314 protein-coding genes, 14 tRNA genes, 1 rRNA gene, 2 other RNA genes and 6 pseudogenes are annotated in these 362,211 nt (G+C 41.1%); 202 read left to right on the top strand and 135 right to left on the bottom strand.

What is annotated here, in order from left to right; all coding sequences use genetic code 11:
- The 8 genes from rrf to hisC form a co-directional block, all read left to right on the top strand.
- Positions 1-101: ribosomal RNA gene (rrf, locus tag FTU92_RS06100) — 5S ribosomal RNA — on the top strand; the annotation flags it as partial.
- 208 nt (positions 102-309) lie between these two features.
- On the top strand, positions 310-1,764 hold the full coding sequence (locus FTU92_RS06095) for an RNA polymerase factor sigma-54 (protein WP_180095872.1): 1,455 nt from the start codon (positions 310-312) through the stop codon (positions 1,762-1,764).
- A gap of 166 nt (positions 1,765-1,930) precedes the next feature.
- Complete coding sequence (gene hpf, locus FTU92_RS06090; RefSeq protein WP_004975196.1) at positions 1,931-2,263, top strand: ribosome hibernation-promoting factor, HPF/YfiA family; 333 nt, start codon at positions 1,931-1,933, stop codon at positions 2,261-2,263.
- A 138-nt stretch (positions 2,264-2,401) separates the two neighbouring features.
- On the top strand, positions 2,402-2,653 hold the full coding sequence (ibaG, locus tag FTU92_RS06085) for a BolA family iron metabolism protein IbaG (RefSeq protein ID WP_004975198.1): 252 nt from the start codon (positions 2,402-2,404) through the stop codon (positions 2,651-2,653).
- Positions 2,654-2,660: 7 nt separating this feature from the next.
- Complete coding sequence (murA, locus tag FTU92_RS06080; RefSeq protein ID WP_180095870.1) at positions 2,661-3,917, top strand: UDP-N-acetylglucosamine 1-carboxyvinyltransferase; 1,257 nt, start codon at positions 2,661-2,663, stop codon at positions 3,915-3,917.
- The gene (gene hisG, locus FTU92_RS06075) at positions 3,917-4,621 is read left to right on the top strand and encodes an ATP phosphoribosyltransferase (protein ID WP_004975201.1); all 705 of its coding nucleotides are present in this window, start codon (positions 3,917-3,919) and stop codon (positions 4,619-4,621) included. The genes murA and hisG overlap by 1 nt, the downstream gene beginning before the upstream one ends.
- A gap of 186 nt (positions 4,622-4,807) precedes the next feature.
- Positions 4,808-6,112, top strand: a complete 1,305-nt coding sequence (gene hisD, locus FTU92_RS06070; RefSeq protein WP_162495523.1) for a histidinol dehydrogenase — start codon at positions 4,808-4,810, stop codon at positions 6,110-6,112.
- 135 nt (positions 6,113-6,247) lie between these two features.
- Positions 6,248-7,336, top strand: coding sequence for a histidinol-phosphate transaminase (gene hisC, locus FTU92_RS06065; RefSeq protein WP_180095868.1), 1,089 nt, complete (start codon positions 6,248-6,250; stop codon positions 7,334-7,336).
- Between the two features lie 66 nt (positions 7,337-7,402).
- Here hisC and pabB read toward each other — a convergent pair whose 3' ends face one another.
- Positions 7,403-8,743: an aminodeoxychorismate synthase component I gene (gene pabB / locus FTU92_RS06060; RefSeq protein ID WP_180095866.1), complete on the bottom strand. Its 1,341-nt coding sequence runs from the start codon at positions 8,741-8,743 to the stop codon at positions 7,403-7,405.
- 255 nt (positions 8,744-8,998) lie between these two features.
- Here pabB and FTU92_RS06055 point away from each other — a divergent pair, with 255 nt between their 5' ends.
- The 6 genes from FTU92_RS06055 to FTU92_RS06030 all read left to right on the top strand — a co-directional run bounded on the left by FTU92_RS06055 (position 8,999) and on the right by FTU92_RS06030 (position 17,176).
- Positions 8,999-10,018 (top strand): DUF6160 family protein, encoded by a 1,020-nt coding sequence (locus FTU92_RS06055; RefSeq protein ID WP_180044420.1) that lies wholly within the window; start codon positions 8,999-9,001, stop codon positions 10,016-10,018.
- 193 nt (positions 10,019-10,211) lie between these two features.
- Positions 10,212-11,045, top strand: coding sequence for a C39 family peptidase (locus FTU92_RS06050; protein ID WP_131261921.1), 834 nt, complete (start codon positions 10,212-10,214; stop codon positions 11,043-11,045).
- A gap of 46 nt (positions 11,046-11,091) precedes the next feature.
- Positions 11,092-12,222, top strand: coding sequence for a hypothetical protein (locus tag FTU92_RS06045; protein ID WP_180095864.1), 1,131 nt, complete (start codon positions 11,092-11,094; stop codon positions 12,220-12,222).
- 12 nt (positions 12,223-12,234) lie between these two features.
- Positions 12,235-13,899, top strand: coding sequence for an OmpP1/FadL family transporter (locus FTU92_RS06040; RefSeq protein WP_004975217.1), 1,665 nt, complete (start codon positions 12,235-12,237; stop codon positions 13,897-13,899).
- A complete protein-coding gene (filE, locus tag FTU92_RS06035; protein WP_180095863.1) occupies positions 13,893-15,245 on the top strand; it encodes a putative pilus assembly protein FilE in 1,353 nt (450 codons plus the stop codon). The genes FTU92_RS06040 and filE overlap by 7 nt, the downstream gene beginning before the upstream one ends.
- Positions 15,246-15,265: 20 nt before the next feature.
- The gene (locus FTU92_RS06030) at positions 15,266-17,176 is read left to right on the top strand and encodes a flagellar protein FilF (protein WP_180095861.1); all 1,911 of its coding nucleotides are present in this window, start codon (positions 15,266-15,268) and stop codon (positions 17,174-17,176) included.
- A gap of 101 nt (positions 17,177-17,277) precedes the next feature.
- Here FTU92_RS06030 and FTU92_RS06025 read toward each other — a convergent pair whose 3' ends face one another.
- A complete protein-coding gene (locus tag FTU92_RS06025; protein ID WP_026438436.1) occupies positions 17,278-17,826 on the bottom strand; it encodes an NUDIX hydrolase in 549 nt (182 codons plus the stop codon).
- Positions 17,827-17,949: 123 nt separating this feature from the next.
- On the opposite strand from FTU92_RS06025, the gene FTU92_RS06020 reads away from it, so the two are divergent.
- The 9 genes from FTU92_RS06020 to FTU92_RS05980 all read left to right on the top strand — a co-directional run bounded on the left by FTU92_RS06020 (position 17,950) and on the right by FTU92_RS05980 (position 26,318).
- Positions 17,950-18,546, top strand: a complete 597-nt coding sequence (locus FTU92_RS06020) for a CoA pyrophosphatase (RefSeq protein WP_004975226.1) — start codon at positions 17,950-17,952, stop codon at positions 18,544-18,546.
- Positions 18,547-18,577: 31 nt separating this feature from the next.
- Entirely contained in the window at positions 18,578-19,108 is a 531-nt protein-coding gene (locus FTU92_RS06015) for a gamma carbonic anhydrase family protein (protein WP_131261917.1), read from the top strand.
- A gap of 160 nt (positions 19,109-19,268) precedes the next feature.
- A complete protein-coding gene (gene tsaB, locus FTU92_RS06010) occupies positions 19,269-19,934 on the top strand; it encodes a tRNA (adenosine(37)-N6)-threonylcarbamoyltransferase complex dimerization subunit type 1 TsaB (RefSeq protein ID WP_096902124.1) in 666 nt (221 codons plus the stop codon).
- 12 nt (positions 19,935-19,946) lie between these two features.
- Complete coding sequence (locus FTU92_RS06005) at positions 19,947-20,771, top strand: undecaprenyl-diphosphate phosphatase (RefSeq protein WP_136143576.1); 825 nt, start codon at positions 19,947-19,949, stop codon at positions 20,769-20,771.
- The gene (locus FTU92_RS06000) at positions 20,765-21,586 is read left to right on the top strand and encodes a class I SAM-dependent methyltransferase (RefSeq protein WP_179989105.1); all 822 of its coding nucleotides are present in this window, start codon (positions 20,765-20,767) and stop codon (positions 21,584-21,586) included. Before FTU92_RS06005 ends, FTU92_RS06000 begins: the two co-directional genes overlap by 7 nt.
- A gap of 146 nt (positions 21,587-21,732) precedes the next feature.
- Entirely contained in the window at positions 21,733-23,142 is a 1,410-nt protein-coding gene (locus tag FTU92_RS05995; protein ID WP_070154323.1) for a C13 family peptidase, read from the top strand.
- A gap of 18 nt (positions 23,143-23,160) precedes the next feature.
- Positions 23,161-24,000: an S-formylglutathione hydrolase gene (gene fghA / locus FTU92_RS05990; protein ID WP_179991566.1), complete on the top strand. Its 840-nt coding sequence runs from the start codon at positions 23,161-23,163 to the stop codon at positions 23,998-24,000.
- A 168-nt stretch (positions 24,001-24,168) separates the two neighbouring features.
- Positions 24,169-25,272, top strand: coding sequence for a YjgN family protein (locus tag FTU92_RS05985; RefSeq protein WP_180095858.1), 1,104 nt, complete (start codon positions 24,169-24,171; stop codon positions 25,270-25,272).
- 14 nt (positions 25,273-25,286) lie between these two features.
- Complete coding sequence (locus FTU92_RS05980) at positions 25,287-26,318, top strand: M48 family metallopeptidase (protein WP_180095856.1); 1,032 nt, start codon at positions 25,287-25,289, stop codon at positions 26,316-26,318.
- 10 nt (positions 26,319-26,328) lie between these two features.
- Here FTU92_RS05980 and FTU92_RS05975 read toward each other — a convergent pair whose 3' ends face one another.
- Positions 26,329-26,610 carry a DUF2218 domain-containing protein gene (locus FTU92_RS05975; protein ID WP_026438437.1) on the bottom strand — a complete coding sequence of 94 codons (282 nt, stop codon included), beginning with the start codon at positions 26,608-26,610 and terminating at the stop codon, positions 26,329-26,331.
- Positions 26,611-26,839: 229 nt separating this feature from the next.
- Between FTU92_RS05975 and rpe the strand changes: the two genes are divergently transcribed.
- From rpe to FTU92_RS05935, 8 genes are all read left to right on the top strand, one after another.
- The gene (gene rpe, locus FTU92_RS05970; protein WP_178867928.1) at positions 26,840-27,526 is read left to right on the top strand and encodes a ribulose-phosphate 3-epimerase; all 687 of its coding nucleotides are present in this window, start codon (positions 26,840-26,842) and stop codon (positions 27,524-27,526) included.
- Between the two features lie 426 nt (positions 27,527-27,952).
- Positions 27,953-28,474: a hypothetical protein gene (locus FTU92_RS05965; RefSeq protein ID WP_373686048.1), complete on the top strand. Its 522-nt coding sequence runs from the start codon at positions 27,953-27,955 to the stop codon at positions 28,472-28,474.
- 45 nt (positions 28,475-28,519) lie between these two features.
- Positions 28,520-30,526 (top strand): multicopper oxidase domain-containing protein, encoded by a 2,007-nt coding sequence (locus tag FTU92_RS05960; protein ID WP_180095854.1) that lies wholly within the window; start codon positions 28,520-28,522, stop codon positions 30,524-30,526.
- On the top strand, positions 30,513-31,493 hold the full coding sequence (locus tag FTU92_RS05955) for a copper resistance protein B (protein ID WP_179993985.1): 981 nt from the start codon (positions 30,513-30,515) through the stop codon (positions 31,491-31,493). The genes FTU92_RS05960 and FTU92_RS05955 overlap by 14 nt, the downstream gene beginning before the upstream one ends.
- A gap of 122 nt (positions 31,494-31,615) precedes the next feature.
- The gene (locus FTU92_RS05950; RefSeq protein ID WP_180095851.1) at positions 31,616-32,677 is read left to right on the top strand and encodes a cation transporter; all 1,062 of its coding nucleotides are present in this window, start codon (positions 31,616-31,618) and stop codon (positions 32,675-32,677) included.
- Positions 32,678-32,823: 146 nt separating this feature from the next.
- Positions 32,824-33,141: a quaternary ammonium compound efflux SMR transporter SugE gene (gene sugE / locus FTU92_RS05945; protein ID WP_004975255.1), complete on the top strand. Its 318-nt coding sequence runs from the start codon at positions 32,824-32,826 to the stop codon at positions 33,139-33,141.
- A 95-nt stretch (positions 33,142-33,236) separates the two neighbouring features.
- Positions 33,237-33,728: a methylated-DNA--[protein]-cysteine S-methyltransferase gene (locus FTU92_RS05940; RefSeq protein WP_004975257.1), complete on the top strand. Its 492-nt coding sequence runs from the start codon at positions 33,237-33,239 to the stop codon at positions 33,726-33,728.
- Between the two features lie 51 nt (positions 33,729-33,779).
- Positions 33,780-34,418: a nuclease-related domain-containing protein gene (locus FTU92_RS05935; protein ID WP_004975258.1), complete on the top strand. Its 639-nt coding sequence runs from the start codon at positions 33,780-33,782 to the stop codon at positions 34,416-34,418.
- Positions 34,419-34,481: 63 nt separating this feature from the next.
- Here the strand turns inward: FTU92_RS05935 and FTU92_RS05930 are convergent, their stop codons facing one another.
- The gene (locus FTU92_RS05930) at positions 34,482-35,249 is read right to left on the bottom strand and encodes a hydroxymethylpyrimidine/phosphomethylpyrimidine kinase (RefSeq protein ID WP_179989099.1); all 768 of its coding nucleotides are present in this window, start codon (positions 35,247-35,249) and stop codon (positions 34,482-34,484) included.
- A gap of 88 nt (positions 35,250-35,337) precedes the next feature.
- Between FTU92_RS05930 and FTU92_RS05925 the strand changes: the two genes are divergently transcribed.
- Complete coding sequence (locus FTU92_RS05925) at positions 35,338-35,997, top strand: HAD-IA family hydrolase (protein WP_004975262.1); 660 nt, start codon at positions 35,338-35,340, stop codon at positions 35,995-35,997.
- 119 nt (positions 35,998-36,116) lie between these two features.
- Complete coding sequence (locus FTU92_RS05920; protein ID WP_004975264.1) at positions 36,117-36,464, top strand: hypothetical protein; 348 nt, start codon at positions 36,117-36,119, stop codon at positions 36,462-36,464.
- Between the two features lie 117 nt (positions 36,465-36,581).
- On the opposite strand, the gene hemJ is transcribed toward FTU92_RS05920, so the two are convergent.
- Positions 36,582-37,034: a protoporphyrinogen oxidase HemJ gene (gene hemJ, locus FTU92_RS05915; RefSeq protein ID WP_004975266.1), complete on the bottom strand. Its 453-nt coding sequence runs from the start codon at positions 37,032-37,034 to the stop codon at positions 36,582-36,584.
- A gap of 18 nt (positions 37,035-37,052) precedes the next feature.
- Positions 37,053-38,282: a beta-ketoacyl synthase N-terminal-like domain-containing protein gene (locus FTU92_RS05910; protein WP_004975268.1), complete on the bottom strand. Its 1,230-nt coding sequence runs from the start codon at positions 38,280-38,282 to the stop codon at positions 37,053-37,055.
- Between the two features lie 284 nt (positions 38,283-38,566).
- Between FTU92_RS05910 and FTU92_RS05905 the strand changes: the two genes are divergently transcribed.
- From FTU92_RS05905 to rimI, 7 genes are all read left to right on the top strand, one after another.
- Positions 38,567-40,075 (top strand): EcsC family protein, encoded by a 1,509-nt coding sequence (locus FTU92_RS05905; protein WP_131261903.1) that lies wholly within the window; start codon positions 38,567-38,569, stop codon positions 40,073-40,075.
- A gap of 139 nt (positions 40,076-40,214) precedes the next feature.
- Positions 40,215-40,589 carry a 30S ribosomal protein S12 gene (gene rpsL, locus FTU92_RS05900; protein ID WP_000246374.1) on the top strand — a complete coding sequence of 125 codons (375 nt, stop codon included), beginning with the start codon at positions 40,215-40,217 and terminating at the stop codon, positions 40,587-40,589.
- Positions 40,590-40,780: 191 nt separating this feature from the next.
- Complete coding sequence (rpsG, locus tag FTU92_RS05895) at positions 40,781-41,251, top strand: 30S ribosomal protein S7 (RefSeq protein WP_004975277.1); 471 nt, start codon at positions 40,781-40,783, stop codon at positions 41,249-41,251.
- A 131-nt stretch (positions 41,252-41,382) separates the two neighbouring features.
- On the top strand, positions 41,383-43,518 hold the full coding sequence (gene fusA / locus FTU92_RS05890) for an elongation factor G (RefSeq protein WP_004975278.1): 2,136 nt from the start codon (positions 41,383-41,385) through the stop codon (positions 43,516-43,518).
- A gap of 95 nt (positions 43,519-43,613) precedes the next feature.
- Complete coding sequence (gene tuf / locus FTU92_RS05885) at positions 43,614-44,804, top strand: elongation factor Tu (protein ID WP_004975768.1); 1,191 nt, start codon at positions 43,614-43,616, stop codon at positions 44,802-44,804.
- A gap of 502 nt (positions 44,805-45,306) precedes the next feature.
- A complete protein-coding gene (locus tag FTU92_RS05880; RefSeq protein ID WP_180095849.1) occupies positions 45,307-46,188 on the top strand; it encodes a metal-dependent hydrolase in 882 nt (293 codons plus the stop codon).
- A 108-nt stretch (positions 46,189-46,296) separates the two neighbouring features.
- Positions 46,297-46,755, top strand: a complete 459-nt coding sequence (gene rimI / locus FTU92_RS05875) for a ribosomal protein S18-alanine N-acetyltransferase (RefSeq protein WP_179994842.1) — start codon at positions 46,297-46,299, stop codon at positions 46,753-46,755.
- Positions 46,756-46,794: 39 nt separating this feature from the next.
- On the opposite strand, the gene FTU92_RS05870 is transcribed toward rimI, so the two are convergent.
- The 3 genes from FTU92_RS05870 to trxB all read right to left on the bottom strand — a co-directional run bounded on the left by FTU92_RS05870 (position 46,795) and on the right by trxB (position 49,427).
- On the bottom strand, positions 46,795-47,610 hold the full coding sequence (locus FTU92_RS05870; protein WP_178866996.1) for an arginyltransferase: 816 nt from the start codon (positions 47,608-47,610) through the stop codon (positions 46,795-46,797).
- A 24-nt stretch (positions 47,611-47,634) separates the two neighbouring features.
- Positions 47,635-48,366, bottom strand: a complete 732-nt coding sequence (aat, locus tag FTU92_RS05865) for a leucyl/phenylalanyl-tRNA--protein transferase (RefSeq protein WP_096902699.1) — start codon at positions 48,364-48,366, stop codon at positions 47,635-47,637.
- Positions 48,367-48,473: 107 nt separating this feature from the next.
- A complete protein-coding gene (trxB, locus tag FTU92_RS05860) occupies positions 48,474-49,427 on the bottom strand; it encodes a thioredoxin-disulfide reductase (protein ID WP_004975288.1) in 954 nt (317 codons plus the stop codon).
- A gap of 341 nt (positions 49,428-49,768) precedes the next feature.
- Between trxB and FTU92_RS05855 the strand changes: the two genes are divergently transcribed.
- On the top strand, positions 49,769-52,957 hold the full coding sequence (locus FTU92_RS05855; protein ID WP_180095888.1) for a DNA translocase FtsK: 3,189 nt from the start codon (positions 49,769-49,771) through the stop codon (positions 52,955-52,957).
- Between the two features lie 130 nt (positions 52,958-53,087).
- On the opposite strand, the gene FTU92_RS05850 is transcribed toward FTU92_RS05855, so the two are convergent.
- From FTU92_RS05850 to FTU92_RS05825, 6 genes are all read right to left on the bottom strand, one after another.
- On the bottom strand, positions 53,088-53,375 hold the full coding sequence (locus tag FTU92_RS05850; RefSeq protein ID WP_004975291.1) for a PA4642 family protein: 288 nt from the start codon (positions 53,373-53,375) through the stop codon (positions 53,088-53,090).
- A gap of 94 nt (positions 53,376-53,469) precedes the next feature.
- Entirely contained in the window at positions 53,470-53,742 is a 273-nt protein-coding gene (minE, locus tag FTU92_RS05845) for a cell division topological specificity factor MinE (RefSeq protein ID WP_096902698.1), read from the bottom strand.
- A 2-nt stretch (positions 53,743-53,744) separates the two neighbouring features.
- Complete coding sequence (gene minD, locus FTU92_RS05840; RefSeq protein ID WP_096902697.1) at positions 53,745-54,557, bottom strand: septum site-determining protein MinD; 813 nt, start codon at positions 54,555-54,557, stop codon at positions 53,745-53,747.
- A gap of 69 nt (positions 54,558-54,626) precedes the next feature.
- Positions 54,627-55,352 carry a septum site-determining protein MinC gene (gene minC, locus FTU92_RS05835; protein ID WP_096902696.1) on the bottom strand — a complete coding sequence of 242 codons (726 nt, stop codon included), beginning with the start codon at positions 55,350-55,352 and terminating at the stop codon, positions 54,627-54,629.
- A 143-nt stretch (positions 55,353-55,495) separates the two neighbouring features.
- Positions 55,496-56,554, bottom strand: coding sequence for a hypothetical protein (locus FTU92_RS05830; RefSeq protein ID WP_004975298.1), 1,059 nt, complete (start codon positions 56,552-56,554; stop codon positions 55,496-55,498).
- A 15-nt stretch (positions 56,555-56,569) separates the two neighbouring features.
- On the bottom strand, positions 56,570-57,496 hold the full coding sequence (locus tag FTU92_RS05825; RefSeq protein WP_004975299.1) for an acyltransferase: 927 nt from the start codon (positions 57,494-57,496) through the stop codon (positions 56,570-56,572).
- A 256-nt stretch (positions 57,497-57,752) separates the two neighbouring features.
- On the opposite strand from FTU92_RS05825, the gene FTU92_RS05820 reads away from it, so the two are divergent.
- From FTU92_RS05820 to FTU92_RS05775, 10 genes are all read left to right on the top strand, one after another.
- Positions 57,753-58,406: an OmpA family protein gene (locus FTU92_RS05820; protein WP_179989608.1), complete on the top strand. Its 654-nt coding sequence runs from the start codon at positions 57,753-57,755 to the stop codon at positions 58,404-58,406.
- A 169-nt stretch (positions 58,407-58,575) separates the two neighbouring features.
- A complete protein-coding gene (locus FTU92_RS05815) occupies positions 58,576-60,615 on the top strand; it encodes a UvrD-helicase domain-containing protein (protein WP_179991299.1) in 2,040 nt (679 codons plus the stop codon).
- Between the two features lie 97 nt (positions 60,616-60,712).
- Positions 60,713-61,165: a dUTP diphosphatase gene (dut, locus tag FTU92_RS05810; protein ID WP_004975307.1), complete on the top strand. Its 453-nt coding sequence runs from the start codon at positions 60,713-60,715 to the stop codon at positions 61,163-61,165.
- Positions 61,166-61,384: 219 nt separating this feature from the next.
- Positions 61,385-62,827, top strand: coding sequence for a phosphomannomutase/phosphoglucomutase (locus FTU92_RS05805; protein ID WP_004975308.1), 1,443 nt, complete (start codon positions 61,385-61,387; stop codon positions 62,825-62,827).
- Between the two features lie 10 nt (positions 62,828-62,837).
- Positions 62,838-63,743 carry an acetylglutamate kinase gene (gene argB, locus FTU92_RS05800; RefSeq protein ID WP_004975310.1) on the top strand — a complete coding sequence of 302 codons (906 nt, stop codon included), beginning with the start codon at positions 62,838-62,840 and terminating at the stop codon, positions 63,741-63,743.
- Positions 63,744-63,952: 209 nt separating this feature from the next.
- Positions 63,953-64,753, top strand: a complete 801-nt coding sequence (locus FTU92_RS05795) for a GNAT family N-acetyltransferase (RefSeq protein WP_180095886.1) — start codon at positions 63,953-63,955, stop codon at positions 64,751-64,753.
- 149 nt (positions 64,754-64,902) lie between these two features.
- The gene (locus tag FTU92_RS05790; protein WP_096902262.1) at positions 64,903-65,751 is read left to right on the top strand and encodes a class II glutamine amidotransferase; all 849 of its coding nucleotides are present in this window, start codon (positions 64,903-64,905) and stop codon (positions 65,749-65,751) included.
- Positions 65,752-66,014: 263 nt separating this feature from the next.
- Positions 66,015-66,470: a bacteriohemerythrin gene (locus tag FTU92_RS05785; protein WP_096902263.1), complete on the top strand. Its 456-nt coding sequence runs from the start codon at positions 66,015-66,017 to the stop codon at positions 66,468-66,470.
- 145 nt (positions 66,471-66,615) lie between these two features.
- The gene (locus FTU92_RS05780; protein WP_096902264.1) at positions 66,616-67,701 is read left to right on the top strand and encodes a hypothetical protein; all 1,086 of its coding nucleotides are present in this window, start codon (positions 66,616-66,618) and stop codon (positions 67,699-67,701) included.
- On the top strand, positions 67,698-68,018 hold the full coding sequence (locus FTU92_RS05775) for an RnfH family protein (RefSeq protein WP_136144088.1): 321 nt from the start codon (positions 67,698-67,700) through the stop codon (positions 68,016-68,018). Before FTU92_RS05780 ends, FTU92_RS05775 begins: the two co-directional genes overlap by 4 nt.
- A gap of 56 nt (positions 68,019-68,074) precedes the next feature.
- Here FTU92_RS05775 and FTU92_RS05770 read toward each other — a convergent pair whose 3' ends face one another.
- Entirely contained in the window at positions 68,075-68,473 is a 399-nt protein-coding gene (locus tag FTU92_RS05770) for an outer membrane protein assembly factor BamE (RefSeq protein WP_180095848.1), read from the bottom strand.
- A gap of 118 nt (positions 68,474-68,591) precedes the next feature.
- Between FTU92_RS05770 and fur the strand changes: the two genes are divergently transcribed.
- A complete protein-coding gene (gene fur / locus FTU92_RS05765) occupies positions 68,592-69,029 on the top strand; it encodes a ferric iron uptake transcriptional regulator (RefSeq protein WP_004975325.1) in 438 nt (145 codons plus the stop codon).
- A gap of 72 nt (positions 69,030-69,101) precedes the next feature.
- On the opposite strand, the gene FTU92_RS05760 is transcribed toward fur, so the two are convergent.
- The gene (locus FTU92_RS05760; RefSeq protein ID WP_104852406.1) at positions 69,102-70,220 is read right to left on the bottom strand and encodes a PilT/PilU family type 4a pilus ATPase; all 1,119 of its coding nucleotides are present in this window, start codon (positions 70,218-70,220) and stop codon (positions 69,102-69,104) included.
- Positions 70,221-70,241: 21 nt separating this feature from the next.
- Positions 70,242-71,279 (bottom strand): type IV pilus twitching motility protein PilT, encoded by a 1,038-nt coding sequence (locus FTU92_RS05755; RefSeq protein ID WP_004975327.1) that lies wholly within the window; start codon positions 71,277-71,279, stop codon positions 70,242-70,244.
- A gap of 124 nt (positions 71,280-71,403) precedes the next feature.
- Here FTU92_RS05755 and FTU92_RS05750 point away from each other — a divergent pair, with 124 nt between their 5' ends.
- Positions 71,404-72,093: a YggS family pyridoxal phosphate-dependent enzyme gene (locus FTU92_RS05750; protein ID WP_167846204.1), complete on the top strand. Its 690-nt coding sequence runs from the start codon at positions 71,404-71,406 to the stop codon at positions 72,091-72,093.
- A gap of 360 nt (positions 72,094-72,453) precedes the next feature.
- Here the strand turns inward: FTU92_RS05750 and FTU92_RS05745 are convergent, their stop codons facing one another.
- The 3 genes from FTU92_RS05745 to FTU92_RS05735 all read right to left on the bottom strand — a co-directional run bounded on the left by FTU92_RS05745 (position 72,454) and on the right by FTU92_RS05735 (position 77,740).
- Positions 72,454-72,729: a hypothetical protein gene (locus FTU92_RS05745; protein WP_004975329.1), complete on the bottom strand. Its 276-nt coding sequence runs from the start codon at positions 72,727-72,729 to the stop codon at positions 72,454-72,456.
- Positions 72,730-72,868: 139 nt separating this feature from the next.
- A complete protein-coding gene (locus tag FTU92_RS05740; protein WP_180095846.1) occupies positions 72,869-76,480 on the bottom strand; it encodes an AAA family ATPase in 3,612 nt (1,203 codons plus the stop codon).
- 9 nt (positions 76,481-76,489) lie between these two features.
- On the bottom strand, positions 76,490-77,740 hold the full coding sequence (locus tag FTU92_RS05735) for an exonuclease SbcCD subunit D C-terminal domain-containing protein (protein WP_154320420.1): 1,251 nt from the start codon (positions 77,738-77,740) through the stop codon (positions 76,490-76,492).
- Between the two features lie 481 nt (positions 77,741-78,221).
- On the opposite strand from FTU92_RS05735, the gene FTU92_RS05730 reads away from it, so the two are divergent.
- Both FTU92_RS05730 and FTU92_RS05725 read left to right on the top strand, forming a co-directional pair.
- Positions 78,222-78,668, top strand: coding sequence for an ABZJ_00895 family protein (locus tag FTU92_RS05730; protein ID WP_004975337.1), 447 nt, complete (start codon positions 78,222-78,224; stop codon positions 78,666-78,668).
- A 136-nt stretch (positions 78,669-78,804) separates the two neighbouring features.
- A complete protein-coding gene (locus FTU92_RS05725) occupies positions 78,805-79,722 on the top strand; it encodes a TIGR01777 family oxidoreductase (RefSeq protein WP_180095844.1) in 918 nt (305 codons plus the stop codon).
- Between the two features lie 20 nt (positions 79,723-79,742).
- Here FTU92_RS05725 and thiO read toward each other — a convergent pair whose 3' ends face one another.
- Together thiO and hemB are read right to left on the bottom strand one after the other, a co-directional pair.
- The gene (gene thiO, locus FTU92_RS05720) at positions 79,743-80,861 is read right to left on the bottom strand and encodes a glycine oxidase ThiO (RefSeq protein ID WP_004975341.1); all 1,119 of its coding nucleotides are present in this window, start codon (positions 80,859-80,861) and stop codon (positions 79,743-79,745) included.
- Between the two features lie 13 nt (positions 80,862-80,874).
- Positions 80,875-81,888 carry a porphobilinogen synthase gene (hemB, locus tag FTU92_RS05715; RefSeq protein WP_004975342.1) on the bottom strand — a complete coding sequence of 338 codons (1,014 nt, stop codon included), beginning with the start codon at positions 81,886-81,888 and terminating at the stop codon, positions 80,875-80,877.
- A 120-nt stretch (positions 81,889-82,008) separates the two neighbouring features.
- Here hemB and FTU92_RS05710 point away from each other — a divergent pair, with 120 nt between their 5' ends.
- The 5 genes from FTU92_RS05710 (at position 82,009) to FTU92_RS05690 (ending at position 86,907) form a co-directional block, all read left to right on the top strand.
- On the top strand, positions 82,009-82,506 hold the full coding sequence (locus FTU92_RS05710) for a thioesterase family protein (RefSeq protein WP_096902274.1): 498 nt from the start codon (positions 82,009-82,011) through the stop codon (positions 82,504-82,506).
- 222 nt (positions 82,507-82,728) lie between these two features.
- Positions 82,729-83,523 (top strand): thermostable hemolysin, encoded by a 795-nt coding sequence (locus FTU92_RS05705; RefSeq protein WP_180095842.1) that lies wholly within the window; start codon positions 82,729-82,731, stop codon positions 83,521-83,523.
- 28 nt (positions 83,524-83,551) lie between these two features.
- On the top strand, positions 83,552-85,243 hold the full coding sequence (locus FTU92_RS05700; protein WP_180095840.1) for an AMP-binding protein: 1,692 nt from the start codon (positions 83,552-83,554) through the stop codon (positions 85,241-85,243).
- A complete protein-coding gene (locus tag FTU92_RS05695) occupies positions 85,197-86,051 on the top strand; it encodes a TauD/TfdA family dioxygenase (protein WP_180008624.1) in 855 nt (284 codons plus the stop codon). Before FTU92_RS05700 ends, FTU92_RS05695 begins: the two co-directional genes overlap by 47 nt.
- Positions 86,052-86,091: 40 nt before the next feature.
- The gene (locus FTU92_RS05690) at positions 86,092-86,907 is read left to right on the top strand and encodes an SDR family oxidoreductase (RefSeq protein WP_180095838.1); all 816 of its coding nucleotides are present in this window, start codon (positions 86,092-86,094) and stop codon (positions 86,905-86,907) included.
- Positions 86,908-86,923: 16 nt separating this feature from the next.
- Here FTU92_RS05690 and FTU92_RS05685 read toward each other — a convergent pair whose 3' ends face one another.
- Positions 86,924-88,261, bottom strand: a complete 1,338-nt coding sequence (locus FTU92_RS05685; protein ID WP_180095836.1) for a sigma-54-dependent Fis family transcriptional regulator — start codon at positions 88,259-88,261, stop codon at positions 86,924-86,926.
- Between the two features lie 193 nt (positions 88,262-88,454).
- Here FTU92_RS05685 and FTU92_RS05680 point away from each other — a divergent pair, with 193 nt between their 5' ends.
- The 3 genes from FTU92_RS05680 to FTU92_RS05670 all read left to right on the top strand — a co-directional run bounded on the left by FTU92_RS05680 (position 88,455) and on the right by FTU92_RS05670 (position 90,423).
- On the top strand, positions 88,455-89,138 hold the full coding sequence (locus FTU92_RS05680; RefSeq protein WP_096902279.1) for an MBL fold metallo-hydrolase: 684 nt from the start codon (positions 88,455-88,457) through the stop codon (positions 89,136-89,138).
- A gap of 44 nt (positions 89,139-89,182) precedes the next feature.
- The gene (locus tag FTU92_RS05675; protein ID WP_104852390.1) at positions 89,183-89,965 is read left to right on the top strand and encodes a sulfite exporter TauE/SafE family protein; all 783 of its coding nucleotides are present in this window, start codon (positions 89,183-89,185) and stop codon (positions 89,963-89,965) included.
- A 140-nt stretch (positions 89,966-90,105) separates the two neighbouring features.
- Entirely contained in the window at positions 90,106-90,423 is a 318-nt protein-coding gene (locus tag FTU92_RS05670; RefSeq protein WP_104852389.1) for a hypothetical protein, read from the top strand.
- Between the two features lie 138 nt (positions 90,424-90,561).
- Here the strand turns inward: FTU92_RS05670 and FTU92_RS05665 are convergent, their stop codons facing one another.
- The 5 genes from FTU92_RS05665 to ssrA form a co-directional block, all read right to left on the bottom strand.
- Positions 90,562-91,269, bottom strand: a complete 708-nt coding sequence (locus FTU92_RS05665) for an ABC transporter ATP-binding protein (RefSeq protein ID WP_180095834.1) — start codon at positions 91,267-91,269, stop codon at positions 90,562-90,564.
- A gap of 1 nt (position 91,270) precedes the next feature.
- Positions 91,271-92,479: an ABC transporter permease gene (locus tag FTU92_RS05660; RefSeq protein WP_180095832.1), complete on the bottom strand. Its 1,209-nt coding sequence runs from the start codon at positions 92,477-92,479 to the stop codon at positions 91,271-91,273.
- Positions 92,476-93,627 (bottom strand): efflux RND transporter periplasmic adaptor subunit, encoded by a 1,152-nt coding sequence (locus FTU92_RS05655; protein WP_004975381.1) that lies wholly within the window; start codon positions 93,625-93,627, stop codon positions 92,476-92,478. The genes FTU92_RS05660 and FTU92_RS05655 overlap by 4 nt, the downstream gene beginning before the upstream one ends.
- A 185-nt stretch (positions 93,628-93,812) precedes the next feature.
- Positions 93,813-94,055 (bottom strand): hypothetical protein, encoded by a 243-nt coding sequence (locus FTU92_RS05650; RefSeq protein ID WP_178318234.1) that lies wholly within the window; start codon positions 94,053-94,055, stop codon positions 93,813-93,815.
- Positions 94,056-94,339: 284 nt separating this feature from the next.
- Positions 94,340-94,699: a transfer-messenger RNA gene (gene ssrA / locus FTU92_RS05645) on the bottom strand.
- 130 nt (positions 94,700-94,829) lie between these two features.
- Here ssrA and glpK point away from each other — a divergent pair.
- Positions 94,830-96,314, top strand: a complete 1,485-nt coding sequence (gene glpK, locus FTU92_RS05640; RefSeq protein ID WP_104852385.1) for a glycerol kinase GlpK — start codon at positions 94,830-94,832, stop codon at positions 96,312-96,314.
- 119 nt (positions 96,315-96,433) lie between these two features.
- Here glpK and FTU92_RS05635 read toward each other — a convergent pair whose 3' ends face one another.
- Both FTU92_RS05635 and FTU92_RS05630 read right to left on the bottom strand, forming a co-directional pair.
- On the bottom strand, positions 96,434-97,792 hold the full coding sequence (locus tag FTU92_RS05635; protein ID WP_136144449.1) for an NAD(P)-binding domain-containing protein: 1,359 nt from the start codon (positions 97,790-97,792) through the stop codon (positions 96,434-96,436).
- Positions 97,793-98,456: 664 nt separating this feature from the next.
- A complete protein-coding gene (locus FTU92_RS05630) occupies positions 98,457-98,663 on the bottom strand; it encodes a hypothetical protein (RefSeq protein ID WP_004975391.1) in 207 nt (68 codons plus the stop codon).
- 395 nt (positions 98,664-99,058) lie between these two features.
- On the opposite strand from FTU92_RS05630, the gene sbmA reads away from it, so the two are divergent.
- Entirely contained in the window at positions 99,059-100,255 is a 1,197-nt protein-coding gene (gene sbmA, locus FTU92_RS05625) for a peptide antibiotic transporter SbmA (RefSeq protein WP_179991304.1), read from the top strand.
- A gap of 279 nt (positions 100,256-100,534) precedes the next feature.
- Positions 100,535-101,500, top strand: a complete 966-nt coding sequence (locus tag FTU92_RS05620; RefSeq protein WP_154320431.1) for a hypothetical protein — start codon at positions 100,535-100,537, stop codon at positions 101,498-101,500.
- A 34-nt stretch (positions 101,501-101,534) separates the two neighbouring features.
- Here the strand turns inward: FTU92_RS05620 and FTU92_RS05615 are convergent, their stop codons facing one another.
- From FTU92_RS05615 to gatC, 6 genes are all read right to left on the bottom strand, one after another.
- On the bottom strand, positions 101,535-102,335 hold the full coding sequence (locus tag FTU92_RS05615; protein WP_019838361.1) for an NYN domain-containing protein: 801 nt from the start codon (positions 102,333-102,335) through the stop codon (positions 101,535-101,537).
- Positions 102,336-102,464: 129 nt separating this feature from the next.
- A complete protein-coding gene (locus FTU92_RS14085; RefSeq protein ID WP_257218761.1) occupies positions 102,465-102,689 on the bottom strand; it encodes a hypothetical protein in 225 nt (74 codons plus the stop codon).
- A complete protein-coding gene (locus FTU92_RS05610; protein WP_253104129.1) occupies positions 102,682-103,248 on the bottom strand; it encodes a hypothetical protein in 567 nt (188 codons plus the stop codon). The genes FTU92_RS14085 and FTU92_RS05610 overlap by 8 nt, the downstream gene beginning before the upstream one ends.
- Positions 103,249-103,319: 71 nt before the next feature.
- The gene (gatB, locus tag FTU92_RS05605; RefSeq protein ID WP_131261541.1) at positions 103,320-104,795 is read right to left on the bottom strand and encodes an Asp-tRNA(Asn)/Glu-tRNA(Gln) amidotransferase subunit GatB; all 1,476 of its coding nucleotides are present in this window, start codon (positions 104,793-104,795) and stop codon (positions 103,320-103,322) included.
- Positions 104,795-106,273, bottom strand: coding sequence for an Asp-tRNA(Asn)/Glu-tRNA(Gln) amidotransferase subunit GatA (gene gatA, locus FTU92_RS05600; protein WP_180095830.1), 1,479 nt, complete (start codon positions 106,271-106,273; stop codon positions 104,795-104,797). Before gatA ends, gatB begins: the two co-directional genes overlap by 1 nt.
- Before the next feature lie 52 nt (positions 106,274-106,325).
- The gene (gene gatC / locus FTU92_RS05595; protein ID WP_004975405.1) at positions 106,326-106,640 is read right to left on the bottom strand and encodes an Asp-tRNA(Asn)/Glu-tRNA(Gln) amidotransferase subunit GatC; all 315 of its coding nucleotides are present in this window, start codon (positions 106,638-106,640) and stop codon (positions 106,326-106,328) included.
- Positions 106,641-106,777: 137 nt separating this feature from the next.
- On the opposite strand from gatC, the gene FTU92_RS05590 reads away from it, so the two are divergent.
- The 6 genes from FTU92_RS05590 to FTU92_RS05565 all read left to right on the top strand — a co-directional run bounded on the left by FTU92_RS05590 (position 106,778) and on the right by FTU92_RS05565 (position 111,539).
- Positions 106,778-107,824: a rod shape-determining protein gene (locus FTU92_RS05590; protein WP_004975408.1), complete on the top strand. Its 1,047-nt coding sequence runs from the start codon at positions 106,778-106,780 to the stop codon at positions 107,822-107,824.
- Positions 107,825-107,840: 16 nt separating this feature from the next.
- Positions 107,841-108,698, top strand: a complete 858-nt coding sequence (gene mreC / locus FTU92_RS05585; protein ID WP_167846190.1) for a rod shape-determining protein MreC — start codon at positions 107,841-107,843, stop codon at positions 108,696-108,698.
- On the top strand, positions 108,685-109,191 hold the full coding sequence (mreD, locus tag FTU92_RS05580; RefSeq protein WP_154320436.1) for a rod shape-determining protein MreD: 507 nt from the start codon (positions 108,685-108,687) through the stop codon (positions 109,189-109,191). Before mreC ends, mreD begins: the two co-directional genes overlap by 14 nt.
- Positions 109,179-109,745 (top strand): Maf-like protein, encoded by a 567-nt coding sequence (locus tag FTU92_RS05575; protein ID WP_004975413.1) that lies wholly within the window; start codon positions 109,179-109,181, stop codon positions 109,743-109,745. The genes mreD and FTU92_RS05575 overlap by 13 nt, the downstream gene beginning before the upstream one ends.
- 39 nt (positions 109,746-109,784) lie before the next feature.
- A complete protein-coding gene (rng, locus tag FTU92_RS05570) occupies positions 109,785-111,239 on the top strand; it encodes a ribonuclease G (RefSeq protein WP_104852376.1) in 1,455 nt (484 codons plus the stop codon).
- A gap of 129 nt (positions 111,240-111,368) precedes the next feature.
- On the top strand, positions 111,369-111,539 hold the full coding sequence (locus FTU92_RS05565; protein WP_004975418.1) for a PA1571 family protein: 171 nt from the start codon (positions 111,369-111,371) through the stop codon (positions 111,537-111,539).
- Between the two features lie 59 nt (positions 111,540-111,598).
- On the opposite strand, the gene FTU92_RS05560 is transcribed toward FTU92_RS05565, so the two are convergent.
- Positions 111,599-112,978, bottom strand: coding sequence for a wax ester/triacylglycerol synthase family O-acyltransferase (locus tag FTU92_RS05560; RefSeq protein WP_004975420.1), 1,380 nt, complete (start codon positions 112,976-112,978; stop codon positions 111,599-111,601).
- Between the two features lie 178 nt (positions 112,979-113,156).
- Positions 113,157-113,888, bottom strand: a complete 732-nt coding sequence (locus FTU92_RS05555) for a phosphoadenylyl-sulfate reductase (protein WP_180095828.1) — start codon at positions 113,886-113,888, stop codon at positions 113,157-113,159.
- A 191-nt stretch (positions 113,889-114,079) separates the two neighbouring features.
- Here FTU92_RS05555 and thrH point away from each other — a divergent pair, with 191 nt between their 5' ends.
- Positions 114,080-114,697: a bifunctional phosphoserine phosphatase/homoserine phosphotransferase ThrH gene (thrH, locus tag FTU92_RS05550; protein ID WP_180051679.1), complete on the top strand. Its 618-nt coding sequence runs from the start codon at positions 114,080-114,082 to the stop codon at positions 114,695-114,697.
- Positions 114,698-114,770: 73 nt separating this feature from the next.
- On the opposite strand, the gene FTU92_RS05545 is transcribed toward thrH, so the two are convergent.
- The 6 genes from FTU92_RS05545 to FTU92_RS05520 all read right to left on the bottom strand — a co-directional run bounded on the left by FTU92_RS05545 (position 114,771) and on the right by FTU92_RS05520 (position 123,317).
- Positions 114,771-115,922, bottom strand: a complete 1,152-nt coding sequence (locus FTU92_RS05545) for an OmpP1/FadL family transporter (RefSeq protein WP_180095826.1) — start codon at positions 115,920-115,922, stop codon at positions 114,771-114,773.
- Between the two features lie 310 nt (positions 115,923-116,232).
- Positions 116,233-117,459: an OmpP1/FadL family transporter gene (locus tag FTU92_RS05540; protein WP_180095824.1), complete on the bottom strand. Its 1,227-nt coding sequence runs from the start codon at positions 117,457-117,459 to the stop codon at positions 116,233-116,235.
- A gap of 355 nt (positions 117,460-117,814) precedes the next feature.
- Positions 117,815-119,437 carry an iron ABC transporter permease gene (locus FTU92_RS05535; RefSeq protein ID WP_180095822.1) on the bottom strand — a complete coding sequence of 541 codons (1,623 nt, stop codon included), beginning with the start codon at positions 119,435-119,437 and terminating at the stop codon, positions 117,815-117,817.
- Positions 119,438-119,524: 87 nt separating this feature from the next.
- The gene (locus tag FTU92_RS05530; protein WP_004975434.1) at positions 119,525-120,541 is read right to left on the bottom strand and encodes an extracellular solute-binding protein; all 1,017 of its coding nucleotides are present in this window, start codon (positions 120,539-120,541) and stop codon (positions 119,525-119,527) included.
- 34 nt (positions 120,542-120,575) lie between these two features.
- Entirely contained in the window at positions 120,576-121,694 is a 1,119-nt protein-coding gene (locus FTU92_RS05525; protein ID WP_180095820.1) for an ABC transporter ATP-binding protein, read from the bottom strand.
- Positions 121,695-121,961: 267 nt separating this feature from the next.
- On the bottom strand, positions 121,962-123,317 hold the full coding sequence (locus FTU92_RS05520) for an amino acid permease (protein WP_171287414.1): 1,356 nt from the start codon (positions 123,315-123,317) through the stop codon (positions 121,962-121,964).
- 321 nt (positions 123,318-123,638) lie between these two features.
- Here FTU92_RS05520 and prpF point away from each other — a divergent pair, with 321 nt between their 5' ends.
- Both prpF and FTU92_RS05510 read left to right on the top strand, forming a co-directional pair.
- On the top strand, positions 123,639-124,829 hold the full coding sequence (gene prpF, locus FTU92_RS05515) for a 2-methylaconitate cis-trans isomerase PrpF (RefSeq protein WP_180006239.1): 1,191 nt from the start codon (positions 123,639-123,641) through the stop codon (positions 124,827-124,829).
- A gap of 423 nt (positions 124,830-125,252) precedes the next feature.
- A complete protein-coding gene (locus FTU92_RS05510; protein WP_178866902.1) occupies positions 125,253-126,188 on the top strand; it encodes a polyprenyl synthetase family protein in 936 nt (311 codons plus the stop codon).
- Between the two features lie 124 nt (positions 126,189-126,312).
- Here the strand turns inward: FTU92_RS05510 and FTU92_RS05505 are convergent, their stop codons facing one another.
- A complete protein-coding gene (locus FTU92_RS05505; RefSeq protein ID WP_096901797.1) occupies positions 126,313-126,669 on the bottom strand; it encodes a hypothetical protein in 357 nt (118 codons plus the stop codon).
- A gap of 440 nt (positions 126,670-127,109) precedes the next feature.
- On the opposite strand from FTU92_RS05505, the gene ndhC reads away from it, so the two are divergent.
- The 16 genes from ndhC (at position 127,110) to FTU92_RS05425 (ending at position 143,985) form a co-directional block, all read left to right on the top strand.
- A complete protein-coding gene (gene ndhC / locus FTU92_RS05500; RefSeq protein ID WP_004975445.1) occupies positions 127,110-127,655 on the top strand; it encodes an NADH-quinone oxidoreductase subunit A in 546 nt (181 codons plus the stop codon).
- Between the two features lie 6 nt (positions 127,656-127,661).
- Positions 127,662-128,339: an NADH-quinone oxidoreductase subunit B family protein gene (locus FTU92_RS05495; RefSeq protein ID WP_004975447.1), complete on the top strand. Its 678-nt coding sequence runs from the start codon at positions 127,662-127,664 to the stop codon at positions 128,337-128,339.
- Positions 128,340-128,424: 85 nt separating this feature from the next.
- Positions 128,425-130,212 (top strand): NADH-quinone oxidoreductase subunit C/D, encoded by a 1,788-nt coding sequence (nuoC, locus tag FTU92_RS05490; protein ID WP_004975450.1) that lies wholly within the window; start codon positions 128,425-128,427, stop codon positions 130,210-130,212.
- A 14-nt stretch (positions 130,213-130,226) separates the two neighbouring features.
- Complete coding sequence (gene nuoE, locus FTU92_RS05485; protein WP_004975451.1) at positions 130,227-130,736, top strand: NADH-quinone oxidoreductase subunit NuoE; 510 nt, start codon at positions 130,227-130,229, stop codon at positions 130,734-130,736.
- Complete coding sequence (gene nuoF / locus FTU92_RS05480; protein ID WP_004975453.1) at positions 130,733-132,070, top strand: NADH-quinone oxidoreductase subunit NuoF; 1,338 nt, start codon at positions 130,733-130,735, stop codon at positions 132,068-132,070. Before nuoE ends, nuoF begins: the two co-directional genes overlap by 4 nt.
- Positions 132,071-132,081: 11 nt before the next feature.
- The gene (gene nuoG / locus FTU92_RS05475) at positions 132,082-134,766 is read left to right on the top strand and encodes an NADH-quinone oxidoreductase subunit NuoG (RefSeq protein WP_180095818.1); all 2,685 of its coding nucleotides are present in this window, start codon (positions 132,082-132,084) and stop codon (positions 134,764-134,766) included.
- Between the two features lie 3 nt (positions 134,767-134,769).
- Entirely contained in the window at positions 134,770-135,789 is a 1,020-nt protein-coding gene (gene nuoH / locus FTU92_RS05470; protein ID WP_004975457.1) for an NADH-quinone oxidoreductase subunit NuoH, read from the top strand.
- 18 nt (positions 135,790-135,807) lie between these two features.
- A complete protein-coding gene (gene nuoI / locus FTU92_RS05465) occupies positions 135,808-136,350 on the top strand; it encodes an NADH-quinone oxidoreductase subunit NuoI (RefSeq protein WP_004975460.1) in 543 nt (180 codons plus the stop codon).
- Positions 136,350-136,868, top strand: coding sequence for an NADH-quinone oxidoreductase subunit J (gene nuoJ, locus FTU92_RS05460; protein WP_171062597.1), 519 nt, complete (start codon positions 136,350-136,352; stop codon positions 136,866-136,868). Before nuoI ends, nuoJ begins: the two co-directional genes overlap by 1 nt.
- Positions 136,868-137,176, top strand: a complete 309-nt coding sequence (gene nuoK / locus FTU92_RS05455; protein WP_004975463.1) for an NADH-quinone oxidoreductase subunit NuoK — start codon at positions 136,868-136,870, stop codon at positions 137,174-137,176. The genes nuoJ and nuoK overlap by 1 nt, the downstream gene beginning before the upstream one ends.
- On the top strand, positions 137,173-139,068 hold the full coding sequence (nuoL, locus tag FTU92_RS05450; RefSeq protein ID WP_096901802.1) for an NADH-quinone oxidoreductase subunit L: 1,896 nt from the start codon (positions 137,173-137,175) through the stop codon (positions 139,066-139,068). The genes nuoK and nuoL overlap by 4 nt, the downstream gene beginning before the upstream one ends.
- 1 nt (position 139,069) lies before the next feature.
- Positions 139,070-140,683, top strand: a complete 1,614-nt coding sequence (gene nuoM / locus FTU92_RS05445; protein ID WP_004975471.1) for an NADH-quinone oxidoreductase subunit M — start codon at positions 139,070-139,072, stop codon at positions 140,681-140,683.
- Between the two features lie 3 nt (positions 140,684-140,686).
- Complete coding sequence (gene nuoN, locus FTU92_RS05440) at positions 140,687-142,180, top strand: NADH-quinone oxidoreductase subunit NuoN (protein WP_180095815.1); 1,494 nt, start codon at positions 140,687-140,689, stop codon at positions 142,178-142,180.
- 126 nt (positions 142,181-142,306) lie between these two features.
- Entirely contained in the window at positions 142,307-142,942 is a 636-nt protein-coding gene (upp, locus tag FTU92_RS05435; RefSeq protein ID WP_019836328.1) for a uracil phosphoribosyltransferase, read from the top strand.
- Positions 142,943-143,023: 81 nt separating this feature from the next.
- Positions 143,024-143,317: a cold-shock protein gene (locus tag FTU92_RS05430; RefSeq protein WP_180095813.1), complete on the top strand. Its 294-nt coding sequence runs from the start codon at positions 143,024-143,026 to the stop codon at positions 143,315-143,317.
- 86 nt (positions 143,318-143,403) lie between these two features.
- Complete coding sequence (locus tag FTU92_RS05425) at positions 143,404-143,985, top strand: cold shock domain-containing protein (protein WP_179994129.1); 582 nt, start codon at positions 143,404-143,406, stop codon at positions 143,983-143,985.
- Between the two features lie 34 nt (positions 143,986-144,019).
- On the opposite strand, the gene gigC is transcribed toward FTU92_RS05425, so the two are convergent.
- Positions 144,020-144,901, bottom strand: a complete 882-nt coding sequence (gene gigC / locus FTU92_RS05420; protein ID WP_004975482.1) for a LysR family transcriptional regulator GigC — start codon at positions 144,899-144,901, stop codon at positions 144,020-144,022.
- Between the two features lie 84 nt (positions 144,902-144,985).
- Here gigC and FTU92_RS05415 point away from each other — a divergent pair, with 84 nt between their 5' ends.
- Positions 144,986-145,747 carry a ferredoxin--NADP reductase gene (locus FTU92_RS05415; RefSeq protein WP_179994130.1) on the top strand — a complete coding sequence of 254 codons (762 nt, stop codon included), beginning with the start codon at positions 144,986-144,988 and terminating at the stop codon, positions 145,745-145,747.
- A 58-nt stretch (positions 145,748-145,805) separates the two neighbouring features.
- Complete coding sequence (locus tag FTU92_RS05410) at positions 145,806-146,426, top strand: hypothetical protein (protein WP_180095811.1); 621 nt, start codon at positions 145,806-145,808, stop codon at positions 146,424-146,426.
- Between the two features lie 138 nt (positions 146,427-146,564).
- On the opposite strand, the gene FTU92_RS05405 is transcribed toward FTU92_RS05410, so the two are convergent.
- Complete coding sequence (locus FTU92_RS05405) at positions 146,565-146,987, bottom strand: hypothetical protein (RefSeq protein WP_004975486.1); 423 nt, start codon at positions 146,985-146,987, stop codon at positions 146,565-146,567.
- Positions 146,988-147,188: 201 nt separating this feature from the next.
- Between FTU92_RS05405 and FTU92_RS05400 the strand changes: the two genes are divergently transcribed.
- From FTU92_RS05400 to FTU92_RS05385, 4 genes are all read left to right on the top strand, one after another.
- Complete coding sequence (locus FTU92_RS05400; protein WP_004975487.1) at positions 147,189-147,467, top strand: hypothetical protein; 279 nt, start codon at positions 147,189-147,191, stop codon at positions 147,465-147,467.
- 254 nt (positions 147,468-147,721) lie between these two features.
- Positions 147,722-149,443, top strand: coding sequence for a mechanosensitive ion channel (locus FTU92_RS05395; protein WP_180095809.1), 1,722 nt, complete (start codon positions 147,722-147,724; stop codon positions 149,441-149,443).
- 95 nt (positions 149,444-149,538) lie between these two features.
- Positions 149,539-149,709, top strand: coding sequence for a hypothetical protein (locus tag FTU92_RS05390; RefSeq protein WP_180061256.1), 171 nt, complete (start codon positions 149,539-149,541; stop codon positions 149,707-149,709).
- A gap of 169 nt (positions 149,710-149,878) precedes the next feature.
- Positions 149,879-150,046: a hypothetical protein gene (locus FTU92_RS05385; protein WP_004975492.1), complete on the top strand. Its 168-nt coding sequence runs from the start codon at positions 149,879-149,881 to the stop codon at positions 150,044-150,046.
- A 183-nt stretch (positions 150,047-150,229) separates the two neighbouring features.
- Here FTU92_RS05385 and FTU92_RS05380 read toward each other — a convergent pair whose 3' ends face one another.
- The 5 genes and pseudogenes from FTU92_RS05380 to FTU92_RS05360 form a co-directional block, all read right to left on the bottom strand.
- Entirely contained in the window at positions 150,230-151,426 is a 1,197-nt protein-coding gene (locus FTU92_RS05380; protein ID WP_180095807.1) for an NAD(P)/FAD-dependent oxidoreductase, read from the bottom strand.
- A 53-nt stretch (positions 151,427-151,479) separates the two neighbouring features.
- On the bottom strand, positions 151,480-152,352 hold the full coding sequence (locus FTU92_RS05375) for a 1-aminocyclopropane-1-carboxylate deaminase/D-cysteine desulfhydrase (RefSeq protein ID WP_104853251.1): 873 nt from the start codon (positions 152,350-152,352) through the stop codon (positions 151,480-151,482).
- Between the two features lie 67 nt (positions 152,353-152,419).
- Positions 152,420-152,612 (bottom strand): annotated as a pseudogene (locus tag FTU92_RS05370) (HlyD family secretion protein); the annotation flags it as partial.
- Positions 152,607-152,994: pseudogene (locus tag FTU92_RS05365) on the bottom strand (IS4 family transposase); the annotation flags it as partial. The pseudogenes FTU92_RS05365 and FTU92_RS05370, both read right to left, overlap by 6 nt.
- A gap of 135 nt (positions 152,995-153,129) precedes the next feature.
- Positions 153,130-154,752, bottom strand: coding sequence for an oleate hydratase (locus FTU92_RS05360; RefSeq protein WP_104852352.1), 1,623 nt, complete (start codon positions 154,750-154,752; stop codon positions 153,130-153,132).
- Positions 154,753-155,108: 356 nt separating this feature from the next.
- On the opposite strand from FTU92_RS05360, the gene FTU92_RS05355 reads away from it, so the two are divergent.
- Complete coding sequence (locus FTU92_RS05355) at positions 155,109-155,732, top strand: LysE family translocator (protein ID WP_180064456.1); 624 nt, start codon at positions 155,109-155,111, stop codon at positions 155,730-155,732.
- 49 nt (positions 155,733-155,781) lie between these two features.
- Here FTU92_RS05355 and FTU92_RS05350 read toward each other — a convergent pair whose 3' ends face one another.
- Together FTU92_RS05350 and metG are read right to left on the bottom strand one after the other, a co-directional pair.
- The gene (locus FTU92_RS05350; protein ID WP_136144675.1) at positions 155,782-156,138 is read right to left on the bottom strand and encodes a hypothetical protein; all 357 of its coding nucleotides are present in this window, start codon (positions 156,136-156,138) and stop codon (positions 155,782-155,784) included.
- A gap of 127 nt (positions 156,139-156,265) precedes the next feature.
- Positions 156,266-158,323: a methionine--tRNA ligase gene (gene metG, locus FTU92_RS05345; RefSeq protein ID WP_180095805.1), complete on the bottom strand. Its 2,058-nt coding sequence runs from the start codon at positions 158,321-158,323 to the stop codon at positions 156,266-156,268.
- Positions 158,324-158,601: 278 nt separating this feature from the next.
- Here metG and apbC point away from each other — a divergent pair, with 278 nt between their 5' ends.
- The 7 genes from apbC to FTU92_RS05310 all read left to right on the top strand — a co-directional run bounded on the left by apbC (position 158,602) and on the right by FTU92_RS05310 (position 168,583).
- Positions 158,602-159,855 carry an iron-sulfur cluster carrier protein ApbC gene (gene apbC / locus FTU92_RS05340; RefSeq protein WP_180044331.1) on the top strand — a complete coding sequence of 418 codons (1,254 nt, stop codon included), beginning with the start codon at positions 158,602-158,604 and terminating at the stop codon, positions 159,853-159,855.
- Between the two features lie 372 nt (positions 159,856-160,227).
- A complete protein-coding gene (locus FTU92_RS05335; RefSeq protein WP_070152620.1) occupies positions 160,228-160,821 on the top strand; it encodes a LysE family translocator in 594 nt (197 codons plus the stop codon).
- Between the two features lie 446 nt (positions 160,822-161,267).
- Positions 161,268-161,837 carry a dCTP deaminase gene (dcd, locus tag FTU92_RS05330; protein WP_004975507.1) on the top strand — a complete coding sequence of 190 codons (570 nt, stop codon included), beginning with the start codon at positions 161,268-161,270 and terminating at the stop codon, positions 161,835-161,837.
- Between the two features lie 242 nt (positions 161,838-162,079).
- Entirely contained in the window at positions 162,080-164,152 is a 2,073-nt protein-coding gene (locus tag FTU92_RS05325; protein WP_180095802.1) for a hypothetical protein, read from the top strand.
- A gap of 13 nt (positions 164,153-164,165) precedes the next feature.
- Positions 164,166-164,882, top strand: a complete 717-nt coding sequence (locus tag FTU92_RS05320) for a hypothetical protein (RefSeq protein ID WP_004975509.1) — start codon at positions 164,166-164,168, stop codon at positions 164,880-164,882.
- A 33-nt stretch (positions 164,883-164,915) separates the two neighbouring features.
- A complete protein-coding gene (locus FTU92_RS05315) occupies positions 164,916-167,162 on the top strand; it encodes a DUF6160 family protein (protein WP_179988584.1) in 2,247 nt (748 codons plus the stop codon).
- Between the two features lie 14 nt (positions 167,163-167,176).
- A complete protein-coding gene (locus FTU92_RS05310) occupies positions 167,177-168,583 on the top strand; it encodes a hypothetical protein (RefSeq protein ID WP_180095800.1) in 1,407 nt (468 codons plus the stop codon).
- Positions 168,584-168,641: 58 nt separating this feature from the next.
- Here the strand turns inward: FTU92_RS05310 and FTU92_RS05305 are convergent, their stop codons facing one another.
- The 4 genes from FTU92_RS05305 to FTU92_RS05290 form a co-directional block, all read right to left on the bottom strand.
- Positions 168,642-170,357, bottom strand: coding sequence for a proline--tRNA ligase (locus FTU92_RS05305; protein ID WP_179988582.1), 1,716 nt, complete (start codon positions 170,355-170,357; stop codon positions 168,642-168,644).
- A 123-nt stretch (positions 170,358-170,480) separates the two neighbouring features.
- The gene (locus tag FTU92_RS05300) at positions 170,481-173,585 is read right to left on the bottom strand and encodes an efflux RND transporter permease subunit (RefSeq protein ID WP_179991468.1); all 3,105 of its coding nucleotides are present in this window, start codon (positions 173,583-173,585) and stop codon (positions 170,481-170,483) included.
- 63 nt (positions 173,586-173,648) lie between these two features.
- Entirely contained in the window at positions 173,649-174,782 is a 1,134-nt protein-coding gene (locus FTU92_RS05295; protein ID WP_131261509.1) for an efflux RND transporter periplasmic adaptor subunit, read from the bottom strand.
- A gap of 49 nt (positions 174,783-174,831) precedes the next feature.
- Positions 174,832-175,476: a hypothetical protein gene (locus FTU92_RS05290; RefSeq protein WP_154320463.1), complete on the bottom strand. Its 645-nt coding sequence runs from the start codon at positions 175,474-175,476 to the stop codon at positions 174,832-174,834.
- Between the two features lie 275 nt (positions 175,477-175,751).
- On the opposite strand from FTU92_RS05290, the gene pilG reads away from it, so the two are divergent.
- From pilG to FTU92_RS05260, 6 genes are all read left to right on the top strand, one after another.
- Positions 175,752-176,135 (top strand): twitching motility response regulator PilG, encoded by a 384-nt coding sequence (pilG, locus tag FTU92_RS05285; RefSeq protein ID WP_004975524.1) that lies wholly within the window; start codon positions 175,752-175,754, stop codon positions 176,133-176,135.
- A gap of 32 nt (positions 176,136-176,167) precedes the next feature.
- Complete coding sequence (locus tag FTU92_RS05280) at positions 176,168-176,536, top strand: PleD family two-component system response regulator (RefSeq protein ID WP_180095798.1); 369 nt, start codon at positions 176,168-176,170, stop codon at positions 176,534-176,536.
- A gap of 3 nt (positions 176,537-176,539) precedes the next feature.
- Positions 176,540-177,076: a chemotaxis protein CheW gene (locus FTU92_RS05275; protein WP_004975527.1), complete on the top strand. Its 537-nt coding sequence runs from the start codon at positions 176,540-176,542 to the stop codon at positions 177,074-177,076.
- A 46-nt stretch (positions 177,077-177,122) separates the two neighbouring features.
- Positions 177,123-179,198, top strand: coding sequence for a methyl-accepting chemotaxis protein (locus tag FTU92_RS05270; protein WP_180095796.1), 2,076 nt, complete (start codon positions 177,123-177,125; stop codon positions 179,196-179,198).
- A gap of 169 nt (positions 179,199-179,367) precedes the next feature.
- Positions 179,368-183,918 (top strand): Hpt domain-containing protein, encoded by a 4,551-nt coding sequence (locus FTU92_RS05265; RefSeq protein ID WP_180095794.1) that lies wholly within the window; start codon positions 179,368-179,370, stop codon positions 183,916-183,918.
- 3 nt (positions 183,919-183,921) lie between these two features.
- Positions 183,922-184,380 (top strand): hypothetical protein, encoded by a 459-nt coding sequence (locus tag FTU92_RS05260; RefSeq protein WP_167846162.1) that lies wholly within the window; start codon positions 183,922-183,924, stop codon positions 184,378-184,380.
- Positions 184,381-184,461: 81 nt separating this feature from the next.
- Here FTU92_RS05260 and dapE read toward each other — a convergent pair whose 3' ends face one another.
- The 3 genes from dapE to FTU92_RS05245 all read right to left on the bottom strand — a co-directional run bounded on the left by dapE (position 184,462) and on the right by FTU92_RS05245 (position 186,887).
- Positions 184,462-185,595, bottom strand: a complete 1,134-nt coding sequence (dapE, locus tag FTU92_RS05255; protein WP_180095792.1) for a succinyl-diaminopimelate desuccinylase — start codon at positions 185,593-185,595, stop codon at positions 184,462-184,464.
- 140 nt (positions 185,596-185,735) lie between these two features.
- Positions 185,736-185,882, bottom strand: coding sequence for an entericidin A/B family lipoprotein (locus tag FTU92_RS05250; RefSeq protein ID WP_004968261.1), 147 nt, complete (start codon positions 185,880-185,882; stop codon positions 185,736-185,738).
- A gap of 120 nt (positions 185,883-186,002) precedes the next feature.
- The gene (locus FTU92_RS05245) at positions 186,003-186,887 is read right to left on the bottom strand and encodes a DUF1853 family protein (RefSeq protein WP_179988576.1); all 885 of its coding nucleotides are present in this window, start codon (positions 186,885-186,887) and stop codon (positions 186,003-186,005) included.
- Positions 186,888-186,974: 87 nt separating this feature from the next.
- Between FTU92_RS05245 and FTU92_RS05240 the strand changes: the two genes are divergently transcribed.
- The 11 genes from FTU92_RS05240 (at position 186,975) to FTU92_RS05190 (ending at position 189,707) form a co-directional block, all read left to right on the top strand.
- Positions 186,975-187,355 (top strand): YbaN family protein, encoded by a 381-nt coding sequence (locus FTU92_RS05240; protein ID WP_004968265.1) that lies wholly within the window; start codon positions 186,975-186,977, stop codon positions 187,353-187,355.
- A gap of 9 nt (positions 187,356-187,364) precedes the next feature.
- Complete coding sequence (elsL, locus tag FTU92_RS05235; RefSeq protein ID WP_131261501.1) at positions 187,365-187,889, top strand: cell wall-recycling L,D-carboxypeptidase ElsL; 525 nt, start codon at positions 187,365-187,367, stop codon at positions 187,887-187,889.
- A gap of 273 nt (positions 187,890-188,162) precedes the next feature.
- Positions 188,163-188,238, top strand: a tRNA-Val gene (locus tag FTU92_RS05230).
- A 26-nt stretch (positions 188,239-188,264) separates the two neighbouring features.
- Positions 188,265-188,341, top strand: a tRNA-Asp gene (locus FTU92_RS05225).
- A gap of 51 nt (positions 188,342-188,392) precedes the next feature.
- Positions 188,393-188,469, top strand: a tRNA-Asp gene (locus FTU92_RS05220).
- Between the two features lie 20 nt (positions 188,470-188,489).
- Positions 188,490-188,565: transfer RNA gene (locus FTU92_RS05215), tRNA-Val, on the top strand.
- A 14-nt stretch (positions 188,566-188,579) separates the two neighbouring features.
- Positions 188,580-188,656, top strand: a tRNA-Asp gene (locus FTU92_RS05210).
- 101 nt (positions 188,657-188,757) lie between these two features.
- A tRNA-Val gene (locus tag FTU92_RS05205) sits at positions 188,758-188,833 on the top strand.
- 64 nt (positions 188,834-188,897) lie between these two features.
- Positions 188,898-188,974, top strand: a tRNA-Asp gene (locus FTU92_RS05200).
- Positions 188,975-189,075: 101 nt separating this feature from the next.
- Positions 189,076-189,151, top strand: a tRNA-Val gene (locus FTU92_RS05195).
- Between the two features lie 94 nt (positions 189,152-189,245).
- Positions 189,246-189,707, top strand: a complete 462-nt coding sequence (locus tag FTU92_RS05190; RefSeq protein ID WP_004977378.1) for a DUF2750 domain-containing protein — start codon at positions 189,246-189,248, stop codon at positions 189,705-189,707.
- 25 nt (positions 189,708-189,732) lie between these two features.
- On the opposite strand, the gene FTU92_RS05185 is transcribed toward FTU92_RS05190, so the two are convergent.
- The 4 genes from FTU92_RS05185 to yccS all read right to left on the bottom strand — a co-directional run bounded on the left by FTU92_RS05185 (position 189,733) and on the right by yccS (position 196,374).
- Positions 189,733-190,551, bottom strand: a complete 819-nt coding sequence (locus tag FTU92_RS05185) for a YdcF family protein (protein ID WP_131261500.1) — start codon at positions 190,549-190,551, stop codon at positions 189,733-189,735.
- A gap of 167 nt (positions 190,552-190,718) precedes the next feature.
- The gene (locus tag FTU92_RS05180) at positions 190,719-193,337 is read right to left on the bottom strand and encodes a sulfite reductase flavoprotein subunit alpha (RefSeq protein ID WP_179996997.1); all 2,619 of its coding nucleotides are present in this window, start codon (positions 193,335-193,337) and stop codon (positions 190,719-190,721) included.
- A gap of 154 nt (positions 193,338-193,491) precedes the next feature.
- Positions 193,492-194,052, bottom strand: coding sequence for a YcxB family protein (locus FTU92_RS05175; RefSeq protein ID WP_004977388.1), 561 nt, complete (start codon positions 194,050-194,052; stop codon positions 193,492-193,494).
- A gap of 147 nt (positions 194,053-194,199) precedes the next feature.
- Positions 194,200-196,374 carry a YccS family putative transporter gene (gene yccS, locus FTU92_RS05170; protein ID WP_180095884.1) on the bottom strand — a complete coding sequence of 725 codons (2,175 nt, stop codon included), beginning with the start codon at positions 196,372-196,374 and terminating at the stop codon, positions 194,200-194,202.
- Positions 196,375-196,625: 251 nt separating this feature from the next.
- Between yccS and FTU92_RS05165 the strand changes: the two genes are divergently transcribed.
- The 3 genes from FTU92_RS05165 to gltS all read left to right on the top strand — a co-directional run bounded on the left by FTU92_RS05165 (position 196,626) and on the right by gltS (position 201,360).
- Positions 196,626-197,810 carry a multidrug effflux MFS transporter gene (locus FTU92_RS05165; RefSeq protein WP_180095881.1) on the top strand — a complete coding sequence of 395 codons (1,185 nt, stop codon included), beginning with the start codon at positions 196,626-196,628 and terminating at the stop codon, positions 197,808-197,810.
- A gap of 400 nt (positions 197,811-198,210) precedes the next feature.
- Complete coding sequence (locus FTU92_RS05160) at positions 198,211-199,503, top strand: DcaP family trimeric outer membrane transporter (protein WP_180095790.1); 1,293 nt, start codon at positions 198,211-198,213, stop codon at positions 199,501-199,503.
- A 615-nt stretch (positions 199,504-200,118) separates the two neighbouring features.
- Positions 200,119-201,360: a sodium/glutamate symporter gene (gltS, locus tag FTU92_RS05155; RefSeq protein WP_180095788.1), complete on the top strand. Its 1,242-nt coding sequence runs from the start codon at positions 200,119-200,121 to the stop codon at positions 201,358-201,360.
- Between the two features lie 91 nt (positions 201,361-201,451).
- Here the strand turns inward: gltS and chrA are convergent, their stop codons facing one another.
- Positions 201,452-202,678 (bottom strand): chromate efflux transporter, encoded by a 1,227-nt coding sequence (gene chrA, locus FTU92_RS05150; protein ID WP_180095786.1) that lies wholly within the window; start codon positions 202,676-202,678, stop codon positions 201,452-201,454.
- Positions 202,679-202,948: 270 nt separating this feature from the next.
- Here chrA and FTU92_RS05145 point away from each other — a divergent pair, with 270 nt between their 5' ends.
- The 3 genes from FTU92_RS05145 to FTU92_RS05135 all read left to right on the top strand — a co-directional run bounded on the left by FTU92_RS05145 (position 202,949) and on the right by FTU92_RS05135 (position 205,329).
- On the top strand, positions 202,949-203,923 hold the full coding sequence (locus FTU92_RS05145; protein ID WP_162164697.1) for a patatin-like phospholipase family protein: 975 nt from the start codon (positions 202,949-202,951) through the stop codon (positions 203,921-203,923).
- A 355-nt stretch (positions 203,924-204,278) separates the two neighbouring features.
- Positions 204,279-204,449, top strand: coding sequence for a hypothetical protein (locus tag FTU92_RS05140; protein WP_167846155.1), 171 nt, complete (start codon positions 204,279-204,281; stop codon positions 204,447-204,449).
- Between the two features lie 358 nt (positions 204,450-204,807).
- On the top strand, positions 204,808-205,329 hold the full coding sequence (locus FTU92_RS05135) for an acyl-CoA thioesterase (protein ID WP_004977311.1): 522 nt from the start codon (positions 204,808-204,810) through the stop codon (positions 205,327-205,329).
- A gap of 183 nt (positions 205,330-205,512) precedes the next feature.
- Here the strand turns inward: FTU92_RS05135 and FTU92_RS05130 are convergent, their stop codons facing one another.
- Positions 205,513-205,725, bottom strand: coding sequence for a hypothetical protein (locus tag FTU92_RS05130; RefSeq protein WP_004977309.1), 213 nt, complete (start codon positions 205,723-205,725; stop codon positions 205,513-205,515).
- A 521-nt stretch (positions 205,726-206,246) separates the two neighbouring features.
- Here FTU92_RS05130 and FTU92_RS05125 point away from each other — a divergent pair.
- The 4 genes from FTU92_RS05125 to FTU92_RS05110 all read left to right on the top strand — a co-directional run bounded on the left by FTU92_RS05125 (position 206,247) and on the right by FTU92_RS05110 (position 210,295).
- Complete coding sequence (locus tag FTU92_RS05125) at positions 206,247-207,269, top strand: GTP-binding protein (RefSeq protein WP_180095784.1); 1,023 nt, start codon at positions 206,247-206,249, stop codon at positions 207,267-207,269.
- 92 nt (positions 207,270-207,361) lie between these two features.
- Positions 207,362-207,892 (top strand): YaeQ family protein, encoded by a 531-nt coding sequence (locus FTU92_RS05120; RefSeq protein ID WP_004977306.1) that lies wholly within the window; start codon positions 207,362-207,364, stop codon positions 207,890-207,892.
- 58 nt (positions 207,893-207,950) lie between these two features.
- Entirely contained in the window at positions 207,951-208,292 is a 342-nt protein-coding gene (locus FTU92_RS05115) for an FKBP-type peptidyl-prolyl cis-trans isomerase (RefSeq protein ID WP_004977304.1), read from the top strand.
- Positions 208,293-208,453: 161 nt separating this feature from the next.
- Positions 208,454-210,295: a diguanylate cyclase domain-containing protein gene (locus FTU92_RS05110; protein WP_373686050.1), complete on the top strand. Its 1,842-nt coding sequence runs from the start codon at positions 208,454-208,456 to the stop codon at positions 210,293-210,295.
- A gap of 24 nt (positions 210,296-210,319) precedes the next feature.
- Here the strand turns inward: FTU92_RS05110 and FTU92_RS05105 are convergent, their stop codons facing one another.
- Positions 210,320-210,640, bottom strand: coding sequence for a co-chaperone YbbN (locus FTU92_RS05105; protein WP_180095782.1), 321 nt, complete (start codon positions 210,638-210,640; stop codon positions 210,320-210,322).
- Positions 210,641-210,793: 153 nt separating this feature from the next.
- On the opposite strand from FTU92_RS05105, the gene FTU92_RS05100 reads away from it, so the two are divergent.
- From FTU92_RS05100 to FTU92_RS05090, 3 genes are all read left to right on the top strand, one after another.
- On the top strand, positions 210,794-211,786 hold the full coding sequence (locus FTU92_RS05100; protein ID WP_180095780.1) for an NAD(P)H-quinone oxidoreductase: 993 nt from the start codon (positions 210,794-210,796) through the stop codon (positions 211,784-211,786).
- A gap of 304 nt (positions 211,787-212,090) precedes the next feature.
- Positions 212,091-212,270: a hypothetical protein gene (locus FTU92_RS05095; protein WP_096901477.1), complete on the top strand. Its 180-nt coding sequence runs from the start codon at positions 212,091-212,093 to the stop codon at positions 212,268-212,270.
- A gap of 314 nt (positions 212,271-212,584) precedes the next feature.
- Entirely contained in the window at positions 212,585-213,091 is a 507-nt protein-coding gene (locus FTU92_RS05090) for a hypothetical protein (RefSeq protein WP_004977287.1), read from the top strand.
- A 132-nt stretch (positions 213,092-213,223) separates the two neighbouring features.
- On the opposite strand, the gene FTU92_RS05085 is transcribed toward FTU92_RS05090, so the two are convergent.
- On the bottom strand, positions 213,224-214,552 hold the full coding sequence (locus FTU92_RS05085; RefSeq protein WP_104852324.1) for a hemolysin family protein: 1,329 nt from the start codon (positions 214,550-214,552) through the stop codon (positions 213,224-213,226).
- Positions 214,553-214,689: 137 nt separating this feature from the next.
- Positions 214,690-215,679: a LysR family transcriptional regulator gene (locus FTU92_RS05080; RefSeq protein WP_004977282.1), complete on the bottom strand. Its 990-nt coding sequence runs from the start codon at positions 215,677-215,679 to the stop codon at positions 214,690-214,692.
- 645 nt (positions 215,680-216,324) lie between these two features.
- Here FTU92_RS05080 and FTU92_RS05075 point away from each other — a divergent pair.
- Positions 216,325-217,926 (top strand): isocitrate lyase, encoded by a 1,602-nt coding sequence (locus FTU92_RS05075; protein WP_180044386.1) that lies wholly within the window; start codon positions 216,325-216,327, stop codon positions 217,924-217,926.
- A 140-nt stretch (positions 217,927-218,066) separates the two neighbouring features.
- Here FTU92_RS05075 and FTU92_RS05070 read toward each other — a convergent pair whose 3' ends face one another.
- Positions 218,067-218,897: a copper resistance protein NlpE N-terminal domain-containing protein gene (locus FTU92_RS05070; protein ID WP_180095778.1), complete on the bottom strand. Its 831-nt coding sequence runs from the start codon at positions 218,895-218,897 to the stop codon at positions 218,067-218,069.
- A gap of 356 nt (positions 218,898-219,253) precedes the next feature.
- On the opposite strand from FTU92_RS05070, the gene FTU92_RS05065 reads away from it, so the two are divergent.
- A complete protein-coding gene (locus FTU92_RS05065) occupies positions 219,254-219,880 on the top strand; it encodes a 1-acyl-sn-glycerol-3-phosphate acyltransferase (RefSeq protein WP_180044382.1) in 627 nt (208 codons plus the stop codon).
- Between the two features lie 47 nt (positions 219,881-219,927).
- Here the strand turns inward: FTU92_RS05065 and ykgO are convergent, their stop codons facing one another.
- The 3 genes from ykgO to mrdA all read right to left on the bottom strand — a co-directional run bounded on the left by ykgO (position 219,928) and on the right by mrdA (position 222,807).
- Positions 219,928-220,050, bottom strand: a complete 123-nt coding sequence (gene ykgO / locus FTU92_RS05060) for a type B 50S ribosomal protein L36 (protein WP_026438469.1) — start codon at positions 220,048-220,050, stop codon at positions 219,928-219,930.
- A gap of 105 nt (positions 220,051-220,155) precedes the next feature.
- The gene (rsmD, locus tag FTU92_RS05055; RefSeq protein ID WP_004970724.1) at positions 220,156-220,713 is read right to left on the bottom strand and encodes a 16S rRNA (guanine(966)-N(2))-methyltransferase RsmD; all 558 of its coding nucleotides are present in this window, start codon (positions 220,711-220,713) and stop codon (positions 220,156-220,158) included.
- A 3-nt stretch (positions 220,714-220,716) separates the two neighbouring features.
- A complete protein-coding gene (gene mrdA, locus FTU92_RS05050) occupies positions 220,717-222,807 on the bottom strand; it encodes a penicillin-binding protein 2 (RefSeq protein ID WP_096901482.1) in 2,091 nt (696 codons plus the stop codon).
- Between the two features lie 254 nt (positions 222,808-223,061).
- Here mrdA and FTU92_RS05045 point away from each other — a divergent pair, with 254 nt between their 5' ends.
- The 4 genes from FTU92_RS05045 to FTU92_RS05030 all read left to right on the top strand — a co-directional run bounded on the left by FTU92_RS05045 (position 223,062) and on the right by FTU92_RS05030 (position 226,033).
- A complete protein-coding gene (locus FTU92_RS05045; RefSeq protein ID WP_004970721.1) occupies positions 223,062-223,580 on the top strand; it encodes a hypothetical protein in 519 nt (172 codons plus the stop codon).
- Positions 223,581-223,643: 63 nt separating this feature from the next.
- Positions 223,644-224,960, top strand: a complete 1,317-nt coding sequence (locus FTU92_RS05040; protein WP_004970719.1) for a hypothetical protein — start codon at positions 223,644-223,646, stop codon at positions 224,958-224,960.
- Between the two features lie 81 nt (positions 224,961-225,041).
- On the top strand, positions 225,042-225,701 hold the full coding sequence (gene adk, locus FTU92_RS05035; RefSeq protein ID WP_004970717.1) for an adenylate kinase: 660 nt from the start codon (positions 225,042-225,044) through the stop codon (positions 225,699-225,701).
- A 107-nt stretch (positions 225,702-225,808) separates the two neighbouring features.
- Positions 225,809-226,033 (top strand): hypothetical protein, encoded by a 225-nt coding sequence (locus FTU92_RS05030; protein ID WP_225543532.1) that lies wholly within the window; start codon positions 225,809-225,811, stop codon positions 226,031-226,033.
- Positions 226,034-226,361: 328 nt separating this feature from the next.
- Here the strand turns inward: FTU92_RS05030 and nth are convergent, their stop codons facing one another.
- On the bottom strand, positions 226,362-227,051 hold the full coding sequence (nth, locus tag FTU92_RS05025) for an endonuclease III (RefSeq protein ID WP_154321249.1): 690 nt from the start codon (positions 227,049-227,051) through the stop codon (positions 226,362-226,364).
- Between the two features lie 92 nt (positions 227,052-227,143).
- Positions 227,144-227,938, bottom strand: a complete 795-nt coding sequence (locus FTU92_RS05020; RefSeq protein WP_004970712.1) for an RnfABCDGE type electron transport complex subunit B — start codon at positions 227,936-227,938, stop codon at positions 227,144-227,146.
- A 357-nt stretch (positions 227,939-228,295) separates the two neighbouring features.
- Between FTU92_RS05020 and gdhA the strand changes: the two genes are divergently transcribed.
- Complete coding sequence (gene gdhA, locus FTU92_RS05015; protein WP_004970711.1) at positions 228,296-229,639, top strand: NADP-specific glutamate dehydrogenase; 1,344 nt, start codon at positions 228,296-228,298, stop codon at positions 229,637-229,639.
- Between the two features lie 71 nt (positions 229,640-229,710).
- Here gdhA and FTU92_RS05010 read toward each other — a convergent pair whose 3' ends face one another.
- The 3 genes from FTU92_RS05010 to rlmH all read right to left on the bottom strand — a co-directional run bounded on the left by FTU92_RS05010 (position 229,711) and on the right by rlmH (position 232,042).
- A complete protein-coding gene (locus FTU92_RS05010; RefSeq protein ID WP_004970709.1) occupies positions 229,711-230,493 on the bottom strand; it encodes an META and DUF4377 domain-containing protein in 783 nt (260 codons plus the stop codon).
- A gap of 139 nt (positions 230,494-230,632) precedes the next feature.
- Positions 230,633-231,409 (bottom strand): dioxygenase, encoded by a 777-nt coding sequence (locus FTU92_RS05005; protein WP_004970707.1) that lies wholly within the window; start codon positions 231,407-231,409, stop codon positions 230,633-230,635.
- A gap of 150 nt (positions 231,410-231,559) precedes the next feature.
- Complete coding sequence (rlmH, locus tag FTU92_RS05000; protein ID WP_026438445.1) at positions 231,560-232,042, bottom strand: 23S rRNA (pseudouridine(1915)-N(3))-methyltransferase RlmH; 483 nt, start codon at positions 232,040-232,042, stop codon at positions 231,560-231,562.
- 157 nt (positions 232,043-232,199) lie between these two features.
- On the opposite strand from rlmH, the gene FTU92_RS04995 reads away from it, so the two are divergent.
- The gene (locus FTU92_RS04995; RefSeq protein WP_371971487.1) at positions 232,200-233,165 is read left to right on the top strand and encodes a M28 family peptidase; all 966 of its coding nucleotides are present in this window, start codon (positions 232,200-232,202) and stop codon (positions 233,163-233,165) included.
- 354 nt (positions 233,166-233,519) lie between these two features.
- Here FTU92_RS04995 and lon read toward each other — a convergent pair whose 3' ends face one another.
- Positions 233,520-235,946 carry an endopeptidase La gene (gene lon / locus FTU92_RS04990; protein ID WP_180095776.1) on the bottom strand — a complete coding sequence of 809 codons (2,427 nt, stop codon included), beginning with the start codon at positions 235,944-235,946 and terminating at the stop codon, positions 233,520-233,522.
- 147 nt (positions 235,947-236,093) lie between these two features.
- The gene (locus FTU92_RS04985; RefSeq protein WP_026438444.1) at positions 236,094-236,690 is read right to left on the bottom strand and encodes a 5-formyltetrahydrofolate cyclo-ligase; all 597 of its coding nucleotides are present in this window, start codon (positions 236,688-236,690) and stop codon (positions 236,094-236,096) included.
- A 351-nt stretch (positions 236,691-237,041) separates the two neighbouring features.
- On the opposite strand from FTU92_RS04985, the gene FTU92_RS04980 reads away from it, so the two are divergent.
- The 7 genes from FTU92_RS04980 (at position 237,042) to FTU92_RS04950 (ending at position 245,755) form a co-directional block, all read left to right on the top strand.
- The gene (locus tag FTU92_RS04980; RefSeq protein WP_096902747.1) at positions 237,042-238,292 is read left to right on the top strand and encodes a YncE family protein; all 1,251 of its coding nucleotides are present in this window, start codon (positions 237,042-237,044) and stop codon (positions 238,290-238,292) included.
- 97 nt (positions 238,293-238,389) lie between these two features.
- Entirely contained in the window at positions 238,390-238,887 is a 498-nt protein-coding gene (locus FTU92_RS04975) for a hypothetical protein (RefSeq protein WP_180095774.1), read from the top strand.
- Positions 238,888-239,405: 518 nt separating this feature from the next.
- On the top strand, positions 239,406-241,076 hold the full coding sequence (lldP, locus tag FTU92_RS04970; RefSeq protein ID WP_180095772.1) for an L-lactate permease: 1,671 nt from the start codon (positions 239,406-239,408) through the stop codon (positions 241,074-241,076).
- 24 nt (positions 241,077-241,100) lie between these two features.
- Positions 241,101-241,850: a transcriptional regulator LldR gene (gene lldR, locus FTU92_RS04965; RefSeq protein WP_004970689.1), complete on the top strand. Its 750-nt coding sequence runs from the start codon at positions 241,101-241,103 to the stop codon at positions 241,848-241,850.
- Positions 241,847-243,001, top strand: coding sequence for an FMN-dependent L-lactate dehydrogenase LldD (lldD, locus tag FTU92_RS04960; protein ID WP_180095770.1), 1,155 nt, complete (start codon positions 241,847-241,849; stop codon positions 242,999-243,001). The genes lldR and lldD overlap by 4 nt, the downstream gene beginning before the upstream one ends.
- Positions 243,002-243,091: 90 nt before the next feature.
- Positions 243,092-244,807 (top strand): D-lactate dehydrogenase, encoded by a 1,716-nt coding sequence (gene dld, locus FTU92_RS04955; RefSeq protein WP_035311162.1) that lies wholly within the window; start codon positions 243,092-243,094, stop codon positions 244,805-244,807.
- A 48-nt stretch (positions 244,808-244,855) separates the two neighbouring features.
- Complete coding sequence (locus FTU92_RS04950) at positions 244,856-245,755, top strand: LysR family transcriptional regulator (RefSeq protein WP_004970549.1); 900 nt, start codon at positions 244,856-244,858, stop codon at positions 245,753-245,755.
- 105 nt (positions 245,756-245,860) lie between these two features.
- On the opposite strand, the gene FTU92_RS04945 is transcribed toward FTU92_RS04950, so the two are convergent.
- Positions 245,861-246,256, bottom strand: a complete 396-nt coding sequence (locus tag FTU92_RS04945; protein WP_257218758.1) for a ricin-type beta-trefoil lectin domain protein — start codon at positions 246,254-246,256, stop codon at positions 245,861-245,863.
- Between the two features lie 537 nt (positions 246,257-246,793).
- Between FTU92_RS04945 and FTU92_RS04940 the strand changes: the two genes are divergently transcribed.
- From FTU92_RS04940 to FTU92_RS04925, 4 genes are all read left to right on the top strand, one after another.
- Positions 246,794-248,368, top strand: coding sequence for a sensor domain-containing diguanylate cyclase (locus tag FTU92_RS04940; RefSeq protein WP_180009250.1), 1,575 nt, complete (start codon positions 246,794-246,796; stop codon positions 248,366-248,368).
- A 42-nt stretch (positions 248,369-248,410) separates the two neighbouring features.
- Positions 248,411-249,541, top strand: a complete 1,131-nt coding sequence (locus tag FTU92_RS04935) for a TIGR00341 family protein (RefSeq protein WP_004970544.1) — start codon at positions 248,411-248,413, stop codon at positions 249,539-249,541.
- 179 nt (positions 249,542-249,720) lie between these two features.
- Positions 249,721-250,098 carry a diacylglycerol kinase gene (locus tag FTU92_RS04930; RefSeq protein ID WP_179988910.1) on the top strand — a complete coding sequence of 126 codons (378 nt, stop codon included), beginning with the start codon at positions 249,721-249,723 and terminating at the stop codon, positions 250,096-250,098.
- 59 nt (positions 250,099-250,157) lie between these two features.
- Positions 250,158-250,841 carry a phosphatase PAP2 family protein gene (locus FTU92_RS04925; RefSeq protein ID WP_179994041.1) on the top strand — a complete coding sequence of 228 codons (684 nt, stop codon included), beginning with the start codon at positions 250,158-250,160 and terminating at the stop codon, positions 250,839-250,841.
- A gap of 9 nt (positions 250,842-250,850) precedes the next feature.
- On the opposite strand, the pseudogene FTU92_RS04920 reads toward FTU92_RS04925, so the two are convergent.
- The 6 genes and pseudogenes from FTU92_RS04920 to FTU92_RS04895 form a co-directional block, all read right to left on the bottom strand.
- Positions 250,851-252,168 (bottom strand): annotated as a pseudogene (locus FTU92_RS04920) (ATP-binding protein).
- Positions 252,168-252,845 carry a response regulator transcription factor gene (locus tag FTU92_RS04915; RefSeq protein WP_179988912.1) on the bottom strand — a complete coding sequence of 226 codons (678 nt, stop codon included), beginning with the start codon at positions 252,843-252,845 and terminating at the stop codon, positions 252,168-252,170. The pseudogene FTU92_RS04920 and the gene FTU92_RS04915 overlap by 1 nt, the downstream one beginning before the upstream one ends.
- Positions 252,838-254,559, bottom strand: coding sequence for a phosphoethanolamine transferase (locus FTU92_RS04910; protein ID WP_180095768.1), 1,722 nt, complete (start codon positions 254,557-254,559; stop codon positions 252,838-252,840). Before FTU92_RS04910 ends, FTU92_RS04915 begins: the two co-directional genes overlap by 8 nt.
- Positions 254,560-254,799: 240 nt before the next feature.
- Positions 254,800-255,501, bottom strand: a complete 702-nt coding sequence (locus FTU92_RS04905; RefSeq protein ID WP_096902719.1) for a VIT family protein — start codon at positions 255,499-255,501, stop codon at positions 254,800-254,802.
- Between the two features lie 859 nt (positions 255,502-256,360).
- Entirely contained in the window at positions 256,361-256,753 is a 393-nt protein-coding gene (gene cueR, locus FTU92_RS04900; RefSeq protein WP_179991269.1) for a Cu(I)-responsive transcriptional regulator, read from the bottom strand.
- 58 nt (positions 256,754-256,811) lie between these two features.
- Positions 256,812-259,283: a heavy metal translocating P-type ATPase gene (locus FTU92_RS04895; protein WP_180095765.1), complete on the bottom strand. Its 2,472-nt coding sequence runs from the start codon at positions 259,281-259,283 to the stop codon at positions 256,812-256,814.
- Positions 259,284-259,432: 149 nt separating this feature from the next.
- On the opposite strand from FTU92_RS04895, the gene FTU92_RS04890 reads away from it, so the two are divergent.
- The 6 genes from FTU92_RS04890 to FTU92_RS04865 all read left to right on the top strand — a co-directional run bounded on the left by FTU92_RS04890 (position 259,433) and on the right by FTU92_RS04865 (position 263,567).
- Positions 259,433-259,627 (top strand): heavy-metal-associated domain-containing protein, encoded by a 195-nt coding sequence (locus FTU92_RS04890; protein WP_004970528.1) that lies wholly within the window; start codon positions 259,433-259,435, stop codon positions 259,625-259,627.
- A 501-nt stretch (positions 259,628-260,128) separates the two neighbouring features.
- The gene (locus FTU92_RS04885) at positions 260,129-261,130 is read left to right on the top strand and encodes a putative oxygenase MesX (protein ID WP_154320486.1); all 1,002 of its coding nucleotides are present in this window, start codon (positions 260,129-260,131) and stop codon (positions 261,128-261,130) included.
- Between the two features lie 26 nt (positions 261,131-261,156).
- On the top strand, positions 261,157-262,185 hold the full coding sequence (locus FTU92_RS04880; RefSeq protein WP_179988915.1) for a methionine synthase: 1,029 nt from the start codon (positions 261,157-261,159) through the stop codon (positions 262,183-262,185).
- A 122-nt stretch (positions 262,186-262,307) separates the two neighbouring features.
- Positions 262,308-262,802: a flavin reductase gene (locus tag FTU92_RS04875; protein ID WP_004970523.1), complete on the top strand. Its 495-nt coding sequence runs from the start codon at positions 262,308-262,310 to the stop codon at positions 262,800-262,802.
- Positions 262,803-262,873: 71 nt separating this feature from the next.
- The gene (locus tag FTU92_RS04870) at positions 262,874-263,164 is read left to right on the top strand and encodes a type II toxin-antitoxin system HigB family toxin (protein WP_019836372.1); all 291 of its coding nucleotides are present in this window, start codon (positions 262,874-262,876) and stop codon (positions 263,162-263,164) included.
- Position 263,165: 1 nt separating this feature from the next.
- Positions 263,166-263,567, top strand: a complete 402-nt coding sequence (locus FTU92_RS04865; protein WP_004970519.1) for a type II toxin-antitoxin system HigA family antitoxin — start codon at positions 263,166-263,168, stop codon at positions 263,565-263,567.
- Between the two features lie 47 nt (positions 263,568-263,614).
- Here the strand turns inward: FTU92_RS04865 and ssrS are convergent.
- From ssrS to FTU92_RS04850, 3 genes are all read right to left on the bottom strand, one after another.
- Positions 263,615-263,797, bottom strand: a non-coding RNA gene (gene ssrS / locus FTU92_RS04860) — 6S RNA.
- A 110-nt stretch (positions 263,798-263,907) separates the two neighbouring features.
- A complete protein-coding gene (locus tag FTU92_RS04855; protein WP_004970518.1) occupies positions 263,908-264,192 on the bottom strand; it encodes a cell division protein ZapA in 285 nt (94 codons plus the stop codon).
- Position 264,193: 1 nt separating this feature from the next.
- Positions 264,194-264,745: a hypothetical protein gene (locus tag FTU92_RS04850; RefSeq protein WP_154320487.1), complete on the bottom strand. Its 552-nt coding sequence runs from the start codon at positions 264,743-264,745 to the stop codon at positions 264,194-264,196.
- Between the two features lie 64 nt (positions 264,746-264,809).
- Here FTU92_RS04850 and FTU92_RS04845 point away from each other — a divergent pair, with 64 nt between their 5' ends.
- Together FTU92_RS04845 and pepP are read left to right on the top strand one after the other, a co-directional pair.
- Positions 264,810-265,448 (top strand): UPF0149 family protein, encoded by a 639-nt coding sequence (locus FTU92_RS04845; RefSeq protein ID WP_178319215.1) that lies wholly within the window; start codon positions 264,810-264,812, stop codon positions 265,446-265,448.
- Between the two features lie 94 nt (positions 265,449-265,542).
- On the top strand, positions 265,543-266,877 hold the full coding sequence (pepP, locus tag FTU92_RS04840; protein WP_180008689.1) for a Xaa-Pro aminopeptidase: 1,335 nt from the start codon (positions 265,543-265,545) through the stop codon (positions 266,875-266,877).
- 79 nt (positions 266,878-266,956) lie between these two features.
- Here the strand turns inward: pepP and FTU92_RS04835 are convergent, their stop codons facing one another.
- Together FTU92_RS04835 and FTU92_RS04830 are read right to left on the bottom strand one after the other, a co-directional pair.
- The gene (locus tag FTU92_RS04835; RefSeq protein WP_154320489.1) at positions 266,957-267,250 is read right to left on the bottom strand and encodes a type II toxin-antitoxin system RelE/ParE family toxin; all 294 of its coding nucleotides are present in this window, start codon (positions 267,248-267,250) and stop codon (positions 266,957-266,959) included.
- Positions 267,240-267,485 carry a type II toxin-antitoxin system RelB/DinJ family antitoxin gene (locus FTU92_RS04830; RefSeq protein WP_004970507.1) on the bottom strand — a complete coding sequence of 82 codons (246 nt, stop codon included), beginning with the start codon at positions 267,483-267,485 and terminating at the stop codon, positions 267,240-267,242. The genes FTU92_RS04835 and FTU92_RS04830 overlap by 11 nt, the downstream gene beginning before the upstream one ends.
- A gap of 372 nt (positions 267,486-267,857) precedes the next feature.
- Here FTU92_RS04830 and ubiH point away from each other — a divergent pair, with 372 nt between their 5' ends.
- The 3 genes from ubiH (at position 267,858) to FTU92_RS04815 (ending at position 270,738) form a co-directional block, all read left to right on the top strand.
- Positions 267,858-269,066, top strand: a complete 1,209-nt coding sequence (gene ubiH, locus FTU92_RS04825) for a 2-octaprenyl-6-methoxyphenyl hydroxylase (protein WP_131261746.1) — start codon at positions 267,858-267,860, stop codon at positions 269,064-269,066.
- Complete coding sequence (locus FTU92_RS04820; protein WP_180095763.1) at positions 269,063-270,313, top strand: FAD-dependent monooxygenase; 1,251 nt, start codon at positions 269,063-269,065, stop codon at positions 270,311-270,313. The genes ubiH and FTU92_RS04820 overlap by 4 nt, the downstream gene beginning before the upstream one ends.
- A gap of 176 nt (positions 270,314-270,489) precedes the next feature.
- Positions 270,490-270,738, top strand: a complete 249-nt coding sequence (locus FTU92_RS04815) for a hypothetical protein (protein ID WP_004972644.1) — start codon at positions 270,490-270,492, stop codon at positions 270,736-270,738.
- Positions 270,739-270,929: 191 nt separating this feature from the next.
- Here FTU92_RS04815 and rsmI read toward each other — a convergent pair whose 3' ends face one another.
- Positions 270,930-271,772, bottom strand: a complete 843-nt coding sequence (gene rsmI / locus FTU92_RS04810; RefSeq protein WP_178319212.1) for a 16S rRNA (cytidine(1402)-2'-O)-methyltransferase — start codon at positions 271,770-271,772, stop codon at positions 270,930-270,932.
- Positions 271,773-271,977: 205 nt separating this feature from the next.
- Here rsmI and FTU92_RS04805 point away from each other — a divergent pair, with 205 nt between their 5' ends.
- The 3 genes from FTU92_RS04805 (at position 271,978) to FTU92_RS04795 (ending at position 274,071) form a co-directional block, all read left to right on the top strand.
- Complete coding sequence (locus tag FTU92_RS04805; RefSeq protein WP_180095761.1) at positions 271,978-272,406, top strand: YraN family protein; 429 nt, start codon at positions 271,978-271,980, stop codon at positions 272,404-272,406.
- Between the two features lie 110 nt (positions 272,407-272,516).
- On the top strand, positions 272,517-273,194 hold the full coding sequence (locus FTU92_RS04800) for a BON domain-containing protein (RefSeq protein ID WP_180095759.1): 678 nt from the start codon (positions 272,517-272,519) through the stop codon (positions 273,192-273,194).
- Positions 273,184-274,071 (top strand): alpha/beta hydrolase, encoded by an 888-nt coding sequence (locus FTU92_RS04795; RefSeq protein ID WP_179988918.1) that lies wholly within the window; start codon positions 273,184-273,186, stop codon positions 274,069-274,071. Before FTU92_RS04800 ends, FTU92_RS04795 begins: the two co-directional genes overlap by 11 nt.
- Positions 274,072-274,165: 94 nt before the next feature.
- Here the strand turns inward: FTU92_RS04795 and nudC are convergent, their stop codons facing one another.
- The 3 genes from nudC to dnaQ form a co-directional block, all read right to left on the bottom strand.
- Entirely contained in the window at positions 274,166-274,939 is a 774-nt protein-coding gene (gene nudC / locus FTU92_RS04790) for an NAD(+) diphosphatase (RefSeq protein WP_096902169.1), read from the bottom strand.
- Positions 274,939-276,582, bottom strand: a complete 1,644-nt coding sequence (locus FTU92_RS04785) for a chemotaxis protein (protein ID WP_178866541.1) — start codon at positions 276,580-276,582, stop codon at positions 274,939-274,941. Before FTU92_RS04785 ends, nudC begins: the two co-directional genes overlap by 1 nt.
- Positions 276,583-276,710: 128 nt before the next feature.
- The gene (gene dnaQ, locus FTU92_RS04780) at positions 276,711-278,150 is read right to left on the bottom strand and encodes a DNA polymerase III subunit epsilon (RefSeq protein ID WP_180095757.1); all 1,440 of its coding nucleotides are present in this window, start codon (positions 278,148-278,150) and stop codon (positions 276,711-276,713) included.
- Positions 278,151-278,362: 212 nt separating this feature from the next.
- Between dnaQ and FTU92_RS04775 the strand changes: the two genes are divergently transcribed.
- From FTU92_RS04775 to FTU92_RS04750, 6 genes are all read left to right on the top strand, one after another.
- Complete coding sequence (locus FTU92_RS04775) at positions 278,363-281,632, top strand: LysM peptidoglycan-binding domain-containing protein (protein WP_180095754.1); 3,270 nt, start codon at positions 278,363-278,365, stop codon at positions 281,630-281,632.
- Positions 281,633-281,698: 66 nt separating this feature from the next.
- Entirely contained in the window at positions 281,699-283,546 is a 1,848-nt protein-coding gene (locus tag FTU92_RS04770; protein ID WP_004972660.1) for an extracellular solute-binding protein, read from the top strand.
- A gap of 64 nt (positions 283,547-283,610) precedes the next feature.
- Positions 283,611-284,681, top strand: a complete 1,071-nt coding sequence (locus FTU92_RS04765; protein WP_004972662.1) for a microcin C ABC transporter permease YejB — start codon at positions 283,611-283,613, stop codon at positions 284,679-284,681.
- Entirely contained in the window at positions 284,681-285,691 is a 1,011-nt protein-coding gene (locus tag FTU92_RS04760) for an ABC transporter permease (protein ID WP_180072499.1), read from the top strand. Before FTU92_RS04765 ends, FTU92_RS04760 begins: the two co-directional genes overlap by 1 nt.
- Entirely contained in the window at positions 285,669-287,270 is a 1,602-nt protein-coding gene (locus FTU92_RS04755; RefSeq protein WP_180095877.1) for an ABC transporter ATP-binding protein, read from the top strand. Before FTU92_RS04760 ends, FTU92_RS04755 begins: the two co-directional genes overlap by 23 nt.
- A gap of 142 nt (positions 287,271-287,412) precedes the next feature.
- Entirely contained in the window at positions 287,413-288,657 is a 1,245-nt protein-coding gene (locus FTU92_RS04750; protein WP_004972669.1) for an NADH:flavin oxidoreductase/NADH oxidase family protein, read from the top strand.
- Positions 288,658-288,813: 156 nt separating this feature from the next.
- Here the strand turns inward: FTU92_RS04750 and FTU92_RS04745 are convergent.
- From FTU92_RS04745 to pyrC, 8 genes are all read right to left on the bottom strand, one after another.
- A tRNA-Glu gene (locus tag FTU92_RS04745) sits at positions 288,814-288,889 on the bottom strand.
- Positions 288,890-288,944: 55 nt separating this feature from the next.
- A tRNA-Glu gene (locus tag FTU92_RS04740) sits at positions 288,945-289,020 on the bottom strand.
- Positions 289,021-289,045: 25 nt separating this feature from the next.
- Positions 289,046-289,121, bottom strand: a tRNA-Glu gene (locus FTU92_RS04735).
- A gap of 287 nt (positions 289,122-289,408) precedes the next feature.
- On the bottom strand, positions 289,409-290,827 hold the full coding sequence (locus FTU92_RS04730; protein WP_026438458.1) for an amino acid permease: 1,419 nt from the start codon (positions 290,825-290,827) through the stop codon (positions 289,409-289,411).
- Between the two features lie 110 nt (positions 290,828-290,937).
- Positions 290,938-291,013, bottom strand: a tRNA-Glu gene (locus FTU92_RS04725).
- 149 nt (positions 291,014-291,162) lie between these two features.
- Positions 291,163-291,321, bottom strand: a complete 159-nt coding sequence (locus FTU92_RS04720; protein ID WP_004972674.1) for a hypothetical protein — start codon at positions 291,319-291,321, stop codon at positions 291,163-291,165.
- A 215-nt stretch (positions 291,322-291,536) separates the two neighbouring features.
- Positions 291,537-292,199, bottom strand: a complete 663-nt coding sequence (rnt, locus tag FTU92_RS04715; RefSeq protein ID WP_096902181.1) for a ribonuclease T — start codon at positions 292,197-292,199, stop codon at positions 291,537-291,539.
- Positions 292,184-293,218, bottom strand: a complete 1,035-nt coding sequence (pyrC, locus tag FTU92_RS04710) for a dihydroorotase (protein WP_004972678.1) — start codon at positions 293,216-293,218, stop codon at positions 292,184-292,186. Before pyrC ends, rnt begins: the two co-directional genes overlap by 16 nt.
- 197 nt (positions 293,219-293,415) lie before the next feature.
- Between pyrC and FTU92_RS04705 the strand changes: the two genes are divergently transcribed.
- The gene (locus FTU92_RS04705; protein ID WP_096902183.1) at positions 293,416-294,675 is read left to right on the top strand and encodes a GGDEF domain-containing protein; all 1,260 of its coding nucleotides are present in this window, start codon (positions 293,416-293,418) and stop codon (positions 294,673-294,675) included.
- 116 nt (positions 294,676-294,791) lie between these two features.
- On the opposite strand, the gene argG is transcribed toward FTU92_RS04705, so the two are convergent.
- Positions 294,792-296,135: an argininosuccinate synthase gene (gene argG / locus FTU92_RS04700; protein ID WP_179994760.1), complete on the bottom strand. Its 1,344-nt coding sequence runs from the start codon at positions 296,133-296,135 to the stop codon at positions 294,792-294,794.
- A 689-nt stretch (positions 296,136-296,824) separates the two neighbouring features.
- Here argG and FTU92_RS04695 point away from each other — a divergent pair.
- Together FTU92_RS04695 and FTU92_RS04690 are read left to right on the top strand one after the other, a co-directional pair.
- Positions 296,825-298,858, top strand: coding sequence for an NADPH-dependent 2,4-dienoyl-CoA reductase (locus tag FTU92_RS04695; protein ID WP_004972684.1), 2,034 nt, complete (start codon positions 296,825-296,827; stop codon positions 298,856-298,858).
- A 129-nt stretch (positions 298,859-298,987) separates the two neighbouring features.
- A tRNA-Ser gene (locus tag FTU92_RS04690) sits at positions 298,988-299,077 on the top strand.
- 142 nt (positions 299,078-299,219) lie between these two features.
- Here the strand turns inward: FTU92_RS04690 and FTU92_RS04685 are convergent.
- From FTU92_RS04685 to tssH, 6 genes are read right to left on the bottom strand one after another with little or no spacing between them, the layout of a single operon-like run.
- Positions 299,220-300,170, bottom strand: a complete 951-nt coding sequence (locus FTU92_RS04685) for a M15 family metallopeptidase (protein ID WP_004972687.1) — start codon at positions 300,168-300,170, stop codon at positions 299,220-299,222.
- Positions 300,171-300,173: 3 nt separating this feature from the next.
- Entirely contained in the window at positions 300,174-300,740 is a 567-nt protein-coding gene (locus FTU92_RS04680) for a hypothetical protein (RefSeq protein ID WP_180095752.1), read from the bottom strand.
- A 10-nt stretch (positions 300,741-300,750) separates the two neighbouring features.
- On the bottom strand, positions 300,751-301,551 hold the full coding sequence (gene icmH / locus FTU92_RS04675; RefSeq protein WP_179996080.1) for a type IVB secretion system protein IcmH/DotU: 801 nt from the start codon (positions 301,549-301,551) through the stop codon (positions 300,751-300,753).
- A gap of 10 nt (positions 301,552-301,561) precedes the next feature.
- Entirely contained in the window at positions 301,562-302,926 is a 1,365-nt protein-coding gene (gene tssK / locus FTU92_RS04670; RefSeq protein ID WP_136144160.1) for a type VI secretion system baseplate subunit TssK, read from the bottom strand.
- 10 nt (positions 302,927-302,936) lie between these two features.
- Positions 302,937-304,028 (bottom strand): type VI secretion system protein TssA, encoded by a 1,092-nt coding sequence (gene tssA / locus FTU92_RS04665; RefSeq protein WP_154320499.1) that lies wholly within the window; start codon positions 304,026-304,028, stop codon positions 302,937-302,939.
- 28 nt (positions 304,029-304,056) lie between these two features.
- Complete coding sequence (tssH, locus tag FTU92_RS04660) at positions 304,057-306,723, bottom strand: type VI secretion system ATPase TssH (protein WP_218944528.1); 2,667 nt, start codon at positions 306,721-306,723, stop codon at positions 304,057-304,059.
- Positions 306,724-307,163: 440 nt separating this feature from the next.
- On the opposite strand from tssH, the gene FTU92_RS04655 reads away from it, so the two are divergent.
- From FTU92_RS04655 to FTU92_RS04630, 6 genes and pseudogenes are all read left to right on the top strand, one after another.
- A complete protein-coding gene (locus FTU92_RS04655) occupies positions 307,164-307,817 on the top strand; it encodes a hypothetical protein (RefSeq protein WP_180095750.1) in 654 nt (217 codons plus the stop codon).
- 15 nt (positions 307,818-307,832) lie between these two features.
- On the top strand, positions 307,833-308,336 hold the full coding sequence (gene tssB, locus FTU92_RS04650) for a type VI secretion system contractile sheath small subunit (RefSeq protein ID WP_004972705.1): 504 nt from the start codon (positions 307,833-307,835) through the stop codon (positions 308,334-308,336).
- On the top strand, positions 308,329-309,810 hold the full coding sequence (tssC, locus tag FTU92_RS04645; protein WP_180095748.1) for a type VI secretion system contractile sheath large subunit: 1,482 nt from the start codon (positions 308,329-308,331) through the stop codon (positions 309,808-309,810). Before tssB ends, tssC begins: the two co-directional genes overlap by 8 nt.
- A 45-nt stretch (positions 309,811-309,855) precedes the next feature.
- Positions 309,856-310,359 (top strand): type VI secretion system tube protein Hcp, encoded by a 504-nt coding sequence (locus tag FTU92_RS04640; protein WP_004972712.1) that lies wholly within the window; start codon positions 309,856-309,858, stop codon positions 310,357-310,359.
- An 81-nt stretch (positions 310,360-310,440) separates the two neighbouring features.
- On the top strand, positions 310,441-310,917 hold the full coding sequence (tssE, locus tag FTU92_RS04635; protein ID WP_180095746.1) for a type VI secretion system baseplate subunit TssE: 477 nt from the start codon (positions 310,441-310,443) through the stop codon (positions 310,915-310,917).
- Between the two features lie 12 nt (positions 310,918-310,929).
- A pseudogene (locus tag FTU92_RS04630) lies at positions 310,930-311,436 on the top strand (type VI secretion system baseplate subunit TssF); the annotation flags it as partial.
- Positions 311,437-311,454: 18 nt separating this feature from the next.
- On the opposite strand, the gene FTU92_RS04625 reads toward FTU92_RS04630, so the two are convergent.
- Positions 311,455-312,545, bottom strand: a protein-coding gene (locus FTU92_RS04625; RefSeq protein WP_085940648.1) for an IS4-like element ISAba1 family transposase whose coding sequence is annotated in 2 segments (ribosomal slippage) — positions 311,455-312,005 and positions 312,005-312,545 — 1,092 coding nt in all. Because the reading frame shifts where the segments join, the coding sequence is not laid out codon by codon here.
- Positions 312,546-312,601: 56 nt separating this feature from the next.
- Between FTU92_RS04625 and tssF the strand changes: the two are divergent.
- The 7 genes and pseudogenes from tssF to purL form a co-directional block, all read left to right on the top strand.
- A pseudogene (gene tssF / locus FTU92_RS04620) lies at positions 312,602-313,927 on the top strand (type VI secretion system baseplate subunit TssF); the annotation flags it as partial.
- A complete protein-coding gene (gene tssG / locus FTU92_RS04615; RefSeq protein WP_180095744.1) occupies positions 313,891-314,892 on the top strand; it encodes a type VI secretion system baseplate subunit TssG in 1,002 nt (333 codons plus the stop codon). The pseudogene tssF and the gene tssG, both read left to right, overlap by 37 nt.
- A complete protein-coding gene (locus FTU92_RS04610) occupies positions 314,886-316,313 on the top strand; it encodes a hypothetical protein (protein ID WP_180095742.1) in 1,428 nt (475 codons plus the stop codon). The genes tssG and FTU92_RS04610 overlap by 7 nt, the downstream gene beginning before the upstream one ends.
- Before the next feature lie 25 nt (positions 316,314-316,338).
- Positions 316,339-320,163, top strand: a complete 3,825-nt coding sequence (tssM, locus tag FTU92_RS04605; RefSeq protein WP_180095739.1) for a type VI secretion system membrane subunit TssM — start codon at positions 316,339-316,341, stop codon at positions 320,161-320,163.
- Between the two features lie 37 nt (positions 320,164-320,200).
- Positions 320,201-321,160, top strand: a complete 960-nt coding sequence (gene tagF / locus FTU92_RS04600; protein ID WP_179988943.1) for a type VI secretion system-associated protein TagF — start codon at positions 320,201-320,203, stop codon at positions 321,158-321,160.
- Positions 321,161-321,162: 2 nt separating this feature from the next.
- A complete protein-coding gene (locus tag FTU92_RS04595; RefSeq protein WP_154320504.1) occupies positions 321,163-321,930 on the top strand; it encodes an OmpA family protein in 768 nt (255 codons plus the stop codon).
- 331 nt (positions 321,931-322,261) lie between these two features.
- Positions 322,262-326,098 (top strand): phosphoribosylformylglycinamidine synthase, encoded by a 3,837-nt coding sequence (gene purL, locus FTU92_RS04590; protein ID WP_180095737.1) that lies wholly within the window; start codon positions 322,262-322,264, stop codon positions 326,096-326,098.
- Positions 326,099-326,124: 26 nt separating this feature from the next.
- Here purL and FTU92_RS14080 read toward each other — a convergent pair whose 3' ends face one another.
- Entirely contained in the window at positions 326,125-326,256 is a 132-nt protein-coding gene (locus FTU92_RS14080) for a hypothetical protein (RefSeq protein ID WP_257218753.1), read from the bottom strand.
- 51 nt (positions 326,257-326,307) lie between these two features.
- Between FTU92_RS14080 and FTU92_RS04585 the strand changes: the two genes are divergently transcribed.
- Together FTU92_RS04585 and epmA are read left to right on the top strand one after the other, a co-directional pair.
- The gene (locus FTU92_RS04585; RefSeq protein WP_004972744.1) at positions 326,308-327,375 is read left to right on the top strand and encodes a 4-phosphoerythronate dehydrogenase; all 1,068 of its coding nucleotides are present in this window, start codon (positions 326,308-326,310) and stop codon (positions 327,373-327,375) included.
- Positions 327,372-328,352: an EF-P lysine aminoacylase EpmA gene (gene epmA, locus FTU92_RS04580; protein WP_096902381.1), complete on the top strand. Its 981-nt coding sequence runs from the start codon at positions 327,372-327,374 to the stop codon at positions 328,350-328,352. Before FTU92_RS04585 ends, epmA begins: the two co-directional genes overlap by 4 nt.
- 170 nt (positions 328,353-328,522) lie before the next feature.
- On the opposite strand, the gene FTU92_RS04575 is transcribed toward epmA, so the two are convergent.
- The 6 genes from FTU92_RS04575 to ahcY all read right to left on the bottom strand — a co-directional run bounded on the left by FTU92_RS04575 (position 328,523) and on the right by ahcY (position 338,491).
- Positions 328,523-329,758: a multifunctional CCA addition/repair protein gene (locus tag FTU92_RS04575; protein WP_004972751.1), complete on the bottom strand. Its 1,236-nt coding sequence runs from the start codon at positions 329,756-329,758 to the stop codon at positions 328,523-328,525.
- Between the two features lie 90 nt (positions 329,759-329,848).
- The gene (locus tag FTU92_RS04570; RefSeq protein ID WP_179988933.1) at positions 329,849-332,128 is read right to left on the bottom strand and encodes an NADP-dependent malic enzyme; all 2,280 of its coding nucleotides are present in this window, start codon (positions 332,126-332,128) and stop codon (positions 329,849-329,851) included.
- 139 nt (positions 332,129-332,267) lie between these two features.
- Positions 332,268-335,144: an EAL domain-containing protein gene (locus FTU92_RS04565; RefSeq protein WP_180095735.1), complete on the bottom strand. Its 2,877-nt coding sequence runs from the start codon at positions 335,142-335,144 to the stop codon at positions 332,268-332,270.
- A 186-nt stretch (positions 335,145-335,330) separates the two neighbouring features.
- Positions 335,331-336,047 carry a 16S rRNA (uracil(1498)-N(3))-methyltransferase gene (locus FTU92_RS04560; RefSeq protein ID WP_004972758.1) on the bottom strand — a complete coding sequence of 239 codons (717 nt, stop codon included), beginning with the start codon at positions 336,045-336,047 and terminating at the stop codon, positions 335,331-335,333.
- A 41-nt stretch (positions 336,048-336,088) separates the two neighbouring features.
- Positions 336,089-336,925, bottom strand: a complete 837-nt coding sequence (metF, locus tag FTU92_RS04555; RefSeq protein ID WP_179997277.1) for a methylenetetrahydrofolate reductase [NAD(P)H] — start codon at positions 336,923-336,925, stop codon at positions 336,089-336,091.
- Positions 336,926-337,108: 183 nt separating this feature from the next.
- Positions 337,109-338,491 carry an adenosylhomocysteinase gene (gene ahcY / locus FTU92_RS04550; protein WP_004972762.1) on the bottom strand — a complete coding sequence of 461 codons (1,383 nt, stop codon included), beginning with the start codon at positions 338,489-338,491 and terminating at the stop codon, positions 337,109-337,111.
- 220 nt (positions 338,492-338,711) lie between these two features.
- Between ahcY and FTU92_RS04545 the strand changes: the two genes are divergently transcribed.
- A complete protein-coding gene (locus FTU92_RS04545) occupies positions 338,712-339,218 on the top strand; it encodes a cysteine peptidase family C39 domain-containing protein (RefSeq protein WP_096902396.1) in 507 nt (168 codons plus the stop codon).
- 90 nt (positions 339,219-339,308) lie between these two features.
- On the opposite strand, the gene FTU92_RS04540 is transcribed toward FTU92_RS04545, so the two are convergent.
- Entirely contained in the window at positions 339,309-339,821 is a 513-nt protein-coding gene (locus FTU92_RS04540; protein ID WP_131261573.1) for a tetratricopeptide repeat protein, read from the bottom strand.
- Between the two features lie 205 nt (positions 339,822-340,026).
- On the opposite strand from FTU92_RS04540, the gene FTU92_RS04535 reads away from it, so the two are divergent.
- Positions 340,027-340,287, top strand: coding sequence for a hypothetical protein (locus FTU92_RS04535; RefSeq protein WP_004972768.1), 261 nt, complete (start codon positions 340,027-340,029; stop codon positions 340,285-340,287).
- A 77-nt stretch (positions 340,288-340,364) separates the two neighbouring features.
- On the opposite strand, the gene FTU92_RS04530 is transcribed toward FTU92_RS04535, so the two are convergent.
- Entirely contained in the window at positions 340,365-340,751 is a 387-nt protein-coding gene (locus FTU92_RS04530; protein ID WP_004972770.1) for a carboxymuconolactone decarboxylase family protein, read from the bottom strand.
- Positions 340,752-340,962: 211 nt separating this feature from the next.
- Positions 340,963-341,976, bottom strand: coding sequence for a lipoyl synthase (gene lipA, locus FTU92_RS04525; RefSeq protein WP_168461188.1), 1,014 nt, complete (start codon positions 341,974-341,976; stop codon positions 340,963-340,965).
- A 288-nt stretch (positions 341,977-342,264) separates the two neighbouring features.
- Between lipA and sthA the strand changes: the two genes are divergently transcribed.
- On the top strand, positions 342,265-343,680 hold the full coding sequence (sthA, locus tag FTU92_RS04520) for a Si-specific NAD(P)(+) transhydrogenase (RefSeq protein WP_168418062.1): 1,416 nt from the start codon (positions 342,265-342,267) through the stop codon (positions 343,678-343,680).
- Positions 343,681-343,841: 161 nt separating this feature from the next.
- On the opposite strand, the gene FTU92_RS04515 is transcribed toward sthA, so the two are convergent.
- From FTU92_RS04515 to map, 4 genes are all read right to left on the bottom strand, one after another.
- Entirely contained in the window at positions 343,842-344,798 is a 957-nt protein-coding gene (locus FTU92_RS04515) for a TauD/TfdA family dioxygenase (protein ID WP_180095733.1), read from the bottom strand.
- Positions 344,799-345,170: 372 nt separating this feature from the next.
- Positions 345,171-346,382 carry an MFS transporter gene (locus tag FTU92_RS04510; protein WP_154320512.1) on the bottom strand — a complete coding sequence of 404 codons (1,212 nt, stop codon included), beginning with the start codon at positions 346,380-346,382 and terminating at the stop codon, positions 345,171-345,173.
- 195 nt (positions 346,383-346,577) lie between these two features.
- A complete protein-coding gene (locus FTU92_RS04505; protein WP_131261570.1) occupies positions 346,578-347,630 on the bottom strand; it encodes an OmpW family protein in 1,053 nt (350 codons plus the stop codon).
- A 341-nt stretch (positions 347,631-347,971) separates the two neighbouring features.
- The gene (gene map, locus FTU92_RS04500; protein ID WP_004972787.1) at positions 347,972-348,799 is read right to left on the bottom strand and encodes a type I methionyl aminopeptidase; all 828 of its coding nucleotides are present in this window, start codon (positions 348,797-348,799) and stop codon (positions 347,972-347,974) included.
- A 208-nt stretch (positions 348,800-349,007) separates the two neighbouring features.
- Here map and rpsB point away from each other — a divergent pair, with 208 nt between their 5' ends.
- From rpsB to FTU92_RS04485, 3 genes are all read left to right on the top strand, one after another.
- Positions 349,008-349,754 (top strand): 30S ribosomal protein S2, encoded by a 747-nt coding sequence (gene rpsB, locus FTU92_RS04495; RefSeq protein ID WP_004972791.1) that lies wholly within the window; start codon positions 349,008-349,010, stop codon positions 349,752-349,754.
- 143 nt (positions 349,755-349,897) lie between these two features.
- Positions 349,898-350,773, top strand: coding sequence for a translation elongation factor Ts (gene tsf, locus FTU92_RS04490; RefSeq protein WP_004972793.1), 876 nt, complete (start codon positions 349,898-349,900; stop codon positions 350,771-350,773).
- Between the two features lie 190 nt (positions 350,774-350,963).
- Positions 350,964-351,485: a DUF3465 domain-containing protein gene (locus tag FTU92_RS04485; RefSeq protein ID WP_180095731.1), complete on the top strand. Its 522-nt coding sequence runs from the start codon at positions 350,964-350,966 to the stop codon at positions 351,483-351,485.
- A 34-nt stretch (positions 351,486-351,519) separates the two neighbouring features.
- On the opposite strand, the gene FTU92_RS04480 is transcribed toward FTU92_RS04485, so the two are convergent.
- The 7 genes from FTU92_RS04480 to FTU92_RS04450 form a co-directional block, all read right to left on the bottom strand.
- Positions 351,520-351,975, bottom strand: coding sequence for a DUF962 domain-containing protein (locus tag FTU92_RS04480; RefSeq protein ID WP_154320516.1), 456 nt, complete (start codon positions 351,973-351,975; stop codon positions 351,520-351,522).
- A gap of 231 nt (positions 351,976-352,206) precedes the next feature.
- A complete protein-coding gene (locus tag FTU92_RS04475) occupies positions 352,207-352,815 on the bottom strand; it encodes a septal ring lytic transglycosylase RlpA family protein (protein ID WP_004972798.1) in 609 nt (202 codons plus the stop codon).
- Between the two features lie 294 nt (positions 352,816-353,109).
- Positions 353,110-354,111 (bottom strand): lytic murein transglycosylase B, encoded by a 1,002-nt coding sequence (gene mltB / locus FTU92_RS04470; RefSeq protein ID WP_180095729.1) that lies wholly within the window; start codon positions 354,109-354,111, stop codon positions 353,110-353,112.
- 369 nt (positions 354,112-354,480) lie between these two features.
- On the bottom strand, positions 354,481-355,131 hold the full coding sequence (locus tag FTU92_RS04465) for a hypothetical protein (RefSeq protein ID WP_070152374.1): 651 nt from the start codon (positions 355,129-355,131) through the stop codon (positions 354,481-354,483).
- Positions 355,132-355,149: 18 nt separating this feature from the next.
- Positions 355,150-355,965, bottom strand: a complete 816-nt coding sequence (gene queF, locus FTU92_RS04460) for an NADPH-dependent 7-cyano-7-deazaguanine reductase QueF (protein WP_154320518.1) — start codon at positions 355,963-355,965, stop codon at positions 355,150-355,152.
- Positions 355,965-356,738 (bottom strand): ABC transporter permease, encoded by a 774-nt coding sequence (locus tag FTU92_RS04455; RefSeq protein ID WP_096902393.1) that lies wholly within the window; start codon positions 356,736-356,738, stop codon positions 355,965-355,967. The genes queF and FTU92_RS04455 overlap by 1 nt, the downstream gene beginning before the upstream one ends.
- On the bottom strand, positions 356,735-357,670 hold the full coding sequence (locus FTU92_RS04450; RefSeq protein WP_154320519.1) for an ABC transporter ATP-binding protein: 936 nt from the start codon (positions 357,668-357,670) through the stop codon (positions 356,735-356,737). The genes FTU92_RS04455 and FTU92_RS04450 overlap by 4 nt, the downstream gene beginning before the upstream one ends.
- A gap of 179 nt (positions 357,671-357,849) precedes the next feature.
- Here FTU92_RS04450 and FTU92_RS04445 point away from each other — a divergent pair.
- From FTU92_RS04445 to FTU92_RS14165, 4 genes and pseudogenes are all read left to right on the top strand, one after another.
- Positions 357,850-357,925: transfer RNA gene (locus FTU92_RS04445), tRNA-Arg, on the top strand.
- Positions 357,926-358,088: 163 nt separating this feature from the next.
- The gene (locus tag FTU92_RS04440; RefSeq protein ID WP_139880800.1) at positions 358,089-359,321 is read left to right on the top strand and encodes an integrase arm-type DNA-binding domain-containing protein; all 1,233 of its coding nucleotides are present in this window, start codon (positions 358,089-358,091) and stop codon (positions 359,319-359,321) included.
- Between the two features lie 352 nt (positions 359,322-359,673).
- On the top strand, positions 359,674-361,938 hold the full coding sequence (locus FTU92_RS04435) for a hypothetical protein (RefSeq protein WP_179994220.1): 2,265 nt from the start codon (positions 359,674-359,676) through the stop codon (positions 361,936-361,938).
- A gap of 207 nt (positions 361,939-362,145) precedes the next feature.
- Positions 362,146-362,211, top strand: a pseudogene (locus FTU92_RS14165) (helix-turn-helix domain-containing protein); the annotation flags it as partial.

Genomic DNA, 362,211 nt, shown 5'->3' with positions numbered 1-362,211 from the left:
CAAGAGTGAACCACCTGATCCCTTCCCGAACTCAGAAGTGAAACCTCTTCGCGCTGATGGTAGTGTGGGGTTACCCATGTGAGAGTAAGTCATCGCCAGCTCATTATTCTAAACACCCTCAACTAGCGTTGGGGGTGTTTTTTTATGAGGGAAAGAAAAGTAGAAAGAAATCTGAACAGAACTTCTGATTAAAATCTTTATGTCTTTTGATAAATCTATGTTATACCTAATAAAACGGCATAGAAATTGCTTATCAAAAACTTATATATTAAGTTGTTGAAAAACATAAATTTAAAAGAGTGGGTGAAAATGAAGTTATCGGTTGGATTAAAAGTTGCAAACTCCTTGTCACTGACACCGCAGTTACAACAAGCCATTCGTTTGCTTCAACTTTCGAGCTTGGAACTTGAGCAAGAAGTTCAAATTCAGTTGGATAGTAATCCCTTATTAGAAAAAGTCGAAGAACAAAGTAGTGTTGAAAGTTTATCCACCTTAGAAGAACAAGAACGTGATCAAAAGGATTTAACCAAAGAATTAAATGCAGATCATCTACCGAATGATTTGCCTGTCGATACAGACTGGGATGATGTGTACACCCATCTACCAACGAGTTTGGGCGCAGCGGAATATGAAGAGCGCGAGGATAATCGTCAGGGGCATTTAGGTTTAAAAGAGCACATGATGCAACAAATCAATCTGTTGCATTTTTCTCAAGTCGAGCAGCTCATTGCCTATTGTATTGTTGATGCTTTGGATGACAATGGTTTCTTGGATTGTGAAATATCTGAAATCACTGCATCTGTACAGCATTTATTGATCTCCATGGAATACGAAGATGAAGTTGAAGACGATGAAGTTTTGGTGGTTTTGAAACATATTCAGCGTTTAGATCCGATTGGTATTGGTTCGCGTAATTTAGCGGAATGTTTATCTATTCAGCTTGAAAGTTTGACTGCAGATGTACCTTATCGGCAGGAGGCGCTGCAACTTTTGCAGCATTATGAGCTATTAATTTCGAATGATTTAGCCAAGTTAATTAAGCAAACGGGTTTAAGCGCAGATCAGCTTCAGCATGTAGTGGCTTTATTAAAAACATTGAAAGCACATCCTGGTACAGCATTTGAAGATCAGGAGTCAGACTATCAAATTCCAGATGTGGTGGTCAGTAAAAAGCAGGACCATTGGCAGGTGCAGCTGAATCCTGATGTTGTACCGAAGCTTAGAATCAATTCATTTTATGCCAATATGATTAAACGCGCAGATCAAAGCGAAGACAATCAATATTTGCGCAATCAAATGTTGGATGCAAAAAACTTTATTAAAAGTGTCGATGAGCGTCATAAAACTTTATTAAAAGTCGCAACCTGCATTGTGCAACATCAACGTGAATTTTTAGAAATTGGTGCTGAAGGAATGAAACCGTTGATTTTGCGTGATGTTGCCGATGAGGTGGAGTTGCATGAATCTACAGTTTCACGGGTGACCACCAATAAATATATGTTAACTCCACGTGGTTTATTTGAATTGAAATATTTCTTTTCAAGTCATGTTGGAACAAGTTCAGGTGGAGAAGCATCCTCAACTGCGATTCGCGCCAAGATAAAAAAATTAATTGCAGAGGAAAATCCACGTAAACCTTTGTCAGACAACACAATTGCAAACCTTCTTAAGGAAGGGGGAATTGATGTAGCACGCCGAACAGTTGCGAAATATCGTGAGTCATTAAATATTCCGTCATCTTCTGAACGAAAAGTCTTGATCTAATTTTTAAAATTGGTCTATTCTAAGGATTCATTATGACCAAATAATGAATCTTTTTTGAAGGAATAGTTAGACATGATTTAAAGTGACCGCTACAGTGATCTGTTATTTGGCAATCAATCATGTGAACTATGCCTTCCTAATCCTAATGAAGGTGAGGGATAGAATTATGCAAATAACAATTCGTGGACATCACTTAGCTATCACCCCTGCAATTGAAGAAAATATTCGACTTAAATTTGCACAAATGACCAAACATCTGGATCAGGTCAATAGTATGCAGGTGAAATTAAGTAAAGATCATCAAATCGATAAACATTCTAAAAAAGGTAGCGCCAATCATATTGCAGAAGCGATTATTCGTTTACCTGGAACGGAGCTTTTTGCGCAGGCTAGTGCAGATGATATGTATACTTCAATTAAGATGATGACAGAAAAATTAAAACGTCAGTTAGAAAAACATCGGAAGATGCAGCTGGATTATCAGCCTTTAGCCATCTAGTTAAAATGTGATTTAAAAAGAGGTTTTGGATAAACCTCTTTTTTTATTGCGATAATGTATAGGATTAATGAATTATTTTTTCTATTTATAGTAAAATGACAGGTTTTTACACCGTTGGTCCTATAAGAGGTCTTTGTGATGAATAGTGAACAGCTCACTGAAATTTTAAAAGCTGCTTTTCCAGAGGCTGAAGTTGCTGTAAGTGGGCAAGGCGGCAAGTTTGATCTTCGTATTGTAGATAATCAGTTTGAAGGTAAGCGTCCTGTTGCTCGTCAACAAGCAGTGTATGCACCATTGAATAGCTATATTGCCAGCGGTGAAGTTCATGCGGTTACAATTCGTGCAATGACACAAGAAGAATGGCGTAAAGCAAGCTTATTTGGAGCTTAATAATTTAATGGATAAATTTTTAATTCAGGGCGGTAATAAGCTCGAAGGTGAAGTGCGTATTTCTGGTGCAAAAAATGCAGCCTTGCCACTTCTTGCTGCAATGATTCTTGCAGAAACGCCAATTACATTGAAAAATGTTCCAAATTTAAAAGATGTAAATACCTTGGTGAAGTTGATCGCAGGCTTGGGCATTAAAATGTCTTATGAAGGCGATACAGTCATTGCAGATACCTCAACGTTGGACAACCAATTTGCACCTTATGAATTGGTAAAAACCATGCGTGCCTCTATTTTGGTGCTTGGCCCATTGGTTGCGCGCTATGGTAGTGCAAAAGTATCTTTGCCAGGGGGGTGTGCAATAGGCTCACGTCCTGTCGATCAACATCTTAAAGCACTTGAAGCTTTAGGCGCAGAAATTGAAGTTGAAAATGGCTATGTAAATGCCAAAGTCAATGGTCGCCTTAAAGGTGGCGAAGTGGTCTTTGATATGGTCACTGTTGGCGGTACAGAAAACATTCTCATGGCTGCGGTATTGGCAGATGGTGTTACCACTATTCGTAATGCTGCACGTGAACCTGAAATTACCGACCTTGCGCAAATGCTCATCAAAATGGGCGCTAAAATTGAAGGTTTAGACACCGATACTTTAGTGGTTACAGGTGTTGAACACTTGCATGGTTGTGAGTATTCAGTAGTTGCTGACCGTATCGAAACAGGTTCTTATTTGGCTGCAGCTGCAATTACGGGCGGTAAAATCAGAACCACACATACCGATCCTGCCTTGCTAGAATCTGTGTTAGATAAGTTTGAAAAAATGGGTGCGGAAGTCACACGTGGCGATGACTGGATTGAACTGGACATGATGGGCAAGCGCCCTAAAGCCGTGAGTTTCAGAACTTTACCACATCCTGAATTTCCAACAGACATGCAAGCACAGTTAATGGCGGTGAATGCGATTGGACGCGGTTTTGCTACCATTTCGGAAACTATTTTTGAAAACCGTTTTATGCATGTCCCTGAGTTGTCACGTATGGGTGCCAATATTCAGGTAGAAGGCAATGATGCGGTGGTGACAGGCGTAGAAAAACTTTCTGCTGCACCTGTTATGGCAACTGATTTACGTGCCTCATTCTCGTTGGTGTTAGCAGCATTGGCGGCAGAAGGCGAAACATTGATTGACCGTATTTATCATATTGATCGCGGTTATGAAAATGTAGAACAAAAGTTACAAGGTTTAGGCGCCCAAATTAAGCGAGTAAATTGATGAATGACATGAGAAACGATGATCCAAATTTTGACGTCATGGGCAATTTTGATCATGGTTTAACTTTGGCATTAAGTAAGGGGCGAATTTTAAAAGAAACTTTGCCTTTATTAGAAACTGCGGGAATTAATTTACTGGAAGATCCAGATAAATCACGTAAGTTGATTTTCCCAACCACACATAAACAAGTGCGTATTTTAATTTTACGTGCCTCTGATGTACCAACTTATGTTGAAAATGGTGCGGCAGATATTGGGGTTGCGGGTAAAGACGTGCTGATGGAGCATGGCGCTCAAAATGTATATGAGCCGCTGGATCTGAAAATTGCCAATTGTAAATTAATGACTGCGGGCAAAGTTGGTATGCAGCGTCCAAAAGGTCGTTTAAAAATTGCCACTAAATATGTGAATTTGACCCGTCAATATTATGCCAGCTTAGGTGAGCAGGTTGATGTCATTAAACTCTATGGCTCAATGGAATTAGCACCATTGGTCGGTTTGGGTGATTACATTGTCGATGTGGTTGATACAGGTAATACTTTACGTGCCAACGGTTTAGAGCCGCTAGAAGAAATCTGTAAAGTATCTTCACGTTTAATTGTCAATAAAGCCAGTTTTAAGCGCAAGCAAGATTTGCTCAATCCAATTTTGGCACAACTTGAAAAAGCTGTGGCAGAACGAGAGTTGGCAAAACAATCTGCTTAACTTTGTATCCATCATCCTGCCTTCTCAAAAAACCGTCATTCAATGGCGGTTTTTTTATGTTCGTGCATGATTCTGTTCTTGAATGATTTCGAACGTGAATTTCCATCAAAACATACTGCTTTCGCCATGTATAGATTCCCACAAAGCCCTAGAAACAAGGTAAACTAAACTTTTCTATCAAACCTTGTGGGTAAATTGATGCGACGTTTATCGACTCAAGATCAAAGCTTTAAACAAGCCTTTGCAGACTTGTTGGCTTTTGAAACTGTCAGTGATCCTGAACTTTTAAAAACTGTAGATCAAATTATTGCTGATGTGCGTCAGCACGGTGATGCTCAGGTTCTTAAACTCACTCAACAGTTCGATCGACATCCAGCGCATCAATTTTCAGAACTTGAGTTAAGTCAGGAACAACTGAAAGCCGCATTTGATGCTTTAGATAACGAAGTTCGTGAAGCTTTGGAATTGGCTGCTGTACGTATTCGTGAATTTCACCAAGCGCAAAAGCAGGATGGCTGGACTTATGTTGATGCTTTGGGCAATACACTTGGGCAAAAAGTCACGCCATTAGATCGCGTTGGTATTTATGTACCGGGTGGTTTGGCATCTTATCCATCTTCTGTGCTCATGAATGCCGTGCCTGCGCATGTTGCTGGTGTACCTGAAATTATTATGGTGGTACCTGCACCGAATGGTGAACTCAATCCATTGGTTTTGGCGGCTGCATATTTAGCAGGGGTGACTCGTGTATTTACCATTGGCGGAGCGCAAGCTGTTGCTGCATTGGCTTATGGTACAGAAACCATCCCATCGGTAGATAAAATTACGGGGCCGGGTAACCGCTTTGTGGCGGCTGCAAAACGTGCTGTGTTTGGTCAGGTCGGCATTGATATGATTGCAGGGCCATCCGAAATTTTGGTTTATGCCGAAGGTGAAAATAATCCTGAATGGTTGGCGATGGATTTACTTTCCCAAGCCGAGCACGACACGGTTGCACAATCTATTTTTATTACACCAGATGCGCAATTGCTGAATCAGGTTGAACAAGCGATTGAACAGCACTTGGCGAATTTGCCTAAAGCTGAAATTGCCCGCACTTCTATTGCAAATCGTGGTGCATTGATCTTAGTCAAAGATCGTCAAGAGGCGATTGAATTGATCAACCAAGTTGCGCCCGAACACTTGGAGTTGTGTATGGATGATCCACAAGTGATGGCAGAAGAAATTCGTCATGCGGGTGCGATCTTTATGGGGCGCTATACACCAGAAGCGATTGGTGATTATTGTGCAGGGCCAAACCACGTATTACCAACGTCGGGTACAGCACGTTTTTCATCGCCATTGGGTGTTTACGATTTCCAAAAACGCTCAAGTCTGATTATGTGTTCAGCTGAGGGCGTGAAAAGTTTGGCGAAAACCGCTGATATTTTAGCGAAGCAGGAAAATCTGGATGCGCATGCACGATCAGCACGTTATCGTTATCAATCATAAATAGCATTACAACCTCTCCCTGACCCTCTCCTAATAAAGAGAGGGGAATTTAAACCACACAAATTTTGTGTCTTTAGTAATGAAAATTCCTCTCCCTTTGGGAGAGGTTAGGAGAGGGTTTAAAGAGAATACAAAATGAATATCACAGCAGAACAAATGCGTTTTTGGAGCCCTGAAGTACGTGAGCTAGAGCCTTATGTACCGGGTGAGCAGCCAAAAATTCAAAATTTATTAAAATTGAATACCAATGAAAACCCGTATCCACCTTCGCCTAAAGTGGTGGAAGCGGTGCAAAAGGTTTTAGAAAACTCGGCAGATGCACTGCGTTTATATCCAGATCCAGATGCGTCTGAGCTTAAGCAAGCCATTGCGAAACAGCAAAATGTAGCTGTTGGAAATGTCTTTGTTGGCAATGGTTCAGATGAAGTCCTTGCACATATTTTTAAGGCTTTTTTTGTTCAGGAACAGCCGTTACTGTATCCGGATATCACCTATAGTTTTTACCCTGTATATAGTCAATTTTTTGGGGTAAAAACTAAAATTTTGCCTTTAAATGATGATTTTGAAATTGTGGTTGATGATTATAAGCAAGCCAATGGCGGCATCATCATCGCCAATCCGAATGCACCGACCAGTATTGCTTTGGGTTTAAGTGCGATTGAAGAAATTTTACAGGCCAATCCAAATTCAGTGGTGGTGATTGATGAGGCTTATGTCGATTTTGGTGCAGAGTCTGCAGTAAAATTGGTAGAAAAGTACGATAATCTTGTGGTGTGTCAAACCACATCTAAATCACGTTCTTTGGCAGGTTTACGTGTTGGTTTTGCGATTGCGCAACCGCATTTAATTGCCGCACTGGAAGCCGTGAAAAATAGTTTTAACTCCTATCCAATGGATCGTTTTGCGATTGCAGCAGCGGTGGCATCTTTTCAAGATCAGGCGTATTTTGAAGCACAATGCCAAAAAGTTATTGCAAGCCGTGAGAAATTGGTGGCGGATTTAACGAGCTTGGGCTTTAAGATATTGCCATCACACGCCAACTTTATTTTTGCATCACATCCTCAACAGGATGCGGGTGAATTAGCTGCAGCATTACGTGAACGCGGTATTATTGTGCGTTATTTTAATAAACCACGCATCAATCAATATTTGCGCATTACTATTGGTACAGATGATCAAAATCAACGCTTAGTAGATACTTTAAAATACGATATTTTGGCTTAATTGTTAAAATATCGTAGAGGCGAGTAAAGCATTGAATTCACTCGCTTTTTTTGTTTTTGCGACATGCTATTGCGCAGGTTTGTACCAGCGGTTCAATAAGTCCAACATCGCTGAAACCTTGTCAAAACATTCTTGATATTCTGCTTCACAAACAGATGCAATCGTGACGCCACCACCAGCCCATAATGAAACATCTTGCTGATATTTCTGAATAGAACGGATCAGGATATTCCAAGAACCCGTTCCATCGGCATCAAAATAACCCATAGAGCCGCAATAGGCGCCACGTGCTGCACCTTCGAGTTCATCTATAATTTGCATGGCACGAATTTTCGGTGCGCCTGTAATTGACCCACCTGGCAAGGCAGACATCAACACATCAAAAGGATTCATCTCGGCTTTTAGTGTTGCAGTCACTTCACTGACCATGTGATGCACTTGGTTAAAGGATTCAATATTGAATAACTTTGGCGTTTTGACGCTGCCAGTTTCGGCATAAACACTTAAATCATTACGTAATAAATCCACAATCATCACATTTTCGGCCTGATCTTTTTTAGATTCACTTAATTGTTGTTTCGATTGTCGGTCTAATTCAGGATCATCATAGCGTGGCATCGTGCCCTTAATGGGTTTTGTGGTAATTTTTCGATTTTCCTCAAAATCGATAAAGAGTTCGGGCGAACAACTTAAAATTTCAAAATCACCAATACGTAAATAACCTGCATAAGGTGCATTGGTCAGTTGCCAAAACTGAGCTGCAGTCTCTAAAAGTTGACCTTGAGCCTCAGCGCTAAACTCTTGCGTAAGATTAATTTGATAACAATCTCCTGCCACTATATAGTCTTGAACATGTTGAAAGGCGCGTTGGTAATCTGTGAAATTCCAGCGTGCTTGACACTTTTGGCTTAATTGGAACTGTTCAATTATGGTTGATTGAGTATATAAATTTAAAATAAAATCAAAGATTTGAGTAGCAGCATCGTCTGAACTATAAAAATACCAGCCATCAGTTTCTTGCTGTAAATAGCTTTTAAATTGACCTAAAAAAATACTTGGCTGGGGACGAGACTGCATATTGATGTGTTGCTGTGCTGCTGCATCATACGAAACAAACCCCATTACACTGCAAAATGGGGCGGTGTCAGCATCTTCTAAAGCACCGAGATGAGCTGTTAAATCTAATTGAGTTGGACTTAATTCATATTGATCCAATGCCGTTTTTTGAAAGTAAAAATGTTGATGGTTTTGCTGCACACAATAGCGTTCAGCCAAAAAAGCAATACGTGCCTTTCCATTATTTTGCAAATAAATACAATGTGAAAGTGCTGCCAAAGCTTGCAAAATTCTTGCAGCCTCATATTCAGGTTCACAGAATAATTTTTTAAAATGAGTAGGATAGGACATAAAGCGTAAACAGCTGAGAGATTTTAAAAGGCTATTTTACATGATTGCAGCAGATAAAAAGCAAATAACCGTTTGTCGGTAAGATGTGGATTGCGACAAACAGCAGTTGAACAAAAAATAACTCAGATATACCTTTGTATGTGCAAACCGACTACTCAAGGAATGTGTGTTAGTGTTGTCCTCATCAAATAAAAAAACAATTACTAGCACTGAGTGGTAAAACCAAAAAAATAATACTCTCGGGAGAGTAACAAGATGAAAAAATTTACTAAACTTGCTTTGGTATCATCAATTGCGTTAACGACAAATGCAATGGCAATGCAGGCAATGGACGATACTGCATTAAGCGCAACTACTGGTCAAGATGGTTTAAGCATCGGGATTGGTATTTCTAAAATCGAAATCGAAAAACTTTTAATCCATGATAATGATGGTTTGGCTGCAAAAGGTGCTGCTGGTGACCTAGGTTTTGGTGGTACTGGAGATGCTGGTGCGATTGTAATTAAAGCTAATGGAAAAGGAAAAACAGCGAATCATGGTGTAGTCATTGAAGCTAATATGTCTGATTTAAGTAATCCGACAAAATATTTATTAGCATCTCATAATTTAGCAGATTTAGTCATTGATACAGATGCTGGTGATACTGCTGATGGTGGTGCATTTATTAACGTAGCTGCTCAAGTAGCTGGGCTTGAAATTAATATTGGTGAAATTGGTGTCTCTGCATCGAATGCTAAGCCAGTAGCAGGTGCTACGAGCATTCGTCGTGGTAATGATGATAACAACTATAATGCAATTTTATCTGGCTTAACGTTAAAAACAGGTAAAATGGATGCCAATATTCAATTGGGTGCAGCGCCACAAGGTGCCATGATTAAACTTGATACCACAATGGTGGGTGGTTTAGAAATTGCAAACTTAGGTATTTTAGATAACTCTACTAAAGCAGGTACTGGTGATGGTACTGTAGGTAATCGTGCAGCAGGTGAAATCTTTATTGAAAGTATTAAGTTTGCAGATGCTAATTCTACGGACTTAACCTTAAAGCAAGATATTAGTGTGATAGGTAAGGAAGGTGCAAACAATGGCTATATTCAAATCATTAGCCATGGTGGTGCAAAAGATAATTATGTACAAGGTATCCGTTTAGGCAGTAAGACTGCTGCTTCTATTGGTGATATGGAAGTTCAAGGCTTACAAACTTATTACGGTGGTAATACATTGCAACCTGCTGGTTATACACAAGGTGCAAAAATCACCATTTCGGGTCACTAATTTAAACACTGAAAAAGCGCGTGAATTCACGCGCTTTTTTTTACAAATAAACTGATGAGTTCGCAAAAAAATATAGAAAGCTCTTTTTTTTTTCTATAAAACGAGTATCTTTCTAAATACAAGGAAGTAGAGTGAAAACTCTAAAAATAAAAATATTAGGCAGGTATTGCCGAGAACTAAAAAGTAAAAATATATGTTAGAGATCGCTTTGGGCTCGGCATTGATCTATTACGCTGCCACACAAGCCTTTGATTTAAAAGAACAGCATCCAGAAGCTGTGCACTATACAGAAACTTTGGATTCTAGAAATAATTCATTTACCCGTATGCATAGAGAACCTGTGCAAATTAAACCTGCTTTAGAAGATCAATTCCGTGGCATTGTACGCCAAGCCTATGACTATAGCTGTGGTTCTGCAGCGTTAACGACTTTGCTCAATGGTTATGTTGGCACACAACTGAACGAACAACAGACCATGAGTGGTTTACTTCGTTATGGAGAGTATGAGCGAATTATCGAGCGTCGTAGTTTTTCATTGTTAGATATGAAGCGCTTTGTTGCTGCTTTAGGGCTAGAGAGTGGGGGGTATCGTGGTGAATTTGAAGATTTAGTCAAGCAAGGGCAGCCTGCAATCGTACCAATTTCTTATGCAGGTTTTAAACATTTTGTGGTGTATAAAGCCTATAAAAATGGGCGGGTTTATGTGGCTGACCCAGCTTTGGGCAATATTAGTTTTGATGAAGAACGATTTAAGGACGTTTGGGAAAATAACACCCTGTTCTTAATTAATGTAGCACCTCAGCATCGACAAAATATGTTGGCATTACATGAAAAAGATTTACGTCATGTGGAAGATGCAACAGTGAATCGTTATGCCTTTGTTGATATTCAATATCCACAATTTGCGATGGAAAAAATAGCCGATAAAGCATCGACAATACGTCTGGAACGTAATGTAAATAAAGATTCCGAAAATTATGGACAGTACGAGCATCGTTTTTTAAGACTCTACTATAAAAACAAGTAATTAGTTGTTCACGAAATACAAAAATAAAAAATGGAAGGGGTAAATCATGGATCGTAAATGGATGAATAAAACCTTATTGGCTCTCAGTATTCAAATGGCATTTGGGGTGGCTTATGCCGCAGAGGAGACGCAATTAGGGGAATATGAAACTACAGCTGAACAGGCAGAAGTATCAAATACAGCAGCATCAACTGCAGATACAAGTGCTGAAACAAATAGTGCGGTTGTCGCTACAAATGGCGTACAAGCAGCATCATCTGCTTTGCAACAGCAAGAGGGCGATGCAACCAAAGAGGCGAATTTAGAAGAAGTATTTACCTCGAATGAGCGTCAATACTCGCTCATGAAACAAGGTGATATTTCATCTTATTATGATATTGATTATACCTATCATCGTGATACGCAGCTCGACCTTGAAATGGCTCAAGGTCAGTTGTATCAGCTTCGTGTGCAAGAAAATGCGTCCCACGCATTAACTAACACCTTCACCGCACAATATGGTTTGCGTGACAATTTAACTTTATCTGCTTCTGTACCATTGGTTGCAAAGTCAGACTTGTTAAAAGATGCCACGGCAGCAGGCTTGGGGGATATTTCTTTAGGTGCACGTTGGGAGCCATTCCCATTAAAAGCGGGGCGTTTACCTTTAATTTTATTCGCAAATTTATCGACCAAAACGGGGGATAGTCCTTACGAGATTAATCCTGTTAAAGATTTATCAACAGGTAAGGGTTACTACTCTGCAGGCATCGGTGCAAGTACGCGTAAGTATATTGACCCAGTTGTATTGTTTGCTTCTGCTTCAGCCAACTATGGTTTTAAAGAAAGCGGTCTCAATCAAATTCGCGGTAGCCGTATTATTGAAGAGTTTGAGCCAGGTATTAGTGGTGGTTTTGCTTTTGGTTTTGCTTATTCGTTTAACTACGATGTGTCGATGACCATGTCCTATCAGCAAAGCTTTAATACAGGTTCGGAGTTTACTTATCATACGGGTGAAAGCTATTCACCTGCAGACCAGACCAGTTCGACTTTGGCTATTTCATTAGGCGTTCGCGTTTCACCTGAAACCATTGTGAATGGTACGGTAGGAATCGGTCTGACCGAAGACGCGCCAGACGTATTACTTGGTTTGTCATTCCCACTGGATATTCTCGGTTTCGGTAAAAAAATTCGCTAAGAGGCTAGTCGCATGAAAATGATACGACTTCGCCCGTTAGTGACTGCAATTATACTGTCGGGCTGTTCAGGGGCTGCTTTTGCGCAGCTTGGACAAAACTTATCTGTCGATATTCGTTCTTTGACTATGGGGAATGCGGTCACTGCAGATCCTCCTGGTATTAGTGCGATTCACTTTAACCCTGCTGCACTGACCAAGATTGAAGGTTTGCAAACAGATGTGCAAGGGGTGTTGGCACATTTTGATGTACAGCGTGAGCTTTCCGTTCCAGCAGGTTATGACGTATTTGGTTATTCTGATGACCCTGTGGTGTGTAACGATGGACCAGAAATTTTGGCCGATTTTTGTACCGATTTTAAAGGTACAGTACAAGCCGATGTAGAATATCCAACGCTGTATGTCCCGATTCTGAAAAAATTTGTCGATTTGGGTAAAGGCATGCCACTGGCAGCGCCAACCAACGGTATTGCCTATAATCCACCAGGTTCCAAAGTGACCTTTGCCACCGCATTATATGCGCCGTTGATTGCGGGCTTTGGTGCCGAAAATGGTAACCCTGGTAACTTTATGGGACAACAGGTTGCCTTAGAACGTATCACCTATCTTTCTCCATCTATCGCCTATCAAGTCAATGATGAATTGTCAGTCGGTGCGTCAATAGGGATGTCTTACCAAGCCATCGCCATGAATACCGATTTACGCTTCCCGAATGAACTGATCGGGATGTTACGTATGGTGGATGAAGTGGTCTGTACGCCATTTAAAGAAAATTCAGACATCATTACCGATATTTTGTTGCTCGGGATTTGTAATGCCGAAGAAGGTATGAATCCATTTTCCCGTTTTGGGCAAATGCAACTGGCGGTTGAGCAAAGTTTAAGCCCGAGTTATAACTTGGGTATTTTGTGGGAACCGACAGAAGATTTTAGCTTTGGTATGGTGTATCAGAGTGCAGCTAAAATGCGCTTAAAGGGCAAATATCATATTGATAACTCGAAAGCACCGCGTGAGTTAATTAATGGTTTGATGTCTTCACCAACAGGTCAGATTTTAGCGGCAATTTTAGGTTTCCCAAGTTATATTCCAGCCAGTGAGTCTGGTTTGGTTTCTATGGATTTTGAATATCCTGCGCACTTTCAAGCGGGGATAAAATATAAAGTCATGCCTGATTTACAAGTCAATTTTGATGTGGGCTGGACTGACTATAAAGCATGGGATAAATTCAAATTCGAGTTTGACCGTCAAATCTCGGCATTAAAAATTGCAAAATTGCTTTCGGAGCATGTGTCTGATGACAGTTTAGCTTTGCCATTAGAGTTTAAGTCACCGTGGAACTGGGGTGTTGGCATCGAATATTCAGCCACAGACCGTTTAAAACTGCGTGCGGGTTATGAACCACGTGGTAGTGCGATTCCTGACAATAAACGTAACACTATGGTACCAATTAATAATGCACGTTTATTCGGTCTGGGTGTGGGATATCGTTTTGATGCAGATACAGACCTTGATTTATCCATCGGCTTTTTACAAAGTAAGGATAAAATTCCAGCCAATACCAGTAGCTTAGCCAATAAGGAAGGTGTGAATAACCTGCTGTTAAACCCTTATGCGGGTTTGAATGTGAAAACGGATACAAAAATTACAATTCTTGGATTGAGTTATAGAACACGATGGTAAGTTCAGTACGGAAAATAAAACGGACTTTATTTTCAAAGTCGATACTCACACTGATTTTCAGTATGGGATCGGTGTGTTACGCGAATCAGTTTTACACCATTATTGGACCAGATGGTCGTCCAATTGTGGTGCAGCGTAATGCTGCAGAAAAAAAGCAAACGATACAGGCGTTGGAAACCGCACAACAGCAAAAGCAAGTCCAACAAAAGCAACTACAAGAAAACCAACAACAAGACCAGTTTAAGCAAGACAAGGTGCATCAAGTACAGCAGATAACTGCTCAAACATCCGTTCAGGTATCTAAAAATATTTCTGTTCAGGCGAGCAAGCAACTGAATTTGTCTAAGCCGAATATCTCAGAACAATCCGCTATGTCACAAAATCAGGCTAGTCAAAGCAAAGAGAACTCATCATTGCGTGCATCACACACTGAGCCAAATGCAGTGCAGCAAGATATTTCCAGTGCGGAATCTGTTCATCAAACAGGATTGGCAAAAGAAGCAGCGATCAACAAAGTCGCGGTAAAACCATCTGTACTAGAGGATTTACAACAGCTTCCTCAGCAATTTGCGATTGATCCATCCACAGTGTCTGTTTCTAAAAAAACACCAGATCAAGCATCGCATGCATCTGCCCAACAAACGGGTTTTATGGAGATGGCGGGAGAACAGTATGTTAAAAGTGAGTATTTGGAAGATCAGGAGTTTAATTTAGAAGGAAAAAAACGCTTTTATAGTATGCCAGAAGGCATAATTGACACAAAAAATGGCGGTGGTACTCGTATGCAAGTGGTCGAACGTGAACGTGGTGTAAGCCGTTCCGTTCTCAATAAATTATTTAAAAAGCAATCGGTTGCTGAGCCTCACGCTATTGTTTTGGCTGCAGACTATTATCGTGTTAATCAAGCTGAAGCAATTGAGGGTTTGGGGCAGCAATGTTTTGCTGAAAGCAAAAAAAATAAAGCTAAAACCTTAAAAGCACAACAAGATTTAAATTTGTGGCCTAGAGCTCCCTTAACCGAAAAATTTGATTATGAATTGGTGAAGTTAGAAGGCAATATTCAAAATATTCAAATCAACTCTTATGCCATGAAGCAAAATCAACCGACCTTTTATTGGCCGTTTGTGGTTTTTCTGGATCAAAAAGGCTGTGTGATTGAAGGTGCAGGTGGTTTTAGAAATCAGGATACTGCAGGCAATGTCTTACGACACGAGGTAATAGAAGGTATGCTGCAACTTCCAAAAAATAGCCACTATGTATTATTAACGCCATTGGCTTCTGCAGTGGATATGGAACATCGCGCGCTCAGTAACCAAGGGCAATTAAAACTCATTGCGATACGCTAACAACAATAAGAGAATTCAGGATGAAAACAAGACATATTTTACCTTTTGCAACGACAGCATTGATGGCGGCATTGAGTGGCTGTGGTGGAGAAAGTGCCAATATTAATCCAGAGCCTAATGCTGTGGCGTATATCAACGGGAGTTGTGCCAGTACAGCAAAAAACTGCGTGGAATTTGCATTGGATTATCCTGTGGATGGTTTGAATTTTACCTGTAGCAGTGATACCAGTAAAACCTACATCACCATGATTGAGCCGAAAAGTAATGCGGCAACAGGTAAATGTAGTGAAGGAGATAAAGTCCACTTCTTTATTCAGGAAAAGACCAATCAATATATTGATTTAGGCACAGTATCATTGTCTGATATTGGAATGGTCAGTACTGCAGGTGCGGGTTATCCACGTTTAAGTGTGTTAGATATGGCACGTGGATTAACAGGACGCCAAGCAACGAGTTTAAGTAGTAGTGACGAAACTATACAGGTCGCGACTGCAATTGTACGTGTTTTACAGGCTTTATCTCTTGAAAATAAAAATTTTGTCGCAGGCGATATTCAGCCTTTAACGATTACGACACTCAAAAAAGAACAATTGGCAAATGTTGCTGAGTCCGTTGAGCTTGGTGACTATCGTTCAGGGGCTTATGCCAGTATTTTACGCCCGTGGGTAGATGTGTCACAGGTATCTCAAGATGATGCTTATCAAGCATTAAACACCTTGGTTTACATGAATAACTCGGCATCTTATCAAGCTAACTATCCGATTTTAGCCAAAGAAGACTCACAATTGCCACAGGGTTTATATGGCTGTAATTTGGCAGATTGTAAATCTACGGTCGCAGATTTGAAACACCTCATTGGGCAGTATCAACTGATTACAGACCGTTCAGGGTATACCTTCGGTTATGGTATGCAGTGGAAAGGTGCGGTGTCTGCAAACACGACCAACCCAATTTTAACGGTGAGTGGTGAATTGATTCGTAAAGTACGTCCTGAGCGTATGGTAGCAGCAGCACAAACCACATGGGTCAACCCATTGAATAAACGTATTCAGGGGCCATTCCGTTTTAGTGTGAATGACAATGCGGCTGATGATTTTAAAATTACCCAAGGTAAGGTGTTTAATGATTATTTAATTGCAGGCACGGAAGGTTTTTATAAATTATTGACCAAATCTACAACAGCGAATCCTGCAGATTATGGTCAATGGCAACAAACCATAGGTACCGATCAGTTCAAAGGTTCTTTTGATGCCTATAAATTCTTTTCTGTGAACTTTTTGGATAATCGCGTTTTTAAAACCCAGAAAAATGTACCTTTAGGCAGTCGCTATATTTTCCCAATTTATGCAACCTTGACCTTTAATTTTGATGGCGGAACGACTACAGATAGCATCAAATTAGGTGTTGTTTTAGATGAGGATGGCAATATTCGTACAGATATAGCACCAAATGCCACAGAAACCGATATGTCTGGTCAGTGTGCAGCAATTCGTCAGTCTGGTGTTGAATATGTTGATACAAATGGTGTGCAGCAATACCGTATAGGTGTGTTAGGTGCAACCGATATCGACAATAAAGCAGTCACTTTACGTATGATTTTAGCCAATCCAAAATTTCATAAACTTGATGGCGCAGTCATTGGTTTGAATACCAAAATTGAAGCGGTTGAAGGTGGAAATGGTCAAGTGGTGGGCGGTGCACGTGCCAATATTGGCAATTTAGTTGCAGCCAACTCTACACGTATTACATTGTCTGATTTCAATGGCTCAACAGTGAAGTGGAGCAATATTTATCATGCGCAACTTGCAACTTACGTGGCTCAAAACCCTGCTTTAGCAACTGATGCAGATAAAGCTTTGGTGAAAGCCCAAGGTGGAGCTGTAAGTCTAGATGTTGCTGAGTGTTATAACCCAAATAAAGTGCGTATTTAGCATTAATTTTAGGTGACATAGTGATGAAAATAGCCCACTTTAGAGTGGGCTATTTATTATTCGAATTTTAGCTTGATTCAAATGAACATCATGTGGGGTTTTTAACCCGTATGATCTGTACGTGAACCTAAGGTTTCTAAGTGGGTCGTAAAATGATTGTTTTTTCGATCTGCAAAGTAGTGTTGTAAAGTACGTTCTACACTTGGGAAAGCCAATTCAGACCACGGAATTTCATCTTCACTAAACAAGCGTGATTCGATGGTTTCTTCACCTGCACCAAATTGACCATTCAACAATTGAGCTTTGAACAGCACATAAATTTGCCCAATCCGTGGAATGTTATACATGCAATAAAGTTGTTCGATTTCAATTTCCGCTTCGGCTTCTTCGCGGGTTTCACGGGCAGAACCTTGCTCCATGGTTTCAAACATTTCCATATAGCCTGCGGGTAAAGTCCACAAACCATAGCGTGGTTCAATTGCACGACGACACAACAATACTTTATTTTCCCAAACGACCAATGCACCACAAATGACTTTTGGATTGACATAGTGAATATTGCCACATGCGCTACACACTTGACGTAATTGCTGATCGCCAAGCGGAATTTTCGTTGTTGTTTTTTGTCCACAATTTCCACAAAAGTTCATAGTGATCGTCATTGTTGAAGGGAGTTCTCAGAATAACTGAAAATTTCAACTTTGGCATCCTCTCTATCTATTGCCCACCTATTTCAGCTATGATGAAAACTTAGACAAGGAGAATTATAAGGCATGATTGATCATTCGCTCACGCATCTATTACAGCAACGTTTGCGCTTTTCTAAAACGTTCATGGAAGCGCATGCAGCGGTATTGATTGCCATTACCGACGAGTCTGATCCAAAGGTATTGCTAACCCGCCGTTCTACCTTACTCAATAATCACGCGGGTGAGGTGTCTTTCCCTGGTGGCAAACGCGATCCGCAAGATACCAGTAATATTGTGGTGGCATTGCGTGAAGCGCAGGAAGAAACCGCATTAAATCCATTTGAAGTGCAGTTGATTGGTGACTTGCCAATGCAAAAAGCCCGTAATGGAATGTTGGTTAAGCCTGTGGTGGGGCTGATTCCTCCAAAAGTAGAATTAATTCCACAACCTTCAGAAATTGATCGGATCTTTTTTGCCTCTTTACAGCATTTAATGGAAGCGCCACCAACGCCGTATGAAGTGAGCTTTGCACAACAAAAATTATATTTTCCGAGTATGCAGGTTGAAGATGAAGTGGTTTGGGGCTTAACAGCGCGGATGTTGGTGTCTTTATTTGAATATGGTTTGGATTATCGTAAAGAATGGCCGTTTTTGTTAAATTCACCAACATTTAAGAAATAGAAAAATTTTGATGTGAAGATAGGAAGGAACCATGTTGTATAAATTTAAAGGATATGCCCCGAAAGCAATGCAGCAACCGTGGGATGGTTGGGTGGCGGATAATGCCACGGTCATTGGTCAGGTTGAGTTGGGACAGAAAGTTAGTATTTGGTTTGGGGCTGTGGTACGTGCCGATAACAGTAAAATCAAATTGGGTAATTTTAGTAATGTTCAGGAAAATGCTGTGTTGCACACCGATGCAGGTATTGAAATGCAGATTGGTGATTATGTGACTATTGGACATCTGGCGATGTTACATGGTTGTACCGTGGGCGATAACACCCTGATTGGTATTAATGCAGTGGTGCTGAATCATGCGGTGATTGGTAAAAACTGTATTATTGGTGCCAATGCTTTAATTCCTGAAGGGAAAGTGATTCCCGATAATTCTGTGGTGATGGGTTCTCCCGGTAAAGTGGTTAAGACTTTGGATGAGTCTGCAGAAGCACGTTTAAAAATGAGTGCGCTGCACTATGCTGAACATTTTCAGCATTTTGTAAACCTAGAGCCTGCAACACTCTAAAATAGAATTTGCATCGTTTAGTCAAACGCATTTTTTAGCTGTAATTACATAGAATTTTATACTCAGGAATTGCAATCTAAGGCATGTAAATCCTCGCGTGAATTTCAGGAGTGGAGTATCATAACGCCAATTTTTGATATTTACTCCTTGAAGGTTGTGCATGAAATTGCTGGCATTGGAAACTGCCAATGAGCAGTGTTCCGTTTCGATTGTAGATGAAACACAGGAACTCTTTTTTCAATTAGATGCGCGAGCAAAAGCACAAACGCAAACCATCTTACCGATGATTGAGCAAGGCTTTGCTGAAACTCAAATTAGTACGGCTGATCTGACTGCAATTGCCTTTAGCCGTGGCCCGGGTTCTTTTAGCGGTGTGCGAATTAATGCGGCAGTCACGCAAGCTTTGGCGTGGGCGCATGATGTGCCTGTAATTCCTGTATCGACTTTGCAGGCATTGGCGCAGGCGGCTTATCGTCTTGAAGGATTAACTGCAGTTACGGCTGTGTTGGATGCACGCATGAATGAAGTGTATATCGCCAGTTTTGAGCTAGATGCACAAGGAATCATGCAGGCGGTTGATCAGGAACAATTATTGAATTATAGCGATGCTGCACAGACGGTACGCTTTCAATTGGTCGGTTCTGGTGCAGGTCTCATTGATCAAGAACAAATACAATACAAAGGCTTAAGTGCAACCGCACAAGATATTGCTACTATTGCACGCGTCTGTGCACAGCAACAGCAATGGGTCAGCGCAGAACAAGCATTGCCTGTCTATTTACGTGACAATGCTTGGAAAAAAATTCCAGAACAAGGCAAGGCATAATTAGGGTTATTTATGGATCTTTTACTGCTGCTCAAAGCGGCAATTATGGGTATTGTAGAAGGGATTACCGAATTTCTACCCATTTCTAGCACAGGACATTTGATTCTCGCTGCAGAGCTAATGGACTTTTGGACCAAAGAAAAAAGCGATGTATTTGTGATTGCCATTCAAATGGGAGCAATTGCAGCGGTCATATATGAGTACTGGACACGTCTATGGGGCGCAGCCACAGGCATGTTTACTGGCGAAGAAAAAGGTCGACGCTTGGGCTTTGGTCTGATTATGGCATCTATTCCAATTATTCTGATTGGATTGACCTTTGGGCAGACTGTAAAAGAATTACTCTTTAATGATGTTGCCGTGGCGATTGGTTTGATTATTGGCGGTTTTATTATTATGTGGATTGAAAAACATCCACCACAAGTACGTGCCCATGAGGTTGAAGAACTAACTTATCGAGATGCGATTTGGATTGGTCTAATTCAGGTATTGTCGCTGATTCCGGGGACTTCGCGTTCAGGTGCAACTATTATTGGCGCGATGTTCTTGGGTGTATCGCGAAAAGCAGCAACTGAGTTTTCCTTCTTTTTGGGAATTCCTGTCATTATTGGCGCAGGCTTGCTCGACTTATATCAAAGCTATGATGTATTCCAAACTACTGAAGATTGGACCGTACTCAGCTTCGGGATCATCGTCTCTTTTGTTTCCGCACTTTTGCTGATCCGTGCATTGGTGGCTTATGTGGCGAAACGTGATTTTATGATTTTTGCTTGGTATCGTATTGCTTCAGGTTTAATCATTTTATTGTTCGCATTCACAGGCTGGAAACTATGGTAAGCGAACTTCGCTTATACACCGAAGCCGAGTGGCTCACTCAAGCACAGCATTATTCTGCTGTGCTTTTGTCTAGAGGCGTGCAAACGTGCATTGAAACAGTAGAAAAACTCAATGCGCGTTTTTTGCGTTTGAACCCTGAATTGGCATTGTGTGTAGATGCTGAAGGGTTGTGGTTGTGTGCCAATGGCATGAAAATGCAACCCGATTGGAAAGCTGAAGTTGGGCGATTGAAACGTGCCTCTTTAAAATCGGAAATGATTGCTCGTGCCTGTAATTTGTCGGAAAAACCAAGCCTAATTGATGCTACGGCAGGATTAGGACACGACAGCTTACTCATGGCACACTTGGGTGCTCAGGTCACGTTGTTGGAGCGTCATCCTATTCTTTTTACTTTGTTGGAGGATGCTAAACGCCAAGCCGCAGATGATCCTTTTTTAGCAAGTGTTGTTGCCCGTATCCAGTTGGTTTTTACAGATTCAGCAGATTATTTACGCAACTGCGCAGCGCAGGGCAAAGTGGTTGATGTGGTGTATTTAGACCCGATGTTTCCGCAGCGAGATCAACATCAACAGGCGCAGAAAAAGCAGGCACAAGTCAAAAAACAAATGCAGTTATTACATTTGCTGTTACCTGAAGATGGCGAAATGGATTTAGGTGATCATTTACTGGGTTTGGCACAGCAAATTGCCAAACGTGTTGTGGTGAAGCGCCCACGTTTGGCTGTATTTTTGGCGGGGCAGGAAACCACACATCAATGGCAGGGTGATGCTTGCCGATTTGATGCCTATTTCCAAGCAAATTTGAACAATGGGTAGATTTCTACCACTAAAGCAGTGGCAAGGCGTTCAATGCTTCTATAATGCGCAAAGATTTGTTATATAGTTAAAATTGACAATTGATAATTACGACGACAAGCATAAACTTGGAGTGTGGAAACGCGAGCTGCGATTAACAGAATCCTATGATTGACTTCAAACCCTCCATTAATTTTTGGCACGATTTTAAAAGCAACCAAGCCGCAGGCGTTTGGTTATTTTTGGGTTCGCGACGCTCTTTGCAAATTATTCGTCCTTCTATCTTACAACTGATTTTTTGGGGGATTTTAGGTGGTCTTGCCAATACCTTATTCAGTTGGTTGGTCGCGGGAGAAGTGGGTGAATTTAACCCACAAGGTTTGGTCAGTTATGCCTTGTGGCCCTTTATTGCCTTAATTGTCGGAATTATTCTTTCTCAGCGTGTCAATAACCCGCGTTTATTGTTAGTACCTGCTTTGTTGTGGTTGGTATTAGATACTCACGTTGCATTATTACAAAGCTTGATTCAATACATGGGCATGATGGATGTCTTGCCGTATGTGTTGTATGACTATTTGCCTACCATTTTTATGGTGCTATTTGTTTGGCAAAGTTTGGCAGTGGTATGGGTGTTTTCACGTGAATTGCATTGGCCGTGGTGGGAACGTGCGCTGATTGTTTTGGCGACCTTATTCACTTTGGTAGTTTGGCAAATGTCAGTGAAAAGTCAGCCCATTTGGAAAGTAGAAGAAGTTCCACCAAGTCTAAGCGAAGAAGCTTTTTATGCACAAAGTCGTGTACTCAATAAAGCTTTAGACAGTATTCAATATGGGGAATTTGCTCAATCGCATTGGTACTTTTTAGGTGTTGCAGGGGCGAGTTATCAAGACGTATTTATGTCTGAAATTGAGCGCATTCGTGAACAGTTTGATACCCGTTTTGGTACTTTTGGGCGTTCGATGGTGTTAATTAATAACCCAATGACCCGCAATGTAATTCCAATTGCTTCGCAAACCAGTATTGAATTAGCGCTGCGCCGTATTGGACAGCGCATGAACCGTGAAAGTGATGTGCTGTTTTTATATATGACCTCACACGGTTTAAAAGATCATTTTGAAATTGAAAATGCACCACTTGACTTAAATCAGGTCGATCCGAAATGGTTACGCGATACTTTGGATAAATCGGGTATTCGTTGGCGTGTGATCGTCATTTCAGCCTGTTATTCAGGTAGCTTTGTATCCGCCTTGCAAGATGATAATACCTTGGTGATTACTGCATCGGCAGCAGATCGTGAGTCGTTTGGTTGTTCAAACGAAGCTGATTATACTTATTTTGGTCGTGCCTTTTTTGATCAGGCTATGCGTGAACAAAACTCTTTTGCTAATGCTTTTAATGAAGCCAAAGTGACTGTGGCGAAATGGGAGCAAGCGCAAGGTTTTGAACCTTCAGAGCCACAATGGGCAATTGGTAAAAATATGGAATTGATGTTGCCACAATTAGAGCAGCGTTTGTTTCCTCAAAAAAGTGTTGCAACATCGGCTGAAATTCAATTGAGTGCACAATCTGTTCAATAAGCCAAAGAGGAGAGGGTGATGGAGTTAATTCAGAACAACCGCTGTTTTGAGGGTGAGCAACGGATTTATCGTTTTCATTCAAATGCTTTACAGACTGAAACTCAGTTTGGCATTTTTTTACCAGAACAAGCTTTGGCGGGGCAGGCGTGTCCTGCGGTATTTTATTTGGCGGGTTTAACGTGTAACGAAGAAACCTTTGCGATTAAAGCACATGCGCAGCACATGGCAGCACAATTGGGATTAATCTTGATTAGTCCAGATACTTCACCACGTGGTGAAGCTGTTGCGAAAGGCGACCATTGGGATATTGGACAGGGTGCAGGTTTCTATATCAATGCGACACAATCACCGTGGGCGGCACATTATCAAATGGAAACTTTTGTCACCGATGAGCTTTATCAATTGGTGCTGCAACAGTTCCCAATTCAGGCACAGCACGTTGGCATCATGGGGCACAGTATGGGCGGTCATGGTGCATTGACCCTCGCGTTTAAATATCCTGAAAAATTTAAGTCAGTGTCTGCTTTTGCTCCGATTTGTGCGCCAAGCCAATGCCCGTGGGGTGAAAAAGCATTTTCTAATTATTTAGGTACAGATCAGCAAGTATGGTTACAGCACGATGCGACTGCTTTGGTGCAGGTCAAAGGTGCATTGTTCAGTGAAATTTTGATTGATCAGGGATTGAAAGATCAATTTTATAGTCAGCTCAATCCTGCATTATTTCAGCAAGCTTGCGATGCGGTTGGGCAAAAATTGAGTTTGCGGGAACATGCAGGCTATGATCATGGCTATTATTTCATTCAAAGCTTTATAGATCAGCATTTGCAATTCCATGCGGTACAATTGCAAGCGGACTAAGCCAAGTACTCAATTTTACGCATTGATTTTTAAACTTTTCTAGGCAAGTTGTTCACTTTTTATTAGAATGGTGAATACTTGCTTTTTTACCATTTGGAAAGATTGCTCATTTGGGTTTGAGTGTCTGGGTAAAATAACGACCGCACAATAAAATAAATAAGGCATCACATGCACAATTCAGAATGGGATTCACCACAACAAGCAATGCCATCTTCCCCCTTTTTTGCAGCGGAGCCTACGACGCCACCCGCACGGAATCCATTACTTGGACGGATTCATCATTTTCAGTTTCATGGTAGCGCCTCAGAGTATTTTGGTATTTGGATTGTCAATATTTTGTTGATGATCGTGACCTTTGGGCTGTATGCACCGTGGGCAAAAGTACGTCGTTTGCGCTACTTTTATGGCAATACCGAATTAATCAAACGTCGTTTTGATTTCACGGGCATCCCACATAAAATTTTATTGGGACGTTTAATTGCTATTGGAATTTATGTTGCGATCTCGGTGATTTCCAATTATTCAGTCAAAGCAATGGTCATTGGCGTGGTGGTTTTATATTTAGCTGTGCCGTGGTTGATTCGAGCGACCATCCGTTTCAAGGCGCGAAATAGTAAATTTGGCAATGCCCGTTTTTATTTTTCAGGCAGTAACAAAGAAGCCTATTGGGTATTTTTAAAATGTATCGTAATTAATTTGTTTACTTTGGGCTTATTTTTTCCTGTGTTGGTGTGGATGTATAAGCGCTATTGCCTAGACCATTTATATGCAGGGCAGCTTAAATTTAAGCTGAAAGCAGATTGGCCTGCTTATATGCGCGCGATGTATATGCCTATTTTATTGTTCTTTGGCATTTTGCTTGCTGTCGGGATGATGTTGGCTTTGGCAGGACAGTTGAGTCGCAATCCTACGCAGTTGGTTTGGTTGTTTTTAGCGGTTTATTTGTTGGGGATATTTTTAATTTGGCCGTTGATGTCGGCGCGAATTTTTATCACCACATGGAACAATACCAGTATCAGTCGTAGTGAATTTCAGACCGATTGCGGACAGTGGCACTATACTTGGATTGTGGTGACCAATTGGATTGTGAAAGTTCTGAGCTTGGGTTTAATGACCCCATGGGCAGCCATTCGTTTATATCGCTATCAGGTTGAGTCTTTAAGTCTACATTTAAAAAATGATCCAGATTTGATGATCAATAAACTGCAAGCTGAACATAGCGCACTTGCAGAAGAACTCAGTGATATTTTTGATATTGATGTATCGCTGTAAGCTAGGAGAAGAAGATGGCAGCACAGATCGTGGATGTGGTGTTTTATGATGGTGTAGTGTCTAAACCATGGGCTGCCAAAATCTCTCCTATAGATGCTCAGTCGGTACTTATTCGTTATGGTGAAAATTTACAGCAACAACGACACTATCATTATCAAGACATGATGTTGGTGGGCGCACTAGGTAAAATTCAACCTGTCATTGAACTTAAAGACGATGCACGTATTGAATTTTCCCAAGCCTTGCCTGAATGGTTTCAACTGCGAAATAAACAGGTGCAGCATTCTATTTGGAAATTGGAACGCACACCAAGTCTGATTGTATTTAGTCTGGTTTTTGTGTTGTTGCTGGTATTTGCCACAGTGCAATGGGGCATCCCAAGTGCATCCAAATATGTTGCCTTTCAATTGCCTGCGAATACCTTAAAGCAAATTGGTGATGAAGCAGAGCGTTATATCTTAGACATGACAGCGCCAAGCCAACTGCCCGCAGCGCGTCAGCAGAAAATTCTAACAGATTATCGACAGCTCATTGCAGGAGAGACACCTGCCAAAGTGTTGTTTCGACAAGGTCATGGCTTAGGCGCGAATGCTCTGGCAATTCCGAATAACACCATTATTTTGACCGATGAATTGGTGGAATTGGCGGAGAATGATCAGGAAATCATTGGCGTGTTGGCACATGAACAAGGGCATTTGGTAGAACGACACAGCTTGCAACAGGCTTTATCGAGCTTAGGGTTTAGTATTATTTTGCTCGCGATTACAGGAGATGGTACAGATTTAGTTTCGACCTTGCCTGTGGCGCTCGTGGGGGCAAATTATTCACGTAATTTTGAATCTGAAGCAGATTATTATGCTTTAAATACGATGCATGCTCAGGGCATTCCAACCATTCATTTTGCCCATTTTCTGGAGCGTTTGGCAGAAGATGCAGGTGAAGACACCGCCAAAAGCCCTTTGGATTTTTTACAAAGCCATCCTGCAACACAAAAACGTATTCAAGCGGTTAAGGATTTTGAACAAACGCAGCGTTTAGCGCCTTAACATGAAACAGTTAGTACCGTTGCCAAACCGCGCTCAATTCTGTTTGTCCCATACGACTTAAATGATCAAGCACGACTTGTTCGAGGTAACTTAAATCTGTTTCAGTATTTTTTACCTGAATTTCAACTACAAGCTCATGTGTTTGGGGTATAAGTAGAATTGTGGCACTTGGCATCATAATTTGGTATTGGGTTGCGCTTTCTGCAACGTCAAATTTATGTTTCCAGTGGTTGAGTAGACGCTTGGCAATACGGCTTGCTTGCGTTGTTTGAATATGGGCAGAACTGTTCATCATCTGTTGAAACCAGCATTTTGTTCAAATGAGTAAAGACCTTTACTATAACAAAGCCAGACTGAAAGAACAGTGGAGTGCTGCAACAGAGCGTTGCGGAGATAGAATTATCAAATTGGCTGATCGACCTGAATCATCGAACTGAATGATCCAATCGTAACAGAATCCACCACACCAAGCAGTCTTTGCTATAATGCGCCACAATCCCAATATTTAGCTAGGTTCTCCCATGTCCAAGCCTTATTTAATTGCGCCGTCTATCTTATCTGCAGATTTTGCTCGTCTAGGCGAAGAAGTGGAAAATGTACTTCAGGCGGGTGCCGATGTGGTGCATTTTGATGTGATGGATAATCACTATGTACCGAATTTAACCTTCGGTGCAGGTGTATGTAAGGCATTGAAAAACTATGGCATTACTGCACCAATTGATGTGCATTTAATGGTGAAACCTGTAGACCGCATGATTGGTGATTTTCTGGAAGCGGGCGCAGATATTATCACGTTCCATCCTGAAGCTTCAGAGCATATTGATCGTTCATTGCAACTGATTAAATCGGGCGGGGCAAAAGCGGGTTTGGTATTTAACCCTGCTACACCGCTGCATTATTTAGATTATGTACTTGATAAAGTTGATCAGATTTTACTCATGAGTGTGAACCCAGGTTTTGGTGGGCAAAAATTCATTCCAATGACTTTAGAGAAATTACGTCAGGCACGTCAAATCATTGATGCTTCAGGTCGTGATATCCGTTTAGAAGTCGATGGTGGTGTGGGACCTGCCAATATTCGTAAAATTGCAGAAGCGGGCGCAGATATGTTTGTTGCAGGCTCAGCAATTTTTGGCAAGCCAGACTATAAAACGGTGATTGATGAAATGCGTGCTGAATTGGCAAAAGTTGGCGCAGTCGAAGTATAAATTTCTACAATCACAAGTGCTTATGCTGTGGATAACTTTGTAGATAACCGTATGGATATCTATGTTGATAACACTATGGATAAGCCGATTAATTTATAAACATTTGTACATCAATTGTTTATGACTTATACAAAATAAGTATAAAAAGGATTCAATCAAATCCTTTTTGTTTATTTTAAATACACTGAATTTATTGAGTATTTACTCAGTTAATTATAAAAATAAGTTGCTTAATATATAACTTGATTGTTTTAGTTGGCTTTTAAATCGCACGGATTCACTCTGTTTTTCAATGCAGAAGATATTGTGTATAAGTGGGGCTTGAATTATATTGAGTGCATTGTAGATTGTGGATTGTACTTGGCAAAAATGTTCAATTCTTGTGCAAGTTCAGGTCTGCATCTTTCATACTCAGGAATTTATTTAGTGCTGACTCAACCCTACAATCAAATGTGGTTTGTTGTCCTGATGGCATTTGTCATAGGGTGGAGTGGTATTGTTAGTGCTGCGGTAAAACCTGCACATGATTGGATGATGTCAAATCAGGCAGCAGGGTCTGAGATTCGACATTCTGCAACCGCAGCGAGTGAAATGACATCTTTACCAGATTGTCATACCACAGCTTTACAAACGTATCCTGAAACCAAGCAGCATATATCTGGGCATGATGCCAAGGCCAACCATCATCTCAGTCAGCACACATCCGCAACGGATACCGATTTAAATGCGGCAGATTGTTATGGCTCGGCTGATTTTTCTACTGCAAAGATGAATTGTCAGGACTGTGCGCAGTTGCATTGTCAAAGCTTAAACAGTGTGTTGAATGTGCAAGTCCCTGAACTGATTCAACCTGTAGCACTTTCATCTGTCAATATTCTGTTGCCTGCTTATCAAGCTCAACATTTACTTGGGCATTGGCAGCAAATTTTACGTCCACCCAAAGCTTAATCCTGAATTCAAAACACTTTTACGTTTTATTTTAAGGATTAAGTCATGTCTAAATTTTATCAGCCTGCGCTGTTTTTAACAGTCTGTGCATTGTGTTCGAGTTCTGCATTTGCTGCGGTCAAGGAATATCACCTGACCATTGCAGAACAAACGGTCAATATCACGGGAAAACCTGTTCAACGTATTACAGTCAATGGACAATTTCCCGCGCCTGCACTCGAATTTGAAGAAGGCGATGAGGCGGTAATTCACGTTAATAATCAATTAAAAAATCAGGACTCATCTATTCACTGGCATGGTTTATTGTTGCCCGGTTTGATGGATGGTGTGCCTGGATTTAATGGTTTTCAAGGGATTAAGCCACAAGGACATTTTGTTTATCAATTTAAAGTACGTCAAAGTGGTACCTATTGGTATCACGCACATTCCAAAGGTCAGGAACAAGATGGTCTATACGGCTCTTTGGTGATTCATCCTAAAGCCAAGCCAGCCGTAAACGCACATGAATACACAGATCGTGATTATGTGGTGATGCTGTCAGATTTTCATGAAAAATCTAGCAATCAAATTCAGAAAGATTTAAAAATTTCAGCCGAGTTTTATCAAAATCAGCGTGAAACCTTAGGTGATGTTTGGCGTCAAGTACAGCGTGATGGGCTAAAAGCCACATGGTCAGACCGCAAAATGTGGAATCAGATGCGCATGCTGAAAACCGACCTTTCCGATGTCACAGGCTATACTTTTTTAATGAATGGCAAGACACCTGAACAGAACTGGACAGGTGTATTTAAGCCAAATGAAAAAGTGCGTTTACGTTTTATCAATGCCTCTGCCATGTCGTTTTATGATGTGCGGATTCCAAACTTAAAAATGACAGTGGTCAGTGCCGATGGTCAGCCAGTCAAACCTGTTACTGTGGATGAATTTCGTATCGGCACTGCAGAAACCTACGATGTGATTGTTGAACCTCAAGCAGCGCATTATCAAATTGAAGCGGAATCAATAGACCGCTCAGGTTTTGCTGTGGGTAGCTTGCAGAGTGAACTTCATTCTGCAACATCAAATCTACAGCTCCCTGCAGCGCGCCCGCGTGCTTTACTCACCATGCAAGATATGGGGCATGCTACAGAGCATTCAGGCGATGATCATTCCAAGATGAACCATGCAACGATGTCTGAAATGGATCACTCAAAAATGAATCATGCAGCGATGTCTGAAATGGATCATTCCAAAATGAACCATGCAGCGATGTCGGATATGGATCATTCCAAGATGAACCATGCAGCAATGTCGGAGATGGATCATTCCAAGATGAATCATGCAGCGATGTCGGAAATGGATCATTCCAAGATGAACCATGTAGCGATGTCAGAAATGGATCATTCCAAGATGAATCATGCGGTAATGTCGGAAATGGATCATTCCAAGATGAACCATGCAACAATGTCTGAAAATACGCATACACAACATGGCATGCCTTCAACAGAACACAAAAATGCGGTGGTATATGGATGGGCAAATGCTTCTACACCCGCGGGGCATAAAGCCTTGCACTATGAAGATTTGAAATCGCTGCAGCCACAAGCAGATACACGTGAACCAAGCAGTGAATTGGTCGTGCGTTTAGGCGGTACGATGGAGCGTTATATCTGGACAATCAACGGTAAGAAATTTAGTGATGCCACACCACTCAAGGTGAAATATGGTGAGCGTATTCGGATTAAATTTATCAATGACAGCATGATGGCACATCCAATGCATTTACATGGCATGTTTATGCAGTTGGAAAATGGTCAAACGGCAGCAGAAATGCCGAATAAACACACCTTAATTGTGCCGCCAGGTCAAACTGTAACTGCACTGCTTACTGCAGATGAATTAGGTGAATGGGCAATACATTGTCATTTGCTCTATCACATGAGCGCGGGAATGATGAATAAATTGATTGTAGCGCAGGTGAGTGAAAATGAACCGCTTTCAACCACAGCAATTCAAGCCACTCAAACCCCTTCAGCGACAGCGCAAAAAGGAGCAGCACATGCACAACATTAATCTTTTTGCGAAAACAGTTTTAAGTATTTCTGTCTGCTGCATCAGTACAGTTGGGCTAGCAGCGACAGAGGTGCATAGTGCACATGCCAGTTCAGCAGAGATTGCAACAATTGCAGCTCAGGCTGATACTCAATCGCATCAATCGCATCAATCGCATCAATCGCATCAATCGCATCAATCGCATCAATCGCATCAATCGCATCAATCGCATCAATCGCATCAATCGCATCAATCGCATCAATCGCATCAATCGCATCAATCCGATTCGTCCGTGCAAGAGTCGCAGTCACACGATCATCGTAAAGAACATGGTGCGCAGGTGTACGCGGTGAGCACTTTAGATACGCAATGGCAAGTGAATGATCATGCCGAGGGAGTGCTCAAATCTAAATTACAAACTCGTATCGGAACTGATGAAAACAAGTTGTTTGTGAAAATTCATAGTGATAAGCAAGAGTCACAAGCGACTGAATATGATGCCAAGTTGTTATACAGTCGTATGATTTCAGATTTTTGGGATGTGCAAGCAGGTGTGCGTTATCGACACGAAGTGAATCAGCAAGAGCATCAAACAGACCGAGAAGATAAGTTTGACGCTGTGTTTGGCTTACATGGTTTAGCTCCATATTTTTTTGAAACCGATGCTTATTTTTATTTGGGTGAGGATCAATATGCGGCTTTGAGTTTGGAAACCACACGGGATCTGTTATTGACTCAGAAATTGATCGCACAGCCTTATTTAGATGTAGATGTTATTCTGCAGGATGATGCCAAATATGCGAAAAAAACAGGACTCAACCGCGCAGCTGTGGGTGTGGAAATGCGTTATGAAATCAGCAAGAACATCATGCCGTATATCAGTGCAGGTTATGAGTATACGAAAGGTGATCAACACACTGATTGGCAGTCTGCAACCGATTCCGAGCAGAGCGGCTTATATGCGATAGGCTTGCGTTTCAGGTTTTAATGATTAGGGGTATTTATCAATGATTAAGTCAATGGATCGTTGCTGCTTCTAAATAGAATAGATTGTCCCTAAATACATAGGCTTGGTTTATACTGAGCCTATTGTATTTTTGGGTGTGGCGTATGTCTTCATCAACTCAAGATCCTCAATCGAATCAAGATAAAAACTTAGAAAACCAAAATCTAAACAATACTGGCTGTGGTTGTGATACGCAAAAAAATGTAAACCAGCCTTGTGCAACTGCGCCTACACACTCCAAGTCATGTGGCGATACAGGCTGTGGTTCGTCTTGCGATACAGAAAAAAGCTGTGCTGATCAAAATAGCTGTACATCTGCAACGACTGCCAAGGCAGATAAAGCAACAATTTTGGATTCGGAACTTTTGAGTCCGTGGGTGAGTGCATACCATATTCCTAAAATGGATTGTGGCGCAGAAGAACAAATGGTGCGGATTGCTTTGGCAGATCATAATGATATTGCAGCCTTGTCTTTTGATTCACCTGCACGACTTTTAAAGGTTTATCACAGCAACCAATCTGCCACAGAAATTACCCATAAATTAGAAGCATTGGGTTTGGGTGCTGTGTTGCAACAGACTGAAGCCAATACACAAACTGAACTGCCTGTATCTAACAGCGCTGCACAACAAAAAGTGCTATATGCCTTGCTTGGTATTAATGCCGCTATGTTTTTGGTGGAATTAATTGCAGGTTTAATTGCATCTTCGACTGGGTTAATTGCTGACTCCTTAGATATGTTTGCCGATGCCGCCGTGTATGGTTTGGCTTTATTTGTCGTGGGTCAATCCGCCAAGAAACAGCTCAAAGCTGCACATTTGTCTGGTTGGGTACAACTGGGTTTGGCTGCACTGGTTATCTTTGATGTCCTGCGCCGTTTCTTCTTAGGCAGTGAGCCTGAATCCATGTTGATGATGGTCATTGGTGCTGTGGCATTGCTGGCAAACGTCACCTGTTTATGGCTAATTTCAGGGCATAAAGATGGTGGAACCCACATGCAAGCCAGTTATATTTTTTCCGCCAATGATGTGATTGTGAATTTAGGTGTGATTATTGCGGGCGGTTTGGTGATGCTCACAGGCTCGAATTATCCAGACCTAATGATTGGCTTAGTTGTGGCCATGTTTGTATTGAATGGTGCGCGCAAAATTTTAAGTTTAAAATAGACGGATCATCGCTGCGCGGTGGCTTAAATTGCAACAGGAGGAACGACCTCCCTTGTTTGGGTTTTTAGAAATAGTCAAAGTGACTGAACACTCGACAAGAAAAATCTTCAGGACGGCCTGATTTCATGCTATTGAAGGAGGGCGTTATGGCCTGGATGATGTTGATATTGGCGGGTATTTTTGAAGTGGTTTGGGCATACTCCATGAAGTTGTCTGACGGCTTTAGTAAATTAACGCCCAGTATCGTGACTATCTTTTTTATGATTTTAAGTTTTGCGCTTTTGGCCTATGCCATGCGTACTTTGCCATTAGGCACGGCTTATACGATTTGGACAGGTATAGGCGCAGTCGGTTCATTTTTAGTCGGTATTTTTGTTTTAGGCGAACCTGCCAGTGCTATGCGTATGTTGGCTGCAGTTCTGATTATTTCAGGTTTGGTGCTTATGAAAATTTCATCCAGCTAACTTGGAATGCAGTCTTTTAGTGTGTGCTCAATAACAGATCGGTTTGAGTTAAAAACAGGATGACCTGATACCCAACCTGCTTGAGGAGAAAAATAATGCAATTGGCATTTACTGAAATGGACACTCCTGTAGGCGTGCTTAAATTGGTGGCTCACGATCACGCATTGGTTGCGGTAATGTGGGATAACGAAGATCATAAACGGGTACGTTTAGCCAGTTTAGTTCGACAAGATGATCATCCAATTTTGCTCAAAACTCAGCAGCAACTCCAAGAGTATTTTGCAGGTCAGCGTCAGCAATTTGATGTGCCTCTTGATTTTGAAGGCACTGAATTTCAGAAGAAAGTCTGGCAGGCGTTATTAAGCATTCCTTTTGGGGAAACTCGTAGTTATAAGCAAATTGCCGAACAAGTTGGTAGTGAGAATGCGATGCGTGCCGTAGGGGCGGCAAATGGCAAAAATCCAATTTCGATTATTGCACCGTGTCATCGGGTGGTGGGTGCAAGTGGAAAATTGGTGGGCTTTGCAGGCGGGTTGGATAATAAAGCGATTTTGTTAAAGTTAGAATCTTCAACTTCAAAAGTTTAAATGACTGAGATTCAACAACAATTTTGATCAAAATAAAATAGAGCAGGGGAAATGTTAAAAACATTATTGTTGCAGTTTTGGTGGCTTATTCTGCTTGTTGCAGGTGTAGGGCTGATCAAAATTTTCAAACCTTTTCTAAAGGGAAAGGTGGGGGAACTCGCAGTAAGTACGCATGTGAAGTTGTATTTAGATGAACGTTATATCTTGTTGAATGATGTAACTTTGCCTGATGAGTTCGCAGGAACAACTCAAATAGATCATATTTTATTGAGTCCTTTTGGGGTTTTTGTGATTGAAACAAAAAACTATAAAGGCTGGATTTTTGGTGGAGAACGCCAAAAAGTATGGACACAAAAAATTTATAAAAAGACCTACAAGTTTCAAAATCCTGTCTATCAGAACTATAAGCATATAAAAGTTTTGGAATCAGTATTGAGCGATATTGTCGAGCCTGAATATCTGCATTCTGTGATTGTATTTATGCCAGACTGTGAGTTTAAGACCTCTTTGCCCAACAATGTTTTTAAAGGCAGTGCATGGGTTGAGTATGTCAAAGGTTTTCGGCATGAAGTCATTTCACCGATGAAACTGAAACGTATTCAGCTGAGAATTGAAAAAGAACTACTTGATAAGTCTTGGAAAACCAATCGTCAACATGTCGAAAATTTGAAACAACGGCACGAACGTTAAAAAGTTGCAATGAAAAACCCTGATACAAGGTGATCAGGGTTTGAAGGAGTTGAACGATAAGCACTAAAACCTTTTCGGAATTTTCTGTCCGTTCGGTACAGGCGTTTCCGCATATTTAAGCACACCAAACAACCAAGTTTCAGCATGTTGTACCGCTTGTTTCAGTTGATCTCCCATTGCCAAGCGCCCTGCAATAAAGCTCGCCAATGAACAGCCTGAACCGTGATATTCACCTTTAAGCCGTGGACAGCGGGTTTCTGAAACCATTTCATTGTTAATATACAGTGCATTACGAATATGATCAGGGGTATCTTCATGCCCACCTTTGACCAAAACGGCCTGCGCGCCCATTGCAAATAATTTAGCTGTTGCGCGTTCTAAATCATCTTCACCCGTTAAGGCACGTAATTCCACAGTATTTGGCGTGATTAAAGTCGCCAGTGGAATCAACTCGACAAATGCCTGAACCAAAGTCGCTTGATCACCTAAAGAACCACCACTATTGGCAACCAAAACAGGGTCAAGCACATATAAATAATCAGGATGTGCACGTAAAAAATCTGCCAGCGCTGCAATATTGTCAGTGGTGCCCAACATGCCCGACTTTACAACTTTAATGGGCAAATCATTCACCACCGCATTGGCTTGCGCCAATAACAATTCTTTAGACGTTGCTTCAAAGCCAAATACTTGCTGAGAGTTTTGAATGGTCAGTGCTGTGCAGGCAATCGCTGCATGTGCACCGCTATTGCCAACGGCTTCAATATCAGCCTGTAAACCAGCGCCACCCGAAGGGTCTAAACCAGAAAAACATAGTACTGTTGGTCGCACACACATATCCTTAATTGCTTCTATTTACGTTAGTATAGGCAACTTTGGAGTAACACTCGATAGTCATTTAGGCACATAGGCTGACATTGTGATAAAGAACCTTTTAATTGATTTAGATGGCACGCTGACCGACCCGAAAGAGGGCATTACCGCTTCTGCGCGTTATGGTTTGGCTAAGGTTGGACATCCTATTGCAGATACGGAAAATATTGATTGGATTATCGGGCCGCCCTTAAAAGCCTCTTTGGCAAAATTACTTCATGTAGATGTGCATGACGTATTGGCAGAGCAAGCCTTAGCAGGCTATCGAGAGCGTTTTGCTGCAACAGGCTTATTTGAAAATCATGTCTTTGAAGATGTTGCTGCAACATTGGCAGATTTAAAACAGCAAGGCTATCGACTGTTTTTAGCAACAGCCAAACCTGAAATTTATGCACGCCAAATTTTAGATTACTTCGATTTATTGCAATATTTTGAATATCCCTACGGTAGCGAACTAAATGGTGAGCGTACCAATAAAGCGGATTTAATTGCCTATATTTTGCAGCAAGAACAATTGCAACCTGAACAATGTTTAATGATTGGAGATCGTGAACACGATATTTTAGGTGCACGAGCCAATGGAGTCGATTGTGTTGCAGTCGAATACGGCTATGGTTCGGCTCAGGAGTTAGACTTGGCTGCACCAAAACATAGAATTCAGTGTTTTGTGCAAATTTTGTCGGTGCTTGAACAGTTATCTGGATGAGCGAGATGCTTACATCTGTTTGCATTTCTAGCGCAGTGTTATTGCAAAGATCGTGCTTCAATATTTAATTTGAATATTTAATTTTAATATTTAATTTTAATATTGAAAGAGGGTATGTGATGAAGATATTTAGTCAATCTATTGCAGTAGTAGCGGTTTCAATACTGATGACTGCATGTGCCAATCATGCTGCTACATCCACAACACCTACTGCGCAGGTCGAAATGTACACATCATTGCAACATCGACAGTGTGAGCCAGATTCAGGTTTAACCCTTACGGAAATTGTTCAGCGTTTACAGCAAGCACAGATTCAGGTGAAGCGGGCCAGTGTAGGTTCAGATGGGCGGATGTATGCACAGGTCTGTGGTGGTGCAGATGGAAAAATTGCTATTGTCACGATTCCTCAATCTCAGCAGAAACAAGCAGCGGCATTGGGCTTTCAGCCTTACTCACAAATACGTTGAATTAAAGCATAAGTGCTGTTTTTAGTTGTCACCCATAAAAAAACCTCAGTTCTTTGCACTGAGGTTTTTTTACAACCGAATCAGGTTGAGATGTCAGGATACTTGGCGTTTCAAATTTTAGAACTGTGGTTTTACCACGACTAAAATTACAATCGCTAATAGCAGCACAGTCGGCATTTCATTGAAGAATCGCCAGAACTTGTGTGATTTATAATGCGCATTGCCAATCAGTTTTTGGCGGTAATAGCCACAAACCAAATGGTAAATCACCAATAAACCGACCAATGCTACTTTCAGGTAAAACCATAACGCATCGTGGTAATTGCGGGTCGCATCGCCCCAATCTACCAAAAAGTGTGCCGTGATGAGGGTGGCAATCATAGACGGCCACATAATCCCTCGGTACAACTTGCGCTCCATGATTTCAAAACGCTGATGGCTCAGTGTATCTTCACTCATGGCATGGTAAACATATAAACGTGGTAAGTAGAACAATGCAGCGAACCAGCAAACCACGGCAATAATATGTAATGCTTTTACCCATAAAAAAGCATCAGAAGGTGCATCCATCGACTATCCTATAGGAGATTATTCATCCCACTTCTTGAAAATAAGGCAGGCATTTACACCGCCAAAACCAAAACTGTTACTCATCACAGTATTCAATTTTGTGTCGCGTTTTTCAAGTACGATATCAAATGCTTTCGCGCCTTCATCAAGTTCAGTGACGTTGATGTTTGGTGCAATGAAGTCGTTTTGCATCATCAAGACAGAATAAATTGCTTCTTGAACGCCTGCAGCACCCAAGCTGTGACCAGTCATTGACTTCGTTGAGCTAAGAGCAGGCACTTTACCTTCACCAAACGCACGTTCCATGGCTTTCAATTCAGTCACGTCGCCTGCTGGAGTAGAAGTACCATGTGTGTTCACATAGTCAATTGCGTCTACACCGTGTTGTTTCGCTTCGTCTAAAGCCATCAAGATACAACGTGTTGCACCTTCACCGCTTGGTGCAACCATGTCTGCACCGTCAGAGTTTGCAGCATACGCAACCACTTCAGCTAAAATATTTGCACCACGTGCTTGTGCGTGTTCAAGTGATTCAAGAACCACGAAACCACCACCACCTGCAATGACGAAACCATCACGGTCTGCAGAGTACGGACGAGATGCTGTTTCTGGTGTGTCGTTGTATTTAGAACACAAAGCACCCATCGCATCAAACAATAAGCTTTGTGACCAGTGATCTTCTTCACCGCCACCTGCAAGCATTAAATCTTGTTTACCCAATTGAATTAGGTTGTAGGCATAACCAATTGCATCGGCAGAAGTTGCGCATGCACTGGTAATTGAGTGCGCGATACCTTGTAATTTGAACGCAACACCCAAGTTTGCCGTAATGGTGTTCGACATGTTACGTGGTACGAAGAACGGGCCAATTTTACGTGCGCCTTTTTCTTCAAGTAGCTCAATCATTTCTGCAACAGATGCAGTTGAGTTACCGCCTGAACCACCCGCGATACCGTAACGTGGGTTGCCTGCTAAATCTTCTTGCTTTAAGCCCGCATGTTCAATGGCATCTACTGCAGCGTTGTAAGCGTACATCGCACACACGCCCATAAAGCGTTTTAATTTACGGTCAATGTGGTTAAAGTTTTGTTCTGCTGCTGCACTTACGTGGCTTTTGAAATTAAGTTCAGCATAAGTTGGGTTGGAACGTGTCCCAGAAATACCGTTTTGTAAAGAATGAGTCACAGCTTCTAAAGTATTACCAATGCACGAGTTAATGCCCATGCCGGTGATTACAACACGTTTCATCTACAGATCCCTTTTATGGTGATAATGTTGAGCCGAACACCGTGACTGCCAAGCAATCGCTGATACGGTATGACTCATGTCTTACAATTGCGTTCATAATAGCAGAAAGAATTTTGAATTCTTATGGCAAATATGATGCCACTTTGCAGGGAAGATCAAACCGCAGTGAAGCGGCAAATGAGATGCAGGAAGCCAACCAAAAGATACACAATCATATTGAGATAAACTTAGACTACACCTAGTATCTACCCATAAATCATAGAAATTAAAAATGAGGAGTAAGAATGTCAGATTCCAAGAATAAACAATCAAGCGGATTCTTCTCGAATGCGATTGGGGTGGCTAAAAAGCTCAGCAGTACAGGCATCCATGTATTGCAGCAAGTTGCACCGGGTACTGTAGCGAAGGATGAGCATAGTGCAAAATCAGGGCAAATTATTGAAGGTCAGGCACGTAGCTTTAGTGCTTTTCAAGCGCGTCAATATGACAATCCTCAACACATGCTCAGACAGCATGTGCCTCAAGTTTCACGTCAGCTTTTAGGTCGTCACTATAACCGCGTCAATCAGGTGGCGAGTTTTGTGTCGCCCGATTTTTCCGACAAAATTTCAGATTACCTATTTGATCAGTTGAATAGTTTTACTTCCAATATCAGCTCTGTTGATGATGTGCTTGATCAGGCTGGCGTACGCGATTTAGAAGAATTGACTCAAGATGTAGATCGTTCTAAACGAATTAGTCAGGCACTCGCAGAACAAAATAAATGGATTGCATCACTGCAAGGCGCATTGACAGGTGCAACAGGAGTAATCGGTTCAACTATTGATGTGCCTGCATCTATTGTGATGTCTTTGCGTACCATTTATCAGGTGGGACGTGCATACGGTTTTGAACTGAACAAAGACACCGAGCAAGAAATTGTTCAGTTTATTTTTAAACAAATTGATTTAGGCGTCATTGCAGAAAAGCAAGCGGTACTGATGGGGCTAAAAACCTTATCCAATATGCTGCAAACTCATGATGTGCATCAATTACAAAATATGCTCGGTTCAAGCAATGATTATGAGGCATTAAAGAAATACTTCTTGAATGAGCAAGGTCAAGTCAAATGGCCGTGGTTGAATCATGTACCTAAGTTTTCCATGTTGAATAAACTCACGCCTGTAGCAACCGCATCGGTGAGTGCGGTATATAGCTGGAAATTAGTGGAAGATGTGCATCACAAGGCACAGCAAGTATTTTCCAATGCCCGTAGCTATTTAATTCAGCATAAAGACAGCAATTTATCTGCCATTCATGCGTATGAAAAATCGTTGGAATTGCTGGCACAGGCTGCGCCTAAACTCTTAGAGCAGTTGAAGGGCAATGAAGCCAAACATGCAGAGCAAGATGCATTAGTAGAGGGGCAAGAGAGAGCAGAATCTGCGCCGTCAGATGCTTTGCTGCAAACCGTATCAGACCATGAAAGTATCAGAACGGTAAAAGTGCAGAAAAAATCGAACAAAGTGGAAACAACTGCAGCACAACTCGATGAAAATATTCAGCAAGGTCTAGAAGAATTGGCAGATCAAATGCTAGAGCCACATGCTGAAGTTGCACCGCAAAAACCTGCTGTACCTGCAGAAGAAATTGATGAATATAGGCTGGAAGATGCTTTGGAGCCAGTGGAAGATTCAACTCAAGTGGCTGAAACTGTTTCGGAAAATCCAGTAACATCAAGCAAAGAAACTGCAAAGCAGGTTACAAAAAAGCCGAGAACTCGTACAAGTGCTCGCAAGCCAAAAGCTGAATAAAAACAAGTGATAAGTAGAAATTTGGTTGGTATTTTAACTGCCTATGAAATATTGACCATTTTTCTATCTTCGCTTACAATTGCATGCCCTCAAAAAGTAGTATGTTTTTGGGGCTTTTTATTAACGGGAGAATTGCCACATGGCAACAACAAATCAGTTGATCCGTAAGGGTCGTACGACTTTGGTTGAAAAATCAAAAGTTCCTGCGTTGAAGGCTTGTCCACAACGTCGTGGTGTTTGTACACGTGTTTACACAACTACACCTAAAAAACCTAACTCAGCAATGCGTAAAGTTTGCCGTGTTCGCTTAACTTCAGGTTTTGAAGTTTCTAGCTACATCGGTGGTGAAGGTCACAACCTACAAGAGCACAGTGTTGTTCTTATCCGTGGTGGTCGTGTTAAAGACTTACCAGGTGTACGTTACCATACCGTTCGTGGTTCTTTAGACTGTGCTGGCGTGAAAGATCGTAACCAGTCACGTTCTAAATACGGTGCTAAACGTCCTAAGAAATAATCTTCTAAAGATTAAACTCTTAGTTCGTAGATTAGTTCGTAGAACTGCAATCCTTTATCGTCTCGCTTGTCTGATTTCTGCATTTAATTTTGTGAAATTCAAGCGACGTGTAGTAAGGCCAGCGAAATGCACACGACACTTTGTGCTACGGCTGGATCACCCTGAAGTGTCATATTTATAGGTAGTTTAAAATGCCAAGACGTCGCGTAGTCGCTGCTCGTGAAATCCTTCCGGATCCTAAATTCAGCAGCCAAACAATCGCTAAATTCATGAACCACGTAATGCAAGATGGTAAAAAATCTATTGCTGAAAGTATCGTTTACGGTGCTTTAGACCGCGTTCAAGAAAAATCTAAAGTAGACCCAGTTGAATTTTTTGAAGCTACGCTTGAAAAAGTTCGTCCAATGGTCGAAGTAAAAGCACGCCGTGTTGGTGGTGCTACTTATCAAGTTCCTATGGAAGTACGCCCATCCCGTCGTACTGCTTTAGCGATGCGTTGGTTGGTAGATGCTGCTGCTAAGCGTTCTGAAAAAACTATGGCGTTACGTCTTGCTGGCGAGTTGCTTGATGCATCTGAAGGTAAAGGCGCAGCGATCAAAAAACGTGAAGATGTGCACCGTATGGCTGAAGCCAACAAAGCCTTCTCTCACTACCGTTTCTAAGCGGATAAAACAGGCCCTAATCAGGAGGGTGATGAATCGGTTGTCACTGAATTGTCATCAAATCGCTTTAAGTTGCTAGGCAGCTTAAAGCGTCCTGTTTTAAACAACAAAATTTAGGAATGCTAGAAATCATGGCACGTCAAACCCCAATTTCTCGTTACCGTAACATTGGTATCTCTGCGCACATCGATGCGGGTAAAACAACAACTTCAGAACGTATTTTGTTCTATACAGGTGAAAGTCACAAACTTGGTGAAACTCACGAAGGTTCAGCAACAACTGACTGGATGGAACAAGAGCAAGAACGTGGTATTACTATTACCTCAGCAGCTGTAACATGCTTCTGGAAAGGTATGGGTAACCAGTTTGACCAACACCGTATTAACGTAATTGACACCCCAGGACACGTTGACTTCACAATTGAAGTTGAGCGTTCTATGCGTGTTCTTGACGGTGCATGTATGGTTTACTGTGCTGTAGGTGGTGTACAACCTCAGTCTGAAACTGTATGGCGTCAAGCAAACAAATATAAAGTACCTCGTTTAGCGTTCGTGAACAAAATGGATCGTACAGGTGCAAACTTCTTCCGCGTTGTTGAACAAATGAAAACTCGCTTGGGTGCAAACCCAGTGCCTATCGTTGTTCCAGTGGGCGCAGAAGACACATTCACAGGTGTTGTTGACTTAATCGAAATGAAGTCAATCATCTGGGATGAAGCTTCACAAGGTATGAAATTTGAATATGGTGAGATTCCAGCTGACCTTCAAGCAACTGCTGAAGAATGGCGTACGAACATGGTTGAAGCTGCTGCAGAAGCATCAGAAGAACTCATGGACAAGTACCTAGAAAATGGCGAACTTTCTAAAGAAGAAATCGTTGCTGGTTTACGTCAACGTACATTAGCGGGTGAAATTCAACCTGCAATGTGTGGTTCTGCATTCAAAAACAAAGGTGTTCAACGTATGTTGGACGCAGTAATTGAATTCTTACCTGCACCAACTGACGTTGAAGCGATCAAAGGTATCTTAGACGACAAAGACGAAACTGAAGGTTCTCGTGAAGCGTCTGACGAAGCACCTTTCGCAGCGTTAGCGTTCAAAATCATGAACGACAAATTCGTTGGTAACTTAACGTTCGTACGTGTTTACTCTGGTGTTCTTAAAGCGGGTAGCCCGGTTTATAACCCAGTGAAAATGAAGCGTGAGCGTATTGGTCGTATCGTACAGATGCACGCAAATGACCGTCACGACATCGAAGAAATTCGTGCAGGTGACATCGCAGCGTGTGTAGGTCTTAAAGATACAACCACTGGTGATACATTATGTGACGAAAACCACGTAATTACACTAGAGCGTATGGAATTCCCAGAGCCAGTAATTGCATTGGCTGTTGAACCTAAAACTAAAGCTGACCAAGAAAAAATGTCAGTTGCTTTAGGTCGCTTGGCGAAAGAAGATCCATCATTCCGCGTTCGTACAGACGAAGAATCTGGTCAAACGATCATTGCGGGTATGGGCGAGCTTCACCTTGACATCATCGTTGACCGTATGAAGCGTGAATTCAACGTAGAAGCGAACATTGGTAAACCAATGGTTGCATACCGCGAAACGATCAAAAAGACGATTGAGCAAGAAGGTAAATTCGTACGTCAAACTGGTGGTAAAGGTAAATTCGGTCACGTATTCGTACGTTTAGAGCCGCTTGATCCTGAAGCTGGTAAAGACTACGAATTCGCTGAAGAAGTTGTAGGTGGTGTAGTACCTAAAGAATTCTTCGGTGCAGTAGACAAAGGTATCCAAGAACGTATGAAGAATGGTGTCTTGGCTGGTTACCCAGTTGTAGGCATTAAAGCGACATTATTCGACGGTTCTTACCACGATGTCGACTCTGACGAATTATCGTTCAAAATGGCGGGTTCTTACGCATTCCGTGACGGTTTCATGAAAGCAGATCCTGTTCTTCTTGAGCCAATCATGAAAGTTGAAGTAGAAACTCCAGAAGACTACATGGGCGATATCATGGGTGACTTAAACCGTCGTCGTGGTATGGTTCAAGGTATGGACGACTTACCTGGTGGTACTAAAGCAATTCGTGCAGAAGTTCCACTTGCAGAGATGTTTGGTTACGCAACACACATGCGTTCTATGTCTCAAGGTCGTGCGACTTACTCTATGGAATTTGCTAAATATGCTGAAACTCCACGTAACGTGGCAGATGGCATCATTGCTAAATTCCAGTCTGGTGGTAAAAAAGGTGACGACGAGTAATCTTTCGATTACTATAAGCGCAAACTAATTCATAGTTAAAAAACCTAATGCTCATGGAGTGATCCTCCATGAGTTGTTTTAAAAAGGAAGATCTCATGGCTAAGGCTAAGTTCGAACGTAATAAGCCACACGTTAACGTGGGCACAATCGGTCACGTTGACCATGGTAAAACAACTTTAACAGCTGCGATTGCTACAGTATGTGCACGTAAGTTTGGTGGTGAAGCGAAAGATTACGCTGCTATCGACTCTGCACCAGAAGAAAAAGCACGTGGTATTACAATTAATACTTCTCACGTAGAATACGATTCTCCAACTCGTCACTACGCGCACGTAGACTGCCCAGGCCACGCCGACTATGTTAAAAACATGATCACTGGTGCTGCTCAGATGGACGGTGCGATCCTTGTTTGTTCAGCGACTGATGGTCCAATGCCACAAACTCGTGAACACATCCTTCTTTCTCGTCAGGTAGGTGTACCTTATATCATCGTATTCTTAAACAAATGCGATATCGTAGACGACGAAGAGTTAATTGAATTAGTTGAAATGGAAGTTCGTGAACTTCTTTCTACTTACGACTTCCCAGGCGACGACACTCCAGTAATCCGTGGTTCAGCACTTGCTGCACTTAACGGTGAATCAGGTCAATATGGTGAAGATGCTGTAGTTGCTCTTGTTGAAGCGCTTGATACTTACATCCCAGAGCCAGTACGTGCAATCGACCAAGCATTCTTAATGCCAATCGAAGACGTATTCTCTATTTCTGGTCGTGGTACAGTAGTAACTGGTCGTGTAGAAACTGGTATCGTGAAAGTAGGCGAAGAAGTTGAAATCGTTGGTATCAAAGACACAGTTAAAACAACTGTAACTGGCGTAGAAATGTTCCGTAAACTTCTTGACGAAGGTCGTGCGGGCGAGAACTGTGGTGTTCTTTTACGTGGTACTAAGCGTGAAGACGTACAACGTGGTCAAGTACTTGCTAAACCAGGTACAATCAAGCCACACACTAAATTCGATGCGGAAGTATACGTACTTTCTAAAGAAGAGGGTGGTCGTCACACTCCATTCCTTAACGGTTACCGTCCACAATTCTATTTCCGTACAACTGACGTAACTGGTGCAATCCAGTTGAAAGAAGGCGTTGAAATGGTAATGCCAGGTGACAACGTTGAAATGTCAGTAGAATTAATCCACCCAATCGCAATGGACCCAGGTCTACGTTTTGCGATCCGTGAAGGTGGTCGTACTGTAGGTGCTGGTGTTGTTGCTAAAGTAACAGCATAATCACTTTATAGTGTGAAAAAGCGCTCCATTTGGGGCGCTTTTTTTATGGCTGTATTTTGTGTGCTAGTTTCCAGATGGATGAAAGCTTGTCCTACTGTATTGATGGATGAAATAGCTGTTCTTTAAACCTTGAATCAATCTAAAACCATTTTATGAACATTCTTTTGCTGCGGTTTAGTTGCCTTTTTTTCTCTTACATCATAAAAATAATTTTGCTGTCTAATTATTCTTGCTCTTACGTCATAAAAAATCATCGTCTATTTTTTTACTCTTGCGTCGTAAAAATAATTTCATTGTCTATTTTTTACTCTTGCGTCACAAAAAATAATTTCACTTATCATTATTTTTTATTCCTCATGTCCTGAACTGACAACTCACTGTCCTTAACTGCACTTAAATACCGCACAGAAAACCGTAATATGAACTCATACCGAAAAATAAAAAATATAGCGGGTTACAGGAAATGAATGACTTCATTGTTGTAACCTCAGGAGTGAGCAACATGAATGCTAAAGTGAGTATTAGTGAACGTGCAGGGGCGAGTTTTCCTGTCCGTCGAATGAATTTCAACTTTGATGCTGTACCTGAATATTGGATGAATGGTAATGCAGGTCTAACGCATTTTATGACTGCATTATCTGCGTTATTTCCCGCAGGTGAGAAGTTCTTTATAGACAGTGTGCGTGCTGTGCGTTATCACCCAATGCTGAAAGACAATGCAGATTTACAGAAAGAAATCAGTGCATTTATTGGACAAGAAGCCATGCACACGCATGAGCATGTCGGTTTTAATGCCTCTGCACAGAAATTTGGGCATGATGTTGATACTTTGGATTGTTATACAGATACTGTGATTCAAACTACACGCAAATTTATGGCAAAGTTGGCTAAACCGATTGGCATTACACAGAAAATGGTAGATTTAACTGCGACCACTGCGCTAGAACATTTCACAGCTACGATTGCCTCACAATTATTGACCAATTCACATATTCAAGAATTGATGACCGATGACACCATGAAAACTATGTGGTTGTGGCATGCGATTGAAGAAAACGAACATAAAGCTGTTGCGTATGATGTATTTGAAGGTGTGTTTGGCAAAGGTCTGAAAGCCTATGCACTACGTACAAGTTCTTTGGTTATTTCGATGCTGACTTTATTTTTTGTACAAAACTATTTTTTGTTGCGTTTACTAAAACAAGACAAGCAGTTGAATTTGGAAAATTTACGCATGATTTATCGTTATGCCTATAGTCCATCTAAAGGGATTATTACAGGCATGGGCAAAGAAATGTTGTTCTATTTCAAACCGAATTTTCATCCTAACGATTTTGATACCACAACGTTATTAAATACTTGGAAAGCTAAATTAGGCTTTTAAACTTTTCCCTTTGGTCAGGCAACGTAAGTTGCCTTTTTTTTTGCTCGATTTTTTTGTAGTGAAAAATCTATAATGCCTACATCTTAGAACAGCACAAGATCATTTCTTATGATTCGTTTAATGCAAGCCCATGATGTCGCTGATGTAGTTGCGATTGAAAATTTGGTACAAAGTCATCCGTGGGGTGCCAAACAATTTGCCGAAGCGGTGGACAGTTATCACAGTACCGTGATTGAACACGCAGGGAAAGTGGTGGGTTTTTGTATTTTACAACCTGTGTTGGATGAAGCGAATTTGTTGTTGATGGCGGTACATCCAAGTCAGCAAGGCAAAGGTTTAGGTTATCAACTGCTAGAACATTCTATTGCAGGATTGAAGAACCAACCTGTGCAGATTTTTTTAGAAGTACGCGAAAGTAATTTAGCTGCGATAGCCCTGTATGAAAAGTCAGGTTTTCATCAAATTGATTTACGTAAAAATTATTATCCTAAAACGGATGGCACACGTGAGCATGCCATTATTATGGTGAAATCTTGTAGCGATGATTTTGCCAGTTTGTTTAAGTAAATCTGATCGATGCAAAAATAGTATTGCATCATTACATTTTTATTTGATGATGGAGTTATTCCAGCCTAAGGGCAGCGTGGTCATTAAGGAGTTTCCCAATTGCTGCACCTCATCGGTATTTAGGCTACGGTTAATGCGTCGCCATTGACCATCGAGTAGTAGCTCAAGGGGCCCATATTGCGATTTATAATTCATTTTATTGGAATGTGGTACCCAATAGCCTAAGTAAACATATTGCAGTCCCAAATGCTGTGCCTGTTCAATTTGTTTTAATACCGCAAATGTTCCGAGTGAGCGACGACTTTCGTCTGGGTCAAAAAAGGTATAGACCGCAGAAATACCATCATCTAAATAATCACAGGTCGATACCGCAATTAGGCGATCTGCTTGCCAAACTTCTAAAAAGAAGCTGCTGGTACAACTGTGGATTAAAAATTTTTCAAATTGGTCACGGCTGGCAGGGAACATATCGCCATCGGCATGTCGTTCATTGATATAGCGTTCATACAGCGCATAATGCAAATCACCTGCATCTTGTGGCTTGGTGATTTTGATTTGTAAATCGTGATTGCGTTTCCAAGCTTTTTTTTGGGTGCTGTTCATTTTAAATTCAGCGACAGGAATACGCGAAGAAAGGCATTGGCGGCACAAATGGCATTCAGGACGATAGACAAAATCGCCACTGCGACGAAAACCGACCCGAGAGAGTTCAGACAAAGTCAGCACATCAATTTTATGTGCAGGGTCTAAAAAAACCATCCGCGCAGATTTTTCGGGTAAATAGCTGCAATCATGCGGCGGAGTAATGTAATACTGCAAATCATTTAGCAGGGATTTTGGGTGATATGAATTCATTTTCAAGATCCCTCTCTGTTATTGTCATTCAAATAGGCGCGCATACTGCGCTATTGTTTTACTTGAAAATACACTGTCCTGATATTTTTTCCAATTGATAGCAGGCTGTTTTACAACATCTTGTAACGATTTAAGATAGTCTTGGCGAGAAAGTGTACATGCGCCCAGACTAATTAAATGATCATTGACCAATTGACAGTCAATCCAAGGCAATTGTTGTTCTTGTCCGAGCAGCATCAAACTATAAAATGCCATTTTAGATACATCAGTGCGATGGCTAAACATGGACTCACCAAAACAGCCCTTGCCAATGCTGACCCCATATAAACCACCGACCAAAAGATCTTGCTCCCAAACTTCGACACTGTAGCCATAACCTGCTGCAAAAAGCTGACTGTAACCTTGAATGATCTCTTCAGAAATCCAAGTTTCATTGGCATAGCTACGGGGCAAGGCACAATTGCGAATTACCTGTTCAAAGGCATGATTGACAGTAATGCGATAATCCATTTTTTTCATGTTGCGGATTAAAGACTTACTCGGCTGATAATGTTGCGGAATAATCACGCAACGTGGCTCAGGACTCCACCAACAAATAGGATCACCTTCTGAAAACCATGGAAATAAGCCATGTGTATAGGCTTCATATAAGGTTGAAGGAGAAAGGTCTGCACCTACACAAATCAAGCCTTCACCCTCAGGATCAACTTCAATGGGATCGGGGAAAATGAATTGTGAAGCCGGGAGCGTGTGCATATCAATTGCCGTATGAAGTTTTACGATGAACTTGATTTCATCATACCTAAAAATGCCGTGATAAAAAAACCGCTCAAGGAGAGCGGTCTTTAAACTTGGTCACTAAATTATTCACCAAGTGCATCTAAATATTTTTCTGCATCCAAAGCTGCCATACAACCTGAACCTGCAGAAGTAATCGCTTGGCGATAAATTGAATCGGCCACATCACCTGCAGCAAATACGCCAGCCACAGAAGTTTGAGTCGCATTGCCTGAAGTGCCGCTTTGTACTTGGATATAACCATCACGCAAGTTCAATTGACCTTCGAACATGCCTGTATTCGGTTTGTGACCAATCGCAATGAATAAGCCAGACACATCAACAATTTGAGTAGAGCCATCAGTGGTTGATTTTAAACGTACTGAAGTTACGCCTGTGTTGTCGCCCAAGACTTCATCAACTTGGTTATTCCAAAGAATACTGATTTTGCCTTCTTTTTCTTTGGCAAATAAATGATCTTGCAAGATTTTTTCAGAGCGAAGTGAATCACGACGATGCACCAATGTCACGTGTGATGCAATGTTAGACAGGTATAATGCTTCTTCAACAGCCGTGTTACCACCACCAACGACCATCACTTTTTGGTTTTTGTAGAAGAAACCATCACAGGTAGCACAAGCACTTACGCCTTGACCCATAAATGCTGCTTCAGATTCTAAACCTAAATATTGTGCAGTCGCACCTGTGCAAATGATTAAAGCATCACAGGTAAATTCTTCCATATCACCTTTCAGTACAAATGGGCGCACATTCAGGTTTACTTCATTGATATGGTCATACACGATTTCTGTGCCAAAGCGTTCCGCATGAGCTTGCATACGTTCCATTAACGCTGGGCCTGTTAAACCTTCAGGATCACCTGGCCAGTTATCAACTTCCGTAGTTGTGGTGAGTTGACCACCCAATTGTAAGCCTGCAATTAAAGTCGGTTTTAAGTTGGCACGTGCAGCATATACTGCAGCACTATAACCTGCAGGGCCTGAACCTAAAATAATTAAACGTGAGTGACGAGCGCTCATGCACAGCATCCTTTTTTTATTTAGAAATTTATGGAATTATACGTGAAACAGGATGAGTTTGCTGTGTGATTAAAGTTGATATTACTGATCATGTAAATCGATTTGAGCTATATAGAAAAAGTTAACAACACACTTCAATAATCTTGCATCTTTTTCTAGGCAACACATGCATAATAGAAGGTCTGTTATAATTTATAGCTTGCTGTGTGGTGAAGCTTGCATCGTGAAATGCAACTTAAATGACACAGCTAAATGAAATACAGACGCTCCGAATCAGGTGGCTTTTTAAGACCATCGAACAAACAAAAAACATTGATGAAGAATTGGCGACAGGACAATATATGACTGCGGTGTCGGGTGCTTATGCACATCGCTTAATAGCGACATTATTTTTGGTCTCTTTTGGAATATATCTGTTCCTTGCAACAGTGACCTATACTCCATTTGACCCAGGTTGGATGCACATTTCCAGTGACACCCAACAGGTTTCAAATGCGAGTGGAATCGCAGGTGCGTGGATTGCCGATTTACTGTTTGGCTTTTTAGGTTGGGCGAGTCTGCTTCTTCCTGCTTATTTTTTTATTGAAGCCTTACAAGTCTGGTGGCCACGTAGTTTTTTAAACCGTCCATTTCGTTATGCTGCACAATTCTTCATTTTATTGGCAACAGCAAGTTTGCTGTATTTATTTTGGCAAGTACCTGCCGATACGTTAGACAATGCCTCAGGCGGCATCATTGGTTTTGAACTTGGGAAAAGTTTATCGCAAATTTTAACCATTTATGGAGCAACACTTTTTTTAGTCGTCTTTTGGATTTTCTTATTTACCCTCGCATTTGGGGTGAAGTGGAACAGAACGTGGGCAACTTTAAAAGCTACACCTGCTTATCTGCAAGATTTGTTCTATCGCAATGTACCTGAAGCAGAATCTGACTTTGACCGTTCTACACCACAGGTGAAAAAGACCGTTGTCGCTGCTGCACCTGTGGTTGCTGTTGAAGTGGCATCAACTGATTTAGAAGCAGCAAGTGAACCCGTGGTTGCACAGGCGAAAGAAGCTGAAACAACTGCACCACATCCTGCGGCAGAGCGTATGTTTAATCACATGCAGCAACGTGAAGAAGAAGAGCAACAGGCGCAGCAACAGCTATTGGTGCAAGATGAAATTGATGATGTTGAGTTAGAAAAAACCATCGAAAAGGCGCATCGCTTAGAACAAGACAGCCAGCGTATTGTTGCGACAGGCGAAGTGTGGCGTGCTTTACAAGAAAATACCGACAGTCAGCATAACCAAGACATTCATGCATTATTACGTGCTTCTGAAGAACCAGAGCCACATCTACAATCGAATCCTTTTGATGAAGTGCGTCCTGCATCTACGGCATCTCAAGCCACTGCAAAATCTTCGTTAGATTGGGATGATGATCAAATTTTTGATGAATTGCTCGCAGCAGTTCCGCAAGGCAAAGCTGCAAGTGATTTACACAGCCCATTCCAAAACAGCGGGGCAATGGATACTTTAGATGAGTCTGTGACCCAGCAAGAAACAGTGCATCCGCACTCGAATCCTACGGCTCACAATTTTAACAATGATCTCAGCAGATTTGAGTCAGATTTTAACCCGCCATCGTCAAGTGCTTCGAATACGCAAAATCATGCTGTACGCCAAGAGCGCCATTTGCAGCATGATTTAGACAGTTTAGATGACTTGTTGGTGGATGATCTTTTGGGTGATGAGTTACAGCAAGATGCATTTCAAGATCAAGCGCCTGTAGCGCGTAGTACCAGTAGCTATGCACAAAGTTCTGTTTTTGTTCAGGCACCTATTCAGACGGCAGCCACTGCCGCAGTGATGGCAAACGCAGCGACTGCTACACAGGCTGAACAAGCAGAAAAAGTGGCGTTATCCAAAGAAGCATTTATCGAAGCTTGGCAGGAAACCGCAGGCAAACCACTAGACGAAGATGACTTTGATTTTGATGCGCCGCTGACCGATGCACATGGTCGTCCGATGTCACGCGCCATGCAGGTTGCAGAAAAACGTCGTGATTTATCGCCATTACCGGGTTTGGACTTGCTCGATAAAGTCGATCCAAACAAAAAAGTGAACTTCACCGCAGAACAATTATCGCGCTTGTCGGAATTGCTGGAAATTAAATTACAGGAATTTAATGTCAAAGCCAAAGTGGTTGAAGCACAGCCTGGTCCTGTCGTGACCCGTTTTGAGCTGGATTTGGCACCTGGGGTCAAAGCTTCAAAAGTAACCAATATTTCTCGTGACTTGGCGCGTTCAATGTCGATGGCATCGGTACGTGTGGTCGAAGTGATTCCAGGCAAACCGTATATTGGCATTGAAGTACCGAATAGTTCACGTGAAATGGTACGTTTGATTGAGTTATTACAAACGCCTGCTTTTGAAGATCCAAACGGCATTTTATCTATGGCGATGGGGAAAGACATTTCAGGCAATCCTGTGATTACTGAATTGGGCAAAGCACCACACATGCTCGTAGCAGGGACAACGGGTTCAGGTAAATCAGTGGCAGTGAACTCGATGATTTTGTCGATGTTGCTGAAATACAAGCCTGATCAATTACGCTTAATTTTGATTGACCCGAAACAATTGGAACTCGCCAACTATAACGATATTCCACACTTATTGACGCCTGTAGTGACTGATATGAAAGATGCCGTCAGCGCTTTAAATTGGTGTGTCAATGAAATGGAACGTCGTTATAAGCTAATGTCTTTCCTGAAAATTCGTAAATTAAGCGACTATAACCGTAAGGTTGAAGAATCTATTGCCAATGGTGAAGATTTAATTGATCCAACTTGGAAGCCGGGAGATTCAGCAACGCAAGAACGTGCACCGCGTTTAACACCATTGCCATCTATTGTGATTGTGGCAGATGAGTTTGCCGACATGATCATGCAAGTGGGCAAGAAAGCGGAAGAAATGATTACCCGTTTGGCACAAAAATCACGTGCAGCAGGGATTCACTTACTCTTAGCAACTCAGCGTCCATCGGTGGATGTGATCACAGGTCTAATTAAAGCCAACATTCCAACCCGTGTAGCTTTGCGTGTGAACTCGAAAATTGACTCACGTACTATCTTGGATGCGGGCGGTGCAGAAGACCTGCTTGGTCATGGTGATATGCTATTTTTAGGACCGGGTAAAATTGAGCCAGAACGTGTGCATGGCGCATTTATTTCGGATGATGAAGTCAACCGTATTTGTGATGCGTGGCGTGAGCGTGGCGATCCTGACTATGTCGATGAAATCTTGACGCCATTTGATGAAGAACCATCTTCACGTGGTTTTGAAGATGGTGAAGGCAGTCCAGACCGTGATGTGTTGTATGATCAGTGTGTAGCATTTGTTTTGGAAACACGTAAAGTGTCGACCTCATCTTTACAGCGCAAATTTAGCTTGGGCTATAACCGTGCGGCACGTATTGTCGATCAGATGCAAGAGCAAGGCATTGTGAGCGAGCAAGGAGCAAATGGGAAACGTGAAATTTTAGTGTAAAGCTTTCACTTTCTGTTTGATTTTGAATCAAGTAGTGCTATAAAAAAATCCCGCAATTCAATTGCGGGATTTTTTCTTTTTACACTCAATCTTTTTGGCTGAATTTAGCCAGAGATTGTGTTTAAACAGTTTAAGCAAACTTGGCTAAAACTGCTAAAAAACCATCTTTTTGACGTGGAAATTCAGCAATCACATCGTGAATACGCTGACCTTCAGGATTAGTGGCATTGACATCGCGACCATCGGCAACAAATTGTGTCAATAGACGTTCATAGTCGCTTGGACGCATGTGTTTAAATGCGTGATAGAGTACGTGAAAATCTGCATTCACACCTGCAGGTGGAAGTTGATTCAAATAGGCAAATACACGTTCATCCGACCATGCTTCGTTAAAGGTCGCAGGTTGAGATAATGCCATGGCAATCTCCTTTATATTCTTTTGAAAAAAATAGGGCAAAATAACTAGTGTTATTTTGCCCTGATTCAATTTGCTTGACTAATCAGTATTCAGATTATCGCTCTTCAGGCAAATTGATATTCATTTCCAACATTTCAATATTGGCTTCTGAACGCACAGACATTTGAATATGTTGTTCATCGACACCACGCACGTAGCGATTTACCACTTGCATGATTTCTTTTTTCATCTGATCAATTTTGTCTTGGCTTAAGCGTTTACCTAGACCTTGTTCAGAAGCAACAATCACTTTTAAGCGATCTTTTGCTGTTTGTGCGCTAGATGGCTTGTCTTCACCGCTAAATAATTTGCTCCAAAATCCTGCCATGTCTACGCTCCAAATAATCGTGCTAACCAACCTTTCGGTTTTGTTTCAATATGACGAAACGGACGTTCTTCACCCAAGAAACGTGCAACTAAGTCATCATACGCCTGACCTGCAGCAGCATCGCTATACAGAATGACAGGTTTACCTTCGTTAGATGCTTGAAGTACGCTCTTACATTCAGGAATCACGCCTAAAGTTGGTACACGTAAAATATCTTTAGAAATGTCGTCAATGGTCAGCATTTCTTGTTTATCGGCACGTTCTGGGTTGTAACGTGTAATACACAAGTGCTTACGCACACGACCTTCATTTTGTTCTACTTTTTTGGTTTTGCTGTCAAGCATACCAATAATACGGTCAGAGTCACGTACTGAAGAAATTTCAGGGTTAGTCACAATAATCGCTTCATCGGCATGGTACATTGCAAGAATGGCACCGCGCTCAATCCCTGCAGGTGAGTCGCAAATAATGTAATCAAACTCTTGTGCCAACTCATCCATAATACGTGCCACACCTTCATCGGTGAGGGCATCTTTATCACGGGTTTGTGAAGCTGGAAGAATATAAAGGTTTTCGATATCTTTATCGCGAATTAATGCTTGTTGTAAACGCGCTTCATTATTTAATACATTCACAAAATCATAAACAACGCGACGTTCACAACCCATAATTAAGTCAAGGTTACGTAAACCCACGTCAAAATCGATAACAACAGTTTTGTGACCACGTAGGGCTAAACCTGTTGCAAAAGATGCACTTGTAGTGGTTTTACCTACGCCACCTTTGCCTGATGTTACGACAACAATTTTCGCCACCGAATCCACTCCTGTTATGGTTTAAATTCCCCTATATTTTTTCGGGGATTTTTGGTGATTATTTATACATTAAAATTGTAGAGCTTCAAATACAAGCTCTTGGTTATCATTTAAGTAAATATGCACAGGTTTTTTAGTCACATGCTGAGGAATATCGTCCGCCACGCAATACGTGCCTGCAATAGATACCAATTCTGCTTCTAGGGAATGACAGAAAATTCGTGCCGCAATATTCCCGCCCGCGCCGGCAATGACTCTACCACGTACACTACCATAAATATGTATATTTCCTGAAGCAATCACTTCAGAACCGCTGTTGATGCCTGCGGTTAAAATAATGTCGCCCTGATGTTGTACCAAGCATTGACCTGTACGCAAAATTTCATCGTGATAAGACGTAATATGCGCCACAGCAGGTGCAGTTTCAGCGACTTGATTTTCCGTCTGTTGCTGTTCTGCCGCAGGTTCAGGTTTTACTTCAACCACTTGTTCTTTGGTGGCTTTCACTTCCTGCAATGGACGGTCTTGCGGGATGACAGGGAACTGAATAGCACGTGCCTGATCTGCCATAATGCCTTCAGTCACAGCAATTGGCTGTGCTTCTAGGCTAATTAGCAATTGAATTAGCGCAATCAATTCTTGTTCGACTGAACTTTCAATGACCACCAAAACCCCTGGTGGAAATGATTTTTGCAACATTGGGCTTAGTTGCTGGCGGATCGCATCATGATCATTGGTGTCTAAGCTAATGCGAATCGCATTGACCAATCTGCCTTTTATCCGTATGTCAGCCATAATAATTCCTTAACACTTCTAACTTTGCTGGTTGTTGAAGTCATCTTATAAATAGAGCAAATCCTAGAACAAATTGGGTGAATTCTCTAGTTCAGTTACTAAAAATATTTCACATTGTTTTAGCTAAAATTATCGAAAGACCTTTATGAAATATCGTGTTGTTGTCCTTCATTTAAAATTTGTTGCCATTGTTTAACTTTTACTTGTTTGCGAATTGCTTCTAAACTTTCAAATATCGCTGATTCCACTAATTTATCAATATGCTGATTATGTTCAATCTCAATCTGACTAATTTTTTCAGCAATCATTTGATAAGTTGGATTTTGTACTTGTTGATGCTGCTGTGCAAAAGGTTCAATTAAACCTTGGGTGATATTTTCGCCCAATCGTTGTCCGATACTTTGAATTTGCTGTTCAATACGTCCACCGACCAATGGAATCAGGCGCAGCAATTGCGTCAGTTCAGGCGTATCTTCAATGGCTTGATTCACCACCAACCCGACATTTTTCGCAATCATGTGACGCTGCATTTGTAATTCTTTGCCTAAGGATTCCTGCAAAATATCGGCTAGGGCAATCGCGAGTAATTGACGATGATGCTCGACCAAATCATCAATAAATTGTTTGTGAGTGGTACTGGTGGTCAATTCACGTTGCACACCATTAAGTACCGTGAGCACCACACGGCTACTCAGTTCTTCCATTAGCAAGTTGTAGTAAAAGTTGCCGCGTTTATACCAACTGTCTGGAATGACTTTATAGCCATGGCTATGCAGGTTGTAACCAATCGCGATGGCACGTAATAAACGTAAAAAACGCAATTGCGGAATAATTGCAAGAATTTCATACCAGTGAATAAACGGGAAAAACCACCAACGCTGATGATGTTTGAAAATAATTGCAATACCCCAACGCACGCCCAACTCTACAATTAAAAACGTGGTAAACCAGCCTTCGGTAATCACCACCCAAGGGCGCAATTCTGTTCGATAAAACTGTAAAATTTCAGGTAGACGAATAAAATCGAACAACCATTCGCCAAAATCACTCATTAAAATGGCATTGGCACTTAAACAGAACAAGTTAAAGATGATTAAACCCATCAAAAACAAGTCATAAGCCAAGGCAATTTTCCATCCCCATGAATCTTTACGCAGGGGATGAAAAGAGGATTTGATGACAGGTTCTTCAGACTTTTTCATGGCGTACCTGAATGGTTATGCAGTCGGAGCTGCAAGTTTTTGTTGCATGCTTTCAATCAATTGATCTTTTTCCAGCCACAGTTCATGCACCCATTGCTGAAAACGCTCACGATATTCAGTATCATCTTCGTAATTGCCGCCCAACACCCAAGCTGGAATATTAATTTTGCGTAAATTCACCGCAATGCGCGGCACCTCACCTAACCAAAACTCGCTATAGCCCGGCACGCCATCTGGGTACACAATGGTCATATCTACCAAGGCATCAATTTGATCACCCAAAATATTCAATGCCAAAGCTAAACCACCAGCTTTTGGCTTTAATAAATGTTGATAAGGCGATTGTTGTTGATCATGTTTTTCTTGGGTAAAGCGTGTGCCTTCTAAATAATTCAGCAGGGTAAAGGGCTGACTTAATAACTGTTGGCAGGCTTTACGCGCTTCTTCCATATCGCGGTCTTTCAGCTCAGGTTTTTTGGCAATTTGTGCTTTGCTGTGACGCTTCATCATTGGGAAGCCTAAAATTTTAAAGGCTTGTCCTACAAAGGGAATAAAGATCAGTTCCCACTTGGTAAAAAAGCGGGTCAATGGCATACGGGTTAAGCCAAAATACTGATTTACTGTGGTATCGACCCAACTTTGATGGTTACAGGTCATGAGATAACGACCTTGCATGCTCAGTTGCAAATCTTCATCAATGCTGATATCCCATTGGGTATTGGGTAATACATGATCAATCAGCCAGTTGTTTACACTGAGCCAACTGTTGGTAATTTGAATATTGGTTTCATCGACCTTACGTGACTGCTTTAACAGTTTGGTTAAGCCCAAAGCCAACACAGGAGGGCCGTGAAAAAATGTACTGCCAGTGATGACTGTACCCACGGTGAGACCTTTTGTGATTTTTTTTAATAAAGGGTGTTTCTTTGCTTGCGATGACATATAAATCAATCCTGAAGATAAATCGTCCAATGCGTCACGTGTTTGTAGATGACTCCAATATAAATGTTGTTTTTAAAATAAAAAAGTGTTGAAGTGAAAGTGTGTAGAAATTGTGATGAAGTTATACCAAGATTTGTACATGATCATGTATATTTGTAAGTAAAAGTTTTTTTATTAACAAAAAATCAATGGTCTAAGTATATTTTTTCATTCAATATTCAGCATATACAACAAAACACAAGTAAGGAGGCATGCCATGCGTGCATTAGCAATTTCGGCAGCAGTCGTAGGGGCAATGGTTTTAACTGGTTGTCAAACGACTGGTAACAACCTTGGTGGTATGGAATATGACAAAACTGCGTTAGGCACAGTAATTGGTGCTGCTGCGGGTTATGGCGTCTCTAAAGGTAACGCAAATACAAGCGCACAAAACAACCGTGCTGCAGCGATTGGTGCTGTAGTGGGTGCTGCTGCGGGTGTTTATCTTGACAATAAAGAAAAACAACTTCGTCAACAAATGGCTGGTACAGGCGTAGAAGTAAACCGTAATGCCGATGGTTCTGTTGGCTTGATCATGCCGGGTAACATCACGTTTGATACTAACAAATCAAACATCAAACCAAACTTCTATTCTACCTTGGACAAAGTAGCGCAAACGCTAACCCAAGATAACAAGAGCGGTATTTTGGTAACAGGTTATACTGACAGCACTGGTAACGACGCAATCAACATTCCATTGTCACAAGCACGTGCACAATCGGTTGCAAACTACTTGGCTAGCCGTGGTGTATCAACTTCACGTATTAATGCACAAGGTCACGGTGCTGCAAACCCAATCGCATCGAATGCTACTGCAGAAGGTCGTGAGCAAAACCGTCGTGTAGAAATCAGCATTTATGCAATCCAATAATCTGGCATTGTATAGATTGTAAAGAACCGCCTTCGGGCGGTTTTTTTATGCAAGCAATTTCTAGGGGCTACTCAGCAAATAGACAATGACGTCTAAAGTAGCATTTTAGATTAGTCATCTTTGGCGGAGATGACTATAATCGAGCTCGAACCGAAATAGAGGAAATACTATGACACTGGCAAGTCAGTTAAACGACAAGCAACTTGAAGCGATGAAATACACTCAAGGACCCTTGTTAGTGCTTGCAGGTGCAGGTTCAGGCAAAACTTCGGTGATTACCCGAAAAATTGCCTATTTGGTTAAGCATTGCGGGATTCCTGCGCATCGTATTACAGCGATGACTTTTACCAACAAAGCAGCACGAGAAATGAAAGAGCGTGTGACCAAATTGTTGTCACGTGAAGAAGCTAAAGGATTATCGGTTTCGACTTTCCACACCTTTGGTCTGAATTTATTACGTCATGAATTAAAACACACGCCGTTAAAAGCCAACTTCTCTATTTTAGATGCCGATGACTGCAAACGTATTCTGATGGATTTAATGCACCGCGATAATTTGTCGGGTGCAGAAAGCAAAGAATTGATTGCCAAAGCCATGAAGATGATTTCAGACTGGAAAAATGATCTGATTGCACCAGAGCAGGCGCATACCACCTGCGAAACGCCAGAAGACATCCAGTTTGCACATTTATATCAACTTTATGAACGTAATTTACGTGCCTATAACGCGGTAGATTTTGATGATTTAATTGTAATGCCGACACGACTTTTGCAAGAAAATGCCGAAGTGCGTGACAAGTGGCAAAACCGTGTTCGTTATTTATTGGTCGATGAGTATCAGGACACCAACACCGCACAATATATCTTGGTGAAATTACTTGTGGGCGTAATGGGGCAGTTCACTGCGGTAGGTGACGACGACCAATCGATTTACGCTTGGCGCGGTGCGAAGCCTGAAAATATGGCCTTGCTGAAAGATGATTTCCCGAATTTAAAAGTGATTAAACTTGAGCAAAACTATCGCTCGACCAGTCGCATTTTAAAAGCGGCCAACACCGTCATTGGCAATAATCCACATATTTTTGACAAAAAACTGTGGTCAGATAAAGGTCATGGTGAAGTGATTCGGGTAATTACATGCCGCAATGATGATGATGAATCAGAACGCGTGGTTAAAGACTTACTCACGCATAAACTGATGAATGGTAAAAGCTGGAAAGATTATGCAATTTTGTACCGAGGGAACTTTCAGGCACGTATTCTGGAAACCCAATTACGTCAAATGCAAATTCCTTACAAGCTTTCGGGGGGGCAGTCATTCTTCGCACGTGCTGAAATCAAAGACATCATGAGTTATTTGCGTCTGATTATTAACCCTGAAGATGACAGCGCATTCTTACGCATTATTAACACGCCTAAACGCGCGATTGGTCCTGTGACTTTGGAAAAACTAGGGCTGTTTGCACAGGAAAACCATTTGTCATTATTGGCTGCTGCAGGTGATCAGCGCCTAACCATGGCAATTCCGAAAAAAGCCACGACGCAGTTGGCAGAGTTTTCAGATTTTATTAGCAATTTTACGCGTAACTTATTGGAAGATGATGAACCTGTGCCAATCATCCGTCAAATGATGCTCGAAGCAGGTTATATCGACTACATTAAAGAGCAAGCAGCTACCCCTGCGCAGGAAAAAACCAAGCTAGATAATATCGAAGTTCTATATAGCAGCATCCAAAGTTTGATTAACCGTGCTGAAGATGTCGATGAAAAGAATATTGAAAGCGTGATTCGTAAAATGGTGCTGCTCGATATGCTCGAACAGCAACAGGAAGAAGAAGACACTGATAAAGTCAATTTACTCACCCTGCATGCGTCCAAAGGCTTGGAATTTCCGTACGTGTATTTGATTGGTTTGGAAGAAGAGCTTTTACCGCATAAAAACTCAATTGTGGCAGATACTGTCGAGGAAGAACGCCGTTTGATGTACGTGGGGATTACTCGTGCACGTCAGGGCTTAACCATTACTTTGGCAGAGCAGCGCAAAGCGGGCGGGCAAATGAAACAAATGACCCCAAGTCGTTTTTTGGATGAATTACCACAAGATGAATTGGAATGGCTCGGACGTAAGAAAAAGTTAGCCGGTGATGTCGATCCGAAATTACAGGCACAGCATTATTTGGAAAATTTACGTGCCTTAATCAAGCGCTAATTTTTTGAAAATACTTAGGGCATTGATGCAAGTACAGCATCAAATGGCACATCGAAAATCGAAAGAAAATTGAAAATTTAAAAACAGGATAAACTTCATGAAAGTTCAAGTTAAAGTCTTAGATTCACGTTTAGGCACAGAATGGCCAATGCCAACTTATGCAACCGCAGGTTCGGCAGGTTTGGACTTACGTGCTTGTGTAGACAGCAGCACCGTGATTGAGCCGGGTCAAACAGTCTTGGTCAAAACAGGTTTAGCGATTTATATTCAAGATACAGGTTTTGCAGGCATGATTTTGCCGCGTTCAGGCTTGGGTCACAAACATGGCATCGTGTTGGGGAACTTGGTGGGTTTGATTGATTCAGATTATCAGGGTGAATTGATGGTTTCGGTGTGGAACCGTAGCCAAACAGCATTTAGCTTAGAACCTGGTGAGCGTTTAGCGCAATACGTTTTGGTTCCTGTGGTACAGGCCAAGTTTGAACAAGTAGATGAATTTGTTGCCACCGAACGTGGTGCAGGTGGTTTTGGGCATACGGGCAAAAACTAAGTTACTTAGGTTTCAGCCTATATCGTTTGGTAAAGTTTTATCTGAAACTTTACCAACAATTCTTGAAAAGTAACGAAAGATGTACTAATAATGACAAGTAAATCACTAGCTCTGATGAGACCATTGCACATCTATTAAAAAATCTAATTAGAATTTTCAAAATATCTCGAGCCAAGATTTATTCACTTTATGTTGGCTCATCTTTGTAGTTGTAAGCCTATGAACAATCCACAAACACTTTTTCCTCAGCATATTTTTCGCGCTTACGACATTCGTGGCAAAGAAACTGTGCTGACCGCGAAATTGGTACACGCCATTGCACAAGGATTGGTGCAACAATATCAACAAGAAAAGCAAACTCAAATTAGTATTGGTTATGATGCGCGTTTAAATAGCCCCGCTTATGCTGAAATTATGCGCCAAGTCTTTCTTGCCCATCAATTTCAAGTGACGATGGTGGGTTGTTGTTCTAGCCCGATGTTGTATTTTATGGCACGACACACGGCAGGCAATGGCATTATGCTTACGGCCAGTCATAATCCAAAATCAGACAACGGCATTAAATGGATTGTGCAGGGCGAACCGCCAACCCCTGAAATGATTCAACACGTGGCACACGATGCAGCGCCATATTATTTAAATACCGATGCAGCACCATCCATCGCCTCACAACACGCCACCAATATTTCACATGAATTTATTGAAGATGCGTGTCAGCAATATCAGCAGGCAATGTTGAACGATATTCAACTGGCGGGCACTTTTAAAGTGGTTTTAGATGGGATGTATGGTTCGGCAGGTCATTGCGCTGCTTTGGTTTTGCAAAAAATGGGCTGTGAGGTGATTGCTTTACGCTGCGAAGCCAATGGTCATTTTCCAGAACATGCACCCGATCCATCACAAGAAAAACACTTACAACATTTAAAAGCTGCGGTGCGTGAACATCAGGCGGACATTGGCATTGCTTTAGATGGCGATGGTGATCGTGTCGTCCTCTTGGATGAACATGCCAATGTGCTTTCAGCAGATCGTTTGCTGTCTTTATTTGCAGAAATGTGTTTAAAAACTCATCCTCAGCATCAAGTGGTGTTTGATGTAAAATGCTCCACTATGGTGCGCAATACCGTGCGTGATTTGGGTGGCGAAGCGGTGATGATTCGCACGGGCAGTACCTTCTTGCGGCGTTATTTGGCGCAGTCGCAAGGCAAGGCTGTGTTCGGTGGCGAATACGCAGGACATTATGTATTCAATGATGGACGTGGTTTTGGCTATGACGATGGTATTTACGCAGCGCTGCGCGTGTTGGAATATTTAAGCCACAGTAATTACAGCAGCCTTTCGGCATTGATGCAGAAATACCCTGAGCGTTGCTGCACTGAAGACACGTATATCAGCACACGGAATATTGAACCGAGTGCGGTTTTAAATGATGTTGAAAGTTCTAGCCATCGCAGTGGTGCAGAATTAAGTAAAATAGATGGTGTAAGACTTGATTTTGAAGATGGATTTGGCATTATTCGAGCATCCAATACAGGCGAATATTTTACGGTGCGTTTTGATGCCGATAATCCATCACGACTGAATGATATTCGCGATACATTTGTTTCCATGTTAAGTGAGCGATACCCTGAAATCGCCCAAGACATTTTAGATGCTCAATAAGGAGAGGCGAATGCCACATCAACAGACTGGTATCGACAAAGCGCAAATTTTGACTGAAGCTTTGCCGTATATTCAACGTTTTGCGGGCAAGACCCTTGTTGTGAAATATGGCGGCAATGCCATGACCGATCCTGAGCTGGAAAGTTCTTTTGCTCGTGATATCGTGTTGTTAAAGACTGTAGGCTTAAACCCGATTGTGGTGCATGGCGGTGGTCCACAAGTGGATTCTATGCTCAAGCAATTGGGACGTGAGTCTGACCGTATTGATGGCATGCGTGTCACCGATCCTACGACTATGGAAGTCGTAGAAATGGTCTTGGGTGGTAGCGTCAACAAATCTATCGTCAATCTGATTAACCAACATGGCGGTCGTGCCATTGGTTTGACGGGTAAAGATGGTAACTTGATTCGCGCACAAAAATTATTGATGCAAAAAACTACTGAAACAGGCGAAGTACAACAAATTGACCTTGGTTTGGTGGGTGAAGTGGTGGGTGTCAAAACCGACGTGTTGGAAATGTTTACCAGCAGCGACTTTATTCCAGTGATTGCACCTTTAGGTGTCGATGATGCAGGCAATACCTATAACATTAATGCCGATTTAGTCGCAGGTAAAGTTGCCGAAGCATTGGGTGCGGAAAAGTTAATTTTGCTGACCAATATTACGGGTGTATTAGACGAAAATAAAAACCTGTTAACTGGTTTGACTACGCAGGAAGTAGATCGTTTAATTGATACAGGCGTGATTTACGGTGGCATGATTCCAAAAGTGGGTTGTGCATTGGATGCAGTTAAAGGCGGTGTAATCAGTGCACATATTGTAGATGGTCGTGTGCCACATGCTACTTTATTGGAAATCTTTACTGATCATGGTGTGGGAACATTAATTACCAACCGTGTCCAAACGCGTAAATAAAACTCTATAAGATGATCCCTAAAAGAGCTTCACAATTGAAGCTCTTTTTTATGTCAAATTTACGGCAAGAAACTGAAATTTTGTTGATTCAGCATCCTTGAAATTGCTTTGCACCTATCCTGCAATCTTAAAATTGTAGTCGCTAAAATCGCGGTCATCATAGTGTCATGCTGCTGTCCTAGTGTAGGAGAAAACATGAGGTATCTATGATGCTACAAAAATTAAATCAGTATCGTCAGCAGTTTAGCTTTCCTATGGTTAAAGTGGGTAAAGCACAGAAAAAAAACAGCAAAGCTACGCAATATGCGTTTGAATGGGTTGAAAATTTAAAGCAACTACAAGAAGTACAGCGCTTTCGTGCACAGCAATTTTCCAAGCAATTTGGCATTGAATTTGAATCGGGTTTAGATCAGGACTTGTACGATTTTGGCTGTGAACACGCCGTACTCAGAGATAAATCTACGGGTGAAATTGTTGCTTATACTCGTTTAAAACTTTGGCAAGGGCATGAGCTAGCCAACAGTTATAGTGCGCACGAGTTTAAAATTATAGATGAGTTAGGGCATCTCTCGAATATTGTCGAAATGGGGCGTACTTGTGTGCATCCACGTTATCGTTCAGGCAAAACACTCTCTATTTTATGGCTGAATTTAGTGCCTAAAGTGTTATGGGAAATGCGTGCCAAATACATGATTGGCTGTGTCAGTATTCGTTTGGAAGGTAATGAAGCACGCGCGTATCATACCCATCAAGCGATTCAACAATTGGCAGAAAATCAACGCTGCGATATTCAGTCACAGCAGCCGTTTGAGCCAAGTTGTCCAAGTCATAGCTTTAGCCAAGATGAACGAATACCTAAACTGTTTGATGTTTATCTGAAAATGAATGCTAAGCTGTCTGAGCAAGCATTTTATGACCGTGAGTTTAACTGTCTAGATTATTTTGTTTTGTTAGATGTGAAACAAATGGCGAAACATTTTATTCGCCAAAAGAAAGTGAAAGCATCTTAACTAGAATAATTAAGCAGAGATTTCTACAGCACTGCATATCTATGAAGTGGTACTGTAGAAATCTATTTATATTTTTCAGATTTGAATTATCCACATGGCTGATGCACAATAATCAGATAATTTCATTATTTGTATAAAGATAAGGCCTTATGTGTCAGTTGCTTGGAATGAATTGTGCGACACCTACCGATATTACCTTTTCATTTCGGGGATTTTCGCAGCGCGCAGGAATCACCTCAGATCATTCTGATGGCTTTGGCATTGCTTTTTTTGAAGATAAAGCTTGCCGTTTATTTGTCGATAACCAGTCTGCAGTGGAATCACCCATTGCAGAATTGATCCGCAACTATCCCATTAAATCGCGTAATGTGATTGCCCATATTCGTAAAGCGACACAAGGCAAAATTAATTTAGAAAATTCGCATCCGTTTAGTCGTGAGTTGTGGGGACGCCAATGGATTTTTGCCCATAATGGTGATTTACATGACTTTCATCCACGTTTATCAGGTCGTTTTACCCCAGTGGGTAATACCGACAGTGAACGTGCATTTTGTTATTTGTTAGATCAATTGGTAAATCGTTTTGGTTATGATGAGCCTAGCCTGACGCAAATTTTTGACTTGTTAGCCGAAATTTCTCCTAAAATTGCAGAACATGGCACTTTTAATTTTTGTTTGTCCAATGGTCAGGCATTATTTAGTTATGCGGTGACCAAATTACATTGGTTGGTGCGTGCTTATCCATTTCAACCTGCACAATTAATTGATTTAGATGTTGAGGTCGATTTTAGCCAAGTTACTACAGCAGAGGATTGTGTGGCAGTGATTACCACTGAACCCTTGACTCAAAATGAAACATGGACAGCATTTCAGCCAGGTGAAATGATTTTATTTCAACATGGACGCCCAATTAAAACCCAAATGACACATATTGCGCGTTTGGAACGTGAGCGTTTAAATCCTGAATTAAGACGGATCACCAAAGCGGATCAATACTAATTTATACGGGTATGTGTGGTTGAAAAATATTCATTTTATTATTGTACAATTCAATTAAATCAAGAATGAAAATGTATAAATTGGTTAATTAATAATTGATTCTTTTAGTCGGGTATTTTTGTTAAAATTTATTTAAATCAATGTCTTGTGTTGTTTTTGTGCGATTTAAACCAATCCCTACCAATTCGCTTCATTTTTATTTATGGGAAATACGGCTACCATTCCGCAATGTGATTAATCATTTATTTCTGTAAGGTGGTCGTATGAAGATGAAATGGGTTCCAGAATACAACACTGGTATCGATGTGATTGACGATCAGCATAAACGTATCCTCGATTATATTAATGAAATTGTTGAAATTAGCGATGGTACAGATCGAGCACGTGTAAAGCAGATTTTAAATAATATTATTGATTACACCCAGTCGCATTTTACGTTTGAAGAATCATTACAAGAAGAAGCGGGTTATAAATACCGCGTACCACATAAACGTGTGCATGATTTATTCATTAAAAAAATTGAGTCTTATCGCGATCGTTTTGAAATGGGACAATCCATTGAAGGCGAATTGCATGAAGTCTTATCAAAATGGTTAATTAATCATATTCAACACGATGACGCCGATTATGTCGGTGCAGTGAAAGAGAATATGATGGGTATTATTAAGGAAAATGAGAAGAAGAAAGGTAAAGGCTGGTTCGCTCGTTTCTTCTCATAAGTCTGAAGCCATAAAAATGAAAGAATAAAAATTATAAATTTGCGCAGCAAGCTATCTAACGATAGTTTGCTTTTTCTTTTTTGAGGTTTTGCTTTTCCTTGATGACAAAGGCAAAATAGCCGTAGATTTTTATTAGGACAGCGTCATGCAGGACAATGCTATGTCACGATGGTTATCGCCGCTGATGGCATTTGGTTTATCATTCATTATTATTGCCACACTCGCACCAATGACAGGTATTCAGGTTGAGCGCCAGCTCGACTTTTGGTTGTTGTGGTTAGCAACCATGCTGATTTTGGCATTACCGATTACTTATTTGGAAATTGCCTTAGCCAAACGCTCAAAAACGACAGCATTACAAGCACTTTCAAGTTTAACCCGTGATGCCGATGCTTCTCAAAAATGGCGTTTGGTGGGCTGGCTTGCAGTGGTGTTCATTCCATTTTTAGCAGGCGGTTTGTTGTCTAATGCTGCGCAAATTTTAAATCAATATGCCGCTGCAGACTTGGCTAGTCATGTCTTATTTGTGATTGTGGCTGTTTTAGCACTGGCATTGTCATTAGTTCCGCGTCAAATTTTATTGTTGTGTACTGCTGTTGCTATTGTGGCGGCTTTGGTTTTAGCAATGGTGATGGGTTCAGAACTTCCTGCATGGCAAGTCACCTCAATCGAGTTTAGTGAATGGGGCAGTGCAACCGTTTTGGCTTTGGTGGCCAGTGGTTTAGGCATGGGCTTGTACTGGCAAACCAGTTTGCCGCAAGTACAGCAACAATCTGCAGCAACCTCAACGGTATTGCCAATTTGGATTGCACAGCTATTGGCAGTCGTTGCTTTTGCATTCTTTGCCGTGCAAGCACAAATTCCAGCGTTGGCTTTGGTGGTGGCAACTGTTGCAGCAGCAGCGGTTCTATTGCAATTGGCACGTGAACAATTGGCACAACGTCAAATGGCGGTTGCGATTCAGTGGATTGTATTGATTGCAGCAACTTTGGTTTGGGCAATTCCTGCCATTGGTCCTGTATTTAATTTTGCCTTATTGCTTTGGGGCTTAGTTATTTGTTTGATTTACGCAATTTTTGCAGGCTGGATTATGAAAATCAGCCATTTGCGTAAAGCCATGAACTTTAGCAGTGAAGCCTTTTATAACATTTGGCGTATTGCGGTACGTGTGGTGTTACCTGTATCTATCGTAGTGGCGATGGTGGCGTTAATTGGACAGTGGATCGCATGAGTCAAATGGCGCAGGTTTGGGTGGCGTATGCCACACCCGAACAACAATGGCATGTGGCTGTCGCATTTCAGCAGGGCATGACTGTACTGGATGCAATTCAGCAGAGTGGACTTGTGACAGCAACGACTTTACCTGAACCGTTGATGCTGGGTATTTTTGGTGTACGGGTTGAGCCGCAGCATGTATTACAAGCAGGTGATAGGGTTGAGATTTATCGTGCTTTGACCATTAACCCGAAAGATATTCGTCGTAAACGTGCCGCAAAGAACCCTGTAGGGCGTTATGCCAAAAGCAATCGCTTGAAACAATTGCAATGATTTTAAAAACCCCTCAGATGAATTTCAGTGAGGGGTTTCTTTTTATTCTAAAGCGGCTATAGTGGTGGCGCGTTGAGAATCGCTTCTTTCGATCCTGGTAGGCCTGGTTGAGATTCTGGAATCGTTTCCAATCCTTCAACTTTTTCTACAATACCATTTTGATTGAAAAAGATTTTCAAATGCTGACCATGCGCGGCAGGGATCTTGGCTTTTTTAGCATAAGTTCCTGGGATATAGTTGTAAATGTAGTCCCAACGTAATGGATTCATCGGGTCGGCGATGGTAGGACTGCCCAGCAAAAAGCGGACTTGTTGATGACTTATACCGACTTGGACTTTAGACGCTTGAGCTTGGGTTAAAGGTGTACCCTGTGGAATATCGACTTTATAAACGCCCAAGGTCGAACAGCCTGCGAGCAGTGAAGTGACCAATAACGTCAACATGATTTTTTGCATTTTGCTACACTATCCCAAATTAATTATGATGCATTTGATCTTGATCCAGTGTTAGATCATACTGCATCTTAACTTTGTTGCATATTCCAACTTTAATTTTGTTGAGAGACCTTTTTTCATGCCTATTTCAAATCAAGAATTACGCAAAGCTGGACTTAAAGTTACCCTTCCACGAATTAAAATCTTAGAATTATTAGAAAATTCAAAACAACATCATTTAAGTGCAGAAGATATCTACAAAACTTTACTCGATCAGGGTGAAGATGTGGGTTTAGCAACTGTGTATCGTGTGTTAACACAGTTTGAAGCTGCAGGCATTATTGAGCGTCATAATTTTGAGAACAATCATTCTGTGTTTGAAATTATGCAGGAAGATCACCACGACCACTTGGTTTGCTTGAACTGTAGCAAAGTGGTTGAATTTATTAACGATACCATTGAAAAAGAACAGCATGATGTAGCTGAAAAATTTGGTTTTGAGCTCACAGGGCACTCGCTGAATTTATATGGTTATTGTGATGCGCCAGAATGTCGTGAAGCCTTACGCAAGAAATAATTTGCTGTAAGCATAAAAAATAGGCTTCCGTATGGAAGCCTATTTTGTTTGTGTTTAAGCGTTGTTGTGATGTTATTGCCCATCGAAGGTAATATTCGAAGTTGCATGTAACAAGCGCTCGCCACCTTCTTCTGCAAGTTTGATTTGTAGACGCAAATCGTTTGGCGAGTCGGCGTGTTTAAGTGCATCTTTGTAGCTAATTTGTTTGGCTTTATAAAGATCGTATAACGCTTGGTCAAAGGTTTGCATACCCAACTCACGTGAACGCTTCATCAGGTCTTTAATTTCGTGCACATCACCTTTACGGATTAAATCTGCAATCAGTGGTGAGTTAATTAAAATTTCAATCGCAGCACGACGTGAGTTGCCATCAATGGTTGGAATTAACTGCTGTGCCACAATTGCTTTCAGGTTTAGCGACAAATCCATGAACAACTGGTTATGACGGTCTGCTTCAAAGAAGTGAATAATACGGTCAATTGCTTGGTTAGCGTTGTTGGCGTGTAGGGTGGCAAATACCAAGTGACCTGTTTCGGCAAAGGCAATTGCATAATCCATGGTTTCGCGGGAACGAATCTCACCAATCAGAATTACATCAGGCGCTTGACGCAAGGTATTTTTTAATGCGATTTCAAAGGAGTCGGTATCAATCCCGACTTCACGTTGGGTAATAATACAGCCCGCATGTTCATGCACAAATTCAATCGGGTCTTCAATGGTGATGATATGACCTTTGGAGTTTTGGTTGCGGTAACCAATAATAGACGCCAAAGAAGTCGATTTACCTGTACCAGTCGCACCTACAAAAATGATGATGCCACGTTTGGTCATCGCCAAATCTTTGAGAATAGGTGGCAGTTTCAAGTCATCCATGGTCGGGATTTTGGTTTCAATCCGACGGAGTACCATGCCCGGCTCATCACGTTGTTGGAATGCGCTGACACGGAAACGTGCTGTTTTTTCACGGTTGGTAATCGCAAAGTTACATTCACGGGTTTCGGCAAATTCCTTGCGCTGTTTTTCACTCATAATTGAGTTAAGCAGCTGACCGACAATTTCACCTGTAAGTTTACTTTTGGCTACAGGCACAATTTGTCCATGAATTTTCATGGAAGGTTCAACATCGGCTGTAATAAACAAGTCAGACGCTTTTTGCTGAATCATTAAATTCAGTAAATCATTAAAGTCCATCGCGTATCTCGAATTTTAAACTTATAAGAATGATTCAGGCTGTTTTGCAACCGTACGAGCCGTTTGTGGGCTAATCACACCGCGCGATACCAAGTTTTTCAAACTCTGGTCAAGGGTGGTCATACCGTAGTTGGCACCAGTCTGAATTGCCGAGTACATTTGAGCTACTTTGTTTTCACGAATCAGGTTACGCACTGCAGGAATACCAATCATGATTTCATGCGCAGCTACACGACCACCACCATTTTTCTTGAGCAGGGATTGTGAAATGACGGCTTGTAAAGATTCAGACAACATGGCACGTACCATGTCTTTTTCTTCGGCAGGGAATACATCAATCACACGGTCAATGGTTTTTGCTGCAGAGGTGGTGTGTAGCGTACCAAATACCAAGTGACCCGTTTCAGCAGCAGTCAGTGCCAAACGAATGGTTTCTAAGTCACGCATCTCACCCACTAGAATAATGTCAGGGTCTTCACGCAGTGCCGAACGTAATGCTTCGTTAAAGCCATGCGTATCACGGTGTACTTCTCGTTGGTTAACCAAACATTTTTTAGATTGGTGTACAAATTCGATTGGGTCTTCGACGGTCAGAATATGGTCGTAGCGATTGTCATTAATAAAGTCAATCATCGCGGCAAGTGTGGTTGATTTACCTGAACCCGTTGGGCCTGTCACCAATACCAAACCACGTGGATATTCACAAATATCTTTAAAGATTTGTCCCATGCCTAAATCTTCAAGGGTCAAAACTTTAGAAGGAATGGTACGGAATACTGCACCTGCACCACGGTTTTGGTTAAATGCGTTCACACGGAAACGAGCCACGCCTGGGACTTCAAAAGAAAAGTCCGTTTCTAGATTTTCTTCATAATCACGACGTTGTTTATCATTCATAATGTCGTACACTAATTTGTGTACTTCTTTATGTTCTAATGCTGGTAAGTTAATTCGACGAATTTCACCATCCACACGAATCAGTGGTGGCATGCCCGCAGATAAGTGTAAATCCGAAGCGCCGTTTTTAGCGGAGAACGCCAATAATTCTGTAATATCCATGAAAGTCCCCGAGATCAATTAAATCTTAATTATTTTGATAGAATAATACGGCTTTCCATCAGCTTAACCAACTGTTAGTTGCTGGACAAGGTAAAAAAAGATGAATGAAATGAGAAATGCATCAATGAATAATCTGCAGCTTATGCGCACTCAGGTTTTGCAACAAATTCAACAGGCATGCCAGTTGGCACAGCGCGAGCCAAATACGGTGCAATTGTTGGCAGTGTCTAAGACTCATCCGAGTGAAGCCTTGCGTGAAATGTATGTGACAGGGCAGCGCGCTTTTGGCGAAAATTATTTGCAAGAAGCTTTGGATAAAATGCAGGCCCTGAGTGATTTAGAAATTGAATGGCACTTTATTGGGCATGTGCAGCGCAATAAAACCAAACATTTGGCAGAAAAATTTGCATGGGTGCATGGGGTAGATCGTTTGATTATTGCCGAGCGTTTATCGAATCAGCGCGATGCTCAACAAGTGCCCCTGAATATTTGTTTACAAGTAAATATTGATGCGCAAGACACGAAGGATGGTTGTCAGCCGAGCGAAGTTGCAGAATTAGTCCGACAGATCAGCCAATTACCGCATTTAAAACTACGCGGTTTGATGGTGATTCCTGCACCTGATCATCCTCAAGCTTTTCAAGATGCCAAACAATTGTTTGATGCAGTGAAAGCACAACATGCACAACCTGAAGATTGGGATACTTTGAGTATGGGGATGTCGGGCGATTTAAATGCCGCAATTGCAGCAGGTTCAACTATGGTACGGATTGGTACAGCATTGTTTGGCGCACGTGACTATTCCAAGGCTTAATTGCTAGATGAACAAAGAATCTGCCAAGATTTTGCAAACATTATCTTGTACGTTTTGGCTGACATGAAATGCGGAAATTTGCGGCTAGTGCTGAAGGTTGGATTTTCTTAATATGAACTTATCGGGAAACAGGGAGTTTCCTAAATAAGAAGAATAAGAAATAGAACAACACGGAAGTGCTTGGTACGACAGGAGTTATACCAAAAACTGAATCTAGAAAGCCTCGACAGGATGTCGAGGCTTTTTTAGTTATGTATGCTGTAAAGCTGTCAAAGTTTTGGCTTGTGTAGATTATTTTTAATAACCTTCACTATTTTTAGAAAGCGCCACTCCCGTCCAGTAAATAGGTGAAGTAGACATTCAAGATTTATTTTCTATCCAGATTCGAATACGGGCAATCAGTAAAAATAGCAAAAAACAGAACTGAAAGAAGCCTGTGAAAATGATGGTCCAACCGCTATTTCCAGGTGTTTTTCTTGCATCCAACTCAATGACTAAAGTGCAGACGGTGAGAATGATTTCAAAAATTAAAACCGCTTTAAAAACCCAAGGTTTAGGGAAACGTATTAACCATGTGAGAAAAATAATACTTAAACTGGGCAATACAGCAAAGAGAATAATCGTTTTTATATCCATAAAATTAAGTACTTAAAGTGTGGGTGATTTTAAAATAAATTCAATACAACTTCATGGAAGCCTAAAATCTGAAATCTCACAGTCATTTCAATAATTCTTCAATCGACAAATAATCTTCAGATTTTAGGCAGTATTGGCTTTAACCCACCACATTGACTTCACTTGCCCCTGCACCCACTGGTTTGACTTGAATTTGCACAGGAATTCGTTCGTGCATTTCCTGAATATGCGAAATCAGCACCACTTTACGTCCCTGACTTTGCAGATGGTCTAAGGCATTCATCACCATGTGCAAGGAAGTCGGGTCGAGAGTGCCAAAGCCTTCATCAATAAATAGCGATTCCAGTTTCATTGAGCCAGATGCCATATTGGCAATTGCTAGTGCCAAAGCTAAAGAAACCAAAAAGGTTTCGCCACCCGATAAAGACAGAACAGGGCGAATTTCACTGTTCATATCTAAATCAATAATCGCCAACCCCAAACTGTCAGGAATACGATGCAACTGATAACGCGAACTCAGTGGCAGCAATTGCTGATTGGCGTATTCCACCAAAATATCCAAGTGATGTTCTTGGGCAATTTTCTTAAATTTTGTCCCTTCTTTATGCCCAATTAAATCGTAAATACGTCCCCAGCGGTATTCTTCAGCTTTGATACTTTCAATTTGAGTTTGATAGGTAGCAAAAATCCCTTGATTGGTGCTATTCAGGCGTAGCTGTGCCTCAATCTCATGATAGTTTTGCTGTTGTTTGGCTTTGTCTGTTTGCAGCGCTGCCAGTTGCGTGGTGACCTCGTCAAAACTCAGTTGTGGCTGTTGCTTTAAGTGTTTTTGATATTGCTCTTCCAATGTTTGCCAAGCCGTTTTAGCACTCTCCAAACTGTTTTGTTGTTGCTGCAGCATGTTGCGTATTTGCTGATGTTCGGCATAAGAAATCTGTAAACATTTATCAATGATGCTGGCTTGAAAATGCGTGTGTGTCGCTTGCCACGTTGCAATGTGTTGCTGACATTCAGTGTGTTGCTGCATGCGCTGTTGAATTCTACTATCCAAACCATGTTTTTGCAGTTGTAAGTCTTTTAACACCTGTTCTGCTTGATTAAGTACAGTTCGTTGTGTGCTAAGTGCAAGATTGAGTTGCTGTTGTTGCTGATCTAAAGCCTGCTGCCATTCTTGATAGGTCTGATATTCACATCCCGCATGAGTTCTTGTAAGCTGCTTAATTTGATCACGCAGCTCACTTCCTGCAGTTTTAATCTGCTGCAGTTGTAGGGTTTTCTCTGCATGTTGCTGTTGTAAAAATAGCAACTTTTCTTGCACTTGCTGCTGTTGTTGAGTCAGTTGTTCAATCGTTTTGCTCAGTTGAACTTGCTGCTGCTGCAAGTGATGACGTTGCTCTAACTGTTGTAAGGCATTTTGATAGTATTCAATCGGTTGATTGAGCCAAGCGTGTCTTTGTTCTGCATCTAAAAGCGACAAAATAGGCTGTAAACGCTGAGCGAGGTCTTGGCGTTGTTGAATAGCATATTTGAGTTGTTCTGCCTGCTGTGCAGCATTGCGCCATTGTTTCAGGGTATCGTTTGCTTGTTGAATACTCTGCTGCAAGTGTTGAGTGGATTGATGTGTTGTTGCCCAATGTTGCTGTACGTGTTCAATTTGCTTTGCAACAGGCAGCGCTGCATCCAAATCTAAAGATAAGGATGTTGCAAGCTGTTGCACCAATGTCTGTTGTTGTTCAAGTTGCTGTTGCAGTTCAAGACTGCGTTGTTGTTGTTGATGATAAGTTGCATCGTATTGACTGCGAGCACGCTCCAATTGTTGTAGCTGTTTTTGCGCATGCTCAAATTCAGTTTTGGCCTGCTGCAATTGCTGATCCTGCAATTGGTTTAAAGCGTCACTGAGTAAATTTTCATGCTGAATAAACGGATGTTCATGGCTGCCGCAGACCATACAGGCTTCATTCGGTTTTAATTGGGCACGTAAATCCTGCACACTTTGATGCTGCAATAAACGCTGCTGTTCAAAGATCTGCTGTAATTGTTGCAAGGCTTGTTCAGTAATTTGCACTTGCTGCTGTTGGGTTTGAATTTGAGTCTGTGTCTGCTGTTGCAGACTTAAAGTTTCTTGCTGACGCTGTTGTAACTGCTCAAATAGGGTGGTCTGTTGTTGCCATTGTTCAAGTGCCTGTTGCAAGCGCTCTAAAACATGCACACTCTTTAAAGCATGTTGTAATTGCTGTTGCTCTGCCGTGAGTTGCTGCTCAAGTTGTTCAGGATGTTGATATTGTTTTTCCCAAACCAACAGTTGTTGCTGTGTATGTTGTTGTTGCTCAATTAAAGTATCTAATGCAGATTGGAACAGCGTAGGGTTTTGCTGACGTAGCTGCTGTTCAAGCTGCAAATAATCTTGCAGACGTTGCAACGTAAGGGCTAAATTATCATCAAAATTTGCCCATGCCGCAGTCTGTTTGAATTGCTGTTGTAAATGTTGCTGTTGTTGTTGCTCGGTTGCAAGTTGAGTCGTCAGTTGCTTCAAATTATTTTGCACAGGCTGAATTTGCTGCTCTGCAAATAATTTTTGTGCAGCATCCAAAGCGGTATATTGTTGAAGTTTGCTAGAAATTTCATGTTGTAACTGTGCCGCAATTTCAAGTTGTGGTTTCAATTGTTCAACATGCTGCTGCCATGCCTGAAGGTCTTTTTCCGCTTGCTGTTGCTGACTAATCGCTTGCTGTTGTGCGTATTCCGCTTGTTGCAAGTTTGGTTCAAATTTCAAAAGCTGCTGATTCAGATTTTTTAGCTCGGTATCTGCTTGCTGACGCAAGACAAATTGCTCGCGGATGGTTTGAAATTCATCTAAATGTTTGAGCAATTGTTTTTGAGAGGCGAGTTTAAGATCGGCATCGACTTGAACATCATATATTTCTTTTTTAGCTTGGGTGCTGGCATAGAGTTCATGGCAATCTTTGTGCCATTTCACATCATTTTCATACAGTTTTTCGGTTTGGGTCAGCAAAGCTAATTGTTGACTTAGGTCATGTTGTTGGGTTTCTAAGTCTTTTAGTGCTTCATCGCTGAGGAGCACCACATGCCCCATGACATTTTCAAGATCTGTTCGCTTTTGTTTAATTTCACTAAATTTAACGGCTGCACGTTTACTGACTTCGGTAAAAATTTGCGAATTGGTTAAATATTCAAGTAAATCTGCCCGTTCATGGTCTTTGGCTTTTAAAAATGCCCCAACTTCCGATTGTGCCAATAATACTGCGCGTGTGAATTGCTCAAAACTAAGGCCAATCAACTGCTCTACAATTGGCGTAGCTTCAGAAATTCTTTGATTTAAAACCCGTTGCTCATCTAGGCAGGTAATGGCACGTTCAACTTTTAAGTTTCCATCCACTTTGTTATGTGCACGGCGAATTTGCCAACGTGCCGAATAGCGTTTTTGATCGAGCGCGATAAATTCAAGTTCTGCAAAGCCAGAAGTCGTACCACGACGTAAAATATGTTTAGAGTCTTTTAAGGAAATTTCTTTGCCTGCGGTATCGGTCAGACTGCCTGTAGCACCTCTCAAACGTGGAATTTCGTCATAAAGTGCCAAACACATGGCATCCAGCAAAGTCGATTTGCCTGCACCAGTTTTGCCCGTAATTGCAATTAAACCTGCCTGTGCCAGTGGCTCATCTTCAAAATTGATGACATGCGTGCCTGCCAAAGATGCCAAATTATTTAAACTTAAACGTAAAATTTTCATGGCAAATCCTTAAGCTTTATTCTGATCAAGTTCTTGTTGGGCTTCGGCCAAAAGCTGTAAAAAATCTTGGCTCACTTCTGGGTCAGGTTGATAGCCCATTTTTTCCCATAAATCTAAAAATAATTTTTCAGGCGTAGGCGGCTCTAAATCAATTTTTGATTGTTGCACGTTCGAGTTTTCACAGTTTTGAAAGCGTCGTGCAATGCGCAGTAAACGATAGCGGTTGGCAGGCAGTGCTTGTTCAATTTGTTGGCGTAAATCAATGGGTGGCGGGGCATCGCTGATATATTCAATTTCTAAAAAATGCCGTGCGCAAACTTCTGCAATTTCATCTTTTGGCAATTTATTCAGTTCGGTGATTAATTCAGAAAGTTCACAGCGAATCCGAAGCAGCTCTACCGTACGTGGAATAAGCAAGCTTTCATATTGGAAACGCTGTGCATCTGCCTGTAATGGATCAATCCTAACTTCAAGGACTTGGTGTTTATAATTCAGCTCGCTAAATGATAAAGGGATGGGTGAGCCGCTATAGCGAATGTGTGGCTGTCCGACCTGTTGCGGTTTGTGTAAGTGTCCGAGTGCGACATAGTCAATCACCTCATCAAACAGCGCAGTCGATAAGGCTTCTTCATTCCCCACTACAATTGGGCGTTCTGAGTCGGAAGTTTCGCCACCTTGCATGTGTGCATGTGACATTAAAATCAGGGCTTGATCGGGTTGTTTACGGGCTTTGGCTTCTGCAATCAGTTGTTGATGTAAGTAAGCAACCGCAGATTGATTGTCACTGCTATGTTCATTTAAACCTGTAATTTCTGCACTGCGTAAATAGGGCAGGGTCAGACACCATGCCACAATATTTTGCGCAGCGTCATAAATAGGCACTAGGAGTTTATCTAAATCTAATTTTTGCTCGGCTGTTTTACCAATCACGCCCACAGCTTTGGCGTTGAAGCGGTCTAAAAAGGGTTCAACTTGCTCAATGCGATACCCAGAGTCATGATTGCCTGCAATCATTAAGGTTTGCATGTGTGGAGCAAGCACATGCGCATCGGTAAGGAATTGATAGAGTTGTTTCTGAGCGCTCGAAGCAGGATTGACCACATCAAAAATATCGCCTGCTATGAGCAGGGCATTCGGCTGTTTGCTTTTAATTTGAGTTAAGAGCCAATTTAAAAATTCAGTATGTTCATATTCACGTTCATGGTGATGGAAAAATTGCCCCAAATGCCAATCAGACGTATGTAAAAAATGAACAGCCATGCGTGTTCCAATCTTGATGTTGAATTATGGGATAACTTAACATAACTGAGCGCAACACTGCGGCAAAAAACCAGTTTTCTGCTTTTAAAGCGACAATTTAGGTCGCAGAGATTTTAAAGAGAAGGGAAAGTAAAATCTGTCGTGATCTGTATAGAAAAATATAGAGAGTTAAAATACTGATGTTAGAAAGGCTAAAAAAAGACCTTAAAAAATAAAGACCGACGATTCGAGTGATGATGAAATCGTCGGTCAAAGAAAAACTTGCGATACAGTAAAGCTTTGGCTGCTGTTCAAAGCATGACTGTATGCGATTTATTGCTTTAGTCAGGTCACCGAAAATATTGTGGATGCCATACACATTAACGGTTGTTGTGACCTTGTAGCCTATATAACGTCAGGCTTTTGTATTCGGTTGACAATTTCATGAAAAAAAAATCAATTTTTTTTATACTAGGCTGAATCTTTTGTCTGAGTCATCTTTATGGTATCGCTAAGCCGTTATTTTATCTGGTTTTTCTTGTATTGCTTTGTGATGACCTGTATTTGTGGCGTATTGGCTGCATTATTACCTGCGGGTGTAGGCGGGATTTTAACTGCGGTGCCTTATTTGGTTGCCATGATTTTAGTGCTGTATAAGTTTTTAAAACAACAACGCCGTGCGCCGAATGACAAGGAACGCAAGACATTTACTTTAGGATTTAGCCTGATTTTTTGGGGCTATAACTTGGCGTTTTTATTATTAGGTTTGGCGATATTTTCTCGCCAAAACCCAAGCATTTGGCAAGATTTTTTACAGTATTTGCAACAGCCACAATTTATGAGTGTGGTGGTGATCATGTTCTTGTTGATCGCAATTCCATTGTATCTGCTGACCTATTGGTTTTATGGTAAACAGGCACAGCGTATGGCAGTTAAAATGTTTGGCTGATAAAAGAAGTTGTTAATATCTGATTTTCTTCAAATATACATGATCAGTTATGTGATGATGATTTGCTTAGACTTGAACATTCAGTCTAAATCACGTATAGCTAAAACTATATTTTTCATCATGCTGAGATTGGAAGATGCATAAACCTTTGGTACTGGTAACAGGGGCAAGTGGTTTTATTGGTTCACAATTGTTGCCGTTTTTATTGCAACAGGATTATCGGGTGGTGGGGCTAACCCGACAGCCCAATCGAGTATCCAAACATCCACAATTACGCTGGATTCAGCAGTTAGATGAACTCGACACCGACCAAATTGATTATGTGATTAATTTGGCGGGAGAAAGTATTGGGCAGGGCAGATGGACAGCAGAACGCAAACAAAAATTGCTCGATAGTCGAGTTCAGACCACACTGTACTTATATCAATATCTTGAAAAGCGCCGTATTTTCCCCAAGTGTATTATTTCAGGCTCGGCTGTGGGGTATTACGGAATTGACCCGCAGGAACAATGGTCTACATTGTGTACCGAGCACAGTACAGCACAAGATATTTTTATGTCGCAACTGTGTCAGCAATGGGAACAAGCTGCTTTAAGCTTTAGCCAGCAAAATACTAAAATTATGCGTTTGGGTGTGGTGTTTGGACGCGGTGGCGGCATTTTACCGCAAATGTTATTACCAATTCGTTTAAATGCCGTCGGGCGGATTGGGCATGGACGGCAGCCTGTTGCATGGGTGCATATACAAGATGTTTTACAGGCCATTCACTGGTTAATGATGCAACCTGTAGACGCCAAAATTTTGAATGTGGTTGCACCTGAAAAAACCAGTCAGCAAGACTTTGCCGAAACCGCAGCTCGGCTTTTAAAACGTCGTCCATTTTTGGTGTTACCTGCTTTTGTCTTGCGTTGGTTATTGGGCGAGCAATCGCAATTGGTGCTGAATGGGCAATATGTCAAACCACAAGCGTTAGAACAAGCAGGTTATTGCTTTCAATATCCAAAACTTGAACAGGCGCTAGCGGCTTGTCTGGGTGCATCATTCTCTACTTAAACAGAGGATGCTGCTGAGTGTTATGCACAGATTGAGGTGGGCTGTAACTGCTTTGGATCATAAGCGGCAGGATCAACAATCGTTTCTTGCCCAAGCATGAGCTGTCTTAATAACTGCGCTGAAGCAGTGCCCATACATAAGCCATTACGGAAGTGTCCGAAATTCATCCATACATTATTTAGGCTTGGCACTTTGCCGATATACGGCACACCTGTAGGCGAGCCTGGACGTAAACCAGCCCATTGTTTCACAATGGGGAACTGTGCCAATTCAGGCACCATTTCAAAACAAGCCGTTAAAATATCTTGTTGGGTTTGCGGGTTTGGTGTGGTGTCAAAACCAACGTGACGCATACTGGAACCGCATAGCACATGCCCATCTTGACGTGGAATCAAGTACATCACCTTGTTCATGCACATGCTTGGCAACCATTGTGCAGGGGTTTTAAATAACACAATTTGCCCTTGTACAGGCTGTACAGGAATCTCTAAACCCAGTTGTGCCGCCCAGTGCTGTGACCATGCACCTGTCGCAAGCACGATATGATCTGCACGATGCAAGCGACCATCGGCAGATTGAATGGCTTGAATACGATCTTCAGTGATCTGAAATTGCTGAATTGGGCAGTGTTCAAAAAATCGCACGCGCGGATGTTGTTTCAAATATTGCGTGAGCGATTGTAATAAACGCGGATTGCGCACATTGGCAAGTTGTGAGAAATACAGGGCTTGTTTAAATTTGGGATGGATATGCGGGTTAATTTGTTCGAGCTGTTCCCGATTCAGACATTCAGCTTGCTGCATCGGTTCATGATGACGTTCGGCATAATTTATACCAATCTCAAAATCATCTTCATCAAAAATCAACATGCCTGTTTCATGGATTTCAAAATCAATGCCTGTAATAGGTTTGAGTTTTTCATTCCATGCTTGGTACTGCGGTTTGGCAAATTGGGCTAAGTCATTGACCGCTTGAGGATAACGCCACGGATACATGGGAGAAAGAATTCCACCACCTGCCCATGATGCCGCTTGTGCTGCTTGTTGTTGATCAAAAATACTGATAGAGCAGCCCTGCTCTACCAGTTCGAGTGCAGACAACAAACCGCTGATGCCTGCACCAATGATTGCGATGTGCATGAAAGTCGCCTGTTTATGCCATATCTTTAAGTTTGAGTGCTGCTTCTTCGGCAAAATATGTCCAAATACCATCTGCACCTGCACGGCGGCAACTCATTAGCGATTCAATAATCACACTGTCCGACAACCAGCCATTTTGAATCGCGGCAGCAAGCATGGCGTATTCACCACTCACTTGATAGACAAAGGTTGGCACACCAAAGTTATCTTTCACTTCACGTACAATGTCTAAATAAGGCATGCCTGGTTTTACAATCACCATGTCTGCACCTTCTTGAATATCCAGTGCAATTTCATGCAAGGCTTCGGCACGGTTGCCAATATCCATTTGATAATTGTATTTGTTGCCGCCTTTTAGGTTGCTGGCAGAACCGACTGCATCACGGAAAGGACCGTAAAAGCTAGAGGCATATTTGGCTGAATAAGCCATGATAGAGGTATAGATATGCCCGTTGCTTTCCAACGCCTGACGAATCGCACCAATACGGCCATCCATCATGTCACTTGGCGCAACCACATCTGCACCCGCTTCGGCATGGCTTAAAGCCTGTTTAATTAGACATTCAACCGTTTCATCATTCAGGACATAGCCTGTGTCATCAATAATGCCATCTTGACCATGAGTGGTGTACGGGTCGAGTGCGCCATCGGTAATAAGTACCATCTCTGGCAATTCTTTTTTCAGCAGGCGTAGTGTGTTTTGCACCAAGCCATCTTCACGCCATGCTGCTTCTGCGGTCAGGCTTTTGTCTTCTTGTGGTGTGACTGGAAATAATGCCAGTTTAGACACGCCCAACTGCATTAAACGCTCGGCTTTTTTGAGTAATAAGTCTGCCGATAAACGCTGAATATTCGGCATGCTTGGAATATCTTGGGTTTGATTTTGTCCCGGTAAAACAAATACAGGATAAATCAAGTGATCTGTGGTTAAGTGAGTTTCGCGAACCATGGCGCGTAATTGATCATTTTTACGGATACGACGCATACGAGTGGCAGGAAATGCAGGGCGATTGAACGTATAGGTCATAAAAATCTCACTGATCAGTATTAAACTAGACGACTATTGTAGCCCCTTAAATTTCATTTGGGCATACATTGGCTGTTTTTATTGTTGGTAAATTGAGTTGTTTGGACTTTTGGGCACGTTATGAGTAATGCAGAGAAAAATTGGACTGGGAATATACATTTAGGCGCGAAAGTCGATATTGATGTCGTGCTAAGACAATTGGTCAATGCATTTAATGGATCGCCATTTTTTCAACACAATGGCATGAGCATGCGTGTGGTAGATGGTCAAATTGAAGCCTATATTGAGATGCAACCGTATATGGTGGGCAACGTGGCTTTCCAAATTTTACATGGTGGTGTTGCTGCAACCATTTTGGACAGTGTGGGCGGTATTGTGGCAATGGGGGAGTTATATAAACGGACAGAACCTGACGATTTGCCCGATACCATTAAAAAAGTCACTCGTTTGGCTACCGTAGATATGCGAGTGGATTATTTAGCACCGGGACGCGGCAAGTATTTTATTGCCCGTGCGGAAACTTTGCGTTTAGGGCGTAAAGGCTGCACCATGCGTATGACGATGGTCAATGATGAAGATAAACCAATTGCAACGGCAATTGCGTCTTATGCCTATTAAAATCTAAGGTAGGGCGCGAACAATTGTGTTTTGCATAATTGGATGACTGTTTATTTTTGATTAGTTTATTGTTTTAAACATATAAGGAGTTGAGTGATCATCTCCTTTTTTTGTGTGCATGAAGAGTTTTTTGAATTGTGACAGTTTGTAGCGACTTAAGTTTTCTTTAAGTTTAGATTTCTATCTTGAGCATTGAGTTATTTTCTATCCAATGTGATGCACATGATCAAATTTAATTTTGATGCTCAATCATCCAGTCAAACGCATTTTCTGGATGCGAATTTTCATCAGCAAAAAAATAAAAAACAATTCAACGGGTATGCATCTGTAGCGCAGCCGTATAAACCACAAACGAACCCAAAACAGTTGAACCTAGAACAGCCACATTTAGATGTATTACACAGCTATGCCTCGGTGATTCAAGCACACACAACAGTACAACATTTAAATGTGACAACTGTGACCCAAGATGCTAGCGAACAACGCTTGGCATTAGAGCATTTTATTCGAGATAAATACCAAAAAGTCCATCAGGCATCCATAAATACTTTTTCAGATACCTTGTTTGCAGGCTATGTAAACCACGACATGCAAGTGGTGATTGGCATGCAACCATTGGGCGCAAACCAAGCCTTTTTGGAACAGTATTTAGGTGCACCCATTGAAACCATTTTAACCCAATTGAGCCAAGTGCCTGTAACGCGCGCGCAGATTGTTGAAATTGGCAACTTGGCAGCGCAAGACATGAGCAAAGCCAAATTGATGGTGGCTTTTTTGGTCTTTCACTTATCGCAGAACAATGTGTCGTGGGCAGTTTGCACAGGAACAGCAGCAGTGCGCTATGTGTTACAGCAAATGGGTTTGCATTTTCAGGTACTAGAAAAAGCCAACCCCGAAGCCTTGGGCGATGCACAGCATCAATGGGGCAGTTATTACCAACAGAAGCCTTATGTACTGGCGATTGACGTTGCAGCAGCGTTGGCGGTCACGCAACAGCAATATTGTTTTTATGCCTAAGGTCATGCAGAAAGGCGGAAATTGAAAGATGAATGAGTTATTTGAAAACCTGAATCACTATGCCCAAACAGACCCTGAGCGTGAAGCAATTGTGACGGCACAAACCACACTGAGTTATGCCACATTACAGCAACGGGTTGAGTTGCTCAGTGCAGAATTGGCAACTTATCAAGTACAGCGTTTGGCGTTGTGGGGTGTGAATCAGGCCGATTGGATTGTGGTCGATTTAGCCGCACGTAAAGCTGCAATGACAGTCATTCCTGTGCCTTTATTTTTTACTGCTGCACAAGTGCAACATTTACTGCAAGACAGCCAAGCCGAGTTGCTGTGTATTTTGACGGATACTGCACAAAGCGATACTCCGTCCAATGTTAACTCGGCTATTGGAAATACTGCTATTCCAGAAGCTTTGTTGGAGATGATTGATGCAGTTCAGGCACAGGTTTTGCCACCATCAGATTTATATCAAGGGCAGTTGTTTCGTCTAAGCGTTGAAACAGCACAACCGCATTTATCCCCAAATTCTGCTGAGCAGCCTACAAAAATTACTTATACCTCGGGCAGTACGGGTACTCCCAAAGGTGTGTGTTTGGCAGAAGCCACCATTAATTCAATTACGTACTCTTTAAGTCAGGCATTGCAAAGCAGCCAGCTTGGGCGGCATTTGTGTCTAATTCCATTTGCAACATTGCTTGAAAATATCGCAGGCGTGTATGTGCCTTTTCACATGAGGCGTGCAGTGGTGGTGGCTGAAGTCAGTCAGTTTGGTTTGCTGTCCAACCATGAGTTTGATGTTTCACGCTTTGTCGATGCCGTGCAGCAATATCATATTGAAAGCGTGATTTTATTGCCACAAATGCTCAAAGCGATTGTGGAATATATCCATCAACATGGCGATGCAGGCTTGCGTACTTTGAGGTTTATTGCCGTGGGTGGTGGCAAGGTGTCTGCAGATTTACTCAAGCAGTGTCAGCAATTCAATTTACCTGTTTATGAAGGTTATGGTCTGTCTGAATGTGCATCGGTCGTGAGTTTAAACCTGCCTGAAGCTCGCAGAATTGGCAGTGTTGGCCGCGTATTGCCGCATGTTCAAGTCGAAATTGCTGCCAATCAAGAAGTGGTGGTCAAGGGCAATGCCATGTTGGGATATATGCATGAACTTGGGCGTGAGCAGGATGCGGTATCAGCCGATATTCACACAGGCGATGCAGGTTATTTTGATGAAGATGGCTATTTATATATCACGGGGCGTATCAAGCAAATTATTGTCAGCAGTTTTGGGCGCAATATTTCACCAGAATGGGTTGAATCGAACAGTTTGAGTGAGCCTGAAATTCAACAGATTGCCGTGTTTGGTGAAGCGCAGCCGTCATTATCTGCAGTGATTTATGCCGAGGAACATCGTTCAGATGCGCAATTGGCAGCCGCGATTTATCGTGCCAATACCCGTGTGCCTGATTATGCCCAAATTAAACACTGGTGCCGTGCTGAACAACCTTTTTCTTTAAATAATCAGATGTTAACCGATAACGAAAAATTGCGTAGAGCAGTCATTCAGCAACAGTATCAGACAGCTTTGGCACATCCTACAACGTATTTAATGGCTGATCTTGGAGATGTTTCACAGATAGACATCAACCTGTCAGTCATCAATAGAGATAGAGAGAAATCACATGAATATTGCACAACAGCAATTCAAACATTCCCCACAACAAATTAAAGATCGTTTGGTGGAGCACGGTTGGGTTTTACTTAGAAATGAACATTATGATGTGAATGCGTTTAGTGGGCTGATGAGCAATATTTGCCAAAAGCTGACCTATGACCCTGCACGTGAAAATGTGACCCGACAATCGCAAAAAGTAGATGCAGGTACGCAGGCAATGGGACTGCATATAGAAAATAGTTCAACCCCAATGCCGCCTGATATTATTGCTTTTTTTAGTGAAAAAAGTGCTTCGCGTGGTTCGCAGACTACTTTATGTGATGGACATGAGGTATGGCAAAAACTGCCTGACACACTGAAGCAGAAATTTGCTGAACCGATGACCATCAGCCGTTACTTACCCAAAGCGATGTGGCAAAAGTATGTGGCGACAGCACTCAATATTGCCGATGCCGTACAGGTCGGGCAGCAGGAACTCGCTCATTTTATTGAGATGATTCCTAGACAACGGATTCGCCCTGCGCATGATGAAGGCGTACAGTACGATTTAAGCATGCCGATGATTCGCCATGACAATTTAAAAGCTGTGCCTGCCTTTGCCAACACCTTGTTGGGGCCTTCTTATAATTACGAAAAGCCGCGTTTTTACTTTGCCGATGGCAGCGAAATCCAAGCGGAATTATTGGAAGAGTTGGCAGAGCGATGCGAGCGTGAAACCTCAGAAATTGACTGGCAAGATGGTGATGTGGTGCTCATTGATAACAAGCGCTTTATGCATGGCAGACGTGAAATATTGGTGCCATTAGAAGATCGTAAACTCTATATTTGTATGGGCTTGGGACTGAATCCTGCATTTTTATAATTGAGTTGTATCGAATATCTTAAAATTGAGAGTATCTTTTATGTCAAATTTAACTGCGGTGATTTTCGGGGCAACAGGCGGGATTGGTCATGCGATTGCGCATCATTTTGCTGAAAAAGGCTTAAACTTAATTTTGGTTGGGCGTAAGCAAGACACCTTGCAACAACTAGAGCAAAGTCTGGCGCAGCAGTATCCTCAGTTGCAATTACACAGTCTGCGTTGTGATTTAATTGATGCCAGCAGTCGTCATGATTTTATTCAGGCACTTGCCGCATTAAAACAGCCGATTCATTACTATATTAACAATGCAGGTATGAATGATTTTCGTCTGTTTGCGCAGCAATCACAGGACACCATTGAGCAAATGATGCTGGTTAATGTGGCTTATCCGCTGCAACTGATTCAGGATGTGATTCCATATATGTCGGACAGTCAGCCGAGTCAGATCATCAATATTGGCTCGACTTTTGGCAGCATCGGCTACCCTGGCTATGTGAGTTATTGCGCCAGTAAGTTTGCCTTGCGTGGTGCAACTGAAGCATTGGCGCGAGAGTATGGTCAGACTGCCATTCGTTTTAGATATTTCTCCCCACGCGCGACCAATACCAGTATGAACAATCCCGATGTGATAGAAATGAATATCAAAATGGGTACAAAAGTGGATGCACCTGAATTTGTGGCACAAGAGCTGTATCAATTTTTACAAACAGACCGTCAATCCTATCAGGTCGGGTATCCTGAAAAAGTCTTTGTCAAACTGAATCAGTTGATGCCTAGCCGAGTCGCGGCTGCCATTCAAAAAGATTTAGACACCATTTATGAATATGCAGATCAAAGCAAAGCGACTGATTCCTGATTTTTAAGTTTCCGCCTTATAAATGATATTTTTTTCGATATCGCCATAAGGTGGTTCGGCTAATGCCCAAGGCTTGTGCCACCAATTGAGTTTGCCCCTGATATTTTTCTAGTAAATCCTGCAGCGTGTCTTTATCTACTTTATTGTTGGTTTTGATGGGTAGCTCAATAGGTTGTGGCGTTGCGGGAGCTGAGGCGAGTTTCAAACTAGCATGCACAATTTCATCGGGTAAATCGTGTTGATCAATTTCCGTTTTACCTGCTGACATGGTCAATGCATACAGCAAGGCATTCTTTAATTCACGCACGTTGCCCGGCCAGTCGTAATTGATTAATACCTTCAGTGCTTGCTCGGTCAAATGTGGCGTGACCTGAAACTGGGCTTGTTGTTGCAAAATAAATGCTGCAATTTTAGGGATATCTTGTTTACGTTCACGTAGTGGTGGCACAAAAATTGGAATCACCCGTAAACGATAAAGTAAATCTTGGCGAAATCTGCCTAAACGCGCTTCTTCACGTAAAGCGCGATGGGTTGCGGTAATAATTCTGACATTCGATTCAATCGCTTTTTCACCGCCCAAAGGGGTGAATTCGCCCGTTTCTAATACTCGCAATAATTTGGCTTGCAATTCCAGTGGAATTTCTGCAATTTCATCTAAAAATAAAGTACCACCTGCAGCACGTTCAAACACACCTTTATGCTCACGAATTGCCCCTGTAAATGCACCTTTCACATGCCCAAACAATTCACTTTCTAAAATATTGGCATTTAAAGCCGCGCAGTTAATCGCAATAAAGACTTGTGCATGCCGTTGGCTGCGTGCATGTACTGCTTGCGCCACCAACTCTTTACCACTACCAGATTCACCACGCACCAAAACAGGAAACTCAGTAATCGCTACCCGTTCAATAATGGAATACATATGCTGCATTTGTGGCGAATCACTATGGAAAAACTCCGCCAAACTATTTTGTGCTTGGGCAGATGGGGTGAGTGTTTGTGATGACACTGTTGCAACGCTAGGCTGCAGAAAGAATAAACATCCTGTGAAATCGGCTGTATGGACACGAATATTTAAGCTGTGGTAGTGCCATGCCTTAGCACTATTCGGGAGTTGCAGCAGACCTGTCTGTGGTTGTGATGCTGATTGTGATTGTAGTTTTAATTTCAATAATTGGTTTTTTAATGTTTTACCCGTAGCTGCAGAAACAGAAGCATCTTGTGCATATTCATAAATCCATGTTTGAGCAATGTCGTCATAAACATAGAGCAAACTGTCTGGACAAAGTTGTTGTAAATGAAACAAAAAGCTTTCAAGACTGGCCTGTTGTTCAAAGTCATGTATCGCATTCATGATGTTTCATCTTTTGTTTCATTATTGATTCAATTGAAACACAAAATGCAACAGATGTGAAACATGGAGGATGATCTAAATTAAACAATATCTCTTAATATATTGTATTTTATTAATATATTTAAAAGAGATTAAGTTGGCACTATATTTGCAAAATTAAGAATAACAAAATATAAAACTCAGTATCTATCTCATGATCTTTCATCAATTTTTTGAAGCTGACAGCTCGACCTATACTTACTTATTGGCATCTGAACAAACCCGTGAAGCGGTGCTGATTGACCCTGTAATTTCAGAGGTTGAGCAATATGCTGCTTTTCTAGAACAGCATGATTTGCAATTGGTGTATAGCTTAGATACGCACGTACACGCTGACCATATTACTGCTGCCAACGAACTCAGAACACGTTTTGGTTGTAAAACTGTATTACATCGTAATTCAGGTGTGGTGTGTGGCGATATTTTCATTACCGATGGCAGCGCCATTCGTGTGGGTGAATTGTTGATTGAAGCACGTTATACCCCGGGTCATACCAACGCCTGTACCAGCTATGTGGTCAATGGCATGGTATTCACTGGCGATGCGTTGTTAATTGATGGTTGTGGTCGTACTGACTTTCAGGAAGGCAACCCAGCGACTTTATATGACAGCATTCATCTACAAATTTTTAGCTTACCTGATGACACTTTGGTGTACCCAGGGCATGACTACAAAGGGCGTGTGTCTTCTACCGTTGGGCAGGAAAAACGCAATAACTCGCGTTTAGGACAAGGGCGCACCAAAGCGGAATTTATTACCCTCATGCAGAATTTAAAACTGCCTTATCCAAAACATATTGATGTGGCTTTGCCTGCCAATAAAGTTTGCGGCAAGTAATGCTTGCACAGCACAACACAGTGATGGAATAGGGGAAAATACGCATGTGGATGTTAATCCTAGAAGGCTTGGCGATTGGTACTTTGCTGGGTTTGACAGGGGCAGGGGGCGGTATTCTTGCCGTTCCTGCTCTTATGGCAAGCCAAGGCTGGACTGTGGCGCAGGCTGCACCCGTGGGTTTATTGGCAGTCACTTTGGCGGCTTTGGTTGGCACAGTTGAAGGCTTGTTCAAACGTATTGTACGTTATCGTGCTGCATTGTGGATTGCCCTAATCAGTATTCCATCTGCGCGTTATGGGGTGCATTTGGCAGGTATTGTGCCGCCCATGTGGTTAACACTGGCGTTCAGTCTGGTCATGTTTATTGTGGCGTATCGTATTTTCTTTAATAAGGTCAACGACCAAACTAATCCACCGTGTAAGGTAAACCAAAACACAGGACGCTTAATTTGGAATGTTAAAACGGCGTCTTTGCTTGGTGGTGTGGGTGTAATTGCAGGCTTATTGACGGGTTTGTTGGGTGTGGGCGGTGGTTTTATTATTGTGCCGTTATTGCGTAAATTTACCGATTTGGATATGCGCAGTATCGTCGCAACCTCTTTGATGATTATTTTCCTGATTGGTGGCGTGAGTATTTCAGCACACGTTTTAGATGGCTTTCAGTACCCAATGGCAGTCACCATCACCTTTGTTCTGGCGTGTATTGTCGGGATGTTACTTGGACGTACTTTGGTACATCGCATGAATAGCAATACTGTACAAAAGGTATTTGCTACAACAGTCATTGGTGTTGCGTTCTACCTCATTTATACAGCGATTATGGCTTAAGTCTGATATTTGGATACTAGGTTTTTACTTTGAACTGCAGTATTGTGAATAGGTAACGTATTGTTAAGTGTAAGAAAAAGCACTAGACCTAGACCAAATTAAAGATTAGCTTAGTTGTATAAGATGACAAGGAGCCAAGAATGAAAAAACATTTATTTTGTGTGGGTGTAGAGTTCCGTAAAGCATCCGATGAAACAGGCTCTTATGCGTATTTGACCGCATATTTAGGCGCAGATGACTTACATGAAGCGATTGATCGCGTTCAGAAACAACTGGAGCAAGAAGGCAATAAAGTATTATTTGTGCGTGGTTGCTGGGTTGTCGATGCCGATTGTGATGATGGTTTCTGCCCAACCGAAGAAAGTAATGCTGCCTCTAAAGCAGACCTGCTGTTCAGTGATGAAATCTATTATGGCAAATTGCAGCAATGGTCTATCAACAATGGCTATGAATACTGAGTAAAATGTTGGCTGATAAGATGCCGATGGGTTCAGTTTACTGACCTGTGAATATTTAAAAAACCGCGTTTGAATGATTTAAGCGCGGTTTTTATATTGAGCTAAAACATCAGTTTCCAGCGCTGAAAACTTTAGAGCCTACTTAAAAGGACGTCCTTCTCCTTGTTCTTCATAAGTCACACCATCTCGAATGTGGTACAAGCGTTTAAAGGTAGGGATGATTTTATCGTCATGTGTGACTACAATAATTGCAGTTTGAAATTTTTCTGCCATTTCGTGTAATAAGCGAATCACGGTCATCGCACGTACACTATCCAATGGTGCAGTGGGTTCATCGGCTAAAATCACAGGCGGTTGATTAATCAAGCCACGTGCAATGGCGACACGCTGTTGTTCACCACCAGACAATTGTCCAGGCATAGCATGTACCCGATGCTGCACATCGAGCGCCGTTAAAATTTCCAATGCGCGGGCGCGGGCAGTGTCATTGGCTACACCTGCCAACATTGGCAGCAGCGCCACATTATCCAAAACATTTAAAAAAGGAATTAAGTACGGAGTTTGGAACATAAAACCAATTTTGTCGCGGCGTAAGGCGCTTAAGTCTTTGACCAACCAGCGTTGATCGAAAATTACCTCATCGCCCAAAGTCATGCGTCCTTCGGTAGGATCAATCACTGCACCTAAACATTTGAGCAAGGTACTTTTGCCCGAACCTGAGGGGCCAATCAGCCCAACCACTTCACCGGGCGCAACCTGCATATTGACATCTTTTAAGGCATAAAAGGCATTGTCACCTTGTCCAAAACGCTTTTTTAAACCTTCAATTAAAATGCCGTGTGTCATGTTATCCCCCAATTGCTTCGGCAGGGTCAACACGCAGTGCCATCTGAATTGCAACCAAACTGGCTAACATGCAAATCAGCATCACCGCAAAAAATCCGAAAATCGAATCTTGTGGAACCAATAAGACATATTTGGGGAAATATGGTGCTGCAAAAGTTGAACTGATTTTACCGACAGCAAATCCAATTAATCCCAGCGCGAGTGCTTGTTGCAAGATCATCCAAGCGATTGTGCGATTGCGTGTGCCGATTAATTTTAAGACCGCAATTTCACGAATTTTGTCCATAGTCAGGGTATAAATAATAAATGCCACAATCGCGGCGCTGACCAAGGCCAAAATCACTAAAAACATGGCAATTTGTTTGGCGGATGTGGCAATCATTTTGCTGATTAAAATGTGTTCCATCTGCGGGCGGGTATAGACTGTTAGTTGTTGCCAACGCTGAATATGTGCTGCTGTTTCTTGAGCTGAAGCACCTGCATTTAAACGGACTAAAATAGCATTCACATAACGGTTGCTACTTTGTGCATTGAGTACGCTTTCAAGCAAGTCAGGATAAGCAGGGCGGTTATAAATTGGGTTTACTGCAATTCGTCTACGGTCTTGTAAAATGGCAGCATTGTCCTTTTGGAATTGCGCCTGTTGTGCATCTTTCAGCGGAATAAAAATCATCGGGTCACCACCCGAAGACACCATGCGTCGGGTTAAACCCACCACGGTAAAGGTGTTACGACGGATTTTAATACGATCACCCAACTTTAATCCCGTACTCATGTCGGCTACGGCTTCATAGTGCCCGCGGGTCAATTGACGTCCTGCCAATAAATGTGGCGGCCACCCCAAGTTATTCCACGCATGTTCACCTGTTTGAATCCCGACCACCATCGAGCGAATATCTTTATCTTGATGATGCACTTGCATGGTTAAATAAGTAATATTTGAAGCATGCGCCACCCCGGGCATATTCATCACGCTGCGATATAAATCATCACGCACACTTGAAGGTTCTGCATAAGGGCCAAGTGTATCTTGCTGCACTACCCATAGGTCAGCACCACTGTTATTCAGCAGGGCTTTGGCATCATCTACCATGCCGCGATACACGCCAGCCATAATTAAGGTCACACCAATCAGCAAGCCGAGTCCAAAGCCAGTAAATACAAATTTACCCCATGAATGGAAAATATCACGACCTGCCAGACTAATCATTTAGCTGCTCCTGCAAGTTGCTTGACAACCCGTAAACGGTTTTTGGCATGTAGGGGTTTTTCACTATACAGCACCACTTGATCATTTTCGGATAAGCCTGCGAGCACTTGCACATCGCCCGCTAAATTTGAACGTCCTAATTGAACTTCAACAAATTGCGGCTTTTCGGCCACAACTTTCCACACGCCTACTTGGTTATTGATACGGTGAACTGCCGCATTGGGAATGGTTAAGCTGCGTGCCAATGGTGCGAGGCTGATGGTGACTTCTGCTAACTCACCCAAAGGCGGAAGAGGCGTTGGAGGTTGATTAAAAACCACTTTAGCTAAAATTTCTTCGGTAATGGCATCGGCACGGGGTTCTACCCATAACACATGACCTGCCAAAGCATTATTTTGCCGTGAACGTAAATGAATTTGAGCTGGTAAGTCAGCAGCTAAACCAATCGCACTGGATTGATCGAAACGGGCATTCATCCAAATGGAGTTAGGATCGACAATTTCTAGTACGGTTTGACCTGCTACCACCGTTGAACCCGGTTCTGCATAACGTGCAGTGACGACACCTGCAGCTGTGGCCACTAAATTTAAATTATCACGCTGTGCTTGTAAGGTATTCAGGTCTGCACGTGCTTTATTGAGTTCTTGTTGCATCGCGCTGAGTGCCGCCGTTGCCAAATCGAGCTCTTGTTGTTTAATGGCTAAAGATTCTTGGCTGGTGGCATTGATTTTAGCTAGTTGTTGATAACGATTGACTTGTTGCTGCGCAAAATTTTGACGGATTTGAGTGTCTTGTTGCTGAGCGGTAATTTTTTGGATTATCGCACGTTGAGCCAATAAACGATCTTCTAGATCGACAGGATCCATTTCGCCTAACAGTTGTTCTGCTTGTACGTTATCGCCAATATCTACTTTTAAGTTTTTTAAGCGACCTGCTGCAGTTGGGCCAATTTTATAATTATAACGCGCTTCAACGGTTGCTACGCCAAACAGGCTAGGTTGAATGGATTGATATTTGACTTGCGTGAGGGTGACGTTGACAGGGGCAAATGGGCCTGTGCGTAAGACCACGTAAATTAACAATAAAACCAGAGCTACAATGACCACAATCACGGAAATCGTTCGCTTTCCTAAGGGAAATACCTGCATGTGTACTCCGCATAATTTTTTATCAATTAAGGATAATATAATCTATTTTGTTGTTGTGCGGGGGAGTTATTCGGTTTGGGGAGTGAAAGCGAAAAATGTTTGGAGATGAATAAACCACCCAATAAAAAGGCTTAAATCCTAAAAGTGAATTTGAACCTAGATCGCTTAATAGAAAGCTATCCTGATCATTTTTCGTGAAGTTTTAATTCAACTTGATAGTCGTCTTGGGTCACTTTAATTTTATGGTCTTTATATTTACGTTTGCTTGGCGAGAGTGCAGAGCTAGTCACTGCCTTATGGAAATCACTATCTGACATGAAAAAATAATAAGCCTTATAGCCTAATAATATTTTCTCAATTTTATTGCCTTTAGTCTGAGCATCACTGATCAATGAATTTAGATACTTTAAGCTGATGTTTGCTGACATTCCTGAACCTTAAAATATAAAGTTGAAATTTCTAAGAATTTATAAGCAACAAACATTACAAATTTATGACAAGGGTTGTTTGAGAGATGTACTTCGCTTCAGGTCATTATAGATCTAAAAGTTGTGGGTCAAATTGACGCAATTTTGACCCAATTTATTCAAATTTGGGTCAATTTGTTCTGGATAGCATTGGACGCAAAACCCATAGAAAAAGCCTTAAACACTGATGTTTAAGGATTTTTTAGTCATATTTAGTTATGTAACTTCATATGAATTTAAGAATTTGGTGGAGATGGCGGGAGTTGAACCCGCGTCCGCCAACACTACACTCGAGAATACTACATGCTTAGATATCGTCTATTGTTTTAACACTCTAAGACCCGACGAACAGGGTTTAAAGTGCGATCCTCTAAGTTTGGTATAAAGTCCCGAGGCTCAACTCTATACGGACTTGTGTGCGTGCGCTTCAGTCGGGTTCACTGACCACAAGTATTCAGTGAAGCGGACAAGCGGCCCTTAGGCAGCTAGAGCGTAAGATTCGTCGTTTGCGACTATTTTAATGCAAATTTGATTTACGAGAGAAAATGCGCTCTCGGCATGCATCTATGAGCTTCATCATCAGCGTCGAAGCCAATAACATCCCCATATCACAGCGCAATCATAGCATAGCTGGCAAAAATTACGATGTATTTTCTGCACAATTACACATTTCGATGCGCTTAGTTACATAATTGCGCTAATATTTTATTTTTCAAGTCAAACACAATAAAAAATATGAGTTATTTACTAGCACTCGATCAAGGCACAACCTCTAGTCGCGCTATCATCTTCAATGAACACGGACAAGTTCAGGCAACGGCACAACGAGAAACCCATATTCAGACCCCACATTCAGGTTGGGTGGAGCAAGATGCTCAAGAAATCTGGTCAAATCAAATTGCTGTGGTGCAACAGGCTCTGGCGACTGCAGGTATTTTGGCTAAAGACATTCGCGCAATTGGTGTGACCAATCAACGTGAAACCACAGTGGTGTGGGATAAACGCACAGGCAAACCATTAGCGCCTGCAATAATTTGGCAAGATCGTCGTGCGGCTGATTGGTGTCATCACTTGATTCAAAATAATCAGATGCAATTGATTCAGGAAAAAACAGGTCTGCGTATAGATCCGTATTTTAGTGCAGGCAAACTGGTGTGGCTGCTTGAGCATGTCGATGGATTAAAAGCATTGGCACAGCAGGGGCATGTGGCTTTTGGCACCATCGACAGTTGGTTAATCTGGAATTTGACCCAAGGCGCAGAGCATGTCATTGAAGCGAGTAATGCTTCAAGAACGATGTTGATGAATTTACATCACCAAACTTGGGATGAAGAATTGCTGGAATTATTTCAAATTCCCGCATCAGTTTTACCTAAAATTATTGCATCCGACAGCTATATTGCAGATACCGCAACGGGTTTATTGGGGGCGAATATCCCAATTACAGGTATTTTAGGCGATCAGCAGGCGGCGTTGTTTGGGCAATCGTGCTTTGAAGTTGGTACAGCAAAAAATACCTACGGCACAGGCTGCTTTATGTTGTTTAATACAGGCAATCAGGTGCAATTTAGCCAAAATAAGTTACTCACTACTTTGGCGTGGCAATGTCAAAATCAAACCCATTTTGCCCTTGAAGGCAGTGTTTTTATGGCAGGTGCTGTAGTGCAATGGCTGCGCGATGGTTTGGGTATTATCCAAAAAAGCAGCGATGTGGAACAACTTGCCAATAGTGTAACTTCTAGCGATGGTGTAGTGCTAGTTCCTGCATTTACAGGGCTTGGTGCGCCACATTGGGACAGTGAAGCGCGAGCGCTTTTATGTGGAATGTCACGTGGCACCAACAAGGCACATATTGCCCGTGCTGCCTTGGAATCCATTGCATTTCAGGTGTCGGATGTACTCACTGCGATGCAATCCGATTTAGATCATCCACTGAAAGAGCTTCGAGTCGATGGTGGTGCTAGTCAAAATGATATGTTGATGCAATTCCAAGCCGATATTTTAAATGTGCCTGTGTTACGTCCTAAAATGTTGGAATCAACCGCTTGGGGAGCAGCAGCTATGGCAGGTTTAAAGGCGGGTGTATTTTCTGACTTATCTGAAATTTCAGCATCTTGGCAGTTAGATCGGGTATTTGAACCCCAAATGAATGAAGCAGAGCGTGCAGAACATTTAGCGCGTTGGCAACAAGCCTTAAAACGTGCTAAGTCAGACTTATAATCAGCGCTATTTCTAAAATAACGCTAAGTTGAAATAAATCTTTAAACCACAAGCCTCATCAGCAAAACTTTTGAGGCTTGTAGCTGTTTTTTCGTTACTTTGATCTTTTAGATTACGCCTTACATTGCCTCACGTTGAGCTTCATCTTCTAGATAACTTTCCAAAGAATCATCTAGTGCATAAAGCCATGGTGTGTGATGCGGTTTAGCCATTTTTCCTGTCATCACTGAGCGATAAACTTTATCTCTAAAGCCCATAATATTTTCTTTTTTATGCTTTTTCCATTGCATGAAAATATCGTGTACTGCATCAATATTGAAAGATGGATAGTCGGTCTGCGCAATCAGGCGTTTGATGTAATCCCCTTGAAAACGTGCAGATTGTTCATCGCTCATTAAGCGTTGTTCTTTTTCATGCAAGGTTTGGGTATGGCTTTGCATTTCCTCTATGCTTGGCAACGCAATTTTGCCCAAAATCACATCGCGGACAAACCATGCCTGCGCATCGAACATATTGAAGGTGTACCATTGATCTTGCATACCCAAATAGAACAAACGTGGATTCTTTTCCCAAACCACACCTTGATATAAACCTAGTGGATAAAGGCAGTTATGCGTTCTGAGGCGCAAGCCATCTTCAATAAACGGGAAGTGGTGTAAATAGCCCGTACATAAAATAATGGCATCAATTTTGGCCGATGTTCCATCACCAAAATAAGCAGTATTTTCATCTACACGCAGTAATTGTGGTTTTTCAGACCAGTTTTTGGGCCACTTAAAGCCCATGGCTTTACTGCGATAGCAACTGTAAATTTGTTTGGCGCCGTATTTATAACATTGCGAACCAATGTCTTCGGCAGAGTAGCTGCTGCCCACCAACAGCACTGATTTACCTTTAAATTCCAGTGCATCACGGAAATCATGCGCGTGTAAAATACGACCATGGAATTGATCAAAGCCTTCATAAACAGGGACACGCGGGGTAGAAAAGTGCCCAGAGGCCACCACAACATAATCAAACTGTTCTGAATAATGACGTTGCTGTGCGTAATCTTCGACATCAACCGTAAATTTTTGCGTCGCATCATCATAATGAATATGCTGAACGGCGGTATTAAAGCGGACTAAGTCTTTCACCTGTGCTTTTTCTGCACGACCTTGAATATAATCCCACAACACTGCGCGTGGCGGATAAGACGCGATTGGTTTTTTGAAGTGTTCATCAAAAGTATAATCGGCAAATTCTAGCGCTTCTTTAGGGCCATTTGACCATAAATAACGGTACATACTGCCGTGGACAGGTTCGCCATGTTCATCTATACCTGTGCGCCAAGTATAGTTCCAGAGTCCACCCCAATCATTTTGTTTTTCGAAACATACAATTTCAGGAACTTGTAGACCTTTGGCCTTTGCTGACTGAAACGCTCTTAATTGGGCCATGCCGCTTGGGCCAGCGCCAATAATTGCAATTCGATCCATTGCTATCTCCATTAGTTTTTGAGTTCTTAATTACTTCTCCAATTTTGAGTGACACAATTCAGGATTTTAAATATCCGCATTATAAAAATAAGCAAATACAATCCTAAATTTAGAGATCAAGTAGATCTTGTCAAAATAGGATGTGAATTAAAAAAATAGAAAAAATAAAACACACTAAAGACAGTAAAAATTGCTTAAGCAACTCATCTTTATAAAAAAATGTATTTTACAAGAAGCATGATCTTATCATAATTTTTGATTAATTTTGGTTTTGCTTAGTTGTAAAAGTGAATTTAAAGTCATTGCTGTTGTTGTTTTGGTTTGATCAATTGGTATATTTTATTGATTTTTATAGAGAAAATAAGATGAAAATTTAAAGCTAATTTTTATCTCATTTTGCCCAATATAAAGGTGATTTTGATGAGATTGTTGCAAAATCTACAATGATATACAGAGGATTGAAAACTGAATCTTAGGCAACATTTTCAGAGAGCCATACCCGAAGTGGACTTCTGAAAAATTAAAAGGATGCTGTGATTGATAGGTGTAATGAAAGTTTAGTTTTTATAAGCCATGAAAGCAGTAGCGTATTTATCAAGCTTTATCTAATGATTGAATGTGCTTTGCGTACATTCAATCATTAAAGTTTGTGGCGACTCAGTAATTAAAGTTTACGCCACACCTTATTTTCATCTTCTAAAGAGACAGTAAAGTTAAATTCGTCGTCTACGGTAACCAAGTAGGAGTTAGGATTAACCAATAAAACTTTTAAAATTGTACCTTGCTCGAATTCAATTGGTGCGCAGTTTTCTTTACGTAGAACAATAGGTTCAAGTAGCTCAATAGCAATGTTTTCTGTTGGAGATTCCATACCGCACCCTAAATGAGTTATTTTTAATCAACTGTATTATATAGTAAATTGATGAATAATCTACACAAAATCGTAAATTTGTGTCAGGTTTAAATATTTTGTACTTGAATTGTTGGTCAAAAAATCGCAATAAATTTGCCCAATACTTCATAATTTGACATTTTAAAAATATAAGAAATTGAAATTTGATGTAATTTCTTAGATGAATGGCAAATGAACAGCGCAGTAAAATATAGCCGATTGATGAAATTTACAGTTTTCAGTATAAAAATAAAATTATTGCTGAAAAAACAGCGTATAAAGTATAAAAGTTAAAGTATCCATTCACGCTTTTTTAAGTGGTGAAGGCACTGGGTTTTACATTCCAATTTAAAAAATAAAGGCTTTTTGTCTGCATGTTTAAGTCATTTTTTCCAAATCCAAAGTGGTTTTTTATTTCATTGCTTGTTTGGTTCGCCATTAATCTGGCTTTGTGGTATTCAGGCGGTAGCGCATGGGGCAGTTGGATTGGCTTCCCACAAGGTTATGCCGAAGCAACATTACCCATTGATGTCAGTCGTTTTTGGTCACCTGCATTTTTATGGTTTTATTTCTGGTTTTTTGTATCAACCACTATTTTTGCCACCTTTTGGAAATTTAAATCTAATAACCCGTGGCAGCGTTGGTCGGTATGGGGATCGGCATTCATCCTGTTCAATATTTGGTTTGGGGTACAAGTCAATGTTGTGGTGAATGCTTGGTACAACCCATTTTATGACCTGATTCAAAAAATGCTCAGTAGTGGTGGTGGAGATGTCAATGAGCTCTATACAGGCGTGCTGACCTTTTTATACATCGCCATGGTGGCTGTGACCTTAATGGTTTTGAACTTGTTTTTTGTCAGTCACTATGTCTTCCGTTGGCGTACGGCAATGAATAATTATTACACCGCACATTGGGAAAAACTCAGACATATTGAAGGTGCATCACAGCGTATTCAAGAAGATACCATGCGTTTTGCCAGAACCATGGAAACTTTAGGGGTGAATTTAGTCGAAGCCCTAATGACTTTGTTGGCATTTTTACCTGTGCTGTTTAGTTTGTCTGTGCATGTCAAAGCCTTGCCTATAATTGGGGAAATTCCGTATGCCTTAGTGTGGGCGGCTGTTGGCTGGGCAGTATTTGGTACGGTGGTGTTGATGGTGGTGGGTGCAAAACTTCCAGGTTTGGAATTTAACAACCAAAAAGTCGAAGCTGCATATCGTAAAGAACTGGTTTATGGTGAAGATCATCCAGAACGTGCCGATCCGCTGAGTTTAAAAGAACTGTTTAGCAAGGTGCGCTTTAATTATTTCCGTCTATATTTCCACTACGCCTATTTTAACTTGGTGCGTATTTGGTATATGCAATTAGACAATATTTACGGCTTATTTGTGTTATTCCCAAGCATTGCCGCAGGGGCAATTACCTTGGGCTTGATGATGCAAATCGCCAACGTATTTGGCAAAGTCCGTGAGTCGTTCCAGTACCTCATCGCGTCTTGGCCGACTATTATTGAGCTCTTGTCTATTCATAAGCGTTTAAAAGCATTTGAATCGACCTTGGATCAATAGTTTTGATGGCGACATTCATAAGTGTTGTGGATGTCGCGTTCGAATGTTTAGAGTGGTGACTGCCAAATATAAATTGATCTGAACAGTTGTATAAAAATAATACTGGTGCTAGTGTTCAAAATCATAAAAAACTGTGATGAATTGGATTGTTTTATAAAAATATCAAACTTGATTCAAATAAAATTATGATTAATTAACTATAAAATCAAGGTGTTGTATTTGTTATTTTGCCCCAATTCATATATTTTCATTGATATAAAAACAATTGAGAATTGAGACGTGACCTGCAAAAAATTACTCTTGATTGGGGGAATTGGCAGCCTATTATTTGGTTGTGCAACAGTTGATCAATTTAGCCCAAATTCGGTGAAGCATTTTGCATCTGCACAAGAACTGATTGTTCAAAAAAACTTAAATCAGCCCAGTGGTGCTGCTAAAGAATATGTCTATTATTGGGGGCCACAGCGCAAAGATCAGCCTGCTGAATCTATGATTCCACGTAAATATATGGGCAGCTATTGTCAGTCACAAAATGGACGCTTAACGCTGGCCTATAAAAGCTCAATGAGTTTAGTCAAAAATGCATGGTCTAAAAAACTACTCAATACTTATCGAGATGTAAAACAGGGGATTGGGGCATACCGCTGTGTAGGTAGTCAGGGTGATAGTTGGATTGTCTCAATTGAGCCTGTGGCAGAGCGCCAGTCGGAACAGCGTGGTGAAGCGCGAGTGGTGAGTTTGGTCACTAAAATAATGTCTGAAGATGAAGCGCGACGTTTTTACCGAGCGGTTTCTACATCTGCAAAGACTGCACCTAAAGCAGCTCCAAGTAATCCAAAAACAACAAATGCAACTAAAGTTGCTGAAGTGAAAGAAAAACCTGAAGAGAAAAAAGAGCCTGTAGTTGCATCATTAAAAACAGCTCCACCACGTGTGGTTGAAACACCACAACAGCAACAGACACGTTTATATGTCGCTGCGCGTCGTGATTTAAATAGTGGGCGTAATCAGATTAATGCCTGTAATAATGCACAACGTGCTTATAACTATGGCAAGTTACAGGGCGCAGAGGGTACACGTATTTATACAGAATCTGGTATGTTGGTGGCACGTTGTTTAACGGGTGTTTCGAGTTATCGGAGTCGTTTTCCAAATTCAGATGCACAGGCAAAACGTATTTTGCAGAATTTAGCCAATAATTATAATCATGCAGGGGCTAAGAATATGTTAAGAGGCATGAAGTGAGGGTAACTCTCACTTGCAAAGCCAACTTTTAATTTTAAATTTTTAATTTTATGTAAATTTGTTTATGTCCACTATCAAAAATACGTTCGTCATAGTCAAAAATATTTGTATGACTTTTAATCAAATCAACAACTTTTTTAAAGCCATAGTTTCTGGGATCAAAGTCATTTTGTAAAAGTTTCCATTGCGATGTGAATGAAGAAGCAGGAATCCATTCAGTATCATGATTGTCAAAAATTTGTTTAATAATATGTAGTGGTAGTTTCTGCGCTGAAGTGGTGTTGTTTAAGACTTCAGTTTTACTAGAGGGTTGAGGATGCTGTTCTTTCTTCGTTTCAATCAAAGGGAGTTCTTTAATTTGAGGTTCTTCATATCCACTTAGGTTCTCGACATAGGTGAAGTGAGAACAAGCATTTCGGAAGGCTTCGGGCGTTTGTTTCTTGCCAAATCCATAAACGGTGGCCCCTTGCTCTTTAATGCGTATTGCTAAGGCTGTAAAGTCACTGTCACTTGATACAAGGCAGAAGCCATCAAAACGGTCTGTATAAAGTAAATCCATTGCATCAATAATCATAAAACCATCGGTTGCATTTTTACCTGTTGTATAAGCAAATTGCTGCATAGGTTTAATCGCTAAATTATTAATAGCTTGCTTCCAACTACCATTTTGACTGACAAAGTTACCATAAATACGTTTTACCGTTGCCTCACCGTATTGAGTGATCTCATTTAAAATATTTTCAATATCTTTTGCAGAAGCATTATCTGCATCAATTAATACTGCTAATTTTGCTGTTTTTTCTTCTGAAACATTAAAGATCGTTTTTAAAACCATTATTTTCTCTAAAAATAAAACCCTACACAAGGTAGGGTCTTTATCTCATAAAAACAAAGAATTAGTCAATTAATCAACCAATCATATTCTTCATCAATTTATTCACCTGTGTAGGGGAATCCGACAAACTTAATCTTTGGCTTTCCATGAGTACTTTATAGGGTTACTAGCCCCTTTTTTTCTGAACTTTTCAGGAATTCTTTTGCCTAAATACTTGGTCTGAAATTCTGGAGGTGCATTTTTCCCAGTGAACCCATATCTTTTTGAGCGTGTTTCGTGATTATAGACATCCTTACCCAACAGCATAAAGTTCGGGAAGTTTTCTTGTGTGGCTTCTAACCATTGTTCAGCCACAAATACGCCTTTGATCACACCTTGTACCGTGGCTAAAATTATTTTTTGCTTTATTGGCTTCTGAAGGAGTAAGTTTCCATGCAAATCTAACTGCATCATATACGCCACGTTCTAAAGCAGTTCTATTAATTGAAATCAATAGAGCATCATCTGTAATTTCTACGGTTTCAGTTTGATATGCTGTAACAATTTCATGAATATTAGCTACTCCATATTCATTACTACCTTTGCCATTCATAATATTTGTTAGACCTGAATAAGCATCAATTAATGAAGCCTCAACAACTTCAGCCATATTTTTGCTTTCTAAAGCATGGCGATGAATAATATGGATAACATCTAAACCCGATAATTGAATATCTCTGATCTGTTTCATTTTTAAACTAAGAAGATCTTCTTCTGCATCTTTATCAGTTAGTAGCCCATTTACATGATCAAATATACGATTGTTAAGTCCACGACCGATGTAAAAGGTCGAACCATCTCTTGGATCGACTAATCGATAAACATACCATTTAAGATTTTCACAGACTTCTGGACTGAATTTTTCTATTTTCATTTTATTAACCGTAAAAAAACCCTACATAATGTAGGGTTTTTATCTCATAAAAACAAAGAATTAGTCAATTATCAACCAATCAATTTCTTCATCAATTCATTCACTTGTGCAGGGTTGGCTTTGCCTTTCGCAGCTTTCATCACTTGACCAACAAGACCGTTAAAGGCTTTCTCTTTACCAGATTTATACTCTTCAACCATCTTCTCATTGGCAGCGAGAACTTCTTTAATGATTGCTTCAATCGCGCCTGTATCAGTTTCCTGTTTCAAGCCTTTCTCAGCAATAATCTCGTCCGCAGATTTGCCTTCGTCCCACATAAAGCCGAATACTTGCTTCGCGATCTTACCGTTAATCGTGTTGTCCACAATACGCGCGATCATACCGCCAAGTTTTTCCGCAGATACAGGAGAATCAGCCAAATCTAAGCCTGCTTTGTTTAAAGCACCTGAGAATTCACCCATTACCCAGTTTGCAGAAACTTTACCTTGAGCCGCACCACCAGCCGCAGCAACTACAGCTTCGTAAAACTCTGACATTTCACGAGTCAGTGTCAGTACGTGAGCATCGTACTCAGTCACACCAAAGTCCGCCACGAAACGTGCACGACGTGCAGCAGGAAGCTCAGGCATAGTCGCTTTAATGGCTTCAATTTGCGCATCAGGAATAATCACAGGCAACAAGTCTGGATCAGGGAAGTAACGGTAATCGTTGGCTTCTTCCTTCGAACGCATTGAACGCGTTTCCATCTTCACAGGGTCAAACAAACGTGTTTCTTGGTCAATCGTACCATCCCATTCCAAGATTTCCATTTGACGTTCAATTTCAACATTGATCGCTTGTTCAATAAAGCGGAATGAGTTCAGGTTTTTAAGTTCACAACGTGTACCGAAGGGTTGACCTGGACGACGTAACGACACGTTACAGTCCGCACGGAACGAACCTTCAGCCATGTTGCCGTCAGAAATACCTAACCAACGAACCAGTGTGTGAATCGCTTTAATGTAAGCAACCGCTTCTTCAACCGAACGCATATCTGGCTCAGATACTATTTCCAATAAAGGTGTGCCTGCACGGTTTAAGTCAATACCTGACATGCCTTCAAATTGGTCGTGAATCGATTTACCTGCATCTTCCTCAAGGTGTGCACGGGTTACGCCAATGCGTTTGGTTGTGCCATCTTCAAGTTGGATGTCGATATGACCCAAACCGACAATGGGGTTGTCCATCTGGCTAATTTGGTAGCCTTTTGGAGAATCCGGGTAGAAGTAGTTTTTACGTGCAAATACAGAAGCCTGATCGATATAAGCATCAATACCTAAACCGAAGCGAATCGCTAAATCTACCACTTCTTTATTTAAAACAGGCAGTACACCCGGCATGGCTAAATCTACAAGGCTGGCTTGCGTATTTGGGTCTTGACCAAACTCGGTGGATGAACCTGAGAAGATTTTAGAATTGGTTGCAAGTTGCGTGTGAATCTCAATACCAATTACGACTTCCCAGCCATCAATCAGGTTTGATTTGGGTTTAGCAGTATTCTTCGCCATTATGCGTTCTCCTCAGCAATTGCAGCGCGTTGAGTATGCCAATCTGTCGCTTGTTGATACTGATGTACCACAGATAACAATTGTGATTCAGACCAGTAATTGCCAATCAATTGTAAACCCACAGGCAAGTGATCTTGGTCAAAACCAACAGGCGCACTAATTGCTGGTAAGCCCGCTAAGTTCACTGCGATGGTGTAAATATCACCCAAATACATTTCAACAGGGTCTAAAGACGCGCCAATTTTATATGCAGTGGTTGGTGCAGTCGGTGCAGCAATTACATCTACCTGTTCAAAGGCTTTTAAGAAGTCTTGCTGAATTAAACAACGCACCTTTTGCGCTTTCACGTAATAGGCATCGTAATAACCCGCAGAAAGAGCATACGTACCAATCAAGATACGACGTTGCACTTCTGCACCAAAACCTTCAGAACGCGAGCGTTTGTAAAGGTCTAAAATATCTTGAGGATTTTCTGCACGGTAGCCATAACGCACACCATCGTAACGAGAAAGGTTAGATGATGCTTCTGCAGGGGCAATCAGATAGTAAGTTGGCACGTAGCTTTCAGTCATGTTGAGATCAATCTCAACCAATACTGCGCCCAATTCTTCTAATTTTTTTAGTGATTCTTCAACACGTGCTTTCACCGCAGCATCTAAACCAGCCACATTGAAGTATTGTTTCGGAATACCAATGCGTAAGCCTTTGAGCGTTGTTGCATTCAGGTTCGCCACATAATCTTCAACCGCTTTATCCATAGAGGTTGAGTCTTTGGCGTCATGACCTGCCATTACATTCATTAAATATGCGCAGTCTTCTGCAGAGCGTGCCATTGGGCCTGCCTGATCTAAAGATGATGCATAAGCGATGATGCCGTAACGTGAAACACGTCCGTAAGTTGGTTTGAGACCAGTCAAACCACAGAAAGACGCAGGCTGACGGATTGAACCACCTGTATCTGTACCTGTAGCAAATGGTGCAAGGTCAGCCGCCACGACAGCAGCAGAACCACCTGACGAACCACCCGGTACATGGTCAAGTGCCCATGGGTTTTTGGTCGCGCCATAGAACGAACTTTCAGAGGTTGAACCCATTGCGAATTCGTCCATGTTCACTTTACCCAAAGTGACCAAACCTGCATTTTTACCTTGTGCCACCACAGTTGCGTCATAAGGCGAGATAAAATTGTCCAGCATTTTTGAACCCGCAGAGGTTTTAATGCCTTGGGTACAAAAAATATCTTTATGTGCAACAGGAATACCTGTCAGTGCTGTCGCTTGACCCGCCTGACGTAATGCATCGGCTGCATCCGCCTGTGCCAGTGCTACTTCATTGGTCACGGTGACATAAGAGCGCACTTGCGGATCAATTTTGGCAATACGTTTTAAATAATGTTCTGTTAGTTCGCGAGAGGAGAATTTGGCTGCCGCTAAACCCTCAGAGATTTCACGAATCGATAAGCGATGTAAATCTGTCATGAGAAAAATTCTTTTACCTTTTTATGAAGTCAAAATGTAACAGCCGAATAAATTATTCAATCACACGTGGAACAAGGTACAAGCCATCCTGAACTGCAGGGGCAACAGCTTGATATTGCTCACGATGATTCTGTTCGGTTACGACGTCTTCACGTAATGGTTGAGGGTGGTCAAATGGGCTTTTTAAAGGCTCAACGTCATCGGTATTTATGCCTTTTAAGCTTTCCATCATGCCTAAAATTTTATTTAGACTTTGAGCATACTCAGCAGATTGCGTATCATTGAGTTTAAGACGAGCAAGATGGGCAATTGCTGAAACTGTTTGTGCATTTAAATCTGCAGAATGCTGAGCATCCGAGGTAGACATAACATCACCTAAAATCAGTATTAATAAAAAATTTCAAAATATCGTGCGTTATAATAAGCGATTGACTTGTTCAACGCACCACATTTAGTTAAAGTTGCCAACTTGCGTCCACATAAAGTTTAATCGAGAACGACTCCGTGATTCTAAAACGACTAATTGGCTTGTTTTCGCCAGACCTAGCCATTGATTTAGGTACAGCAAATACACTTATTTATGCGCCAGGACGAGGCATTATATTAAATGAACCGACAGTTGTGGCAATTCGTCACAGCGGTTCACAGAAAATTGTTGCCGCAGTCGGTCTTGATGCCAAACAAATGTTGGGTCGTACCCCTGCAAACATTTCTGCAATTCGCCCAATGAAAGATGGTGTTATCGCTGATTTTGAAGTGACTGAAACCATGCTGAACCAATTTATTGGCAAAGTGCATGAAAAACGTTTATTCCCACCTGCACCGCGTGTAGTGGTGTGTGTACCATGCAAATCTACTTTGGTAGAGCGCCGTGCCATTCGTGAAGCCGTGTTTAATGCGGGCGCACGTGATGTACGTTTAATTGAAGAGCCAATGGCAGCAGCAATTGGTGCAGGTATGCCTGTCGAGCAAGCTTGTGGCTCAATGGTGGTAGATGTTGGTGGTGGCACGACAGAAATCGCGATTATTTCATTACAAGGTTGTGTTTATTCAGATTCATTGCGTATTGGTGGCGATGTGTTTGATGAGCAAATCATTAACTACGTGCGCAAGGCACATGGTTGTGTGATTGGTGAAACCACAGCAGAAACTATTAAGAAAGAAGTTGGCATGGCATTGCCAGATGAAGGTGCTAAACCACTGGAAATTGAAGTACGTGGTCGTAACTTGGCAGAAGGTGTGCCACGTGCCATTACTGTAACTTCTGATGAAATTACCCAAGCCATTTCTGATCCGTTACAAAGCATTGTATCGGCAGTAAAATCTGCACTGGAACAAACTCCACCAGAACTTTCTTCCGATATTGCAGAGCGTGGAATTGTGCTCACCGGTGGAGGTGCGTTATTGCGTAACCTAGACAAGCTTTTGGCACAAGAAACAGGCTTGCCTGTGGTAGTCGCAGAAGAACCATTAACTTGCGTTACCCGCGGTGGCGGCAAGGTTTTGGAATTCTTTGATAATCCAAACCACGATATGTTATTTGTTGGCTAATACATAGGATTCGGCGGTGCAAACAAATCTGTTTTCCAGACAACCGCCATCTTTTCGCTCTTTTATAATTGCGGTCATTACTTGCTTGGTCATCCTGTTCTTTAACTGGCGTGTCCCGCATGTAATTCAACCTGCACGTGATGTTTTGTATGCTGCATATAATCCAATTTATGCCCTTGCAAGCTATCCTGTATTGTCGCGAGAATGGCTAAGTCAACAAAGTAAGTCTGAGGCTCAATTGCGTCGTGAAAATACCGCGATGCAGGCAGAGCTATTACAGGCTCAAGTCCGTTTGCAAAAATTGTCTGAACTCTCTGCAGAAAATACCCGCCTGCGTGGTCTACTCGATACGCCTCTAATCATTGATGGACGCATGGAAATTGCTGAAGTAATTGGTACCGATGCCGATCCTTTGCGCCACATTATTGTGATTAACCGTGGTTCACAAAATCAGCTCAAAGTCGGGCAAACCGTTTTGGATGATAAAGGCATTATGGGGCAGATCATTGCTGTGTATCCACACAGTAGCCGTGTCATGTTGCTTTCTGACAAAGAACACTCACTTTCAGTGCGTTTGGAACATACAGGCATGCGAGCCATTGTGTCGGGTACGGGCGATTTAGGGCGTTTGAAAATGGAATATGTACCGACCAGTGCCAATATTCAGGTTGGAGAGAAAGTCTATAGCTCAGGCTTGGGCGAGCATTTCCCTGCAGGATATTTGGTTGGAAGCATTGCCAAAATCAGCCGACATAATTCTGGTGAGTTTGCACAAATTGATGTGATGCCTGCAGCACAATTGGCGGGTGGTCATCATGTGGTGGTGCTGTTCTCAGAATCTTTAGCGAAGGAGCAGCCAAATGCCAATCGCTAAAATTGGACAAACCCGACTCGGACAAAACAAGAATAAAGATCCACTATTTCCGATTATTTTTTCTGTAATTGCTGCATCTGTACTCATGGTGTATCCGCTGTCTTATACAGGCTCGGGTTGGCGACCATTGTTTATGTTGATGGTGACCTTGTTTTGGGTGCTTGGGCAACCAACTTGGTGTGGTATTTGGTTTGCCTTTGGTACAGGCTTGTTTGCAGACTTGCTCCTCGATGCACCTTTGGGCATGAATGCCTTGAGTTTTGTGGTGATTACTTTTGTGGCGCGTTTCCTGACTCGTGAGCGCCGTATTATGACGTTTGCGAATTTATGGGTCATTAGTGTAATAGCAATTTTGGCTCACCTCGCCCTGATTTGGGTGATGCAAGTCATGGGTGGGATTCAGTTCCCATTTGCCCGTCATTGGCAACCTTTGCTGAGTAGTATTTTGCTCTGGCCTGTGCTGTATTATTTCTTGCGAAAATGGCGCATTTAATTCTTGCCTCAAGTTCACCGCGCCGTCGGGAACTCCTGCAACAGCTTGGGCTGGAATTTGAAATTTACAGTCCAGACATCGATGAATCTATTTTAGCGGGCGAAGATGTTGCCGCGTATGTTGAGCGGTTGGCATGTGCCAAAGCCGATGCGGTTTTACGGCTATTTCCTGATGCTATTGTGATTGCTGCCGATACCAGTCTAGGCGTAGATGGGCAGATTTTGGGCAAGCCAGAATCCAAAGCACATGCCTTTGCCATTTGGTCACAACTTTCTGGTCGAAAACATGATGTTTTTTCAGGGGTTTGTGTGCGTACAAAACAGAAAAAATCCAGTATAGTGGTACGTACACAGGTTGAATTTCAATCGCTTAGCCTAGATGATATGGAAAGCTACTGGGCAACAGGTGAGCCGATTGGAAAAGCGGGTGCTTATGCGATTCAGGGCATCGCAGCACGTTATATTCCGCGTATTGAGGGCAGTTATAGCAATGTTGTCGGCCTGCCACTCTATGAAACCGTACAGTTATTACAGACAGTTAAGGCACTAAATTAACTGCTGCACAAAAATTTTTATAATGTTTTGAGTTTTATTATGTCTGACGAGTTGTTGATTAACGTCACACCGATGGAGTGTCGGGTGGCGTTAATTCAAAACGGCACGGTCAATGAACTATTCGTTGAGCGTACAGCCAAGCGTGGTTTGGTGGGCAATATTTATAAAGGCAAAGTGGTGCGCGTGCTGCCAGGCATGCAAGCCGCTTTTGTCGATATTGGTTTATCGCGTACTGCTTTTTTGCATATCAATGACATGATTTGGCCGCGCAGCCAACCTACACCGAATGTCTTTGAATTATTGCAGCCTGGGCAAATTCTAACTGTGCAAGTGATGAAAGATATGCTCGGTACTAAAGGCGCACGATTAAGCACAGATCTTTCCATTCCTTCGCGTTATTTGGTTCTAATGCCGTATGGCAGTCATATTGGCGTATCACAACGCATTGAATCGAGTGAAGAACGTGAGCGTCTACGCGGGATCATTGAAACCATTCAGGCTGAGCATAAATTACCAGGCTCAGTCATTGTACGTACTGCAGCCGAAGGCGTCGATGAAGCGGCCTTAGTGCAAGATATGTGTTACTTGGCAAAATTGTGGGAATACATTCAGCGTAAACAAAAAAGCATTGCCGTACCTTCCTTGATTTTTGAAGAGTTGCCGTTACCACAGCGCGTGATCCGTGATTTGGCGAATGATAACACTGCCAAAATTTATGTCGATTCACGTGAAATTCACGCCAAATTAAAAGAATTTGTGGATGAGTTTGTGCCCAATATGCACAATCGCCTGATTCATTACCCAGGCGAGCGCCCACTGTTCGATTTATACAATGTTGAAGAAGATATTCAAAAAGCGTTGCAAACCCGTGTGGCATTAAAGTCAGGCGGTTATCTGATGATTGATCAGACCGAAGCCATGACCACCATTGATGTGAATACGGGTTCTTATGTCGGTGGTCGGACTTTAGAAGACACCGTATTTAAAACCAATATGGAAGCGACACAGGTCATTGCTCGCCAGTTACGTTTGCGTAATTTGGGTGGCATCATCATTATCGACTTCATTGATATGCAAGAAGTACAGCATCGTGATGAAGTTTTGAGTCAGTTTGAGCGTATGCTTGAACGAGATCATGCCAAGACCAAAATTACCCAAGTGTCTGAATTGGGCTTGGTCGAGATGACCCGTAAACGTACCCGTGAATCTTTAGAACATTTACTTTGTGAAGCCTGTCCAACTTGTCAGGGGCGGGGATATGTCAAAACAGCAGAGTCAGTGTGTTACGAAATTTTTCGAGAAATTTTAAGATATGCACGTGCATTTGAATCACAACGTGGCTTTACTGTCGTTGCGCACCCATCGGTGATTGACCGATTGTTAACTGCCGAAGCGCCAGCAGTGGCGGATTTAGAGCACTTTGTCAGCCGTGTGATTAAATTTCAGGTGGAAAATTTATATACGCAAGAGCAATACGATATCATTCTGAGCTGAAATTGTAACAGGATATCGCTAAACAGTTGTTACATCTGAAATTTTACTTTTTTGAGTGAATTCTCAATACTAAGCATACAGAGTAGCCAAAGCCGAACATCTCCCTCGGTTTAGCAAATGAGGTATGTCATGGGTATGAGTAAAGTTGTGATTCAAAAGAGTTTAAAAGTATTAGATCGTAAAGTGACACATAACGGTTATATTGTGGATGAGCAAGGTAAAGAAACTCAAATTACCACTGCAATGGTTAGCGCAGTTTGTCAGCAATTATTAAAACAGTGTCGTACTATTCAAAAATAAGGGGCAGCAATTGCCCCTTAATTGATTCTATTGAATTGTTTTTCTAATGGATTGACGTATCAATCCACGATTTTATTGACCCCTTCAGGCGCATCAATAATCTGTTCAAAACGCTGAATTTCATCTTCCAAGTGTTGCAATAAGTTTTGCATTTTCGGTAAGGCATGACGACAAGCAGTTAAACCAACTTCTAATTTGTCTAAATAGCTGGTCATGGTAATGTTTAAAGCTTGTCCATCTAACACGATTGAAGCAGGGTATAGTGCATCTAGCTTTGCACCATTCCAATACAAAGGTTCACGTGGGCCAGGTACATTGGAAATCACCAAGTTAAAGGCCTGACGCTTTGGCATAATGCCTGACAAAATATTTAAACCAGCAGCGCCGTAAACAAAAGCACTATAGTTCATAATTTGATTGGCATTCATGCGCTTAAAACGCTGCTTGGCATTTTGTACACTGCGGCGCACAATTTTTAAACGCTCAAGCGGATCTTCTTTGTGCGTACCCAAGTTGGCTAAAATCATGGTGATTCGATTAGATACTTCAGAATCGTCATCACGAATAGAGGCAGGCACCATCGCAATTAAAGGTTTTTTCGGTAAAGCATATTGGCTGAGTAAGTACTCACGCAATGCGCCTGAGCAAATTGCCAGTACCACATCATTAATGGTTACGCCCAAAGCTTTAGCAATGCGATGCAAACGTGCAAACTCAAAAGATTGCGCGGCAAAACGACGTGAGGCGCTCACACGTTGGTTTAAGATGGTGCTTGGTGCTTGGAAGCTAGAAACATAATCGGGGTTACGTCCCATATCTTTAGCAACGGTTTGTGATACTTCATAAACTGCGCGAGGGGTTGCTTCAACATGACCTTTAACCCCACCAAAAATTTTCTTTAAACGGCTGACTTTCGGTTCTTTCAGACGTTTAGCACGTGGGCCTTCCACACACCAAGGCGGTACAATTCTTTTTGCATTTTCGTCATGCGATAGGGATTTTTCCACCAAACGCATGCCTGCAATACCATCTACCATAGCATGATGAATTTTAAAGAACATCGCAAAACGATTATCTTCAATACCTTCAATAATATGGCAAGTCCATAAAGGTTTGGCGCGATCAATCAGTGAACTGTGTTCTTGTGAAATATACGTTAATAATTCACGAATGCGACCTGGTTTTGGCAAGGCAATATGACGGAAGTGATGATCGAGATCGAACTCTTCATCTTCATCCCAAAATAGACCATTGAGCTTATTGTTAAATGGTGCAATAGGCATCGACTTTGAATTGCGAATATCGGCAACCAAGTCTTGAATAAAAGTGTCTGGCGCATGTTCTGGAATTTGGAATAAGAATAATCCACCCACATGCATGGGCTGTTGACGTTTTTCGAGTGATAGGAAAATAAAATCAATAGGGTGTAATGGACGCATATTGTGGATTGCCTCACTGCAATTTCTACGCTTGTTCTTATCTGAACAAGGTTTTTAGAGTTATATAAGATTTAATTCAGTATATCTTTTTTATCAAACAAATATAGTGATTTTTGCGCCATCGCAAGTCAATAAAAATCACAGTAAAACTGTGATTTTTATTGTAGTAATAGATGTGTTATTTTAAATTTCCAGCATGTAGACCGCATTCTTTGTGCGTTGCTTCTTCCCACCACCAACGCCCTTCGCGTTCATGTTGGTTCGGAAGAACAGGGCGGGTGCAAGGTTCACAGCCAATTGAAATAAAACCTTTTTCATGCAAACGATTGTATGGAATTTCCATCATGCGAATGTAATTCCACACGTCACTACTTGACCAGTTTGCCAGTGGATTGTATTTGATTAATTGTTTATCTGGACCTGAAAATCCTGCATCTGCTTGTACGACAGGAATATCTTGGCGTGTACCTGGACTTTGGTCTTTACGTTGACCTGTAATCCAGCCATCTAGTGTTGCCAGTTTTTTACGTAAAGGTTGAACTTTACGAATCCCACAACATTCTTGATGCCCATCTTCAAAAAAGCTAAATAAGCCTTTTTCTTGAACCAATTGTTGCACTGCTTCAGTTTCAGGAAAGCAAATTTCGATCTCAATATTATAATATTTGCGTACAGTTTCTAAAAATTGATAGGTTTCAGGATGCAAACGTCCTGTATCTAAACTAAATACACGAAATGGCACACCTAAATTGGATGCCATATCAATCAGCACTACATCCTCCGCACCTGAAAATGAAATCGCGACTTCGCCTTGCTGACTTAAGGCAAGTTTTAAAATGTCACTCGGTGATTTATCGGTATATTCAGTCGCGAGTGCATCAACAATGTCTATGGTGGGAATGGTGCGCATAAATCTTCCTACAGTCGGCTTGAGGGCTAATCTTTGTTCTTGAGCGAATTATTTTAATGGAATTCCTAAAAAGGTCTTATCACTAAAAAATAAATGCTTATGAATGAAATAGATTTAAAAAAAGAACAAGGCAAATACCAAATCTTCGGCTATGATAGGGAAAAATTTTTACAGGTATTTTGGGAGAACCCATGGAAATCGTATGTCTTGATCTTGAAGGTGTGTTAGTTCCAGAAATTTGGATTAACTTTGCTAAAAAAACTGGCATTAAAGAACTTGAAGCAACTACACGTGATATTCCAGACTACGATGTGTTGATGACTCAGCGTTTAAATATTTTAAAGCAGCATGGCTTGGGCTTAAATGATATTCAGGCCGTGATTGCAGACATGGGGCCATTCCCGGGCGCGAAAGAGTTTGTCGAGTGGGTGAGCACACACTTCCAATTGATTATTCTTTCAGACACGTTCTATGAGTTTGCACATCCGTTGATGAAGCAATTGGGTTGGCCAACAATTTTCTGCCACAAGTTAGAATCAGATGAAAATGGCATGATTACCGCTTATAAATTGCGTCAACCAGACCAAAAACGTCAAGCTGTTAAAGCCTTACACGGTTTAAATTTCCGTGTAATTGCTGCAGGTGATTCATATAACGACACCACGATGCTAGGTGAAGCGGACAAAGGTTTCTTATTTGATGCACCTGAAAATGTGATTGCAGAATTCCCACAATTCCCTGCAATTTATGGTTATGAAGCATTAAAAGAAGCAATTCGTGGTGCTTCGGTACGTGATATTCCAGCTTAATTCCGAAGCTGAATACAATAAAGGGCATCATTTGATGCCCTTTGTTTTTATGCGATATTAACAGTGCATTGATTTAGAAGCGGTAGCCGATTTTTAGACCATAACCCAAAGCATAGTTGTCTTCAAATTCACCAACGTCTGTTGTACCCGTACGTGCAGTGGCATCACCCAACCAGAAGTATTTTACGCCAGCTTGAATAAAATAATTTTCCGCAGGGCTATATTGACCACCTAAACCTACGCTCCAGAAGCCTTCAACAGGGCCTAAAGTAGTTACAGGGTTACCTGCACCAGAATCCCAACCTACAGATGCAGAACCAGACCATTTGCTAGTAAATTTATGACCTACACCAACGGTTGCAGAAATTTGATCATCTGAATAGTCAATTAAATTTTGAGCTTTACCTTTAGCGAGTTTACTAGCACTTGCTAAAGCTGCTGGGCTTACGGCAAACTGATCCCAATGTACCCAACGTAGATTAGCAAAAGCTAAAGTATCTTTTGCAATACCTGTTTGGAAATCAAGGTTCACAGATTGTGGTGTAACCACTTCTGTTTGGCTTGTCATAGAACGTAGATCAATACCGTATGATGGAATATAAACATTTGAAGTTTCTGTAGTATCTAATTCATGTTTAATTTCAGAGCGATACGTGATCGCTGCTTTTAGAGCAATTTCAGGGATTTGGTAAGCTGCACCAGCTAACCAACCAAATGCATCGTCTTCTTTCAGGTCAATGTTGTAGCCAGAAAGTAATGAGTAGGCTGTACCGCGTAAAGATACATTACCTTTAACTGTTTGATAAACAGGACCTGCGTAGAAATTCCAGTTTTCTGTAGGTTGGTAACCAATTAAAGCTGAAAGATTGTGTGTTTCTACTTCTACTTGGGTTGCTTCACCATTCGCGCCAAAAACTAGATTATTTGAAGGGTAGAGAGATTCGGCGCCAAATGGTTGGTCATATAAAAGACCTATAGAAATGTGTTCAGTTGCTTGTACTTTAATCGCAGCAGAAGGGAAATAATAATCTTCTGCCATATCGTTAACTTTCAATTGATTAGATTGAACTTTGGGATCTAAAACTGAAATACCTGCTTCTGCATAATTACCCGGTTGTAAAAATGCAGCAATAGATTGACCAGAACGGTCTAAACCAGCAGCAAGCGCAGGTGTAAGTGGGAGAGTGCTAAGTAAAATACTTGAATAGATTTTATTGAGCTTCATGGTCGTTCCCTGATGCTTTATGTAACAAAAAGTGCAGGAAAAGTAACATATTTGAAAAAAGAGTAAATGCTCAACTTCGTAGAATAAATGAACTGAATAAGTTATAAATAGCAGTTGATTAGAGTAAAAGTACTATTTTAAAGTCTTAAGTGAATGAATTTTATTAAATAATTTTTTAGGGTGATGTTTTGGTAAATATGAGTTTAATTGCTTTAAATTTGAACATTTAGTTAACACTTGTATAAAAAAGAGGAGTTTTAAGTGCAAAAAGAGCCACTCCGAAGGGTGGCTCTTTTGAAAAATATTGGAATTAGAAGCGGTAACCCATTTTTAGACCGTAGCCGATTGCATGGTTGTCTGTGAACTCACCAACATTTGGGTTAGCAACTGTTAAAGCCGTTGCATCACCCAACCAGAAGTATTTAACACCACCTGCAATGAAGTAGTTTGGTGCAGGTGAGTATTGAACACCTAGACCTACGTTCCAGTAGCCTTCAGTTGGACCAAGAGTAGTTACAGGATTGTCGACACCTGAGTCCCAACCTACAGAGACATTGCCCGCCCACTTGTCTGTGAGTTTACGACCAACACCAACAGCAGCTGACCATTGCTCTTCATTATATTCAACGAGGTTGCCACCTTTTAATTGCGGCTGTTGCAACAAAGCTGAAGCTAGGTCAATAGCTTGTCCAAACTCTGATGGACGAATAGAGAAGTTAGACCAATCGACCCAACGTACGTTAGCAAAAGCAACGGTATCTGCCATAATTCCTGTTTGGAAATCCAAATTAACAGACTGTGGAGTTGTTACTGCAGTTTTTCCTGGATTAAATGCAGGAATTGCAGCAGGGTTCCCTGCTAACCCTAAACCTAATGCCACATTTAGTGGAACACCAGAGTGGCTTTCTGTTGTAGAAAGTTCATGGTCGATTTCAGAGCGATAGGTTAAAGACGCTTTAAGCGCAATTTCAGGAATTTGGAAGGCAAGACCAGCTAACCAACCAATTTCACTATCTTCTTTCATTGTTGCATCATATCCGCCGAACGCGTTATATGCTGCACCGCGGAGTGCTACACTACCTTTAGCTGTTTGATAAACTGGACCTGCATAAATATTCCAATTTTCAGTTGGTTGGAAACCAAATAAGAAGCTTAGATTTTCAGTTGTTACTTCAGCGCGGGTACCATCACTTCCTGTCGGATTAAATGCTACTGATTGAGCGGTATATTCAGCTTCTGCACCAAATGGTTGATCGTAAATTACACCAAAAGAAAACTGATCTGTGACTTGTAGTTTTAAGGCAGCTGATGGGAAGTAGTAATCACTCGCCATATCACCTGTTGCCTGTCCACCTAAAGCAGTAGAACTCGTACCAGATACATCTGGATCTAATACAGAAATACCTGCTTCAAAGTAGTTACCCGGTTGTAAGAACGCAGCGATGGATTGACCAGAGCGATCCATACCTGCAGCAAAAGCACCTGTCATTGGTACAGTTGCTAAAATCATTGCTGTGCTAAGTGCTTTTAATTTCATTATACATTTCCCTTGGGCTATAAAGTCTTTTATGACAGTTTTTGTTGATGCTTTAAGCTTTCATTTAGGATGATTTCGACTTGTGCAAACCGAGACCATTTGTTACTCCATGTGACAAAAATATCACAATTAAAATAAGAGTAAATGCTCTAGAAAAAACTCATCAGTATAAAAAACACGCTGAATAGAGTATTTGTTCTAATTGGTGTGGGTTTTTAGCTTGTTAGTGATTGAAATTAAATAATAAAATTTAAAAATCAATCTATTGTTTAAATGTTTTTAATTGGTTAAAAAAAATACTTTTTATCAAAATTCATTTTGTTGCAAGGCATATCTTGCAACAAAATGGGGTGCATTAACGTGTGGTTTTTCCAAGCTTTGCCAAAAGAATGACAGGAATCAGCCCAACCAATACAATTAGTAAAGCTGCTACTGCGCCATCTTCATAAGTGCCCCTAGACGCTTCTGCATATAGCTGGGTAGCGAGTGTTTCCATATTTAAAGGACGGAGCAACAAAGTGGCAGGTAGCTCTTTCATGCAATCTACAAAAATTAATAAAGCTGCAGAAATAATAGCAGGGCGTAATAATGGCAGGTGTACACGCCACAACAGTGCAAAGTTGTTTTGCCCTAAATTGCGTGCAGCATCATCAAAAACACCATGAATACGGTTATAGCCTGACTCAATGCCGCCCACCGAAATAGCTAAAAAACGCACAGCATAAGCATAAATAAGGGTAAAACTAGTACCGAGAAATAATAAACCTGTGTGTATCCCTAATTTAAACTCTAAAAAATCTGCAATGGCATGATCAATTTTTCCCAAAGCCAACATGAGACCAATGGCTAAAACAGTTCCTGGAATGGCATAACCTAAACTGGCAATACAGCTAAACCAGTGGTGTTTGCTAAAACGTGCCGCACTGACAATAAAGAAACCAATCAAAATAGTTACCACAGTTGCAAGACTGGCAAGGATTAGTGTGTTGATTGAGGCTTGTAATAGGAAATCTGAAAAGCCCGCATATTGAATGCGTTTATAGGATTCGACCAATAAATGACTGGTGGGAATTAAAAAGCCAATACAAACAGGAATTAAGCCCAAGCCTAGTAACACAAGTGCTTTAAGCCCTTTGACCGATTGTGCAGGCATTAAACGGCTGCGTTGAGCCGAGTTCATATAACGCTGTTTACGCCGTCCTAAACGCTCTACTAACACCAATAAGGTAATAATCATCAACATGAAAATGGCAATTTGTGCGGCACTGGCTAAATCGGACTGATTGGTCCAGGTTGAATAAATCGACAAAGTTAAGGTTTTAATGCCTAAAAATTCTGTTGCACCAATATCATTAATGGTTTCCATTAAAACCAGACTAGTACCCACAGCAATTGCAGGACGTGCCAGTGGAATTGCAACACGTAAAAACACTTGATCGGGTTTTAATCCTAATGTACGTGCAACCTCAATTAAACTGGCCGATTGCATCAGAAACATTGCACGGGTGCTTAAATACACATACGGATACAGCACAAAGCTAAGCAAGAAGATGCCGCCCCACACGGTACGAATATTAGGAAACCAAAACTGTTGTAATTCTAAATTAAACCCATCCCGCAGGATACTTTGCACAGGGCCAATGGGGTGCAAAATGTCGATATAACTATACGCAATAATATAAGTTGGTACGGCTAAAGGCAGCAGTAAGGCCCAATCTAAAAATGCACGACCTCGGAATTGATACGCTGTTACAATCCATGCGCTGCCTGTACCAATCAGGATGGTGAGAATCCCCACACCCAACAATAAAATCCCTGTTTCTGCCAACGTGTGTGGAATTACATAACGCAGCAGATGCCCCCAAATTTCGCTATCACCTTGTAATGCTGTCCAAATTAAAGCGAGCACAGGTAAACAGGCGAGTAGCGTCAATAACCCACTGAGCGAAAATAAAAAATTAAATTTATTTTTAAGCATTGCAATAGAGGTACTAAATAAGGGGGAGGGAACAGCTGAGCATCTTACAGTGCAAAGCGCTGCACTGTAAGACAAAAGCAGAAAATTTTAGCGGTTAAATTGGACTTTATCGACCAATAAGTTGGCGGCTTTACGGTGACGTGCAATATCGCTTAAACGAATTGAATCAATATTCAATTTGCCAAAACTAGCGATAATCGGGTCAATTTTCACTCCAGGTTTGACAGGGTATTCAAAGCCGTTTTGTGCGTAGATGGCTTGTGCATGATCTGAAGCTAAAAACTCGAGCAGTTGTACAGCTTCTTTACGGTTTGGTGCATGTTTAGAAACCACTGCACCCGATACGTTTACATGCGTTCCACCATTTTTAAAACGTGGTAACACAACATTAATCGCATTGCCCCAGCGCTTTTGTTCCGCATCACCTGTACGCATCGTGCCGACATAATAGGTGTTGGCAACGCCAATATCACAAATTTTACCTAAAATATCACGTGCTACATCACGGTCACCACCGCTGGCTGGGCGAGCTAAATTGGCTTTCACACCACGCAACCAAGTTTCGGCTTGTTTTTCACCATGATGGGCAATATACGCTGCAATTAAAGCGGTGTTATATGGATGATTGCCCGAACGAATACAGATTTTATTTTTCCATTTTGGATTGGCTAAATCTTCATAAGTAATCGCATTTAATGGTGTACGGTCTTTAGAGGCGTAGACTGCACGTGCACGCATCGATAAAGCATACCAATGACCATTGGCAGCACGTAAATTGGCAGGAATTGCACTATTTAAGGTTTTAGAACTCACGCGCTGAGTTAGACCACTTTCAACCAAATCAACCAAATTGCCAAAATCTACAGTCAACATAACGTCGGCAGGCGAGCGACGGCCTTCTGCTTTCACACGTTCTAATAAACCATCTTTAATAAAAACCGTATTCACTTTTACCCCAGTTTTTTGGGTAAATTCAGTCAATAAAGTTTGAATGAGCACAGGTTCACGTGTGGTGTATAAATTGACTTCCGCTGCTTGTGCGACACTTGCACCAAATGCAAGTAGACCTGTAACAAGCAATGATAGTTTCGACAATGGTTTCATACAGTATTCCTAATTAAAAAATTTAAATTGAAATCTAAACCTGAATCGCGGTCTGAGAAGAAGGCGGTGTGGTGGCTGATTGCTCATCAGAAGCCAAGTAATAACAGCTGTTTAAATCGACAGAAACATAGACCTGATCAGTAGGTTGAATATCTTGAAGGTGGTTCACTTGTGCCAAAAGAGTGAGATCGTGATCGCGTAGTTTTAGACGCAGTTGTTGCGCATGGCCCATAAAACTTGATGACACAATGCTTGCTGGCAATGCATTTTCACTTGGTGTTTGGCTGAGGCGCAATTGATGCGGACGGAAGCAGCAAACGATTGAGTCTTGAGCGTTTACATGTTCTGGTAAATCAATCTTGCCAAATACAGTGTGAATTTCTTGCTGCTTGATGCGCGTTGGAATTTCATTCAACGAAGAAAAATATCGTGCAGCAAACAACGTTTTCGGCTGTAAATAAAGTTGTTTCGGTGAACCAATTTGAATAATTTGCCCTTGATGCATCAAAATAATTTGATCGGCAATTTGCAATGCTTCTTCTGGGTCATGTGTCACGATAACCGTAGTCGTTGCAGTTTGTTTGAGGAGTTGAATGGTATTTTGACGAATTTGATCACGCAGACGATGATCCAAATTTGAAAAAGGTTCATCCATCAACAAAACTTGCGGTTCTGGTGCTAAGGCACGTGCTAAGGCAACGCGTTGTTGTTCGCCGCCCGAAAGTGTATATGGATAGCTGTCTTGATGATGCAACATGGAAACATGCGCTAAAGCTTGTTTGGCAATGGTTTCCCGCTGCGCTTTGGGAAATTTCTTTAAGCCAAACATAACATTGTCTAACACACTTAAATGTGGGAAAAGTGCATAATCCTGAAACACTAAACCAATATTGCGTGCTTCCGCAGGAATCTGTGCTTGCTCACTCCACAAGGTATTTTGTTCCAGTTGGATTGTGCCGCTGCTTGGTGTTTCCAAGCCTGCAATCAGACGTAGCATTGTGGTTTTGCCGCAGCCTGAATGACCTAATAAACACACAATTTGTCCACTCATCGCTGACCATGTTGCTTGTTGCACTGCAAAACGCGAACCAAACTTTTTACTGAGCTGTTGGATCGTCAAGACATTGGCAGGTTGAGCAGCGTACGCATTCATAGTTTATTCACACGACAAATTTTGTGCTCAAATGATAACTAAGAACTCTTCTCATGTAGAGTCTTTTTATCATTTAGAATGTAAATGATGTAGTTTTTGCTACAAAAAGTTGAAATATCAACTGAAAACAATAGGTTGGAATTTAAATTATTTTAAGTGCAGCACTTTATTTATGGGCTATTAAAAGGGGGGCTTAAAAGCAAAAAGTTACTGCCGAAGCAATAACTTTTTAATTTTTAGAAATCTGTACTATGCGTACTATGCAAATTAAGGTTTTTTCGCATTAAGCACTCTAAATAAAATGTACATCAAGACCACCCATACAGGAATCATAATGACTGATTCTTTAAAGCCTTGTGTCCACATAATATAAAGTACCACTGCAATAAACGCTAAAACCAAATAGTTGCTAAATGGTGACCATAGCGCAGGGAACTTAGTTGGAATCGCTAATTTTTTCAGTGTGCTGGTAAATTTAAGGTGAGTCAAACTGATCATCGCCCAGTTTAAAACCAATGCACCCACAACAATATACATGAGGTGGCTTAAAGCTTCTTCGGGTACAAAGTAGTTCAACAATACACAGCCGAAAATTAATACCGCAGAGAATAATACTGCTGGAATTGGCACACCTTGTTTATTCACTTTTAGGAAAATTTTTGGTGCGTTACCTTGTTTGGCCAAACCAAACAGCATACGGCTGTTGGCATACATCCCACTGTTATACACAGAAAGTGCCGCAGTCAAAATCACGAAATTCAGTAAGTGCGCTGCCCATTCAATGCCCATTTGACTAAAAATCATTACGAATGGACTTTTATCTAAACCACCTAAATCTAACTGATTCCAAGGCACTAAAGACAATAGAATGGTGAGTGAACCGATATAGAAAATTAGAATACGGAACACCACTTGGTTAATGGCTTTAGGAATGGTTTTTTCAGGATCTTGCGCTTCTGCGGCAGCCATACCAATCAACTCAATGCCGCCAAAGGCAAACATGAGGAATGCAAGCATGAAGAACAGACCTTCAAAGCCATTCGGGAAGAACCCCCCATGCGCCCAAAGGTTGCTGAATGATGCGGTTGAATTGGCATCTGCAGAAAGTAAGAGATATAAACCAAACACAATCATCGAAACCACAGCAGCGACTTTAATGATTGCTAGCCAGAATTCTGACTCACCATAGAACTTTACATTGCCCAAGTTAATAATGGTAATCACAATGAAAAAGAACAGTGCCGAAGTCCAAGCAGGAATATGCGGCCACCAGTAGTTAATATATTTGGCAACTGCGGTGAGTTCTGCCATTGCCACCAAAATATACAAAATCCAGTAGTTCCAACCTGCTAAAAAGCCAGGGAATTTACCTGCATATTTATAGGCAAAGTGACTGAATGATCCTGCAACGGGCTCATGAACAATCATTTCCCCCAATTGGCGCATAATTAAAAATGCAATAAGACCACCAATGGCGTAACCCAAAATAATAGAAGGGCCAGCAGATTGGATGACCTGCGCGGAACCTAAGAATAAGCCTGTACCAATTGCTCCACCCATGGCAATCAATTGAATATGGCGGTTCTTTAAGCCACGCTGAAGTTGTGAAGACTCGTTGTTCAAAGTATTCAGCCCGACAAGGAAAAAGTGACAAGATTGTAATAGATCAAATTTCATTAGCCTAGTAGCTAGACAATAATGAAATAAATTTATGATAAATATTAAAATATTTTATGGTTTTTATTTGTATAAAAGATAAGTGAATCAATATATTAATTTTATTTTTGCCTTATAAATCAAGATGACTGGTTAGGGTAAAATTTACCAAATGTTGTTTTTTTATACTTAAGTCAAGACCGCGATACCTTTTGAATAAAAACCGTTATGATGCAAAAGGGTCTTTTTATATGGCCATAACAATCAAAAAACAAGGGAATAAAATTCATGCGTTTTGCACCACAAGTTAAAATTCCAGCGACTTATATGCGCGGCGGTACCAGTAAAGGCGTATTTTTTAAACTTGATGATTTACCTGCAGCGGCACAGCAGCCAGGCAAAATTAGAGATCAAATTTTATTACGTGTGATTGGCAGTCCAGACCCTTATGCCAAACAAATTGATGGAATGGGCGGTGCAAGCTCAAGTACCAGTAAAACCGTAATTTTAGCCAAAAGCACTCAACCCGATCACGATGTCGATTATTTGTTTGGGCAAGTTTCGATTGATCAGCCATTTGTCGATTGGAGTGGCAACTGCGGTAACTTAACAGCTGCAGTCGGTGCATTTGCGATCAGCAATGGCTTGGTTGATGCCAGTAAAATTCCACAAAACGGCATTTGTACCGTACGTATTTGGCAGAAAAATATTGAAAAAACCATTATTGCGCATGTTCCAATGACGCATGGTCAGGTGCAGGAAACGGGTGATTTTGAGTTGGATGGCGTGACTTTTCCTGCCGCAGAAGTACAAATTGAATTCTTAGACCCTGCCGATGATGGCGAAGAAGGTGGGGCGATGTTCCCAACTGGAAATGTGGTGGACACTTTGCATGTGCCAGATATTGGAACATTCCAAGCGACCTTTATTAATGCGGGTATTCCAACAATTTTCCTAAATGCAGAAGAAATTGGTTATACAGGCACAGAACTGCAAGATGCAATCAATGGTGATGCACAAGCTTTGGCACGTTTTGAAACCATTCGCGCTTATGGTGCTAAACAAATGGGTTTGATTCAGGAAATTGCTGAAGCTGAAAAACGCCAACATACGCCAAAAATTGCCTTTGTTTCTGCGCCAAAAAGTTATGTATCTTCAAGTGGTAAACAAATTCAGGCTGAAGATACCGATTTATTGGTACGTGCATTGTCGATGGGTAAATTACACCATGCCATGATGGGTACAGCAGCAGTCGCGATTGGTACAGCTGCAGCCATTCCGGGAACATTGGTCAACTTGGCTGCGGGCGGGGGAGAGCGTGAAGCAGTGCGCTTTGGACATCCATCAGGTACGCTTCGTGTGGGTGCGCAAGCCGTGCAGGAAAATGGACAATGGCAAGTCAAAAAAGCTGTGATGAGCCGTAGTGCACGTGTATTAATGGAAGGTTGGGTGCGTGTACCTGCGGAAACATTAGAATAAGTTTTGCTTCGAACAGATTTGGGGTTTGTTGACATTTCATAAATGGCTTGCGCTGTAGGCTAAAACTGAGCAGATCAGGCATGAAACGCAGGGAATAGTGGGTCTATTGCCAAGTTTCATAACGCAATCTGAGAAAGTTTTAGCCACAGCCTTTCAGGACAAGCATATTTTTTGCTGCTATTGCGTTATGTGCCAGTCATTTAGAATGACTAAATTTCCTGTCCCATGCCTTATATCAGCTAAAAAATATGCGTTGTCGCAAACATAGATGAAGTGTCAACAGACCCTAATTAACTACATATAGCCTCTATTTCGATAGGGGCTTTCTTATGGCTGAAATGTTATATCAGTTCAGTTAAGGCTTAAAAAACTTTGAATTACAGGTACAATGCTGCAACACAGGCAGCTTACTGCTTATTAGACATGAACCAACCACTCGAGGCGAATGTGTCATCACTTCACGATTTACAGGCGCATGCATTAACCGCAGCCCAACAACGTATTCAGCAAGACTTGCTTACCGCTTTAGAGGCTTTTGCATTGCCAGAACCGTTAAAGTCTGCCGTGCATCATGCCGTCATGTTGGGTGGAAAACGTGTTCGCCCTGCCTTGTGTTATGCCACCGCAGCATTAAGACCGAATCAAAACTCTGCTGCGGTACGCCGTGCTGCAGTTGCGATTGAGCTGATTCATTGCTATTCATTGGCACATGATGACTTGCCGTGTATGGACAATGACTTGTTGCGTCGTGGGCAACCGACGTGCCATGCAGCGTATGGTGAAGATACAGCATTGTTGGCAGGCGACATTTTACAGTCGATGGCATTTGAAATTTTAGGCAGTCGTTTGTTTGATCAGGCTGTTGCAGTAGATCAAGGCATTGTGCTCAAACAGATGCAAATTTTAGCCACCGCTTCTTCAAAAATGGTCTGTGGTCAGGTTTTAGACTTGCAGTCTGAAGGTAAACAGGTAGATCAGGCGACTTTGGAAAATATCCACCGTAATAAAACAGGGGCGTTAATTTCTGCAGCGGTGATGATGGCCGCTGTGACCGTGTTTGATGGACGAGATAAAGCGATTCCGCAATTGCGTGAATATGCGCAGGCGATTGGTTTAGCCTTTCAGGTACAAGACGATATTTTAGATATTATTTCGGATACTGAAGTACTAGGTAAAACTGCAGGGAAAGATGAACAAGTTGAAAAATCGACCTATCCTGCACTCATGGGCTTGGAAAAAGCACAAGCTTATGCACAAGAATTGCACGATCAAGCCTTTGCTGCGTTGGCATATTTTAAAACTGATACCGTCTTAGAGTTACAGCAAATTTCCGAGTTTTTATTGTCACGTAAAAGCTAAATTATTCTAGATGGAGGGCTTGTGGCTCTCAATACTCAAAAGCGAGCAGATGCTCGCTTTTTTGTGCTTTATGAAAGTGTTAGCTGTTTTAAGCGACACACTTTAATGCAGATTCTATACGGCTTTATTCTTGTAGCGTTGCATCAGGTGGTAAAATTGCTTTGCCTTGTTTTAAGCTGTCTAAAGCCTCGCGGTTAAAATCTACCAACAAAGAATTATTTTGTGGATCAATCGCATAACGGCTAATTAATTTTTGATCGCCTTGTAAGGTTTCAAGGCGGTATTCATCTGCAATATTCATAATGCCGTCTAAATTAATGGTGGCAGATGCTTTGTCTTGGCGAAATAACTCGTAAATATCACGCAGGTCAAAAATTGCATTTTGTGCGTCAGGATGTTTTTCAAAATAATTTTGCAAATGACGAATAAATAATTGCGCAAACATAAAGTAATTTGGTTTGTGGGTATAGTCTAAGCTCATGTGTTTACTCCTTATTATTCAAATTTTTAATGCTTACTAGGAATAGCACACTCTGGGTGAAAAATTAAAGAAACTCAGGGTCTAAGTTGCAAAAACTACACAAAATTTTGTGCGGCTTAAACTAAGCTGAAACCTGAAGTTGCGATGATCTCTCTATAAATTTAAAAACTTTGCAACGAACCGCTCAATTGGTGTTTTGGAAAAAATAATCACAACTGACTTATCTATTTGTTAAAGCGATTAAGAGCCCTACGGAGTAGTGGAATTCTAAAATATCAAGTATTTGAATAAAAAATCATCCGAAAGACTAAGACTTATGAACTAGCAAGTGAAATCATAAATCAGGTACAATTGGCGTGATTAATTTTGTGTTTGGTGTATTTGAAGGCCAATACATACATTCTTTGTTAATAAATAGGCCTGCCAGGAGTTATCCCCGCATGAGTGCCATTACTCCATACGAATGGGCAATTATTGCCTTCGTGATCGGCGTTACATTTTTATGCGTCTTTATGCTGACCGTTCCTTTACTCCTTGGGGGTAAATCATGGGGGCGTGCGAAGCAAGAGCAGTTTGAGTCGGGTGTTGTAGGTGCTGGTGGAGCACGTATCCGCTTATCTGCAAAGTTCTATTTGGTTGCAATTTTCTTCGTTGTTTTCGACTTAGAAGCACTTTATCTATACGCATGGGCAGCTTCTGTTCGTGAAGTAGGTTGGGTGGGCTTTGCAACGGCTGCTGTATTTATTTTAGTTTTACTCGTTGGCTTAATTTATGAATTATCAACTGGTGCGCTGAACTGGGCTCCATCTGATAAGCGTAAAGCAGCAGGGATTAAACCTAAAATTGGTTCGCCAAATATGGATCTTGCAGAAATCACACGCTTTAACTCAATTGAAGAATTGGTAACGGACCCTACCGGTCAAATTCCAGCTCAATCCTCTGGTCGTGTAAAAAAATCTGCGACTACCTCATCTGACAAGGAGTAACTCGGGATGAAATATACCTTAACCCGTGCGAATCCCGATGCTGATCAATATCCACTTCAAGAGCGTCAGATCGTAACCGATCCGCTTGAAGAAGAAGTGAATAAAAATGTGTTCATGACTCGTTTAGAGGACTTGGCACATACAGCAGTAAACTGGGGACGTAAGAACTCAGTTTGGCCGTTTAACTTTGGTACATCGTGCTGCTACGTAGAGTATGCAACTACCTTAACAGGTGTGCATGACTTGTCACGTTTTGGTGCAGAAGTTATTCGTGCTTCACCGCGTCAGGCAGACTTGATGATTGTTGCAGGTACGTGTTTTGTGAAAATGGCACCTGTAATTCAACGTTTGTACGAGCAAATGCTTGAGCCTAAGTGGGTAATCTCAATGGGCGCATGTGCAAACTCAGGTGGTATGTACGACATTTATTCAGTTGTGCAAGGTGTGGATAAAATCATTCCTGTGGATGTGTACATTCCGGGTTGCCCACCACGTCCTGAAGCATTAATCCAAGCATTGATGTTATTACAAGACCAAATTCAATTAGAGCGTCGTCCGTTGTCTGCGGTGATTGGTGATGATCTTAAGCCAGTATATAAGCCGAAGATGATGCCAGAACGTGACCGTAAGAATGCGCAGCGTATTGCGGTGAAAAACTTACGCTCTATGGATGAAATTAAATAATTTAAACGTACAAATATTGATGCACCCGACGGGTGTAGTTGTCGTTTAGGTTGACTGAATTTGTATTAAATAGGAAGCCAAGCCAATGGCTGAAACTGACATTGCTATGCCAGAATCAACAGCAGTTGATTCACGCCCAGCATTTGCAATTGTAGAAGAGCTTAAAACCAAATTTGGTGAGAACTTCTATGTGCAAACGACTTTTGAAGATTTTCCAACAGTCTGGGTTGAGCGCGCACGTGTACAAGAAGTTTTAATGTTCTTGCGTACAGTGTCACGTCCATACGTGATGTTGTTCGACTTGTCTGCGGTAGATGAGCGTTTGCGTACTCACCGCGATGGTCTACCTGCGTCTGACTTTACTGTGTTCTATCACTTGTTATCGCTAGAGCGTAACACGGACATTCGTATTAAAGTTGCGTTGAATGAGAGTGATCTCAATATTCCAACAGCAACCAACATTTGGCCAAATGCCAACTGGTACGAGCGTGAAGCTTACGATATGTTTGGTATCAACTTCGAAGGGCATCCAATGCTTCGTCGTATCTTGTTGCCAACATATTGGGAAGGTCATCCGTTACGCAAAGAGTATTCTGCACGTGCAACGGAATATACACCGTATATGCAGAACCAAGCCAAACAAGACTTCGAGCAAGAACACCTTCGCTTTGTGCCTGAAGATTGGGGCTTAAAGCGCGGTAATAAAGACGAAGACTTCATGTTCCTGAACTTGGGTCCTAACCACCCATCTGCGCACGGTGCGTTCCGTGTAATTTTGCAGTTGGATGGTGAAGAAGTGAAAGACTGTGTGCCAGATATCGGCTATCACCACCGTGGTGTGGAAAAGATGGCTGAGCGTCAAACTTGGCATTCATTCATTCCTTATACAGACCGTGTGGACTACTTGGGTGGTTGTGCGCAAAACATGCCGTATGTCATGGGTGTGGAACAACTGGCAGGCATTACTGTGCCAGACCGCGCACAATGTATCCGTGTCATGATGTCGGAATTGTTCCGTATCAATAACCACTTATTGTTCATTGGTACTGCAATTCAGGATGCGGGCGGTATGACCCCTGTATTCTATATGTTCGCAGACCGTCAAAAAATCTACGATGCGATTGAAGCTATTACGGGTTACCGTATGCATCCAGCATGGTTCCGTATCGGTGGTACCGCACACGACTTACCAAACAACTGGCAACACCTGATTCGTGAAATCTTAGAGTGGATGCCAAAACGTATGAACGAATACTACACTGCGGCATTACGCAACTCGGTATTCATGGGTCGTACGCAAGGTGTAGCGCAGTATGATGCGAAATCTGCCTTGGCTTGGGGTGTGACAGGTACTGGTTTACGTGCAACAGGTATCGACTTTGACGTGCGTAAATACCGTCCATACAGTGGTTATGAAAACTATGACTTCGAAGTACCTGTAGAGTACGAAGGCGATGCTTACGCTCGTGTACTGGTTCACTTCCGTGAAATCGAAGAGTCATTGAAAATCATCAAACAATGTCTAGATAACATGCCATCTGGTCCATATAAAGCAGACCATCCATTGGCTGTTCCACCACCAAAAGACAAGACATTACAAGATATTGAAACCCTGATTACGCACTTCTTAAGCGTGTCTTGGGGTCCTGTAATGCCTGCTGGTGAAGCATCTGTAATGGCAGAAGTGGTGAAAGGTGCATCGAACTACTACTTGACTTCAGATAAGTCAACGATGAGTTACCGTACCCGTATTCGTACACCAACTTTCACGCATTTACAGCAAATGCCTTCTGTGATTAACGGCAGTCTGGTATCTGACTTAATCATTTATTTAGCGACCATTGACGTCGTAATGGCAGACGTGGATCGCTAAGGGGTAAACGCATTATGATGATTTTGACTGATAAAAAGCCACGTGTGAATGTTGAAGGGATTTTGACTGCGGAAGAAATCCATGAAATTGAACATCACATTGGTCATTATCCGTACCCACGTGCAGCATCTTTAGATGCCTTGAAGTGTGTACAGCGCCGTAATGGCTGGGTAGATGATGCGCAGTTAAATGCGATTGCACAGCTTCTAACCATCAGCGTTGCTGATTTAGAAGGTGTCGCAACATTCTATAACCGTATTTATCGCCAGCCTGTAGGTCGTCACGTGATTTTATTGTGTGACTCGATTGCATGCTTTTTGATGGGTGCAGAAACACTTGCAGAAGCATTCCAGCGTGAATTAGGCATTCAGTTTGGTCAAACGACTGCAGATGGTCGTTTCACGTTATTGCCAATTTGCTGTTTAGGAAATTGCGATAAGGGTCCAACCTTGATGATTGATGAAGATACTCACGGTTTAGTTGAGGTGACATCGGTGCAACAGTTATTGGAGAAGTATGTATGAATACCGAACCAAGACCAATTTATGGTGACGGTAACCCAGAAACGCATCCATTAACTTGGCGTTTAAGCAAGCAAGAGCACGTGCGTAATGCAGATGATTACGAAGCACTAGAAGGCTATGCAGGCTTTAAGAAAGCGATTTCTATGCCGCCTAAAGATGTGCTTGAAGTCATTAAAGCTGCGACAGTGAAAGGTCGTGGTGGTGCAGGCTTCCCAGCAGGGATCAAATGGTCACTGATGGCACCAAACGACAATTCAGGTCCACGTTACCTGATTTGTAATGCCGATGAGATGGAACCGGGTACTTTCAAAGACCGTTTGTTGATGGAAAAACTTCCACACCAACTGATTGAAGGTATGCTGATTGCTGCGTACACGCTTGAAGCAACCCACGGCTATATCTTTATTCGTGGCGAATACATCGAAGCTGCACAGTACTTAAATGAAGCGATTGAGCAAATTCGTGCCAAAGGTTATTTGGGCGAAAACATTTTAGGTACTAACTGGGGCTTTGAACTATACGTGCACACGGGCGCAGGTCGTTATATCTGTGGTGAAGAAACCGCATTGATTAACTCGCTTGAAGGTCGTCGTGCTAACCCACGTACTAAACCACCATTCCCGCAAGTTGCAGGGGCATGGGGTCGTCCAACGATTGTCAACAACGTAGAAACCTATAACAACTTACCTGCAATCATGTTGCGTGGTGCAGAGTGGTATATCGGTTTATCTGCAGGTAAATCGAAAGACCCTGGCACAAAAATTTACGGTGCTTCTGGTAAGGTGAAATTCCCAGGTCTATGGGAGCTTCCATTTGGTACGACTGCACGTGAAGTAATTGAAGACTATGCGGGTGGCATGCGTGATGGCTTGAAGCTAAAAGCATGGTTACCGGGTGGTGCATCTACCGACTTCTTGGCAGCAGAACACATTGACTTGCCTATGGATGCAGAAAGCATCATGAAGGCAGGTTCACGTTTAGGCACGTGTTTGCTTATGGTGGTCGATGAAACCCAATGTATGGTTTCTGCAACCCGTAACTTAGAAGAATTCTTTGCGCGCGAATCATGTGGTTTCTGTACCCCATGTCGTGATGGTTTACCGTGGGCTGTAAAAGCACTCAAAGCAATTGAAAATGGCGAAGGGAAAGAAGAAGACATTCAACATCTTCAAGAACTCACCAAAAAATTGTGGATTGGTAAGACCTTCTGTGCTCACGCACCAGGTGCGATGGAGCCATTAATGGGCGCACTCAAATATTTCCGTGGCGAGTTTGAAGCAAAAGTGGCAAATAGCCGTCCTGCTGCTCAAGCTAGCAACGTAGAACAAGCTTAAGGAATTCGACTATGGCTACAATTCATGTCGATGGAAAATCGTACGAAGTCAATGGCTCGGAAAACTTGCTGCAAGCATGTTTGAGCCTTGGGATCGACATTCCGTACTTTTGTTGGCATCCATCCTTAGGTTCTGTCGGTTCTTGCCGTCAATGTGCCGTGACCCAATATGCGAACCCTGAAGATACTCGTGGTCGCTTGGTGATGTCATGTATGACACCTGCTGCTGACAATACCTATATCTCGATTGAAGACAAGGAAGCAACTGAGTTCCGTGCTTCAATTGTAGAGTTCTTGATGACCAACCACCCACACGACTGTCCAGTCTGTGAAGAAGGTGGTCACTGTCATTTACAAGATATGACTGTAATGACACAGCACGATCGTCGTCGTTACCGCTTTACTAAACGTACTCACTATAACCAAGAGCTTGGTTCGTTCATCGCGCATGAAATGAACCGTTGTATCGCGTGTTATCGTTGCGTGCGTTACTACAAAGACTATGCAGGCGGTACAGACTTTGGTGTCTATGCCAACGCATCACGTGTTTACTTTGGTCGTCCTGAATCGGGTACTTTGGAATCTGAATTCTCAGGTAACTTGACTGAAGTCTGTCCAACAGGTGTATTCACCGACAAAACTCACTCTGCGCGTTATAACCGTAAGTGGGACATGCAGTATGCGCCTAGCGTATGCCAAGGCTGTTCTTCAGGTTGTAACATCTCTCCGGGTGAGCGTTATGGCGAATTGCGTCGTGTAGAAAACCGCTTTAACGGTGAAGTCAACCAATACTTCCTATGCGATAAAGGTCGTTTCGGTACAGGTTACGTGAACCGTGAAGATCGTCCACGTCAGCCACAGTTCCGTAACGGTGCGAGCGTAGAAACCGTTTCTGTAGATACTGCTCTTGATACGATTATTGCCAAAGTTCAAGGCAAAAAAGTTTTGGGTATTGGTTCACCGCGTGCATCGCTTGAATCAAACTTTGCTTTGCGTGAGTTGGTTGGCCAAGACAACTACTCAACAGGTTTATCGCAAAAAGAGCAAAACTTGGTTGAACTTGCAGCTTCAATCATGCAAACCGAAGGGATTTACAACCCGGGTATGCGTGAAATTGAAGACTACGATGCTGTGTTAATTTTGGGTGAAGATTTAACCCAAACTGCACCACGTATGGCGTTGTCTGTTCGTCAAGCGGCGAAAAACAAAGCCAAAGAAATGGCGGCAGAGCGTCGTACGCCAGATTGGTTGGCTGAACCTGTGCAACGTATTGCGCAAGATGCAAAATCACCAATTTACATTTTGGCTGCAACGCAAACTCGTTTAGCTGATGTCGCAACAGGTGAAGTGGTTGCTTCTCCAAATGATATCGCACGTTTAGGTTTTGCCATTGCTGCTGCGGTTGCAGGTGACGTGATCACAGGTTTAGATGACGATGCGAAAGCATTTGCACAAACCATTGCTGACACGTTAAAAGCTGCGAAAAAACCATTGGTGATTTCAGGTACAAGCTTACTAGACGCTGCCATTATGGAAGCGGCTGCACAAGTGGCACAAAACTTGGGTGAAAACGCAGGTTTAAGCTTAACTGTGCCAGAAGTGAACTCAATGGGCTTGGCTATATTTGGTGGGCAAAGCTTAGAGCAAGCATTTGCACAAGATTATGATGCTGTGATTGTGGTTGAAAATGACTTATATCGTCGTTTACCTGCAGTACAAGTCGATGCAGCTTTAGCGAAAGCACAAGATGTCATCGTGCTAGATCATGCTGAAACCGCAACTGTGCAAAAAGCCAATATCGTACTTTCTGCAGCAAGCTTCGCGGAAGGTGATGGTACGGTGGTGAGTCAGGAAGGTCGTGCACAACGCTTCTTCCAAGTTTATGACCCAAGCTACTACAAACCTGAATTGGCGATTAAAGAATCTTGGCGCTGGTTACACGCACTTGAAACAGGCTTAAAAGGCAAAGCAATTGCTTGGACTGTTTTAGATGACGTGATTGAATCTGTAGTGAAGAATGTTCCAGCACTTGAAGCAATTCAAGATGTTGCACCAGATGCAGGTTTCCGTGTACATGGCTTAAAAGTTGCGCGTGAACCACGTCGTTACTCAGGTCGTACCGCTATGCGTGCACCGTTATCCATTCACGAACCAAAACAACCTGTCGATGTAGATTCAGCATTAACATTCTCTATGGAAGGTTATGTGGGTAATCAAACGCCAGCGGCACTTGTACCATTTGCTTGGTCTGCAGGTTGGAACTCGCCACAAGCTTGGAACAAATTCCAAGACAACGTGGGTGGTCACTTAAAAGGTGGTGACGCAGGTATTCGTTTATTCGACCGTTTGGCGAAACGTCCTGCACGTAGCTATGTTGCACCTGCACCAGTACTTGCAAATCCAGACAGCTTCCGTTTAATTCCAATGCATCACATTTTTGCATCGGGGGAATTTACGGTGAAAACTCCTGCAATGGAATCACGTATTCCTGAAGCAGTATTTGCTGTAGGTACGCAGGATGCGCAGCGTTTGAATCTACAAGATGGTCAAACAATTACTGTACAAGCAGGCGAAACATCTATCGTGTTGCCAGTACAAGTGATTGAATATTTACCTACAGGTTATATTGGCTACCCAATTGGTCTTGCACCAACGGTATCTCTTGCAGAGCCTGTTTCAGTCGCGGTAGGAGTGTAATTCATGCAACAAGAATTAATCCGTCAGACGCCGCTGTGGGCTGAGAACTGGCCAATTGCCTATTCAGTCATTCAAGCGATTGTCATCTTACTGGTTGTGGTATTGATTGCTGCACTCATGTCTTTTATTGAGCGTCGTTTACTGGGCTTATGGCAAGACCGTTATGGTCCGAACCGTGTAGGTCCAGGCGGTATGTTCCAGATTGTTGCCGACATGCTGAAAATCATGTTCAAAGAAGACTGGACACCAAAATTTGCCGACAAACTTACGTTCCGTATGGCACCAGCAGTTGCAATGGCAACTGCGGTACTGTCGTTCATGGTTATTCCTGTATCACCTTATTTAGGTGTGGCAGACATGAGCATTGGCCTGTTGTTCTTTATGGCAATGGCAGGTATCGCAGTGTATGCGGTGTTATTCGGTGGTTGGTCATCAAATAACAAATACGCCTTGCTTGGTGGTTTACGTTCAGCCGCGCAAACCATTTCTTATGAAGTGTTCTTGGGTATTTCACTCATGGGTGTGGTTGCTATTGCAGGCTCATTCAACATGCGTGAAATTGTTGAAGCGCAACGTGATGTTTGGTTTGTGATTCCACAATTCTTAGGTTTCTTGATTTTCGTGGTTGCAGGCGTTGCGGTAACTCACCGTCACCCATTTGACCAACCAGAAGCAGAACAAGAATTGGCTGAAGGTTATCACGTCGAATATGGCGGTATGAAGTGGGGGATGTTCTTCGTTGCAGAATATGTCAACGTGGTACTGATCTCTGCGCTTATCGTGACTCTATTCTTCGGTGGATGGCTAGCGCCGTTTAACCTTGAAATTCCATTCATTCCAGCAGCTTTCTGGTTCATTATCAAAACAGCATTCTTTGTGATGATGTTTGTCTTGGCTCGTGGTTCTTTAATGCGTCCGCGTTATGACCAAGTGATGAACTTTGGTTGGAAAATTTGCTTGCCATTGGCGCTTGTTAACCTTTTGGTAACTGGTGCTGTGATTCTTATGAATCATTCGGCCTAAGACAGCAGGGAGAACAATATGTTTAAGTTTCTAGCTGGGTTTGGGTCAATTGTACGTTCACTGTGGATGGTTTTCTCGCACGTGACACGTAAACGTGACACCATTTTGTATCCGGAAGTACCAGCCGAAGAAATTGTACCTCCACGCTTCCGTGGTCGTATTGTGTTAACACGCGATCCAGATGGCGAAGAGCGTTGTGTAGCATGTAACCTCTGTGCAGTTGCTTGTCCAGTAGGTTGTATTTCACTGCAAAAAGCAGAACAGGAAGATGGTCGTTGGTACCCAGAGTTTTTCCGTATCAACTTCTCACGCTGTATTTTCTGCGGTATGTGTGAAGAAGCATGTCCAACGACTGCAATTCAGTTAACACCTGACTTTGAGTTAGGTGAATATGTGCGTCAAGACTTGGTGTATGAGAAAGAACACTTACTCATTTCAGGTCCTGGTAAATATCCTGACTACAACTTCTACCGTGTAACGGGTATGGCTGTTACAGGTAAAGACAAAGGTCAAGCGCAACGTGAAAGCGCACCTATTGATGTACGGAGTCTATTACCATGATGTGGCCGTTTTACTTGATGGCACTCGTGGCCATTGTTTCTACGGTTCGTGTAGTGACTAACGCGAACCCAGTACATGCTTTATTAAGCTTGATCGTGTCATTACTTGCGGTTGCAGGCATGTTCATGATCGTGGGTGCACCATTTGCTGGTGCCTTAGAAATCATTGTTTATGCGGGTGCGATCATGGTCTTGTTCGTATTCGTGGTGATGATGCTCAACCTTGGTCAGCAAACTGTTGAGCAAGAGCGTAAATGGTTGACTTCATCAACTTGGGCATACCCAGCTTTGATGAGCTTCCTAATTGGTTTGGTTTTAGTGTGGTCATTAAGCTCAGACTACACTGCACCAAGCGCGCTTATGGGCACCGAAATGGTGGGTCCAAAAGCAGTGGGTCAAGCACTCTTTACTCAGTACTTATTGTTGGTTGAAGTTGCCGCAATGTTATTACTTGCAGCTTTGGTTGCAGGCTTCCACATCGGTAAACGTGAACCAAGTGCAGAAGAGGAAAAAGAATAATGGGCAACATCCCTTTAGAACATGGTTTGATTGTCGCGACCATTCTTTTTGCACTCGGTTTTTACGGTGTGATGGTGCGACGCAACCTACTATTTATTTTAATGGGCCTTGAAATCATGATGAACGCTGCGGCATTGGCGTTTGTCTTGGCTGGTAGTGCATGGGTACAACCAGATGGTCAGATCATGTTTATCTTGATCTTGACACTTGCTGCGGCAGAGGCGTGTATCGGTCTTGCGATCGTCCTTCAGTTCTATCATCGCTTCCATCATTTGGATGTGGATGCTGCTAGTGAGATGCGCGGATGAGTTATTTATATCTAACAGTATTGTTTCCGCTCATTGGTTTTATCCTTTTAGCGGCAGGGCGTAACAACTTACCTGAAAAAGTTGCTGCGATTATTGGCGTAGGTTCAGTGGGTCTGTCTGCATTATTTGCGCTAATTGCAGGCATGGACTTTGTGAACAACGGTTCGGTTGCAACGACTCAACATTTATGGACTTGGTTCAATGTGGGTGGTTTTGCACCTGCGTTTAGCTTGCACTTAGACGGTTTATCTTTGCTCATGCTGGGCATGATTACAGGCGTGGGTTTCTTAATTCACATCTTTGCATCATGGTATATGCGTGGTGAAGAAGACTTTGCACGTTTCTTCTCTTACTTCAACTTGTTCGTTGCGAGCATGTTGTTGTTGGTACTTGGCGATAACTTGGCGTTATTGTTCCTAGGTTGGGAAGGTGTAGGTTTGTGCTCTTACTTGCTGATTGGTTATTACTACCAAAACCCTGCAAACGGTTTTGCAGCAATCAAAGCATTTACCGTAACACGTGTGGGTGACGTTTTCCTACTGATCGCGTTGTTCTTGTTGTATCAACAATTTGGTACGTTGAACACACAATACATCGTAGAAAATGCAGCCAATGTAATGACTCAAAGCTCGTCGATCACCATTTGGACAGCGTTAATGTTGTTCTTGGGTGCTGCGGGTAAATCTGCACAAATTCCGTTGCAAACTTGGTTAGCCGATGCGATGGCAGGTCCTACACCTGTATCTGCATTAATCCACGCTGCAACCATGGTAACTGCGGGTGTTTACTTATGCTGCCGTATGTTCAGCGTATTTGAACTTGCACCTGAAGTGATGTTATTCATTTCAATTACAGGTGCTGTGACCTTGCTAGTTGCTGGTTTTGCAGCATTGGTTCAAACCGACATCAAACGTATTTTGGCTTACTCAACTATGAGTCAGCTGGGTTATATGTTTATGGCAGTTGGTGCAGAAGCATACCAAGCGGGTCTATTCCACATGTTAACTCACGCATTCTTCAAGGCATTATTATTCTTGTCTTCTGGTGCGGTGATTTTGGCTTACCATCACGAACAAAACATTTTCAAAATGGGTGGCTTGTTCTACAAGAACAAATTCCTATTTGCATGTTTCGCAATTGGTGGCGGTGCATTGGCAGCGATTCCATTCTTGACCATTGGTTTCTTCTCAAAAGACGCTATTTTGGCAGCAGTTTGGACGCAAAGTCATATCGCAGGTATTCCGCTATATAACACCTTATATTGGGTGGGTGTAGCAGGTGCATTCTTAACGTCAATTTATACATTCCGCTTAATTTGGGTTGTATTCTTTGGTAAAGAAAACACACCGTATCACGAGATCAAAGGCGCAACTTACTGGTTCCCATTGGCAGTGCTTGCAGTACTTTCAACTGGTTTAGCGATTGTATTAAAAGCACCAGTGATGAGCATTCTTGATGCTGCAAAAATCCCAGCATTTGTGATTCCTGAAGCATTAGAAGCAGGCGCACATGGTGCAGAGTATGTTGCAATTGGTGTGGCTTTGGCTGGTTTAGCAGTAGGTGTGGTGTTATTTGCCTTTGCTTACAATGCTGTAAAAGGTTTTGCGCAAACTTCATTGGGCGCAGGCCTTGCCAACATTTGCCGTAATGCACTTGGTTTCGATGCGTTGTATGACATCGTATTTGTAAAACCATTCTTGCTGATTGCCAAACTATTAGGTCGTGATCCAGTTGATGGTATGTGGTTGGTACTGCCTGCACTGGTGAAAGGTGGTCATAGCTTCACAAGTTCACGTCAAACAGGTTCATTGCGTGAGTACGCATCAAGTATGGCACTTGGTGTGGTGGTCTTACTAATGATCTTGATCGTGATTCAGGTCGTGGGGAAATAAGATGGATACTCCAAACAATTTAATTCTACCCGCGCTGATCCTTGTTCCGTTCATTGCAGGTTTTATTTGCTGGTTGGTCGATAAACTCGACGATAAATTACCGCGTTACATTGCTTTAGTGGGTATGCTCGTTACTTTGGGCTTAACTGTCGCATTGTGGCAAGGAGCTAGCTATAACTATGAATTAGGCGCTCAAGTTCCAACTTGGTCGGCTGAATTTATGTTGCCTTGGATTCAAACCCTAGGCATCAACATTCACTTAGCGGTGGATGGCTTATCTTTACTCATGGTGGGTTTAACCGCATTACTGGGTATTTTAGCGGTAGGCTGTTCATTTGGTGAAATTCAAAAGAACGTTGGTTTCTTCCACCTTAACCTTTTATGGTCTTTGGGTGGGGTAATTGGTGTATTCCTTGCGATTGACTTGTTCCTGTTCTTCTTCTTCTGGGAGATGATGCTTGTACCAATCTACTTCCTGATTGCGTTATGGGGTCATAAAGGTTCAAATGGTCGTTCACGTGTTTACGCTGCAACCAAATTCTTTATCTACACGCAAGTTGCTGGTTTAATCATGTTGATTGGTATCTTAGGTCTAGTGATCTATGGATACATGATGTCAGGTACTATTTCATTCAACTACAACTATTTATTGGCTGTAGCGAATACACTTGACGCACAATTACCAGCAGTCGCTTATGCCTTCATGATCTGTTTATTCATCGGTTTTGCGGTAAAACTTCCAGTTTTCCCATTACACGGTTGGTTACCAGATGCACACGCACAAGCGCCTACAGCGGGTTCTGTCGACCTTGCAGGTATTTTGATTAAAACTGCGGCATACGGTTTATTACGTTTCGTGATTCCATTCTTCCCAGCGGCTTCTGCTCAGTTTGCAGACATCGCCATTATTTTGGGTTTAATTGGGGTGTTCTACGGCGCGTGGTGTGCTTTCCAGCAAACCGATATGAAGCGTTTACTTGCCTATACCTCAATTTCGCACATGGGCTTCGTATTACTTGCAATTTATGCAGGTAATATCCTGACTTACCAAGGCTTAATGATCATGATGTTGGCACATGGCTTGTCATCTGCTGCATTGTTCATTATGTGTGGTCAAATTTACGAGCGCGTACATACACGTGACATGCGTTTAATGGGCGGTATTCGTGGTCAATTCCAATACCTTTCATTCTTCCTGATGTTCTTTGTGGCTGCGTTAGTCGGTATTCCTGGTTTAGGTAACTTTATTGGTGAATTCCTGATTTTGATGGGTTCATTTGAACAGTTCCCAGCCTTCACAATTATTGCGGCAATCAGCTTAGTTTTTGCAGGTGTTTACGGTTTAATCCTGATTCACAAAGCTTTGTTTGGTGTACCAAATGAAGAGCAAAAACAGCACTATGCAAATCCGTTAAAAGATTTAAATGCACGTGAAGTTGTGATTCTTTCAATTTGTGCGCTGGGTCTAGTATGGCTTGGTCTGTATCCACAAACCTTCCTTGATATTTCAAATTCAAGTATGGCGTGGTTAGCAAATAGCTACATCCCAGTTCAAGAAGTAGTTGAAGTTACGCAAGAAGTAACAGCTCAACTCGAAAATGTGGAGATCCAATAAGCCATGAACTTCACAATGTCATTTTCTGAGCTTATGCCTTTAGCTCCTGTGATGATCGTGGCTTTAACTGCGATTATCGTGATGATCCTTACTGCAATTAAGCGTAACCATAACTTAATTGCTACAGCATCAGTGGTGGGCTTGAACCTCGCTGCTGCTTACCTTTTACTCATGATGTTTGGCGGGAATTTTGCTCCTGCCAGCGTGATGGGCATGTTTATGATTGATCCGTTCACCTTGTTATATCAACTGGTGATTCTGATCGCTGCATTGGCATGTTCTACTTTGTCACATGCGTATATTGAAACGTATAAAGACAACCGCGAAGAACTCTACATCTTAATGTTGTGTTCAGTGGCGGGCGCTATGTTGATGGTGTCAAGTTCGCACTATGCATCGTTCTTCATTAGCCTTGAATTAATGTCAATTCCTTTGTATGGCTTATTGGCATATACCCACCAGCGTTCTAAATCTTTAGAAGCGGGCGTGAAGTACTTGGTATTGTCTGCAACTGCTTCAGCAATGTTGCTTATGGGTATGGCGTACATTTATGCATACACAGGTTCATTGTCGTTCTATGACTCTGTGCAAGCATTAATGCAAAATATCCAACAGCCATTGGTGATTTTAGGTTTAGGCTTAATTATCTTTGCGGTGGCATTTAAACTATCTTTGGCACCATTCCACAAATGGACACCAGACGTTTATGACGGTGCACCTGCACCAATCGCAACTTTCCTTGCGACTGTAGCGAAAGTAGCAACCATTGGTGTATTTGTGCGTTACATGTTGGGTTCAGGTGCAATCCTGATTGACTCGATTGTGACCATCATGACCATTATTGCTGTGCTTTCAATTTTGCTGGGTAACTTCCTTGCTGTACGTCAAGTGAACTTGAAACGTATTTTAGCTTACTCATCAATTGCACACTTCGGTTATTTGATGATTGGTTTAATCAGCATGACTTATGCAAGCTTGGGCAATGTCAGCGTTTATGTGATTACTTATGTCTTAACCACTATTGGTGCGTTTGGTGCAGTCGCATTAATGTCTAGCCCGTATAACAACGTAGCTGAAGCAGAAAGCTTGGCTGACTACCGTGGTTTGTTCTGGCGTCGTCCAGTATTGACTGCTGTCTTAACCGTGATGATGCTTTCTCTTGCGGGTATTCCACTCACTGCAGGCTTCATTGGTAAGTTCTTGGTAGTGATGGCTGCGGTCACGACTCAGCACTGGTTCTTAGCTGCGATGATCATCGTAGGTTCAGGTATTGGTTTGTACTACTACTTGCGCGTTATGGTGGTGATGTATATGACACCGCCAGACGAACCAAAAATGGATGCTGTCGATCATTGGGGTCAAAAAGTGGGCGGTATTATGGTATTGGCTGCAGCTTTAGCGGTATTGGTGATTGGTGTTTATCCAGACCCAATTATCAAAATTGCACTTGAAGCTGAAATTTTGTCACCAATCCATTTCATGCTGTCACAGCAATAATTTGAAAGAAGTTTAACTTTCAGTCAAAAAGCCTTCATAAATTGAAGGCTTTTTGGTTTATATACACAATAAAAACAGCATATAATAAAATGATATTTGCTTTTCTTTCCTTTTAGGTGTTCTCCCGTGGCTATTCATGAAATCCGACATCCGCTTATTCGTCATAAATTAGGGCTATTACGTCGTGCTGATATCAGCACCAAAAACTTCCGTGAATTGGCACAAGAAGTGACCATGCTGCTGACTTATGAGGCGACTAAAGATTTGCCAGTGGTCGAGCACGAAATTGCGGGTTGGAATGGTGCAGTCACTGTAGACCGTATTGCGGGTAAAAAAATTACGGTTGTGCCAATTTTACGTGCAGGTATTGGCATGTTAGATGGTTTCTTGAACCTGATTCCAAGTGCTAAAGTGTCTGTACTTGGCTTGGAACGCGATGAAGAAACTTTAGAAGCGCGTACTTACTACAAAAAATTAGTACCAGATGTACAAAATCGTATCGCGATGATTATTGACCCTATGCTTGCCACAGGTTCATCTTTAGTGGCAGCAATTGATTTGCTCAAAGCCAGTGGTTGTAAAGACATCCGTGTGATGGTTTTGGTTGCAGCGCCAGAAGGCATTCAACGTGTAGAAGCCGCGCATCCAGATGTGGTGATCTTTACTGCATCGGTTGATGAAGGTTTAAACCAAGATGGTTATATTGTGCCTGGCCTGGGTGATGCAGGCGATAAAATTTTTGGTTCAGTCCAAAAAGATTAAGCTGAATGTTGGTAAAAAAGAGGCATTAACTGTCTCTTTTTTATATACTCACATATAGTGCAGCTCGTAAAAGGTTAAGCCATGAAATCTGAACAATATCAAGGGAAAATCAAACAATACAATGCCGAAAAAGGCTATGGATTTATTGTCGCACCTGAAGGTGAAGTGTTTTTCCATATCTCGGATTTTTCTGCGGCTGAAGGCGATCCAAAGCGCAATGATCGGGTTAAATTTAATGTGGTTCAAAATGGTGATCGTTATAAAGCCATTAATATTGAACCTGTAGAAGATAAATCCAAAAAAGCGAAAAAGGCCAAAGCGGTTGCTGCGAATACGTCGATTACGTCTGCATTGTTATCAAACTTAAAGCGTTAGTTTTAAATGTTTTCATGCACAGAAAAGAGGCATTCTCGCCTCTTTTTTTGTACAATAATCAAAAATTAACGTGAAAAGAGTAATTTATGTTTTTAGAAGGGAAAATAAAAACTTATAACGAAGAACGAGGCTTTGGTTTTATTCAAATAGAAGGAGAGCCTAAAGATTTATTTTTTCATATTAAAGATTTTCCCAATAAAAATATTCCACTAAAAGTGGGAGAAAATCTAAAATTTCGTAAAGTAGAAGAAAATGGCAAGTTCAAAGCAGATAATATTGTCCGTCTAGATATTAAGGTTGCAGTCGAAAGGCATACACCTCAATCAAGGGCAATTCATACGACAAAGCAGAATCATAAAAGACAGCAGAAGTCTGAAAATAACTCATCCAATTTTGTGACTTATATGGGTATATTGATTATATTCGGCTTGGCTTATGCAGTATTTAATAAGTACCAAGCTTGGCAAAATAGTCAGCCTGAAGCTTTATCAGTACAAAAAGTAGTAGAAGTTCCTGTTGTTGAACAGAACTTTACTTGTGATGGGCGTGAGCACTGTAGTCAAATGACGTCTTACGAAGAAGCATTATTCTTTATACGAAATTGTCCAAATACTAAAATGGACGGTGATGGTGACGGCATACCGTGTGAGAGTCAGTTTAATCGCTAAAAAAAGAGTACCATCATCGGTACTCTTTTATAAACTATTTCGCGTCGCAAAACTTCATAAATGCCTTTAAGCCAGGCCCTTGGTATTTCTGACGATGCACCAACATGAATAACGGGCGCGTCAGTTGCCAGAAAGGTGTATCTAAAATCACCAATTGACCTTTTTCTAGTAAAGGTTCAATCGCCAATCGTGAAATACACGACATACCAATCCCACCTGCGACAATTTTTAAAATCGCTTCGTTATGACCCAAAGTTAAACGAATATTGGCATCAGGCAGGTCTTTTAAAATTGCATTGTCAAACACTTCACGGGTACCTGAACCTTCTTCACGTAAAATCCACTCGGCATCTTCAAAATCTGCAATGCTTAAAGCACGGTTTAACTGCGCTAGAGGATGACTTGGCGCACAGCACACTGCAAGTTCATCATCACGCCAATGAATACATTGGAGTTGGGGTAAGTGACAAGAACCTTCAATCAGTGCTAAATCTAGCTGAAATTGGTTTACAGCTTCAATCATTTGGCGGGTATTGCCCACTTGTAACTGTAAATGCGCCTGCGGCTGAATTTGCAAAAAGTCTGCCATTAAATCAGGCATCAAATAGTCACTAATGGTGAGAGTTGCGCCTAAACGCAAATCGATGCTTTGCAGCTCACCTTTAGCGGCTTGCTCAAATGCTTCACAACGACCCAAAATTTCTAAGGCTTGTGGCAATAAAAAACGACCCAAATCATTTAGTTGTAGACGCTTACCCAAACGGTCAAACAGTGGAGCACCCAAGCCATCTTCCAAATCTGCTAAGGCCATGCTTGCAGCACTTTGGGTGAGCTTAACGGCATCACTGGCTTTGGTTACTGTCCCTTCTTGGGCAACTGCTACAAAAACCGCCAACTGGCGTAAAGTCATGCGCATGAATCAAGCCTTAACATTTAAAAATATTCATAAATTACCCCAACATGCTAACATGAGCACAGTCTTTCATGCCACGCTCAAATCATGTCAATTGAAAAATTTACTTTAGAAAAAGTGCTTTCGGTTCATCGTTGGACCAACACCTTGTTTAGCTTCACCATGACTCGTCCTGCGCACTTTAAATTTACCGCAGGACAGTTTGCACGTATCGGGTTAAAAGTGGGCGATGAATTGGTGGTACGTGCTTATTCGGTGGTGTCATCACCCTTTGATGAAACATTGGAGTTTTTCTCAATTGTCGTGCCAGATGGTGCGTTTACTTCTAACTTGCAGCACCTTCAAGTGGGGGATGAGCTGTACTTGGAAAAAATCCCTTATGGTTTTTTGACCTTGGCGCGTTATCAATTGCCTGCCCCACACGATTTATGGTTACTGGCCACAGGTACAGGTCTTGCACCGTTTTTATCCATGCTGCAAGATTTTGAAACGTGGACAAAATATCAATATATCTATTTGGTTTATAGTGTGCGCACCGAAGCCGAATTAGCTTATGTCGATAAAATTCACGAAATTGCCGAAACTTTTGGCGAAGGGCATACAGGCTTTGAGTTTATCCCAATTATCACTCGCGACCCTCAAGCTGCTTTGCATGATCGTTTGCCTGTATTAATTGCGAATGGCGAACTGGAACAGGCTGCAGGCAGTGTACTCAACCCTGAAACTAGCCATGTGATGTTATGCGGTAACCCTGCCATGGTTGATGATACCAAAGAAGCCTTAAAAGCACGTGGTTTAACCATGAATCGCCGCGGGGAAGGTAATATTGCAGTTGAAAATTATTGGTGAGGATGTGATACAACTATTCAAATATCAACTGTTCAAATATATAGCCAGCGCAGGGCTGATGTTTATAGTCGCACAAACCGTACAGGCTGAAACGGTGGAAACTCAGGTTGCTGTGCAAGATCACGTACTCATTTATGATGGGCCACTTAGCCCTGAAGCCAACGCACGTGCAGCGGAATTACTTAAACAGTCAGATAAAATTGATACCTTAAAAATCAACAGTCGGGGTGGCGAGATCGGCTTAGGTATTGATTTGGGCAATTTGGTCTTTGACCATCAACTGAATGTTGAAGTTGGACAGTATTGCTTTTCTTCTTGTGCCAATTATGTATTTCCTGCGGGCAAAGTAAAATATTTAAACTTGCGTAGTCAGTTGGGTTGGCATGGTGGCAGTTTGCAAAAAATGCAATTTGAAAGTGCCGAAATGGAACAAATGTATAATGAATATATTGGCCCAATCCGTGCAAAGGAAACCGCTTTTTTTCAGAAAATTAAAGTTCAGCAAAGCTCAACCATTGCAGGGCAGACTCCTGAATATGAGAAGTATCAAGACTGTGTCGGTTGGCGTTATACATCTAAGAAAATGCGCAGTTTTGGCATAGATCAGGTGCGTTTTAAGCAGGTTTTGTGGCTGCCTAAATCGAGTTTTGAAAATAAATGTATTTTCACAATTCGCTAAAAATTGGTTGTTGAGGTGATCTTCACCATTCATATAAAAACCTCATCTACAACGCTGCAGATGAGGTTTTTGCTTGGTGCGATTCAATTTTGAAAGCAACTTTTGAACGCAATGCTTGAAAGTGACTCTTCAAAGAAATTAGTGCACAAACATATCCATATATTCGCGGATTTCCTGAATCGCGCTATCGACATCGCTACTTAGCCAAGTCGGTTCAAAAAAACCTGCATAATGCTCTAAGCGCTCTTGAGGAACCACCAAACGCACAGGACATTCTTCTTCAAGTAAGCGCCACGGTAAAATTGGCACTTCATTATCCAGAAATGCAGCAATGTTGCGAATATCAATGATCATGGCATTCACACAATCTGGAAATGGCATGACCGAAAATTCTTCGGTACGACGACGGAAATATTCCAAATCGCCCCATTTGAGCAGATAGCTGGGCTTGCTAAATTCAATAATACCAATGAGATGCCCATCACGGGTATAGTGCAAGGCACATTGATGAGTGACGTCAGTGTCAAGATCAAGCGATACACTTTGTTGACGATACGCCATAAAGTTCAAAGTACACAAAAAAACGGTACGTGATTATAGCGCATTTCCCCGTGAGAGGCAGCTTTGTCGATATTGGGAAACATAGGTGGTACTTGAGGTATATTACATCTTTTCACCATCTTGCTATGTATTGTCACACAATAAGCGTGAGGAGCTTGTTAGTATGAAAATTCATCAGATAAATACATAAGTGAGGGGAACATGCCGCATGATTTCAATAAACCACCTCATGTAAACTCAGCTGAAGACATTAAGCGAAAAAAACGTATTCCAGTCTATATGCTTCTACTGGTGGGAATCTTTTTATTGGCATTGCTGATTTACATGATGGCGGATCGCAATCCGAGTCCGAGCGAAGCACCTCCTGGACATCCTAATCCAACCGTACAACAAGCAACGCCAAATAGCACGACAACGGGCACAGCTGGAGATGAAGCACGTGCAGAGGACAGCAATACTGCAACAGCAACAGATCGGTAGTTTAGCCTAAGCGTCAAAAAATCGTATTTACAAATTCAGCCTTGCCTAGATGCAGGGCTTTTTTGTGGATTTTCGCAAGGTTTATTATCCCTCCTTTGTAGAATTGTTGCGATTCTGCATCCCAAGGTTGAATAAAAAATATGCAAATTCTATGGTGAATAGAGCTTTACTCAATAATTTGAATCGATAAAAAGCAGTTTTGCGCTGTAGTGCAAACCTAAAAATGAAGCTAATCACCATGAGGATTAAACAAGATGAATGATTATTTTAATGGGAACCTACATGGCAGAGGTTTTGATGCCATGTATTATTGGGAGCAATTTCAACCCATTTTAGCTGCAGTCGCAATTTTACTTGTCGGGTGGGTGATTGCATTATTGGTTGCGGGTGGAATTAAAAAGGTTCTACAAAAATTAGGTACCGATCAAAAATTATCAAATGCAACGGGGCATCGTTCAAATATTGAAGTGATTGTGTCGCGGGTCGTGTTTTGGGTGATTTTAATTATTGCGGTCATTGGTGCGCTGAATGTGTTGAATCTGACCAGTGTCAGTGGGCCATTCAGTAATATGATTCAGCAGTTCTTACTGTTTATTCCTTCTTTACTGGCTGCTGTAGCCGTTGCTTTTATTGGGTGGATTTTGGCAAATCTGGTCAAAGTGGGGATGCAAAAACTGTTGGCACGTACTCAGTTGGATGAAAAACTCAGCGCCGATGTGGGTGTGAGTGGCTTAAGTCAAAATATCAGTGAAATTGTTTATTGGCTGATTTTATTGCTGTTCTTGCCAATTGTGCTGTCAATTTTAGGCTTAAACGGTCTGTTGTTCCCTGTGCAAAACATGGTGAATGAAGTTGTGCTGTATTTACCGAACATCTTCATTGCAGGCGTGATTGTTTTTGTCGGATACATTCTGGCAAAAATTGTTCGTGGCATTGTCGAAGGTTTATTGGGCAGCCTGAATATTCAACAGCATGCTGAAAAAGTTGGCATCTTTAAAAACTCAAATTTACCTAAATTACTTGGTTCGTTTGTTTTTGCCTTAGTTATTATCACAGCTTTAATCATTGGTTTTGAAGCGCTCGGCATTGAGGCCATTTCGCAACCTGCAACAGCCATGCTGTATGAAATTATGAATGCGATTCCGCATATTATTGCTGCGGGTCTGATTCTTATTTTAGCGTACGTTGTGTCACGCTTTGTTGCCAATATTGTGGTAGAAGTGGTTGCAGGTACAGGTGTAGATGAAATTCCTGCCAAACTCGACTTACAGCGCTTTTTAGGTACGACTAAAATTTCATGTGTAGTCGGTTATCTGATTGTATTCTTTACCATGCTATTTGCGGTATCTGAAGCGGCGAACCGTTTGGGCTTTGATCAAGTCAGCGGCTTGATTGCCATGTTTATCCAGTTTGGTGCAGATATCCTGTTGGGTGCTGTCATTTTGGTGGTGGGTTTCTGGCTCGCGAATTTGGTCGCCAAAGTGGTACAGCGCGGTGAATATAACAGCTCACGTTGGTTGGCAAACTTAGTCCGTATTTTAATTATGGGTTTGGTGGTAGCCATGGGCTTACGCGCGATGGGTATTGCCGACTCGATTGTGAACTTGGCCTTTGGTTTAACTCTCGGTTCTGTTGCAGTGGCTTTCGCACTTGCCTTTGGTTTAGGTGGTCGTCAACCTGCAGAGCGTGTGTTAACTGATTTGATTGATAAAGCTAAACGTGAGGCAAATCAACCGAATCCTTTGCACAAGACAGAAACGGCAACGTCAGCATCAAGTGTGATGACACCTATTGTATCTGAGCAGCCGCAAGCGTCTGTAAGTGATGTGACTACAACACCTGAAGCGGCAACTGATCATGCAGTGCCAGATACCTTAAAGGTTGATCCTGAACATCCACCAGTCAACAACCCATTTGGTTCGACAGGTGAGGCTGAACCTGATGTCGATGAACATCCAAAAAATGACCCGAAATAACCTATTCAAATTTTGATTTGAATCGCTAAGATAATCGGCCAATCACCGTATTGGTCGATTTCTTTTCGGTATTTATTAAAAAAGAGGAAAGACTAATGTCCAAATCAGTACCCAATAAGTTTTTTGCCCCAATCGTGATTGCTGGCATCACCATCGGTTTTTTTGTTGCCGCTTATAAGTTTGTCTTTGCTAAACCAGAAGCAACGGCAAAATCAACTGAAAATGTTGATAAAAATTATCTAAAAGCGGATAGACCAACCTCTTAAATTATGTTAAAAATTAATCAACTTTGACAGGAATGAGTCAAAGACTGATTTGGATAAATCAGATCAATAGCTTGGAAAGCTTGATGAGGGTTTAAGGGAAAAATAAAAAACTTGGGTTTTAACCAAGCTGAAATATTTGAGTCTTAAAATTCGCGCAAGGATGACAATAATGAGAGAAATCAATATGCTAAACAAATTACGTATCAGTTTAAAAGTTCAAGTGGCAAATTCGTTACCTATGCATCAACAAAATGCTGTGCTTAAAATGCAGCAAACTGAATCACGTTTGGCAAATACGCCAAAATTGGTATTATTTCGTACCGATTATTTAGAATAAAATAACAGGATTCACGTATTGCTAAGTCTTTATAGTACGTGACGGTGTTAAAGAAAAAGCCAGTTTAGAAAAAACTGGCTTTTGTCATTTTGCAATTTGATCGGCAAGATCAATATTATTCTGTTTAGACTAGAATCATTTTTATCACATTCATTTGTTTGCATGTTTCATCTAAAAGCAAACTTAAACATACTCCGATGCTGCATGTGCAGATGACCACGCCCATTGGAAATTATAGCCGCCCAAATGTCCCGTTACATCTAAAACTTCCCCAACAAAATACAAGCCTTTTTGTTTTTTACTTTCCATAGTTTTAGAGGAAACTTCTTGGGTATCGATTCCGCCTAAAGTGACTTCGGCAGTACGATAACCTTCTGTGCCTGATGGTTTGACTTCAAAGGCATTTAAACGTGCTGCAATCTGTTCTAGCTTTTCATCACTGATATTGCCAATTGCCGTTTCAGAGAGTGCAGGCCAAATCAGTTGCTGTAATTCAGCCACTACACTTTTTGGCAGATGCTCGCTGAGTAAGGTGCGCAGTAAAACTTTAGGACTGCTTTGCTTTTTATTTTTAAAAAAGTCATAGAGTTCTAAGTAAGGTAAAAAGTTAATTTTAAAACTTTGTCCGACATCCCAATAATTAGAAAGCTGTAAGGCACTCGGCCCACTCAAACCGCGATGGGTGAATAGCAATGCTTCGGTAAAACTAGTCAATGAATTTGATAAAGTCGCATCCACCGCATTACCGCTTAAACGTGTAGTGACTTCTTTAAAGCTGTCTGAGAAGGTAAAAGGCACTAAACCTGCACGGGTCGGGTAAACACGATGACCAAATTGTTTGGCAATTTCATAGCCAATTCCAGAGCCACCTAAAGTTGGAATAGATAAACCGCCAGTTGCTACGACCACAGCGCTTGCTTGGAAATAACCCAAAGTCGTTGCAATTTGAAAACCTTGATCATCTACCGCATTCACGGCTTTGACTTCACAATTGGTTTGAATATCGACCAATTTGGTTTTTTCACATTCGGCTAAGAGCATGGCTAAAATTTCTTTAGCGCCGTTTAAAGTGAATAATTGTCCGTGTTTGCGTTCTTCATATTCAATGCCATATTCGCAGACTAAATCAATAAAATCCCAGTTGGTATAACGGGTGAGAGCAGAAATGACAAAATGTGGATTATGTGAAATATAATGGTTTGGTTCGACTTCTAAGTTGGTGAAATTACATTTACCACCACCAGACATTAGAATTTTTTTGCCCACTTTATTGGCCTTTTCCAGTACCACAACCGAACGCCCACGTTTGCCTGCTTCAGCAGCCAACATCAAGCCTGATGCACCTGCACCTAAAACAACAACATCAACCTGATGAACCATGAGTATTACTCGGTAGACGAAAAGCGAGTAATTATAAAAGATTTGTGGGGGTTTTAATATACTTTAAGCTTTCCTTGCAACCCACCTGTATGAATGGCCAGGATTCGAGTGTGGGCAGGGAAATGATTGTGCTGGATTAAATCAAGAAGTCCCATCATCATTTTACCTGTATAAATGTGTTCGAGTGGAATTTGATATTTTTGCTCAAAATTTTGAATAAATTTCAATAATTCAGGTGTAGTTTTGGCATAGCCGCCACCACAATAGGCATCGGTTAAAGACCAATTGCTTTTATCGGTCCATTGTTGAATGTCCTGTTTGAGAAAATCACCTTTCAAGGCTGAAAACCCTAAAACTTGCTGTTGTTCCGAGCTACTTTCAATGATGCCCACAATTGTTCCACCAGTACCCACAGCACAACAAATTACGTCATAATTTTCTAAATCATCAGGGGAGAGGATTTCCTGTGTCCCTTGAATGGCAAGGGAATTGCTTCCACCCTCTGGAATAATAAAGGCTTGAGGATATTGCTGTTGAAGTTGTTGTAAATATTCCACTTCATGGCGCAGACGATATTCGGCTCGGCTGACAAAATGCAGTTGCATGCCAAAATCTTGCGCTGTTTGTAGGGTAGGATTTAAGTCTTGGGTCGCAAGTTCTTGACCACGAATGATGCCAATACTTTGAAAGCCAAAGCGTTGAGCTGCATAAGCCGTTGCTGCAATATGATTGGAAAATGCACCGCCAAAAGTGAGGACTTGAGAAAAACCTTGCTGTTGTGCTGCCAAGAGGTTGTATTTGAGTTTAAAAAACTTGTTGCCCGAAATCTGGGGATGAATCTGATCAAGGCGTTTGATGGTCAGTTGAACAGGCTGGGGAAGTTCTAATGTTTGATAAGGGGTAGGAAAAGCAATGTGATCAAACATTTTTTGCGAACGAGAAATGAATTTGACCACATTGTAAATGTATTTGATTGAGAATGTCAGTGTTGGTTTATGAGTCGGTATCCACCGACGTGATCACCGACATACTAGGGCGTAGATTTTCGATCCCTTTTTGATTCGGATCAATGGTGATACGTACCGCTATACGTTGAACGACTTTGGTAAAATTTCCTGTGGGATTGTCAGGTTTAAGTACACTGAACTCTGAACCCGCAGCGGGGGGAAATCTGTTCCACATGGCCTGGCTCATTGAGCAATGTCCAAACAATAGGTATCGCTATTCCACGATAGACGATAGCTAACATCAACATATTGATAACTCGTTTTCCCCATTTCCAGTTGGTTCTATCCAAAGTTAATTGGACTTTATCGAATAAAAATATATTGAAAATTAACTGAGAAATTTGACGATAATCGAAATACTGATCTGCAAAGAAGCGTTGTATACATCGATAAAAATGATTGTGGTAAGCACGTGATGGGTAAGGCTTTAAATGCAGAAGAAAGATTACATGTCTGTTTTACAATTAATGCCAGCATAATCAGTGTAAAACATTTTACATGTGACTTATTCAACTTTAGATATTTGTTTAAGATGAGATGTAACTCATTGAAATGTATCATCATATTCGTCGTCAGAAAACAAGTATTATGCCATTATTTCAATGAGTTATCTTTTTTGGTCGTAGACAAAGATCGTTTTATCAAAGTAAGTTGAATAACCATAGGGCAGCAATTTACCCTATGGCTTTTTTAAATTTAATGAAAAACTGCTTCCAAAGCATTTAAGCCAACTTTAGGATCGAGTAAACCATTGTAAATCTCTGGAATTTCACGTTCGACACCTAAGAGCTGGTAAATGGCAATCATGGCACAACGTACGGAATATTCCACCGTGAAAACCACATCATCTTCAAGCTCTACGAATTGACCTAAGAAAGCAAAGTTGACCGCATTTTCTGGAATGACCAATGGGCGATCACCTGCTTTACGACATGCAAATAGGGCAGAAGCATAAGGCATCATTACTGTGGTAATGTCAGTATGTGCCAACACATGATCCAAGATGTCATCGAAACCAAGTTGATGAATCAACTCAATTAAAATCTCTTGACCTGTCGCTTCACTCATCGGTTTTTTAATGTAATCGCCGATATGGTCAATTTCAAAACCATAACCCCATAAGGTGAATTTACCTTCTGGTAAGTCAGCAAAATGCGGTTGAGCTGGAACGACCACAGATAGATGCCAACCAGATTCAAACCAAGTCATGAGTGCACCTGTACCCGGTTCATTTCCTGTGTAATCAATAATCCGTTTTAGCAGCACATCATCATGCATGGTGAGCGTAAAGGATTTCCATTTATGCTCATCAATGTTGCCATAGAAGGTCATTGGACGACCAAAATCAGGAGCTTTTTGAGCCAATGTTTCCCACAAACGCCAGCCATGATCTTGTCGATCACGAATCAGCTCAGGAACATCGAATTTATCGCCATAACGTGAATCAGCCGTAATCGAACCTAAAGTAAAGAGCGCAAGATCATGCTCACCCAGTTGAATTTGTTCAGTGCCTTCTGGAATGTTGACATAAAGTTGGGTTGCCTTACGTTCCTTCGTTTGGGCATCTTCGACAAAGTCTGCATCTGTGACATAACTACCGAAACGAACATCAACGCCTTGTTCCACCAACCAGCGTTGTAGAGGATGAATCATTGAATCATATTGATTGTATTTAGTTCGTTTCACACCTGCTAAGGTATGGATGCGTGGTAATTCTTGAATGAAACGTAGAAAATAACGGCGTAATTCCGCTGCGCTATGCCATTTTTGAAAGGCAAACGTGGTTCGCCACATCCGCCAAAAATTACTTTGGAAAAATGCATCATCAAAAAATTCATCAATACGGCGACTACCGATACGATCTTCTTTTAATGCCAGTAGACGTAACATTTGAGCACGGTTGAGCGTTGATAATCCCAATTTTTGAGCTTCTGCAATAATATGATTTGAGTCGATCAAACGTGCTTGAGCATTGGTTTTAACTTGTTCGTTAAATTCACGACATTCTTCACGAACAGAAATGTCTGGATTTTCTAAAGATGGGATGCTTGAAAATAAATCCCAAGTACACAAATAAGTTTCATCAGTTAGCATACGTCCACCACGTGTGACCCATGCTTGGTTCGGATTAAGCGGATTATGTCCACCATCCATCGAACCACCAGAAACATTCAATTCTTCTAAAATATGGATATGTTCAGCTGGCACTTTAGCATCACGAATCGCAAAAGCAGCAGCAGCCATACCAGCTATGCCTCCACCTACAATCCAAAGATGTGATTTAGAGTGGTCTAATGTTTTCAGTCTTTTATTTTGCATCTGATGTGCCTCGGTTGTTGTTCTAAAGAAAATTAAAGCCATAATTTTATTATGGGATTATGTGTTTTAAAAATATATGAAAGTTCTGCTAAAAATCGATGATAAATTATTATCAGAAAAAAACTTTAATAGAAAAAATGGATGCACAATAAAATTTTACTGTTCATATGCTATGTTTTAACTGTTTGATATTGAAATTAAATTGAGTTTTTACTCTATTTTTGGTTTTTTACTAAATATCAAATTGCTTGAAAAATCCTTAAATTTATAAACATAAATCAAAAAAATTATATCTTCTATTATGGTTTTTTAAGTAAAATAAATAATTGAAAATTATTCTAATCTTGAGGTCTATCTTGGAATCATTATTGATTTTAGGCTCTATTGCTTTGGCATTAATGTTGGGGGCAATTAGTCCTGGGCCTACCTTTATTTATGTGGCAAAAAATTCGATAGCCATTTCACGTAAGCATGGTTTATTTACGGCTTTAGGCACGGGTACGGGTGCCGCAATTTTTGGTTTATTGGCGGTGATGGGGTTGCAGGCTATTTTATTGGCAGTGCCTTCGGCATATTTGCTGCTTAAAATTTGCGGTGGTTTATATCTGTTATTTTTGGCTTATAAAATTGTGAAGCATGCCAAAGAGCCTATTCAAACTAATCTTGCAGATGGACAGCAAATGTCACTGCGCCGTGCGTTTACCACAGGTTTAATTACACAGTTATCTAACCCTAAAATTGCAATTGTCTTGGCGAGTATTTTTACAGCTTTGTTGCCTAAAGAAATTCCGAACTATTTTTATGTGGTGCTGCCAATTCTGTGTTTTTTTATTGATGCAGGTTGGTGTTCATTGGTTGCTGTAGCTTTGTCTGCAGAAAAACCACGTCAGGCTTATATTAAGTTTAAGGCTATTTTTGACCGTGCAGCAGGGGCGGTCATGACAGTATTGGGCTTAAAATTAATTTTTGGGATGAAGTGATTTTTGTATAAATCCCCTCTAGGGTGAGAGGATTTATACTTAGTACATATTATTTTTTACATTCTGGTTGAGAGCGATCAATAACTTGAGTGCCTTCAACGCGATAACCAATTTGACCTACAATGAATGCTTGGTTTAATTGAGTAATAACAACATCAGATAAAGCAACTGCACAGCGATCTTTTTCAATTGCACGATCTACAGCTGTTTTGAAGTTTGGAATACCTAAAGGAAATAATACAACAGGTACTTTATCTTCACCTGTAACTCGTTCACCTTTTACAAATTGATTTGAGTTTAAGTTATAGTTTTTCGTAGATGCGACAGTCATATCCGCCATACGTACTGAACAACCAGTGAAAGCAAGTGTCGATAAAGATAATGCGATTGCTAATACTTTTTTCATAAATACCCCTAAAATAATTTTAATAAATAAAAGCAGCGATATTTTAATTAGAATTATTTAGAAATCAATAAAATAATTATATTTTTAAGAAAAATGCGCCATTTCGGCGCATTTTTCAATTCACAGCTTAGCTGACTTTATCACCCGGTTTCGCACCACTTTCAGGTGAAACCACCCAAACGCCGTCACCATTACCCGCAGCGAGTACCATCCCATTAGAAATACCAAAACGCATTTTACGTGGTGCAAGGTTCGCCACCATTACCACCAATTTGCCTTTTAAGTCTTCAGGTTGGTAGAACTCACGAATACCGCTAAACACGTTACGTGGCTCGGCTTCACCAACATTTAAAGTCAATTGAAGGAGCTTGTCAGAACCTTCAACCGTAGCCACTTCAAGAACTTCTGCAACACGTAAATCAATTTTGACAAAGTCATCAATGGTGATAATTTCCGCTTCACCGACTTTAGGTTCTGCTTTTTTCTCTTTGGCTTTTTCTTTTTTCTTTTCCGTTTTTGGTGCTTCAGCAGGTGCGGCTAAAGAATCTTTAGATGCATCTACCATTGCAGCTACCGCTTTCGGATCAACACGTTGCATGAGTGGTTGGAACAACGCAATTTCATGACCGACTAAAACAGTTTTACGTGATTCAAAGTTAAAGCTATCTAACTGTAAGAAGGCTTGAACTTGTTCAGCCAAGGTTGGCAGTACAGGCGCAAGATAAATCGCCAATTGACGGAATAGGTTAATCCCTACAGAACATACGTCATGAACTTGCTGTTCTTCGCCTTCAATTTTGGCTAAAGCCCAAGGCTTTTTCTCATCAATATATTGGTTGGCGCGGTCAGCAAGCGCCATAATTTCACGAATTGCCGCAGAGAATTCACGCTCTTCGTATGCTTTGGCAATCGAGTCACCTGCAGCAATAAAGCTTTGTACCAACTCAGGTTCTGCACAGCTTGCACTTAATTTGTTATCAAATTTAGTGTTGATGAATTTGGCACAACGACTGGCAATATTCACCACTTTACCTACAAGATCAGAGTTTACTTTCTGCACAAAATCATCCAGATTTAAGTCAGAGTCTTCAACTTTATCAGACAGTTTTGATGCAAAGTAATAGCGTAAATATTCAGGATTTAAATGCTGTAAATACGTTTCTGCTTTAATAAATGTGCCGCGAGATTTCGACATTTTTTGACCATTTACAGTCAAGAAACCATTTACAAATAAACCTGTAGGCGTGCGATAACCTGCACCATCTAACATTGCAGGCCAGAATAATGCGTGGAAATATACGATGTCTTTACCAATGAAGTGATAGACTTCTTTGTCTGAATCTTTTTTCCAATAATCGTCAAAATTTAGGTCAGGGCGTTTGGTTTTTACGTAGTTTTCAAAACTCGACATATAACCAATTGGCGCATCAACCCAGACATAGAAATATTTATTTGGTGCATCTGGAATTTCAAAACCAAAATATGGTGCATCACGTGAAATATCCCAGTCATTCAAGCCATTTTCAAACCATTCATCTAATTTGTTGGCAATTGAAACTGGCAAACGACCTTCATCGCGCGTCCATTTTTGCAAATATTCGCCAAAATTAGGCAATTTAAAGAAGTAATGATCTGATGATTTTTCTACTGGCGTTGCACCGCTCAAAGTCGATTTTGGATTAATCAGCTCAGTCGCATTATAGGTTGTGCCGCAAACTTCGCAAGAATCGCCGTATTGATCTTCCGCTTTACATTTTGGGCAAGTGCCTTTAATAAAACGATCTGATAAGAACATGCCTTTTTCAGGGTCAAATAATTGCGTGACGGGACGAACAGCAATATTGCCTGCATCACGGTTTTTGACATAAATTTCGCTGGCACGTGCGCGGTTGGTGTCGCTATGCGTTGAATCATAATGATCAAAATGCACGCCAAAACCGTCAAAATCGCGAATGTGTTCTTGTTGCACATTGGCAATTTGCTGTTCAGGGCTAATCCCGTTGGCTTCGGCACGCAGCATGATTGCTGTACCATGCGCATCATCCGCACAGACATAAGTCACGTCATGTCCCATTGCACGCATGGCGCGAACCCAGATATCTGCCTGGATATAACCGAGTAAGTGACCCATATGGATCGGACCATTGGCGTATGGTAGGGCGTTAGTGACTAAAATTTGACGCACGGATATAACTCTCTCAAATAGGGACGATGCAATTCGGGCAATTTTACCTTAGATAGCACATAGATGCACAAGGGATTCCAGGAATTCTTTTCAAATCCGCTTAGAAGGCTAAATACAATATCGAAACAAGCTCTTGGTCTGCATTTGAAGATAAATCATGTCAAAAACCAAGCAATATACTCAGAATTAAGTATTTCAGTGATAGCACGACTTAACCTTATACTGAATTATCGTTACACTATCAAAATCGCGGTATTTCCAAACTTTGGAGTAAATCTATGTCTTGGCTTTCTTCACTTAAATCAGTTTTTTCACCTTCGCATACGGTGAATGAGGAAGCTATTCAGCACGTGCTACAAAGTTATATATTGCCTGAATCTGAACATGCTTTAAAAGATCGTATTTCTCAAGTGAATGTGCAAGGTGATATTCTGCAAATCACCATCAATACTTATCCTGAAGAAAAACAACATTTACAACAAATTCATGATGAACTGGCAGATGCTTTAGAAAAATGCGGCATTAAAGAACTGAATATGCATGTGATTCAGCAGAAATCTGGACAGAAAAAAGAAAGTTGTGGGCATCAACATGCTGAAGATGAAAGCTGCGCAACATCGACCACACAGACTGCAACATCTCATTTACCACCGGTGGTCGATGCTGCGGGCCAAAGTTCAATGCAAGAAGCCGATCCGAATAATCCACCGATTCAAAAAGCTGCGCCACACCAACGTGATGTGCCGAAACATCCGCGTATTCAAAACGTAATTTTGGTATCTTCAGGCAAAGGCGGGGTTGGAAAATCTACCACTACAGTAAATTTGGCTTTAGCTTTGCAAAAGCTCGGCTTAAAAGTTGGCGTATTGGATGCCGATATTTATGGTCCAAGTATTCCGACCATGCTCGGCAATGCAGGCAGAACCCCAATGATTGAAGCCGAGCAGTTTGTACCGTTGGATGCTTTTGGGATGCCTGTGTTATCCATCGGACATTTAACAGGTGACCACAATACACCTGTAGCGTGGCGTGGACCAAAAGCCACAGGTGCATTAATGCAGCTCTTTAATCAAACTTTATGGCCAGATTTAGATGTGTTGATGATTGATATGCCACCAGGAACGGGGGATATTCAATTGACACTTGCACAGCGTATTCCTGTAACGGGAGCGGTGATTGTGACTACACCACAAAATGTTGCCTTAATGGATGCTGTCAAAGGCATCGAACTATTTAATCGTGTGCAAATCCCTGTCATGGGCGTAATTGAGAATATGTCGACGCATATCTGCTCAAACTGCGGCTACGAAGAACAAATTTTTGGTCAAGGTGGTGGCGATAAACTGGCAGAACAATATGCCATTCCGTTACTTGGGCGTTTACCATTGAATGTCAGTATTCGTGAAAATGTCGATGCAGGTACGCCGTCAGTGATTGCAGGCGATGATGCTGCCGATAGTTACATTGCGATTGCTCAGCAAATTGCAAAAAAACTGCCTAAAGCTGAAAAAGATCAGAATCGTATTTTCTAGTGAGGGATCTCAGCTTGGAATGATTGCAGTTGCAGTCATTAAGTTATCATTCTTTAAATTTTGACTGATTCATCTTTAAAAGCTAAGTCACAATATTTTGAAAATTTGGCTCACTTCGGTGAGCTATTTTTTTTGATTAAAAAATACACAAGCATCTGATTTAATGGTGTTTAATCTTTAAATACCTTAAAAATGTTAAGATAAAATGACTTATAAGTTACCATTTAATTAAAAAATATTTTTTATATAAGTGATTGAATAAAATAATAAATTTAAAATGTTAAACTGATCAAGAATTTGTCTTACAAAATACTTTTTGCCAATTGCAATGAACTATTTTAATCTGCGCTCATTCAGTAGTGAGGTCAATGCATGATTTCATGGTTTTTTATCGGTTTGGTGATCACAATTTTATTGACACCAGGGCCAACCAATACCTTGCTTGCATCATCAGGTATTCAGGTTGGTATCCGCAAATCTTTCCGATTAATTCCAGCAGAAGCATTGGGTTATTTGATTTCTATTACACTTTGGGGCGCCTTAATTGGTACGGTGTCTACTCATCTCCCGTTGTTGCCCACCATTCTAAAATTATTCAGTGCAAGCTATATTATTTTCTTGGCGATTAAATTATGGCGCACGGCTAAAGTCGAGCAAAGCTTTAATCAACCTACGATCCGTGCGAGTGAGCTATTTTTAGCGACTTTACTGAATCCTAAAGCATTGTTGTTCGCCTCTGCAATTTTCCCAACGATTGCATGGGTAAAAGCAGACTATTATGTGGCACACATGTTGGCATTTTTATGTTTAATCGTGCCGATTGCTTTTTTCTGGACATTTATTGGTTCGGTGCTCGCTAAAAATAAAATTAGCTGGCTCAATCAGTGCAATCTACAAAAAACAGCTTCTATTGTGTTGCTGAGCTTTTCAATTCCTTTAAGTTATTCGGCTTTGTTGAGTCTATAAAGCCAACGTTGTATCTAAAAGTTGTATCTACTGGAAATAGGGTCTGTTGACATTTCATAAATGGCTTGCGCTGTAGGCTAAAACTGAGCAGATCAGGCATGAAACGCAGGGAATAGTGGGTCTATTGCCAAGTTTCATAACGCAATCTGAGAAAGTTTTAGCCACATGAGCAAGAACAAAGCACTGCTTTGTTTGCTGCGCAAGGGGACAAGCATATTTTTTGCTGCTATTGCGTTATGTGCCAGTCATTTAGAATGACTAAATTTCCTGTCCCATGCCTTATATCAGCTAAAAAATATGCGTTGTCGCAAACATAGACGAATTGTCAACAGACCCTAATCATTGCACTTAAAAAAGCGATGTGAGGGAAACGGCTGGTTTTCATTAACTTAGATTTCAGTTAAAGTACAGCACAGTTAAACATTCATATTTTGGATAGAAAATAAATGGCAATTAAGTCTGATCGTTGGATTCGCGAAATGAGCGAAAAACACGGCATGATTGAACCGTATGCAGAAAACCAAGTTCGCTTTGACGAAAATGGCGAGAAACTCATTTCTTATGGTGTTTCTAGCTATGGTTATGACGTACGTTGTGCACGTGAATTTAAAGTCTTTACCAATGTTCACTCAGCAATTGTCGATCCAAAAAACTTTGATGAAAAAAGTTTTATCGATATTGAATCAGATGTGTGCATCATTCCGCCAAACTCGTTTGCCTTGGCGCGTACCGTTGAATATTTCCGTATTCCACGCAATGTATTGACAGTATGCTTAGGTAAATCGACCTATGCGCGTTGCGGTATTATTGTGAATGTCACGCCACTCGAACCCGAGTGGGAAGGTCATGTAACTTTAGAGTTTTCCAATACCACGAACTTACCTGCACGTATTTATGCGGGTGAAGGTGTGGCACAAATGCTGTTCTTTGAATCAGATGAAGTTTGTGAAACCTCGTACAAAGACCGTGGTGGTAAATATCAAGGGCAGACAGGCGTGACCTTGCCTAAAGCATAAGTGATTAACCCATCACAATTTTTCTGTTGAACAAGCGAGCCAATGTGCTCGCTTTTTTTCATTCATCGGAAAGCTGTGCTGTTTAGCCAGTTTGTTTTGCATTTGCATAAATATTCAGCATAATTAAATATGAGAATGCTTTGGCATAATCACGTTTTTAAGGATAAAAACACTCAAATAAATAGCCAAGCTATAGATAAATAAAAGAAAGATGCGGAGCATCAGATAAAAGGAAGGTCGAGATGACTGAACACGCAATTACTTACCCTTTTCGTAAGCATTGCTTAGCCACTGCGATAGGCTTACTTTTGGCGAATCCGAGTTATGCTTTACAAGCACTCTCCGATGACTCTTTGTCAAATACCACAGGCGAAGGGGTTGCTTTAGTCCTTGATGACTTCAAAATGGTGTTTCAGCAACCGAATGATCTATCTACAGGGTCGAGCTATACACGTGGCTTAGAAAACCCTAGTCAATATGATACGGGCTTTATTCGTATTATCCCGACGGGGGAGAATTATGTGCAGTTGGCAGAAAGTGCATACCATACGGTTTATAACAATACTTATAATCAAAGTGTTTTAAAAGGTAAGGCTGAGCATAAATATAACGAAACTTACCGTTCAACTTATGAACAAACCTATACAAATCAATATTCAACTTTGTATCAAGAATATACTAAAAATATTGAAGCTGATGTTGACGCGAAAAAAGAAACATTTACATTTGATGTTCGTGAAGGTTTTTTTAATAATGAGACGCTCAAGAATTATTACAATCAGCGTCTTGCGGATTATATGGATGGTACTTGGGGAAAGATTGGAGCTAGTTTAGCAAAAGATGGGACAACAGCATATGATATGAATGCTTTTTTTGTGAATGAGAAAAAAGCAAAAGAATATGCTATTACAAACACTTATGAAATGCTTGATCTTTTATATGGGAGTCGGTCGGCAGAAGCTAATAATGATTTATTGAATTCTGATTTTTATAAAGGGCTTAGCAACTTCACTCGAGCAGACCAAGTTGGTTCACAAGTAGCCACATTAATACAGGCTGAAATAACCAAAGAAACAGCATCGGCTGATATTCGGGCTAAATATAATGCGAGTCAACTTGCAGAAGATACAGCCAAGTCTGCTGTGGCAGAAGTTTATGCTCAAATTATACAATCGGCTGAACAGGCAGCGGAAATTGCTGCATTAGGTTCTCCTGTGCAATCTTTAAGAACCAAAGCAGATGTCTTTATTTATGGTCTGGCATTATCTAAAAGTGATAACTCTTTAAGCAGTCGTTATAGCAATCAGGGTTTTAACTGGGGTTCTGCAGACAATCCATGGTTATTCCGTGCAGGTACAGAAAAAGTCAAACAATTTAAAAATGTAGAAAAAGATGTTGGTTATTTAGCACTAGAGGCACCGCTCGCAACTACTACAGCAACTGAAAGTGATAATAATATTAAATTGGGCTTTTGGACTGATATTTTTTCACGTCAGTTGAACTCAAGTGCAGAGGTGGATCCAAGCACTGGGGCACCAAAATCGGGTTTAGATAAAGAGCACCGTTTACGTACTCAGTTTGTTGCCAATGGTTTAAGCCTAAATGGTTCTCAAACGCGACTATTTCAGACTTTAGACTCTGATAATCCAAATCATCATCAAACATTGGGTATGGCAAGTTTATTGCGTTTAAATACCAATGATAATCCTGCGAATCTAAGTTTCACAGATTCAAACTTAGATAGTAAAGGAATCCGCATTAGTACAGCAGCAAAATCAGATACTTTGGATGGAACGGCGGTCACACCAGCAATAGATGGTTCATTGGCACCAGTTTTTCATGATACAGAGGGTTTGTATTTATACAGTCCGAATATCAATTTAGTTTTAGGGAATATGTATCAGCCTTTTGTGGTTGGTTCTGAGGGCAATAATATTGTGCTAGAAGTAACACGTATTCCGAATGTTCCTGAAATTTACAATAAAATTTATCAAAATTATGAAGATGGAAAGGGTGGGTATTTAGGTTCTACAGCATTTACAGGTTCTACCTGTAATGTGGTGAGTTGTGGCACACCGCTAAAAGCCAATGTCAATGACAGTGCTGCGATGTATCAAGGACGTAATGCGATGCATAGTAGTATTGCAATTGGTACTGTAGAACGCTTGCCAAATAATATGTTGCGTGCCAAAGATCATACGGATGCCACAGGTGTTGTATTTAAGGGTGTAGATGGTACTGCTAAGAATCTAGGTTCAGTTGCAATAGATGGTGTGCTGATTCAGCACCTTAAATTTAAAACAACAGGTCTATAAAAGGAGAATCATCATGTTGAAAAAACTGTCTTGTATTGCATTGATGTGTAGTCCTTTGACCCATGCCAATTTAATTGCACTGGAAAATCATGAATTAACGCAGGCTACTGGTCAAGGTGGAGCAGACCTCAGTTGGACGTTATCGTTAAACCATGAATATGCCGAAAATTTAGAACTCAGCAATATTTCTAAATTTAATGGTGGGACTAAACCTACAGAAGTTTATTATCGCTATAGTAAAAATTGTGCTGACAATAATGTGCTTTGTCGTTTAGCGATTGCACCCAATAACCATGAAGATAATAACGGCAATAAAAAATGGCTGGTATTTAAACAAATTCAGGGCACCATACAAATAGATAAATTTTCTTTAGATGGCACGACTATTATTAATCATAAAAATGACCCACAAACGGCAATGCAGCTTAAGTTTTATGATGATAAGCCATTAAAAATAAGAAATTTGGGTTTTGCAACCATGGCGATCGAAACAGGTACAGGGCAGGGAGCAAATGAAGGTTATGCAAATTCAGAGGTATATACCAAATTTCAAGGAAGAAATTATCAACAAGATGGTAGTTATAACTTAGTTCAGCAAGATGTACCTTTGTTTGATCAGGGCGCTGAAAAAGGATTTATGGGCTTAAATATTCACGGCAATATGCACATGTCTGGCAATGTGAAAATATTTAGCTACAACTGTACAGGTTCAGCAGCAAGTCGTTGTTGAATATAGGATTAAGTACAGTATAGGGAAATAACAATGAAAAAAATAATGCAGTTGAATTTATTAACATTGAGCGTACTTTGTGCGCAACAAGTGTATGCTTTAGAGCTGATTGCAGACCAGCATTTGTCTGATGTAAGTGGGCAAGATGGTATTGTAATCACCCATGAAATGTCTAAAGCCACGATTAATCAAGTCAATTGGTATGATCCTGATTTAGTGGCTGGAACTCAACAGGGTTTAGGCTTACATAATGTAGAAATTAAAGGACAGAATAACCAGCCTATTATCAGTAAGCTTGCTTTAGATGTGGGGAAAACTGATGTTGGCGCAGGTGTGCGTATCGATGCGAGTATTGATGCTTTTCAATCGACTGCAGATTTAAACTTGGTCAAAAAAAACTGTGTCGGAAATAGTTGTACTAAAGAAACACAAAGCTTGGGTCAGTTCGGCTTAGAAACTAAATCACCTTTAAAAGTTTTATTAGAAACCAAAGCAGGTTTATTCAATCAAAATGAAACGGCACATTTAAACTTCCAGTTACAGAATGCCAAAATTAGTCATGGTTTAGGTAAGCATGAATTATCTATGCATGATTTTAACTTTAATTTTGCGACTGACGGCTATATGTACATTGATGCCGATGAGGGATTGGTCTTTACCACTAAAAATGGCACCACCGACCATTTTGTTAATCTTGGACGAGTGAAAGACCTGAGTGATGTTGCTAGTAGCCGACAAAATGCAACTAACCCTGGGGTCAATATTGACTTGCGTTATGATGATAAAAATTTAATTCGCTTTGGTGCATCAGGTGCGGTAAGCAATGCGAAATTGTTTTTTAATGGGCATCAAAAAAATGTTGCCAATTTTGACGTTTCGAATAAGGTCAATGGTGTAATTGAAACTAAAAATACCGCAGTTACAGGCTACGATACTGTGGTGGGGCAAGGTGGTTTGCATTTGGGCTTATCTGCTGATTTTACCAATCAAAATACGGCAGGCTTGGCTGCAGGGCAATTACCAACAACCTTAGAAATTGGGCACACAGGAAAAGGCAGTTATGCGGTTGAGTTTTCGAATTTAAGACCGCTAACCACACGTGATGCACAAGGTGCTTTGCACAATAAAAATGCTTATATTGATTTTGGCGATATTTATATTAATACCGTACAAGCGAAAAACCTCAATTTTTTAGTCAATGAAAATATTAAAAATACCATTGGTGCAACCAGTCCTATTTTAAACCAGTTGCTATCGAGTAAGCTTGAAGGTGACCAGTTCTCACTGATCGCTGTTCGTGGTATGGACTTTCAGTCTATTGCAGCCAAAGCTAGAATTATTTCTGACAACTCTTTAAATGAATTGACAGGAGATGGTGGTTCTTGGGGTATTGGGATTCCAATTTATAATTTAAATGCCAATGTGGCCTTGTCGGGTAAACAATATCTGTCACCTTATGATGGAACGAACAAAACTGGAATTGGTTATAACGCTATTGTTTCTACCGAAGGTTATGGCATTGATTCAAAAACAGGCTTACCAAGTACCACTTCTATTATCTTAATTGACGGGCAAGACAGCCTGCATGCTGGTGAAGCTGTCAACTATTATGCTGGTTTAAGAAATATTGATGCATTAATTCAGTCCGACGGTGTGATTGGTTATGAAGATGAAGGGATTTATATTCGTGCAGATCATTTATTAGTTGCAGCAAAAGCAGAGTTAGCGATTGGACAATTACCAGGTTCGAAATACAACTGCGTCACAGGATCAACTAAATGCGGTGGTTTTGTACCTTACGATAATTTCTCTAAGAAAGATGATGTGTTGACCACAATTGCTTTTAAATTAGATGGCAATGGTGAATTGTTGGTAATTCCTGGAATGGATCCAACCGATACTAATCCGAACTCAAACTTTTTGTCTTTTGATGCGAACTTTAAGTTTAGAAGTCTAGATAGCACAGAACAGGCTGATCCGAAGAATTTAGGTAGTTATTTTAGTTTGATTAATGAAGATCAAGTGAATAATGAAACTGTTCAAACGTCTTCTATTAACTTGAATCGTATGGAAGGTCATTTAGGTGTCAAAGGAAAAGTCGTCGTCAGTGCAGATACGGTCACTTTAGACAATCAAGTGAAATTTAATTATAAAAATGATATTGCTCAACCCTTTAAAACAAACTTTGCAATGTCTACCAATGGCAATATGCAGAAAATCGCATCTGTCGCACTTACAGGTGGAACCATGCGCAGCACATTGGGCATTACGCCACGCTAAAGGATAGAAATAAAATGAAAAAAACAATTTTAGTTGCATCTATTTTAAGTACAGCCTTTTCATTCAGTTCTGCTCAAGCGATGCAGGCTTTAAATGATGATCAGTTATCTCATGTACAAGGTCAGGCACTTTTGAATCTGATGACTGCGACAGATCAATCGCAAGGGTTAAATTTTTATAAACTAAGTGTTGATGCACTCATGGAGCTTAATGCCAACATTAAAACGCTACAATTAGGTTGTGGCGGTGTAAATAACGCGATTGGTGGTAAAGCGGGATGTGATATTGATATTTCTAATATTTCGTTAAGTGGTTTGAATGAATCCTATGATTCAACAGGTAACCCAAAGTTTAATGGTGAACGTGCGGGTACCAGTGCACAAATTACCAATCCATTTATTGAATTTGCGATTAGTGGAAATAGTGCGTCAACACGTGAAGTGGTTGGTTTTCGCTTAGGTGCTGAAGAAATTTTAGGTCTACTGACTTTGGGTACAGATAACGTGCAAAACCCAAATGACGGGATTAAAAGTTTCAGTGGTTATATGAAAATGGCACAAACGCAAGGGCATTCATTTACTAAAGAAGCTAAATTTGGTAATGCCTCTGACCAAAAAATTAGTGGGATACTGACTGCGTTGGGGCAGGATCGTGTCTATACAAGTAAACCTGGCGCAGCAGGACATACTGGGATTACTGTTCCATCGATGCGAGCTAATTTTACAATGCCTGAAACAGTAGTGACTGGTCAGCGTATGGAATCCGCTGTAGTTACAGGTATCCGTTCAACATTAGCTTCTATTCCATTAGCGGCAACAGAGTCTGGGACATATGCTGGTGATGTAAATGGAACACCTGACTTTTCAAAAGACCAGTTATATGTCACATTTCCTCCTTTATTGTTTGGTTCTGTTGGTGATCACTCATTCTTTAAAATGAGTAAGGGTTCTACACTAGAAAATTTGAATATGGATATTACTTTTGTCCAAGCCCTAAATATGATTCACAATATTCCTCTGACAGGAACAGGTGGATATTTATCTTTACAAAGCAAGCCAGTGCAGTGGATGGGTGCAGATGAAAAAGATATTGCACAACAAGGTTGGTGGATGTCGTTTAAGGAACCAGTGCAATTAGGTTATTTGGCAACTGCGGATTTGGTAGATGTTTCTGCAGTACTACCACAGGTCGCAAAAGCATTAACTTCTGAGTTAATGCAAGATAAGCATAATGTAGATGTAAGTTTGTTAGAAGCATTAGGTTCATTGGCTGGTACACCAATCGAGCGTAAAATGCATATCGATGTTGGTAGTTACACAGGATATTACACGGGTCAACCAGCCAGATTAACACTTAATAATCAGGTTTTACAAAACCAAAATGTTACCCCTAACTGTTATGGTGGTATGAAATTCTGCTAATCCCAAATGAAAAAAATCCCGCAACTTGTGCGGGATTTTTTATACTCAGTGTTCAATCTTATTTGGCAATTTTGATGAGTAATTCTTCTTTCGTTAGGTTGCTAGATTCAGCATCACGACGACCTTTATATTCAAAAGTACCTGCATCTAAACCTTTCTCACCAATCACAATACGGTGCGGAATACCTGTAAGCTCAAGGTCAGAGAATTTCACCCCAGGACGTTCATTACGATCATCCAGTAATACATCATAACCCGCAGCTTGAAGTTCAGCATAAAGTGCTTCTGCTGCTTCTAATGTGCGAGGTGATTTATGTGCGTTCATTGGTACAATCGCAATTTCAAATGGTGCGATGGCTGCAGGCCAAATAATCCCTTTATCATCAAAATTTTGTTCAATGGCAGAGGCAACGACACGTGTGACTCCAATCCCATAGCATCCCATGGTAACAGTAAACGGTTTGCCATCTTCACCTAATACTTTGCAGCCCAGCGCTTCAGAGTATTTAGTACCGAGTTGGAAGATATGACCGACTTCAATACCGCGTTTAATTTGTAGAGTTCCTTTGCCATCTGGAGATGGATCGCCCTCAACGACGTTACGTAAATCGTAAACTTCAGTATATTGTGCATCGCGTTCCCAGTTCACACCTGTTGCGTGTTGATCAACTTGGTTTGCACCTGCAACGAAGTCAGACAGTACTGATGCAGCACGGTCTACAATCACAGTTATGCCTTTTTCAACCAAACCTTGTGGACCAACAAAGCCAGCAGTTAAACCTAACGCTGCAATTTGTGCATCGGTTGCAAAAGTAAGTGGTGCTGCAATCTGTGGATGCTTTTCTGCTTTAATTTCGTTGAGTTCATGGTCACCCCGCAGGAATAATGCAATCACAGGCACTTGACCTGTTTCATCTGCAACACCTTGAACCAAGAGCGCTTTGACTGATTGGTTACTATTTGTGCCTAAAAATGCAGAAACTTCCGCAATGGTTTTTTGGTTTGGTGTATCCACAATTTTGAGTTCTTGCGTTGCCGCAGCACGTTCACCCACCAAAATAGCTTCAGCCATTTCAATATTGGCTGCATAATCAGATTCGGTAGAGAAGGCGATATCATCTTCACCACTTGAAGCTAGAACGTGGAATTCATGTGAACCTGAACCACCAATAGAACCTGTATCTGCCTGTACTGGGCGGAAGTCTAAACCTAAGCGCGAGAAAATACGGCAGTAGGTGTCGTACATCACATCATAGGTTTCTTGTAAAGAAGCTTGATCGGTATGGAAAGAATAAGCATCTTTCATAATAAATTCGCGTGAACGCATTACCCCAAAACGTGGGCGAATTTCGTCACGGAATTTAGTTTGAATTTGATAGAAGTTGATTGGCAATTGCTTATAGCTTTTTAATTCATTACGCGCCAAATCGGTAATGACTTCTTCATGTGTTGGGCCAAGTACAAAAGGATTGTCGTGGCGATCTTTAAAGCGTAGTAATTCAGGACCGTATTGCACATAACGCCCTGATTCTTCCCAAAGTGAGGCAGGCTGAGTGACAGGCATAAAAGTTTCTAAAGCACCTGCGCGATTCATTTCTTCACGAACAATGGCTTCAACTTTATTTAGCACACGCACACCCATTGGCAGCCAAGTATATAAACCTGAAGCCAATTTACGAATCATACCCGCACGTAACATCAGCTGGTGAGAAATCACCTCGGCATCGTTTGGGGTTTCTCTTAACGTAGCAAATAAAAAGCGACTCGCGCGCATGGAAACTGTCCTAAAAAGTGAAGCGTTAAATGGATTTTTTTCAAAGCCAGATTATACAATAAAAATCGGGCTAAACTTGCGTTAAAATTTAGCCCGAACGATTGTGTGACTTTGCGTGAGATTTTAAGAAATCAGTTTACGCGTTTGGCGTAACATAAAATTCTTAAAATCATCTAAGTAAGTGAAAATGACAGGTACGACCACCAAGGTGAGTAGGGTGGATGTAATTACACCGCCAATGACTGCGTGTGCCATAGGCGCACTTTGTTCGCCGCCTTCACCCAAGCCAAGTGCGAGTGGCACCATCCCCATCACCATTGCACTGGTGGTCATTAAAATAGGGCGTAAACGGGTTTTCCCTGCAGCTATAATTGCATCATAACGTGAATCGCCCTGATCCATGGCTTTTTTAATAAAATCAATTAGTAAAATCGCATTTTTGGTGACCAATCCCATCAGCATAATAATACCGATAATAGAAAACAGGTTCATGGTCGAGTTAAAAATAAACAGTGCCAAGAATACTCCAATCAACGATAAAGGTAGGGAAGCCATAATTGCTGCGGGGTGAATGAAACTGTTGAATTGCGAACCTAAAACAATATAAATAAACACAATAGACAGGGTAATTGCAGTCAGTGCATAACCTGCAGATTCAGCCATGTCAGCATTGGCGCCTTGAGTGTCGAAGCTATAACCTGCGGGTAATTTAAAGTTATCCTGAATTTTTTGAATGTCGACACCAATGTCACCTGCAGGACGTCCAGCAGTATTGGCTTCGACCAAAACTTCACGGGCTAAATCACGACGGTTAATTTGTGCTGCACCTAAACTTTCCTCAAACTTCGCCACACTTGCCAAAGGCACTAAAATATTTTGTCCATTGGCATCAGTTTTTTTTGAAGTTAAATACATATTTTGCACATTGCTCGGCAAGCTACGATGGTTTTCTGTAAGTCGAACATTGACATCGTAGGTTTCACCACGTTCATCTTGCCAAGTGGTGACATCATCCCCCGCAATGAGTGGGCGGATAATATTGGCAATTTGATTCACCGATAGCCCCAAATCACTAGCAAGGACACGGTTAATATAAACACCTAATGTAGGTTTAGGAGCTTTTAGCGAGCTTTCTAAATCGACAATACCATCCACCTGAGCAATTTCTGTCATAAAGCGGTCAGAGATTTTTTGTAATTCTGCTAAATCTGGACCTTTAATGGACACCATCACAGGTTTTTGCCCCCCTGAAACTGTTTCGTCGGCAGAGGCGACAGAGGTGATGGTGATGCCCGCAACACTTTGTAGACGCTGGCGAAATTCGTTATTGAGTTCGGTTAGCGTTTGTTGACGTTCATTACGTGGGCTGACAGTTACACGCAAATTAACATGATTTTTCCCGCGATCTGTTACGCTGTTAATGGCTCCGTAAGTCGCACGTACTTCAGGGTGTTGACGGATGATTTGATCTACTTGTTTTAATTTTGCTTGTGAATATTCAAGCGAGGCATCTACAGGTGTTTCAAATTTAATCCGAATTTCACCTTTGTCGGGTACAGGTACAAACTCTGTGCCAATCAGTTTGGATAATCCGAGTGCTGCAAATAATGAACCCACGGCAATCAATAAGGTGATAACGCGAAATCGTAGTGCTAATTTTAAAAGTTTTTCATAATGATGACTTAAATTGTCGAGTTTGTTGGAAATCCAGTTTAAGAAGCGTTTTACTCGTCCAGGTTTTTTATTGGGATTTGGTTTTTCTGCCCAGTGTGCAGAAAGCATTGGATCCAGCGTAAAACTGACAAACATGGAAATCAGCACGGCAGTACTGACGGTGACACCAAATTGATAAAAAAAGCGTCCGATAATGCCGCCCATAAATGCCACAGGTAAAAATACCGCCACAATGGTTAAGGTGGTTGCTAAAACTGCTAAGCCAATTTCTTTAGTACCATCCAAAGCAGCCGTGACATGGTCTTTACCCATATCTGCATGACGCACAATATTTTCACGAACCACAATTGCATCATCAATCAATAAGCCAATACTGAGCGAGAGTGCCAGTAAGGTCATCATGTTGATGGTAAAGCCAAATGCCCAAATAAAGGTGAGTGTGCCGAGTAGGGCGATTGGCAGGGTCAATCCTGTAATAGCGGTAGAACGGAATGAACCAAGAAACAACAGTACAATCAGGACTGCCAGAATCGCACCTTCAATAATGGTACGTGCTACATCACGGATACTGCCACGAATCCCTTTAGAAGAATCCACCACGACTTTTGCAGTCATGCCAGCAGGCAGTTGGGTTTGAATACGTTCTAAGGTTTTATAAGTGTTATCTACCACTTCAATGACATTAGAGTCTGAACTACGCAAGATATCGACAGCAACCGCAGTTTGCCCATTTAAAAATGCACTGGTTTCCAGCTCTGCCTGACTGTCTTGAATTGTGGCAACTTGTTTTAAAAAGATGGGCGCACCATTTTTATTGGCAATAATTAAATCGCCAAAAGCCAGAGGATGAATGACTTTGGATTGGATTTCGACCACCAATTCACTATTGGCTTGTTTGAGTGTGCCGCCAGGTACTTCAATATTTTCAGCTTTGAGCGTGTTGATGACCTGATCCACACCCAGTCCAAAACTCATTAACTTTTGTGGATCTACCTCAATCCGAATTTGTCGCTGTGCATCACCCAATAAATTAACAGTTCCGACACCAGACACAGTGCGCAGTTGCGGTACAACTTGTTGATCTAAATAGGAACTTAAATCACGCAAAGACATTTGTGAGGATTCAAAAACTATCGACATCACTGCATTAGCAGTTGGATCGTAGCGCTCCACCACTGGGTCTTGAATTTCATCTCGAAACCCTGCACTGACAGACGAAATTTTATCGCGTACATCTTGTGCCGCCACTGCCGAAGGAACATCTAAATTAAACTCGGCAATAATAGTAGATAACCCTTCACTGGATTGTGAAACCAGTTGTTTGAGTCCAGAAATGGTGTTGATCTGATCTTCCATTTTCTTGGTGATTTCAGATTCAACTGTTTCAGGTGATGCACCCGGATAACTGGTATAAACCACTACAAACGGAAAATCGACGTCAGGAAATTCTTCCACGCCCATACGTTGCCATGAAGCCAAGCCAAGCACCATTAGACAAAACATCATCATGATGGTAAAAACGGGATACTTGACGCTAACTCGGGTAAACCACATAACAACGATCCTGATTTTTTATTTATTGGACATCTGCACTACTGCATTGAGATGAAATTCAATTTATTGAGGGTTATTTTGAATGATCACCTGCTGCTGAATTTGATCGGGGTTGAACACCACTCGACTGACTAGATCACTGCTCTGTAAGCCTTGAATCACAGCAGTATTGTCACTATAGCGCTGTTCTAAAACTGTGATATCCACGCGGGCAATTTTTTGATCTCGAATCACCCAAACATAAGGTTTGTTTTGGATATCGTGAATGGTATTGAGTGGGATGATTTGCCCTGAAATTGTCGTGTTCGCTAAAATATAACCATCCACAAATGCCCCAATACTTAAAGAGGGAAGACGATCAAGCGGGGTTGCAAAAAACTCAATTTGACGACTGGCTAAATCTGCCACTGGGGAAACGCGGCTAATTTGTGCATTAAATGTGTTTGCTTGCCCTTGGAGTTGATATTCAATTTTTTGACCAATTTTGAGTGCGGCTTGTAAGTCGCTTGGTAATTTCGCTTGAATTTCTAATTGGTTCGGATCGACGACTTCAAATAAGGTTTGTCCTGCAGCCACAGTTTGCCCAGGCTCAACTTGACGTTGGGTAATGACACCATGAATTGGACTGGTAATCGTGCCATCTTGATCGGCTTTTAGTGCAATATCGACATTGGCTTGTTGGGCGCGTACATTTTCCATTTGCGCACGATAATCTAACTGACTTTGCTCATATTCCACTTGTGAAATAAAACCCTGATCGAGCAAACGTTTTTTTCGTTGCATCATGTTGCGGGCTTGGTTGGCTTGCGCTTGCGTTGCAGCTAAATTGGCGCGAGCTTGTGCTAAACGCGCAGCATTATCCTGATTATTTAAGCGTAGCAAGGTTTGACCACGTTGTACGCTATCTCCCACTTTGACATAGACTGAGGTTGCTGTGGCAGTCACCTGTGCTTGAATACTGCTTTGATTCACAGCACGCACTGTGCCTGTAAAGGCAGTTTTACTGATTGCGCTGCCTTGTTGTGGTGTCACTAAATCTTGCTGAATGAGTTCAATTTTTTCTGATACTGTTGTTTTATTTTCAGTTTCTGTTTTTTGGCAGGCACTCAGCAAAATACATAAACCGATTGCACCGATACGAAAAATGGGTAAATGCTGCCGATTAAACCTAACTGCGATACGCTGTGCAATGTGCATGCATATTTGTCCTTATTGATTGCCAAAATGACAAGGTAATTCAAATCAACTATTCAAGTGCTTTTAAGCGAGTAATAATTCTGTCGTATTCTGCTTGTGTATTTCGATAGCTTGTTTGTAAAGATTGAATCATATCTTTTTTAAGCTCGATGTTTTTTAAGTTATTGTCCAAATTGGTTTTTAGTTGTGCAGGCACAGGTTTGACCTTGCGTAAATACTCCATTTCTTGACGTTTAAAAGTAATACGGTCATTTTGCAGCTGTTTGAGTTGTTCTTGTTGGAAAATAATTTGCTTTTTAATATGCGCTAAAGCGTTATTACGTTTAGTGATTGCGGTTTGACTATTGGTATAGGCTTTTTTTAAACGCTGATCAGATTCCATTTGATACGCTTGAGCAGCACGTTGTGGGGCTTTTTTAATATCCATTTCAGTGTTGTATGGACGTGCGCGCTGAATCACTTGCATGTTACGGTCTAATGCTTCATAGCCATGACGAATATGATTAGGTGTCACATTACTACTAATATTTGCAACGCCATGTTGATCATAATAGCGATACCACACCGCTTTGTTCTGGCTGTCAGCCATGAGTGGGGCAGAGGACAAGAGCAGTAAAGCAAGCATGCCCAATTTAAGTGACTGCTTATTTTGTTTTAATTTGACAGCGAGTGATTTTGCAAAAAAAGTGCTCACGTTGTCCCCCACAATAAAGTTGACTAAATTACTTAAATTACACGTAATAATAGTGTTATATTAGATCAAAATTAGGAATTAAAAAAATACAACCGATAAAAAATATCAATGGTCACAAGAAAGTGTGAGCGGTTTGGTGATAATGGTGTAAAAGTGTAGATTTACACTAAATATGTTCATTGAAACTACAAGTAAAGATATGTTAAAAATACGATCAATGTGTAAGATTTTTCTACTCAGTTGCTTGTACAAACAAAAATGGGAAGGGTCATTGAATGGACGATAAATTCCAAAATCTAAAAGTCATGGTGATTGATGATTCAAAAACCATTCGCCGTACAGCTGAAACACTTCTGCAGCGTGAAGGTTGTGAAGTGGTTACCGCAGTTGATGGATTTGAAGCTTTATCCAAAATTGCAGAATCAAATCCAGATATCGTATTCGTAGATATTATGATGCCACGCCTAGATGGTTACCAAACGTGTGCCTTAATTAAAAACTCGCAAAACTACCAAAACATTCCTGTCATTATGCTATCAAGTAAAGATGGTTTATTTGACCAAGCTAAAGGACGTGTCGTGGGTTCTGATGAGTATCTGACTAAACCATTTAGTAAAGATGAATTATTAAACGCCATTCGTAACCACGTGACCGCATAATTATTAGTTAGTTAGATTTATTGGGGAAAATAATGGCTCGTATTCTTATTGTAGATGATTCACCTACAGAAACATTCCGCTTTAGAGAAATCTTGACCAAGCATGGTTTTCAAGTCATTGAAGCAGCGAATGGTGCAGATGGCGTGACCATGGCGCAAGCTGAATTACCAGATTTAGTATTAATGGATGTGGTTATGCCAGGCGTGAATGGCTTTCAGGCAACACGTCAAATTTCGCGTGGTGACACCACCAAACACATTCCAATTGTAATTGTGAGTACCAAAGATCAGGCAACTGATCGTGTTTGGGGAAAACGCCAAGGTGCAAGCGATTACTTAACTAAGCCTGTTGACGAAAAACAATTAATTGATGTGATTAATCAACACCTTAATGCAGGATAAGCTATGGCTGCAAATGGTTTTATTGAATTGCTTCGGTTATCTAAACGTGGAAACAAAAACTACGTTAGTACCGAAAATGAGGTAAACCGCTGGTCAGGCATTGCTTTTGAGATGATGGGGCAATATTTCGTTGCTCCATTAGGAGAAGTTTCTGAGGTTATTTATCCACCGAAATATACGCCCGTGCCAAATACCCAACCTTGGGTAGTAGGTTTAGCGAATATTCGCGGAAGATTACTTTCAGTTTCAGATTTGGCACATTATGTTTCTGGGCAAAGCAGCCAATATTCACCTACTCAAAAAGTAATGTGTATTAGTCATAATGACCATTATGTCGGTTTAGTTGTAGATCAAGTTTTGGGTATACAGCACTTTAATAAGAAAAGTTTCTTTTCTAAACACAATGATTTAGATAGTAATTTACAAGAATATTGTCAGGGGTATTTTCACCAACATAACCAACAATGGCATGTTTTCTTATTTAGTCGTTTATTGCAAAACCCAAAATACATGAACGCATCTATAAAATTTATAAATTAACTGTCGCGCACCTAAAAAATGAAGGCGTCAATCGGGGAGAAGCTGCATGGGCTTTAAACTTAAAAAGAAAAATTCAGGCGAAGAAACCGTCCGTAAAGCAAGTGGTCCAGGTTTTTTTGCAAAATTACAGGCGCGAACAGAAGAGTTTGCGAGTGTATTTGGCGAAACAGAAAAATCTAAGCCACTTATTTTAGGCGCAGCTTTTTGTATCATCTTATCGCTTTTCCTGTTGTTATACCTTTTTTATAGCGTGCCGCGTAATAACGATTTTACCCGTAGTTTGGGTGATTTACGTCTGTTGTCACAAACCATTTCACGTCAAGCAACCGAAGCGACTGCATCAGGTACGCCTGAATCTATTAAAAACTTAACAGATTCACAAAAAGCCTTTGCTGCTCACTTAGAAACAGTGAAGGATATTCATGCCAGCACAGATACACTGCGTGAAGTGGAAACACAGTGGAAATCGGTTTCTGAAAATATTGATTTGATTGCTTCGCAACAAAAAATCATTAACCAACTCTATGACACCAACATTGCAATTGGTGAAACCATTCCGGGTATTCAGGCTGAATATAACTTGATGGTTGACCAAATGGCACGTCAAGACATGCCAAGTAGCCAGGTGGTTATTGCAAAGAACCAAGTATTCATTGCAGAACGTATTTTACGTTCAATCAGTTCTGTATTAACAGGTACAGACAGTTCACGTGAATCTGCAGATGACTTTAGTGCCGATACCGAAACGTTTGGTGCTTACTTGGCAGCACAGTTAAATGGTAGTGCGGAACTTGGTGTACAACGTATTACTCAAGAAGATTTACGTAGTTCATTAGAAGGTATTCAAGCAGAATATGAAGATGTATTGAAATCTGCTGCTGCAACGGTTTTAAGTAACTCAACACAAATTGTAAAAGTACGTCAGGCATCATCTTCTATTTTTGATCAGTCAGATAAGCTTTTAACCAATTTAAATAAATTGTCTAGCGGTTCAGGTTGGTCTATTGCAATTCCTGCAATTGGCTTAATTGCAGCATTACTTGCGTTCTTATTCTGTGTATTCAAACTCTTGAACTTACGTGGTGAAGCCGATAAAACTCGCGTGGTTCGTCTACAAGATGAATATGACCGTAACCAGAACGCGATTTTACGTTTACTTGATGAGATTGCCGACCTTGCGGATGGTGACTTACGTTCATACGCAACAGTATCGGAAGACTTCACGGGTGCCATTGCCGACTCGATTAACTTCGCAATTGACCAATTACGTGACCTTGTATCGCGTATTCACGAAACATCGCATGAAGTTGCACAATATACGGCAACCACACAGAACATTACCAACCAGCTTGCTGAAGCATCTGAGCATCAGGCGCAAGAAATTGCAGGTGCATCTGCCGCAATTAACGAAATGGCAATGTCGATTGACCAAGTATCTGCCAACGCTGAAGAATCAGCAGCGGTAGCAGAACGTTCAGTACATATTGCATCGAATGGTGCAGACGTTGTAAACCGTTCAATTGAAGGTATGGATATCATTCGTGAGCAGATTCAAGAAACCTCTAAACGTATTAAGCGTTTGGGTGAATCTTCACAAGAGATTGGTAACATCGTTGCCTTGATTAACGATATTGCCGACCAAACTAACATCTTGGCATTAAACGCAGCAATTCAGGCGTCTATGGCGGGTGAAGCAGGTCGTGGTTTCGCAGTCGTAGCCGACGAGGTACAGCGTCTAGCGGAACGTTCAGCATCTGCAACCAAGCAGATTGAAACACTGGTTAAAACCATTCAGACCGATACCAACGAAGCCGTAATTTCGATGGAACAAACCACATCGGAAGTTGTACGTGGTGCGAACTTATCTAAGGATGCGGGTGTTGCACTGGATGAGATTCAAACGGTATCGACCAACCTTGCGAAATTGATTTCTAACATTTCGGATGCTGCAAAACTTCAGTCTGCTTCTGCAGGTCACATTGCAACCACGATGAACGTTGTACAGGAAATTACCTCGCAAACGACCAGTGCAACTTTCGATACTGCACGTTCGGTATCTGAGTTGGCCAACATGGCAGAATCATTACGTGAATCTGTAACTGACTTTAAACTACCTGAATAAGCGGGATTCCAGCTTGGGGAAAGGTGTACCTATACACAGTTATGGGTACACCATCATTCAGAGATAAAGCATCGCAAAGATGAACTTAACTTTTGGGTTAGGGGCATTCAGGATGGTTACAATTAAGTTGAAGTGCCTTTTGGTGCTGAAAACGTAAGAAGCCTTAGCTATGAAAGAAATATTAAAAAATTTAGTCGAAACAATGACGCTTCCTGAAGATAGTTATCTTGAGCAAGATGCGGAAATTCTTGAAATTTTTGTCGAAGAAATTGAAGAAATCTTCGAAGAATTAAATCCATTATTTACAACTTGGTTTGCGAACCCAACAGATCAAGAAACTTTAGTAACTATTCGTCGTCACTTTCACACTTTAAAAGGCTCGGGTCGCATGGTGGGTGCGAAGTCTGCGGGCGAGTTGGCATGGACGGTTGAAGATACTTTAAACCGTGTGCTTTCGGGTACGGTAACACTCAATACTGATATTCAAAAATACGTAAAAACTGTTTTAAATATTTATCAATACAAGCTTTATCCAATTTTTAAGCAAGTCGGTTTAATTGATCTTGATTTACGCCCATTGGTGCTTTTAGGACAACAATTACAGCAAAACCAAAGTCCTGAACCTGCATTGGAAGAGTTGCTAGTTCTTGCGGATCAACTGACTGCAACTGATATGCCGACAGGACTAGAATTGGCGGATGCTGCAGTTGAATCATCAGAAGATGTAATGACTGCTGAAGAAATGCCACAGACAGAAGTTGCACAAGAAGCGGCTACTGATGCGAGTTTATTGGCTGAAACTCTGGCTATTTTTGTGGAAGAAGCTGAAGAGCATTTAGCAACCATTGATCAGTTCTTGGCACAAGATCAGATTCGATCACAAGACTATAATGGCTTAATCCGCGCTTTACATACACTGCGCGGCAGTTCATCTATGGCGCAAATTGATCAAGTTTTTCAAGCCAGTTCTAAAGTTGAAAACTTGTTTAAAACGTTTGTACAAGATGAAATTGAATCTACATCAAAAGAAACTGCGCTGTTGGTGCAATATGCAGAATTTGTCCGGGATTATCTGCATGTACTTCGTCAAGGTCACTGTGATGGTTTAGATGTAATCTATGCAACTTTTAATAAAGCATGGGATAGCTACGGCTTTAGCACCAGCGATACAGAAGACTCTAATCCTCAAGGTTTAGTATCGAAGCTAATCGAACTGAATATTGATCGTTTACTTGATGCCGAATTTGAATTTGATAAATTGGCGCAAGCGCAATTCCCAAGCTATTTAGAAGAACTCAGCGCACAAGCACAATTATTGGTAGAGCATACAGATAACCGTGCGTCTGTGGGTATCCATCAATTTACTGAAGAACTTAAAGCCGCTTACGACAGTGTTTTAGCCAAGCCAATCTTGCTTAACTCTGAATATGGTTATGAGTTATTTGCACAGGCGCACCAAGAGTTTATTCATTTATTCGATACCTTGGCTGCGGGACAGCGTGTTACGGTTACAGAAGACATTCAGAAAAACTTAAATGACTTAACTGCATTTGTGCAGCAAGACATTGATGCAATTGCACTTGAAGATGCTGAAACATCAGTGCGCGACAATGCTGTAGAAACAACAGTTGTTGCAGAACCTGAAGCGGTGCCTGCTGCAGTTGCTAGCGAAAATTCGGGCACAGTGAATTTGGCGCAATTGTCACAACGTATTGCATCAGATCAACAAAACATGCATGCCGATGATGCCAATAAAGACTTCGATCCTGACTTGCTGGATATCTTCTTGGAAGAAGCAGAAGAGCTTTTGGTGGGTATGGATGAAGATGTTAATACTTGGTCAAAAGACGCCAGCGATACTTCGGCTTTAAACAACTTAATGCGTTATTTGCACACTTTAAAAGGTGGTGCAAATATGATTTCTGCGACGCATATTGGTTTAATTGCACACAACCTTGAGTCGATTTACGAGCGTATCATTAACAACCAAATTGTTGTTTCACCTGCGTTAATTCAAATTATTCGTTTGGTGCAAGATGATATTGCAGACCGTATTCAGACCATTCGTGATGAGCGTGTGGACTATGCTGCGCCAGAGTCGATTGCAATTTTAGGCAACATTGTTAGCTTGGCACAAGGCGATGCAGATGTGTCAGTTGCAAGTGCGACAACCGCAGCGCAGCCTGAACAGACTATTGAGGCAGTAGAAGAGGTTGATGCACAGCCTGAGTTGGCGGTAGAAGCGTTGCAAGATACAACTGCAGATTTAGCTGAAGATGACGCAGTTATTGCTGATGATGCACATTTTGAAGACGCTGCTGCTGCGGCATTTGAGCCGATCACAGAAACTGCAAGTCTTGAAGCAAGTGCTGAATCTGAAGATGAGCAATTACATTCAATTGTGGTTGAGACTTTCAGAGAAGAAGCGGAAGAAATTTTGGATGCTGCAGATCAGCGTTTGAAACAATGGTTTGAACAGCGTAGTGACCGTAGTATCTTGCTTCAATTACAACGTGCGGCACACAGCTTAAAAGGCGGTGCACGTATGGCTGAAATTGAGCCTGTTGCGCAAATTGCCTATCAACTTGAAAGTGCCTTTGAACAGTTTGCGGTGCATCAATTTAACTCAAATGTTTATGATGCTTTATTGCAAACCACGTTGGCGTGGTTGCGTGATGCAATCTTCAAAGCAGATTACAGCAATTATGACAGCTTAAAATCTAGCTTGTCGGCGATGCAGTTTGTAGATGTATCTGCGCAATTGCCCGAGCGTTTAACGCATACCGACTTGTTATCGCCAAGCCGTAGTTATGAGTTTGTTCAGGGTGATGGTACAGAGCCACCTGCAATGTCGGGTGAGTGGGGCGAAACCACACAGCTGGATAATAGCAATGAGATGATTCGTATCTCTGCCGATTTAGTCGAGAAGATGATTGACTTGTCAGGCGAGAACTCGATTAACCGTTCACGTATTGAAATGGAGCTTGGGCAACTAGGCGGTACGTTGAATGAGATGGAATTGGCGATTAAACGTCTTGCCGATCAGTTACGCCGAATGGAAGGCGAGCTGGAATCGCAAATTATTGCCAAGCATGGTTCTGAAAACTCACGTTATGCAGACTTTGACCCATTAGAGATGGACCAATATTCATCGTTGAATCAGTTGTCTAAATCTCTGGCGGAATCTGCATCGGACTTGGTGGACTTTAAGAGCACCTTGGCTGAAAAAATTCGTGATGCCGAAGGTTTGTTATTACAACAATCACGTATTCAGGCTGAAATTCAAGAAAGCTTGATGCGTACACGCCTTGTACCATTCTCACGTTTATTGCCACGTTTACAACGTATTGTGCGTCAGACTTCATCGACCTTAAACCGTCCGACAGAACTGGTGGTTTATAACACTGAAGGTGAATTAGACCGTACCATTCTAGAGCGTTTGGTGACACCGTTTGAACACATGCTGCGCAACGCGGTCGACCATGGGATTGAAGACCCTGCACAACGTGCTGCAGCCAATAAACCTGAAGTTGGTAAAATTGAACTGAACATTACCCGTCAAGGCACAGATGTTGTGGTGACTTTTGTGGATGATGGTAAGGGTATTGATGATGCCAAGATTAAAGAAAAAGCATTGAGCTTAGGTTTAATCAAAGCCGATCAGAATTTAGATAAAAACGAAATTCTGCAATACATTTTCCACCCAGGCTTTACAACAGCACAATCGGTTACACAAATTTCAGGTCGTGGCGTTGGTTTAGACGTGGTGCAAAGTGAGATTAAGGCGCTCGGCGGTCACGTTTCTGTAGATTCAACATTAGGTCAAGGCACAACCTTTAGTATTCGTGTACCAACGACGGTTGCGGTATCCGATGCCTTAATGGTTAAAGTTGGTGATCAACAATTTGCTGTACCGTTGGCGCAAATTGACCGTATTGTACGTATTGCACCAACCACTTTGGAATCTTACTTCAACAGCAATGAAGATTTCTTCCAAATTGACAACCAGAACTACAAGTTACGTTACTTATCTGAGTTCGTTGGCAATCAGCCATTACCGCGTTTAAGCCATGTGGGTCATTCACTACCTGTTCTGTTAATTAAAGGCAGCACAGGTCAAACCATTGCTTTACTAGTCGATCAGTTGATTGGTTCGCGTGGTCAAATTGTTGTGAAACCAATTGGACAACAGTTCTCAAGCATTGGTGCAATTGCAGGCGCAACTATTTTGGGTGATGGTCAAGTTTGTTTGATTTTGGATGGTCAGAACATTGCCCGTCAAATTCTTGCAACGCAACGTACCAAACAAGCCAGCGATCAACGTGATAGCCAACGTCGTGATACGCGCCGCTTAATTATGATCGTGGATGACTCAGTCACCGTACGTAAAGTAACTTCACGTCTGCTTGAGCGTCAAGGTTATGATATCGTGACTGCTAAAGATGGTGTCGATGCCATGGAGCAGCTTGAAAACGTCAAACCTGACTTGATGTTACTGGATATTGAAATGCCACGTATGGATGGTTTTGAGGTGACTAACCTTGTGCGCCACCACGACATGCATAGCAATCTGCCGATCATCATGATTACGTCACGTACAGGTGAAAAACACCGCGAACGAGCGTTTAGCTTAGGTGTGACGCATTACATGGGGAAACCGTTCCAAGAGGCAGAATTGCTTGCCAATATTGAACAATTATTAGCAGTCAGTCAGGGGTAAACGATGAGTCAGACGAATAGTCCAAATTTACTCGGGCAAATCAGTCAGCAAGAGCTGCAACATTTAATTACCGTATCTACCGGTTTTATTGATGCTTATATTGTTGAATGTCATGGTAAACAACCGATGCTGATACCTCAAAATATTGTGTTGTCAGCGCTGGATAACGCCACTCAAGTTAAAACTGTGGAATGGCACGAATCGCAATTGCCTGTTTATGCAGTCAATGACCCAGAGAAAAAAATGGGCGTGGCACTGGTCATTGAAGGTGATGAAATGGAGCAGCGTTTTGCTTTGATGTGCAATGAAATGCCTAAAACACTGCGCTTGCGTATTTCTGAAGTGGTAGATGATGACCAACAAACCACGACTGATCCTGCGGTATTCCAATATGTCCGTATGGGTGAGCAGGTCTTTCATGTACCAAATTTACAATACATTCAAGAAAACTTGACGGCTTAAACGCAATTTTCTCCGTTGTAAAATAGAAAAGGAACTCAAATAGAGTTCCTTTTCTGCTTCATGCAACTAATCTTATTGGATTTAAGTTAGTAATCCTTCCAAAATCTGTTCATAAATTTCTGCCAATGGCTCTAAATCAGCCACATCAACATGCTCGTTAATTTGGTGAATGGTGGCATTGAGTACGCCTAACTCCAACACTTGTGCACCTGTCGGCGCAATAAAGCGACCATCAGATGTACCGCCACTGGTCGATAATTCTGTTTCAACACCTGTGACATTGCGAATGGCTTGACGTGCAGCATTAACCAATTCGCCCACAGGGGTTAAAAATGGCAAACCTGAAAGCGTCCACTCGATTTCATAATCCACTTGATGGCGATCTAAAATTTGCAAGACACGTGCTTTTAGCTCATCTGCAGTCACTACAGTCGAATAACGGAAGTTAAAGGTCACCGTCATGTTACCTGGGACAACATTGGTCGCACCTGTTCCTGCTTGAATATTTGAAATTTGAAATGAGGTGGCAGGGAAATATTCATTGCCATAATCCCATACCGTTTCACACAGTTCCGCAATTGCTTTAGACGCGGTATGAATCGGGTTAATTGCCAAGTGTGGATAAGCCACATGACCTTGTTTGCCTTTTACAGTCAAGACACCATTGAGCGAACCGCGACGCCCATTTTTAATAATATCGCCTAATTTATGGGTACTTGAAGGTTCACCTACCAAACACCAAGTCATTTTTTCCTGACGTGCTTCTAAAGTTTCAACGACTTTGACGGTGCCGTTAATAGAGGGGCCTTCTTCATCAGAAGTGATCAAAAAGGCAATTGAGCCTTTGTGATCAGGATGTTTGGCGACAAAGCGTTCAGAGGCAACGACCATGGCTGCCAATGCTGTTTTCATGTCGGCACTGCCACGACCATAAAGTTTGCCATCACGAATTTCAGGTACAAATGGATCGGTATTCCATGCGTCTAAATTGCCTGTCGGTACAACATCTGTATGACCTGCAAAGCAAAAGACAGGTGCTTCTGTACCTTTACGCGCCCAGAGGTTATCTACATCGTCAAAACGCATAGATTCAATCTTAAATCCAATTTTTTCTAAGCGTTCTGCCATGAGGTTTTGACAGTTGTGATCGACAGGAGTGACAGACGGTTGGCGTAAAAGCTGAAGGCTTAAATCCAGAGTAGCAGAAGAGGTCATGAGAGTTTCAGACGTTTATCAAGAGTAAGTGCTAATAATAGGGGAATAATGCAACAAAAGTGAAATTTTAGCGTGAAAAACCTTGTCCGAGAACAAGGTTTTTTGTGGTTTTTGTGAAGATATTCGTGAAATACTCAGAATTATTTGCGAATTTCTTGTTGGGTTTTTTCAGCAGTGTTACTCACCGCATGACCTGCAGAAGATACGTCTTCGCCCACGCCTTTAATTGTATTACAACCCGTTAAAACAAAGGTTAATAGCAGTGAAGTCACTAGAATTTTTTTCATGATCATCTCCAATATGCTCTAGATAGATTATTTTGATGTGTTTTTTAGCTTAGGAAATAAACAGAATAATAAATAGGCAACTTTTATGGTGCTTACGTAATAAAATGTTGAAACAGTTATTCAGCGTGTTAAAGGGGGATAGCTAATCAGCGGTGCAGCACGATACATATAAAATTGTGAATGTGCCGCCCGATAATACAAGCCATCTCCCCACCATTGATTCGGTAGGCTACTGGCTTGAGCATTTTGACAAATCCATTCATGACGTTGTAGGCGATAAAACCGTTCTGCTTGGGCAGGAATATCACTCCCCCAAAGACCTAAACGACGAGCGCGATTAATCCAGTGTGGAGTAAGTGTTGTAGATGATTGTGCCAAGTGATGTATGGCGAAATACAATTGTCCTTTGAGTACAGCAAAACGGCGTTGAATCGGCACATCCAAGGCTTGCTTAAATTGAAATTGCTTTTGACTAAAATGATTCAGTTTACGCGCCAAAGTATCGGAGCGGTTTAAACCATACCAGTGTGCCAAAGAGCAATCCGCTTCGGCTAAATAGTATTTTAATGCGACTTCCCAATGTTCAACCTGCTGTGTGTCATGGTTGTGCAGTAAAAAATCCAGTTCACCCACAGTTTTAGCGCCATCAATAATTTGAATACTGTGTCCCAATAATTCGAAGGGATGATAATCACGATCACGCAGCCAAAACCACATCAGCATTTCAAAGCGTAAGCCTAAACGGGTGCTTTTCAGTTGATTTAAAAAGTCGTACACTGCTTCTGGATGTGAATCTAAATAGGCTAAACGTGATTGATAAGCGTGATAATGCTGCTGCCAAAAAGTATCTGAATGGAATTCAAAAGCATGTTGAATGGGCAATTGCTCAGGCACAGCACATAAAATATTCGGACTTGCCACACTAAAAGCCAACTGACGGATGAGTGGGGTTTTGTAGGTCAGCCATACTTCGGGCAGAAGTTCGGGTTGATACAACTCAATCATTATGAATCCATGCTGAAAAATGCAGAATTACAACGGAAAATTAAAAAACGCTTTATACTACCGCAATTCGTAGTTTAGGACAGTGGTATGCAAAGCTTGTTATGGCGAAGTTTAGTGGTGATCTTTGTCATCCTTGGCTTTATTGGTGCATTGTTGCCGGGTATGCCTACTACAGTTTTTTTGATTTTAGCAGCTTGGGCATCGTCACGCGGTTGGCCGCAAATGGACAACTGGTTACTGAATCATCCTAAATATGGCAGTACACTCAGAGATTGGCGCGCCAATGGTACTGTACCGCGTAAAGCCAAATGGTTTGCAACGATCATGATGAGTATTAGTGCCGTGATCATGCTGTTCACAACTGCGCCCGTTGCGGTCAAAATTTTTACCAATACCACCATGTTGGTGGTGTGTATTTGGTTGTGGTTACGTCCTGAACCACAGCCGCCCACGAAAGAAGAAGAATAGGGTAGCGCAATGTCTTTTTTATACACACAAGCAGATATTTTGATTGATTTAGCCGAGCAAACTTTATATTTGCCGAAGCATCAGAAACTCTACGTCATCTCGAGTGGTGTGAATGGCATTGGTGAAACTGAAAATAGTGGTAAAACACCACGTGGCTGGCATGAAGTCGCTTTAAAGTTTGGTGAAAATGAACCTGAAAATGCAGTGTTCATTGCACGTCAACCGACAGGGGAAATTTACAATTTAGATTTAGCTGAACAATTTCCTGAACGAGACTGGATTTTGAGCCGCATTTTATGGCTCAGTGGTTTGCAAGAAGGTTTTAATCAAGGCATCGGCTGCGATACTTTTCAGCGTTATATTTATATACATGGCACACCAGACACAGAACCGATGGGCATTCCTGCATCGCATGGCTGTATTCGGATGCGTAACCACGATATTTTAGAATTGTTTGAACTGATTCCAGAAAAAGCCTTGGTTTATATTTCTGAACACAAGCTAGATTTAAATAGCTTAGGGTTGCTTGGTTGATGGTGCGTTGATGGTGCGAGTTAATTGAATAAAGTTGTATCTATCACAACATAAAAAACCAACATATTGAGCAGATAGATTGCAGAGCTAACAAGTTGAAAAGCACATTAATTTTGCTTGAAAACTAAAATAACTTGCAGAATTTGTTTGTTTTTATAGCGGATCACCTATTTTTTAATCACTCAGTCACAAAAAACTGAAAACAAGCCGAAAAGCGTTTGACAGGCGGTAAAGATTCTCTATAATGCACCTCACAAACGATAAAGACGTTAAGGGCGCTTAGCTCAGTTGGTAGAGCGTCTGCCTTACAAGCAGAATGTCGGCGGTTCGATCCCGTCAGCGCCCACCAAGCCTTTACGTTATAGATTCTTACGTGCAGCGGTAGTTCAGTTGGTTAGAATACCGGCCTGTCACGCCGGGGGTCGCGGGTTCGAGCCCCGTCCGCTGCGCCACTTAAGATTCTTTAACCATTGTTTGTACCACAATAGTGACTTTGTGTAAGTGCAGCGGTAGTTCAGTTGGTTAGAATACCGGCCTGTCACGCCGGGGGTCGCGGGTTCGAGCCCCGTCCGCTGCGCCATTTACATAAATTGCTTTTGAGGGCGCTTAGCTCAGTTGGTAGAGCGTCTGCCTTACAAGCAGAATGTCGGCGGTTCGATCCCGTCAGCGCCCACCAGATTCTTTTGCGATGCAGCGGTAGTTCAGTTGGTTAGAATACCGGCCTGTCACGCCGGGGGTCGCGGGTTCGAGCCCCGTCCGCTGCGCCATTCAAAAGAAAAGTTTAGGTTGCCTGATAGACTTAAACTGAAATGATGCAAAGTTTGACAGTTTTGCAAAATCAGAACAAAATATTGTTTTAATCTTATCAGGGCGCTTAGCTCAGTTGGTAGAGCGTCTGCCTTACAAGCAGAATGTCGGCGGTTCGATCCCGTCAGCGCCCACCATATTTTAGTATTTATGCTTGTCATACATACAAAAAAGACCTTAATTGCTTACGCAATTACCGTTGCAGCGGTAGTTCAGTTGGTTAGAATACCGGCCTGTCACGCCGGGGGTCGCGGGTTCGAGCCCCGTCCGCTGCGCCATTTTTCATTCCCTGATGTGAAAAATGTATTTCAAAGTTCAAGACGACGTTCTTTGCTTGTCTTGCATCATAAAAAATAACGATGTTATTTTTTAATCTTCAGGGCGCTTAGCTCAGTTGGTAGAGCGTCTGCCTTACAAGCAGAATGTCGGCGGTTCGATCCCGTCAGCGCCCACCATATCCTTTCATCCTCATTTATCTTATATTACTTGCGTATTGCAATAAATTCGCCTAAAATTTTTATTTAATAATAATACTAATATCCGTGACTTATGCGAAATCCTTATCAACGTAAAGCTGCATCTAAGCAAGCAACGCAAACTTATAATGCACAAGATATTTACAAGCAATTTATTGAGACCATTGTGTCTCAGGGGCATGTTTTTGCATTGTATGAAGATGGCTGGGCGCTCTGTGCCACGCCTACAGGGCAACGTGCTTTTGCAATGTGGCAAAATAAAAGTCTGGCAAAACTGTTAATTAAAGACAATTGGGCCAATTATCAAGTCGAAGAAATTTCACTGAAAGATTTTATTGAAAAAGTGATTCCATTTTTACGTCAGGAAGCCACCAATATTTCGATGAATCTAAGCCCAGAAGGGCAGAATGTATTGGTTGCCCCTGAAAAGTTATTGCTTGATCTAAAAAATTATTTGTATCAGGTGTATATGCAAAAACCTGAATTTTTTAAAGATATGCAAATTCCTTTACCACGCTCGATACGTTTGAATTAAGCGATCTGCTTGCTAGATTTTATTTTTAATACTCATTCAGCAGCCAACCACTGATATAAGCAAAATACTCGCGTAACCATGCGTTATAGCGGGTATAGAGTGGTGTCGTTGCACTGAGCATGCTGAACTGTGTGTATCCTTGTCGTTTGGCAATGGCTGCTGCACGTGGTGTGTGAAAGTCGCTGGTGACAATTATAATCGGTTGGGTTTTATCTGTGCCTAATGTATGCAGCAAGGGCTGACTGTTTTTCAAATTAAGTGCCGTACTGGTGCTTTGGGTTTCCAAGATAATGTGTGATGCTGCAATTGCATAACGTTGTTGCAAATAATTAGACATCACCTGTGCTTCAGTGAGTTGTTCCGCAAATGCAGGGCCACCACTAACAATGAAATAACTTTGAGGATGCTCCAAGGCATACGCGGCTGCAGTATCCAGTCGTTTGGCGAGCGTGGGCGATGGTTGTCCATTTTCAATGCCACTGCCGAGTACAATCACCACTTTAGCATTGTTGGTTACAGTATTTTGCTGCTGTGTACTGAAATGAATATAAGTAAAAAAGATCAGCAGGCTGATGCACCACAGCCAAAATACGCCCCAACCGAATTTCCACAGCCAATCTAAGCGTGTATGTTGTTTTAAGTAGCTTTGAATCCAAGTATAGAAAATGGCATAACACAGCAGCATCATGCCTATTAAAACAGGTAAAACGGTGCCGAAATGAATTTTCTTTAAGCTGATGAGATAGGCACCATCCAATACTAAAATTAATCCAATTAGGCTACTCAATATTCTTTTAAATAGACTAAATTGTGTTTGTACGTGACTTGCTTGCATGCCTTGCATAATTTTATTGTACTGTGATGCTGTACAAACAGTATAGCCGAAGCTGCTGAAAAATTTTGCCTCAACTGAATTATGTTTCGGCTGAGGCTATGGATAAAACTTGGGTGAATTGCCAAGTTTTAGCTATAGAGCTACAGCGCAAGCCATTTAAAAAGTGTCAACAAATCCTAATACACATCTCGGCGATAACGTCCTTGCTGACGTAATTGTTCCAGTTGAGTCTCACCCAAAATATCTTTTAAGGCTTGGTCGACATCACTGGCCATGCCTTGAATGCTACCGCAGACATAAATCACGGCATTTTGTTCAATCCAGCGTTTTAATTCTTCAGCCTGTTCGCGTAACTTATGGTGTACATAGACTTTTTCGGCTTGATCACGGGAAAAGGCCAAATCAAGGCGTTGTAGCATACCTGTGCTTTGCCAAGCCTCGATGGTGTGCTGATAAAAGTAATCGTGCGCTTGCTGACGTTCACCAAAAAACAACCAGTTTTGGGTGTAATTCAGGCGGGTACGTGCATGCAATAAGCTCATTAATCCTGCAAGCCCTGTACCGTTGCCAATACAAATAATTGGGCGGTCATCATCAATTAAATGGAAAGATGGATTATTGCGAATGCGTAATGCGATATTTTGCCCAAGTGCAGCATGTGCAGTTAACCAACCTGAACCTAAGCCAAGCTCGCCTTGAGCATCGAATTTTTGACGCACCACAAGTCTTAAAACCTGTTGTGAAGGAATACTGGCAATTGAATATTCACGACTAGGCAAGGGTGAAAGTTGTGCCAATAATTCATCCGCAGTTTTAAATGTCTGAATTGGCGCGGTGAGGTCTTTATCTGCCAAAGCCTGTACTAAGGTTTGCTGACCATCAGCAAGAATTGTATTGGCATCGAGTTGATGCTGTTTTAAAAAGGCGTGAATCCGTGCAGTGCTGTTTTCAGGCTGAATTTCTGCAATATCACCTGCAGACCAATGCACATCATGTTGTGCTAACAGTTCAATATTGAAGGCGGGTGCGCCTAAACTGTTGGGATTTAGCAAGTCACGTTGCTGTAAGGTCCATGTATCAAAAGTTTTTTCGATATGCATACTTGGTAAGTCAAGTTGTGTGACCTGTACCAAAGCCTGATTCCAACGCTGTATGTCTGCAGGATTGGCATTATTTACTTCAATGGTATTGAACAAGGCATGTGCTTGATTACGTTGCAACCATGCAGCAATCGTATGTCCAAAACGGCAGTAATGATCTGCATATTCACGTGAACCTAAAGCCAGTACTGCATAACGCAAATGACTCAGGTCACAGGTTTGCGGTAGGATTTTTTTCACAAAACTTGAGGTCAAATCGGGTGCATCACCTGTGCCATAGGTGCTGGCAATACATAACAGTTGGGTGGTGTTTTTAAGGTCTTCAAGGCTGAGATGTTGCAGAGCTTTGACTATGACAGATTGATGTGCTTCTTGCAGACTAGTAGCGGTGCGCCATGCCAATTGTTCGGCAGTACCTGTTTGGCTGGCATAGACAATGAGCCAGTGTGCAGCATTTGGGTCGATCTGAAATTGAGTCTGGTTTTGACGTGCAGCAAGAGTCAAACGCTTTTGTTTACGACGTTTTAAATACAGCATCCAACCTGTGACGAAAAACAGCGGCATCATCAATGCAGAAAGCATGGCTAAAAATTGATAAACAGGCCCAAAGAAACTACCGCGATGCACAGGCAGCATACTGCTCATGATTTTTTCATTAAGCCGTTTGTCTACATATAATTCAAGTTGAGTAATACGTGCTTGTTGATAATCAAAAGTTGCGTTATTGCGGGCACGTTCATGTTGTGGAATGACATCGACAAAGTTAATTTCAATTTCACTATTGGCGTGTTTAGGCACATTAAAAGTGATACTGGAATAATCCTGCCCCAATTGCTGCGGGAAATGTTGCCATGCCTTCGTCAATGCCAGATTGATTTGTGCCTGATCCAGCGTATTCTGCTTGGCTGGTTTTGTAGTGTTTGCGCGGCGTCCTGCAGTTTGTGTTTGCGCAGCCTGATGAAGTGCTTGAGCATTTGAATTTACAGGTTTGTTGCGTCCATCTGCTTGCAATTGCGCTTGTGGTCTTTCCACACCCATGACTTTAAACATGCCATTGCGCCACCACTCATACGACCAATACAGTCCTGTGCATGCCAAAACTAGATAGAAAATCACGACCCACGTGCCCACTACGGCATGTAAGTCCCAAATAAAATTACGTCCTTTTAATTGAGGTTTGAGCGCAAACCATTGTTTAAATGAATGGCGTTTCGGCCAGCGTAGGTAAATGCCACTTAACACAAAGAACAACAACATGAGGGTACATGCGGCTGTAATTTGTTTACCAATAGGCCCTACGGTTAAGTTGCGGTGTAATTGCTGAATAAACTGGAAAAATTCACGTCCCCGAATGTCAGGCAACACTGCTGCCGAGTAAGGATTAATCAGGATATTTTGTCCACGTTTTGCACCTTCTTTCGCAATATTGATGGTTGAAGATGCAGCCGGGTCTTTTGCAACGGTGATGCTATTAATTTTATAGTCAGGTTGGGTACGCTGAAAATGTTGATAAATTTCTGCAGGGCTTAGTTTGGCTTTCTGCTCAACTTGTACCTGATAACTGTTCGGATTCATCCATTTTAGAATTTCTTGTTCGTAGGAATAAATCGCACCTGTCACGCCCATGAGTGACAAGATCAGTCCTGCAGTAATACCAAGGAACCAGTGAATTTGGAAAAAGGCTTTCTTCAGCATAAGCGTTGGTTGTTGAGTATGAATTGTGATGCAGAATAATGCAGAGATGAAGTTAATGCAAATGCTATTTATTCTCATTATCGTTCATTGTTTTAATTTTAAGCAAAAAAACCTCCATCACAGGGGATAGAGGTTTATTTTTAAATAGGGATATTTAGATTTGCTTGGCTTCGCCTGCAGCTTCAGTCAAATGCTTGCGAATGGTGTTGAACGAAAAGTTCTTGCTGTCCATACGCTTAGGCAGAATATAAGCACCTTGCTGACCTTTTACTTTGAAGTTCATCAAGATAAACTCAGGGGTATTGTACCATTCATACACATCTTTCCAGCCAATTGCACCCACGCCTTCTTGAGCGCCCATTTGCTGACGCATCACGATACCGTGCGGCTGTACGCCTAAACGAATCCCTTTAATTTCTTGAACAGGAAATTCATTCATTTTTCGCTTAACGTACCATTCCAAGCCGTATTTACGCACGAGCAGGTAGAGCACCACACAGACAATGGCAACCCAGCAGAAAATTGTCGAATAATTTTTTAATAGCAGAATGCCTAAAATGGAAAGGGCAACAATCACACCCATAATAATCCATGCTTTCATGCCAATTTTATTGGTACTGCGCCAAATTACCAGTTGTGCGTGACGTTGTTCTTCTTCAGAAACTTCGTAGATCACAGGCTGTAGGGTATAGGCGTATAAACTTTTCGCGGTCATAGTGAAACTAACAAATTTAAAACTATAAAAAGTTTAGCATTAATTGCTGTCATGCAGTGAGTATATTGTCGCAAAATCATGCTAAGGTCGGTGAATACTTGTGCAGCTTAGGGCGAATAAGTAGGCACTGACCGTTTGCAGGATTGTTTATAAAGACGCCAGTTCAGTTGCGTCCTGATCATGTTCGTGGCTTAAACTTTGTTTTAAGCGACTTAATTGTTGCAAGATACTCATCATCAAAGATAATTGCTGCAAAATAATTAATGATTTTTGATCTTCTTCTTTGTTTTGGCTTAAACGCTGACGAATGGTTTGCAACATGTTGTGTGCACTTAAATCTGGCGTTTCATCTTTCAGTAAAGCACCTTGAATATCGTCCATTGCTTGATCGAGCAGTTGCAAGACTTCCTGATCGTCAATTTTGTCACGATGCGCACCAAGTGCAGCAATATAGCTAATAAAGGTGTGATCTAGACACAAGAACTCAAAGGCTTGAGCTTTTTGATTGGGGTCAAAATCAGGTTCGGTGGCGAGTGTTGAAATCAGTGAAGCAACTTCTGCATCGGTATTATGAGCAGCACGGCGCACGACACGATAATTCAAACCGTTGTTGCGTCCATTTTTATATTGTTCAATCACTTCTGCCAAATAGCCACATTGCGCGGTGAGTGAGCGGCGAATCGTGCGTGATAGACGGCGGAATTTCCAATCGGGGAAGATAAAACTCACGCCAAACCATGCTAGCGCACAACCAATTAAGGTATCGACCATACGTGGCACAGCTGCGGCATAGCCCAAACCTTCTAGGTTAAAATTCATCAGCGCCAAAATGGTCATAAAGGCAGTGGCTTGTGCATATTGTTTACTGCGCAATTCAAAGAACAACATGCCACTAATCACTAAAACCAGTAATTGCCCTTCAACGGACGGTACAAAATATAAAATGGTGTAGCCGACTACAATCCCTGCTAACGTCCCAATAATACGCAAACGTAAACGCCGTTTGGTGGTGTTAAAGTTAGGCTGCATCACAAACAGGGCGGTCAGTAAAATCCAGTAGCCATATTGAATGTTGGTGACTTGCACAAAAATATAGCCAATCAACAGCACAATCGACAAACGAATGGCGTGGCGGAACAAAACCGATTCGGGGGTTAAATGCTGCTTAATCCGAATGACAATATCATCCCAACTTTTTAAGTCATCATCTTTCAGTTGCTGTTCAATATGTTTGGATTTATCCAGTTTAATATTACGTTCGGTTTCAAGGTTACGCAGTTGAGCATCAATTGATTTCAGGTTTTGGTATAGGGCAAACAATGCATTAATCCAGACTTGGTCATATTGCTGTTCACTGCGCAGTTTTTCTAAAGACTGTTTAAGATTTTCAAAAGCATGTTTAAAACGCTTGTTATGCACATAAGGTTTACGGTGCAAAATGCTTTCGCTTAAATCTTTACAGGCTTTGCCCTGAATCGACAAAATGCGTTGGAAGCGAAATAAAATATCGCTGTGCTGAAATATTTTCGCCAGTTTTTGATAATCAATATGTGCAGAGTCGGCACGTTCGTGAATGTCTTGTGCGACAAAGTAATATTGTAAGCTACGTCGGGTATCTTTTTGCCCGCGGTCACCTTTTAAACGGGTCAGTAAAGCGGTTTTTAAGTCGTTAAAAATCGCAATTAATTTGCCATTTTCAAGTGATAAATCAATGATACTTTGTTGATAACTCGGTGCAGTCATATCCACATCAAATAGATTTGATTTGGCAAATAAAAAATCACCCAAAGAAGAATAACTGAGTGAAAGTTTGTCTTGTAAGGCACGAACAGGGAACAGTAAAAAGCTGATGGTCGAAATTAAGCCGTACCAAATTGCGCCCGAAACCAAAAGCAGCGGCTGCATGTACCAGTCATCAAATAGGTTGACGCCAAGCATGGAATAGACTGACACCACCAAACAGCCATAAGAAATGGTGGCATAACGTCGTCCGAGCGAACCGAGCAAAATTAAGACAATACACGACAGGATTAAGCCTGTAGCAAATAAAATAGGATGCGGAAATAAAAACTGAATTGATGTGGCGGTAACAAAGAAACCAATATAGGTATAGAGCTGATTGACAATACGCACCGAAAAACGGTCATCAATATCACTCAAACCTGCGGCAAGCACACCTAAAGTTAAAGGAATAGTGGCAAGCTGCATCCCCATAAAATAGGGAACAAAAGCAGTTCCCGCAAATGCAATGAGCATGCGGATGTTATACATAAATGTGGTGTTATAGGTCGCTTGTTTGAGCTTTATCAGCCAAGGTTTCAACATCATTCCTTTAAGTAAACTTTTCTGTCTAAACAGAGATTTATGCTGCAAGATGAAGGTTTGCGTACATTGTAACTGTAGATGAGATGTTTAGAGTACCTAATATGTGAAAATTCATCTTTGATCACAACAAATCATACTATGGAGCGTGTAAGCTTGTCTGTACATCTGTCATTTCATCATAAAATATGAGCATATCGAAAACGCTGCCAAGTTCAAGCAGTACGCCACCATCTGCGCAACAACCCAACATGCGGCAATATTCGACTGCGTGGATTTTATTGTTGGCGTTATTGACTTCGCTTGGGCCTTTATCGATTGATATGTATTTGCCTGCCTTGCCCGTTATGGCAAGCGAGTTTGGCGTATCGACCCAAATGGTCGCAAACAGTTTGCCTGCCTACTTTTTAGGTTTGGCATTGGGTCAACTGATTTATGGGCCGCTGAGTGATCGGATTGGACGTAAGCCGCCTTTATATTTTGGCTTGGCACTATTTTCACTCGCCAGTATGTTGTGCGTGTTTGCTCAAAATGAATGGGGACTGATTGCTGCACGTATTTTGCAGGCTTTGGGTGGCTGTGTGGGTGTGGTAATTGCACGAGCAGCTATTCGTGATCGCTTGGATTTGCAAACATCCGCTCAAGCTTTTTCGAGCATGATGATTGTGATGACCATTGCGCCCATTATTGCACCTACGCTGGGCGCATGGGTACTTAGATGGATGAATTGGCAAGCTATTTTTGTAGTGCTGACCTGCGTTGGAATTATTTGCTGTTTATGTGTGCACTTCTTTTTTAAAGAAACTTTGGCGAAAGAACGTCGTTTAAATTTGAACTTTCAGCAAGTACTGACCTTATATTTTGCCATTTTAAAAGATCGTGATTTTCGTTTTCCAATGTTGGCAGGCTGTCTGACTGGTGGGGCATTGTTTTGCTATATCAGCGGTTCAAGTGCAGTCATGATGGATCAATATGGCTTGAGTGAAACAGCTTTTGCTTATGTGTTTGGTGCCAATGCGATTGGTATTATGCTGTTTTCGACCCTGAATAAAAAAATCAGTGGCAAATTGGGTGTGTTACAACGCTTAAAATTGGGCAGCATGATTCAACTGAGTGGTGCGGTCATTCTACTGCTTGCAGGTAGTTTGGGGTATGCACCTTTGGCATTGGTGATGATCGGTTTATTTCTTGCCGTGTCTGGGATTGGTTTTACAGGCCCGAATGCCATGGCACTGGCAATGGCAAAACAAGGCGCACGTGCAGGAACAGCCAGTGCGGTCATGGGTAGTGTGCAATTCTTTTGTGGCTTGATTGGTGGGGTGTTACTCAATTTTTTAACAGGTAGTGCTTTGCTGAATATGGCTGTATTAATGCTGCTATTTATTGGGTTTGGGATGTTTGCCGTTTTTCATATTTTACAACCGCAACCAGACTGAGTTGAGGTCAATACTTTTTCAAATGGTGATTTTTTTCGAAAAAATCGGGCTTTTTAACAGAACTGAAATATATACAATAGTCTAATGGTGGTGTAAATACTTGAATAATCAACCTATTTAAGGTGTTGAATTTTATATGGTTTAATTGTTTGAATCTGTAATTATGATTAATTGTGATTTCTTATTCGGGAAAACTGATTTTAATAAACGTCATAACTTGATAGATTGAAGCCTGTAATAAATGACACAAATTGTAATATTTTAAATATTTGGGTGTCTTGGACTATTTGGCAAAAGTGTTTTGATTTTTAAGCCATTTTTATAATTCGATGTGAAATCGATAGATGACGAACAAAATCATCATGCACGGATGCAGCGTTGTTTTATTTTGGAGAGATAAATGAGTCAATTACTCAACGGTCAGTTTATGATCAAAGGTTTAGCTATTGCCGTTACAACTTTAATGGTAAGTACTGCACACGCAGCAAAAACTGAGCAACAACAAATTCAAGAACTTCGTCAAGAAGTTGAAGCGTTAAAATCGTTAATTCAGCAACAACAGCAAGTACAACAACAGCAGCAAACTCAAATTGCCCAAGTACAACAGGCGAAGCCTGCTGCACCTGCAAGTGCATTAAGCAGTTTAAAGTCTAAATCTGGTGCAGATGTTTCTATTTATGGTTCGATCCGTGGTGATGCAAACTATATTATTAAAGGTGCGGATAATGACTTTAACTCAGCACATACAAGTAAAGAAGAAGCAAGTGACAAATTACGTGCTACCGCAAAAGTCACCCGCTTAGGTTTAGACTTTAATACACCTGTTGGTGACAACAAAGTAGGCGGTAAAGTTGAGGTTGACTTTGCAAGCGGATCTGACAACTTGCGTATCCGTCATGCTTATTTAACTTTAAACAACTGGTTATTCGGTCAAACCACATCGAACTTCTTGTCAAATCATGCACCAGAAATGATTGACTTTGCAACGAATATTGGTGGTGGTACAACACGTGTACCGCAAGTTCGTTACAACTATAAATTAGCCCCTGCAACAGAATTATTTGTTTCTGCTGAAGAAGGTAATAGTTCTTCGCAAATTTATGATGCTAAAGAGGATGAAATTGTTAGCTCTGACGTAACTTACCGAGCTCCAGTATTGACTGCAAAAGTGACTCAAGGTTTTGCTGATGGTAAAGGTTTAGCTTCTGCACGTGCATTGGTTGAACATTACAAATCAGAAGCAGCAAATGATGATAAAACTGGTTGGGGTGCTGCTGTAGGTACGAATTATCAAGTTGCAGAACCTTTAAAAGTGTCTGCTGATGTCTCTTATGTTAAGGGCAACAGCAACTACTTATATGGTAATAACTCTGCATTTTACGTAAATACAGTTAATGGTGAAATTGAGCAAAATGAAACGATTGGTGTACAAGTGGGTGCAACTTATAAGTTCTCACCACAACTACGTTCAACTTTAGCCTATGGTGCTTTATTTGCGGATGATGGTACAGACTATGCACGTTTAAATGTTGATGCTAACGAGAAAGTACAACAAGCGTGGATTAACTTTATCTATTCACCTGTAAAACCAGTCGATTTAGGTATTGAATATATCAACGGTGAGCGTGAAACTTTCAAAGGTCAAAAATTCAGTGATGACCGTGTGGGCTTTATGGCGCGTTATAGCTTCTAAGTCGCTACTTTTGAGCACAATTCAAAACAGAGCTTAATTTTAGGCTCTGTTTTTTTATGCTTTAAATTTATAACATTAATTCAATAACTTAAATTTTATTCACTTTTATAAAATGCTTTAACTTTCACTTATAGCTGAAAACAATCATTAAAATTTATAGAAAAAAACGCAGAAAATAGCAGCTTTTTGTCAAAAAAAATGCATAATGATCGACCTTTAATCTTGCTGTTTTTTATCAAGTGGTTGAATATCTTTATCGGAAGGTATTTATCCACCTCAGATATTTTGGAGCTTATATGAGATTACCTCTCAGTGTTAAGCCGATTCAGTTGTTTGCACTCGAAGTCACCCCGAAAGTGAAATTGCTGTCTTTTGTCTTTCTTTTCTTCTGTTCTAGGCAAACGCAGATGATAACGCTTGAGTGAAACCAAAGGATGGGTTGGCTGAGCGAAATGCGTACCTCTTAAACTTCGGTCAAATATGATACTGTTTACATACTTTGTATTGCGGCATTTTTTAGTTGATTTAGAGTCATAGTGATGCAAATACTTTGGTTTGCATAGACAGTTCTTGATCATATTAAAAATAATCTGCAATCACTATATGGATATTGCCATGGAATTTACTTTTAATGCGTTTTATACGCTGATTGCTGCGGTCATCGTCCTGCTCTTAGGGCGACTTTTAGTCAATAAAATTGATTTTTTAAAACGCTATAATATTCCTGAACCTGTTGCAGGTGGTTTGGTTGCCGCTATTGTTTCATTGTTGGTGAATCAATTTTGGGGTTATAGCATTACCACCAGTAGCGCATTGCAAACTAGCTTTATGCTTATTTTCTTCGCCTCTATTGGTTTAAGCGCGAACTTCACAAAATTGCGTCAGGGCGGAATCGGTTTAATTATTTTCTTGATTGCAATTTCCACATTTATTGTGGTGCAAAACTTTGTCGGCATTAGTCTTGCAACATTGTTAGGTATTGATCCACTAATTGGTTTAATTGCTGGTTCAATTACTTTAACTGGCGGTCATGGTACGGCAGGAGCATGGGGTGAAATTTTAGAAACCCAATATGGTATTCAAGGTGCTTTAGCGCTAGGAATGGCAAGCGCAACCTTCGGTTTGGTTATTGGTGGCTTAATTGGTGGTCCACTGGCTAAAACTTTAATCAACCGTCATCAATTGGCTGTACCACGTACCGACGAACAAAATGAAAAACGCGATAATACACCTGCGGATCAAGATTCCAATGAGTTTATTCCATTTGAATATCCGCATCAGGTGCGTTTAATCACAGCAGATAATGCAATTACTACTTTGGGTTTATTTGCAGCGTGTTTGGCATTTGCCGAATTTATGACAGGCGTTGCCAAAGGCACTATGTTTGAATTGCCAACTTTCGTTTGGGCATTGGCGGGCGGTGTGATTCTGCGTAATGTTTTAGAAAGTATTTTTAAAGTCAATATTTTTGACCGTGCGATTGATGTGTTTGGGAATGCATCTTTATCGTTATATTTGGCGATGGCGTTGTTGTCACTCAAATTATGGCAATTGGCCGATTTGGCAGGTCCTTTAATGGTGATTTTAGGTGCGCAAACGCTCACAATGGCGTTGTATGCTGCTTTTGTGACCTTCCGTATTATGGGGAAAAACTACGATGCAGCCGTGCTGGCAGCAGGACACTGTGGTTTTGGGATGGGGGCGACGCCAACAGCAGTCGCCAATATGCAGGCCATTACCAATATGTATGGTCCATCTTATAAAGCGTTCTTGATTGTGCCGCTGTGTGGTGCATTCTTTGTCGATTTAATTAACGTTGCGGTGATTCAATCTATTCTAAAATTCTTTGGTGGCTAAGCTCCAAAGAATTCAGGCTTGATTCAGTCATCCACAAAAAATGCCAGTTCAATTGAACTGGCATTTTTATTTGATCTGTAGCATTTTTCATTTAAGCCATGAAATGCAAGAATGCTGTATAGACCAGGAAACTATTAATTAGACTGAGCCAAACAGGTAGTTTGGATTTTAATAATCCAATCACCAAAACAATAAACAGCAGATCAGCAATACTCAAAATATGACGCTGTGCCATTTCGAGCACCATATACAGCAGCAAACCGACTACCGCTGCATTAATCCCTGTAACCGCATGACGAATATAGGCTTGCTGCATCAACCAAGACCAATAAGGCAAGGTGGCAAATACCAAAAAGAAAGATGGTATAAAAATCGCCAACGTGGCTAAAGTCGCATTCAGCAGCATAGATTCTGTCATTGGAATCAAACTGCCCAAATATGTTGCAAAGCTGAACAGTGGACCAGGCACCAATTGCGCCATGGCATAACCCAAATCGAACTGTTCTGCACTGACTAAGCCTGTGCTAACAAAATCTTGATGCAATAAAGGCAAAATGACATGCCCACCGCCAAAGACCAAAGATGCGGCTTGATAGAAACTTAAATTAGCTGCATAGAGTAAATGAGGTTGTAGCCAGTTTAGACCTGACAGCACAATAAAGGGTGCAACAAATAGTACCGCCCAAAATACAGCATAACGACGATGTTTGAGTAAATGTGCCGCAGTAAAATGCGTATCTGTCGCCCGTGTATTGGTGGATGATGGTGCAGCAGTCGGTGCTGCGCGTTTCGCCATCCAAATGCCAAAACAAGCTGCAATCAGAATCACTAAAACTTGATTGAAGCTCAAGGGCATCAGATAAATAAATAGGGCAGAAGCAAACATTAAGGCATATTGCCAAACCGTTTTACAAAAACTACGCAACATTTGCCAAAATGCCCAAGCCACCACGGCCAATACGATCAGTTGAATACTGTGAAAGCTATTTGACGACAGTACATCTAAATATTGATGTCCCAAAACTGCAACCAAAGCCATAAACAACGCTGAAGGTAGGGTGAAACCCAACCAAGCTAGGACTGCACCCCAATAGCCTTTTTGCAAATAACCAATCGCTAACCCCACCTGACTACTAGTTGGGCCAGGTAAGAGTTGTGCAAGTGCGACAATTTGTGAATACTGGGATTCATCTAGCCATTTGAGTTGTTGCACAAAACGCTGATGGAAAAACACCAAATGCGCTGCAGGCCCACCAAAAGACAGACAGCCTAATTGCAGAAAAATCCAGAATAATAAGGAATAAGAAGGTGTTGGCATATAATTTTAGACAGATTCGACTTGTGCGCCACTGTAGTCGCTAGACGTGACAGTTTAACGAATTACTACAAGGATCGGTTAAAATAATAGATAGACTATGGGCGCTCATGCAAGGTAAAAACAGAGAGCATAACTGTTGACGTTAAGAGGGTTGCTGTATCAAGTAGGCTGATCAACCTTGACACGATTGATGGTGAAATATCGACTGAAACCTATGGATTCAAGAAGGTCATTATGAAAATTGGGTATGTATCTCTTACAGCATTACTGATGGTGGGATGTCAGGTGGTGCCATCGCAGCAGCAATTTTCGACTCAAACTTTGCGTGAGTCGCAGCCCGTGGTTGAAGCAGAGTCGCGCCTGAATCAAATTGATTTTCGTCAGTTAAAACAACAAAAAAAACGTCCAGTTGTCGCCTTGGTTTTGGGCAGTGGTGGCGCACGTGGTTATGCACATATTGGGGTGATTGAAGTACTTGAGCAGTACGGTATTCATCCTGATTTTATTGTGGGCAGCAGCGCAGGCAGCATTGTCGGTTCAATTTATGCCAGTGGTAAAAATGCACAGCAATTACGTGAAATTGCCATGAATATGAAAGCCAATGATGTGCGGGATGTGACTTTAGATTTAAAAGGCTTTTTTGATGGTAAAAAAGTTGAAAATTATGTCAATGCACAAGTCGATCAACTCCGTTTGGAGCAATTTAAAATCCCGATGTACGTGGTGGCGACTGAATTAAAAGAAGGCAAAAAAGTTGTATTTAATTATGGCAATACGGGTCAAGCGGTGCGTGCGTCAGTGTCTATCCCAAGTATGTTTGTACCTACTAAAATTGCAGAACATGAATATGTCGATGGTGGTTTAGTGAGCCCTGTACCTGTCAAGGTTGCACGCGACTTAGGGGCAGATATTGTGATTGCCGTGAATATTTTGGCGCAGCCTATTCATACTGAAACCAGTAATGTGTGGGGATTGTTTAACCAAAATATTAATATTATGCAAAAGCATTTGGCCAATGAAGAATTGAAACTGGCAGATGTGGTCATTCAACCCGATTTACGTGAAAAAGCCCATATTTTTGATGTGAAAGGGCGCGAAGCGACCATGTTGGCAGGCGCAGAAGCAACTGCAGCGCAATTAAATAAAATCGATCAGGTCTATCAACAGCATCATTATGCGCATGGGCATAGAATTGTAGACTATAAAGTGAGTAATACTTTTGGGCTTTATGGACAGTTTAAATAGCTGTCCAGATCCTTCATTTAGGTCAATTCAATGAAATCAACAGATTTAACTTAAGTCTAATTAGGTGCTTGATAAAAATAACTTTAATGTTAGATTGCTTAGATTTATTCTTTGTAAGTATTTGATATTATAGTTTAAAAATAAAGATACCATAAAGATATCTAAATACTGAGATGAGGTATTTAGACTTAAAATCAATTTTTTAGCGTGTTCTTTCGCACCGTTTCCATTTATTCTATGTAGCATTTACTGAATTAGTTTTTTAAGCAGTTTACCAATTGAACATGCTTCCAAGACAGCCTAACTTTTGTGCTTCAGGACTTTAAAACTTTATAAAAAATCGAGGGGATACTTCATGCACGGCTTTGAAATTGGACAGCAGGTGAAACTTGCCACTATGGAGCAAGTTATTTTTACAGTGACGATGATTAATCCAGATGGTTCTTATGTGATTGAAGCTGCCTTAAGTTCCGAACAAACTTTGATTTATAGTAATGTATCGCAGGAAATGCTGCGCTTGGTTTAAATGTCGCAGCGAAGTTTGAAAATTTACGGGGAAATTGAACTTTTTTTCGTGTAAATTCGCCGAAATTTGCTTGAATAATCCATTGAATAAAAGATTTTAGATTGTTTTTTGAACACTTGAATCAGGGGGATTCACGTAATATTCAATTTGAACAAATATTCTAAAAAATCAGAAATGGATTAAAAAATAACAGCTTGGGAGTCTTAGTCTTTAGTCTTATAATTTTAAATAAATGTTATCATAAACAATATAAATAATAATGATGCAGTTGTTGCCGAAATGAACATTCAAACTTTTATAAACGCGATATAATAATAGGCTCATATCTTACTGTCTTTAAAAGAGTCTAGAGAACGCGATGTCACCATTAGATCAAATTGCCCCAGTGTTAGATGACCAGTCAGAATTAACCATGACCGTGTTAATGACACCCGACATGGCAAATTTCTCAGGGAATGTACATGGTGGAACAATTTTAAAACTATTAGACCAAGTGGCGTATGCATGTGCAAGCCGCTATTCGGGTAGTTATGTGGTGACCCTTTCGGTTGATAAAGTGAACTTTAAAGAGCCGATTCATGTGGGTGAATTGGTGACTTTCCTTGCTAGTGTGAACCATGTCGGTCGTACTTCAATGGAAATTGGGATTCGTGTAGAAGCACAAAATATTCAAAAGCGTACAGTGCGCCATACCAACAGCTGTTACTTCACTATGGTTGCTGTCGATGAAAATGGTAAACCAAAACAAATCCCTGCGTTGAAATTAGACAATGACTGGAAGCGTTGCCGTTTTGAAGCAGCAGAGCAGCGTAAAGTAGCACGTTTGCAAGAAAATCATCATCCATCTTGCAGCATTTATAAGAAAACTGAACAAAACTAAATTTTCATCAAATTTAGCTGAAAACCTGTTTGCAATTGTAGACAGGTTTTTTGTGCCTATTTTTTAATTTTGTCCAAGGCAATATTGATTGGCTTTGTAGATAAACAAAAACTGAGTAAACCGAGAGAGTGGCGGAAAACTCAGTTTTTGTATTCGATTTACATTTTTAAATGTATCTAAGTTTTAAGGCTGTTGCGTCGATGCAGCAGGGGTTTCAGTGCTTGCTTCAGATGCAGGTTGTGCAGCAGCTTGTTCTGAAGCTGGTTCAGCCACAGTTTCCTGCGTTGAAACAACCACTTTTTCCTGTTCTGTTGCTGTCGATTCAGCCTTTGCAGCAAAAGTAGTTGCAGTGGCAAAAGCAAAAGTTGAAGCGAGTAAAATTTGTGTCAATTTCATGGTTTGGCATCCTTATTTAAAGTTTTTCATGAGTAGTAGGGAGTGCTCAGCACAAGCATTAAGTAAAAAAACTTATTGCGGCTAAAGTGTTCAAGTCAGTCATCACCTGATTTGAACGGGCTGAACAGGAACTCATGCTAAAGAGCCAAAGCTATGGGATCAATGCTTGCAACAAAGCAAAACAATGACGGTTACTTGAACCGCACAATGATGATGAATAGGTCGTAGTTTGGTAATTTTTGTTTTAAATATGCAGTCAAATCCAATCAAAATGGCTGTGTTTTCCGCAATAAAATTGCGTGGTTGGCAATAAAACATAACATCAAGCGGCTAAAACTCGTGTATTTCCCCAAATAAGTTGCAGATCATCACGTAATAAATGTAAGCGAATTTTTCAAATCATGATGGTGATAGATGTGCTGAAATGAATAAATTTCAGTGTGTTTAGATTCAGATTGAACTAATCGCTAAACTTGCTTAGCATGCTTGAGTTGTTTGAAATTCAATAAAGTGAGCTTATTTTGAAATTAATTGCACCACAAAAAGCAGTCCCGACGCATATTATTTCTGGTTTTCTCGGTGCAGGAAAAACCACCTTATTGAAACAGTTACTCAGCCAAAAACCAGAACATGAAGTTTGGGCGGTGCTGATGAATGAATTTGGACAAATCGGGGTCGATCAACAACTCTTACCTCAGCAACAGGGTTATCAAGTCAAAGAATTATTGGGCGGTTGCTTATGTTGTAGCAGCCAATTGCCTATGCAAATTGCTTTGTCGCGTTTATTGTCCGAAGCGAAGCCTGACCGTTTATTCATCGAGCCGACAGGTTTGGGGCATCCTGCGCAACTCTTGGAACAACTGACCGAACCACATTGGCATACGCATTTATCGATGCGCGTCTTGGTGACGGTAGTAGATGGTTCGCGTTTGCATGATCAGGCGTGGACGCAGCAAAACCTGTATGCCGATCAGCTCAAAGCTGCACAAATTATTGTGGTATCACATGCAGACCAAATGCAGGCGGCAGATGAGCAAACCCTCATACAACTACAACAGGAATATCAAGCCTACGCGCAAAAATGGTTGAAAGCAGAACAGGGTCATCTGGCTTTGACCGAAATGGATATACCGTATGTCGGTACACAGCGTAAAATTCAGCCGTTGCTAAAATTGCAAAAGAAGGTCAGCTCTACAAATCTGCAAGAGTCTGCAGAAATCAAACAATTGCCATATCACTATGTCGAAACTGCACAAGGATATGCAGTCGCAGGTTGGAAATTGCCTAAACGTTGGCAATTCGACTTTTATCCCTTATTAGATTTACTCTGTGAACAGCAAGATTGGCTGCGTATTAAAGGAATTTTTTATACCAATCAGGGTTGGAAAAGTTTCAACTTCAATCCGCAGCAATTTAATTATCAATCTACCGATGAAGGCATAGACAATCGGTTGGAAATTATTTATCAAAGCGAGCGTGATTGGGAAAAATTTGAGGCTGAACTATTGGCGTATCGGGTCGATGCTGCTGCGGTTCTAGACTGAAATCTATACGTTATCGGGCAAACGATACAGCAAAATCACAGAAAATCCATTATGCTTGGTGGCAAATTTAAACATAGTTTTAGGAATAGACAATGGCGCTGAAAGCGACAATTTATAAGGCAGATTTGAACATTGCCAATATGGATGTGCATCAATACGGTGACTATCAGCTCACCATGGCATTGCATCCTTCTGAAACTATTGAGCGATTGATGGTGCGTATTTTGGCATTCGCACGTTATGCAGATGAAGCTTTGGAATTTACCAAAGATTTATTTGAAACCGATGAGCCTGCTTTGTGGGAAAAAGACTTAACAGGGCAGTTAATTAAGTGGATTGAAGTCGGTTGCCCAGATGAAGACAAAGTCAAAAAAGCCAGTTCGCGTTGTAAGCAAGTTGCGATTATTGCTTATGGTTCATCGGTAGATGAATGGTACAAACGTAACAGTAAAATCAAAACTTTAAATAATGTTGAAGTGTGGCAACTATCGCCAGCGAGTACCGAAGCCGTTCAAGCTTTATGCGAACGTACCATGCAATTGCAGTTGAATGTAATGGATGGCGAATGGACATTGATTGGCGATCAGGCACAGGCTCAGATTGAGTGGACACAGTTGCAATAACACTTGCACGAGCTGGAAATTATCTTAAACATCGAAGTGTAAATATTTGGAGATGAACATGAGTGCAGAATTAGAAATTATTGATTTGGTGGTGGGTGAGGGGAAAGAAGCGGTTAAAGGCGCTTTAATTACTACGCATTACACAGGCTGGTTGGAAGATGGCACCAAGTTTGATTCATCCTTAGACCGTGGTAACTATTTTGAAACCGTGATTGGTACAGGTCGTGTCATTAAAGGCTGGGATCAAGGCATCATGGGGATGAAAGTGGGTGGTAAACGCAAACTGATCGTACCTGCGCATTTGGCTTATGGTGAGCGCAAAATGGGCAATATCATTCCTGCTAATTCTAATTTGATTTTTGAAATTGAATTGTATGATGTGAAAACACGCGATCAATAAACACCTTTCAACTTAGCCAAACCGCTAGAATTTAAGTCATTCATCCGATGCCAGTAAGGTCTAGCATAAATGACTTAATTTTTTACTTCAAATTTAGTGCAAGAACGATTAGATTAAAAAACAAGCACAATAGGATTTTTGCATTTTTGAATTTCACTCGGATGTGGCACAAGTGTGCATTACTCTTCTTAATTTTACTGTGCAGTGTACTCACACCACCGCGTGTGTTGGCGCAGTATGAGTCTGCACCTGAATCTTACTATCTACATCAACAACTGCTCAATTCTGTTCAATTTACTGAAGATCAATCGAGTATTTTGACTGGGCGATGGTTGTTTTATCCGCAACAATTGATTCAAGAACCCAGTGCGGTACTGGCATCGAATACCGTTGAATTGCCTGCTTCATTTGAAGATTTAATGGGCAATGCCAATACTTACGGCACTTTTATTGGGCACTTTCAAATTCCAAAAGAATTTCTAGGCAGACGTATTGCGATTTGGATTCCCAACCAATATGGCGCCTATCGGGTATTTTTAAATGGCGATCCACTGGTGCGTGTTGGCACAGTCGGTGCAGATGCGAGTAGTCACCAAACCGAAAATGCCCCACGAATTGCATATTTTGTTCCTGAAAGTGAACATTTTACCCTGACCATTCAAGCGTCTAGCTTTCAGAGCTTGCAAGGTGGTTTAAAAAATCCAATGAAAATTGGTTTAAGTCGCACCATCAATCAACAGTATCAGCGTTTGATGATGAGTATTGCCATGATTTGTGGGGCAGTACTTGGTATTGGTTTGTTTACCTTGATGTTTTCGGCATTTAGTCTTACAAATGGTGGAAAGACCAAGCGTATTTTTATTTTCGGCATTTTTATTGTTTTTCTGGCATTACACAATTTATTTTCTGCACCCTATGCCTATACCACTTTCCTGAATTTAAGTTGGTCTTGGGGAATAAGACTCGAATATTTATTTAGTTTTTTAGCGATTTTATTTTTCCTGAGTTATATGTTTTTGCTCAGTTCGCGCTATTTGCATCGTTGGGTATATAGCGCGGCAATGCTGTTATTGAGCTTTAATATTGGGGTGACGCTGTGGGCAGAACCCACTATTTTTCAGCAGTTGGCATTTTATAGTTCTTTTTTCTTTGTGCTGATTTTGGCAAATTTTGCTTATGGATTTTATCAAACCCTGCATTCAGGAGAGCATTATTCTAGAATCAATTTTTGGGCAGTAATTATTCTGTGTGGCACATTTATTCATGATTTTTTATTAATGCTGAATTTGGTCAATTCCATTCATTTATCTTTTATTTCGACCAGTGTTTATGCATTGCTCATCATGTTTCAGCAGGCACGAAATTATGCCTACCATAACTTACGCATTGAACGCTTGAACCAAAAACTGATTCATTTAAACAGCTCGTTAGATTTAAAAGTGCAGGAACGCACTGAACAACTCAGTCTTTTGAATGAAAAACTGGAAATACAGATTAAAACCGATGCATTAACAGGGGCATATAATCGCCGTGCATTAAATGAAGAAATTCAGCGTTTGTATTTTGAAACCTTGCAAAATAAGCGACATATTTTGGTCTTTGCGATGCTCGATGTCGATTATTTTAAAAAATACAATGATCATTATGGGCACTTAAAAGGCGATCAAATTCTGCAAAACCTAGTTAACGTTTTACAAGATACTTTGCCTAAAAATGCGTTTGTGGCACGTTATGGGGGTGAAGAATTTGCCATTTTACTGCACGATATTCCGCAACCTGCGATTGCACCACTCATGCAAAAGGTCTTGCAGGCTGTGCGTGATGCAGCTTTTGAGCATGTGGCACGAGAAGACTATAAACAATATGTGACTTTAAGTATTGGTGTAGCGTGGATGACCCGCGCACAAGCATATACGCACGTGGATGATTTTATGAAAGCCGCAGATGCACATTTGTATCGAGCCAAACATGCAGGACGAGATCAGGTGCTCATTCAGACTTAATATGTTGTAGCGACTCTACATGAGTTAAAGATAACTTTGAATTTTTTGTTGGAGTTGTGCGATAGAAACATTGCCCGATAGTCGTTCAACAATTTGCCCATCTTTAAAAATTAGGGTGGTCGGTAAACCAAAGACTTGATAGCGCAAAGTTAAAATTGGAGATAGATCGACATTTACTTTGCCAAATTTTACCGAAGCATCAAAAAGTTGGGCAAGCTGCTCAAAAAAAGGTGCATTTTGAACACAAGGCGTACACCATGGTGCATAAAAACGAATCACCGAAACGCCTGTTTCATATTCAAACTCACGGTAATTATTTTCGTTGTATTCCACAATTTCTGACATCACATACTCTTTAATCATAAATGAAAATTTAATCACGCATGAAAACACCACGGCATAAAGATTATACCTAAGTTAATCTGGGTTTTAATGCTTTGCTGTTTTATGTTCAAATAGTCAGAATTCATATCAGCATCAAACAATCAGGGATTTGCCATGACACAAAACACAATGCAGCAGATTATTATTACAGAACCAGGTGGCCCAGAAAAATTAGCCTATGAAACGGTTGCAATACCTGAGCCACAAGCTAATGAGGTTTTGATCAAAGTACATGCTTTTGGTTTAAATCGTCCTGATATTTTACAGCGTCAGGGGCTGTATCCTATGCCTAAAGGCGTGACGCCAGTGCCAGGCTTAGAAGTAGCAGGTGAAGTGGTTGCTGTGGGTGCAGATGTCAGCCAATTTAAAGTTGGTGATGCTGTGTGCGGCTTAACCAATGGTGGTGGTTATGCAGAATATTGTGTTGTGCCTGAAAGCCAGACTTTGACAATTCCAACAGGTGTCAGTTTTGTACAAGCCGCTGCGATACCTGAAACGTTTTTTACTGTGTGGGCCAATGTATTCCAAATGGGCAAAGCCAAAGCAGGTGAAACGGCACTAATTCATGGCGGAACCAGTGGTATTGGTACAACTGCTTTAATGTTGTGCAAAGCCTTAGGTTTAAAAACCTTTGCAACCGTAGGTTCAGATGAAAAAGTACAAGCAATTTCACATCTCACCACAGCAATTAATTACAAGACACAAGATTTTGAACAAGTGATTAACGAAGCGACAGACAATGCTGGGGTCGATGTCATTTTAGATATTGTTGGTGCGCCGTATTTGGAACGTAATTTAAACTTATTACGTCGTGATGGTCGCTTGGTGTATATCGCATTCTTAGGTGGTGCAAAAGCCAAAGAAGTAAAACTTGGTCAAATTATGATGAAGCGTCTTACCATTACGGGTTCGACCATGCGCGCCCGCAATACTGCAGAAAAAGCTGAAATTACCAAAGGTTTGCAAGAGATAGTTTGGCCATTGTTAGCCAAAGGTGAATGTCTGCCTATGATTTATAAAACCTTTCAGTTTGATCAAATTCAGCAAGCGCATGCCGAAATGGATACAGGTGAGCATGTGGGCAAAGTAGTGGTGGAAGTGATTTAAAGACTCAAAATTTAAAATCAGCCCGCATAAAAAACTGACCGAGTGTCAGTTTTTTTATGCATATTTTTATAGAAGATTTTAACAAAGATTTTTTGAATCTTTTTTAGCAATTATTTTAATCATAATTACATAAATATTCCTTTAAACTACAATTTAACACAATAAAATTTTTCCAAATAGTCAAATATTAAGGAGGTGTAGGACACACCCTGTCAATAATAGAGCTTATCTTTATATTCATTGAATTCATTCTCAAGATAACAAAACGGTTCATGTAAAATAATTTGATAGAGAGAGCAGGCTTATGAAAATTTTATCTGCATATACGCCAAAACACAGTCTACGTGCATTAAAACGGTTACACAAAAATATTGTTCGTCAGCAAATCAATGTTCGGAACTTAAATAAAATGTATCATGCGATGCTACATTTAGAACGCTATATTGACCGCCTCGATCATGATAAACGCGAAAACTTGTATTAAGTGTAAAGAGCAACCTGTTAATTATTTTTTACTAAAAAGTACAAGTGAGTTGAAAAGTTAAACCTGTTATTTATTGGATTATTCATTTGAAATAACGGGTTTTAAATAGACCCGTAAAATTCAGGAGAAAAACTAAGGGAACAATAAGAAATTTAAAATAAACAAGGATGATCAAAGCTGAAAGATCAATTTTAAACTGCTGCACTGTAATAGGTGCAGCACTGCCTTGTGTGAACAATTGCTTCGGAATGTGTCGAGCTTTTAGCTAAATTGTGCGAAAATAGCGTTTTGCTATTTTTGTCCAAGGGCAGTACATGATTGACCAATCTCCTGAATCATTAAGTGATATCGAAATACTCGACATTTTGCAGTCTATGAAAAGTGATGAGCTAGACACAGAGGCAAAAGAAATTATCCGTAATGGTGGGAAAGCAGGTCGTCAGGAAGCGCATAAAGCAGCGTTGGTGGCACTGAATCAATCATTTGAAAGCAAATTTGTAGAAGCGGTGAGTTTGGCTTTGCAGTTAAATGAAGCGCAAATGAAAAAAATTCGTTATAAAAAAGACCGTGTGCGTATTTTAAAAGCACGTGGGATTGATTATTTAGCCATTGATGGCACAGAAACTGCACAAGTATTGGCTCAGGTTGCACAAGCGATTGTGCGTGAAGATGCTGTGGTAACGCATGATTTGCACAATATTTTCCCTTTCTGGAAAGAAGGTTGGCCAATGGTGCAATTCGACAATGTCTATAAAATTTTAGCTGAAGATATTGCGATTCATTATCAAGCAGTATTGGATGAATTGATCAGCAAATATTAAATAGATATTCAGCTGAATTTCAGAAGTATCAGTTCAGATTTAAAAAAGCACCACTTCATTTTGATGTGGTGCTTTTTTGTGAATGCGAGAAAATGTAGATGCAATCAGGCTGAACGAATACAAGGAATCTCACTATCCATCTGCTTCAGTGTTGTTTTGTATTTCCTGCGTTTCTACAATTCGTGTCACTAAAAGTTGGTCAATTTTAAAATGATCGACGTCGACCACTTCAAATTTATAACCATCAAAAAGTACAGAGTCGGCAGGACGCGGGATTTTACGTAGCTTATACATCATAAAACCTGCAATGGTTTCATAATTTTCATCATCTGGCATTTCATCAATTTGCAGCGCGTGTTTAATGTCTTCAATTGGTGTACTGCCATCAATCAGCCAAGAATTGTTATCACGTTTAATGATTTGCTGATCTTCTTCAATAGGTGTTACCCAATCGCCCATCACAGTAATCATAATATCAGACAGGGTAATTACGCCCACAACCAACGCATATTCATTAATGACTACGGCAAATTTTTCTTTGGTAGAGCGGAAACGGTCTAAGACTTCAGACAGCGTGAGTGTATCTGGAATGGTTAATACATTACGGATGGTGCTTTCATTTAGTTGTAGTAAAGATTGATTATTGAGGATTCTGACCAAAATATCTTTGGCATCAACATAGCCAATAACATCATCAATATTTTCGCTACAGACCAAAAATTTGGAATAAGGATATTCTGCAAGTTTTTGACGAATACTGGCTTCAGATTCCTTTAGGGTAAAAAACACCACATTTTCACGTGTAGTCATACTCGAAGGCACGTTACGTTCTTCAAGTTCAAACACGTTTTCAATAAAGTGATGTTCCTGCTTTTGTAAAACACCTGCTTGAGCGCCTGCATCCATGACTGCAGAAATATCATCAAATGTAATATTGTCTTCGCGCGTGGTATTTACTTTAAATAAACGGAACAGCACGTTGGCAATCGCATTAATCATCCATGCCAAAGGCTTGCATATCCGAATAAAAATTTGAATCGGATTAATCACCGATACCGCAATTTTTTCAGGTGCGATCATTGCCAAACGCTTAGGCATTAGGTCGGCAAATAAAATAAACAGCGAAGTCACTAAGGTAAATGACAAGGCAAAACTAAGCGTTTCAGCCCATGGTCCTTGATAGAAGCGCACAACTAAGTTGTAAAAATAAGGACGGAATGCGCCTTCACCTAAAATACCACCTAAAATGGCAACTGCGTTTAAGCCAATTTGTGAGGCAGCAAAAAAATCAGCTGAGTTTTCTTGTAGGTCTAAAACTTTTTGGGCACGTTCATCGCCTGATTCGGCTAGAATTTTCAGTTTAACTTTACGTGCACCAGCCAACGCAATTTCAGTCAGCGATAAAAAACCAGCTCCGACAATGAGGATGAGGATAATAACAATATTCTGGAAGAGGCTCACGAATCCACCTGTGGATTATATTATTTTAAATATAACAATTTGAATCTTTATTAAATCATGATTAAACAATGAGGAATATCGAAATATTCCTCATCTGAGTATAAGCGTTTGTGCCAATAAGTTCAGTGAATTTTTAATTAATAGGCTGAAAATTGAGAGTTATTCAGTAAAAACTCACGGTTTTCTTCTTCAATCATTTGGCGCGCTACATATAAAATCAATTGGCGTAACCAACGGTGTGCAGGGTGATGATGTAACAACGGACACCATGCCATCTTTAATTCAAATTCTGGAATATAAAATGGTGGGTCTTTAATCAGTAAACTTTGGCTTTTGGCTTGTAAGCGCGCAATACGTGTAGGTAAGGTTGCGACTAAATCTACATTAGACGCGAGTAGTGCAGGCATTTGATAATGACGGGTAAACACCGAAATTTTACGTTTTTGTCCAATACGCTCTAAAGCTTGATCAATCCAACCCAGTCCCGCTTGTTTCTCTGGATTCACACCAAAACCAACGCCCATACCTGTTTTAGAAACCCAAATATGTTGTGCATCTAAGTAGCTTTTTAAATTCAGGTTATTGGCAGCAGGGTGTTTGTGATTGAGCAGGCAAGAAAAACTATCACGCCAAACTAAAACCTGATGGAAACTTTGTGGAATTTCATTAAAACGGTTAATCGCCAAATCGACTTTACCTTGTTCCATGTCGCGATAAGACACATCACTCGGGGTTAAAAAGTCTAATACCACATTAGGTGCTTCAGAGCGTAAAGCTTTAACCAAGCGTGGGACTAATGTGGCTTCTGCGTAATCGGAGGTCATAATCCGAAATACACGATTTGAAGTATAAGGGCGGAACTCAGTACGCGGCTCCAAAATCATAGAAAGGTCAGATAAGGCATCGCGGATACGCGGTTGTAATTCTAAGGCACGTTCAGTTGGCGTCATGCCTTCAGAAGAACGAATCAGCAGGGGATCATTAAATAAATTGCGCAAACGACGTAAAATGTTACTCATCGCAGGTTGGGTAACGCCCAATTGTTCTGCAGCACGGGTTACATTTTTTTCACGAAGTAAGACGTCAAGATAAATTAATAGATTAAGATCAACCCGCTCCAGATTCATAAAATAAATACCGAAAATAAAATCACTAAATTATTGGGATTATGCCATAAGCCGTAAGGCTTGTGTATAAATTATGATGAAAAAATCGACGAGATAAACAGCAAAAAATCTGAATAAAAACAGCCAGCCCCATCATTATTTCCTAAAGAAATGTAGGTTGCCTAGTACTGCATCTATACTTTTTAATCTTAAATGCAAAAACACTTAAAAGCATTGGAAGAACTGATAGCAGATTCTATTTTGTATGAAACTTATGCACTTACATTGCGCTGAAAAGCAGCAAAATTTTGCTAAAAAATGGCAGAAATCGCCAATGCAAGCATTTTTTATGAAATGCAAGACTTAAGTCTAATGCAGAAAATATCGGCATAGAGATGAATTTATAAGCAAAGATATTTGATTGATTTTCTAAATAAGGTTTTTAAAATCAATATGTTGTGTTTTTATTGTTTTTGTGAATTAAGACTTTGATCTATACATTTTTTTAAAAAATACCGAGAATTACACGAGAATATTGGATTAATTCATTCAGTCACTCTACTCTGTATTCATCGTAACGAAGTGCTCTAAATCTGAGCAATCAAGCATAAGCGCGATTTAGCCTTCGATTGATAAATCCTAAATAATATTACAGGGTACAATATCATGACTACATACCAAACAGCGATTGATGCAATCCGCGAATTAAAAGCAAAATTCGGCAACACTTGGGCAGACATCAGTCCTGAAGATGCTGCGCGTATGCAAATGCAAAACCGTTTCAAAACTGGTTTAGATATTGCTAAATATACAGCTGCGATTATGCGTCGTGATATGGCTGCTTATGATGCTGATTCAAGCAAATACACTCAATCTTTAGGTTGCTGGCACGGTTTTGTTGCGCAACAAAAAATGATTGCGAACAAAAAATACTTCGGTACTACTGAACGCCGTTATATCTACCTTTCTGGTTGGATGGTTGCTGCACTTCGTTCAGAATTCGGTCCACTTCCTGACCAATCTATGCACGAAAAAACTTCTGTTCCTGCATTGATCGAAGAAATCTATACATTCTTACGTCAAGCTGACGCAAAAGAATTAAACGATTTGTTCCGCGCACTTAAAAAAGCTCAAGACGCTGGTGATACTGCTAAAGCTGCTGAAATCACTGCTCAAATCGACAACTTTGAAACTCACGTTGTGCCAATCATTGCGGACATCGACGCTGGTTTCGGTAACGAAGAAGCAACTTACTTATTAGCTAAGAAAATGATCGAAGCGGGTGCATGTGCACTTCAAATCGAAAACCAAGTTTCTGACGCGAAACAATGTGGTCACCAAGCTGGTAAAGTAACTGTTCCACACGAAGACTTCATCGCTAAAATCCACGCGTTACGTTATGCGTTCTTAGAAATGGGTCTTGACGACGGTATCATCGTTGCACGTACTGACTCTGAAGGCGCTGACTTAACTCAAAAAATCCCAGTAGTTAAAGAGCCAGGCGACATCGCTTCTCAATACATCAGCTACTTAGACACTCAAGAAATTGACATCTCTGAAGCGAAAGAAGACGAAATCCTAATCAAGCGTGATGGTAAATTACACCGTCCTAAGCGTTTAGCTTCTGGCTTGTACCAGTTCCGTGAAGGCACTCAAATTGACCGCGTTGTACTTGACTGTGTAACTAGCTTACAAAACGGTGCTGACCTTCTTTGGATCGAAACTGCGACTCCAAACGTAGAAGAAATCGCTCACATGGTTAACCGTGTACGTGAAGTTGTGCCAAATGCGAAACTTGTTTACAACAACTCTCCATCATTCAACTGGACACTGAACTTCCGTCAACAAGCGTACGACCGTTGGGTTGCTGAAGGTAAAGACGTATCTGCATACGACCGCGCTAAATTAATGAGCGCTGAGTACGACGATTCTGAATTGGCTGCTGAAGCTGACGAAAAAGTACGTACATTCCAAGCAGACGCTTCTCGTGAAGCAGGCGTGTTCCACCACTTGATCACTCTGCCTACTTACCACACAGCTGCTCTTTCTACTCACGAGCTTGCTCAAGGTTACTTCGGTTCTGAAGGTATGTTGGCTTATGTTGCTGGCGTACAACGTAAAGAAATCCGCGGTGGTATCGCTTGTGTGAAACACCAAGCAATGGCTGGTTCTGACATCGGTGACGACCACAAAGAAATCTTCGCTGGTGACAACGCGCTTAAAGCGGGTGACGATGCGAAAAACACAATGAACCAATTCAACGCGTAATCGCTTGATGGTTTAAAAGAAAACCCTGCATCAGCAGGGTTTTTTTATGGCTGTAGAAAAAATCAAAGAATTCTGAAACACTTTTAAGAAATAACTTTAAAGTGATGTTTCTTTATTTATGAAAATTCAGCAGCTGTAACCTATTTAATTTTGATCACATCTGCCTGTACAGAAGCAGGGTAATGGAAAGACACCTTAATCCATTGTTTTTGTTGTGCAGAAATCGGTTCTAAAAATTGTGGATCGACTACAGCCGCATATTCCTGATATTGCTGATCGACCAAAACCAAGTCATTGGCATGTAATTGTAATGCTTGATCAGATTGATTGTGAATTGCCAGAAAATAATCGTGTGCCATCACAGGGTCGTTTAATTCTTTGACCTCAATATTTTGTACGTGTTCAGCCTGAATATCGACATGCTTCAGGGCATTACTGACTTGCATATTTTCTACAGGATGTAAGAAAACCTGAGTTTCATTTTTCTGTTGATTTTGTATATTTTTCTGATTGTATAAGCTGAATTGAAGACCGTGAGCTGTGAGTTGAATACGTGCATAGGCTTGCCCATTTTCTGTATTGAGCAACCATTCATTTGCCGTGTTTTGCGATGGGTGTTGGTTCTGTTTGTCTTGCTGATTGTTGCCCTGAGCAGCTTGAATCGTTCCCGCCACTTGGTTTTCGCGCTGGCGCTGTTTCGAGCGTTTAATGTCGCTGAGTTGAAAGGTTTGATCATCATTCAGGCGTAAATGAATCACATGCTGTTCACAGTTGTCACAAGGCAATAAGGCTCTAAAGTTACCTGTAGCTTGTCCTGTCCATGAAGTTGCTGAATTTTGAACTTCAGTTTTGGGCGTAATTTGTGGCTCAGAAGGCAAAGCGGATTGATATTCCCTGCTTGGATCAGTTGATCCGCAAGCTACTAAAAATAAGCTAAGTGTACTGAGTGCAATCGGATAACGATTCAGCATAAATGTTCTAAACTTCAAACTTGTCTTGCTGCCACCTTAAACTTTCACCTTGTATCTGAAAAGCCAATTTGCCTTATTTTTAATGAAGATTTGTAGCAAATCATAACAAGCCCGATGTTTTAAAGTTTTAAGTTTCACTTCAAGGATTACATCGGATTAGACCGTAAAAAACTCAGCAAACTGTGCGTAAATTTATATATTTACCATTTTAAACTTGCTTGAATCTAGCAATGAATAAGCGCAAAAACAGTATGATTTTGCATGGAATGACAAAAATAAGATGAGTGCAGGAAATTTTTATACATTTATAAAGTATTTGTTTATTTATTCGTCGTTTTAGACTTTTGTATTTGTCGATGCTTGCTAAAATTCGCACACTTTATTTGGGGTATGCGGTTGTGTTTGAAAAGTTAGCTGAGCGAAGCTTAAATTTAATGGGTTGGGAAATCGACAATCATTGTCCGTTGGAATTAGACCAATATGTGATGATTGCTGCACCGCATACCAGTAATTGGGATGCCTTATATGCACGCTTAGGGCTTAAAGCTTTGGGCGTTAATGTTCGCTTGACCATTAAAGACAGCTATATGAAATTGCCGTTTGGGCCATTTGTCCGTGCGATGGGAGGTATTGGTATAGACCGTCGTCCGAAAGCACCAGGCGAAGCACGACCTAGTATGGTTCAGCTCATGACGGACTTATTTAAAACCCATCCTAAATTGGTGATGTTGGTGACGCCTGAAGCCACACGTGCGCGTCAAGAACAATGGAAAACAGGTTTTTATCATGTTGCGTTAAATGCAGGTGTGCCAATTGCTTTGGCGTATATGGATTACGCAAAAAAGAAAACGGGTGTGGGAAAAATTGTGCATCCAACCGGTGATTTTGAAAAAGATATGGCTGAAATCATGGCATTTTATGCGCAGGTTCAAGCAAAATTTCCTGAAAGTTTTAGTGTCGATACACGTTACTATTCAGAATAAGCACACTATTTCAGTGTAATAATCTATCAAAACTAAAAGACAGGGGATTATCCCTGTCTTGCTTTAAAACGTGGATTGGATTTGCAAATCACAAATAATTTGCCACGACGTTTCACAATTTGACAATCGGCACGCGATTTTGCACTTTTTAAAGATGAACGAACTTTCATGAAGATAAACACTACAATATGTAATGTTATAATATTACATTAATGGATGGCTCTTGAAAAGTGTCGATAGTCATAAAATTACCGCGTATCTTTTAAGGAGAAAATTTAAACAACAATCTTTTGGTATAAGCCCGCACGTACAGTTCCCGCTTTGCTCTCTTTAACTTTTTGCCAAGTCTGCGGTAATTTTAACAGGTTTAAATCACGATCTGCTTCAACATAAATCAGACCTTGTGCCGCAATGAGTGGATCAGCCAACCCTGCCAATTCTTCCCATAAATCTAAACTATAAGGCGGGTCTAAAAATACCAAATCAAACTGATCTTTTAGTGTCGCCAAAGCATGTTGTGCGGTAGAAACTTTTAATTGTGCTTTGCTTTTATTGACGCGTAATAATTCTAAATTTTGCTGTAAAAACTGTGCTTGTGTACGGTTTGGCTCAATCATGACCACGTGTGCCGCACCGCGAGACAGGGCTTCAAAAGCTAAAGCGCCCGAACCTGAACAGAGGTCTAACACTTTGGCGTTTTGCACATCCCACATTAACCAGTTGAATAAGGTTTCGCGCACTCGGTCGGGCGTAGGGCGTAATCCCTCAATTGAAGCAAAAGCCAACTGACGACGTTTCCATTCTCCACCAATAATGCGTAGTTGATTTTTCATGGCTTAGTCGCTCTCAATTGGGTTAGTGGGTACAACTGCTGTTGGCGCAGTTGCAGGTGGATTGGTTGGAGCTGAACTCGGAGTAGTTTGCGAAGGATTTGGGTTGAGCGCAGGGTGATTGGTTGCTGTATTCGGATTATTCACGTTATTCGTATTTGGTGCAGTAGATGAAGGGACTTCACCACTTGGCAATTCACTTGGTTTTAAACCTGCAGTCATTAAGCCACCACTCACTTGTGCGGCAGATGGACGAATTGGCTTTTTATTTTTATTCAGTAACCAATAGTCTAAAATTGGACGCGCCAAAGCCGTTGCTGCAGAACCACCGCGACCATTTTCTAGAATGATGGCAATTGCGATTTCAGGGTTTTCGGCAGGAGCGAAGCCAACAAATAAACCGTGGTCAAGCTGACGGTCGGTCAATAAGGCTTCGTTATAGCGTTTACCTTGCGCAATACTTTTAACCTGTGCTGTACCTGTTTTACCTGCAACTGAATATTGCAAGCCGCCTTTAATCCCTTTACCTGTACCTGATTGAATCACATCAACCATGGCATCACGCATTTTAATCCAGTCTTCTTCTGTGCCGTTAAAGTCAATTTTTCCGTTGGTACCATTGTGAACTTTAAATGGTTTCGCGCCACGACTTTCACGTAACACGTGCGGTGTGACTTTAAATCCTTTGTTGGCGGTGATGGCGGTGGCCATTGCTAATTGCAATGGTGTCGAGGTAAATGCACCCTGACCAATACTGACGGAAATTGTTTCACCTTTCATCCATTTGGCTTTGCGCGTACGCATTTTCCAGTCCGGGTTTGGGTAGAGTCCTGTGCTTTCACTTGGTAAATCGACCCCAGTTTTTTCACTAAAGCCAAATTGACGCATCCAGTCGTTCATTTTTTCAATGCCCATGCGATACGACAATACATAGAAGTAGGTATCACACGACACGACTTGAGCTTTGTGCATATCGACAATGCCATGCCCAGTTTTTTTATGGTCACGGAAACGGTGGCTGTCGCCTGGTAAAGTGAAATAACCATAATCCTGAATGGCGGTTTTCCAGTCGACATAGCCATAATGAATACCGCCTAAACCAAACATCGGCTTAATGGTAGAACCCGGTGGATAAACACCTTGTACTGCACGGTTATAGAGTGGTTGATCTAAATTATCGCGTAAGGCAGAGTAGTCGGTATGGCTAATACCTGTGACAAATAAGTTAGGGTTAAAACTCGGACTGGAGACTAAAGCTAAAATTTCACCTGTACGTGGGTCAAGTGCCACAATTGCACCACGGCGTTCTGCCAGTTGTTCAGAGGCGACCACTTGCAAGCCATAATCCAATGACAAAAACAAATCATTGCCACGTACAGGGTCTTTACGTCCTAAATTGCGCAGCACATTACCATGTGCATCGGCTTCTACAGATTCGTTGCCGGGTACGCCATGTAGCAAGTGCTCATACGATTTCTCCACCCCAATTTTGCCAATCAAGTTGGTGCCTGCATAAGCATCTTTGTCAATTTCTTTCAGTTCTTTGTCGTTAATGCGCCCGACATAACCAATCACGTGCGCAAATAAGTCACCATGCGGATAGTAACGTGTCATCTGGGTTTCAATATTGACCCCAGGGAATTGAAATTTAACTTCACTAAAACGGGCAATATCCGATTCATTTAAATTCAGCTTGATCGATACACGTTCAGTTTTACGTGAAGTTTTAATCCGACTTTTAAAGCGATCGATATCTTCTTCTGTCAGTTGTAAAACAGGTGTCAGTCGCGCAATGGTATCGTCAATATCTTCAACATCTGCACGGCTTAAAGTGGCTGAGAACACAGGGTAGTTATCTGCCAATAACACACCATTGCGGTCATAAATATAACCACGTGCAGGTGCGAGTGGTTGTAGCCGAATTCGGTTTTTATCTGATGCAGTCGCAAATTCATCGTAGCCGCTAATTTGTAAAAAGGCATAACGAGCCACCAACAGCAGCAAGAAAAAAACCACAACACCCACCGAAAAAAAGATGCGATTGCGAAAAATACGCTTCTCTTGCTGAGCATTTTTTAACGGATAGTGTTGTTTCATACAAAAATTGGCTTAACAAAAATGAGGGAGAACGAATTTGGACTATTCTAACGCATCTATTGGCAATTTTGAGTAACCATGTTTGACTGAATTGCCCGATTTAACCTAGAAGATGGGCGCAATCTTAATTTTTGACTTTAGCGACATCAAAATTGTAATTTGCTGTATATAAGAATCCTGACAATTCTGCTAGAGTCAAAACACGAAAACAGGACTGTTTTTAAAATTAAAACAAATGGACACTGGTGACAATAATGACAAAAGTCTATTCTTTCGTGGCATTACTTGCCTTTTCAAGTTTTAGCTTTGCTGGGAACACTACTTTTTTACCTGAAGCAAAAATTAGCGCAGATAGCGCAAAAACCTGGAATGTAGGGGCGGGTATTACCCAAAAATTACTGCATTTGAATGGTGAATGGGTCAATCCTTATGGCATTGCCTATCTAAAAGCGGGGGCTTTTTTAAATGGTGACCATGAAGTCGGTGGGCAAACAGGTTTTCGTTACCCATACCACCTCACAGGTAAAGACAAAAATGGTTATTATATTGGCGCTTACGCAGGACACCTAGAATCTAAATGGGTGGATGGTGAAGAAAAAGCGCGTTTAGGTGCAGGCATTGATCTGGCTTATGTATTACTGAGCCCTGAACGCATCAGTAGCTTTAGTGTTGGCATTGGCGCAGGTGAAAAATTGGAAGATCGACAAGGGCGAGTGATTGCGGAAACTGAGCCTAGACTACAATTTTCCTATACGCTCAGTATGGGTTTGTAGTCAGAATAGTGACTTTTAACTACTTTAGAATCTTGTAATTAGAACTAAATATGGAAAAAATGCATGCTTGAGTACGTCAATCAGTTGTGGCAAACCTTTTTGAATCGTCCAGATTTTTGGGCCGTGCTCAGTATTATTCCTGTGACTGCTTTTGTGACTTGGGCGCACGTGTGGATGGCACTAAAAATGGTGTTCTATCCAATTAGCTTTTGGGGCTTTCACCTTGGGCCTATTCCTGTGGGATGGCAGGGGATTGTACCGCGTAAAGCAGGGCGTATTTCAGGCATCATTACCGATAACACATTGTCAAAATTAGGTTCATTGCGTGAGTTTCTCAATGCTATGGACCCTGAAGATATGGCGCGTATTATTGGTGAGCAAGTGGGTTTTGAACTTGAGCACTTAATTGATGAGGTCATGTTAGACCGCAATGCTGTGCTTTGGGAAAACCTACCGTATTCGATTAAACGCCGTATTTACGCACAGGCGCATAAACAATTGCCAGGTGTGCTGCGTGAATTGGTGACTGAACTGACCTTGAATGTTGAATCCTTGGTGGATATGCGTGAAATGGTGGTCAGCCAAATGGAAGGTGATCGCCGCTTAATGGTGCGTATGTTCCTAAAAGTCGGTCAAAAAGAAATTAACTTTATTTGGCATATCAGTGCATTGATTGGGATGTTCTTTGGTATTTTCCAAATGATTGTTTGGTTTCTTGTACCATGGCACTGGACGGTTCCATTTTGGGCGGCAATTTGGGGCTTCTTGACCAACTGGATTGCGATTTGGATGGTATTTAACCCAGTCGAACCACATTACGTGAAATATCCGCAGTTCTTTAAATTGACTGAAAATCGTCAATTTCCATGGATTAAGCCAGTGATTCCACGCATTGGGACTTATAATATTCAGGGTGCGTTCATGAAACGCCAAGAAGAAGTCTCGGATGTGTTTGCAACGGTAGTCACAGAAGATCTGATTACGTTAAAATCGATTATGACTGAAATGATGTATGGCAGTAAAAAAGACAAAACCCGCCGTATTGTCAAACGCCACATCAACGAAATTATGGAAACACCATTGGTTCGTACCTCTTTACAGTTGTCTTTGGGGCCAAAAGAGTATGCCAAACTCAAGACTGACTTGATTGATCGTTCGATTGAAATTACGATGGTGCCTGTATGCGACCCTGCCTTTAATGCGAGCCGTGCACAGAAAATTTATCAAATGTTCAGAGATCGTATTCGTGAACTGACGCCAAAAGAATTCCAGAATCTCTTGCGTCCTGCCTTTCAGGAAGATGAGTGGATTTTAATTGTCTTGGGTGGTGTAACTGGTTTTATTGCTGGTTTAATACATTTGTTTGTCGCTTTCTTATAAGAGGATGCTGGCTGCGTAAAGGGCGATGGCTCTGATATGCAACGAGTGTCAAATACATTGTTAAAATGAGGATGTTTTTTTATGCGCATTATCTTACTCGGACCACCTGGAGCAGGTAAAGGTACACAAGCTCAGTTGATCTGTAAGCGCTACAATATCCCACAAATTTCAACCGGTGATATGCTCCGTGCTGCAATTCGTGAAGGTACTGAATTAGGTCTACAAGCCAAAAGCGTCATGGACGGTGGCGGTTTGGTATCTGATGAACTGATCATTGGCTTAGTGAAAGAGCGTATTGCGCAGCCAGATTGCGTGAATGGTTGTATTTTTGATGGTTTCCCTCGCACTATTCCACAAGCTGAAGCCTTGGAAAGCGAAGGCATCAATATCGACCACGTGATTGAAATTGATGTTGCAGACGAAGAAATCGTACAACGTTTGTCTGGTCGTCGTCAGCACCCTGCATCTGGTCGTATTTATCACCTTGTTTACAATCCACCAAAAGTGGAAGGTAAAGATGACGAAACTGGCGAAGATTTGGTTCAACGTCCAGATGACCAAGAAGAAACTATTCGTAAACGTTTAAAAGCGTATCACTCAGAAACTGAGCAATTGGTTGGCTTCTATCAAGGTCGTGCTGCTTCTGGTGAAAATGCACCAAGCTATAACAAATTGAATGGTCTTCGTCCAATTGAAGAAGTTCAAGCAGATTTGTTTGCTATTTTAGACCAAGCAAAATAAGTCTAGGTTTTAGACCAAGCCTGTTTAAAAGAAAATAAAATCGCTTAAACAGGCAGCTTGTTTTGACTTTAAAAGAGTCCTGATTCATATTAGGGCTCTTTTTATTTGTGTCAGTTTGGGAGAGTGCTTTGCAACATGCTGCTGTGATCATCATGTTATTGGCAAGTATTGCCGTTTTAGGCTTTCTTGTTTTTGTGAGCTATAAGTTATTGCGCAACACACAAGCTCAGAATTCGGCTGAAAAAAAATCAGGTAAGCACTATCAATTGCATCCGAAACTTAAACAACAGCAAGAACAACAACGTCAGTCTGAAGATTCTCAGGATAAATAAATCATCACACATCTGCAAAAGATTGCAATTTTAAATTTGGGCAGTTTTTATAAAACCTTATGAAAAAGAATAAAATTCTATTAATAATTCTTGTGGTTGGTATTATTACTTTAGGTATTGTAATTTTTATAAAATCTCAAGCAGTTACAGAGACAAAAAGATTAGGTAACGGTGAAAATACCAACCATGAAGAAACAAGTTCATCTCTGTACAATCTTGTGCATAGATTGCACAGTTATCCACACGATTTTGGATAATCCACATTGCTTTGATGATCTAGCTTGTCATCAATAAGCTTAGATCACTTTGCAAAACTCTACCGAAGCACTTACTTAGATATGGGCGCGTGATGAATTTCATGCAGCGTAGTATGACGATGTGCACCAAATTCAAAGCGATCAGGCCAGTTACACACATCTGACACCACACATTCAGCGCATTTAGGCTTACGCGCAATACAACAATAACGGCCATGTAAAATTAGCCAGTGATGCGAGTCAATTAAAAATTCTTTAGGAATGACTTTAATCAAACGGTGTTCGACTTCTAAAACATTTTTACCTACAGCTAAACCTGTACGGTTACCTAAGCGGAAAATATGCGTATCGACCGCCATAGTAGGCTGTCCAAATGCGGTATTTAACACTACATTGGCCGTTTTGCGTCCCACGCCGGGCAAGGCTTCTAAATCGGCACGATTATCAGGCACGATGCTGCCGTGTTTTTCGATGAGAATTTTGCAGGTTTTAATGACATTTTCTGCTTTGGAATTATACAGCCCGATGGTTTTAATATATTCTTTTAAACCTTCCACACCTAAGGCATAAATCGCTTCGGGAGTATTGGCAACAGGAAACAGTTTGTCGGTGGCTTTATTGACGCTGACATCGGTCGCTTGTGCAGATAAGGTCACCGCTATCAGCAATTCAAATGGATTGGAAAAATTCAGTTCAGTGGTCGGATTTGGACGTTGGTCACGTAAGCGCTCAAAAAAAGTCTGAATTTGCTTTTTGGTCATATTTTTAGACGGCTTTTCTTTGAGCGTGGTGCTTTTGGCAGCCGTTGTTTTGACCGCTTTATTGGTCAGACGTGTATTTCTTTCGGGCATGTTTATGCTCCTAATTCACGTAACTGTTGTTGTAAATTGGTTAGTAATAGCCGTTTTTTCTCATCGTCACGCACACTGAGTTGTTTTTCGAGTTTTTTAATTTGTGTGCGTAATTTTGCCAGTTCGATGGTGGTTTGTGCATCGGCAGTGGAAATCTGTTCATTTTTTTGCACAGGCAATTCAATCACAGGCACAGCAGCATCGGCTTGTGCAGAAAATTGAGCAAACAGTTCGGTATCAATTTCTGCACGTACCACAGGGCCTTTACGGTGCAGACGACGTTGTTCTTCACGTTGTATGTGGGCGTAGTAGCGTTGGCGTAAATCATTCTGTTCTGCCACTCGTGCGCTATCAGAAAGCAGGGGTTGTGTATCTTCCACCAAGTCAATGCAATCGACAGGGCAAGGTGGAATACACAATTCACAGCCAGTACATAAATCAGTCAAAATGCTGTGCATGAGTTTGCCTGAGCCTAAAATGGCATCGACAGGGCAGGCATTAATACATTTGGTACAACCAATGCACTCATCTTCACGAATTAGCGCTTTCATACGCTGTGGGCGTCCATCTGCCTGCACAGGCCAAACACTGGCTTCTGCGGTCAATACAGGGCGTTGCAGTAAGTTTGCTAGTGCATCTGCAACAGGTTGTCCACCGGGTACGCATTTATTGGCCGCTTCGCCTTCTGCAATCGCTTTGGCGTAGGGTAAACAGCCATCGCGGTGACCACATAAGCCACATTGAGTTTGAGGGAGTAGCGCATCAATATTTTGAATCAGAGCAATTTGCGAATTCATGGACAAACCAATGCCACTTTAAACAGCAGCAGAAAAACGGAAGATAAGGCTAGGGGGAAATTCTAGGTCGATGATTTTAGCACGATTTTTGCTTTTAGGCTTGTGCGCAAATTAAGAACAACAATTGCTAGCTTTTTGGGCAAAAATGCTCAAAACTATGAATTAATTTGTTACATTAACTTATGGGCTTAACACGCTAAAAAATAAGTTAAATTTATGAAAATACAAATGTTTTAAAGTTTTTTGAAAAAAACTATTGTAGATTGTTAACAAAAGATATTTAATATTTTGCGCCAAAATATATCATTGATTGAAATTTTGACCAATTTTGATCCATTTTCTGCTGAGGATTAAGCGTTGAAATACAACAGCCTTAACGAATTCCTAGATTACGTTAAAACACGTGATGCACATCAACCAGAGTTTCTACAAGCTGTAGAAGAAGTAATGACCAGCCTTTGGCCGTTCATTGAAAAGAACCCTCAATATGCAGCACATGGTTTGCTTGAGCGTTTGGTTGAGCCTGAGCGTGCAATTCAGTTCCGCGTTTCTTGGGTAGATGACCAAGGTCAAACCCACGTAAACCGTGCATTCCGTGTACAGTACAACTCAGCAATTGGTCCATTTAAAGGTGGTATGCGTTTCCACCCATCAGTGAACCTTTCAATTTTAAAATTCTTAGGTTTTGAACAAACCTTTAAAAATGCTTTGACCACATTGCCAATGGGCGGTGGTAAAGGTGGTTCAGACTTTGACCCTAAAGGTAAGTCTGAAGGCGAAATTATGCGTTTCTGCCAAGCCTTAATGATCGAGTTATATCGTCATTTAGGTTCTAACACGGATATTCCTGCGGGTGATATTGGTGTAGGCGGTCGTGAAGTGGGTTACATGGCGGGTATGATGAAGAAGCTCAGCAATGACACTTCATGTGTATTCACAGGTAAAGGCTTGTCTTTCGGTGGTTCTTTGGCGCGTCCAGAAGCTACAGGTTACGGTACTGTGTATTTCGCTGAGGAAATGCTCAAGACTCGTGGCGATTGCTTTAAAGATAAAGTCGTTGCGATTTCTGGTTCAGGCAACGTTGCACAATTTGCTGCAGACAAAGCAATGTACTTGGGTGCGAAAGTAGTTTCACTTTCTGACTCGAATGGTACTGTGTACGTGAAAGAAGGTTTCACGCCAGAATTACTTGCTGAAGTGATGGAACTTAAAAACGTAAAACGTGGTCGTATTTCTGAATTTGCGTCTAAGCACGGTTTTGAATACCTTGAAGGTCAACGTCCTTGGGGTATTAAATGTGATATCGCGCTTCCATGTGCGACTCAAAACGAACTTGATGCGAATGATGCAGCAGCGCTTCTTGCAAACGGCGTAATCTGTGTTGCTGAAGGTGCGAACATGCCTTCTACACTTGAAGCGGTTGAGAAATTCGTTGAAGCGAAAATTCTTTATGCGCCAGGTAAAGCATCTAACGCCGGTGGTGTAGCAACTTCTGGTCTGGAAATGTCTCAAAACGCATTGCGTTTAGGCTGGACTTTCGAAGAAGTTGATGAGCGCTTACACGCAATCATGAAAGAAATTCACCGCAACTGCGTAAAATTCGGTACGAAAGAAGACGGTACCGTGAACTATGTAGACGGCGCAAACATCGCTGGCTTCGTAAAAGTTGCTGATGCAATGCTTTCTCAAGGCGTATTCTAAGTCTGACTGAGTTTAAGCTTGAAAAAAAACCGAGGTGAATGCCTCGGTTTTTTTATATTGCGATTTTATCGTTATAGAGTGCCTTTGACTGCTTCACGCTCTACGGTCATGTCGAATACATAGGCATATTTAGACTGGTCAGCTGCCGGATTTTTAATTTCATAACGTTTTACCCGAATAATCTGACGCTCATTCGATGAATGCTGAAAACCTTCGATCTGATCGTAAAATAAAGTCCAGTCTTTATCGACCTGAGTCTTTAAGCCTTTTTCATCATATTTGATTTCTTTCACCTGTAAGCAGGTTTGCTGAGCTACACCCGTACAGGCTTTAGTCTGTGACGAAACTTCCAGGAAAATGGTTTCTGCCTGACCTTGGTATTTGGTTTCCGGTGTCATTTTTCCGGTAAAGACATATTTTTGACCATCAGCTGCAGTAATACTCAGTTTTGGCTGATTGGCATCATTTAGATCCAGACTAAACGGAATATTACGTTTTTGCAGAAGCTGGCTGATAAAACGTTCCTGTTCCATTAATGGTGCATCACATGCCATCATGGTGCCCATCATGTCACCCGTACTCAGGGTATTATCTTTAACAGTCCAGCTCGTGCCAAGGCCATTACAGCCAGAAGCTACACTTAGTCTGCCTCGTTGATCAAAGCTCAGAACAATCGGGCGTTGCAGCCCACGATCAAGTTCCCAGGTATAAGCGGGCAAAATTTGTGTAGGCGTTTTTAATGTGGTGGATAGAGTAGAAATAGCCGGATCTCCTGAAGTAGCAGGAAGATGTGAAGATTGACATGCAGTTAAAGCCAAAGGGAGCAGGGCAAGCGCAAAAATACTGAATTTCATTGGTTTATATTCTATGTGCTAAAGTTTCAACGTGATTATAATCAAGAGATTAACAAAAAATATGGATACAAATCGTAGCTTTTGCTAACAAAATGTATCCAAATTAAAAAGTCAGATTTTAAATAAGCGGAGCTATCGGTTAGTCAAAACGATAAATATCCATACCGAGTGAACCCATGCTAAAGCTGCTATGTACAATGTTAAATCGATCTCCCGTACCCATTGCAAAAAACAGCGGTGCAAAGTGTTCTAGGGTTGGGTGATTACGTGCTACATGTGGCAATTGTTGCCAATCTAGTACTGCATCATAATTGCGATGACTTAAATGCTGCACCACACGATTACGGAAACTAGATGCCCATTCAGGCACAGCCGCATTGGGTGTATTCCATGATAATTCACGTAAGTTATGGGTGATACTGCCTGAGCCAATCAGTAAAATTTGCTGTTCACGTAATGGCGCTAAACTTTGCCCAATGTGATAAATCTGTTCGGCGCTCATATTCATGGGCAAAGAAATGGTAATCACTGGAATATTGGCATCGGGATACATGTGTAGTAATGGCATCCATACGCCATGATCATGCGGGCGTGTGCTGTTGGCATGGGCAGCAAAGCCCGCATCAGCGAAACGCTGCAAAATATCTTCTGCCAGTTCAGGTAAGCCAGGTGCAGGGTAGCGCAGGGCGTACAAGGCTTCAGGAAAACCACGGAAGTCATGCCATGTTTCAGGGCGAATACCTGTGTTGACCTCCAGTGCATTACTTTCCCAATGCGCCGACATCACCACAATGGCTTGCGGTGTTGGCAAATTTTCACTTAAACGGCTGAGTGCAGGCCCGACCTGTTCAGGATTGAGTGCCAACATGGGCGAACCATGTGAGATAAATAAACCGGGTAATGTCTGTAAGTTCATGCCTAGATCCCTAAAGCCTGCTGTTCTACAGCATCGCAAAAAAGTGTGTATAGCGAAATGTACTTTTGTTCAACGCTATGTTGCAGCTTTGCAACGTCGTTTGAGTTGAAGATATTTTGATAACTCAACGTACAAATTGAATAAGTTGATTTAACCTGCACGATGATAAGGATGGTTGTGGTTGATGCTCATAGCACGGTATAGCTGCTCAATCAGCATCACGCGAACTAAAGGGTGTGGCAAAGTTAGTTTGGATAATGACCAATGCCATGCTGCTGCTTTACGTACTGCTTCAGAGTGACCATCTGGTCCACCAATCGCAAGCACGACATCATTGCCTTCTAGCATCCAGCCTTTCATGGTTTCTGCAAGTTTTTCGGTGCTGAACTCTTTGCCGCCCACTTCCAAGGCAATTAACAGCTCATTGTTTTTCATGGCATTTAAAATGCTATCACCTTCAATTTGGCGATATTTTAGAATATCGGCCTCAGAATCATTTTTGCCACGTTTCGCCATTGGCAGTTCGACAATTTGAGTCTGCACAAAAGGCTGAATCCGTTTGAAATAATCTTCAAAACCAGTCAGCACCCAAGCAGGCATTTTTTGTCCAATGGTCAGAATGCGAATTTTCATAGGCGAGTTCATGTAGCGATCAATCAGAATCTCGCATTATAACCATGATTCAACACAAGCGCTGTGTAACGACACAATTTGCAATTGAATTTGCCAACAGGCTGTTGCTTTAATACTCAGCAATCTTATTGGTCTTTTTTGTCTTGGAATTATCAGCATGCGCGCGTTTCAAAGTCAGCAGTTATATTCATGGATATTGGGCGCGGGTATGGGATTGATGACCACTGCTACATTTGCTGTGCCTGAGGCTCAATGGGCAGAACCAAACAATTTGCAAGTCTATATGCAGCAAGTGATTGGGCAGCAGGGTTTGGGTAATTCCGAACAGTATCGTCATTATAAAAATGTGATTGAACTGAATCGGGTTTCGGCATGGATTCGGGAACAAATGCGAGTATTTGGAATTCCGTGTCAATTTCAAAATTATGTGGTCAATCAGCAAAGCTACCGCAATGTGGTGTGCAAATTGAATATCGGTGCTGCGCAAAAAACGATTTTTGGTGCGCATTACGATGTTTATGGGCAGCAGCAGGGGGCAAATGACAACGCTTCTGGCGTTGCAGGTGTAATCGAAACAGCACGAATTTTGGCGCAGGAAAAGAATAAACTTAGTCAAAATGTTGAATTTGTTTTTTATACCTTGGCAGAGCCACCATTTTTTAAAACCGAGTCGATGGGCAGTTTTATACATGCCAAATCTGTGCAGGCTGAAAAAGAAAAAATCCGTGCGGTGTATGTGCTGGATATGATTGGTTATTACGATAAAAATTTGGTGCAAAATTACCCAATCGGTTTAAAGTGGATTTACCCAAGTCATGGCAATTTTATTGCGGCATTGAGCAATATGCAGTCACGTGAAATGAGTGCAACCTATTGCAATGCGATGCAGCGTTTGAATCAATTGCAATGTGAGCGTGTGGTCGCACCGACTTTCGTCAAGGGCATGGATTTTTCAGATCATTTAAATTATTGGAAATATGATATTCCTGCCATTTTAATTACCGATACGGGCAGTTATCGCAGCACACTTCGCCATACCACAGGTGATACTTTAAAAACAGTAAATTTTGAAAAAATGGCACATGTCGTGAATGGCTTGGTTGCACAGATTTTATCACCTTGATGATTGATCGCAGCGCATAAAAAACGCAGCCCTGAATTGAAATAGGACTGCGGTTAAAAGGTCATCCACCTGGAGATATGGATGACCAGACCATGAAGCACGCTTCAATCAAAAGCGTCTGATCAATTTATCGGTCTAAATAGACCAAACAAGAAACATACAGCGCGATGTATCTTAAATTTATATATGTGGATGGTTTGCCTATTTTTCAAGGAAATTGAATTAAAAACAGACTATCCATTTTAAAAATAATTAAAAAATTATTCAATTATTTTAAATCCAGAATCTAAATACAACAAAAGAGCACCGAAGTGCTCTTTTGAGATGTTCTATGCTTAAAGCAGAGTAACTTGCTTAATGACGTGCGGCTTTGCCTGCTGCTATTGGCTTCACAATCGGTGCCTTGGTTAAAGGCTTAGGCATACTGGTCAGTGCCAAAGGCAAGATTTCATCAATGCTTTTCACAGCCTTGATTTCCAAACCTTCTTTGACATTGTCTGGAATTTCAGACAAGTCACGCACGTTTTCCTGTGGGATAAATACCAGTTTGATACCACCACGATGTGCCGCAAGAAGTTTCTCTTTCAAGCCACCAATGCGCATTGCACGACCACGTAAGCTGGTTTCGCCTGTCATGGCAATATCAGGACGAATTGGAATATCTGTAAATGCAGATACCAATGCCGTAGTCAATGCCAAACCTGCAGATGGACCATCTTTAGGTGTTGCACCTTCTGGCAAGTGTACGTGTACATCGGTTTCGGCAAATACATTGGCTTCAATGCCTAAACTGTCGGCACGGGTACGCACAACGGTCATCGCGGCTTTGATTGACTCTTGCATCACATCACCCAATGAACCTGTGGTGATGAAATTACCTTTGCCTTTCATGGTTGCCACTTCAATGGTGAGTAATTCACCACCCACTGAAGTCCAAGCCAAGCCATTTACACGACCCACTTCGGCTTCTTCTTCTGCCATACCATAGTCAAATTTGTGTGGACCAAGGTAGTCAGGCAAGTTTTGTGAAGTCACATCTACCTGTAGGTTTTTGGCTTTTTTGCTGACTGCTTCTTTCACCACCTTACGGGCAATTTTTGACACTTCACGTTCCAGACTACGCACACCTGCTTCACGTGTATAGCGCTGCACAATGTCACGAATCGCTTCTTCATGAACCGTCAATTCTTTAGCACGCAAGCCATTATTTTTGATGGCTTTAGGGACAAGATAGCGTTCTGCAATATTCACTTTTTCATCTTCGGTATAACCCGGTAGACGAATTACTTCCATACGATCTAACAGAGCTTCTGGAATATTCATGCTGTTGGCAGTACAAATGAACATCACTTCAGACAAGTCTAAGTCTAGATCTAAATAGTGATCATTAAACTTGTTGTTTTGTGATGGATCAAGTACTTCTAACAAAGCAGATGCAGGGTCGCCACGGTAATCCTGTGCCATTTTGTCAATTTCATCGAGCAAGAACAGTGGGTTCTTCACACCAACTTTAGTCAATGACTGCACAATTTTACCCGGCATCGCACCAATATAGGTACGGCGGTGACCGCGAATTTCCGCTTCATCACGTACGCCGCCTAGCGCCATGCGCACGAACTCACGTCCAGTGGCTTTTGCAACCGATTCACCCAGTGAGGTTTTACCTACACCCGGAGGACCGACTAAGCACAGAATTGGACCTTTGAGTTTTTTCACGCGCGACTGCACAGCAAGGTATTCCACAATACGGTCTTTGACTTCATCTAAACCGTAATGGTCGGCATCTAAAATTTCTTGTGCTTTCGCCAAGTTAATGCTGACTTTGCTGGCTTTGTTCCATGGCGTATCTAAAATTACTTCCAGATAGTTACGTACCACAGCCGCTTCGCTAGATGCAGGTTGCATGGCTTTTAGCTTACGGAACTCAGCTTCTGCTTTTTTGCGGACATGTTCTGGCAAGTCTGCTTCGGCCAGACGTTTTTCAATTTCAGCGACATCATCTTCCGCACCGCCGTTCATATCGGACAGTTCGCGTTGAATGACTTTCATCTTCTCATTCAAGAAGTATTCACGCTGATTTTTTTCCATCTGGCGTTTAACAGAGTCATGCAAGGTTTGCTCAATCTGCTGTTCTTCAGACTGTTGCAATAAATAAGTCATTAACTCGGTCAAGTGAGCTTCAAACTCATCGTGCTCAAGGAATTTTTGTTTGACATCAATATTCAATGGCACACGGGTTGCAACAAAGAACAACAACTGCAATAAATCTTCAATTTTATTGGCAGCAGCAATCAGTTCACGTGCATTGCGTAATTTTGCTTCTGCATATTGCGCAAATAAGGCACGTAATTCTTGCAAACGTGTTGCTTGGGTATTTTCATCCATCGCAACAGTCATTGGGCTCAAGCTGTGTTCTGCAGTCAAATACGCGTCTTCATCAATAATTTTTTCGAGTTTGGCGCGGTATAAGCCTTCAATCAGAACTTTGATACAGTTTTCATCATTTTCGTGATTCACAACTTGCACAATCTTCGCGACAGTACCGTATTGATATAAATTGTCGTGATCAATTTCTTCTGTAAGCGAATCTTTTTGCGCAACTACAAATACTAGATTGTCACTGTTACGAGCCACATCAACTGCATTGATCGATTTTTCACGACCTACAAATAGCGCGATTTGCATGTGTGGATAAACCACCACATCACGTAGCGCTAAAAGCGGTAATACACTTGGAACCTGAGGCTCTAAGGTTTCTTGATTCATAATAATTTCAGACATGGGCACTCCTAATGAGTGACAACGGTGTTGCCATGTTTTTAATAGTGATGGGTATTTTTTAAAATACAAGGGTAGGTCAACACAAATTGTTTAAAAAGTAGCTAAATATGTGATTTTAAATTGATCTATTCAGTCAAAATGATCAATTTAGCGTTTCAAGGTGCGTTTAAACTGTAAAAAATGTTGTGGAGTTAGTAAGGCATCTACAGGTTGATCCCAATTTTCACGTGGCAAGCGTGTATGAATTAGCTGAAAATCATGTGCAATCCCTAAGCGATAAGGATGCTGCGGGGCAGAGGCTAAAGTGCGGTCATAATAACCACCGCCCATTCCAATGCGGGTGCCATGCGTATCGCAAGCCAATAAGGGCATCAAGACTAAATCTAAATGGGAGATGTGTTTTCCGCGACTTGTTCTTGGTTCTTGCATCCCCAAACGATGATGGGCAAAGCGACGCTGACGATATTGTTGTGGGGTGATTTGTACCCACACCAAGTGTTGATTCATATTGCAAATCATGGGCAAATACACTTGTTTGCTATGCGCGAAGCAATATTCAATGATGCGGTGTGTATGAATTTCACCAAAAGCATGTAAATACATACCCACTTTTTTTGCGTACTGAAATTTTGGCAGTCGTATTAGCCGCTGCAAAACAGCTTGCTGTGCGTGTTGCTGTTGGGTGCGCGTGACCGCTCTGCGCTGTTGTCGAAGCTGTTTACGCAAGGTTTTAAGTTCCAACAACTGCATCTCGGCACATCCTTATATTCTTGAGTTTAAATGCTTGAATGGGTATGGGATTACTGTCATTTCATCGACAAAAACAAGCTTTTATCATACTTGGCATTTTAACAGGATGTGATGCTGTATTTCTGTTTATCTGAAAATTGACCTGCTATCGGATAGTCTAGCTCGAACCCTAGACGCAAAATTACAAAAACTCTTATGCTATTGCCCAATCAATGCCACGCCAACAATCTTCAAGATCGCTTCAAGATGGATTAGGCAGGCTTCAGTTAAAAACAACAAATATGTAAAAACACAAGCCAAAACAAAAACAACACTTTCATTTTGCTGTTCAGGGAGAACAAGAACATGAATTATTCCAACAAGGTGTTTAAACATCTACTTCAAGGCGTGCTGGCTTTAGGAAGTTGTGTCAGCGCACAAAGTTATGCAGATTCGACCTATTTACCGCAGCCACCGAATACCCAACAAGTCTTTTTTGTCGGCAATAACTGGGATGGCACAGTGACGGTGATTCACCCTTCACAAGACTTTGGCAAAGTGGGTGTGGTCAATATGATTCCTGACCGCAAAGAGCGTTTATTAGAAATTCATTTAAATCCAGTGAAATTGATTGCCTACACTTACATTCAACAAACTGCAGGTGAGGGCAATGACCAGTTGGTGGATGATATGTATTCCACGCCAGATGGACAGTCGATTGTGGCTTCACGTCCAAGTTTTGCCGATGTGGTATCCATCAACATTAAAACGGGCAAAATTAATTGGCGTACGCCAGTCGAAGGTTTCCGCGCAGACCACATGGCGGTTTCACCAGATGGACAACGTGTTGCTGTGTCGGCATCGTCAGGTAATGTGGTGCATGTTTTAGATATTCATACAGGTAAAGAATTGGGGCGTTTTGCAACAGGGGATAAGCCGCACGAAAATATTTACTTTGCAGGTGGAACGAAAATCTTAAACTCTGCGATTGGTAACGTAGAAACTTCGATGGATGCACAGTGGCAAGATTTTACCAAAGGTAAGCGCTTTATTACCATTGCCGATGCCAACAATTATAAAGTTCTGAAAAAAATTGATTTCCGACCTGCGTTAGATGCCTTTGGACGTAAGGATTTATCCAACTCAGTGCGTCCTATGGTGCTAAGTAAAGATGAAAGCAAACTTTATGCGCAGGTTTCATTTTTTAATGGTTTGGTGGAATACGACTTAAAAACCGATAAAGTCACGCGTATTGGACAATTACCAGGCAGCAGTACAATTCCAAAAGACCGCAGCAAATGGGTAAATGATTCACGTCATCATGGTTTATCCATCAGCGCAGATGGCGAAAAACTCTGTGTGGCAGGCACGATGGATGATTACGCGACCATTGTAGACCGTCAGAGTTTAAAAGCAGGCAAACTGATTCCTGCAGGTAAACCATATTGGGCAACCCGTAGCCCAGATGGAAAAAGCTGTGTGATTTCAGAAAGTGAAACCGATGTGGTAACGGTGATTGACTTTGCTACGGGAGAAAAAGTCCGCAGTGTGCCAGTGGGGAATCACCCACAGCGAGTGCGTTTGGGTTATGCACCAAGCGATTGGTCGACGCCGTAATTTTTAAGCCGATCATAACAGGCAAAGCATGCTAAGGCGCTCAAGACGATATTTGAATTGAGCGCATTTTAGGATGGTTTGCTTATGGAGCATGCACATGAATGGGACTCGATGGCTCGGTATTGGCTTTTTTGTTTTTGCGGTCGCGGTGTTGTTTACCGTGGTGTATGTATTTCAACCACCGAATAAGACTGTTTCGGAAACAGTGTGGGTGAAACCGAACACGGCTTCCACAGAGATAGAAACAACGCAAAGTCTATATTCAGATGAATCTGAAAATGTACTGGAAACAAACGCTATGCTAGAGCGTGCTGCGGTATCTGCAGTTGAAATGCAGCAATTAATCCAGCAACGTGATCAGTTGTATTTAGGCTTTAAGCAAATTAGTACAGGTTTAAGCCAAGGGCAAAAGCCTGATTTAAACCGTGTACAAAGTATGTTGCTACAGCAGGAACAATTGGTACAAGCAGGCGTATTAAGAGCAGAAGATGCAATGAACTATAGCCAGTTTTTAAAGCAAATTTTACCTGAAATTGCAGGGCAAATTGATTTGCATATTTCGCGTTTAAAGCGCCTGAACGTGGTGACAGGTTAAGCCACAGTAAGGTGTGAGTTGCTGTTATAAATACACGATGACGCCATTGTTGCAGTCAATAATGGCGTTATTTTTTTGTCTAAAAAATTCTTTTAATCCACATGTTTTTAAGCCGAATAGCGGCCACTTGAGCTGAATTTATCCATGATTCCTTTGATCAAGCGTTCAATTCATCTTAGAAGAAAGCACACGTATTTTACTGTATTAGACGAAAGTTGTATAAGGCTGTGCCGAATAAATTTGGTTTTTCCTTCCTCTTAAAAACTACAGAAAAAACAAAGTTTAAATTTTTCTTCACCGTATTTTTTATGCTGCGAACAAAGATCATCTTTATTTAAATTGGTATGACCATATGAATAAACAATCCAACCAATATTGACATTTATTTGTATAAAACTATTATTTGTTGCAAATGTTAAGAGTATTTTGATTTTTATCTTAATATTGGTCAGACCAAAATTAGAATTTTATCTATATGCTTAGACCTATGTTTACGTTTGAGTGAGCATTTCAAGGAGATGACAATGCTTCAACATTGGCAACAGATCTACGATCCAATGGCAAATATTTGGATTTCGAGTCTTATTGCATTAATCCCGATTATCTTTTTCTTTCTGGCATTGGCTGTATTTCGCTTAAAAGGAAGTGTTGCGGGAACAATTACGGTTATTTTGGCGTTATTAGTGTCGTTATTTGCCTATGGCATGCCTGCACCAATGGCTTTTGCTTCATTGATCTATGGCTTTTTCTACGGTTTATGGCCAATCGCATGGATTATTATTGGCGCATTATTTTTATATAAAATCTCTGTAAAAACAGGGCAGTTTAACATTATTCGCTCATCTATTCTGTCAATTACAGAAGATCAGCGTCTCCAGATGCTACTAGTGGGCTTCGCGTTTGGCACATTTTTAGAAGGTGCAGCGGGCTTTGGGGCGCCAGTGGCAATTACTGCTGCTTTGTTGGTGGGTTTGGGTTTTAAACCTTTATACGCTGCGGGTTTATGTTTGATTGTGAACACCGCACCTGTTGCGTTTGGCGCAATGGGGATTCCAATTATTGTGGCGGGTCAGGTTTCGGGTGTAGAAACCATGGAAATTAGCCAGATGGTTGGGCGTCAGTTGCCATTTATGGTGCCTATTGTGCTGTTCTGGATTATGGCAATTATGGATGGCTGGCGCGGTGTGAAAGAAACTTGGCCTGCAGTGTTGGTGGGTGGTGGTGCTTTTGCGATTGCACAATACTTGACCTCTAACTTTGTAGGGCCTGAGTTACCCGATATTACCGCTGCAATTGCATCTTTGGTCAGTTTAACGGTGTTGTTTAAATTCTGGCAGCCAAAACACATTTTCCGTTTTAGCGATGCAGACACCAAAGTGGATGCCAACTTAGTTGCAGAACAACAGCAAAAATACAGCATGGGTCAGATTGTCAAAGCATGGTCACCTTTTGCAGTGTTAACGGTGATGGTCACTATTTGGAGCATCAAGCCGTTTAAAGATTTATTTGCCAAAGATGGCGCGATGCACGACTGGGTAATTTCCATCAAAGTGCCATTTTTACACCAACTGGTGCAAAAGATGCCGCCTGTGGTCGCTGATGTTAAAGACTACGATGCAATCTTTAAGTTCGATTGGCTGAGTGCAACAGGGACTGCAATTATGATTGCGGCTGTCATCACCATCATTTACTTAAAAATGAAACCGCGCGAAGCTGTTAAAACTTTTGCAGAAACCATCAATGAGTTAAAAACACCAATTTATTCGATTGGGATGGTGTTGGCTTTTGCTTTTATTGCCAATTATTCAGGCATGTCTGCGACTTTGGCACTGGCTTTGTCACACACAGGCAATGCTTTCACATTCTTCTCGCCATTTTTAGGTTGGATTGGAGTGTTCTTGACAGGTTCAGATACATCAGCCAATGCCTTATTTGCTGCCTTGCAAGCCACAACTGCACAGCAAATTGGTGTACCAGAAGTCTTGTTGGTTGCTGCCAATACCAGTGGTGGAGTAACAGGCAAAATGATTTCACCACAATCGATTGCAATTGCCTGTGCGGCAGTGGGTTTAGTCGGAAAAGAATCGGATTTATTCCGCTTTACCGTGAAACATAGTATCACGTTCACCGTTATGATCGGTATTATTATCACTCTACAAGCTTATGTGTTCCCATGGATGATTCCATAACCACATGCACAAGAGGATAGCCGCATGAAAGTTTCCGACAAAGTTGTTCAAGACCTGCGCACACTGGTTGAAAAAAATCAGATGCAAGTCGGAGACCGATTGCCTGCCGAAAGAAAGTTATGTGAACAACTCGGGGTTTCCCGTTCCTCTTTGCGTGAGGCTATTCAGCAATTGACCAGTCAGGGCATGCTGGTCAGCAAAGTTGGAGCGGGTACTTTTTTGCAACAACTGCCTACCAATTGGTCGCAATATCAAATTGTGCAGCCTTTAAGTAACCTGATTGATGAAGATCCTGCTTATCGTTTTGATGTGCAGGAAGCACGAATGGTGCTTGAAGGTGGTACGGCATGGTATGCCGCACAGCGGGCAACTGCTGAGGATTTGAAAAACATCCGTGCCTGTTATGAGCAAATCGCCCATTTTCAAATTTTAGGTGATGACGATCAGGCAGCAATTGCCGATGCCAAGTTTCATTTGGCAATTGCCGAAGCATCGCACAATTTGGTGCTCATTCAAATGATGCGCGGCTTATTTGATTTGTTGCAATACAACGTAGTTTTGGGCAGACGCAAAGTCTATACCGAAGCCCACCGTTTCGATCAGTTGCACGATCAACACTTTCAAGTGATGGATGCAATTGAACGCCAGGATCCAGAAGCTGCCCGTTCGGCAGTGTGTGGACATATTGAATTTGTAGTTCAACAAGTACGCATGATAGACGAGGAAGATGCGCGTCGTCAGCGTGCGAGTCGATTAAACAGGATAGCGCCATGATTATTTCTTCTGCGAATGATTACCGCGAAGCAGCCAAACGCCGTTTACCGCCATTTTTATTTCACTATATTGATGGAGGTGCGTACGCGGAACAAACGCTGAAAAGAAATGTGGAAGACCTTTCACAGATTGCCTTGCGCCAACGTGTTTTGAATGACATGTCGGCTTTGAGTTTAGAAACCACCTTATTTAATGAAACCTTGTCAATGCCTGTGGCTTTGGCACCTGTGGGTTTAACGGGCATGTATGCGCGCCGTGGTGAAGTGCAGGCTGCAGTTGCAGCTGACAAAAAAGGTATTCCGTTTACTTTATCTACCGTGTCGGTGTGCCCAATTGAAGAAGTGGTGCCTGCCATTTCACGCCCAATGTGGTTTCAATTATATGTATTACGTGACCGTGGTTTTATGCGCAATGCCTTGGAACGTGCCAAAGCAGCAGGCTGTTCAACCTTAGTCTTTACGGTAGATATGCCTGTGCCTGGCGCACGTTATCGTGATGCACATTCGGGCATGAGTGGTCCAAATGCTGCTATGCGCCGCTATATGCAGGCAGTGATGCATCCAAACTGGGCATGGGATGTTGGCTTACTAGGTCGTCCGCATGACTTGGGCAATATCTCTAAATACTTAGGCAAACCAACAGGACTTGAAGATTATATTGGCTGGTTAGGCAATAACTTTGACCCATCTATTTCATGGAAAGACTTGGAGTGGATTCGTGAATTCTGGGATGGCCCAATGGTCATTAAAGGCATTTTAGACCCAGAAGATGCTAAGGATGCTGTTCGTTTTGGGGCTGATGGAATTGTGGTGTCCAATCACGGTGGTCGTCAGTTAGATGGTGTGCTCTCGACTGCACGTGCTTTACCGCCAATAGCCGATGTAGTAAAAGGAGATCTAAAAATTCTAGTGGATTCAGGTATTCGTAATGGCCTAGATGTGGTGCGCATGTTGGCGATGGGTGCGGATACTTGTATGCTCGGACGTGCCTTTATTTATGCACTAGGTGCAGCAGGTGGGGCGGGTGTGAGTAATTTACTCGAATTGATTGATAAAGAAATGCGAGTCGCAATGACCTTAACGGGTGCTAAAAACATTCAAGCGATTAACTCAGATTGCTTGGTACAACTTGAGCGTGAACTGAAAGGCTAAATTGCCAACAGGAGCGATCAATCCATCAACCGATGCATTTGGCTGAATCGCTTAATTGTATTTTTCACCTTGTTTCAGGACTTGTACACTATGCCACAGACAATTTCTTCTGCAACACAATTTGATGCTGCAGCAACCCTCAAAAACTTGGTCGATATTGTGGGAAAAGCGCATGTATTGACCCATGAATCAGATACTCGTTTATATCGTCAAGGGCGACGTTTTGGCGAAGGACAGGTTTTTGCGGTGGTCACGCCAGGTTCTTTATTGCAGCAGTGGCAAGTGTTACAAGTGGCTGTGGCAGCAGATTGCATTATTATTATGCAAGCCGCCAATACTGGACTCACGGGTGGTTCTACCCCTTTTGGTGATGACTATGATCGTCCTGTAATTTTGATCAACACCCAACGTTTAAAAGGTATTCAGCTCATCAACGATGCCAAGCAAGTGATTTGCTTGCCTGGTGCAACATTGGATGCTTTGGAACAGCAATTGGCGCCGCATCAGCGTGAGCCACACTCAGTCATTGGTTCATCTTGTATTGGCGCTTCAGTGTTGGGCGGGGTATGTAATAATTCAGGTGGTGCATTGGTCAGACGTGGTCCTGCCTATACTGAGTTGGCCTTATATGCACAAGTCGATGCACTGGGCGAGTTGCAACTCATCAATCATTTGGGGGTGAATTTAGGGAACTCGCCAGAAGAAATTTTAACCAAACTTGAGCAACAACAATATCGCCCTGAAGATATTGAATATTCGGAACATTGTTGTGCTTCAGATCAGCGTTACGTGCATGATGTTGCCCAAGTCGATGCCGATACGCCTGCACGGTTTAATGCCGACCCGAGCCGTTTGTTTGAAGCTTCGGGTTCGGCAGGTAAAGTCTGTGTGTTTGCAGTGCGTTTGGATACGTTTGAGAAAATTCCGAGTCAGGTGTTTTATATCGGCAGCAATCAGCAGGATGATTTAACCGCGATTCGCCGTTTTTTATTACGTGATTTGCCGCGTGTACCGATTGCTGGCGAGTATATTCATCGAGATGCCTATGACATTGGTGCAGAATATGGCAAAGACAGCTTCTTGTTTATCGAGAAGTTTGGCACCAGTAAAGTACCTGCAGCTTTTGCCATGAAAGACAAAGTTGATGGTTTTCTAACCCGTTGGGGCATGCGTGGATTGTCGGATAAAGTTTTGCAAATGTTCACGAAACTACTGCCAAATCATTTACCAGAACGCATGAACCAATTTCGTGATTTGTATGAACATCATTTAATTTTGCGCATTGAGCAGCAAGATGTTGCGGCAGTACAGCAGTTTTTAATGGATTATTTTATCACGCGCAATTCCGGCAGTTTTTTTCTATGTAATGAAGATGAAGGCCGCAAGGCTTTTCTGCATCGCTTTGCAGTGGCAGGTGCTGCAATTCGTTATCGTGATACACATCGAAATGAAGTGGAAGACATTGTTGCTTTAGATATTGCGTTAAGACGTAATGATCAGCAATGGGTTGAAACCTTGCCCGAAGAGTTGGAGCAGGCGATTATACATAAGTTGTATTATGGTCATTTTTTATGTCATGTCTTTCATCAGGACTATATTATTAAAAAAGGCGTAGACCCGTTGGCGATGGAACATCAAATGTGGTCATTGCTTGATGCACGTGGGGCAGAGTATCCTGCAGAGCATAATGTTGGGCATTTATATGTGGCGAAGCCTGCCTTAAAGCAGCATTATCAAAAATTGGATCCGACCAATTGTTTTAATGTGGGCATTGGGCATAGCTCTAAATTAAAAGCTTGGCGTTAAATAAGGATGAAAACTGAGCAGTGAAACTGATTCTAAGGAAAGATGGATATGTTTAAGTTAGATAGCAAACTGCTACAGATTTTTTACTATGTATATAAATTAAAAAATGTGTCTGCAGCAGCAGATGCATTGGGCATGAGTCAGCCTGCGGTTAGTAACTGTTTAAATAAAATTCGTCAGCATTTTAATGACCCATTATTTTTAAGGGTTGGCAATGAAATGTTGCCTACAGAGTTGGCGAAACAGATTTTTTCACCGATTAGTGAAATTATTAATAAAATTGAAACGGTCAATAATTTTAAAGTCGATTTTGATCCGACACATTCCGATCAATTATTTACCTTGGCAATGACCGATGTTTCGCATTTGGTTTTATTGCCAAAACTGACCAAGTTTTTAAAAAAATATGCACCTTCAGTGCGGATTAAAATTCGTCCTATTACCCGTGAAACCAGTTATCAAATGGCAAATGGTGAAATTGATTTTGCGATTGGTTTTTTACCTGAGTTAGAGCAGGGTTTTTATCAGCAGCAATTATTTTTACAATATTATGTGGTGATTAGTCGTAAAGATCATCCACGTATTTGTGAAAAAAGTTTAGATGTTGAAGCTTATATTCGTGAATCGCATGTCGATGTAGATACCAGTATAGGTCACTACCATATTGAAAATGAATTAAGCAATCGTGGTTTAAGACGTAATATTCTAATGAGTATCCCAAGTTATTTAGGGGTCGGTTTAATTGTGCAAGAAACCGATATGATTGCGACAGTGCCTTATTATTTAAGTGAGGTGTTATTGGCACGCGGTAATTTACAAGTAGTGAGTGCGCCTTTGAATTTTCCAACCTATCCTGTACGACAATATTGGCATACGTCTTGTCATCACCAAACCAGTCATCAGTGGTTAAGAAAAGTGATTTTTGATTTGTTTAGTCAGCATCCTTAATTAATCGTATTTAAAGTAAAATTTTTATAATTTTTTAAATTATCATTCGCTAATTCCCTCATCTTCAAAAGAGCAGGCTAGGCTGAGGGAATTAGTGATTCTTTTTTATAAGGCAATAAAACTAAATTTCTGCCCACGATTTTGATTGCAGCTATACATTTTCATTTTTCCATTATAAATATCTAAACATTTGCCTGTATCTGCACTACGAATACGCTGACCATCGAGATACCATTTTTGGTTACTTTGTCCATTACAGGTATAAGCAATTACTTCAGCACCATCATGTTTCTGTTTTCCTGCTACATCTAGACATTTACCTTGCACGGTAATGCTTTGATCAGGATGGAAAATAAAATGCTGATTGGTACCATCATGACAATGTGAAGTCTGAATGGAACGTTGATTACTGCGACTAAAATCTACGCAGCGACCATCATAGGTTTTAATTTTGACTTTTTGTTGCCATGTTTGTGCAGGATAAGGCATAGGTGTTGGCATATAAATGGTTTGTTGTGCAGGACGTTCTACAGGTGTACTTGCTGGAATTTGAGGTTGAATGACGATATTGGGAATCTGCCCCGATGCTGTTCCGTCAACTACAATACATGCTGTTAAAAGTCAGCAACTGCTTATAGTGAAAAGTGTCTTAAACATAAGAGAAAACAATTTATTTATTAGGTGGATAGGATAAATTTAAAGCATGGAATAAATATTTATTTTTTGTAATTTTATGAGTAATTGACCCTAAAAATTTATCGAATAGACAAGGTTTTCAGCAAAAAATAAGAACGAAAAAATTCAAGTTGTCTTTATTTGTTATTAGTCGGTGCATTCTTAGGAAGTGTGTGGTAGAAATTGTATTTAGAGGATATATTTCTGATTTAGTTTGTGGTCAGCAACAAGCGAATTATCCAATTTGTTGAATTGAACATCAAAAATTCAACTATATTGCTTTAAAATTATGTGATTGAGTTGTAAAATTATGTGTTAAAGTTGGCAATTGTCACAGTTTTTGAATTTTTGGGGTAGGAACTGTTGAAACATTTTTTACTACGACTTGGATTGGATCTGCGTAAACTTATTTTAATTTCCACAATTTTAAGTGTATCAGGCTTATTTGTCGTAAGTATTTTTATTTTAAATTATGTAATTAAACAACAATTAATTCAAAATTCACTTTCGATCAATGAAAAATATGCAGAAAAAATTGCCACCAGTGCCAATCAACATTTTTCAGATATGCTGCAAGAGTTGGATTATAGTGCACGTTTATTAGAAAAAAAATTTTATAATACACAAGTTAGAAAAGAAGAAGTAAAACGCTTAAAAAATCAATCGAATAATTTTAATAGTGTTTTATTGGTAGAGCAGAATAAACATATTTTAGCTTATGCACCTAATACATTAAAACTTAATTTTAATCAGGCTTATAGTACCATTGGTATTGATGGATCTATTGAAAAAAAGAAAACTTATATTTCATCTCCCTATTGGTCTATAAGTAATAATTTAATCGTCATGATGTCACAACCTATTTATAATAAAACACATCAATATTTAGGCTTAATCAGTGGTACGATTTATTTACAGGAGCAGAACTTGATTAATACCATGCTCAATACTCAGTATGATTATAAAAAAAGTTATATGTATGTGATTGATCAACATAATCGTATTATTTTTCATCCAGATAAAAAGCGAATTGGTGAAAAAATTATCAATAATACAGGTTTGGATTATATTAATAAGAATACAAAGGGATCAATTCGTTTAAAGAATAGTTTAGGTATAGATAATTTGGCGGGTTTTGCACATATTCCAAGTGTAAATTGGATTGTAGTTTCTCAGCAGCCCACAGATGATTTACTTGCACAAGCTAATACGCTGATTTTTAAAGTATCGATTGGAATCTTCATTTTTTACTTTTTTATTTTTTTATTGATTTGGTATATCTCAAGCTTTATTTCTTCACCTTTGAACCGCTTGGCACGTATGGCAAGTATGCTCAATCATGCGGACATTGAAAATAAAATTAAAGAAGTTGATCCGTGGTATTTCGAGGTTTTAAAGTTTAGAACCTCATTATTAATGAGTTCGGAAACCTTTAGTGATCGGATTGCGGAGTTAAAACATCGTGTCAATACGGACCCATTAACAGGTTTATATAACCGTCGTGGTATGCAATTATTTTTAAATGAACTGCTAGAGACTCGTACCGAATTTGCAGTATTAGCCATTGATATAGATTTTTTTAAGCAAATTAATGATCAGTATGGGCATGATCAAGGTGATGTGGTACTTAAAACGCTCGCGCAAATAATGCTAACTAATTTTAGGGAACAGGATGTTTGCTGTCGTAGTGGCGGTGAAGAATTTCTAGTTTTAATGACGACTGCAGATGCAAATGTGGTGTATAAAGCTGCAGAGCGGCTTAGAAAAACCATGCAGGAAACTACGATTAATCAGATGGGTCAAATCACCATCTCTGTTGGCATCGCTTTTTGGCCTCGAGATGCAGAAGATGTTTCTGATGTACTGAAACTTGCAGATAATAAATTGTATGAAGCTAAACATGATGGGCGTAATTGCACAAAGTCTACGGCCGTATGAGGATTTGGAAAGATTCTTCTTTAGCTGACACGGAGGTATGCTTTGGAAAAAGATCAAGATCCAACGATAGTGGTTGAAGACAGTCCTGAACAAGAAAAATATGAACTTTTGAAAGAAAAGCTGAAATACAAACAGGCGGAGCGCGAAAATTCTAAAAAAATTGATCATAAACAAGTACGGTTGAATATTCAAGCGGATGCCTTACCAAGCAAAACCTTTTTTATAATGAATGCTTTGGCAGCGATTATTGCGGGCTATGGTTTATTGTCAAATTCAGCCGCAGTGGTGATTGGTGCAATGCTGGTTGCGATGATGCTAGGCCCTATTTCAGGTATGGCTTTAGCATTTATTGATAATCGATGGTTGTTTTTTAAAACAGCATTTAAAACCTTAGTTTTAGGTGTGTCGATGATTGTCAGTATTGGCATCATTTTAGGTCTTATCAATATTAACTTACCTATCACCCATGAAATTCTGTCTAGAACTCAGCCTACCATTATGGATTTAATGATTGCACTTGCGGGTGGTGCAGCAGGGGCATTTGCAGCCGTTTCACCACGTCTGTCTGTGGCTGTTGTTGGCGTTGCAGTTGCGACTGCTTTGGTACCGCCGCTGGTTGCAAGTGGCATATTAATTGCGCATCTGGAATGGAAACATGCAGCAAATGCTCTGCTGTTGGCACTGACCAATATTGTTGCTATTCAAATTAGTTCTTCACTGGTGTTATGGGCAGCAGGTTTTAGACGCGGTTCAGATGAAGAAGTAAATAGCACAGTAATTGAATTTATTAAAAGAAATATCGTGAGTCTTTTAGTACTTTTTGCGCTGGGTATCTATTTAAGCTTTAACTTTATGATGATGTTAAATAAACAGATGTATGAACATCAGGTAGAAAGCTTGATTGAAAGTCAATTTAATCAACATAATAATTTGATTGATACGGTGCAGTTTGATCGGCGTAAAGAGATGACTTTAATTCGCGTAGTCTTGCGTGGAGATATAGCGCCAAAACCTCAACAGATTTCTGCATTGAATCAAAAATTAGCACAAGACCCACGTGGAAAACCAAGTGTGGTTCAAGTGCGCTTTATTCCTGTGCAAATTATTCAAGCCAAAGAAAGTCCTGATTTTGATATTAAGCAAGTTGAAGCCGAGCAATTGATACAACCTTAGATTCAACAATAAGAAATTGATGGTATTTACAGCTTACTTTAGATGGAGTCTTATTATTCAATAGGCATTCATAATGTTACATATTACACAGATTTAATTTAATAGTCTCAAAAGGTTATATTTAAGCCAATTTTAAGCTAAGTGACTTAACATCGGATTTATTTCAAATCAGATTCACTATGCTTCCACGCTCTCCTTACAAAGGCACTTCTGGTTTACAAAGGATTTTGAATGCCACAAGCTATTCTTTGGCAGGGTTTAAAGCCGCCTTTCAAAATGAAGCGGCATTTCGGCAAATCATTCTGATTAATTCACTGCTGATTCCACTCAGTTTTTTCATGCCTGTTAGTCGTGTCGAACAAGTGATCATGATAGTGGTGTGTTTACTTGCCATCATTGTCGAACTGATTAATTCAGCCATTGAAGCTGTGGTCGATCGTGTTTCAATTGAGCAACATCCCTTGTCTAAAAATGCCAAAGATATGGGCAGTGCAGCGCAATTTGTTGCTTTGGCAATTATCGCATTGACTTGGGGTGCATGCCTGATTTCTGCTTAATTCCTTAAAAAACAAGCATAAAACAGACTTTAAAATAGATAGTGAGTTGAGTATTCCTCATGCGGCATCAGCATTCAAAATTTTTACTTCTTCAAGCAATTTTACTCCTTCTGAGTTTGCTGATATTGCTCAATTTCTTTAGCGTTGCAGGCAGGCTAGATTTATACCTCATTCAACCCTTTGTGGATGCTCATGCAGAATTTCCACTTCGACAGGACTGGGCATTGGCTGTATTAAATCATCGGTATGTCAAATATATCCTGATTGCAGTATATCTGAGCTATTTGCTGGCTTGGTTGCTGTCTTTCAGATTTCAAAAATTACGTGCTCGTCGTTGGGAGTTTGGCTATTTCTTTTGGATGGCGGTGATTTCAACCAGTGTGATTGCAATACTTAAATCGCAGTCGGCACATGCTTGCCCGTGGGATATGAGCATTGCCACAGCGCATGGCGTTTGGTGGGATTTAAGTGCAACGGCAGGGCATTGTTTTCCTGGTGGGCATGCCTCAAGTGGTTTTGCTTTATTGGTAGGATATTTTGTTTATCGGGTTGCTCAACCTAAACGTGCTTATTTTTTCTTAATTGCAGCATGTATTTTAGGCATGGGGATGGGCTGGGCGCAAATGATGCGCGGGGCACATTTTTTTAGTCATAATCTTTGGACAGGCTGGATTACTTGGTGTTTGAATGTGGTTGCCTATGCATTCTTGGCGCATAAATTGCACACTCAAAATCTAACTTAAAACCCGATCTTAACGCATCGGAAATTTAACCTGCACACATAAACCACCTAAACTGGCACTTTTAGAAAACTCTAAACTTGCACCTAAGCGTTGGGTGGCTTTATCTACAATAGATAAACCTAAACCACTACCAATTTCCGCATGGTTATGAATACGGTAAAAACGCTGTCGAATTTGATTGAATAGTGCGGGGTCAATGCCTGCACCACTGTCTTCAATTTGCAAAATTGCATGTTGTTCTTGCTGAAAAATAGTCACATTAATCACGCCTTGTTTGGGGGTATATTTAATCGCATTATCAATTAAATTATAAATAATGGAATGTAAAGCAGAACTTTGTCCATGAATATTCAACTCTTGGCGTTGTTCGACACCTAAATCAATATCTTTTTGCAATGCCAATTGAATGAGCTGTTCCACACAGGCAATGGTCATTTGATTTAAAGATAGGGTTTGATCGTTTTCAATTAGACTATCTGAGGCATCTTGCTTGGCTAAGCTTAATAACTGATTGACTAAATGCTGTAAACGCAAAACCCCTTGGCTTAAATTATTGAGGGCATCACTATGTGGAAATTGCTGCAATAAAATTTGTACTTGTAAATTGAGTGCAGTGAGTGGGGTACGTAATTCATGTGCAGCATCGGCAACGAACTGGCGCTGTTCCTGCTGTGCGGTAGAAATTCGCGTAAATAACTGATTCATTTCCTGAATCGTGGGTGCAAGCTCGACAGGATAATCCAACATGTGAATCGGGCTGAGATCCTGCGCTTTACGACGTGCCAATTCGCTTTTAAAGTTATTTAGTGGTTGAAAATTATGACGAATCAGCCAACCCAAAGCCAAAAGGGCAAAGGGTAAAGGGTAAAAATATTGCATAGGGAATAAACATATTTGCCGCTAATTCTAAAGCTAAATATTGGCGCACAGAGTTTTGCTGGCTAATTTGAATCTGTAGGGTTTCTTGCGGCAAAATATAGGTATGCCACAGTCCAACTTCGGTTTGATGATTATAAAACCCTGGTTTTTCTACGGGTTGTAGCAACACATCTTGAGGGTGTAATTGTGTTGTAGCATCGTCATATGACCAAATATCGACAAATAAGTCTTCTTCGCTATATCTCTGATTTAAATCGATTTGGCTCTGTGTAGGTTCAGGATGGTTCGCTGCAATGCGTTCTGCCAAACTTTGCATTTGTGCATCTAAAATTTCATTCATTTCTTCTAGGGCAATTCGATACGCTGCAAATACCAAAACGCAGCCCAACATGACACTAAAGATAGAAACATAAACAATCAGACGTTTTTGCAAAGAGTAGGATTGCATTAAATTTGCCCTAAACGGTAGCCCAAACCACGAATGGTACGAATAAAGTCCTTGCCAAGTTTGGCGCGTAAATGGTGAATATAGACTTCAATGGTGTTGCTGCTGACTTCACTGTCAAAATCATATAATTTATCTTCTAAATTACTTTTAGAGAAAATTTTATTAGGGTGGCTGACCAAAGCCATTAAAATTGCCCATTCACGATTCGACAATTCGATATATTCACCTTTGAATTTTGCCAAATGTTGTTCGGTATCTAAGACTAAATCGCCATAACTTAAAATATGTGCGGTATCGTTTACAGGATTTTGTGCGCCGCTACGTCTGAGCAGGGCATAAATTCGCGCCAGTAATTCATCAAATTCATAGGGTTTAATTAAATAATCATCTGCACCCTGATTTAAACCATCCACCCGTTGTTGCAATTGATCACGCGCAGAAATAATCAGCACGGGCAATTGTGGATGTAACTGGCGAATGTTTTTTAATACCTGCATGCCGTCCATCATGGGTAAGCCTAAGTCCAGCAACACCAACTGGATATCTTGCTGCTCTAATTGCTTTAAGCCATCAATCCCGTTGTTCCCCCAAGTAACATCAAATTGCTGTAACTTGAGCAAGGTTTGGGTCGATTCGGCAATCATAAAATCATCTTCAATGATTAATATTTTAGGCATGTGATGACTCGTGCTGCGGTTGAGTGGTAGATGGGGCAGAACATTGATTCAGCATATCATTTTTCGGATCAATCACTTGGCTTTTTACATCTAGTAAGCTCAATAAACTTGGGAAAAGATTGTCCTGACTCAATGCTGCTTGGCGTTGTGCTTTTAAGCAATTCACTTGCGCGGAATTTTGTTGTTGCCAAGCTTCTGAAAACCACATCAGCATCGGTACATGAGTTTGTTGAGTCGGTGCCATAGAATACGGTGCGCCGTGTAAATATAAACCATGCTCGCCTGTCGATTCACCATGATCAGATAAATACCAAAAACCAGTTTGATAGTGTTTTTGTTGCTCTAAAGTTTGAATCAACTGACTTAAAACATGGTCGGTATACACAATCGAGTTGTCATAGGTATTGCGTAAGGCATCGGCACTGCAACCCTGAATCGCATTGCTGTTACACGTCGGTTGGAAGGGTTGATAAGCTACGGTTGAGCGTTTGAAATAAGCAGGTCCATGACTGCCCATTTGGTGCAAGATAATTAAATGTGAACGTCTGTCTTTCGGGTCAAGCTGAGCAAGATAAGCCTGTAAACTGTCCACTAAAATTTCATCTAAACATTCACCGCTAGCATCACACCATTTTTGTTTTAGCGCTGCAGGAATTTGATATTGCTGCACCCGATCACAGGCACCTTTACAGCCTGAATTGTTATCAATCCAAGTGACTTGATAACCTGCACGCTGAGCAATATCCAGTAATCCTTCACGGTGACTTGCCAGTTGTTCATCATAATTTTGGCGTGGCATCCCCGAGAACATGCACGGCACAGAAACAGCCGTGGCTGTACCACAAGAGCTGACTTGAGTGAAATTAATCACAGGCAGCTTAGAGAGTTCAGGGTTGGTATTTTTTGCGTAGCCATTCAGCGAGAAGCTTTCGGCACGTGCAGTTTCACCAACCACCAACAGCATAATTTTGGGTGCTGTGCCTGTTTGCGCACGTTGAATTAAATGTGCATCTTCACCATAGCGCAGCAGCGGCAAATTCTGTTTGGGTGCTTTCTTTTTATAATACGATAGACTAGAGGCAATCGCATTTTGTGGAGAAAGCATGCCTTTTAAATCACGATGCTCGCGGAAGATTGCAGCATAATCCACATAAAAACAGAACAATAAACCCAAAATCAGCACAATCGAAACTACACTGCCTAAAGTCTTTTGCAGTAATTGACGGGCAAAATGAGTCGGCTGAATTTTAACAGACCACACCAAGACCAATGGCAATAGTACAAACAGCACACTCCAAACCACTAAGCGTACAGACAAAAGATCACGTACTTCACGTACATCGGTTTGCAGCATATTTTGAATTTGGTCTGCGGTAATCACTACGCCCAAGCTATTAACAAAATAAGCGCTGAATCCACCGACTACAATCAAAATACTGGCTAATATTTTGGCATTCCAACGCCAGTTTAGCCATTGCAGCAACAGATGATACGCCGATACGATGACGATCACAGTTGCAATCAATAAGCCTATGGCTTTAATGCCCTGATAAGGTGTGAATTGTTGAATTTTCTCATAAAATCCATAGTTCAATACCAAGCCTAACCATAGGGCAAGCAGTAGATTGAAATAGAATAAAGAAATCGGTTTTTGCCAAAAGCGTAGTCGGGCAAAGATAGATGGAGCAAGTGGTGATTCGGGCTGCTTAGACATTGTCAATGATTCAAAAGACTTTAAGATGCTTTAGTTTAAAATTTGAAACTTAAAACTGACTTAAAATTGTGGGCTGAATCTGTTGTAGTTTTATTTGATTAACTTTGAAGATAGAAGTTTTAGAGATATAAACTTTGCATGGATAAGCTGTTCATTCATGTTATTTCTGAAGCTTGCCCTATCTCTGAACATATTTTTATCCAAAGATAGGGCAGATTTTTATACTGAGTTTTCTAGATTTTAAGCCACAGCGACATGGAACATTGAACCAATCCACGCACTGAATACCATGGCGACAATACCCCAGATCATGACACGCAATGCACCTTTCCACATACTTGCGCCACCGACATAGCTGGCAAGCGCACCCATAACCCCTAGACTGATTACACCGACCAACATCACGCCTTTGTCTAACAGATGTTCAGGTAAGAGTAAAATAGACACCAACGGGAATAATGAACCTACAGTAAATGCCAATGCCGATGAAAAAGCTGCCATAAATGGCTGCGCTGAGGTGTGTTCTAAAATACCAATTTCGTCACGGGCATGGGCATCTAGAGCATTGTGAGCAGTCAGTTGTATGGCAACTTGTTCTGCCAATTCGGCATCTAAACCACGAATCATATAAATATTGGTGAGTTCTTTTAGTTCATGCTCTGGATTGAGTTTTAATTCGCGTGCTTCCATCGCAAGGTCATTTTGTTCAATGTCTTGTTGAGATTTCACCGAAATATATTCACCTGCTGCCATAGAAGCAGCGCCCGAAATTAAGCCTGCAATACAGGTAATTAACAATGTTTGAGAAGATGCACCACTGGCTGCCATCCCCACGACCAAACTGGTCACAGAAATGATCCCATCGTTCGCACCCAATACTGCAGCACGTAACCATCCAGACCGTTCAATATAGTGTTTTTCGAGGTGGTAAGAATGTGGCATAGATCAAACTCTCTTGTTATTCAATTTTCGTTTATTGATGTGTGATATAGCATAAATCATTCTAAAAAATTTATCGTTTAAAAATGAGAGGTATTTCACAAAATAGATGAAGTCGTAATGTGGTTTTTGAGTTTGAGCTTGGAGTTTTTTATAAAATTTCCTTAAATTTCAACCTTTAAATGCCTTAAAAAATGATCAATAGCTTGTAAGATGATAAAAGAGATTGATTCAATCAGGCTTGCAAGTAAATAGGAAATATCGTGATGTCTTTTCAGAATATTGTGGTACCTGTAGTGAGCGAAGTCAGTCTAAAAACCATTCATCGGTTGGGTGCAGGGTAAAGTATGCCTAAATTATCTCGTGACTTAGTATCGCCAGACGTATTTGACTTAAAGTCATTTATTTCTCCTCGCATTAGGGGTAGATGTCGCACTTGCAGAAGTCATACGTGGACACGGTACAATTTATGATGCAGAAGTCTGTGATGCTGCGGTTCGTTTAATTAATGAAAAAGGGTATGAATTACCGCGCTAAAATATGCGTAATGAATAGTGCTAAAACTTGATTGTTGTGCAGTTTATTGGAGAGATTCTTAAAAAGTGTTAAATTTATCTCGTAAATTATATAGAATGCTCACTAATTCAAATTGTTTTTATATATAATACGCTCCCATAAAGTAACAGATATTCAAAGTTTCCCCCCACACTTCCCCAAAGTGTGATTTTTTTTATGCTATGTATTAAAAAAGATAGGGATGTAGATTTCCTAAGTCAAATTTAAGCTGACAGATACAACAATGGTTTCTAACAAGTGGATAACTGTCAGGTCTCGTTTGAATGGGGGGAGGCTTAATTCCAAATCACTTCCCCAACTCAATATCCTTCAAAATCACACAATCTGCCTGCTCATCCCCAGAGCAATGATCTGCAGAGCTTTGTAGCCAGTTCGCCATTTCCTGTAATTGCGCAATCTTCTGTTTTAAGGTTTCAATATGTTTAAGTGTGAGCTGCTTTACTTCTGCACTTTGTCGGTCAGCATTTTTCCATAAACCTAGCAATTCTTTCATTTGCTCAGAAGAGAAACCCAAATCCCGTGCATGCTTAATAAAAGACAAAGTTTTTAAATCTTGCTCAGAATAAATCCGATAACCCGAAGCAGAGCGTTTGGCGCTATCCAGCAAACCAATTTGCTCATAATAACGAATCATTTTGCTGGAAATACCCGATAGCTTAGAGGCTTGACCAATATTCATGTGACTTCTCTCATAAAAAGGGCGTAGAACAATCTTCTAAACCCTTTGTGTGTTGCATTTAAACCTGTGCTGCTTGGAAATATTTTAAGCGGAGCGCATTACCCAATACAAACACTGAAGATAATGCCATCGCGCCTGCAGCAAAAATAGGCGAGAGCAAAATACCTGCAAACGGGTATAGCACGCCTGCAGCAATTGGAATCAAGGCAATATTATAAATAAATGCCCAAAATAGATTTTGACGAATATTGCGGATAGTGGCTTTACTCAAAGCAATAGCATTGGGCACACCTTGTAAATTGCCCGACATCAATACAACTTCGGCTGCTTCAATCGCAACATCTGTACCTGTACCAATCGCAATTCCAACATCGGCTTGTGCCAAAGCAGGGGCATCATTAATACCATCACCCACAAAAGCCACACGTCCAAATTGCTGTTGTAATTCACGTACAACATCGACCTTGCCTTCAGGTAAAACCTCGGCCACCACATGATCAATCTGTAAACGTGCAGCAATTGCCTGAGCCGTATGTCGGTTATCTCCCGTAATCATCGCCACTTTTAAACCCAGTTGATGCAACGCCGCAATAGCAGCAAAAGTCGTGTCTTTAATTGGGTCTGCAACGGCAACAATGGCTGCCAGTTGTTGATCAATCGCCATATAAATGGGTGTTTTGCCTTCTTGTCCTAAACGTGCAGCTTCTGCATTAAAAGCGCTAACATCTAGCCCAATTTGTTGCATATAACGGTCTGCACCAATCTGAATACGTTGACCATTCACCAGTGCTTCAATACCTGAACCTGTGATGCTGTCAAACTCGGTCACAGGCAGTAAACTGACTTGCTTTTCTGTTGCAGCTTGCACAATCGCCAGTGCAATGGGATGCTCAGATTTCGCTTCTACCGATGCCAAAAGTGCAAAGACCTGATCTGCATCAAAACCCGATTGCACATGAAAATCGGTTAATGTTGGTTTGCCTTCGGTGAGCGTTCCTGTTTTATCCACCGCGACCACTTTAACATCTTGCAAAAGCTGCAAAGCTTCGCCTTTACGAAACAGCACGCCCATTTCTGCGCCACGACCTGTTCCCACCATAATTGAAGTCGGTGTGGCTAAACCCATCGCACATGGGCAGGCAATAATTAGAACAGCGACTGCATTGACTAAACCAAAGGTTAGGGTAGGTTCTGGGCCAAAAATAAACCACACAATAAAAGTAAGTGCAGCCAATAACATCACGGCAGGTACAAACCACATGGTCACTTTATCCACCAAGGCTTGAATAGGTAATTTAGAGCCTTGCGCTTGCTCGACCATGCGAATAATTTGCGCCAACACCGAAGCTTCACCAATGGCAGTAGCACGAATATTTAGTGTGCCATTTTGGTTGATGGTACCGCCTACAACTTGATTGCCCACTTGTTTTGCCACAGGAACAGGTTCACCTGTAATCATCGATTCATCTATATAACTATGACCTTCGACTACTTCACCATCTACAGGAATACGTTCACCCGGGCGGATTTCGACAATGGTATTGGAGCTGACTTCCGCCACTGGCACTTCAATGATTTGACCATCCCGATGAATACGTGCAGTTTTAGCTTGCATGCCAATTAAATGCTGAATGGCTTGTGAAGTGCGACCTTTGGCTTTGGCTTCGAAATAGCGCCCTAGCAAAATTAAACTGACAATCACTGCCGCAGCTTCATAATAAACATGCACTGTGCCTTCTGGTAAAAGCTGTGGCATAAATGTCGCTACCAATGAAAAACTGTATGCAGCCAAAGTTCCCACAGCCACCAAAGAGTTCATATCAGGCGCAAAACGTAACAGCGCTGGAATCCCTTTTTGATAAAAACGACGTCCTGGTAACAGCAGCACCAATGTGGTTAAAGCAAATTGAATCAACCAACTTTGTTGTTGCCCAATATTGTGCATCACCCACATGTGAAAGGCAGGAATCATGTGTGATCCCATTTCCAGAATAAACACAGGCAAGGCTAAAATCAGTGAAATTACTAAATCACGTTTCAGTTGTTGCTGTTCCAGATTCTTTTTATCGTGTTGTTCGTTAGAGTCGTGTTGCAGCAGTTTGGCGTCATAACCTGCTTTTTGAATCGCTCGAATCAGGTCTTGGCTAGAAACAGTGGCATTCGGCTGAATCCATGCATGTTCAGTCGCCAAATTGACATTGGCTTGTTCTACACCAGGCACTTTCTTTAAGGCTTTTTCGACACGTGTTACACACGAAGCACAAGTCATGCCATCAATAGACAGTTCGATTGGTTGAATGGCAGCTACATCAAAACCTGCACGTTGCACTGCCTTAATGAGCAGTGCACGGTCTAAAGGTTGCGATGCGTGAATCAGTGCTTTTTCTGTTGCAAGATTCACTTCAGCTTTTTCTACACCATCGACTTTTTTTAAGGCTTTTTCGACACGCCCGACACATGAGGCACAGGTCATGCCTTCTATAGACAAAGTTTCCTGATAGGGAGAGGCATTTGGGTGTTTTGCGTCCATGGTCGTCTCTATAATTTGGAGGATGTGTTTAGCATATAGATTGACACGATGGTAAGGTCAAGTAAATTTTAGCCCAAAATAGGCTTGACCTTGCCAGCATGGTAAGCTTTAAACTACAGTTCAACAAAGGCAGAAGTGTGGAGTTCGCAATGAAACTATTGATTGAAAATATGACTTGTGGCGGTTGTGCACGTGGTGTCACGGCAACCATTCAAGATGTTGATCCTGCTGCAAAAGTTGAAGTCGATTTAGCGACTAAAATTGTGACTGTGGAAAGCACTGCAACAGTAGATCAAATTACCGCTGCATTGGCAGAAGATGATTTTCCTGCACAAGTTCAATAAAACTGCATCATCTAAGAAGCTCCGAGTGAGCTTATCGTAAGGTCAATTGGTCAACTGACGAATTGACCTATTTTTTTGCCTGCCGATTTTTTTCTCGTTGTTTTTTGATGTGACCAACTGAATACATTTTGATCACGAAGATGCTAAACCAAGCCAATCAGAAGCTGAGATTTTCTAACTTCAAGCTGAGTTTCATTCATTCAGGGCTGAAATCTACTGAATGAACTATGTGCTGTCCTCTAAAATATACTCTTCAATATTTATCGGAATAAAAATATTTTTTGGTTTTAACTTGTTGTTATTGAAATATTTATTTTAATTTTTAAATTTAAGGGATAACAGAAAAACCATCATTTTTAGATGTTTTGCTGCATATTTTAAATTAAGGTGAATAAAATTCACTTTGGACTGAGGTTAAATCATTTTTATTCACTTTGTCGTTCCAGTATAAATACCCTCATTCAGAAATTTTAACTTTTTAAATTTGGGTAGTAGATCATCATGACAAAGCCATTCACCTGTTCAATTAAACGTATTCGTTTTGACGAAAACTATGAACCTGCTAACAACACGCGTTTAACCACCAATTTTGCAAATTTGGCGCGTGGTGAAAGCCGTCAGGAAAATTTACGCAGAACTTTAGCGATGATCAATAATCGTTTTAACTCGCTGGCATCTTGCGATAACCCAAAAGGTGATCGTTATTCGCTTGAAATCGACATTATTTCTGCAGAAATTGATATTGAAGGAAATGGCAAAACTTTTCCATTCATTGAAATGCTAAAAAGTACGATCACAGATCATCAAACAAATGAACGTATTGAAGGCATGATTGGCAACAGTTTTTCATCGTATGTTCGTGATTATGATTTTAGTGTGGTCTTGCCAGCATTAGGCTGCAAAGTAAATGAAAAGCCTGAAAGTTTTGGTGATTTACATGGCAAGCTTTATCAGCATTTGGTCAGTTCAGCAGTGTTCCAAGCTGAGTTTCAAAAACAACCTGTGATTTGCCTGAGCGTATCAACCACAAAAACTTATTATCGTACGACCAATGTGCATCCTGTCTTAGGTACAGAATATAAAAATGATGAATATTCAAGAACCGATGACTATTTTGAAAAAATGGGTTTAACCGTGCGTTACTTCAAACCTGAAAATAGCAATGCACCGCTTGCGTTCTATTTTTCTGGCGATTTACTGCATGATTACACAGATTTTGAGTTGATCAGTGCCATCAGTACTATGGAAAGTTTCCAGAAAATTTATCGTCCTGAAATTTATAACACCAACTCACCTGCAGGCGAGGTCTATCAGCCAAGTTTGAATTATCAGGATTATTCATTAACCCAAGTTGTATATGACCGTGTTGAGCGAGGTCAGTTGGCAGTCAAGCAGGGCAAATGGACTGAAGAAAACTTTATCAAGCCTTATCAAGATATTCTTGAACAATGGGCTGCCAAGTTCGTGCCGCTACATGCTGCCAATCAAGAACGTGTTGCTTAACTTAAAATACAGATAGAAGATTCAAAATGGCTATTTTATTACCGACCTCAACGGCTGGCAGTTTACCTAAACCTTCGTGGCTCGCAGAACCTGAAAAGCTTTGGTCAGCTTGGAAATTAACAGGGCAAGAATTACTGGACGCAAAACAAGATGCGCTACGTCTATCACTGCATGAACAACAGCAAGCAGAGATTGATATTGTGAGTGATGGGGAGCAAACCCGTCAGCATTTTGTCACCACCTTTATTGAACACCTTGAAGGTGTCGATTTTGAAAAACGTGAAACAGTCAAAATTCGTGATCGTTATGATGCCAGTGTCCCTTCTGTGGTGGGTGCAGTTTCTAGGCAAAAACCAGTCTTTGTTGAAGATGCCAAATTCCTGCGTTCACTGACAGATCAACCCATCAAATGGGCGCTGCCTGGTCCTATGACCATGATTGATACTTTATACGATGCGCACTACAAGAGCCGTGAAAAACTGGCGTGGGAATTTGCCAAAATCCTGAATCAGGAAGCGCGTGAACTTGAAGCAGCAGGCGTGGATATCATCCAGTTTGATGAACCTGCGTTTAATGTGTTTTTTGATGAGGTGAATGACTGGGGCGTGGCAACATTAGAGCGCGCGTTAGAAGGTTTGAAATGTGAAACAGCCGTGCATATTTGCTATGGCTATGGCATTAAAGCCAATACCGATTGGAAAAAAACACTCGGCTCAGAATGGCGTCAATACGAAGCAGTTTTCCCAAAACTACAGCAGTCTAATTTGGATATTATCTCACTGGAATGTCACAACTCACGTGTTCCGATGGATTTGCTTGAACTTATCCGTGGTAAAAAGGTGATGGTGGGTGCGATTGATGTCGCAACGAATACGATTGAAACAGCCGATGAAGTTGCAGATACATTGCGCAAAGCATTGCAATTTGTCGATGCTAACAAGTTGTACCCATCGACTAACTGTGGAATGGCACCATTGAGTCGTCAGGTTGCACGAGGCAAGTTACAGGCTTTGGCTGCTGGTACGAAGATTATTCGCCAAGAATTATCTAGTTAAGCGTTCGATCAGGCGAAGTGAATTCAAGCCAAGTGAATTTAAGTTAAGTGAATCAGGGATGCTTTTTCAGGCAAAAAGCATCCTTTGAACTTTCTAAAAAAGTTGAGTGTTGGAATACGGTGATGGTTAAAGCAACAGACTTCAAAAATGCAATGTCTTTCTTATCAAGTGCAGTCAATGTAGTGACGACAATGGGAGATGCAGGACGTCATGGTTTTACTGCATCTGCGGTATGTAGCGTGACAGATACACCGCCAACATTATTGGTGTGTATGAACAAATCATCGCGTTCTCATCTCAGTTTTTTAGAGAATAAAGTGCTGTGTGTGAATGTGCTAAATGCAGAACAAGAACATCTTTCTAATGCATTTGCCTCATCAAAATTGAGTTCCGATGAGCGTTTTAAGCAGGCTGAATGGGCAGCTTTGGAAACAGGTGCTCCTATATTAAAAAATGCATTGGTCAGTTTTGATTGTGAAATTTCACAAATTCAAGAAGTGGGGACGCATACTATTTTTATTTGCCCAATTGTTGCTATTCAAAAAAATCAACAAGATCAGGCGTTGGTTTATTTTAATCGTCACTATCATCAAGTTGGTGAAACTGAGTTTGTTTAATTCGCTATAAAATATTGCAATATGCGATAATCAGTTTATACTTGATTTATAGCAAAATGCGATAAAATATTATGCATGTGATCACCCACGCTAGAATTATAGAGGCAATGCACAAGTGGCCACAGGCTGAAACAGCACTCGATGGTTGGTATCGAATTATTAAGGCAAATGATCCGAAAGACTTTGCCGAAATGAAGCAGTTATTTCCAGCAGTTGATAAAGTTGGAAAGTTTCATGTATTCGATATTGGTGGGAATAAGATTCGACTTATTGCTGTTGTGATGTATCAGGCAAAGCGTGTGTATATTCGTCATGTGTTATCCCATAAAGAATATGACAAAGGTCATTGGAAGGAGGATTAGTATGAACGCAATGATTAAACAGGCTGTAGATCACTGGCACTACGTTGCTCCTTTGCTGAGTAAACCAGAAAATGAAAAAGATTTTCATGCACTTGTCGAGGCTTTAGATGAGCTTTTAGATATTGTTGGTGATGATGAAACGCATCCTTTAATGGGGCTGATTCATCAACTCGGTGACTTGGTTTCTGTTTATGAAAATGAACACCTGCCTATTCCTCATGGAGATGGTCGTGCTGCTTTAGCTTTTTTGATGGCGCAACATGGATTAGGTCAATCTGACTTGGCAGAGGTTGCAACTCAATCTGTGATTTCGGAGATTTTAAGCGGCAAACGCCAGTTGAATATTCGTCATATTAAAGCGCTGTCTGAGCGGTTTAAGGTTTCTGCTGATACATTTTTCTAAACGATTTTATATTTTTTAGACATTTTATTTTTAGATATTTAAAAATAAATAGCTCCGAAGATGCCGCTGCATGTCGTTACCCTGAACCCGAAAAAGTTCAAGGCGGACGCGACGCATACTTGCTGGGTTTCCCATACGAGATGGGCATACGCTCTAAATATGCAGAACACAATCCTAAGATTAAAGTATCGGCAGGGATATAGACTCGCTGGCGAACACCTCAGAGTTAGAATTAGTATAACCCATCTCAGTTGCTTGGCAACTCATGTTCACGAATTAACTATAAAGATAGAGCTTGTTTGCATAGCCTTTATGCAAACTTAAGTCAAAAAAACACCACTTAAGTAAGGGCTTCAACTTCTTGCAAAATGGTGCTGAGTAAACGCTCACAATGCTCATAATGCTGCAAAGATTTATTCATAGAAAGAACCTCTTGCATCAACTCTAAAGCCACCACAATAATCAGTTTGCTCGGTTCCATATTGGGCGCTTTACGACGAAACTCATCATAGCGTTCATTCAATAATTGTGCCGCACGCTCTAAATCTTCTCTTTTTTCTTCAGTTGTGGCTAAACGGAAACTATGTCCTAAAACACGTAAATCAATTGGAATTTGAACTGACATATTAACCTTCCTCACTCACTTCGGCAGGGTGGGCAAGTTGTTGAATTTCTTGCGCATGATGATCTTGAGCTGTACCTAAAATTGCAAGACGCTGAATAATGGCTTCCACTTTGGCTTTTGCATGCTCATTTTTTTGTAACAATCTTTCACGTTCTTGTTTGAGTGTCTGAATTTCGTGCTGATTTAAACGCTGATCATTCAGCATTTTTTCTTTTAAAATGCGTAATTCATTGCGCTCAGCCAAAATTTCCTGAAAGCGGTTTTTCAAATCAGTACAGCTTTTTTCCAAACGACTGTAACGGTCTGCCAGTGCTGTCGCATCTTGATTTAACTGCTGTAATTGCGCTTGCGTGCTGCTTAATTGCTCAGTCAGATTCTCAATTTCATCTTGCTTGGCAGTAATGATGCCGTTTCTTTGAACAATTTGAGCATGATGCTGTTCCTCAGCAGTTTGCTTGGCTGTGCTGAGGGCGGCATTTTCACTTTCATAATGATTAATTCGTGTTTTTAAAACACCAATATACGCTTGTAGACGCTGTAATTCTTCTAACATATCGTGGTCGCACAGTATTGCAAACAAAGGTAATATATACGAAGTATAGAGATTGGATAAACGAATGCAAGACGATATTTCAGGTTGGTCGGAATGGTTCCGCAATTTTTCTAACATTGAAGAAATTTCAAGCCCAAGTGAGTTACATGGCTTGCTGACAGGTATAGTTTGTGTGACAAATGCACCAACTGAAACCGAGTGGCAGCAGATTTTAGAAACCCTCAATGTGCCAGAATTAGAGCCAGCCGCACTGTCACTTTTAACCGATGAATCGGAAGATGTCGCACATGCTTTGTCTGAAGATGAGTTGGATTATTTGCCGTTGTTGCCAGATGATGAACATCTTTTACAAGAACGTGTGCAAGCTTTGGCGGATTGGTGTGCAGGCGTCGTGCTTGGGTTTGGTTTAGCTTCTGGGCATATTCGTTCAGATGAAATCGAACTGATTGAGCATTTACAAGATGTCGCTGCGGTTGAATTTGAAGATTCAGACAATGATGAAGAAGGCGAAGAAAGCTATCAGGAATTGTATGAATTTGTACGTTTGATTCCTGTGAGTTTATCTGTAGGACGTAAAAAAGTGCCTGTAGAAGAAAGCTCTTTATTGCAAAACTTACATGCTAAGTCGCGTCAACAAACCGTACAAACAACACAAAACGCAAGTACTGTTGTTGAAATGTTTACGCCACACCGTCCGAGTTAATCGGGCGTTGTGTGCCTAAGTTAAGTCGGTGTAAGGTGCTTTAAGTCATTACAACAATCATATTTTCATCATTTTATATGTGTAGACCGTATTTATGAAAAAACTGACTCAAGTCGAATTTAAAGAACGTCGTGATCAACTTGCAGAACTGATGGGGCCTAATAGTGTCGCAATTATTGCAACCAGTCCTGTGGCAATGCGTAATCGTGATGCAGATTATAAATATCGTGCCGACAGCAGTTTTTTCTATTTAACAGGTTTTGCCGAACCTGAAGCAGTTGCGGTGATTGAAACCTATGAATCAATTGATGAAGGTTATACCTACACGTTGTTCTGCCGTGAACGTAACCGTGAAATGGAAATCTGGAATGGTTATCGTGCAGGGCTAGAAGGCGCAATTGAGTTGTTTGAGGCAGATGAGTCTTTTGAAATTGCGCAATTAGATGCAGAAATCATCGCCAAAATTGTCAATAAAGACACGTTGTATTATCGTTTAGGGCAGCAGACTGAATTTGATGTACGTGTTGCGGCATGGAACCAACAAGCCGATGCACAACATCGTCAAGGCAATACTGCACCTGCTAAAATTGTTCAGTTAGATCGTTTGCTGGATGAAATGCGTTTGCATAAAACTGAGTCTGAATTGGAGTTGATGCAAATTGCCTCAAATATTAGTGCAGAAGCGCATATTCGTGCTATGCAAACAGTAAAAGTAGGCATGATGGAATATGAGCTAGAAGCTGAACTGAATTATATTTTTGGTAAAAATGGCTGCGTACCTGCCTATAACAGTATTGTTGGTGGTGGTGAAAATGCCTGCATTTTGCATTATGTCGAAAATGATAAAGTGCTTAAAGATGGCGATTTAGTCCTGATTGATGCTGCCTGTGAATATCAGTGCTATGCCTCAGATATTACCCGTACTTTTCCCGTGAATGGTCAATTCAGTCCAGAACAAAAAGCACTGTATAACATTGTATTGGATGCGCAAATTGCTGCAATTGAAGCTGTGCAAATTGGTAACTCTTATAAAGAGCCACACCATGTTGCGGTGCGTATTTTGGTGCAAGGTTTGCTTGATCTAGGCATTATGCAGGGCAATTTAGAAGAAATTATTGCTTCGGAAAGTTATCGCCAGTTTTATATGCACGGTACAGGGCATTGGTTGGGTATGGATGTGCATGATGTCGGTAGCTATAAACACGGTGAAGACTGGCGTGTTTATGAAGAAGGTATGGTGGTGACCGTTGAACCGGGTCTATACATTGCACCCGATGATGAAACGGTAGATGCTAAATGGCGTGGTATAGGTATCCGTATTGAAGATGATATTGTTGCGACTGCGAACGGGCCATTGAATCTGACTTCAAAAGTGGTGAAAACCGTAGAAGAGATTGAAGCATTGATGGCAAAAGCTAAATCTGCTTAATTGGGTCTAATCAAAGCTGGTCAAGTGATCAGCTTTTTTATTAGAAAGCGCGTGTAAATTTTGAGTATGTAAATAATTTTTAGTCTTTGATCCGCTTTTTTGCTTCATCATAAACAATGTTATCAGCACGCTTTCCAACGGTAATGAGCAAAATAACGACCTGATCATCCTTGACCTGATAAATAAGTCGGACACCCGCTTTTAATAATTTGATTTTATAGCAGCCAGCAAGATCACCTTTAAGCATGTTCTTTGGAATATGTGGCTGCTCAATGACTTTGGCTAATTTTTTCTTGAATTGGTCGCGGATAGCACTCGGAAGCTTTTCCCATTCTGCAGTGAAGTCCTTGTGACGTAAAAGTTTATAAGTCATCTAATGTGACTTCCTCGAACATCTCTTTAGGATCATTCATGCGTTTACGGACAAGTGCCAATAGTTCAGCATCTTCTTCTGAAAGCAACGCTTTCTGTACTGGAAGCTTTCCAGTCGTTGCCACATATTCAAGAATATTGGTAAAGAAATCGGTAGGTGAGATACCTTGTTCTTTAAGGATTGAATAAGATTTTTCTTTAAGGGCTTCATCGACCCTGAAATTAACAGTAGCCATCACTTCTCTCAGTTATTGAATGTATGGAAATATTGTAATGCAATATGCATTACAAAGATAGTTTGTATAATAACCATTATGTGAGATCATTTTTATCGTTGAGCTTATTCTAAAATCAATCATCAGCCATCAATAATACTAAGTATTGAATTTATCTTCTCTTGTGTCATACATGGCTCGGAGCAAGAAGATGAGGGACTAATAATTATAGTTTGAATTGGACATTTGCAAGAAGTCTAATCATCTTCCATAGCTTCAACACTAATTCATTATAAAAATAAATGACTTTGCGGTAAGATAAAATCCATTACAGATTATACGTATTTCGATTGAATCTTTTGAAGTCGAATACCTCATAAAAAGGATCAAGGCATGCAACAAGAAGTGATCATTGTAGGCGGTGGTATGGTCGGGCTAAGCTTAGCCTTGATGTTGGCTAAGTCAAACATTGCAGTAAAGTTGCTAGAAGCGATTCAATACCCCAATTATGACGATGCTAACCTTGCGCCGTATCATTCCAGTTTTGATGCACGTAACAGTGCCTTGTCGCGTCGCAGCGTACAAATTTACCAAGAGCTAGGTTTATGGGATGCCTTGCAAGAACATGCTACGCCTATTTTAGAAGTTCAAATTACCGAACAAGGTAGTTTTGGCAAGGCACGTTTATTGGCCGAACAAGAAAAAGTCGAAAGCTTTGGTCAGGTGATTGAAAATGCATGGTTAGGTCGGGTGTTACTGACCGAAGTGCGTAAACAACCTTTGATTGAATTGATTGATGGTGTGCAGGTCACCAGTCTTAAACAAGATGCAGATTTTGCCTATATTGAAGCGGTACGTGGTCAGGAACAATTACAGCTTGCTGCCAAACTACTGATTGCTGCCGATGGTCGTGATTCTTTCTGCCGTAAAGCCTTGGGCATTGGTGCATCGGAACATGATTATGACCAAGTAGCGATTGTGACCACAGTGCAAACCTCCAAGCCGCATGCGCATGTGGGTTTTGAGCGTTTTAGTCACTTAGGGCCTTTGGCGTTGCTGCCCCTGCCAGGTGAATATCGCCGTTCTGTGGTGTGGCCTGTGCCAAAAGGTACAGAACATGAATGGATGGGCGATGAAAATGATCAACACTTTTTAAATGCCTTGCAACAAGCCTATGGTGATCGTGCAGGGAAGTTTGAAAAAACAGGACGTCGTTTTAGTTTTCCATTGTCACAAGTTCTGGCAGAAAAACAGGCGGTTGGTCGCGTTGTACTGATGGGTAATGCAGCGCATACCATTCACCCAGTCGCAGGGCAGGGCTTTAACTTGTGTATGCGAGATGCTTACGTATTATTGCGTTATCTCACCGAACAGGCGGCACAGTCAGCAGATTTAGGCGATGCTGCAATGCTGCGTGACTATGAACAATCGCGTTTGAAAGATCAACAGCGAGTCATTAAATTCTGTGACAGCGTGGTACGTGGATTTAGCAATCAAAACCCAATCCTGAAATTTATGCGTAATACAGGCTTAGTCGCGTTTGATACCATTCCAGGCATTAAACCTTTGGTCGCCAATTATGCCATGGGGTTAAAAGCATGATCACAGCAAATCAACAAACGCAAGTGTTAGATGTCGTCATTATTGGTGGCGGCTTGGTGGGAGGCTTAACTGCACTTTTATTGGCACAAGGGGGTGTGCAGGCTACAGTTTTAGATGCCGCACCTATTTTAGATGCAGAGAAAACCCTTGCAGTTGCCAATCCGCGTGTATTGGCTTTAAGTCAGGCCACCATCCACCTGTTAAAAACAGTCAATGTCTGGTCTAAACTGGCGCGACATATGCCGTATAGCGGCATGCAGGTTTGGAATAAAAATGGCTATGGCGAAATTAACTTTGGGGCAAGTAACGAACGTACACCCGCTATTGAGCAGGTTCTGGGTTCAATGGTCGAGCCAAGCATTTTAAATCTAGCGATTCAGCAGCAAATGTTGCAACAAGTGCAAGATTATCGAACGCAAGTCAAAGTGACCCGTTTAGAGCGTGGTGTTGGCGTTTGGCACATTTATTTGGCCGATGGTACACAATTACAGACTAAGCTAGTCATTGGCGCAGATGGTGCTAACTCCTTTGTGCGCGAACAAGCCTTTATTGATTTTGATGTGTTGGATTATCGTCAGGCAGGTCTAACCTGTGCAATTCGTACTGCGCAGCCGCATCAGCATGTTGCACGTCAAATTTTCTTAGAAACTGGTCCTTTGGCCTATTTACCGATGGCAAGTTTACACGCCGAGCAGGAAGGGCATTGGCAGTCGATTGTTTGGACTTTGCCTGATGACTATGCCGAAGAATATGCCAAACTGAATGATGACGACTTTACCCAACTTTTGACTCGTGAAAGTCATCACATGCTTGGGGAAGTCTTAGAGGCAACCCCACGTGCTATTTTCCCACTGAAAGCACGTGCAGCGCAGCGTTATGTGCAAGATGGTTTGGCACTTATTGGTGATGCCGCGCATGTAATTCATCCGCTTGCAGGGCAGGGCGTGAATATTGGTTGTCTGGATGCAGCCGTACTGTGCGATGTGTTGTTGCATGATTTCAAACGTGGTGTTTGGGCGCATGAGCAAACTTTAAAGCGTTACGAGCATCGTCGTAAAGGACAAAATGATGCCATGATGCATAGTATGTCTGCGATTGGCTGGATGGAAACCACCACTTTATTCCCTGTGGTGTGGGCACGTAACTTTGGTTTAAAACAGGTGGAGCAGCTGCCTGCGTTAAAAGATGCCTTTATGTCACAAGCCAGTGGATTAAGCCTGCTTAAAGACACACGCTACGCGGTTTAAAGCAAAACAGTCGTTTTTTGTACGGTCATACATACCTGATTACGAATTTGGTTAAAAAAGATACGTTTTTTTTAATCTAGACTCTATGCGAAAGGCCAAGAGATTGCTAAATTTCATCGTAATTCATAACCAGTTTTCACTTGGACTAAATTGAAGTCATTTGTGGGGAGATTAAGATGACGGACATGAACGATTACGATGATGTAGAAGATTCAACTGTAGACGAAGATGAAGCGAAAGCGGCTGAAAAAGGTGCAGCAGAATCAGAAGAAGGTGCTGTAGATGGTGATCTTGCAGAAGCAGAAACTCTCACTGTAACTGCCAAACTAAAACAGCGTCAGGCATTGGAAGATGAAGTGGCTGCATTCTTGGCGCGTGGCGGAAAAATTACCGAAGTGCCACCAGATGAGTCTGCGCGCGACTAATCTGTTGAACGTGCTTGCTGAACTTGTTGATTGAATTTATTCGTTGAACTGTTGAGTGAGTTAGGGCGGGATGCTTACTATGCAGGCTGCTCTAATGCTTATACCTTCAACATAAAAAAGCATCACCTTGTATAAAGGGTGATGCTTTTTTTATGCGCGATGATCGTCATCACTGTTATTGCTCAATCGGCTTATTCAGCTGCTTGGCTTAATTCCAACGCACGTTGATAGGCAATTTTCTTTTTAATCCCTGTTAGATCAGCCGCCAATTGTGATGCTGCTTTTACCGATAAATCTTGCAACAAACGCTGCAATAATTGATCTAATTTTTCTTGTTCCATGTCTTTTTCTTCGCTCGCTCCCCCCACCACCAATACAATTTCACCTTTTTGTTGATGATGATCTGCTGCGATAAATTCAGCCAATTCACCTAAAGTCATTTTTTTAATGGTTTCAAAGGTTTTGGTGATTTCACGGGCAAAGCCAACAGGGCGATCTGCACCAAACACGGCAGCCATATCTTTGACTGAATCTAAAATTCGATGTGGTGCTTCATAAAAAATCAGGGTTTGGGTTTCATCTTTTAGCTTTTCAAGTTGTTGTAATCGCTGTGACTGTTTAGAAGCGAGAAATCCCTGAAAACTAAAGCGATCACTTGGTAAGCCAACCGCACTGAGCGCTGCAATGGCTGCACATGCACCCGGCACAGGAATCACACGAATACCATTGGCTTGTGCTGCACGAACCAGTTTAAAACCTGGGTCGCTAATCAGTGGTGTACCTGCATCGCTAATGAGCGCCATGTCTTCGCCATTGAGTAATTTTTGGACTAAAATATCAATCTTGTTGCTTTCGTTGTGTTCATGGCAGGCTGTAAGCGGAGTTGAAATATTAAAATGTTTCATTAATTGTGCAGAGGTGCGGGTATCTTCAGCGGCAATTAGGCTGACCGATTTGAGCACATCAATTGCACGGTAGCTCATATCATCTAAGTGACCAATTGGGGTAGCAACAACAAATAACTGGGCACTCATTGAGTTTTCTCCGTGGGAAATAGCAAACTAAAATAAAAATGATGGAACACGAAACAACAGCAGTATTGGCTTGCGTCTGATACAAGTTACAGACCAAGCGCTTATTCTACCTGAATTGCAGTCTGGCGTGTGAAACTCGCGTCATCGCACTTCAGCGAATACTACGATTGCGCACCATAACAAAATAAAAAAAATCGGATATAGCATGAATCAAAAAACACTGCAGCAAAGCATTGGCACATGGGCAGAGCAGACGGCTTGGCAATATTTACATCAACACGGTTGGCGTATGCTGGAGCAGAATTATCACAGTGTTTTTGGTGAAATAGATGGTATTTTTATTCAAGCAGAACAACTGATTTTTGTAGAAGTTAAAGCGCGTTCGCAAACTGGCTATGGCAAAGCCTACGAAGTGGTGTCTGCATCCAAGCAGCGTAAAATTATGAAAACTGCCCTGCAGTTTTTAACAGAATATCCACACTATTCAGAATATTATTGTCGTTTTGATGTGATTTGCTTTGATTTTTCTCGGCAATTTGCAAAAACAGTACAGCAAGACTTTTCCAAATTCCCGTATGATTTGCAATGGATTGAAAATGCTTTTACTTTTGATGCAGACTTGATTAATCTTTGAGTGAAATTTAAAGCAAAAGCATCAGTCGGTGTATTGTTGATCGTGCAAATCTAAGGATGAAATGCACAGCACAAGCCAGAATTGAAAGAAAATAATAGGAGTCTTGCTGAGTGTTCAAGCGTATTGCAGTGACCTTGCTGTGTGTAGCAAGTTTATCGGGTTGTGCAAGTTTTATTTCAAGTGGCACAGGCACTGCGCCAGTGGGTACAGAAAGTGGTGCACGCTCACTTGGGCAAGTGTTTATAGATAACTCTATTGAACGTACTGCAAAAATTAATTTATATAAACTGGATTCACGTTTTAAACAATCACGTGTCAATATAGAAAGTTTTCATGGCAATGTGTTGTTGACAGGGCAAGTGCCTGACGCCCATTTAAAACAATTAGCAGAAGACAATGTGCGTGCCATGAGTGATGTAAAAACCATCCATAATTATATTACAGTGGGTAATCAAATCAGCTATAGCACCATTATGCAGGACACCACGGTCACTGCAAATACCCGTGGTTTGATTATGAAAGCGCCTGTGGTGTCAGACAGCAAAGTGCGTATTCATACCGAAGATGGCGTGTTATATGTGATGGGACGTTTGAACAATGCAGAATTGCAGGATTTAAACCAAGTGCTACAACAAGTGGGCAATGTCACTAAAATTATTACCCTAATTGATAATATTGAGCTACAGCCGAGCAACAACGCGAACTTTGTCAGCCCAGTGGTTGCTCCAGAAACACAAACGCCAGTCGCGATTGACCCAGATCAGGTTGAACCGACGCATGTTCAATAATGTGGAACACTGGTTTAAACAACTGAATAAAACTTTAGAACAGGCGAAACGTATTTATGAAGAATTTCGCCTGTATAGTTTGGGCAGCTATGCGCTGAACCGTTTAACCCCACGTCAGGGTTATACCGTTCAAAGTAATATTGCTTATGGTTTACGCGCGCGACATCGTCTGGATTTGTACCGCACTACAACACCACGCCCGCAGCGTCCACTCATGGTCTTTGTGCATGGCGGGGCATGGTCACGTGGCGATAAGCAGGATTATCGCTTTGTGGGCGAAGCATTTGCCAAAGAAGGCTTTGATGTCGCAGTGATGAACTATCAGCTCGCGCCACAGCATATTTTTCCCACCTATATTGATGATTTAACCCTTGCACTGAATTACTTGACTCAGCAGCAACACAAACTGGGTATTTCTACGGCACAGGTGGTGTTGATGGGGCATTCAGCAGGGGCGTTTAATGTGATGTCCTTGTTGTACCATCCGCAGCCGTATGCTTTAAGCTGTAAAGATCACATCCGTGCCATTATTGGCTTAGCAGGGCCTTATCATTTTGATTATAAGGATGATCCGCTATGTGCCGATGCCTTTGATCAAGAGGTGCCGTATCAGGATGTGATGCCGTATTATTTTGTAGAGCCGAATTCAGTCAAACACTATTTATTGGTGGCAGAAAAAGATCAAATTGTGGGGGCAAGTAATGCCACAGACTTCGACCACGTATTAAAGAAATATGGCAATCATAGTGAAATTATTGTCATTCCAAAAACAGGGCATGTCAGTGTTATGGCATCGGTGTCGAGTTTGTTTAGTCGTTTCTTTGCGACCAAACGCCAAATTATGCGTGCTTTAGATCAGGCACTTAAAGATGCGTGATGTTGATTGATCTTCTGTGGAAAATGGTAATTAAAAAAACCGTTGCAGCTTATGGGGTGCAACGGTTTTTTAAATGCAAGATTGCGAATTAGACTTATAGCCAAGCTTTGGTGTCATCTGCCACAGGCGTGCCTTGGGTCACATGCATAATCATGGCATGGGCGATACTGCCTTTAAATGGAATATCAGGCAGTTGATCAAACTTAAAGAACTGTGCATCACGAATTTCTTCTTCCTGTAACTGAATTTCACCGCCTGCATATTCAGCTTTAAAGGCGATCATTAAGTTACTTGGAAAAGGCCACGGCTGGCTGGCAAGATACTGAATATTTTTAAGTTGTACGCCAACTTCTTCAAAAGTTTCACGACGTACTGCTTCTTCGAGTGTTTCACCCACTTCAACAAAGCCTGCGATTAAACCGTAAATGGGCAGTTTATTGCGTGCATTACGCGCCAATAAGACTTCATCTTCACCACGAGTAATCACGGTAATGACACATGGATTTACGCGCGGATATTGGTGATAGCCACAAGCAGGGCAGACCATGGCATATTGAGTCGCATGGACTTCGGTTTTATGACCGCAATGGCTGCAGAATTTATGATTGCGACGCCATTCGAGTAACTGAATGGCACGGCTAGCTTGTTCAAACTGTTGGGTGTTCCAGACTTGTAAAAGTTGTCGGATTGGAACCAGTTGAAAGCCTTCAGGGATAGATTCATCTTCAAGTAGATCTCGGGCAATCACTTGATCACCCGAGCTAAAACTTAAATCACTTGCCAACTTTTCCACACGTGGTAATTGGAAGTTTTCATCGACCAAAAGTTGTTGTTGCTGAAAAATATATGCAAGTGAGAGTTCAGTCATTAGGCTACAGTTTTCAATTTTTCACTATTGTCCAATGCTACCTTAAACATGCTTTGCAGAACAGGTTGTTTGTTCTTTAAATTGTCAATCAGCATATCTGCACTGGCAAGCGTATCTAAGATATTGTTGACCTGTTCAGCTGTTAAGTTTTGCCCTGCTTCAACTTGTGCATGCACAAAATCTGCAGATACTTTCAGTGCTTTTTGACCACTTTCAGCATTCAAGAACAACATTGCCCCTGCAACTTCACGAATTTGCGCTGAAGTATGCTCTAAATCTGCAACACTTTGAGTTTGTAGGTGCTGTGTCAGTGTTTGCGTGATTAAGTCAATCAGTAACTTGGTTTCAGTCAGCAAGGCTTCGTGTGCTTCATCTAAACGATCTAGCGAAATGTTCATGTTATTCACACGTAACTGCAAACGGCTAGAGGTGTGGTGACGTTCAAGCACACCGATTGAGTTCATGGCCGATAAAATCACGTTCATTAATTGCTGGGCAAAGTTTTCATCTTTGAGTAATTCAGGACGGCTTAATGATTCAGCTTGGCGTTGTAAGTCCAAATGCGCTTCATTTAAGTTCAAGACTTTAAACAAGTTTGCTAACTCTGTTAATTTGCCTTGTAATTCCAGCGTTTTTTCAGGACTCATGTTTTGATAGTTGTATTCAATATCATTGCGAATTTGTGTCATTTCTGTGGTGACCAAATCGCTAATTGTATGCATGGTGTCAAAATCTGGACCATATAAATGACGGCTGAATACTTGGAGCTGCATGTCGGTGAGTAAGTCTTCACCAATATTCATTTGACTGCGAATATGTTGAGAAATTTCATCTTCTTGACTAATACACAGGCTCAACACATTCGCAAGATCAGACAAGCTGGCGGTAAAGCTTTCTGGCGTAGCAAAGTATTGACGCATATTGTGCTCAATACTAATAAAAGTACGCAAACGTGGCTCATTCAACAACAAGTTATCAATATGGTTAAAGGCAACGTGTACTAAGCCCCAATATTGCTGACTCGGATGTTGTTCTGCCAAACCTGCCAAATACGTTCCTACCAGTTTAATCGCTTGAAGATCCATGGCAGATTCTTCTTGCTTGAGCAGCTTATGTAATGACAGTTTATATAAGCGATGCACATAAGCCGACTTTTCTAAAGAAGGCACTTGCGGCAATTGGAAACTTGGAGTGATGCAGTCCAATAAAGTTTCAATATGCTGACCTTCCTGAGTCAATGGTTTACCCAATGCCAATTCTAAACGGTTTAAAGTGTCGAGTAGGAATTGTGGAATTTTAACTTCACGTAGGCAAATAAACTCAATATAACGCTTGAGCATGGTGGTGCCTTCGCTAAGTGCAATGACTTCCAGCGTGTTGATATTGCTTGGATTCCCCATAATTTTACGCATCAGCTCTGCTGAGTATTGCGCAATTTTTGCCAAGCTTTCCATATCAATTAAGGCTAAAACCTGAGCACACTGTTCAAACTGATTCAGTGCATCATCAATCCCAAAAGGCAAAGTTTGATCTTCTGCTAAGGTGCTTACTGCGGATTCAACCAGTTTGATAGAATTATCAACCTCATTTTTTATTATCAGTAAGGCAGTTGGATCAAAATGTATAGAGGTTTGGTAAGACATGGATCTGCACCTTTCCTAGTGTTTTATCTGTTTGTTGGTTCTTTGCAAAATACACAAAGTCCTATTTGCTTTAACTATAACTGAACTGGCAAATCTTTAAATACATAAAATTACAAAACTCGTAGATTTTATTTGGCAAAAAAGCAAGGTTTACCGTGTTTTTCTTCAAATTGTTTGACCCAATTCTCATGTGCAGCCAATTCTTCTTCTGATGGCAGAATCACAGCAAGATCAATATCAATGCTTAAACGATCACTTTGACGTTGCTGTTCTTCGCTTGCAGACAGAGCATCCATATCAAAGGCGACTTGTCCGCCAGTCATTGCCAAGTAAACATCGGCTAGAATTTCAGCATCTAGTAATGCGCCGTGGAACGTACGGTCACGCGCAGGAATTTCATAGCGTCTGACGAGCGCATCGAGTGAGTTTTTTTGCCCAGGATGCTTACTTTTTGCCATGAGCAGTGAGTCGGTCACTTCGCATACTTCGGACAAATTGCCCAACCCCGCACGACTGAACTCCATATCTAAGAAGTTCATATCGAAGGTGGCGTTGTGCGCAATAATTTCTGCACCTTTAAGATATTGATACAGCACATCGGCAATTTCGGCAAACTTGGGTTTGTCTTTTAAGAACTCATCTGAAATACCGTGAATGTTTTCTGATTCACCGACCAGTTTTTCAGGCTGAATATAAATGTGGATGGAACTGCCCGTGAGTTTACGGTTAATCATTTCCAACGCACCGACTTCAATAATTCGGTCACCATCTTGATAGTAAAAACCTGTGGTTTCAGTATCCAGAATCAGTTGGCGCGGACCGTGTAGCTGCATTGTGGCAGGGGTAATCACAATATGAGGATGCGATTGAGTTGTGTTCACTGCTTCAACACCAGTTGATGAATTGTTTTTTTCCGCTTCAGCTTCGTCAGTGATGGTTGATTCAGTTGTCTGATGAGTTTCCTGAAGCGTATTTTGCATATCTTCTGTTTCAGCCTCGGCATCATCGCCCATTAAATCAAAACCAAAGGGGTCATCTAACAACCAGTCAGATTCCGTTTTTTTTTTATCATGTTCTGTGGTGTCTGCTGCCGATGTGACTAAGGTTGCATTGAGCGTTGGGTTTGAGTCTGCGGTTTTTAACATTTTGCTGACTTGATCTGCACCCACATTGGCAAGTTGATCTGCCATTTCATTGCCAGCATGTCCTGCATGACCTTTAATCCAGTTCCATTCAATTTCACGACCTTGACAGACTGCATCTAATTTTTGCCAAAGATCAGGATTTTTGACATCTTTCCAGTTTTTCTTTTTCCAGCCGTGAATCCACTCAGTAATGCCTTGTTTGACGTAATTGGAGTCAGTCCAAATAACTAGCTTGGCGTCCGTTGGGCAAAATAAAATGCCTTCAATCGCTGCAGTCAACTCCATACGATTATTGGTGGTTTGAGCTTCGCCACCATATAATTTATGTTCTGCTTGTTCAGTAACAATATACGCACCCCAGCCACCCAAGCCAGGATTACCACGACAAGCACCATCAACATATAATGTGATTGTTTGAGACATAAATCAGATCCGCAGGTTGTGCAAAATAAATCGGAATGAAAAGCTATTGTATATCGCAAATTCGGTTTAGACGTGTAAATCCTGTCTATTTTTTAATTTCTTGTAACATTTATAGACGAAACGCGCTAAATTAATGCCTTGTGTCGTTGTCTAGCTCTACTACAATGGCAAGTCTAAAAAATAATTTATATACGAGTTGTTTGGATTTTTTTATGTATAAACCAACCACGCGCATGTGGCAGCCGACTTTACCTTCATTTTTAAAAATTACAGTTTTAGGTTCAGCATTGGCTGCCCTTGGCTTGATGACGGGTTGTAGTTCGACTCAAGGTGCGAGCAAGCCACTCACTTCAAGTCAGGTTGGGTCGGGTTATTTAGATGCCAGTACTTTAGATGGTCTGGAAGATTTACTTTCTGCAACCGATATGCGTGCGGTAGAAGGTGACCGTTTATTAATTTTAAAACACGGTGATGTCTGGAAGCGTATGACCGTTGGTTTCAAAATGGATTTAAATCATTGGAACCCACGTATTGAAGCGCAGCGTGGCTGGTTTATTTCACGTCAGCCGTATTTGGATCGTTTAAGTGCGCGTGCTTCACGTTATTTGTATCACACGGTTAAAGAAGCTGAACGTCGTGGCATGCCAACTGAATTAGCGTTGTTACCTGTAATAGAAAGTTCCTATGACCCTGCAGCAACCAGTAGTGCCGCAGCTGCAGGTTTGTGGCAGTTTATTCCAAGTACGGGGCGTATTTACGGCTTAAAACAAACGTCATTGTACGACGGTCGCCGTGATGTCGTGGAATCGACCCGTGCTGCCTATGAGTTTCTGGGCAGTTTGTATAATCAGTTTGGTTCTTGGGAATTGGCATTGGCGGCTTATAACGCAGGCCCGGGTCGTATTCAACAAGCCATTAACCGCAATAAAGCTGCAGGTTTACCAACCGATTATTGGTCTTTAAAACTGCCGCAAGAAACCATGAACTATGTGCCGCGTTTCTTGGCGGTAGCACAAATTATTAAAAGCCCGCATGCTTATGGCGTGTCTTTACCCCCAATTGCCAACCGTCCACACTTCCGTGAAATTAATGTGGGCGCGGTGAATTTAAATGATGTGGCCAATATTACCGGTCTCAGCCGTGCCGAACTGTATTCGCTTAACCCTGGACATCGTGGGGATCGGATTGACACCCAAAGTCCAATGCGTATTTTGATTCCTGCAGATTTAAGCCCAACAGTCGATGCACGATTGAAAAAACTACAAGGTGGTGGCGGTTTATGGGCAAGCAATAGCAGCAACACACCATCGTTTTCATCTTCTGGTGTGACCATTACACCATCTAAATCTGAGCCACCTGCGTTAACGACCAGTACAACAACCAGAACGACTACAGGCAAGCCTGCTGCCTCTACGGCAGTCACAACTACCACTACACCAAGCACAGCATCGACTACAGCCAGTGTTTCAAAACCAGCAACGACTACGCCTACACGTTTGTCACGTACGCCACAAGGTTCGGACGCTTTGGCAGCATTTGCTGCGGGTAGCGATATTCCAAGTGCGCCGCGTATTCCTGTTGCTGTTACACCTGCTGCCAATATTCAGCCTGTGCGGATTGAACCACCAATTTCCAATACTGAGCGTGAGCAAATTCTTGCAGCAGTGCAGGCAGAAGGTAGCAATAAAACTGTAGAAGAAGTGTTGCAGCCTGTGGCTTCTAAAGCAGAACAAGAACAACTTGTGGCTGAGTTAAAACAAATTGCGCCTCAAGGCACTGAAATTGTTGATCCATACGATGGAAAAATTAAGCTGACCGCTATTCAGACCAGTCTGTCTGTTGCAGAGCAGCAAGGTAAAGAATTAACCAAAGGTTTTGCTTACCCGAAAAGTGTGGCAGAAAATACGCGCCTAGATTCAGAAGAAGCAAAGCGTAACCAAGGTAAGAATTATGTGCGTACGGAGTCTGAAGTGGTGGTCGTACCACCAAAAGGCAAACGTACCACGTACACCGTGTTAGCGGGGGACACCTTGGCCAGTATTGCCATGAAAAATGGCTTGAACTGGCGTGATATTGCCAAGTGGAACCAAATTGCTCCAGATGCAACTTTGTATGTGGGCACCAGTATTTATTTATACGACGCCAAGCCACAAGTACAGGCAGAGCCTGCTAAGCCAAAAACCATGCCTGAGCAATACGTGGTGCAAGCCAATGATACCTTAACAGGTGTCGCCAGTCAGTTTGGTTTAACTGTAAAACAATTGGCAGATTTTAATAACTTAAGCACCACCAGTGGCTTATTTGTAGGGCAGCGTCTAAGTTTAAAAGAAACGGCTGCATCTAAAGCCAAAGCAGAAGCCGACAAAAAAGCCGCAGAACAGGCTGCAAAAATCGCAACCAAAACTTACGTAGTGAAGCGTGGCGAATACTTAAAACTGATTGCAGACCGTTATGCCTTGTCAAATCAGGAATTGGCTGATTTAACTCCAGGTTTAAACGCGAACAGTAGCTTATTGGTTGGGCAACGCATTAATGTGCCTGTAAATGAAGTGACTGCACAAAAAACGGAAGCGAGCAAAGCTGAAGCCAGTAAGTCAGAAACAAAAGCAGCAGAGCCAAACTATCCGACTGAAAACTACCAAGTACAGCGTGGTGATACTTTATCGAGCATTGCCAACCAAGCCAAAATTTCTTTGGCAGAGCTCGCCAGTTTAAATAATATAAGCACGCAAAGCGGTGTGCGCATTGGTCAAACCCTCAAAGTGCCTGCAGGTGTCAATGTGCCTGAGCGTTATACGGTACAACGTGGCGATACCTTATCGGCGATTTCGACAAAATATAATCTCAGCCAAGACTATATTGCAGACTTAAACAATCTAAGCCGTAACAGTGGTTTAAGAGCAGGACAAATTCTTAAACTCACGGGGGATGTTCCTGAGAAAAAAGCCCAAGTTGAAGCGGTGGCTGAAACCACCAATGATATTCACGTGGTCAAAGCAGGGGAAACTTTAAGCAGTATTGCGCGCCAATATAAATTGCAATTGAATTATTTGGCAGAGCTGAATGATCTTTCACGTACTGCCAATGTCCGCATTGGACAACGCTTAAAAGTCGATGCCAGCGCTGCAAAAAATGAAGTAAAAACAGAGGTCGTAAGTGCTGCGAAAAGCAGCAGTAGTAAAGCCACCGAAACTTATACCGTTAAAAGTGGTGAGTCTTTAAATTCGATTGCCAGCCGTGTGGGTGTGTCGGTTGCAGAATTGGCGAGTTTAAATAACTTAACGCCACGTTCAGGTTTACGCATTGGACAAAATATTCAAGTTCCCAAAACCGTAACTGAATATAAAGTGAAACGTGGGGATACGCTGATTGGCTTATCCAGTCGTTATGGCATCGACACCAAAGCATTGGCAGATTTAAATGATATGCAGCCAAATACTCAATTGCGTATTGGCGATGTGATTAAAGTCCCGAATCTGTAAAGTTTAATCCTGAGGATGTCATGTTTTGACGGCATCCTCAGGAATACTGCACAAGGAGCTGTGTGCATGTCATTTGCCATAAAAAAGACACACCAATATCTGGGCTGTATTTTAGGTTGTGTGGTCTTGCCGCAGTTTGGATGGGCTGCGTTACAAACCACGCCCTATATTGCCGTACATAGCCAGCCTCAGTATGTGGGGCGCTCGGCTATGCCTTATGCCAACCCGCAAGCGCCTAAAGGTGGCGATTTAATTCGTGCCAGTAATGGCACTTTTGATAATTTAAATGACATGAATGGCAAGGGCAGCTCAACCGATGGGGTGAGTTTTATATTCGATTCACTCATGAGCAGTTCTTTAGATGAGCCGGGGGTGATGTATCCCTTATTGGCAGAAAAAGTCAGCTATGACCCCAAGCAAACTGCATTTGTCATTTTTCATTTAAATCCTAAAGCTAAATTTAGTGATGGCAGCCCAGTTACAGCAGATGATGTGAAATTCAGTTTTGATGCTTTTCAGACCAAGTCTAATCCAGGTTTACAAATGTATTTATCCGATTTAGATAAAACCACGGTCTTGTCTAAGCATCAGGTTAAAGTCAGTTTTAAATCCACTAACAATGCAGAAATGCCGCTGATTTTGTCGCAAATGCCAATCTATTCTAAAAAAGACTGGCAAAAGCGTGACTTTACCCGCATCACACTAGAACCGATTTTAGGTTCAGGGCCGTATCTTATTGAGCGGATTGATGCAGGGCGCAGCATTACTTATAAGCGTAATCCAAATTATTGGGGCAAAGATTTACCCGTAAATAAAGGGCGCTATAATTTTGACCGCCTGAAGTATGTTTATTATCGCAATCTGGATATTGCCTTCGAAGGGTTTAAGTCGGGGCAATACACGTTGCATGAAGAATATACCGCACGAAAATGGGTCACTGAATATCGTTTTCCTGCTGTGAATGCGGGCATGGTGGTCAAGCATAAATTTCAGCACCAAAACCCAATTCCGACCCAAAGTTTTGTTTTTAATACCCGTAGACATGCGTTTCAGGATATTCGTTTTAGGCAGGCTTTAACCTACGCTTATGATTTTGAATGGCAAAACAAAGCCTTGTTTTATGGGCAATATCGCCGTTTGCAAAGTTATTTTTCTAACAGTGAATTAGAAGCCAAAGGCACACCTTCAGCCGCAGAATTGTCTGTTTTAAAACCCTATTTGGCCAAGCTGCATCCTATTCAACGCCAAGGCGTATTGCAAAATTGGCAGTATCCTGTGACTGATGCCAGTGGCTTTAACCGTAACGGCTTGCTTAAAGCCCGTGAATTGCTTTTGAAAGCGGGTTATCGTTTTCAGCAAGGTAAATTGGTCGATGCCAAAGGCAAAGCCATTCAAATTGAATTTTTAATTCATCAGGATGGTTTGCAACGCACATTAGTGCCTTTTGTGCGCAATATGAAACGTCTGGGCGTTACGGTAAATATTCGGCATGTCGATGTGCCGCAATATATTGAACGCATGCGCCGTGCCGATTTTGATATGACCACCAGTGTCATGCCGCAATCTTTAAGTCCAGGCAATGAGCAAGCACAGCTTTGGAGTAGTGCTGCCGCAGATCAACCAGGAAACTATAATTACGCAGGCATTAAAAACCCAGTAATTGATGAAGTGGTACAACAGTTGATTCGTGCGCCTAATCGTGAACAATTGATTGTGCGTACCAAAGTTTTGGATCGTTTATTGCGTGCGGGGTATTATCAAATTCCAACCTATGGCAAAGGTGAAAACTGGTATGCCTATTGGAATATGTATCGTCAGCCCGCCATCAAACCTAAACTATCGGCAGGAATTGATTATTGGTGGAGTGATGCTGCCCAAGCCAAGAAAGTTGCACATTATTTACGTCAACAATAACGATTTTAAAACTCAAGCATGACAGTGTTTGCGATAAACCAGAACATTGCCAAAAGGTAAGTACATGGGCACATACATACTCAAAAGATTGCTCCTGATTATTCCAACCTTGTTTTTCATTTTATTGATTAACTTTGTGGTGATTCAAATTGCACCGGGCGGTCCAGTCGAACAGGCGATTCAGCAAGCCGAAGCCTTTCAGGGCATGGGGGCGACAGGCGGTGAAACTGCTGCAACCTCCAATAGCAGCAATTATCAAGGTGCTAAAGGTTTAAGTGATGAAATGGTCGCAAAAATCGAAGCGCAATATGGATTCGATAAACCTGCACATGAACGCTTTTGGCAAATGCTCACCAGCTATGTGCAGTTCGATTTTGGCACCAGCTTTTTTAAAGATAAACCTGTGACCCAATTGTTATGGGAAAAATTACCTGTATCGCTATCTTTAGGTTTATGGAGCACCTTGCTGATTTATTTAATTTCTATTCCTTTAGGCATTAAAAAAGCCCGTCAGCATGGCTTGTTGTTTGATAAAGCCACTTCTATTTTGTTGGCGATTGGCTATGCCATTCCTGCGTTTGCCTTTGCTATTTTACTGATTGTATTTTTTGCAGGCGGTTCATATTTTCAGTGGTTTCCTTTACAGGGTTTGGTGTCTGAAAACTTTGCTCAATTGAGTCTGTGGGGAAAAATCACCGATTATTTTTGGCACATGACTTTGCCTTTATTGGCGATGGTGATTGGTGGTTTTGCAGGGCTGACCTATCTGACCAAATATTCATTTATGGAAGAATTAAACAAACAATATGTGTTGGCGGCACGTTCTAAAGGTCTTACTGAATCGCGTGTGTTATATGGGCATGTGTTTCGTAATGCCATGCTGATTGTGATTGCAGGTTTACCCGAAGCGTTGGTGAGTATTTTCTTTGTTGGGAATTTATTCATCGAAATTATTTTTAATTTAGATGGATTAGGCCTGCTTGGTTTTGAGGCGATTGTACAGCGTGATTATCCTGTAATTTTTGGCACTTTGTTTATTTTTACCTTATTGGGCTTAATTCTACGCTTAATCAGCGATGTGTTATATCAGGTGATTGACCCACGTATTAGTTTTGAATCGCGAGGGGCAAAATAATGTCACCGATCATGCAGGCGCGTGTGCAGCGTTTTAAACAGAATAAATTGGGTTTTGGTTGTTTCATTGTCTTTATCATTATTTTTGTGTTGTCTTTGGCGGCAGAACTGATTACCAATGATAAACCGTTATTGGTCAAATATGAGCAATCTTTATATCTGCCAGTGTTCAAGGCTTATCCTGAAACGACCTTTGGCGGTGTATTTGAAACCGAAGCAGATTATAAAGACCCAGTGGTGCAACAACTGATTGCAGACCGAGGATGGGCAGTTTGGCCGCTCATTGAGTTTTCTTACCAGACCCCGAATTTAGATTTGGCCGTTCCTGTACCTTCTGCACCAACTGCACAAAATTGGCTAGGTACAGATGACCAAGGGCGCGATGTGTTGGCGCGAATTTTATATGGCTTGCGTGTATCGCTGTTATTTGGCTTTGCATTGACTTTTGCATCGGCAGCTTTGGGCATTTTGGTCGGGGCAATTCAGGGCTACTATGGCGGCTGGGTCGATTTAATTGGTCAGCGCGTTTTAGAGGTGTGGGGCGGTTTACCGATGCTGTTCATGGTGATGATTTTGGTCAGCATGTTTACCCCAAGTGTGTATTGGCTATTTGTGATTATGCTGTTATTTGGCTGGACGACACTGGTCGGCTTGGTTCGAGCAGAATTTTTACGCGCCCGAAATTTTGACTATGTCCGTGCAGCGCGAAGTTTAGGCGTAACCGATCGTACCATTATGTTTCGGCATATTTTACCCAATGCCATGAGTTCGAGTTTGTCGCAGTTGCCATTTATGCTAACCGCCAATATTACAGCTTTAACCGCACTGGATTTTTTAGGTTACGGCTTATCGCCCGATGCAGCATCTTTAGGGGAGTTGTTGTTACAAGGTAAAAATAATTTAAATGCACCTTGGTTGGCATTGTCAGGCTTTTTTACCTTAGCAATTGTGCTGTCCTTGTTAATTTATATTGGGGAGGCGACCCGTGATGCATTCGATCCAAGACGTTAAACCTTCAAATGCGTCACAGCATGCAGTATTGCTAACAGTCAGTCATCTGCATATTCGGCAGCAGGAACAGGTTTTGCTGCACGATTTAAACTTTGAGCTGCATGCAGGCGAAACTATTGCGTTAGTCGGTGAAAGTGGTTCTGGAAAATCTATTAGCAGTTTGGCGTTGCTAGGTTTATTGCCCGAACATTTACAGGTGCAAGGTCAGGCAATCTTTGCAGAACAGGATTTACTTCGCCTTAAACCGCAACAATTGCGGCAAGTTCGTGGTCAAAAAATTGCGATGATTTTTCAGGAACCGATGACGGCTTTAAATCCGTTGCATCGCGTGGAAAAAATTATTGGTGAAAGTTTGTTGCTCCAAGGTTGGAGCAAGGAAAAAACGCGTGCTCGGGTATTGCAATTACTTGAGGATGTTGGCATTCCTCAGCCTGAAGAAAAACTAAAGCGTTACCCACATGAATTATCTGGGGGGCAACGTCAGCGAGTGATGATCGCAATGGCGTTGGCACTTGATCCCGATATTTTAATTGCCGATGAACCAACTACGGCTTTAGATGTGACTTTGCAGGCGCAGATTTTGGATTTATTAAAAAGCCTGCAAGTGCGTCATAATATGGCCATGATTTTGATCAGCCACGATTTGAATTTAGTCAAACACTATGCAGATCGGGTAATTGTAATGAATCAGGGGCGGGTCGAAGAACAGGGCAGTGTGGCAGATATTTTTAATAGACCGCAGCAAGCCTATACCCAAAACTTGTTGAATCATGATTTTGGTGAAGCTTTGCAGGTTGATGAGTTGCCGACCATTTTGGAGTTGGAGCAGGTTGCTGTGAAATTCCCGATTAAACAAGGCTTGCTGAATCGGGTTAAAGATTATGTGGTTGCGGTTGAGCCGTTAAGCTTGCAACTTCCGCAAGGTCAATCTATTGGTATTGTCGGTGAAAGTGGTTCGGGTAAAAGTTCATTGGCACTTGCAATTGCACGATTGATTGAAAGTGAGGGAAAAATTGAACTACTTGGGCAAGATCTGAATCAACTGAATGAACGCCAATTGCGTCCCTTACGTCAGCAGTTTCAAATTGTATTTCAAGACCCGTTTAGCAGCTTAAATCCACGTTTAAATGTGGAGCAAACCATTGGTGAGGGTTTGGCATTGCAACAATTGTCCAAGCCTGAAATCATCCAGCGCATTGATGAAGCTCTAAGCAAAGTGGAATTGCCTGTGAGTTTTAAACAACGCTATCCGCATGAATTGTCGGGTGGGCAACGTCAACGGATTGCATTAGCACGCGCGTTGGTGCTGCGTCCTAAACTGTTAATTATGGATGAGCCGACTTCTGCCTTAGACCGTACCACGCAACGTGCTGTCGTGCAGCTGTTACGCCGTTTGCAGCAGCAAGAACAGATGAGCTATTTGTTTATTAGCCACGATTTGCAAGTGGTGAAAGCACTGTGTCAAAAAGTGTTGGTGCTGCATCAAGCGAAAGTCATGGAATTTCAAGATACTGTACAGTTATTTAGCCATCCGCAAACAGAATATACCCGTCAATTGATTGCTGCCAGTGAGTATTAAACCTTCAATATTTTTAAACAGCTATTTCGGCTGGCTGACTTGTTTTACCATTTTGACAATAAGATTTGTCAAAATGGCATTGACCTGTTCCGAAAAATCTTTAGAGTAAAAAAGACCAATAAAACACAATACGGAACAGTGTATGAGCCATCTTGCCGAAACAATTCAGATTCGTAATACCATGTTTAAAAATCGCATCATTAAAGGCGCGATGAGTGAGGCGCTTGCCAACACGGCAGGGCAGCCGAATAGCCTGCATTTAGGTCTATATGAAGCATGGGCAAAAGGTGGTTTGGGCTGTGCCATCACTGGCAACGTAATGGTCGATTTACGTGCCAAAAATGAACCGGGTGTTGTGGGAATTGAATCAGACCGAGATATAGAAAAGCTCAAACAGTGGGCAGAAGTTGGTAAACGTTATGGCATGGTGCAATTGGTACAGTTGTCACATCCTGGGCGGCAATGTCCGAAAGGTTTGAATAAAGAAACGGTTGCACCTTCGGCTGTGCCTTTTAGTCCAAGTTTAGCTTTGAGTTTTGGTACACCACGTGAACTACATGAAGATGAAATCCTCGATATTATTCAGCGTTTTGCCAAAGCTGCACAGATTTGTGAGCAAGCGGGCTTTGAAGGGATTCAACTGCATGGTGCGCATGGCTATTTGATCAGCCAGTTTTTATCGCCACTGACCAATAAACGCCAAGACCAATGGGGCGGCAATATTGAAAACCGTATGCGCTTTTTGATGCAAATTTATCAAGCGGTACGTGCAGCGACCTCAGACAATTTTATTGTATCAGTCAAACTAAACTCTGCAGATTTTCAACGTGGCGGCATCACTGAAGAAGAAGTGATTAGCGTGTTTAAAGCCATGGATGAAGCAGGTATAGATATGATTGAAATTTCAGGTGGTACTTATGAAGCACCCGCGATGGCAGGCTCTAAAGCTGATAAACGTAAACCAAGTACCATTGCCCGTGAAGCCTATTTTTTATCTTTTGCGGAATTGATTCGCAGTCAGGTGAAATGCCACTTAATGGTGACAGGTGGTTTTAGAACGGTAGTTGCCATGAATGCTGCTTTGGACAGTGGTGCATGTGACTTTATTGGGATCGCCCGACCATTTGCGGTAGAAACCGATTTAGCCAACCGTTTGTTGGCGGGTCAAGATGTACGTTACGGGGTCGATAAAATTAAAACTGGTATCCCGATGATTGATAAAATGGCAATTATGGAAATTATTTGGTATGCCGCGCAGTTCAAAGCAATTGCACAAGGCAAGCGTCCAAACCCGAAACTCTCGCCTTTAAAAGTCTTTTTCAAATATTTAAAAGGCAATTTAACTGCGGTGATTAAAGGACAGGTCAACTCACGTAAATCAGCTTGATTCGTATTTTTCAAACCTCAGTGGACGGATTCAAAGCTTAAACTATGGTTTTTGAATCAGTCCGCACAGATTGAAATATAAAACTAATGCGTTAGATAGCAAAAAGCCCAAGTCATATTGATTGGGCTTTTTGTTGAGATGTAAACATCTCGAATATGGCGTCCCTACGGGGATTCGAACCCCGGTTACCGCCGTGAAAGGGCGATGTCCTAGGCCTCTAGACGATAGGGACAAATAGAAGTTTATATTTTTAAACCATGTAACAACCAATGCAGTTGTTGAGAATATGGCGTCCCTACGGGGATTCGAACCCCGGTTACCGCCGTGAAAGGGCGATGTCCTAGGCCTCTAGACGATAGGGACTTAAAAAAATATCTACTTCTGAAATTGGCGTCCCTACGGGGATTCGAACCCCGGTTACCGCCGTGAAAGGGCGATGTCCTAGGCCTCTAGACGATAGGGACGTTTCAGAGGTGGGCGTATAATAGGGCGTATAAGGGGGGGTGTCAAACGCTTTTCTGCAATAATTCTGAAAAAAATGTTCAACTGAATAAAATTAAAACTATTCTGCTGTCGTGATACGTTTGAAGCGGTAAAAATCATGCTTTTCAAGTTATTTTAAATGGACACATTTATTAGAGCAGCATGATTTTCTTTGTATTTTGCAGTATTCATTGCTAATCAACACAACTCAAAAAACAAGGCAATCCGAAGATCGCCCCTATTGTTTTACATCATCGCTAAAAAAGCATTATGATTTTTTGTGATAAATCATGTAATAACTGAGATAGCACAACACAATAAAAATCATACAGCCAATAAAACCTGCCAGCATTTCAGGGTCAAACACCATACTTAAGCAAGTAATAAAACAGAACACAAAACCTAAAATAGGCACTATTGGAAATAGCGGTGCAGCAAAACCTAAGTCCTGCACGGTTTTACCTTGTTTATACCATTGGCGACGGAAGTTAAACTGGCTTAAACAAATGCTCATCCAGACCACGACCATGGTAAATGCAGCCACACCCAAGAGGTTTTTAAAGATGGTTTCAGGCGCAAATTGTTCAGACAATAAACCTGGCATTGCACCGAGCATGGTGACCATGACTGCAATATAAGGAATACCACGCGCATTCACCTTAGAAAAAATCTGTGGTAATTGCTTTTGGTGTGAGAGCGACCACATCATTCGTGAAGCTGCAAATAAACCTGAGTTCGCTGCAGAGAGTAACGCTGTGATAATCACAAAACGAATAATATCTTCCGCATAAGGAATACCAATCTGATTAAACACCGTTACAAAAGGACTGCTGCTTACACCTTCTGCAGCCAAACCTGCAGCCTGATGTGGTAGCAAGGCACTAATCACCACAATGGTACCTACAAAGAAAATCAACAGACGGAAAATTGCGGTATTGATTGCTTTAGGCACGTTTTTGGCAGGGTCTTTGGTTTCACCTGCGGCAACACCAATCAACTCTGTACCTGAAAAGGCGAAATTAACAATTAACATGGTGGCAAAAATAGGGAATAGCCCTTCAGGAAACCAACCTTGTGCGGTTAAATTGCTAAATAAAGGTGCAGAGGTATAACCTTGATAAGACACAGCACCTAAAATTGCCATTAAACCCAAAACGATAAAGGCAATGACAGTCACGACTTTGACCAAAGATAGCCAAAACTCAGATTCTGCAAACAAGCGCGTGGAAATCATATTCAAACCAAATACAACGCCACCAAAAATCAGTGTCCAAATCCACATGGAAATATGCGGGAACCATTCCTGCATTAGCAACGCAGCGGCGGTAAATTCTGTGCCTAAAGTGACCGACCACGTGAGCCAATATAACCAAGTGATGGTATAGCCCGTGCCAGGTCCAATATATTGTTTGGCGTATGCCCCAAATGAACCTGAAACAGGCATGTGTACGGCAAGCTCGCCCAAACACAGCATCACCATATAGGCAATTAAACCACCAAAAATATAAGCGATGATGGCGCCAACGGGGCCTGTTTGTGCAATGACTTCACCTGAGCCTAAAAATAGACCTGTGCCAATAGCACCGCCCAGTGAAATCATAACCAAATGTCGAGTGCTCATCGCACGTTTTAAAGGCATAGTATTGCCTTGATGCACAGCATCATTTTGATGATTCGATGACGGCATAAGTGATAGGAGAAAAAATGAAATGAAGCGAAGTATTGTAGAGAAAAACTACAAATCTGCAATCTTGAAATAATAAATTTGGATTAGAAATGATCGTATAGCACGATAAATGGCGTCCCTACGGGGATTCGAACCCCGGTTACCGCCGTGAAAGGGCGATGTCCTAGGCCTCTAGACGATAGGGACGTTGCGAGGTGATGCGTATATTATGAATTTTTAGCGACAGTGTCAAACCTGAATCTAAAAAAACTGCCGCACTATTTGTTATTTGCTTAAAAAATAATACATCTTTAAAAATAAATCAGTGCATGTAAATTTGAATACGGTGCATCATTTTAATGATCAGGGGTTTGATATTGCTTTTCAGTGGTTGTTGTTTGTGTGGCTGCGGGTTGAGTGCTTGGTTTAGGTTGAGCAGGCTCACGATTCACAATATAAAGATACAACGCAGAAGGCGCGAGAATGACCAAAACCAAGACAATTTTTTTCAACATGGCAGAATCAATAACACAAATTGGAATATTGCCATTATAACCAAAGCCAGCTCAAAAGACTGCATGCATAAAAGCTGATTCGCAGTAAAAATCATTTTGATGCTCAGTCTTGTGGTTGAAAAGCACGAATCAAAACCACAACACTAAAAAGAAAACAGGACGACAAACGCAGTCTGTCATCCTGTAAACATCTCAATGTTCGAGTACAAATCGTATTATTGATCTGTGTTGAGTAAGTTCTCTACCATGTGCGGCGCAAGTTTATTTAGAATAAAACAAAACAGCTCTGCAGTTTTTTGCGTATCGTATAAAGCTGAATGAGCTTCTTTGCCATCAAACTCAATACCTGCCTGAATGCATGATTTTGCCAGCACCGTTTGACCAAACATCACCGCACTTAAAGTCACTGTATCAAACACTGAAAAGCTGTGGAATGGGTTTTGGTTTTTCGTGCCTGTGCGGGCAATGGCTGCTTGTACAAAGCCTAAATCGAAATGCGCATTGTGACCGACCAAAATGGCATGGGTACAATTCTGTTGGCGACGCACTTCATTGACTGATTTGAAAATCCGTTTTAATGCGGTTTTTTCATCTTCAGCCATAGCCATACGCATAGGGTTGAAAGGATCAATCCCAATAAAGTCCAACGAACGACGGTCTAAATTTGCCCCTTCAAACGGGTTGATATGCGCATGATACGCTTCACCTGGTACAAATTTGCCATCCGCATCATAAATAATTGGAATGGCAGCAATTTCCAACAAAGCATCGGTTTGGGCATTAAAGCCTGCGGTTTCCACATCGACCACCACAGGCAAAAAACCACGAAAACGTTGCCCCATCACGGGCAAAGTTGTATCTGTCACACTTTTCTCCATTGAATGGTTTTACCCGCATATAACGGAATAATTTGTTCACCATCCAAGTAGTCTAAACTGGTTGGAATGATTTGCTCTTCTTTCACCAAAGTAATGGTGTTGGTATTACGCGGCAAACCATAAAAATCTGCACCAAAGAAGCTTGCAAAGCCTTCTAAGCGGTCAATACGTCCAACTTGATCAAAAGCTTGTGCATAAAGCTCAATTGCCGTAGGCGCACTATAGCAGCCTGCACAGCCACATGCATTTTCTTTGGCATTTTTTGAGTGCGGTGCGCTATCTGTCCCTAAGAAAAATTTAGGATTTCCGCTAGTTGCGACTTCTAATAAGGTTTGTTGATGGGTTTGACGCTTTAAAATAGGCAAACAATAGAAATGCGGTTTTACGCCACCTACTAACATATCATTACGGTTAAATAATAAATGTTGTGGGGTAATGGTTGCTGCGACATTACGGCCTTGTTCTAAAACAAATTGCGCTGCTTCAGAGGTCGTAATGTGTTCAAGCACCAATTTTAAGTTTGGAAATTGTTGTAATAATGGTGAAAGCACTTCATCTAAGAAACGTTTTTCACGGTCAAAAATATCGACATGATTGTGCGTGACTTCGCCGTGCAGTAATAATGGCACTTGTTGTTCTTCAAGTTGCTCAATCACCGCATATACTTTACGAATGTCGCTCACCCCATTGTCTGAATTGGTGGTCGCGCCAGCAGGGTAAAGTTTAATGGCATTCACATGCGCAGAGGCTTTAATTTTCTTGACTTCTTCGGGAGAGGTTTGATCGGTAAAATACAACACCATACGCGGATCAAAATTTACACCTTCAGGGACGTGTGCCATGATGCGTTCACGATACGCTTCCGCTTCTTCTACCGTTTTTACTGGTGGAACAAGGTTAGGCATACAAATTGCGCGTGAAAATTGCTTGGCAAGATCGGGAACAGTACGTTGTAGTGCTAAACCATCACGTAAATGAGCATGCCAGTCATCTGGCTGGATAAGAGTAATCGTATTCAAGGCGCTGCCAGTCTGAAAAATAAAACAGATGATAATCTATAAATGTTAAAATGGTAACGTCGAAAGCCATAAAAAATAGAAATGCCTGAATTAATTGTTTCGACATTGTGTTATTTTTAAACCACTAAAAAAATTATATTCAGGTTGTTACAGTTTTGCTGTGCAACAATCGTGATTAAATGGAATTTAAAGCATCCATGGAATACAAATATAAGTTAGCCAAGCTACAGTACGACAAAGAAAAAAATGAAGAGTTGATTAAACGTCAACGTAAACGTGCGGGGCAGGTTTTTCCGAAACAACTGGAAGTTGAGTTTTGGCAACAGCATCTTGAACAAGCTCGGCACAACATTAACCAATATTTTTGGTCGGGCGTACTCATCTACTTTATTATCACCGTGCTGATGATTACTGGGGATTATTGGATTATTGATCGTAATTTTTTTAAACACGATTTTATCCACTCTTTACTAGGCTTGGTCAATGGCGCGTTTTGCTTACTGACCCTGTTCTTTTTTGCCCATTATAAAATTTTGCGCCCGTATTATGCCTATGCCGCCATGGCTATGATTTTTTGGGCCATTGTGTCGATGACCTGGCTGACCATGACGGTGCATACCGAAGTGTTTAGACACCAAGCCATGATGATCATCAGCATGATTTATATTATGGGTTTTGTACTGACGGGGGTGAAGCCGTTTCACATGCTGCTGACTGGGTTAATGGCGGCTGTGGTTGCCATGATTATGCTATTAACCTTGTATATTCCAATTGATGTGATGGTGATGGGGCGGGTGTTGGTTGGCAGTACGGTAGTGGGTTTTTTAATCAGTAAAATGCTGTGTACCCGTGAGCGGATGATTTTTTTGGTCATGCACCAAGCCCGACTTAGTGAAAAAATTAACCGTATTCATGCTGAAGAATTGTTGCATTTAAGTCAGCATGACGCGCTGACTAAAGTATCCAACAGACGTACTTTTGATGAAATGCTGGACAGCTATTTCGAACAGGCACGGCATGATGAAGTGCCATTGTCTTTACTCTTTATCGATGTCGATTTTTTTAAAAAATATAACGATCATTATGGGCATCAAAAGGGAGATGAAGTCATTTCAGCGATTGCCAAATCCATTAAAGACTCAATTCGTCACATGGATTTTGTTGCGCGTTATGGTGGTGAAGAATTTGTGGTGTTATTGCCAGAAACCGATGCGCATGGTGCGTATGCTGTGGCTTCCAATATTTTTAAAGCGGTTGAGCGTTTAGCGATTCCACATAGTCAATCTTTGGTTGACAGTAATGTCACCATCAGTTTGGGCTTTACCGTCTATAAAGGTGAGGCGGACATTTTTAAAAGCGATTTCTTACAACGTGCAGACCAAGCCTTGTACCGTGCGAAACAGTTGGGACGTAATCAAATTTATTACCACACTTTGCAGGTGGAAGAAGTGCTGTAAATTTTTCTATTGCAGCTTTCATTTAGTATGAATTGTTTAGTCCTCATGTTTAAACAAACATAAAAAAGCCGCTCAATTTGAGCGGCTTTCGATTTCACAAAATCATCACCAAGTGATTATTTGTTTTTGTCTTTCAATTGTGGCACTGCAGAACCTGAACCAATCGACAATAAGCCAGAATTGGTATAAAGACCCAATTTAGCGCGTGTATCGGTAATGTCTAGGTTACGCATAGTTAACTGACCAATACGATCCATTGGCGTAAACATTGAATCACCTTTCTCCATAGTTAAACGCTCAGCTTCATAAGTGAGGTTCGGAGATTCAGTGTTCATAATGGTATAGTCATTACCACGACGTAATTCTAAAGTCACTGTACCAGTAATTGCTTTAGCCACCCAACGCTGCGCAGTTTCACGTAACATTAACGCTTGAGAATCGAACCAACGACCTTGATACAATAAACGACCTAAACGTAAACCGTTAATGCGGTATTGTTCAATAGTATCTTCGTTGTGAATACCCGTAACCAAACGCTCATAAGCAATGTGCAATAACGCCATGCCTGGTGCTTCATAAATACCGCGAGATTTTGCTTCAATAATACGGTTTTCGATTTGGTCAGACATCCCCAAACCATGACGACCACCAATACGGTTCGCTTCAAGAATCAACTCAACAGGGTTTTCAAAACGCTGACCGTTTAATGCAACTGGCATACCTTCTTCAAAGGTAACCGACACTTCTTCGGCTTTAACTTCAACGTCATCTTTCCAGAACGCCACGCCCATGATTGGATCAACGATTTTGATGCCAGCATCTAGGTACTCAAGGTCTTTCGCTTCGTGTGTTGCACCTAGCATGTTTGAGTCAGTTGAATAAGCTTTTTCTTTTGACATTTTATAGTCAAAACCATTGTCGATAAGGAATTGTGACATTTCCGCACGACCGCCTAATTCATCAATAAAGGTTTGGTCTAACCACGGCTTATAAATTTTAAGCGCAGGATTAGTCAATAAACCATAACGATAGAAACGCTCAATATCGTTACCTTTATAGGTTGAACCATCACCCCAGATGTTTACGTCATCTTCTTTCATGGCAGTCACTAGCATTGTACCTGTTACTGCACGACCAAGCGGGGTGGTGTTAAAGTAAGGCATACCGCCTGTGCTGATATGGAATGCACCACATTGAATGGCAGCAATACCTTCCAAAGCCAACTGCATACGGCAGTCAACCAAGACTGCTTTTACCGCACCGTATTCTTCGGCTTTCTTTGGAATGGCATCATAGTCATCTTCATCTGGCTGACCCAAGTTTGCGGTATACGCATATGGTTCAGCGCCTTTTTGCTTCATCCACAATAAAGCAGCTGAAGTATCTAGACCACCAGAAAAGGCGATACCGACTTTTTTGCCTACTGGTACATTCTGCAAGATAGTTGCATTATCAGTCATTGCTAGTCCTAACTTTTTTAAAATAGGCACCACATTTGGTGGCCAAGGAGAATTCTAAACTGCAAATTATAGCACTCTTTAAAATGCTTGTTTTCGTTAAAAAAGCGCATTTGATAAAAAAATCAGGTTCAGGCTTAAATTTTCATTTAGAAATGGCAAACTTGGTATAGATGTTGAAGATCAAAACCTGCAATTGGGATGGTGCAGAATAAAATCACTTTTACTTTTGGGCGGTTTTATATCAAGTTTATATCAAGAATAGTTAGGGTCTATTGACATTTCATAAATGGTTTGCGCTGTAGGCTAAAACTGAGCAGATCAGGCATGAAACGCAGGGAATAGTAGGTCTATTTCCAAGTTTCATAACGCAATCTGAGAAAGTTTTAGCCACATGAGCAAGAACAAAGCACTGCTTTGTTTGCTGCGCAAGGGGACAAGCATATTTTTTGCTGCTATTGCGTTATGAGTCAGTCATTTAGAATGACTAAATTTCTTGCCTCATGCCTTATATCAGCTAAAAAACCTTGCGAGATATATCTCTCACGTCGCAAACATAGAAGAAGTGTCAACAGACCCTATAAATTGACGTTTGTGCCACACAGTCGAACTTTAGAGTCATAAACAGTTTATAAAAATCGGTTAAAGTATTCATGCAACAAGTTGCAAAGCTCATTATATAAGGACTCATCATGACAACTCGCTATGCAAATATTCTAAAACCATTACATTTAGGATTTACCACCATTAAAAACCGTGTCGTGATGGGTTCAATGCACACGGGTTTGGAAGATCGTTTTTATAATTATCCAAAACTGGCTGCTTATTTTGGCGAACGTGCCAAAGGTGGCGTGGGTTTAATTATTACAGGTGGTATTTCACCTAACCGTCAAGGCTGGTTATTGCCTGCGGGCGGTACTATGAATACATTGGGCGATGTTGCACCACATCGATTAGTGACACATGCCGTACATAAGCATGGTGCGAAAATTTTAATGCAAATTCTGCATTCAGGACGCTATGGTTATCAACCATTTGTGGTGTCTGCAAGTCCGATTAAATCTCCAATTTCACCATTTAAACCACGTAAAATGAGTGAAAGACAAATTTTAAATACCATTGAAGATTATGCGAAAACAGCTAGTTTAGCCAAAATGGCAGGCTACGATGGTGTCGAAATTATGGGTTCGGAAGGCTATTTACTGAATCAGTTTTTAAGCCGTCATGTGAATCAGCGTGAAGACCAATGGGGCGGTACGATTGAAAACCGTATGCGTTTTGCTTTAGAAGTAGTCAAAGCCATTCGCGCCGAAGTGGGTGAAAAATTTATTATCTGCTTCCGCTTGTCGATGCTGGATTTAGTCCACGATGGCAATACCATGCACGAAGTGATTACCGTTGCCAAAGCCTTAGAGCATGCGGGTGTGAACTTGCTCAATACAGGGATTGGCTGGCATGAAGCGCGCATTCCAACCATCGTGACTTCTGTGCCACGCGCAGCTTTTGTTGATTACACCGCAGAAGTGAAAAAACACGTTGAGATTCCTGTAATTGCATCCAACCGTATTAATATGCCTGATACTGCAGAAGAAATATTGGCAGCGGGTAAAGCTGATATGATTCAAATGGCACGACCATTGTTGGCAGATGCGTTTTGGGTCAATAAAACTGCGACCAATCGTGTCAATGAAATTAACACCTGTATTGCCTGTAACCAAGCGTGTTTAGATCATACCTTTAAAAATCAGCGTGCGACTTGTTTGGTCAATCCGCGTGCAGCCTATGAAACTGAATTGGTCTATGAAAAAACCAAGCAACCGAAGCGTATTGCAGTTGTCGGTGGTGGTGTTGCGGGAATGTCTGCTGCTACAGTTGCTGCTAGTCGTGGGCACCATGTGACTTTATTTGAAGCCAGCAACGAAGTGGGCGGTCAATTCAACTTGGCAAAAGTCGTGCCGGGCAAAGAAGAATTTCACGAAACCATTCGCTACTTTAAAGTGCAAATTGAAAAAACTGGGGTCGATTTGCGTTTAAATACCAAAGTCAACCGCGAGCAACTCGAACGTGAAGGTTTTGATGAAGTGGTCATTGCAACAGGTGTAGTACCACGTGCTTTAAAAATTGAAGGCAGCGATGCACCGCAAGTATTGTCTTATGCAGAAGTATTACGTGGTGCACCTGTTGGACAAAAAGTCGCTGTGATTGGTGCAGGCGGTATCGGTTTTGATGTGTCGGAGTTTTTACTGAAACCTGAACATCAGCCACAACCGCAGCCTTTGGCAGATTGGCAGCGTGAGTGGGGAGTCGATCCGAATCCTAACTATGTGACTGAAGGTGGTATGCTTGCTCCAGAAGTTCATCCCCCAGTCCGTGAAATTTATTTATTGCAACGTAAGACGACAGCTTTAGGTGCAGGTTTGGGTAAAACTTCAGGATGGGTACATCGTGCACAGTTGAAAAAACATGCGGTGCGTATGCTACGTGGTGTGCAATATAAAGCCATCAGCAATGAAGGCTTGTGGATTGAAATGGCAGGTCAAGACCAATTGTTACGTGTAGATAGCATTGTAGTCTGTGCAGGGCAGGAGTCGGTTAAAGATTTAATGCCTGCGGCAGATGAAAATACTTTGGCTAACTATCATATTATTGGTGGTGCAAAGCTTGCTGCAGAGTTAGATGCAAAACGTGCGATTCGTGAAGGGGCTGAATTGGCTGCTAAACTTTAAAAAGTGAGGTGGCTATGCTGTTGTTTTGATGAACTTTAGCGCTGATTTGGTGAAACAATATTCACTTGAGTGCTTGAGTGGTATTTTTTACTTGTCATCAAATCAAAAGCTTCGTATCATGGCCCACATGGAAGCGTGGCAGAGCGGTTTAATGCACCGGTCTTGAAAACCGACGAGGGTGTGAGTCCTCCGTGAGTTCGAATCTCACCGCTTCCGCCAAATTTTTAAAAGACCCTTGATTTTCAAGGGTCTTTTTTATGTCTTGTTATTTCACTTATGACCTATATCTGAAAAAGTTAAATATGATTAACTTGGTATAGAGGCTGAAAATTGAGTTGCTTTTGTTTTTACAACCCCTCAACTATCGCAATTGACCCTCTGCAATTAACTGTTCAGCCATTTCTTTGGTCTTTTTTAAACCAGGCATACGGTATTCAGTATGACCATAATCTTGGATTGATTTCCAGCGACCACCCCAAGTCAAACCTACCGATTCAGCCACCTCACCATACAGTTGATAGCCACGCATTGCCCAAGGATCACGTTCCGAAATAACAATTTTACCATTACGTTTAAAAGCAATATCGGCAGCTAAACCAAACTGATGATAACTCTGATAGCCTTTGGCGCGTGTAGTATTTGGATTAGTCGACAACATATTCTGACGACTTGGACTACGATAACCTTCAAGTAAGACCAGTTCATAACCGTGTTGTTCTCGCATAATTTTAAATACCATCAGCAGACGTTGCTTATAGCGTGGGTTGATTTTGTCCCATTTACGATCCAGTAAAGCAGAATCTAAATGTGCATGGCTATGAAAAACGGGCGTTTCAATACGAGCAGCATCCACGCTGCCCTCGGCGGAATGTTGTGCTTGATAGCTTTGTTCAAGCTGAGTCGTTTCTATGATTGCATCTTGAATCAAAATAGCATCTTCTTCTGGGGGAGGACTGAGCATTTCTCCCTGAAGTAAGGCATAAATTTGTGGGTCAGTTTCTTTTAAATATTCAGCTTCAATTCGTGTGGAATGAATGGGTTGGGTAAAAGCAAAAGTCAGAACACTGGTCAATAAAATTAGCCCCGCAATTAAAATCCACCATTGCTGCACATACCAATGTGATTGTAGTTTGTTGGGTGAAGCAGCCTGATATAAATGATGAATAACGTGCAAAAAATTGATTATTTTAGTTTTACTTTGTGGCAATAAAGACCGTAAACGCTGCCTGCATGTATGCTGTATCTCATAAGACATGAGCAGCATTAATCCGAGTGCAATAGCAACAAAGCAGAAAAAAATCACAAAAATCATAGGTTATTGATCTTCATCTATAGCCAATGGTCTTTGTGTCACCGTAATTTTTAGTGTTGCTTCAGGCGTTGCTGTTTCAGCTTCTGATTGTGTCGATGTTGTGGATTTCGTTGTTGCTGGATTAATTTTCTCAACTTTCGTGATGCGCTTTACTGGATGCTGTGCGGTATTTTCAAAGGGAGCAACTTGCTGTGCAGGCGGCGTTGGAGCGCCGTTTGATGGTGTGTTGTTGGATGTCGGGCGCTCAAAGAATTTATTTAAATCCTTGTCCTTCGGCTGAATGAAATGATGATCTTCACTTAATAAAGAAGTTTCATGATCATCTGTTACAACCTCATCAACCCATGGAGCATGAACCGTGATTGATGGATGCATTTGTTTCTTTTCTGATTCATCTAATATTGGCGAGGTCTGTAGATTAGAGCCATTAAAGTTGTTCACCCATAATAAGAAAATCAGGGTAGAAACAATCCAACCTGCAATAAAACCGATCAGTACATAAAAGCGAGAAGCTAAGGTCTTTTTCTTATGTTGTAAGATGCGTAAAGAAGTCTTTTTTTCCTGTGCCATACATCATCCACTAGGGTAAATGAATTGTGATATGTGCTTCTTCTACAGGTATCGAAATCACATTTTGATAGGGACTTAAGGCATTCTGGCTCTGTTGAGAAAGCATGAATGTTAAGCCAGCGAAAGTCAGTACCGTAAACATGCAGAGGCAAATTAAAATCCAGAAAAAAGGTAATTCATGATGAATCAGATGCTTAATTTGATCTGGAATGGCAGCAAATGGAGAAAATGCCGCTTTTTTCCCTTTGAGATAATCAATTTCATCGCCAACACGGGCAACAAGATGATTTAAATTTTCCACCAATTCCAGTCGATATTTCCCTTGAAAACCCAGTAACAGGCAGTAATGCAATACTTCTAATGCTGCTAAATGTTCTTTACCGCGACTACGCAACTGTTCCAAAATTTCAAAAAAACGATAGCCTGCCAATTGCGAACCAAACAGACTCAATTGTAAAGGACTGATGAGCCATGTATTTTGCAAGTCAAAATAGGCATTATCTTGTTGTGTGGCAATGGTTTCATCCATCAGAGCGCAAAAGGCATATTTGGCGTTGTGAATATCATCGGCAGAAAATTGTAAGCGTTTTGCCTGTTGCTCAAAATGACTGAGTACATCCAGAATCTTTTCACGAAACTCACTCGGATGGGTAGGGATATAATGATTACGCAGCAGAAAAACTAAATAAAAGCCATCATGTAAGAGGTCAATTAAACTGGTGGTTTGAGCTGTTGGTAAGGACAGGTGAGATAAGTCTGAACCAATTTCTTCATCATCAAATAAAGAGGGCATGCCGATGGGTTGAGTCATAATTTTTCTCTTAATGATTAAGTACTGCAATCAGTTCGATGCTGATATCTTGGAAGCCTGCGGGCATATACACACAAATTGTTGTGGATTCCAGCATTGGTTGATAAAGCTCATGATGTGATTCAATTTCAAAATAACTGACCCCAGAACGTACTGGAATTGCACTTGGCACTTGGACTAAATGCTGCAATGGAACTGCGGGTAGTGCGGCAATGACACGTTGCTCTACATCAAAGGTACTGCCCACTTTAAAACGTAAAGGCACGACTTGAATTAATTCATGGGTTTGCATTGAGCTGCTAGAAACTGCAAGATACAGTCGCGTATCACGGTCAATCTTGTCAGATTCAAGGCTACCGACCCAATATGATGGGCGGGTTTCTTTCAGTGCAATGCTGAAGTAACGATTGGAAATAATTGTGTCGAGTAAATCTCTTAAGATGAGATCAAGCTGCTGAAAACTCTCTTGTAATTGGCAATGTCGGTATTGTGGAAGATGCTCCACACTATAAGCAGTTGAAAACGTCAGTAATGAGCCAGTTAGACGTAATAATTCTGAAAATAAGCGTTCTGGATGAATCTGTGGATAGTGTAATAGGTGGTTTAATTCGGCATAGGCTGTATTTAAGACATTGATTAGCCAAAAGGAAACAATATCTCCTGAACGGAACTCAATCAGTTTTTGTTCATTTTCACGATTATTGCCCTGAATGGTTTTTATCTTCGCCTTAATGATGTTTAGGCTACGTTTTAAGTGATTGATTAAGACTTCTGAAGCTGAAATATGCAAAAGTGGTGGAATAAATTGGTAATCTAGCTCAAAACTGCCTGAACTATGGCGTTTGAGTTTCGCAATCGGTAGGTATAGAAAACCATCCAGATTTTGACTGGGCTGAACATGCAACTCTAATAACTTAAATGCTGCGCGGCGATGTAAAAAATTGAGTTCAGCAGGGCTGGCATCGGTAAATAAATCATGGGTTTCCTGCAAAAAATTATGATAGCGACTCGGTATTGCCTGTGTTTCATCTGCTATATTTTTTTGCTTGGCCTGCAAAATCGGAAGAGTTAGATACAGCATCATCTCTGTGTTTAAATTCAGGTCATCCAATAACAACGGTGCAGGTAGCAAGTCTTGTGCAGGTGCATGGTAAATTTCACCATCTTGCCAAATCATTTGTACCTCTTGCAGTGCAAGAATATGTGTTGCAAGTTGTGCTTCATCAAATTTTAATTTTTGTATGCCATAGGCATGAGGAATCATGGCACGGATGGTGTGATTCAAACGCTGTTCATGGTAGCGATCTTGAACTTGAAAATGCTGAGGACGTAAAAATAAGCCTTCACCCCAAAGGATTTTTTCTGCTTTAAACATGGTGATTCACTTATTCTGATTGGTATTGATTGTTGGATTGAACGCCAAGCGTGTCTTGTAGCATGTTCAATGGATGTTCATCCTTAATCACCTGCGCTAGCCATTCATGCAAGGGCATTTGGCTCCACTTAATGGTTTTTTCCAGTAAATAGCTGACAGGACTATGCGGTTCATTTTTTTGAAAATATGCTGAAATTTCCTGCAGAATTTGCATGGCGTGTTCACGATTTTCTAGGTGTGACTGTTGCTGTGGTTGAAATGACAGTTGTTGTGCAGTAGACGATTGAATGCTGACTGGAGGTGAAATAGAGGGCGATAAAGCTGTCACTTCTGTAAGTGCAGTGACTGGGCTTTGTTCAAGTGATGCTACTTTATAAATTTTCTTCAGACTAAGATGAATGCTATTGAAGCTTGAATCAATTGCAGCAAAACTTGGCGCATCTAAGCCCAGCACATGATCTAGCACCTGCTTTAAGGTCGTCCAGTGCTGTAAAATCTCTGTAAAATATTGATAGTTTTGGCGCTGAATGTCTGGATTTAGCTCCAATACGGCTTGTTCTAAATGAGCCAATTCCGCGGAATGATCCACGCTGCTATCATCGCCTTGCTTACGAAGCATGTTTTCCTGATAAAGAAAATTGTCATAGTCGAGTAGGCAATAAAAAGGCGCCTGATTGACCAAGGGAACTTTTTTAATCAAGACGGGCAATTGATTGATCTGTCCTTGTAATAGTCCAATTCGTTGGTCTAAATCTTCATCTTCAATTTCAGGATGGAGCGTTATCCAATATTGCGCGATGAGGCGATGGCTGAGTTCCAGACTTTTACTGATCCCTTCAAAACCAGATAAGTTCGCCCATGCTTCAGCAAGCCAAGTCAGCAAACGAATATCTTTAGTCTTCGTTTGCAGTAAATGTATTACTGTATTTGCAACAAAGTCCCAATCTGCCTGTTTGGGGGCAGTGACCCAATCCCCTTGTTCCAGTAAAGTATCATCTTGAGTTCTAGCGAGTTTGATTGCATGAAATTCATTTGAAAAACAATAATCTTCGCCACAAGGCAATTGTGCTTGAATAGGTGCAAGTAAAGATAAAATATCCATATAGCTAAATTAACTCAATTTTAAAGTTTTAAACCGCAGCTTGAGGTTCTGGATTGGAGGCTTGTTTGGTTGTTGGTTCTGCTGGATCTAGTTGATAGTGAATTTCATCATTGACGACATGCATCAAAATCAACTTCGGTAGGCGCTGTTCTGCCAAAGCAACTAAAATATGCGTGGCTAAAGTAGGTAGAATGGTAGCGTTCAAGATGTGGTCGACATTGCGTGCGCCACTATCTACTTCAGTACAACGCTGCAAAATTAATTCAATCACATCATCAGAATATTGAACCTGTATTGCATACTGTTGTTCGATACGCGTAATAATTTTTTCGAGTTTGTGCTGAATAATACGAACCAAAAGATCATCGTGCAGCGGAAAATAAGGTACGATGCGCATTCGCCCAATAAATGCAGGTTTAAATTGTTGAGATAGACTTGTTTTTAAATGCTCAATTAACTTTTCTGCAGTAGGCCAATTTTCTACAGGTTGATTTAAACAGGCTTGCATAATTGCACTCGAACCTGTATTTGAGGTCAGTAAAATCGTGGTGTTTTTAAAGTCAATGCTGCGACCTTCACCATCTTCCAGCATGCCTTTATCAAAGACTTGATAAAATAATTCTTGAACATCGGGATGCGCTTTTTCAATTTCATCCAATAACACGACACTATAAGGGTTGCGGCGCACGGCTTCGGTTAAGACACCGCCTTGCCCATAACCGACATAACCCGGTGGCGCGCCTTTTAAGGTAGAAACGGTATGTGCTTCCTGATATTCAGACATATTAATAGTGATGAGATGTTGCTCACCGCCATAGAGTTCATGGGCGAGGGCGAGCGCTGTTTCAGTTTTACCGACACCGTTTGGACCAATTAATAAGAAAACACCTTGAGGCTTTTGTGGGTCTTCTAATTTTGCTTTGGCAGTTTGAATCCCATGCACCAATTGAGTTAAGGCATACTCCTGTCCCATCACACGTTGGCTCAGTTTGACCTTTAACTTTAGAATTTTCTGGATTTCATCATTGAGCATTTCGCCAACAGGAATACCCGTCCAATCAGAAATAATTTCATGGATGATCTGTGCATTAACACGTTCAAAAACTAGAGGATTTTGACCTTGTAATTCAGCTAAATGGATTCTTAATTGCGTAACTTTATCCAGAACATCTGAGGCGTTTTGCGTATTGAGCTGCTGAATCTGCTGAACCAAATTCAACTCTTGTTGCCACCGTTTTTCAGTATCGGCAATTTCTTGTTCTAGCTGAACGAGCTGTTGTTTGAGTTGTGATAATCGTTCCTGATAAATCGGGAGTTGTTGATGTTCTTGCGTGATAAGCTGCTGTTCTAATTGTAGATTGTGTAACTGTGCTTTGAGGTGATCCAAAACAACAGGTTGTGCATTTTGGGTTAAAGCCACTCGTGCCGCAGCAGTATCTAAAACACTAATGGCTTTGTCTGGAAGTTGACGACCACTGATGTAGCGATTAGATGCTTGTACTGCGCTGATAATGGCTTGATCATCAATTTGTAAATTAAAATGTGTTTGCATGACTGGAATCATGGCACGTAGCATGTCAATTGCGACAGCTTCTGTAGGTTCAGCAACTTTGAGAACTTGAAACCGACGGCTAAGCGCAGCATCTTTTTCAAAATATTGCTTATATTCGCTCCAAGTTGTTGCGGCAATCGTTCTTAATTCTCCGCGTGCTAAGGCAGGTTTCAGTAAATTTGCGGCATCATTTTGTCCTGCTTGACCACCTGCCCCAATTAAAGTATGTGCTTCGTCAATAAATAAAATAATCGGATGAGAGGAAGATTGAACTTCTTGAATCACTTGCTTTAGGCGACTTTCAAACTCACCTTTGACACTGGCACCAGCCTGTAACAGACCTAAATCTAAGGCATGCAGATGCACATTTTTTAAGGCATCAGGTACCAAACCTTGGGCAATTTTTAATGCCAAACCTTCTACAACAGCTGTTTTTCCAACACCTGGCTCACCTGTCAAAATTGGGTTGTTTTGACGACGTCGCATTAAGATGTCAAGCAGCAAACGGATTTCAAACTCACGCCCAATGACAGGATCAATCTCACCATTTTGTGCCTTTTGGGTCAGGTCGATGGTGTATTGATCCAATGCAGGGGTTTTGGGTGCTAATGTTTTTGCTTGAAGTTGATTCGTGTTTTCTGCACATGATGTTTGATTTGTTTGGCTAAAATTTTCACAGCTTTCAGCACAAATTTCTAGAAACTTATGTTTCATGGTATCAATGGGAAATGCTTCAAATAAAGTTGAGGCACGGATTGCCACTTGATATAAATCGGCAGAAGTTAATAAGGCAATGATTAAATGACCACTGCGAATAATCGGCTGTTGATCTGCAGCAGCGAGTAACCAAGCTTGTTCTAATAAAAGAATAATTGATTTTGTGAAAATAGGTGTACGTGTATTTCCTTTAGACAGTGTTGTAAGGCTGTTATTTAAATCATCAATAAATTTGGATTTTGATATTTTATATTTAGCAAATAATATAGAAAGATCAGTTTTGGATTGTTCCTTTAATAATTCACATAAAAGATGTTCAATCTCGACTTCATAATGACTTTGACTTATGCAAAAGTTTACAGATTTTTCTAATGCTGTTTTAGTCGGTTGCGAAAGTTTTGTAATGAGTGTTTTTAGGTTGTTCATTATCTGGCTCTAACTTTATCGTAAGAAAATTTTTAGTTTTAAATGAATCTAATCGTTCTATTTTTATTTAAATTATTGAAAATAATATATTTTACTTTTATTTTTGCGACAAAAACGATTGCTTTCCTGTCTTGGGACACCGCATCATATTTAAATCAAAAAATAAAATCAAACCAAATTTTTAATATTTTTAAATGTTGTAATTCACTCACAACAAAATATATTGGAATACTTAACTGAATTTTCACGTATGACTTGACTTATCTATTCATGTTCTAGTTAAATGCGCTCGCTAAATTATTTTATAACTATATTTGAACTGGAAATAATCAAAATAAAAGTTAATTTTGACTCCAGTTGAATTACAAAAATTAAGAGAAACTCATTTTAATAAAAATGATTAGAAATTAGTTCAAATAACAAATAAATAAGAGGTTGTCTTGAAAAGAATCGTTATTTTTATCACAATTTTGTCTGGTTTTACTTTCAATCAGCATGTGGTTGCAAATACATCAGAAGTGAAGCTTAAAAAGAAATGTATCCAACAATATCCGTGGATGGAAGGGGAGTCAGACCTTGCTTTGCGTGGTATTTATGCGCAGATTTGTGACAAGAAAAATCGTCAAAATAAAAATAATTTACTCATTCAAGCCGCACAGCAACATCAGCAGCTTGGACAGAATTTTAAAGCATTGCAGTTGATCAGTCATTTGCACGAGCAAGATATTCAAAGTACTGTATTGACGGATGTGCAATTTATGGCAAGTACGCAAATGGCATCTTCAGCGATTGAGCAAATGCGTCGTAATGAAGTTCGCTATTTAAGTGAAGAACAGACTTATCCAGCAGCAAAAAACTTGGTCGATGCAATTGAACAAGCAAAGCCTGCACCTGTTTTAGCGGTAAAAGAGGCTTCTAGTTACGTCAAGAAATCGTCAAAAAAATCACTGCAACCTAAACCTAAAAAGCAAATATCTAAAGTGACTGCAAAATCACCAAAAAAAGAAAAAACCGTAACAACTCAACCTGTAAAAATGGTTCAACTTGCTGTTGCACCAAGTAGTACAAATCCATTTGCGACTTTAAAAAAATAACCAAAGGAATCACTCATGGCTAAAAAAGAAAGCGTGCAGAAGAAACTGCAACGCATACGTCCACCGCGTGTTCAGCTGACTTATGATGTTGAGGTTGGTGATGGTATTGCATCTAAAGAATTACCGTTTGTGGTTGGAGTAATGGGGGATTTTTCAGCGGCATCCGAAGTAGAAAAGACCAAATTAAAAGACAAAAAATTCATTAATGTCGATTTAGATAATATTGATGAAGTGATGCAATCTTTAGCACCGCGTGCGGCTTTTCAAGTGGAAAATACCTTGACTGCGGAAGGTGGAAAACTATCCGTTGATCTCATTTTTAACTCGATGGAAGACTTTCGTCCAGAACAGGTCGTACAACAAGTGGATCCGCTGCGTAAGTTGCTAGAAGCGCGTGAGCGTTTAACGGATTTGCGTAATAAAATTTCTAATAGCGAACGTTTAGAAGATTTACTGGATGAAGTGCTGAACAATACCGATCAAATTCGTCAATTGAGTGCAGAGGCTGAACGTGAATAATTTACAAACAGCAGTTGCATCAAATCAGCAAGTAGAATCGGTAGGTTTATTGGATTCAATTATTGAGCAAAGCCGTATTGCGCGTAATGCGGATGAGCAGATTCGTGCCAAAAGTTTGATTGGTGAGTTGGCAAAAGAAGTCATGGCGGGAACAATTACTGTTTCTGAGAATATGACGCTGTCTATTGATCAGCGTATTGCCGAAATTGATGCATTAATTTCCAGTCAGCTCAGCCAGATTATGCAGCATGCGCAGTTTCAAAAAATTGAATCAACTTGGCGGGGGCTTTACTATTTTTGCCAAGAAACACCCTCGAATAGCATGATCAAAATTCGTATGTTAAATACGACAAAAAAAGAATTGGTCAAAGATTTTCAGGGGGCAACTGATTTTGACCAAAGCACTTTGTTTAAAAAGATTTATGAAGAAGAATATGGCTCGTTTGGTGGAGCGCCTTATGCGGCACTGATTGGCGATTTTGAGTTTGATCGTACCCCGTCAGATATGTATTTATTGGAACAAATTTCGCATGTGGCTGCAGCGGCACACGCACCTTTTGTATCGGCTGCAAGTCCGAGCATGTTAGGACTTGAATCATTCACGGATATTGACCGCCCGCGTGATGTTTCAAAAATCTTTGAAACGGCTGAATATGTGCAATGGCGTTCATTTCGAGAGAGTGAAGATTCACGCTATGTTGCATTAATTATGCCGCATGTGTTGGGTCGCCTGCCTTACCATCCCAAAGATGGCACAGCCACAGAAGGCTTTAATTTTATAGAACATGTGTCTGGCGAAAAGCATGATGATTATTTATGGATGAATGCTGCTTATGCTTTTGGCACGCGCTTAACCAATGCTTTTGATATGCATGGTTGGTGTGCTGGGATTCGTGGGGTTGAAGGTGGTGGTTTGGTAGAAGGCTTACCTGTACACACCTTTAAAACCTCAGATGGTGAAGTGGTATTTAAATGCCCGACTGAAATTGCCATTACAGATCGCCGTGAAAAAGAACTCAGCGATCTAGGTTTTATTCCTTTGGTTCATTGTAAAAATACCGATTATGCAGCATTTTTTGGTGCGCAATCTGCACAGAAACCTAAAAAATATGACAATGATACAGCCAATGCGAACTCTGCATTGTCGAGTCAAATTCAATACATCATGGCGGTGTCACGTATCGCACATTATTTAAAAGCCATGATGCGCGACAAAGTCGGAAGTTTTGCATCTGCAGGCAATGTGGAGGCCTTTTTAAATGAATGGCTTTCGCAGTATGTCTTGCTTGATGATGGTGCATCTCAAGAAGCAAAAGCGCAATATCCGCTTCGAGAGGCATCTGTAAAAGTTGTAGAAGATCCAGCTCAACCGGGTCATTACAAGTCTGTGGTGTTTTTAAGACCACATTTCCAGCTAGACGAGTTGTCTGTTTCTTTGCGACTCGTGACTGAATTACCTCAGTCCTCACATTAAGAGCCTAATCATAACTTTAAATATAAAAATAGAGGTCAATTATAAATGAAAGATATATATGTTGAGTTTCGCGGCAAGTACAAAGTCGATGGAGAATCACGAGATGCTGAACACAAAGGTTGGCTTGAAGTGAACTCTTGGTCACATCACATTCGTCAACCTAAATCTGCGACCTCAAGTAGCGTTGGTGGTCATACCGCTGAACGAGTTGAACATTCAGATATGATTTTTGTGAAAGACTTAGATGCAACCAGTCCTAAATTATGGGAAGCGTGTTCTGCGGGTTATACCTTCGATGAAGTGCAAATTGATTATTATCGTGCCAATGGCGATAAGCGAATCAAGTACTTACAAATCAAATTGAAGCATGTTTTGGTTTCAAGTGTGACGCCTACTGTAAATGAAGAGGGCGTTCCGGCTGAAACATTTGGTTTGAAATATGCAGCAGTTGAGTGGACGTATAACCAACAAGACATTAATGGCACTGCAAAAGGTGCAGTGACGAAAAAGTGGTCGTTGTCCAATAACACAGCTTCATACGCTGCTTAATCAAGCATGGGGTGATTAGACTGAGGTCATAGCACCTCAGCTCTAATTTCTCAAAATCTCTCAAAGATTATCGTGATCATCATGAGTTTAGATCATTTATATCCTTATGGTTTTAGATCAACTTTATTTGATCGTTTGTTCGCTGAACAAGAAAACGGATTAAGCGGGATGTCGATTCAGCAATTGCGCGAGTCAGTTGCACGTGATTTAGAAGATTTGCTGAATAGTCGAATTGCAAAGTTTGATCGAAATATGGATGAGTTCCCACTCGTTAAAAAATCGATTTTGCAGTTTGGCATTATTGACTTTATTGGATTGTCGACAGCGAACCCTTTAGATCGCGATAAAATTTGTCAATCGATTGAGCAGTCCATTACAGCGCACGAACCAAGATTGAAGCAGATTAAAGTTGACATGCTATTTGATGGACACAACATGGGCGCGCTTTGTTTAAGTATTCAAGCTTATTTAAATATTCACCCATTGTATGAGCCTGTTTTTTTTGATGCCTTACTCAAACCCACAACACAACAATATGTTATTTCTGCCCGAGCTTAGTGGGAGTCCACTGTGATAGAGCAACTTTTACCGTATTATGAAAAACAATTACAAGAATTCGGTCAACAATCTAGAGCATTTGCAGAGAAATATCCGAAGATTGCACAGCGACTCGCGTTAAATCAAGAGCAAATTGATGATCCGCATATCGAGCGTCTCATTCAGGCATTTTCCTTTATTGCTGCACGTATTGATAAAAAATTAGCAGACAGTTATGAGGTTTTTACTTATTCTTTGTTTGAGGTGATGTTTCCGCAGTATCTACGTCATTTTCCCGCGTGTACGGTGGTGAGTTTTGATGAGCGCGATAAATTGAAACAATTGACTGCAGCACAGTTAATTCCAGCAAAAACTACATTAAAGTCACGTAGTTTTAAAGGCGTACAATGTGAATTTAACACCAGTCAAGATGTGCGTTTATTGCCGATTGCAATAACGGATTTGGCATTTCAGACCTCACCAAGTGTACATCTGAATTTGAATCAGAATGCAACTTTAAGTCTGAAATTTGAAATTTTTCTCTGTACACGACAAATTTCACAGAACCCTTATCCTATCAGGATTCTGCTTTCTTAAAATTGCCAAAATTTCCTTAAACTCTTCTTTTTTCCCAAAACCAATTAAACGCTGAATCGCCATTTGAACATAGTCTAAACCATAGCGAAATAAACTCATTGAGAGTCGTCCATGCTTCTTTATTTTTATCGCTTTTTTTTGATTATGTTGCCATTCACCCGTTAAGTAACACCAACAGAAGCTTATAGCTAACACCGCAATCAATTTTTTCACTCGTCTAGGGTCTGTCAAGCGCGTATTTTCAAGATTAAACCCGCGTCCTTTGAGACAACTGAATAAGGTTTCAATTTCCCAGCGTAATGCATAATCCTGAATAGCATTGGCATTAAACTGAGGAGAAACGACGAGTAAAAGCTCTCCATTTTCTAACTGTAGTGCACTTATATATAGTTTCACCCGACCAACCAAAATCCGTCGTTTACGACATTCAATTTGACCAACTTTAAGATGGCGAAATAAATCACTAATTTTATGATTCTTTCCTAAATGATTGGTGACAATGAAGTTTTTTTAACACGAATGCAGAAGTTGATGTCTTGTTCAATTAACCATGTAAACCACTGCTCACCGATAAACTCTCTGTCTGCGAACACATTCACAATACGGTCTTTACCAAAAATGGCTATAAAGCGTTGAATCAAAGCAATACGCTCTTTCGTATCTGAATTTCCACGTTTATTAAGCAATGTCCAAAGGATAGGTATCGCTATTCCACGATAAACGATTGCGAGCATCAGGATATTAATATTTCGTTTTCCCCATTTCCAATTGGTTCTATCTAAAGTCAGTTGCACTTGGTCGAATGAAAACATATTGAAAATCAACTGAGAAATTTGACGATAATCAAAATACTGACCTGCAAAGAAGCGCTGCATACGTCGATAAAATGATTGTGGTAAACACTTGATGGGCAAGGCTTTAGATGCAGAAGAAAGATTACATGTTTGCTTTAAAATAATCACAAGCATGATGAGCGCAAAGCACTTTAAATGTGACTTGTTCCATTTTAGAGATTTGTTTAAGATAAGATATAACTCATTGAGATGTGTCATAGTATTCGTCGTTAGAAAACAATTATTGTGACATTATTTCAATGAGTTATCTATTTTTGTCGTGTACAGAGGAAATTTTTAATGATGCACACAGCTGGATTTTAGATGAAAAACTACCGATCTATTTGGATGCTCTTTCTAATTTTCCCCTACAAGTTTTAGATGGTATTTTTCGTCAGGAAACAGCTTTTTCCCTTCGTGTTGGACAAAGCGTAACTGATATTCGCAACCCATTTACCGTGATGGGATTTAGCGAACAAGAGAGTTTATTGCCGATTGATCAACACACGCATCATGCTTATCGTTTATTGATGGAGTATTTTTGTTTTCCTGAAAAGTTTCATTATTTAAACTTTGATTTGAGTGTTTTAAATGAACACTTGCAGCAGCAAAATAGTTTTGAAATATTGATTCATCTCAAACTGAATTTGAATAATCAGGCACTTCTACGCAATTATTCCGCATTGAATGTCGCAAATTTTAAATTGTTTAGTACACCTGCAATTAACCTGTTTGAAAAGCAGGCAGAACCGCAAAAGATTTTACATACACAATTACACTATCCCTTGATTACAGATGCGCATCACCCTGAGTTATATCAAGTTTATGCAGTGATCGAAATGAATATGCTGCGCGAAAAGACTCGGCAGGCTGCAACTCATTTGCCTGTTTTGCCATTTTTTGCCATGAGTCATTATCATCCAGATCAAACTCAATTTTTTTATACGCTGCATTATCAGCCTGTGCAAAATAAAATGATGCCAATCAGCTATTCGATTATTTCCAAACAGTTGCAGCCAGATGAAGTTAAATCGGATTTTATCAGTACACGTTTGCTGTGTTCCAACGGTGATTTGGCGCATGAAGCGCTAAGTCAGAGCAATCATGTTCTACATTTAAATGACAGTCGTCTGGCAAGGCGTGCCAATATTCTAAAACGACCTACCTTGGCGGTTTCATTTGATCAAAATAGTCAGCAACAATGGCGCATTATTTCGCATCTTTCACTCAATACTTTGGCTTTAATGAAAGGTGATGCTTTGAGTCACGTGAAAGAGCTTTTAACTTTATACAATTTGCCGCAGTCGAAAGACAATATTGTATTGATTGATGCAATCAAACAACTCAGTTTTTTCACAACACATAAGTTAGTGAATACACAGCCATTTCCTATGTTTGTTCGGGGTGTGAAAGCTGAGCTTTGTATAGATCCACGTGTTTTTCATGGACACAGTCTTTATATTTTTAGCCAATTATTAAGTCATCTTTTTAATCTGAAAGTTCAAATCAATAGTTTTGTGGATGTCGTCATTAAAGACAGTCTGAATCAACAGGAGATCTACCCATGCGTGCAGAACGTTGGTGGCAAGACACTTCTATAATTGATCAAGTCTTTAAACAGCCAGGCACATTTGAATTTGTTCAATCGACGCGCTTATTACGTCATTCGACTGTAGTGCAAGGTCAATACCATTGGTCAGCAGCGTTTTATTTTGAACCTTCATTTCGCTTGAGTTTTCCATTAGCGGAAATTGAATCGTTGCATTATCAGGATCAACGTATTCATCTAAGCAATTTAGTGATCGGACTGACTGGTATACAAGGGGCTTTGCCTTATAGTTATACGCATCAGTTAAAACAGCATTTGCGTCAACAGCGTTTGGAAGCGCAAGCATTTTTAGGCTTATTTAATCATCAACTGACCGCAAAATATGTCGATGCGACTTTGGCATATCACTTGCCCATCCGCTATGAGATAGAACACAAAAATGATTATCTCGATATTTTGCATGCGTTAAGTGGTTATTCGAGAACTCATCATGAACAGCCTGATTTAGATGAATATTTTGCCGAGTTTTCTGGATTCATGCAGGGGCAGAATAACACTGCACATGCCTTAAAAACGGTCTTGTCCTGCATTTTTGCGCAGCAAATACATATTCGGGAATTTGTAAAAGAAAAGTTTCAGTTACAGGATGAACAAAAATCCTGCTTAGGTGGCAAGAATCCAAGTTTGCTCGGGCTGAATACGTTTTGTGGAAGTACTATGCAGCAAATGGATGGCAAAATTGAGATTCAAATTGGGCCTTTATGCCGAGCGCAATATCTCGCTTTTTTGCCAGATCAACCTTTAAGCCACAAATTAAAACGTCTGATTGAAACATGGTGTGATCCAAGTTTGCATATTGATTTGCGTTTGATTTTAGGTCGAACAGAAATTCAGCCGATGTGTTTAGATTCAAAACATGAGATGGGGTTGGGGCAAGGTGCATTTTTAATGCCTACTAAGACATTAGACCATCATTCTGAAACTTGCTATGCCTTAATAGGACGTGCGCCATGTTGAAGAAGTTTTTAGCAACATGGATTGCCTGTTTTATTTTGTTTGGATGGGGCGCGATTGATTATTGGCGTGATATTCAATATCAACCTGAATTGACAGATTTGATTGCATATTTTTTGGTTGTACCGATGCTGATCAGTGCAGCTTTGTTTGCACCTTGGTTTATTTATCAGGTTTATCAGCACTACAAAATGCAGCGGCAACAAGCTTCACAGACTGAATTTGATTCAGCGCAGTTTTTCACAACAGCCATGCCTCATGTTGACCCTCAATATTTGAAATTGCATGTGTATGCAGCAGCTGCATATAGTGCTTTAGGTGAAAATGAGGCAATTCTGGAAGGTATTCAGCATTTTACCAGTCCAAAGTTAGATCGAAATTTACTGAATTTACATGGGCTGCCGATGCTTTCGTATCGCATTGAAGATTTAGATCAACAGCACGGTGATGGAAGTGCGCATGAGCAAGATGAATCATGCTTGTCACTTCGACAGCAGCGCATCATGGCATTAATTCAACAGCAAATTGAACAGCACATTACGCTTTTGAGTCTGATCTCAGCGCAGCTAAAATGCTCAAGTTTATTTTATGAAAGCCAGCATTTACATGAATATCGTATGCATCCTACATGGACAGATTTAAGTTTGGCAGATACTGAACAGGGTGAGCTTGCTCAGCTTGAACAGGTCTATCGTTTAGATCGTCTGAATCTACATATTTTATTGTCTGCAGAGCTTGTAGATGTTTGGGATGATTCACACAGTAATACGGCTATTCAGCGTATTTTAGATGAAATGGGCATCATTTTAGAAAAAATTCACCTTGAATATCATTATCTAAGCGCATTATCTGCCGAACAGGAACTACAGGAATTATTTGAGCGTATTCAGCATCAAGCACATGAAATTGCTTTGATCATTGTGGTGGATTCTGAAATTGATCAAGTATTGATTGATGAAAAATGTTGGATTAATAGCAGCTATCTCCCTGCCGAATTTATTAGTAGTTGGTGTGTTGCAAATACTGCTGTGCAACTAGAACAGCAACGACCTATCAAGGCTTTTAATCTATTTGCCGATCAAGCTCATGTGCAACAAATATTTGAAATATTAAAACTGCGTGAGTTGGCACTAGACCAAGCCGAAGCGCCTTTTGTATTCATGCTTGAAGATGCTACGGATCGTAAAGCAATGAAAAAATGTGAACAGTTTTTCGCAGAAAGTCCTGTCGAGCCGTATCACTATTTATATTGTAAACCCGCTGTCGGAAATACCCTGAACTTAGCCAAACCATTTGGGTTGATGTTGGGAGCATTGCTCCCAAGTCATCAAGCCGCTTTGGTTTATACACAAAATTTACAGGCATGCATCCAAACTTTTTCTGAGATTCCCGCAGAGCGAGCATGTGCAGCATTTGCTGATTAATGAACAACAATAATAAGAGAATTCCATGCATATTATTTTAGCTTATTTGTGGCAGTACATGAGTAATCCTAAAGCGATGATTGCTTTATCTTTATTCATTGCCTTGCTATCCACATATTCAGTGCTACCCCGCAAAATATTTTGGATATTGGTAGTCAGTTATGCGCTGAGTGTCATTGCCTATGTTATTTATTGGCTCATCCAGCGCAAACAGCACGCGGAACAAGGTGAAAAACTTGCCCATGCTATTGAACAAAGCCATCAGGCTGTTTCTACCCAATATAAAGACAAGGCAGAATTACAATCAATTCAACAACAAGTGAAAGAATCAATCCAGTTGATTCGTAAATCTAAACTTGGCGATAAAAAGGGCAATGCTGCCTTATATGAATTGCCCTGGTATATGGTGATTGGTAATCCTGCTGCAGGTAAAAGTTCTGCAATTTATAACTCAGGCTTGAAGTTTCCATTTGAAGAAACTCATCAAAAAATGGTGTCAGCTGGTTTAAGCGGCACCCGAAGTTGTGACTGGTTTTTTTCTACCCAAGGCGTTTTGCTAGATACAGCAGGACGTTATTCGGTGTATGCAGAAGATCATGCGGAATGGCTTGGCTTCTTAAATATTCTTAAAAAAAGCCGAGCCAAAGCCCCTGTAAATGGCTTGATTGTGATCGTGAGTATTGCTGAATTAATCAGTCAAAGCCCCGAACATTCGTTGAAACTTGCTAAAAATTTACGTGCCCGAATTCAGGATTTAACCGAAAGACTGGAAGTTGTGGTTCCTGTGTATTTGGTATTTTCCAAAATGGATTTAATTGCAGGGTTTACCGAGTTTTTCAATTGTTATGCAGCGCAAGAATATAATCAGGCTTGGGGCGCGACTTTGCCTTATGAGCAAAACTCATCGCAGCATGCCGTGACATTGTTCGAGAAACATTACAACATTTTATATGATGGCTTAAAAAGCGTGAGCACCACACATTTAAGTCGCCGTCATGCTCAAAATATTTCGCCGAGTGTCATGACATTTCCATTGGAATTTAAAACTTTAAAGCCAGCATTAAAAAGTTTTATTGGGACTTTATTTGAAGATAATCCGTATCAATTCCAACCTGTTTTTCGAGGTTTTTACTTTACCAGTGCGTTACAGGAAGGCAGCATCGAAAGCCCGATGACAGAAAGTATCGCACAAGAATTTCAACTGCAGCAGATTGCAAGTCCTTTTCAGGACGAAGAAAAAAGTTCGATTGCCCCAAATCATGGCTATTTTTTACAAGGTCTGTTTTCCAATGTGATTTTGCGAGATCAGCATTTGGTGAAACAACATATTAATCCTGCGAAAAAACGTCAGCGTTATATGGCATTTACTGCTGCATTGCTTGGTGTTGGATTGTTGCTCAGTGTTTGGGTATGGTCATATCGCCATAATCAACAACTCATTGCCGATGTTCAGGCAGATTTAGATCAAGTTGTACGTTTGGAAAAAACTTCTGGGCAGGTTTTATCCACGCAATTGGAAAGCTTATTAATTTTACAAGCGCGACTGCAACAGTTGGATGGATTTTCCGAACAACGTCCACTTAAGTTCAGTTTTGGCTTATATCAGGGCAAGCAGTTACGCGAACAGCTCAAAGTTGAATATCTAAAAGGTGTTCAGCAGATTGTATTGTTGCCAACGCAGCAAAATATCGCGCAATATTTACAGCGTGTCCAACAAGATGCGGCAACACTCAAAGCGCATCATATACATGCAAAAACGCAGCAAGTTGCGAAAACTCAACCATATTTAGAGCCTTCCGTGCAAAATCCGCAAGATGCTTATAATGCGTTAAAGGCTTATTTAATGCTGACGAATCCTGAATATCGGGAGAACAGTCATTTAAGTGATCAGATTTCACGTTTTTGGCGCACTTGGTTGGATGCTCATCTTGGGGAAATGCCACGTACTGACATGATTCAGCAGGCAGAAAAAATCCTGTCTTATGCCATGACACTCGCTCATCAGGACGATTTTCCTGTACTGGAAAGTGATGCACAAATGGTCGATCAAACTCGTCAAGTGCTGTTGTCGGTCATTCAGGGAATGCCTGCACGAGATCGGGTATATAACGAAATAAAAATGCGTGCGGCAGTACGTTTTCCTGCGCTAACAGTCAGTCAAATTGTGGGGGAGCAACACAGTCGCATTGTTTTAGGCAGTCATGCTTTGCCTGGCATTTTTACGCAGCAGGCGTGGAGTGAATATGTCGAACAAGCAATTGATCAGGCAGCCAATCAGCCAACGGACAGCAAAGATTGGGTACTCAATAGCCGTCAGTCAGATGATCTGACTTTTTCAGGAAGTCCTGAACAAATCCGTAAACAATTGCTGAGCTTGTATCAGCAAGAATATGTAAGTGAATGGAAGAAATTCCTAAATGGTATTCACTATGCCAAAACAGATCAGTTCAGCCAGCAAGTGAAACAGCTTGATTTGTTGGGAGAGCCGCAAAACTCGCCAATTCGCAAGTTATTGCAACGTATTGCAGTGGAAACCAATTGGGATAATCCAATTGTGCAAGCTGAACTTGCTGTGCCTGAACAAGGATTTATGGCGTGGTTTAAAAACAAAGTGCTGCGTCAATCTAATGACAAAGCTGCAGCGCAGGCAGCTCTAAAAGCGCAAGGTGCGATTTCTCAAGAATACCAAATGTTTTATCAACTGCTGCGTAAACGTGACGATTTACAGGATCAATCTCTGTTTGATGTGTATATGAACAACCTTGCACAGGTGCGCAGCAAGTTAAATGATCTTCAAACGGCAGGGGAAATTGGACCAAGTGCAATGGCATTGTTCAAACAAACCATCCATGATCAAAACTCGGTCTTTAATACAACGCAAAAATATGTCGATGAAAAAATGATGGTGGGTTTAAAAGAGGCTGACCAACAATTATTACAAAAACTGTTGATGACACCGCTAACTCAATCTTTTGCAAGTTTAATTGTACCGACACAAGATGAAATTAATAAATTATGGCGTATTCAAGCCTATCAACCGTTTGCAACACATTTAGGTCAGAAATATCCATTTCATTCAGGGGGGACTTTACAGGCAACCAGTCAGGAAATGGGACAAATTTTTGGTGAAACAGGAAGTATTGCTGGCTTTGTCAAAGACACTTTAGATCCGTTGTTGATTCGTCGTGGTTATGTCTTAACTTCAAAAACATGGAAAGATTTAGGCTTAAATTTAAATCCTCAGTTTGTGATGGCATTTCCGCAATATGTTGCGCCAATTCATGGTATGGCAACAGGACGTTTAGATCAGCCTGCAACATCTGCTGTTTCAAATCAATCCAATTTCCAATTTTATCCATTACAGCACCCACAATTTTTATCGTATAGCATCGATATTGATGGTCAGCGAATGCAGTTTGAAAATGGAATTCAACAATGGGTCAACTTTGTGTGGCCCAATCCAGGCGCAATTCCCGGCGTGCGTATTAGTGCACTCGATTTAAAAGGTCAGTCGCATACTATTTTTGAAGCACCGGGCGAATATGGCATTAACCGTTTAATTGATGCTGCACAGCGCAAAGAGCAAAACGGTCACTTTGAAATGACTTGGGTCAGTAAAACGGAACCATCTTTATCTTTAAAAGTGAATTTCCGACTCATTAGCGGACATAGCTCGGGCAATATTGGTTCAAGTCGTGGTTATGTGGGGTTGCAGTTGGTCGATCAAGTCACCACGACCAAAGCACTTCTTGTGGTTGCTGCACAAACGACAGCAATGAGTCCCGCACAAACAGCGGCTACGCAGTCTAAAACTACAATGTCTGCACAAGTGGGAGGCGTTCCGCAATGATCAAGAGAAATAACACTTGGCAAAAGGCGTGGTGGGTATGCAAGCAGTAAAAACCGTACCTTTATATTATGGAAAAATACCTGCCCGTGGTGATTTTATAAAGTCTAAAGGGCAATCGGAACTCATTCAGCAGCTCGATCAGTGGATTAGTAATGCACTGGAACATGCCATGCAGAGCGCAGATTTTAAACAGCGTTATGCAACTTTGCCTGCTTTAGATTTTTTGATTGCCCATCCAGCAGAACCAATGTTTTTAGCTGTTAATTTAAAGGCGAGCCAAGATAGCTCGGGGCGGGCATTTCCAATGCTACTGGGTCAGTTGTTTGAGGTCGGAAATCCCAGTCAAAATTTGTTATTTGCGCCATTTTCTTACAAAGCTATTTGGACTGATTTATTGCAACGCAATCAGGTCTTAAGCAATATCTGTGATCCCAATATGTCATTTGAACTGTTGAATCAATTGCCGAATAGGGTTCAACTTTTGAGTGCAGAAGAATACCAAGACTTTTATGAAAAACACAGCACGCATTCATTGGCACAATTAATGAAAATCAGTGTCAATGACTTGGCTCAGAGTATGATTGGGTTGGGACTTTTACTGCAACCCGTCCTCAAAAATGGCACTCGTCGTTTAAACAAAGTGATGATTTTACCGCTGAATCATCCGCGATATTGCTTTGAAATCGCAGCATTTTGGATGGGCATGATCGGGCGGTTTTTAGGCGCGCATCATACTGAAATTTTGCTGGGGATACTACATTTTGAGGCACCCATTTTGATCATTGATTTTCAGGGGGCTGATGTCATGACGCTGCGCGATCTATTTATTCAAAATATGCAGGGTGAACATTGGGTTTCTTTAATTCAAGCCACTTGGATTGATGCTTATTTAGAACAAAATGCAGGTCTTGCAACATTGGAACAATTACTTTGTCAGCGGCAGTTAAATCTTAACCAAGCATTAAAGCTGTTTAGACAAACTTTTTTAGATGAATAAATATGAAAAATAATCAAAAACGTATTCGCGTAAGTCTACTTATTGGCTTGTGTTTTTTAGTCCAAAGTCATTTGATCTATGCAGCGCCCATTGTTATAGAAGGTGTGGTGCCAAACGAAGCAAGTAAACAAGCCATTTTGGCGAAAATGCAAGCTGTGTATGGTGAATCGCAGGTGTTAGATAAAATTCAAGTCCGTGCAGTTGCTGCACCGAATGGTTGGGATGATTCAGTCACTCGTATGATTACAGCAGAGTTAAAAAAGATTTCTCAAGGGCAGTTACGTGTGAAAGGGACTCAAGTTGATTTGAAAGGAAAAGTGAATGCTGCTCATCAAATTCAAGCCACGACAGCAAATTTTCAGGCTTTGGTACAGCAGCCTTATCGTTTGAACACACAGCTTTCGGGGAGTCAGTATGAACAAAAAATGCTGGATGCTGCGCTCAAAAACAGGATTGTTGAGTTTGAATCGGGCAGTGCAATTTTGACTGACGTAGGGCAAAAAATTCTGGATGAAATGGCTGTGGCATTGAAGCAAGTTGGCACCAAAAAAGTGAAAATTGTTGGACATACAGACAGTTCGGGCGATGCGCATAAAAATATAGTGTTAAGCCAATCACGTGCAGGCGCGGTAAAAAATTATTTGATCGATAAAGGTATTGCGATAACGCATTTAAGCACCGAAGGTCAAGGTTCTAATCAGCCTGTCGCAGACAATACAACGCCACAAGGACGTAAGAAAAATCGACGTATTGAATTTGAGGTGCTTTGATTAGTTGATATTGAGCAAGGCGGAAGTTGAGCGTCATGTCCTGATCTTTAGAGCATCTGTGTGTAAACAGATGGCATAGAAAATAAAAACAGCATCAATCATTCAGTAATTTCCACAGTGAGAGTGCTTTGTGCAATTTAAAGCACGAATCTTGAATACATTGATCTGAAATAGAGGCTTTAAATCAACATTCGGAAGTTTTACTGCCGAAACGCGCCAAGAAAACCATTTTCCATCTAGCTGATTATGGCATTTCACAGTAGAATATGCGCTCTCTTCAAGTCACATTGTGGCATGGTCCAAAAGATCAGCCCGTGGAGCCAAAATCAGCATGTTTATCGTTGCCGGTGCACCTGCACATTCATCTTTTAAGAAAACTCAACTCTTAAACCGTTTAGCGTCAATGAGTTCTGTTCAATCTTTCGATAGCCAATGGGTTTATTTATTTGACCAAGCGCTCGACGAGCAACAACAGCAATCTGCTTTACAGCTTTTAAACGATGGTGCATCTTTTGAATTACGCCAAGCTGCAAGTGATGAAGTTCAAATTTTAGTGACACCACGTGTGGGCACAATTTCTCCTTGGTCATCAAAAGCAACCGATATTTTTGCCAACTGTAATACGCTTGTACACCGCCTAGAACGCGGTGTTTTGTTTACCTTAAAAGGTATTACAGACGTTTCAAACGAAGTAAAACAAGTATTGCATGACCGCATGACCGAAAGTGTGTTTAACCACATTAACGATGCTGCAGCGTTATTTGTTGAAACTGAACCAAAACCTTTAAATAGCATTGATATTTTGGGTGAAGGCAAAGCGGCATTGGTAAAAGCCAACAGTGAGTTTGGTTTTGCCTTGTCTGATGAAGAAATTGATTATTTAACCGAAGCATTTATCAAGTTAGGCCGTAATCCGCATGACATTGAATTGATGATGTTTGCACAAGCCAACTCTGAGCACTGCCGTCACAAAATCTTTGGTTCTGAATGGACAATTGATGGCGAAGTACAGCCATTGTCATTGTTCCAAATGATCAAAAATACTTATAAAGAATCACCAACAGACGTATTGTCGGCTTACAAAGACAACGCTTCGGTGATTGTTGGTTTTGATACGCAGCGTTTCTATCCGAAAAAAGATGCTGCAACAGGTCACTACGTTTATAAATATAAGAGCCAAGCTGCCCACATTCTTATGAAAGTGGAAACACACAACCACCCAACTGCAATTGCACCATTTGCAGGTGCTGCGACAGGTTCGGGTGGTGAAATCCGTGATGAAGGCGCGACAGGTCGTGGTGGTAAACCAAAAGCAGGTTTAACAGGCTTTACAGTATCGAATTTAAATATTCCTGGTTTTGAACAGCCTTGGGAAGAAAACTATGGCAAGCCTTCACGTATGGCATCGCCATTACAAATTATGATTGAAGGCCCATTGGGCGGTGCAGCGTTTAACAACGAATTTGGTCGTCCTGCGTTAAATGGTTACTTCCGTACTTTCGAGCAAAACGTGAATGGTGAAGTAAAAGGCTTCCATAAACCAATCATGATTGCAGGTGGTTACGGCAACATTCGTCCAGACCATGTCGAAAAAGACCCAATTCAGCCAGGCGATTTATTAATCGTTTTAGGCGGCCCTGCGATGTTGATCGGTTTAGGCGGTGGCGCTGCATCTTCTGTAGATAGCGGAACCATGGGTGAAAATCTTGACTTCGCTTCAGTACAACGTGAAAACCCAGAAATGGAACGCCGTTGCCAAGAAGTGATTGATACATGCTGGCGTTTGGAAGATGCTAACCCAATCGTATCAGTGCATGACGTGGGTGCAGGTGGTATTTCGAACGCAATGCCTGAGTTGGTGAATGATCACGAACTAGGTGCTGTACTTGATTTGCGTAAGATTCCATCTTTAGAACCAGGCATGTCACCAATGGAAATTTGGTCAAACGAAGCGCAAGAGCGTTATGTATTGGCCATCCGTCCAAGTTCTTTAGAATTATTTGAATCAATCTGTGCGCGTGAGCGTTGTCCGTTTGCAGTATTGGGTGAAGCGACAGAAGCGCGTCATTTAACGGTTGAAGATCCACTGTTCAATAACAAAGCTGTAGATATGCCAATGCAGGTCTTGTTAGGTGGTACGCCACGCATGAGCCGTTCTTATGAAAGCATTGAGCGTCAAGGTGATGATTTTGATGCAGCTCAAGTTACTGATCTGAAAGATGCGATTTACCGTGTCATCAAGAATCCAACTGTTGCTTCTAAATCATTCCTAATCACGATTGGTGACCGTTCAATTACAGGTATGGTTGCACGTGATCAGTTGGTTGGCCCATGGCAGGTGCCTGTTGCAGATGCAGCAGTAACCACTACCAGCTTGCAAGGCTTTACAGGTGAAGCAATGGCGATGGGTGAACGTCCACCTGTAGCTTTATTAAACCCTGCAGCATCTGCGCGTTTGGCAGTGGCAGAATCTATTTCCAATATCATGTCAGCCAAAATTGACCAGATCAGCGACATTAAATTATCTGCAAACTGGATGGCAGCAGCAGGTCAAAAAGGCGAAGACCAAGCTTTGTTTGAAGGTGTAAAAGCCATTGGTATGGAAATGTGTCCTGCGCTAGGAATTGCAATTCCAGTAGGTAAAGACTCATTGTCTATGCGTACCACTTGGAATGACGAAGGTGTTGATAAATCTGTAACTTCACCAATGTCAGGTGTAATTACTGCATTTGCACCAGTGACCGATGTACGTAAAACACTAACCCCTGAATTGAAAAATACCGATTCAGTATTGGTACGTATTGACTTGTCTAAAGGTCAGTTCCGTTTAGGCGGTTCAATTTTAGCGCAAGTGTATAAAGCTATTGGTTCAGTAACACCAGATGTCGATAACTTTGACGAATTCAAAGCATTCTTTGCTTTGGTACAAGACTGGAATAACCGTGGCTTGATTCAAGCTTATCACGACATTGGTGATGGTGGTTTATTGGCAACTGTAACAGAAATGATGTTCGCTTCACGTTTAGGTGTGGCGTTAGAAGATCAATCTGTTGCGGCATTGTTTGCTGAAGAAATTGGTGCAGTACTACAAATCTCTAAAGCAGACTGGGCTAACTTAGCTGCTGAAGTTGCTGCATCTACTTTGAAAGATGCGATTTCGGTAGTCGGTACAGTTAATAGCACAGACCAACTTGCTGTAAATGGCTTGGTGCTTGAACGTGCCGATTTGCAAGCGGCTTGGAGTGAAGTATCACACCAAATCCAGCGTTTACGTGACAACTCAGAAACTGCTGATCAAGAATTTGCTTTGATCACAGACAAAAACCACAAAGGCTTAATTGCTCAACCGACATTTGACTTAAATGAGCCAGTTGAAGCGCCATACATCAACACACGTCGTCCTAACATGGTGATTTTACGTGAACAAGGCGTAAACGGTCATGTAGAAATGGCGGCAGCATTTGACAAAGTCGGCTTTAACACCGTTGACGTACACATGAGTGACTTGCTTGCAGGGCGTGTCGATTTAGACGACTTTGAAGGCTTAGTGGCGTGTGGTGGTTTCTCTTACGGTGACGTATTAGGTGCTGGCGGTGGCTGGGCGAAGTCAGTCTTGTTCAACCCGAAATTACGCGACCAGTTTGAGAAATTCTTTAACCGTCAAGAAACGTTCTCACTGGGTATCTGTAACGGTTGTCAAATGTTGTCACAATTGGCACCACTCATTCCAGGTGCAGAAGCGTGGCCACGTTTCCATCGCAATACTTCAGAAGTGTTTGAAGCGCGTAGCGTTAACGTCCGTGTGGAAAAATCAAACTCTGTATTATTGCAAGATATGGAAGGCTCGATTTTACCAATCGCAGTGGCACATGGTGAAGGTCGCGTCGTTGCACCAGAAGCTAATTTGGCAGCCTTGAACGCAGGCAACCAAGTGATTTTACGTTATGTCGATAGCCACGGAAATGCGACTCAACATTATCCAATGAACCCGAATGGTTCGCCAGAAGGTATTTCAGGCGTAACTTCAAAAGATGGTCGTGCAACAATTATGATGCCGCACCCTGAACGTAATTTCCGTGCGCTTCAACATTCTTGGAAACCTGAAGAATGGACTGAAGATGGTGCATGGTTACGTATGTTCCGCAATGCGCGTAAATTTATTGGTTAAGATTTAACTCGCTTAATCTATAGCAGTCAGCCACCTTCGGGTGGCTGATTTTTTTGCTGTGAATATGCAACTTTTATATAGACGTACATGTTTCCACCTAAATGAATCGTCGGCTTGCTGTTCAACAATTCTGCATTAATCTCAACAATCATAGTCATCCTAGACAACTCAAGCTATCATAAACAAGCAAACACACATGGGATGGCGTTATGAAAATCATTGCAGATGAAAATCTGGCATATACCGATTATTTCTTTGCAGATTTGGCAGAAATAGAGCACAAGGCTGGACGCCGTCTAACGCATCAAGATGTGCAAGATGCTGATGCGCTGCTAGTTCGTTCCGTCACCCAAGTGAATGCAGCATTGATTCAACAGACCGCGCTTCAATTTATTGGCAGCGCGACCATTGGCACAGACCACCTTGATATCCCAGCCATCGAGCAGCAGGGCATTGCATGGTCAAATGCGGCAGGTTGTAATGCGCAGGCGGTGAGTGAGTATGTGATTACCGCATTGCTTCATCTCGAGCCTGAATTACTACATGCCAATCAAAACTTTAAACTTGGCATTATTGGACTGGGCAATGTCGGCTCGCGCTTGGTCAAAATGGCACAATTATTAGGTTGGGATGTCATCGCATACGATCCATTTGTGCAGTTGCCCAATGTGCAGCAATGTGACTTAGATGCACTATTACAACAGGCAGATGCAATTTCCATTCATGTGCCATTAACAGAAACTGGTGAACATCCTACTCATCATTTAATTAATGCAGCGCGTTTGGCATGTATGAAGCCTCAAGCCATTCTGATTAATTCAGCGCGTGGGCCAGTGGTAGAAGAAGCGGCTTTAATGCAGGATATTCAACATACTCAGCGTTTAGTGGTATTAGATGTTTTTGAATATGAACCTGAAATCTCTGCAGAATTATTAGATTTGCTTGCTTTGGCAACCCCGCATATTGCAGGGTATAGCCTAGAAGGCAAGGCACGCGGCACACAAATGATTTATCAGGCTTTTTGTGAAAATTTTGGTTTAGATGCCACAAAACAATTTGAAACTCAATTGCCAAGCTGCGCGCAATATTTCAAAACCCAAGATTTGAAAAATAGTCTGCATGCACATTTAAGTCAAATTTATGATATTGCACAGGATGATGCCAATTTACGTGCCTGTGTCAAAGCGGGCAAAGTTGAGCAGCAGGCTTTTGATCATTTAAGAAAAACCTATCCTCTGCGTCGTGAATGGGCAGCACACGGAGGCCCGCAAGCATGAGTTCAAATCTCCAATATCAACCAACTTGCGACTTAAACAGCATGCGCGCACGTGCACAATTGTATGCACAAATACGCCAGTTTTTTGCGGAACGTGAAGTACTTGAAGTTGAAACGCCAATTTTGTCACAGGCAGGAGTGACAGATGTGCATTTGGCTTCAGTGCAAGCACAGCGCCATGTGCAGGGCAAATTGCATACGCACTATTTACAGACCTCACCTGAATTTGCCATGAAGCGTTTATTGGCCAGTGGTAGTGGTGCTATTTATCAAATTTGCAAAGTCTTTCGTGATGATGAGCATGGACGTAAACACAACAGCGAATTTACCATGTTAGAATGGTATCGTCCCGAATTTAGCCTGAAAGAGCTTATGTTTGAGGTGACAGATTTACTTAATCTGACGTTAAAACAACGCTTTGGCGAAGTACGTCCAACAGTGTTGAGTTATAAACACGCATTTATGGATCGTTTGGATTTAAATCCTTTACAGGCAAGTCTGCAACAATTGAAAGACTGCTGTCATCGTGTGGGTTTGCATCTGGATTTGGGTGATGACCGTCTAGGCTACATCGACCTATTGTTTTCACATTTTGTAGAACCAAGTTTGGGCTTTGATGCTCCTGTATTTTTAACCGATTTTCCACCTGAATTAGCATCTTTGGCTAAAACCAGAACAGATGATGATGGGGAATTGGTCGCAGCCCGTTTTGAGCTATATATCGAAGGTTTAGAGCTTGCCAATGCCTATGATGAATTGATTGATGCTACTGTGCTGCGTTCTCGTTTTGAAGCCGATAATGCAGAACGCGCACAACTTGGTTTACATGTGATGCCAATTGATGAATATTTATTGGCTGCGTTGCCGAACATGCCTGAATGTTCAGGTATCGCCTTGGGCATAGATCGCTTATTGATGATTGCAACTGAGCAGATGCGTTTAGAGCAAGTGATTAGCTTTCCTGCGCAGCTTGCCTAAAAGCAAAAGACAGTTTCTTATTTCAAGAAGGATTTATTTGAGCTAAAAAGCCGTAGCTTCTATATTTTAGAAGATTACGGCTTTTCGATCAGAAATTTAGGCTGACTTAAATAGGTTAAGAATGATAGATCAAAGAACGCATGTAATGACGTTCTATAGACTTAAATAGCCTAAGCAGTAGCAGCCAAGTGACGTGCCTTTAATTGCTCAATCGCTTTAATGCGTCGTTCAATCAGCATTTCACCAATATCGGGGCCTTGGACATCGGCAGGTAAGTCTTGCGCCTTAATGCTGCGTACCACTTGAATCGCTTCCAAAATATAGCTCGCTTGCGGATAGTCACGATCTTCCAAACCTAAACGCCCACGAGAGTCACATTCACAGGCTTGTACAAAGGCTTCTACACGCTCAGGACGACGCAAGACATCCAAACGCTGTAATAAGCGCCATAACGTGCCAGGCTTTAAGCTCAATGCTTGGTGGCATTTTAAATGCTCTTTACATACAGCAAGTGCAAGTTGTTTGGTATTGGTCGGTACGCGCAGGCGTTCACACACTTCCGTTACAGGTCGAATCCCACGTTCTTCATGCATAATGTGCCGTGGTAATTCATCGGCAGGGGTCAAGGCCTTGCCTAAATCATGCAATAACACTGCAAAGCGTACATCGAGTGAGTAATTGGCACGACAGGCTTGTTGTAGTGACATCATGGTGTGCACACCACTGTCAATTTCAGGGTGATATTCAGGACGCTGTGGAATACCGAATAAAGCATCTAATTCAGGAAATAAAACTTTTAAAGCACCACAGGCACGCAATGTTTCAAAATAAACATCGGCACGTGCTTCCATTAAGGCACGTGAAGTTTCTTTCCATACGCGTTCAGGTGTCAGCGCATGTAACTCACCAGATTCTGCCAACTCTTGCATTAATAACAAGGTTTCAGGTGCAACCACAAAGCCTAAAGCATGATAACGTGCTGCAAAACGAGCAATACGCAGCACCCGTAACGGGTCTTCTACAAAAGCATTGGAAACATGGCGCAGCACTTTATTGCACAGATCTTGCTGTCCACCGTAAGGGTCGTAGACATTGCCATCACTATCCATTGCCATGGCGTTAATGGTTAAATCACGACGGATTAAATCTTCTTCTAAGGTCACGCTTGGGTCGGTATGAAATTCAAAACCGTGATAACCGTGTCCAGATTTGCGCTCAGTGCGAGCAAGTGCATATTCATCTTTGGTTTCAGGATGAAGAAAAACAGGGAAGTCTTTGCCCACAGGTTGAAAGCCTTGAGCCAAAAGTTGTTCGGGCGTTGCGCCAACGACAACATAATCTTTTTCGTGATAGGGATGCCCGAGTAAGTGATCTCGAACTGCACCGCCTACTAAATAAACTTGCATGAAAAAACCTCTATTCTTCAAGCAATCATGCTACAGAATAGAGGTTTTCTCAAGTCTATAATTCTGAGTCAGTCACTCAGAAATATAGGTTTATGCTTTAACTTGTGCTGTTTGTTGAATTTCAGCAACAGTGAGGGCAGTCATATTCACAACACGACGTGTCGTTGCAGTCGGAGTCAAAATATGTACAGGTTTTGCTGCACCTAACAAGATAGGGCCAATCGTAACATTGTTACCTGAAGTCGATTTCAACAAGTTAAATGAAATATTGGCAGCATCTAAGTTCGGCATAATCAACAAGTTTGCAGAACCTTTGAAGCGTGAGTTCGGGAAAGCAAAATGACGGATATTTTCGTCTAATGCTGCATCACCGTGCATTTCACCTTCAACTTCAAGCTCAGGTGCAATCTCACTCAAGATTTCAAATACTTTACGCATTTTTTGTGCGCTAGAGTCTTGTTGGTCAGAACCAAAACTTGAGTGAGAAAGTAGAGCAACGCGTGGTGTCATACCAAAACGGCGTACTTCTTCAGCCGCTAAAAGTGTCATTTCAGCCAACTGTTCAGCAGTTGGGTTTGTGTTGACATAAGTGTCGGCAATGAACAAGTTGCGATCTTCAAGCATCAATGCGTTAAGGGTAAAGAAGTTAGTGCGACCTTCTTTTAGACCAATCACATTTTTCACGAAATCAAGGTGAATATCGTAGCTTGAATAAGTACCACATAACATACCATCGGCTAAACCATGCTTCACTAACATTGCTGCAATGAGGGTAGAGCGACGACGTGCTTCACGCTGCGCGTATTCAGGTGTAACGCCTTTACGCTGCATGATGGTGTAGTAATCATCTGCAAATTTTTCGTAGTTCGGGTTGTTTTCCTGGTCTACTATTTCTATATTCACGCCATGTTCAAGACGTAAACCTAACTTTTTGATGTTCGCTTCAATTACTGAGGTACGACCTACAAGGATTGGTTTAGCCAAGCCTTCATCCACTGCAATTTGTACTGCGCGAAGGACGCGTAAGTCTTCACCTTCTGCATAAGCAATACGTTTAGGATCAGTTTTTGCTTGAGCAAAAATAGGCTTCATCATAAATGCCGAGTTATATACAAACTCAGACAAACGCTGACGGTATGCAGAGAAGTCTTGAATTGGACGACTTGCTACACCTGAATCCATTGCTGCCTGAGCAACTGCAGGTGCAATTTCAAGAATTAAACGCTGATCAAGTGGGCGTGGAATTAAATAGTCACGACCAAATGATGCAGATTTTTCACCATAAGTTGCTGCATCTGCTTCAATGTGTGCCATGCGTGCAATTGCGTGTACACAAGCAATTTTCATTTCTTCGTTGATGGTAGTTGCGCCAACATCTAATGCACCACGGAAAATATACGGGAAGCAAAGTGCGTTGTTAACTTGGTTCGGATAATCCGAACGACCTGTTGCCATAATCACATCTGGACGTACTTCATGCGCATGTTCAGGCAAGATTTCTGGGTCTGGGTTAGCCAAAGCAAAGATAATTGGATTTTCAGCCATTTCTTTGACCATAGCTTTGGTCAAGATACCCGCTGCAGAAAGACCAAGGAACATATCCGCACCGCTAATTACATCAGCAAGTTGCGTTCCTTCAATGTCTTGCATATAGCGTTTTTTCGAGTCATCCAAACCTTCACGTTTGGTGGTGATTAGACCACGCGAATCCGCAACAATGATATTTTCTTTTTTCGCGCCCAATGCACATAACAGGTCTAAACAAGACAGTGCGGCTGCACCTGCACCTGAAGCAACGATTTTGATTTCTTCAATTTTCTTGCCGTTAAGTAACAAGGCATTGAGTAGGGCAGAACCTACAATGATTGACGTACCGTGTTGGTCATCGTGGAACACAGGAATATTCATGCGTTCACGAAGTTTTTGCTCAATGTAGAAACATTCTGGCGCCTTGATGTCTTCAAGGTTAATACCACCAAAAGTTGGTTCTAATGCTGCAACAATATCTACAATTTTGTCTGGATCATTTTCAGCAATTTCGATGTCAAATACATCGACACCAGCAAACTTTTTAAAGAGTACGCCTTTACCTTCCATCACAGGTTTAGACGCCAAAGGACCGATATTACCTAAACCTAATACTGCTGTACCGTTACTAACGACAGCAACCAAGTTACCGCGAGCGGTATAAAGTGCAGCTGTTGAAGGATCACGTTCAATCTCTAAACATGGTGCTGCGACACCTGGTGAGTAAGCGAGCGCTAAGTCACGTTGGTTGACCAGCTGCTTACTTGGAGTAACGCTGATTTTTCCTGGTGTTGGAAATTCGTGATAGTAAAGTGCCTGCTGTTTTAATGATTGATCGTCCATCTGAATCTCGTGTGTGACAAGTTGGCCAGCGATGCTGGTGGTTTTTTTATGAATCTTATCGAATATACCATTACTTGCCCCCTTAGCACAGACGTCACTGTTTATTTTTAGAACAAACTTAGAGCTTTTGGGTCTAGTTTCAGATTAAGGAGCGATAAGCGCGCGATACTAAATTGGCTTTTAGAAATTGGGTCGCTTCACTTTCAGGCAAAGGCCTAGAGAATAAATACCCCTGCGCAATATCACAATTTAAATTCTGCAAATATTGCAGTTGTTGCTCAGTTTCAATCCCTTCAGCCACCACACTCATGCCCATGGCTTTGCCCATAGCAATCATGGCACTAACAATGGCTTCTTGTTTGGTATTTCCAATTTTAGAAACAAAGCTACGGTCTATTTTTAAACTGTCAATTGGGAAGTCTGTTAAGTAAGAAAGTGAAGAATAGCCTGTACCAAAATCATCTAAGGCGATATGAATATCACGTTGTTTAATTTCATCTAATAAAGACTTCACGGTTGTGGAGTTTTCCACTAAAGAGGATTCGGTAATTTCTAATTCTAAGCTTGCACCTGAAATTTGATAGGTATTAATCGCATCATCTAAATCTTGCAGCAATTGACCACGTTGCAGTTGTTGTGCAACTACATTAACCGATACTTGGATATGATCAAAACCTAACAGATTCCATTCACGAATTTGCTTGGCAGTTTGTTGAATTACAACCCGACCAATATCGGAAATTAAACTGGTTTGTTCTGCAATAGGAATAAATAGGTTGGGTGGAATAATGCCTTTGGTTGGATGCTGCCAGCGCACCAATGCTTCAAACCCGATCACCTGATAATTATGGAAATCAATTTTAGGTTGATAATATACAATTAATTCATCATTTTTAATGGCTTGGCGTAAGTCACGCTCTAAATGTACATCCTGCTCTAGCAGTTTGGTGTTGTCTAAAGTGTAATATTTAATGGTATTGCCACCTAAACGCTTAGCCTCAGACAAGGCTTGTTCAGCACAATTATTTAGATAATCCAACTGGCGTCCATGTTCAGGATAGAGGGAAACCCCCATCGATAGGGTAATAATATGTTCTTGTCCCTGTACATTAAACGGCAAATTAAAGGCTTTGGTGATACGTTCACAGTGCTCTTCGATTGAAGGGCGAATATGAGAAATTTCATAAACAATTGCAAAATCATCGCCATTTAAGTGTGCAACAAACAGCGCTTCGGCATTGGTGATACGTAAACGCTGCGCCACTTGGCGGAGTAATTCATCGCCACCATTATTGCTTAAATATTCGTTTAAAGGTCTGAAACGGTCAATATTGAGTCGAATGACCGCCAATTGCTGCAATGAATCTTGCTGTGAAATAAGATATTGATGTAGTTGATAATTATAATAAAAACGATTGGGGAGATCGGTCAGCGCATCATAATTTTCTAAATAGGATAAACGCTGTTCTTGTAGTTTATGTTCGGTTAAATCAGACACAATTCCAATATAATTAATAATACGGTTTTGCTCATCTTTGACTGCATTGATATGCATACGAACTTCTAATTCTTTTCCTGAGCGGAATTTTATATTCCTTTCAGTATGATATTCACCCTTGCTGAGTAATTGTTGAACAATTTCCTCTTGTGTCATGCGTGGATTTGCTTTGTTGGATTTGACTAAATCAAACAGATATTTACCTATAATATGGTCACGTTGAAATCCACTCATTTGTGCATAGAATGGATTGCTTTCAATATAGCGCAGGTTTTCATCTAAAATAAAAATACCTTCAGCTGCTTGTTCAAGTACGCTAGCAGTGAGTTTTAAGCGTTCTTGTGCAATCCGTTCTTGGTGAATGTCACGGCGAACCCCGACCATGCGTAAAGGTTTATTGGTGACAGGATCACGCTCAATTACCCGCCCAATATCTTGCACCCAATACCATTGACCTGAATTATGTTGAATGCGATAAGTGGCTTGATAGCGTTCTGTCTGACCACGTAAATGCTCTTTCATGGTTTGATGAAGGTGTGCAATATCATCACGGTGAATTAATTGCTGTAATTTATTCAGATGCTTTTTGGAATTTTTTAAACGAGTTTGCTGTGAGCCAGTGCCAAAGACAATGCTTCTTTCTCGGATATTCCAGTCCCACGCTTTAATACCTGCGGCTTCATGTGCATAAATTAAACTATGTTGTTGATTGATTAAGTGTAGATGGGTTTGTTCTAAGTCAAAGGTACGTTCTCTAATTTTTTGTTCCAGCATTTGATTGTTAAATTGCAGTTGTAATTCAATATCTTTAGATTTGTTCATTTCCACTTGCAATTGTTGGCGGAGTTGATCTGTCCAGCCGACTTGTTGCTCTGCGGCTTTTTTGAGTTGGTCGTTCTTAAAATAGACGCTCGATAAACGACGATGCATGTGCATTGAAGTATTGGCACAAATCAGTAAGGTAATTAAGGCAAAATTTGTCGCGAGAAAAAAGAAAGCGGAAGTTTCGGAGTGAACTAAAAACTGTGCGGCAATATAGGGTGTGATCACTGGAATGAATACCCAGCAAAAATAACTCAAGCGCTGCGTTAAAAAGGTGAGGGCAAAGGTTTGACTCACAATAATTAATAAGGTCGCTAAAATAATCGCTTCATAGTTGCTCAGTTCAGGGTTTTGCTGAGGTAAAAAGTAATACAGTAAACTTACCCCAACCGCGATTGCTGTTCCGATCAAGAAACACACCAATTTTAACCAACGATGTGCTTGTTGGAGTTGATATTGTCCCACTTTAAAGTGAATTGCTGTGAGCAGTAAACACGAACCAATGGTCAGTTCAGTGAGAATAAACCAGATATTGAAGTAAGGTGATGAATGTGAGAAAGAAATTTGATAAATAAAAAACACATACAGGCAAACAATCAGGATGCTGACCAAAAAGAATCGAATAAGCCGAATGGTATTGGTGATTTGCGCAGCATCTAAGTATTGCTGCAACAATTCATCTTGAGCGTCTGACATACTTCCCCAAAATCTAGTTAAATGATTCCATCATTTATATTTTTAAATAACATCACTTTCATGCATAAAATATTGCTGTTTTGTGTTTAAATTTTATGCAAATTTTTTAATATATTGTTCGAGATTAATCCTGTACTTTATAAATTGCAATGTTATTGGCAATCGATTTCTGTAAAAACGGATAAATTACTCGGCCAAGCGATAATTTAAGAGAGCTAAAGCAACCACAGGTGCGGTTTCAGTGCGTAATACCCGAGTACCAATACACCAGTTTTGAAAGCCAACCGCATTGGCAGCGCTAATTTCTGTTTCGCTTAAACCACCTTCAGGCCCAATTAATAAAGCCAAATCTTTACTGACATTGTTTAGCACATCTACTTGATCTTTATTCGGTGCTAACACTAATTTGGTGGTAGGAAGGTCACTATTCAGCCAGTCCTCTAAACGTAGTGGGGCTAAAATTTTCGGTACGATATTCATGCCACATTGTTCACAGGCTGCAATGGCAATGCCTTGCCAATGATCTAATTTTTTTTGATCGCGGTCATATTTTAAGCGCATTTCACAGCGTTCAGAGGTGAGCAACTGAATGTTAGTCACGCCAAGCTCTACCGCTTTTTGAATCGCATAATCCATACGATCGCCTTTGCTCATTACTTGTCCTAATAAGGCGCTAAAGCTTGGGATGCGATTGTCTGGATTAAAACTTTTAATCTGCACTTGCGCTGTTTTTTTGGTAACTTCAACCAGTTCCACTTCATATTCACCACCTTGCCCATTGAACAAGGTGGCGGTTTCACCGACTTGTGCGCGTAGTACTTTCACCCAGTGATGAAATACTGTTTCAGTCAGTTCAACTTGTGTATCTACTGCTAATTCAGCCTCAATATAAAAACGGGGCATAGGGATTACTCGTTCAAGTCAATAAATATGAAAAATACAGCTTAAGCCAAACCAAGATCTGTGACCAACTGACGAGTCGGTTCGGTGTTGTTCATGGTGTAAAAATGCAAACTTGGTGCACCACCTGCAATCAGGCGTTCGCACAGTTTAATAATCACTTCATGACCAAAGGCTTTGATTGAAGCTGTGTCATCACCATAGGTTGCTAATTGCTTACGAATCCAGCGTGGAATTTCTGCACCTGTACCATCTGCAAAGCGAATTAAATTGCTGGCATTGGTAATCGGCATAATGCCAGGCGCAACAGGAATATTCACACCTTGCTTTTGAATACGTTCTACAAAGTAAAAGTACGCATCTGGATTAAAAAAGAACTGGGTGATGGCAGCATTGGCACCAGCATTTACTTTGGTGACAAAGTTTTTAATGTCTTGATCAAAGTGGTCTGCTTGTGGATGCATTTCAGGATAAGCCGCAACTTCAATGTGAAAATGATCACCTGAATGTTCACGAATAAAACGTACCAAGTCAGAGGCATACGGCAATTCGCCTAAACCAACTTGACCTGAAGGTAAATCACCACGCAAAGCCACAATGCGGTCAATGCCTTGTGCTTTATAAATATCAAGCAATTCAGCAATACGCGCTTTGTCATCACCAATACAAGACAGGTGCGGCGCTACAGGTGTGCCTTTGCCATTGAAGTCGCTAATGGTCGATAAAGTACGTTCACGAGTAGAACCACCTGCACCATAAGTGATAGAAAAAAACTCTGGATTTAAAAGTTGTAATTCTTGATGCACAACTTTGAGTTTTTCTGCACCTGCATCGGTTTTAGATGGGAAAAATTCAAATGAAATAGGAACTTGTTTGGTCATGATTAAATCCTTGTTATAAATACTTATTTATATTTTTTCACCTCTCCTAAATCCTCTCTTGCGCTGGGTTTAAAAGCAGTGCTTTAAACTTGCTCAGGAGAGGACTTACCCTCGAATACATTCATTAAACAATGAATCATTCCCTCTCCCTATGAGAGAGGGTTAGGGAGAAGGATTAAAAACTTAGTATTTATAAGCATCCGATTTAAACGGACCTTCAACAGCTACACCTAAGTAGTCCGCTTGTACTTGAGTCAATTGTGTTAATACACCACCAAAACCAGCAACCATTGCAGCAGCAACTTCTTCGTCTAGTTTTTTCGGTAAGATTTCAACACGAATTGCCGCTTGTTTTTGATCGGCAGGAAGATCGGCAAATTTCTCTGCAAATAAGTGCATTTGTGCCAATACTTGGTTCGCAAAAGAACCGTCCATAATACGTGACGGGTGACCTGTTGCGTTACCCAAGTTCACTAAACGACCTTCAGAAAGCAAGATTAAATAATCATTTTCGTTTTCTGAACGATACACTTGGTGTACTTGTGGCTTCACTTCAACCCACTTATAACCACGTAAGTAATTGGTGTCGATTTCTGTATCGAAGTGACCAATGTTACATACGACAGCGCCTGCTTTAAGTGTATCTAGCATTGCCGCATCACACACGTGATAGTTACCTGTTGTAGTCACAATCAAGTCAGTATTTTCTAAAAGCTCTAGGTTTACGTCTGCTTTATTACCTGTTTGTACGCCATTTTTGTATGGAGATACAACTTCGTAACCATCCATACATGCTTGCATTGCACAAATTGGGTCAATTTCAGAAACACGAACAATCATGCCTTCTTGGCGTAAAGACTGCGCAGAACCTTTACCCACATCACCGTAACCAATAACCAATGCACGACGACCAGACAATAACATGTCTGTACCACGTTTAATCGCATCGTTGAGTGAGTGACGGCAACCGTATTTATTGTCGTTTTTAGATTTAGTCACAGAGTCGTTGACGTTAATTGCAGGCACTTTTAAAGAACCATCTTTCCACATTTCAATTAGACGTTGTACGCCCGTAGTGGTTTCTTCAGTAATGCCGTGAATGCGCTCTAATAATGCAGGATATTTTTCGTGAACAAGTGCAGTTAAGTCACCGCCATCGTCCAAAATCATGTTGGCATCCCATGGTGTGCCATTTACATTAATTTGTTGTTCAAGACACCATACATATTCTTCTTCAGTTTCGCCTTTCCAAGCAAAAACAGGCACACCTGAAGCAGCAATTGCTGCAGCAGCGTGGTCTTGAGTAGAGAAGATGTTACAAGAAGTCCAACGAACTTCTGCGCCTAATTCAACTAGCGTTTCAATTAAAACAGCAGTTTGAATGGTCATGTGGATACAGCCGAGAATTTTCGCGCCTGCAAGTGGTTTTGCAGCTGAGTAGCGCTTACGCAAACCCATAAGGGCTGGCATTTCTGCTTCTGCAAGTTTGATTTCTTTACGACCAAAATCAGCTAGTGTGATATCGGCAACTTTATAATCTGTAAATGAAGCATTAACCGCGTTCATCACGATCTCCTTATAAAAAACAATTGATCATTCAGTTCGCGGATGCCGTTTCTTGCATAGCAAACGCATTGCTATGCTGGTCGAGCCTGGCGATTTTACATTTCGTGCCTGTAAAACGTCGCAGCACCCCTCGACTAGCGCGATATTGTACTTGGAAATTGATTCAGTTCCAATCATGTTTTGTTTATTATCACTACAAACATATTTTTGAGATTGAATGATGGCTTTAGAGCTTCCTCAAGAGTTGGCAAATTTAGAAGCCAACGGCGGGATTTACGCAGTGTGGATGTTGCTACGACACTTAGGAATTGATGCCGATATTCAACAATTGATTGAAGTGTGTGGTTATACGCCAGAGCAGGGCACAACCACAATTGGCTTGGCTGTTGGACTGAAAAAGTTTGGCTTTAATGTGCAGTTTTATACTGACCCTGACCCAGATTTACAAGATGCAGAAAAGTTAAGTTATGCCGAAGCTAAACAGCTTAAATTGCCTGTATTGGCGGCAATCGGCTATCAGCAAATTCAGCACGCATTTGATGAAAATAAATTTATAATTGTCTATTACGACACTTTAGAAGGCGTGGGCAATCACTCATTGCTATATTCAATTGATGATGCTGAAATTTGTTTCTTTGACAGTTTTGAGCCGATGCCTGCGGCTGTGTTTGAACAACAGCGTCAGCAAGAGGGCATTTGCAGACAAGTAATTGTGGTCGAAGTCTAAGTGTTATTCAAAGTCTAAGCTTTATTCAATGACGATTCGAGTCATGCAAAAAATTGTCTAGCCCATCAATTGATTGACTAGACAAAGGGATTACTCCGCTGCGTCTGCTTTTTGTGTCCAATATTCAGCTTTATTTTCGTCAGCATCTACACCCAAAGCATTTGCATAAATAAAAGCAAGGTCTCGCATGGCTTGTACTTCGCCCAATTCTGCTGCTTGCTGTACCAATGCCACAGAGCGAGCGACATCCTGTTCAACCACATCACCACGACGGTAGTAGCCTGCCAACTCTAAAATAGCGGCAGGGTGTTGTGCATCACTGGCTTTTTTGAGCCAGACAAAAGCATCTTCAAAATGTTGTTTGGCATCTTCAGGGTCATCTTCTAGAACATCTTTGGCATATACGGTATAGCCTTCACCAAGCCAATACATGGCTTCGATATGTCCGTTTGCGGCAGCTTTGAGCGCCCATTGTTCGGCAAGTTCAATATCTTCATTAAAATCGCTTTGCATATACAGCACCGCCACTTCAAATTGGGCATCGGCTTGTCCTGCAATGGCGCGGTTCATTAGCGCAGGGGAGATTGAAACAGATTCTGACATAATGTCATCCAGCAAAATTACAACATAAGATTGTGCGATAGCCTAAAAGGTCTGCTGGGAAAAAGCCATCTTCGGTGTGATTTTTTTAAAAAATTAGGGTTAATTGATCATGCGTTTATGCAGACAATAACAAAAAATCACTTGAGCCATATCGTCAAGTTTCAATATGCTGAATGTTAAACATGGTCATAATGAGAACAATAAGATGGCAAATTTTTTAACTGCTGAACAAGCAAAAGTTTATTCAGATCATGCCAAGCTAGATATTGAATTATATAAGCAGCGTTTGGCGTCTTTAATCGAAGAGAATGCCAAGCAGGGCAATACCGCAGTTTTTACTGTGCTGCCAAAACATTTACCTTTAGAAGATATTCGAAATTTATCGGCACAGCTGACTGATTTGGGTTATCAGGTGCGCTTTGAGTTAAATGAGTTCTTTTATAGCTTTAATGTGTATTGGATTTAAAACTCAACTCTACCGACATTTCACCAAATAGTTTTAGTGAAATGTCGAGCGTTTATATTTTTTGATTTAGATTGCGTTTAAGTATTTGCAGTATGTTCTGCCAAAACTTCCAACGCTGCGCGAAAAGCTTCCTGAGTTGCAGGTGCGCCACAATAAGGCAAGCTGTGTAACAAGACTTCCTGAATTTCTTCGACACTTGCCCCGTTATTTAGCGCACCACGAATATGTCCTTTAAGCTCTGTCGGGCTTTTTAAAGCAGTTAAAAAGGCGATAGTAATTAAGGAACGATATTTGCGTGGTAACACACCTTCACGTTGCCAAGTTGAACCCCATGCATGTTCATTAATCCAGTCCTGCAAAGGTTGGGTAAATGGTACAGTGTTGTCCTGTGCGCGTTTTACAAAGCTTTCGCCCATGACTTCAGTGCGAACTTTTAAGCCATTGTCATAGTCTTGTTGTGACATTTTACTATCCCTGTTTTATTGTTTGAGCTCGGTGTATAGATTAAGTGCATAGATTAACAATTTATGGCGATGACACCATGCGCACTTGGTCGTAGACCATCAAAAAATATTCACATCTATCTATTTTTAATATATCCACAAGGTATAAAAAACCCCGAACATAAAGTCGGGGCTGTTTTAGCTTTATCGCAAATTTTGAAATAAGCGAGTGTTAAGCTTCAATGGTTTGCACGCTAATTTTTTTAGCAGGGTCGGCTTTACGACGTACTGTTGGTACAGGTTCACCATAATATTGACGGTCTGCAAAATAACTTGAACGTACCATTGGCGCAGCCCAAATATTTTTAAAACCTAACTTTTGACCATGCGCTGTATAACGCTCAAATTCTTCAGGTGTTACAAAGCGGTCAATTGGCGCATGTTCTTTAGATGGCTGTAAATATTGACCAATGGTCACATAATCTACATCGTGCGCTTTAAGATCATCTAACAGTGCAATAACTTCTTCTTCAGTTTCACCAATGCCCACCATCAAACCACATTTGGTTGGAATATCAGGACAGTATTCTTTAAACATTTTGAGTAAGTTTAAAGAGTGTTGATAGTCTGAACCTGGACGCATGGCTTTATATAAACGTGGCACAGTTTCAATATTGTGGTTGAAAACATCTGGCGGACATTCAGTCATAATGCGTAGTGCAATATCCATACGACCACGGAAGTCTGGCACCAAAATTTCCAATAAGGTGTCTGGGCTGAGCGCTCGGGTTTCTTTAATACAATCTACAAAATGCTGCGCACCGCCATCTAATAGGTCATCACGGTCTACAGAGGTGATCACGGCATATTTTAAGCCTAAATTGGCAATGGTTTCTGCCATGTGACGTGGCTCTTCAGGGTCAAGCGCATTTGGTCGACCATGGGCAACATCACAGAATGGGCAGCGACGGGTACAAATATCACCCATAATCATAAAGGTTGCAGTACCACCACCAAAGCATTCAGGTAAGTTTGGGCAAGCGGCTTCTTCACAAACGGTATGTAATTTTTGCTGACGCAAAGTGGTTTTAATGCGTTGAACTTCTTCAGGTGCCGTCATTTTGACCCGAATCCAGTCAGGCTTGCGAGGCGTTTCAACCGTAGGAACAACTTTTACAGGAATACGTGCGACTTTTTCAGCACCACGGAGTTTGACACCCTGTTCAGGTTTACGGTTTGCAGACATATTCAACTTTTCCACTGTTTTTGAAGGGGAGAGATTTAGTATGGCTTACATTTTACAGAATGTTGAAGCAAAATATGCCAATTCCAACATGCACGGTAAAATGTCAACGAACATTCATCATAAGAGCATATTATTATAACGAAATTGTGCTTAAATTGGGTAAAAACGATATTCATATAAAAAATGTGGTTATCACGTAATATATGCACACTAAATACAGAAAATTCAAACGATTTACGTCATAATATGGCCCATTGAAAAGATAGATTTAAAGAAAAGGAGCGTTGAATGCCACGTAAAAAAGAGGTCGTTAGTGGAACTTTCGTGAAGTATGATGCGGTAGTTCTCGGTTCAGGCCCTGCGGGTGAAGGCGCGGCAATGAAACTTGCCAAATCAGGTAAGCGTGTTGCGATTGTAGATATTCGTGAACAACTCGGTGGTAACTGTACGCATGTGGGTACAATCCCGAGTAAAGCACTGCGTCAGACGGTGTCTAATATTATTCGTTACCGTCGTGACCCAATGTTTAAAAAAATGGGTGACTGGCGTCAGTTTACCATGAAGCAAGTGCTTCAAAGTGCACATAAAGTAATTCAACAGCAGGTTGAAACGCACTCACGTTTTTATGATCGCAATGAAATTGCGATTTATCATGGCCGTGCTTATATTCAAGATAAAAATACAGTTTTGGTTTTTAGTGCAGACGGCATTAAAGAAACCATTATTTGTCAGCAAATTGTGATTGCAACGGGTAGTCGTCCGTATCGTCCTGAAATTTTAGATTTCAACCATCCACGTGTATTTGATTCGGACAAAATTTTGGATTTGGACTTTTCTATCCAAAAAATTATTATTTACGGTGCAGGGGTAATTGGCTGTGAATATGCGTCTATTTTTATTGGTTTAGATCACAAAGTCGATTTGATCAATACACAGCATAAATTACTCAGCTATTTGGATGATGAAATTTCCGATGCGCTGTCATATCACTTGCGTGCGCAGGGTGTGTTGATTCGCCATAATGAGCAAATTGATCATTTAGAAACTTTTGATGATCACGTGGTTTTATATTTGCAAAGTGGTAAAAAAATTAAAGCCGATGCAATTCTGTGGTGTAACGGTCGTTCAGGTAATACCGATGGTTTAGGTCTTGAAAATGTCGAACTCAAGCCAAACAGCCGTGGTCAGTTAACAGTTAATGATCAATATCAAACCGAAGTAGATAATATTTATGCTGCGGGTGATGTGATTGGTTGGCCATCATTGGCATCTGCTGCGTATGACCAAGGTCGTTGTGCGGGTGCGAATATGAGTGGCGAAGAAAATGTGGTACCTGTAACTGATATTCCAACAGGGATCTACACCATTCCAGAAATTTCTTCGATTGGTAAGACCGAACAGGAATTAACTGAAGAGAAAATTCCGTATGAAGTTGGTCAGGCGTCGTTCCGTCATTTAGCACGTGCGCAAATTACGGGTGATACCGTAGGTGAATTAAAGATTCTGTTCCACCGTGATACTTTAGAAGTGTTGGGTGTGCATTGCTTTGGTAATAATGCTGCAGAGATTATTCACATTGGTCAGGCCGTGATGAACAGCCCGAACAATACAATTAAGTATTTTGTTGAAACAACATTTAACTATCCGACTATGGCTGAAGCCTACCGTGTAGCAACTTTAAATGGTATGAACCGCTTATTCTAAGTTGCTGCAACATCGCTTAAAGTTCATTAAAAGAAGAACCCGTAAAGTTTAGGCTTTACGGGTTTTCTTATTCTAAGTTATTCGTTTGGTGTTTTAGTTTTGGTACGTCATTTTATTTGAGTCCAATAATGGCTCGATAGATTATCTGCATGATGAACAAATTAAAATGGTCGGCTACCCGCCAAACTAATTCTTTTAAGTAAGCGCCGTTGCTCGGCAGGGGATGGCTCCCTAGAGTGTAAGGTCACTTGATTGTCCCAAAATACCAAATCCCCTTGTTCCCAATGATGCGTGTAGCGGAAGGCTGGCTTTAAAATATGTGCGCGTAGCCGAGCAATTAATTCACTGCCTGCCTGATCATCATAATTGAGCAACTCCACTTCAGAATGGGTGTTCAGCCAAAGGGCTTTACGTCCAGTTTCAGGGTGGACTCTCACCAAAGGATGTGGATAGCCATGACCAACAATAGGTTGATCATGAAAACGATATAGGGGCGAATTACCATAGCTACCCGTTGCAGTTGTGTTTTGTGCACGAACAAAAGGGTTGTATGTAATGAGTTGAAGGTGATCAATCTCCGCTTTGGTGGTTTCATCTAAGGCATCGTAGGCTTTAATGGTGTTGTACCACGTAGTTTGGCCGCCTTGTTCTGGAATTTCTATGGCATACAGCAGCGAGGCAAAAGAGGGTAAAGGTGTCCATTGATGGTCTGCATGCGGTTTGAGTTCTGCATGTCCCGTATAATCGCCTTGTCCAACAGCATTAGATACTGGCACAACATCAGGCGGTGTACCTGTGTCGGCTTGACTGCCTAAAATAGGGTTGTCTGAACTTGGACGGAAAATAGAACCAAAGTAACTGGCAAATGCTAAATACTGTAAATCATCTAAATGTTGTTGTTTAAAAATCAAAACTAGATGTTGTGCCAAAGCTTGTTTTAGACGATAAATAGTTGCCCCTGTTTGGGCTTTTTTCGCATCTAGCCCTGTCACGACAGCACCTAAGGCAGCACCTGCTAAAGGTTGTATTTGAATATCATTAGGATTTTGTAATGAATCGGCTTGATGCCAACGTGGTGCATCATGAATAGCTTGAGAAAGCGGGCTTAGACTGCTCATTGGTTTTTTACTCTTTCTTGGTATATGGTCAAGAAAATTTAAGTAAAAACAGCCATCAAATAAAATTAAAAGAAATGCTAAACTTATGAAAAATTTTATTTTTTAAATAAATGTATGATCTTGAACCATTTAACTTATTTTGCATAGATTTGCTGTTTAAATGCAATCTAGTCAATGGAGCATGTTATATAAGCTGCTCCTTTTAGTATTAATACATTGATAAAGAGATCGAGTGACGCAGACAATTAATGCGCACAGAATGCCTGGTTAAAATACTCAAACAGTTGAGGCGTTTGCATCCATAAAAAAATTGAAAAGACGAGCAGGACAATAACCGCTAGTGCGAGCAGCACTTTAAAATTAAATAAAGAATTAGTCATGAATAACGTGCTCCTCATTGACCCAGAAATGCACCAAGACCGCAAATGCGCTTAAGGCAATTGAAACGATCCAAATTGCATTATAGTTGCCTGTTAGGTCGTGGTTTAAGCCACCGAGCCATCCCCCAAAAAAAGAACCGACTTGGTGGGTAAAAAACACAATGCCGCTAAGCATAGTCAGATATTTGATACCAAACATATTGGCCACAATACCATTGGTTAGCGGAACAGTAGATAGCCACAATAAGCCCATGATGATGCCAAATGCATAAATTGTCCAGATGCTCAATGGCAGGGCTAAAAATGCGATAATTGCAATGCCACGTAGCCCGTACAGCCACATCAACAAATGTGCTTTGGAATAGCGACCGCCTAACCAACCTGCTGTGTATGTCCCAACAATGTTAAATAAACCCACCAAGGCGAGAAAAATGGTTCCTGTAGTGGCATCAAAACCATGGTCAATTAAATAACCTGGTAAGTGAATGCCAATAAACACTACTTGAAAACCACAGACAAAAAAGCCTAGCGCCAAAAACCAAAATGGTTTGTGATTTTTAGCGATGATCAGAATTTGCTTAAACCCCAAAGCTGGTTGTGTGGACGCTGTAGAGCTTGGGTTTTGATACATGGGAGCTTTGAGCATCCATGCCAAAGGAACAATCAATGCAATTAAAATAGCACTGACAATTAAAGCACCAGACCAACCAACATTTTGTAATAACAATAAGGTCGATGGCAGCATAATGAATTGCCCAAAAGAGCCTGCTGCACTGGCAATACCCATCGCAAGGCTTCGCTTTTCAGGCGGTGCTGCACGACCAACTGCTGAAAGTAGTACAGGAAATGAAGTGGCAGATAAAGCGAGACCCAAAATTAAACCGACGCTTAAATTTAGCAACAAGCCTGTCGAGCTGACGGCCATGAGTAATAAGCCAATGGCATACAGTGCACCGCCTACGGCCACTACAATTTTACTGCCGTATTTGTCTGCAAAAGCGCCTGTAATGGGTTGGACTGCACCCCAAATGAGGTTTTGCATGGCAATGGCTAAACTGAAAACATTATGTCCCCAGCCAAATTCATGGCTCATTGGCACAAGGTATAAGCCAAAGGCATGTCGAACACCAAGTGACAATGCCAAAATAATGGCACTTCCAATTAACATGTAAATCAGAGGTTTGGAAAATTGAGCATTCGACATAAGGCATCCAACAACAGCAAACAGACTGCTATGGTAGTCGATTCAGCTCAAGATCGCGATAAAATAAAATTCATCAAATGATAAAATTGAGTTATTAAGATTGAAGCGATTGCTTTAATTAAAAAGTACAGGAAAAAATAAGACGACCGTAGCCGTCTTAAATTTAGTTGAAAGAGGGAAGAGAAAAATTAGAGCTTAAAAGCGCATCCCAAAACCTGCGTATGCAATGATCGGATTCACTTCAATATCGGCTTTGGAGTGAATGAGTTCGCCGTGTTTAGCATCGGTCACAGTAATGGTGGTTTCGTTTTTAAGATGTGCATAAGATACAGAACCGACCGCAAACCATTTTTCATTAAAGTCATAGGTAAAACCTACGGTTGCAACGGGCGCAAAGGCATCGGTGGCGTCTAATTCAACTTTAGGATTGGCTGCACTTGGTGTGCCTTCTAAAGATGCGCCCGCTTTCCCTTCTTTAATATTGGCAATCATGTGACCAGCGGCGATTAGGTCTTGTTCAGTGCGTGGGTTAATTTCTAATTCATTAAAATAAGCGTACATTAAACCGACACCGACATAAGGACGGAATTTATTTACACCAGTTTTGCCAAAATGGTATTGAAACTCAAATGCAGGTGTCCATGCACGGGCAGAAGCAGCAGGGCCATGTGCTTCTAAATCGGTAATGAAAATATCATTTTGTAATTCAAGCTCACCCAATGCACCACCTAATGGACGTGCAATTGCTGAAAAGGGTGCATAGATTTTACCTTTGCCTTGTAAATCAACTTTAGGGGGAATACCACCTTTGACTTCAAAGGAAATATTATCGGTAAAGAAATAGTTGCTGATGATACCCAGCGTGGTGACATCATCTGCTTCTAAACCTGTACCAGGATTATCCCATTGTTCCAAACCTGAAATTGTGGCTTGTCCACTCATGTTGGCAGGAACGGTAGGCAGCAAATTTAATGCCCCACTTAATAATACGGGTGGCTCAAAACCGTCGCGTAAATTATCTTTTACAGTTTGGGATTGAACCTCACCGACATCGGCTGTGTAGCCATTTTGAATAGCTGTATTGACTCGAAAAGGTTGTGCCTTGCCTTGCGGCATAACATGCAGTGCACCAACCGAAACAGAAAAGCGTTTAAAACCATCACCATCTTTTAAACTAAAATAAGGTGAGTTGGCATAACTGATGACTGGCAAACTACTCAGTGCCAAACAGCATAGTGTTTTTTTCATTGTGGAACTCCATGTCCAATTTTGCTTGTTGTTATTTACGGCATTGTTATGCAAGGCATTATGAAATGGACTGGAAAAATAAAACTGTTGTTTTTACAAGATATTTTTTTAAACTTTTGTGAATAACTGGAAAAGTGTGCAGGTGTTTTGTTAAATCCAAAACTGTTGAATACGTGAAAATGCTTGTTTTATTGGATGGCTTTAAAGTTCTATTGGTTTGAAATAAAAAGATTTTATAGAAATTGTATGCGTTGAAATTAATAAAAAAGACCAGTCGGAACTGATCTTTTTGACATACAGGTTAAATTTTTAGCCAATGACAGATTTTGGCTGCAAACACGTTATGCAGTAAAGCGTGATAAATCTTCATCAGGGCGGGCAGTCAGCACTTCCAAGCCATCTTTGGTGACCAAAATGGTGTGTTCAAACTGTGCCGATAATTTGTGGTCTTTGGTCACCACTGTCCATTTATCGCCAAGTAATTTGGTTTGCCATACGCCTGCATTGACCATTGGTTCAATGGTAAAAGTCATACCTTCTTCTAAAATCATGCCTGTGTTGGCTTGACCATAGTGCAATACTTGTGGCTCATCGTGGAAGGTCGTCCCAATACCATGACCGCAATATTCACGCACGACACTAAAGCGTTCAGATTCAACATATTTTTGAATCGCATGACCAATATCACCAATGGTTGAACCGGGTTTAACGGTTGCCATACCGCGATACATCGCTTCTTGGGCAACTTTGCATAAACGATTGGCTAAAATGGAAGTTTCACCACCCACGATATACATCATATTGGTATCGCCGTGGAAACCATCTTTAATGACTGTGACATCAATATTTAAAATATCGCCTTTCTTCAGCACTTTACTTTCTGACGGAATACCGTGACAAACCACATGGTTAACCGATGTGCAAATGGTGTGTTGGAATGCTGGACGACCCGGAGCAGCACCATAACCTAAGCAGGCAGGAATAGCTTGTTGTTGATTGACAATATAGTCATGGCAAATCGTATCCAGTTCGAGCGTAGTAACGCCTGGTTTAACGTGTGCTTTGATCATCTCCAAAACTTCTGCCGCCAGTCGTCCTGCCACGCGCATTTTTTCAATATCTTCTGCGGTTTTGATGAGTCGACGAGGTGCTTGATAAGTTGTGTTCATGATCTTTAAAAACTTTTGGAAATTTGTGTGTGACTATGGTATAAATAGCCGCCCATTTTATCAAATGCTTTTTATGAATATGTTTCAAAGAGCTTGGTAAAAGGGAAATTAAAAATCCGCACATATATCGTCACATTACTCTGGGTGCCCTTTGGGGTGGAGAATGCGGATATATGGAGGCCTAACCCAAACATTTAAGGTAAAGAAAATGGCAGATTACAACGTAAGCATGCGCGACCTTCTTCAAGCTGGCGCACACTTTGGTCACCAAACACGTTTCTGGAACCCAAAGATGCGTCAATACATCTTTGGTGCGCGTAACAAAATTCACATCATCAACCTTGAACACACTGTTCCTGCGTTAAATGATGCTTTGAACTTTGCAAACCAATTGGCTAGCAAAAAGAACAAAGTTTTGTTCGTTGGTACAAAACGTGCTGCTTCTGCAATCATCCGTGAACAAGCTCAACGTGCTGGTCAACCGTATGTAGATCACCGTTGGTTAGGTGGTATGTTGACGAACTGGAAAACACTTCGCCAATCTATCAGCCGTTTAAAAGATCTTCAAGTTCAGTCTACTGACGGTACTTTTGCTAAGCTTACTAAACGTGAAGCTTTAGAGCGTAGCCGTGAAATGGAAAAACTTGAGCGCGCTTTAGGCGGTGTGAAAAACATGGGTGGTTTACCTGACGCATTATTCGTAATTGACGTTGATCACGAAGCAATTGCAATTAAAGAAGCTAAAAACTTAGGTATTCCTGTAATCGGTATCGTAGATACAAACTCTAACCCAGACAACGTAGACTACGTTATTCCGGGTAACGACGATGCGATCCGTGCAGTAACACTTTACGCTTCTTCAATGGCTGATGCGATCATTGCTGGTAAAGAATACGCTCAAACTCAAGCCAATGCTCAAGCAAAAGGCGAAGAAGCTCCTGCTTCTGAGGCTTAATGCGTTTTGACGTAAGCTTGTCATTTTTGCGACATGTGATGGTGGCAAAGTAAGCGTCATGTATGCAGACGGCCCAAGAGACACCCTCTGGGCCGTTTCTGTTAAAAAAAGAATTCATTTTCTACCGATTTTAGGAGATAAACATGACTGCAGTTACAGCAAGCATGGTTAAAGAATTGCGTGATCGTACTGGTCTAGCAATGATGGAATGTAAAAAAGCATTAACAGAAGCGGGCGGTGACATCGAATTAGCGATTGACAACCTTCGTAAATCTGGTCAAGCAAAAGCTGCTAAAAAAGCAGGTAACATTGCTGCTGACGGTGCAATCACAATCGTTCAAGAAGGCAACAAAGCGATTCTTTTAGAAGTAAACTGTCAAACTGACTTCGTTGCAAAAGACGAAAACTTTGCTGGTTTCTCTGCGAAAGTTGCTGCTGCTGCTCTTGCTGCAAACGAAACTGATGCTGCTAAAATTGCTGAACTTAAACTTGAAGATGGCGCAACTGTTGAAGAAACACGTGTTGCACTTGTTCAAAAAATTGGTGAAAACATCCAAGTTCGTCGTGCACAAATCGTTGAAGGTGAAAACCTTGCTGTGTACAAGCACGGTTTAAAAATCGGTGTTGTTGTTTCTTACACAGGTGATGCTGCGACTGGTAAAGGTATTGCAATGCACGTTGCTGCATTCAACCCAGTTGCTGTTACTGCTGAACAAGTTCCTGCTGATCTTATCGCTAAAGAGAAAGAAATTGCAGAAGCGAAAGCAGTTGAATCTGGTAAGCCTGCAAACATCGTAGAGAAGATGGTAACTGGTTCAGTTGAAAAATACTTGAACGAAGTTGCGCTTGATCGTCAAATGTACGTAATTGACAACGAGAAGAAAGTTGCTGAAGTATTAAAAGCAACTGGTACAACTGTTGCTCAATTCGTTCGTTTCGAAGTAGGCGAAGGTATTGAGAAAAAAGCAGAAATGAGCTTCGCTGAAGAAGTTGCTGCTGCTCAAGCTGCTGCAAAATAATTTTTACTTAAGGTAAAATATTTTGTAAGGAAAGCCCCAATTTATTTTGGGGCTTTTTTGTGAATATAGCTTTTTGCGATCTGCAATTGAGGCATAAATATTGAGATAAAACTATAAATATTATCTTTAAATCAGTATGTTATAAAAATTAACTTCATCTTATAATTTGGAATCAGAAAAAGAAGGTTATATGGCAAATAAAAAGAATTTAAGCATTGGCGCAATTATTGTGGTGTTAATTGCTGCATTTTTTGGCATAGATTTACAACAGTTTCAGTCTGAAACATCAAGCGCGCCAACTACAAGCACTGCTCGCACATCACAAGATGAAAAAGAGCAGTTAGACGTACAGCGAGATACGCTGCAAGATGATGCTCAGGGTGTTCAGCTAATTGAACGTGCGTTTGAGCGTAAGCAGAGTAATCTACAAGTCCGTGCGAGTGGGCAGGTCATTGCAGTGTTGGCAGATGACAACGAAGGCTCACGTCATCAAAAATTTATTTTAAAACTGAATAATGGGCAAACTGTATTGGTTGCACATAATATTGATCTTGCACCACGAATTACCAATATTGCAAAAAGTGATACTGTTGAGTTTTTTGGTGAATATGAATACTCAGATAAGGGTGGGGTGATTCACTGGACGCATCATGATCCAGCAAATAAACACGTGGGTGGATGGTTAAAACATCAAGGAAGAACCTATCAATAACGGTTCTTCCGATAATGAAAATAGGATATGGCGCTTAAACGCTCATAATGCTGGTTTTACGACGTGTTTTCCAAGAGGGTAGGATTTTACCTAAATAGGCATCCATGCACCAAATTGGGCCAATGAGGAGGAATTGGAGGTCTTTGAAGAATGAAGGCTTTTTCCCTTCAATTTTGTGACCATAAAACTGCCCAATCCACGCCAAAACAAAAATTGCGATATAAAAACCCATTCCAACAGGCAAAACATAAATCAGCCATGCCATTACCAACATTAACGCTGCCATTGCAACTGCAAGAACCAAGTCTAAACGTGCATAAAAAATAAAACTGAGCACCAGAAGTAAGGTTGTCAGTAAAGCACTGAAATGTGCCAAGATACCGACAATCGAAAAAAAGATTGTTGGTACGCAAACCCAGTGAATTAATTTATTGGTTTTATTTTGATGGCTCTCGCTGTATTCATCTAGCCACTCACTTACTGTCTTCATGTACTACTCCTGTAGACCGATCATCCGTTGTTATTGTTTGATTGTCTAAAATATAACTGAGAACAGAGAGGTGGTCAAAACAGTATTCATATTTTCAAAATGAAGTGGCAACAAAATTTGTGTGGATCTTCTTGGTGCAGACATGCATGGGATGACTGTAAATCTTACAGGCATTAAAAAAGCCACATTGCTGTGGCTTTCAAGTCAAATGTGAAGTCGTGTAAGCGAATCTTAAGAGTTTGGACCGTCAATACGCTCAATGCTTACTTTGGCAGTACCTGCATTGGTGATGCCCAATTGTTTTGCAGCGCCATAAGAAAGATCGAGTACACGGTTGCCATGGAATGGACCACGGTCATTTACTTTAACTACAACGCTTTTACCATTGTTTTTATTGGTTACGCGAATATAGCAGTTTAGCGGCAGGCTACGGTGTGCAGCAGTCATTGCGTTCATGTCGAACGTTTCACCGCTTGCAGTTTTACGACCGTGGAATTGACGACCGTACCAAGATGCCATACCTGTTTGGCTAAATTTACGTACAGTGTTCGATGCCACTGTATTTAACTTTTCAATCACTGAAGGCTCTTCAGCAGGAATTTCAATTTTCGCTGCAATCGTTTGACGACGGATTTGGTCGCCTGAACGTTCGGTGATTGAAAGGCTATTCAAATTTGAGAAATGTGAATTAAAACTTTGTGCTTCTTTGTTGAGTACACGCGCAGCTAGGCTAGATGACTCATTATCATTGTTGAATGATGATTGCACCATTTCAGCTTGCGACTGACTTAGGGCAACAGCTGCAGAAAGTGCAAGTAAGTATTTAAGTGAACTATGCATGGTTTGAACTCCTGAAGACAGAATTTTTAACTTATTTCGCTCTTAACTGATTGAAATAGTGGTAATCCTGTCTGTAATTTCACTTTTTCGACTACATTTGACGACATGGATAATATTCATCCCTCACTAAAGGTGTCTAGTCTTTATACGAAAATAATGACAAAAAGTACCAAAAACCAACTCTATTTGATTAAAAAATAATCAATATTGTAACACTATGTGTAAAAAGTTTGTTTTGTGATCAAATTGTCAAAAATATTTCTTGACTTTTTGGTTTTATATTTAAATTTGTACTTAGCGACTCGCAATTTCAGTGCCCAATAACCACAGTGCAGTCGCATACATACGGCTACGGTTATAAGTCGTAATCACCTGAAAATTTGGGTAGGTTATATAGTAGATATGACCATAATTTTCTTGTAATTGAATGACATTGACCAAGTCGAGGTCATCTATTTGCACAATTGGATTCATTGGCATCACGCCTTGCGATTTTAAAACCCCATAAGGTGTTGGCAGGGTCAAATCTTTGGCAATGACACTGTCAGGATTGTTGCCTGTATATCGTGCAGCAAATGCAATGGGTTGATTGCGCTGCCAGCCATGTTGTGCCAAGTAGTTTGCAATGGAGCCAATGGCATCGACTGCCGAGTTGCGTAGATCAATATGTCCGTTGCCGTCATAATCGACCCCAAATTTTGGAATATTGCTAGGCATAAACTGCGGATAACCAACAGCACCTGCATAAGAACCAACAATTGAAGAAGTTGGCACACCATCTTTATATGACCATGCGATCAGTGCTGCGAGTTCATCTTTAAAGTATTCCGCGCGACGTTCATAACCAAAGCCTAAGGTGGCAAGGGCATCACGGGTTACAAAAGAGCCCTTATTGCTTCCAAAACCTGTTTCTACACCCAGAATCCCTAAAATAATGGATTGCGGTACACCAAATTGCTGTTCAGCACGATTGAGCGTGTCTGCATATTGTTGTTTAAAGCGCACACCGCGCTGAATAGTGCTTTCTGCAAGGAAATTGGTTTTATAGTCGTACCAAGGCTTACTTTCGCCTGGGCGGTTCATGATGTTGATGATATTGGGTAAGTTTTTAGAGCCTTCCATCGCCCAATCGACTTGTGCTGCACTCAAGCCATAGGTCTGCATGGTTTTTTGTTTAAAACTGGCATAAGACGGATGATTTTGGAAATCATTGGCCAGACAAAAACTGGTGATAGAAAATGCACTAATGAGTAAAGAAAGACGTTTTAGTTTGTTATAAAAATCAAGTTTGAACATATTGAGGAAAATTCCAAATTGATGATTTACACAACTTATTTATATGCAGTAAATAAGTTGCTACTTATATATGAAGAGTAAGCCGCTATTGGGGCCAAACTGCGAAAGCGAAGTAAGCGGCTAAGATAGCATTCATGCGTGACTGGTTTGCAAAAACTTATACAAAAATAGACAAAGAATGTGTAAAAAGCGCGCAGGATTTGTAACAAAATTCAATCTAGGTGCAAAAAGTTATTCTTGATTGTGCAAAAGTTGCAGACATATCCTGATATTGCATTGCATATAAAAATGCCTGATCAAAATCAGGCATTTTGCACTTAACATGCAACAAAAGGGCTTAAAACGCATTATGAGTTAAACCCACTGATATTAATGATGGAATAAGGTGTCGTGATATTCCGCTAAAACCAAGAGTTCCTCTTTGGTTAAATTTGGGATGATTTTATCCACCGCAATATGGACAGCTTTAATTACCGCTGCTGCGCCAATATCTGCTGCTTTACGCTTAATCATGCCCAAATCGAGGGTTTTGTTAAAGTCGCTCATAAAGTGGCGTACCGTCGCTTCTGCAAACTGTTTATATAGTTCGGTTAAAGCAGCTTTGTTCACTTCATTGCCTGCTTGAATTTCGGCATAGTTGTGTTTCAGGTTGGTCACTAGACTTGCATCGAGCGTTTCACCTACACGTGCATTGCCTGCTGCATCTTTAAAGCTACTGCGCTCAGAAAATTCAATCGATTGTTTCACGACATCATTTGGCGCTTTGCTTAATAATTGTTTTAGGAGTACTGCAACGGTAGATTTGACATAGCCCGCAAGTTTTTCGGCAGTGTCGCGTTTATCGCTGGCAGGAAAACGACGTACCAACTCGGTTAAAATGGCATCAATGATTTCTTCATTAATCATTAATGCGGTTTTGTCGCGCAGTGGGTACAGCGGCTCACTTGAATTTTTTTTCTGTTGTGCAGTTTCAATCGTATTTAATAATTCTGCAGATGGAATGAATCCAAAAAATGGCATTGTTCAACCTCAATGTTGTTATTGTCGCGCTAAACGAATAGGGCGAGGCATCCATGTTAAGTCCGATACACGGCAAGGGTTAATGTCTAAACCACCACGACGTGTATAGGTTGCATATACCATCAGTTTTTCTGGTGCGAATTTTTGCCAGATGTCTGCAAACATCTGTTCCACACATTGTTCATGGAAACCATTATGCTGACGATAAGAAATAATATAAGCCAAAATACTGCGATAACAAGGTTTTTTGCCTTGATAACGGATAAAAACCGTGCCCCAGTCAGGTTGTCCTGTGACAGGACAATTGCTGCGTAATAAATGTGAGAAAAGTTGTACCTCTATATCTTCCGCTTGTTCTAAATCGAATTGCAATAAACTTGGGTCAGGATGCTGCTCTAAACGCTCAGGCGTGAGCTGATCAATGCAAATGCCCTCAGGCTGGCTAATCGCTAAATCATCGACCTGAAATAAAGTTAGCGTAACAGGTGCTTGCGCAGCAGCCGTTAAATCATGCTCAACAGTTTCAATGAAATTGGCTTCAGACTGAAAGCGGGTAAAGTTCATACTATTAAAGTAGAGCTTTAATGATTTTGATTCGATCAGGTTAGGCGATGAAGCAGGTAGTGTAATCCGACCAATCGCAACTTGCGGAATGCCTGCGGCATTCAACCACGAAATTTCAAAAACGTGCCACCAGTCTTGCCCCAGTTGAATTCCCTCAACATCTGCATATTTTTCACGTGCAGCAGCACGTGAAATAGGGAATAAAATATCGGGTTGATATTCTGTAGGATAATTGGTGTCTTTACCAAGGAGAGATTGTTCAACACTCATTATTCACGCATTCCTGAACCACGAGAAAGTAAATGATAGGCAATACCATAAAGCACTGCGCAGCATAGTGTAATCACAGATAATGAAATCGTCACGTTGACATCACTATGTCCTAAAATGCCGTAACGGAAAGCATTAACCATATACACCACAGGGTTAATTAAAGAGAGATTTTGCCAAAAAGGGCTTAAGGCACTAATGGCATAGAATACACCACCTAAATAAGTCAGTGGAGTCAGTACAAAAGTTGGAATAATAGAAATATCATCAAATGATTTGGCATAAACAGCATTAATAAAACCGCCTAATGAAAATAAAAAGGACGTAATTAATACGGTATAAATGGTAACAAACCAATTGGTAATATAAAGGTCGGTAAAGAATAGACTCATGGTGGTGACAATAATACCGACCAATACGCCACGACTAACACCACCCAAAACATAGCCCCATAAAATGGCATGCAAAGGTACAGGGCTCATGATTAGTTCTTCAATGCTTTTCTGGAATTTTGCACTAAAAAAACTTGAAGATACGTTGGCATAGCTGTTGGTAATGACTGCCATCATAATTAAGCCGGGCACAATAAATTGCATATAGCTAAAGCCGCCCATTTCACCAATACGCGAACCGACCAAATTACCAAAAATCACAAAGTACAAACTCATGGTGATGGCTGGCGGGAGCAAGGTTTGAGGCCATATGCGCATAAAACGACGAACTTCTTTATGCACTAAGGTATAGAGTGCAATCCGTAGTTGGGTAAAATTCATTGCGCAGCTCCATCTAAATTCTTTTCGACCATTTTGACAAATAACTCTTCTAGACGGTTGGACTTATTACGCATACTGCGCACGCGAATGCCTTGTGCTTCTAAAAGTTGGAATAAATCATTTAAGGTGTGAGCTTTATCCATAGTGACTTCTAGGGTCACTGCATCAATTAAGTTGAAACGTACACCAATAATATCTAAATGAATGGGTTGAATCGGTTCAGCTAAATCGAAAATAAAAGATTCTTCACTTAACTGGTTTAAGAAGTTTTTCATGGAAGTGTCTTCTTTAATCACACCACGATCAATAATCGCGATACGACGACACAACATTTCGGCTTCTTCTAAATAGTGGGTAGTGAGAATGATTGAGGTGCCTTTATCATTCATCTCTGTTAAAAAATCCCACATTGAACGACGCAGCTCAATATCTACGCCTGCAGTCGGTTCATCTAAAATAAGTAGTTTCGGTTCGTGCATCATGGCACGTGCAATCATTAAACGACGCTTCATGCCGCCAGACAGCATTCGCGCTTGAGTGGCACGTTTATCCCACAAACCCAGTTTTTCTAAATATTCTTCGGCACGTTGTTCGGCAATTTTTTTAGGGATACCGTAATAGCCTGCTTGTGTGACCAAAATATCAAACGTCTTTTCAAACTGACCGAAGTTAAATTCTTGCGGCACAACTCCTAAGCACTGCTTGGCTTGAGATGGTTGTGTATCCAGATTGTGCCCAAAAATTTCTACCGTGCCTGCCGTTTTTTTGGTGAGAGAACTGATGATGCTAATGGTTGTAGATTTACCTGCACCATTGGGTCCAAGTAGGGCATAAAACTCGCCTTCAGGAACGGTCAAATTAATTCCTTTCAGTGCTTGGAAACCATTTCGATAGGTCTTTGACACGTCCCTTAACGTCAATGCATCAGTCATGAAATTCTCACTTGAGGAATAGAGCCACTATTGTGAGCGATCTGCGCCAATAAACCAAGTAAGTTAGATGGAATTCTATGTTGCAAGTTTGGAACATTGTTTAAAGCATAAGCATAAAAATACGTAACTTATATATAGTTGCTTTACCTTCAGCAATTTTTTGTTATGATGTGCAGCGCGCGCTCATAGCTCAACTGGATAGAGTACAGGTCTCCGAAGCCTGTGGCGTGGGTTCGAGTCCCGCTGAGCGCACCATTTCTTTGTTTTACCTCATCCGATCAAATACGAAAATCATTAAAAATAAACAACTTATGTATTTCTGTTATCCGATACTGTCCGAGCATGTTTTAGGTTATTTAAGTTTTTTGCGGTAATTTTTGCGGTAATTTCAAAATTATTGCAAAGGCTTACCGTAAAAATGCCAAAAATAATTGTAAATCTGACAGATACACAGATTCGTTCAGCAGTAAATTCGCATAAAAAGTTATCAACCAAGGTTCAAATTAAACTAGCCGATGGTAAAGGACTATTTTTTATCATTGATAAAAATGGTAACACCTATTGGAGGTGGGACTATGCTCGCCCAATTACTAAAAAACGTAATAGCATTTCTTTTGGGACATACCCAGAGGTATCGTTGCTAAATGCACGAGCAAAAAGAACTGAATGTCGAGAATTACTCGCCCAAAATATAGATCCAGCGGTTGTGAAGAAAAATGAAGAAGAAGCTAAATCAGGCAAAAATACTTTCGCTTTAATCGCGGATGAATATAGAAAGACAGAGGAGTTAGAACTTAGTACTCAACGAAGGAATCAATTTGTTTGGGGTAAGTTGTATGCTGCAATTGGGGATTATCCAATAGACAGTATTACACCATCGCAAATTTTAGAAGTTTGTCGTATTTACGAAAGGCAGGGTAAGACAGATTCAGCAAAGCGCATGAGAAGCAAAGCATCCCAAGTCTTTCGTTATGCGATTGCTTTAGGGTTATGTCAATTTAATGTGGCAGACCAAATTAGTGGGATCTTAAAAGTTGGTAAAACCAAGCATAGATCTGCGATCACAGATGAGCAGAAGCTAGGACAGTTATTGAGTAATATTAATAATAGTGTTGGCCGTGGTGACATTGCGATAGATTATGCTGTAAAAATTTTACCCCATGTTTTTGTACGCCCAGGAGAATTGAGAGGAGCCAAGTGGGCAGACATTGATTTTGAAAATCGGGTTTGGAAATACACTCCTCCTAAAACGAAGAATCAGACCGCATTACAGCATATTGTTCCTCTGTCAGATCAGGTTATCACCTTGTTTAAAGAATTACACCAAATAACAGGTTATACGGAGTATTGCTTTGTGTCGATGCGGGATCAGTCCAAAACTATTAGCGAATCGACGATTAACAAACGATTGAAACAATATGGTTTTGAAAATGGTGAGACGACAGGTCATGGCTTTAGAGCGACTGCGAGAACACTATTGGATGAGGTTCTAAAATTTCCAATTGAGCGGATTGAACAGCAATTGGCTCATCAGGTTCGTGATATGCATGGAAGAGCATACAACCGTACAAAATATTTAGAAGAACGTACGGTGATGATGCAATCATGGTCTGACTATTTAGATCGGTTGATGCATAAGACTATGGATTGATTAGTAAGCTTGCACCTGTGCGACAAAAACAACATTCATGCTGCTTATAACCGAGCACAGTATTGGGATGAACGAGTAATGATTATGGAGTGGTATGGGGGGAAGGTGCAGGAATGGATGAAGTAAGTCACTCAGTATATGTAAAAAAACCACGCCTGATGGCGTGGTTTTTATACCTAACATTTCTGTATTGCTTAATTATTAGTATATTAATAAATATATTTATTGCTTATTTGCTATGTGTGAAAAATGATTTAATTTGCTTAAAATATATGTGATAAACCTGTTTTAAAGTGTTTTTATAATTTATATTATCAACAGCTTAGATTATTTAAATGGTTATATTTATAGTATGAAGCTTTCAAATTACAATAAATTATTAGGTTACATGTATTCTAAATCTATGAAGGATACGTTCTTCTCTCAAGAACCCAAGGCAGGTTGTGCATATAAAGAAACAATCAATTTATTGGTAAATATTTTGCAGTGGTGTGAACAGATCGAAACGGAGTTTCGGCACTTACATTGCGGTGAGCAAACGAATCAAGTAGGCCGATATAGAAGTCAGCAGCTTCTGTTGGGTATAGGAAAAGCGCTAGATCAACTTTATGTAATGCCTAACTTTGATCAGCTACAAATGGGTCTAAAAAATAAAAGACTAACTGAATTTGGTCGAATCTTTGATAGTTTTGTCCATAGGACTGCTAAATCAACAAATCTAAAACAGCAGCAACATTTCCTGAGGCAAGAACAATTCAGACAATTTTATGCAGGGAGTTGGCAGAATGATTTCTTGAAAATATGGTATGAACATTACATTGATAATTTAAGACGATATGGCATACCAGCTGAAAAATTCTCAGAGACGAAAAGTTTAATACTAAGTGATTTAGACGAGCTGTTTAAGATAGGAAAAAAATTACATGTTTTAAGTACTGTAATTCGAATTGATGGTAATAATACAAATGATGAAATTGCAAAACTTCATAGCAAGAGATATGAGCTTTTAGGGCAGATCTCAGTTGAGGGGTTATTACGTAATTATTATATTTGCTTGAATGGTCACAATAATGGCTTAGACTACTTCTGTATATGGGTATTTGAAACAACATCTGATTACACGGAACATAGAACAATAAGTGAGATCAAAACACAGTGCCATGAGCTTCTAAAATCATATGACTTGAATATTGATGTCAGTATTATGAATTGGAATGATAACTTTAATTCAAGTAGTGAAGTCTTCAATAAGCAATTTAATCTATGCCTTTACGATGAAAAGAATAAAGCTATATTTATTGAGAATTGTTTAGATTTTCTTGTGAGATTGGATCAGGACTTTATGTTCAAGTCTACAAGTGATGACATTATTGGGCGGGAAAATCACGAAATTAATTTTAATGAAAACGTGCATATCATTATACAAAAGTTCAAAAAGCACCCTAATCCACATCGTGTATTAGGTGATTTAACTCAATATGCTTTATTCGACTTGTGTTGGGTACAAAATCATTTAAATGCTCATAGTAAAGACTATTTAAAGAATATTATTTTGCAATATCAAGAAAACTTGTCATCTTACGCAACATTTAAGCTAACGGAAGAAGAACTTAAGCTTCTAGAAAAAATTGAAATTTTTATGTTATCGGTCAAATATTCGCGATCCTTGCAGTCTAATGAAATGCGAGCGCAGCAAATAGTTGAAAGAACGCTATTTCAATTTGTAGATTTGCTTATGCAACATGATTCTATTATTACGTTGGCAACTCGAATTGGGGGCGTTTATCGGTCAAGGCTATTGCATTATTTTTTCGAGCAGTTTGGAAATTATGACTATCAGGATTTTTTGTCATTTCCTTTTGATCATACACGAGCCAATTTTTATAAATCTAAAATTGAAGACTTTAAGTACTATGGGGGATTATTTCAAACAATGCATAGTCCCATAGCTATTACGTTAGGGCAAAATAAGCATATCAATATTCCAAGGCATGAGCAGCGAGTCGAGAAAATCCAAAATTATTTGAGAGGGGCTTTTAAGCGCGATTGCGTTTTAATTAGATGCTCACTTAGCTGTGAGATGAAGAACGGCTTCATGAAACAAAAAGGGCTAAGTTCTGCTTTATATCAGATGTTGCATGCGGGGAAACGGAGAGCACCATTATCTAAGCTCAGGGCGTATGTAGGGGCATGGGTTGAAAATGATACAAGCCAAGTGTCAGATAAAAGACGATTCTTTGCCGATATTGTTTTTGTATTTGATCGTGAAGTACTGAATAATTATTCCAATTTAGCGGATGTCATTAGTGAAAGATGGCAGGAAACGCTCACGAAGGCTAGTGAGGCATTTCAACCGCCATTAGATTTAAAGGCTTCGTGCCGAGTTAAAAAAATATTTAATTCCGTAGAAGAGTTGGCATATCAAGAGTTGCTAGTAGAATCAATTGATAAACCACTAAAAAATATTATTATCAATAACTTGGCTCCCTACATAGTATATAAAGATCTGTTAGATAATACATTTTATTCAGATACTCCTAAATGGCTTATCAGAGGTACGTTACCTCGTAAAAAAAAGCGAAAGCCTAGCACTAAATCAAATAAAGCTGATGCTTGATACTCACCGCATAACTTTTTTCAAAAGTAGGCTCTATCGATTATGCTTGTAGATCAATAGAGCTTTAAATATTGTGAAAAAAATTGAAAATACTGGTTGAACATGTTGTTTGGCTAACAAATATTCAAATTTTTAATGGCAGGTTATTAAGTTGACAAAAATAACTAATCATGCGAAAAAGTTTTTTTAGTTAACAGATGTTCACACATGCCTCGAATTGTTTCTGTACCACTTAGTTTAGAACAGCGAGAACGACTCATTTTTCTGGCCAAG

Origin of the sequence: Acinetobacter sp. YH12205 (assembly GCF_013418125.1) — a bacterium.
Classification (GTDB): Bacteria; Pseudomonadota; Gammaproteobacteria; order Pseudomonadales; family Moraxellaceae; genus Acinetobacter; species Acinetobacter towneri.
This window is presented reverse-complemented; position numbering and strand designations above follow the sequence as displayed.

What these genes read in the sequence shown, in the direction of transcription:
- FTU92_RS04950 (WP_004970549.1), top strand. Translation starts at nt 244,856, where the DNA reads ATGTTTAAGTTAGATAGCAAACTGCTACAGATTTTTTACTATGTATAT.
- FTU92_RS04830 (WP_004970507.1), bottom strand. Translation starts at nt 267,485, where the DNA reads ATGGCTACTGTTAATTTCAGGGTCGATGAAGCCCTTAAAGAAAAATCT.
- FTU92_RS04435 (WP_179994220.1), top strand. Translation starts at nt 359,674, where the DNA reads ATGAAGCTTTCAAATTACAATAAATTATTAGGTTACATGTATTCTAAA.
- FTU92_RS04845 (WP_178319215.1), top strand. Translation starts at nt 264,810, where the DNA reads ATGCAAGACGATATTTCAGGTTGGTCGGAATGGTTCCGCAATTTTTCT.
- FTU92_RS04535 (WP_004972768.1), top strand. Translation starts at nt 340,027, where the DNA reads ATGGCAAATTTTTTAACTGCTGAACAAGCAAAAGTTTATTCAGATCAT.
- FTU92_RS04570 (WP_179988933.1), bottom strand. Translation starts at nt 332,128, where the DNA reads ATGGACGATCAATCATTAAAACAGCAGGCACTTTACTATCACGAATTT.
- FTU92_RS05960 (WP_180095854.1), top strand. Translation starts at nt 28,520, where the DNA reads ATGTCTAAATTTTATCAGCCTGCGCTGTTTTTAACAGTCTGTGCATTG.
- FTU92_RS05375 (WP_104853251.1), bottom strand. Translation starts at nt 152,352, where the DNA reads ATGTTTGATCACATTGCTTTTCCTACCCCTTATCAAACATTAGAACTT.
- FTU92_RS05165 (WP_180095881.1), top strand. Translation starts at nt 196,626, where the DNA reads ATGCGGCAATATTCGACTGCGTGGATTTTATTGTTGGCGTTATTGACT.
- rsmI (WP_178319212.1), bottom strand. Translation starts at nt 271,772, where the DNA reads ATGAGTGCCCAGTTATTTGTTGTTGCTACCCCAATTGGTCACTTAGAT.
- FTU92_RS04855 (WP_004970518.1), bottom strand. Translation starts at nt 264,192, where the DNA reads ATGTCAGTTCAAATTCCAATTGATTTACGTGTTTTAGGACATAGTTTC.
- FTU92_RS05495 (WP_004975447.1), top strand. Translation starts at nt 127,662, where the DNA reads ATGAAATATACCTTAACCCGTGCGAATCCCGATGCTGATCAATATCCA.
- FTU92_RS05735 (WP_154320420.1), bottom strand. Translation starts at nt 77,740, where the DNA reads ATGGCTGTTCATTTTTTACATACGTCTGATTGGCATTTGGGGCAATTT.
- FTU92_RS05390 (WP_180061256.1), top strand. Translation starts at nt 149,539, where the DNA reads ATGTCCAAATCAGTACCCAATAAGTTTTTTGCCCCAATCGTGATTGCT.
- FTU92_RS05090 (WP_004977287.1), top strand. Translation starts at nt 212,585, where the DNA reads ATGATTGACCAATCTCCTGAATCATTAAGTGATATCGAAATACTCGAC.
- FTU92_RS05360 (WP_104852352.1), bottom strand. Translation starts at nt 154,752, where the DNA reads ATGCAAAATAAAAGACTGAAAACATTAGACCACTCTAAATCACATCTT.
- FTU92_RS05430 (WP_180095813.1), top strand. Translation starts at nt 143,024, where the DNA reads ATGAAATCTGAACAATATCAAGGGAAAATCAAACAATACAATGCCGAA.
- FTU92_RS05315 (WP_179988584.1), top strand. Translation starts at nt 164,916, where the DNA reads ATGAAAAAAATAATGCAGTTGAATTTATTAACATTGAGCGTACTTTGT.
- dld (WP_035311162.1), top strand. Translation starts at nt 243,092, where the DNA reads ATGCCACAGACAATTTCTTCTGCAACACAATTTGATGCTGCAGCAACC.
- FTU92_RS05040 (WP_004970719.1), top strand. Translation starts at nt 223,644, where the DNA reads ATGCTTGAGTACGTCAATCAGTTGTGGCAAACCTTTTTGAATCGTCCA.
- nuoI (WP_004975460.1), top strand. Translation starts at nt 135,808, where the DNA reads ATGTTTAAGTTTCTAGCTGGGTTTGGGTCAATTGTACGTTCACTGTGG.
- FTU92_RS05755 (WP_004975327.1), bottom strand. Translation starts at nt 71,279, where the DNA reads ATGGATATTACAGAATTATTGGCGTTCTCCGCTAAAAACGGCGCTTCG.
- ndhC (WP_004975445.1), top strand. Translation starts at nt 127,110, where the DNA reads ATGAGTGCCATTACTCCATACGAATGGGCAATTATTGCCTTCGTGATC.
- FTU92_RS05555 (WP_180095828.1), bottom strand. Translation starts at nt 113,888, where the DNA reads ATGCGCACCATTCCCACCATAGACATTGTTGATGCACTCGCGACTGAA.
- FTU92_RS05295 (WP_131261509.1), bottom strand. Translation starts at nt 174,782, where the DNA reads ATGCACATTGCACAGCGTATCGCAGTTAGGTTTAATCGGCAGCATTTA.
- FTU92_RS04770 (WP_004972660.1), top strand. Translation starts at nt 281,699, where the DNA reads ATGTCATTTGCCATAAAAAAGACACACCAATATCTGGGCTGTATTTTA.
- FTU92_RS05505 (WP_096901797.1), bottom strand. Translation starts at nt 126,669, where the DNA reads ATGAGCTTAGACTATACCCACAAACCAAATTACTTTATGTTTGCGCAA.
- FTU92_RS05560 (WP_004975420.1), bottom strand. Translation starts at nt 112,978, where the DNA reads ATGCGTCCATTACACCCTATTGATTTTATTTTCCTATCACTCGAAAAA.
- FTU92_RS05880 (WP_180095849.1), top strand. Translation starts at nt 45,307, where the DNA reads ATGAATGCTAAAGTGAGTATTAGTGAACGTGCAGGGGCGAGTTTTCCT.
- fur (WP_004975325.1), top strand. Translation starts at nt 68,592, where the DNA reads ATGCCTATTTCAAATCAAGAATTACGCAAAGCTGGACTTAAAGTTACC.
- FTU92_RS04450 (WP_154320519.1), bottom strand. Translation starts at nt 357,670, where the DNA reads ATGACTGATGCATTGACGTTAAGGGACGTGTCAAAGACCTATCGAAAT.
- FTU92_RS05760 (WP_104852406.1), bottom strand. Translation starts at nt 70,220, where the DNA reads ATGGACTTTAATGATTTACTGAATTTAATGATTCAGCAAAAAGCGTCT.
- FTU92_RS06020 (WP_004975226.1), top strand. Translation starts at nt 17,950, where the DNA reads ATGATTGATCATTCGCTCACGCATCTATTACAGCAACGTTTGCGCTTT.
- adk (WP_004970717.1), top strand. Translation starts at nt 225,042, where the DNA reads ATGCGCATTATCTTACTCGGACCACCTGGAGCAGGTAAAGGTACACAA.
- gltS (WP_180095788.1), top strand. Translation starts at nt 200,119, where the DNA reads ATGGAATTTACTTTTAATGCGTTTTATACGCTGATTGCTGCGGTCATC.
- FTU92_RS05280 (WP_180095798.1), top strand. Translation starts at nt 176,168, where the DNA reads ATGGCTCGTATTCTTATTGTAGATGATTCACCTACAGAAACATTCCGC.
- murA (WP_180095870.1), top strand. Translation starts at nt 2,661, where the DNA reads ATGGATAAATTTTTAATTCAGGGCGGTAATAAGCTCGAAGGTGAAGTG.
- FTU92_RS05335 (WP_070152620.1), top strand. Translation starts at nt 160,228, where the DNA reads ATGATTTCATGGTTTTTTATCGGTTTGGTGATCACAATTTTATTGACA.
- tssA (WP_154320499.1), bottom strand. Translation starts at nt 304,028, where the DNA reads ATGGATATTTTATCTTTACTTGCACCTATTCAAGCACAATTGCCTTGT.
- FTU92_RS06025 (WP_026438436.1), bottom strand. Translation starts at nt 17,826, where the DNA reads ATGAACTTTTGTGGAAATTGTGGACAAAAAACAACAACGAAAATTCCG.
- tssK (WP_136144160.1), bottom strand. Translation starts at nt 302,926, where the DNA reads ATGTTTAAAGCAGAAAAAATCCTTTGGGGTGAAGGCTTATTTTTACGT.
- tuf (WP_004975768.1), top strand. Translation starts at nt 43,614, where the DNA reads ATGGCTAAGGCTAAGTTCGAACGTAATAAGCCACACGTTAACGTGGGC.
- lldD (WP_180095770.1), top strand. Translation starts at nt 241,847, where the DNA reads ATGATTATTTCTTCTGCGAATGATTACCGCGAAGCAGCCAAACGCCGT.
- FTU92_RS04720 (WP_004972674.1), bottom strand. Translation starts at nt 291,321, where the DNA reads ATGTTGAAAAAAATTGTCTTGGTTTTGGTCATTCTCGCGCCTTCTGCG.
- FTU92_RS04905 (WP_096902719.1), bottom strand. Translation starts at nt 255,501, where the DNA reads ATGCCACATTCTTACCACCTCGAAAAACACTATATTGAACGGTCTGGA.
- nuoG (WP_180095818.1), top strand. Translation starts at nt 132,082, where the DNA reads ATGGCTACAATTCATGTCGATGGAAAATCGTACGAAGTCAATGGCTCG.
- FTU92_RS05820 (WP_179989608.1), top strand. Translation starts at nt 57,753, where the DNA reads ATGCGTGCATTAGCAATTTCGGCAGCAGTCGTAGGGGCAATGGTTTTA.
- hisC (WP_180095868.1), top strand. Translation starts at nt 6,248, where the DNA reads ATGAATATCACAGCAGAACAAATGCGTTTTTGGAGCCCTGAAGTACGT.
- FTU92_RS05510 (WP_178866902.1), top strand. Translation starts at nt 125,253, where the DNA reads ATGAACCAACCACTCGAGGCGAATGTGTCATCACTTCACGATTTACAG.
- nuoK (WP_004975463.1), top strand. Translation starts at nt 136,868, where the DNA reads ATGGGCAACATCCCTTTAGAACATGGTTTGATTGTCGCGACCATTCTT.
- FTU92_RS05300 (WP_179991468.1), bottom strand. Translation starts at nt 173,585, where the DNA reads ATGTGGTTTACCCGAGTTAGCGTCAAGTATCCCGTTTTTACCATCATG.
- argB (WP_004975310.1), top strand. Translation starts at nt 62,838, where the DNA reads ATGCCACATCAACAGACTGGTATCGACAAAGCGCAAATTTTGACTGAA.
- FTU92_RS05135 (WP_004977311.1), top strand. Translation starts at nt 204,808, where the DNA reads ATGTCACCATTAGATCAAATTGCCCCAGTGTTAGATGACCAGTCAGAA.
- FTU92_RS04890 (WP_004970528.1), top strand. Translation starts at nt 259,433, where the DNA reads ATGAAACTATTGATTGAAAATATGACTTGTGGCGGTTGTGCACGTGGT.
- FTU92_RS04515 (WP_180095733.1), bottom strand. Translation starts at nt 344,798, where the DNA reads ATGAGCAGTCTAAGCCCGCTTTCTCAAGCTATTCATGATGCACCACGT.
- FTU92_RS04640 (WP_004972712.1), top strand. Translation starts at nt 309,856, where the DNA reads ATGAAAGATATATATGTTGAGTTTCGCGGCAAGTACAAAGTCGATGGA.
- FTU92_RS05400 (WP_004975487.1), top strand. Translation starts at nt 147,189, where the DNA reads ATGCCGCATGATTTCAATAAACCACCTCATGTAAACTCAGCTGAAGAC.
- FTU92_RS05670 (WP_104852389.1), top strand. Translation starts at nt 90,106, where the DNA reads ATGAAAAAACATTTATTTTGTGTGGGTGTAGAGTTCCGTAAAGCATCC.
- FTU92_RS05535 (WP_180095822.1), bottom strand. Translation starts at nt 119,437, where the DNA reads ATGCTTAAAAATAAATTTAATTTTTTATTTTCGCTCAGTGGGTTATTG.
- gatC (WP_004975405.1), bottom strand. Translation starts at nt 106,640, where the DNA reads ATGTCTACCTCGGATGCTCAGCATTCTGCAGATTTAAATGCACAAACA.
- FTU92_RS04875 (WP_004970523.1), top strand. Translation starts at nt 262,308, where the DNA reads ATGGTTAAAGCAACAGACTTCAAAAATGCAATGTCTTTCTTATCAAGT.
- mltB (WP_180095729.1), bottom strand. Translation starts at nt 354,111, where the DNA reads ATGTTCAAACTTGATTTTTATAACAAACTAAAACGTCTTTCTTTACTC.
- FTU92_RS05790 (WP_096902262.1), top strand. Translation starts at nt 64,903, where the DNA reads ATGTGTCAGTTGCTTGGAATGAATTGTGCGACACCTACCGATATTACC.
- FTU92_RS06015 (WP_131261917.1), top strand. Translation starts at nt 18,578, where the DNA reads ATGTTGTATAAATTTAAAGGATATGCCCCGAAAGCAATGCAGCAACCG.
- FTU92_RS05310 (WP_180095800.1), top strand. Translation starts at nt 167,177, where the DNA reads ATGAAAAAAACAATTTTAGTTGCATCTATTTTAAGTACAGCCTTTTCA.
- rpsL (WP_000246374.1), top strand. Translation starts at nt 40,215, where the DNA reads ATGGCAACAACAAATCAGTTGATCCGTAAGGGTCGTACGACTTTGGTT.
- ubiH (WP_131261746.1), top strand. Translation starts at nt 267,858, where the DNA reads ATGCAACAAGAAGTGATCATTGTAGGCGGTGGTATGGTCGGGCTAAGC.
- FTU92_RS05140 (WP_167846155.1), top strand. Translation starts at nt 204,279, where the DNA reads ATGCACGGCTTTGAAATTGGACAGCAGGTGAAACTTGCCACTATGGAG.
- FTU92_RS05020 (WP_004970712.1), bottom strand. Translation starts at nt 227,938, where the DNA reads ATGAATTCGCAAATTGCTCTGATTCAAAATATTGATGCGCTACTCCCT.
- FTU92_RS04880 (WP_179988915.1), top strand. Translation starts at nt 261,157, where the DNA reads ATGGCTATTTTATTACCGACCTCAACGGCTGGCAGTTTACCTAAACCT.
- FTU92_RS04835 (WP_154320489.1), bottom strand. Translation starts at nt 267,250, where the DNA reads ATGACTTATAAACTTTTACGTCACAAGGACTTCACTGCAGAATGGGAA.
- FTU92_RS05105 (WP_180095782.1), bottom strand. Translation starts at nt 210,640, where the DNA reads ATGTCAGAAATTGTGGAATACAACGAAAATAATTACCGTGAGTTTGAA.
- FTU92_RS04610 (WP_180095742.1), top strand. Translation starts at nt 314,886, where the DNA reads ATGTTGAAGAAGTTTTTAGCAACATGGATTGCCTGTTTTATTTTGTTT.
- FTU92_RS04440 (WP_139880800.1), top strand. Translation starts at nt 358,089, where the DNA reads ATGCCAAAAATAATTGTAAATCTGACAGATACACAGATTCGTTCAGCA.
- FTU92_RS04885 (WP_154320486.1), top strand. Translation starts at nt 260,129, where the DNA reads ATGACAAAGCCATTCACCTGTTCAATTAAACGTATTCGTTTTGACGAA.
- FTU92_RS05775 (WP_136144088.1), top strand. Translation starts at nt 67,698, where the DNA reads ATGAGTCAAATGGCGCAGGTTTGGGTGGCGTATGCCACACCCGAACAA.
- purL (WP_180095737.1), top strand. Translation starts at nt 322,262, where the DNA reads ATGTTTATCGTTGCCGGTGCACCTGCACATTCATCTTTTAAGAAAACT.
- FTU92_RS05795 (WP_180095886.1), top strand. Translation starts at nt 63,953, where the DNA reads ATGCTACAAAAATTAAATCAGTATCGTCAGCAGTTTAGCTTTCCTATG.
- FTU92_RS05855 (WP_180095888.1), top strand. Translation starts at nt 49,769, where the DNA reads ATGACTGCGGTGTCGGGTGCTTATGCACATCGCTTAATAGCGACATTA.
- minE (WP_096902698.1), bottom strand. Translation starts at nt 53,742, where the DNA reads ATGGCAGGATTTTGGAGCAAATTATTTAGCGGTGAAGACAAGCCATCT.
- nuoL (WP_096901802.1), top strand. Translation starts at nt 137,173, where the DNA reads ATGAGTTATTTATATCTAACAGTATTGTTTCCGCTCATTGGTTTTATC.
- FTU92_RS05660 (WP_180095832.1), bottom strand. Translation starts at nt 92,479, where the DNA reads ATGATTAGTCTGGCAGGTCGTGATATTTTCCATTCATGGGGTAAATTT.
- FTU92_RS05910 (WP_004975268.1), bottom strand. Translation starts at nt 38,282, where the DNA reads ATGAAACGTGTTGTAATCACCGGCATGGGCATTAACTCGTGCATTGGT.
- FTU92_RS05080 (WP_004977282.1), bottom strand. Translation starts at nt 215,679, where the DNA reads ATGAATCTGGAGCGGGTTGATCTTAATCTATTAATTTATCTTGACGTC.
- FTU92_RS06095 (WP_180095872.1), top strand. Translation starts at nt 310, where the DNA reads ATGAAGTTATCGGTTGGATTAAAAGTTGCAAACTCCTTGTCACTGACA.
- FTU92_RS05705 (WP_180095842.1), top strand. Translation starts at nt 82,729, where the DNA reads ATGATCAAATTTAATTTTGATGCTCAATCATCCAGTCAAACGCATTTT.
- FTU92_RS05395 (WP_180095809.1), top strand. Translation starts at nt 147,722, where the DNA reads ATGAATGATTATTTTAATGGGAACCTACATGGCAGAGGTTTTGATGCC.
- FTU92_RS05750 (WP_167846204.1), top strand. Translation starts at nt 71,404, where the DNA reads ATGAATAATCTGCAGCTTATGCGCACTCAGGTTTTGCAACAAATTCAA.
- FTU92_RS05830 (WP_004975298.1), bottom strand. Translation starts at nt 56,554, where the DNA reads ATGAAAAAGTCTGAAGAACCTGTCATCAAATCCTCTTTTCATCCCCTG.
- lipA (WP_168461188.1), bottom strand. Translation starts at nt 341,976, where the DNA reads ATGTCTGCAAACCGTAAACCTGAACAGGGTGTCAAACTCCGTGGTGCT.
- nuoH (WP_004975457.1), top strand. Translation starts at nt 134,770, where the DNA reads ATGCAACAAGAATTAATCCGTCAGACGCCGCTGTGGGCTGAGAACTGG.
- FTU92_RS05730 (WP_004975337.1), top strand. Translation starts at nt 78,222, where the DNA reads ATGGTATCGCTAAGCCGTTATTTTATCTGGTTTTTCTTGTATTGCTTT.
- hemB (WP_004975342.1), bottom strand. Translation starts at nt 81,888, where the DNA reads ATGACCTATACGTTCAATCGCCCTGCATTTCCTGCCACTCGTATGCGT.
- FTU92_RS05700 (WP_180095840.1), top strand. Translation starts at nt 83,552, where the DNA reads ATGAATGAGTTATTTGAAAACCTGAATCACTATGCCCAAACAGACCCT.
- nuoN (WP_180095815.1), top strand. Translation starts at nt 140,687, where the DNA reads ATGAACTTCACAATGTCATTTTCTGAGCTTATGCCTTTAGCTCCTGTG.
- FTU92_RS05695 (WP_180008624.1), top strand. Translation starts at nt 85,197, where the DNA reads ATGAATATTGCACAACAGCAATTCAAACATTCCCCACAACAAATTAAA.
- FTU92_RS05075 (WP_180044386.1), top strand. Translation starts at nt 216,325, where the DNA reads ATGACTACATACCAAACAGCGATTGATGCAATCCGCGAATTAAAAGCA.
- FTU92_RS04730 (WP_026438458.1), bottom strand. Translation starts at nt 290,827, where the DNA reads ATGCCGTCATCGAATCATCAAAATGATGCTGTGCATCAAGGCAATACT.
- fghA (WP_179991566.1), top strand. Translation starts at nt 23,161, where the DNA reads ATGGAGTTAATTCAGAACAACCGCTGTTTTGAGGGTGAGCAACGGATT.
- FTU92_RS04980 (WP_096902747.1), top strand. Translation starts at nt 237,042, where the DNA reads ATGAATTATTCCAACAAGGTGTTTAAACATCTACTTCAAGGCGTGCTG.
- ibaG (WP_004975198.1), top strand. Translation starts at nt 2,402, where the DNA reads ATGAATAGTGAACAGCTCACTGAAATTTTAAAAGCTGCTTTTCCAGAG.
- FTU92_RS05725 (WP_180095844.1), top strand. Translation starts at nt 78,805, where the DNA reads ATGCATAAACCTTTGGTACTGGTAACAGGGGCAAGTGGTTTTATTGGT.
- FTU92_RS05145 (WP_162164697.1), top strand. Translation starts at nt 202,949, where the DNA reads ATGGTGGGATGTCAGGTGGTGCCATCGCAGCAGCAATTTTCGACTCAA.
- dapE (WP_180095792.1), bottom strand. Translation starts at nt 185,595, where the DNA reads ATGACCTCTTCTGCTACTCTGGATTTAAGCCTTCAGCTTTTACGCCAA.
- FTU92_RS05045 (WP_004970721.1), top strand. Translation starts at nt 223,062, where the DNA reads ATGACAAAAGTCTATTCTTTCGTGGCATTACTTGCCTTTTCAAGTTTT.
- nuoM (WP_004975471.1), top strand. Translation starts at nt 139,070, where the DNA reads ATGGATACTCCAAACAATTTAATTCTACCCGCGCTGATCCTTGTTCCG.
- FTU92_RS05240 (WP_004968265.1), top strand. Translation starts at nt 186,975, where the DNA reads ATGCAAAGCTTGTTATGGCGAAGTTTAGTGGTGATCTTTGTCATCCTT.
- nuoJ (WP_171062597.1), top strand. Translation starts at nt 136,350, where the DNA reads ATGTGGCCGTTTTACTTGATGGCACTCGTGGCCATTGTTTCTACGGTT.
- FTU92_RS05995 (WP_070154323.1), top strand. Translation starts at nt 21,733, where the DNA reads ATGATTGACTTCAAACCCTCCATTAATTTTTGGCACGATTTTAAAAGC.
- FTU92_RS04465 (WP_070152374.1), bottom strand. Translation starts at nt 355,131, where the DNA reads ATGCCATTTTTTGGATTCATTCCATCTGCAGAATTATTAAATACGATT.
- FTU92_RS04815 (WP_004972644.1), top strand. Translation starts at nt 270,490, where the DNA reads ATGACGGACATGAACGATTACGATGATGTAGAAGATTCAACTGTAGAC.
- glpK (WP_104852385.1), top strand. Translation starts at nt 94,830, where the DNA reads ATGAGTTATTTACTAGCACTCGATCAAGGCACAACCTCTAGTCGCGCT.
- apbC (WP_180044331.1), top strand. Translation starts at nt 158,602, where the DNA reads ATGTCTTGGCTTTCTTCACTTAAATCAGTTTTTTCACCTTCGCATACG.
- FTU92_RS05385 (WP_004975492.1), top strand. Translation starts at nt 149,879, where the DNA reads ATGAGAGAAATCAATATGCTAAACAAATTACGTATCAGTTTAAAAGTT.
- dut (WP_004975307.1), top strand. Translation starts at nt 60,713, where the DNA reads ATGAAAGTTCAAGTTAAAGTCTTAGATTCACGTTTAGGCACAGAATGG.
- minC (WP_096902696.1), bottom strand. Translation starts at nt 55,352, where the DNA reads ATGGCTGACATACGGATAAAAGGCAGATTGGTCAATGCGATTCGCATT.
- FTU92_RS04475 (WP_004972798.1), bottom strand. Translation starts at nt 352,815, where the DNA reads ATGCATAGTTCACTTAAATACTTACTTGCACTTTCTGCAGCTGTTGCC.
- FTU92_RS04695 (WP_004972684.1), top strand. Translation starts at nt 296,825, where the DNA reads ATGACAACTCGCTATGCAAATATTCTAAAACCATTACATTTAGGATTT.
- FTU92_RS04765 (WP_004972662.1), top strand. Translation starts at nt 283,611, where the DNA reads ATGGGCACATACATACTCAAAAGATTGCTCCTGATTATTCCAACCTTG.
- FTU92_RS05305 (WP_179988582.1), bottom strand. Translation starts at nt 170,357, where the DNA reads ATGCGCGCGAGTCGCTTTTTATTTGCTACGTTAAGAGAAACCCCAAAC.
- FTU92_RS05955 (WP_179993985.1), top strand. Translation starts at nt 30,513, where the DNA reads ATGCACAACATTAATCTTTTTGCGAAAACAGTTTTAAGTATTTCTGTC.
- FTU92_RS04750 (WP_004972669.1), top strand. Translation starts at nt 287,413, where the DNA reads ATGAGCCATCTTGCCGAAACAATTCAGATTCGTAATACCATGTTTAAA.
- FTU92_RS05175 (WP_004977388.1), bottom strand. Translation starts at nt 194,052, where the DNA reads ATGACCGCGAAAAGTTTATACGCCTATACCCTACAGCCTGTGATCTAC.
- nth (WP_154321249.1), bottom strand. Translation starts at nt 227,051, where the DNA reads ATGACCAAAAAGCAAATTCAGACTTTTTTTGAGCGCTTACGTGACCAA.
- pepP (WP_180008689.1), top strand. Translation starts at nt 265,543, where the DNA reads ATGAAAAAACTGACTCAAGTCGAATTTAAAGAACGTCGTGATCAACTT.
- FTU92_RS04480 (WP_154320516.1), bottom strand. Translation starts at nt 351,975, where the DNA reads ATGAAGACAGTAAGTGAGTGGCTAGATGAATACAGCGAGAGCCATCAA.
- FTU92_RS05425 (WP_179994129.1), top strand. Translation starts at nt 143,404, where the DNA reads ATGTTTTTAGAAGGGAAAATAAAAACTTATAACGAAGAACGAGGCTTT.
- gigC (WP_004975482.1), bottom strand. Translation starts at nt 144,901, where the DNA reads ATGCGCATGACTTTACGCCAGTTGGCGGTTTTTGTAGCAGTTGCCCAA.
- FTU92_RS05950 (WP_180095851.1), top strand. Translation starts at nt 31,616, where the DNA reads ATGTCTTCATCAACTCAAGATCCTCAATCGAATCAAGATAAAAACTTA.
- FTU92_RS04925 (WP_179994041.1), top strand. Translation starts at nt 250,158, where the DNA reads ATGCGGCATCAGCATTCAAAATTTTTACTTCTTCAAGCAATTTTACTC.
- FTU92_RS05805 (WP_004975308.1), top strand. Translation starts at nt 61,385, where the DNA reads ATGAACAATCCACAAACACTTTTTCCTCAGCATATTTTTCGCGCTTAC.
- thrH (WP_180051679.1), top strand. Translation starts at nt 114,080, where the DNA reads ATGGAAATCGTATGTCTTGATCTTGAAGGTGTGTTAGTTCCAGAAATT.
- FTU92_RS05655 (WP_004975381.1), bottom strand. Translation starts at nt 93,627, where the DNA reads ATGCAGGTATTTCCCTTAGGAAAGCGAACGATTTCCGTGATTGTGGTC.
- rpsB (WP_004972791.1), top strand. Translation starts at nt 349,008, where the DNA reads ATGGCAGATTACAACGTAAGCATGCGCGACCTTCTTCAAGCTGGCGCA.
- FTU92_RS05275 (WP_004975527.1), top strand. Translation starts at nt 176,540, where the DNA reads ATGGCTGCAAATGGTTTTATTGAATTGCTTCGGTTATCTAAACGTGGA.
- FTU92_RS04755 (WP_180095877.1), top strand. Translation starts at nt 285,669, where the DNA reads ATGCATTCGATCCAAGACGTTAAACCTTCAAATGCGTCACAGCATGCA.
- FTU92_RS05825 (WP_004975299.1), bottom strand. Translation starts at nt 57,496, where the DNA reads ATGTCATCGCAAGCAAAGAAACACCCTTTATTAAAAAAAATCACAAAA.
- argG (WP_179994760.1), bottom strand. Translation starts at nt 296,135, where the DNA reads ATGACTGATAATGCAACTATCTTGCAGAATGTACCAGTAGGCAAAAAA.
- FTU92_RS05095 (WP_096901477.1), top strand. Translation starts at nt 212,091, where the DNA reads ATGAAAATTTTATCTGCATATACGCCAAAACACAGTCTACGTGCATTA.
- FTU92_RS05650 (WP_178318234.1), bottom strand. Translation starts at nt 94,055, where the DNA reads ATGTCAGCAAACATCAGCTTAAAGTATCTAAATTCATTGATCAGTGAT.
- rpsG (WP_004975277.1), top strand. Translation starts at nt 40,781, where the DNA reads ATGCCAAGACGTCGCGTAGTCGCTGCTCGTGAAATCCTTCCGGATCCT.
- FTU92_RS05665 (WP_180095834.1), bottom strand. Translation starts at nt 91,269, where the DNA reads ATGACACACGGCATTTTAATTGAAGGTTTAAAAAAGCGTTTTGGACAA.
- FTU92_RS04680 (WP_180095752.1), bottom strand. Translation starts at nt 300,740, where the DNA reads ATGGCACAGGAAAAAAAGACTTCTTTACGCATCTTACAACATAAGAAA.
- prpF (WP_180006239.1), top strand. Translation starts at nt 123,639, where the DNA reads ATGCGTTTTGCACCACAAGTTAAAATTCCAGCGACTTATATGCGCGGC.
- FTU92_RS05110 (WP_373686050.1), top strand. Translation starts at nt 208,454, where the DNA reads ATGTGGCACAAGTGTGCATTACTCTTCTTAATTTTACTGTGCAGTGTA.
- FTU92_RS05745 (WP_004975329.1), bottom strand. Translation starts at nt 72,729, where the DNA reads ATGGATATAAAAACGATTATTCTCTTTGCTGTATTGCCCAGTTTAAGT.
- FTU92_RS05780 (WP_096902264.1), top strand. Translation starts at nt 66,616, where the DNA reads ATGCAGGACAATGCTATGTCACGATGGTTATCGCCGCTGATGGCATTT.
- hemJ (WP_004975266.1), bottom strand. Translation starts at nt 37,034, where the DNA reads ATGGATGCACCTTCTGATGCTTTTTTATGGGTAAAAGCATTACATATT.
- FTU92_RS04455 (WP_096902393.1), bottom strand. Translation starts at nt 356,738, where the DNA reads ATGAATTTTACCCAACTACGGATTGCACTCTATACCTTAGTGCATAAA.
- FTU92_RS04865 (WP_004970519.1), top strand. Translation starts at nt 263,166, where the DNA reads ATGAACGCAATGATTAAACAGGCTGTAGATCACTGGCACTACGTTGCT.
- FTU92_RS05635 (WP_136144449.1), bottom strand. Translation starts at nt 97,792, where the DNA reads ATGGATCGAATTGCAATTATTGGCGCTGGCCCAAGCGGCATGGCCCAA.
- FTU92_RS05540 (WP_180095824.1), bottom strand. Translation starts at nt 117,459, where the DNA reads ATGAAATTAAAAGCACTTAGCACAGCAATGATTTTAGCAACTGTACCA.
- pilG (WP_004975524.1), top strand. Translation starts at nt 175,752, where the DNA reads ATGGACGATAAATTCCAAAATCTAAAAGTCATGGTGATTGATGATTCA.
- FTU92_RS05120 (WP_004977306.1), top strand. Translation starts at nt 207,362, where the DNA reads ATGGCGCTGAAAGCGACAATTTATAAGGCAGATTTGAACATTGCCAAT.
- icmH (WP_179996080.1), bottom strand. Translation starts at nt 301,551, where the DNA reads ATGACTCAACCCATCGGCATGCCCTCTTTATTTGATGATGAAGAAATT.
- FTU92_RS05770 (WP_180095848.1), bottom strand. Translation starts at nt 68,473, where the DNA reads ATGCAAAAAATCATGTTGACGTTATTGGTCACTTCACTGCTCGCAGGC.
- FTU92_RS05710 (WP_096902274.1), top strand. Translation starts at nt 82,009, where the DNA reads ATGAGTAATGCAGAGAAAAATTGGACTGGGAATATACATTTAGGCGCG.
- FTU92_RS05250 (WP_004968261.1), bottom strand. Translation starts at nt 185,882, where the DNA reads ATGAAAAAAATTCTAGTGACTTCACTGCTATTAACCTTTGTTTTAACG.
- FTU92_RS05415 (WP_179994130.1), top strand. Translation starts at nt 144,986, where the DNA reads ATGTCAATTGAAAAATTTACTTTAGAAAAAGTGCTTTCGGTTCATCGT.
- FTU92_RS05180 (WP_179996997.1), bottom strand. Translation starts at nt 193,337, where the DNA reads ATGCTGAAGAAAGCCTTTTTCCAAATTCACTGGTTCCTTGGTATTACT.
- rlmH (WP_026438445.1), bottom strand. Translation starts at nt 232,042, where the DNA reads ATGAAAATTCGCATTCTGACCATTGGACAAAAAATGCCTGCTTGGGTG.
- tssM (WP_180095739.1), top strand. Translation starts at nt 316,339, where the DNA reads ATGCATATTATTTTAGCTTATTTGTGGCAGTACATGAGTAATCCTAAA.
- nuoF (WP_004975453.1), top strand. Translation starts at nt 130,733, where the DNA reads ATGAATACCGAACCAAGACCAATTTATGGTGACGGTAACCCAGAAACG.
- FTU92_RS04895 (WP_180095765.1), bottom strand. Translation starts at nt 259,283, where the DNA reads ATGGACGCAAAACACCCAAATGCCTCTCCCTATCAGGAAACTTTGTCT.
- FTU92_RS05245 (WP_179988576.1), bottom strand. Translation starts at nt 186,887, where the DNA reads ATGATTGAGTTGTATCAACCCGAACTTCTGCCCGAAGTATGGCTGACC.
- FTU92_RS05070 (WP_180095778.1), bottom strand. Translation starts at nt 218,897, where the DNA reads ATGCTGAATCGTTATCCGATTGCACTCAGTACACTTAGCTTATTTTTA.
- FTU92_RS04585 (WP_004972744.1), top strand. Translation starts at nt 326,308, where the DNA reads ATGAAAATCATTGCAGATGAAAATCTGGCATATACCGATTATTTCTTT.
- FTU92_RS04560 (WP_004972758.1), bottom strand. Translation starts at nt 336,047, where the DNA reads ATGCCCCGTTTTTATATTGAGGCTGAATTAGCAGTAGATACACAAGTT.
- rsmD (WP_004970724.1), bottom strand. Translation starts at nt 220,713, where the DNA reads ATGAAAAATCAACTACGCATTATTGGTGGAGAATGGAAACGTCGTCAG.
- rpe (WP_178867928.1), top strand. Translation starts at nt 26,840, where the DNA reads ATGTCCAAGCCTTATTTAATTGCGCCGTCTATCTTATCTGCAGATTTT.
- sbmA (WP_179991304.1), top strand. Translation starts at nt 99,059, where the DNA reads ATGTTTAAGTCATTTTTTCCAAATCCAAAGTGGTTTTTTATTTCATTG.
- FTU92_RS04795 (WP_179988918.1), top strand. Translation starts at nt 273,184, where the DNA reads ATGTTCAATAATGTGGAACACTGGTTTAAACAACTGAATAAAACTTTA.
- FTU92_RS05940 (WP_004975257.1), top strand. Translation starts at nt 33,237, where the DNA reads ATGCAATTGGCATTTACTGAAATGGACACTCCTGTAGGCGTGCTTAAA.
- FTU92_RS05190 (WP_004977378.1), top strand. Translation starts at nt 189,246, where the DNA reads ATGCGAAATCCTTATCAACGTAAAGCTGCATCTAAGCAAGCAACGCAA.
- FTU92_RS05115 (WP_004977304.1), top strand. Translation starts at nt 207,951, where the DNA reads ATGAGTGCAGAATTAGAAATTATTGATTTGGTGGTGGGTGAGGGGAAA.
- FTU92_RS05380 (WP_180095807.1), bottom strand. Translation starts at nt 151,426, where the DNA reads ATGGTTCATCAGGTTGATGTTGTTGTTTTAGGTGCAGGTGCATCAGGC.
- FTU92_RS04530 (WP_004972770.1), bottom strand. Translation starts at nt 340,751, where the DNA reads ATGTCACAACAAGACTATGACAATGGCTTAAAAGTTCGCACTGAAGTC.
- mreD (WP_154320436.1), top strand. Translation starts at nt 108,685, where the DNA reads ATGCCAATCGCTAAAATTGGACAAACCCGACTCGGACAAAACAAGAAT.
- ahcY (WP_004972762.1), bottom strand. Translation starts at nt 338,491, where the DNA reads ATGAACGCGGTTAATGCTTCATTTACAGATTATAAAGTTGCCGATATC.
- nuoC (WP_004975450.1), top strand. Translation starts at nt 128,425, where the DNA reads ATGGCTGAAACTGACATTGCTATGCCAGAATCAACAGCAGTTGATTCA.
- nudC (WP_096902169.1), bottom strand. Translation starts at nt 274,939, where the DNA reads ATGACTGAACTCTCACTTGCATATATTTTTCAGCAACAACAACTTTTG.
- FTU92_RS05870 (WP_178866996.1), bottom strand. Translation starts at nt 47,610, where the DNA reads ATGAATTCATATCACCCAAAATCCCTGCTAAATGATTTGCAGTATTAC.
- epmA (WP_096902381.1), top strand. Translation starts at nt 327,372, where the DNA reads ATGAGTTCAAATCTCCAATATCAACCAACTTGCGACTTAAACAGCATG.
- FTU92_RS04685 (WP_004972687.1), bottom strand. Translation starts at nt 300,170, where the DNA reads ATGATTTTTGTGATTTTTTTCTGCTTTGTTGCTATTGCACTCGGATTA.
- dnaQ (WP_180095757.1), bottom strand. Translation starts at nt 278,150, where the DNA reads ATGTCTCAAACAATCACATTATATGTTGATGGTGCTTGTCGTGGTAAT.
- FTU92_RS05920 (WP_004975264.1), top strand. Translation starts at nt 36,117, where the DNA reads ATGAAGATATTTAGTCAATCTATTGCAGTAGTAGCGGTTTCAATACTG.
- FTU92_RS04915 (WP_179988912.1), bottom strand. Translation starts at nt 252,845, where the DNA reads ATGCCTAAAATATTAATCATTGAAGATGATTTTATGATTGCCGAATCG.
- FTU92_RS05185 (WP_131261500.1), bottom strand. Translation starts at nt 190,551, where the DNA reads ATGCAAGGCATGCAAGCAAGTCACGTACAAACACAATTTAGTCTATTT.
- nuoE (WP_004975451.1), top strand. Translation starts at nt 130,227, where the DNA reads ATGATGATTTTGACTGATAAAAAGCCACGTGTGAATGTTGAAGGGATT.
- FTU92_RS05740 (WP_180095846.1), bottom strand. Translation starts at nt 76,480, where the DNA reads ATGAAAATTTTACGTTTAAGTTTAAATAATTTGGCATCTTTGGCAGGC.
- gatB (WP_131261541.1), bottom strand. Translation starts at nt 104,795, where the DNA reads ATGGCGAAGAATACTGCTAAACCCAAATCAAACCTGATTGATGGCTGG.
- FTU92_RS04545 (WP_096902396.1), top strand. Translation starts at nt 338,712, where the DNA reads ATGGCTTTAGAGCTTCCTCAAGAGTTGGCAAATTTAGAAGCCAACGGC.
- FTU92_RS05680 (WP_096902279.1), top strand. Translation starts at nt 88,455, where the DNA reads ATGATCTTTCATCAATTTTTTGAAGCTGACAGCTCGACCTATACTTAC.
- lon (WP_180095776.1), bottom strand. Translation starts at nt 235,946, where the DNA reads ATGTCTGAAATTATTATGAATCAAGAAACCTTAGAGCCTCAGGTTCCA.
- FTU92_RS05630 (WP_004975391.1), bottom strand. Translation starts at nt 98,663, where the DNA reads ATGGAATCTCCAACAGAAAACATTGCTATTGAGCTACTTGAACCTATT.
- metF (WP_179997277.1), bottom strand. Translation starts at nt 336,925, where the DNA reads ATGACCAAACAAGTTCCTATTTCATTTGAATTTTTCCCATCTAAAACC.
- FTU92_RS04775 (WP_180095754.1), top strand. Translation starts at nt 278,363, where the DNA reads ATGTATAAACCAACCACGCGCATGTGGCAGCCGACTTTACCTTCATTT.
- FTU92_RS05160 (WP_180095790.1), top strand. Translation starts at nt 198,211, where the DNA reads ATGAGTCAATTACTCAACGGTCAGTTTATGATCAAAGGTTTAGCTATT.
- thiO (WP_004975341.1), bottom strand. Translation starts at nt 80,861, where the DNA reads ATGCACATCGCAATCATTGGTGCAGGCATCAGCGGTTTGTTGTCTGCA.
- FTU92_RS05265 (WP_180095794.1), top strand. Translation starts at nt 179,368, where the DNA reads ATGAAAGAAATATTAAAAAATTTAGTCGAAACAATGACGCTTCCTGAA.
- tssG (WP_180095744.1), top strand. Translation starts at nt 313,891, where the DNA reads ATGCGTGCAGAACGTTGGTGGCAAGACACTTCTATAATTGATCAAGTC.
- FTU92_RS04930 (WP_179988910.1), top strand. Translation starts at nt 249,721, where the DNA reads ATGCTTCCACGCTCTCCTTACAAAGGCACTTCTGGTTTACAAAGGATT.
- FTU92_RS04995 (WP_371971487.1), top strand. Translation starts at nt 232,200, where the DNA reads ATGCGCGCGTTTCAAAGTCAGCAGTTATATTCATGGATATTGGGCGCG.
- FTU92_RS05985 (WP_180095858.1), top strand. Translation starts at nt 24,169, where the DNA reads ATGCACAATTCAGAATGGGATTCACCACAACAAGCAATGCCATCTTCC.
- FTU92_RS05065 (WP_180044382.1), top strand. Translation starts at nt 219,254, where the DNA reads ATGCTTGCTAAAATTCGCACACTTTATTTGGGGTATGCGGTTGTGTTT.
- trxB (WP_004975288.1), bottom strand. Translation starts at nt 49,427, where the DNA reads ATGAGCGCTCGTCACTCACGTTTAATTATTTTAGGTTCAGGCCCTGCA.
- FTU92_RS05525 (WP_180095820.1), bottom strand. Translation starts at nt 121,694, where the DNA reads ATGAATGCGTACGCTGCTCAACCTGCCAATGTCTTGACGATCCAACAG.
- FTU92_RS04705 (WP_096902183.1), top strand. Translation starts at nt 293,416, where the DNA reads ATGGAATACAAATATAAGTTAGCCAAGCTACAGTACGACAAAGAAAAA.
- gatA (WP_180095830.1), bottom strand. Translation starts at nt 106,273, where the DNA reads ATGACAGATTTACATCGCTTATCGATTCGTGAAATCTCTGAGGGTTTA.
- FTU92_RS05405 (WP_004975486.1), bottom strand. Translation starts at nt 146,987, where the DNA reads ATGGCGTATCGTCAACAAAGTGTATCGCTTGATCTTGACACTGACGTC.
- FTU92_RS06040 (WP_004975217.1), top strand. Translation starts at nt 12,235, where the DNA reads ATGAAAATGATACGACTTCGCCCGTTAGTGACTGCAATTATACTGTCG.
- FTU92_RS06055 (WP_180044420.1), top strand. Translation starts at nt 8,999, where the DNA reads ATGAAAAAATTTACTAAACTTGCTTTGGTATCATCAATTGCGTTAACG.
- FTU92_RS04850 (WP_154320487.1), bottom strand. Translation starts at nt 264,745, where the DNA reads ATGTTAGAAGAATTACAGCGTCTACAAGCGTATATTGGTGTTTTAAAA.
- tsf (WP_004972793.1), top strand. Translation starts at nt 349,898, where the DNA reads ATGACTGCAGTTACAGCAAGCATGGTTAAAGAATTGCGTGATCGTACT.
- FTU92_RS04945 (WP_257218758.1), bottom strand. Translation starts at nt 246,256, where the DNA reads ATGCCAACACCTATGCCTTATCCTGCACAAACATGGCAACAAAAAGTC.
- FTU92_RS06050 (WP_131261921.1), top strand. Translation starts at nt 10,212, where the DNA reads ATGTTAGAGATCGCTTTGGGCTCGGCATTGATCTATTACGCTGCCACA.
- FTU92_RS05410 (WP_180095811.1), top strand. Translation starts at nt 145,806, where the DNA reads ATGTTTATAGTCGCACAAACCGTACAGGCTGAAACGGTGGAAACTCAG.
- filE (WP_180095863.1), top strand. Translation starts at nt 13,893, where the DNA reads ATGGTAAGTTCAGTACGGAAAATAAAACGGACTTTATTTTCAAAGTCG.
- FTU92_RS05610 (WP_253104129.1), bottom strand. Translation starts at nt 103,248, where the DNA reads ATGAAAATAGAAAAATTCAGTCCAGAAGTCTGTGAAAATCTTAAATGG.
- lldP (WP_180095772.1), top strand. Translation starts at nt 239,406, where the DNA reads ATGACAATGCTTCAACATTGGCAACAGATCTACGATCCAATGGCAAAT.
- FTU92_RS06000 (WP_179989105.1), top strand. Translation starts at nt 20,765, where the DNA reads ATGGTAAGCGAACTTCGCTTATACACCGAAGCCGAGTGGCTCACTCAA.
- FTU92_RS04910 (WP_180095768.1), bottom strand. Translation starts at nt 254,559, where the DNA reads ATGTCTAAGCAGCCCGAATCACCACTTGCTCCATCTATCTTTGCCCGA.
- FTU92_RS05675 (WP_104852390.1), top strand. Translation starts at nt 89,183, where the DNA reads ATGTGGATGTTAATCCTAGAAGGCTTGGCGATTGGTACTTTGCTGGGT.
- tssB (WP_004972705.1), top strand. Translation starts at nt 307,833, where the DNA reads ATGGCTAAAAAAGAAAGCGTGCAGAAGAAACTGCAACGCATACGTCCA.
- sthA (WP_168418062.1), top strand. Translation starts at nt 342,265, where the DNA reads ATGCCACGTAAAAAAGAGGTCGTTAGTGGAACTTTCGTGAAGTATGAT.
- FTU92_RS05530 (WP_004975434.1), bottom strand. Translation starts at nt 120,541, where the DNA reads ATGAAACCATTGTCGAAACTATCATTGCTTGTTACAGGTCTACTTGCA.
- FTU92_RS05260 (WP_167846162.1), top strand. Translation starts at nt 183,922, where the DNA reads ATGAGTCAGACGAATAGTCCAAATTTACTCGGGCAAATCAGTCAGCAA.
- FTU92_RS05010 (WP_004970709.1), bottom strand. Translation starts at nt 230,493, where the DNA reads ATGAAATTCAGTATTTTTGCGCTTGCCCTGCTCCCTTTGGCTTTAACT.
- rimI (WP_179994842.1), top strand. Translation starts at nt 46,297, where the DNA reads ATGATTCGTTTAATGCAAGCCCATGATGTCGCTGATGTAGTTGCGATT.
- FTU92_RS05815 (WP_179991299.1), top strand. Translation starts at nt 58,576, where the DNA reads ATGACACTGGCAAGTCAGTTAAACGACAAGCAACTTGAAGCGATGAAA.
- pabB (WP_180095866.1), bottom strand. Translation starts at nt 8,743, where the DNA reads ATGTCCTATCCTACTCATTTTAAAAAATTATTCTGTGAACCTGAATAT.
- FTU92_RS04565 (WP_180095735.1), bottom strand. Translation starts at nt 335,144, where the DNA reads ATGTCAGACGCTCAAGATGAATTGTTGCAGCAATACTTAGATGCTGCG.
- cueR (WP_179991269.1), bottom strand. Translation starts at nt 256,753, where the DNA reads ATGAATATTGGTCAAGCCTCTAAGCTATCGGGTATTTCCAGCAAAATG.
- hpf (WP_004975196.1), top strand. Translation starts at nt 1,931, where the DNA reads ATGCAAATAACAATTCGTGGACATCACTTAGCTATCACCCCTGCAATT.
- mrdA (WP_096901482.1), bottom strand. Translation starts at nt 222,807, where the DNA reads ATGAAACAACACTATCCGTTAAAAAATGCTCAGCAAGAGAAGCGTATT.
- fusA (WP_004975278.1), top strand. Translation starts at nt 41,383, where the DNA reads ATGGCACGTCAAACCCCAATTTCTCGTTACCGTAACATTGGTATCTCT.
- map (WP_004972787.1), bottom strand. Translation starts at nt 348,799, where the DNA reads ATGAACACAACTTATCAAGCACCTCGTCGACTCATCAAAACCGCAGAA.
- dcd (WP_004975507.1), top strand. Translation starts at nt 161,268, where the DNA reads ATGGCAATTAAGTCTGATCGTTGGATTCGCGAAATGAGCGAAAAACAC.
- hisG (WP_004975201.1), top strand. Translation starts at nt 3,917, where the DNA reads ATGAATGACATGAGAAACGATGATCCAAATTTTGACGTCATGGGCAAT.
- FTU92_RS04785 (WP_178866541.1), bottom strand. Translation starts at nt 276,582, where the DNA reads ATGTCTTACCAAACCTCTATACATTTTGATCCAACTGCCTTACTGATA.
- FTU92_RS04595 (WP_154320504.1), top strand. Translation starts at nt 321,163, where the DNA reads ATGAAAAATAATCAAAAACGTATTCGCGTAAGTCTACTTATTGGCTTG.
- FTU92_RS05005 (WP_004970707.1), bottom strand. Translation starts at nt 231,409, where the DNA reads ATGAACTTACAGACATTACCCGGTTTATTTATCTCACATGGTTCGCCC.
- FTU92_RS04575 (WP_004972751.1), bottom strand. Translation starts at nt 329,758, where the DNA reads ATGCAAGTTTATTTAGTAGGCGGTGCAGTTCGAGATCACTTACTCGGG.
- FTU92_RS05575 (WP_004975413.1), top strand. Translation starts at nt 109,179, where the DNA reads ATGGCGCATTTAATTCTTGCCTCAAGTTCACCGCGCCGTCGGGAACTC.
- FTU92_RS05130 (WP_004977309.1), bottom strand. Translation starts at nt 205,725, where the DNA reads ATGAAATTGACACAAATTTTACTCGCTTCAACTTTTGCTTTTGCCACT.
- FTU92_RS04805 (WP_180095761.1), top strand. Translation starts at nt 271,978, where the DNA reads ATGAATCAAAAAACACTGCAGCAAAGCATTGGCACATGGGCAGAGCAG.
- lldR (WP_004970689.1), top strand. Translation starts at nt 241,101, where the DNA reads ATGAAAGTTTCCGACAAAGTTGTTCAAGACCTGCGCACACTGGTTGAA.
- FTU92_RS05935 (WP_004975258.1), top strand. Translation starts at nt 33,780, where the DNA reads ATGTTAAAAACATTATTGTTGCAGTTTTGGTGGCTTATTCTGCTTGTT.
- FTU92_RS04975 (WP_180095774.1), top strand. Translation starts at nt 238,390, where the DNA reads ATGAATGGGACTCGATGGCTCGGTATTGGCTTTTTTGTTTTTGCGGTC.
- aat (WP_096902699.1), bottom strand. Translation starts at nt 48,366, where the DNA reads ATGCACACGCTCCCGGCTTCACAATTCATTTTCCCCGATCCCATTGAA.
- FTU92_RS14080 (WP_257218753.1), bottom strand. Translation starts at nt 326,256, where the DNA reads ATGACTATGATTGTTGAGATTAATGCAGAATTGTTGAACAGCAAGCCG.
- FTU92_RS05615 (WP_019838361.1), bottom strand. Translation starts at nt 102,335, where the DNA reads ATGGTTTTAAAAACGATCTTTAATGTTTCAGAAGAAAAAACAGCAAAA.
- FTU92_RS05980 (WP_180095856.1), top strand. Translation starts at nt 25,287, where the DNA reads ATGGCAGCACAGATCGTGGATGTGGTGTTTTATGATGGTGTAGTGTCT.
- FTU92_RS05100 (WP_180095780.1), top strand. Translation starts at nt 210,794, where the DNA reads ATGACACAAAACACAATGCAGCAGATTATTATTACAGAACCAGGTGGC.
- FTU92_RS05975 (WP_026438437.1), bottom strand. Translation starts at nt 26,610, where the DNA reads ATGAACAGTTCTGCCCATATTCAAACAACGCAAGCAAGCCGTATTGCC.
- elsL (WP_131261501.1), top strand. Translation starts at nt 187,365, where the DNA reads ATGTCTTTTTTATACACACAAGCAGATATTTTGATTGATTTAGCCGAG.
- ykgO (WP_026438469.1), bottom strand. Translation starts at nt 220,050, where the DNA reads ATGAAAGTTCGTTCATCTTTAAAAAGTGCAAAATCGCGTGCCGATTGT.
- FTU92_RS06030 (WP_180095861.1), top strand. Translation starts at nt 15,266, where the DNA reads ATGAAAACAAGACATATTTTACCTTTTGCAACGACAGCATTGATGGCG.
- FTU92_RS05785 (WP_096902263.1), top strand. Translation starts at nt 66,015, where the DNA reads ATGAAGATGAAATGGGTTCCAGAATACAACACTGGTATCGATGTGATT.
- FTU92_RS05685 (WP_180095836.1), bottom strand. Translation starts at nt 88,261, where the DNA reads ATGAATGCGATACATGACTTTGAACAACAGGCCAGTCTTGAAAGCTTT.
- FTU92_RS05270 (WP_180095796.1), top strand. Translation starts at nt 177,123, where the DNA reads ATGGGCTTTAAACTTAAAAAGAAAAATTCAGGCGAAGAAACCGTCCGT.
- FTU92_RS05905 (WP_131261903.1), top strand. Translation starts at nt 38,567, where the DNA reads ATGTCAGATTCCAAGAATAAACAATCAAGCGGATTCTTCTCGAATGCG.
- FTU92_RS05850 (WP_004975291.1), bottom strand. Translation starts at nt 53,375, where the DNA reads ATGGCATTATCTCAACCTGCGACCTTTAACGAAGCATGGTCGGATGAA.
- FTU92_RS04505 (WP_131261570.1), bottom strand. Translation starts at nt 347,630, where the DNA reads ATGAAAAAAACACTATGCTGTTTGGCACTGAGTAGTTTGCCAGTCATC.
- FTU92_RS05320 (WP_004975509.1), top strand. Translation starts at nt 164,166, where the DNA reads ATGTTGAAAAAACTGTCTTGTATTGCATTGATGTGTAGTCCTTTGACC.
- FTU92_RS04510 (WP_154320512.1), bottom strand. Translation starts at nt 346,382, where the DNA reads ATGTCGAATGCTCAATTTTCCAAACCTCTGATTTACATGTTAATTGGA.
- rng (WP_104852376.1), top strand. Translation starts at nt 109,785, where the DNA reads ATGTCTGACGAGTTGTTGATTAACGTCACACCGATGGAGTGTCGGGTG.
- tssH (WP_218944528.1), bottom strand. Translation starts at nt 306,723, where the DNA reads ATGAACAACCTAAAAACACTCATTACAAAACTTTCGCAACCGACTAAA.
- tsaB (WP_096902124.1), top strand. Translation starts at nt 19,269, where the DNA reads ATGAAATTGCTGGCATTGGAAACTGCCAATGAGCAGTGTTCCGTTTCG.
- FTU92_RS04485 (WP_180095731.1), top strand. Translation starts at nt 350,964, where the DNA reads ATGGCAAATAAAAAGAATTTAAGCATTGGCGCAATTATTGTGGTGTTA.
- FTU92_RS06045 (WP_180095864.1), top strand. Translation starts at nt 11,092, where the DNA reads ATGGATCGTAAATGGATGAATAAAACCTTATTGGCTCTCAGTATTCAA.
- FTU92_RS05565 (WP_004975418.1), top strand. Translation starts at nt 111,369, where the DNA reads ATGGGTATGAGTAAAGTTGTGATTCAAAAGAGTTTAAAAGTATTAGAT.
- FTU92_RS04540 (WP_131261573.1), bottom strand. Translation starts at nt 339,821, where the DNA reads ATGTCAGAATCTGTTTCAATCTCCCCTGCGCTAATGAACCGCGCCATT.
- FTU92_RS04760 (WP_180072499.1), top strand. Translation starts at nt 284,681, where the DNA reads ATGTCACCGATCATGCAGGCGCGTGTGCAGCGTTTTAAACAGAATAAA.
- FTU92_RS05350 (WP_136144675.1), bottom strand. Translation starts at nt 156,138, where the DNA reads ATGAAAAAAGTATTAGCAATCGCATTATCTTTATCGACACTTGCTTTC.
- queF (WP_154320518.1), bottom strand. Translation starts at nt 355,965, where the DNA reads ATGAGTGTTGAACAATCTCTCCTTGGTAAAGACACCAATTATCCTACA.
- FTU92_RS05690 (WP_180095838.1), top strand. Translation starts at nt 86,092, where the DNA reads ATGTCAAATTTAACTGCGGTGATTTTCGGGGCAACAGGCGGGATTGGT.
- FTU92_RS04820 (WP_180095763.1), top strand. Translation starts at nt 269,063, where the DNA reads ATGATCACAGCAAATCAACAAACGCAAGTGTTAGATGTCGTCATTATT.
- FTU92_RS05325 (WP_180095802.1), top strand. Translation starts at nt 162,080, where the DNA reads ATGACTGAACACGCAATTACTTACCCTTTTCGTAAGCATTGCTTAGCC.
- tagF (WP_179988943.1), top strand. Translation starts at nt 320,201, where the DNA reads ATGCAAGCAGTAAAAACCGTACCTTTATATTATGGAAAAATACCTGCC.
- FTU92_RS06005 (WP_136143576.1), top strand. Translation starts at nt 19,947, where the DNA reads ATGGATCTTTTACTGCTGCTCAAAGCGGCAATTATGGGTATTGTAGAA.
- chrA (WP_180095786.1), bottom strand. Translation starts at nt 202,678, where the DNA reads ATGCCAACACCTTCTTATTCCTTATTATTCTGGATTTTTCTGCAATTA.
- tssE (WP_180095746.1), top strand. Translation starts at nt 310,441, where the DNA reads ATGAGTTTAGATCATTTATATCCTTATGGTTTTAGATCAACTTTATTT.
- FTU92_RS04870 (WP_019836372.1), top strand. Translation starts at nt 262,874, where the DNA reads ATGCATGTGATCACCCACGCTAGAATTATAGAGGCAATGCACAAGTGG.
- rnt (WP_096902181.1), bottom strand. Translation starts at nt 292,199, where the DNA reads ATGGAGAAAAGTGTGACAGATACAACTTTGCCCGTGATGGGGCAACGT.
- FTU92_RS05545 (WP_180095826.1), bottom strand. Translation starts at nt 115,922, where the DNA reads ATGAAGCTCAATAAAATCTATTCAAGTATTTTACTTAGCACTCTCCCA.
- sugE (WP_004975255.1), top strand. Translation starts at nt 32,824, where the DNA reads ATGGCCTGGATGATGTTGATATTGGCGGGTATTTTTGAAGTGGTTTGG.